Annotated in this window: 410 protein-coding genes, 4 tRNA genes, 19 pseudogenes and 2 CRISPR repeat arrays (2 of these 435 only partly in view); of the genes and pseudogenes, 233 read left to right on the top strand and 200 right to left on the bottom strand. The window is 33.2% G+C overall.

Going from position 1 to position 461,373, the window contains the following annotated elements:
• Nucleotides 1–587, bottom strand: partial view of a lipoyl synthase gene (lipA, locus tag Anndu_RS08165; protein ID WP_464103888.1) — the 5' portion only. 286 nt of this gene lie to the left of the window's left edge; the window shows 587 of its 873 coding nt (coding positions 1–587); the start codon lies at nt 585–587; the stop codon falls past the left edge of the window.
• Nucleotides 588–687: 100 nt separating this feature from the next.
• Here lipA and Anndu_RS08160 point away from each other — a divergent pair.
• Nucleotides 688–761, top strand: a tRNA-Pro gene (locus Anndu_RS08160).
• Nucleotides 762–920: 159 nt separating this feature from the next.
• Here Anndu_RS08160 and Anndu_RS08155 read toward each other — a convergent pair.
• From Anndu_RS08155 to gshB, 5 genes are all read right to left on the bottom strand, one after another.
• Nucleotides 921–1,271 carry a DUF1257 domain-containing protein gene (locus Anndu_RS08155; protein ID WP_464103887.1) on the bottom strand — a complete coding sequence of 117 codons (351 nt, stop codon included), beginning with the start codon at nt 1,269–1,271 and terminating at the stop codon, nt 921–923.
• 126 nt (nt 1,272–1,397) lie between these two features.
• Nucleotides 1,398–2,990, bottom strand: a complete 1,593-nt coding sequence (ycf46, locus tag Anndu_RS08150; protein WP_464103886.1) for a stress-responsive protein Ycf46 — start codon at nt 2,988–2,990, stop codon at nt 1,398–1,400.
• A 100-nt stretch (nt 2,991–3,090) separates the two neighbouring features.
• Complete coding sequence (locus Anndu_RS08145) at nt 3,091–3,456, bottom strand: slr0373 family blue light stress response protein (protein ID WP_464103885.1); 366 nt, start codon at nt 3,454–3,456, stop codon at nt 3,091–3,093.
• 229 nt (nt 3,457–3,685) lie between these two features.
• Complete coding sequence (locus Anndu_RS08140) at nt 3,686–5,035, bottom strand: (Fe-S)-binding protein (RefSeq protein ID WP_464103884.1); 1,350 nt, start codon at nt 5,033–5,035, stop codon at nt 3,686–3,688.
• Between the two features lie 669 nt (nt 5,036–5,704).
• Nucleotides 5,705–6,664, bottom strand: coding sequence for a glutathione synthase (gene gshB, locus Anndu_RS08135; protein ID WP_464103883.1), 960 nt, complete (start codon nt 6,662–6,664; stop codon nt 5,705–5,707).
• Between the two features lie 378 nt (nt 6,665–7,042).
• Between gshB and groL the strand changes: the two genes are divergently transcribed.
• From groL to Anndu_RS08120, 3 genes are all read left to right on the top strand, one after another.
• A complete protein-coding gene (gene groL / locus Anndu_RS08130) occupies nt 7,043–8,698 on the top strand; it encodes a chaperonin GroEL (protein WP_464103882.1) in 1,656 nt (551 codons plus the stop codon).
• Nucleotides 8,699–8,933: 235 nt separating this feature from the next.
• Nucleotides 8,934–9,006: transfer RNA gene (locus Anndu_RS08125), tRNA-Ala, on the top strand.
• A 165-nt stretch (nt 9,007–9,171) separates the two neighbouring features.
• Nucleotides 9,172–10,275, top strand: coding sequence for a site-specific integrase (locus tag Anndu_RS08120; RefSeq protein WP_464103881.1), 1,104 nt, complete (start codon nt 9,172–9,174; stop codon nt 10,273–10,275).
• Here the strand turns inward: Anndu_RS08120 and xisR are convergent.
• From xisR to Anndu_RS08060, 12 genes and pseudogenes are all read right to left on the bottom strand, one after another.
• Nucleotides 10,247–10,456, bottom strand: coding sequence for an excisionase family protein (xisR, locus tag Anndu_RS08115; RefSeq protein ID WP_464103880.1), 210 nt, complete (start codon nt 10,454–10,456; stop codon nt 10,247–10,249). The genes Anndu_RS08120 and xisR overlap by 29 nt on opposite strands.
• A 13-nt stretch (nt 10,457–10,469) precedes the next feature.
• A pseudogene (locus tag Anndu_RS08110) lies at nt 10,470–11,495 on the bottom strand (IS630 family transposase).
• A 228-nt stretch (nt 11,496–11,723) separates the two neighbouring features.
• Nucleotides 11,724–12,215: a hypothetical protein gene (locus Anndu_RS08105; protein ID WP_464103879.1), complete on the bottom strand. Its 492-nt coding sequence runs from the start codon at nt 12,213–12,215 to the stop codon at nt 11,724–11,726.
• Complete coding sequence (locus Anndu_RS08100; protein WP_464103878.1) at nt 12,196–12,804, bottom strand: hypothetical protein; 609 nt, start codon at nt 12,802–12,804, stop codon at nt 12,196–12,198. The genes Anndu_RS08105 and Anndu_RS08100 overlap by 20 nt, the downstream gene beginning before the upstream one ends.
• The gene (locus Anndu_RS08095; protein WP_464103877.1) at nt 12,801–13,223 is read right to left on the bottom strand and encodes a DUF7694 domain-containing protein; all 423 of its coding nucleotides are present in this window, start codon (nt 13,221–13,223) and stop codon (nt 12,801–12,803) included. Before Anndu_RS08095 ends, Anndu_RS08100 begins: the two co-directional genes overlap by 4 nt.
• Entirely contained in the window at nt 13,216–13,743 is a 528-nt protein-coding gene (locus Anndu_RS08090) for a hypothetical protein (RefSeq protein ID WP_464103876.1), read from the bottom strand. Before Anndu_RS08090 ends, Anndu_RS08095 begins: the two co-directional genes overlap by 8 nt.
• A gap of 238 nt (nt 13,744–13,981) precedes the next feature.
• Nucleotides 13,982–14,191 carry a type II toxin-antitoxin system HicA family toxin gene (locus tag Anndu_RS08085; RefSeq protein WP_464103875.1) on the bottom strand — a complete coding sequence of 70 codons (210 nt, stop codon included), beginning with the start codon at nt 14,189–14,191 and terminating at the stop codon, nt 13,982–13,984.
• Nucleotides 14,166–14,549 carry a hypothetical protein gene (locus Anndu_RS08080; RefSeq protein WP_464103874.1) on the bottom strand — a complete coding sequence of 128 codons (384 nt, stop codon included), beginning with the start codon at nt 14,547–14,549 and terminating at the stop codon, nt 14,166–14,168. The genes Anndu_RS08085 and Anndu_RS08080 overlap by 26 nt, the downstream gene beginning before the upstream one ends.
• Before the next feature lie 6 nt (nt 14,550–14,555).
• Nucleotides 14,556–14,951, bottom strand: a complete 396-nt coding sequence (locus Anndu_RS08075; protein ID WP_464103873.1) for a hypothetical protein — start codon at nt 14,949–14,951, stop codon at nt 14,556–14,558.
• A complete protein-coding gene (locus tag Anndu_RS08070; protein ID WP_464103872.1) occupies nt 14,920–15,414 on the bottom strand; it encodes a hypothetical protein in 495 nt (164 codons plus the stop codon). The genes Anndu_RS08075 and Anndu_RS08070 overlap by 32 nt, the downstream gene beginning before the upstream one ends.
• A 1-nt stretch (nt 15,415) precedes the next feature.
• Nucleotides 15,416–15,694 (bottom strand): hypothetical protein, encoded by a 279-nt coding sequence (locus tag Anndu_RS08065; RefSeq protein ID WP_464103871.1) that lies wholly within the window; start codon nt 15,692–15,694, stop codon nt 15,416–15,418.
• A 370-nt stretch (nt 15,695–16,064) separates the two neighbouring features.
• Nucleotides 16,065–16,910 (bottom strand): IS5 family transposase, encoded by an 846-nt coding sequence (locus Anndu_RS08060; protein ID WP_464101022.1) that lies wholly within the window; start codon nt 16,908–16,910, stop codon nt 16,065–16,067.
• A gap of 163 nt (nt 16,911–17,073) precedes the next feature.
• Here Anndu_RS08060 and Anndu_RS08055 point away from each other — a divergent pair, with 163 nt between their 5' ends.
• Nucleotides 17,074–18,045 carry a ketopantoate reductase family protein gene (locus tag Anndu_RS08055; protein ID WP_464103870.1) on the top strand — a complete coding sequence of 324 codons (972 nt, stop codon included), beginning with the start codon at nt 17,074–17,076 and terminating at the stop codon, nt 18,043–18,045.
• Here Anndu_RS08055 and Anndu_RS08050 read toward each other — a convergent pair.
• A complete protein-coding gene (locus Anndu_RS08050) occupies nt 17,994–18,242 on the bottom strand; it encodes a hypothetical protein (RefSeq protein WP_464103869.1) in 249 nt (82 codons plus the stop codon). The genes Anndu_RS08055 and Anndu_RS08050 overlap by 52 nt on opposite strands.
• Before the next feature lie 219 nt (nt 18,243–18,461).
• On the opposite strand from Anndu_RS08050, the gene cas3 reads away from it, so the two are divergent.
• The 9 genes from cas3 to Anndu_RS08005 all read left to right on the top strand — a co-directional run bounded on the left by cas3 (nt 18,462) and on the right by Anndu_RS08005 (nt 33,011).
• On the top strand, nt 18,462–20,573 hold the full coding sequence (gene cas3, locus Anndu_RS08045; RefSeq protein WP_464103868.1) for a type I-D CRISPR-associated helicase Cas3': 2,112 nt from the start codon (nt 18,462–18,464) through the stop codon (nt 20,571–20,573).
• Between the two features lie 63 nt (nt 20,574–20,636).
• Complete coding sequence (gene cas10d, locus Anndu_RS08040; protein ID WP_464103867.1) at nt 20,637–23,528, top strand: type I-D CRISPR-associated protein Cas10d/Csc3; 2,892 nt, start codon at nt 20,637–20,639, stop codon at nt 23,526–23,528.
• 209 nt (nt 23,529–23,737) lie between these two features.
• Nucleotides 23,738–24,748 carry a type I-D CRISPR-associated protein Cas7/Csc2 gene (gene cas7d / locus Anndu_RS08035; protein ID WP_464103866.1) on the top strand — a complete coding sequence of 337 codons (1,011 nt, stop codon included), beginning with the start codon at nt 23,738–23,740 and terminating at the stop codon, nt 24,746–24,748.
• A 111-nt stretch (nt 24,749–24,859) separates the two neighbouring features.
• Nucleotides 24,860–25,636 carry a type I-D CRISPR-associated protein Cas5/Csc1 gene (cas5d, locus tag Anndu_RS08030; protein ID WP_464103865.1) on the top strand — a complete coding sequence of 259 codons (777 nt, stop codon included), beginning with the start codon at nt 24,860–24,862 and terminating at the stop codon, nt 25,634–25,636.
• A complete protein-coding gene (cas6, locus tag Anndu_RS08025; protein WP_464103864.1) occupies nt 25,605–26,435 on the top strand; it encodes a CRISPR-associated endoribonuclease Cas6 in 831 nt (276 codons plus the stop codon). The genes cas5d and cas6 overlap by 32 nt, the downstream gene beginning before the upstream one ends.
• Before the next feature lie 3 nt (nt 26,436–26,438).
• The gene (cas4, locus tag Anndu_RS08020; RefSeq protein ID WP_464103863.1) at nt 26,439–27,020 is read left to right on the top strand and encodes a CRISPR-associated protein Cas4; all 582 of its coding nucleotides are present in this window, start codon (nt 26,439–26,441) and stop codon (nt 27,018–27,020) included.
• A 76-nt stretch (nt 27,021–27,096) separates the two neighbouring features.
• Nucleotides 27,097–28,074: a type I-D CRISPR-associated endonuclease Cas1d gene (gene cas1d / locus Anndu_RS08015; RefSeq protein WP_464103862.1), complete on the top strand. Its 978-nt coding sequence runs from the start codon at nt 27,097–27,099 to the stop codon at nt 28,072–28,074.
• Between the two features lie 70 nt (nt 28,075–28,144).
• Nucleotides 28,145–28,438 (top strand): CRISPR-associated endonuclease Cas2, encoded by a 294-nt coding sequence (gene cas2, locus Anndu_RS08010; RefSeq protein ID WP_464103861.1) that lies wholly within the window; start codon nt 28,145–28,147, stop codon nt 28,436–28,438.
• A gap of 210 nt (nt 28,439–28,648) precedes the next feature.
• Nucleotides 28,649–32,010: direct repeats of the CRISPR family, unit length 37 nt; unit sequence CTTTTTTATTAATTAATCCTAGTAATGGGATTGAAAC.
• A 56-nt stretch (nt 32,011–32,066) separates the two neighbouring features.
• Nucleotides 32,067–33,011, top strand: coding sequence for a helix-turn-helix transcriptional regulator (locus tag Anndu_RS08005; RefSeq protein WP_464103860.1), 945 nt, complete (start codon nt 32,067–32,069; stop codon nt 33,009–33,011).
• A 219-nt stretch (nt 33,012–33,230) separates the two neighbouring features.
• Here the strand turns inward: Anndu_RS08005 and Anndu_RS08000 are convergent, their stop codons facing one another.
• On the bottom strand, nt 33,231–33,434 hold the full coding sequence (locus tag Anndu_RS08000; protein WP_464104058.1) for a Bax inhibitor-1 family protein: 204 nt from the start codon (nt 33,432–33,434) through the stop codon (nt 33,231–33,233).
• A gap of 1 nt (nt 33,435) precedes the next feature.
• Nucleotides 33,436–33,681, bottom strand: a complete 246-nt coding sequence (locus Anndu_RS07995) for a hypothetical protein (protein ID WP_464103859.1) — start codon at nt 33,679–33,681, stop codon at nt 33,436–33,438.
• Nucleotides 33,682–33,905: 224 nt separating this feature from the next.
• On the opposite strand from Anndu_RS07995, the gene Anndu_RS07990 reads away from it, so the two are divergent.
• The 3 genes from Anndu_RS07990 to Anndu_RS07980 all read left to right on the top strand — a co-directional run bounded on the left by Anndu_RS07990 (nt 33,906) and on the right by Anndu_RS07980 (nt 35,531).
• A complete protein-coding gene (locus tag Anndu_RS07990) occupies nt 33,906–34,139 on the top strand; it encodes a hypothetical protein (protein ID WP_464103858.1) in 234 nt (77 codons plus the stop codon).
• Between the two features lie 104 nt (nt 34,140–34,243).
• A complete protein-coding gene (locus Anndu_RS07985; protein WP_464103857.1) occupies nt 34,244–34,612 on the top strand; it encodes a hypothetical protein in 369 nt (122 codons plus the stop codon).
• 91 nt (nt 34,613–34,703) lie between these two features.
• On the top strand, nt 34,704–35,531 hold the full coding sequence (locus Anndu_RS07980) for a DUF3598 family protein (RefSeq protein ID WP_464102236.1): 828 nt from the start codon (nt 34,704–34,706) through the stop codon (nt 35,529–35,531).
• On the opposite strand, the gene Anndu_RS07975 is transcribed toward Anndu_RS07980, so the two are convergent.
• Entirely contained in the window at nt 35,528–36,730 is a 1,203-nt protein-coding gene (locus tag Anndu_RS07975; RefSeq protein WP_464103856.1) for a helix-turn-helix transcriptional regulator, read from the bottom strand. The two genes, Anndu_RS07980 and Anndu_RS07975, sit on opposite strands and share 4 nt — an antisense overlap.
• 156 nt (nt 36,731–36,886) lie before the next feature.
• On the opposite strand from Anndu_RS07975, the gene csx18 reads away from it, so the two are divergent.
• The 28 genes from csx18 (at nt 36,887) to Anndu_RS07835 (ending at nt 65,657) form a co-directional block, all read left to right on the top strand.
• On the top strand, nt 36,887–37,189 hold the full coding sequence (gene csx18, locus Anndu_RS07970) for a CRISPR-associated protein Csx18 (RefSeq protein ID WP_464103855.1): 303 nt from the start codon (nt 36,887–36,889) through the stop codon (nt 37,187–37,189).
• Complete coding sequence (gene cas1, locus Anndu_RS07965) at nt 37,186–38,175, top strand: CRISPR-associated endonuclease Cas1 (protein ID WP_464103854.1); 990 nt, start codon at nt 37,186–37,188, stop codon at nt 38,173–38,175. The genes csx18 and cas1 overlap by 4 nt, the downstream gene beginning before the upstream one ends.
• A gap of 2 nt (nt 38,176–38,177) precedes the next feature.
• Nucleotides 38,178–38,453, top strand: coding sequence for a CRISPR-associated endonuclease Cas2 (gene cas2, locus Anndu_RS07960; RefSeq protein WP_464103853.1), 276 nt, complete (start codon nt 38,178–38,180; stop codon nt 38,451–38,453).
• 48 nt (nt 38,454–38,501) lie between these two features.
• Nucleotides 38,502–38,921: a hypothetical protein gene (locus Anndu_RS07955; RefSeq protein ID WP_464103852.1), complete on the top strand. Its 420-nt coding sequence runs from the start codon at nt 38,502–38,504 to the stop codon at nt 38,919–38,921.
• Nucleotides 38,922–39,105: 184 nt separating this feature from the next.
• Complete coding sequence (gene cas10 / locus Anndu_RS07950; protein WP_464103851.1) at nt 39,106–42,246, top strand: type III-B CRISPR-associated protein Cas10/Cmr2; 3,141 nt, start codon at nt 39,106–39,108, stop codon at nt 42,244–42,246.
• A gap of 6 nt (nt 42,247–42,252) precedes the next feature.
• The gene (locus tag Anndu_RS07945) at nt 42,253–42,486 is read left to right on the top strand and encodes a hypothetical protein (RefSeq protein ID WP_464103850.1); all 234 of its coding nucleotides are present in this window, start codon (nt 42,253–42,255) and stop codon (nt 42,484–42,486) included.
• Nucleotides 42,483–43,016, top strand: a complete 534-nt coding sequence (locus Anndu_RS07940; RefSeq protein WP_464103849.1) for a hypothetical protein — start codon at nt 42,483–42,485, stop codon at nt 43,014–43,016. Before Anndu_RS07945 ends, Anndu_RS07940 begins: the two co-directional genes overlap by 4 nt.
• 3 nt (nt 43,017–43,019) lie before the next feature.
• Nucleotides 43,020–44,183, top strand: a complete 1,164-nt coding sequence (locus Anndu_RS07935; RefSeq protein ID WP_464103848.1) for a type III-B CRISPR module-associated Cmr3 family protein — start codon at nt 43,020–43,022, stop codon at nt 44,181–44,183.
• A gap of 10 nt (nt 44,184–44,193) precedes the next feature.
• Nucleotides 44,194–45,480 carry a hypothetical protein gene (locus Anndu_RS07930; RefSeq protein ID WP_464103847.1) on the top strand — a complete coding sequence of 429 codons (1,287 nt, stop codon included), beginning with the start codon at nt 44,194–44,196 and terminating at the stop codon, nt 45,478–45,480.
• A 132-nt stretch (nt 45,481–45,612) separates the two neighbouring features.
• A complete protein-coding gene (gene cmr4, locus Anndu_RS07925) occupies nt 45,613–46,404 on the top strand; it encodes a type III-B CRISPR module RAMP protein Cmr4 (RefSeq protein WP_464103846.1) in 792 nt (263 codons plus the stop codon).
• 98 nt (nt 46,405–46,502) lie between these two features.
• Complete coding sequence (locus Anndu_RS07920) at nt 46,503–46,880, top strand: hypothetical protein (RefSeq protein WP_464103845.1); 378 nt, start codon at nt 46,503–46,505, stop codon at nt 46,878–46,880.
• 64 nt (nt 46,881–46,944) lie between these two features.
• Nucleotides 46,945–48,894, top strand: coding sequence for a type III-B CRISPR module RAMP protein Cmr6 (cmr6, locus tag Anndu_RS07915; RefSeq protein WP_464103844.1), 1,950 nt, complete (start codon nt 46,945–46,947; stop codon nt 48,892–48,894).
• A gap of 63 nt (nt 48,895–48,957) precedes the next feature.
• A CRISPR array of direct repeats spans nt 48,958–52,968; the repeat unit is 36 nt; unit sequence GTTTCCATTCTAATAATTTCTCTTAATAAAAGAGAG.
• A gap of 412 nt (nt 52,969–53,380) precedes the next feature.
• Nucleotides 53,381–55,375: an N-6 DNA methylase gene (locus Anndu_RS07910; protein WP_464103843.1), complete on the top strand. Its 1,995-nt coding sequence runs from the start codon at nt 53,381–53,383 to the stop codon at nt 55,373–55,375.
• 133 nt (nt 55,376–55,508) lie between these two features.
• Nucleotides 55,509–55,754 (top strand): UPF0175 family protein, encoded by a 246-nt coding sequence (locus tag Anndu_RS07905; RefSeq protein ID WP_464103842.1) that lies wholly within the window; start codon nt 55,509–55,511, stop codon nt 55,752–55,754.
• The gene (locus Anndu_RS07900) at nt 55,741–56,241 is read left to right on the top strand and encodes a PIN domain-containing protein (RefSeq protein WP_464103841.1); all 501 of its coding nucleotides are present in this window, start codon (nt 55,741–55,743) and stop codon (nt 56,239–56,241) included. The genes Anndu_RS07905 and Anndu_RS07900 overlap by 14 nt, the downstream gene beginning before the upstream one ends.
• 179 nt (nt 56,242–56,420) lie before the next feature.
• Nucleotides 56,421–56,630, top strand: a complete 210-nt coding sequence (locus Anndu_RS07895; protein WP_464103840.1) for a hypothetical protein — start codon at nt 56,421–56,423, stop codon at nt 56,628–56,630.
• Nucleotides 56,631–57,035 (top strand): type II toxin-antitoxin system VapC family toxin, encoded by a 405-nt coding sequence (locus tag Anndu_RS07890; RefSeq protein WP_464103839.1) that lies wholly within the window; start codon nt 56,631–56,633, stop codon nt 57,033–57,035.
• A 35-nt stretch (nt 57,036–57,070) separates the two neighbouring features.
• Entirely contained in the window at nt 57,071–58,381 is a 1,311-nt protein-coding gene (locus tag Anndu_RS07885) for a type ISP restriction/modification enzyme (protein WP_464103838.1), read from the top strand.
• A gap of 129 nt (nt 58,382–58,510) precedes the next feature.
• On the top strand, nt 58,511–58,723 hold the full coding sequence (locus Anndu_RS07880) for a hypothetical protein (protein WP_464103837.1): 213 nt from the start codon (nt 58,511–58,513) through the stop codon (nt 58,721–58,723).
• Between the two features lie 62 nt (nt 58,724–58,785).
• Nucleotides 58,786–59,241 (top strand): hypothetical protein, encoded by a 456-nt coding sequence (locus Anndu_RS07875; protein ID WP_464103836.1) that lies wholly within the window; start codon nt 58,786–58,788, stop codon nt 59,239–59,241.
• Between the two features lie 15 nt (nt 59,242–59,256).
• Complete coding sequence (locus Anndu_RS07870; protein ID WP_464103835.1) at nt 59,257–59,481, top strand: hypothetical protein; 225 nt, start codon at nt 59,257–59,259, stop codon at nt 59,479–59,481.
• A 37-nt stretch (nt 59,482–59,518) separates the two neighbouring features.
• Nucleotides 59,519–59,761, top strand: coding sequence for a hypothetical protein (locus Anndu_RS07865; protein WP_464103834.1), 243 nt, complete (start codon nt 59,519–59,521; stop codon nt 59,759–59,761).
• 31 nt (nt 59,762–59,792) lie between these two features.
• On the top strand, nt 59,793–60,767 hold the full coding sequence (locus tag Anndu_RS07860) for a type ISP restriction/modification enzyme (RefSeq protein ID WP_464103833.1): 975 nt from the start codon (nt 59,793–59,795) through the stop codon (nt 60,765–60,767).
• A gap of 5 nt (nt 60,768–60,772) precedes the next feature.
• Entirely contained in the window at nt 60,773–61,057 is a 285-nt protein-coding gene (locus Anndu_RS07855) for a type ISP restriction/modification enzyme (protein ID WP_464104057.1), read from the top strand.
• A gap of 188 nt (nt 61,058–61,245) precedes the next feature.
• Entirely contained in the window at nt 61,246–61,518 is a 273-nt protein-coding gene (locus Anndu_RS07850) for a hypothetical protein (RefSeq protein WP_464103832.1), read from the top strand.
• Nucleotides 61,518–61,973 (top strand): type II toxin-antitoxin system VapC family toxin, encoded by a 456-nt coding sequence (locus tag Anndu_RS07845; protein ID WP_464103831.1) that lies wholly within the window; start codon nt 61,518–61,520, stop codon nt 61,971–61,973. The genes Anndu_RS07850 and Anndu_RS07845 overlap by 1 nt, the downstream gene beginning before the upstream one ends.
• The gene (locus Anndu_RS07840; RefSeq protein ID WP_464103830.1) at nt 61,966–63,075 is read left to right on the top strand and encodes a hypothetical protein; all 1,110 of its coding nucleotides are present in this window, start codon (nt 61,966–61,968) and stop codon (nt 63,073–63,075) included. Before Anndu_RS07845 ends, Anndu_RS07840 begins: the two co-directional genes overlap by 8 nt.
• A 17-nt stretch (nt 63,076–63,092) precedes the next feature.
• Nucleotides 63,093–65,657, top strand: a complete 2,565-nt coding sequence (locus Anndu_RS07835) for a DEAD/DEAH box helicase family protein (RefSeq protein WP_464103829.1) — start codon at nt 63,093–63,095, stop codon at nt 65,655–65,657.
• Between the two features lie 50 nt (nt 65,658–65,707).
• Here Anndu_RS07835 and Anndu_RS07830 read toward each other — a convergent pair whose 3' ends face one another.
• The 8 genes from Anndu_RS07830 to Anndu_RS07795 all read right to left on the bottom strand — a co-directional run bounded on the left by Anndu_RS07830 (nt 65,708) and on the right by Anndu_RS07795 (nt 71,192).
• Nucleotides 65,708–67,141 carry an NF041680 family putative transposase gene (locus Anndu_RS07830; RefSeq protein WP_464101506.1) on the bottom strand — a complete coding sequence of 478 codons (1,434 nt, stop codon included), beginning with the start codon at nt 67,139–67,141 and terminating at the stop codon, nt 65,708–65,710.
• A gap of 162 nt (nt 67,142–67,303) precedes the next feature.
• On the bottom strand, nt 67,304–68,176 hold the full coding sequence (locus tag Anndu_RS07825; protein WP_464103828.1) for a DNA cytosine methyltransferase: 873 nt from the start codon (nt 68,174–68,176) through the stop codon (nt 67,304–67,306).
• A gap of 113 nt (nt 68,177–68,289) precedes the next feature.
• Complete coding sequence (locus Anndu_RS07820; protein WP_464103827.1) at nt 68,290–68,922, bottom strand: hypothetical protein; 633 nt, start codon at nt 68,920–68,922, stop codon at nt 68,290–68,292.
• Nucleotides 68,923–68,924: 2 nt separating this feature from the next.
• A complete protein-coding gene (locus Anndu_RS07815; RefSeq protein ID WP_464103826.1) occupies nt 68,925–69,347 on the bottom strand; it encodes a hypothetical protein in 423 nt (140 codons plus the stop codon).
• Complete coding sequence (locus tag Anndu_RS07810) at nt 69,322–69,597, bottom strand: hypothetical protein (protein ID WP_464103825.1); 276 nt, start codon at nt 69,595–69,597, stop codon at nt 69,322–69,324. Before Anndu_RS07810 ends, Anndu_RS07815 begins: the two co-directional genes overlap by 26 nt.
• A 36-nt stretch (nt 69,598–69,633) precedes the next feature.
• The gene (locus tag Anndu_RS07805; protein ID WP_464103824.1) at nt 69,634–70,224 is read right to left on the bottom strand and encodes a hypothetical protein; all 591 of its coding nucleotides are present in this window, start codon (nt 70,222–70,224) and stop codon (nt 69,634–69,636) included.
• A gap of 230 nt (nt 70,225–70,454) precedes the next feature.
• Nucleotides 70,455–70,664: a hypothetical protein gene (locus tag Anndu_RS07800; RefSeq protein ID WP_464103823.1), complete on the bottom strand. Its 210-nt coding sequence runs from the start codon at nt 70,662–70,664 to the stop codon at nt 70,455–70,457.
• A 3-nt stretch (nt 70,665–70,667) separates the two neighbouring features.
• Nucleotides 70,668–71,192 carry a hypothetical protein gene (locus tag Anndu_RS07795; RefSeq protein ID WP_464103822.1) on the bottom strand — a complete coding sequence of 175 codons (525 nt, stop codon included), beginning with the start codon at nt 71,190–71,192 and terminating at the stop codon, nt 70,668–70,670.
• Between the two features lie 196 nt (nt 71,193–71,388).
• Here Anndu_RS07795 and Anndu_RS07790 point away from each other — a divergent pair, with 196 nt between their 5' ends.
• Nucleotides 71,389–71,823, top strand: a complete 435-nt coding sequence (locus tag Anndu_RS07790) for a helix-turn-helix domain-containing protein (protein WP_464103821.1) — start codon at nt 71,389–71,391, stop codon at nt 71,821–71,823.
• Here the strand turns inward: Anndu_RS07790 and Anndu_RS07785 are convergent.
• Complete coding sequence (locus tag Anndu_RS07785; RefSeq protein ID WP_464102232.1) at nt 71,771–72,832, bottom strand: IS630 family transposase; 1,062 nt, start codon at nt 72,830–72,832, stop codon at nt 71,771–71,773. The genes Anndu_RS07790 and Anndu_RS07785 overlap by 53 nt on opposite strands.
• Nucleotides 72,833–72,905: 73 nt before the next feature.
• On the opposite strand from Anndu_RS07785, the gene Anndu_RS07780 reads away from it, so the two are divergent.
• The 4 genes and pseudogenes from Anndu_RS07780 to Anndu_RS07765 all read left to right on the top strand — a co-directional run bounded on the left by Anndu_RS07780 (nt 72,906) and on the right by Anndu_RS07765 (nt 74,617).
• Nucleotides 72,906–73,187 (top strand): hypothetical protein, encoded by a 282-nt coding sequence (locus Anndu_RS07780; RefSeq protein WP_464103820.1) that lies wholly within the window; start codon nt 72,906–72,908, stop codon nt 73,185–73,187.
• Nucleotides 73,188–73,417: 230 nt separating this feature from the next.
• Nucleotides 73,418–73,597: pseudogene (locus tag Anndu_RS07775) on the top strand (FHA domain-containing protein); the annotation flags it as partial.
• 134 nt (nt 73,598–73,731) lie between these two features.
• Entirely contained in the window at nt 73,732–74,154 is a 423-nt protein-coding gene (locus tag Anndu_RS07770; RefSeq protein ID WP_464103819.1) for a hypothetical protein, read from the top strand.
• On the top strand, nt 74,147–74,617 hold the full coding sequence (locus Anndu_RS07765) for a hypothetical protein (RefSeq protein WP_464103818.1): 471 nt from the start codon (nt 74,147–74,149) through the stop codon (nt 74,615–74,617). The genes Anndu_RS07770 and Anndu_RS07765 overlap by 8 nt, the downstream gene beginning before the upstream one ends.
• Nucleotides 74,618–74,953: 336 nt before the next feature.
• Here Anndu_RS07765 and Anndu_RS07760 read toward each other — a convergent pair.
• The 7 genes and pseudogenes from Anndu_RS07760 to Anndu_RS07730 all read right to left on the bottom strand — a co-directional run.
• A pseudogene (locus tag Anndu_RS07760) lies at nt 74,954–75,052 on the bottom strand (transposase); the annotation flags it as partial.
• A gap of 1,731 nt (nt 75,053–76,783) precedes the next feature.
• Nucleotides 76,784–77,191: a hypothetical protein gene (locus Anndu_RS07755; RefSeq protein WP_464103817.1), complete on the bottom strand. Its 408-nt coding sequence runs from the start codon at nt 77,189–77,191 to the stop codon at nt 76,784–76,786.
• Between the two features lie 28 nt (nt 77,192–77,219).
• Nucleotides 77,220–77,402 carry a hypothetical protein gene (locus Anndu_RS07750; RefSeq protein WP_464103816.1) on the bottom strand — a complete coding sequence of 61 codons (183 nt, stop codon included), beginning with the start codon at nt 77,400–77,402 and terminating at the stop codon, nt 77,220–77,222.
• On the bottom strand, nt 77,399–77,557 hold the full coding sequence (locus Anndu_RS07745; RefSeq protein ID WP_464103815.1) for a hypothetical protein: 159 nt from the start codon (nt 77,555–77,557) through the stop codon (nt 77,399–77,401). The genes Anndu_RS07750 and Anndu_RS07745 overlap by 4 nt, the downstream gene beginning before the upstream one ends.
• A gap of 237 nt (nt 77,558–77,794) precedes the next feature.
• Nucleotides 77,795–78,178, bottom strand: coding sequence for a hypothetical protein (locus tag Anndu_RS07740; RefSeq protein WP_464103814.1), 384 nt, complete (start codon nt 78,176–78,178; stop codon nt 77,795–77,797).
• Nucleotides 78,160–78,504: a hypothetical protein gene (locus Anndu_RS07735; protein ID WP_464103813.1), complete on the bottom strand. Its 345-nt coding sequence runs from the start codon at nt 78,502–78,504 to the stop codon at nt 78,160–78,162. Before Anndu_RS07735 ends, Anndu_RS07740 begins: the two co-directional genes overlap by 19 nt.
• A 250-nt stretch (nt 78,505–78,754) precedes the next feature.
• Nucleotides 78,755–80,187: pseudogene (locus Anndu_RS07730) on the bottom strand (NF041680 family putative transposase).
• Nucleotides 80,188–80,520: 333 nt separating this feature from the next.
• Between Anndu_RS07730 and Anndu_RS07725 the strand changes: the two are divergent.
• The 9 genes from Anndu_RS07725 to Anndu_RS07685 all read left to right on the top strand — a co-directional run bounded on the left by Anndu_RS07725 (nt 80,521) and on the right by Anndu_RS07685 (nt 86,606).
• A complete protein-coding gene (locus tag Anndu_RS07725; protein WP_464103812.1) occupies nt 80,521–80,736 on the top strand; it encodes a hypothetical protein in 216 nt (71 codons plus the stop codon).
• 64 nt (nt 80,737–80,800) lie between these two features.
• Nucleotides 80,801–81,490: a hypothetical protein gene (locus tag Anndu_RS07720; RefSeq protein WP_464103811.1), complete on the top strand. Its 690-nt coding sequence runs from the start codon at nt 80,801–80,803 to the stop codon at nt 81,488–81,490.
• Nucleotides 81,487–83,043: a hypothetical protein gene (locus tag Anndu_RS07715; RefSeq protein WP_464103810.1), complete on the top strand. Its 1,557-nt coding sequence runs from the start codon at nt 81,487–81,489 to the stop codon at nt 83,041–83,043. Before Anndu_RS07720 ends, Anndu_RS07715 begins: the two co-directional genes overlap by 4 nt.
• A 2-nt stretch (nt 83,044–83,045) precedes the next feature.
• Nucleotides 83,046–84,506, top strand: a complete 1,461-nt coding sequence (locus Anndu_RS07710; RefSeq protein ID WP_464103809.1) for a hypothetical protein — start codon at nt 83,046–83,048, stop codon at nt 84,504–84,506.
• Nucleotides 84,503–84,670, top strand: a complete 168-nt coding sequence (locus Anndu_RS07705; protein WP_464103808.1) for a hypothetical protein — start codon at nt 84,503–84,505, stop codon at nt 84,668–84,670. The genes Anndu_RS07710 and Anndu_RS07705 overlap by 4 nt, the downstream gene beginning before the upstream one ends.
• Complete coding sequence (locus tag Anndu_RS07700) at nt 84,667–84,825, top strand: hypothetical protein (RefSeq protein ID WP_464103807.1); 159 nt, start codon at nt 84,667–84,669, stop codon at nt 84,823–84,825. The genes Anndu_RS07705 and Anndu_RS07700 overlap by 4 nt, the downstream gene beginning before the upstream one ends.
• The gene (locus tag Anndu_RS07695; protein WP_464103806.1) at nt 84,826–85,068 is read left to right on the top strand and encodes a hypothetical protein; all 243 of its coding nucleotides are present in this window, start codon (nt 84,826–84,828) and stop codon (nt 85,066–85,068) included.
• Nucleotides 85,068–85,238 (top strand): hypothetical protein, encoded by a 171-nt coding sequence (locus tag Anndu_RS07690; protein ID WP_464103805.1) that lies wholly within the window; start codon nt 85,068–85,070, stop codon nt 85,236–85,238. The genes Anndu_RS07695 and Anndu_RS07690 overlap by 1 nt, the downstream gene beginning before the upstream one ends.
• A 369-nt stretch (nt 85,239–85,607) precedes the next feature.
• Nucleotides 85,608–86,606: a hypothetical protein gene (locus Anndu_RS07685; protein ID WP_464103804.1), complete on the top strand. Its 999-nt coding sequence runs from the start codon at nt 85,608–85,610 to the stop codon at nt 86,604–86,606.
• 132 nt (nt 86,607–86,738) lie between these two features.
• Here Anndu_RS07685 and Anndu_RS07680 read toward each other — a convergent pair whose 3' ends face one another.
• The 3 genes from Anndu_RS07680 to Anndu_RS07670 all read right to left on the bottom strand — a co-directional run bounded on the left by Anndu_RS07680 (nt 86,739) and on the right by Anndu_RS07670 (nt 90,217).
• Entirely contained in the window at nt 86,739–87,629 is an 891-nt protein-coding gene (locus Anndu_RS07680) for an ATP adenylyltransferase family protein (RefSeq protein WP_464103803.1), read from the bottom strand.
• A 112-nt stretch (nt 87,630–87,741) separates the two neighbouring features.
• Nucleotides 87,742–88,806, bottom strand: a complete 1,065-nt coding sequence (gene aroG / locus Anndu_RS07675; protein ID WP_464103802.1) for a 3-deoxy-7-phosphoheptulonate synthase AroG — start codon at nt 88,804–88,806, stop codon at nt 87,742–87,744.
• Between the two features lie 145 nt (nt 88,807–88,951).
• Entirely contained in the window at nt 88,952–90,217 is a 1,266-nt protein-coding gene (locus tag Anndu_RS07670) for a hypothetical protein (RefSeq protein ID WP_464103801.1), read from the bottom strand.
• Between the two features lie 534 nt (nt 90,218–90,751).
• On the opposite strand from Anndu_RS07670, the gene argZ reads away from it, so the two are divergent.
• The 6 genes from argZ to Anndu_RS07640 all read left to right on the top strand — a co-directional run bounded on the left by argZ (nt 90,752) and on the right by Anndu_RS07640 (nt 96,472).
• Complete coding sequence (gene argZ / locus Anndu_RS07665; RefSeq protein WP_464103800.1) at nt 90,752–92,851, top strand: bifunctional arginine dihydrolase/ornithine cyclodeaminase; 2,100 nt, start codon at nt 90,752–90,754, stop codon at nt 92,849–92,851.
• Between the two features lie 250 nt (nt 92,852–93,101).
• Nucleotides 93,102–94,448 (top strand): nicotinate phosphoribosyltransferase, encoded by a 1,347-nt coding sequence (locus tag Anndu_RS07660; RefSeq protein WP_464103799.1) that lies wholly within the window; start codon nt 93,102–93,104, stop codon nt 94,446–94,448.
• A gap of 242 nt (nt 94,449–94,690) precedes the next feature.
• The gene (locus Anndu_RS07655) at nt 94,691–94,846 is read left to right on the top strand and encodes a hypothetical protein (protein ID WP_464103798.1); all 156 of its coding nucleotides are present in this window, start codon (nt 94,691–94,693) and stop codon (nt 94,844–94,846) included.
• 198 nt (nt 94,847–95,044) lie between these two features.
• Nucleotides 95,045–95,118: transfer RNA gene (locus Anndu_RS07650), tRNA-Pro, on the top strand.
• Nucleotides 95,119–95,352: 234 nt separating this feature from the next.
• A complete protein-coding gene (locus Anndu_RS07645; RefSeq protein WP_464103797.1) occupies nt 95,353–95,868 on the top strand; it encodes a hypothetical protein in 516 nt (171 codons plus the stop codon).
• Between the two features lie 40 nt (nt 95,869–95,908).
• The gene (locus tag Anndu_RS07640) at nt 95,909–96,472 is read left to right on the top strand and encodes a hypothetical protein (protein ID WP_464103796.1); all 564 of its coding nucleotides are present in this window, start codon (nt 95,909–95,911) and stop codon (nt 96,470–96,472) included.
• Nucleotides 96,473–96,619: 147 nt separating this feature from the next.
• Here the strand turns inward: Anndu_RS07640 and Anndu_RS07635 are convergent, their stop codons facing one another.
• Nucleotides 96,620–97,300 carry an N-acetylmannosamine-6-phosphate 2-epimerase gene (locus Anndu_RS07635; RefSeq protein ID WP_464103795.1) on the bottom strand — a complete coding sequence of 227 codons (681 nt, stop codon included), beginning with the start codon at nt 97,298–97,300 and terminating at the stop codon, nt 96,620–96,622.
• A gap of 97 nt (nt 97,301–97,397) precedes the next feature.
• Nucleotides 97,398–99,146, bottom strand: a complete 1,749-nt coding sequence (locus Anndu_RS07630) for a ShlB/FhaC/HecB family hemolysin secretion/activation protein (RefSeq protein WP_464103794.1) — start codon at nt 99,144–99,146, stop codon at nt 97,398–97,400.
• A gap of 174 nt (nt 99,147–99,320) precedes the next feature.
• Here Anndu_RS07630 and Anndu_RS07625 point away from each other — a divergent pair, with 174 nt between their 5' ends.
• Nucleotides 99,321–100,235, top strand: a complete 915-nt coding sequence (locus tag Anndu_RS07625; RefSeq protein ID WP_464103793.1) for a ribonuclease D — start codon at nt 99,321–99,323, stop codon at nt 100,233–100,235.
• Between the two features lie 53 nt (nt 100,236–100,288).
• Here Anndu_RS07625 and Anndu_RS07620 read toward each other — a convergent pair whose 3' ends face one another.
• Both Anndu_RS07620 and Anndu_RS07615 read right to left on the bottom strand, forming a co-directional pair.
• Nucleotides 100,289–101,539, bottom strand: a complete 1,251-nt coding sequence (locus Anndu_RS07620) for an AI-2E family transporter (protein WP_464103792.1) — start codon at nt 101,537–101,539, stop codon at nt 100,289–100,291.
• An 87-nt stretch (nt 101,540–101,626) separates the two neighbouring features.
• Nucleotides 101,627–101,830, bottom strand: a complete 204-nt coding sequence (locus Anndu_RS07615) for a hypothetical protein (RefSeq protein WP_464103791.1) — start codon at nt 101,828–101,830, stop codon at nt 101,627–101,629.
• A 186-nt stretch (nt 101,831–102,016) separates the two neighbouring features.
• Here Anndu_RS07615 and Anndu_RS07610 point away from each other — a divergent pair, with 186 nt between their 5' ends.
• Nucleotides 102,017–103,492, top strand: coding sequence for a UDP-N-acetylmuramoyl-L-alanyl-D-glutamate--2,6-diaminopimelate ligase (locus tag Anndu_RS07610; protein ID WP_464103790.1), 1,476 nt, complete (start codon nt 102,017–102,019; stop codon nt 103,490–103,492).
• A 355-nt stretch (nt 103,493–103,847) separates the two neighbouring features.
• On the opposite strand, the gene Anndu_RS07605 is transcribed toward Anndu_RS07610, so the two are convergent.
• The 12 genes from Anndu_RS07605 to Anndu_RS07550 all read right to left on the bottom strand — a co-directional run bounded on the left by Anndu_RS07605 (nt 103,848) and on the right by Anndu_RS07550 (nt 114,414).
• Nucleotides 103,848–104,372, bottom strand: a complete 525-nt coding sequence (locus Anndu_RS07605; RefSeq protein ID WP_464103789.1) for an NAD(P)H-quinone oxidoreductase subunit J — start codon at nt 104,370–104,372, stop codon at nt 103,848–103,850.
• Nucleotides 104,365–105,099: a photosynthetic/respiratory NAD(P)H-quinone oxidoreductase subunit K gene (ndhK, locus tag Anndu_RS07600; RefSeq protein ID WP_464103788.1), complete on the bottom strand. Its 735-nt coding sequence runs from the start codon at nt 105,097–105,099 to the stop codon at nt 104,365–104,367. Before ndhK ends, Anndu_RS07605 begins: the two co-directional genes overlap by 8 nt.
• Nucleotides 105,090–105,455, bottom strand: a complete 366-nt coding sequence (ndhC, locus tag Anndu_RS07595; RefSeq protein WP_464103787.1) for a photosynthetic/respiratory NAD(P)H-quinone oxidoreductase subunit C — start codon at nt 105,453–105,455, stop codon at nt 105,090–105,092. Before ndhC ends, ndhK begins: the two co-directional genes overlap by 10 nt.
• Before the next feature lie 292 nt (nt 105,456–105,747).
• Nucleotides 105,748–106,212: a hypothetical protein gene (locus tag Anndu_RS07590; RefSeq protein WP_464103786.1), complete on the bottom strand. Its 465-nt coding sequence runs from the start codon at nt 106,210–106,212 to the stop codon at nt 105,748–105,750.
• Between the two features lie 164 nt (nt 106,213–106,376).
• On the bottom strand, nt 106,377–109,571 hold the full coding sequence (locus Anndu_RS07585; RefSeq protein WP_464103785.1) for a valine--tRNA ligase: 3,195 nt from the start codon (nt 109,569–109,571) through the stop codon (nt 106,377–106,379).
• A gap of 63 nt (nt 109,572–109,634) precedes the next feature.
• Nucleotides 109,635–110,012 carry an ISAs1 family transposase gene (locus Anndu_RS07580; protein ID WP_464103784.1) on the bottom strand — a complete coding sequence of 126 codons (378 nt, stop codon included), beginning with the start codon at nt 110,010–110,012 and terminating at the stop codon, nt 109,635–109,637.
• Between the two features lie 162 nt (nt 110,013–110,174).
• Entirely contained in the window at nt 110,175–110,471 is a 297-nt protein-coding gene (locus tag Anndu_RS07575) for a 4a-hydroxytetrahydrobiopterin dehydratase (RefSeq protein WP_464103783.1), read from the bottom strand.
• A gap of 95 nt (nt 110,472–110,566) precedes the next feature.
• A complete protein-coding gene (locus Anndu_RS07570) occupies nt 110,567–111,511 on the bottom strand; it encodes a heme o synthase (protein WP_464103782.1) in 945 nt (314 codons plus the stop codon).
• A gap of 107 nt (nt 111,512–111,618) precedes the next feature.
• Nucleotides 111,619–112,551, bottom strand: coding sequence for a COX15/CtaA family protein (locus Anndu_RS07565; RefSeq protein WP_464103781.1), 933 nt, complete (start codon nt 112,549–112,551; stop codon nt 111,619–111,621).
• A gap of 189 nt (nt 112,552–112,740) precedes the next feature.
• Nucleotides 112,741–113,376, bottom strand: coding sequence for a Holliday junction branch migration protein RuvA (gene ruvA / locus Anndu_RS07560; RefSeq protein WP_464103780.1), 636 nt, complete (start codon nt 113,374–113,376; stop codon nt 112,741–112,743).
• Nucleotides 113,377–113,650: 274 nt separating this feature from the next.
• Entirely contained in the window at nt 113,651–113,950 is a 300-nt protein-coding gene (locus tag Anndu_RS07555) for a hypothetical protein (RefSeq protein WP_464103779.1), read from the bottom strand.
• Between the two features lie 74 nt (nt 113,951–114,024).
• Nucleotides 114,025–114,414, bottom strand: coding sequence for a hypothetical protein (locus tag Anndu_RS07550; protein WP_464103778.1), 390 nt, complete (start codon nt 114,412–114,414; stop codon nt 114,025–114,027).
• A gap of 146 nt (nt 114,415–114,560) precedes the next feature.
• On the opposite strand from Anndu_RS07550, the gene Anndu_RS07545 reads away from it, so the two are divergent.
• On the top strand, nt 114,561–115,013 hold the full coding sequence (locus tag Anndu_RS07545; protein WP_464103777.1) for a hypothetical protein: 453 nt from the start codon (nt 114,561–114,563) through the stop codon (nt 115,011–115,013).
• A 71-nt stretch (nt 115,014–115,084) separates the two neighbouring features.
• On the opposite strand, the gene mutT is transcribed toward Anndu_RS07545, so the two are convergent.
• On the bottom strand, nt 115,085–115,492 hold the full coding sequence (gene mutT, locus Anndu_RS07540) for an 8-oxo-dGTP diphosphatase MutT (protein ID WP_464103776.1): 408 nt from the start codon (nt 115,490–115,492) through the stop codon (nt 115,085–115,087).
• A gap of 25 nt (nt 115,493–115,517) precedes the next feature.
• Nucleotides 115,518–115,868, bottom strand: coding sequence for a DUF760 domain-containing protein (locus Anndu_RS07535; RefSeq protein WP_464103775.1), 351 nt, complete (start codon nt 115,866–115,868; stop codon nt 115,518–115,520).
• 277 nt (nt 115,869–116,145) lie between these two features.
• Between Anndu_RS07535 and Anndu_RS07530 the strand changes: the two are divergent.
• Nucleotides 116,146–116,656: pseudogene (locus Anndu_RS07530) on the top strand (hypothetical protein); the annotation flags it as partial.
• Nucleotides 116,657–116,691: 35 nt separating this feature from the next.
• On the opposite strand, the gene ald reads toward Anndu_RS07530, so the two are convergent.
• From ald to Anndu_RS07515, 3 genes are all read right to left on the bottom strand, one after another.
• Complete coding sequence (ald, locus tag Anndu_RS07525; RefSeq protein ID WP_464103774.1) at nt 116,692–117,771, bottom strand: alanine dehydrogenase; 1,080 nt, start codon at nt 117,769–117,771, stop codon at nt 116,692–116,694.
• 162 nt (nt 117,772–117,933) lie between these two features.
• Nucleotides 117,934–118,758 (bottom strand): serine O-acetyltransferase, encoded by an 825-nt coding sequence (gene cysE, locus Anndu_RS07520; protein ID WP_464103773.1) that lies wholly within the window; start codon nt 118,756–118,758, stop codon nt 117,934–117,936.
• Between the two features lie 15 nt (nt 118,759–118,773).
• Complete coding sequence (locus Anndu_RS07515; protein WP_464103772.1) at nt 118,774–120,162, bottom strand: FAD/NAD(P)-binding protein; 1,389 nt, start codon at nt 120,160–120,162, stop codon at nt 118,774–118,776.
• 189 nt (nt 120,163–120,351) lie between these two features.
• On the opposite strand from Anndu_RS07515, the gene Anndu_RS07510 reads away from it, so the two are divergent.
• Together Anndu_RS07510 and Anndu_RS07505 are read left to right on the top strand one after the other, a co-directional pair.
• Nucleotides 120,352–120,564: a type II toxin-antitoxin system HicB family antitoxin gene (locus tag Anndu_RS07510; protein WP_464103771.1), complete on the top strand. Its 213-nt coding sequence runs from the start codon at nt 120,352–120,354 to the stop codon at nt 120,562–120,564.
• Nucleotides 120,561–120,800: a type II toxin-antitoxin system HicA family toxin gene (locus Anndu_RS07505; RefSeq protein ID WP_464103770.1), complete on the top strand. Its 240-nt coding sequence runs from the start codon at nt 120,561–120,563 to the stop codon at nt 120,798–120,800. Before Anndu_RS07510 ends, Anndu_RS07505 begins: the two co-directional genes overlap by 4 nt.
• A 132-nt stretch (nt 120,801–120,932) precedes the next feature.
• On the opposite strand, the gene Anndu_RS07500 is transcribed toward Anndu_RS07505, so the two are convergent.
• The 4 genes from Anndu_RS07500 to Anndu_RS07485 form a co-directional block, all read right to left on the bottom strand.
• Nucleotides 120,933–122,927, bottom strand: coding sequence for a SufS family cysteine desulfurase (locus Anndu_RS07500; RefSeq protein ID WP_464103769.1), 1,995 nt, complete (start codon nt 122,925–122,927; stop codon nt 120,933–120,935).
• Nucleotides 122,902–124,068, bottom strand: coding sequence for a family 2B encapsulin nanocompartment shell protein (locus tag Anndu_RS07495; protein WP_464104056.1), 1,167 nt, complete (start codon nt 124,066–124,068; stop codon nt 122,902–122,904). Before Anndu_RS07495 ends, Anndu_RS07500 begins: the two co-directional genes overlap by 26 nt.
• A complete protein-coding gene (locus Anndu_RS07490) occupies nt 123,993–124,358 on the bottom strand; it encodes a hypothetical protein (protein WP_464103768.1) in 366 nt (121 codons plus the stop codon). Before Anndu_RS07490 ends, Anndu_RS07495 begins: the two co-directional genes overlap by 76 nt.
• A gap of 482 nt (nt 124,359–124,840) precedes the next feature.
• Nucleotides 124,841–125,371 (bottom strand): hypothetical protein, encoded by a 531-nt coding sequence (locus tag Anndu_RS07485; protein WP_464103767.1) that lies wholly within the window; start codon nt 125,369–125,371, stop codon nt 124,841–124,843.
• 485 nt (nt 125,372–125,856) lie between these two features.
• Between Anndu_RS07485 and Anndu_RS07480 the strand changes: the two genes are divergently transcribed.
• The 4 genes from Anndu_RS07480 (at nt 125,857) to Anndu_RS07465 (ending at nt 129,648) form a co-directional block, all read left to right on the top strand.
• Nucleotides 125,857–126,981, top strand: coding sequence for a sulfate ABC transporter substrate-binding protein (locus Anndu_RS07480; protein ID WP_464103766.1), 1,125 nt, complete (start codon nt 125,857–125,859; stop codon nt 126,979–126,981).
• Between the two features lie 186 nt (nt 126,982–127,167).
• Nucleotides 127,168–128,316: a hypothetical protein gene (locus Anndu_RS07475; RefSeq protein WP_464103765.1), complete on the top strand. Its 1,149-nt coding sequence runs from the start codon at nt 127,168–127,170 to the stop codon at nt 128,314–128,316.
• Between the two features lie 57 nt (nt 128,317–128,373).
• Complete coding sequence (locus tag Anndu_RS07470) at nt 128,374–129,096, top strand: MotA/TolQ/ExbB proton channel family protein (protein ID WP_464103764.1); 723 nt, start codon at nt 128,374–128,376, stop codon at nt 129,094–129,096.
• Nucleotides 129,097–129,237: 141 nt separating this feature from the next.
• Nucleotides 129,238–129,648 (top strand): ExbD/TolR family protein, encoded by a 411-nt coding sequence (locus Anndu_RS07465; RefSeq protein WP_464103763.1) that lies wholly within the window; start codon nt 129,238–129,240, stop codon nt 129,646–129,648.
• 145 nt (nt 129,649–129,793) lie between these two features.
• Here the strand turns inward: Anndu_RS07465 and Anndu_RS07460 are convergent, their stop codons facing one another.
• Nucleotides 129,794–130,156: a type II toxin-antitoxin system RelE/ParE family toxin gene (locus tag Anndu_RS07460; RefSeq protein WP_464103762.1), complete on the bottom strand. Its 363-nt coding sequence runs from the start codon at nt 130,154–130,156 to the stop codon at nt 129,794–129,796.
• A complete protein-coding gene (locus Anndu_RS07455) occupies nt 130,146–130,391 on the bottom strand; it encodes a type II toxin-antitoxin system RelN family antitoxin (RefSeq protein WP_464103761.1) in 246 nt (81 codons plus the stop codon). The genes Anndu_RS07460 and Anndu_RS07455 overlap by 11 nt, the downstream gene beginning before the upstream one ends.
• Nucleotides 130,392–130,543: 152 nt before the next feature.
• On the opposite strand from Anndu_RS07455, the gene Anndu_RS07450 reads away from it, so the two are divergent.
• Both Anndu_RS07450 and Anndu_RS07445 read left to right on the top strand, forming a co-directional pair.
• Nucleotides 130,544–130,981 carry a hypothetical protein gene (locus tag Anndu_RS07450; RefSeq protein ID WP_464103760.1) on the top strand — a complete coding sequence of 146 codons (438 nt, stop codon included), beginning with the start codon at nt 130,544–130,546 and terminating at the stop codon, nt 130,979–130,981.
• 2 nt (nt 130,982–130,983) lie between these two features.
• Nucleotides 130,984–131,586, top strand: coding sequence for a PIN domain-containing protein (locus Anndu_RS07445; protein WP_464103759.1), 603 nt, complete (start codon nt 130,984–130,986; stop codon nt 131,584–131,586).
• 72 nt (nt 131,587–131,658) lie between these two features.
• On the opposite strand, the gene Anndu_RS07440 is transcribed toward Anndu_RS07445, so the two are convergent.
• The 3 genes from Anndu_RS07440 to Anndu_RS07430 all read right to left on the bottom strand — a co-directional run bounded on the left by Anndu_RS07440 (nt 131,659) and on the right by Anndu_RS07430 (nt 133,248).
• Nucleotides 131,659–131,898: a hypothetical protein gene (locus Anndu_RS07440; RefSeq protein ID WP_464103758.1), complete on the bottom strand. Its 240-nt coding sequence runs from the start codon at nt 131,896–131,898 to the stop codon at nt 131,659–131,661.
• A gap of 137 nt (nt 131,899–132,035) precedes the next feature.
• Nucleotides 132,036–132,587: a Crp/Fnr family transcriptional regulator gene (locus tag Anndu_RS07435; protein WP_464103757.1), complete on the bottom strand. Its 552-nt coding sequence runs from the start codon at nt 132,585–132,587 to the stop codon at nt 132,036–132,038.
• Between the two features lie 73 nt (nt 132,588–132,660).
• Nucleotides 132,661–133,248, bottom strand: a complete 588-nt coding sequence (locus Anndu_RS07430) for a Crp/Fnr family transcriptional regulator (protein WP_464103756.1) — start codon at nt 133,246–133,248, stop codon at nt 132,661–132,663.
• Nucleotides 133,249–133,484: 236 nt separating this feature from the next.
• Between Anndu_RS07430 and Anndu_RS07425 the strand changes: the two genes are divergently transcribed.
• Nucleotides 133,485–133,940 carry an RrF2 family transcriptional regulator gene (locus Anndu_RS07425; protein ID WP_464103755.1) on the top strand — a complete coding sequence of 152 codons (456 nt, stop codon included), beginning with the start codon at nt 133,485–133,487 and terminating at the stop codon, nt 133,938–133,940.
• Nucleotides 133,941–134,013: 73 nt separating this feature from the next.
• Here Anndu_RS07425 and cysK read toward each other — a convergent pair whose 3' ends face one another.
• From cysK to Anndu_RS07405, 4 genes and pseudogenes are all read right to left on the bottom strand, one after another.
• A complete protein-coding gene (cysK, locus tag Anndu_RS07420) occupies nt 134,014–134,952 on the bottom strand; it encodes a cysteine synthase A (protein WP_464103754.1) in 939 nt (312 codons plus the stop codon).
• Nucleotides 134,953–134,978: 26 nt separating this feature from the next.
• Nucleotides 134,979–135,392 (bottom strand): Rrf2 family transcriptional regulator, encoded by a 414-nt coding sequence (locus Anndu_RS07415; RefSeq protein WP_464103753.1) that lies wholly within the window; start codon nt 135,390–135,392, stop codon nt 134,979–134,981.
• Nucleotides 135,393–135,558: 166 nt separating this feature from the next.
• Nucleotides 135,559–136,991: pseudogene (locus Anndu_RS07410) on the bottom strand (NF041680 family putative transposase).
• A 561-nt stretch (nt 136,992–137,552) separates the two neighbouring features.
• Nucleotides 137,553–139,565: an NAD(P)H-quinone oxidoreductase subunit 5 gene (locus Anndu_RS07405; protein ID WP_464103752.1), complete on the bottom strand. Its 2,013-nt coding sequence runs from the start codon at nt 139,563–139,565 to the stop codon at nt 137,553–137,555.
• 158 nt (nt 139,566–139,723) lie between these two features.
• Here Anndu_RS07405 and Anndu_RS07400 point away from each other — a divergent pair, with 158 nt between their 5' ends.
• From Anndu_RS07400 to Anndu_RS07390, 3 genes are read left to right on the top strand one after another with little or no spacing between them, the layout of a single operon-like run.
• Complete coding sequence (locus Anndu_RS07400) at nt 139,724–139,948, top strand: DUF433 domain-containing protein (RefSeq protein ID WP_464103751.1); 225 nt, start codon at nt 139,724–139,726, stop codon at nt 139,946–139,948.
• Nucleotides 139,945–140,286 (top strand): DUF5615 family PIN-like protein, encoded by a 342-nt coding sequence (locus Anndu_RS07395; RefSeq protein ID WP_464103750.1) that lies wholly within the window; start codon nt 139,945–139,947, stop codon nt 140,284–140,286. The genes Anndu_RS07400 and Anndu_RS07395 overlap by 4 nt, the downstream gene beginning before the upstream one ends.
• A 50-nt stretch (nt 140,287–140,336) precedes the next feature.
• A complete protein-coding gene (locus Anndu_RS07390; protein WP_464103749.1) occupies nt 140,337–140,519 on the top strand; it encodes a hypothetical protein in 183 nt (60 codons plus the stop codon).
• A 144-nt stretch (nt 140,520–140,663) separates the two neighbouring features.
• Here the strand turns inward: Anndu_RS07390 and Anndu_RS07385 are convergent, their stop codons facing one another.
• From Anndu_RS07385 to Anndu_RS07375, 3 genes are all read right to left on the bottom strand, one after another.
• Nucleotides 140,664–144,857: a UvrD-helicase domain-containing protein gene (locus tag Anndu_RS07385; RefSeq protein ID WP_464103748.1), complete on the bottom strand. Its 4,194-nt coding sequence runs from the start codon at nt 144,855–144,857 to the stop codon at nt 140,664–140,666.
• A gap of 514 nt (nt 144,858–145,371) precedes the next feature.
• Nucleotides 145,372–145,581 carry a Nif11-like leader peptide family natural product precursor gene (locus Anndu_RS07380; RefSeq protein WP_464103747.1) on the bottom strand — a complete coding sequence of 70 codons (210 nt, stop codon included), beginning with the start codon at nt 145,579–145,581 and terminating at the stop codon, nt 145,372–145,374.
• Nucleotides 145,582–145,665: 84 nt separating this feature from the next.
• Nucleotides 145,666–147,381: a M48 family metalloprotease gene (locus Anndu_RS07375; RefSeq protein WP_464103746.1), complete on the bottom strand. Its 1,716-nt coding sequence runs from the start codon at nt 147,379–147,381 to the stop codon at nt 145,666–145,668.
• Between the two features lie 465 nt (nt 147,382–147,846).
• Here Anndu_RS07375 and Anndu_RS07370 point away from each other — a divergent pair, with 465 nt between their 5' ends.
• From Anndu_RS07370 to Anndu_RS07355, 4 genes are all read left to right on the top strand, one after another.
• Nucleotides 147,847–148,728, top strand: a complete 882-nt coding sequence (locus Anndu_RS07370; protein WP_464103745.1) for a response regulator — start codon at nt 147,847–147,849, stop codon at nt 148,726–148,728.
• Nucleotides 148,729–148,744: 16 nt separating this feature from the next.
• A complete protein-coding gene (locus tag Anndu_RS07365) occupies nt 148,745–149,044 on the top strand; it encodes a circadian clock KaiB family protein (protein ID WP_464104055.1) in 300 nt (99 codons plus the stop codon).
• 144 nt (nt 149,045–149,188) lie between these two features.
• Nucleotides 149,189–150,715, top strand: a complete 1,527-nt coding sequence (kaiC, locus tag Anndu_RS07360) for a circadian clock protein KaiC (protein WP_464103744.1) — start codon at nt 149,189–149,191, stop codon at nt 150,713–150,715.
• Between the two features lie 184 nt (nt 150,716–150,899).
• Nucleotides 150,900–152,267, top strand: coding sequence for a proton extrusion protein PcxA (locus Anndu_RS07355; RefSeq protein WP_464103743.1), 1,368 nt, complete (start codon nt 150,900–150,902; stop codon nt 152,265–152,267).
• Between the two features lie 66 nt (nt 152,268–152,333).
• Here Anndu_RS07355 and tsaB read toward each other — a convergent pair whose 3' ends face one another.
• The 3 genes from tsaB to Anndu_RS07340 form a co-directional block, all read right to left on the bottom strand.
• Nucleotides 152,334–152,978 (bottom strand): tRNA (adenosine(37)-N6)-threonylcarbamoyltransferase complex dimerization subunit type 1 TsaB, encoded by a 645-nt coding sequence (gene tsaB, locus Anndu_RS07350; protein WP_464103742.1) that lies wholly within the window; start codon nt 152,976–152,978, stop codon nt 152,334–152,336.
• 98 nt (nt 152,979–153,076) lie between these two features.
• Entirely contained in the window at nt 153,077–153,667 is a 591-nt protein-coding gene (locus Anndu_RS07345; RefSeq protein ID WP_464103741.1) for a hypothetical protein, read from the bottom strand.
• 70 nt (nt 153,668–153,737) lie between these two features.
• Nucleotides 153,738–157,061, bottom strand: coding sequence for a response regulator (locus Anndu_RS07340; protein ID WP_464103740.1), 3,324 nt, complete (start codon nt 157,059–157,061; stop codon nt 153,738–153,740).
• Between the two features lie 317 nt (nt 157,062–157,378).
• Here Anndu_RS07340 and uvrC point away from each other — a divergent pair, with 317 nt between their 5' ends.
• Nucleotides 157,379–159,265, top strand: coding sequence for an excinuclease ABC subunit UvrC (gene uvrC / locus Anndu_RS07335; RefSeq protein WP_464103739.1), 1,887 nt, complete (start codon nt 157,379–157,381; stop codon nt 159,263–159,265).
• A 55-nt stretch (nt 159,266–159,320) separates the two neighbouring features.
• Here uvrC and petL read toward each other — a convergent pair whose 3' ends face one another.
• Nucleotides 159,321–159,416: a cytochrome b6-f complex subunit PetL gene (petL, locus tag Anndu_RS07330; protein ID WP_464103738.1), complete on the bottom strand. Its 96-nt coding sequence runs from the start codon at nt 159,414–159,416 to the stop codon at nt 159,321–159,323.
• Between the two features lie 74 nt (nt 159,417–159,490).
• Between petL and aroB the strand changes: the two genes are divergently transcribed.
• Together aroB and pntB are read left to right on the top strand one after the other, a co-directional pair.
• Nucleotides 159,491–160,573 carry a 3-dehydroquinate synthase gene (gene aroB, locus Anndu_RS07325; protein WP_464103737.1) on the top strand — a complete coding sequence of 361 codons (1,083 nt, stop codon included), beginning with the start codon at nt 159,491–159,493 and terminating at the stop codon, nt 160,571–160,573.
• 315 nt (nt 160,574–160,888) lie between these two features.
• Nucleotides 160,889–162,316 carry a Re/Si-specific NAD(P)(+) transhydrogenase subunit beta gene (gene pntB, locus Anndu_RS07320; protein ID WP_464103736.1) on the top strand — a complete coding sequence of 476 codons (1,428 nt, stop codon included), beginning with the start codon at nt 160,889–160,891 and terminating at the stop codon, nt 162,314–162,316.
• Between the two features lie 121 nt (nt 162,317–162,437).
• Here pntB and Anndu_RS07315 read toward each other — a convergent pair whose 3' ends face one another.
• Both Anndu_RS07315 and nagA read right to left on the bottom strand, forming a co-directional pair.
• Nucleotides 162,438–163,727, bottom strand: coding sequence for a hypothetical protein (locus tag Anndu_RS07315; RefSeq protein ID WP_464103735.1), 1,290 nt, complete (start codon nt 163,725–163,727; stop codon nt 162,438–162,440).
• A 54-nt stretch (nt 163,728–163,781) separates the two neighbouring features.
• Nucleotides 163,782–164,957, bottom strand: a complete 1,176-nt coding sequence (nagA, locus tag Anndu_RS07310; protein ID WP_464103734.1) for an N-acetylglucosamine-6-phosphate deacetylase — start codon at nt 164,955–164,957, stop codon at nt 163,782–163,784.
• A 78-nt stretch (nt 164,958–165,035) separates the two neighbouring features.
• Here nagA and purE point away from each other — a divergent pair, with 78 nt between their 5' ends.
• The 3 genes from purE (at nt 165,036) to Anndu_RS07295 (ending at nt 169,234) form a co-directional block, all read left to right on the top strand.
• The gene (gene purE / locus Anndu_RS07305; RefSeq protein WP_464103733.1) at nt 165,036–165,560 is read left to right on the top strand and encodes a 5-(carboxyamino)imidazole ribonucleotide mutase; all 525 of its coding nucleotides are present in this window, start codon (nt 165,036–165,038) and stop codon (nt 165,558–165,560) included.
• 79 nt (nt 165,561–165,639) lie between these two features.
• Nucleotides 165,640–166,077 (top strand): aspartate 1-decarboxylase, encoded by a 438-nt coding sequence (panD, locus tag Anndu_RS07300; RefSeq protein ID WP_464103732.1) that lies wholly within the window; start codon nt 165,640–165,642, stop codon nt 166,075–166,077.
• Between the two features lie 418 nt (nt 166,078–166,495).
• Nucleotides 166,496–169,234 (top strand): bifunctional acetate--CoA ligase family protein/GNAT family N-acetyltransferase, encoded by a 2,739-nt coding sequence (locus Anndu_RS07295; protein WP_464103731.1) that lies wholly within the window; start codon nt 166,496–166,498, stop codon nt 169,232–169,234.
• A gap of 149 nt (nt 169,235–169,383) precedes the next feature.
• Here Anndu_RS07295 and bfr (Anndu_RS07290) read toward each other — a convergent pair whose 3' ends face one another.
• Nucleotides 169,384–169,851, bottom strand: a complete 468-nt coding sequence (gene bfr, locus Anndu_RS07290; RefSeq protein WP_464103730.1) for a bacterioferritin — start codon at nt 169,849–169,851, stop codon at nt 169,384–169,386.
• A gap of 34 nt (nt 169,852–169,885) precedes the next feature.
• Nucleotides 169,886–170,350, bottom strand: a complete 465-nt coding sequence (gene bfr / locus Anndu_RS07285) for a bacterioferritin (RefSeq protein ID WP_464103729.1) — start codon at nt 170,348–170,350, stop codon at nt 169,886–169,888.
• 175 nt (nt 170,351–170,525) lie between these two features.
• Between bfr (Anndu_RS07285) and Anndu_RS07280 the strand changes: the two genes are divergently transcribed.
• The 6 genes from Anndu_RS07280 (at nt 170,526) to Anndu_RS07255 (ending at nt 175,610) form a co-directional block, all read left to right on the top strand.
• Nucleotides 170,526–170,969, top strand: coding sequence for a secondary thiamine-phosphate synthase enzyme YjbQ (locus Anndu_RS07280; RefSeq protein WP_464103728.1), 444 nt, complete (start codon nt 170,526–170,528; stop codon nt 170,967–170,969).
• 49 nt (nt 170,970–171,018) lie between these two features.
• Nucleotides 171,019–171,633 carry a glutathione S-transferase family protein gene (locus tag Anndu_RS07275; protein WP_464103727.1) on the top strand — a complete coding sequence of 205 codons (615 nt, stop codon included), beginning with the start codon at nt 171,019–171,021 and terminating at the stop codon, nt 171,631–171,633.
• 98 nt (nt 171,634–171,731) lie between these two features.
• Complete coding sequence (gene leuB, locus Anndu_RS07270; RefSeq protein WP_464103726.1) at nt 171,732–172,823, top strand: 3-isopropylmalate dehydrogenase; 1,092 nt, start codon at nt 171,732–171,734, stop codon at nt 172,821–172,823.
• Nucleotides 172,824–172,894: 71 nt separating this feature from the next.
• Nucleotides 172,895–173,500: a phycobiliprotein lyase gene (locus Anndu_RS07265; RefSeq protein ID WP_464103725.1), complete on the top strand. Its 606-nt coding sequence runs from the start codon at nt 172,895–172,897 to the stop codon at nt 173,498–173,500.
• Nucleotides 173,501–173,643: 143 nt separating this feature from the next.
• Nucleotides 173,644–174,402: a phycobilisome rod-core linker polypeptide gene (locus Anndu_RS07260; RefSeq protein WP_464103724.1), complete on the top strand. Its 759-nt coding sequence runs from the start codon at nt 173,644–173,646 to the stop codon at nt 174,400–174,402.
• A gap of 434 nt (nt 174,403–174,836) precedes the next feature.
• Nucleotides 174,837–175,610: a TPM domain-containing protein gene (locus Anndu_RS07255; protein ID WP_464104054.1), complete on the top strand. Its 774-nt coding sequence runs from the start codon at nt 174,837–174,839 to the stop codon at nt 175,608–175,610.
• Nucleotides 175,611–175,653: 43 nt separating this feature from the next.
• Here Anndu_RS07255 and Anndu_RS07250 read toward each other — a convergent pair whose 3' ends face one another.
• Nucleotides 175,654–176,592, bottom strand: a complete 939-nt coding sequence (locus tag Anndu_RS07250; RefSeq protein WP_464103723.1) for an NAD(P)H-dependent glycerol-3-phosphate dehydrogenase — start codon at nt 176,590–176,592, stop codon at nt 175,654–175,656.
• Between the two features lie 219 nt (nt 176,593–176,811).
• Here Anndu_RS07250 and Anndu_RS07245 point away from each other — a divergent pair, with 219 nt between their 5' ends.
• Nucleotides 176,812–177,234, top strand: coding sequence for an NUDIX domain-containing protein (locus Anndu_RS07245; protein ID WP_464103722.1), 423 nt, complete (start codon nt 176,812–176,814; stop codon nt 177,232–177,234).
• A gap of 257 nt (nt 177,235–177,491) precedes the next feature.
• Here the strand turns inward: Anndu_RS07245 and Anndu_RS07240 are convergent, their stop codons facing one another.
• Nucleotides 177,492–178,487 carry a succinate dehydrogenase/fumarate reductase iron-sulfur subunit gene (locus Anndu_RS07240; RefSeq protein WP_464103721.1) on the bottom strand — a complete coding sequence of 332 codons (996 nt, stop codon included), beginning with the start codon at nt 178,485–178,487 and terminating at the stop codon, nt 177,492–177,494.
• A gap of 442 nt (nt 178,488–178,929) precedes the next feature.
• Between Anndu_RS07240 and Anndu_RS07235 the strand changes: the two genes are divergently transcribed.
• Together Anndu_RS07235 and Anndu_RS07230 are read left to right on the top strand one after the other, a co-directional pair.
• On the top strand, nt 178,930–179,316 hold the full coding sequence (locus Anndu_RS07235) for an AbrB family transcriptional regulator (RefSeq protein ID WP_464103720.1): 387 nt from the start codon (nt 178,930–178,932) through the stop codon (nt 179,314–179,316).
• A 339-nt stretch (nt 179,317–179,655) separates the two neighbouring features.
• A complete protein-coding gene (locus Anndu_RS07230) occupies nt 179,656–181,080 on the top strand; it encodes a WGR domain-containing protein (protein ID WP_464103719.1) in 1,425 nt (474 codons plus the stop codon).
• 5 nt (nt 181,081–181,085) lie between these two features.
• Here Anndu_RS07230 and Anndu_RS07225 read toward each other — a convergent pair whose 3' ends face one another.
• The gene (locus Anndu_RS07225) at nt 181,086–182,381 is read right to left on the bottom strand and encodes a D-alanyl-D-alanine carboxypeptidase (protein ID WP_464103718.1); all 1,296 of its coding nucleotides are present in this window, start codon (nt 182,379–182,381) and stop codon (nt 181,086–181,088) included.
• A 182-nt stretch (nt 182,382–182,563) separates the two neighbouring features.
• On the opposite strand from Anndu_RS07225, the gene Anndu_RS07220 reads away from it, so the two are divergent.
• Both Anndu_RS07220 and Anndu_RS07215 read left to right on the top strand, forming a co-directional pair.
• A complete protein-coding gene (locus tag Anndu_RS07220; RefSeq protein ID WP_464103717.1) occupies nt 182,564–184,012 on the top strand; it encodes a hypothetical protein in 1,449 nt (482 codons plus the stop codon).
• 178 nt (nt 184,013–184,190) lie between these two features.
• The gene (locus Anndu_RS07215) at nt 184,191–184,574 is read left to right on the top strand and encodes a hypothetical protein (protein ID WP_464104053.1); all 384 of its coding nucleotides are present in this window, start codon (nt 184,191–184,193) and stop codon (nt 184,572–184,574) included.
• Between the two features lie 12 nt (nt 184,575–184,586).
• Here the strand turns inward: Anndu_RS07215 and Anndu_RS07210 are convergent, their stop codons facing one another.
• The gene (locus tag Anndu_RS07210) at nt 184,587–185,054 is read right to left on the bottom strand and encodes a hypothetical protein (RefSeq protein WP_464103716.1); all 468 of its coding nucleotides are present in this window, start codon (nt 185,052–185,054) and stop codon (nt 184,587–184,589) included.
• 213 nt (nt 185,055–185,267) lie between these two features.
• On the opposite strand from Anndu_RS07210, the gene Anndu_RS07205 reads away from it, so the two are divergent.
• Complete coding sequence (locus tag Anndu_RS07205; RefSeq protein WP_464103715.1) at nt 185,268–185,588, top strand: hypothetical protein; 321 nt, start codon at nt 185,268–185,270, stop codon at nt 185,586–185,588.
• A 58-nt stretch (nt 185,589–185,646) separates the two neighbouring features.
• On the opposite strand, the gene Anndu_RS07200 is transcribed toward Anndu_RS07205, so the two are convergent.
• From Anndu_RS07200 to Anndu_RS07190, 3 genes and pseudogenes are all read right to left on the bottom strand, one after another.
• Entirely contained in the window at nt 185,647–186,702 is a 1,056-nt protein-coding gene (locus Anndu_RS07200; protein ID WP_464103714.1) for a tetratricopeptide repeat protein, read from the bottom strand.
• A 209-nt stretch (nt 186,703–186,911) separates the two neighbouring features.
• Nucleotides 186,912–187,868, bottom strand: a complete 957-nt coding sequence (locus tag Anndu_RS07195; RefSeq protein ID WP_464103713.1) for an ABC transporter permease — start codon at nt 187,866–187,868, stop codon at nt 186,912–186,914.
• Between the two features lie 71 nt (nt 187,869–187,939).
• A pseudogene (locus tag Anndu_RS07190) lies at nt 187,940–189,048 on the bottom strand (IS630 family transposase).
• Between the two features lie 121 nt (nt 189,049–189,169).
• Here Anndu_RS07190 and ndk point away from each other — a divergent pair.
• From ndk to Anndu_RS07175, 3 genes are all read left to right on the top strand, one after another.
• Nucleotides 189,170–189,619 (top strand): nucleoside-diphosphate kinase, encoded by a 450-nt coding sequence (gene ndk / locus Anndu_RS07185; RefSeq protein WP_464103712.1) that lies wholly within the window; start codon nt 189,170–189,172, stop codon nt 189,617–189,619.
• Between the two features lie 111 nt (nt 189,620–189,730).
• A complete protein-coding gene (locus tag Anndu_RS07180; protein WP_464103711.1) occupies nt 189,731–190,597 on the top strand; it encodes a 3'(2'),5'-bisphosphate nucleotidase CysQ family protein in 867 nt (288 codons plus the stop codon).
• A 91-nt stretch (nt 190,598–190,688) separates the two neighbouring features.
• A complete protein-coding gene (locus Anndu_RS07175; protein WP_464103710.1) occupies nt 190,689–191,417 on the top strand; it encodes a biotin--[acetyl-CoA-carboxylase] ligase in 729 nt (242 codons plus the stop codon).
• Nucleotides 191,418–191,448: 31 nt separating this feature from the next.
• On the opposite strand, the gene Anndu_RS07170 is transcribed toward Anndu_RS07175, so the two are convergent.
• Entirely contained in the window at nt 191,449–193,029 is a 1,581-nt protein-coding gene (locus Anndu_RS07170) for an Hsp70 family protein (RefSeq protein ID WP_464103709.1), read from the bottom strand.
• A 285-nt stretch (nt 193,030–193,314) separates the two neighbouring features.
• On the opposite strand from Anndu_RS07170, the gene Anndu_RS07165 reads away from it, so the two are divergent.
• Entirely contained in the window at nt 193,315–194,928 is a 1,614-nt protein-coding gene (locus Anndu_RS07165; protein ID WP_464103708.1) for an Hsp70 family protein, read from the top strand.
• Between the two features lie 138 nt (nt 194,929–195,066).
• Here the strand turns inward: Anndu_RS07165 and tatC are convergent, their stop codons facing one another.
• Nucleotides 195,067–195,834 carry a twin-arginine translocase subunit TatC gene (gene tatC, locus Anndu_RS07160; RefSeq protein ID WP_464103707.1) on the bottom strand — a complete coding sequence of 256 codons (768 nt, stop codon included), beginning with the start codon at nt 195,832–195,834 and terminating at the stop codon, nt 195,067–195,069.
• A gap of 157 nt (nt 195,835–195,991) precedes the next feature.
• Here tatC and Anndu_RS07155 point away from each other — a divergent pair, with 157 nt between their 5' ends.
• Nucleotides 195,992–196,483 carry a hypothetical protein gene (locus Anndu_RS07155; protein WP_464103706.1) on the top strand — a complete coding sequence of 164 codons (492 nt, stop codon included), beginning with the start codon at nt 195,992–195,994 and terminating at the stop codon, nt 196,481–196,483.
• Between the two features lie 20 nt (nt 196,484–196,503).
• Here Anndu_RS07155 and Anndu_RS07150 read toward each other — a convergent pair whose 3' ends face one another.
• The 8 genes from Anndu_RS07150 to Anndu_RS07115 all read right to left on the bottom strand — a co-directional run bounded on the left by Anndu_RS07150 (nt 196,504) and on the right by Anndu_RS07115 (nt 205,532).
• Nucleotides 196,504–198,699 (bottom strand): lytic transglycosylase domain-containing protein, encoded by a 2,196-nt coding sequence (locus Anndu_RS07150; RefSeq protein ID WP_464103705.1) that lies wholly within the window; start codon nt 198,697–198,699, stop codon nt 196,504–196,506.
• A 35-nt stretch (nt 198,700–198,734) separates the two neighbouring features.
• Nucleotides 198,735–199,448, bottom strand: a complete 714-nt coding sequence (locus tag Anndu_RS07145; RefSeq protein WP_464103704.1) for a M15 family metallopeptidase — start codon at nt 199,446–199,448, stop codon at nt 198,735–198,737.
• Nucleotides 199,449–199,513: 65 nt separating this feature from the next.
• Nucleotides 199,514–200,644, bottom strand: a complete 1,131-nt coding sequence (locus Anndu_RS07140; protein ID WP_464103703.1) for a CobW family GTP-binding protein — start codon at nt 200,642–200,644, stop codon at nt 199,514–199,516.
• 98 nt (nt 200,645–200,742) lie between these two features.
• Nucleotides 200,743–200,946 (bottom strand): hypothetical protein, encoded by a 204-nt coding sequence (locus tag Anndu_RS07135; protein ID WP_464103702.1) that lies wholly within the window; start codon nt 200,944–200,946, stop codon nt 200,743–200,745.
• Between the two features lie 21 nt (nt 200,947–200,967).
• Entirely contained in the window at nt 200,968–201,072 is a 105-nt protein-coding gene (gene psbM, locus Anndu_RS07130; protein WP_464103701.1) for a photosystem II reaction center protein PsbM, read from the bottom strand.
• A 152-nt stretch (nt 201,073–201,224) separates the two neighbouring features.
• The gene (locus Anndu_RS07125; RefSeq protein WP_464103700.1) at nt 201,225–201,521 is read right to left on the bottom strand and encodes a 2Fe-2S iron-sulfur cluster-binding protein; all 297 of its coding nucleotides are present in this window, start codon (nt 201,519–201,521) and stop codon (nt 201,225–201,227) included.
• Nucleotides 201,522–201,685: 164 nt separating this feature from the next.
• Nucleotides 201,686–204,163 carry a transglycosylase domain-containing protein gene (locus Anndu_RS07120; RefSeq protein ID WP_464103699.1) on the bottom strand — a complete coding sequence of 826 codons (2,478 nt, stop codon included), beginning with the start codon at nt 204,161–204,163 and terminating at the stop codon, nt 201,686–201,688.
• 121 nt (nt 204,164–204,284) lie between these two features.
• Nucleotides 204,285–205,532 (bottom strand): RNA-guided endonuclease InsQ/TnpB family protein, encoded by a 1,248-nt coding sequence (locus Anndu_RS07115; protein ID WP_464103698.1) that lies wholly within the window; start codon nt 205,530–205,532, stop codon nt 204,285–204,287.
• Nucleotides 205,533–205,587: 55 nt separating this feature from the next.
• Between Anndu_RS07115 and tnpA the strand changes: the two genes are divergently transcribed.
• The gene (tnpA, locus tag Anndu_RS07110; RefSeq protein WP_464103697.1) at nt 205,588–206,004 is read left to right on the top strand and encodes an IS200/IS605 family transposase; all 417 of its coding nucleotides are present in this window, start codon (nt 205,588–205,590) and stop codon (nt 206,002–206,004) included.
• A gap of 278 nt (nt 206,005–206,282) precedes the next feature.
• Entirely contained in the window at nt 206,283–207,152 is an 870-nt protein-coding gene (locus tag Anndu_RS07105; RefSeq protein ID WP_464103696.1) for a DNA adenine methylase, read from the top strand.
• Nucleotide 207,153: 1 nt separating this feature from the next.
• Here Anndu_RS07105 and Anndu_RS07100 read toward each other — a convergent pair whose 3' ends face one another.
• Nucleotides 207,154–208,449, bottom strand: a complete 1,296-nt coding sequence (locus tag Anndu_RS07100) for a hemolysin family protein (protein ID WP_464103695.1) — start codon at nt 208,447–208,449, stop codon at nt 207,154–207,156.
• 333 nt (nt 208,450–208,782) lie between these two features.
• Between Anndu_RS07100 and Anndu_RS07095 the strand changes: the two genes are divergently transcribed.
• Nucleotides 208,783–209,493 (top strand): cytochrome b/b6 domain-containing protein, encoded by a 711-nt coding sequence (locus Anndu_RS07095; RefSeq protein ID WP_464103694.1) that lies wholly within the window; start codon nt 208,783–208,785, stop codon nt 209,491–209,493.
• Between the two features lie 42 nt (nt 209,494–209,535).
• A complete protein-coding gene (locus Anndu_RS07090; protein WP_464103693.1) occupies nt 209,536–209,988 on the top strand; it encodes an SRPBCC family protein in 453 nt (150 codons plus the stop codon).
• Nucleotides 209,989–210,108: 120 nt separating this feature from the next.
• Here Anndu_RS07090 and Anndu_RS07085 read toward each other — a convergent pair whose 3' ends face one another.
• Nucleotides 210,109–211,092, bottom strand: coding sequence for an adenosine deaminase (locus Anndu_RS07085; protein WP_464103692.1), 984 nt, complete (start codon nt 211,090–211,092; stop codon nt 210,109–210,111).
• 61 nt (nt 211,093–211,153) lie between these two features.
• Complete coding sequence (locus Anndu_RS07080) at nt 211,154–211,510, bottom strand: phosphomannose isomerase type II C-terminal cupin domain (protein WP_464103691.1); 357 nt, start codon at nt 211,508–211,510, stop codon at nt 211,154–211,156.
• Between the two features lie 406 nt (nt 211,511–211,916).
• Here Anndu_RS07080 and metG point away from each other — a divergent pair, with 406 nt between their 5' ends.
• The 4 genes from metG to Anndu_RS07060 all read left to right on the top strand — a co-directional run bounded on the left by metG (nt 211,917) and on the right by Anndu_RS07060 (nt 217,526).
• Nucleotides 211,917–213,509: a methionine--tRNA ligase gene (gene metG, locus Anndu_RS07075; protein ID WP_464103690.1), complete on the top strand. Its 1,593-nt coding sequence runs from the start codon at nt 211,917–211,919 to the stop codon at nt 213,507–213,509.
• A 111-nt stretch (nt 213,510–213,620) separates the two neighbouring features.
• Nucleotides 213,621–214,238: a LabA-like NYN domain-containing protein gene (locus Anndu_RS07070; protein ID WP_464103689.1), complete on the top strand. Its 618-nt coding sequence runs from the start codon at nt 213,621–213,623 to the stop codon at nt 214,236–214,238.
• Between the two features lie 122 nt (nt 214,239–214,360).
• Nucleotides 214,361–215,494, top strand: a complete 1,134-nt coding sequence (gene lptC / locus Anndu_RS07065) for an LPS export ABC transporter periplasmic protein LptC (RefSeq protein ID WP_464103688.1) — start codon at nt 214,361–214,363, stop codon at nt 215,492–215,494.
• A 322-nt stretch (nt 215,495–215,816) separates the two neighbouring features.
• On the top strand, nt 215,817–217,526 hold the full coding sequence (locus tag Anndu_RS07060; RefSeq protein ID WP_464103687.1) for an ABC1 kinase family protein: 1,710 nt from the start codon (nt 215,817–215,819) through the stop codon (nt 217,524–217,526).
• A 128-nt stretch (nt 217,527–217,654) separates the two neighbouring features.
• Here the strand turns inward: Anndu_RS07060 and Anndu_RS07055 are convergent, their stop codons facing one another.
• The 4 genes from Anndu_RS07055 to Anndu_RS07040 all read right to left on the bottom strand — a co-directional run bounded on the left by Anndu_RS07055 (nt 217,655) and on the right by Anndu_RS07040 (nt 221,880).
• Nucleotides 217,655–218,182 (bottom strand): transcriptional repressor, encoded by a 528-nt coding sequence (locus Anndu_RS07055; protein ID WP_464103686.1) that lies wholly within the window; start codon nt 218,180–218,182, stop codon nt 217,655–217,657.
• Nucleotides 218,183–218,293: 111 nt separating this feature from the next.
• Complete coding sequence (locus Anndu_RS07050) at nt 218,294–218,494, bottom strand: antitoxin HicB (RefSeq protein ID WP_464103685.1); 201 nt, start codon at nt 218,492–218,494, stop codon at nt 218,294–218,296.
• 145 nt (nt 218,495–218,639) lie between these two features.
• Nucleotides 218,640–220,706 (bottom strand): M3 family metallopeptidase, encoded by a 2,067-nt coding sequence (locus Anndu_RS07045; RefSeq protein ID WP_464103684.1) that lies wholly within the window; start codon nt 220,704–220,706, stop codon nt 218,640–218,642.
• A 424-nt stretch (nt 220,707–221,130) separates the two neighbouring features.
• The gene (locus tag Anndu_RS07040; RefSeq protein WP_464103683.1) at nt 221,131–221,880 is read right to left on the bottom strand and encodes an MBL fold metallo-hydrolase; all 750 of its coding nucleotides are present in this window, start codon (nt 221,878–221,880) and stop codon (nt 221,131–221,133) included.
• 173 nt (nt 221,881–222,053) lie between these two features.
• Between Anndu_RS07040 and recO the strand changes: the two genes are divergently transcribed.
• From recO to Anndu_RS07000, 8 genes are all read left to right on the top strand, one after another.
• Nucleotides 222,054–222,944, top strand: coding sequence for a DNA repair protein RecO (gene recO / locus Anndu_RS07035; protein ID WP_464103682.1), 891 nt, complete (start codon nt 222,054–222,056; stop codon nt 222,942–222,944).
• A 59-nt stretch (nt 222,945–223,003) separates the two neighbouring features.
• Nucleotides 223,004–224,392: an MFS transporter gene (locus tag Anndu_RS07030; RefSeq protein ID WP_464103681.1), complete on the top strand. Its 1,389-nt coding sequence runs from the start codon at nt 223,004–223,006 to the stop codon at nt 224,390–224,392.
• 100 nt (nt 224,393–224,492) lie between these two features.
• On the top strand, nt 224,493–225,650 hold the full coding sequence (locus Anndu_RS07025; protein ID WP_464103680.1) for a glycosyltransferase family 4 protein: 1,158 nt from the start codon (nt 224,493–224,495) through the stop codon (nt 225,648–225,650).
• Nucleotides 225,651–225,706: 56 nt separating this feature from the next.
• Complete coding sequence (clpP, locus tag Anndu_RS07020; protein ID WP_464103679.1) at nt 225,707–226,285, top strand: ATP-dependent Clp endopeptidase proteolytic subunit ClpP; 579 nt, start codon at nt 225,707–225,709, stop codon at nt 226,283–226,285.
• Nucleotides 226,286–226,377: 92 nt separating this feature from the next.
• The gene (locus Anndu_RS07015) at nt 226,378–227,067 is read left to right on the top strand and encodes a PHP domain-containing protein (protein WP_464103678.1); all 690 of its coding nucleotides are present in this window, start codon (nt 226,378–226,380) and stop codon (nt 227,065–227,067) included.
• A gap of 290 nt (nt 227,068–227,357) precedes the next feature.
• Entirely contained in the window at nt 227,358–229,283 is a 1,926-nt protein-coding gene (locus Anndu_RS07010; RefSeq protein WP_464103677.1) for an APC family permease, read from the top strand.
• A 135-nt stretch (nt 229,284–229,418) separates the two neighbouring features.
• The gene (locus Anndu_RS07005) at nt 229,419–230,603 is read left to right on the top strand and encodes an NAD(P)H-quinone oxidoreductase subunit H (RefSeq protein WP_464103676.1); all 1,185 of its coding nucleotides are present in this window, start codon (nt 229,419–229,421) and stop codon (nt 230,601–230,603) included.
• A 159-nt stretch (nt 230,604–230,762) separates the two neighbouring features.
• The gene (locus tag Anndu_RS07000) at nt 230,763–232,139 is read left to right on the top strand and encodes a glycosyltransferase family 2 protein (RefSeq protein WP_464103675.1); all 1,377 of its coding nucleotides are present in this window, start codon (nt 230,763–230,765) and stop codon (nt 232,137–232,139) included.
• A 26-nt stretch (nt 232,140–232,165) separates the two neighbouring features.
• Here the strand turns inward: Anndu_RS07000 and Anndu_RS06995 are convergent, their stop codons facing one another.
• From Anndu_RS06995 to Anndu_RS06985, 3 genes are all read right to left on the bottom strand, one after another.
• Nucleotides 232,166–232,507, bottom strand: coding sequence for a translation initiation factor (locus Anndu_RS06995; RefSeq protein ID WP_464103674.1), 342 nt, complete (start codon nt 232,505–232,507; stop codon nt 232,166–232,168).
• Nucleotides 232,508–232,598: 91 nt separating this feature from the next.
• Nucleotides 232,599–233,024 carry a Mini-ribonuclease 3 gene (locus Anndu_RS06990; RefSeq protein WP_464104052.1) on the bottom strand — a complete coding sequence of 142 codons (426 nt, stop codon included), beginning with the start codon at nt 233,022–233,024 and terminating at the stop codon, nt 232,599–232,601.
• Between the two features lie 136 nt (nt 233,025–233,160).
• A complete protein-coding gene (locus tag Anndu_RS06985; protein ID WP_464103673.1) occupies nt 233,161–233,511 on the bottom strand; it encodes an STAS domain-containing protein in 351 nt (116 codons plus the stop codon).
• Between the two features lie 193 nt (nt 233,512–233,704).
• Between Anndu_RS06985 and Anndu_RS06980 the strand changes: the two genes are divergently transcribed.
• Nucleotides 233,705–233,923 (top strand): hypothetical protein, encoded by a 219-nt coding sequence (locus Anndu_RS06980; RefSeq protein WP_464103672.1) that lies wholly within the window; start codon nt 233,705–233,707, stop codon nt 233,921–233,923.
• A gap of 13 nt (nt 233,924–233,936) precedes the next feature.
• On the opposite strand, the gene Anndu_RS06975 is transcribed toward Anndu_RS06980, so the two are convergent.
• Nucleotides 233,937–235,334: an NB-ARC domain-containing protein gene (locus tag Anndu_RS06975; RefSeq protein WP_464103671.1), complete on the bottom strand. Its 1,398-nt coding sequence runs from the start codon at nt 235,332–235,334 to the stop codon at nt 233,937–233,939.
• Between the two features lie 402 nt (nt 235,335–235,736).
• Between Anndu_RS06975 and Anndu_RS06970 the strand changes: the two genes are divergently transcribed.
• Entirely contained in the window at nt 235,737–237,245 is a 1,509-nt protein-coding gene (locus Anndu_RS06970; protein ID WP_464103670.1) for a DNA methyltransferase, read from the top strand.
• A gap of 431 nt (nt 237,246–237,676) precedes the next feature.
• Here the strand turns inward: Anndu_RS06970 and Anndu_RS06965 are convergent, their stop codons facing one another.
• The gene (locus Anndu_RS06965; RefSeq protein WP_464103669.1) at nt 237,677–238,261 is read right to left on the bottom strand and encodes a DUF3318 domain-containing protein; all 585 of its coding nucleotides are present in this window, start codon (nt 238,259–238,261) and stop codon (nt 237,677–237,679) included.
• A gap of 63 nt (nt 238,262–238,324) precedes the next feature.
• On the opposite strand from Anndu_RS06965, the gene Anndu_RS06960 reads away from it, so the two are divergent.
• The 5 genes from Anndu_RS06960 to Anndu_RS06940 all read left to right on the top strand — a co-directional run bounded on the left by Anndu_RS06960 (nt 238,325) and on the right by Anndu_RS06940 (nt 244,354).
• Nucleotides 238,325–238,669 (top strand): hypothetical protein, encoded by a 345-nt coding sequence (locus tag Anndu_RS06960; RefSeq protein ID WP_464103668.1) that lies wholly within the window; start codon nt 238,325–238,327, stop codon nt 238,667–238,669.
• Nucleotides 238,666–239,133 (top strand): type III secretion system chaperone family protein, encoded by a 468-nt coding sequence (locus tag Anndu_RS06955; protein ID WP_464103667.1) that lies wholly within the window; start codon nt 238,666–238,668, stop codon nt 239,131–239,133. The genes Anndu_RS06960 and Anndu_RS06955 overlap by 4 nt, the downstream gene beginning before the upstream one ends.
• Nucleotides 239,134–239,182: 49 nt before the next feature.
• The gene (locus Anndu_RS06950) at nt 239,183–241,441 is read left to right on the top strand and encodes an ATP-binding protein (protein ID WP_464103666.1); all 2,259 of its coding nucleotides are present in this window, start codon (nt 239,183–239,185) and stop codon (nt 241,439–241,441) included.
• Between the two features lie 66 nt (nt 241,442–241,507).
• A complete protein-coding gene (locus tag Anndu_RS06945) occupies nt 241,508–243,427 on the top strand; it encodes a PAS domain S-box protein (RefSeq protein WP_464103665.1) in 1,920 nt (639 codons plus the stop codon).
• Between the two features lie 36 nt (nt 243,428–243,463).
• Nucleotides 243,464–244,354, top strand: coding sequence for a GGDEF domain-containing response regulator (locus Anndu_RS06940; protein WP_464103664.1), 891 nt, complete (start codon nt 243,464–243,466; stop codon nt 244,352–244,354).
• Here Anndu_RS06940 and Anndu_RS06935 read toward each other — a convergent pair.
• The 9 genes from Anndu_RS06935 to Anndu_RS06895 form a co-directional block, all read right to left on the bottom strand.
• Complete coding sequence (locus Anndu_RS06935) at nt 244,351–245,595, bottom strand: FGGY-family carbohydrate kinase (RefSeq protein WP_464103663.1); 1,245 nt, start codon at nt 245,593–245,595, stop codon at nt 244,351–244,353. The genes Anndu_RS06940 and Anndu_RS06935 overlap by 4 nt on opposite strands.
• Nucleotides 245,592–246,488: a hypothetical protein gene (locus tag Anndu_RS06930; protein ID WP_464103662.1), complete on the bottom strand. Its 897-nt coding sequence runs from the start codon at nt 246,486–246,488 to the stop codon at nt 245,592–245,594. Before Anndu_RS06930 ends, Anndu_RS06935 begins: the two co-directional genes overlap by 4 nt.
• A 17-nt stretch (nt 246,489–246,505) precedes the next feature.
• Entirely contained in the window at nt 246,506–246,697 is a 192-nt protein-coding gene (locus Anndu_RS06925) for a hypothetical protein (protein ID WP_464103661.1), read from the bottom strand.
• Nucleotides 246,698–246,825: 128 nt separating this feature from the next.
• The gene (locus tag Anndu_RS06920) at nt 246,826–247,368 is read right to left on the bottom strand and encodes a glycoside hydrolase family 24 protein (protein ID WP_464103660.1); all 543 of its coding nucleotides are present in this window, start codon (nt 247,366–247,368) and stop codon (nt 246,826–246,828) included.
• Nucleotides 247,369–247,504: 136 nt separating this feature from the next.
• The gene (locus Anndu_RS06915; RefSeq protein ID WP_464103659.1) at nt 247,505–248,053 is read right to left on the bottom strand and encodes an anti-sigma factor family protein; all 549 of its coding nucleotides are present in this window, start codon (nt 248,051–248,053) and stop codon (nt 247,505–247,507) included.
• Between the two features lie 115 nt (nt 248,054–248,168).
• On the bottom strand, nt 248,169–248,828 hold the full coding sequence (locus Anndu_RS06910; RefSeq protein WP_464104051.1) for a sigma-70 family RNA polymerase sigma factor: 660 nt from the start codon (nt 248,826–248,828) through the stop codon (nt 248,169–248,171).
• Between the two features lie 177 nt (nt 248,829–249,005).
• Entirely contained in the window at nt 249,006–249,542 is a 537-nt protein-coding gene (locus Anndu_RS06905) for a late competence development ComFB family protein (RefSeq protein ID WP_464104050.1), read from the bottom strand.
• Between the two features lie 159 nt (nt 249,543–249,701).
• Nucleotides 249,702–250,580 (bottom strand): M23 family metallopeptidase, encoded by an 879-nt coding sequence (locus Anndu_RS06900; RefSeq protein WP_464103658.1) that lies wholly within the window; start codon nt 250,578–250,580, stop codon nt 249,702–249,704.
• 104 nt (nt 250,581–250,684) lie between these two features.
• Complete coding sequence (locus Anndu_RS06895) at nt 250,685–250,897, bottom strand: Hfq-related RNA-binding protein (RefSeq protein WP_464103657.1); 213 nt, start codon at nt 250,895–250,897, stop codon at nt 250,685–250,687.
• Between the two features lie 68 nt (nt 250,898–250,965).
• On the opposite strand from Anndu_RS06895, the gene dapF reads away from it, so the two are divergent.
• The 3 genes from dapF to Anndu_RS06880 all read left to right on the top strand — a co-directional run bounded on the left by dapF (nt 250,966) and on the right by Anndu_RS06880 (nt 253,692).
• Nucleotides 250,966–251,814 carry a diaminopimelate epimerase gene (gene dapF, locus Anndu_RS06890; protein WP_464103656.1) on the top strand — a complete coding sequence of 283 codons (849 nt, stop codon included), beginning with the start codon at nt 250,966–250,968 and terminating at the stop codon, nt 251,812–251,814.
• A gap of 298 nt (nt 251,815–252,112) precedes the next feature.
• Entirely contained in the window at nt 252,113–253,024 is a 912-nt protein-coding gene (locus Anndu_RS06885; RefSeq protein ID WP_464103655.1) for an AAA family ATPase, read from the top strand.
• A gap of 158 nt (nt 253,025–253,182) precedes the next feature.
• Complete coding sequence (locus tag Anndu_RS06880; RefSeq protein WP_464103654.1) at nt 253,183–253,692, top strand: hypothetical protein; 510 nt, start codon at nt 253,183–253,185, stop codon at nt 253,690–253,692.
• A 41-nt stretch (nt 253,693–253,733) separates the two neighbouring features.
• Here the strand turns inward: Anndu_RS06880 and Anndu_RS06875 are convergent, their stop codons facing one another.
• Both Anndu_RS06875 and Anndu_RS06870 read right to left on the bottom strand, forming a co-directional pair.
• Nucleotides 253,734–254,438 (bottom strand): GDSL-type esterase/lipase family protein, encoded by a 705-nt coding sequence (locus Anndu_RS06875; protein ID WP_464103653.1) that lies wholly within the window; start codon nt 254,436–254,438, stop codon nt 253,734–253,736.
• A 271-nt stretch (nt 254,439–254,709) separates the two neighbouring features.
• On the bottom strand, nt 254,710–256,299 hold the full coding sequence (locus Anndu_RS06870) for an iron uptake porin (RefSeq protein ID WP_464103652.1): 1,590 nt from the start codon (nt 256,297–256,299) through the stop codon (nt 254,710–254,712).
• A 201-nt stretch (nt 256,300–256,500) separates the two neighbouring features.
• On the opposite strand from Anndu_RS06870, the gene crtH reads away from it, so the two are divergent.
• Together crtH and Anndu_RS06860 are read left to right on the top strand one after the other, a co-directional pair.
• A complete protein-coding gene (crtH, locus tag Anndu_RS06865; RefSeq protein WP_464103651.1) occupies nt 256,501–258,003 on the top strand; it encodes a carotenoid isomerase in 1,503 nt (500 codons plus the stop codon).
• Between the two features lie 78 nt (nt 258,004–258,081).
• Nucleotides 258,082–259,491, top strand: a complete 1,410-nt coding sequence (locus tag Anndu_RS06860; RefSeq protein ID WP_464103650.1) for a DUF4335 domain-containing protein — start codon at nt 258,082–258,084, stop codon at nt 259,489–259,491.
• Nucleotides 259,492–259,570: 79 nt separating this feature from the next.
• Here the strand turns inward: Anndu_RS06860 and Anndu_RS06855 are convergent, their stop codons facing one another.
• The 3 genes from Anndu_RS06855 to Anndu_RS06845 all read right to left on the bottom strand — a co-directional run bounded on the left by Anndu_RS06855 (nt 259,571) and on the right by Anndu_RS06845 (nt 265,097).
• A complete protein-coding gene (locus tag Anndu_RS06855) occupies nt 259,571–259,993 on the bottom strand; it encodes a hypothetical protein (protein ID WP_464103649.1) in 423 nt (140 codons plus the stop codon).
• Between the two features lie 75 nt (nt 259,994–260,068).
• Nucleotides 260,069–263,476: an EAL domain-containing protein gene (locus Anndu_RS06850; protein ID WP_464103648.1), complete on the bottom strand. Its 3,408-nt coding sequence runs from the start codon at nt 263,474–263,476 to the stop codon at nt 260,069–260,071.
• Nucleotides 263,477–263,771: 295 nt separating this feature from the next.
• Complete coding sequence (locus tag Anndu_RS06845; protein ID WP_464103647.1) at nt 263,772–265,097, bottom strand: hypothetical protein; 1,326 nt, start codon at nt 265,095–265,097, stop codon at nt 263,772–263,774.
• Nucleotides 265,098–265,374: 277 nt separating this feature from the next.
• On the opposite strand from Anndu_RS06845, the gene Anndu_RS06840 reads away from it, so the two are divergent.
• The 3 genes from Anndu_RS06840 to Anndu_RS06830 all read left to right on the top strand — a co-directional run bounded on the left by Anndu_RS06840 (nt 265,375) and on the right by Anndu_RS06830 (nt 267,574).
• Nucleotides 265,375–266,568 (top strand): GNAT family N-acetyltransferase, encoded by a 1,194-nt coding sequence (locus Anndu_RS06840; RefSeq protein WP_464103646.1) that lies wholly within the window; start codon nt 265,375–265,377, stop codon nt 266,566–266,568.
• A 68-nt stretch (nt 266,569–266,636) separates the two neighbouring features.
• Nucleotides 266,637–267,281, top strand: coding sequence for a PAP/fibrillin family protein (locus Anndu_RS06835; protein WP_464103645.1), 645 nt, complete (start codon nt 266,637–266,639; stop codon nt 267,279–267,281).
• Between the two features lie 155 nt (nt 267,282–267,436).
• Complete coding sequence (locus Anndu_RS06830; protein WP_464104049.1) at nt 267,437–267,574, top strand: photosystem II reaction center protein K; 138 nt, start codon at nt 267,437–267,439, stop codon at nt 267,572–267,574.
• A gap of 187 nt (nt 267,575–267,761) precedes the next feature.
• Here Anndu_RS06830 and Anndu_RS06825 read toward each other — a convergent pair whose 3' ends face one another.
• The 3 genes from Anndu_RS06825 to Anndu_RS06815 all read right to left on the bottom strand — a co-directional run bounded on the left by Anndu_RS06825 (nt 267,762) and on the right by Anndu_RS06815 (nt 274,847).
• Nucleotides 267,762–272,684, bottom strand: a complete 4,923-nt coding sequence (locus Anndu_RS06825; RefSeq protein ID WP_464103644.1) for an nSTAND1 domain-containing NTPase — start codon at nt 272,682–272,684, stop codon at nt 267,762–267,764.
• A 47-nt stretch (nt 272,685–272,731) separates the two neighbouring features.
• A complete protein-coding gene (locus Anndu_RS06820) occupies nt 272,732–274,147 on the bottom strand; it encodes an ATP-binding protein (protein WP_464103643.1) in 1,416 nt (471 codons plus the stop codon).
• Nucleotides 274,148–274,298: 151 nt separating this feature from the next.
• Nucleotides 274,299–274,847 (bottom strand): GIY-YIG nuclease family protein, encoded by a 549-nt coding sequence (locus tag Anndu_RS06815; RefSeq protein WP_464103642.1) that lies wholly within the window; start codon nt 274,845–274,847, stop codon nt 274,299–274,301.
• A gap of 152 nt (nt 274,848–274,999) precedes the next feature.
• Between Anndu_RS06815 and Anndu_RS06810 the strand changes: the two genes are divergently transcribed.
• The 7 genes and pseudogenes from Anndu_RS06810 to Anndu_RS06780 all read left to right on the top strand — a co-directional run bounded on the left by Anndu_RS06810 (nt 275,000) and on the right by Anndu_RS06780 (nt 280,101).
• Nucleotides 275,000–275,965, top strand: coding sequence for a GDP-L-fucose synthase family protein (locus Anndu_RS06810; protein WP_464103641.1), 966 nt, complete (start codon nt 275,000–275,002; stop codon nt 275,963–275,965).
• Between the two features lie 197 nt (nt 275,966–276,162).
• A complete protein-coding gene (psb30, locus tag Anndu_RS06805; RefSeq protein WP_464103640.1) occupies nt 276,163–276,282 on the top strand; it encodes a photosystem II reaction center protein Ycf12/Psb30 in 120 nt (39 codons plus the stop codon).
• Nucleotides 276,283–276,677: 395 nt separating this feature from the next.
• Nucleotides 276,678–276,896, top strand: a complete 219-nt coding sequence (locus Anndu_RS06800; protein ID WP_464103639.1) for a hypothetical protein — start codon at nt 276,678–276,680, stop codon at nt 276,894–276,896.
• 157 nt (nt 276,897–277,053) lie between these two features.
• Nucleotides 277,054–277,335 (top strand): annotated as a pseudogene (locus tag Anndu_RS06795) (alpha/beta fold hydrolase); the annotation flags it as partial.
• Between the two features lie 72 nt (nt 277,336–277,407).
• A protein-coding gene (locus Anndu_RS06790) for an IS630 family transposase (protein WP_464104048.1) occupies nt 277,408–278,434 on the top strand; the annotation gives its coding sequence in 2 pieces (ribosomal slippage) (nt 277,408–277,853 and nt 277,852–278,434; 1,029 coding nt in all).
• A 9-nt stretch (nt 278,435–278,443) separates the two neighbouring features.
• On the top strand, nt 278,444–278,947 hold the full coding sequence (locus Anndu_RS06785) for a hypothetical protein (protein WP_464104047.1): 504 nt from the start codon (nt 278,444–278,446) through the stop codon (nt 278,945–278,947).
• Between the two features lie 41 nt (nt 278,948–278,988).
• A complete protein-coding gene (locus Anndu_RS06780) occupies nt 278,989–280,101 on the top strand; it encodes an IS630 family transposase (protein WP_464103638.1) in 1,113 nt (370 codons plus the stop codon).
• A 234-nt stretch (nt 280,102–280,335) separates the two neighbouring features.
• Here Anndu_RS06780 and Anndu_RS06775 read toward each other — a convergent pair whose 3' ends face one another.
• The 3 genes from Anndu_RS06775 to Anndu_RS06765 all read right to left on the bottom strand — a co-directional run bounded on the left by Anndu_RS06775 (nt 280,336) and on the right by Anndu_RS06765 (nt 286,255).
• Entirely contained in the window at nt 280,336–280,758 is a 423-nt protein-coding gene (locus tag Anndu_RS06775; protein WP_464103637.1) for a hypothetical protein, read from the bottom strand.
• Between the two features lie 145 nt (nt 280,759–280,903).
• Nucleotides 280,904–283,201, bottom strand: coding sequence for a RelA/SpoT family protein (locus Anndu_RS06770; RefSeq protein ID WP_464104046.1), 2,298 nt, complete (start codon nt 283,199–283,201; stop codon nt 280,904–280,906).
• Nucleotides 283,202–283,447: 246 nt separating this feature from the next.
• Entirely contained in the window at nt 283,448–286,255 is a 2,808-nt protein-coding gene (locus Anndu_RS06765; protein ID WP_464103636.1) for an adenylate/guanylate cyclase domain-containing protein, read from the bottom strand.
• 446 nt (nt 286,256–286,701) lie between these two features.
• Here Anndu_RS06765 and Anndu_RS06760 point away from each other — a divergent pair, with 446 nt between their 5' ends.
• Entirely contained in the window at nt 286,702–289,113 is a 2,412-nt protein-coding gene (locus Anndu_RS06760) for a GH116 family glycosyl hydrolase (protein WP_464103635.1), read from the top strand.
• A 40-nt stretch (nt 289,114–289,153) separates the two neighbouring features.
• Here Anndu_RS06760 and Anndu_RS06755 read toward each other — a convergent pair whose 3' ends face one another.
• The 5 genes from Anndu_RS06755 to Anndu_RS06735 form a co-directional block, all read right to left on the bottom strand.
• Nucleotides 289,154–290,704 (bottom strand): glycoside hydrolase family 3 N-terminal domain-containing protein, encoded by a 1,551-nt coding sequence (locus Anndu_RS06755; protein ID WP_464103634.1) that lies wholly within the window; start codon nt 290,702–290,704, stop codon nt 289,154–289,156.
• Between the two features lie 62 nt (nt 290,705–290,766).
• Entirely contained in the window at nt 290,767–291,135 is a 369-nt protein-coding gene (rbfA, locus tag Anndu_RS06750; RefSeq protein ID WP_464103633.1) for a 30S ribosome-binding factor RbfA, read from the bottom strand.
• 51 nt (nt 291,136–291,186) lie between these two features.
• Nucleotides 291,187–291,390, bottom strand: coding sequence for a DUF751 domain-containing protein (locus Anndu_RS06745; protein WP_464103632.1), 204 nt, complete (start codon nt 291,388–291,390; stop codon nt 291,187–291,189).
• A gap of 94 nt (nt 291,391–291,484) precedes the next feature.
• Nucleotides 291,485–292,516 (bottom strand): NAD-dependent epimerase, encoded by a 1,032-nt coding sequence (locus Anndu_RS06740; protein ID WP_464103631.1) that lies wholly within the window; start codon nt 292,514–292,516, stop codon nt 291,485–291,487.
• Between the two features lie 81 nt (nt 292,517–292,597).
• Complete coding sequence (locus Anndu_RS06735) at nt 292,598–296,728, bottom strand: CHAT domain-containing protein (protein ID WP_464103630.1); 4,131 nt, start codon at nt 296,726–296,728, stop codon at nt 292,598–292,600.
• A gap of 275 nt (nt 296,729–297,003) precedes the next feature.
• On the opposite strand from Anndu_RS06735, the gene Anndu_RS06730 reads away from it, so the two are divergent.
• Both Anndu_RS06730 and Anndu_RS06725 read left to right on the top strand, forming a co-directional pair.
• Complete coding sequence (locus Anndu_RS06730; RefSeq protein WP_464103629.1) at nt 297,004–298,224, top strand: WD40 repeat domain-containing protein; 1,221 nt, start codon at nt 297,004–297,006, stop codon at nt 298,222–298,224.
• A gap of 112 nt (nt 298,225–298,336) precedes the next feature.
• Nucleotides 298,337–298,921 (top strand): zf-TFIIB domain-containing protein, encoded by a 585-nt coding sequence (locus Anndu_RS06725; RefSeq protein ID WP_464103628.1) that lies wholly within the window; start codon nt 298,337–298,339, stop codon nt 298,919–298,921.
• A gap of 44 nt (nt 298,922–298,965) precedes the next feature.
• Here the strand turns inward: Anndu_RS06725 and Anndu_RS06720 are convergent, their stop codons facing one another.
• The 3 genes from Anndu_RS06720 to Anndu_RS06710 form a co-directional block, all read right to left on the bottom strand.
• Nucleotides 298,966–299,691, bottom strand: a complete 726-nt coding sequence (locus tag Anndu_RS06720) for a Stp1/IreP family PP2C-type Ser/Thr phosphatase (RefSeq protein WP_464103627.1) — start codon at nt 299,689–299,691, stop codon at nt 298,966–298,968.
• 96 nt (nt 299,692–299,787) lie between these two features.
• Complete coding sequence (locus tag Anndu_RS06715; protein ID WP_464104045.1) at nt 299,788–301,485, bottom strand: ABC1 kinase family protein; 1,698 nt, start codon at nt 301,483–301,485, stop codon at nt 299,788–299,790.
• A gap of 168 nt (nt 301,486–301,653) precedes the next feature.
• Nucleotides 301,654–301,971, bottom strand: coding sequence for a DUF6825 family protein (locus Anndu_RS06710; protein WP_464103626.1), 318 nt, complete (start codon nt 301,969–301,971; stop codon nt 301,654–301,656).
• A gap of 243 nt (nt 301,972–302,214) precedes the next feature.
• Between Anndu_RS06710 and Anndu_RS06705 the strand changes: the two genes are divergently transcribed.
• Both Anndu_RS06705 and Anndu_RS06700 read left to right on the top strand, forming a co-directional pair.
• Nucleotides 302,215–302,910, top strand: coding sequence for a Mo-dependent nitrogenase C-terminal domain-containing protein (locus Anndu_RS06705; protein ID WP_464103625.1), 696 nt, complete (start codon nt 302,215–302,217; stop codon nt 302,908–302,910).
• 143 nt (nt 302,911–303,053) lie between these two features.
• A complete protein-coding gene (locus tag Anndu_RS06700; RefSeq protein ID WP_464103624.1) occupies nt 303,054–303,521 on the top strand; it encodes a GNAT family N-acetyltransferase in 468 nt (155 codons plus the stop codon).
• A gap of 54 nt (nt 303,522–303,575) precedes the next feature.
• Here Anndu_RS06700 and Anndu_RS06695 read toward each other — a convergent pair whose 3' ends face one another.
• Nucleotides 303,576–304,061 (bottom strand): SH3 domain-containing protein, encoded by a 486-nt coding sequence (locus tag Anndu_RS06695; RefSeq protein WP_464103623.1) that lies wholly within the window; start codon nt 304,059–304,061, stop codon nt 303,576–303,578.
• Between the two features lie 309 nt (nt 304,062–304,370).
• Between Anndu_RS06695 and Anndu_RS06690 the strand changes: the two genes are divergently transcribed.
• The 3 genes from Anndu_RS06690 to nblR all read left to right on the top strand — a co-directional run bounded on the left by Anndu_RS06690 (nt 304,371) and on the right by nblR (nt 307,211).
• A complete protein-coding gene (locus Anndu_RS06690; protein WP_464103622.1) occupies nt 304,371–305,354 on the top strand; it encodes an SDR family oxidoreductase in 984 nt (327 codons plus the stop codon).
• 167 nt (nt 305,355–305,521) lie between these two features.
• Complete coding sequence (locus Anndu_RS06685) at nt 305,522–306,445, top strand: NAD(+) kinase (RefSeq protein WP_464103621.1); 924 nt, start codon at nt 305,522–305,524, stop codon at nt 306,443–306,445.
• Nucleotides 306,446–306,515: 70 nt separating this feature from the next.
• Nucleotides 306,516–307,211 (top strand): response regulator transcription factor NblR, encoded by a 696-nt coding sequence (gene nblR, locus Anndu_RS06680; protein ID WP_464103620.1) that lies wholly within the window; start codon nt 306,516–306,518, stop codon nt 307,209–307,211.
• A gap of 69 nt (nt 307,212–307,280) precedes the next feature.
• Here nblR and Anndu_RS06675 read toward each other — a convergent pair whose 3' ends face one another.
• Nucleotides 307,281–308,387 carry a Fe(3+) ABC transporter substrate-binding protein gene (locus Anndu_RS06675; RefSeq protein WP_464103619.1) on the bottom strand — a complete coding sequence of 369 codons (1,107 nt, stop codon included), beginning with the start codon at nt 308,385–308,387 and terminating at the stop codon, nt 307,281–307,283.
• Between the two features lie 188 nt (nt 308,388–308,575).
• Here Anndu_RS06675 and Anndu_RS06670 point away from each other — a divergent pair, with 188 nt between their 5' ends.
• From Anndu_RS06670 to Anndu_RS06660, 3 genes are read left to right on the top strand one after another with little or no spacing between them, the layout of a single operon-like run.
• Nucleotides 308,576–309,145, top strand: a complete 570-nt coding sequence (locus Anndu_RS06670; RefSeq protein ID WP_464103618.1) for a sigma-70 family RNA polymerase sigma factor — start codon at nt 308,576–308,578, stop codon at nt 309,143–309,145.
• Entirely contained in the window at nt 309,142–309,504 is a 363-nt protein-coding gene (locus Anndu_RS06665) for a hypothetical protein (RefSeq protein ID WP_464103617.1), read from the top strand. The genes Anndu_RS06670 and Anndu_RS06665 overlap by 4 nt, the downstream gene beginning before the upstream one ends.
• Nucleotides 309,505–309,526: 22 nt before the next feature.
• A complete protein-coding gene (locus Anndu_RS06660) occupies nt 309,527–310,102 on the top strand; it encodes a Spy/CpxP family protein refolding chaperone (protein ID WP_464103616.1) in 576 nt (191 codons plus the stop codon).
• Between the two features lie 81 nt (nt 310,103–310,183).
• Here Anndu_RS06660 and Anndu_RS06655 read toward each other — a convergent pair whose 3' ends face one another.
• The 6 genes from Anndu_RS06655 to Anndu_RS06630 all read right to left on the bottom strand — a co-directional run bounded on the left by Anndu_RS06655 (nt 310,184) and on the right by Anndu_RS06630 (nt 315,423).
• Nucleotides 310,184–310,729: a hypothetical protein gene (locus tag Anndu_RS06655; protein ID WP_464103615.1), complete on the bottom strand. Its 546-nt coding sequence runs from the start codon at nt 310,727–310,729 to the stop codon at nt 310,184–310,186.
• 93 nt (nt 310,730–310,822) lie between these two features.
• Complete coding sequence (locus Anndu_RS06650; protein ID WP_464103614.1) at nt 310,823–311,638, bottom strand: ABC transporter permease; 816 nt, start codon at nt 311,636–311,638, stop codon at nt 310,823–310,825.
• Between the two features lie 72 nt (nt 311,639–311,710).
• A complete protein-coding gene (locus Anndu_RS06645; protein ID WP_464103613.1) occupies nt 311,711–312,955 on the bottom strand; it encodes an MFS transporter in 1,245 nt (414 codons plus the stop codon).
• A gap of 91 nt (nt 312,956–313,046) precedes the next feature.
• Entirely contained in the window at nt 313,047–314,042 is a 996-nt protein-coding gene (locus Anndu_RS06640; RefSeq protein WP_464104044.1) for a glycosyltransferase family 2 protein, read from the bottom strand.
• A 53-nt stretch (nt 314,043–314,095) separates the two neighbouring features.
• Nucleotides 314,096–314,662, bottom strand: coding sequence for a hypothetical protein (locus Anndu_RS06635; protein ID WP_464103612.1), 567 nt, complete (start codon nt 314,660–314,662; stop codon nt 314,096–314,098).
• A gap of 50 nt (nt 314,663–314,712) precedes the next feature.
• Nucleotides 314,713–315,423 (bottom strand): C40 family peptidase, encoded by a 711-nt coding sequence (locus Anndu_RS06630; protein ID WP_464104043.1) that lies wholly within the window; start codon nt 315,421–315,423, stop codon nt 314,713–314,715.
• A 77-nt stretch (nt 315,424–315,500) separates the two neighbouring features.
• On the opposite strand from Anndu_RS06630, the gene Anndu_RS06625 reads away from it, so the two are divergent.
• The 10 genes and pseudogenes from Anndu_RS06625 (at nt 315,501) to Anndu_RS06580 (ending at nt 329,957) form a co-directional block, all read left to right on the top strand.
• Entirely contained in the window at nt 315,501–316,436 is a 936-nt protein-coding gene (locus Anndu_RS06625) for a serine hydrolase (protein ID WP_464103611.1), read from the top strand.
• 172 nt (nt 316,437–316,608) lie between these two features.
• The gene (locus Anndu_RS06620) at nt 316,609–318,294 is read left to right on the top strand and encodes a peptidoglycan-binding domain-containing protein (RefSeq protein WP_464103610.1); all 1,686 of its coding nucleotides are present in this window, start codon (nt 316,609–316,611) and stop codon (nt 318,292–318,294) included.
• 263 nt (nt 318,295–318,557) lie between these two features.
• Nucleotides 318,558–319,394: pseudogene (locus Anndu_RS06615) on the top strand (peptidoglycan-binding domain-containing protein); the annotation flags it as partial.
• Between the two features lie 129 nt (nt 319,395–319,523).
• Nucleotides 319,524–320,132: a peptidoglycan DD-metalloendopeptidase family protein gene (locus tag Anndu_RS06610; RefSeq protein ID WP_464104042.1), complete on the top strand. Its 609-nt coding sequence runs from the start codon at nt 319,524–319,526 to the stop codon at nt 320,130–320,132.
• A gap of 226 nt (nt 320,133–320,358) precedes the next feature.
• The gene (locus tag Anndu_RS06605) at nt 320,359–321,432 is read left to right on the top strand and encodes a TRAFAC clade GTPase domain-containing protein (RefSeq protein WP_464103609.1); all 1,074 of its coding nucleotides are present in this window, start codon (nt 320,359–320,361) and stop codon (nt 321,430–321,432) included.
• 344 nt (nt 321,433–321,776) lie between these two features.
• Nucleotides 321,777–325,373, top strand: coding sequence for a hybrid sensor histidine kinase/response regulator (locus tag Anndu_RS06600; RefSeq protein ID WP_464103608.1), 3,597 nt, complete (start codon nt 321,777–321,779; stop codon nt 325,371–325,373).
• Nucleotides 325,374–325,580: 207 nt separating this feature from the next.
• A pseudogene (locus Anndu_RS06595) lies at nt 325,581–327,013 on the top strand (NF041680 family putative transposase).
• A 140-nt stretch (nt 327,014–327,153) separates the two neighbouring features.
• Nucleotides 327,154–327,840, top strand: coding sequence for a response regulator transcription factor (locus Anndu_RS06590; protein WP_464103607.1), 687 nt, complete (start codon nt 327,154–327,156; stop codon nt 327,838–327,840).
• 352 nt (nt 327,841–328,192) lie between these two features.
• Nucleotides 328,193–328,459, top strand: a complete 267-nt coding sequence (locus Anndu_RS06585; RefSeq protein ID WP_464103606.1) for a DUF1816 domain-containing protein — start codon at nt 328,193–328,195, stop codon at nt 328,457–328,459.
• Between the two features lie 94 nt (nt 328,460–328,553).
• Entirely contained in the window at nt 328,554–329,957 is a 1,404-nt protein-coding gene (locus tag Anndu_RS06580; protein ID WP_464103605.1) for an amidase, read from the top strand.
• Between the two features lie 135 nt (nt 329,958–330,092).
• Here the strand turns inward: Anndu_RS06580 and Anndu_RS06575 are convergent.
• Nucleotides 330,093–331,153 (bottom strand): annotated as a pseudogene (locus tag Anndu_RS06575) (IS630 family transposase).
• 297 nt (nt 331,154–331,450) lie between these two features.
• On the opposite strand from Anndu_RS06575, the gene hemB reads away from it, so the two are divergent.
• The 4 genes from hemB to Anndu_RS06555 all read left to right on the top strand — a co-directional run bounded on the left by hemB (nt 331,451) and on the right by Anndu_RS06555 (nt 335,942).
• Nucleotides 331,451–332,473 (top strand): porphobilinogen synthase, encoded by a 1,023-nt coding sequence (hemB, locus tag Anndu_RS06570; RefSeq protein ID WP_464103604.1) that lies wholly within the window; start codon nt 331,451–331,453, stop codon nt 332,471–332,473.
• Nucleotides 332,474–332,633: 160 nt separating this feature from the next.
• Entirely contained in the window at nt 332,634–333,575 is a 942-nt protein-coding gene (locus Anndu_RS06565; protein ID WP_464103603.1) for a DUF1517 domain-containing protein, read from the top strand.
• Between the two features lie 236 nt (nt 333,576–333,811).
• Nucleotides 333,812–334,735 (top strand): thylakoid membrane protein ThyD, encoded by a 924-nt coding sequence (gene thyD, locus Anndu_RS06560; RefSeq protein ID WP_464103602.1) that lies wholly within the window; start codon nt 333,812–333,814, stop codon nt 334,733–334,735.
• 25 nt (nt 334,736–334,760) lie between these two features.
• Nucleotides 334,761–335,942 (top strand): aldo/keto reductase, encoded by a 1,182-nt coding sequence (locus Anndu_RS06555; protein WP_464103601.1) that lies wholly within the window; start codon nt 334,761–334,763, stop codon nt 335,940–335,942.
• Between the two features lie 58 nt (nt 335,943–336,000).
• Here Anndu_RS06555 and Anndu_RS06550 read toward each other — a convergent pair whose 3' ends face one another.
• A complete protein-coding gene (locus Anndu_RS06550; RefSeq protein ID WP_464103600.1) occupies nt 336,001–336,948 on the bottom strand; it encodes a class I SAM-dependent methyltransferase in 948 nt (315 codons plus the stop codon).
• Nucleotides 336,949–337,090: 142 nt separating this feature from the next.
• Nucleotides 337,091–337,723: a signal peptidase I gene (lepB, locus tag Anndu_RS06545; RefSeq protein WP_464103599.1), complete on the bottom strand. Its 633-nt coding sequence runs from the start codon at nt 337,721–337,723 to the stop codon at nt 337,091–337,093.
• A gap of 351 nt (nt 337,724–338,074) precedes the next feature.
• Here lepB and Anndu_RS06540 point away from each other — a divergent pair, with 351 nt between their 5' ends.
• The 5 genes and pseudogenes from Anndu_RS06540 to Anndu_RS06520 all read left to right on the top strand — a co-directional run.
• Complete coding sequence (locus tag Anndu_RS06540) at nt 338,075–339,397, top strand: dihydroorotase (RefSeq protein ID WP_464103598.1); 1,323 nt, start codon at nt 338,075–338,077, stop codon at nt 339,395–339,397.
• A gap of 295 nt (nt 339,398–339,692) precedes the next feature.
• The gene (locus tag Anndu_RS06535) at nt 339,693–340,754 is read left to right on the top strand and encodes an IS630 family transposase (protein ID WP_464102232.1); all 1,062 of its coding nucleotides are present in this window, start codon (nt 339,693–339,695) and stop codon (nt 340,752–340,754) included.
• Nucleotides 340,755–340,796: 42 nt separating this feature from the next.
• The gene (locus tag Anndu_RS06530; RefSeq protein ID WP_464103597.1) at nt 340,797–341,003 is read left to right on the top strand and encodes a hypothetical protein; all 207 of its coding nucleotides are present in this window, start codon (nt 340,797–340,799) and stop codon (nt 341,001–341,003) included.
• Nucleotides 341,004–341,084: 81 nt separating this feature from the next.
• Entirely contained in the window at nt 341,085–341,690 is a 606-nt protein-coding gene (locus Anndu_RS06525; protein ID WP_464103596.1) for an IS630 family transposase, read from the top strand.
• A 4-nt stretch (nt 341,691–341,694) separates the two neighbouring features.
• A pseudogene (locus Anndu_RS06520) lies at nt 341,695–342,383 on the top strand (transposase); the annotation flags it as partial.
• Here the strand turns inward: Anndu_RS06520 and Anndu_RS06515 are convergent.
• Nucleotides 342,363–344,924, bottom strand: coding sequence for a DEAD/DEAH box helicase (locus tag Anndu_RS06515; RefSeq protein WP_464103595.1), 2,562 nt, complete (start codon nt 344,922–344,924; stop codon nt 342,363–342,365). The pseudogene Anndu_RS06520 and the gene Anndu_RS06515 overlap by 21 nt on opposite strands.
• A gap of 97 nt (nt 344,925–345,021) precedes the next feature.
• Nucleotides 345,022–345,312 (bottom strand): hypothetical protein, encoded by a 291-nt coding sequence (locus Anndu_RS06510; RefSeq protein ID WP_464103594.1) that lies wholly within the window; start codon nt 345,310–345,312, stop codon nt 345,022–345,024.
• Nucleotides 345,313–345,554: 242 nt separating this feature from the next.
• On the opposite strand from Anndu_RS06510, the gene Anndu_RS06505 reads away from it, so the two are divergent.
• Genes Anndu_RS06505 through Anndu_RS06490 form a run of 4 tightly spaced genes read left to right on the top strand, consistent with a single transcriptional unit; the run spans nt 345,555 to nt 348,660 of the window.
• Nucleotides 345,555–346,655, top strand: coding sequence for an ImmA/IrrE family metallo-endopeptidase (locus tag Anndu_RS06505; RefSeq protein WP_464103593.1), 1,101 nt, complete (start codon nt 345,555–345,557; stop codon nt 346,653–346,655).
• Nucleotides 346,642–347,148, top strand: coding sequence for a PIN domain-containing protein (locus Anndu_RS06500; protein ID WP_464103592.1), 507 nt, complete (start codon nt 346,642–346,644; stop codon nt 347,146–347,148). Before Anndu_RS06505 ends, Anndu_RS06500 begins: the two co-directional genes overlap by 14 nt.
• A 12-nt stretch (nt 347,149–347,160) precedes the next feature.
• Complete coding sequence (locus Anndu_RS06495) at nt 347,161–347,358, top strand: XRE family transcriptional regulator (RefSeq protein WP_464103591.1); 198 nt, start codon at nt 347,161–347,163, stop codon at nt 347,356–347,358.
• A 36-nt stretch (nt 347,359–347,394) separates the two neighbouring features.
• The gene (locus tag Anndu_RS06490) at nt 347,395–348,660 is read left to right on the top strand and encodes an IS701 family transposase (protein WP_464103590.1); all 1,266 of its coding nucleotides are present in this window, start codon (nt 347,395–347,397) and stop codon (nt 348,658–348,660) included.
• Between the two features lie 55 nt (nt 348,661–348,715).
• Here Anndu_RS06490 and Anndu_RS06485 read toward each other — a convergent pair.
• Nucleotides 348,716–349,741 (bottom strand): annotated as a pseudogene (locus Anndu_RS06485) (IS630 family transposase).
• A gap of 172 nt (nt 349,742–349,913) precedes the next feature.
• Between Anndu_RS06485 and Anndu_RS06480 the strand changes: the two are divergent.
• From Anndu_RS06480 to Anndu_RS06470, 3 genes are all read left to right on the top strand, one after another.
• The gene (locus tag Anndu_RS06480) at nt 349,914–350,144 is read left to right on the top strand and encodes a hypothetical protein (RefSeq protein WP_464103589.1); all 231 of its coding nucleotides are present in this window, start codon (nt 349,914–349,916) and stop codon (nt 350,142–350,144) included.
• Between the two features lie 77 nt (nt 350,145–350,221).
• Nucleotides 350,222–351,880, top strand: a complete 1,659-nt coding sequence (locus Anndu_RS06475; RefSeq protein ID WP_464103588.1) for a GAF domain-containing sensor histidine kinase — start codon at nt 350,222–350,224, stop codon at nt 351,878–351,880.
• 248 nt (nt 351,881–352,128) lie between these two features.
• Nucleotides 352,129–353,202, top strand: coding sequence for a Gfo/Idh/MocA family oxidoreductase (locus Anndu_RS06470; protein ID WP_464103587.1), 1,074 nt, complete (start codon nt 352,129–352,131; stop codon nt 353,200–353,202).
• 81 nt (nt 353,203–353,283) lie between these two features.
• Here Anndu_RS06470 and Anndu_RS06465 read toward each other — a convergent pair whose 3' ends face one another.
• The 4 genes from Anndu_RS06465 to Anndu_RS06450 all read right to left on the bottom strand — a co-directional run bounded on the left by Anndu_RS06465 (nt 353,284) and on the right by Anndu_RS06450 (nt 357,243).
• Nucleotides 353,284–354,003 (bottom strand): hypothetical protein, encoded by a 720-nt coding sequence (locus tag Anndu_RS06465; RefSeq protein WP_464103586.1) that lies wholly within the window; start codon nt 354,001–354,003, stop codon nt 353,284–353,286.
• Nucleotides 353,957–354,883: a CAP domain-containing protein gene (locus Anndu_RS06460; RefSeq protein ID WP_464103585.1), complete on the bottom strand. Its 927-nt coding sequence runs from the start codon at nt 354,881–354,883 to the stop codon at nt 353,957–353,959. Before Anndu_RS06460 ends, Anndu_RS06465 begins: the two co-directional genes overlap by 47 nt.
• Nucleotides 354,884–355,141: 258 nt before the next feature.
• The gene (gene cysS / locus Anndu_RS06455) at nt 355,142–356,599 is read right to left on the bottom strand and encodes a cysteine--tRNA ligase (protein WP_464103584.1); all 1,458 of its coding nucleotides are present in this window, start codon (nt 356,597–356,599) and stop codon (nt 355,142–355,144) included.
• A gap of 254 nt (nt 356,600–356,853) precedes the next feature.
• Nucleotides 356,854–357,243 carry a hypothetical protein gene (locus tag Anndu_RS06450; protein ID WP_464103583.1) on the bottom strand — a complete coding sequence of 130 codons (390 nt, stop codon included), beginning with the start codon at nt 357,241–357,243 and terminating at the stop codon, nt 356,854–356,856.
• Nucleotides 357,244–357,568: 325 nt separating this feature from the next.
• Between Anndu_RS06450 and Anndu_RS06445 the strand changes: the two genes are divergently transcribed.
• From Anndu_RS06445 to feoB, 4 genes are all read left to right on the top strand, one after another.
• Complete coding sequence (locus tag Anndu_RS06445; RefSeq protein WP_464103582.1) at nt 357,569–359,920, top strand: PP2C family protein-serine/threonine phosphatase; 2,352 nt, start codon at nt 357,569–357,571, stop codon at nt 359,918–359,920.
• 28 nt (nt 359,921–359,948) lie between these two features.
• On the top strand, nt 359,949–361,349 hold the full coding sequence (locus tag Anndu_RS06440; RefSeq protein WP_464103581.1) for a flavin monoamine oxidase family protein: 1,401 nt from the start codon (nt 359,949–359,951) through the stop codon (nt 361,347–361,349).
• Between the two features lie 311 nt (nt 361,350–361,660).
• Complete coding sequence (locus Anndu_RS06435; RefSeq protein ID WP_464103580.1) at nt 361,661–361,897, top strand: FeoA family protein; 237 nt, start codon at nt 361,661–361,663, stop codon at nt 361,895–361,897.
• 119 nt (nt 361,898–362,016) lie between these two features.
• Nucleotides 362,017–363,867, top strand: a complete 1,851-nt coding sequence (gene feoB / locus Anndu_RS06430; RefSeq protein ID WP_464103579.1) for a ferrous iron transport protein B — start codon at nt 362,017–362,019, stop codon at nt 363,865–363,867.
• A 149-nt stretch (nt 363,868–364,016) separates the two neighbouring features.
• On the opposite strand, the gene Anndu_RS06425 is transcribed toward feoB, so the two are convergent.
• The 4 genes from Anndu_RS06425 to Anndu_RS06410 form a co-directional block, all read right to left on the bottom strand.
• A complete protein-coding gene (locus Anndu_RS06425) occupies nt 364,017–365,204 on the bottom strand; it encodes a sensor histidine kinase (protein WP_464103578.1) in 1,188 nt (395 codons plus the stop codon).
• Nucleotides 365,205–365,341: 137 nt separating this feature from the next.
• A complete protein-coding gene (locus Anndu_RS06420) occupies nt 365,342–369,826 on the bottom strand; it encodes a PAS domain S-box protein (RefSeq protein WP_464103577.1) in 4,485 nt (1,494 codons plus the stop codon).
• 369 nt (nt 369,827–370,195) lie between these two features.
• A complete protein-coding gene (locus tag Anndu_RS06415; protein ID WP_464103576.1) occupies nt 370,196–370,708 on the bottom strand; it encodes a cysteine hydrolase family protein in 513 nt (170 codons plus the stop codon).
• A 339-nt stretch (nt 370,709–371,047) separates the two neighbouring features.
• Nucleotides 371,048–372,211 (bottom strand): pyridoxal phosphate-dependent aminotransferase, encoded by a 1,164-nt coding sequence (locus tag Anndu_RS06410; protein WP_464103575.1) that lies wholly within the window; start codon nt 372,209–372,211, stop codon nt 371,048–371,050.
• 181 nt (nt 372,212–372,392) lie between these two features.
• Here Anndu_RS06410 and Anndu_RS06405 point away from each other — a divergent pair, with 181 nt between their 5' ends.
• Together Anndu_RS06405 and Anndu_RS06400 are read left to right on the top strand one after the other, a co-directional pair.
• Nucleotides 372,393–372,548: a DUF2256 domain-containing protein gene (locus tag Anndu_RS06405; protein WP_464103574.1), complete on the top strand. Its 156-nt coding sequence runs from the start codon at nt 372,393–372,395 to the stop codon at nt 372,546–372,548.
• Nucleotides 372,549–372,594: 46 nt separating this feature from the next.
• Nucleotides 372,595–374,223, top strand: coding sequence for an FAD-dependent thymidylate synthase (locus tag Anndu_RS06400; protein ID WP_464103573.1), 1,629 nt, complete (start codon nt 372,595–372,597; stop codon nt 374,221–374,223).
• 70 nt (nt 374,224–374,293) lie between these two features.
• Here Anndu_RS06400 and Anndu_RS06395 read toward each other — a convergent pair whose 3' ends face one another.
• Both Anndu_RS06395 and Anndu_RS06390 read right to left on the bottom strand, forming a co-directional pair.
• Entirely contained in the window at nt 374,294–374,989 is a 696-nt protein-coding gene (locus Anndu_RS06395; protein WP_464103572.1) for an energy-coupling factor ABC transporter ATP-binding protein, read from the bottom strand.
• Nucleotides 374,990–375,113: 124 nt separating this feature from the next.
• Nucleotides 375,114–375,386 carry a hypothetical protein gene (locus Anndu_RS06390; protein ID WP_464103571.1) on the bottom strand — a complete coding sequence of 91 codons (273 nt, stop codon included), beginning with the start codon at nt 375,384–375,386 and terminating at the stop codon, nt 375,114–375,116.
• Nucleotides 375,387–375,636: 250 nt separating this feature from the next.
• Here Anndu_RS06390 and efp point away from each other — a divergent pair, with 250 nt between their 5' ends.
• From efp to Anndu_RS06340, 10 genes are all read left to right on the top strand, one after another.
• Nucleotides 375,637–376,194, top strand: a complete 558-nt coding sequence (gene efp, locus Anndu_RS06385; protein WP_464103570.1) for an elongation factor P — start codon at nt 375,637–375,639, stop codon at nt 376,192–376,194.
• A 122-nt stretch (nt 376,195–376,316) separates the two neighbouring features.
• The gene (accB, locus tag Anndu_RS06380; RefSeq protein ID WP_464103569.1) at nt 376,317–376,811 is read left to right on the top strand and encodes an acetyl-CoA carboxylase biotin carboxyl carrier protein; all 495 of its coding nucleotides are present in this window, start codon (nt 376,317–376,319) and stop codon (nt 376,809–376,811) included.
• A gap of 161 nt (nt 376,812–376,972) precedes the next feature.
• Nucleotides 376,973–378,871 carry a phosphodiester glycosidase family protein gene (locus Anndu_RS06375; RefSeq protein ID WP_464103568.1) on the top strand — a complete coding sequence of 633 codons (1,899 nt, stop codon included), beginning with the start codon at nt 376,973–376,975 and terminating at the stop codon, nt 378,869–378,871.
• 77 nt (nt 378,872–378,948) lie between these two features.
• The gene (gene fabD, locus Anndu_RS06370) at nt 378,949–379,830 is read left to right on the top strand and encodes an ACP S-malonyltransferase (RefSeq protein WP_464103567.1); all 882 of its coding nucleotides are present in this window, start codon (nt 378,949–378,951) and stop codon (nt 379,828–379,830) included.
• Between the two features lie 111 nt (nt 379,831–379,941).
• Nucleotides 379,942–380,388: a photosystem II protein PsbQ gene (gene psbQ / locus Anndu_RS06365; protein WP_464103566.1), complete on the top strand. Its 447-nt coding sequence runs from the start codon at nt 379,942–379,944 to the stop codon at nt 380,386–380,388.
• 307 nt (nt 380,389–380,695) lie between these two features.
• A complete protein-coding gene (locus tag Anndu_RS06360) occupies nt 380,696–382,201 on the top strand; it encodes a hypothetical protein (protein WP_464103565.1) in 1,506 nt (501 codons plus the stop codon).
• On the top strand, nt 382,202–382,672 hold the full coding sequence (locus Anndu_RS06355) for a type IV pilus modification PilV family protein (protein ID WP_464103564.1): 471 nt from the start codon (nt 382,202–382,204) through the stop codon (nt 382,670–382,672).
• Nucleotides 382,647–383,255: a prepilin-type N-terminal cleavage/methylation domain-containing protein gene (locus tag Anndu_RS06350; protein WP_464103563.1), complete on the top strand. Its 609-nt coding sequence runs from the start codon at nt 382,647–382,649 to the stop codon at nt 383,253–383,255. Before Anndu_RS06355 ends, Anndu_RS06350 begins: the two co-directional genes overlap by 26 nt.
• Nucleotides 383,256–383,355: 100 nt before the next feature.
• Nucleotides 383,356–385,581 carry a prepilin-type N-terminal cleavage/methylation domain-containing protein gene (locus Anndu_RS06345; protein ID WP_464103562.1) on the top strand — a complete coding sequence of 742 codons (2,226 nt, stop codon included), beginning with the start codon at nt 383,356–383,358 and terminating at the stop codon, nt 385,579–385,581.
• A gap of 214 nt (nt 385,582–385,795) precedes the next feature.
• On the top strand, nt 385,796–386,299 hold the full coding sequence (locus tag Anndu_RS06340; RefSeq protein ID WP_464103561.1) for a pilus assembly FimT family protein: 504 nt from the start codon (nt 385,796–385,798) through the stop codon (nt 386,297–386,299).
• A gap of 424 nt (nt 386,300–386,723) precedes the next feature.
• Here Anndu_RS06340 and Anndu_RS06335 read toward each other — a convergent pair whose 3' ends face one another.
• Nucleotides 386,724–387,113, bottom strand: a complete 390-nt coding sequence (locus Anndu_RS06335) for a DUF1815 family protein (RefSeq protein WP_464103560.1) — start codon at nt 387,111–387,113, stop codon at nt 386,724–386,726.
• A 297-nt stretch (nt 387,114–387,410) separates the two neighbouring features.
• Between Anndu_RS06335 and Anndu_RS06330 the strand changes: the two genes are divergently transcribed.
• The 8 genes and pseudogenes from Anndu_RS06330 (at nt 387,411) to Anndu_RS06295 (ending at nt 395,148) form a co-directional block, all read left to right on the top strand.
• Nucleotides 387,411–388,295 carry an alpha/beta fold hydrolase gene (locus Anndu_RS06330; protein ID WP_464103559.1) on the top strand — a complete coding sequence of 295 codons (885 nt, stop codon included), beginning with the start codon at nt 387,411–387,413 and terminating at the stop codon, nt 388,293–388,295.
• 101 nt (nt 388,296–388,396) lie between these two features.
• Entirely contained in the window at nt 388,397–388,789 is a 393-nt protein-coding gene (locus Anndu_RS06325) for a DUF3119 family protein (protein ID WP_464103558.1), read from the top strand.
• Nucleotides 388,790–389,481: 692 nt separating this feature from the next.
• Nucleotides 389,482–390,633, top strand: a complete 1,152-nt coding sequence (locus Anndu_RS06320; protein WP_464103557.1) for a DUF3086 domain-containing protein — start codon at nt 389,482–389,484, stop codon at nt 390,631–390,633.
• Between the two features lie 69 nt (nt 390,634–390,702).
• Nucleotides 390,703–391,356, top strand: coding sequence for a glycerol-3-phosphate 1-O-acyltransferase PlsY (gene plsY, locus Anndu_RS06315; protein WP_464103556.1), 654 nt, complete (start codon nt 390,703–390,705; stop codon nt 391,354–391,356).
• Between the two features lie 170 nt (nt 391,357–391,526).
• A complete protein-coding gene (locus Anndu_RS06310) occupies nt 391,527–392,840 on the top strand; it encodes a hypothetical protein (protein WP_464103555.1) in 1,314 nt (437 codons plus the stop codon).
• A 129-nt stretch (nt 392,841–392,969) separates the two neighbouring features.
• On the top strand, nt 392,970–393,293 hold the full coding sequence (locus tag Anndu_RS06305) for a phasin family protein (protein ID WP_464103554.1): 324 nt from the start codon (nt 392,970–392,972) through the stop codon (nt 393,291–393,293).
• Nucleotides 393,294–393,342: 49 nt separating this feature from the next.
• On the top strand, nt 393,343–393,882 hold the full coding sequence (locus Anndu_RS06300; RefSeq protein WP_464103553.1) for an FKBP-type peptidyl-prolyl cis-trans isomerase: 540 nt from the start codon (nt 393,343–393,345) through the stop codon (nt 393,880–393,882).
• 240 nt (nt 393,883–394,122) lie between these two features.
• Nucleotides 394,123–395,148: pseudogene (locus Anndu_RS06295) on the top strand (IS630 family transposase).
• 274 nt (nt 395,149–395,422) lie between these two features.
• Here the strand turns inward: Anndu_RS06295 and ilvD are convergent.
• Nucleotides 395,423–397,108 carry a dihydroxy-acid dehydratase gene (ilvD, locus tag Anndu_RS06290; RefSeq protein ID WP_464103552.1) on the bottom strand — a complete coding sequence of 562 codons (1,686 nt, stop codon included), beginning with the start codon at nt 397,106–397,108 and terminating at the stop codon, nt 395,423–395,425.
• A gap of 92 nt (nt 397,109–397,200) precedes the next feature.
• Between ilvD and Anndu_RS06285 the strand changes: the two genes are divergently transcribed.
• The 4 genes and pseudogenes from Anndu_RS06285 (at nt 397,201) to Anndu_RS06270 (ending at nt 398,187) form a co-directional block, all read left to right on the top strand.
• Nucleotides 397,201–397,521: a helix-turn-helix domain-containing protein gene (locus tag Anndu_RS06285; protein WP_464100878.1), complete on the top strand. Its 321-nt coding sequence runs from the start codon at nt 397,201–397,203 to the stop codon at nt 397,519–397,521.
• A 13-nt stretch (nt 397,522–397,534) separates the two neighbouring features.
• On the top strand, nt 397,535–397,717 hold the full coding sequence (locus Anndu_RS06280; RefSeq protein WP_464103551.1) for a hypothetical protein: 183 nt from the start codon (nt 397,535–397,537) through the stop codon (nt 397,715–397,717).
• Between the two features lie 218 nt (nt 397,718–397,935).
• Nucleotides 397,936–398,004 (top strand): annotated as a pseudogene (locus Anndu_RS06275) (transposase family protein); the annotation flags it as partial.
• 57 nt (nt 398,005–398,061) lie between these two features.
• A complete protein-coding gene (locus tag Anndu_RS06270) occupies nt 398,062–398,187 on the top strand; it encodes a hypothetical protein (protein WP_464100876.1) in 126 nt (41 codons plus the stop codon).
• Nucleotides 398,188–398,273: 86 nt separating this feature from the next.
• Here Anndu_RS06270 and Anndu_RS06265 read toward each other — a convergent pair.
• The 4 genes and pseudogenes from Anndu_RS06265 to Anndu_RS06250 all read right to left on the bottom strand — a co-directional run.
• Nucleotides 398,274–399,385, bottom strand: a pseudogene (locus Anndu_RS06265) (transposase family protein); the annotation flags it as partial.
• An 11-nt stretch (nt 399,386–399,396) separates the two neighbouring features.
• A complete protein-coding gene (locus Anndu_RS06260) occupies nt 399,397–400,011 on the bottom strand; it encodes a recombinase family protein (RefSeq protein ID WP_464103550.1) in 615 nt (204 codons plus the stop codon).
• Between the two features lie 643 nt (nt 400,012–400,654).
• Nucleotides 400,655–400,727, bottom strand: a tRNA-Phe gene (locus Anndu_RS06255).
• 295 nt (nt 400,728–401,022) lie between these two features.
• Nucleotides 401,023–401,451 carry a cupin domain-containing protein gene (locus Anndu_RS06250; RefSeq protein ID WP_464103549.1) on the bottom strand — a complete coding sequence of 143 codons (429 nt, stop codon included), beginning with the start codon at nt 401,449–401,451 and terminating at the stop codon, nt 401,023–401,025.
• Between the two features lie 238 nt (nt 401,452–401,689).
• On the opposite strand from Anndu_RS06250, the gene Anndu_RS06245 reads away from it, so the two are divergent.
• The 3 genes from Anndu_RS06245 (at nt 401,690) to Anndu_RS06235 (ending at nt 402,815) form a co-directional block, all read left to right on the top strand.
• Complete coding sequence (locus tag Anndu_RS06245) at nt 401,690–401,905, top strand: DUF2997 domain-containing protein (RefSeq protein WP_464103548.1); 216 nt, start codon at nt 401,690–401,692, stop codon at nt 401,903–401,905.
• 81 nt (nt 401,906–401,986) lie between these two features.
• Nucleotides 401,987–402,370, top strand: a complete 384-nt coding sequence (locus tag Anndu_RS06240; RefSeq protein ID WP_464103547.1) for a DUF1257 domain-containing protein — start codon at nt 401,987–401,989, stop codon at nt 402,368–402,370.
• A 67-nt stretch (nt 402,371–402,437) separates the two neighbouring features.
• Entirely contained in the window at nt 402,438–402,815 is a 378-nt protein-coding gene (locus Anndu_RS06235; RefSeq protein WP_464103546.1) for a ferredoxin, read from the top strand.
• Between the two features lie 117 nt (nt 402,816–402,932).
• Here the strand turns inward: Anndu_RS06235 and Anndu_RS06230 are convergent, their stop codons facing one another.
• The gene (locus Anndu_RS06230) at nt 402,933–403,634 is read right to left on the bottom strand and encodes a hypothetical protein (protein ID WP_464103545.1); all 702 of its coding nucleotides are present in this window, start codon (nt 403,632–403,634) and stop codon (nt 402,933–402,935) included.
• Between the two features lie 315 nt (nt 403,635–403,949).
• Between Anndu_RS06230 and carB the strand changes: the two genes are divergently transcribed.
• From carB to Anndu_RS06200, 6 genes and pseudogenes are all read left to right on the top strand, one after another.
• Nucleotides 403,950–407,195, top strand: a complete 3,246-nt coding sequence (gene carB, locus Anndu_RS06225) for a carbamoyl-phosphate synthase large subunit (RefSeq protein WP_464103544.1) — start codon at nt 403,950–403,952, stop codon at nt 407,193–407,195.
• A 125-nt stretch (nt 407,196–407,320) separates the two neighbouring features.
• The gene (locus tag Anndu_RS06220; protein ID WP_464103543.1) at nt 407,321–407,971 is read left to right on the top strand and encodes an alpha-ketoglutarate-dependent dioxygenase AlkB family protein; all 651 of its coding nucleotides are present in this window, start codon (nt 407,321–407,323) and stop codon (nt 407,969–407,971) included.
• Nucleotides 407,972–408,085: 114 nt separating this feature from the next.
• Nucleotides 408,086–409,111: pseudogene (locus Anndu_RS06215) on the top strand (IS630 family transposase).
• Nucleotides 409,112–409,113: 2 nt separating this feature from the next.
• Nucleotides 409,114–409,542 (top strand): hypothetical protein, encoded by a 429-nt coding sequence (locus tag Anndu_RS06210; RefSeq protein ID WP_464103542.1) that lies wholly within the window; start codon nt 409,114–409,116, stop codon nt 409,540–409,542.
• Between the two features lie 13 nt (nt 409,543–409,555).
• Nucleotides 409,556–410,617, top strand: coding sequence for an IS630 family transposase (locus Anndu_RS06205; protein WP_464103541.1), 1,062 nt, complete (start codon nt 409,556–409,558; stop codon nt 410,615–410,617).
• Nucleotides 410,618–410,855: 238 nt separating this feature from the next.
• Nucleotides 410,856–411,179, top strand: a complete 324-nt coding sequence (locus tag Anndu_RS06200; RefSeq protein WP_464103540.1) for a hypothetical protein — start codon at nt 410,856–410,858, stop codon at nt 411,177–411,179.
• A gap of 7 nt (nt 411,180–411,186) precedes the next feature.
• Here Anndu_RS06200 and Anndu_RS06195 read toward each other — a convergent pair whose 3' ends face one another.
• Nucleotides 411,187–412,125 carry a DUF1848 domain-containing protein gene (locus Anndu_RS06195; RefSeq protein WP_464103539.1) on the bottom strand — a complete coding sequence of 313 codons (939 nt, stop codon included), beginning with the start codon at nt 412,123–412,125 and terminating at the stop codon, nt 411,187–411,189.
• A gap of 452 nt (nt 412,126–412,577) precedes the next feature.
• Between Anndu_RS06195 and Anndu_RS06190 the strand changes: the two genes are divergently transcribed.
• Nucleotides 412,578–413,639: an IS630 family transposase gene (locus Anndu_RS06190; protein ID WP_464101003.1), complete on the top strand. Its 1,062-nt coding sequence runs from the start codon at nt 412,578–412,580 to the stop codon at nt 413,637–413,639.
• 48 nt (nt 413,640–413,687) lie between these two features.
• Here Anndu_RS06190 and Anndu_RS06185 read toward each other — a convergent pair whose 3' ends face one another.
• The 4 genes and pseudogenes from Anndu_RS06185 to Anndu_RS06170 form a co-directional block, all read right to left on the bottom strand.
• Complete coding sequence (locus Anndu_RS06185; RefSeq protein ID WP_464103538.1) at nt 413,688–420,782, bottom strand: LamG-like jellyroll fold domain-containing protein; 7,095 nt, start codon at nt 420,780–420,782, stop codon at nt 413,688–413,690.
• Between the two features lie 247 nt (nt 420,783–421,029).
• Nucleotides 421,030–421,415: pseudogene (locus Anndu_RS06180) on the bottom strand (transposase); the annotation flags it as partial.
• An 89-nt stretch (nt 421,416–421,504) separates the two neighbouring features.
• The gene (locus Anndu_RS06175; RefSeq protein ID WP_464103537.1) at nt 421,505–422,242 is read right to left on the bottom strand and encodes an ABC transporter ATP-binding protein; all 738 of its coding nucleotides are present in this window, start codon (nt 422,240–422,242) and stop codon (nt 421,505–421,507) included.
• Between the two features lie 177 nt (nt 422,243–422,419).
• Entirely contained in the window at nt 422,420–423,226 is an 807-nt protein-coding gene (locus Anndu_RS06170; RefSeq protein WP_464103536.1) for an ABC transporter permease, read from the bottom strand.
• 94 nt (nt 423,227–423,320) lie between these two features.
• Here Anndu_RS06170 and Anndu_RS06165 point away from each other — a divergent pair, with 94 nt between their 5' ends.
• Nucleotides 423,321–424,100, top strand: coding sequence for a photosystem II S4 domain protein (locus Anndu_RS06165; protein ID WP_464103535.1), 780 nt, complete (start codon nt 423,321–423,323; stop codon nt 424,098–424,100).
• 223 nt (nt 424,101–424,323) lie between these two features.
• Here the strand turns inward: Anndu_RS06165 and Anndu_RS06160 are convergent, their stop codons facing one another.
• Complete coding sequence (locus tag Anndu_RS06160) at nt 424,324–424,776, bottom strand: hypothetical protein (protein WP_464103534.1); 453 nt, start codon at nt 424,774–424,776, stop codon at nt 424,324–424,326.
• 338 nt (nt 424,777–425,114) lie between these two features.
• Between Anndu_RS06160 and cobS the strand changes: the two genes are divergently transcribed.
• Nucleotides 425,115–425,882: an adenosylcobinamide-GDP ribazoletransferase gene (cobS, locus tag Anndu_RS06155; protein WP_464103533.1), complete on the top strand. Its 768-nt coding sequence runs from the start codon at nt 425,115–425,117 to the stop codon at nt 425,880–425,882.
• A gap of 61 nt (nt 425,883–425,943) precedes the next feature.
• On the opposite strand, the gene Anndu_RS06150 is transcribed toward cobS, so the two are convergent.
• The gene (locus Anndu_RS06150; protein WP_464103532.1) at nt 425,944–426,924 is read right to left on the bottom strand and encodes an outer membrane beta-barrel protein; all 981 of its coding nucleotides are present in this window, start codon (nt 426,922–426,924) and stop codon (nt 425,944–425,946) included.
• A gap of 388 nt (nt 426,925–427,312) precedes the next feature.
• On the opposite strand from Anndu_RS06150, the gene Anndu_RS06145 reads away from it, so the two are divergent.
• Nucleotides 427,313–428,392 (top strand): FecR domain-containing protein, encoded by a 1,080-nt coding sequence (locus Anndu_RS06145; RefSeq protein WP_464103531.1) that lies wholly within the window; start codon nt 427,313–427,315, stop codon nt 428,390–428,392.
• Between the two features lie 84 nt (nt 428,393–428,476).
• On the opposite strand, the gene Anndu_RS06140 is transcribed toward Anndu_RS06145, so the two are convergent.
• The 7 genes from Anndu_RS06140 to Anndu_RS06110 form a co-directional block, all read right to left on the bottom strand.
• Nucleotides 428,477–429,976 (bottom strand): methyl-accepting chemotaxis protein, encoded by a 1,500-nt coding sequence (locus Anndu_RS06140; protein WP_464103530.1) that lies wholly within the window; start codon nt 429,974–429,976, stop codon nt 428,477–428,479.
• 95 nt (nt 429,977–430,071) lie between these two features.
• On the bottom strand, nt 430,072–431,577 hold the full coding sequence (malQ, locus tag Anndu_RS06135; protein WP_464103529.1) for a 4-alpha-glucanotransferase: 1,506 nt from the start codon (nt 431,575–431,577) through the stop codon (nt 430,072–430,074).
• Nucleotides 431,578–431,905: 328 nt separating this feature from the next.
• Nucleotides 431,906–432,148 (bottom strand): TatA/E family twin arginine-targeting protein translocase, encoded by a 243-nt coding sequence (locus Anndu_RS06130; RefSeq protein ID WP_464103528.1) that lies wholly within the window; start codon nt 432,146–432,148, stop codon nt 431,906–431,908.
• Between the two features lie 128 nt (nt 432,149–432,276).
• Nucleotides 432,277–432,480: a photosystem II reaction center phosphoprotein PsbH gene (psbH, locus tag Anndu_RS06125; RefSeq protein WP_464103527.1), complete on the bottom strand. Its 204-nt coding sequence runs from the start codon at nt 432,478–432,480 to the stop codon at nt 432,277–432,279.
• A 290-nt stretch (nt 432,481–432,770) separates the two neighbouring features.
• The gene (locus tag Anndu_RS06120; protein ID WP_464103526.1) at nt 432,771–433,523 is read right to left on the bottom strand and encodes a F0F1 ATP synthase subunit B family protein; all 753 of its coding nucleotides are present in this window, start codon (nt 433,521–433,523) and stop codon (nt 432,771–432,773) included.
• Nucleotides 433,524–433,546: 23 nt separating this feature from the next.
• Nucleotides 433,547–433,825, bottom strand: coding sequence for a F0F1 ATP synthase subunit C (locus Anndu_RS06115; RefSeq protein WP_464103525.1), 279 nt, complete (start codon nt 433,823–433,825; stop codon nt 433,547–433,549).
• 99 nt (nt 433,826–433,924) lie between these two features.
• Nucleotides 433,925–434,266, bottom strand: coding sequence for a histidine triad nucleotide-binding protein (locus tag Anndu_RS06110; RefSeq protein ID WP_464103524.1), 342 nt, complete (start codon nt 434,264–434,266; stop codon nt 433,925–433,927).
• 205 nt (nt 434,267–434,471) lie between these two features.
• Here Anndu_RS06110 and Anndu_RS06105 point away from each other — a divergent pair.
• Nucleotides 434,472–434,573, top strand: a pseudogene (locus Anndu_RS06105) (IS4 family transposase); the annotation flags it as partial.
• Between the two features lie 433 nt (nt 434,574–435,006).
• The gene (gene topA / locus Anndu_RS06100; RefSeq protein ID WP_464103523.1) at nt 435,007–437,667 is read left to right on the top strand and encodes a type I DNA topoisomerase; all 2,661 of its coding nucleotides are present in this window, start codon (nt 435,007–435,009) and stop codon (nt 437,665–437,667) included.
• A gap of 203 nt (nt 437,668–437,870) precedes the next feature.
• On the opposite strand, the gene murJ is transcribed toward topA, so the two are convergent.
• Nucleotides 437,871–439,460 (bottom strand): murein biosynthesis integral membrane protein MurJ, encoded by a 1,590-nt coding sequence (gene murJ / locus Anndu_RS06095; protein ID WP_464103522.1) that lies wholly within the window; start codon nt 439,458–439,460, stop codon nt 437,871–437,873.
• A 290-nt stretch (nt 439,461–439,750) separates the two neighbouring features.
• Between murJ and Anndu_RS06090 the strand changes: the two genes are divergently transcribed.
• Nucleotides 439,751–440,632, top strand: a complete 882-nt coding sequence (locus Anndu_RS06090; RefSeq protein ID WP_464103521.1) for a hypothetical protein — start codon at nt 439,751–439,753, stop codon at nt 440,630–440,632.
• Between the two features lie 136 nt (nt 440,633–440,768).
• Here the strand turns inward: Anndu_RS06090 and Anndu_RS06085 are convergent, their stop codons facing one another.
• The 5 genes from Anndu_RS06085 to Anndu_RS06065 form a co-directional block, all read right to left on the bottom strand.
• Nucleotides 440,769–445,037, bottom strand: coding sequence for a chemotaxis protein CheB (locus Anndu_RS06085; protein WP_464103520.1), 4,269 nt, complete (start codon nt 445,035–445,037; stop codon nt 440,769–440,771).
• 212 nt (nt 445,038–445,249) lie between these two features.
• On the bottom strand, nt 445,250–447,493 hold the full coding sequence (locus Anndu_RS06080) for a glycoside hydrolase (protein WP_464103519.1): 2,244 nt from the start codon (nt 447,491–447,493) through the stop codon (nt 445,250–445,252).
• Between the two features lie 326 nt (nt 447,494–447,819).
• Nucleotides 447,820–449,043, bottom strand: coding sequence for a PQQ-binding-like beta-propeller repeat protein (locus Anndu_RS06075; protein ID WP_464103518.1), 1,224 nt, complete (start codon nt 449,041–449,043; stop codon nt 447,820–447,822).
• A gap of 116 nt (nt 449,044–449,159) precedes the next feature.
• Nucleotides 449,160–449,624: an NUDIX hydrolase gene (locus Anndu_RS06070; RefSeq protein ID WP_464103517.1), complete on the bottom strand. Its 465-nt coding sequence runs from the start codon at nt 449,622–449,624 to the stop codon at nt 449,160–449,162.
• A 131-nt stretch (nt 449,625–449,755) separates the two neighbouring features.
• Nucleotides 449,756–450,199, bottom strand: a complete 444-nt coding sequence (locus Anndu_RS06065; protein WP_464104041.1) for a DUF3531 family protein — start codon at nt 450,197–450,199, stop codon at nt 449,756–449,758.
• A gap of 259 nt (nt 450,200–450,458) precedes the next feature.
• Here Anndu_RS06065 and Anndu_RS06060 point away from each other — a divergent pair, with 259 nt between their 5' ends.
• From Anndu_RS06060 to Anndu_RS06045, 4 genes are all read left to right on the top strand, one after another.
• Nucleotides 450,459–451,421: an Npun_F2552 family protein gene (locus Anndu_RS06060; protein ID WP_464103516.1), complete on the top strand. Its 963-nt coding sequence runs from the start codon at nt 450,459–450,461 to the stop codon at nt 451,419–451,421.
• A gap of 302 nt (nt 451,422–451,723) precedes the next feature.
• On the top strand, nt 451,724–452,047 hold the full coding sequence (locus Anndu_RS06055; RefSeq protein WP_464103515.1) for a thioredoxin family protein: 324 nt from the start codon (nt 451,724–451,726) through the stop codon (nt 452,045–452,047).
• 200 nt (nt 452,048–452,247) lie between these two features.
• A complete protein-coding gene (locus tag Anndu_RS06050; RefSeq protein ID WP_464103514.1) occupies nt 452,248–453,432 on the top strand; it encodes an LL-diaminopimelate aminotransferase in 1,185 nt (394 codons plus the stop codon).
• 24 nt (nt 453,433–453,456) lie between these two features.
• Nucleotides 453,457–453,714: a DUF3493 domain-containing protein gene (locus Anndu_RS06045; protein ID WP_464103513.1), complete on the top strand. Its 258-nt coding sequence runs from the start codon at nt 453,457–453,459 to the stop codon at nt 453,712–453,714.
• A 52-nt stretch (nt 453,715–453,766) separates the two neighbouring features.
• Here Anndu_RS06045 and Anndu_RS06040 read toward each other — a convergent pair whose 3' ends face one another.
• The 6 genes from Anndu_RS06040 to Anndu_RS06015 form a co-directional block, all read right to left on the bottom strand.
• A complete protein-coding gene (locus tag Anndu_RS06040; RefSeq protein WP_464103512.1) occupies nt 453,767–454,489 on the bottom strand; it encodes a biliverdin-producing heme oxygenase in 723 nt (240 codons plus the stop codon).
• Between the two features lie 140 nt (nt 454,490–454,629).
• Nucleotides 454,630–455,100, bottom strand: a complete 471-nt coding sequence (locus tag Anndu_RS06035; RefSeq protein ID WP_464103511.1) for a hypothetical protein — start codon at nt 455,098–455,100, stop codon at nt 454,630–454,632.
• Between the two features lie 81 nt (nt 455,101–455,181).
• Nucleotides 455,182–456,225 (bottom strand): bifunctional heptose 7-phosphate kinase/heptose 1-phosphate adenyltransferase, encoded by a 1,044-nt coding sequence (locus Anndu_RS06030; protein ID WP_464103510.1) that lies wholly within the window; start codon nt 456,223–456,225, stop codon nt 455,182–455,184.
• A 152-nt stretch (nt 456,226–456,377) separates the two neighbouring features.
• Nucleotides 456,378–457,007: a DUF963 domain-containing protein gene (locus Anndu_RS06025; RefSeq protein WP_464103509.1), complete on the bottom strand. Its 630-nt coding sequence runs from the start codon at nt 457,005–457,007 to the stop codon at nt 456,378–456,380.
• A 2-nt stretch (nt 457,008–457,009) separates the two neighbouring features.
• The gene (locus Anndu_RS06020) at nt 457,010–458,320 is read right to left on the bottom strand and encodes a bifunctional folylpolyglutamate synthase/dihydrofolate synthase (RefSeq protein WP_464103508.1); all 1,311 of its coding nucleotides are present in this window, start codon (nt 458,318–458,320) and stop codon (nt 457,010–457,012) included.
• 126 nt (nt 458,321–458,446) lie between these two features.
• On the bottom strand, nt 458,447–459,067 hold the full coding sequence (locus Anndu_RS06015) for a hypothetical protein (RefSeq protein ID WP_464103507.1): 621 nt from the start codon (nt 459,065–459,067) through the stop codon (nt 458,447–458,449).
• A 378-nt stretch (nt 459,068–459,445) separates the two neighbouring features.
• On the opposite strand from Anndu_RS06015, the gene Anndu_RS06010 reads away from it, so the two are divergent.
• A complete protein-coding gene (locus Anndu_RS06010) occupies nt 459,446–460,618 on the top strand; it encodes a pyridoxal phosphate-dependent aminotransferase (protein ID WP_464103506.1) in 1,173 nt (390 codons plus the stop codon).
• A 125-nt stretch (nt 460,619–460,743) separates the two neighbouring features.
• Nucleotides 460,744–461,373 carry the beginning of an ankyrin repeat domain-containing protein gene (locus Anndu_RS06005; protein WP_464103505.1) on the top strand. 780 nt of this gene lie beyond the right edge of the window, so only the first 630 of its 1,410 coding nucleotides appear in the window; it begins with the start codon at nt 460,744–460,746; its stop codon lies off the right edge, out of view.

The following is a 461,373-nucleotide window of genomic DNA, read 5'->3' as shown; positions in this document are numbered from 1 at the left end:
GTATAAATTTGAGCAGATAACTCACGGGTTTTTTTCAATAATTCCAGCGATCGCTCATAATCACCTTGGGGGCGAGTTTTCTTATATAATCTAGGTACAGTTTCCGTATTATGATTTAAAACCTCTGGTTTAGACTCAATAATTAATCTTAGAGCCTCCCAATTACCACATAAATCAGGAATTAAAACCTCAATAGTGGTACGGGGTGAAACCTTGCGAATTTCCTCAATACATCTAACAAACTGGGAAGCCCCCCCATCCGCTAAATCATCACGATTAACAGAGGTAATAACCACATGACTCAGATTCATCCGTCTCACAGCCTCAGCCAAATTAAGAGGTTCAAGAGGATTAAGAGGTTGGGGCTTTTTCTCAAAATCAATATCACAATAGGGACAAGCACGGGTACAAGCAGGCCCCATAATTAAAAAGGTAGCCGTACCCCCATTAAAACATTCCCCAATATTAGGACAAGAAGCCTCCTCACAGACCGTATTAAGATTTAAGTCGCGCAAAATTTCCTTAACATTGCCAACCCGTTCCCATTGAGGGGCTTTTACCCGTAACCAATCAGGTTTAACCGTCACTTTTTTTCACTCCCACTATACTAATATTAATCTTTATGATAATATAAAAGATGTTTATTAGTCTGTGGGAACTAGCAACAGTTCACTGACAACAGTAAAGCGGGATGTGGCGCAGCTTGGTAGCGCGCTTCGTTCGGGACGAAGAAGCCGCAGGTTCAAATCCTGTCATCCCGATTAAAATTTGTACATTTGATCGATCTACAAGATCCCTTAAATCACAAATAAAAGGGGCAAACCCCAATCGGTTTACCCCTAAATTTTAAAATAATTTAAGTTTTTTCAATTAATTTTTTTTGATTTTTTTATTAAATTGTGATTCAATTAAATCAAAAACTATTGAACACATAACTTAACATTGGCATTTTGCAAACCCCGTTGCTTAACTTCAGCTAAAGTTTTATTAACGGCGTATTTTTGGTTAATAGAATTAATTAACTCGGTTTGATTGTGCTTCTTAGCCACGCCCCAAAGATCCGCAATTAGATCAAATGAACCATCGCTATTGGCAGACCAACCAAGATCATATTCACCTTCAAGAACCGCTACGATGTCAGCCCTGATCATTTGACCATTATAGCCACGAACATCCGCATTGGTTTCGACAGAAATACCTAGATCACGCAAAGAAGATTTAAGAATCTCAGCAGAAGTGATTTTGGTACGAAGGGTGCTAAAGTGAGACATTGGGATTTCCTCCAATAAAAATTAAACAACAACGTATTTTGATTAAAGATTGTTAGTCAAAATCATTAAATGATTAATTAGACTAACCTTTCATCTAAATAGCTTAAAGCTATAAGTGAAAGACTGTTAAAACTCCAATCGCTGATATTCAGCCACTGAAGCAGACGCAGGCCTTGCCCTCTGTCTAGCCCAATCTCTTAGGGCGCTGACCTGTTCCGTCATGGTGCGAGATAAAGGAAGGGTTGATTTTACCGCAGAAATAATATCTAACTGGGTAAACTCCCGATCCTGTGCAAAGGCTTCATACATTGCGGCGATCAAAGCCTGTTCAATCTCTGCACCGGAAAATCCATCTGAAATTTTCGCAAGTTGTTCCAAATCAAAACGACTGAGATCGTTGGGACGGCGTTTTTGTAAATGGATTCGGAAAATATCCTGTCTTTCCTCTAAACTTGGTAAGTCCACAAAAAAGATTTCGTCAAATCTACCTTTTCTTAAGAACTCTCCGGGTAGTCTATCTACTCGATTAGCCGTTGCCATCACAAACACGGGGGAGGTTTTTTCCTGCATCCATGTTAAAAATGACCCAAAAATGCGGCTAGATGTACCACCATCGGAGTCGGCGGATCCCGCTCCTCCTGCAAAGGATTTATCTAACTCATCTATAAATAAGATTGCAGGAGAAATGGATTCAGCAGTTTTGAGAGCGTTGCGTAAGTTAGCTTCGGAACGTCCTACCATTGAACCGTCATAAACGCGCCCCATATCTAACCTTAACAGGGGTAAACCCCATAAACGGGAGGTAGTTTTGGCGATCAATGATTTCCCACAGCCCGGAACTCCTAAGATTAACATTCCTTTGGGTTGGGGCAGTCCGTAAGCTCTTGCTCTTTCCGTAAAAGCGTTCGATCGCTGTCTGAGCCAATGTTTAATTTCTTCTAAACCTCCGATCGCATTGATGGTTTCATCTTCTTCGATGTACTCCAAAATGCCATTTCTGCGGATTAGTTGTTTTTTCTCAGACAGAATAATCTCCACTTCACTTTCCGTCAGACGGCCGGCTTGAACTAAAGCCTTACGATAAACCTTTTCGGCTTCATCTTTAGTCAATCCTAAAGCCGCCTTTAAAAGTTTTTCTTTTACTTCTTGATTAAGACGGCGGGGCTTACTTTTAATTAATTGTTTATCAAGTACCTGATCTAATTCTTGTAAAGTGGGAAGGGGATAGTCTAAAACTACCACTTCTTTTTCCAGTTCGATCGGCACCTGTTGCACAGGAGACATCAAAATAATAATTTTTTCCGTCCCTTTAAAAGAAGCGATCGCATCTCTTAACCATCGAGTGGTAACGGGAGCGTCAATAAAAGCATGAAGATCTTTAAAAATATAGATTCCATCTTGTTTTTGACGGATCACCCATTCAATAGCGGCCTCTGGAGAAACGGTATTGTGTTGGGTGGTATTGCGAGGTTGACCATATTCAACCATGCCATGAGTAACTGTCCATGTAAAAATTCTTCGTCTGGGATCGATCTGATTCTCTAAATCATGTTCATCGGAAAACTTATCGGCTTGTTGGTAAGCTTTACGAGGAGCTTTTTGTGCCTCTATTTTCTCTACGATCTTGGCGATCGCATCTTCACCCCGTTCTTCTTCCGAAGTCACCAGATAAATCAGAGGATATTGAGCTTTAATCAGGATACTTAACTCTTCTTTCATAGCTTTCCAATAAGAGCTTTCCAATAAGCGTTTGAGGATAAGAAAATTGATCTAAAAACAGATCACGAAAATTCAACATGAATCAAGTTACTAAATCAAGCTAAAGTAAAATCTGATTTTCCTGTACTTGATAATCGGCTTGATCTTCTGATGAAATTGAATGTGCTACTTCTAACGAAAACTCTTGTGTCATTAAGCTTGGTTGATTCTTTAAAGAAACTGTTTGACCATCTTTGATCACAAATGAACTGTCACAATCAGGACAACTATGAACTTGATAAGTTTTGCCCGTAGTTTGACTTCTGAGGGCTTCGATTTCTTCCACCACATCGGAGTGATGAAGATAAAAATGAATCGCCTGTTCAAATAGAGTTGACATTGAGGTAGCTTCAACCGCCGCTCGAATTTTTAGCTGACGATGAAGTTCTGGAGAAAGGTAAAGTGTGACTTTTTGCTTGTGTTGCATATCACTTCAATAGTTATTACCCGAAGGTATTTGTTTAACACTCTAGCTAGTCTTTTTTCATCTGTCAAGATGGCAAACCATTTTGACGGTATTTTTGTAACATTTCTTTACATTAACCCACTTTGAGAAAGACCTGATCAGTGCGAAATCCTATGTATATATACCTTTTGTAGAGATATTGTATGCAACATCTCTACTTTTGTTATTTTTAGGTCGCTATACTTACTTATTAGTTATTACTGATTAATTTAATTCCCCTGATGGCATAATCTAATAATTCAATGGGATGTTTAACTAAAATTGTTTGACCTTTTTTAGCTAAATGTTTTTGAATTTGTAAAGCACATCCGGGGTTAGGAGAAGCGATTAATTTTGCTCCTGTATTTAATAAATTATCAACTTTTTGTTGTCCCAATTCTTGCGCAACTTCCGGTTGTAATAAATTATAAACTCCCGCACTACCACAACATAAACTAGCATCAATGGGTTCTTTTATTTCCACATTAGGAATTTTTCTTAATAATTGTCTTGGTTGTAAACTAATTTTTTGACCATGTAATAAATGACAAGCATCTTGATAAACTAAAGTTAATTTTTCTTCAGTTATTGGTAATAATTCTGTAGTTAAACCAATTTCAATTAAAAATTCATTAATATCTTTAACTTTATTTGAAAATTGTTTTCCTTTCTCGGCATATTGGGGATCATCTTTTAAAATATGACCATATTCCTTTAAAGTGTGACCACAACCAGCCGCATTAATAATGATATAATCAACCCTAGTATTTTCAAATTTATCTATCATTTCTTTAGCTAAAGTTTGGGCTTGTTGTTCTTGCCCTTGATGACTAGGTAAGGCACTACAACAACCTTGATTTTTGGGAATAACAATTTCACAACCATTAGCACTTAAAACTCTCGCTGTTGCTTCATTAACCGGATTAAAAAATAACTGTTGAACACAACCTAAAATCATCCCTACTCGATAGCGTTTTGTGCCTTGAGCCTTGATCAGATCAGGAAAATTTGCTTTATTATTAAGCTGAACTTGGGGTAAAATTGACTCCATTGCCGATAAGCGAGGAGAAATTTTACTTAGTAAATTAGTGTGGCGAATTAATTTTTGAAAACCTAATTTTTGATATAAAAATAAAGCTGGTAAAAAGAAAGATAATCTGTTAGGATAGGGAAATAAATTAAAGATAATTTGACGAATAATATTATCAGAAAAAGAGCGTGTTTGATTGCGCTCAACTTGGGGGCGAGTGGCACTAATTAACTGATCATATTGTACCCCAGAAGGACAGGCCGTAGTACAAGCTAAACAACCTAAACAAGAATCAAAATGTTGAGCCGAAGTTTCATTAAAAGGGGCATTGTTATTATTAATAGCATCCATTAAATAAATTCTGCCTCTGGGGGAGTCCATCTCTTTTCCTAATACTCGATAACTGGGGCAAGTTGATAGACAAAAACCACAATGAACACAGGCATCAATTAAATTTTGAGCGGGGGGGTTTTGGCGATCGAAACCTTTAAATTCTTGATTATTGTTGTTAGTTTTGTTTAAAGTTTCCATGAATTAATTTTTATTTGATTAGGTAAATATGATTTATATTGTAGACAAATTTTAGAAATAATGGGAAGTGATAGCCGTGTTAACAAAAATGGAAAAAATCATCTTCTAATACTTCTTGTTACCTTGCTAAACTACCAATTTTCCGTAATTCTTTTGCTTGAATAACTAACAGTTAAGGTAACCCACATTCTGCATTTAAAGTGTATTATATGATAACACAAAAACACTGTGGGCATAAAGTGAGATAATGAAAGAGTCATTAAAAATATAAAAATCAACATTTAGTATTTTTATCTCCATTAAGTTTGTCTGATGAAATGTAATCTCAAAATTTACAGATTTTGACTCTAAAAAATGCTACAAATTAATCAAAATTATGTTTTAGATCAAAATCAAAATGTGGAAAGTTGAATATACTAAAAAATTTTTAAAGAATTAATATCATTACCTCAAGATATTGGAAATAATCGTTTAGGAATAGAAGCAAAAAGCTTACTTTCTAATCCCAAAAGTGAGCTAATCTTACTCGCTATTGCTTTAGCAGAAGCTATTTGAATTGTTGAGTGCAGTAAAACTTCTATTCCTTCAGTTACGGATTTCCTAACAGTTATTAATGCTGATCCAACAATTACTATTTATCATTTAGATCAAGCTATAATTAATCAAACATTAAAACTGTTGTTCAATCCATTCTATTACCTCTTGTTCTAAACAAGATTGATTAAATAAATTAATTTCTCGAACACAAGTAGGGCTAGTCACATTTACTTCCGTTAAATAACCACCAATAATATCTAAACCCACAAAATATAACCCCTCAGCCTTTAATTTTGGTGCTACAATTTCACAAATTTCCCTTTCTCTTGGTGTAATATCTACCTTCGCAATTCTCCCCCCAACAGCCATATTTCCCCTAAAATCACTACCCGTTGGAATACGATTTAATGCCCCTAAAGGTTCACCATTTAATAAAATAATTCGTTTATCCCCTTCTTTAGCTGAGGGTAAATATTCCTGAACCATAATTGGTTCTTGACCCTGTTTTGTGCTAATTTCAATCAAAGAATTAAAGTTAGGATCATTGTCTTTTATAAATAAAATTCCTTCCCCCGCTTTACCCCCTAAAGGTTTTAAAACGGCCGCCCCTTTTTTCTCAACAAATTCTTGAATAACCGTTTTTTCTTGAGTAACAATAGTTTCAGGAATTACTGATTGAAAATGTAACGCATAAACCTTTTCATTCGCATTTCTTAACCCTTGGGGATTATTTAAAACTAAAGTAGTTTTTGGTACTAAATCTAAAATATAAGTAGCATAAAGATAGGGGACATTAACCGGAGGATCTTTTCGCATCCATACCGCTTGAAATTCACCCAAAGGCATTAATTTTTTCTCTAAAATTTGATACCAATTATGATCAGAAACCCAATGATTATTAATTAGTTTAACCGGAGTTAATTCTACCTTATGTAAAGTCGCCCAAGGCTCACCTTTAATAATAGTTAATTCGTGCATTTCACAAATCCAAACTTCATGGCCATGAGCCTGAGTTCCTTCCATTAATGCCACAGTTGTATCATGTCTTGGATTAAGTTTGGCAATCGGATCAATAATAAATGCTAATTTCATATTTTATACTTTTTTAAAATTATTATTTTATAATTATATTATCATAATTGTTAAGAATAAGCTAATTTGTATTTAAAATAATTTATTGGTGATCAAAAATGCTTCAGGGCTTAATCAATCAAGAATCACAAAATCGTTAATTTTTTTTTACTTTCTACTAATTTCTACGGAAAATATTATTAAAAATACCTCAAAACCATCACTTGACAAAACAATAAAAATGTGCATTTTAAAAAGATCAGACGAGTAAAATGCTTATTCTATCTAGCTTAGAGGATTTTAAGAAAAAAAATAAAATTGATCTTAGCAGTCTTAACCTAAGAGTGCTAAATTAACTATTGGAAAATTAAAAAATATATTTCTAAAGTAGTAAAATCTATGGCAAAAATTATTTCGTTTAAAGAAGAATCAAGACGCGCATTAGAAAGAGGGGTAAACTCCCTTGCTGACGCTGTGCGCATCACTTTAGGCCCCAAAGGCCGCAACGTCTTATTGGAAAAAAAATTCGGCGCCCCTCAAATTGTTAACGATGGGATCACCGTTGCTAAAGAAATTGAATTAGCCGATCCCCTTGAAAATACTGGTGCTAGACTCATTCAAGAGGTAGCCGCCAAGACTAAAGATATTGCCGGAGATGGCACTACTACCGCCACCGTGATCGCCCAAGCCTTGATCCGTGAGGGTTTGAGAAATGTGGCCGCAGGTGCTAACCCTGTGGCTTTACGTCGTGGCTTAGAAAAAACCGTTAATTTCTTAGTGGAAGAAATTGCCAATATTGCCAAACCAGTTGAGGGTGATGCGATCGCTCAAGTGGCAACAGTTTCCGCCGGAAATGATACCCAAATTGGGGAAATGATCTCCACTGCCATGCAAAAAGTAACAAAAGACGGTGTAATTACCGTTGAAGAATCTAAATCCCTCGCTACTGAATTAGATGTTGTAGAGGGTATGCAGATTGATCGAGGATATATTTCTCCTTATTTTGTGACTGATGCAGAGCGTCAAATCGTTGAATTTGATAATCCTTTAATCTTAATTACTGATAAAAAAATCTCTGCGATCGCAGAATTAGTGCCTGTTTTAGAAAAAGTAGCCAGAGAAGGCAAACCTTTATTAATTATTGCCGAAGATGTGGAAGGAGAGGCTTTAGCTACCCTTGTGGTTAATAAAGCCAGAGGCGTGTTAAATGTGGCTGGGATCAAAGCCCCCGGTTTCGGCGATCGCCGTAAAGAAATGCTCAAAGATATTGCCGTTTTAACTGGCGGTCAATTCATTTCTGAGGAAGTAGGCTTAAGCTTAGATGATGTCACCCTCGATATGCTCGGCAAAGCTCACAAAGTGACCATTGATAAGGAAAATACCACCATCGTTTCTGATGATGAGAAAAGCCCTGATGTGGAAAAACGCATCGCCCAAATTCGCAAACAATTGGCCGAAACCGACTCTGAATATGACAAAGAGAAATTACAAGAGCGCATCGCTAAATTAGCCGGAGGGGTGGCTGTCATTAAAGTGGGTGCGGCCACGGAAACCGAACTTAAAGACAGAAAGCTCAGAATCCAAGATGCTCTGAATGCTACTAAAGCGGCTGTTGAGGAAGGAATTGTACCCGGTGGCGGCACAACCTTAATTCACCTTTCCGGTAAAATTGCTGAGTTTAAAAATACCTTAAGCAATAATGAGGAAAAAGTAGCGGCCGATATTATCGCTAAAGCCCTAGAAGCCCCCTTATATCAATTAGCTCATAATGCCGGAGTTGAGGGATCAGTGATTGTAGAAAAAGTAAAAGAAACTGAATTTAATGTAGGTTATAATGCTTTAACTGGTAAATTAGAAGACATGATCCAGTCTGGTATTATTGACCCTGCTAAAGTAGTACGTTCAGCAGTACAGAACGCTTGTTCTATTGCCGGAATGGTTTTAACGACAGAAGCCTTAGTGGTAGAAAAACCCGCACCCGAACCTGCTATGCCCGGTGGTGATATGGGCGGTATGGGCGGTATGGGCGGTATGCCCGGCATGGGAATGATGTAATTATAAATTAATTGCCCTCACCCCCTGCTTTCAAAGCAGGGCGTTTTCAAAGTCGGGGGTAAAATGCAAAATAAAAGTGATCTTTTCTTGGTAAAATCAGGAGTTAGATCACTATTTTTTTATCAAAAAAATTATCTTGAATAGTCTAACAGGAACTATTTGTCATTTTTGCTCACCCTTTTAATTTTAAATTTGATCCCAATAAGGATAATTTGAGTTATAATATGTCAAAAAAGGGGCATTAGCGCAGTTGGTAGCGCGCTGCGATCGCACCGCAGAGGCCAGGGGTTCGAGTCTCCTATGCTCCATTTTTTCAGGGACTACCATCCCTAGTTTTACAATGTTTATTTTTTGTCTTATTCCTTGTTTTCTCTGCCTTTCAGCCTTTGTTAAGTTTTGTAAATGTATCACGATATATCATTATAAGCAATAATGGAAGTAAAAAATTAAGCAAAGTTTAAGCAAGGTTTATTATGGAAGAAAAAATAAAACGAGCAAATGAGCGGTTGCGCTCGGCAAAGTTAGGGGTAACAATTCAACAAATAGGGAATAGATTATATTTAAGTGCTACGTTGCCCCCTAAGCCAAATTCAAATAGAACTAAACCCTATCAACAAAGAATTAGTTTGAAGGTTTATGCTAACGGTGCAGGGCTACAATTTGCGGAAAAAGAAGCAAGGAAGTTAGGAGATGCCCTTGGTTTTGGGTTGTTTAATTGGTCAGATTATTTAGAGGAAAAACCGGATACGGTTTTAATTAAGGATCTGATTAAGGAATTTGAGAAGGATTATTTTGATTGTCGGGCGAGAACTGAAAAGTCAGAATATACTTTTGTCCATGATTACGATTTAGTGTTCAAGAAATTACCTCAAGATCAGGTTTTGACGCAGGAGATTCTAATTAAAACTTTAACCTCAACTCAGCCGGATACCAGAACGAGAAAACGATATTATGTTGCCTTAAATGCCTTAGCTAAATTTGCGAAAATAGAAGTTGATTTAAGTCGCTATCAAGGTAGTTACAGTGCTAAATCAGCTAAACCCCGTGAATTACCCAGTGATGAGTTGATTGTACAAACTTTTTATTCGATTAAAAATCCTCAGTGGCAATGGGTATTTGGAATGTTGGCCACTTTTGGACTAAGACCTCATGAAGTTTTCCATTGTGATCCTAACTCCCGTTTCCCCGTCTTAGAAGTTCTCAAGGGGAAAACTGATTATCGCAAGGTTTACCCTCTTTATCCTGAATGGGTTGAACAATTTGATTTACCTAATTTTAAAGTCCCTAAATGTACGGGAAGTAATACTGATTTGGGGCATCGGGTAACTGTTTTTTTTAGAAGACAGAAAATCCCATTTGTGCCTTATGACCTCAGACACAAATGGGCTATTCGGGCGATCGAGTTTGGGTTAGATATTAGTTTATCAGCCCGAATGATGGGGCATTCGGTGAAAGTGCATACTGAAACTTATCAAAGGTGGCTTGGGGATAGTGTTTTCCAACGTGCTTTTGAAAAGATTGTTGACAATCCCCTTCGCCCGATCGCGCCTAAAGTCGCTGTTCAGCAGGAGAGTTGAGTAATTGTTCAATTTGTTTAACATTCCATTTGTAGGTAGCTCTCATGGCATTTTTGGAGCGTAAATCTCGGTAATGGATGCCGTGCTTAAATTGTTCTTTGCGTAATTGATAAAGGTGAGTTTTAGAAATACCAAGGGTGTCTAAAACTTCTTTAGTTGAAACCCATGTTTTATTTGCCATAATTATAGCAATCCTAAATAGGTTGTGGCAAAATTCCATATTGATAAAGTTTGGGGAAATCAAATATTTGACCATGCGCAAAAAACTTAAATAGCCACTTTACTATTTTAAATGATTTACATAAATGATAGAATTGTCTAATAAAATTTTTCACTTGTAGCCAAATATCTTCTACCGGATTTTGTTCTGGAGCATTAGGGGCAAATTTATGACAAGTAATTAACCATTCTTCTTCCAATAAATCTTGATTTATTATAGTTAAATACTCCCTAAATTCTTTTGAGTCATGATAGGTTGCTCCATCCCAAAATATTGCTAATCTTTTTCCTTTTCTTTTTGATAGTAAATACTTGATAAATTTGATCGTATTTTCTGTATTTCCACTTTCATATTCTTTGACAATAAATTCTTTAGTTTGATAGTCTAATGCCCCATAATAAGTTTGTCGGCTTTTTTCATTTTTAATGGGAATTTCTATTCTTTGATCTGTTCTTCCCCAAACATAACCTAAAATGTCTCCCCAAAGTAAATGACATTCATCAATCATAAACACTACAAGCTCTCCACTCTCTATTTCTTCTTTCCAAATCTCTAATTTTTCACTGATTTCTTTTTTTTAGCTTCGACTAATTCGTCATTTTTAGCCGGATTCTTTTTTGAGTTTTTTCCAACTTATTTTCGCTTCTTTGAGCAAACTATAATAACTTTGATTGGATTTATAAATAATATTATATTCTCGCTCTAAATAAATTTTTAAATCTGATAATCTTAAATATTCTTGCTCTCTTAACCAATTAATAACTTGGTCTTTTTCTTCTGGTTTTAATTCACTTTTAGTTCCTTTAAACTGTAATTTCAAGCTTTCTACTCCACAAAAAAGAGCTTGATTTTTCCACATACTAATAAAGCTATGAGAAACTTGTAATAATTCTTTTACTTCATGGTATGATTTTCCTTCTAAAATCATTTTGACAGCTAAAGCCCTTGTCATTTCTTTAGCCTCTTGTGTTTGATTGATGAAATCATTTAACTCAGAAATAATGTTCATTTTTTTTTCCTTGAATTTAGATTATAATTAATATTATATCTGTTATGACCTATTTAGGATTGCTATAATTCTCTTTGCAATAATTTTCTGATTTTCAATGGTTAAAATGAATAGAGTGAAGATTGCTGGTATAAATGTCGGGTTTATGATAGATGTATCCCAGTTCAATCAAGTTTTTGTGGATGTTTTTAAGATTAGTTAAAGTTGGCGACATTTTCGTTAAATATTAATAATTTGAGTAGCATTTTTTTCCAATTCCCACAATGGCACTAATATCCCTTGAGTGACATAACCTCGGTTGGGAACACTCACCAACCGATAATTTTTCCTAAGCCATTCATCAAGGTGTAATCGCAGATGGGAAACTTTAAAGGCGTATGCAATTAGATCTTGGGGAAGGTAATAAAACAAATAGTTAGCTTGGCAAGTGTATGCCCATCCCTGTTTGATAATGTTTTTGCCCTTCTTAACGGAAACCGTCTCAATAAAAGCGTTTTGAGTGTGAGAGGCTCGACTATCACTTTTAATTTCAATGGTGCGAGTTACGCCAGTTTTTTTATGCTTACAAATATAATCAATACCTGTTTTTTCTTGAGCCAAGGTAGCCTTAATACAATGCCAACCTTGGGCAGTAAGATGGGCGACTAATTCAGCTTCTCCTTCAAATCCCTGTTTCAGTTGGGTTTCAAAATCAAATGTAGTTGTAACCATTACGACAAGCTCCTATTTTTTTAAAATGTGTTTTGAATTGTGCGATCGCCTGTTGTGGATTATCGTGGGGTGGAAAATAAAACAGGATGGTGGCGTGTGGGGAAGCATCTGTCCATTTTTTCTGGATGTTGCTATATTGGCCTGATTTGATTTTGCCGTCTTTAGGATCTATCGAGTAGTATTTCACTCGTTCATTTGGACGACAGAAGGGAAAATTATCTAACCATTGACAATAACGACTTATTTCAAGGTTAAAGGCCACAAACACAGCCTGTTTTACTCTCCCTGCACTCCATTCCTCTCGTAATTTTTCTGCCCAGACTGCTTGGGATGATTTAACACCGTAACGGGCGATCGCTGATTTATCTGGGCAGACACCACCGGGGGGATTGAGGAAAACATTGCCGTACCATTGTTGGGCGAGTCCATTATCTTCAAGGGAAAAATAATGGAGCGCACCCACCCACTGATTAGCTTTTTCACAACTGGCCGGGTCTAAATCTATCATCCCCATCGTTTTAAAGGAGGCAATAATAATCTCCGGTGGCGTGTAATGTTCGTTAGTTTCAGTTAGGTGGTGAGGGTTCAAATTGTGCCTACTCCTTTTCTAAAATCGGGTAAGGGATTATGCCCAAGCGGGATCCACAAATGAAGACAGTTAGAATTGTCACTCACACTTTTTGGGGGATGAACAGCGATCGCTGTTTTGTCAATCACAAAGTTATTTAAGATGAATTTGGTGTCTTCAGAATTGGGGGGGCGATCGCCACGACTGTAACTAATGTGTAACCAGTCTTTTTGGTCGAATTGGGCAAGGGAGCATTGAATTAAAAGGTTTTTAGAAGTACCATAAAAAACGGTTAAAAACTTACGGTTGGGAACTAATCCTCTATTAATTTCTCTTGTCCCAAAAGGTAAGATCGGGGGTAAAACGTCATCAATTAAAAGGTTTGTTTGATGCTGTTTTTGGTCAGTTTTTTTAAATTCTTGAAAATTAATTTTAGTCATGAATCACCTCTAATTTATCGTTGGTAAATACGCTTTTCTTAATGGCAAAAGTCAGTAATTTATCCTCTTTTTCTCCCAAATAAAACAGCCCTTGATCAATAAAATGGGCGATCGGATACCTGATTATTTCGTCCTTGTCTTTGACCGCCGGATAAATTACCGCAGAATTAGGTAACAATTCTCCCCCATCTCTATATTTTTGACGGCGATATTGGTCAAGTTTTAGCGCGATCGTTAAGAAGATAAAACTTTCTTCAACAGTGACTTTTTCATCTTTAAGATATTGTTTAACTCCGGCCAAAAGATTGGCTTTTTCGGCTGATGAAAAATGACGAAGTTGATACCATTGAGGATAATAATAAAGTTCTTCACCATTAGAAGTTATGTGAATAAACTCGACTCGAAATAAATCAGGAATAGATTTATTTTCTTTTTTGCTAACAGGAAAAGGTGTGCCAAATCCTTTGAATTTGCTAACTTTAGTTAGGGTTAAAGTATGACGTTTCTTTAAAGTTTTCATGATGCAATCATTTGGAAAGTTTACAAGGAATAATGACAGATTCAGTGGTCATTAAAAGAATGAGAAAAGCGTCACAGAGACTGCATTGGTGAGTTGATTTAACGAGAGAAATTAATGTTTTAAAAGAGTTTGACATAGTTTTTTTCAAGATGAGAAAAATTTTATTCAAGGTTGCCACTCCTTCCTTAACGGCAAGGGTTTTTATTTTTTTTCAACTTGTATAATTTATACAAGTTGATTAAATGTTTTCAAATTGTTGAACAGTTAAACCAGTTTGTTTGATGATAGAAAAGTAAAGGGGTTTTCCTATATCTTTACTTTTTCTTTTGGGGATAATCACATTAGAAAAACCATTTTTGAAAAATACGGTATGGGTATTTGTGTGGCTTTTTTGGGAGTATCCTAGTTTAATGAGTTTGCGCTCAATTTCCTTGAGTTTTGTAATCATTGATAAACCCCTTTACTAAAATGACAGCTAAATAACATTCACGGCATAAATCTTTAATTTTTTGTCCTGTTTTTCGATCGTAAATATAATAAAGTCCGCCGTTTCTATTGTGTTTTGTAATGCGGTATTCTTTAATTCCTTCTCGCTCTAACATTTTGGTTAAAAATGTTCCATTAATGTCTTTTAATCGGAAAGGGAATAATTCAGGAATTTGTTTAATTAATTTCCTAATTTGATATAAAATAGAGTTAGTAAATTGTGTACTGCCTCTGATTTTTAAGGAAATTTCTTGGGGTGAACATCCTTGGTCAATCATTTCTAAGATTAAAGATTGTTCGGCACGATTATATCTGTACATAATTAATTAAAAAGTGTTGTATTTTTTGACATATTGATTAATCATGGTTTTAGCTTTTTTGGCATCTTCTACCGTAAAAGTTGACCATGATTTTTTATTTTCTTGATGCAGAATTTCACAAATTTCTACAGGTACTTGATAGGGGGTTAATTCAAGCAATCCACTATCTTTTGCAATATGGCAACGGGTACAGGGAACTACTGAATAACCCTCAATTAATTCCATGAATCTTTTAGCAATATGCTTGTTAATTGTCCCTTTATCCTGACAGCAGTAACAGTTAAAGGTAGGTAAAGGGGTAATAATTTCTTGTTGAATTTTTTGCTTTTCTTTTAATTGTTGAAAAGCAGGAGAGGTTTTAATTTTGCCGTTAGTTTTGAGGTAATCTGAAAGTGTTTGCATGACCGTTTAATTGTTTTAATGAAGGTGTAATTTGATTTGAAGATTGGTTTAAAAATTTCTTTTTTAAACTCTCTAGTTGGGCTTCGGTTTTATTTAGTAAGTCCGGCAGAATTATCTGCTCATCTTCAATAAACTGCCTAACTTCCGGCGATAAGCCCTCTAAAATTGGTTTTCTTAGCTGTAGGTAGTTACTCTCGTAGCGAATCCTATCCAACTCCTGAGAGGCTTTTAGCAAGGTTTTCCACCCTTCTTTACCCACATCCCCCCTCACCGCCTCGAATAACATCTTGGGCGTGGGCATGAATTGTTGGGTTGCGATCGCCCATTCAATAGCTTTCTGCCATTCATCATCACAGAGGCTGTTTAAATGTCCAAAAAACACTTTTGTTACCGTCAATGATGATTTACGCCCAAACCAGTCGCAAAGTTCTTTAAAACCGTTTTTAAATGTATCTGGTGACATATTAATAAGCTCCCATTTCTTTCAAAGCTTGATGAATTAAAATTTCGTTCTCCTGTGACGATGCGATCGCCTGTTGTAATTTCTTGGTGGGAATCAGCTTGTTCTGGTTCTCGTAACCCTCTCCCAAACCGATAAAATTACAATCCTTTATCAACCAGTCCGCATTCATATTCCACAGGGAAGGCTTATCGGCGATCGCTAACAGGGCTTGTTTCCAGAGAACTTTTAACCGTTCCATATCGCCGTCAACGGCTTCGTAGGCATCTCGTAGAAATGCCATCCTGTTTTTATGAAGGGCAGGTACGCTGTCCGTCCAATGTTCGGGCTTAAACTCCCTGTACATCAGCCCCACCCATAAAAAGTCTTTCTGCGTCAACTCCCATGTTTTCTTACTCTGTACCACTTCTGTACTATGTACTACCAAAGGAGTCACATTAGTATTACATACTACCGAGTGAGTCACAGGGGTACTACACACCGCCGGAACATTTGTATTTGTGGAATTGGAAAAATTTAAAGGTTGGCAATTTATGGGGGTAGGGGGGTAACTTTGTACTTCCTCTCCCGTAATTTCAGTTTCAGAAATTTCGTTTTTCGCGCGCGCCTCTCCACTCTCTCTGAAAGTAGTCTTTAGACCTCTTGCGAAAGTATCAGACGATCGCCAATTTTGTCTTCAAAGAAAGCTCATAATTGTAAATACCTGCAATTAAATTAAATCTTAATCTAAAACGTTTTCTTCTATTTCTATATCGTGATGAAAGTATTTTAAATATTTTCAAATGACGATGAATATGTTCAACAATTATCCTTTCTTTTGCTAGTTGACGATTAAATTGTTTTTCTTCTGAACTGAGTTTTTTGTTTCTTCTTTTTTTGATAGGGATGGTACTATTTTTATGAATTTTATTAATTCCTTGATACCCTTTATCTGCTAAACATTTGGTATCTTCATTTAGATTTATTTTACTTTTTTTAAACAGGTTAAAATCATGAATTTGTCCTTTTGCAAAAGCTGTACAAATTATTTCTGCACTTTTTTTATTGATCAATAGTTGGGATTTTATTGTATGATAGCCTTGCTTCCCACTATAATAACTTTTCTGTTTTTTTTGAGGACGTTCTATCTCATGTTCTGAGACATCAACTGCTACTATTTCGATCTCATTCTCACTTTGAATTAGCGTTCTTTTCCCCTGTAAAGTAAACAAACCTGAACTAATTAAAATTTTCTCAATTTTATTCACAATTCGACAAACATTTGATTCATGAATTCCCCAATCAATTGCTAAATGAAAAAAAGAACGATATTCTCTTAAATAGGCAAGAGTCATTAATATTTGATCTTCTATAGATAATTTGCTTTTCCTTCCCGGTTTTTTTTGGAGTATTTTTTCAGCTTTGACAATTTTTACCATATCATTAAATGTTTCGAGCTGAACTCCACAATAGCGTTTAAACTCAGTTGAGTTTAATTTTTTGACTTCTTCATAATTCATATTCTGTTCTCCAATTTTTTCTTTATTGTACTTTCATGATCCCACTTTCGCAAGAGGTCTATTAAGTGTTTTGAATTAATTTTCTGATCTTTAAAAAAGTTATAATAGAAGAAAAGAAATAAATTTATTGATTCATCTTCAACTTGTAAGAGGTGAACTAATCATGAAAATTTTAATCTTTGGTTCAGGCTCAATTGGCACTTTCTTAGGAACAAAATTATTCGTCAAAGGTCATGATGTCAATTTATTGGGCAGAAGAAAATTAAAAACTTTAACACACAAAACAATTACCATTAATGGACAAGTCTATCCACTACCACCACGCATTTATCAATTAACACAAGAACAATATCAACTTGTTCTTGTCACCACAAAACTTTATGATGTACAAATCGCAATTCAAACAATTCAAGAAGCCCAATTAAATCCTCAAATTTTAGCTTTTATCCAAAATGGCTTAATTGAACCTAGACTCTATGGTCAAGTTCTTAACGCACCTTCTTTTGTACCAGTTTGCGTTTTTAACGGTTATAATCTTCACCTTGATCAGCTATTAGTCTCAGAACATCAAAAAGGTTTCCAAATTCAGAATAACTGTGCCGGAAAACAACTTTGTCAATTATTTAATTCAGCAGGGATTGTTTCTTTTCTTAACCCAAATCTCCCTCAAATTAAAGCCCAAAAATTTATGGCAAATGTAGCTTTAAATGCTTTATGCGCACTTGAGAAAAAAACCATTGGTGACTTAGTTACCGATCCTAAATTAAAAGAAATTGTCGATCATTTAATTAGCGAAAGTTGGCAAGTTTTGGCACAAGATTATCAATTACCTGCCCTTAGCATAATTCAAGATGAAATTTATCAGTTAATTTTTCAAATCAAAAATCATTATTCCTCAATGTATCAAGACCTTATTTCTGGACGACAAACGGAAATTGAATTTTTAAATGGTACAATTATTCAACTAGCAGAAAATCAAGGGATTCCTACACCATTTAATCAGCAAATTTATCATCAAATAAAAACATTAGAAAACTTACCCATCTTGTCCAAAAGCATCCATACACCACATTTGACCACTCATCAAACGATTGACTCGCTCAGATCTAATTCTTCTGCCGTTGTTAAATACTGATTGTAATAATTCTCATTATTATTGTTACAAATAACTGCATTAAATTCATTGGTAGATAAGGCAACCACCGTCGTCCAATTGCGATTTGAACATAAAATTGAATTACCATAAATCATTTGAGCTTGAGCGGTTTTTTGGCTTAAGATGAATCCAGTAATGATTAATCCTTGACTAATTTTTTTGAGTAGTTTCTTCATAATTTTTGACAATTCTGAACCTTGATCTCACCTAGCTAATAATTATTTTTCGCTTATTTTAGAATATATAAAAATAAAAATTTAAGAAAAACTTTACATTACAAATCTAACTCTCTTTCTTAAGACCACAACCCATCTCAATTAAGATGTTATCAATAATTGATAACATCTTCTAAAAAAAAAGTAGTAAGCTGAACATATTGAGTTAAATAGAAACCAATGAAGATTTATCTAAAACCCTTATACTCTAAGCTTAACGATGGTGTAGGTAGTTGTCCATTAGGTTGTGAAAAAATTTGTCGAGTGGAACAACAAGCCCCGAACTTTAAAGCACCATCTGATCATAGCTGTCCACTTTATCAACATCAAGCTGAGGCTTATCCCCATTTAACCAAAGGTGATGCTGATCTTATTTTTATTACTGCACCAACCGCAGGAGGGAAAAGTTTACTCGCTTCTTTACCCAGTTTATTAGATCCTAGTTTTCGGATGATGGGAATGTATCCTACCATTGAGTTAGTTGAAGACCAAACTGAACAGCAGAAAGGTTATCAAAGTTTATTTGGTCTTAATGCACAGGAACGTATTGATAGACTTTTTGGGGCTGAACTGAGTCAAAGAGTGAAAGACTCAGGTAAAAATCGCTTTCAAGAGTTGTTATTAGCAATTGAAACCAAAGAAGTTATCCTAACGAATCCTGATATTTTTCATTTAATTACTCATTTTAAATATCAAGATCCTGCTTATGCTAAAGATGAATTACCGCTAGTTTTAGCCAAATTTCCTGATTTATGGGTATTTGATGAATTTCATATTTTTGGAGCGCATCAAGAAACAGCAATTCTTAATAGTATGACTTTGATTCGTCGTACTCAACAACAAAAAAGACGTTTTTTGTTTACTTCTGCTACGATGAAAAAAGATTTTGTTGAGCAATTAAAACAAGCGGGTTTTAAAATTGTTGAAATTGCTGGAAAATATGAAAATGAAGCTAAATTAGGTTATCGTCAAATTCTACAACCAGTTGAATTATCTGTTATTAATTTAAAAGATGAAGATGGTTTTACTTGGTTAATTAATCAGGTTGAAACTATTAAGGACATTCTAACAAATGAAGATCAGGGTAGAGGGTTAATTATTCTCAATTCTGTAGTAATGGCTCGTCGTGTTGCTCAAGAATTACAATTACTATTACCTGAAATTATAGTGAGAGAAATTAGTGGTCGGATTGACAGAAAAGAGCGATTTCAAACACAACAATCACTTCAAGAGGAAAAAAAGCCAGTTTTAATTGTAGCAACTTCCGCCGTAGATGTGGGGGTTGATTTTCGGATACATTTACTAATAACAGAAAGTAGTGATTCAGCAACAGTTATCCAACGTTTAGGACGTTTAGGACGACATTCTGGTTTTTCTAATTATCAAGCATTTTTATTACTTTCAGGGCGGACACCTTGGGTAATGGCAAGATTAGAAGAAAAATTAGAATCTGAGCAAATTGTAACCCGTGAAAACTTAATTGAGGTGATTAAATACGCTTTTGATTCACCTCAAGAATATCAAGAATATCGTAATCGTTGGGGAGCAATTCAAGCCCAAGGAATGTTTGCTCAAATGATGGTAAGTAATGCCAAAGTAATGCAACCTATTAAACAAAAAATGAGTGAAGATTTAAAACAAATTTATGGAGAAAAAATAGATAATAAAGCATGGGTTGCAATCAGCAATCATGCAGTAGGAAAAGCAACTCAAACTGAATTATTAAGATTTAGAGGAGGCTCAACTTTACAAGCGGCCGTTTGGGATGAAAATAGATTTTATACTTATGATTTATTAAGATTATTACCTTATTGCACTGTAGAAGTTTTAGATAGAGAAACTTTTATACAAGAAGCTAAAAAAGCAGGACATATTGAAGAAGCTTTTCCTGACAAATATATTCAAGTTTATTTAAGAATTGAAAAATGGTTAGATACTCGATTAAATTTGAGTTTATTTTGTAATAGAGATAGTGAAGAATTATCAACAGGAGAATTATCTTTAATTAGTCGTTTAAAAATAGACAATCATCCCCAATCTGAGGTAATTAATTGTTTAAGTAAATGTAAACTTTTGACTTTTTTAGTACCTGTTAATCGTTCTCAAACTCAAAGTCATTGGGAAGTTAGCCGTCATTTACATTTAAGTCCTTTATTTGGATTATATCGTTTAAAAGATGCTTCTGAACAAGCTTATGCTTGTGCTTTTAATCAGGATGCTTTACTTTTAGAAGCCCTTAAATGGCGATTAAAAAAATTTCACCGTAATACTGAAAAATCTCTAATTTTTTAGAGTTATTTCTGTATACTGAAGACTAAAAAACTGATTACTGATTACTGATTACTGTTAACTGAAATGACTTTATTACAAACATTACTATTAGAAACAATATCTGAAGATACTGATCTTATTTTATTATCCTATTTGGAAACAGTATTACCCGCAATGGAACAGGAATTTAGCTTAATTTCTGCCTTAGGAGGTTCTTTTTCTAGTCATTATGAAAAATTAATAAAATTAGGAGATAATTATGCGAAAAAAAACGCTCAAAGATATGCAAAATTTGCGGATCAAAATTTATTAGTTCATGTACTTAATGCTTTATTAACTGCATGGAATTTAGTCCCTTATCTAACTAAAACTTTATCAGAAATAGAAAAAAAATTACTTTGTTTAGGGCTAACTTTACATGATTATAATAAATACTGTCTTGGTCATGGTGAAGAATCTCCTAGTTGTGCTAATGTTGATCAAATCATTAATATTTGTCAAGAATTAGGGGAAAAATTAAACTTTCAAGAATTTTGGACGGACTGGAAACAATATCTCCCAGAAATTGCTTATCTTGCCCAAAATACTCAATTTAAAGCCGGAACTAATGTTATTCCCGCTAATTACCCTCAATTTACCCTAGATTCTCGCCGTTTAGACCTTCCTTTACGTCGTCTCTTGGCTTTTGGTGATATTGCTGTTCATTTACAAGATCCGGCGGATATTGTAACGAAAACAGGGGGTGATCGCCTAACAGAACATTTAATATTTTTAGGGATTAAGAAAAAGTTAGTATATCATCGCCTTAGAGATACATTAGGAATTTTAACGAATGGGATTCATAATGCTATTTTAAGATTTACTAAAGAATTAGATTGGCAACCTTTATTATACTTTGCTCAAGGTGTGATTTATCTTGCACCTATTGACGATAAAATTCCTGAGCAAAATGAATTACAAGAGTTTATTTGGGAACAAATAAGTCAATTATTAGCCCATAAAATGTTAAGTGGAGATATTGGTTTTAAGCGAGATGGTAAAGGCTTAAAAGTAGCACCTCAAACCTTAGAATTATTCACTCCCTATCAATTAATTCGTAATTTAACTGATATAATTGATGCTAAAGTAGCCAATGCAAAAAACCCTGCCACTCCCAAAAGATTAGAAAAATTAAAGTTAACTGATCCTGAACGTCAATTATTAGCTAATAGTGCGGATTTACGAGCGGATAAAATTGCGGAGTTAATCATCTTAGCACAAAGAGAATTTTTAGCTGATTCACCTGAATTTATTAATTGGAGCTTAAAATTTTGGAACTTAGAACAAGAAATTAACCCTGAACAAACCAAAGAACAATCAGGTGGTGTTAATTATGGTTGGTATTTAGTTGGGGCTTATTATATTGCCAAAAATCCCACTCTTAAATTGGAACAAATATCAGAAATATTAACTCATTACTGTCAACAATTAGCTGACTGGGCAAAACAAAATAAATTGCTAAAGACTCATTATAGTGCTACCCTTGAGGTATTTAATAAATATCTTGAACAATATTTAGAATTACAAGGTTGGCCGAATACATCATCTAATTTTAATCAGGAATTAGCCAATTATATGATCGCCAAAACTAAAGCTTCTAAACAACCAATTTGTTCTCTAAGTTCGGGAGAGTTTACTTCTGAAGATCAAGTAGATTCGGTAGTATTATTTAAACCCCAACAATATAGTAATAAAAATGCTTTAGGTGGTGGACAAATTAAAAGAGGAATTTCCAAAATTTGGTCTTTAGAAATGTTATTACGTCAGGCATTATGGGCAGTACCATCGGGTAAATTTGAAGATCAACAACCGATTTTTCTTTATATTTTTCCGGCTTATGTTTATTCCCCTCAAACTGCGGCGGCAATCCGTAAATTAGTTAATGAAATGAAAAGAATTAATCTTTGGGATGTTCGTAAATATTGGTTAAATGAGGGGATCAATTTAGATAGTTTACGTCCATTAAAATGGAGTGATGATGAAGCAGAAATAGGCAGATTTAATGATAAATATTCAGGTCAAGATCTTCCTTTTATAGGAACAGTTTACACCACTACAAGAGGAAAAACTTTAACTGATGCTTGGGTTGAACCTGCATTTTTAGCAGTTGCCTTACCCATATTATTGGGTGTAAAAGTCATTGCTACCAGTAGTTCTGTACCTTTATATAACAGTGATAATGACTTTTTAGACTCAGTAATATTAGATGCTCCGGCAGGTTTTTGGCAATTGTTAAAAATACCAACTTCTTTACGGATTCAAGACTTAGAAACAGCTTTAGAAAGATTACTTTCTACTTATCTAATTCATCTTGATAACCGGAGCAATCCACCGGATGCTCGTTGGCAATCATTAAATAATACCGTAAGGGAGGTGATGACAGATGTTTTAAATGTCTTTTCTATTGCTAACGAAAAACTACGAGAAGAAAAACGGGAAGCTTCAGCTAATGAAGTTAAACGTTACTGGAAATTTGCTCAAATTTTTGCTCAAGGAAATCCAATTATGACTGAAAAATTAAAACTAACGAAAGAGTTAGTTAATCAATATCGGACTTTTTATCAAGTAAAATTGAATGAATCTAGTCATTCAATTTTACTACCACTTTCTAAAGCATTAGAAATTATTTTATCTACACCAGAACATTTAGATCATGAGGAATTAATCTTACAAGGTTCTGGACAATTATATGATGCTTTAGAGCGTCAAGAAGTATATAAACGTCCTCTCTTACTGGATAAAAATATACCTCCTGAAATTCGTAAACAAAATGAAATTCAAGCAATTCATCAATTTATGACTACCTGTGTCGAAAAATTATTTGGAGAACTGTATAAAAGTGATCGAGCTTTATTACAAGAAAACCGAAATCGGATTAAATCGGGGGCTGAATTTGCCTATCGGTTATTACAGTTATCAGTTAACAGTAATCAGTAATCAGTTTTTTTAGTTATTAGTTAAATTTTAAGTAACCTAACCGCTTTGAAATTAATTTCAAAGCTAACAAAAATCGTTAAATAAATTTAACTAAAAAACTGATTAATATAAGATTTTAGTTCATTTTAATGAACGATATTTATTAGCCTCGTAAATTTATTGCGAGGCGGTTTATACAACAACAAATTAAATTTTAAGGAGTAACAAAAATGTCAATTTTACAAAAATTAAAACCTCAATTTAACCACGCTTTTCCTCGTTTAGCTTCAGCTAATTATATTCACTTTATTATGTTACGTCATAGTCAATCTTTTCCAGTATTTCAAACAGATGGAGTTTTAAATACTGCGCGTACTCAAGCAGGTTTAAATAACCAAGAAATGCTCAGTCGTTTAGTGATGTTTAAACGCAAACAAACTTCTCCTGAAAGACTAACCGGAAGGGAATTATTAAGAGCATTAAATATTACCACTGCTAATCAAGAAGAAAAAGAAAAATTCTGTGAATATAATGGAGAAGGGTCGTGTAAAAAATGTCCTGATTGTATTATCTATGGCTTTGCAATTGGTGATCAAGGAAGTGAACGATCTAAAGTCTATTCTGATTCTACTTTTTCCTTAACTGCCTATGAACAATCTCACCGCAGTTTTACTTTTAATGGTTTATTTGAGGGGGGAACAATGAGCGAAAAAGGTGTTATGAGAAATTCACTTGGTGAAACAGATCATATTCTACCCGAAGTAACATTTCCTACTATTGAAACTTTACGAGATAGCACTTATGAAGGATTCATTTATGTGTTAGGAAATATTTTAAGAACTAAGCGTTATGGAGCGCAAGAATCTCGCACAGGTACAATGAAAAATCATTTAATTGGGATTGCTTTTTGTGATGGTGAAATCTTTAGTAATTTACATTTTACCCAAGCAATTTATGATAGTTTCAATGGTGATTTAAACAAACCAATTGATGAAATTTGTACTCAAGCTAGTCAAGTAGTTCAAAACTTATTAAATCATGAACCTGTGCGAAAAATAAAAACTATTTTTGGTGATGAGTTAACCAGTTTAATTAATGAAGTTTCAGCAATTTATCAAGATGAAACTTTATTAACACAAACTCTAACTAATTTATCTCAACAAACTCAGACTTATTCTGAAACTTTCGGCTCTTTATCAGGAAGTGGAAAAAAAGGTAAAGGTAAGGCAAAAGAAAAATAAAAAACTATTGTTAGTAGTAGGGCTTAAATAAAGCCCTACTAGAAATAATTTATATTTTTAGGAGATGATCGACATTCCTAGTTATTACTTTTATTACTTCTTACTTTAAATATGAATATTTATTACTGTCAATTAATTTTACATGATAATATTTTCTTTGCTACTAGGGAAATGGGGATTCTCTATGAAACGGAAAAATATTTGCACAATTGGGCTTTAACTTATGCTTTTTTTAAAGGAATTTATATTCCCCATCCCTATCGTTTACAAGGAAGTTATGCGCAAACTCCTGAGTATTTAGATCATAATACTGAACAAAGTTTAATTCCACTTAATCAATTAGGGCTTTATCTTTTTCCCGCTAAACCTTTAAGATGGTCTTATCAAATTAATACTTTTAAAGCCGCTCAAACTAATTATTATGGTAAGTCGAAACAATTTGGTGATAAAGGTGCAAATCGTAATTATCCCATTAATTATGGACGGGCAAAAGAATTAGCAGTGGGTAGCGAATATCATACTTTTTTAATCAGTAATGAAACTCTTAAGTTACCCCGTTGGATTCGAGTTGGTAAATGGTCAGCTAAAGTTGAAGTTAAATCCTATTTAATACCTGAAAATGCAATTTCTAGCAATTCAGGTGAGTATATTTGTAACCATCCCTTAAATCCAATTGATTTACCTTCAACTCAACAATTATTGCTCTATAATCGCATTGTTATGCCTCCAGTTAGTCTTGTTTCTCAAGCACATTTGCGAGGTAATTATTTGCAGTTAAAAGGCGATGATTGGGATCATTTTAGAGCTAATTTGCTTGATTTAACTGAAGAAATTTGTTTACCATTAGAAGTTAATTATGGTGCAGGAACTATTACCACAACTTCATAAATACCAGTTACAATCTTTAGTTTTAGAATTGGGGGCGCTAAAAAAAGGAACTCCCCCTGCTACATTAGGTCGAGCTATTCATGGTTGTGTTTTAAATTGGTTAAATTTAGTTGATTCTGAATTAGCAAATCAAATACATGAAAGTCAAGTTTCCCCCTTTTGTTTATCTGGTTTAATTGGAAATCGTCGTCAACCTTATTCCTTAGAAGGTGATAAGTTTTTCTTAAGAATTAGTATTTTGCAACAACAATTAATTCAACCTTTATTAAAAGGAATTGAACAACAAGAAACTAAAGAATTAATTTTAGGAAAATTTCCGTTTGTAATTCGTCAAATTTATACAATTCCTCAAAGTCATAAATTAGCTCAATTAACAGATTATTATTCTTTAGCCCTTTATTCTTCTATTCTCAATGAGATTAAACTAAATTTTTTATCTCCTACCAGTTTTAAACAAAAACAAGGTATTCAGACCTTCCCTTTACCGGAATTGGTATTTGATAGTTTACTCAGAAAATGGAATCATTTTGCCCCTGTAGAATTACATTTTCCTGATGATATTGACTGGAATTGTTTAGTTTCTGCTTATGAGTTAAAAACATTCGCCCTGAAATTAGAAGGAGGGGCTGAAATTGGCACTCAAGGTTGGGTTAAATATTGTTTTAAAGAACCTCAACAAGCTCGGATTGCTTCTATTTTAGCTAATTTTGCTTTTTATGCTGGTGTTGGTAGAAAAACATCGATGGGTATGGGACAAACTCAGTTATCTGTTAACAGTAATTTCAAAAAAAATAAATAATATATGATTGATAATTATTTACCTTTAGCTTATTTGAATGCTTTTGAATATTGCCCTCGTCGTTTCTATTGGGAATATGTATTAGGTGAAATGGCTGATAATGAACATATTATTATTGGTCGTCATCTTCACCGCAATATTAATGAAGAAGAAACAATTAAAGAGGGAAATATGATCATTCATAAACAACAGTGGGTTTGGAGTGATCGTTTACAAATTAAAGGCATTATTGATGCTGTAGAAGAAAGAGAAAATAGTTTAATTCCTCTTGAATACAAAAAGGGCAAAATGTCTAAACATTTGAATGATCATTTTCAACTCTGTGCTTCTGCTCTTTGCTTAGAAGAAAATACTGGTAAATCTATTACTTATGGTGAGATTTTCTATCATGGAAATCGTCATCGTCAAGTAGTTAAATTTACCAAAGAATTACGTTATCAAACAGAACAAGTAATCTTTCAAGCACATGAAACTGTTAATCAAAAAATGCCTTTACCTATTAATAATCCGAATAAATGTCACGATTGTAGTTTACTTAATATTTGTCTTCCAAAGGAAGTAAAACAATTAATAAATAGTTTTTAATAAATACATTTATCTTATCTTTAATTACTATTTACTATTTTACTATTTACTCAAAATACTGATAAACTGAAAAAATATGTCTGTTCTTTATCTTACTCAACCAGATGCCATCTTAAGCAAAAAACAAGAAGCTTTTAAAATTACTTTAAAACAAGAAGATGGCTCTTTTCTTAAAAAGAATATTGCCGCTCAAACAGTAGAACAAATTGTTTTAATGGGGCATCCTTCTATTACAGGCGAAGCTTTAACTTATGCCTTAGAATTAGGTTTACCTGTACATTATTTATCCTTTTTTGGTAAATATTTAGGTTCGGCACTTCCGGCTTATTCCCGAAATGGACAATTAAGATTAGCTCAATATGCTATTCATAATAATACTGAAAAAAGATTAGCTTTAGTTAAAGAAATTGTTAAGGGAAAAATTCATAATCAATATAATCTTTTATATCGCAAAGACCAAAAAGATAATCCCTTAAAAGAACGTCAAAAAGGGGTTGATAATCAAATTACTTTAGATCAAGTACGAGGTATAGAAGGTTTAGCCGCTAAAGAATATTTTGCTTATTGGCAGAACATTTTACCTCAAGGTTGGAAATTTGAAGGCAGAAATCGTCGTCCACCACGAGATCCCGTAAATGCTTTACTTAGTTTTGCCTATAGTTTATTACAAGTTCAAGTTACAGCAGGAGTTCATTTAGCAGGATTAGATCCTTATATTGGTTTCCTTCATGAAACTACTAGAGGACAACCTGCAATGGTCTTAGATTTAATGGAGGAATTTCGTCCTTTAGTGGGAGATAGTTTAGTTTTTTCTGTTTTAAAATTAGGGGAAATTAAACTATCAGATTTTGAAGAAAGTTTAGGTGCTTTTCGTTTAAAAGATAAGCCTCGAAAAACTTTTTTAGAAGCTTTTGAACAAAAAATGAATGAGGAATTTAAACATCCTATTTTTAATTATCGTTGTACTTACCGCCGTTCCATTGAGTTACAGGCACGTTTATTAGCACGTCATTTACAAGAGGATATCCCCTATAAATCTTTAAGTTTAAGATAGCTTTTCAGTAATCATTAATCAGTTTGTTCTATTAACAATAATCAATTATTGAATTATTTGGATTAAAAAAATGAAAACTTTATTTTATATTATTGTTTATGATATTCCTGCGAATAAAAAAGGGAATAAACGTAGAACTCGTTTGCATGATTTATTATCAGGTTATGGAGAAAGAACTCAATACAGTCTTTTTGAATGTTTTTTAACTAATATACAATTTGCAAAATTAAAAGTACAGATTGAAACTTTACTTAAGCAGAATGAAGATTCTTTGCGCATTTTTGTATTAGATCATCATTCTTTGCAAAAAACTATTACTTATGGTAGTGAAAAACCCCAAAAAGAAGATACTATTATTTTGTAATCAGTGGTATAATAATTTTTGACAAACCTAAAGCGAGGATGTAATCCCTAATAGGTTCGTCAAAAACCATAGAACCTTGATAATTAAATATTTTCAGCTTCTCGATTCTCACAAAATACTATATTACAAATGTAATACTTGAGTCGAGTTGAGGAGGTTCGTCAAATTTACTTTGAGGAGTCTCTTATGATGAGGCTTTTAGAAACTGGACTTTTTTATTAATTAATCCTAGTAATGGGATTGAAACAATAATGAATAATTTAATTTTTGTTCAGATTCAACAACTTTTTTATTAATTAATCCTAGTAATGGGATTGAAACATCTACAGAAATTAAAGTTAACAACAAAGTAATTAACTTTTTTATTAATTAATCCTAGTAATGGGATTGAAACTCAGGATATGTTAGATTTAAGAGCCTACAAATCAGAGCCTTTTTTATTAATTAATCCTAGTAATGGGATTGAAACCCTTCTACGGTGTAACCCGCTTCTGATAGTTGGCTATCTTCTAACTTTTTTATTAATTAATCCTAGTAATGGGATTGAAACTTGACTACCAGCTAACTGTTATGTTACAATGGAAACTTTTTTATTAATTAATCCTAGTAATGGGATTGAAACACCCGAAACAGCTGAATATCTATCTGTTCTCTATTCTTTTTTATTAATTAATCCTAGTAATGGGATTGAAACACAAAAGAAAAACCACCAGAACCCGAAGGAGTAAAGCTTTTTTATTAATTAATCCTAGTAATGGGATTGAAACTTTCTATTATTAGGTTTGCTATAAAAGGAGATTGACTTTTTTATTAATTAATCCTAGTAATGGGATTGAAACACATTTCGGTTGTTATTGTTAATATATGGTTTGCTTTTTTATTAATTAATCCTAGTAATGGGATTGAAACTTTGACAGCTCAGGTTTTTGAGGTTTTACGACATCTTTTTTATTAATTAATCCTAGTAATGGGATTGAAACTTGACTCTTATAATGCTACAATACTATCTTTAATCACTTTTTTATTAATTAATCCTAGTAATGGGATTGAAACATGGAGACTTGTAGCAACGGCGGATCCCAATAAGCTTTTTTATTAATTAATCCTAGTAATGGGATTGAAACTTCGACCCATTGCCCGTTACTGACATGATACGAGCTTTTTTATTAATTAATCCTAGTAATGGGATTGAAACTTAGAGGTAAGAGTTAACCGCCCTTGACTGATGGCTTTTTTATTAATTAATCCTAGTAATGGGATTGAAACACCAAGTTAAATTTTTGAGTTCTTCCCATATCTGCTTTTTTATTAATTAATCCTAGTAATGGGATTGAAACATATGTACTTTCTTGATAATAATAAAGAATTTTCTTTTTTATTAATTAATCCTAGTAATGGGATTGAAACATTTTCCGATGGTGTAATTATTGCCATATTCAATCTTTTTTATTAATTAATCCTAGTAATGGGATTGAAACCTAATTTTCCGTTGTTTGATACGGCGGACAATCTTTTTTATTAATTAATCCTAGTAATGGGATTGAAACATATCAGCCTCAGGGGCTAAAGGATCTTTTGTTGTCTTTTTTATTAATTAATCCTAGTAATGGGATTGAAACTTTTCAGAAATAGGAACTAAAGAACTATTAGCGGCCTTTTTTATTAATTAATCCTAGTAATGGGATTGAAACCATTATTACTAGATAATAAGAAGCTAAATGGGGAACTTTTTTATTAATTAATCCTAGTAATGGGATTGAAACAATGAAATAAAACTTGATCCCGCGCGCTTTCAATCTTTTTTATTAATTAATCCTAGTAATGGGATTGAAACACATTATTATCAATTATTTTTAAGCTGTAATTGATCTTTTTTATTAATTAATCCTAGTAATGGGATTGAAACAGTTATGGCTCTTTTCAAATAGCTAAAGGTACGCTTTTTTATTAATTAATCCTAGTAATGGGATTGAAACTGCCGGAAATAAGGTTTTGTGTGTCTTGTCTCATGAGTCTTTTTTATTAATTAATCCTAGTAATGGGATTGAAACATTATAATCAACAGAAAATGGGTGATATTATTCCCTTTTTTATTAATTAATCCTAGTAATGGGATTGAAACAGATGATTCGGGGGTGTAAGACTATGAAAGATAACTTTTTTATTAATTAATCCTAGTAATGGGATTGAAACAAACTTAAACAGGCAATAATCCATTTACACGGAACTTTTTTATTAATTAATCCTAGTAATGGGATTGAAACTTATAAACCTGTTGCTCTTTAACATCGGCATTTCTTTTTTATTAATTAATCCTAGTAATGGGATTGAAACAGCTCAATAATTGAATTTTCGAGTTTATTAATTGCCTCACTTTTTTATTAATTAATCCTAGTAATGGGATTGAAACTCGACAGATATAGAAGACTATAGCCCTTTGGCTCTTCAGCTTTTTTATTAATTAATCCTAGTAATGGGATTGAAACATGTCGGACTCAGGGGCTAAAGGGTCTTTTGTTGTACTTTTTTATTAATTAATCCTAGTAATGGGATTGAAACTGCATCTGAATGATAACACTATATGTAGTGTCTGTCCTTTTTTATTAATTAATCCTAGTAATGGGATTGAAACATCAGCCGCGCATTTAGGCCGGGCTGTAAAAATGACTTTTTTATTAATTAATCCTAGTAATGGGATTGAAACTTATTGCAGATTCAATTTACAAAACTTTGGCAGGACTTTTTTATTAATTAATCCTAGTAATGGGATTGAAACAGCTCTCATAAACAAGAAACCGATGAATTAGTAAAACTTTTTTATTAATTAATCCTAGTAATGGGATTGAAACCTGTTATTGTAATTTCGTACAGTGGTTGAAGTATACTTTTTTATTAATTAATCCTAGTAATGGGATTGAAACATAGCTATTTTAAGTATAACGTGCCTAATATTGAACTTTTTTATTAATTAATCCTAGTAATGGGATTGAAACAATTCATTTTCGTATCTAGCTATTTGTACAAACACTTTTTTATTAATTAATCCTAGTAATGGGATTGAAACTCTCTTTAATGACATATGGAGGTTATTTAATAAAACTTTTTTATTAATTAATCCTAGTAATGGGATTGAAACATTTCAAACGAGCGACTATGTCCAAGAAGCCAAGTCTTTTTTATTAATTAATCCTAGTAATGGGATTGAAACTGTTTAACAAGGCTTTGGACGTTATGATGAATATCTTTTTTATTAATTAATCCTAGTAATGGGATTGAAACACTGTTGAGTTATTGATTAATGAATAAGTTTTTTTCTTTTTTATTAATTAATCCTAGTAATGGGATTGAAACATTCAAAATCTATGATGGAAGAAGAAGATTACGATGCTTTTTTATTAATTAATCCTAGTAATGGGATTGAAACTTTTATATCAAGTTCAAAGATTATCTGAATATACTTTTTTATTAATTAATCCTAGTAATGGGATTGAAACACCCTACGTTAATAACTCGAAAGGGTTTATATGCAATAGCACTTTTTTATTAATTAATCCTAGTAATGGGATTTTCACTAAAAAGTGAAAATTGCCTTAATATTATTTTTGATAAGAACTGTTAATAGACTGCAATGTCTTCAAATTACAATCAATTAACCTTTGCCTTAGAAATACTCAGACTTCTTGCTGAAAAATCGAGATGGCGAACAGAATTAACGGATTTACTAACTGAATTTCTCGAAGATCGAGGACAACCTTGTACGGATGTCGCTCAAAAATTATCTCGTACCATTCGCAAATTAAGAGACTGCGGTTTTGAAATCAAAAGCGCACCTCATCATCCCTATGAATTAATTGAATCTAACTTTCCTCTTATCCTTTCCCCTCAACAAAAAGAAGCATTATATTTAGCAACTTATTTACTTTCTAACTTAGGTTTTTTGAGCCAAGCTGAACAATTAAGCCGACTTTACAACTTTGAAGAAAATTATCAGTCACAATTAAAAGTAGATTTTAGTCCACCAGTTAATTATAGCAGTGAGAAAATCAGTAACATAATCCAACAACTTCAACAAAGAATTAAACAAGGACATCGCTATACTATTCGGTATTCAAGTCAAAGTCAAAGCACAGAAAAAACTTATGATTTAGATCGATGTGAATTACGTTTACATAATGGAGTTCTTTATTTATTTGCTCTTGTTCCTGACTGGAAATGCGATCATTTTGATAAAATTCCTAATATTGAGCAAAATATTTTATTTCATATTGATCGCATTAAATATATCGGTGCTTCATCTAATACCCGTTGGTTTTATGATTTCCCAAAATTAACAATACTTTATCGGATGACGGGTGCTTTAGCTAATTACCAACCACGCCGAAATCATGAAAAAATAATCAATAAAAATTTAGAGCAAAAATATGTAGATATTGAAACAACAGAGGACTATTTATTTTGGTTTCGTCAAAGAATATTACAATATGGCAGTAATGTTCAAATTATAAAACCACAATGGCTACGAGAACAAATAAAAAAAGAATTACAACAGGCTTATTCTAATTATGAAGCGTGAATTTGAAAACCGCCTCTAAAGTAGCCAAGAATCTGTGAGGAATTAGATTTACTATTTGCTGAAAATGACTACTATAATCAGATTGAGGAGGAACTAACACCGCTTAAGATTATTAAACGTGAGGATATTCAGTTAGTCTGTTTTGAGTGGTTTAAACCACAAGAGCGATCATTGTGATATAAACGATCGCTCTTGTGGGAAGGGTTATGATGTTCACCTTTAACGACGGTTTAAGGCAATCAAAATCCGCAAAACATACCAGAATAATAAAGCCACCGAAGCAAATAATTCTAAGGAAGCGGCCACATATTGAGTTGTGGAATAGTGGTGGATGATCTTCGAGGTATCATACAAAATCGCAACGGAGGCAAATCCTACCATAGCCACCGAAAAGATTAATCCTAACGTAAAGTTAAAGAGAATACTACAAATAATCAGTCCTAATGCAATAAAACCAGCAATTGTTAAAAAACCACCCTAACACCCCTAAAACTACCAACCATGACAGACTGCTCCCCAACATTAAAGCCGTGATGGTTTGAGCAATGCCTGTTTGAAAGAAAATAAATTCTAAGAGAATAAACGCCCCAACCGCTCCTGCCAAATGGGTATAAGTTTTTTGAATAAAGACAGCACGCTGATCCGGTCTAGCTTGTGCAACGCAAATCATTACTTTTCCCTCCATCAAAATCAAAGTTAATCATTAATTCACTTTCAGAAATGATGAAGTAAACTTTGGTGATCAATTCATCATTTTTAACAGGAAAATTAATGTTAGTGGATAAATTAATTTTATTCAAAATCTCCTCAATTGCCAAAAAAAGATACAAATTTTTAACAATTATCATGCTAAAATTAGATTCATAACTTGACGTTTAGGTGAGAATATTTATTATGGGCGAAGCCAAAAGAAGAAAACAATTAGACCCCAATTATGGGAAAGAAAAACCAATTAATCTAAAATGGTTTGAAGAAATGGTGCGTAATTTACCGCCAAAATATAAACCTGATTATGGACATATTTATTTTCGAGATAATCTCGACAAAGAACTTTATTTTGGAGTAGAAGGTTCTTACACTTTAGGTAATGATAAATATGGAAAAATGATGATGTTATCAGATCAATAATTCAGAACAAATGGCTTTATTCTGGATTATTAAGTGACAATAATCCTAATTTTTCCCCAGAAATGTTACAACAGTATTATCTTTTTCTTGAACACTTAAAAATAATGATGACAAATATTAACGGCTCATGGCTCGGTACTTACTGGCAATGGGGAACTCCCACTCGCTTTGAGTTAACTTTAGTTCAAGGCGGTAATACTTTAACTGGTAATATTCTTGATGATAGTAATTTAGGAGAAGCCAATGTAATTGGTGAAATAATTGGCAGAAAAATCACTTTTACTAAAAAATATCTTAACTCTCGCCATACTGTTAATTATACCGGAATAGTCTCAGAAACTGAAGATTTTATGACGGGTGAATGGACAATTTCTAATTTTGATTCGGGTAAATGGGAAGCACATAAAAATAATAATGAATTAGACTTAAATGCACAATTACGTCTTTATCAAAAAGTGCCTGTTTCTGTTTAAAAAATAAACCCTTTCATCGTTTATAATTTGTTGAAGATAAACCAAAAAAGAAAAATTAACAAGGATTAATCTTAAGATTAAATAAAAAATTATGGATCAAAAATGGCAAAATTTTCTGAAAAATATGGGAGAATGGCGAGGCTCTTTTACTCAAATTTCCCCAGAGGGTAAGATTTTAAGCTCAACTCCTAGTATTTTAAATTTAGATAGTTTTGATGATGATCACGCTGTCATCTTCAGAATTAGACGTTTTAACGATGGTGATTATGATAGTCAACCTACCACTGATTATCAACAAGAATACCGCACTTTAGGGCGACAAATCATCTTTTTTGATAATGGCTCATTTTCTAAAGGCTCATTATTATTTGCTCCTTTTTCCCAATTTGCGGCGGAATACGGTTTTGTTGATAGAGATCGCCGTTTAAGATTTGTGCAATTATATGATCAAAATGCCAATTTTGAGAGTTTAACTTTAATTAGGGAATTTCGGAGTAATACAGATGCTTATGAGCGAAAGGCTTTAACGGTAGATCAATTAATAGGCACATGGAAAGGGGAAGCCTATACTGCTTTTGCTGACTGGAAAGAGCCTCAAAGTTATTCAACCTGTTTAGAAATCAAAAAATTAGATGAAAATAATTTAGAACAGACCTTATCTTTTGAAGATCAAACTATTACATCAAAAGCGAAAATTGAAGAAAATAAATTAATTTTTGAGGGGGAAAATAAACGTCAAATTTTATTATTGCCCGATGGTGGCTCAAGTAATGTTCCCTTAAAAATAGAGCGTCATCAAGCCTTTTTTGTGGAAGCAGGATGGCTAGTGAGAGACAACGAAAGACAACGATTGGTTAGAAGTTATGATCATAAAGGAGAATGGATCAGTTCGACTCATATTATTGAGCATAAAATTTAATCTTTGCTATTGAGATATTGATTAAGAAGATTTGTTGCCATAGTTTGATGTTTTTGAGCCAAGTCTAAGGGAGTTAAAACTTGTACCTGATCACCATATTTCTGTAACCACAAATAAAACTCATTAACTGAGCGTGGGGGTAAATCAATGGTGTAATCAACAAATAGAGGTTGTTTCGTCAGGGGATCAATCTTGCCAAAGCTGATTCTTTGGTGAGGATGTCTTAATTCGCCTTCTAAAATAAAGTAACTTGCCGGAGGGTAAAATCGGAGTTTGAGGTGAATCAGTGGTAATTCGCCTGTTAATTCTAACCGTTGCTGTTCAAGATTGCCTAAGTTTAATCCCCAACCATTAGTTAAAAGTTGGTGAGCCTGTTCTAGGCTTTGTTGTTGAGCAGTTATTTCCCTTCCTTTGAGGGTGACAATTTCGCAGTAATCTTTGAAACGGCTCATCCTTCCCACGCCAAAACAGCTATCTTTACAATCTTCATAGATTAGATACCATGCGGTATTGTAATAGATTAACTGTAAAATCCAAACAATTTTTAAACCAAGACCATGTTCGCCATAAGGGTCTTTAAATCGGGAGATTTCAACGGCTTGTCCCTTGAGAATAGCGGTTTCAATTCGGTCTAATTGATGAAATAAAGTACGACGGTTTTGCCCTTTGGCCATCATTTCCTCGGGGTCTGTCCATTCGATGGTGCGATTTAAGTTACAACGGACTGGATAGAAAATTTCTTCATTTTGGCTGAGGGTAAAGCCTTTTAAGCGACGGGTTAAAGTCTGGTAAAGTTGACGGGCTTTGCTATCGGCTTGGGTTTTGGCGTAGGTTTCCAGAATGTTAATCACCAACTGTAAATCTTGAGGGGAAAATACGCCTGTGCCTAGATAATATCCCCAACGATACATCCGGTTTTCCAAAATACCGTATTCTCTTAATTTGCCTAAATCCTTTCTAATGGTTGGTAGAGAGGGATAATCAGAAGGTAAGTCAATCTTGAAAACTTCCGCTAATTCCCGTAATTTAAGTTGTACATCCTCTAAAGCGTTATGATGGTGATTTTCGGTTGGTTCTCTGATCGCTAAAGGATCCGCACTGCCTACTCCCGGAAATCGAATTAAGGTAGAGATCAAGAGCATTAAGCGTTCAAAAGCTTGTTTTTCGGAGTAGGGATGAGGTGGTTTTGGCTTAGGCATTAGAAAGAAAATAATTAAAGATTATCTCTAAATTTAACTAAAAGTTTGATGAAACAAGGGTTTAGATAAGATAAATTAACATTGAGTAAATATCGTCAAAAGCAGGACTTGAGGGAAGTTTTCAGTTTAAATAGAGAAAATGACTTAAGAAAAATTATGTACATTTCCTCGAAGGCTCGTTTGGTTCGTAATACTGCCACCGCAATTGTGAACGGTGCGATTACTTTAATTTTACTATTGATTGCTCCCCTCGGTTTGGCGGCGGTGATTACGAACACTTTTTTGGTAACATTATCCACGTTTTTCGTTTGTACCTTTGCGGATCAGGTAGTGATTTGGCTTCTTCCCTCCTCCGCCCGTCGTGAACCAATTGAACAGGGAGATCGCCCGTGGCAACCAGAAAAGTCTTTGAAAAACCAGCAAATGAGTAGGGGTGAATTAGAAGGTGATCAAGAATGAGAAGTCTCTATATTTCTCAACAGGGCTGTTATGTCAGTCTAAAACAGGAATTAGTGTTAGTCAAACGCAAAGATGAGATTTTAGCACAGGTACAACTTCCCTTGTTAGAGCAGATCCTGATTTTTGGCAAGTCTCAAGTGACAACCCAAGTGATTCGTGCCTGTATTCGTCAGGATGTGCCGATTGTCTATCTCTCTCGGATGGGTTACTGCTATGGGCGCATGATTCCGATTGAACGTGGTTATCGTCAACTAGCTCGTTATCAGCAACAGTTGGACTTGGGAGAACGGCTGAGTGTGGCGAGAAAGATCGTCAAAGCCAAGATCAAAAATTGTCGGGTGATTTTGCAAAGACAGGCAAGGCGGACTGATTTAGAGTCAGTAAGATTTGCGATTTCAACCTTAGACTATCTGATTGAACAGGCAGAAAAAGCATCTAGTCATGACCGTTTAATGGGATTTGAGGGGGCATCAGCCCAGAGCTATTTTTCGGCATTGGGGGAATGTTTGACCAATCAGGATTTTGTCTTTATGGCACGTTCCCGTCGTCCACCGCTTAATCCGGTTAATGCCATGCTTAGTTTTGGCTATCAGGTGCTATGGAATCATTTACTGGCGTTAATTGAAATCCAAGGTTTAGACCCTTATCAGGGTTGTTTACATGAGGGCAGTTATCGTCATGCGGCCTTGGCTTCGGATTTGATAGAGGAGTTTCGAGCGCCGATAGTAGATAGTTTAACGCTTTATTTAGCGAACAAGAAAATCATGAATAATGAGGATTTTGCTTATCATGAAGGAGGTTGTTTTCTGAATGATTCAGGGCGTAAAAAGTATTTAGGGGCGTTTGTGCAAAGAATGGAAGAAGAAATCACGGTTGATTCAGGAGAGAAAGAACCGCATTGGGCTTTATTGAGTCAACAGGTGAAGAAGTTTAAGGATTTTGTTTATGCTCCTGTGAATAGTTATCAACCTTATCTAATTCGTTAACAATGCTACTGTATCTGATTACTTATGATATTTCTGATGATAAAAGGCGCAAAAAAGTGTCGGATTTATTAGAAGGATATGGAGTTAGGGTACAATATTCAGTGTTTGAATGTGTCTTAATGAAGTCAAAATATGATGAGTTAAGGAAAAGACTGAAAAAACGAGTTAAGGAAGGGGATAGCGTTCGCTTTTATCCATTGTCAGCCCATACCCTCAGTCAGGTAGAGGTTTGGGGTGAACCACCAGTTTTACAACCCCCTAGCTCCACCATTATTTAAACCTAATTGTTTAATCTTACTTAAAATATTCACACTACTATTGTCACTATGGAATCTCAAGACTATCAGACCTGTCCTCAATGTCAACAAAAAGTAATTTCTCTCAATTCTGGTAAATTAATTTGTCGTGCTTGTGGTTGGTCTGACAAAAAAACAGAAATTTCCCCTCAAACGAAGTTACCTTCTTTCTCGAAAAATCAATTTAAAATTTCCTCAATTAGTAAAATCTTCTTTAATTCTCATAATAATTTAGTTGGAAAATTCTTTTTTTATCTTGGATTAATTATGATAATTAGTAGTTCTTTTTATGATACAGCTGTTTGTGAAAGAAGTGAATATAGCTTTTCTTTAAGTTGTACTCATAATATTGGGTTATTGAATGAAAAATCCAATTTAATTAATATCGGTGGTTTTTTATTTATTGGTGGTTGTATCTTGATGACGAATATTCAGGATAAATCACCTTAAAATATAAAGAAATGCAAAAAAAAGCAAATAATTATAAATAAAGTAGATAAAACAGCTATAAAGATTATAGGATAAGGGATGTTCACTCTATCAAAATCAAGTTAATAATCATTGGCTTTTAGTTGTGTTAACAAGTTAATTCAGAATATAGTAAAAAACAATGCACAAAGGGAGAAATTAATTTATGTCTTTAATTTATTGGCAAAGCAAAATTTGGGGGCTACTTCATGATCCGGCTTTAAAAGCTTTAGCCCGTTCTGGTAAGGACTTTGCAAGGGAGGGACAATGGGACTTATTAGCTTGTATGGACGGTTGGAAATCTCCTAAAGCCAACGGTAAAACTTCGGGTGAATCTAATTTACAAGGAAACTGGCTTAAGTATGTAGGATTATGTGATTTAATTGCTTCCTCAAGTGACCGCTCTACCATCGGAAGGTTAGATCCTTCCTACAGTAGTGTAATGTACAATCAAGAGAAAGGGTTACAAATTAGTCATTTGCTCTCAGGAAATAGAGAGTTATTGATTAAAATTAATCAGCAATGGGAACAGGAACTAAGCCAAAAGAAAAGACAATTTTTAGAGGAAAAAGAAGTAGAATTTTTAAAGGAAATTCAAGATTGGAATGATCCTCAAAAAGTATTTTGGGCATTGTGGCGCTGCTATCCAGAAGTATTAGAAAAAACTGAACCATTAGTGCATTTATTACCAGCAGAAACTCGTTTACCCGATGGTTCATTATGGAGTCATGTCAGTATGACTTCCGCTTTAGCCGGAGGTTTAGCAGGGTACTATAAAACAGTAGAAGAATACCCGAAAAAAGGTGAGACATTTAATAATTATTCTCGTCCCTATTTAGTTAATTTTACATTCTCTCCGGTACAGGAATTAATTAAAGCTAGTCGTAAAATGAGAGACTTTTGGGCGGGGTCATGGATTTTACATTATCTATCAGCTAAAGTCTGTTGGAAACTGGCATTAAAATATGGTGCAGATACCTTACTTTACCCTTGTTTATATCAACAACCCTTAATAGATAATTGGTTATTAGAAAAGTATGATGATTTAAAAAAATGGATTGAAAAGCCAACGGAAAAACAGCTATTAACTGCTGGTTTTCCTAATGTAATTGTGATGATTTTACCTAACAATGGGAAAGATTTGAACACAACCAAAGATAATCCGATTTATGGAGCGATGCAGTATGCTAAACAAGTATTATTCGATGAGTGGAAACAATTAGGACAACAAAGTTTAGAGTATTTACAAAGTTTAGAAAAGTGGGGTAAATATTGGCAAAATATTAACCCTTCTACTTGGGAATATTGGTTAAATGCTCAATGGCAAACTTATTGGAGTGCTGTTCCCATTGGTGATCCTAATCTGGATTTAACTTGTTCTTTAAGAACAACAAAAGAAAGAAGTAAAGAAGAAACAGAAACTCAATTTAAGGAATGGGTTAATCAACAAAATACGATGACAAATTTAACTGATCCTAGAGCTTTATTTGAAACCAATGAGGAACAATTTTTAAAAGAAATTTTCCGCTTAACAGAGGACGATGAAACAGAAGAAAATCAAACAAAATATAGTAAACAACCTAACTTAAATACGGGTTCATGGTGGGCGTTTATTTTTGACCAATTAAGATTAAGTTTAAACAGTGTTAAAAATGCTCGTAATTGGTTATTACCTACTGCATTCTCTACTCGTTCTAGCATTTCTGGCTTGGGTAGTGCCGTTCATCCCCTTAATAATTATCATAATGATTGGATGAACGAAGAAGAACTTAATGAGTTTTGGAGTAATAATTTTGGTTTATTTGATGGTAGCGAAAAACCGAATGCTACGGAAGTTGTTAAACGAGTTTTACATCGAATTTTACCTGAATTATTAAACTGTGATAAGTCAGAAATTGCACCATCTTATCCTGATTTAACAGCAGGTGTAGCAGGTTATTTAAAAACAGGAACTGCTCAAGAAAAACAAGCTAAATTAAATCATTTAAAAAAGGCTTGTTCAGAAATTTATAATACAATTGTAGAAGAAAAACGTCAAATTCTCTCTGGTTTAATTTTAGATTGGGGTATCCCTTATATTGATAATCATGATAACCCTGATTACCGTGAACAAAACTATCATCCACGCTTTTTAAATGCGGGGTGGTTGGTGGAAGATTTAGAAATTAGTAAAAGTAAAGAAGAAAAGAAAGAATATAGACAAAAATTACATCAAGAAATTAATAAATATTATCCTAACAATAATCCGACTGATTGGTATATTTTGGCCGCCGGAGATGGTGACGGTATGGGTGAGTGGTTAAAAGGTACAAAGTTAAAAAATTATGGTGAATATTTACCTGATACTTTGAGAGAAAAGATTGAATCTGATGCCAGTAATATTCCTCAAAAGTATAAAGAACCATTACAAAAATTCTTAACGGTTACTAAAAGAATGGGTCCTGCTACTCATAATGCCTTAAGTCGTGCGTTGTTAGATTTTTCTAATCAATTAGTTCCTTATTTAACAGAGGAAAGATACGCTGGAAGGTTAATTTATAGCGGTGGTGATGATGTTTTGGCTTATACTAACCTTTGGGAGTGGGATAGTTGGTTATGGGATATTCGTCAATGTTTTAAAGGTGCGCAAGATCCTCATGGTGAGTTTGAGAATAAAGGTGATTATTGGCAATATCAAGGGGAAAAACAGCCTTCAACTTTAGCCAAGCGTCCATTATTTACGATGGGAAGTGAGGCAACGATCAGTTTTGGTATTGTGATCGCCCATCATTCTGTTCCCTTAGCAATCGCCTTAGAGAACCTTTGGGAAGCTGAGGAAAAAGCCAAAGAGCATGAATATTTTAGTCATTATAATGATAATAATAAACCCTGTTATAAACCGAAAGATGCGGTACAGGTGAGGGTTATTTATGGGAATGGAAATATTCTCAAAGCTACGGCTAAATTTGAGGTATTTGATCAGTGGCAAAAGCTTTTAGATTTTGGTTTAGATAGTGCAATTTTTGAACAAGCGGGTCAACTTTTAGAAGCTCATCCCATTCCGATTAAAGAAGCAATTGATGACTGGACAAAAGCCTTTTGTCAACGGCGAGAAAAGTTAAAGTTAGATGATGAAAAAGCTAATGATTTTCAACAAAAATTAAGTTATTTTTTTACAGCTATTTGGGATACTAATATTCTTGATTCTAGTCAAGAGCAAAGTGAGATTAAAGCAATGGAAAAATACCGTGATCAACAATTAATTAATTGGTTAAAAATAACGGCTTTTGTCATTCGTAATCGTGATATTAAAATAAGGGAGGATTAATCTTTTGTGGACATTGAGCCAAATATTCCGATTGAAACTCAATTAGCAGGGTTAGGACAACTTAGAGACATTAGAACTAATCCAAATCTCAAAGGAGTTGATATTAACTATTTACTCAAAAAAACACCATTAGAATTAAAAAAAATGCTTGAAAATCAAGAGATTAATTCTAAGACTTATAGACAAATTATGAAAAGTTTTGAAAACCGTGACTTAGGTAAAAGGGGGAAAAACAAATGAGTGACAATGTGAATATCGAAATTCAGTATTTACTGAAAGAGCATCAAGAATGGAACTGTTTTAAATTAAGTCCACAGGAGTATTTTGACTTAGAAGAAAACGAAACAATTGAATTAGATTGTGTTCCTCAATATGCTCATGCTCTTGATTATTTACGAGAGTATTATACCATGATTGACCTAACACAAATTCTGGCAACTCGTATTATTTTGATTGATTTTCTGAATAAGAAACAACGTCAAATTAATGAGAGATTTTGGTTTAATTCTCAAAATCGCTTAATCGAAAGATTAGATTTAGATTTAACTAAATTTCAGATTGAATACCATGAGATGATCATTGAAACCAAAATTCAAGATGATCCCCCTCGATGGGAAATCATCAGATTAAATCAACAACAGCAAATGATGACTCCCATTTTTCACAGTATCATTCAACAAAATTCCGATGGTTCTGAAACAGAAACTCCCATTTTGATTGAGCCATTTTCCCTTAATCAACAACCAACTTTTCCTAAACAATTAGTCTAATTTATGTACTGGTACACTCTTACTCCTCTTGATATTTTACTATTCCGTGACGCTAAACCTTTTACTCCTGGAGAAAGGGCATGGGCGGGTAGTATTTTCCCTCCGAATAATCATGCGATTGCCGGAGCGTTAAGTAGTTTGATTAATCGTAAGAAAAAAGATACTTTTAAATTAAAAGGAGTATTTTTTTGTTATGATGATCAACTTTATTTTCCCCGTCCATTAGGGTTTGTTAATTCAGACCCATTATATCCGTTAGCATGGCAAAAAGAGCATTATCTCAATCAAATTTATTGGGATAGAACTCAACCTTGCCCTTTAGTTAAACCTGCCCATCTTAAAGATGAAGATAAGGAAAAAGAGTTTGAAACTAAAATAAACTGTTATTCCTATTCAAAAGCTTTAGAATATCGTCAATATTTACCCTATTCAGCTATCTTAAATTATCTTCAAACAGGAGAGTTAAAAAAAGAGGATATGGAATTACCAAAAGGTGAAGAAAAAGAACCTTGGCAAGTGGAAACACGCTCTCATAATGCCATTGAGGAAGGCTCAAGGGCAGTCAAGGATGCTGATGGTTATTTCGTGGAAAATGCCATCAGAATCAAAAAAGGTTGGAGTTTAGCGATTGGAGTTGATGACAATACTCATCGGCAATTAAACCTGTTAAATCAACCTTTAATTATGCGCTTAGGGGGTGAAGGTCATCGAGTTATTTTAGAGCGAAATCAAACTTTAGATTATCAATTTGCTAAGTTACAAATTGCTTCTAAAAAGAACTTTGAAAAAGGAGGAAAATCTATTGCCTATTTAGTAACTCCCGGCATCTTTGAGCGAAAACATGACAACGGAAAAGCGATGTGTAAACCCTATCCTTGGGAATGGAAATTAGCTCATACTGTTAATCAAAATCAAACGGCAGGGAATTTAGTTAGTGTCGCTAGTGCTAAAGCTTTACCCATTAGTTGTCGAATCCAAACAGATAATAACAAAAGCATTCCTGCCCCCCAAGTTTTCGCCGCCCCTATTGGTAGTCAATATTATTTGAATGAGCCTCAAGAATTATTTGGTTATGATCATTCTCAAGATGGGAAAGCACTAGAAAAAGCGAAAAGATTGCTTGATTTAGGTTATTCAGAAATGCTTTGGATTAATTATCAGGAGTAAATCAAAAATTATGGCTAGTATTATTCTTTCATTTGTTGGTAGTCAAGACCCCTATTCAGGTAATAATAATCAAGAGGGATCAATTGTTACTTTAACTAGACATTTAATCAATCAAAAGATTGAGATTCGTAAGTTACTTTTGTTGTACACCAATGATTTAATTGCCCAAGCAGAATTAACTCAGGATTGGTTAAATTCAGAGTTAAACATTGCTAGGGAAACTATCGAACTGATTAAAGTTTCTGAAGAATTATCCAATGATCCAATCAATGTAACTTTAACCCTTCCTGATGCTCGTAAATGTTTAAGTAAAGCAACAGAATATAAACAAAATAATGATGATTTAATTGAGTTTAATTCATCATCAGGCACACCTGCTATGAAAACTACATGGGCAGTATTACAAGCCTCTGGTATTGCTCCAAAAAGTCGCATTTGGCAAGTGAGAAATCCTTTTCAAATGAAAGAAGGGCAAGAAAGAGTTTTCGTTAATAATGTTAATGTAGTTAAAAATGAATCAGACTTAAGGGTGATAAAAAAACAACTGCAAAACTATAATTATACTGGTGCATTAGATAGCTTAGAAAATAGTGATCTCAATTGTGAAATTGCTAAAGCATTAATGCAATACGGACATTATCGTTTATCCTTTGATTTTAGTAAAGCTTTTTATGCTATTAATAATGATCGAGAGAAGATTGATAGTAAGTTTTTCTCACAAATTAATGCTTTAAAAGATAAGAAGTCTATTAATATTTTAACAGAAGCTTATTATAAAGCTGAATTAAAATTAAAGACTCAACAGTATACTGATTTTCTAATTCTTGCTTTTGCTTTCCATGAAAATTTATTAAGATATTTAGTAAAACAAATACTTTTTTCTGAGCAAGACCGAAATCAAGATTTTGCGAAATTAGAAGATGAAGGAAAAGTTAAAGCAATCATTGAAAAATTAGATGGTGGAAATTTACTAAATTATTTAACCAATTATCAAATTCCTTATCGTGGACAATTAAGACTTGACTGGACAAATCCCCATCTTAATCGTCTAGTTTTACAAGCAATTGTCGAATATCGCTCAAATGATTATGCTTCCCTGATTCCTTTACTTAACCAACTAGATCAATCTGTCTATATTCGCAATGATATTGTTCACAACTTAAGGGGTTTATCCGATCTCAAAGATGCCCCGACAATTCTTAATCTAATGAAGCAAATTTTACAAAAAATCACCTCTTTAAGTAATACGAATCCTTTTGATTCACTCAATCAAGAAATTCTTAATCATTTGAACTAATCATGTTTTATCTAATTTTATTTAACAATAGTAGCTGACTTGATCCCAACTATTAAGATTAACACACTACTATCAGTTAATTCTAATTCAATCACTAATTTTTTTCTTATTGATTTTTTATTCCCGGAAATTATGACTAATACGATTAATTTAACCTATCTCTATCTATTCTCTCCCCTTCATACTGGAGGTACAACCCAAGAAGGCAATCTAGTTGGCATTGCTAGAGAATCTCATACTAATTTACCTTACCTTCCTTCCTCAACTATTCGAGGTAAAATTCGTTCTACTGTTAAAAACCAAGAGCAAAAATTTAAGTTATTTGGGAATGAATTAGGGGAAAATAATGCCGAATTAAAACAAGGTGATATTTGGATTGGTGACGGTTCAATTTTATGGATTCCTGTACCTTCCTTAAGTCACGGTGTGATTTGGATTAGTTCACCTTTGTTATTAAGAAGATATGCTAATTTGAAAGGAAATAATTTAACTATTCCTGATGAATATAGCTGTAATTTTAAATCTAGTGGTTCGGTTTATTTAAAAGATGCTCGGTTCAATAGTAGCGAGTTGAAAGAATTTAAAAATGCTCAAGATTTTATTCCTAATAGTAATGAAACTAAAACTATTAATAAAGTTTTAGTATTACCCGACAACCATTGTTCAACTCTAATTCAGATGAGCTTATGGCGACAAGTGAAAATCAAATTAGATAACACTAAATCTGTTGATGGTGGTTTTCGTTATGAGGAAGCTATACCTCCTGATACTTTAATGTATTTTCCTTACGGTACAACCTCTCAAACTAACGGCTCATCTGTGCAATCTTTAACTGATTTTAACGCTTTAATTAAAGCTTTGGAAGTGTTACAAATTGGTGGTCAGGAAAGCTTAGGACGTGGTTTTTGTAAAGTCATTAGTTAGAAATAATAAGTAATAAGTAAACCGCTTATTACTTTAGTTATTTCTCTTACTTTATTATTAATTATTTTAGACTTATTACTCATTGAAAGGAGACAATTATGCCCACAACTTTTGACCCTCGTACTATCTCAACTCCTGTTTTTGAAGTTTTATCTCAGTTGAGAGAATCAACTCCTGATGATAGTAAGAAAAAAGAACAAAAAAATCAGGCAATCGAGCTTTATACCTATTTAGCAACATGGGGAATGATGAGACTCAAAGCAGAAGAAACAGCTTTGTCTCAGGATGGTAAAAAAGATGTTGTCAAAGCTTATTTTGAATGTTTACAACAACTTTCTGAACTTAATAATTTAGCCGGAAATAATGGTTTAAATACGCTTAAAAATATGACTGCTGATGAATATTTAGGTTTAACAGGTTTAGGTTTAGAACTGGCTAATGAGTTCAGTTTTTGGGCTAATGCTGTTTATGATTAGTTTTTCTTTTATCAGTTATCACTTATTTAAACATTGAAATCAAGATTCATTTTATCTTAAAATTATGCCTGATCCATTCCAAAGACCTAACCCAATTCAACGTCCTAATTCTCCTCAACAACCTAACCAATCAACTAATCCCCCTCAAAGGAGAGTAATTAGCACTGGTGGCAACTCCGGCGGTAATCGTGGCAGTGGTGGGAATAATCATAATCAAGGTGGGAATAATCACAATCCACCTTTACCTTCCCCTTGGTTAGACCCCAATCATCCACCGAGTCCGGATCCTACTGCTAGTTTTGTTGAGTATCTCCGATGGATGCGATCACCTGATCACGATTATAAAGACGCTACTAAAATTCAGATTTTACAGTTAGCAACGGATAAAGCTAATTATAATCAACGCTTACAAGAAATGAACCGCCGATTAACATTAATGGCTGGAAAAGATCATACTTTTCAAGTTAAATCATCATGGCGGATTAGAGTGGGTGGGCATCGTGGGGCTGAAAATATTTTATTACCTGCCTTTGATAACTTGGGTATTCCTTTCATTCCTTCGGCTAGTTTAAAGGGAGTGGCGAGAAATCAAGCGATTCGAGAGTTAATGATCAAAGAAAATCTTGATTATCAAACAGCAGAAAAACATCCCCAAATAACTAAACATTTTGGTAATTTAGAAGGGGAAAATAGTACAAATAATGCTGGTCAAGTAATCTTTTTTGATGCCTACCCTTTGCCGAGTCAACACGGTTTAACAATGGATATGGCTAATAATATTTGGAATTGGGAAGGAAATAATCCTAATTATAGCCCTAATCCTAATGTTTTTTTATCATTAGAACAGCCTACTTTTTTAATTGGTTTAAAGTTAGCCAGTAATCAAAGTAATCTTAAATTACTAGAACAAGTTAAACAATGGTTAATTAAGGGTTTAGAATCTGGTATTGGTTCACAAATTAATACAGGTTATGGTCAGTTAATTACGGCGGGTAAACAAACTCAAACTAGCGAATTTTTAAGAGTTGATTTTACTTTAGAAGGTCAATTAATTCATGGTTATCAAAGCTTTACCCAGTGGAGTTGGAATGACAGAAGAAATGAATATCAAATGCGAGGAAAAGCACAAGCAGAAGTGCGTCCTATTGCGTTTAAATCAATGTTGCGTTATTGGTTTAGAGTTTTCGCATTAGGAGTATTAAATCCAGATGATGTTAAAACATGGGAAGCTACTCTTTTTGGTGGTATTAATCCCCAAAGAAACGGTTATTTCAAAGTAAATATTCTTGATGGTAAAGTCACTCAAACAGAACCTCGTCCTAATCATCAAGGTAAAAATGATCCTGTGGGAGAACAACAAGGCACTTTAATTTTATCTTTAGCTTCTACTACTCCTAAAAATCAAGAAGAATCTGTTAAGAAATTAGCGAGAATATTGACTTGGTTTATGTTTAATCTGGGTGGAATAGGACAAGGTGCAAGACGACCTTGTTATTCTCGTCAAAATCGTGAACGTGCGCCTTGGTTTCGTGGTTCAACTTTTTATGTGGAAACGGAAGAACCTTTTTGGGATTTACCTGATAGCATTAACGAATTTAAACAACTATTTCAGCAAAAATTAAAACAGTTTTATCAGCTATTAAATGAAATTACACAGATTCCATTTGATTATCGGAATTTAAGAAACGCTGGTAATGTTCGTCAAGATAATTGGTATGAAGTAGCCGATCTAAACTGTCGTATTATTATTTGCAAAGGTCAGAATAACAATAATAAAATTTATGCGTTATCTGTTTTACATAGTCCTGATTTAAAAATAACAAATCGGATGGGACAAAAAGATTATGATGGTAATTTATGCGGACAAGTTACCAGAAATGTCAAACCTTCCCCTGTTTGGATTGCTGATTTAGGTGATTATCAAATAGTAACTGTTTTTGGTGCTACGGAAAACCCTAGAAGAAGCTATTTAGAAAAGTTAAATAATCCTATTCAAATATTTCCATTAACCTAAAATAATCAATTTATTTCTAATAAAAAACCCTTCTCTTGTTTGAGTTGGGTTTTTTTGTCTTAGGCTTCCATTCTAATAATTTCTCTTAATAAAAGAGAGCTATCTGCTAAATAGGCTTCCTGAGATGCCTTGATTTTATTGTTTCCATTCTAATAATTTCTCTTAATAAAAGAGAGAAAAAGATTGGACGAACAAGATTAAGACGATCGCGCTAAGTTTCCATTCTAATAATTTCTCTTAATAAAAGAGAGAAAGGTGGGCATCAAAAAGCGGACGGAAATTTATGTTTCCATTCTAATAATTTCTCTTAATAAAAGAGAGATATGGAAATTAAGTATCTTAAATTCTACGATGCTACTAGGTTTCCATTCTAATAATTTCTCTTAATAAAAGAGAGTTTTGTTATGGGTTTTTACAGCTATGTTTTGGAAGTGGTTTCCATTCTAATAATTTCTCTTAATAAAAGAGAGCCGTTAAGCTTATTTTTATGTCATATGCGTACAGTTTCCATTCTAATAATTTCTCTTAATAAAAGAGAGATTATGATAACAATATTGCACCTTTGAAAGTGCAAGGTGTTTCCATTCTAATAATTTCTCTTAATAAAAGAGAGTCGCAAAGGCTTGGTCGATCAGTAGCCTGTCTTCCCACAAATGTTTCCATTCTAATAATTTCTCTTAATAAAAGAGAGATACTCTGGAAAGAGAAAGTTTACAGTAAAAAGGATAAGTCAAGTTTCCATTCTAATAATTTCTCTTAATAAAAGAGAGTACGGAACAAATCCATACCAAGCCTCTATATCTTGTTTCCATTCTAATAATTTCTCTTAATAAAAGAGAGTACTTAGGTAAACGTAGAAAGGAGAACAGATTTCCCACGGTTTCCATTCTAATAATTTCTCTTAATAAAAGAGAGTTACCATGTAAGCGAATTTCTTGCGTTGTGTAGTAATGTCCACGTTTCCATTCTAATAATTTCTCTTAATAAAAGAGAGGTTGAAAATGATTTTTTAACCAATGACTCCCCACCCCTTGAGGTTTCCATTCTAATAATTTCTCTTAATAAAAGAGAGAGTTTTTTCAATGGCTATCAACTTTTCTGATTTGGGTTTCCATTCTAATAATTTCTCTTAATAAAAGAGAGCTGATCTGGTAACTAAACTAGTTTATAGACATTGCGGTTTCCATTCTAATAATTTCTCTTAATAAAAGAGAGCAGTTATCAGTTTAGTAAACTTTCAACAAAAAAAGGATCAAGTTTCCATTCTAATAATTTCTCTTAATAAAAGAGAGTCCATCAGAAACTCTTCTCATTAGATATAACGATTTACTGACTTGGTTTCCATTCTAATAATTTCTCTTAATAAAAGAGAGACCCTACGATACCTTTGTGTCTATTAAAGATATTCTGTTTCCATTCTAATAATTTCTCTTAATAAAAGAGAGTATAAAAGTAGATAGAGGTAAAGTAGTAGATAGGGATACGTTTCCATTCTAATAATTTCTCTTAATAAAAGAGAGCAAGGTTTAGGCAAGGGATTTATGGATTTAACAGGAAAAATTAAGTTTCCATTCTAATAATTTCTCTTAATAAAAGAGAGCGATATTCCCTTAGAAGTAGTTATTGTACTTTTAGGTTTAGTTTCCATTCTAATAATTTCTCTTAATAAAAGAGAGTAAAAATGACAACACGATTAGAGCGATTAATGGAAAGTTTCCATTCTAATAATTTCTCTTAATAAAAGAGAGTATGATGATTTAACTCTAAAATAAGCAACCGCCCCTAGTTAAGTTTCCATTCTAATAATTTCTCTTAATAAAAGAGAGCAGCTTAAGGAGGAGGCGAAGGATGCGGAGATTGCTGTTTCCATTCTAATAATTTCTCTTAATAAAAGAGAGCTTTCCTTCTTCTCGGTCTCCTCTGTGTGGCAGGTTCTTGTGTGTTTCCATTCTAATAATTTCTCTTAATAAAAGAGAGAATGACTACATATTTTAGCTCTGGCACGTCTTATAGGTTTCCATTCTAATAATTTCTCTTAATAAAAGAGAGACATAATTTACATTTAGTTAGGCTACTTTCTAAAGAGTTTCCATTCTAATAATTTCTCTTAATAAAAGAGAGTTAGGTCTATCTATCGGGATAAGGCTATTCTTTTCAATAGTTTCCATTCTAATAATTTCTCTTAATAAAAGAGAGTAAACATAAATAAGGAAACACAAAGATATGAAAACCACAATTTACTGTTTCCATTCTAATAATTTCTCTTAATAAAAGAGAGAAAGTGAAGCTAAAGTCACTTATGAGGAATTTATGTTTCCATTCTAATAATTTCTCTTAATAAAAGAGAGAGAAAGATTAGCTACAAAATTACTTAAACTATTTGGAGTTTCCATTCTAATAATTTCTCTTAATAAAAGAGAGTGATGATAATGAACATCATGCTCATGTTAAATGGGGTTTCCATTCTAATAATTTCTCTTAATAAAAGAGAGAACCTAAAGCAGTGAACTTACTTACTCCTGTATCTATAGAAGTTTCCATTCTAATAATTTCTCTTAATAAAAGAGAGACGGAACAGAAAATAAAAGATAATAGAGGGAAAAAGTTTCCATTCTAATAATTTCTCTTAATAAAAGAGAGATAAAGAACAAGCAGTATCTAAATGGTTTAAAGACAACGGGTTTCCATTCTAATAATTTCTCTTAATAAAAGAGAGAAATTGTATTTGTTATTACTACCACCTTTAATCCTGTTTCCATTCTAATAATTTCTCTTAATAAAAGAGAGAGGGCATAGGATGATGGTAGAGGTATATAAAAAAGGTTTCCATTCTAATAATTTCTCTTAATAAAAGAGAGACCTAAAGAAAGAAGGTGCAGTAAATGAAAAAGGAAGTCCTATGTTTCCATTCTAATAATTTCTCTTAATAAAAGAGAGTTACCAATCGTTTCCTGTGAGGGATAGCACAGGTCTAGTTTCCATTCTAATAATTTCTCTTAATAAAAGAGAGATAAATTGGGATGCTCCTGCTCCTGAGTTACCTGATGACGGTTTCCATTCTAATAATTTCTCTTAATAAAAGAGAGCGCTACAGGTGATGATTATGGCTTTGATTTATATACCAAAGTTTCCATTCTAATAATTTCTCTTAATAAAAGAGAGAGATAAACCTGCTCCTTATGAATTAGAAGATGAACCTGAGTTTCCATTCTAATAATTTCTCTTAATAAAAGAGAGCAAGTTTAGATGTATCACCACCTAATTCCTTAACAGCAGAGTTTCCATTCTAATAATTTCTCTTAATAAAAGAGAGAACTGATACCCACACTAGGACTTGAACCTAGTAGTAAGCCTTGGTTTCCATTCTAATAATTTCTCTTAATAAAAGAGAGCATCATGTCTTAATGATGATGACACTACTGTATTGATTGAGCATTACTGTTTCCATTCTAATAATTTCTCTTAATAAAAGAGAGAAGATATAATCGAAAAGTTAAGATACTTATATCTTAATAAGTTTCCATTCTAATAATTTCTCTTAATAAAAGAGAGCTAGGCACAATCATCAGAGAACAATCAGACTCTTTTCTGATTGTTTCCATTCTAATAATTTCTCTTAATAAAAGAGAGGCATCTAAAGTAGAAATTAAGATACCTTACCGAATAGTTTCCATTCTAATAATTTCTCTTAATAAAAGAGAGGGTAATAAGAAATGGGAAAGAGAAGTAACTTGGATAGAAGTTTCCATTCTAATAATTTCTCTTAATAAAAGAGAGTTCAGTTGATTCTGACTTTGACTTTGATAGCCAATGGACTGTTTCCATTCTAATAATTTCTCTTAATAAAAGAGAGACATATTGAAGGTCGTACCTTTAAATATCGTATGACGTTTCCATTCTAATAATTTCTCTTAATAAAAGAGAGACAGTTTGCAGAATTAACTCGTTTGTGGGAAAAATTATGTCGTTTCCATTCTAATAATTTCTCTTAATAAAAGAGAGCTAAATGGTTTAAAGACAACGGCATAGTCATAGAGAGTTTCCATTCTAATAATTTCTCTTAATAAAAGAGAGAGCCATCGCCGAAAAGCAGATATAGTGATAACTAAAAATGCTATTTGCGAGGGATAGGAAAATTATAGCATTTAAACGGGAATAAAGTCAAAGAAAAAAGCTGAAAAACCTTATGCTGTAAGGGTGCGAGGGTTAGAACGAAAGAATCATCCTTTTGCTCTTTTTTGTTATCCCTCGCAAAATCAGTGGATTTCCCTAATCTTAATGATTAGCCCAAAGACGAGCCGACACAATCTTAATCCTTTGACTTGTCGTTTTTACACAAGTCAGAACTGCAAAAGAGGGATTAACCTTAGTTTAATAATTACTATCGAAAACTTTACTTTTAAAAGTGAGCTTTTCTGATACAATCATCAATTAATCATTCTTGAAAATCAATTCTGAGCTTTGAAACACTGATTAATCTTTTATTATGACTATTACTACCCCTAATTTACAGGCTATTTTCATCGGTACTGAGGAGCAAATTGTGGAAAATTTACGATCGCACCTCAATTATCCCATTGCCCAAAGAGACAATAAAGGTTCTCGTTTTTGGTATTTACGTCCGGGGAATAATCCAGAAGATGCCTCTGAAACTTGCCCCATCGCTGTGGGTTTTTATAGTGAGTTAAATGAGGGTAGTAATTCAGAGCTTAAGCAGTTTTTCACCGATGAACCCCAACAGTTAGAAATTTATGGACATTATATCAATCGCATCGCTGAAAATCAGCCTGTAATGTATCTTTTATTACCCTCACCCCAGACAGAGGGGGCAGAGGCAAAAGTGGCTTTAATTTTACCCACCGAAGGCAGAATTAGACAAAGGGCGATCGAAATTTGTAAGATTAATAGTGAAGATTTAAGGTCTAAATTCAATCGTTTACACCAAGAACAATTACAAGATAAAATCTTAGAAAATCTGCTAGGTTTTACCCCTCAAATTGATTTTATTTTCTATAAAACTGCCCAATCTGCTCAAGAATTAGCCACCGAATTAGCCCTAGTTACTCAAAGAATTGAACAGGTAATTCCCCTAGTTTATGAACAGGAAAAAGATGACGGTTATTTACATCAGTTATTAACCAGTTTTCAACGGGAATTATTACCAAATCTTAAGTTAACTTCCGATCATCCAAAAGATTATAGTTTTAGTGATGTTTACGCTCAAACTATTGCCTATGGTTTATTTACGGCAAGGGTTTTTAGTTATGTGAAAAATCCTAAACAAGACTTTAATCGCCGTTATGCTTGGCAAGAATTACCCGAAACTAATCCCTTTTTAAAGCAATTATTTCAAGATGTTTTAGAAAAATCAACTAATAAATTAGGTGATGATTTAATTGATTGTTTAGATCAGGTTTTAGGTATCCTCAGAGCGGCGAAAATGGAGGCAATCTTAAGGGATTTTCGTAATAACATGAACCGAGAGGATATTGTAATTTGTTTTTATGAGGATTTTTTAGGGGCATATAAACCGAAAATGCGGGAAAAAAGAGGGGTTTATTATACTCCTGAGCCTGTGGTTTCCTATATGGTTAGATCCGTTGATGAGTTAATTAAAATTAAGTTTAATAAACCTTTAGGAATTGCGGATCCAGAAGTGATGATTTTAGATCCCGCTTGTGGCACTGGTACATTTTTATTTAATATTTTTCAGTTAATTTATCAGCGTTTTCAAGAAGCGCCTGATCTATTTATTCCCCCCTTATTAAGGGGGGCTAGGGGGGATCTAAATGAGTTATGGAATGAATATGTATCGGAATGTTTATTACCGAGAATTTTTGGTTTTGAATTATTAGTAGCTCCCTACGCTATTTGTCATTTAAAGTTAGGTTTATTTTTAGAGGAAACTGGTTATAAATTTGCGAGTGGTAAGCGTTTAGGTGTCTATTTAATTAATACTTTAGAAAATGTGGAAACTAAAGAAGAAAAACAACAATTAAGTTTAGCTATTCCTCAAATGGAGGAGTTAATAGCTAATGAAGCAAAAGCGGGATCAAGAATTAAGAAAAATGAGCCAATTATGGTTATTATTGGTAATCCTCCCTACTCTGGACATTCGGAAAATAATAATAGTTGGATTAAGGATTTATTGAATGATTATTATATCATTAATGGTCAACCTTTAGGTGAGAAAAATTCAAAATGGTTACAGGATGATTATGTTAAATTTATGCGTTTTTCTCAATGGAAAATTGACCAAAATAATAAGGGAATTTTAGCTTTTATTAATAATCATGGTTTCTTAGATAATCCCACTTTTCGAGGCATGAGACAACAATTAATTAATAGTTTTGATGAAATTTTTATCTATGATTTACATGGTAATAGTAAGAAAAAAGAAACGGCTTTTGATGGTGGTAAAGATGAAAATGTTTTTGATATTCAACAGGGGGTTAGTATTAATATTATGGTGAAAAACTAATTATCTGTTATACTATAGTTACTTAATCAAAAAAGGAGATTTAAAATTATGATTCAACTCTTAGTTTTAAGAACTTTTTATTTTGGTTAAACTGTCCTATAATTATTATTAACACAATAACCAATCTAAACTAATGCAAATCTCAATTCCTGACTCTGTTTTACAATCAATTCGCTTACCAGAAAACCGTCTTGAAAGTGAATTATTAAAAGAATTAGCTTTAAGCTTATATCAACAAGAATTACTCTCTTTAGGTAAAGCAAGAGAACTAGCTAATTTAGGACATTATGAGTTTAGTCAACTCTTAGGAAAAAGGGGGATTAATCGTCATTATACCCAACAAGAATTAGAGGAAGATTTAAACTATGCTAGTCGTTAGTAATACCTCACCTTTGCTTAATTTAGCTATTATTAATCAACTCTCACTTATGCCACAACAATTTAATCAAATTATCATTCCTACTGCTGTTTTAAGTGAGTTAAGAATCGCCGAAAATTTGCCCGGCTCTCAACAATTACGAGACGCTATTACGGCAGGTTGGCTAACTATTCAATCAGTAGAAAATCAGGCTTTTGTTCAATTATTAAGGAGAGAATTAGATGAAGGGGAAGCCCAAGCAATTGCTTTAGCTATTCAATTAAATGCTGATTTATTATTATTAGATGAAAGAGATGGAAGGAGGGTTGCGAGAACATTAGGATTAAATCTTACGGGAATTTTAGGTATTATTTTAAAAGGATGGCGTGAAGGTCAAGTTTTATCAGTAAGAGAACTTCTCAATCAATTACGCCAAAATGCTAATTTTCGTATTGCTCCTCATTTAGAACAGCAAATATTAATAGAAACTAATGAATTAAATGCTTGATTATTAATCAATTTATTTAAAAAAAAACTTAAATTTATGGCTAAAATTTATCACGCTCATTTATACGGTACAAGAGAACATAAGTATGAAGTTTTATCAGAAAATTCTCTTAATAGTTTAGTTAATTAAAGTTATCTGTTATACTATAGTTACTTAATCAAAAAAGGAGATTTAAAATTATGATTAAACTATTAGAATCTGCAATTAATGAAGTAAAATCTTTATCTGATTCTGAACAAGAAAGAATCGCTTTATTAATTATGCAAGAAATTAGTCAAGAAAAATCAGTCAAAAAAACTGGTGTTTTATCTAAATTAAAACAGATTAAAATTCAAGCCCCTGAAGATTTTGCTCAAAATATTGATCTCTATTTAACAGGAGAAAAATAAATGAGTTTAAATCAAATTTTTGTAGATACTTCTTATATTATTGGTTTAATTAATGAAAAAGACGATTATCATAGTCAGGCTGTTAAATTAGCTGATATTTATGACGGGTATCCTTTAATTATTTCTGAACCTATTTTATTAGAAATTGGCAATGCTTTAAGTCGTAATTATAAAGAAGAAGCTACTCTAGTTATTGATAATTTTTTAATGGCTGAGGATGTACAATTAATTTCTTTAACTTCAGATTTATTTCACAGAGGTTTCGATTTATATAAACAATATAAAGATAAAGATTGGGGATTAGTTGATTGTATTTCATTTATTATTATGAGAGATTATAATATTACTGATGTGTTAACTTTTGATCATCATTTTACACAGGCTGGTTTTCACATTTTAACTTAATTTGTTATTTTTTGTTATTTTTAGAGTTTAATTTTATGGCTAAAATTTATCATGCTCATTTACACGGTACAAGGGAATATAAGTATCAAGTTTTATCAGAAAATTCCCTTAATTCTACTGATTTTCAAGAGGTTGATCCCCAATCTCCTTTTTATTTATTGATTCCACAAAATACGGATTTATTAACAGAATATAATGATTATTTTAAAATAACTGATGTTATGCCTGTTAATAGTGTGGGAATTGTCACAGCTAGAGATAAATTAACTATTCAAGATACTCCTGAAGAAATTTGGCATATTGTTAATGATTTTGTTAGTTTAGATGAAGAAACAGCGAGAGAAAAATATAATTTAGGGAATGATTCAAGAGATTGGAAAGTTAATTTAGCTCAAGAAAGTATCAAAGAAAATGATATTAGTCAAGATAAAATAAAACCTATTTTATATCGTCCTTTTGATGTTAAATTTACTTATTATTTAGGTAAAAGTAGAGGATTTATTTGTAGGCCTCGCCCTGAAGTTATGAAAAATATGTTATTAGGTGATAATTTAGGTTTTATAGCACGTCGTCAAATGATAGGAGATAAAATCTCTTATTTTTTTGTTAGTAAATATATAATTTCTGATGGTGCAATTAGATCAGATAATAAAGGTAGTGAGTCTTTATTTCCTCTTTATTTATATCCTGAAACAGATAAACCTCAAGAATTACAACAGAAAAAAAGGGTTAATTTTTCTAAAGAATTTTTGAATCAACTAACAGAAAAACTAGGTTATTTACCCACACCTGAAAATATATTTTATTATATCTATGCGATATTTCATTCACCCACCTATCGCACCCGTTACGCTGAATTTTTAAAGATAGATTTTCCCAGAGTTCCTATTACCAAAAACCCTGATTTATTCAACAAATTAGCAGAAATTGGAGAGCAGTTAGTAGGATTACATTTAATGACCTCAGCAGTGTTTGATCCCCCCCTAGCCCCCCCTTCAAAAAGGGGGGAAACAGAGGAAAAAGCCCCCCTTTCTAAGGGGGGTTGGGGGGATTTAACCTTTATTAGTAAAGGAAATCATCAAGTAACAGCAGGGCATCCCAAATATAAAAATAATACGGTAATAATTAACAAAGATGGTGATAGTTTTGAGGGAATTTGTGAAGAAATTTGGAACTTTTATATAGGGGGTTATCAAGTATGTCAAAAATGGTTAAAAGACAGAAAAGAACGCATTTTAACAGATGAGGATATATTACATTATCAAAAAATAATTATTGCCATTGGAGAAACGATTAAATTAATGAAAAAAATTGATACAGTTATTCCCAGTTTTCCCATAGAATAAAAGATGTTAAAAAGTGGGGGATTTATAGATTATTGAAAAAAGCAATTAATTATCATCATTTATTAAAGGTAAAATTAGAAAATCCAGTTATTTGGTTAATGAATCATATTTTATTAAATGGAGATGAAGATGATGACACCAATTGAATTAAAACAAAAAGGTTATGAAATATTAGTAAAAGAGTTAGGACAAGTTGATACTATCCGCTTTTTACAAGAGGTTGGTTGGGGTTTTGGTGACTATACAAAAGAGCGTCAATTGACTCTCAAAAATGTGACAAGAGCCGATTTTTGGCGTGATATTGAAGCAATAAGAAATGAAGAAAGTAAAGTTTATGAATAAAATTTATAATGAGATTTTAGGAATTAATCTTAATATGATGATAAAAAATGGAGTTTCAATCAATGAATAATAAAAATTATTTAATTTATTTAGATGTCTGTTGTTTAAATCGCCCTTTTGACGATCAAACACAAGATCGGATTCGTTTAGAAACAGAAGCAATTATTATCATCATTAATAAATGTAAAATAAATAATTGGCAACTTGTTACCAGTAATGCGATTGAAACGGAAATTGCAAAAATTTCTAATCGAGAAAAATTAAAACAAGTTATCGAGATATTATCCCTTGCAACTATGAGAATATTTGTTAATGAAACTATTGCTAAAAGAACTTTAGAACTTAATCAGATAGGCTTTTCTGCTTATGATGCGGCTCATATTGCTAGTGCGGAATATGGGCAAGTTGATATTTTATTAACCACAGATGATCGTTTATTAAAGCGTTCTTTACGCTATGGTGATATAATAAAAGTACAATTAGCAAATCCTCTTGATTGGATCACAAATTTTACATAAAAAAAGGTGACTAAAATGACACAAAATGAAATTTTAACTAAAGGTTATAAAGCTCTTACGGATGCTTTAGGAGTAGTAGGAATGATTCGTTTTATTCAACATTTTAATGAGGGTAAAGGTGACTATACAAAAGAGCGTCATCAATGGTTGGATAATCAAAATGTTGAAGATGTTTTAAAAGAAATGAATCAATGGAAAAATGTTGATAACATAGCTGAATATTATCAACATTTAGATTAGTTGTTCTTTACTTAATCAAAAAAGGAGATTTAAAATTATGATTCAACTATTAGAATCAGCGATTAATCAAGTAAAAAATTTACCTGATTCTGAACAAGAAAAAATTGCTATCTTAATTATCAAAGAACTCAATCAAGATTCAAAACAAGATGAAGATGAGTTTGAAAAAATTATTGAAAATTGTCAAATTAAAACAGGAATTAAAGATTTATCCTATCAACATCATCATTATCTTTATGGTACAGCAAAACAAGAATTAGTGAGTAGTACCTTAATTTAAGTTTTTTGTTTTTATTATAGCAGGTTTTATTATGGCTAAAATTTATCACGCTCATTTATACGGCACAAGGGAATATAAGTATCAAGTTTTATCTGAAAATTCCTTTCATTCTACTGATTTTCAAGAGGTTAATCCCCAATCTCCTTTTTATTTATTTATTCCACAAAATACCGATTTATTAACAGAATATAATGATTATTTTAAAATAACTGATGTTATGCCTGTTAATGGTGTGGGAATGACTACAGCTAGAGATAAAATAGTAATTGATTTTGAAAAAGAACCTATTTTAGAAAGGGCGACAATTTTTAGAGATTCTACAGATACAGATGAGGAAGTTTGTCAAAAATTAGATATTCCTTTAAAAAAAGGTTGGAATATTAAAAATGCTAGGGAATTAATCAAAAAAGAAGATAATTTAGAGCAATATATAAAGCCTGTTTTATATCGTCCTTTTGATACTAGATTAATATTTTATCATGATTCTTTAGTCTGGCGAACTGTTAAGAAAATCATGAAAAATATGTTATTAGGTGATAATTTAGGGTTAATAACAAATAGGCAAGTTAGAATCGCTTATAATCATGTTTTTATTTCTAATAATTCTATTGATTTACATATTTTAGAAACTGCTAATGCTTCAGCTTGTTTATTTCCTCTTTATTTATATCCAGAAACAGATAAACCTCAAGAATTACAACAGAAAAAAAGGGTTAATTTTTCTAAAGAATTTTTGAATCAACTAACAGAAAAACTAGGTTATTTACCCACACCTGAAAACATATTTTATTATATCTATGCCATCTTTCATTCTCCCACCTATCGCACCCGTTACGCCGAATTTTTAAAGATAGATTTTCCCAGAGTACCTATTACAAAAAACCCTGATTTATTCAACAAATTAGCAGAAATTGGTGAGCAGTTAGTAGGATTACATTTAATGACATCAGCAGTGTTTGATCCCCCCCTAACCCCCCCTTCAAAAAGGGGGGTTGGGGGGATCTAACCTTTATTAGTAAAGGAAATCATCAAGTAACAGCAGGGCATCCCAAATATAAAAATAATACGGTAATAATTAACAAAGATGGTGATAGTTTTGAGGGAATTTGTGAAGAAATTTGGAACTTTTATATAGGGGGTTATCAAGTATGTCAAAAATGGTTAAAAGACAGAAAAGAACGCATTTTAACAGATGAGGATATATTACATTATCAAAAAATAATTATTGCCATTGGAGAAACGATTAAATTAATGAAAATAATTGATACAGTTATTCCCAGTTTTCCCATAGAATAAAAGATGTTAAAAAGTGGGGGATTTATTAAAATTCCCACTTTTAAGATTAGGGAAATTAGTATTAAATTGATGGGGAAAAATTAATTATCTGTTATACTAGGGTTACTTAATCAAAAAAGGAGATTTAAAATTATGATTCAAGTATTATATTAAAAGCTAACTTTTTATCAATTAAGGAGGTTTAAACAATGAATACAATAGAATTAAGACAAAAAATCGAAGATAACTTATTAAAAATTTCTGCCGAAAATTTAAAAGTTATTGATGAATTTGTAGAATTTCTTAAAGAAAAAGAACAAACAAATTTAGGAAAAACTATCAATTATCGAGAAGCTTCAGGGCGTTCAATTTTAGATCATGCTGGTAAGTGGGAAGGCGACGACTTAGAAGAATGCCTTGAGTTAATGTATGAAACTAGAGGTAAAGTAACAATTAATAATCGAATAAATCCTTTTGAATAATGTATCTTTTAGACACTAATCATTGTAGTTTAATTCTCCTTGAAAATCAGACAATTCTTGATTATATAAGGAAAGTGGGAGAAACAAATATAGCCACCAGTATTATAACAGTTGGTGAGCTTAGTTTTATGGCGGAAAATTCTACTTATAAAGACAAAAATTTAACTCGTCTTGATCAATTTTTAGCTGATATTCGAGTTTATTATATAGATGAAAAAACAGCTAAAATTTATGGACAAATTAAAGCAAGTTTAATTAAGAATTTTGGGCCCAAACAAAAAACAAAACGTCAAACTACTAAAATCACTCAATTAGGTTTTGATGAAAATGACCTTTGGATCGGGGCGATCGCTATTCGTAATCATCTAACTTTAGTATCGGCTGATACTGATTTTCCAAGAATAAAAACTGTTATTAATTTTCCTTTACAAAACTGGAGAGATAATCATGAGTAATATTTTTTCATCTTTTGTTGATATTATACCTGCATTGTCAGGAATAACAATATCAGGTATTTTTCTTATGAATACAGCCTTTGATCAATTAAATAAAAATCCTTTGAAAATTCAGATATTGACTTTTCTTGTTATATCTTCTGGATTTTTGTCACAAAAGTTTTATTCTTTCTTTTTTGAAAACAAACTTGCGATAACACTTATCAGTATTTTTGTTGCTAATTATATGTTAAAAGAATTAGCTAATCGAAAAGAAAAACAAGAAATATCTATAATTTTTCTTAATTCTATTGAATCTCAAAGAAAGGCTTTAGCATTTATTCAACTTCATTTTAATTTGGCTAATTTTGATAGAGATATAGAATATATTAAAATTTATAAAAATAGGCTAGATAATGATGAACTTTACCACAAAGCTTTAAAAAAAATTGGTATATATAATCAAGTTGAAATTGATATTATTTCCCAATATCCAATTATGCTAAACGAATGTTTAAGTTATATTGACAGACTATTTATTAATATAAATATATTAATTAAGGACAATAAAAATCCTAATGATATACAACAGCAAAATATTTACCTAATAGCTAGATTGTCAGTCATTCAATCAATTCAATATGGATTATTAGCTATTTATTTACTAAAAATTCAATATAGTCAAGAAGATAAACAAAACTTAAAAAATAATTTTATTCAAAACTATTTAAGGATGATTAAGGAAATAAAATGCGATATTTTTAAAGGACAAGAATCATTGATAATTCACAAAAACTTAAGTCATAGTATATGTAGTCAATTCAAATATTTAAAACATAAATTCGATTTAATCAATCAAAATATACTAAGGATAAACATTAAAAATGAAATTTATGAAGTTCACTATATAGCAATAATGACTACAAGTCAAAACACAGATATTCTAACGCAAGATCAAAGTATTATTGGAATTGCTTCATCTGAAAAAGAAGCTATTAACAACTGCCAAAATTTTTTCAATCAAGAATGTAAAAATATATCTTATCAAGATTATGATGATAATAAAATAAATAATTTAATTCAACAATGCACATTTCAAACTGAACTAATTTCTCTATCATAAAAACTATTAATAAAACTATGCTATCACAAGTAATACAAGATTTAACCAGAAAACAACGCCCCTATTACATTTTACAAGAGCCAGAAATTAAGGGTATTGATCATAATTATTGGTTAATATTTAAACATCGAGACGCAGATAATTTATTAAAAAATATTGTTAGTTTTTTAGGCTTAACTAAACATTCTAGTTATAAATTAATTCGCATTGACTTAAATAATGCCCATATCTTTGAATATACCCCGAAACGGGAGGGAAATCTTCCTAATACTACCCTTTTGCGCACCAGTAACTTAACAGTTATTGAACAATTTTTAAACTTAGAAAATGCCACCAAAGAAGAAAATTTAATTAAAAATACATTTTTAGAATTAGAAAATACCATCAAAAAACAAAGACGTTTTAATTTACCTCAACAATTAGAACAATATCATAACTTTATTACCGCCTATTTAGAAAGAACAAAATTATATCGCAGATCTACGGCTTATTTTAATAGTGGAGTCTTAAAACTCTATGAAGAACCATTATTACATTTAGTGTTAAATGATGGTAAAATAAAACTATTAATGGACTGGCAAGGCTTCACTAATCAAAGAGATTTACAAACTTTAGAAAAATTACATAATCCTGAATATAGAGAAGAATTTATTAACCAAAGTTTAACAGAATTTTTACAAGGATTAAACCATAAAACTTTTGCAAGTACAACTATTTTAGCAGAATTAGTCAGATTAGAAATTCTGAGTATTAAATTAGTTAAAATGCAAGAAACCCAAGGTATTTATCACAAAAAAACAGGCATTTTAAGCGATAATTTAGGTAATTCAATCTTACATGAAGGCTCAGATAATTTTACACGCTCCGCCCATAGTAATAATGCGGAAAGTGTTACCTTTTTGTATTATTCAGATAAGATTGATTTAGAAACAATTGAAGAATCAATTAAACAATTTGATGCAGAATGGAATGATCTTAATTTTACCTTTGATTTAACACAAGAATTTTTACAACAAATTTTAAGGGAAAAACAACGCCGTCAACAAGAAAAACAGCCAATTATTGATAGTATTACCCCCGATACTTTACCCGCAGGTAAGACGACAGAAATTGAAATAAAAGGTAAAAATTTAGACGAAATAGATAAAATAGATTTACCAGAAAATCCCCTTGTGGAAGTGGAAATTAAACAACAAGAAAAGACAAAAATTAAAGGTAAAATCAAAGTAGCCAAAAATCATCCTCCCCTATCTTTAAAAAGCTTAAGAGTTAAAGATAAAGAAGGCAGTTATAATGTCAATGAAATTAAACCAATTACCGTTAAACCAAAAATAACAATTCCCGAATTTTCCGAAATAGAAAACTTTAAAATTGCCCTTGAATTAATCTTACAAGGAAAACAGGGAAAACCCGAAGACTTTTTATATTGGTTAGCCTTACAACTCCCCCATTTACTAACAACTCAAAGCAGTAATATTTTAGATCAATTACAAGATCAAGAAATATTATTTGAACATCAAAAATCAGGCGCTCAACACTGTTTAAGAGTGATGAAAAACTTTGGTGTTGCCGTCTGTGCGGATGCGGTAGGGCTTGGGAAAACCCGTTTAGCCGCCGCCGTTGCCAAACTTTACCGAGAGGAAAATGGACAGGCTAAAATTGCGATTATAGCCGCTAAAAAATTACATCCTAACTGGGAAAGAGAAATGGCAGAATTAGGTTTTAGAAAAAGCGATTATGAATTATATAATAAAAACTTAATGAGTCGAAAAAATAGTAATTTTTTCGCAGATTTTAACCGTTTTGGTGGGGCAGATTTAGTAATTATTGATGAAGCTCATGAGGGGATTCGTAACTATAAAAATACCATTCATAAAACCTGTTTAAAAATTAAAGATAATGACCAAATTAATCAAAGACAAAGACATTATTTATTATTAACAGCAACTCCTTGGAATAATAAAAGAGAAGATATTTATAATATTTTATCACCGTTTTTAACCCGTCCTCAAGGTTTTACTGATTTAGGGTTTTCTTCGGAAGTAAAAACATGGTTTGAAAGTCGAGAAATAGGGATTGAAAACTTTACCGATACTACTAATATTTTCCGGCAAACTTATCGAGAATTATTCCTACAACGTACCCGAAAAATGTTAAGAGAAGCCACCCCAGAATTACAATTATATGCACAAAGAATAGCCGAGTGGCTATCAGTTGAATTTGAGCCAGAAACAGAAAAAGCCTTAGAAACAATTTTCTCTCAATTTGAGAGTAATTTATATATTCCCTTTGCGGATCCCATTCGTTATTTTACCCAAAGCGTAGAGCAAAGATCCTTATTAAAAAATCAAAGACGAATGTTTTTACAAAGAGCAGAATCTAGTATGTATGCACTGCGAAGAACTATTAAAAATTTCAGTGATAAAATTATTAATTTGAAAGAAAAATTAATGAGTGTATCGGCAGATGCAGAAGGATTAAAACAATTTTTATTAGATCATTATAATTGGACTTTGGACAAAAAGAAATTGGTAGAGGTTAAAATAGAAGATAAAAAAATAGACAAAGTAAAACTAACCTAAAATAATTTTAGGGGAAAAAAGATTAATTAACAGTCGTTTCTAACAGCAATTTAGCTATTTTGTTGACATTTTTGATTCTTTTTTATAACCTGATAACGTGGTCTTTTCACTTGTATTTCACCTTTTTTCCGTCCAGAAGAATAACCACGGGGTTTGGGAAAATTAGAATTGATCTCAATGGTGCTAATAATTCTATAAAAGTCTCTCTGAACCAGCACTGGGGTAATCTTACTCTCACGAAAATTAGGCAAATATTTCTCCCAAGGGCGGGGTAAGCAAACAGCTAAATTCCTTGCATTCCACAATTGAATATAAGCAATTAAAATTAGGTTCATCCAGTTTTCTTCATAACTTGTATGAGAGGTTAAATAGTCGTTCATTAATAATCTTTGTTTGCCAAATCGAAAAAAGTGTTCCAAGTCAAAACGTTGACGATAAGATTGATAAATTTCAAGCAAAGTTAATTCGTTACGGCGTTTACCAATGGCAATTAACCACATTGGTTTCCAAATAGAATTACCTTCTTGATCAGTAACAGTAATTTCCAATAATGTAAAGGGATAATCATGCAATTTATGTTCCTTTGTTCCCTTCATTAACATATTATTCCAACCCTTAATTTTGACATTTAATAATTTACCACGTTTCGTAGTAAAATTAGTTTGAATTAAATCATCAGGGGGATGCCAAGAAGTTGAATCTTTTAAATCAAATTTATCACCATACCAACGTGGATGTCCACTTTTTAACTCAGAAGAATCTTTGACAAAAGGACGAAAAAAAACACGATTACTTTTAACTCTGGTGACAACAAGTCGATCTTGATTAAGAACTTGTTTGCCAATAAAATCTTTTTGACTATAAAGACAATCTACGACAATAACTGATAGAATTATCTTAAATAATAATGAATCTGTCAAAACTTTATTAATCTGTTTATGAGCAACAGAAACATCTTTTTCATCGCTTTTTACTCGTTGAACTGATAAAGGAATTGTCCAAGAAGCATCACAATTAGATATTTTTTCAGGTAAGTAAAAAAGCCAAGAATAAGCATGACCAATATTGATGGGTTTATTGCCTTTAATACTGTTAGGTTGATGAATAAACGTTTTATCAGATACAGTAGGAGAAAACTGGCGTGAATTAGGGGTTACATCAATGCCAAATAGATGAAACTTTCGCTGATTATTTTGAGGAATACTCTCTAAAATAATCTTAGATATTTCGGCTTTATTTGTGATTTGTGATTTCTTTTTTCCCGCTTTATTAAAATCAGCAATTGCTCGATAAATACTTTGGTATTTATGTTTAAATAGAGGATTTAAACTTAATTCCACGACTGTTTTAGCATCTTGATTACTACTAAGAGCATCGAGTAAATTCATCAAGGCATCTTTTCTTAAACCAAGACTTTGATATAATCGTTGACGACCTTGAATAAATTGTTCAACTTCTTGGTAATTTTTATTTTTGATTTTCATATTATTTTGAATAATAAACTATCTATTTATTCTAATCTATAGAACAAACTTGTTGAGAAAGAAAGTTTATTATTTGACATTATGCTATTAGACAATATTCAATTTCTCTTAATATAAATATCTTATTTTAATTTTTTCGGTCTGATGTGAGCTTCATTAAATCTAATTTTTTGTCCAAAGTCCAAAATCAAGGTCTAGTCCTTTAAAGGTTTTAGAGTCAGGGCAATACATATCTGCATATTTTGTCCGATTCGCTAAATTTTGATCTGTGGTAATCATCTTTCTAATCGTCCAGAATGGTCGATCACCGTGTCGGATGACGGGATGACTAATATATCCGGTGCGCTGAATACAGAAAGGAAAATCACCTAAGCTTTCGGTCAATACTGATTTTTGTTTAGGATTTAAGACTGATGGTTTAAGATTAGGAATTAAATCTTTTATTGCACGATACCAGCCTTTTATTGGTTGTTTTAACCCTTCCCAATTAATATTGATGGGTTGTTTAGAGGCTATTAAGAATAGCCTGATTCTTGCTTGTGGTACACCATAATCAACGCAATTAATTACCTTAAAATCAATATGATAATTATTTAATTTTAGGGTGCTTAAAATATTTTTAAACCCTAGAGAAGTCTGATAATTTCTAACATTTTCAAGGGTAAAGATTTGAGGTTGTATATGTTTGATAGTTTGACAAATTGCGATCGCCTGTTCAATGTCTCTGAGGCTTTCCCCAGTTTTGTTTAATTTGGCTAAACCGGAATAATGGGAGCATACGGGCGAAGCATGAACCGCAAAAATATCATCTGTAACGTCATTTAAATGGCGTTTAACCCATTGTTCTACTGGCATCCTGTACAATTTAGTCTCAGGAAAATTGAGGGCGTAAATATCCGCTATTTTTGATGATAGCTTACTAATCCCTTTCCCGTCCGGCTCTCCCTCCACAGCGATCGTTGCTTGTATGCCACAGGCACGGAGTCCGAGGTCAACTCCGCCCCCACCGGAAAACAGTGTAATTGCTTTTTTCATGGTTTAAGAAATAAAAGTTGACTTGTTTAAAGTCAACTTTGTTAATAAATTAAAGGTTTAAATAAGCTGTTTTAATCCTTCCCAGTTAATATTAATCGGCTCTTGAGAAGCTATTAAAAATAATCTAATTCTATCCTTTTATTGAAGATAATAGTATTCCCGTAAACAGGGTCAATTAATTGATTATTGATAAATTTAAAATATAAATCTTTTAAGATTTTTACGTCTCTTAAACAATAATCAATTACTTCTTTACGCTGTCCTTTTTGCCACATGACGGGAGCTAATTCTCCACTAAGTGATTTATTGTATTTGAGATTAGCACGGGCTAAATCTTTAAGGGAATAACCTATTTTTTGATAATGACCATCGCCTTGACCTGTGGCTTTACGAACTTCTACTAATAAGTCAAAATCGGTTTTAACAATTACATCATTAGCATCACACAATTTGTCATCGAAACTAATAGAATTAAATCCGATAATAAAATCGGCTGTATATGCTAAAGATTCAAAATTATTCCCTTCTTTCGCATAGCCAAAATAGCAACATTCTTCATTATTTACAAATGCTTCATACTTGCCAAAAGGATTAAAGGTATTAAAGTTTCTCCATGTGCCGATAACAGAAATTCCCATTCCGTTAAAATCCGACCATCCTTTGCAATATCGTAAATTGCGATCTCGTTCTTCATATTTTGAAGGGATGCAATTAATAATTTCACAGTCATAAATTAAGATTTTCATTTTTACTCTCCTTTTATGTTTTTATTAAAGCTTAAAACTTGTTTATAGGCGGAGTAAGGATAACTGCCTAACTCCAAAATAATGACGTTGTTTTCACTAATTATCCATCCTTTGCCAAAGACTTTTGTTATTTGGTAGGGGGAGTTAATTAATGAGTTTAAAAACTCAGTAGTAATCTTTGTTAAAGGTATTTCCGTTTTAATTTGTCCTGTTTTAATTAATCTTTTAATTAAAGAATTAATCGAGTTTACGGACTTGTTTAGCGATCGAGCTATTTGTTCAGGCGTTTCTCCTTTTAAAAAAAGAGATTTTACGGAGGTAATTTGATTAATACAGAAAAACTCTCGTGGTTGAGAGGGTAACGCTGTCATTTGCCCGATTCTTACCCCTCTTAATTCATTAATTGTCCGTTGTATTTGTACCATGATTTTTATCTCTTACTAAAAGGATTAAGTTGTGGCATAGTAGCCAGATTGAATCATCGTCATAGTTGGTTAAAGTGATGATTTGAAATTCTTTTTTCAACCATTTTTTTAACTCTTTTAAATCCCACTCTAAAAATGGCAATACCTTTTCTAAAATGTGATTTTTTAATGAGGCTCGATCGGGGTTTTGGTAGTAGTAAGCTGACTCCCGATAGGTATTTAAAACATCAATAATTTGTTGTTTTGTCATAATAAAAAGCCCGTTTTAACGGGCTTGGCACATTAATTAAAATACGGGTTCTCCATTGTGGAAAAAGTCGTCAGGATAGCTAACTTCTCCTGTTTCAGAGTCAACTTGTGGCTGACCATTCTTAATCTTGATATTGATTTCTTCTAATACTTGGTGAAGGTCAGGAAAAATTGCATCCCAATCAATCTTTGCCACTCCTTTAATGGTTTTACGAGGGAAGTTATCCCATTTAATTTGAAAGTCGGTTTTACCATCTTTAATCACAGGGAATACTACTTTACTCCCTTCCTTTTGTCGGATACCAAAAATATAAGGACGGTTATAGTTGACGATGCAATCTTTAAGAATGATAAAAAAGATTTTGGTAAAAATTGTTTTCAGTCCACAACGAATCGCCCAAAGTGAACCATCTTCATCTTCTAAATGAATTAAGAGCTTTTCCGATTCTCCAAAATCAGATTCTGACACATACGTTGTTAATCCTGTTAAAGTGGCTTGGAAAAATGCAGGTAACTTAATTCTGATAGTTTCGCCTTGGTCATTTTTTCCTAATTTATACCATCCCAACGATTTATCATCAAACATGATCATTGTGGGTTTAAATTGTTGTTCTTCGATAAATGGCATAATTCCTCGTTATTTTGATGTAGTGTTGTTTTTTTTAGTTTCAACTTGTATAAATTGAACAAGTTGATTGTGAAGATTGAGCGTTGTCAATGAGTCGCTCCCCTCAATCTTTTACCTGACGCACTCAGTTTTATTTGTGCAGGTTTCTGGGCTTCTACCACTTCCACGCTCGGCGATCGCTGTGGTGATTGTGGAGAGAATAATTAAAGTTGTTATGATTGCTGTTTTCATTATTCTCCTAGTGCCAATGCCAGTTCAAAGTCGTTAAACATTTGGTCAATTTCTTCTTGAGATACGGGTTGTGGTTCATCAAAAGGGGTGTCATCTTCAATTGATATTCCAGCGAACTTATAAGCTTCGGCTGTTGTGTCAAATAGTCCTAGTATGTTGCCTAGATGAGAAACATATATTTTGCCTGTGCAGTGGTTTCCGATTTTCATGGTTTAAGCTCCTAATTTGATGCGACGAGATAATTTGGGTTGTTTATAGTTGCGTTTTGCCCATGTTTTAAAGGCTTCAGCAGGGGTGCTAAAGTTTTGGGCAGGACGATACCAGTAGGTTCTGGTATTTTTATCAAGGTTGATTGATAGGACTGGTACGGTTTTGCCGTACTTGCGTTCTACTACTGAGTAGAAATTTTCTAAAATCGCTACTTCGTAACCGTAGTCACTAGCGACTTTTGCCAACTGTTCACCGTTGACTTGATGGATGTGCTTACAATGGTGACGGTACTGATACCCTTTACAGGTGCAGGTTTGTTGTTGAGGGGCTACAAGGTAAACTGTGTTTCCTGTGCTTGATGCTACGGGTACAACCTCGTTAGGTTCTGGTTCGAGTTGGACTTTGGCTTGGGCTTTGGCGATCTCTTTATCAGCTAAATCATTGAGACGATTCATTTCGCCTTTAGGCTGATTCGACTCGATCGCACTTTTATATTCTTGATAAGTTTCCTTATGGATGGGGTGCATCCCGAAACTTGTTTTGAAATGGTAAAAGTCTTCTTTTTTTTCTACTCCGATGATGTCGGAGGGGGCGTACCCCTGATTTCCGTAGTTGTCCCAAGTTAGGACTCGAGAGGCTGACTCTTTTTGAGTTTGATTTAGTAGACCTCTTGCGAAAGTGGGATCATGAAAGTACAATAAAGAAAAAATTGGAGAACAGAATATGAATTATGAAGAAGTCAAAAAATTAAACTCAACTGAGTTTAAACGCTATTGTGGAGTTCAGCTCGAAACATTTAATGATATGGTAAAAATTGTCAAAGCTGAAAAAATACTCCAAAAAAAACCGGGAAGGAAAAGCAAATTATCTATAGAAGATCAAATATTAATGACTCTTGCCTATTTAAGAGAATATCGTTCTTTTTTTCATTTAGCAATTGATTGGGGAATTCATGAATCAAATGTTTGTCGAATTGTGAATAAAATTGAGAAAATTTTAATTAGTTCAGGTTTGTTTACTTTACAGGGGAAAAGAACGCTAATTCAAAGTGAGAATGAGATCGAAATAGTAGCAGTTGATGTCTCATACCATTTACAAAAAGTAGCTACACAGATAAAGCATTCACAATATAATCCCAACCTGCTAAAGACAGGATAAAATCTTCTTGTAAATTATTTAAGATATTAGCTACTTTATTTTTGACATCATCTAAGTTCTTAAACCAGATATTTTTTAACTGTTGTTTGATATATAACCACAGTCTTTCAATCGGATTTACTTCTGGACAATAAGGTGGTTGAAATAACAAAATTATATTCTCAGGTACTTCTAACTTTTTGGCAGTATGACAGGGTGCATTATCTAACTGTATTATATGAACCTCATCGGGATATTCTTTACTAAATTCTGTTAAATATTTACCAAAGCATTCACTATTAAAATGAGATAGTTCATAGAAAAAACTTTTGCCATTTTCTACTTCGATTAATCCATAAAGATAATAATAGTCATAATGCCATTGTAATTCTTGTTCTGGTTTGACTCCTTTTAAAGTTATTTTCCTTCCTAATTCTGTTCTAAAACCTAATCTAGTTTCATCTTGACACCAGTAACAAATATTTTTAGTATCACCCCATTTCTCTTTTATTTGAGCTATTATGCCTTTTAATCTTATGGGTAAATACTCTTTAAATACGGATATTACCCCTTCATTTTGATACTCATGATAAGGACGTGGTACTTTTAATTTTGCCCCTAATTCGTATCTCACTAATTGATGTATTGTGGTATAACTTATCTCAATATCTTGACAAGTAAATAACCATATTTTTATTTCTTGGTAACTGTTAAATCCTTGAGGCTCACTTAATTCTTTTTTGACCAGAGCAACTGTTTCTAGCTCTAGTTTTTTTGGTCTTCCTGTTTTATTATGTTCTTGTAATAATGCGTCTAATCCTTCCGTCTTATATAAGTGAAACCATTCGTAAATTGTTCTCTCACTACGTCCCATCATTACCGCTAAGTATCTGATCGTTTCAGCCACTTGAATTTTCCAAAGATATAAAGCTTGAACTTTGGCAAAATTCAAAGCTGTTTTTTGTTGTTTCATGAGATTTTTTAGTGTATCTGCTGATTCAATTACTTCTATTTTTGATATTCCTGACATACTATTGCTCCTGTTAATTTATTCCTATACTAACCCTGAACTTACTTTTTGTAAATGGTATCAGAATAATTTTGTGACTCAACCACCCACTGTTTCCCAACAATTACAACAACAAGGTTTATCTTCTGATAATATTTTTCAGCCCAATTTAGGGAAAATTCCTGAACTTTCCCAACCCTTTGAAGTTACACCACAAACTAACAATGTTAACAATCAAAATATTGAGGGATTACTAACACAAATTATTGCAAAGATAGATGGAGTTTCTAATAATTTAACTCGTCCTAATATTCAAGTTTCGACTGCCACTCCCCTTGAGGATACCCTTAGAATTATGGGCAAAAGAAAAGATTAAATTACTATTAAATTTTACAATGGGTTTATCAATTTTTGTTAAGATTGGAGCAACGGAGACATTGATAAAAAAAAGGAGTATCTACTATGGAATTAATTGTTTATAGTTTTATTGTTCTATTTTTGTATGCCTTGGGCAAGGGGGTTAATCAGATTGAATATTATTATTTTAAAAAACAAATCAACCACCATAAAAAGTCTTAAACTTGATGAAAAAAAAAATACTGGTTAATTGGTCGCAGACAAAACTGCGACTTATTTATTCCTAATCCAATTATTAGTCGTGTTCATGCTACGATTGTCAAAAAAGAAGTTTTACGAAAGTTGTTTAAAAGTCCTTTAATTGGGGAGGGAAATTATTTTATTATAGATGGTTATTTTGGGAATCCGAGAAGCAAAAACGGGCTTTTTGTAAATGGGATTAGCTTTTTTTCAATGGCCTTGTTTGAGAATGTGGAAATTGATTTAGGAGAGGAACTGTCTATTATTTTTCATGGGGAAAATAAAGATCAAGATGATGATGATACCGACAAGACTTTAAGTTAATGAAATTTACTTCTATTCGTTCTCTTGTTTATGGCTTAATTATTTGTTTGATCGTTTGGTTGATGGCTTTAATTATTAACCAAATCTATCCGATCAGTAATTTGATTACTGCCTGTATTTCTTTGATTGGAACGATTTTGCCCACTATTGTGGAAAATCTCTCTCAAGAACGCATCTCCCAACACGATCGAGCGCTAATTGAGGAAATCAAAGAAATTAAGGGGAAGATTGCCCAAATAGAAACCCATGTAAAATCCCTTGATAGCCAATTTAATCTCAACGAAAATGCAATCATCAGCATTCAAGCCATTATTTCCTGTTTTGATTTAAACGATCTTTGTGACGAGTTGAACAAGGTGAAAATGGATCTAGAGATATTCAAAGCTCAATATGCTCAATATGAAAGGAGGAAGCATGATTAAATTGTGGTTGGAAAATTTAAGTTTACAGATTGATAGCGATCGCCTGATTGACTTTGAATCTCCGTCTTTTATGGATACAACAATTGAATATTCTATTGTGGGGATTGCGATCGCACGGGGGGTGCAATATGAGAGTAAGTTTTTATGGCAGGGGATTCAAGTGTTATTGACTCAATCCCAACTAAATACCCTGACATTGATTAAATTTAAGTCCGACAATTTACGGCGTGATGGGGAGCAATTTGGCATTGGTTTTCTTAATACGGTTTTTCCTTTTACTGAAGAAACTCGCACACGGGCGATCGCGCCGGACACAGAGGAAATTGATAATGATGATGGGAGTGTGACTTACTTCCCTCAATTTGCAGTGGCGATCGTCAATGTCAAGGCCTCCATTTTAGGGGACTTGCGCCCAACTACTTTTGATTTAGTAGAATTAGAAAAAGTTTTAGCTGAATCTTGACAGGTGCAATTCCTGAATCCGCCTTTTGGCAAGTCATTTAGGACGTGAAGCCAACTTTAAGAAAACCCTCTCAACTTGAGAGGGTTTTCTGCTTTAGATAATCCTAATAAAAAACAACTTGTATAAATTATACAAGTTGTTTTTTGTGGAAAATTCTCACCGCTCGATCGAGGGATTAAAGATTAGGTATAACTTGTCAATTCTTTGTGCCTAGTAATTCATTTAGATAATTTTTTGTTGCAATTAAAATTTCTTTTTCCTGCGAGGGAATAGAAAGTTGAATAAATTTTTTAGTAACTTTAAAATTTTTCTCATTTTTGAATGTTGGTTAGGTTAGGTGAAACTGGTTTTACAATCTTTGCATAAATAGCGTTGTTTTCCCTGCATTGTGCCATTCTTTTTAATATTAAAAGAACCGCAATTAATACAAGCAATTTGTGCTGTTACTGTTGCCACAGACTCCTGATTTAAGCTTCGCTCAAGTAGTTGTGTTTGAGCAACAGGTTTAGCCATAATGCTTACAGTGCCAAGGTTATACTGTTCAATGGATGGTTGTTGCTGTTGCTGTTCTATTGCTGGAGACATCTTACTTAATGCTTGATTTAATATTAATAATGGTAGTTGATTAATGGGAAGTAAATTTAAGGGGGGGTTGCCATGTTTCTTAAATTTAGTATAAGTATTGTGGGTGGGATGTAAGGCAATTTGAATAGGAACACTACCAGAAACAACACAGGGATAAGCAGTTGATTTAATGTAATCTTTTTCAGGAGTATTCTGTTTGAAATTCTCATCAATAATTGCTCTTGCACTTGCACATAAAGCAATCATAAAATAATTGTTTAAATACTTTTTAGATACTCCTAAATCACCTGCATTATGGGATTGATTTAATAAAATAAATGTTATCCCAAATTTACGTCCCTCACTGCCTAATCTTTTGATAGCTGATTCAACATTTTTAGAGTTTTCAAATCTCTCTAAACAGGCATTTACTTCATCACAGAAAATAATTAAATCATCTCCCAACGGTAACTTTTTAGATTTTCGATCGCACCGTAAATCTAACTCACTTAAAAGCCACATTAGGGCAGACTCAATCTGGTCAATTTTACCTAAAGACTTAATCCCGACTTGCTCCCATGTGTCGTTATAGTGAGGGTCTAAGGCTAAAACTTGTGCTGGTTTTTCCTTAGTTAATAACCCTGCTAACCAACAAGCTACGCTCGTTTTACCACTACCACTATTACCGCTAACAATAAATCCTACAGCTTCATCAATACAATCATGCCAACTATAAAATTCAAAAGGGGCATCGGGGCGATCGACTACTACTTCCGGCTCGATCGAGGATAAAACAGGCTGATTACTTTCTTCCCCTTCTCCCACAATGGGAATATTCATACATTGTTGCATTAGTTGAGCCATAAAGGGGTCTTGCTGTTGGGGTTGGGGTGGATTTAAAACTTTACTCAATTCCTGTTCTAAATAATAATTAGAACTACTCATGATTAAATGGCGATTATTCTGTTCATGGGTATTAGAATCTTTCTCTAATTCCTCTATTTTTTCCTCAATTTTTGGTAGTCTAACTTTGCTTAATCCCCCTGCAATCAGATTAGAAATTAAGCCAATTGTTAACCAATTTACTCTGATATTTTGCTTGATAAAATATTTAGGAGTAAAAGCTACACAGTAGGAGTAAATAGTAATTGAGAATAAAAAAAGAATCAAAGTATTTAAATAAAGATTCATCTCTTTTAATTTACTTTCATTCTTTCTAATATCTATTAAGTTGTACATAATTTTACCCGTAAAACTTGATATTATTGATTTGTAAAAAGGTTATTAATCCTATCAAGAAAGTTATTAACAATGAGTAAATCATAATGTAATCTTTCTTGAATATGGATAACAGATAATTTGATAAATTCTCTAATTTGTATTTAATTCCTATGCCTAAAAGGATGAAGTAAATAATAGGAATTAGGGCATAAATAACAAAGATTGTAGTTAATAAACTTTGAGTTGGTTGGTTGTTTTTGGCAACAGTGGCAAGGATACCTGCTAATGAAAAACCAAGGAAACTACAAGAAAGAAATTGATAAATTTTGCTCATGAATTTTCCTCCATATTTGATAACTGATACTGGTAACTGTTTATTGTTTAACGGCGATAACTAGCCATAAAATTGTTAGCCTGTTGAGCGTTACTATCGGCATTAAATCCCATTTCAGTCATAATAGATTTAAAGCCATTAAAAGCAACTAAGACTCCCATCATAACTTTTGTGCGTTCCTCAACATTTTTAAATCCTGTTTTGGCACAATTAGCTAAGATTTGAACTCTCTGTAATAACAACTTTTGACGTTCAATAAAAATCTTAGATAACTGTTCTAAATTCTGGGTTGAAAGTTGCTCCAAATGTAACTTTTTTCTGGCATCGGCTACCATTTCAGGGGTGACATTAATGTTAGCTAAAGAGGTAAAATCTTTGGTAATTCTGTTTAAATCCCCACTGCCTAAAGTGTCATTTAAACTTGTTAACAGAGTTGATACTTGTTCTAAATTCATGATAGTTTCTCCTTAATTAATAATAGTTTTAGTTACGATTCATCAACATTCCGGTCATTTTTAAATTACACTCATTGAGTGCTGTTTGAGTTGATTTAAGTTCGGTATTGGTAGCGTTTAAATCTGACTTTAATTCGTTTGGTTGGTAATAGCTAATTGCGACTGCCATCCCTGCACCAACCCCGATTAAAGTGGACAATAAAATGTTCATTTGTCACCTCCAAAAAATGGCACTTTCTTCAAAGTTTCTGATGCTTGTTGATAGGTGGTATAAGTATTACAAACTGGTTTAAAACTGAACCAAACCAATACGGAAATTAAGCTAATTCCACTTACTAAACCGAGTAAAAAAAGTAATAATTTCATTGGCATTTACCCTCCTTTCTTAATCTACGATTAGCCTCTAAAGCTATCTCATTAAGGGTTTTTACGGTTGTCATGATGCTAAAATTGTTTTGTTTTTGTTTTATAAATAGCCAAACTTTTGTAATTGTTTGGCTGTTTTGTAAGAAATGTATCCCCCCTGTGGTAATTGCACCCACCTAGAAGGGGGATATGTTTTTGAAGGCGACCGCCAGAATATCCCAGAAAGTAAAATTCTTATCATCTGGTACTTGCGAGATAACCCTGTACCTTGGGCAAGGGCGAGGGCAAGGATAAAAAATTTTGGATGTCTCCATTACTCAAATTTTCATTAATACCCTCGATACTTACATCAATCGCATCAAATAATTGATTTAACGCATTAGCAGTGGACTCAGATTCTCCTGCTAAATTTGCTACGGCTTTTTGGATTGTGCGAGTTTTGGCCGCATCTGCCAAAGGTTTAGAAAATCGCTCTGAAAAACCCTCAATAAAATCAATTCCTTCCTGAAAGAAAAAGGCAGGATTGTTATTAGTTTGGTTAACAGTTTGTTTGGTGTTTTTAGACTTATTTTCGTCCTCAAACATTTCGTTAAAAGCTTCTTTTACAGTGTTACTTGACATTTTATGTTCTCCCATTGTTGGTAAAGTTGTTTGATAGCAACATTCTCATTTTTAAAGAATTTTTGCATAAAAGATAAGGAAAAAATCAATAGGAAACTTATGCGATCAAGGGCTTGGTCTCCTCTTTGATAGGTAAATCCTAAAGGTTTTTGGTTGTTGTCAATAAGCCATTTGTCCGCCTCTCTAAGCATTAAATGGTATTTTCTCCAAGTAGAACCGGAAATTTGACAAATTTCTAATACTTGTTCTTTGGATATTCCAAAAACGCTATTAGGAATAGCAGAGTTAAAGCTATTAACAATCATTTCAGTATCTAGCTGTTTCATTGCTTTTGGACTTTGGACAAAAAGAAATTGGTAGAGGTTAAAATAGAAGATAAAAAAATAGACAAAGTAAAACTAACCTAAAATAATTTTAGGGGAAAAAAGATTAATTAACAGTCGTTTCTAATTGGACTTTGGACAAAAAGAAATTGGTAGAGGTTAAAATAGAAGATAAAAAAATAGACAAAGTAAAACTAACCTAAAATAATTTTAGGGGAAAAAAGATTAATTAACAGTCGTTTCTAACAGCAATTTAGCTATTTTGTTGACATTTTTGATTCTTTTTTATAACCTGATAACGTGGTCTTTTCACTTGTATTTCACCTTTTTTCCGTCCAGAAGAATAACCACGGGGTTTGGGAAAATTAGAATTGATCTCAATGGTGCTAATAATTCTATAAAAGTCTCTCTGAACAGCACTGGGGTAATCTTACTCTCACGAAAATTAGGCAAATATTTCTCCCAAGGGCGGGGTAAGCAAACAGCTAAATTCCTTGCATTCCACAATTGAATATAAGCAATTAAAATTAGGTTCATCCAGTTTTCTTCATAACTTGTATGAGAGGTTAAATAGTCGTTCATTAATAATCTTTGTTTGCCAAATCGAAAAAAGTGTTCCAAGTCAAAACGTTGACGATAAGATTGATAAATTTCAAGCAAAGTTAATTCGTTACGGCGTTTACCAATGGCAATTAACCACATTGGTTTCCAAATAGAATTACCTTCTTGATCAGTAACAGTAATTTCCAATAATGTAAAGGGATAATCATGCAATTTATGTTCCTTTGTTCCCTTCATTAACATATTATTCCAACCCTTAATTTTGACATTTAATAATTTACCACGTTTCGTAGTAAAATTAGTTTGAATTAAATCATCAGGGGGATGCCAAGAAGTTGAATCTTTTAAATCAAATTTATCACCATACCAACGTGGATGTCCACTTTTTAACTCAGAAGAATCTTTGACAAAAGGACGAAAAAAAACACGATTACTTTTAACTCTGGTGACAACAAGTCGATCTTGATTAAGAACTTGTTTGCCAATAAAATCTTTTTGACTATAAAGACAATCTACGACAATAACTGATAGAATTATCTTAAATAATAATGAATCTGTCAAAACTTTATTAATCTGTTTATGAGCAACAGAAACATCTTTTTCATCGCTTTTTACTCGTTGAACTGATAAAGGAATTGTCCAAGAAGCATCACAATTAGATATTTTTTCAGGTAAGTAAAAAAGCCAAGAATAAGCATGACCAATATTGATGGGTTTATTGCCTTTAATACTGTTAGGTTGATGAATAAACGTTTTATCAGATACAGTAGGAGAAAACTGGCGTGAATTAGGGGTTACATCAATGCCAAATAGATGAAACTTTCGCTGATTATTTTGAGGAATACTCTCTAAAATAATCTTAGATATTTCGGCTTTATTTGTGATTTGTGATTTCTTTTTTCCCGCTTTATTAAAATCAGCAATTGCTCGATAAATACTTTGGTATTTATGTTTAAATAGAGGATTTAAACTTAATTCCACGACTGTTTTAGCATCTTGATTACTACTAAGAGCATCGAGTAAATTCATCAAGGCATCTTTTCTTAAACCAAGACTTTGATATAATCGTTGACGACCTTGAATAAATTGTTCAACTTCTTGGTAATTTTTATTTTTGATTTTCATATTATTTTGAATAATAAACTATCTATTTATTCTAATCTATAGAACAAACTTGTTGAGAAAGAAAGTTTATTATTTGACATTATGCTATTAGACAATATTCAATTTCTCTTAATATAAATATCTTATTTTAATTTTTTCGGTCTGATGTGAGCTTCATTAAATCTAATTTTTGTCCAAAGTCCAATTGCTTGACAAATGCTTGTAATTTGCTATATTTAAAAAATATCAAAGTCTTTTAAAAAAGTCAGTGTAATATACACCAAAAACAAAATACCCCACAGATTGCCGTCTGAGAGGTATTTCTAACCAAGTCAACCTATAGCGGAGGTCAACATGGCTAACGATAATTATATGTCGTTAAACGACTATTATCAACTGTTTGCAAAGCATTTTAAAAAGGTTTCTTTATCGGCGATCGCAAAGGAAACCGCAACAAATTATGAGATATTGAAAAATCTTTCCTCACGTCCTCAAGTTGTGAGCATTGATACTCAATGTATGATTGAACGATTGTTTTATTTAGATGCCAAGGTGAGGGGGTGGGTATAGCGATCGCACACAGAAATAGATTAACAAAAAACAACTTGTTTAAATTAAACAAGTTGTTTTTTGTGTGGGGAAAATATTTTTGTGGAATTTAGAGAATTTACTGATGGGAATAAGTTTAACGATCGCCGAGAAAAAACAGATATTAAGCGAGGTTTACTCGAATGCGATCGCCTGTTTGATTACGGGCGAGGAGAGTAGCTATAGCTTTACGGTGTCGGGGAATAGTTTGACAGTGACAGGACATGACTTTGTTAACGGTTGCGTGGTAAGGGTAAGTAATACGGGGGGAAGTCTGCCGGACGGATTAGAAAGTGGGAAAAATTATTATGTGATTAATAAAACTTTATCAACTCTCCAACTATCAGAAACGGTGGGCGGTTCGGCTGTAACCTTAAGCTCGATCGGTAGTGGGGTTAATACCATTACGGAACAACCATTAATTGAAACATTGAAAACCCATGAATCAGGATTAATGCCGATTTGGATTAGACATGAGGTTGATTATCAAGATTCGGGAAGACAATCTTTAACTTGGGGATCCCCCACCATAAATAATCAGGTTGTTAGTTTAGGGGCGATCGCTGTGACTTTTGCCCCCATGTCCACAATTGATTATCGTTATTTGATCTTGGTGAGGGGTGGAAGTTTAAATACGGGAGATGCCACTGGCGAGATTATGGCTGTACTTGACGATGGGGTAAATTCAATTACCATTGATGGCAAAATTTTCAATATTGGAGCGGTTAGTCTGTGAATAGGAAAGAATTACGCGCGATCGCCAATTATCAAAATCAGAAAGAACCATTACCGTCTGCACCATTGACAGTAAGGATAGGGAATCGGGATATTCACACGGGGCATTATGAGGTGATTTTACCTAATGGTGCGGTCTTAAAAAATGGGGTGAAGCTGTTTAAGGCCTCGTTGCCTTATGGCACGGAAGTTGAGGGCAAATTATCCCCTAATGGTCAACTATTTTATCTTGATTATTTGGATGCTCCGGTTACAGAAGAAACTACAGAAGTAGAGGAAGTATTGGAAGATGAGCCTAAGAAATTAGTTGTTTTAATATTGTGCATTGATATTACTAAAAGTATTGAAACAAGTGGAATTACTAAGTCGCTAGAGTTTCTTAATATTTTTTTAATTGATTATCCTTCGGCACAGGTTGGTTATGTGGTTTTTGGTGATGATTGGTGTGCTATTTTTGAGCCAACTAATCCAGAAGATCTTATTACTGAATTACAAACTCAAATTGATAATTATACGGGTAATTATTCCGGTGGTGGTTTTTGGGGGAGTGAGGGTACAGACTTGCCGGAGAATGGGATTGATGCGATCGCCAAGTCTCTTGATGTGTTAACAAGTTTCAAGAGTGCAGATAAATATTTATATTTAGTAACAGACAATGAAAAATATAGTAGAAATGTCAATAATGCTAGTGATGTTTTAAGCCTTATTAATGTTAATAATTCAATAAAAAGATTGGTGATTAATTTTATTAATCCGGTCAAAGAAACATCAGAACATATAGTGGAACAGGGGACTGAGGAAAATCCTTATTGTGTTGGTAGTGCTATTACTCAGGTATTGATTAATGATGAAGTAATTGAAAATTATCCAGCTAGTTCAAATATTTTGATAGAAAACAGATTAAAGCTTCGTTGGGATGGTGGAGGCGAGGGAAAAGAATATATTATTAATAATCCAAATGATTACGAGTATGAGGTGTGGATACGGGGGACTCAATTAAGACCTAGATGGGTAAAAAATATCGCTTTTGAAGGGTGGGCTTTAGATACAAGAATCGGACATCGTAGATACTTCCCTGCAACTGATTATTATTGGAGATATTACGAGGATGGCAGTAATAGTATTGTCTCAGAGACAGAAGGATACTTAATTACCTTGCCTGAAGATTTTTTTCCTAATCCGACAGAAAAGGGATTAAATGTAAGTACAGGCAGAACTTATACTAGCTACCCTAGCCCTCCGACGGGATGGATAAATAACGGATTACAGCCTGAAAGTGCTTTTGATTATGAGACTTCAAATTTTAAACTTTGCTGGATAGCATTAAGAGATGGGGAGACAATTAATCAATGGGTTGCTTATCCGGTTGATAGGACAAGTGTGGAATTAATCAATTTTAAAGTCTTGAGGGTTAATAGTGAGGATATTCAAGATTTGGAGGAAACTGATATTGTAAAAGCAGTTTGTCAACCTCAAGTTGTGCCGATTGAAAATATAGAAAATGGGGAATATGTAAATATATTTACACCTTCTAAAAAAATTATTTATTTATAGATATGGATTATTTAATAAACAAGGTAGAAACTTTTGAAGGGATTAATAATAACCCTATAGCCCCAACATCTGAACAGGCTGGTAATGGTTCTCATTTAATTAGTCAGTTAAATAATTTAATTGATGGGGTTCAATTGGAGTCAGATGTAACTTTAGATAAAAATATAATTACCAAAGGATTGTTGGTTGTGCCAATTATTGACGGGGTTAAAATAACCTCTGGAAATTATGTTGATAATAACGGAATTATTTATAGTATTGACGAACAAGATGTTACGTCGGGAATTGTTGCTGATACTTCAAGACAATTTGTTATTTTAAATTACAATACAGGAATAGCAAGAATTGAACAAGATGGCTACAACTTGATAGCTAATGAGATTAAATTAGCAACTATTAGCACTGAATTAACTGCTGACAAAATACTGTTTGGAAATATGGGAAATAGCTATAGTGCTGTTCCGTATGGCTCATATTCTAATAAGTCTTTTACGATTAATTTCAATCATCCTAATTATATTTTAAATTCAATAAATGACGAATTAATAGTAGGAGAAACAGGGGAATTAAATTATACTGAAATCCTAATATATGCTTATGACTTTAACACTTACAATAGTTATTACAAAATAATACCTATTACAAATACTTTTAGTTTTAGTGATTTTTCTGGATGGAATCAAAGTGATTTTTATACAACTTATCCAATAAAAGAAAATCAATTTACAGGCGGAAGTGCCACTAAAGCAGAAGGAACTGGCACTATTTCAGGAACTTTATATATTAAATATTATTATTGTCTCAGTACCCCAAATCAACAGGTAATAAATATTACATTAAAAAATTCTGCACAATTAAAAGATAATTTTGGTGGGCATCAAAGAATAAAAGATTATTCCGTATTGATTCCTAATAAATTATATTTTAATGGTAATTATTATCCATTTCAAAATAATGGAACTTTCTTAACTCATTTGGATTTATATTTTCAAGATAGTAATGAATGGAATTATCAATATAATGATTTTGGATTGGGGTATTTTAATTTATATTATAGTGATAAAATCAGTAATGCTTTTAGTGAATTATATATAGATTTAACATCAGAATCTCCCTCTATTTATTTAGAATCTAGTGATGGAACAAATACACAATATGCTCTTGATTATTGGGGGGATTTTGTTTTATCAGGTGTAGGCTATTCTGAAAAAATCAAGCTTTCTATTAATAATAATGGTGAAATTTATATTAATGGAATCAAGGTTTTAGAAACTCAAAAATCCGTTTTAGGGGACTTAGCTATAACGGCAACAACCGGAACTCTCCCAACTCCAAATCAGACGCTAACGATCGCCGATGCTTCTGTACCAACGGTACAAGAATTGCTAGAATATTGTACAGAGTTACAAGCTCAAATTATTGATTTAAAAACTCAATTAAAAAGTCACGGATTAATTATATGACACAATATAAAGTGATTAGTCAGCCTTCTCCTAATTCCCAAGTTTATAAATTACTAAACTTAGAAACAAATCAAGAGGAAACATGGGAGCGAAACAAAATTATCCGCCGTTTTCCCATTGGTACTATTCTTGAAATAGTCAATGATGAGGTGATAAAAATATGATTACCAATCTTAATCAATCTTTCTTTTTTTCTCGGTTTTATCAGACTTTTTTGACAACAAAACAACCTCTATTTTTTACCTTTATTGTCAATCAAAATTCTGCTTTAATTGACGATAATTCTTTAATTGGTGATAGTTTCTTAATCGGAGATTAAATGAACAGAAAACAATTACGGGCGATCGCCACCTATCACAATCAGAAAGAAAGTTTACCCCGTCCTTCTGGGTATGCGGTAAGTTTATCGGGCGCTCCCCGTGACAAATATCGGGGAACTTACAAACTCGCCAGTCGGGGCGGAATCGTGCCTACTCAATGGATAGGTCGTAGCAACTCGATCGCACCTAATTCCCCCTTAACCATGAACGAATCTGGAAATAAATTATGGGCTAAGAATTGATGAGAGCAAATTTTTCTGTTGACTTTTCCCCTTCCCTCCCTTCCCGTCATCGTTTGACTGTGCGCAAAATCCCTAAACCTAATTGCCACTGCTCGATCGCACAGCACCACCGATCGCCTTCGGGGGAAAATAATAAAAACCAGTTTAGGTTTCCATCTGAATTAAATTAAATAATAATGAAAAACAACTTGTTCAATTTGTACAAGTTGTTTTTTTCTTGGGGAAACTAAAAATGTAGATCGTTTAGAGATAAAAAATGGAAAATCATGAAGCAGATGGAATAGGTTGACAGCCCTATTTAGCAGAGTTCGAGCGTCCTTCCCCCAATTAACAAAAAGGAGAAATAGCATGAAAAATTACTCAATTAAATTATTAAATAAAACAATCTCTTTTTGGTACTATGGAAAGCATTTTAACCTAAACAATTTAGGGGTAAAATGTTTTGAAAGTCACCATTTTAAATTTATTAAAATTTTATTTGTTTTTGGACATATTCAGATAGCTTGGTCAAAATATAAATTATTTCTTTAATTAAACTTATGTTGAACTTTACCCCCCCAAACTTTCAAATATTAGTTGGTAATTTAGATGTTACCACTGCGGTTATTTCTGTCAGTATTAAGCGCAATCAATGGTCAATTGGTAAACCGATTTACTGGTCAGGAAATATCGAATTAGCCCAGTTAGATGCTCCCTTTAATCTGCCTGAAAGTCTTGATGATTGGATTAATCAAACCCGTTGGGCAAGGGGGCAAATTGTTAAATTATATGTGAAAGAAAAGTTACTTTGTACTTTAAGAATTGCTAGTTATTTTTATAATGAAGACGATCGAGGGGCAACGATCGAGGTAAGTCAATTATTGGACTTATTGGATTATGACAGTAAACCGAAGGATTATGAGGGGTTGGGGTTTGAGCCTGATCGCGCGATAATCTTACCAGATTTAATAAGAACTTTATTAAAGGAAGCAGGGATAATTAATTTTTATTGGGGGGAGTCGGGGGTATTCAATCGGGATTTTGTGCCACCTAATCTGACGGGGGGAAGCTTTATCAGTTTGGCATCGAAATACTTAAATGAGAGGGGAATGTGGCTATATCATGAGCCAAATGAGTTTGTTACCATGACCCGTTATCCTTTCGGGATTTATGCCGGAATTGTTAATTTTAAACGAGCTAGAAATGAAGTGGAAGATTATCGGCGATCGCAGTCGAGGGAGTTACCGTGTAATGTAGTGATGGTGACGGGTGGGGGTGAGAAGTTTGGGGAGTGCGAGAGGGATGAGGAAAAGAGCGTAGAGGAAGGTTACGGGACAGAAATAAGCATTGTTACAGGCACTCATACCCCCTCAAGCACAACTCGGGGGTATTTAACTTACCGGAAAACCACCGAACCACCTGATACACAAAGAGATTATGAATCCACCTCTATAACAGTAGAACGCTCGATCGGGAGTTTATTACCAGATGGGTTAGTGCCTAAGTGGGCAGGAGATCCCACATCTTTAAATAAAACAGAGATAATACCATTTGCATAAAGTAACTTCAGACTGAGGCTTAATAGAATAGGTTATTTACAAAGATTTCAGGGATTTAACAATGTAGCTACTAAATGTAAATGGTATGACTTTGAAAACACCCTGCCCCGAAACGGGGGGCAGGAAATCAGGTTAATTTAAAGTTAATTTTCTTAAAATATTAATTGGACTTTCCTTTTTTAATAAAGCCAATTGTTCATGATTTCTTACTAATAATAAACCTGCAAAACCTAAAGAATTAATCGAAATTCCGTGATAACTTTCCTCTTGACGGGGAACTATTAACATCCAATGACGAGTTATTAATAAATTATAGGCTCGATCGGGTTTATTTTTATTAAATTTAATGGCTAATTTACTTAATAATTCTAAATAAATTTGATAGAGATAATCAGCCATTTCTAACTTAGAAAAATCCGATTGATTTATTTTCGCAAAACAATGTTTAAAGGGAAATTGATCTAGTTGAAAAATTGATTTTTGTTGAGCTAAATTATCACTATTTAAAACAGTTTCTAAAGGAATAGTTTGGGAAAAAGGACTTAAAGGAAAAGGCACAATTTGTAAATGTTTATGTTTGACGGAAGCCCCAGCCGTTTTACCACAATTATAAAAAGCTAAACCGTTAATTTGATGAAAACAAGCACTTAAAGCTAGAAAATCCTGTTGATTAAGTAAGCTTTCTTGATCTTCAAAATCCCTAGTAATAATTAATAAATGATCATCAACTACATTAAATTTATTTAAAACGCAAAGATGAGTTTCTAAAACATCACTCACAAATAAATTTTTTTCGTACGGTAAAAAGGGATTAAAATTTTGATTTTTAACTGTAGTTTCTTGATCTTTTCGGGCTAAATTATTAATAATTCTGACTAAAAAAGGAATATTATTACTTTCAACTTGTTCATAATTTGTTTCAATAGGTTGTAATGCTTTATTAATTAAAGCACTTTGAGTTACTTGTTTAATTTTAGTTAATAAATAATTAGGTTCGGTTAATAGTTTTTCTTCAATAATCATTATTATTTGTTATTTGTTACTGGTGGAACAGGCATCCTGCCTGTGATAGATCCTCAGTAACAGGCAAGATGCCTGTTCTACTTGTTACTGATCACTGGTTACTGGTCACTGTTTACTGGTTACTGTGCTGTCGGCGTTTTCTGACGGCCTGCGCCAATTCTTGTAAAATTAAAGCACTTTTTTCCCAACTGATACAAGCATCGGTGATACTTTGCCCATACACTAAAGGCTTTCCGGGGATCACGTCTTGTCGGCCTTCCACAAGATGACTTTCGATCATCACCCCAAAAATACGATGATCACCCTTGGCTATTTGATGAGCAATATCTTGGGCTACGTCAACCTGTCTGTCATAAATTTTACGACTATTAGAGTGACTGGTATCTATCATAATTTTTTGCGGTAAACTCGCTTTTTTGAGTAGTTTGGCCGCATCATCAATACTCGCACTGTCATAATTCGGATGTTTTCCCCCTCTTAAAATCAGGTGACAGTCTTTGTTACCCGTAGTTTTTAAAATAGCCGATTGTCCCTTATGGGTGACTCCTAAAAAATGATGAGGATAATTTGCCGCACCGATCGCATCTACGGCGATTTGAATATTACCACTTGTGCCATTTTTAAAGCCGATGGGACAAGATAAACCAGAGGCTAACTCCCTGTGTCCTTGACTTTCCGTAGTTCTAGCCCCGATCGCACCCCAACTAATTAAATCTGAAAAATATTGAGGAGTAATTAAATCTAAAAACTCAGTACCCGCCGGAATCCCTACATTATTTAGGTATAATAATAACTCCCTTGCAATGCGTAAACCCTTATTAATTTCAAAACTATCATCTAAATTAGGGTCATTAATTAACCCTTTCCAACCGACAGTAGTACGAGGTTTTTCAAAATAAACTCGCATTACAATCAATAAATCTTCTTCTAATTCATCTCTAATTTGCTTTAATTTCTGAGCATATTCTTTAGCGGCCATGGGATCATGGATCGAACAGGGCCCAATGATCACAAACAACCGATCATCCTCCCCGATCAAAAGATTATGAATACTATTGCGAGTATCAAAAACCGTTTTTGAAGCTTCATCCGTAATCGGATATTCTTGATACAATTGTTGGGGGGGTAAAACTTCTTTAGTTTCAACAATACGAATATCCTCAGTTTGGTATTTCATATCAGTTACACAGTTATGGGATTTAATTAAATTTTGCAATGACATACATTAGATAATAGACTTTTGAATAAAAAAACAAAAACAATCGGAAAAAATCTCACTTTTGAAAGTATAACTTAAATCAGCAGATAAATCTAAAATATTTTTAAGGATTAGGTAATTGTTCCAAATATTGGAGAAATTCCATCAATTGAGAGTCTGAAAGAAGTTGGAGAGAAGTTTTATCATATTGGGAGAGAAGATACTCTCGTTGTTGTTCTTTAGCCCAACCCAGACGTTTTATTTCTACTTTTATTTTAGCATTAATATCAGAAAAATCTACAGGTTGAGTAGTGGTATTTTGAGAAAATTCTAACTGTAAGTTCAACATTTCTCCTTGTTCAACTTGAGGTTTATTTTCAGTTATATTTTCCATTAAATTAACATTATTTTCCTGAGAATTAGCCTCATTATGAGAAGGGCTAGGTAAATTTTCTAAATAACGTAAAAATTCTAATAATTCATCATCTTTAAGTAATTGACGAGAGCGTTTACCGTATGTTTCAATTAAATATTTTTGACCTTGATCGGCCGTCCAGCCGATGCGTTTCATTTCCTGTTCTGTTAAAGTTAAAATTTGACCAAATTCTAATTGATCTGTCTTAATTTCTTCACTTTTTTCTGTGGTATTTATTGGAGAATTAACAACAGAATTATTAAAATTAGCAGGGCTAGGTAAACTTTCTAAATAACGTAAAAATTCTAATAATTCATCATCTTTAAGCAGTTGACGAGAGCGTTTACCGTATGTTTCAATTAAATATTTTTGACCTTGATCGGCCGTCCAGCCGATGCGCTTCATTTCCTTTTCTGTTAAAGTTAAAATTTGCTCAAAATCTAATTTATTTTCAGGTATTTCTAACCCTAATTTAGAAGTTTCTACAGGTTTAGTTTCTTCTGTAATAACTTCATTTTTTAACCCTAATTCAATCGTTTCGATGGGGTTATTTTCCTGTGTAATAACTTCATTTTCTAAAACTAATTCAATCGTTTCTACGGGTTTATTATCTGGTGTAACCTCATCTTTAACTTTTTTAGATTTTTTAGATTTAGTAACTTTAGTTATTGTAGAAATATCTTTTTCTTGATTTTCTATAGTCTCAATCATTATTTCATCGGAAGATAAATTAATAATTTTTGACATTTGCTCCTTTTCTACTGGAATAATTGATTTTAAATTTAAAAAATTTAATAATCTATCCCTCGCCTGATCTTCTGCTATTTCAATTGTTTTTCCACTGCCAAAAGCCGATAGCAAAGTGATACCCTCAACTTGTGCCAACATCCTAACAATATAGCTTTCCCCGTGAATTTCTACTAATTCACTGATTAACGATCCTTGGGGATAACAACGCCGAAACTCATTAAACATAGTTTTCAATTTCCTTTTTCAATGGAATCAAGATAGAATATTTTTTATATTATAGTACGTTATTACTTAATTTTAAAATAAATTAGTTTTTTGTTCTTGGTTATTGATGATTAGTCATTTGTCAATGATTGATTATTGTTTAAAGATAGCAGTGCTAAATTAAGATGCAACCGATCAATTAAGATTAAAAACATAGTTTAAGTATTGAGCCAAATGACTAATTACCAATTTTGTCACGAATTAATCATTATGTCAGGGAATAAATATATTAAACAAAGTGTAATCTTGATATGATCAAAAATTGCACTTAGGGATTAATTTAATTACCAAAAAATCAAATTTAATGTAATCAATATTGGTTAAAGATATTACTTAATTGTTAATATTTTAACTTAAAACAATAGCTAAAAATCTCAACAATCTAAGTAATTAGGGGAAATTTTTACTTTTTTGTAATTAAATTAACGGTTTATAACCCCGATCTTCCCTTAAAGTCATTTATCTATAAACATTAAACAATAATATAACTTAACTATGACTGATTCTATTCGTATTTTAATGTGTCCCCCCGATCACTATGATGTGGACTATGTGATCAACCCTTGGATGGAAGGCAATATTCATAAATCTTCGCGCGATCGCGCCGTTGAACAATGGCAAAATCTTCATCAGGCCATCAAAGAACACGCTATTGTGGAGTTAGTAGATCCGGCTAAAGGTTGGCCTGATATGGTTTTCACCGCTAATGCGGGGCTAGTTTTAGGTGATAAAGCCGTTGTTAGTCGTTTCTATCACCCTGAGCGCCAAGGGGAAGAACCCCATTTTAAAGCATGGTTTGAAAAAAATGGTTTTACTGTCTATGAGTTACCCAAAGATCTACCCTTTGAAGGTGCAGGAGATGCACTCTTTGACAGAGAAGGATGTTGGCTCTGGGCAGGTTATGGTTTTCGATCGGAGTTAGACTCCCATTCCTACCTCGCAGAATGGTTAAATACGGAAGTAGTATCTTTAAGATTAATAGATGAGCGTTTTTATCATTTAGATACCTGTTTTTGTCCCTTAAGCGGAGGTTATTTAATGTATTATCCTCCCGCCTTTGATAGTTATTCTAATCAAATTATTGAAATGCGTGTACCACCGGAAAAACGCATTGTGATCAGTGAGCCAGATGCGGTTAATTTCGCTTGTAACACCGTTAATATTAATAACGTGGTGGTGATGAATAATACCAGTTTAGAGCTTAAACAAAGCTTAGAACGGGCAGGTTTTACGGTGGTTCAAACTTCCCTAACGGAATTTTTGAAGGCAGGTGGTGCGGCCAAATGTTTAACTTTACGGGTTAATGAGCCGATTAGTGCGGTTTGTGCTAATATTCCTGTGGAAAGTCGCATTATTCACCTTGAAGGGCATTTACTCGATGCAGGTATTATGAACCAAGCCCTTGACTTAATTGTGGAGATCGGCGGTAGTTTCAAAGTTCTCAATTTTAATTTAGGGGTTGAGCGTCAAAGCGTTTCCCAAGCAGATGTAAGGGTTTCTGCCCCTAGCCATGAGATCATGGAAGATATAATGACTCAGTTGATCGAACTGGGTGCATTAAGTAAAACTGAGGAAGTTTTCAACGCTAAAACCGAAACGGTGATCATGGCTGGAGTTGCCCCAGATGACTTCTATGTAACCACTATTTACCCTACGGAAGTGCGAGTTAATGATCAATGGGTGAAAGTGGAAAAACAACGCATGGACGGCGCGATCGTGGTTGATCCCTTAAGTATGACTGCCCATTGTAAACTATTAAGGGATTTACAAGTTGGGGATGAAGTAGTGGTAGATGTGGAAGGGATCCGCACCGTGCGCAAAGCCGAGTCTCACGAAAAACGAGGCACTCAAGAATTTAGCTTTATGGGTGCAGGTGTGTCCAGTGAACGCCGTGTGGAGTTAGTAGTTGAGCAGATCGCTTGGGAATTACGTCAAATTAAGGAACAAAAAGGTAAAGTTATTGTAACGGCCGGGCCTGTGGTTATTCATACGGGGGGAGGTCAACATTTAGCTAATTTAATACGTTCCGGCTATGTTCAAGGGCTTCTCGGTGGCAATGCGATCGCTGTTCATGATATGGAACAAAATATCATGGGAACATCTTTAGGGGTGGACATGAAAAAAGGTATCCCTGTAAGGGGTGGCCATCGTCATCACTTGAAAATTATTAACAATATTCGGCGTTTCGGCAGTATAAAAAATGCAGTTGAGGCAGGATATTTAACTAAAGGGGTGATGTATGAATGTGTTAAACAAAATATTCCTTTCTGTCTAGCGGGATCTATCCGTGATGATGGGCCTTTACCCGATACCCAAATGGACTTAATTAAGGCACAACAGGAATATGCGCGTATTTTAGAGGGTACGGACATGATTTTAATGTTATCCTCGATGTTACATTCCATTGGGGTGGGTAATATGACTCCGGCCGGTGTGAAAATGGTTTGTGTGGATATTAACCCCGCCGTTGTCACAAAATTGAGCGATCGAGGATCCGTTGAGTCGGTGGGAGTTGTCACCGATGTGGGTTTATTCCTCAGTTTATTAATTGAACAGTTAAAACGCTTAAATAGTAGCATTTCTGTAGCTGTTTAATTTTTGACCTTGCCCCCTAATTACTAGGGGGTTTTTAATAGTTGTAAGCTTTTTGCGATAAGCTTTTTAAGCTTCTCAAAAAATAAAAAAAAACCCAATGATCCCGATTTGACTTTACATATTTTTTTGACTTTGTTGGAAGGTGTGGTTACAATTTATTTGAAGAAAGTAAAGTATAATATAATTAGTTATTGATGATCTATTAATTTAATTTGTTGATTTTTTCCTATCACTAAAAAATCTGTTAATTATGAAAGTTTCTAACTTAAATATTGCGACTGAAGATTATAGTTTGTTAACCGATCTTTATCAACTCACCATGTCGGCTTGTTATCAGGGTGAAAAGATCGAAAATGCTCAGGCTAGTTTTGAAATGTTTGTGCGATCGCTCCCCCCAAACTACGGTTATTTGATCGCTATGGGGTTAACTCAAGTTTTAGAATATTTAGAAAATTTATCTTTTAATTCTGAGCAAATTGAGTATTTAAAGAAAACAGGTATTTTTAATCATGTCAATCCCCAATTTTGGGAATTATTGGCTAATTGTAAGTTTTGTGGCGATCTGTGGGCAGTGCCGGAAGGAACGGCCATTTTCCCCCATGAGCCTTTTTTAAGAGTTTCCGCTCCTTTATGGCAATGTCAATTAATTGAAACCTACCTTTTAACTACTATTAATTATCAAACTTTAATCGCTACAAGGGCGGCCAGAATGCGGGATATTGCCGGAAAAGAGGCAATTTTACTGGAATTTGGCACAAGGAGAGCTTTTAGTCCTCAAGGGGCGTTGTGGGCAGGTAGAGCGGCGATCTCTGGGGGTTTTAATGCTACTTCTAATGTGTTAACTGCTTTTAAGTTGGGCTTAAAACCCTCCGGCACGATGGCTCATGCTTTAGTTATGGCAATCAGAGCTTTAGAAGGCTCAGAAGACGATGCTTTTTTTGCTTTTCAACGATATTTTCCCCAAGCCCCCCTTTTAATAGATACCTATGACACTTTGGCCGCTACCCAAAGATTATCACAAAGGGTGAAAAAGGGCGAAATGTCTATTACGGGGGTGCGTTTAGACTCAGGTGATCTGGTAACTTTATCAAAACAGGTGCGATCGCAGTTGGGAAATATCACTATTTTTGCCAGTGGCGACTTGGACGAATGGGAAATAGAAAGATTGAAAAAACAGGGGGCGCAAATTGATGGTTATGGGCTTGGAACTCGCTTGGTAACGGGAACTCCCGTTAATGGGGTTTATAAATTAGTGGAAATTAATGATATTCCCACAATGAAATTATCAAATAATAAAAAAACTTTTCCGGGTAAAAAGCAAATTTTTCGTCAAGAAATTGGGGGTAAAGTTATCAGCGATCGCCTTGGTTTATGGGCGGAAAAACCGTTAGAAAATGAAGCACCTTTATTAATAAAATTTATGGAAAATGGAGAAAGATTATTAGTGGAAGAAGACTTAAGTTTAATTCAAGAAAGAACTTTAAACTCTGTGGAAAAATTGCCTTTAGAAACTAGAAAAATTACTCAGCCGGAGTTATTAAATGTGATCATTTCTGAGGAATTAGAATCTTTACGTCTTAAGTTAATGGCCTGTTAAGATTATTAATTTTTGACGGGAGTTAAATTTTAAGGAAGAAGTAAATAAAACAACATAATGAGATTTATTTGAGGATTAAATATAAAAAAGTCTTAGAGTGGATTGAAAAATTAAGTAAATTGGCTCAGGTTAAGATAGGGGTTAAACCTCGAATTTTAATAAATTTAATATTTTTTAATTAACTATCAAGAATTATGTCAAAATAGAAATGACATAATCTAATGAATTGCTGAGGTCGGACTATGAAAACTCGATTACAAATTCAAAAAAAAGCACCGATTCAATTATTACAAACTAGACCTTTTGATCTTAATCAATCTTTAATTCAATCACCCCCAAACCAAAGAGGGCTTTGTGATCACAATTTAAGCAGTATTTCTGTTAATGCACCTATTTAAGCCAAAATGACTATTGAAGCGAATGTTCAAAAGAAAAAAGATCGATAGTGATCTGTCATCGGTAAAAAGTCAATGCTGATGGGTAATAGCTGATGGGTAATGGGTTAAAATGGGTAATGATGTTTAAAATATTTTGAAAATATTTGACGAAAAGGGGTAAATTAGGATATAATAAATAAAGTGTTTTGTTTTTTGTTACGGGATGTAGCGCAGCTTGGTAGCGCGCCTGCTTTGGGAGCAGGATGTCGCAGGTTCAAATCCTGTCATCCCGATTTTGTTTTAGATCAAGGTTTTCAGGCTTTTTGTCTTGCCTAAAGATTATTTAAAGCGGTTTAAAGGGCAATGTAAAGTCAGATAAATTGTTTATGAGTTTTCCTGAATGCACTTTGTGACTAATATCACTGTTATATTGTGATGAAAAACACAGTTAATTAATTCATAATGTTAAATTATGTAAGGTATAATGAATATATATTTATATAATTTAAAGTTTAGGAAAATAGATTATGAGTACAAACAGTTTATCACTACCACAAGCAAACTTCAAAATGGCTTTATGGCAAGTAGAAGCTGACTCTATGAGTAGTAGTGATTTGTATGTATGGATTGCGAGTAGTGGATTACCAGATGATATTGCTATCAGATTACATCAATTAGCAGACTATACAGAGAAAGTAGGCAATAAAGTTATCTCTGTGGGTAAAATCATCTTAATCAAGATAATAGAGTTTATTAAAGAACATCCTTATTTATCTGTAGGTGTTGCTTTAGGTGTTGTAATTGGTTTATTAGTTAATGCTATTCCTTTTATTGGTCAAATTTTAGCTCCTTTAGCTACTGCGTTAGGTATTACTCTTGGTGCAATAGCGGGACATAGACTAGATAAAAGAAGACAAGGTAAAGAGCTATATGATTTGAATATTATCGGTATTACAGAGGAAATAGTAGAAATAGCTAAAGAGTTTTTTCAATTAATGATAGAAGTTTTTAGCCTTGTTTTTCAAGAAATTACATCTAAATAAATTTTAAATTCACATTAGTTAATTTTGGAGAGTATGAATTATGTCTCAAGATAAAACACCTAGCAAAAAAGAATTGCTCAAACAATTAAAAAAATTAGAAAAGAATCCTAATGATACAGCAAGAATACTAGGTGAAATGGGAATTACAGTTTTAGGTGCTAGTGCAGTAGGTTATGCTGTAGCCGCAATGGGTGTAACTTCTGCTATACCTGTAATCACTGCAATAACAGGTATTGTTTTAGTAGAAGCTACTCCTGTCGGTTGGGTTGCTACTGCGGCTGTTGCTGGAGGTGCGGCGGCTTGGGGTTTAACTCAATTAGTAAAACATGGCTCTAAAATGGAAGCTACAAAAGCTCATCTAAAAGAGGATATAAGAAAAAATATTAAAGATATTGAGGTAAAAGAAAGAGCTTCTAATGTAAAACAAAAAGATTTAGGTCATTTTTATGGTGTATTGTATAAAGCCTTAGATGCTAGTTTAATTAGTGAGGAAGAAGTTGTTGACTTTTTAAAAGCTATTTCAAATGGTCAAATCTCTTTAAGTGAAGGATATAAGTTAATCAATGATTTACTTGATAATAATGATGGATTTGCTATGGCATAAATTAATCAGTTATATTCATTTTTCTGTTCTAAACCTCTGGTAAGATATTTTACTAGAGGTGTTTTCTGTTATATCAAGATTTAGAGAATAGTTAAAAGTATTTCTTTATCAAGGTTTTGGCTTTTAAGGAGTTTCGCTCTAATATTATTATTCAAAACTTTTTAAAAAGGCTTGAACTTTAAGATCAATTCCGGTAATGGCCGTACCCACTACCACCGCATCAGCCCCTAGTTTTAAGGCTTTTTTGGCCATCTCTGGGTTATCTATTCCTCCCTCACATATTAAGGGAATATTTAATTTATTTTTTAAATTAATTAAGAGGTCATAACCCGGAGGTGATAAGTGTTTAGTTTGATTAGTATAACCATAAAGGGTTGTTCCCACAAAATCAACTCCTATTTTTTGCGCAAAAATAGCATTTTCCTCTGTATCTATATCTGCCATCACAATTTTACCTAATTCTTGCTGTATTTTTTTAATAATTATTTCTACTTTTTCACCGTTGGGGCGTGGGCGTTGGGTTGTGTCAATAGCGATAATTTCTGCTCCTGCCTCGGCGATCGCCTCTGCGTCTTCAAAGCGTGGAGTGATATAAACCTCTGAATCTAAATCCATTTGTTTCCATAAACCTATTATAATAATATGGGGATATTGAGCCTTAACTGCTTTAATGTGAGCAGGGGTGTCAAGTCTTAAGATTTTAACACCACGTTTGACACAAGCCCCTGCGATCGCTGTGATGATGGCCGGATCAAAGAGGGGAGAGTCTTTAGGTGCTTGACAAGAAACAATTAATTGATTTTGAATTAGTTTTAGTAATTTAGACATAAATTATTAATTATTTTTGGTTACTTAGAGGTTATTAATTTAGATATAAGACTTTTCCTGAATGTGAAAAATGCTTATTATAAAGAGTTATTACTGATTAAAATGGTAAATATTCAAGAGAAAAATAAAGTCCATTCTCCTGTAAACTATCGCCACGATCAGGCACATTTACAAGGGGGATACCCCAGTCAAGACGGGCATTGAGGAGGTTTCCTACGGAAAACCTTAACCCTAACCCAACGGAGGAAATAGTTTGAGTTTGGAGGGGCGTTTGATCGCTGTTCCACACCGTGCCAAAATCAAAAAAAGGCGTTAACTGCACCTGTGTATCCCATTGGGGGATTTTAAAAATGGGGGTGCGTATTTCAGCCGAGGCAAATAAGCCGTTATCCGCCAATAATACGTCTTGACGATAGCCCCTCACACTTAAAGCTCCACCTGCACTAAACTGTTCTAATGGCACTAAAGCGTCTTGGGCTAATTGTAAATCAGTTCTGAACAATAAGATCGTTTCGGGATTTAATAAGGTTAAATATTGGGCTTGGCCTCGCCAAGACATAAACTCACTATCAGGCTCAGTATCGTTGATAATAGAATCAAAGGCCGCTCCAAAACCAAAATTAAATTGTGAGCGCAGGGCGAAAACCTCAGTTTGATTTCGTTGGGTATATTCTTGAAAAAATCTGAGGGCAAAAATCCGAGTTTCTCCCTGATCATTTGCCCCCCTTGAGAGAGGAAAAGGAATATCTAATAAAGAGGTTTTCGACTCCTGCCATGAAGCGGTTAAACCCATCGCCACATCGGCTGTGGGAGTTTGAAATAGGGGTTGACGTAAAGTATACTCATAATTAACTGATTTTGACTGAATATCTAAGATATTAAAAGGAGTTTCAATAATATCACTATCAGAGCGATTATGATAAAAAGCAAAAGTTCCATTCTGAGCATTAATAGGAATAGTATAACTCAGATGCTCCAGAGAATTACTCCCCTCGGTATTGACGTAAGCCACACTGATGCGATCGCCCCATCCTAGAAAATTATGATGATTAAATTCAATTTGACGGCGCACACTGCCCACAGAGGGGGATCGTTGATTATCTAAATTTAAGCGCAAAGAGGAAGCATCAGCCTCTTTAATTTTCACATCTAAAATACTTTCCCCCGGCCGCACCCCTGCGGCCAACTCGGCCGAAATGCTGTCAATTAAGGGATCGATCTGCAACATTTGTAAACTTTTTAATAAATTTTCTTGATTTAAAGGCGGTTGTGAGGCAAATTCTAAACGACTTGTGATATAATTTGGATCTAAACGCCATAATCCTTCAATATTAATTTCAGAAATTAAGCCTTCAATAATTTCTATTTTTATTTCTTTAACTGTTTTTATTCCTTGATCATCTGTAGAAATCGTTTTTAAAGATTGGGGAGGAATATAAGCCCCCGAAGAAATATAATTATGATTAATATAATAATTAGTAATTATTTCTTGAACTTCAATTAATTGGGCAAAAGATAAGGGGGAATTAAGATAATTTTTGACAAGTTCTTTTAATTCTTCATCAGAAAAAGCGGTGTTACCCTCAAAATTAAAATTTTCAACTTTAATTTCCCCCGGAATGTCATTAAGGGAAGGCCGTGTTGAGGGATTATTTTCAGGGGTGGGAAAAAGTTGATCTATGGGTGGTAAACTAGGTTGAGTTTCAAGATTAGGTAAATTTTCTCGATGAGGTTGAATGAGATCGGCATCCGATGGATTTGGAATATTTTGGGCATAAATAACTGTTGGAAATAGAATAATTTTAATTAAAAATAGGTAAAACCAGTATTTTTTTTGTGGAAACATAATTAAGATTTACTTGTTAAGGAAAGAAATAAGTTTGATCGGGGAATCATGGTTAATAGTTATAAATCAGTTTAATTGTTATAAGTATATAAATAAATTTAAAATTTGATCATATTTTTCTAATTTTGTTTAAAATATAACATAATTAATTTTTCTTACTTTAACTAAAATAATATGAAATATTTAATCAAACCAGAAGATATTGAAACAGCAATCAACTATTATCAACAAAAACAAATTTTATGGTTAGATACGGAGATAGCAGACTTTCAAACAAAAAATCCTCAACTTTCTTTAATTTCAATTTTAGATGATCCCGCACAGGGCGATCAAGTTACGATTTTAGATATGTTAAATTATCCAAATTTGATACCTGAATTTATTAATAAAATTATGATCAATTCTAAGATTGAAAAGGTTTTTCATAATGCTAAATATGATACCAAATTTTTAGGAAAAACTAAAGTTAAAAATGTTACTTGTACTTTAGAAATTGCTAAATCTATTCCTTATTATTTATTACCAATACCTGATTTTACTCTAAAAACATTAACGGAAAAATTATCTGATTTTAAAAATATTGATAAAAGTGAACAATCTAGTGATTGGAAAGTGCGGCCTTTAACAGAAAAACAGTTAAATTATGCTAAAATGGATGTAATTTATTTAGCCCAAATTCATGGGCAATTATTACAATTATCCTCGATTACTAATCCCGATCCGGAAAAAGAAAATATTAATGATTTAACTTTGCGTTATCGTCAATTAGAACACCGTTGGAAACAGTTAGATAGTGAAATTAATCATTTAAAAGAAAGGTTAAAAAAAGCGATGAATAGTCAAGAAATTAAGGAATTTCAAGGGTTTAAATTATCTAATCAAAGTCGCACAAATAAAAAAACATCTTTTCAGGAATTAGCTAAATTAATTGAAGAATCAAAACTTAATTTAGATTTTTCGATTAATTTAACTCAACCCATCCAAAAACAGTTGGGAAAATATTTAGAAAATTTATTGATTGAGGAAGAAATTAGCAATTTTTTAATGTTAAAAATTACGGATACTGATGAAGATGATTTACCTTTTTAAAGGGTAGCAAAGGTTTAAAATTTGTTAGCCCCTGCTCCCTTTTTTTAGGGTAATTATATATTGTTAGTTTCTGTTGTTGGAGGATCGGAAACTTTAAGGTCATTTTCTTGAGATTGATCTTCTTTTATTAAGTCAGAAAAAGAAATTTGATCTTCAATAGATTCTATTTGAGTATTAGAGGTATTAACGGTAATTGGAGTAAAATAAATGGGAGATCGTGCTGGTTTGGCAGTGGGTTCTTGCCATTGATCTAACACATCTTTTACTAAAATTTCTTTAAATAAAATTTGTCCGATTACGGTTAAAGGTAGGGCTAAAATTAAGCCAAAAAAACCAAAGAAAGTGGCAAAGAAAATTTGAGCTAATAAAGTAACAACGGGTAATAAATCAAGTTTTTCTGCCATAACTACGGGGGTTAAAATATTACTTTCAACTTGTTGAATAATAATGTAAAGAATTAAGACAGCAGGGGCTTTCCAAGGTTGATCTAATAAGGCAATAATCATGGGGGGAATCACACTTAAAGCCGGCCCAATATTGGGGATTAAATTTAAAATTCCAGCTACTAAACCTTGTGCTAAAGCTAAGGGTATTCCGATAATTAATAAACCAATAAAACTAAAAATACCAATGAAGATCATATTAAAAATAATCCCTGATAACCAACCTTCTAAAGCTTGATCACATAAGACTAAAATTTCATCAACTCTGCGGCGATAAAAAGAGGGAAAAAGTCTTATAAAACCTCGGCGATAGGGATCGGGATTAACTAATAACATAATTGTTAAAATTGTCACCAGTAAAATGTTTAATAATACCAGTAAAGAGTTAGAGAAAAAGGTTAAGCCTTTCCCTAAAACATCATTCATAAAAGGGGGTAATTGTTTTACTAAATCGTTAATATCTGGTAAATAATCACGAAGATCTATTGATAATTCTTTTTCTAAACTGATGATCCAATTATTTAATAAAAAATTAAGTTTTTCAATTCCTGCATTAACTTTAACGGTTAATTCTTGGGATTGTTCCACAAATGGTGGTATAATTAACCAGAAAAATATAATAAATATGGCTAGGGTAATTAAGAGGGCTAAAATAACGGCTATTCCCCTTTTTAATTTAATTTTTAAGTTAAATTTTTTAAATAATAAACCACTCCATTTTTCAATTTTGATTACTAAAATATTGAGGGCGTTGGCTAAAATAACCGCCGTAAATAATAATAATACTAATTGTCTGATTTGCCATAAAATATAAAGGGCAATGATTAAACTAATTAAGCCGATCCATTTTCCAATATTCACTTTTTTTGTTACTCCATCTAATACAATAAAATTTTTATTTACTATAGAGAATTACCATGATAAATCTCTACTTGATCAAAAAAAAATCTAATCATAAATTTTTTTTGTTTGTTTTAACCATAAAATAATTCCTAAAATTAAAGGAGGTAAAAGAATTGAGATTAATGAATATAATTCAAGGGGGCTTGTTTCATTAATTGGTAAAAAGGGAGCGCCATATTTGATCAAAATTGAACCAAGTAATGATAAAATTAATACTTTGAAAATAAAAATAAATTGGTCTTTCATCATTAATTTTTAAATAATTTTTTTACTAAAAATAGTTTCAGTGATTAACTTTTTTAGATTAATCCTAATTTATCTTATCTTTTTGATAAGCTAAAAAAATAAGTTCAATTGTTACATTTTGTTAAAATTTGTTAAGCTAAACTAAAATTAAAATTGTAATTGTGATTATAAAGTGAGGAGTGGTCAACAATGAAATTAAAAGAATTATTGAGTCAAATTTCCGGTATTTCAATCTTAAATCCTAACCATCCTAATTTAGAATTAGAAGTTAAAGGACTTTCCACTAATTCCCATGCTACCCAAACGGGAGATCTTTTTATCGGGATGCCCGGCACTAGGGTAGATGGGGGCGAGTTTTGGCCTAGTGCCATCAAAGACGGCGCGATCGCCGCTTTAGTTAGTGTCAACGCTCAACAAAAATTTCCCCCTACTTCCGAATGTGTGATCCAAGCGCAAAACATGATCACCGCCTGTGCGCAAGTGGCCAATGGGTTTTATCAATATCCCACTCAAAAATTAAAAATGATCGGTGTCACAGGCACAAACGGCAAGACGACAACCACCCATTTAATCGAGTTTTTTCTGCAAAAACTCAGTATTTCCACTGCTTTACTCGGTACTTTATATACCCGTTGGCAAGGCTACGAAAAAACCGCTACCCATACCACCCCTTTTGCGGTGGAGTTGCAAAGCCAGTTAGGAGAAGCCTTGAAAGCTGGAAATGAATATTGTGTGATGGAAGTTAGTTCCCATGCACTAGATCAGGGAAGGGTTTTAGGATGTGGTTTTGAAGTATCAATATTTACTAATTTAACTCAGGATCATTTAGACTATCATCCCACGATGGAGGATTATTTTCAAGCAAAAGCTCTGTTATTTTCTCCTCAATATCTGAAAGGACGCGCTATTATTAACTTAGATGATCCTTACGGTCAACGCCTTTTAGAAACAACTCCCACAGCTTGGAGTTATAGTGTTAATAACTGTTGTGCGGATTTTTATACCTCAGATTTAAGTTATGAGGCCACGGGAGTTAAAGGCATTTTACACACTCCTGAAGGGCAATTTAATTTTGTCTCGCCTTTAGTGGGACAATTTAATTTATCTAATCTTTTGGCGGCCTTAGCCACTGGTTATCATTTTGGTTTAGACTTAAATCAGTTAATAGCTCACTTACCTCACTTTGTGGGTGTTCCCGGACGGATGGAACGAGTGGAGGGTTCAGAGGCTCAGAATATTACGGTAATTGTTGACTATGCCCACACCCCAGACAGTTTAGAAAATTTGCTCAAAGCCTCTCGCCCCTTCATTTCCGGTAAAATGATCTGTGTGTTTGGTTGTGGCGGCGATCGAGATCGCACTAAACGCCCCTTAATGGGTAAAATAGCGGCCGAACTTTCAGACTTAGCCATTGTTACCTCAGACAACCCACGCACAGAGGATCCCCAACAGATTTTAAATGATGTGATCGAGGGTATCTCCAAGGAGATTGAATATTTAGTGATCGCCGATCGAGCCGAAGCCATCAAAACCGCCATTAAAACCGCAAAAGCGGGGGATGGAGTCTTGATCGCCGGAAAAGGCCATGAAGATTATCAAATTTTAGGCACAGAAAAAATCCATTTTGACGATCGAGAAGAAGCCAGAAAAGCCCTACTTTCTTGATCAAAAATTAGACTTTTTGTCAAAGTAGGGGAATAGTGATAGTAACTGATAAAAAAGATAATTTATAACAAAAATTAGTTCAATTTATTGAACGATTGATATTAGCCTTGAAATTCATTTCAAGGCGGTATCAATACTTTAAGAGATCACGGGGATTAATTCACTCGCAATGAAATCAATTTCATTGCGAAGAGTGATCGTTCAATAAATTGAACTCAGAATTGCATTTTTCCCCCGACTTTGAAAACGCCCTGATTTTTTAGGGGGATTTAGGGTGATCAATAATAAAGAAAATCCCCGACTAATCAGTCAGGGATGTTATGTAAATTTTATTTAATTAATTTTTAATTAATAATTAATAAGCGTCTTGTAACTCGTAAAAATCAGGGGAAATATAATCTTTACGCAAAGGATAACCGATCCAATCTTCCGGCATTAAAATGCGTTTTAAATTGGGATGGCCTTCGTAAATAATGCCATACATATCATAACATTCCCTTTCTTGCCAATCAGCCGCTTTCCAAATCCAATAAACAGAGGGTAATGTAGGATTATCTCTTGGTAAAAAGACTTTAATCCTAACTTCTTCAGGTTGAGTGACATTATCATTCACTTTAACTAAATGATAAAAACTGACTAACTCTTTCCCTGCTCCAAGATCATAAGCCCCTTGACATTGGAGATAGTTAAAACCATAGGCATAAAGGGCGGTAGCTAAAGGAATTAAAAATTCCCGATCGACCTTAATTAATTCAATTCCTGAATGATCCCTTGGCAAAACTTCATGTTCAAAACCATTTTTGGTCAACCATTGAGAGGTTTTACCTGCTTCAATAATTTGTGAGTTTTCAGTGGGTGTTAAATTACTTTCTTCAGCCACGTTTGACTTCCTCCTTTTGTGATACTTTTAAAGCTGGGGGAATGGGCATTCCGATCGCCTCGGTTAACTCCTTGGGAGGATTATAACGAGCTTGATCCTGAATATATTTACCCGTTAAAATAGGCTCAACTGTTTTCAGATTATGGGTAGTGCTGTAATAACGGTGAGTTTGTAAGGTTTTTGAGGAACGATCCTGAATTGACTCATTGGCTACTTTTTTGCGTAACTTAACGATCGCATCGAAAATCGCTTCAGGACGGGGAGGACAGCCCGGAATATATAAATCAACGGGGATTAATTTATCCACACCTCTAACGGCACTGGGAGAGTCCGCACTAAACATCCCTCCGGTAATGGTACAAGCACCCATCGCAATTACATATTTAGGCTCTGGCATTTCTTCGTACAAACGTACTAAAGCAGGAGCCATTTTCATGGTCACAGTTCCCGCAACGATAATTAAATCAGCTTGACGGGGGCTGGATCTAGGGACAAGACCAAAGCGATCGAAATCAAAACGAGAACCGATCAAAGCCGCAAACTCAATGAAACAACAAGCCGTTCCATAGAGTAAAGGCCATAAACTAGATAATCTAGCCCAGTTATATAAATCATCAACAGTAGTTAAAATAACATTTTCCGATAACTCTTGAGTTACTTTAGCCCCTGCGATCGGATTGAGAATTTTCTGAGTTTGTTGTTGTTCAAAAGTAGATGTCATGACCATTCAAGCGCTCCTTTTCGCCAAGCATAAACTAAAGCAATTACTAAAATTGCGATAAAAATTAAGGCTTCCACAAAAGCCAGTAAGCCCAAACGGTTAAAAGCTACTGCCCAAGGATAAAGAAACACAGTTTCCACATCAAAAACTACAAAGACAAGGGCAAACATATAATAACGGATATTAAACTGGATCCAAGCTCCGCCGAATGGCTCCATCCCTGACTCGTATGTTGTTTGTCTTTCAGGGCCGCCCCCACTAGGACGTAAAAGCTTAGAAGCAGTTAAAGCTAAGACAGGGACAGAACTACAGGCAAGTAGAAAGCCCAAAAAATATTCGTATCCAGTAAGGGAAAACTGCATAACTTAATAGTTGTTGATGGATATGATCTATATGATTGATTAAAGTCAAGTCTTTTATTTGACATAACTTTGAGTCAATCCAGAATTAAAATAGTACAAGTAAATTAAATAAACTTATAGTATATCTTAAAAGCTTACTCAGATTTTACTTTGTTTATTTAATCATACCGAAAAAATACCCATTTAACCTAAGTTTTGAAATTTTAAAGTGATCTATAGAGTTTTTTTATGAATTTAGAAAAGATAATTGACAATTTTTTAGAAAGAAAAAAATCTCAATCTTAACTTAATTTTAATTTCCATGATTTAATTGTAATTGAAGTTTTAATTGTTCTAATTGTTTGCCCTGTTGTTTCAATTGTTCTTCTAATTCTTGTAATTGTTCTTTTCTAGTTTCTAATTCTAAATTTCTTCTGGTTAAATCTTGACTTTGTAAGGCCATTTCTTGCCTCCATTTTTCTATTTTAGTTTGTTCTTTTTGGATAAATTCTTCATTTAAAATAGGACAAGTTAAATATTTTTTAACTAATTCTAACACCCATTGATTAGCTAATTTAATATTAATAATTTTCTGTTCTTCCAATTCTACTAACAATAATAAATCTTCTGTTAAATTTTCATCACTATGAAAATCCCCTAATTCCAGAAGATCAAAATTATTGATTTCCCATAAATGATCATTTATTGCTTGGGCCAATAATTGTAAATTTAATTGACCCGAATTAACATCTTTTTTCACTTGTGCCAAGTGTAACATAATTTCGCAATTGTTTAATCAATAATAATATTTGAGCTATTACCATATAAATTAATTTAACAGAAAAATATGCAGAAAATGTGATTTTTTCAAAAAAATTTTAAATTAGTCATTTGTCATTTGTCATTAGTTATTGATTACTTATCAATATTTATACAGCAAGTTTACTGAAGATTTTGCAATCTTTGACGTAAAATTTCTGCTTGTTTTTCCAATTCTGCTACATTATCTTTAGCAGTTTGAATAATATCAGCAGGGGCTTTATTGACAAAATTAGGGTTATTTAAACGGTTACTAATTCCGGCCATTTCTTTGTCAATTTTAGCTAATTTTTTCTCAATTTTACCACATAAAGCTCCAATATCCACAATGCCAGTTAAAGGTATTAAAATTTGCACTGTTCCCACCACTCCTGCGATCGCCTGTTTAACCTCACCTTCTAACTTAGAAGTAATGGTCAAATTTTCGATTTTACCTAAGTTTTGTAAGTAAGTTTGACCTTCTTTTAAAATAGCTGTTTCTTGACTATTTTCACTTTGTAAAATCGCTGTAATAGTTAATCCGGGCTTAATTTCAGCTTCTGCCCTTAAATTACGAATTACACGAATTGCTCCAATTAATAATTCAAAATTACTTTCTAATTCAAGGTTTATTAAAGTGTTAATTTCTTCTTTGTTAGTGGATTTTTGTGCAGTTTTTTGACTAAATTTTCCTAAATTAGTTTTAGCAAAAATATCATTTTTTAACTGTTCAATTTTTGAATTAATCTCTTTACGTTTTTCAGGTTTTAGTAAATATTTCAAGCTAAACCAACCCGTATAAACTAAACCAATTAAAGTTAAAAATTGAGAAACAAAAGGAATTTTATCTAACCCATTAAGTAAATTTCCTAAAATATTAAGAACAACTAAACCTGCAATAATTAAACCAAGCACAGTTACAGGGCGTTGATAATTGTTAAATGTCTTAATCAAATCTTTAGGAAAATCATTAATAAATTTAATAATTTCTGTTAAAATTGCTTTAATTTCTTGGTTTTCTTGAGATGATTTTGCCGTTTTATTTTTGCCTGAACTTAAATCATTAAAAATAATTTTTGGCTCACCATCTAAACTAACTTTACTTAAAATTTCATCAACTTCAGGATAAAATTGTAAAGCTAAAAACTCATTTTCTTTCTGAGTTAAACCTTGCCACAATTCCTCCGTAATATGAGGCATAAAGGGATGAAGTAATTTTAAAATGCCCTCTAACACATAAGCTAAGGTCTGTTGAGCCACTAATTTTGAATTATTATCTTGACGTAAACGCCCTTTTACTAACTCAATATACCAGTCACAAAAATCACCCCAAATAAACTCATAAATGCCTTTAGCCGCCTCTCCTAAACCATAATTATTAATATAATTTCTGGTTTGTTTAACTACTTGATTAAAACGAGATAGGATCCAGCGATCGCATAACTCTAAATCCTCTGTTTTTGGAAAGCCTAACTGTTGGGGCGTTTTACCTTCTAAGTTCATCATCACGAACCGCGCCGCATTCCATAACTTATTGGCAAAGTTGCGAGAAGCTTCCACTGAGGGAGATTCCTCTGTTGCTCGATCGAACTGTAAACTAATATCTTGACCAGCCCCGGCCACTTCCCTGATCAGAGTATATCTGAGGGCATCTGTGCCATATTTTTCAATCAATAACAGAGGATCGATCCCATTACCAGCCGACTTTGACATTTTTTTGCCATTCTCATCACGCACTAAACCGTGAATATACACATCTTTGAAGGGCATTTGACCGGTAAAATGGCCGCTCATCATGGTCATTCTGGCCACCCAGAAGAAAATAATATCAAAGCCCGTCACCATGGTACTATTAGGGAAATAGCGTTGATAATCTTCCCCATTTTCTAACCAACCTAAAGTAGAAAAAGGCCATAAACCTGAAGAAAACCATGTATCAAGCACATCGGGGTCTTGTTCTAATTTTGCACCCTCTCCATATTGCGCGATCGCTTTTTCCTGAGCTTCCTGAGCATTATGAGCCACAAGAAAGGGGGTACTATCGGTAATTTCGCCGTTAGTTTCGCTGATTACATACCATGCAGGGATTTGATGACCCCACCATAATTGACGGGAAATACACCAATCTTTTAATTTAATTAACCAATCACGATAGACCTTACTCCATCTTTCAGGGATAAATTCAGGATTATTTTCACCATCTAAACTCTGTAAAGCTCGTTTAGATAATGATTCAATTTTCACAAACCACTGAGTAGATAACAAGGGTTCTACCGGAACTTTACCTCGATCGCTGTAGGGAACTGTGTGGGTATAATCTTCAGTTTTGATTAAAATACCTTCATCCTCTAATTGTTTTACTAAATTTTTTCTAGCTTCAAAGCGATCTTGTCCCGCAAAAATACCCGCATTTTCATTTAAAGTTCCATCCTTATTCATAATATTAATGAACTCTAAATTGTGGCGTTGTCCCATCGTAAAATCATTGGGATCATGGGCAGGAGTAACCTTAACGCAACCCGTACCAAAAGCGGGATCCACCAACTCATCCGCAAAAATAGGAATTTCCCGCTTAACAATGGGTAAAGTCACCGTTTTGCCGATCAAATGACGGTAACGCTCATCATTAGGGTTAACCGCCACCCCCGTATCCCCTAACATCGTCTCAGGGCGGGTGGTAGCCACCTCCACAAAACCGCTACCATCAGTCAAAGGATAGCGAAAATGCCATAAATGCCCCGCCACCTCCTTATTTTCCACCTCTAAGTCAGACACCGCAGACTGAGACTCAGGACACCAATTAACTAAATAATTACCTCGATAAATTAAACCTTCCTCATATAATTTAACAAAAGCCTCTTTAACAGCATCTGATAAATTTTTATCTAAAGTGAATCTTTCCCTTGACCAATCCGCCGATAAACCGAGCCTTTTTAATTGATTAACAATAGTACCGCCGGACTTATGCCGCCATTCCCAAGACCGTTCCAAGAACTTTTCACGCCCCAGATCATAACGGGTTTTACCCTCAGCTTTTAACTCCTTTTCGATTAAAGTTTGAACCGCAATACTAGCGTGATCTGTCCCCGGTAAACAGAGGGTATTATAACCGCACATCCGATGATAGCGTACTAATGTATCAATCAAAGAAGTATTAAAAGCATGACCCATGTGGAGATGCCCCGTGACGTTAGGGGGGGGAATAACGATGGAATAGGCTTGGCCGGACTTTTTGGGGTCAGCTTGAAAAATAGAGTTAGTTTCCCAATGTTGTTGCCATTTTTGTTCGGTAGTTTTGGGATCGTATTGAGGGGGTAAGTTAGTGGAATTTATATTCATTTTTATATCAGTTATTAATAATTAAAGATCAATCCTAGTAATTGTACTCTAAAACAGGAGATTTTAAACAATTGACAATAGACATATCCCTACTTCCATAAAACTTTGAAGATGAGGATAATTTTTATGCTGAACATTCTTGCTATCAAATACCGATACTTTTCTAATCACATAACGTCCATGACTAGCATCTTTTTCTATATATACACTTAATGGTTTATCAATTTTTGCAATTATTTTTAGACAATTATATAAAGCAACTTGATTTGCTTTTACTGTAATTAAATAATCATTTTTACTATTAATAATTGTGTTGGTTATTTGTTGACTACAATGGAGAGCATCTAGGGGAAAAACCTTATTAACTAAACCGCAATTAGTTATCATAGAAAGAACTTTGGCGTTTTCTGAATTTTCTTTAGTTTCAAAAGTTTCTGCCATAATTACTAGGTTAGTTTCTGGACTAATCATGTCTTTTCCCACGATTTTTGCGAAAATCCTTGACTAACTTAAGTTGTTCGATTACACTGTTCAACATAATTTTTTTATAAAAAAAATAGTGATCTACTTTATGATTTTTTCAAGAAAAGACGATTATTTCAATTATTTTGTAGAAATAGTATTAATTTGATCAATAATTTGAGCTAACTCAAAATCTTTGATCGTTAAACCGCCTGAGTCATGGGTAGTCAAACTAATAGTTACTTTATTATAAGAAATAGATAAATCGGGGTGATGACAGGCATTCTCCGCCGGATCTACTAATTTATTAATAAATTCGATCGCTTCAATAAAATTTTTAAATTTGCGTAAACATTTAATAGTATTACCTTCTAATTCCCATTGAGGTAATTTAGTTAAATATTCTTGAATTTGGGTTTGATTTAATAATTGTGTCATAATTTTTGAGTGAATTAAATTGATTTTATTTGACTGGAGAGACGTTTTCTAAAACGTCTCTAAACATGATATTTTTTCAAACTGATTCAATCTTATTAACTAATAATTGCCATCAGATTTGATACTAATTGATTGGTAAAAGGTAAACTATCTAATACCATCGCAGTACAAAGTAACATCATATAAAAAATTGAATATTTAAACAAGTCTTTAGCTAAATTTCGATCCGTTGGGGCTTGTTTTAATTGCCATGCTTTTTGTAAAAAAATTCCCCCTAAAATAACAGCAATTAAACCATAAATTGCACCGGAAACACCTAAAGGATAAACCAATAATAGGGTAAAAGGAATTACTAATAAAGTATAATACCAGATTTGTTTAACGGTAATTTCTTCCCCTTTAATAACGGGTAACATTGGCACATTTACCTGTGCATAATCGTCTTTAATCATTAATGCTAAAGCCCAAAAATGTGGGGGTGTCCATAGAAAAATGATCATAAATAAAATCCATGCAGGTAAAGCTAAATCACCCGTGACGGCCGCCCATCCCACAAGGGGAGGAATAGAACCGGCCGCCCCCCCTATGACAATGTTTTGAGTGCTATGACGTTTGAGAAAATGGGTATAGATTACCATATAAAAGCCAATTCCAGATAGGGCTAAAATGGCACTTTGAAGATTAACAAATAATGTCAAAATAGTGAATGATAACGAGCCGAGAATTAGGGCGAAAATTAAAGCATTAATTGTGCTAATTTTTCCTGATGGAATGGGGCGGGATCTTGTGCGTTCCATTTCATAGTCTATGTCTTTATCATAAATACAGTTAAATGTTTGGGCCGAGGCGGCGGCTAATGTTCCGCCGAGCAGGGTATTTATTAATAATAAAGGCTCTACTTTTCCCCCTGAAGCGATCCACATTGAGGCGGCGGTTGTAATTAAAAGTAAGGGAATAATTCTCGGTTTTGTTAGTTGATAATAACTTTTAATTGTTTGTGCTAAATTTTGGTTTTTTTGTGTGATGGTTGTACCTGTCATAATATTTAAAATTGAAACTACAATATTGGCTTAAATAACTATTAGTAAATAATGATAAATAAGAAATAAAAGATAAATGTTTATTGCTAACTTTTCAAGGGCAACTATTAACTATCAACTGTTAATTGTTGACGATCGCGCCATGAAAAAACAGTTAAAGCCACTAAAGTGCTAAACAGGGCTACGCCTACGCTATGATGAGTTACGGTTAACGGCTCAACTTGTAACCTTAATTTAAAAGTAGCAATACCGAGTATAATTTGAGCTAATACTAATAGTCCAGCCGTATTAACTAATTTTTTGATTAATTGATTTAAAGGAGGATTACGCCATGTTACAACAAGTAAAATTAGGATTGAGAGGGTACTAGGAACAACCCCCATAATATGAGTATTCATCACGGTACAAAGTTGATTGTACTCAAAACATTGATGTAATGCCCATTGTGAGCCTACTAACCCACCTAATAAGCATTGCAGATAAATGAGAATTAATGAAGTTAAACTAAATAAATGTAATTTGCTTTTCTGATTAGAATACTTGTTAACTTGATTAGGAGTTAAAGCACAACCAATAATAATTAAACTACCTAAAAACAGAAAAGCCGTACCTAAATGAGCGGTTACAATATCAAATCTTAATAATTGAGTTACAGTTAAACCGCCTAAAACTCCCTGAAAAACAATTAAAAACAAAGAAAATAAAGAGGCTAAAGGTAGCCATTTTGGTAATTGTTGACGATACCACCAAGCTAAAGCCACCAATGCGATCGAGCTAAAACCGATTAAAGCCGCATCTAAACGGTGAAACCACTCTAAAAATACCTGTAAATTCATTTGGGCGGAGGGAACAAGTTGTCCATAACATAAAGGCCAGTCAGGACAAGCCAAACCCGCATTCATTACCCTAGTAGCACTTCCTACGGCCATTAATAAGAAAGTGGCGATCGCAATTTTCCAGACAAACCACCTTAACCATTTTTGGGGGTTTGACTCTTGGATCGCTGTGGAAAGTTTTTGATCAAAAACTGATTCTGTCATTGCTTTAAATTTCTTGATTAATCTGTGAGTGTATGCTCACCTTGATCTTAATTGTTGAAAAATTTTTCGCAATATATGTTAATAAATCTTGACAATGTTGGCTAAAATTGATTTAGCTATCAACAAAATTCCCCGCCTTTTAAACTAAATAACCACCAGAAATTGAAATTAATGATTAATTATTCTTAATTATTTATTACTTAACCATGCAATAGCACTACGGATCCATTCTTCAACCGTAGGATTTTTCATTAATAATTGATCTTTGCTTAAAATTGAAATAACACTATCAATTTCTTCGTTAGTATATCCTAATGCTAATAAGGTTAATTCCACATCTTCTAATATTTCTAAAGAAGGCATATTTTCCCTTGTGGAAGTAGTGATTCCTGCCACACTTCTCCATTGAGAAAGTTTAGTTTTTAATTCTAAAGATATTCTTTCTGCTGTCTTTTTACCCACTCCGGGAGTTTTAATTAATAATTGAGTATTATTAGTAACAATAGCTTGAACTAATTCTGATATTTCAAAAGTATCAATTAAAGCGATCGCTAATTGAGTTCCGATCCCTGAAACACTGATTAATTGACGAAAAAGATCCCTTTGGGTACTATTAGAAAAACCGTATAAAATTTGTTGATCTTCCCTAATTTGTAGATGGGTAAATATTTGCTGATCTTGATCAATATTTTGAGAAATTTCCCGATTTAGACGGGAAGGAATTTGAATTTCATAACCAGTTCCTTGTACTTCTAATATTAGAAAAAAACGATTATTACTATTCTTTGCTACTTCAACAATTTTTCCTTTTAAATAACTAATCATTTAGATTCATCCTAAGTAAATTTTCATTAAAAAATTGAGATCTAATATCTATAGGGGTGAACGGCCGTTCAACTCTACAAAATCTATTTTGATCACAGTTATCTTTTTTCAAAATAATATAATTTGATAAGACTTTAGATAATTTCATTAAGGCTAAAGCCTTATGCTACAAAAACGAAGCCTACCCACGCAGGCCGTTTTTTAGTCTGCGTAGGCAGACTTTGTTTGTATAGCCTAACCCTTTAGGGTTTGGGGCTTATTGAGTAGTTATTATTTAATTTGGTCGAGTCACAATTTTTGGTTCGCCTTTTTTAGCCGTCACATTTTCATAAACGCCCTGATCTCGGCGTACCAACTTAGTTAAGCCTAAATTTTGATAGTCACTATTAGACTTAGGCACAAGTACGGCCGGAGTAGTCAATAACTTTTCAACTGGGGCTGATGGAGAAGTTTCCCCCATGTCATAATGAGCCACTTGACACAATTCTTCCCAAGTTTTAATTGTTTTACTCATGGGGTGTAAAACTTCTAAGACTTGATCATTTTCAAGGCAACGATAAACGTAAATAGGCATTGATCCTCCACAACAATTTATTTCAAAATTAAGACGAGATGACAATACAACAAAGATCATTAAGATTAATGGTACTAATGATTATGAATACGAGTCAATAAGCGATTTAAAATCAAACGATTATTAGGAGAGATGACTTCAATTCTAATATAATCATGATCTGAAGGTCGCCAAGTAACTCTATATCTAGTATTATCATTATTCCAGATATAAACTTGACGCTCATGATTGCCCGATGTGACTGCACCAGATAACACTAGATTAGAGCCATTATGGTTATTTTCTCCATAATAGACATAGGCATTATTAGCAAAGGATAAACTAACTGTCCAGTCTCGATCGGCAAATGTTCCTTCAGGATAGTTAAATGTTTGGGCGATCGCCTGATTAGATCTAGCAAGATCAATCATAACCGGACTGGTTAGACCAATAATAGTAGCTAAGACAATTGCTTTATAATTCATATTAAAAACCTCCTTGATCTCAAAATTTGAGCCTCAATTATTAATTATAACTCATCTAATTGGTTAAATTAAAAATTAACCCGATCAAATGCTATAATCCTAATGGATCTTGTTTAAATAAAATTCTTAAATAAAATATGATTTTTTTGCTAAAATTACGAACTAACTTAACTTTATTATTAATTACTTTATGTTTCCCAATAGGTGGTTTATTAAGTAGTTGTGGCCAGTCTAATCCTTCTGTTAACACTTCCGATAATCCTACCCCAGAAACCCCCACCGTTGAGGCGAATCCTCCAGTTCAAACCCCTTCACCTAATCAAACTAATAACGAACAAGAAGAATTAATGTTTTCTATTACTAATAATAATCCTCAAACAATTAGTAAATTATTAGTTTCTAATAATGGCAATAATTGGGAAAATTTTGATTTAGGAGGACAAACTATTAAATCAAAAGAAAAAGTAGTCTTATTATGGACAAAAAATGCAAAAGAATCCGGTTGTGATTGGAAAATTAAAGCAACTTTTGCTAATCAAAAAGACTCAGAACCTTTGATTTTAAATATTTGTCAACAACCCGATTTAATTTTTCCGTAAATAAAAATTAGTCTTGATCAATTGACAATTAGTAAATTAGTTTTAAAAACTTCCCTAACTGGGCAAAAAATCTAATTTTTTAAAGCTTCAATAATCGCAAGATTAGCAGGAGGAAAGGTAAATTGATCAATTTGATCTAAATTAATCCAACGAACTTCTGCACATTCTAAAGGTTGGGGAATACCAGTTAAATGTTGACAAAGATAAACATTCAAACTCACTTTAAAATTAGTATAATCATGATCAATTGAGATTAAATGATTTTTAATCTCAATTTCTATTCCTAATTCTTCATGAATTTCCCTTTTAATACAAGCTTCTACCGTTTCTTGATCTTCAATTTTGCCCCCCGGAAATTCCCAAAAACCCCCTAACTCACCCCCTTGAAGACGGCGATCTATCAAAATCTGATTTTCTTGATTAAAAATAACAGCAACCCCAATTTTTTTATGGGGTTTGTTCGGTGTTTTTTCCTGCATAAATTATTAATAAAAATTTGAAAAATTAATCACTATCTTGATCATTAAAAGAACTATCAAGCTGACATAAAGCATTTTCAAAATTCATTCTTTGCTCTGCATTTCTGATGAAATAACCACTCATCATTGCAGATGCTAATAAACGTCCTAAATGCTCTCGACTGGTACTAATAGATACACCAAAATGTTCAGCAGGAAGATGGCCTAACAACCCCATAATATTTTGTTCCATTAATTGAAAAACATCTGGAGAATTAGGTTTAGACATTTGTTCAATCATCTCAGGAGTTAATGATTGAACATATTGCCATAATTGATTTTTTGAATGTCTATAGTCATCAAACATAGTAGAATTTCTTTGGGATGGGTTGTTCATTTGATACCTCCGTTTAAATCATTTTTAATCATCCCTTGCCCGTTGATGTTTTTAATTACAACCTAAAACAAAGGATTTCGTGTATCTGTTAATCAAATTAATTACATTTTGTTAATAATACTGTAGCAACTCTTTTTGAATGATTGGAGTTGAAATAACCGTACTTTCATTATAGCAGTTTCCTCAAATTTTTGTCATTAGTCTTTTGTTTTTTATGATTTATGATTACTAATTAGCAATAAAATTAGACTTTATTTAATAAACATCTCTATAATATAAAGATTTATGGGAGCTAATCAAACAGATTATTAGTTTAGAAGGTGGAGTATTAAGTGTAGATGATACTGTCATAGAAAAGCCTTACAGTAACCCAAAATGTGCGCAATTAATCGGCTATTTTTGGTCGGGGAAATACCATAAAACAATCATTGGTTTAAATTTAATTACCCTATATTATAGTGATATAAATGGGAATTATGTGCCAATTAATTATCGAATATATGATAAGAAAGAGGAGAAAACAAAGAACGATTATGTTCGAGAAATGGTCACGGAAGTTATAGATTGGGGGGTAAAACCAAGAATAGCAACAGGAGATAGTGAGAGATACTTATGCAATCAAGACTCATATATTTTGTTCAATTCAAGCATTTATCAAATTAGAAATAATGGGTTCTCAAAAGCTCATTAGTAATTGGTATGAAGTGCAAAGAAATATGTTCACAAAAGTTATTCGTGAGTATATTTTGGCTAACTTTAATCATAATGATTCTATCTTGAATACATAAATCATATTGTTTGTCAATGCGTAAGTCCAATTCATTTATTGTTGAAAAACTGATTTAACAGCAGGATGAATTAATTGATAATTAGCTACATTTAAGCCTTTTTTAAAAGCTAAATCATAATCTAAGGCGTTTATCCCCTGATTAGCTAATTTTAAAACGTAGGGTAAAGTGCTATTATTTAAAGCTTGGGTGGCTGTCCAAGGTACGGCACCCGGCATATTTGGGACTCCAAAATGTATCACATTTTCCTCTATATAAATCGGCTTACTGTGGGAAGTAACTCGACAAGTTTCAATACAGCCTCCTTGATCTACCGCCACATCTACAATAACCGATCCCGATCGCATCTGTTTAACAAGGTTACGAGATACTAAAATCGGAGCTTTCTTACCCACAATTAAGACAGCACCGATCAACAGATCGGCATCGGGTACAATCCTCTCAATATTGCTTGAATTAGAGTATAAAAGTTCTACCCTTGAACCGAACAGAGTTTCTAAATAACTGAGTCTTTCGAGGTTTATGTCTAAAATTGTCACCTTTGCCCCTAAACCGACAGCCATTTTGGCCGCTTCTGTGCCGACAATTCCACCTCCTAAAATGACAACTTTACCCGCCGAAACTCCCGGAATACCACCTAATAAAACTCCCCTTCCCCCCTGTTGTTTTTCTAAATATCTTGCGCCAAATTGTACGGATAAACGCCCTGCAATGATACTCATAGGAGTTAATAAAGGTAATTGACCATTCGCTAATTCTACTGTTTCGTAGGCGATCGCTTGACAACCTGATTTAATTAATGCTTCTGTTAAGGGGCGATCGGCGGCTAAATGGAGATAGGTAAAGAGAATTTGGTCTTTTTGAAAATATTGATATTCTTGGGGTAAAGGCTCTTTAACTTTAACGATTAACTCACTATTCCAAACTTCAGAGGCTTGTGCAACAATTTTTGCCCCTGCCTTCTCATAATCTTGATCACTAAAACCTGAGCCGATTCCTGCCCCAGTTTCCACTAAAATTTGATGATTATTTTCTGATAAAATACGCACGGTACTAGGAGTTAAACTAACTCTAAATTCTTGATCTTTAATTTCTTTTGGTACACCAATTTTCATAATTTTAAATATTCCTAAAAAAACTAAACAGAATTATTAATATAAACTAATATTAGGATAAAAAGTTTGGGATTTTTCTTAATACATAAAAGTTATTATTTAATAATATAAAAATCCCCGACTTTTGAAACTTTAAGATAGATCCTAATAATACTACTTAATCTAAATTCCTGCGCCATGTAAAAACTCCTCAATTATTTGATTACTTTCAGAATTATTATTCTCTAATTGATTCTGATTATTTTCAATTACAGTTAAGGATAATTGACGTAATTCATTTATTTCATTTTCTAAACTCTTAATTCGTTCAAATAAATTACGAATAACCTCAGCTTCAGGATCGGGTAAAGTTTCATTAGCTAAAGAATCCTCTGAGCCTTTCGCCGTGCGGGTAATACGTCCCGGAATGCCCACCACCGTGCAGTGACTAGGCACATCCCTTAACACCACTGATCCCGCACCGATCCGCACATGATCCCCGATGTAAATATTACCTAAAACCTTTGCACCAGCACCAACTAAGACATGATTTCCTACGGTGGGATGACGTTTACCCTGATCTTTACCCGTACCACCTAAAGTAACACCTTGATAAATTAACACATAATCCCCAATAATCGCCGTTTCACCGATTACCACACCCATTCCATGATCAATAAAGACACCTTTACCAATTTTTGCCCCCGGATGAATTTCAATCCCCGTAATTAAGCGGCTCATAAAAGATAGAAAACGGGGAATAAAAGGAAGGCGAAAACGATGTAACCAATGGGCGAAACGGTGAAAAATTAAAGCTTGTAGCCCCGGATAACAAAAGAAAACTTCTAACCAATTTTTAGCGGCGGGATCATATTTATACACTGATTTCCAGTCAGCTATTAAGGTATTAATTAAGTTATGGGAATGGGAATGAGTCTCTAAAGTATGGGCATAACTTTGAGTTTTTAGGTCAATATTTTGTTGATTAATTTCTGTTATTTTTGTCATGGTTTTTATTCTTAACTATTGTTGAAAAATTTTAAAAGATTGCCATATTTCCTGAGCTAAATTAAAAGCTTGAACCCTAATTTCTGGGACGGCGGTTGTTTCCCATAAATCACCTTTACGGGGAGGCCCTAATGTATAAAGCCAGTTAGAAATATTACCGTAACTATCAATAATTAGCCCATTTTGAGCAGTTTCAAAACCTAAAAATAAAGGATGAATTTTAATTAAATTTTGTTTTTGTAAACTGATAATTAAGGGTTGATCTTGATAATTGCCACTTGATCCGGTACAGTTAAAAATTAAATTAACTAATAAACTCCTTTCTTTTTGTGTACCTCTTTCTTTAAAAATTACTGCGAATTTATTTTTAACTTTTACACATTTATTAATCCTCCCTTTATAAAATTTTAATTGATCTGAATTGATTAAAATATTCAATTTTTCTGCTATTTCTTTAGCAATGCGATGACGATGTACTTCCCAATAAGCTTTAAGATGACGTAAAAATCTTTGTTGTTCTTTTAATGGTAAATTTTGCCATAATTCCTGTGTGATAATGCGTAAAGCATCAATAACAGCCCTCCAATTAATATTTTGACTTTGTGCTAATTTAATTTCTGTTCTGACTAAATGTAATAAGTTTCTAATAGTTTGAGGGGCATTTTTAAGATTAATAAATAAAGGATAAGGTGGAGCAGATTGATGAGCTAAAGGTTTTAAACCATGACGAGAAATAGCATAAATTTGTCCTTTAAAGCCTTTTTCTTGTATAGAAATAGCCACGTCAACCATTGTTAAACCTGTGCCAATTAATAAAATAGAATCTTCTGAATTTAAGTTATTAATTGATTCGATTTGCCAAGGATTTTTAATATCTTCTTGATAATCTTTTAAAACTGGTAAGATAGACGGGGGAGGATTTCCTAATGCTAAAATTACTCGATCGGCGGTTAAATTTTTACCAGATTTTAGTAAAATTTGAGTAGAATCAGCCTTTTTTTCTATAGCGATGGCTTCATCTCCTGTAATAATTTCTAAAGTAACATTAGGATTATTTTTTACTTCTTGTAAAGTTGATTGGATATAATCTCCATAAATTTCTCTAGGTACAAAATCAGTAGATTCTATGTGTGAATAACCCTGATTATGTAACCAATCTAAAAAATGTTTTGGTTGTAGGGGTAAGGCACTAATTTTACCTGCGGGAACATTTAATAAATGACCTAAAACAGAGGTATTATAAGCTAAACCTCTGCCTATTTCTTGACTTTTATTGATTAATTTTATGGTAATAGGTTTAGTGGCAATTCTCGCAAGATTAACTGTTACTAATGAACCACTAAAACCTCCGCCAATGATGGCAATTATAGGTTGATTTTGATTGTTATTATTTTCGTCTGACATGACATGATAATTATTTTTAATATATTGATTTAAAATATTTTTATTTAAGTAAATTGTAGGGGGGCAACTGTTCAAAAATTGGTAAAATAGAAGAAATCGTTTTGAGGTTGCCCCCTTACTTATTAACCATCGCTTGACAGAGGTATTATTAATAACTAAAATACACATTTAGAGAGTCAGAGGTTAACTATGAACAAAACTATTGTTTTTGAAATTTATCAAGAAGAAGATGGTGGCTTTGTCGCTGAATGTTTAACAGAAAATATTTTTACCCAAGGGGATAATTGGGAAGAATTAAAAATAAATATTCATGAATCTGTTAAAGGATTTTATTTTGATCAGCCCGATCTTCCTGATGTAAAATTACACTTTGTTAAGGAGGAAATGTTAGTTATTCAATGAAAACTCCTCGTAATTTAAAAGGTTCTGATCTAGTTGAAATACTTTGTAAATCCTATGATTATCAAATTATTTATCAACAAGGAAGCCATATTATTCTGGAAACAGAAAGTCCATTTCATCAAAGAATTAGTATTCCTAATCATACCCCTTTAAGAGTAGGAACATTGAATAGTATTTTAAGGGCGGTTGCTTATCATAAACAGATAACAAAAAATGAAATTTTGAAAGATTTATAATTGTAAATTTTTTTGTGGTACAGGCATCTTGCCTGTATGAAACTAATAAAATAGTTATAAATTGTAGGGTGGGCAACCCTTCAAAAATTAGTAAAATAGATGAAATCTTTTTGAGGTTGCCCACCTTATTTATTAATGGAAAGGTATTTCTTTTAAGACTTTAACTAAGGTATCAATTTCATCTTTAGTATTATAAAAAGCTAAAGATGGTCGTACCGTTCCCGTTAAACCGTATCTTTGCATGGTAGGTTGAGCGCAATGATGCCCCGCTCTCACTGCGATCCCTTCTAAAGCTAGACGTTGACCGATTTCTTCATAAGGGATAGACTCATGAACAAAGGATAAAACCCCTACTTTTTCCGGTGCTGTGCCAATAAATTTAATACCCGGCACTTCTGATAAAGCTTCCATCCCATAACGAGTTAAAGCCTGTTCATAATGCTCAATATTCACCATGCCAAGGCGGTTAAGATAGTCGATCGCCGCTCCTAAACCCACCGCATCAGCAATATTCGGTGTACCTGCTTCAAATTTTTCCGGTGGATCGTTGTAAACCGTGCGCTCAAAGGTGACATGACGGATCATCGCACCGCCACCCTGCCAAGGGGGAATATCGTCTAAAATCTCTCTTTTAGCGTATAAAGCCCCGATCCCTGTGGGTGCAAACAGTTTATGCCCTGAAAAAACGTAAAAATCACACCCTAGATCCTGTACATTCACCGGAATATGGGAAACCGCTTGCGCACCATCTACCAACACCCTCACCCCATGACGGTGGGCGATCGCTGTCATTTCTTTAACAGGTACAATTGTACCTAAAGCATTAGAAACCTGACTAACCGCCACAAGGCGAGTTTTAGGACTTAAAAGGCGGGTATATTCCTCTAAAATTACCTCTCCAGAGTCAGTGATCGGCACTACTTTTAAAACCGCGCCTTTTTCCTGTGCTAACATTTGCCAAGGTACAATATTAGCGTGATGTTCTAAAGTCGTAAGGATGATCTCATCCCCTTCCCCAACATATTTACGCCCGTAGGTTTGAGCTACTAAATTAATGGCTTCAGTAGTTCCCCTTGCAAAAACGATCTCCGAAATATCACCCGCCCCTAAAAACCGTTGTACTTTTTCCCTTGCCGCTTCATAAGCATCTGTCGCTCTGGCCGCTAAGGTATGCGCGCCCCGATGCACATTGGAGTTATCATTTTCGTAATAATGGGAAAGGGCATCAATTACCGCTTGGGGTTTTTGGGTAGTAGCGGCATTATCTAACCAAATTAAGGGTTTGCCGTTAACTGTTTGATGGAGAATAGGAAAATCTCGCCGAACCGCATATATATCAAAGGGTTCACCCGAATATTCCAAACCTACGGTTTCCTCCTTTGGGTCTTCTTCTTGGGGAAGATCCGCTTTGGGAGGTGAAAGAAAGTAAAAACTAGGTTCTTCTACTTCCGGTGGTGGTGGAGTTTCGTCTGGAATACCCCCTAAACCTAAATTACTGACAAGGTGTTGCAGATCACCTTCCCGTAAAGGAAAGACTGTTCCCACACCTTGAGAAGTGGGTTGAGGATGATGGGGAATATTATGGACGAACGGCCGTTCGTCCCTACTAAAACTAGGAATTTGAGCGAATAATTGTTGAGCAATGGAGGTTAAAGCCTCATCACTTAGACTTTCCCCCCTTTTTAAGGGGGGTTGGGGGGGATCAACTAAAGGTACATTTTGCACAGCATTCCCTTCTGAAATTACCCTTGAGGGTGAACTAACTACGGCGGTGACTTCCCTACTGGCAACAGGGGCAGTCGGGTTAGTAGGTGGTGTCACATTATTGGGAGTTAAACCGTCAGGAATAGGTTGACTACCTAAACCACCGGAAAGTTGACTAACTAACTGTTGAGCTAATTCGGTTAAACTTGCATCACCAACATCTGTTGGTAGGGGTGAGCGGCCGTTCCCCCCTACAGGCGATTGTGTCGGTGTTTCAACGGTGCTATGATTACCATTGGGAGGAGTGGCATAGATCTCATTTGCTAATGATTGAATATTCAAAGGCTCAAAAGCATAGCTATCAATACCCTCTCCTCCTGCCGGATAACCGTTACTATTATACTCCGGCATACTTGTAGTCATGGTAATATCCTACTTCTACATTTTCTAAAATGGCGACAGCATCATCTGTTAAAACGGCGGCGGAAAAGTATAAACTGAGTAAGTAAGAAGCGATTGATTCTTGATTAATACCCATTAAGCGCACCGATAAACCGGGTAATTGTTCGCCCGGGATCCCTAATTGATGTAAACCCACTACACCCTGTTCTTTTTCGCCCACACGCACTAATAAAATATTGGTTTTACCCGCACTGAGGGGATCGGAAGTGCGACTTTTAACTTCTAATTTGTCGCAAGGTACGATCGGCACACCACGCCATGTAATGAAGGGAGAGCCAAATAAATTAACTGTGGCAGGAGGTACACCTCGACGAGTGCATTCACGCCCAAAAGAGGCGATCGCGCGAGGATGTGCTAAAAAGAAACTCGGTTTTTTCCACACTAAGGATAATAAAGCATCAAAGTCGTCTGGAGTTGGTGCATCATAACGAGGTTGTACCCGTAACAGAGGAGAAGCCACATTTAATAAGCCAAAATTAGGATTATTAATGATTTCCCATTCCTGTTGTTCTTTAATACCCTCGATCGTTAAGCGTAATTGTTCCCGTAATTGATTAATTGGCTCGTTATAAATATCCGTAACACGGGTATGAACTTTAAGAATACTCTGAATAATACTTAATTCGTATTCTTGGGGAGCATCCTCATAATCAATATAGGAAGCAGGTAACTCCGTTTCCCCCTCATAATCAGAAGCTAAAGCAACCCCTTCTTCACCATATAAATTAACAGCAGATTTAAGTCTTAATCTTTGCTCAACTGCTAATAATAAATTAGCCTTAAGTTCTTCAGATTGGGCTAAAACTTCATCAAAAGCAGATTTAGTGATAGTTAATAAACGAACAGGAGTTAAAGTGCGCACCGTAGCATCGCTAGGCATATCACTATAGAGATCCACCTCCCCAAAATAATCCCCCGCACCTAATACCCCAATGCGTAAATTTTGCCCTTGTTCACCTTTAAATAAAACTTCTACTTTACCCTGAACAACGATAAAAAATTTATCTCTTTGTTCTCCTTCTGTCGCTAAAGTTTGTCCTCTTTCTGAGTATTCATTTTGTAAACGAGTTGTAAACGAGAGGAAAGAGCCGCTAAATAGGATAGGTCTAAATTAGCAAATAAAGGAATAGTTTGGAGATTTTCAGGGGCTACGGTAGAAGTACCATTACTCTCATCAATCTCAACTTTCGGAGTTTGTTTTAAAACAATTTTATTTTTATTGACCCGATAAGTACCAGATTGTACTTGTACCCAAGGCAAGAAATGTAATAACCACCGAGGCGTAATTCCTGTAGATTGGGGAATTGTATTAGTGGTAATGGACAGATTTCGAGCCGTTCTGACATCAATACTTTGTTGCTGTCTGTTATCTGTAGTAAGGATTGTACTCATATTTTGTTGATTTCCAATTTGAACAGAACTATTAACCAAGGTTTTATACCTCCCTTTGGTTGTTAGTGGTTTACTTGAAATTTTTTTCTTACGATTTTAAGTTATCACATCTTTAGCAAAATAGATATTAAGAAAAAGTAAATATTTACATTTCTTAATATTCTAATACCATTTACATTTACTAGTTACATAGTTAAATCACTGAAATCTTTGTGAATAAACTATTCTATTAAGCCTCAGTCTGAATTTACTTTATGTAAATGGTATAATTTATGGGAACTAAATTTAATATCTTAAAACACTAAAAAGCTTATTAATTAAAGCTTTTGATTAATTTGGCTAACATTTAAAATACTAAAAAGCACAGTGATTACTGTAGATTAATTCTGTAAAAAATCACGCAAAAAAAACAAGGATTAGGGGAGATTATTGGGGGTTTAAAAGTCGGGGATTTGACAAAAACCCGACTTTTGATGCTATGACTAAGCATTAACTACTTCATACTGAGGTTTTAAACCCTGAGCCGTTACAGAATAACGAATAATTTTAGCTTGTAAAGAAGCAGTTAAAGAAAGCCAATGACTTACACCTGCGGGAATTTTGAGGTAATTGCCCTCCTGTAATAACAGTTGCATTTCCCTACCATTAGCATCTTTTAAGCCGATAATTATTTCCCCTGAAATAACCAATAATCCTTCATCCTCATTATGAGTATGAAAACGCTGATTTTGTGTGGAAAAAGGATAAAGTAAAGGTGAACCCGGATGTAATACCATTAATTCCCGTTGTTGAAAACGATCTCTAATTTGAAGGGTATTAAGTAAATTTTTATGACGATTGAGGAATTTTTGCCGTTCATAATTATTTAACACATCCTGATTCATTAATGCTCTAATTTCCGCACTCTGACAACAAGCTAAACAATCCATCACAATTTTTAAACCGCCAATAACAGAAGCGATCGCATTCCAGTTGTGATAAGTTTTGCCGTTGTCTAGTTGCAGAATAGCCATATCTTTATCAATCCATCTTTTACCTATTGGTTTAATCTACACTAATCTTATCGAGATTTAGTATATTAATCATCATACCAGAAATTGAGCCTCTGTCAAGAGATAAAGATTGTTGTGATAAATCTTGCTTTAAGTAGGTTTTAAGGATTAATGTTGTGTTGACAACTAAAATCAATTCTAAAAAAATTATAAAATCTGATCGGAAAACTGTATTTTATTTACTCAAAACTAACCATTAACACTAAAGGTATAATTTTATTAAGAAATATTCTTATTAAGATTAAAAAAAGTTTCCCCTAATACTTAAAACCAATTTTTATTAACTATTGTAGAAATACTTGCAATAATTTTATTGATAATGTAATTCAATAAACATTTAAAAAAAATATTCAATAAATTCACTAAAAACTATTGCAATTCATTTACAAATGAATTAAGATTCGTTCCCATAACCAAACAACCAAACAAAAGTGTTCAAAACAACAATGAGTAAAAAATCATTCATCAATCAAACGAAACAAAGTCTTTCTAAACTCTTAAAATTTGAGATACAACCGAAAACCTCAGTTTTACTTTTAGGAGCAGTAGGCTTTGGCTTAAGTGTGGCTATTCCTCTGGCAGGAAATGTGAGTGCGGCGGATCTAATATCCAGTACCCCGAATAAGCAATTAATCAGTCAACAACCAGAGACTGTAGAACTAACCTTAGTTTCCTACGCTGTTACTCAAGCGGCTTATGACAGAATCATTCCTCTTTTTCAAGAAAAATGGAAACGGGAACATGGAGGTCAAGAAGTACGCATTAATGCTAGTTATGGAGGTTCAGGGACTCAAACTCGTGCCGTGATTGATGGTTTAGAAGCCGATGTGGTGGCATTAGCATTGGCTTTAGATACCAAAAAAATTGAGAATGCAGGTTTAATTGATCCGGGTTGGCAAAGCGAAGCTCCTAATAATTCAATTATTACCCATTCAGTGGTAGCACTGGTAACTCGCCCCGGCAATCCCAAAGGAATCCGCAACTGGACTGATTTAACAAGACCTGATGTTAAAGTAATCACTGCCAATCCGAAAACTTCAGGCGGTGCGCGTTGGAACTTTCTTGCCTTATGGAATGCAGTCAATGGAGATGATAGTCAAAAACAAGATTTTGTGACTCAGGTTTTTCGCAATGTACCCGTATTACCCAAAGATGCAAGGGAAGCTAGTGATACTTTCTTTAAAAAAGGAGAAGGAGATGTACTACTTAATTATGAAAATGAAGTAATTTTATCGGCACAACGGGGAGAAACTTCCTCTTTTTCTGTGATTCCATCTAATAATATTTCGATTGATGGACCTGTGGCAGTGGTAGATAAAAATGTGGATAAACATAACACTCGTGCTGTAGCCGAAGCATTTGTGCAGTTTTTATTTACCCCAGAAGCACAAAGGGAATTTGCTAATGTTGGTTTTCGCCCAGTGGATCCTACTGTGGCAAGAGACGTAGCAAGTAGATTCCCCAGAGTCACCAATCTTCATACAATCAGTGAATTTGGTGGTTGGGATAATATCCAGAAGAAATTTTTTGATGATGGTGCGATTTTTGACCAGATTCAAGGCTCACTTTAATGAGATTTCTGGTAAAAGTATCAAAATTTAAAATTTTCGATCAAAAGCCAAAATTTTAAATTAATTGAGTTTATTGTTGGGCTTTAGCACGACAAAGTAATAGCACTGAAGTACAACAACGAACCTATCTTTTTTTGTTTTTGATGTTTAGTTTTGCTAAAAAATCAGTAAAAATCAGTACCTAAATTGTCCTCATCTACAGAAATTGTTGCTGTTACTTCGGCAACAGAAAATTTAACCCTATCTGATGTGATGACTTGGTTACACTCCCCTAAAAGTGAGCCTCATTTTTATCACAAGTGGTTTTGGTCGGCGATGGTAATATCATTAGCTTTACATGGGCTAATGATGTTTATTCCTATGGCATCAGAAGATCATCACTCACAGCCAAAACCAGAAGATAAGAAAGTTCATGTTACCCAGTTACCCACTGGTAAAAAACCTGAAATTTCTCAACCCAAGTCGCCGAAAAAGACTCCTGTGGCTAAACGATCTCAGTCTAAAGCTCCCACTGTACGCAAAAAGCTTCAGGTATCTTCACCAAAGGTAGTTATTCCATCTATTAAGAAAACTCCTCCCAAAGAGATACCTTCCCAAGAGATACCTAAAGAAATAACTCCTAAAACTGAATCTAAGGCCACTCCTGAAGAAACTCCAGAACCGGAGGTAACTAACACACAATCCGTCCCTGTGGCTGATTCGTGGGATGATTTCCCCACCTATCCCTCAGCCCAAGCGGGATGTTTTAATTTGCCTTCTTGTATGGAAACAGGGAAAGAGTTAGATCAAGTTGCTCAATTTTTTGAACAAGAGTTGGCAACTAAAAAATATGTGGTAACACCCACCACCACAGAAACAGGAAAAAAAGTTTACCAAGTTTTTCGCAATGGTAGAACTCAATTTCTCAGTTTGTTAGTGGCACAGGGAAAAGGTACAGTTTATGTTTTATCGGAACAACCCTTAAGTTTACAAGATTTAGCAAAGGCGGTGGAAGTCCCCGGAGAAATTTACAACATTATCGGGAATTTAGGTGATATTGCCGATGCTACCTGTGATAATTTTGCCGATCCTAATTTATTTTGTGAGGCGGGGGTACAACGTCCTGATATTGCCATTATGAAATTGGTAGAAGGGGAAGCACCTGATACTTTTTTTGACACCTATCTCAGAACTAATTTAGTTAACAATAGTTACGAGATTAGCGATGGAGAGGCTTATGGTGGTGGAGCAATTTTCGTTGTGACAAAAGATTCAGGTTCACTCTATGTCAATTTAGTTCCTAATCAACAAAATACAGCCACAATTGTGGTGATTTGGAAAATACAACCTCAGTAAAGTAGTTAAAATTAACTTTTAATTGAATTATTATTTATTTTTTATTTCTAAATATCTATGTCTAATGTTTATAATTTAATTGAGAAAGGTGGGCCGGTCATGATTCCCATACTCGCTATGTCAGTTTTTACGATTGGTAGAGCGATCGAAAGGGCTTGGTTTTGGTATCAATTTCTGAGTCAAGAAGACAAAATTGTTTATCGAGTTTTAGAAGCCGCCCATTATGATTTAGAAAAAGCCGCCTCGATCGCGCGTGAGGCGAACAATTTACCCATTGGGAGGTTTCTCCTTGCCCCCTTAAGATTAAAACAACCTACACCGGAAACCTTTAGATTAGCCTTAGAAACGGCGGGAGATAAAGAGTTTTTTCAAATGAGAAGGGGAGATAAACTCTTAGAAAGTGTGGTAGGATTAGCACCCCTTTTAGGATTATTAGGAACAGTAACGGGTTTAATTATGACTTTTAGTAACTTAAATATTGGTGGTGCAGGAGGTGCGGCGGATACTTCTAAAGCGGCGGCGGGGATTGGGGAAGCCCTAACCACTACGGCGGCAGGGATGTTAGTTGCCATTCTTGCTTTATTTATTTTTCGTGTTTTAGTAACATTACAAAGTCAACAGGTGGAATATTTTTCCACAGTTGGAGGTGAATTAGAATTGATTTATCGTCAAGTTTGGTATGAACCAATTTTTCATCAAAATAGTGAAGTTTCTAGTAATGAAGTTTCTAATAATTCTAATTATGCTTCATCCTTTCATTTATCAGCAAATAGTAAATAATAAATAGTAATAAAAAAACAATTTTATGGTGGTCAATACCCTATAAAAGCTTAAAAGAATTACCTTAAAATTATTCAGGAAATTGCCCACCTTAAGTTTAATTTTGTCAACCTACTTAGTCAACAATCAATATCTAAATATATGCGTTTTAAATCAGAAAATAAATCTTCCCAAATGCCCGAATTAAATTTAGTACCGATGATGGATGTGGTGATGGCCATTCTCATATTTTTCATCTTTGTATCCATGACTTTAACTAATCAAAAAAGTTTAAATATTACCTTACCTAGTTCGGAAGGAGGTACTGATATAAAAGCACCCGAACCTTTAATGGTTGGGTTAGATTTAAAAGGAGAAATATTAATCACAAATCAACCTATCTCCGAACAAGAATTAGAAAAACAAATTAAATCCTATTTAGAGAAAAATCCTCAAGGTGCAGTAGTTTTAAAAGCGGATAAAAAAGTCTCTTATGAAGAATTAGCTAAACTTTTAGGGAAAATGCAAAAAGTAGGAGGTGAGCAAATTTCTCTGGCGATCGAGAGTAATTAGATTTGGGATTAGGTCAATTTTGGAAAGCAAATCTAATTTGATTAAAATATTAATCTTTTAGTTTAAAAGTCGGGGATTTAACAAATACCCGGCTTTTCAAATGTCTATTGTACTATAAAATTGAAGGGTGTTAATGTACGATATATTATGATTCTTCAAAACATTCATTTAAAATCGAATTAATCTCATTAATAGTAATATCTTCTTGTTCAGATTTACTATAAATTGTTAATAATAAAATACTTGTTTTTGATTCAAGTAAATAAATTAATCTATATCCTGCACTTTTGCCTTTTTTAATATTACTATTTTTAACCCTAACTTTATAAACATAAATCTCTAAACCAAATCCTGTCAGGCGATCGCCGACAATATTACCCTGTTGTAATTCTAAAATCAAAGGTTGAAGATCAGAACGAATATTCCGATATTTTTTAGCCAAAGATTTTAAATTTCTTCTATATTCAGGAGTTAAATCAATATTAATTAATTGAGAATTATTCTGCATCAATACCCTCCCACATTTGTGCTAATGGGATTCTTTTACCTGCTTTTGCTTCCTGTAAAGCTCGTTTCAAACTAGCTTTAATTTCCTCAACGGTCGTATCATCAGGATCAGATTCATTTTCATCAGATACTAAAAGAATGACTTTTACTCGACTAGGAGTATCAATATCTAAGCTATCATCTAATAGTAATTGTTTTTGATCATTAAGTGTTGCCATCACTTCAAAAGCTTTCATTATTGTACCTCAACTTAATTTTTGAGATGATTATAACACAATTGATCATTAAAAAGATTTTAAGGTTTTAATTAGTGTATTTTATTGTCATCAGCAACAGGAAAATTGTTATAATTAAAAAATCAACTTATCAGGAAAAAAAGTAAAATATTATGGTACAAATACCCGCATTCACCGCCATTGATTTTAAGCCAATCATTGTGGCTAAAGATAAAAATGATCAGCCTTTTTTAATGATTGATGTAAGATTTTCCTCGTTGTATTCATCCCCCGATCTGGAAATTTTACAAATGGAAAAATATCAACACATTCCCTTTTTAATGTATGCGAATAGTAATGTTATGATAATCTTTAAAAGTCCAACTTTTGAAGAAATCGCAAGATTTGACACGAAAACAGTATTAGCATTTTATAATCCAGAAAGTATCGAAGGTGTTATCTATCAATCAACTTTAACTCTTTTAATTGACTTATGGTTAGATGATTTAGTTTATCACTGGAAAGGTGATAATACACCTTATACAGAGGAAGTTAAAGCCATTGGTTTATATGAGTATTTAATTGATGCAATTACGGAGGAATTAGAATAATAATGATTATTATTTATTTAGAAACTAATTCTATTATGGCAATTGCAAAAGGTAGAAATAAAGAATTAGAAGATTTTATTTATCATGCCAATGATAATTTAAAATTTATGATTCCTAGTATTTGTTTAATGGAAACTTTAGTCGCCATAGAAAGGGAAGAAAAAAGAACTCAATCTTTTGCTCAAAGTGCTAAAATTGAAATTAATGAAGCTCAAAGAAGCAAAGAAATAACTGATGCTCACTTTTTTGCTAATTATTTAAAAATTTCTTTGATTGATTATGATAATATAATGATTAATTTTAGAAAGCGATTTTTAAATATTCTTGCCTATTTTAAAACTCATGGTGAGTTAATTGAATCAAATATTGCTATGTTAGAAAAGACTTTTGATCAGCCTTTTTTACAGGGCAAAAATGAAAGGCGAGATGATTTTATTTTACAGGTAATTTTAGCCCATGCTGAAAATAATTTAACTCAATCTAAAGTTTTTTTTAGTGAAAATACTAAAGAGTTTGGTAATAGTAATCTTCAACAAACTTTTGCTAGTTTAAATATTAATTATTTTAGCAATGTTTCTAATTTAAAAGCGTGGTTATATCAATAATATTTAAGGCTGTAGAGACGTAAAATTTTACCTCTCTACAAGGTTTTGATTACGTTAGAAAATTATTAAAATCTAATGAGGTAAAGTCTTCTCCCATGAAGGGGCAAAGGGAGGTAAAGCCAAACTACAAGAAGCCCAATGACTAGCAACGGAAACCCCTAATTTTTGACAATGACCACCATTACGCCCTTCAGAACGATAATATTGGCATAAACGGCAACAAGAAGGACGCATGACCGTATTAACCTTATTTTCTAACCATTGTGGCTGATGGTGAGAATTGTGACTTAATTTTGTTTGAGTTGTGATCATTGTCATGGTTTTACAAGCCTCCACATAATTACGGTTATTTGATGTAATTACCGTAGTTTATGGGTTCATTCTGTCATAAAGATTAAAGAAATGGTGTGTTGAAGAAAACAATTTAGGAAAAAATCATTAAATTTTTCTTAAATTTGATAATGCCAAAATGAATCTTTTTGAAAAATAATTCGTTGTAAAGAAAGTTTTTTGATAATACCTTGTGCTTCTAATTGATTTAAACATTTTGTAATTGGTACACGGGTAACACCTAAAATGTCGGCCAATTCTTGATGAGTTAGACGCAGATCAATTAAGATTCCTTCCGAGGTTTTCTTCCCAAACTTTTTACCTAACCATGCTAATAATTTGATTAACATGACATCTACATTTTTATAGGCTTTAATTAATTCTAATTCCTGCATTTGTTCCAGATGAGCTAAAATAATTTCTCCTAATTTGGGGCAATCTTCAAAAGTAATTAAATTAGCCTTAACTTTAGTTAAACAAACGAGGTGATAAGGTTCAACTTTACCAAAAAAATTACCCACAATATCCCCTTTTGCCCACAATCCCAAAAAAATTAAGTTACCTTCATCAGAATAGGTAATAATTTTCACTGTTCCGCTTTCAATTTGCCAGAGATGGTTAGGATAAAATGGTAATTCTTCATAGCGTTTAAATATGTGTAAATCTGTCAATTTATTCCGATGAATAATAGGTATAAACATAATTTTTTTTTAAGATTAATGAATAAAATTAAATTTTTAATCTTTAAATTTCATAATGCCAAAGTTCATCTTCTTTTAAGATAATTCTTTGTAAAGAGAGCTTTTCAATATAACCTTGTTGTTCTAAACTATTTAAGTATTTAGTAATAGTCACCCTAGTTGAGCCTAAAATATCTCCTAAGTCTTGATGAGTTAAACGTAGATCAATTAAGTTACCCTGTTTTGTCTCTTGTCCAAATTTTTTACCTAGCCATGCTAAGAGTTTAATTAACATTAAATCTACCGTTTTATAACTACGAATTAATGCTAATTCTTGCATTTGTTCTAAATGTGCTAACAAAATTTCTGTTAATTCTTGACCAGATTCAAAAGGAATAGGTTTAGCTTGTACTTTGGTAATAGAAACGATGTCATAAGGTTCAACTTTGCCAAAATTTTGACCTACTACATCTCCTTTTCCCCATAATCCTAAAACAATTAAATCCCCTTCTTCTGAATAGGTGGTAATTTTGACTAAACCACTTTCAATTTTCCATAAACTATTGGGGCGAGAAGGTAATTTTTCTCCCGCATTAAATGTGAAATAATGCCATTGTTTAGCCACTGGAGTATAAGCAATTGTTAAAGCCATAATTTTTAATAATTTCCTTTACTAATAGATTAAATAATTAGACATTTCCATTATGAGATTATGAAAGCTTAATTAATTAAGAATTTTTGGAAATGTCTATGATCTTATAATTGGTACTTTGCAATTGTACACTAATCCTATCATAATACTGTATTTTTGTAAACTTGATCAAAAGGTACAAAAGATCACAAAACAAGGTAAATTGATAGAAAAACCGTTATTTATAGCTAAAGATTGTGAATAGTCAAAACTATATCTTGCTGGATCTGCCCTCTAAGGTTGAATATGCCTTAGTTGCCCTTTTGGAGATGGCTTGTCAACCGAATCCTCATAATCCTTTAACTGTTAGTGAAATCACAGCTAAACAGCCCATTCCTGAGCGTTATTTGGAGCAAATTTTGGCAATTTTGCGCCGAGGTGGCCTCTTAAAAAGCCAAAGGGGGGCAAGGGGCGGTTATCTTTTAACCAAGTCTGCTAGTGAGATTACTTTGTTAGAAATAGTTTCTTTAATTGAGGGAGAAAAAAAAGTTAATCCCTCTGATGATGCTAAAACTGTTGAAATGAGGGTAATTCGGGAGAATTGGCAACAGGCTAATTTAGCTTCTCAATCAGTTTTAGCTCAATATTCTCTTGAGGATTTATGTAAACAAAGAGAGCGTCATCATCAAGCTAATTTGATGTATTATATCTAAATTTGGTTATTAGTTATTTGTTATTCGTCAAAATATAAACTCAATTAACAAATAACCAATAACAAATAACTAATTAATCTAAATTCTGAAATAATACTGTACTAAGGTATCTTTCTCCGAAACTAGGCTGAATTGCTACGATTAATTTACCTTCATTTTCGGGACGTTTCCCCACTTGAATGGCCGCATATAAGGCCGCACCGGAGGAAATCCCTGATAATAAGCCCTCCTCCCTTGCTAAACGGCGACTATATTCGATTGATTTTTCATCAGCAACGGTGATTACTTCATCTACTAAATCTAAACGTAAGACGGGAGGAATGAATCCTGCTCCAATACCCTGAATTTTGTGAGGCCCAGCATTTCCCCCTGATAAAACCGGACTATTGAGAGGTTCAACGGCGATCGCTTTAAACTCCGGTTTTCGAGCTTTAAGAGCCTCGGCAACTCCGGTAATTGTGCCTCCCGTACCCACACCGGAAATTAAAATGTCAACTTTACCCTCTGTATCCTCCCAAATTTCTTGGGCGGTAGTTTCTCGGTGAATTTCGGGATTGGCACTATTTTTAAATTGCTGTAACATAAAAGCATTGTCTGTCTGTGCCACGATTTCCTCCGCTTTGGCGATCGCACCTCTCATGCCGTGACTACCGGGGGTTAACTCTAACTGAGCGCCATAGGCTTTTAACATATTACGGCGCTCTAAACTCATGGTATCAGGCATAGTTAAAATAAGCTGATAGCCTTTAGCGGCGGCTACCATAGCTAAAGCAATCCCCGTATTACCAGAAGTTGGCTCAACTAAAACCGTTTTATGAGGATGAATTAACCCCGCTTTTTCGGCTGAATTAATCATATTAACGCCAATGCGATCTTTAACGGAGGAAGCTGGATTCATACTTTCTAATTTTAATAAAATAGTCGCTTTTACTCCTTCCGATTGGGGGATTTTATTTAATTGAATTAAAGGAGTACGACCAACTAATTCTGTAATATTCTGAGCAATACGCATATTTTTTCTAGTAAATTAATAAACAATTAAATGAAATAAGTAAGCGAAAGTTGTTGATCTTCAAGACTTTTTTGCAAGAGATCGCCAATAGTTTGCTGTTTGAGAAAAGCTTGAGCCTTCAGTTGAGACTCTCGCCAGATTTGATCAATGATCCTTGACTCCAAAGACGGGGAAGATAATCTTTTATTAACCGTTTGTTGCCCTTCCACGCAGATGATCACATCTAACATGGTAATCACTGAAGGCTCTTGATTTAAGATATAGCCCCCTCTTGCACCCCGATAACTTTGCACTAGCCCACTTTGGCGCAGACTGAGCAAAACTTGCTCTAAATAACGCTCAGGAATGGGTTGCTCTGTGGCAATTTCCTTTACCGTCATCGCTTTTTGCGACTCAAAGACTTTTGCTAATTCCATCAGTGCGAGGAGTGCATATTTCACCCTTGCAGGTAGTTCAAATAAACTGAATTTACCTATATCATTGGACTTTGGACAAAAAGAAATTGGTAGAGGTTAAAATAGAAGATAAAAAAATAGACAAAGTAAAACTAACCTAAAATAATTTTAGGGGAAAAAAGATTAATTAACAGTCGTTTCTAACAGCAATTTAGCTATTTTGTTGACATTTTTGATTCTTTTTTATAACCTGATAACGTGGTCTTTTCACTTGTATTTCACCTTTTTCCGTCCAGAAGAATAACCACGGGGTTTGGGAAAATTAGAATTGATCTCAATGGTGCTAATAATTCTATAAAAGTCTCTCTGAACCAGCACTGGGGTAATCTTACTCTCACGAAAATTAGGCAAATATTTCTCCCAAGGGCAGGGTAAGCAAACAGCTAAATTCCTTGCATTCCACAATTGAATATAAGCAATTAAAATTAGGTTCATCCAGTTTTCTTCATAACTTGTATGAGAGGTTAAATAGTCGTTCATTAATAATCTTTGTTTGCCAAATCGAAAAAAGTGTTCCAAGTCAAAACGTTGACGATAAGATTGATAAATTTCAAGCAAAGTTAATTCGTTACGGCGTTTACCAATGGCAATTAACCACATTGGTTTCCAAATAGAATTACCTTCTTGATCAGTAACAGTAATTTCCAATAATGTAAAGGGATAATCATGCAATTTATGTTCCTTTGTTCCCTTCATTAACATATTATTCCAACCCTTAATTTTGACATTTAATAATTTACCACGTTTCGTAGTAAAATTAGTTTGAATTAAATCATCAGGGGGATGCCAAGAAGTTGAATCTTTTAAATCAAATTTATCACCATACCAACGTGGATGTCCACTTTTTAACTCAGAAGAATCTTTGACAAAAGGACGAAAAAAAACACGATTACTTTTAACTCTGGTGACAACAAGTCGATCTTGATTAAGAACTTGTTTGCCAATAAAATCTTTTTGACTATAAAGACAATCTACGACAATAACTGATAGAATTATCTTAAATAATAATGAATCTGTCAAAACTTTATTAATCTGTTTATGAGCAACAGAAACATCTTTTTCATCGCTTTTTACTCGTTGAACTGATAAAGGAATTGTCCAAGAAGCATCACAATTAGATATTTTTTCAGGTAAGTAAAAAAGCCAAGAATAAGCATGACCAATATTGATGGGTTTATTGCCTTTAATACTGTTAGGTTGATGAATAAACGTTTTATCAGATACAGTAGGAGAAAACTGGCGTGAATTAGGGGTTACATCAATGCCAAATAGATGAAACTTTCGCTGATTATTTTGAGGAATACTCTCTAAAATAATCTTAGATATTTCGGCTTTATTTGTGATTTGTGATTTCTTTTTTCCCGCTTTATTAAAATCAGCAATTGCTCGATAAATACTTTGGTATTTATGTTTAAATAGAGGATTTAAACTTAATTCCACGACTGTTTTAGCATCTTGATTACTACTAAGAGCATCGAGTAAATTCATCAAGGCATCTTTTCTTAAACCAAGACTTTGATATAATCGTTGACGACCTTGAATAAATTGTTCAACTTCTTGGTAATTTTTATTTTTGATTTTCATATTATTTTGAATAATAAACTATCTATTTATTCTAATCTATAGAACAAACTTGTTGAGAAAGAAAGTTTATTATTTGACATTATGCTATTAGACAATATTCAATTTCTCTTAATATAAATATCTTATTTTAATTTTTTCGGTCTGATGTGAGCTTCATTAAATCTAATTTTTTGTCCAAAGTCCAATATATCAAAATTAGGGCTTTGCATATTTCTAATTCCCTATCGAATTACTGTGGTTTTACTTTAGCACAGTTTGATTGATTTGTAAAGTCTACCAATAAATGATCAAAAGCTTTTCGATTTAAGCCTGTTGTCGCTCTTAATAATCTGTGATTGTTGAGAATTTTGTTGATATTTAGCATCACCATTAATCTTTAATTGTTAACGATCTCTGTGTTTGTTCTCACGATCGCAGGTTCTTATAACCAAATCATGACCTATTTCACAACAAGTCTTTTATTTTGACTGTTTAATCCCCATAAAAAAGGTGGGCAACTATTATTATTAATTAATAAAAATTTAATTAATAAATGTTGCCCACCCTACAATTAAAAAGTGATTAAGTGATACTAAATACAATCACAAAACCTAAACAAGCGGCGAATACGATTAAGGCGTAAAACTGCGCTCGTCCGTTTTCAAAGTATTTTAAGCCTTCCCCACTGATGATCGTGACTAAGCCTGTTAAGTTAACTGCTCCGTCTACTACTCGGTAGTCGATCTCTAATATTTGTCGGGCTACACGGCGGCATCCTCTTACAAATACGGTGTCATAAAGCTCGTCAAAATACCATTTTTTAAGGGAAAATTGATATAAAGCGGGGTATTTCTGAGCGATCGCTTTAACGTCAATTTTACCTTGCATATATGCGAGATAGGAAACAATGATCCCTACAACGGCGATCGCAACGGATAAACCACCCATGATCAAAAATTCATTCCAGCTAAAATGTTCGGCGTGTTTGATCACTTCCTCAGCCGTTTCATTGGGGGAAAAGACAAATGCCTCAAATTTATTATTCCAAGGCACTCCTAATAATCCGATTAATACTGAGGGTACTGCTAACGCCATCAGAGGGAAAGTCATGGTTAAGGGTGACTCATGGGGTGTGTGAGCATGATGTCCGTGATCACCACCAACAGCTATAACTCCCGCATCTTTTAAGAGTTGTTTTTGAATGGTTTTATTTTCCCCACGAAACTCCCCTTCAAAGGTGAGGAAATACATCCGAAACATATAGAAAGCGGTTAAACCTGCGGTTAACCAACCCACTACCCATAAACCTGTATTATGTTCAAAAGCTAATCCTAAAATTTCGTCTTTTGACCAGAAACCTGCAAAGGGCGGGATCCCACAGATCGCTAATGTACCGATCAGGAAGGTTGTGGAGGTAATGGGCATATATTTGCGTAAACCGCCCATTAAACGCATATCTTGAGCTAAAACGGGTTCATGTCCCACTACGCCCTCCATGCCGTGAATAACCGAGCCTGAGCAAAGGAATAACATGGCTTTGAAGTAGGCGTGAGTCATGAGGTGGAAAAGTCCGGCGGTATAACCTCCAATACCCATCGCCATAACCATGTAACCTAACTGGGAAACGGTGGAGTAAGCTAAACCCTTTTTAATGTCGTTTTGGGTAAGCGCGATCGTTGCTCCTAAAAAGGCGGTAAATGCCCCTGTCCACGCAATAACCGTCATTGCTGAGGGTATTTGCTCAAAAACGGGGTACATTCTGGCAATTAAAAATACACCTGCCGCCACCATGGTGGCCGCATGGATCAGGGCGGAGATGGGGGTAGGGCCTTCCATTGCGTCAGGAAGCCACACATGAAGGGGAAATTGGGCTGATTTTGCCACAGGGCCTAAAAAGACCAAAATGGCGAATAAGGTGGCTAAACCACCGCTTAAAGCCCCACTGGAGACAAGATCGCTCAGGCGATCGCCCATGATCTGAAAGTCAAAGCTATTGGTAGCCCAGTATAAACCGAGCATTCCTAAGAGTAAGCCGAAGTCACCCACACGGTTAACGACAAAAGCCTTTTGACAGGCTTCCGCCGCCGCTTGGCGATCGAACCAAAAACCAATTAAAAGGTAAGAGGAAACCCCTACCAATTCCCAAAATATATATATTTGTACTAAGTTGGGGCTAAGGACTAAGCCCAACATGGAAAAACTAAAAATGCTTAAATAGGCGTAAAATCTAACATAACCGGGATCGTGAGCCATATAACCATCGGTGTAGATCATCACCAATAACGCCACTGTGCAAACGATCGCAAGCATGACGGCGGTTAAATGATCAATGGTGTAGCCCATACTTAAATGAAAATTACCTGCACTAGCCCATTCAAACATTTGGGTATAGGCGGGATGCCCTTGGATCTGACTCCAGAGGATCGCAAAGGATAAAACCGTTGAAATACCTAATAAAGAGATAATAAAAACGGCATTAAGTTGTCTGAGTTTGTTGGTGGTTTGATTAACGGAAATTAATCCTATTCCCACTAAAGTCGCCCCGATCAAGGGTAACACAGGAATTAACCACGCATATTGATATAGTGACTCCATCGTTTAATCTATATTTTGGAGAATTACGTTAACTATTGTGACATACCTAGAGCGATCGAGGGGAATAAATACTTATGATTAGTTTAAGGTTTCCTTACTTGAGTTAAAATTTTTGTATAATTAAAGTTAAAATAACAAAACTAATATTATTAAATAATATGTCAGAATTAATAAACAGAATTACTATTAATCCTAAACAATGCGGAGGTAGACCTTGCATTAGGGGGATGAGAATTAGAGTATCAGATGTCTTAGATTTATTGGCAGTTGGGCTTTCTGCTCAAGAAATTTTAGAAGAAATGCCAGATCTGGAAACTGATGATTTAAAAGCAGTTTTATTATACGCTTCCCAAAAAATTAATCACCCCATATTAGTAGCATGATTATTTGGATTGATGCTCAATTATCCCCAGCTATTGCTAACTGGATCTCCAGTAATTTTAATATTACCGCATTAGCATTAAGAGATATTGGTTTAAGAGACGCTGAAGATTTGGAAATTTTTACAAAAGCTAAGGAACAAAATGTCATTGTTATGACAAAAGATAGCGATTTTGTTGATTTAGTAAGAAGACTAGGCTCACCACCTCAAATTATTTGGTTAACCTGTGGTAATACCTCTAATACTAAATTAAAAGAAATTTTAACTATTACTTTATCAAGAGCGATCGAGCTTTTAAATAGTGGGGAAGATTTAGTTGAAATTAAAGCTGATTTATAATCATACAAAATTAATGATAGTAATTTACATACTTATACTCAGGAGTTACTATGAATAACAAAAATATAACATCAGACGGTTTAGAAATTTTATATCAGCGTTATTATGCTAATAATATTGAACGTCAATTAGAGTTAGAAAAAGCTCGTCTTGATGATCAAGTTGCTAGAAAAATTGTTGAGTTAAAACAAACTTATCATATTTCTAATAAAGCGATAGCTGAAATTAATTAATCTTGATGAATCAATGATTGAATCTTTAGAAAATGCTGAATATGAAGGGGACTCTTTTTTAATGTTAAATTTAATTGCTAATGCTTTAAAAATGAGAGTTCAAATTGAATTAATTGCTGTTTAATTTTAGTGAAAAATTCATAATCAAGAACTAGAATCAGTACGATTAATAAAGGTAATTTCTCCATTAGATTTGATCGCCGTTTCTAATTCTTGATAAAGTGGATATTTTTCACCATTTTCTGCTTTAATTCCACCAATCCAAAGCCATCCTTTTGTGCGAGTCATAGCTGTAAATAATTGATTTCTTAATCCAATATCGCTTTCATTTTGAGCAATATTTTCTAAACCTACTAAAAACACCCAATAAGCTTCATTTCCTTTTGCTCGGTAAGTGTGAGTAATTGTAATTGCATTTTCTTTCCAGAAAATATCAGCATTAGATTCTCCTAAAATTGTATTTATATGTGGTTTTCCGGGAATGAAAAAATTTAATTGATATTGATTCTGTTTTTGATATTGTTGAAATTTATAGCCAATATAATTGACTAATTCTGACGTATTTTCACCCAAAGCAATAATTAATAGATCACGATTGAGTTTAAATCCTAAATTACAAGCATAATTAATCTTTTCAATTAATTTTTCAATTTGTTGATCAAAATTCTCAAAATATTCGTATTCAATTAAAGGCTGTTGATAAATTTGATCTATGTTATTTTGAGAATTTTCTAATTTTCTCCAAATTTTCATTTCTTTATTACTACGAAAATCACCTTTAACTTCAAACTTAATATTAGTTAAATCTTCTTTTTCTATTTTATATAATTTTCCTTGTTCTCTTAATAATCCTAAGCCTAATGCTAATGCTGTTATCAAAATAGTATTTGGTGTTCTATAACATTTTTCCATAATATGAGTTCTATTTCCTATTTTTTGAGCTAAAGTAGTTCCAAATATTTCTTCAAATGTTGGAATAACCATTGTATTTTTATCAAGAGTTTGAAATTCATCATAAGCCCAATATAAACGGCGAAGATTAGAATTTTCTGGATCAACTGGTCTTAAAGATTGCCAAGCTAACCAATAAATAGGTTGATAGTTTTGATTAAATTTATATTCTTGATTAACAATAAAATCTTGTCCTTCATCAATAAATATAACATCAAAACAAGGCTCTATTGTTTTTTGTAACACTTCACAAACTAATTTGCTAAAATTATTGATAGTAGGATATTCTATATATCTTTTTGGTAATCCTAATTTATCTCTAAAATGTGAATAAAAACCTTCTTTTGAATTACTACCCCACGCATGAAAAATTTTAATTTTGTTTCTTGCTGTTTGTAATGTTACTGTTTTATTACTTAATCCTCGAAGATAAGCATCTATTGTACTTTCAATATATTGATATAAACTTTTAGTCCAAAAAATTACAGCAATATCCCAATCAGGATGTTCTAAATGAATATGAGCAATTCTTTTACATAAAACTGCCGTTTTACCTGATCCAGCAATACCTCTAATTCTTTGTACACCATCTGGTATTTGTTCAGAAATTTGTTTTTGTTTTTTATCTAATGCTATCGGAAATAAGTTTCTATCAGTTGCTAGAGTTTTTATTTGATATTGGTTTAAATATTGATAAAGTTTTTTAGCTTCATTATCATAAATATTCTTGATATTTATATCAGTAGATTCTACTTTTCTACTGGCTTTTAACCAATATTTAACAGCCTCAAACCAATTTTCTTGATCTTCTGCTAATTGAGCAACTTTAGCAAAACATTCAGCAGATTTTAAAAACATTTCTGCTTTTTCATATTCTTCTCCTGCTTTTAAATATTGTTGATTTTTTTCAAATAAAATTGCATTTATTTCAGCTACTTTTTGAAAATTACCTGCTTTTTCATAACAAATTTTTGCCTTGTCATAATTTTTAATTTTTTCAAACCAAATTTCTCCCGCTTTTTCCCAACTATTATTTTTTTCCCAACATACCACTGCTTGATCAAAATCTTCAATTAATTCATAACATAAAGCTGAATTTTCCCAATGAGGGATTTTCTCCCAACATTGAGCAGATTTTACTAAATTATTTGCTTTTTCCCAACATTCGGCCGCCTGATCATATTGTTTTAATTTATGTTCAAATAATTTAGCCCCATCTTCCCAAAATTCAATTTCTTTAAATAATTTTGCTGATTCTAAATAATCACCTTCTTGTCTTTTTAATTTAGCAGTTGCTTCTTTTTCTAATTTTAGATCACTACCTTTTCTAAAACATTCTATTGCTAATTTATAACGCTCTTGTTTTAACCATTTATGCCCATCTTCTAACCACATTTGAGGAGTAATTTCTAACTCATTTCTTTCTTGAATAGCTTGATCAAGATTCATTTCATTAATTAAAGATTCAATTTCCTTATGTTCCCATAAAGGAGAGTTTTCACTATCCCAAATATAAAGAATATTACGAGTTCTCGTAATCGCAACATATAACAAATTAAATTCAAGTCTTAGCATAGGAATTTGCGGATGATCTTCATTGATTTTATTCTGTAAAGCATCATTCCATAATGATTGATTTTCTTTAAAGAAATCAATTAAAAATACTCGATTAAATTCTAAACCTTTAGCATCTTCAATCGTAAAGATAAATTCAGACTCAAATAATTGTTTTAATTCTTCTCTTTTATCTTCAGTTCTAACTAAAATTGCTTCTTGTGGTTTAATTTCTTTTAATTGTTCAAATAAATTACTCGTATCATGATTAATTAATCTTGCTAATTCTCCACATTGTTTAATAGGTTTGTCAAAATCTTCATCTTTAATTGCAGTTTCAGGTAATAGTTGATAACGAATTTTTAAGACTTGATTAGCTAAATTAACAATAGTGGCTACATTACGAAAATTAAAATGTAAAGATTCTTCAGTATATTTTAATTTGTGATTAAAAAATATTGTTGTTAAATCTCCCCAACGAAAACCACTAGGGCTAATCATTTGATGAACGTCACCAGCAAAATATAAATTACCATTAGGAGCAACTAAATTGACTAATAATTCTAATTGTAATTCGGTTAAATCTTGAACTTCATCACAAATAATTAATTGATAAGAAAAAATCCGATGATTTTTAATTAATTTTAATAGTTCTCTCGCTAAATCTATCTCATCAAAAAGACTTTCTTCATTAAGCCAATTTTGATACCATTGTGCTAATTTATAAATATAGGGACGTTTTTCTTTTGTAATTGCATTTGATCTTTTTTTACCTAATTCTTCATACTTTTCTTGAGATAAAATTTCCTTTCCTATATCTAAAACTTCATGAGAACCTTTAATAATACTGCGAATTTCATCCCATACTAAAATAGAAGGATATTCTTTATTTTCACTTCTCCTTGAATACTTTTTTCTCCTTGAATATTTTTTTTCAAAATGAACATAATTAATCTCTTGATTTTCTTCAAAAAACTGTTGATATTTTGCTAACCCTTCTAAACATAAATCTTTGATTGTTTTAAATTGAAAAATTTTTTCTAAATCTTGCCATGATTTTTCTTGAATATCTAATAATTTTTGAAATTGCTCTTTGGCATTTTTTACTAAAATAGGATTATAAGCCACATAAAGACTATTACCTGATTTTTGTTCGAGTAAAAGTTGTTCAACAAATTGTTTTAAACGATATAAGCCAACGGTTGTTTTACCAGTTCCTGCACTACCTTGTAATAAAAGATTATCATTATCTAACTTAATTAATTCACCTTCTTCAGGTGTTAATTTCAGTGAAAAATCCATTGTTTTATCAATAATGACTTTATTCCATGCTTCTTCACTTTCAGGTACAACTTGCCAAGCAATATTATTTAACAATTCATCTTTGATTTCATCTGAAATACTTAAATGTTCTTCTAATTCTAATAATTCTAATTCTAAATCATCATTAGATAGTTCATGTTTTTCTTTATTTATATCCCCAATTATTTCTACAATTTCTTCTGATAAAACCCAATCATTATTACTATTTCTTGCACTGCGAGACACATCATCATGATCTATACAAATATCTTGAATTGCCAAAAAAATTGCTTTTTCTCCTGTGTTTGATAGTCTTGATTTTTCATAGCTAAACAAAAGACGACTAGCTTTATTAATTCTTGCTTCCCAAATTTTCTTGCCACCTTTGAGTTTTTTGACTCTTAAGCCTCCATCAAACTGCCTTTTTTTGAGTTTGTTAATACAAACCCAAACTCGATCAACAAAATTGTGATCTTGATCATTTTTTAGAAAGTAGGTGACTTCAGGGTGAATAATAAGTGGTAGGCTCATATTGAATTAAATTTGTGTGAGAAGTATTATATAACTAATTAGTTTTATAGAGTTTAAAATGTTAAATAACGATTTAACATCATAATTTAACTATTATAAAATAAAATAATAAAAAAATAAATCACTGTCTAAAATTCTTTAACAATGGGATCTCTTATTACTTTCAAAAATCTTTGATCACCTAATCTAAGCTTAACATAGTGAGGTAACACAGAATTTAACAACATATATTTTGGAAAATTACCTTAACTATTGTAACACAAAACGACTAATTGAGAGGAATAAATAATAAGTGCCTCAGCAAAATTAATTACTAATAGTATTTTTGTCCAAAACTTGTATCATAAACTTATAGAGTTTTGAAAATCAGTAATTAATTTGACATAAGCACTTATAATTATTTATTTTCGCTATTTTTCCTTCAATATTTGTTTATGATAGCTTAATTTTTTAATTTCTATTGTATTATAGAAACGTCTATTACATAAACTCTTGAATGAAGTAAAACTAATAATTAAAGCCCCGGAATTTCTGATAATTCACATTCATATTCTTCAACTTGAAAACCAGTTGTTTGAGTCCATTCTTCAATGGTAAAATCATAACCTTTTTCCTGTGCCATTTGGACAAAATGATCAAGATCAATGGCTTGATTTAATTCTTTTTTTAAATTGGGGAATTGTTGAGCATCTCTAAATAAACGATTAACTTCAGCAATAGACATTTTTTGATTAACTCCATTAATTTTTTTTAGATTATAACATATTTGTCATTTGTCATTTGTAAACTATCAATTCTTAATTGTTAATTATCTATTATTTAATTCTCTTTCTTTATATTCGTCCGTTTGTTGATATTCCTCCCATAATTGTTGAACTTTTGCTTTAATTTCTTGATGACGGGTGACACCTTCATAAGCATAACGATTAAATCCATTTTTAATAATAAATGCTTCTAAATATTCAACTCTTGCATTAGTATTTGGATGGGTTGATAGCCAGGCTGGAGGGGTAGTTTGATCTTCATTTTCTCCTGCTAAAATTTCCATTAAATTTCTCACTCCATCGGCGGCATAGCCAGAATTAGCTAATATTCTTGTGCCTAAAGTATCGGCTTCCTGTTCCATTTCCCGACTATAATTTAAGACGATTAAATTAGTAGCAATTCCCCCAATATAAGGAATATTTCCGATCACATTGGCGGTTAAATTTCCTTGAGTTACTAACTGAAAACTATGGGATAATACAGCATGGGAAATTTCATGTGCTAATAAACCTGCTAACTGTGCTTCTGAATTTGTTTTTAAAATTGCTCCAATATTAACAAATACTTTCCCTCCGGGTAAAGCAAAAGCGTTAAGTTCATCATCCATAATAAGATTAAATTCATAATTAAAATCATTTCTGCCCGTCACATTAATAATTTTTTGACCAATTTCTGTTATATATTGCTTAACTTCTTCATCTTCTAATAAGGGAATTTGCTCCTTAACTTGTGCTGATATTTGTTCACCTATTCCTGTTTCACCTTGTAATAATAACATGGTAGTTTCAAGCGCAGATAAAGGCCCAAAAATATTACCTGTTAAAACAAATCCTAAAGCCCCTGTAAAAATATTAGCGATCGCATTTCCCGTAATATCAGATTGTAATTTTTCTTGATATTTAGCTAAATTTTGATCAGCTAATTGTAAAAATTTTTCTGCTTGAGGATGATCGGGATTTAATAATACAAAACGCCGTGCGGCTAAGGAAGCATCTAACCATTTTTCAGCTTTATTATCCGCTTCTATTTTTGCTAATAATAAATCGGTTTCATTGGGGTATAAAGTAACAGCTTGATCTAAAATTTTAATCGCTTCATCTAATTTTTCATATTTAATTAAAGCCTGTGCATAACGTAAATAAGCGGGGATAAAATCGGGAAATTGCTCTACTAAAAATTTTAAAGGAATAAAGATTTTACTTTGTAAATTTTGCTCTAGGCCTTGTGCTGACATTCGCCAATAAACTGCACCGGCCGTAGGTAATAATTGGGGATCATAATAGGGTTGGGGTATAATTTGATTAACATTTTCTGTTTCAATGGAGAAAGGTTCTTTTAATTCTCGATACAATTTTTCGGCCTCATTAATATTACCCGTTAAATAAAGTTGATCGGCCTGTTTAAACTTTTCTAATCTAGCTATTTCTTCAGGAGAAAGTTGATTTTCTGAAGGGGTTTCTTCTACTGTTATTTGTTCTTTTATTTCTTCATTTTCTGGTGAATTTTCCGATGGTAAACTGTCAGAATCTTCAATGATTATATTATCATTGTTATTGCTATTATTATCAGAATTATTGTTATTATTGTTATTATTGTTATCATGATTTTGTAAGGTTTGATTAACTATTTCAATTGTCGTCAAATTTTCTTGAGAATTTTTAACAATAGGATGAGCTTTAACAGGACTTAAGAATAAATTAATTAGAATTGTAATTAAACTAATCTTAAATAAATTATGATAAACTCTTTTTTGTAACATATTTTACTCTAATTTTTTATTAAATTAAATATTATTCAATTGATTGGGTTGATTAGACTAAACAAATATATTTTAAGCAATGGACAGAGTTTAAATTTTGAATGAAATAATTGTCAATTATCCATTGTCTATTGTCCATTGAGAATAATTCTATCTTATCTTAAACAGAGAAAAACAACGTAAGATCCTATCTTTGAGTAAAATTACTTTACAAATTTCTGAAATTAATGTAAAAAAATGTTACAATCAATTAAGTAAAATTACTTAAATCAAAAATTAACCAACAAAACCACAATGAAAAAAATGTAAAATAAGACTAAAATTAGGAACAATAAAGAGGATTTAATCCAAAAACAAGATCTTGAAACTTTAATTAGTTTTAATTTAACGAGATTGAATCGAGTAAAAAAATTAAGCTAAAAGCCAAATTTCAAGACCAATTTAATTTAACTTAATACAAAAAAGATGTCTGATGAAAATTACAAAGTTTTACTTATTGAAGATAATCCTATCAATACTAAATTGATTGAAAGATTATTATTTCACTCACCGGAAGCGATAATTAATGATTATTTATCGTTCAATTTGACCTGTGCTAATAGTTTAATCATAGCGATCTCCAAACTAGAACAAGATCAATTTGATGTAATTTTACTGGATTTAATGTTACCAGATAGTGAAGGTTTAAATACCCTCATTCAGATTAAAAAATATACTAAAAACATTCCCATTGTAGTACAAACGGGAAGCAATGATGAAACTTTAATGGTCAAATGTTTCCAGTTAGGAGTTCACGGTTATCTGCGTAAAATGAATCTTGATCGTAATATTCTAGTTTATGCGATTCAATTAGCTGTTCAACGTCAACAATATATTGATAACTGGGAAGTCAAAGAACAACAAAAACAACAGGAATTAGAAATTAAAGGTTTAGAGCAGTTTACCAACTCCATTAGCACTAATATTACCGCAAGGATGTTCGGCTCTCAACCAATTAAAGAGAGTATTCCAGACATTTTTCAAGAATTTGTCGAGGATTATGGTAAATTACTTGATTTTGCCTTAGAAGAAAGGGCTTATCGAGTGGATCATAATATTCCTGATGCTTTACGTTGTTTAGCTGAAAAATTGGGCTTTCTCAAGGCCAGCCCTCGGGATGTGGTGGCGATCCATACTCAGGCGCTTAAACTGAAAAATAAAGATGTGCTTCCGGCTAAAGCCCAAGCTTATATTGCTGAAGGACGATTAATGGTTTTAGAGTTAATGGGTTATTTGACTTCCTATTATCGTAAGTATTATATCGGACTGAGTAACATAAATATTAATTTTGATAATTATGAGTATTAATTTTGATTCTTTATCTATGACAAAATATCTTTTAAGACTTTATATTACAGGTAATTCTATTCGTTCTCAAAGGGCGATCGCTAATCTTTTTCGCATTTGTCGAGAAGAACTCTCGGATCAATATAAAGTTGAAATTATTGATGTTTTAGAACAGCCCCATATTGCTGAAGCGGAAAAAATCCTTGTTACTCCCACTTTAATTAAACAACTGCCTCCCCCTTTACAAAGATTAATTGGTGATCTATCTAATAAAGATAAAGTATTATTAGGTTTAGATATGATTCTTAAAGAACCAAAAAAAACGAATGAATCTTAGCTAATTGACAATTGATCAGGCATAATTGACAATTAACATATTAATATTCTTAAAACAGACACAATAAAGCTAGAATGATCATCTTGCTTGTGTGAGATAAATTAAATGATTATTTTTGAATTTTAAATTGTAAATTTTAAACTAATGACTCAATCTCCAGATTACGAATTTGAATTTATTGAAAAACTAGAAACATGGATCCCCGGTTTTGATTTTCTCTCCGAAGGAGGTTTACCAAAGGGTAGGGCTACCCTTGTGGCAGGTACGGCCGGAAGTTCAAAAACCGTTTTCGCTTGTCAATTTTTGGCTGAGGGGATCAAAAGGGGGGAAAATGGCGTATTTGTAACCTTTGAAGAACCCCCTAAAGCGATCCGCCGTAATATGGGCGGTTTTGGTTGGAATATTAAAAAATGGGAAGAAGAAAGAAAATGGGCTTTTGTTGACGCTTCACCTCAACCGGGGGATCAGCCGATGGTAAGCGGTGAATATGATCTGGGGGCTTTATTAGCTAGAATTGAGTTTGCTATCCGTAAATATAATGCCAAAAGGGTCTCGATGGACTCTTTAGGGGCAATTTTTAGTCATTTGGAAGATAGCGCCCAAGTTAGAAGCGATCTGTTTCGTTTGGCTTCGGCGTTGCGGGAAATGGAAGTTACGGCCATCATGACGGCGGAACGCACGGAGGAATATGGAGAGATCAGCCGTTACGGTGTGGAAGAATTTGTGGCGGATAATGTGGTAATTTTACGCAATGTTCTCAATGATGAAAAACGCCGCCGTACTATTGAAATTTTAAAATATAGAGGGACAGACCATCAAAAAGGGGAATATCCTTTTACCATTATTCCCAAAAAAGGTATTGTCATTATTCCTTTATCGGCGATCGAACTGGAACAAAAATCATCGAATATCCGTATTACGTCTGGTAGTAATGAACTCGATCGAATGTGTGGCGGTGGCTTTTTCCGTGACTCGATCATTCTGGTTTCTGGGGCAACGGGTACGGGTAAAACCCTGATGGTGACTGAATTTATGGCTGGAGGGGTGGCCAATGGTGAAAGATGTTTAATTTTTGCGTTTGAAGAAAGTAGGGAACAATTATTTAGAAATGCGATCGGTTGGGGTGTGGACTTTAAACAGATGGAAAAAGAAGGTAAATTAAAAGTTGTTTGCCGTTACCCTGAAACTACGGGCTTAGAAAATCATCTAATTAATATGAAAGAAATGATTGAAGAATTTAAACCCAATAGGGTAGCCGTAGATAGTCTTTCAGCATTAGAAAGGGTATCAACTTTAAAAGGTTTTAGGGAATTTATTATTGGTTTAACTTCCTTTATTAAACAACAGGAAATAGGCGGTTTATTTACCTCCACTACTCCCACTTTATTGGGTGGATCTTCTATTACGGAAGCGCATATTTCAACTATTACAGATTCAATTATTTTGTTAAGATATGTTGAAATGTACGGAGAAATGCGCAGGGGTATTACAGTCTTAAAAATGCGTGGATCAATGCACGATAAAGACATTCGGGAATTTTCCATTGATGGTCAAGGTATGCACATCGGTAAACCTTTCCGCAATGTAACGGGTATTTTAGCCGGAAATCCGATGTATAATGCTCAAAATGAAGTTGAGCGTTTAAGTGGTTTATTTGACCAAGAAATGTAGTTATTTAATTGATAATTAATAATTGATAATTTTAATAAGTATTAAGTAATAAGTAGAAAACAGTGGAACAGGCATCTTGCCTGTTACAAACTTTTAACAGGCAAGATGCCTGTTCCACTTATATATAAATAACCAATAACTAATCACTAATAAAAAATAACCAATAACTAATAACGAATAACTAATGAACTTACAATCATTACTTAAAACCACAAGAAAATGGTTTTTTAATACTCCAGAAAGGGCGTTAGATGAGGCTTATCGCACCGCTTTAATGATTAAAGCGATCGAGGATGAGCATTTTCAAGGTCAAAAAGTTTCAGCGAAATTCTCAGAAAATAGTGAAAGTGTTGTTAGTTATTTTGAAAAAGAAGTTAATAGTTATATTCAAAAAATTAAAGCCAGATTAATTGAATTTGAAAGCAGTCGCTCCGTTGTTAAATTTGCCCAAAATGTTGAACAAAATAATAGTCTTTACCAACCTGATGAAGCTTTAATTATTGATAAATTAAATTTTATTGATAATATTATTAATAAATATGAACAGAGTTTATTTAATAAAAATAGATCCGTTGCCTTAGTACCTTTAGCCTCTAACGAGAAAAATTTACAGCAAAATAATAAATTTACCTCAAATCTTGATGATATTTCTGATTTATTAGATGATCAATCTTCTTTTAAAAATAAAGAAGAAACTTTGGAAACTATTACTGATAAAACAGGTGTTTTACCCCGTTCAATTTTAAGAACTTTTAGCCGAATTAGACAAGAAATTGATCCCCAATCTCCCGAAGCAGAGGAAGCAGTAGTCAATCGTTATCGCAAATCAAGAGATAAAACTGCGATTTCAATTCGCTTTTTATTAATATTAGTAATTGTACCTTTATTAATACATCAATTTGCGAAAATTAGTATCTTACAAACCCACATGATTGAACAGTTTTTTCTCAAAGATAATCAAGCCGAATTTTTTATTAATCGGGATTTAGAAGAAGAAGCTTTAAATGAATTAAAAATTTATCAAGAAAAATTAGAATTAAAAAAATATATTGATTTTACCTCAGATAAAAATGTAGAAAAAACGGAAAATTTAAAAGAAGAAACTACAAGTAAAGAAGAAAAAATTAAAGAAAAAGCTAAAAGTATAGTGGAAGAATATAAAGAAAAAAGTATTAATGCTTTAGCTAATGTTTTTAGTGATTTAATATCTCTATTTAGTTTTATTCTAATCCTATTAAAAAGTAAACGGGAAATTGTGGTTTTAAAAGCATTTATTGATGAAATAGTTTATGGTTTAAGTGATTCTGCTAAAGCTTTTTTAATTATTTTATTCACCGATATTTTTGTCGGTTATCATTCACCTCATGGTTGGGAAGTGGTGTTAGAAGGCTTGGCTAGTCATTTAGGAATAGCAGAAAGTCGTCAATTTAATTTTCTATTTATTGCTACATTTCCTGTTATTTTAGATACTGTTTTAAAATATTGGATTTTCCGTTATTTAAACCGCATTTCTCCCTCTGCTGTTGCTACTTATCGCAATATGAATGAATAAAATTGTATCAAAAAAAACCCTTTGCCCTAATAAGAAAAAGGGTTTAAAAGTAGGGTTAAATACTTTTTAATTAACGGGATTTTGACCATAAAAAGGCTGACTTTCTTCCCATAATTCTATTAGATTATTTTGCCATTTTAAATGGGCTAATTCTAACAAATTAACATTAGTTTCGGCCTGATTTTCCCTAGTAAAAATTAATTGATATTTTTGTTCAAGATTATTTAAAATATTTCTCCAAACTTCGGGATCATAAGTTTGATCCCCTAGATAATTTTTGACCCCTAAATAATCGGGATCACTTTGATAAATTCCTCCAAAAATTTGTCCCCTTACTGCTTTCATTTCCACAGCAATTAAACTATTAAAATTATTAGTTTCAAGATAATATTGATGGGCGATCGCCGCTAAATTAGAAATAGAATAAATAGGAATATTTAATTGTTGAGCCATTGTTTTAGCAGTTACTAAACCAATTCTTGTCCCCGTAAAGCCTCCCGGCCCTTTTGCCACGGCCAAAAAAGCAAGATTTGACCATGTTTGTGGTTTGATAAAATCTATTAAATATTGATGTAAATGAGTCGCTAAATCACGACCTAAATTGAAAATTTGAGAGCGAGAATCACCCTGAAAATTATTAATAGTTAACCCTAATTGGGGGGTATTTGTATGTAAAGCAAGTCCGTATTGATTAGATAATAATTTTTGCATAAATTAGAAATATTTGAGATAACAATTTAAAGTAAATTAACCTGCCCTAAACTAAATTTTTGTAAGGTTAAATAGGGATTGATCTTTACAAAAATAGGCTATTTACTGATTAATTTCCACATCGCTAAACCCCCACCTTTACCCCTAGCACAAATTAAATTTTCCCCCAGATAAAAATAATGGAAAAAAGGCAATTTTTTGAGGGGTTGTTGAGCAAATTTTTCTTCTTGAATTTTTCCGCCTCTTATTTCACCTTGATAAATTGTTTTACCTAACAAATTAACAGAAATTCTCGTAAAATCAAAAGCTAAAATATTTTTTTCTGGATAAAATTTAGCACAGCCACAAACCGATAAACTCATTAAACCAATTTGAACAACATTATTCATAATTGCTGATTTATATTCTTGTGAATTAGATGACTTTTCATCATTAGAATAGGTTAAATTAATTTTAACTAAATTTGGTAAATAAAAACCTTTTCCTAAGACAATTCCGGCTCTTTGTTTCGCCTTTTTTGTCCCCGTAATAAAACAAAGTTGCCATGTGCCTAATAATGATTCAAATTGATAATTTTGTTTACTTTTTTTAGAGCTTTTTTCTAATTCTAATAAAGCTTGATTAATTTGATCGGGATTTGGTTTATGCTTAGTTAAAGCTTGTTGTAAAATAGTTAAAGGATTATTCATATTTTTTGATTAGATATTTTGATTCACCAATTAAAAATTATCACAAAAGAGATCTTTTTTCTAATAATAATTAAATTTGCTCTAACAAAGTTTTAAGTTTTTCTAAAATTGTTTGCATTTGGGGAATTAAAAAGAGATATTGAGGTAAATTTTCTGATTTTTCATTGGCTATAATTTCCAAATTTTTTGCCATTTGAGGAAGATGATAGATCCCTGTCATAGAGGATGCACCTTTGAGTTGATGGGCATAATGGGCAACTTTACGGGGCATTTTTTGATTAATATAATATTCAATTTGGTTGATATATTCAAATGCGTCTTCTACAAAAGTTGATATTACTTGTTTTTGAAATTCAATATCATCTCTGGTTAATTCATTGAGTCTTTGAAAATCAATTAATTCATTATTTTCCAAAAATATTTGAGGTTGATCTTCTTTTATTTTTAAAGTAAAATCAGTTTTTTGTGGTAGCCAACGACTTAAAATTGCCTCTAAAGTTTCAATGGTAACGGGTTTACTAATATAGTCATCCATGCCCACTTCAAGGCACTTTTGGCGATCCTGATCAAAAGCGTGGGCTGTCATAGCAATAATAATTGTATGGCGAGATTTTCCTTCTTCTTGTCTGACTTTAATTGTTGTTTCATAACCATTTAAAATAGGCATTAAACAATCCATTAATACTAAATCATAAGATGTTTGTGCTAACTCATTTAAAGCTTCTTGCCCATTATTTACGCATTTAACTTGATAGCCTAATAATTGTAATTGATAAGTAATAACTTTTTGATTGGTTGGGGTATCTTCTACTAATAAAATATGATAATTATGACGTAAAGATTGATCTATTTTAATCTCTGAATGCTTAAGATTACTATTATTATTAGAAAGCAAATTCATAAAAGTATCAAATAAATGTGATACTCTTAAAGGTTTAAGAAGATAACCGTCAATTTCTTGATTTAAAAGGGGTTGAAGCTCTTGAATTTGATTATTTGAAATCAAAAAAAGCCAATGAATTTTTTGTAATAGGGGATCCATGGTAATAATTTTATTTAATTGTCGTGGATCAATTTTGGTACTTTGTAAGTCAACTAAAGCAATATCATAGGGGTGTTTGGTATTAACTTCTTGATGAATGCTTTGAATAGCTGTAGCTAAAGTGGGGGCTTGATACCATTCCATTTGCCAATTTTCCGCATAACTATAAATCATTTGATAACTCAAAGAATGATCAATTAAAAGCAATTTTGATCCATTCAAAGGGGAGATTTCTGATAATGATAAAACTTCAGGATTAAGTTGTTTTTTAAATGGTAAAATAAACCAAAAATTTGAGCCTTGATCTATTTCACTTTCTACACCTATTTCTCCTTGCATTAAATCGGTTAATTGCTTACAAATTGATAACCCTAGCCCTGTGCCTCCATATTTTCCTCGTTGTGCTTCTCCTACTTGAGAAAAGGAAAGAAACAGTTTATTTTGATCTTCTAAAGCGATCCCAATTCCCGTATCTTTAACCATAAATTTTAAGGTAACTTCCGTATCTTTTTCCTTGACTAAACTAACTTGAATTGTGACGGCTCCCCGCTCGGTAAATTTGAGGGCATTACCCGTTAAATTAATTAAAATTTGTTGTAAACGATTGCGATCGCCCTGTAAAAATAAAGGCACATTTGGAGCAATTAATAATAATAATTCAATCCCTTTACAATTAGACTGGGAAGATAACATTTCAATGACATTTTCTAAGGTTTCTTGTAGATCAAATACTTGAATATTTAAAGACATTTCTCCTGCTTCTAATTTAGAAAAATCTAAGAGATCATTAATAATAGATAATAAATTTTGACCGCTGGTTTTTAATGTTTCAACAAAATCGTTTTGTTCTCGATTTAAAGGAGTTTTTAATAATAAATCAGTCATGCCTAAAACCCCATTCATGGGAGTACGAATATCATGACTCATGGTAGTAAAAAAGCGCGATTTTACCCTTACTAATTCTAAAGCTTTTTCCCTCGCTTCTACCAATTCATTAATTACTTGACTAGCCATAATAATCCCACCAACACTATGATCCAGATGATACCAAGGGTGCATTGCCCATCTTAAAAATAAGTTTTTCCCATTAGCTCTAGGCCAAATATTTTCATTATTAGCTTCAATATTTCCTTGTAAAACTTTTTGATGAATTTCTTGCCAATGTTGCGGTAAATCTGGCATGATTTCATAATAATTTTTACCCCGTAAATCTTGATTTTCTAAGTCATAATCAATCAGCCATTGTTGAGAGTAAGCTAAATAATTCATCTGCCGATCAAACATGGCGATCGCTACGGGTGCATAGGTAACAATTTGTTGTAAATGTTGTCTTTCTTGTTGTAAAATAACCTCGTTTTGTTTATGTTGAATACCAATAGCAATTTGATCGGTAATGCCACTAATAGCATCTAAAGTATTTTGACTAAAAGAATGATTAGCTAAAAAACCAATGACACCGACAATTTTTTCCTCAATTTTTAACGGATAACCAATAAAAGAAATTAAATTATCACGCTTGGAAAATTGATCATTTTTAGGTAAATATAACAGATTTTCAATTAAACAAGGGCGGCCAGTTTCTAAAATAGAATGAATATTAAAATAATCTAAAATATCTTTAAGTTTCTGTTGATTATCTGGATTTTTATAACTAACACTTTTTAAAATTAGTTGGGGTAAATTGTCTTGATAATTAACAATCCAAATATAAACAGCATTAATGTTTAAATGTAGGGTAATCGCCTCACTACAACAATTTAAGAGTTCTTCTAAAGTCTTACTTTGAGTTAAAGCAAAACCAATATCACCCCCTAATTTAGCATAATTTGCTCTGTCAATTAATTCATCTTTGGCCTGTTGATATTTAGCCAATAATTGCTTAACCGAATCTAAAACTTGATCAAATTTTTCCCGACTTTCGATTAAATTATATTCAAATATTTTTTGCTCCGTAATATCTTCTAAAATTAATAAATAGGCCTTAATTGTACCATGAGCATTTTTGATTGCTGAAACTGTTTGCTTGATCCAAATAATAGTACGATCTTTGCGAATATATCTTTTTTCAAAAGAAAAATTAAATTCTTCAGTATCTTTTAATTTATTTAATTGCTCAATTGGTGGATAAAAGTCATCGGGATAAGTAATATATTCTACCTTCATTTGTCTTAATTCTTCCCAAGAATAACCTAAAATGTCACAAATTTTCTTATTTCCACTGAGCCATTTTCCTTTTAAACTAACTTGAGCAATCCCTAAAATATTTTGGCTGATTAAACATTGCCAACAAGCATCATTTTCAATGGAAAATAATGAAGATGAATTTTGTGAAATAGGTGATTGTGACATCATAATTAGGTATTTTTGATTAGGTATTTCTTATTAAATTTTTGTTGTTAATCTTTCGATTAGTAATAATTTTTTAGTTAATTATTTTAGTCTTATTTTTATTTAGTTGATCTTGATAGAGTAACAAAAATCAGCTAAATTATTAATTGTAATTATTCTTTTTATGAGTAATATTATACTGAACTATGTTCTGTTAATTTGTTACATTTTGTTTCATCAGATTATGGAATAAAGTAAAATACTTTTTAAATCAGATTAAAACTAACTCTGATCAAGAGTTTCAAGCAATTATTAATTTTTTCTTTAATTTTTTTGATTAAATGATTATAAATAATTTTCCTTTAATTTTAACACCAAAAATATTAGAAACTAAACTCCATCAAATACCTTTAACGGCTGGTGTTTATTTGATGAAAGATCACAGCGATCGCATCCTTTATATTGGCAAGTCAAAAAAGCTTAGAAGCCGTGTACAGTCGTATTTTAGGCAGTCTAGCCATCATACTCCCCGTATTGCCATGATGGTAAAACAGATCTCCGAGATCGAAGTGATGATCACCGATACGGAGGCGGAAGCTTTGGTATTAGAGGCGACTTTAATCAAAAAACATCATCCCTATTTTAATATTTTACTCAAAGATGATAAGAAATATCCCTATATTTGTATTACATGGTCAGAGGAATATCCTCGAATTTTTATGACGAGAAAAAGAAAAATAACTAATCAAAAAGATCGCTATTATGGCCCCTATGTAGATAGTAATTTATTACGAAAAATATTGGAAACAATTAGACAAATTTTCCCCTTAAGACAACGTCAAAAACCCCTCTTTAAAGATCGCCCCTGTTTAAATTATGATTTAGGCCGATGTCCGGCTGTTTGTCAACAATTAATTACCCCTGAAGATTACCGTAAAATTGTAGAAAAAGTAGCTATGATTTTCCAAGGGAAAACTAAAGAATTAATAGATTTATTAACTCAACAAATGGTAACAGCATCAGAAAATTTAAAATTTGAATTAGCCAGTAAAATAAGAGATCAAATTAAATCAATCACAGCTTTAAATATTAATCAAAAAGTCTCTTTTGTAGAAGATACAACATCCAGAGATGTGATTGCCTTAGCATTTGATCAATATCATAGTTCAATTCAACTATTTCAAATCAGAGGAGGAAATTTAGTTAATAGACTCGGTTTTTTCGTAGATATGAGTAATTTTGAATCTCCTTTAACCAATCATTTAGGAACAATTTTACAAAAAGTCTTAGAAGAACATTATAGTTATCAAGAAATTAACGAAATACCTAAAGAAATTTTAGTCCAATATAATTTACCCTATCCCCAAATTTTAAGTCAATGGTTAAGCGAAAAAAAAGGTCAAAAAGTAGAGATTTTAACACCCCAAAAACAAACCAAAGCCCAATTAATCGAAATGGTGGCCAAAAATGCCCAATATGAATTAATTAAAACCCAAAAATTTAGGGATCAAAATAATTTAGCTTTAGAAGACTTAGCCAAAATTTTAAATCTATCTTTTATACCCAAACGGATCGAAGGTTATGATATTTCCCATTTACAAGGCTCAAATGCAGTCGCCTCTCAAGTTGTGTTTATAGATGGTATTCCTGCTAAACAATATTATCGCCATTATAAGATTAAAAATCCTGAAATTATGATCGGACATTCCGATGATTTTGCATCTTTAGCTGAAGTGATTGAAAGACGTTTTAAAACTTTTTTAAATTTGACGAAAGAAGAATTAAAAAATAATAGTAATTTCCCAGATTTATTAATGATAGATGGGGGGAAAGGTCAACTTTCCGCAGTGGTTAAAGTATTAGAAGAAATGGCAATTTTACCCCATTTAACAGTTGTTAGTTTAGCCAAAAAAAGAGAAGAAATATTTTTACCTGATCAATCTTTTCCTTTAAAAACCGATCCCGATCAGCCCGGAGTACAACTGTTAAGAAGATTAAGAGATGAAGCCCACCGTTTTGCCGTTACTTTTCATCGTCAACAAAGAACAAAAAATAGTAAAATTTCAAATTTAGATGATATTCAGGGCTTAGGTTTTGCTAGACAAAAAAAATTATTAGCACATTTTCATTCCATAGATTATATTAGGGAAGCTACCATTAAACAATTAATGGAAGTATCAGGAATTGGCCAAAATTTAGCACAGGAAATTTATAATTATTTTCATTAATTTTAAACTTCAGAAGTTTTTAAAAACCTCCGAAGTTTAAAAATTTATGTTAAAATTAGATTAATTTAATTGCACGAAAAGCAAAAAATAAACCTAATGCTAAAACGGTGTAACCGATCATGATACCGGAAAAAGATATAACTCCAGCCATTGAAATTTTACTCCTTTATGATTTAATTAACTTTTATTATTCTACTATTAACTGATTCCAAAATAATTAATTTTATGCACAAAATTCCCGTTAATTTACCTCAAAATTCCTATCACATTGCGATCGCCTCCGGTATTTTACCTCAATTGGGAGAACAAATGAACCAATTAAAACTAGGTAAAAAAGTTTTAGTGGTTTCTAACCCTGAGATTTTTAACTTTTACGGAGAGACGGCGATTAAATCCTTACAAAGTGCAGGTTTTGAGGTGTTCAGTCATTTAATACCGGCCGGAGAACAATTTAAAAATTTAGAGTCTATTAGTAAACTTTATGATATTACCTTAGAATATCGTTTAGAGAGAAATTCCACCCTTGTGGCCTTAGGGGGAGGTGTGATCGGTGATATGACGGGCTTTGGAGCGGCAACATGGCTTAGAGGCATTAATTTTGTGCAAGTTCCCACCACCTTATTAGCAATGGTAGACGCTTCGATCGGCGGTAAAACGGGAGTTAACCATCCCCAAGGCAAAAATTTAATCGGTGCATTTTATCAACCAAAATTAGTTTTAATTGATCCTTTAGTGTTAAAAACTTTACCTGAAAGGGAATTTAAAGCGGGGATGGCCGAGGTGATCAAATATGGAATTATTTGGGATGAAAATTTATTTTTAGAGTTAGAAAATGCGGAAAAAATAGATAGTTTTACTAATATTAATCATGATTTATTAGAAAATATTATTATTCGTTCTTGTCAAGCGAAAGCCGATGTAGTTAGTCAAGATGAAAAAGAATCAAATTTAAGGGCAATTTTAAATTATGGTCATACCATTGGCCATGCGATCGAAAGTTTAACCAATTATGATTTAATTGTCCATGGAGAAGGCGTAGCAATGGGCATGGTAGCGGCCGGAAAAATTGCTTTAGAATTAAAAATGTGGACAAAAGAAGAAGCCCAAAGACAAGAAAATTTAATCAAAAAAGCTGATTTACCCATTGATCTTCCTAATAATTTAAAATCAGATGAAATCATTAATTTACTTAGTCATGATAAAAAGGTAAAAGATGGAAAAGTCCGCTTTATTTTACCAACAAAAATAGGAGAAGTTGTTATTACTGATCAAGTTTCAAGGGATATTTTAATGAAGATTTTATCATAATTAAATCAAACATTATTAATTTTATTTGCTCAAAAGTTGGGGCGTTAAAAAGCCCCTAACTTTTTAATATTTAATAATTAATATTTTTATTTATTTGAAAAATTTAACATAACTAATCAAAATTAACCCTAAAAATTTAACCTCTAATCTTTATATTTGCTATAAAATTAAAAGCGTTGCATCACTTGGATTTGATTAAATCTCCCAAAGTCGCAAAACAATTTTTTAAAATCAGATCTCGATCGGTGCAACGCTAAATTAAACACTTAGTTACAATCAAATTACTCAAGTGAGAAATTAACTTAAATTATCATCATGTCAAACAATCTCTTAACAGTTGCCTATATTGGGGCAAGTGTTTTATTTATCCTCAGTTTAGGCGGATTATCTAATCAAGAATCAGCCAAAAAAGGTAATATTTACGGAATTTTAGGGATGATTATTGCCTTTATTGCTACGGCTTTAAGTTCCCAAGTTACCGGATATGGTTTATTAATTTCTGTCATTATCCCAGGGGCGATCGTGGGGGCTATTTTGGCCGCTAGAGTCGCTATGACTTCTATGCCTGAGTTAGTGGCGATCTTGCATAGTTTCGTTGGTTTAGCGGCGGTTTTAGTGGGTTTTGCTAACTATTTAAACCCCGATCTCTCCCTTGTGGGTGCGGAAAAAACCATCCACGAAATTGAAATTTATGTGGGTATTTTCATCGGGGCTGTTACATTTACCGGATCAATCATTGCTTTTGGTAAATTAAGGGCTATTATTAGCAGTAAACCCTTAATGTTACCCGCCCGTCACCTTCTAAATATCGCCATGTTAGGGGCTTGTATTTGGTTAGGTGTGCAGTTTATGACCAATGAAAATGGTTTAACTCCCCTTTCGATCATGACGGCGATCGCCTGTGTGTTAGGGGTTCACCTCGTAGCGGCCATCGGTGGTGCGGATATGCCCGTTGTTATCTCTATGCTCAATAGCTATTCCGGTTGGGCGGCGGCGGCGGCCGGCTTTATGCTTTCCAATGATTTGTTAATTATTACGGGGGCATTAGTAGGCAGTAGTGGAGCAATTCTGAGTTATATCATGTGTAAAGCGATGAATCGCTCCTTTTTTAGCGTAATTTTAGGAGGTTTTGGGGAAGGAACAAGCACAAGCGCAGGTAAAAGCCAAGCCCCCGCAGGAGAAGCCACTCCCACCACCGCCGAAGAAACCGCTCAAATATTAAGAGATGCGAAAAATGTGATTATTGTACCTGGGTATGGGATGGCGGCCGCACAAGCTCAACATCCGGTTTCCGAAATTACCAAAATTTTACGCAAACGAGGCGTTAATGTGCGTTTTGGCATCCATCCCGTAGCCGGAAGAATGCCCGGCCACATGAACGTATTATTAGCAGAAGCTAACGTGCCTTATGACATCGTGTTAGAAATGGACGAAATTAATGAAGATTTCCCCGCAACCGATGTAGTGTTAGTGATCGGGGCGAATGACACCGTTAACCCTAGCGCCCTAACGGATCCCGAAAGCCCGATCGCCGGAATGCCCGTGTTAGAAGTGTGGAAAGCCTCTGAAGTAGTAGTCTTTAAGCGTTCTTTAGCTTCAGGCTATGCCGGAGTAGATAACCCACTTTTCTACATGGAAAATAATAAAATGTTGTTTGGTGATGCCAAGAAAAATGTAGATAATTTATTAAGGGCTTTAAGTGACCTCGAAATAGGTGCAGAAAAAGTCTTAGTTTCAGTTTAAAATTATTTGCTCTAAAGCTCTCACCCCTGCCCCTAATGGGGAGAGGGGGGGCTTTTTTCTAATATTAAATAATTCCCTGTTGCGCCTTGGAGGATGGGTTAGGGGGTAAGAGTAAAAAATTTTAGCTCCGACTTTGAGAAGATTTTACAACTTCAATTTTATCCTCTAAACCAAAAGCTAAAACTATTTTAAAAGTTTCTAAAAAACCGATTAACCATTTACAATCATTAGCCGAAGTATTTTGATAATTATGAATAAAAGAAGCTAATCTACAGATTAAATAATTATAACTTTCAGGACAAATTAAAATTATTTTTAACAGAATAATACTTAAGACTAAATAATCACTTTTTAGTAATAAAACAGTAACGGGATGTTTAAGATTAATTGAATTACGAGGATCTATTAAATAAGAGATAATTTCATTACAGGTTTGTAAAATCAATAAATCAGTAACAACGGTGTTATTTTCTTCTGCACAAACAAGTTGTAATTGTTTTTGAATTTTCTGATAAAGTAATTGGATATTTTCATTTTTACTGGTTTCAAAAGAATATAAAAGATACTTTAAAAAACTAACTTTAAAAGCAGAATATTTTAAATCTTCCGTTTGTTTAAGAAAAATATTAGCAATATTATGATAACCAAAACCTTTTTTCTTAACCACAACTTTTTCAATTAAACATAAACGATGATCGTCAATTTTAGTCGGTTTTTCCCACATTTTAGTATTATGGGGAGTGTATGACCATTGAGTTCTAGCCATATACATTTTTAATTGTAAACTAAATTTTTGTTGTATTTGTTGTGCTAAAATTTCGGCGATTTCCCGTTCTTCTATACTTTTATCTGGATTGAGAGATTGTTCTATTAAGATAAAAACTGAAAAATAATCTGTCCAATGTTTTTTCTTCTGAAAATCACATTTACCAATCAAAAAATCTATATTACTAAAATTGTCACTATATTTAAAATTATTAAGCCAAGTTTTAGTTGTAACTTCCACTAAGCTAGTTTCATCATTAACAGAAAAATCTTGGGTTAAAAGTTGTCTTAATCTTAAAATATATTTATATTCTTTTTTCTTAATCCATTCTTTCAAAAACACATAACAACATTTTTCGACAATGATAAAATATTCCGGTTGTTTATCTATAAATTGACTCAACATACTTAAAGTATATAAGCCTTGATAACATTCTGGGCTGACTGTTTCATCTTGTAAAATAAATAACCGATAAAAATCATCTAAATTTTTATAAGGTGAATCTTTTGTAATTTTATTAGCAAAAAATTCCACTATTGTTTTATTAATTTCGGCAATTTGTTTGACTTGTTCGTGTGAACCTTGTAAAATCGTGCCTGTTCCTTGTATTTTAGTTACATTATTATTAGAATTAGAATTAGTCATAATTATTGTTTCTTAGTTATTGATTATTTGTTACTACTTATTGGTTATTACTTATTACTTATTAACTAATCTTTTCCATTTTAATTGATTTTTTTCTTGCCTCCATCTCCATTGTAAAAAATTAGCTTTTTGTCCAATACTTAAGGTAGATAGCCCGATCGCCCTGCGAGGGGAGTCTGTAGCCAAAGCAATAGCAGTTTCTTTACTACAAATATTCCATTTAACTAAATTTTCTACTCCTGTTAAGAGGGGTAAAGTCGTTCCGGCCAGAGTGCCACCCTCAAGTCTAGCTGTGCCTTGTTTGATCTCAATGATACGTTGATCCCAAGGATAAAAGCCCTCACAAAGCCCGATGGGGGCTAAAGCATCACTCACTAAAAATAAACCTTTTTGCCCTTCTCCCGCTCTGATCAGAATTTTTAACATGGTAGGACAAATATGTTGACCATCGGCGATCACCCCACAAAAAACATCAGAGTTAATCAGAGCCTCACCCAATAATCCCGCCTCTCGATGATGTAAACTAGGCATGGCATTAAAAGCGTGTGTCACCATTGTAGCACCTTGGTTAAAAGCAATTTTAGCTTGTTGAGCAGTGGCACAGGAATGACCTAAACTAATTGTAATCCCTAATGATTTTAAATAGGGGATAATTTGATCATTTTGATCATTTTCTTCTAATTCAGGGGCAAGGGTAATAATTTTTACAATCTTAGCATAATCCCCTAAGACTTTTTTAAGATTTTGAAAGGTTAAAGGTAATAAATATTGTTCAGGATGAGCGCCCCGTTTTTGATCATTTAAAAAAGGCCCTTCTAAATGGACTCCTAAAATTTTAGCTGTTGTTTGTGCCGATTTTTGATCGGCGATAAATTGAGCTAAAATTGATAAAGATTGTTGTATTTTATCTAGGGAAGTGGTAACAATAGTTGGCAAAAATCCTCCTATTCCTTCTTGCCATAAATATTGACAAATTTCTTTTAATTTAGGTAAATCTTTAACTTCTAAATCGGGAAAAGCTAATCCTAATGCTCCATTAATTTGTAAATCTATCCCATCTAATGATAAAATATCTCCGTTAAGATCTATTTGATTAAATGAGGTTTGTTCTGATTGAAAATTACTCATTGCTTCAATTTCTGAAATGATCCCATTTTGATCAATTTTTAGATATTGTAAGCCCTGCTTATTAGCAATAACAGCATTAGTAATTATATAATTCTTTAACATAATAGATAATTGACAGTTGACAGTTGACAGTGAACAGTTGACAATAACAAATAACAAATAATTAATAATTAATAATTTATGACAAACAATTTTTCTCCTTTAGTTGGGATTATTATGGGCAGTGATTCCGATCTACCTACAATGAAAGAAGCCATTACCATTTGTGAGGATTTTGATGTTGCCTGTGAAGTGGCGATCGTCTCCGCGCATCGCACAGCCGATCGAATGTTCCACTACGCCAAAACAGCCCACGAAAGGGGAATTAAAGTTATTATAGCAGGTGCAGGAGGTGCGGCTCATTTACCCGGCATGGTGGCGTCCTTAACTCCTCTACCCGTGATCGGTGTACCCGTTGCGACTCGCCATCTTCAAGGGGTAGACTCCCTCTATTCGATTGTACAAATGCCCAAAGGGATCCCCGTTGCTACCGTGGCCATTGGCAATGCCACAAATGCAGGTTTATTAGCAATTCAAATATTAGCATCCCACGATCCCCAATTATTACAAAAAGTCCAAACATATCGTCAAAGTTTAACAGAAATGGTCATGGAAAAACAAACTATTTTAGACGATGTTGGTTATCAAAATTATTCTTTAGAATAGTCATTTATCACTGATGATTATTCATTTATTAACTATCAGCTATTATCTAAAGAATAACGAATAACAAATAAAATTTTTTATGTCAAAAATCAAGTTAATGCACGGCAAATTACATCGAGTGCGCGTTACCGATGCTAATATTAATTATGTTGGAAGTATCACCATTGACCAAGATTTGATGGATCAAGTGGGAATTTTTCCTTTAGAAGAAGTAGATATTTGGAATGTAAGTAATGGAAATCGTTTGTCTACCTACGTTTTACCTGGTGAAGCAAAAAGTGGGGTTATTTGTCTTAATGGTGCGGCCGCCCATTTGTGCGATCCAGGAGACCTTGTGATAATTGTAGCTTATGAAGAAAAAGATCGGGATCAAGTATTAACTCATGGCCATTCAGCTAAAGTTTTAATCGCCGATGAACAAAACCGTTGTCAAGAGTTTTTTTATCAAGTTTTAGAACCCTCTAATGATCAAATTATCTTCCATTCTCAAGTAACAGAATTATCACAAATTCATTAAGTTTTTACAAAAAATAAATTAATATAACACTCCTAAATTGGTATTGGCAAAAAGGGTTAACCCTTTTGTTATTCGTTACTCTTTATTTGTTATTCTTAACAACACTTTAACAGTCTTTTTCTCATAATTTAATTGATCGGCCACAACCTATTTAGGATTGCTATATATTAATTATTATTAATAAATCTCAACTATTCTTAATAAAAAATATTTATTAGTTCAAATCTTCAACAATTTAAGTTCTTTTTTAAATTTATCTACTATAATAAGAAATAACAACAGGATTTTTTCTTAAAAATACCCTAGCCAAATTTTAATAAACCATAAATCAATCTACTAAAATTATCTGACAAAATCAAAAAAAACCACCGATTTTTCAATAATTAAATTTAATAATTAAAATCAATAGGTAATAATTATGGTAGAACCTTTAAAACTTTTAACCGATTCAACTCACGACATTTTAAGATCAGAATATCATCCCCTCAAAGCGATTTTTTCTCCTAAAAGTGTAGCCGTGATCGGGGCTTCTGATCAAAAAGGAAGCGTAGGACAAACTTTATTATGGAATTTAATTAGTAGCCCTTTTGGCGGTACGGTTTTCCCCGTCAATCCCAAACGCAAAAGTGTTTTAGGCATTAAAGCCTATAGTAGTATAAAAGAAATCCCCGAAACGGTTGAACTAGCCGTGATTGCCATTCCAGCCCCATTAGTGCCGGCCATCATTCAAGATTGTGTTGACATCGGCGTTAAAGGGGCAATCATTATTTCCGCCGGATTTAAGGAATTTGGCGAACAGGGCAAACTGTTAGAAAAACAAATTAAAGAGATTGCGAAAGGTAAATTAAGAATAATTGGGCCTAATTGTTTAGGAGTAATGAACCCCCAAACGGGGTTAAATGCTACCTTTGCTAATAAAATAGCTAAAAATGGAAATGTAGGATTTATCAGTCAAAGCGGAGCTTTTTGTACTTCTATTTTAGATTGGAGTTTACAGGAAAATGTAGGTTTTAGTGCTTTTATCTCGATCGGCTCAATGGTTGACGTGGACTGGGGTGATTTAATTTACTACCTTGGAGACGATCCCAATACGAAAAGTATTGTGATTTATATGGAGTCTATTGGAAATGCCAGTTCCTTTCTTTCCGCCGCAAGGGAAGTCGCCCTAAGTAAACCGATCATTATTATTAAAGCAGGGGAAACAGAGGCCGCCGCCAAAGCCGCCGCCTCCCATACAGGAGCATTAACGGGTAGTGATAAAGTCTTAGAAGCGGCCTTTAAACGTTGTGGAGTTTTAAGAGTTAAGCGCATTAACGATCTATTTGATATTGCAGAGGTTTTAGGAAAACAGCCCATTTTACCAAAGGGATCCCGTTTAACCATTGTCACCAATGCCGGAGGGCCGGGGGTTTTAGCCACTGATGCTTTAATTGCCACAGGAGGCGATTTAGCCGAGCTTTCAGAGGATACGCTCCAAAAATTAAATGAGTTTTTACCCCCTCAATGGAGTCACCATAACCCCATTGATATTTTAGGGGATGCGGATCCGGAGCGTTATCGGAAAACTTTAGATGTGATTGCAAAAGATCCCAATAGTGACGGCTGTTTAGTGATTTTAACCCCCCAAGCCATGACCAACCCCCTCGCCACTGCTCAACAATTAAGTAATTTTGCCCCCCAAATTAAAAAGACTATTTTAGCGAGTTGGATGGGAGGATATGAAGTTAATGAAGGTGAAAATTTATTAAATCAAGCGAGTATTCCTACCTATCGTTATGCTGATGAGGCGGCCAATTTATTTAATTGGCTCTGGAAATATAGTTATAATTTAGGTGGTATTTATGAAACTCCCGTTTTACCTCCAGACGTGGAAGGTTTCCCCGATCGCCGTCAAGTTGAAGCAATTTTAGATCAGGTGCAACAGAGCGATCGAGAAATTCTAACTGAATCAGAGTCAAAAGCGATTTTAGCCGCTTATGGTATTCCTATTGTACAAACTTTAAACGGTAAAACAGAAGATGAAGCGGTTAATTTAGCAGAAAAAATCGGTTATCCAGTGGTATTAAAACTGTGGTCAGAAACCATTACCCATAAAACCGATGTGGGGGGAGTACAATTGAACTTAACCGATGAAAAAGCCGTCAGATGGGCTTATCAGGAGATTAAAGACACTGTAACAAGTAAAGTGGGGGTGCAACACTTTTTAGGGGTGACAGTGCAACCGATGTTAAGGCTTGATGGTGGCTATGAATTGATTTTAGGCAGTAGTATTGACTCCCAGTTTGGGCCGGTGTTGCTATTTGGTACGGGTGGCCAGTTAGTGGAAGTGTTCAACGATCAATCGATCGCCCTGCCGCCCCTTAACTCGATTTTGGCCAGAAGAATGATGGAGCAAACCAAGATCTATCGGGCTTTAAAAGGCGTAAGGGGTCGAAAACCCGTTAATTTAGAAGAATTAGAACAGTTAATGGTGAGATTTAGTCAATTAGTGACGGAAAACCCCCGTATTAAAGAGATTGACATTAATCCCCTCCTCGCTTCCAGTGAAAGACTGATCGCCTTAGATGCCCGTGTGGTAATTTATCCGGCCGTTATACCGGATTCTGAGTTACCTAAACCTGCTATTCGCTCCTATCCGATCCAGTATATTACTAATTGGGAGTTTTCCGATGGTAAAGCCGTAACAATTCGGCCAATTCGTCCTGAAGATGAACCGGCCATCAAATCATTTCACGAAACTTTATCTGAAGAAAGCGTTTATTTTCGTTATTTCCACTTAATAAAAGTGAGTCAATTAAATGCCCATGAGCGTTTAACCCGTCTTTGTTTCATTGACTACGATCGAGAAATGGCTTTAGTGGCTGACTATCAGGATCCCGTCACGGGTAAACATGAAATTTTAGGTTTAGCCCGTTTAAGTAAACAACATGGTTTAAATGAGGCGGAATTTGCTATGATGGTCAGCGATCGCTATCAAAAGAAAGGTTTAGGTACACAACTTTTAAAACAGTTAATGATCGTGGCCAAAAATGAAAATTTAACTCAAGTAACGGGAGAAATACTATTAGAAAATAAACCCATGCAACGAGTTTGTGAAAAGGTTGGTTTTAAATTAAAACGCACTCCCGAAGCCGTTAAAGTTAATTATCAATTATAGAATAAAACCTTAACCCTGAAGGGTCAGGCTATAGAAATAAAGCCTGTGCAGACAGGCTTCATTTTAGTCTGCATAGGCAGACTTTGTTTTTGTAGCATAAGGCTTCAGCCTTATGCAAAATTTGATAATAACTAATAACAAATAACCAATTATATTTGAGACTGTAAATAATTTTGTAAACCTATTTTTTCAATTAAACCTAACTGTTTTTCTAACCAATAAGCGTGATCTTCTTCACTATCAGCTAAAATAACTTTTAAAATTTCTCTAGTTTGATAGTCTTGTTCCTGTTCACAAACAGCGATCGCGCCCTTTAATAAACCGATCACCTTATACTCTAATTCCAGATCATTTTTTAACATAGATGAAACATCAGTACCAATGTTCAAACCATCCTGTTGAGACAGATCGGGGGTAGTTTCCAAAAATAAGAGACGCTCGATCAACATTGTACAATGACCAGTTTCCTCTTGCATTTCGTGATCAATACGTTCAAATAACTTAGTTAAACCCCAGTCAGCATACATTCTCGAATGGGTGAAATATTGATCCCGTGAGGCTAACTCCGTGCGTAATAATGTTTGTAATTGGGCAATTACTTTTGAATTTCCTTTCATAATTTTACTCCATAATAATTATTAAGAATAAAGCTTAAATCATAGATTGTAAATAATTTGGTAAACCCGAATTTTCGATTAACCAAAGTTGAGACTCTAACCAATCAATTTGAGCTTCAATTGCTTCTAAAATATCCTCAAGTAACTCCCTACTAATATAGTCTTGATGAGTTTCACAAAGATTAATTGTATCACAAATAGTTTGACGAATTTCCCTTGTCATGGTTAAATCATTCTTTAACATTTCGGGTACATTTTCACCGATTAAAAGTTTACCTAAACTTTGTAAATTTGGTAAACCTTCTAAAAATAAAACACGCTCAATAATTTGATCAGCCTGTTTCATGGCTTTTATTGAGTAACCATACTCATGACCATTTAATTTTTCTAAACCCCAATTTTTCGCCATTCTAGCATGGAGAAAATACTGGTTAATAGCGGTTAACTCAAATTTTAAAACTTCATTTAATTTAGTTTTAATTTCGATCCGACTTTCCATAATAAAATATGCCCAAATAAAGTTATTCTTGATTATATCTAAAAAATGGCAAAAAGAAAACTTGTTAATTTTTTCTTCTTAAAATAGGAAGTTTTAAACCTAATTTTTAATCATGAATTTTCAATCTTTAATTAATATTTTAACGTCAAAAAACAACCCATTTATCTAAAAAATTATGATCATTATTTCTCAAATTATTAATATTCAAACCGAAAAGGGAATTAATATTTATAATGTTACCGATCGAGTGCAAGATATTGTTACTAATTGTGGAGTAAAACAGGGACAAGTTTTAATATTTTCACGTCATACAACCACCGCTTTAGCTATTAATGAAAATGAAGAAAGATTATTAATAGATCTTAAACATTATTTAATGAAATTAGCCCCGCAAAATGCCAAATATTTACATAACGATCTTCATTTACGGCCGAATATTCCTCCCGATGAACCAATTAATGCCCATTCCCACTTAATGGCCATGACTTTAAGCACTTCTGAAATTATACCCGTGATTGATGCTAAAATAGCTTTAGGTACATATCAATCTATTTTATTTTTTGATTTAGATGGAGCAAGAAATCGTACTTTATTAGTGCAAGTTTCAGGAATCAATTAATCATTAACTTTCAAAAATCTATGACTTATAAATTTTAAATTCAAATTTTATGACCAGAATTTTATACTATCATCCTCAATCTAATTTTTCTCGCAAAATTCGTATTTTATTAGCAGAAAAAAACTTAAGTTATCAATTAATAGAAATTGATTTAAAAAATAAACCTTCTTCTTTTTTAGCACTTTCTCCCATTGGGAAAGTACCTGTTTTTGTAGATGAGGATCAAACAATACTCTGGGATTCATCTTTAATTGTAGAATATATAGATGAAAAATACCCCGAACCTAATTTTTATCCTCGTAATTTTCAAGAGCGTTTTAATTGTAAAAAATGGGACGAATTAGCCGATACCTTAGGAGATAATATTATTAATTTATGGATTATGAATTTAACCAATAATAATAATAGTTTTTTACGCACAAGATTAGAAACTTTAATTAATCGTCTGATGCCTATTTTTGAAAAACAATTAAGCAAAACTGAATATTTATTAGGTGGAGAAAGATGGACAATGGCTGATATTTCAGCTTTATGTTCTTTTGGCTATTATGATTTAAGATTAAATGAAGATTGGAGATTAACCTATCCTCACATCAAAAATTGGTTTGAAAAATTACATCAAAAAGAATCGGTAAAATTAACTATTCCCCCCAAAATGTTTTAATTAAAATTTATTAATCAAGATCAATTGATCATTATTGCTCAAAATAATCACCATTTATTTTATAATAATAAACTTGATTTATTATTAATAAAAAAATTATGACTAAAGAATATTCTATTACCCTGCTCCCCGGAGATGGGATCGGGCCTGAAATTTTAACGGTGGCCGTTGATGCTTTAAAAGCGATCGCTCCTCAATTCGATCTTAAATTTAATTTTCAAGAAGCTTTGATCGGCGGATCGGCCATTGATGCAACGGGATCACCCCTACCCGATGAAACTTTAACTATTTGTCAAAAAAGTGATGCGGTATTATTAGCGGCGATCGGCGGTTATAAATGGGATAATTTACCCCGCTCCCAACGCCCTGAAACTGGCTTGTTAGGCATTAGGGAAGGTTTAGGTTTATTTGCTAACTTGCGCCCTGCCACCATTTTTCCCCAACTCATAGACGCTTCTAGCCTCAAACGGGAAGTAGTGGAAGGGGTTGATCTGATGGTAGTCAGGGAGTTAACGGGGGGCATTTATTTCGGTAAACCAAAAGGCATTTTTGAGACGGAAACGGGGGAAAAACGGGGCGTTAATACCATGGCCTACACCGTGCCGGAAATTGATCGCATTGCTAAAGTTGCCTTTGAAACTGCCCAAAAACGAGGGAAAAAACTTTGTTCCGTAGATAAGGCCAATGTTTTAGATGTATCCCAGTTATGGCGCGATCGCATGATTTTAATGGCCGAACAATACCCCGAGATTGAATTATCCCATTTATATGTGGACAATGCGGCCATGCAATTAGTCAGAGCGCCCAAACAATTTGATACCATTGTCACAGGGAATTTATTTGGGGATATTTTATCCGATATTGCGGCCATGTTGACCGGCAGTATTGGGATGTTACCCTCTGCCAGTTTAGGGGAAGAAGGCAAACCGGGCTTATTTGAACCTGTCCACGGATCCGCCCCCGATATTGCCGGCCAAGATAAGGCCAACCCCTTAGCACAGGTTTTAAGTGCGGCCATGATGTTAAGATATGGTTTAAATGAACCACAGGCCGCCAGTAAATTAGAAAATGCAGTCTTTCAAGTCTTAGATCAAGGTTATCGCACGGGTGATATTATGTCCGAAGGGATGACCCTTGTAGGCTGTAAAGCAATAGGTGAGGCACTCTTAACCGTGATCAGTGAACCGTAAACAGTGATCAATGACTAATGACAAAAATAAGTTTTAAAAATAATCATTAATTATTAGGAGTATAAAGCAGAATGGATGGCATGGAATTTTTCCAGAAAACCGCCGGAAAGTGGCGATCGCAACGGGTAACACATCATTTACCCTTCAGAAAAGCAGAAATAGGAGGCTCAGAAATTTTTGTAGAAGCCTTAAATGGTCAGCATTCAAGCATCACAGAAATTTGTCAAATGCACGAACAGGATCCCAGTTTATCGGTAGGCGGTGCGTTTGTCAGTTGGGATGGTTCGATGGCATGGGATAAAGATGACGAAAATCACCAAGGTAACACAGTTTTCGCCCTCATTCCCGAAGCAGAAAACCCTCAAACGGGGAAATTATTAAGAGAAAGGGGCTATGCGGAAATTGTACCCGTAGCGGGGGAATACCATGTAGACGACAACAATAGTTTAGTTTTAACGACAGAATATGAGACTATGACTATTTTAGAAAGATTTTGGTTTATTAATCATGATCTGCGTTTACGCTTCAGTACGGTACAGCGTTTTGGCGGTTTTAATACGGCTACTTTTTGCATGGAAGTGCGCCGTCAAGATGCACAAGCCACCCCAGAAGAATTTACCCCTTTTAAGATTATCACGGAGGAAAAAAATTTACAAACCGCCATCAGTGGCTGGTAAAGACAGTTATCAGTGACCAGTGACCAGTGACCAATAACAATTGTAATAATTTGTTACATTTCTTAAGCTGAAGTACCATCGTCCTTTATGCTTATACATGAGATAATGTTAAAAAAATTTTGTAATATACCGGAGGTTGCGATTTGGCAATTCCTTTATTAGATTATGCACCCAGTTGTCCCAATGTGCGGGTAGCCGGATTTGAAGTAGGTGGAGACGAACAAGCCGTAGTTTTCACCACTGAAAACATTTTAAGCCCTGCTGACATGGACAATTTAGTTGAAGCGGCTTATCGCCAAATCTTCTTCCATGCTTTTAAATCTGATCGTCTTGGCGTAAAAGTAGCTGAGTCTCAAGTACGCAGTGGTCAAATCACTGTTAGAGATTTCATCCGTGCGCTTTTAGTTTCTGATACTTACAAACGTAGTTTTTATGATCTAAATAATAACTATCGTTTTGTTGAACAAACTGTACAGCGTGTTTTAGGACGTGATGTCTACAGCGAAAGAGAAAAAATTGCTTGGTCAATTGTCATTTGTACTAAAGGATATAATGCCTTTATTGATCAAATTCTCGATAGCGAAGAATATTTAGATAATTTTGGGTATGATACCGTTCCTTATCAACGCCGCCGTAACTTACCCGGCCGTGAACTTGGAGACAGACCCTTTAATATCACTTCTCCCCGTTACGATGAATACTATCGTTCAATTTTTGGCTTCCCTCAAATCGTTTGGCAAAATGCTACTCGTAGCTACAAGTCTGCGGATAAACTGGTTAAAGCTGGGGATCCTGCTAATTTCTTAAATATGGCTCGTAGCCTCAATTATACTCCTGCTAATACTGGCAGAGTTTCTACTGCTAATATTAATTTAAACATGGTTCCTTACCGTAAAAAATAGATTTTAATTCATCTTTTTTTAGGTAATTAACTCTAGTCACGGATCAACAAAATGATTTGGTATTTATTACTTGATTATTTTGGGGATCCGTGACTTGTCAATTAATACCATTTTTCTAAATTTGTGATATAGATATTAAGCCCTAAATTCCTTAAAAATGGCGATTTGGGGGCATCGTAAGTTAATTGTAAATTGCCAAGAAGATAATTTTAGATCTTAGTTTTTGTTGAGAATTAAATGTTTTTAGTTAATGGAAAAATCGAAAAAATTTACTTCAAACTTTTTGAGTTAGAAGGTTTTGTTTTAAAGAAGTCTAGCCTTAGAGGGGCTGATCATGTAAAATGATTTCTTAGATAAAAGTAAACAAATGTAAAGATAATTAACTTTTTTTAAAGTAAGCAATTATGCCTAAATTTTTTAAACAAAGATTTTTAATGCCTTTTTTAGCCGTCACTTTAGCAGTGATTAGTTGGTTTTCCTCTGGTGGTGAGGCTTTAGCGGTATATCGTCCCGAATTATTACCAGATTATGAAACCCCTGTGATTGATTTAGCCAATTTTCTGCCTAGTTTACAAGAGGAATCTTTAATTAATAATATTAAACAATTTGAAACAGAAACAGGATGGAAATTAAGAGTTTTAACTCAATATGATCAAACTCCCGGAAGGGCTGTTAAAGATTATTGGGGCTTAGATGACAAAAGTATTTTATTAGTTGCCGATGGGAGAGGGGGTAATTTATTAGCATTTAGTATTGGTGATGCGGTTTATGATTTAATGCCTCGAACTTTTTGGATTGAGTTACAAACTCGTTTTGGTAATCTTTATTTTGTGCGGGAAAATGGAAAAAATAATGCGATTACTGAAGCCATTGATACGGTAGAACAATGTTTATTAAAAGATGGTTGTTTAGTAGTTCCGGGATTACCAAGAGAGCAATGGTTATTAACATTAATTAGTTCAATTGTTGGGGGAATAATTTTCGGTTTTGCGGCCATTCCCCGTAAACAAAATCAAGTTTTTGCTTGGAAATGGGCTTTAATTATGTCTCCTTTATGGGGCATTTTATTTTTAGCTTTTGGCATCGGGCCTGTGGTTACTAGAACTACTGAATTTTTGCCGATTTTCCGTAATATTATGGGTTTTTCTTTAGGTGCTTTAGTTGCCTATTTATCCCCCATGATCAGTCAATCTAATGCCACAGAATAAGGAATAATTGATCATAAACTGATAGCTGATAGCTAACAAATGACTAATGACTAATTACAAATTCTTGTTTTAATTCCCTTGCCATTAAAGCTTGAACTGCTTCTTCTGGACTTTTTTCCCCATTTAATAATTGATAAACTTGTGAACAAATGGGGACATAAATATTTTCTTGATTTGCTAATTTCATTAATACATTTGTTGTATTTACCCCCTCGGCCGTACCTTCCGATTCTGCTAAAATTTCCTCTAAAGTCTTGCCCTGTGCAATTTTAAATCCTACTTGATAATTGCGAGAAAGGGGACTGCTACAGGTAGCCAATAGATCCCCTAAGCCCGATAAGCCCATAAATGTTTCCGCCCTTGCCCCCCAATAGGTCCCCACTCTAATCATTTCAGGTAAAGCACGAGTTAATAAGGCCGCTTGGGCATTTGTCCCTAAATTTAACCCTGCACAAACTCCGGCGGCGATCGCCATGATATTTTTTAAAACCCCTCCCAACTCCGTACCAATGGGATCATCATTAACATAAACTCGAAAACTCTCACAAGCAAAAACTTCTTGAATTATTTTGGCCGCCTCTAAATTTTGACTAGCCACCACCGTAGCCGCCGGAAGACCTTGTTCAATTTCCTTAGATAAATTAGGGCCTGATAAGACCACAATGGGATGATCAGCAAAAGCTTTTTGCCACAGATGGGAGGGGGTATCAAGGGTACGAGGATCTAAGCCTTTTGTGGCCGTAACAATAATTGCCTCTTGAGGAATAGTCACCGTTTGCAATTGTTCAATTAAAGATTCTAAACCTTTCATCGCTACGGCGGACACTAAAATTTGAGCATCTGAAACTACTTGTGTTAAAGACTCTTGACTATGCCTTGACCAGAAACGAATTAAATGATTATTTTTTTGGGCTAAATGTCCTAAAGCCGTTCCCCATCTTCCCGCCCCGATCACTGTAATTGTTTTTTGATTTTTAGTCATAAAATTAAATTGATTAAAATATTAAATTGTCAATTGTCAATTGACAACTGATAAAATTATTTTTGATATTGCCCACCCCACAATTATTTTATCTTTAATTAGACTTAACTCCTTAGCAGTTTTAATTGATAATTACCTGTGTCAATTATCAATTATCAATTGTCAATTGATGATGTTATACTTAATCATTATTCAATTTTACTATTAATATTAATTAAAATGACTTATCGTAACCCTACACCAACTGTGGACATAATTATTGAATTAATAGATCAACCAAACCGCCCGATTATCTTAATTGAAAGGAAAAACCCACCCTATGGATGGGCTTTACCTGGGGGTTTTGTGGATTATGGCGAATCGGTGGAAACCGCCGCCCAACGTGAAGCCAAAGAAGAAGTTAATTTAGATGTGGAACTAATGGAGCAGTTTCATGTTTATTCTCAGCCCGATCGAGATCCACGTCAGCATACTTTAAGCGTTGTTTTTCTTGCTACGGCCACCGGAGAAGCAAAAGCCTGTGATGATGCCAAAAATTTAAAAATTTTCCTACCCTGGGAGTTTCCGGCCAATCTTTGTTTTGATCACGCTCAGATTCTCAAAGATTATTTAAAATATCGTCACTACGGGATTCGCCCCTAACAGTTACCAGTTAAACGGCTGGAGAAGAACTAGCCACAAACCATAATAGCAATACCATTAATAAAACAGATAGTTTAATCGTAATATACATAATACTATCTGGGGTCATAAATGTGTGCATCATATACTTATCCTCCGCACTCTATATTTAGATCTTGCGCCTTTAGACTATCACTTTGGTTAAAATTTTGAGCATCTGTTACAAAACTTATTATTTGTTATTGCTTATTGGTCATTTGTCATTTGTAAACTATCAATTATCCATTATCAATTGTTTGTTCTATTGCTTCAATTAAACTTTTAATTTCGGCTTGGCCTTGGGATGGCTCAAATGTTAAGGGGAATTTTCCTGAGGTTAACATCCTCAAACCAAGGGGTAAAATACTTGATAATCCTTTTAAATCTTTAAGATTATTACTCATCACAGTTAAACCAAATTTACGCTCATCAATCCAGCCTCCTTCCTTGACTAAATCTAATAAAATTTTACGGTGACGAACGGCACGACTAGGATCTTCCTCATCTTTAGATTTTAAAATTTCTTTTTTAATTTCACTGATTTGATCGAGGGGATCCACATCTACAGGGCAAACTTCATTACACATATAACAACGGGTACACCCCCAAACTCCCGTTTTAATATCATTATAATTTTCTAATCTTGTTGGGGTTTGATCATCTCTGGAGTCGGCGATCATTCTTTGGGCTTTGGCTAAGGCATGGGGTCCCACAAACTCAGGATTAACTTCAACGGCGTTACATTCAGAATAACAAGCCCCGCATAAAATACAATTACCCACTTGATTAAGTTGATCCCTTTCTTGGGGTGTTTGTAAAAATTCCCTTTCGGGGATCTGTCTAGCTTTACTACTCACATAAGGCTCAACCTGTTCTAAATTATCCCAAAATTTACTTAAATCTACAACTAAATCTTTAATAACTGGAAAATTACCTAACGGAGCGATCGTAATTTCAGGAATTTGATCACAATTTTCTTGAGGTGAAAAACGAGCAATTTCAGTGCCAATATTATGTTGACAAGCTAAAATTGAACGACCATTTACCCTCATCGTACAACTGCCACAAATCGTATTACGACAATTTTTGCGCAAAGTTAAACTGCCATCTTGTTCCCATTTGATCCGATTTAAACAATCTAAAATTGTCTGGGCAGGGGTGACATCTAAACTATAACTTTGAACTCTAGGGGCGGATTTTTGTTGTTGACGAATAATGTTAAAAATAACTTTCATTGTTTAATTGTCCTCTGGTCAAATAGATTGAAACTTTAATTGAATAAGTAAAATTTCCCCACTTAGTTAAAAATAAGTATAACACCAAGTCAGGCAAGGTTTGAGCAGGTTGAACTCAGGAAAAAATTTAAACTAGATCAATTTATATATAGTGTAAAACAAAGTTCAGTTGATCGAAAAATCTCAAGGGGTACTCAGGTATTTTTACTCTCAAAACCAAATCAGACCATTATTTTTTTTGAATAGCACATCTCAAAACTGGTTATTTTTTAATTGCCCAGACTCATCACCCGAAAATTTTTGCTTAAGAAAAAAAAATAATTTTTTTTCTTGAAAATTTGTGGTATTTTTTAGTAAAGTAATGTTATGATTTTTGTATACCAGTAAATAGGTAAATTTAAAATAACAGATACTAAAAAAAAACAACGCAGGTTATTAAATTATGTCTGAAACAACTAACGCTCCCTTAACAGGAAAAGCTCTCCTGCAAAAAGTAAAAGAGCTATCACACTTACCCCGTCGTGAAACAGCTAAAAAATGTGGATATTTCAGCACCAGTAAAGGTGGTCAAGTTCGGGTAAATTTAACTGACTTTTACGATGCAGTCCTAGCGGCCAAGGGTGTTCCCTTAGATCCAGAAGGTTCTAAAGATGGACGTGGACGTGAACCTACTTATCGTGTTAGTGTCCACAAAAATGGTCAAATTGTGATTGGTTCTACCTATACAAATGCAATGGGTTTAAAATCAGGAGATGAGTTTGAAATTAAGTTAGGATACAAACATATTCATCTCAAACAACTTGATGGAGAGGCAGAAGACGAGGCTTAAATTTTATTTTTTAATCTCTTTTTCTGTTGCACAAAATTCAAAAAATTACCGTTATCTGAGCATATTCTCAGGTGGCGGTTTGTCTGTTTTTTTATTTTTAAGTGGTCTGGCTTCAACATTATTTACTGATTGGTGATCTCAGACTTTGGGATTTTTGTGATCACATTTGATCATAATTCTTAAAAAAACTACATCAATTAATTGGGTAATTTTAGATTATACTTGAAACAGATCACAGGCTGATCAAAATTTATTAAATAATTGATCCCAAAGATTAATCTTAATAGTAATTTTAATAGTAATTTTAATAGTAATTTTAATAGTAATTTTAATAGTAAGATGACGGCAGAAGTAACTTATTTAGAATTATCAGAAGAAGGCGGATCGGCTCATAAATTTTATGAAGTAACCGTTGAGGGTACGGAAGTTAAAATTCGTTATGGTAGAATTGGGGAAACTGGAAGGGTTGATGTTAAAAGTTTTCCTAATGTTGACAAAGCCCAAACAGAGGCACAGAAAAAAATTAAAGAAAAACTGCGTAAAGGTTATGAAAAAGCGGTAATGGGTGTTAGAAAAAAACGCTCTATTACCCGTAGGGATGTCACTAGCACCCCCTCAGCAATTAAAATTAAAGCTCCTTTATTGTGGCAATTTAAGTCTGGATCCTCAGCTTTTGGTATCTTTATTGATGATAATTGTTGTTGGGTTGGTAATCAAAAAGGTTTAGTTTATAAACTTAATCATGATGGTGAAATTCTCAATCAATTTCAGTTACCTGAAGGGGTAAAATGTTTAGTTGGTGATAATATTTGGATTTATGCAGGTTGTGATGATGGAAATGTTTATGATTTAACAGGAAAAATACCCCGTTTAGCCTATACAATTGATGAAAATATTGATATTTATTGGTTAGATATTGATGATGGAATTTTAGCGGTTTCTGATGTTAATGGGGCGGTAGTTAAAATTAACCCTGAAGAAGAATTAGAATGGACTCGTTTAAGTCTGGGGTCTTCTGGCTGGATGGTTAGAATAGACTCACAAAATATTTATCATGGTCACACAGGCGGTATTACTTGTTATGATCTGCTGGAAGGGAAAAAAATCTGGCATCAAAATACGAGGGCGGTTTTATTTGGTTGGCAGGAAGAAAACTCAGTTTACGGCGGCACGGCCGAGAAAAAAGTTTATAAAGTGAGTAAAGATGGGCAAATGCAGGGGGAATATAATTGTAATTCCTCTGTTTATTCCTGTGCCACTTCCCCCCAAGGTGAATATGTTTTTGCGGGGGATAGTTCTTCATCTCTTTATTGTTTTAGTGAGGATGGAAATTTAGTCTGGAAAGTTGCTACGGGCTGTGGTTCTGCCCTTTCGATGCAATACCATCAAGAGCGTTTATATCTTGTAACTACGGATGGTTCTTTTGCCTGTATGGATGTAAGTCCGGCGGCGATCGCCTCGGCCAAGGTTGGAGAATTACCGGAAACTATTAGTATTCAAGCTCCCTCAAAAGCACCTTTTAATATTAATTCAACTGAGTTAGAAACTACTAATAATAGTAGTCAAGGAGTTATTTTAGAATGTATAGAACAGGGCAACAAATTAAGAATCAGAGTTATATCAGAGGGTTTTAATTCAAATTGGAATGTACAATTTCCGAAAAATTTGAGGGAAAAAGGAGCTAAATATTTAGTTGAAGAATTAAAAGAATCAACAAAAGGCGGTTTTTACCGAGTTTATGGAGAAATTAAAAAATTAATTTAGAGGAATTATAAATTAATAATAACTCTGGTAATATCGCCTAATTGTTCTTGATTTTGTGATTTTATTTGATTAGAAGGGGGTATAATTGGCCAATGTTGGCCGATTTTATTTAAAAATTGATCCTGTTGTTTTCTGGCATCTAAATAATTAATGCCATTATTCAAAATAGCAAAGCAAACATGACCATAATTTTTAGTAGGAATTATGCCCCCCAATGCGCTAACATTAATCGAGGGTAATGTACCTGTTTTAAAACTAATTCCTTGGGGAAATTTGCGATTTTCAGCCGTTCCATCTCGATCTTTTCCACTAATAGGAAATAACTCCTCTATTGTTACATTATTTTTAGCTAAAAAATGATCTAATTTTAACAACATTTGACACACTGCCGAGGGAGAAATTTTATTTTCTCCACTTAAACCTGAACCATTTACTAAGGTAATTTCTTGGGGATCAATTTGAGCAAAGCTTGTGACTATTTCCCTCATTTGTTGAGGCTTTCCAACCTGTTCTGCTAACATTTGAGCAATAAAATTATTGCTATATAAATTCATTTGTCTTAAAATTTCTTTTAAATTTAAAGATTCTTGAGTTAAAATTAATCTACTATTAATTGGTAAACTGTTAATTACTTTAATATTACCGTTAATTTTAACAAATGGCCGAGGTGTTTTTGGGGGGAAAACTTCAAATATTTTAGTAATTTCTTTTTTCCATAAATTTTTATTAAATGCTTCTTTTAAAAATTCGCCGGATCTTTGGGGATTTTTTTGAAAATTCATCTTAAAATTATCAAAAATTAATAAATTTCCTTTAATTTGCCAAATGCCTATTTGATTTAATTTATTACCAAGGGCGATGGCTTCTTCCCAAACATATAAGGGATTACCTCCACCTTGAATAATTAAATCTCCATTTAAAATGCCATTTTCAATATTACCATTCGTATAAATTAAAGTATCAAAATGATGATTAAAACCCCATGTTTTTAAACTAGCAATAGTGGTTACAATTTTAGTTAAGGAAGCGGCTGAAACTGGAATTTTAGCATTTTTTTCAACAAATTTTACCCAATCAGATTCAATTATTATTCCCTGTTGATCAGGTGAAAAACCTTTATTTTTTAATGCTTGTAAATATTGATTAGTTAATTTTTGAATCATGGGATCCGGTTGGATTGGAATTTGAAAAATAGAGGCTTGATCCCATAATAATAAATTTAAAGGTGGTAATTTTTCATTTTTTTGATTACCAAATTGTAATAAAACACTTAATAAACTAATCGTTAATATTTTAAACATATTTTACTCTAAAATTCCCAATAAAATTTGTCCTAATTCCCTTAACTTTTGAGGTACTTGAAATCAGTTTAAATCTTGATAGATAATTCTGTCAATTGTCAACTGATAAAACTTGACAATAATTGTAATATGTGTGTAATATAATAATATTAAAGAAAAGAATCGAAGATAAAGGGGTAAAAATGGTTACAGTTAATCACAATCAAAATGAGCAGGATTTACGTTTAGAAATGCTTAACAGTTTGTTGACAACTCCCCATCGTCAACTAGAGCAGGTTTCTCAACTTCATAGTAATATGATCGCACAGGATCCCCTATTTTACGGGCATTTAGCCGTCTGGTATCAAAAAAATGGCGATGTGAGGGATCATCAAGAGGTTTTTGTGGGAAATCTTTTAACTTCACCGTTAAAAGCCCATCGTGATGCGGGTTTTGTGATGTTACAAGATTTTCCCCCCTATCAAGTGGCACGGATCGTAGATTTTTTAAAACAACAAAAAAATAAAATGCCCAGATCCGCGCGCACGGCGGTGATCCGTTATTTACGCAAAAGAGAAAGTAATAATCATAATTTCGATCGCTCGGCCTTAAGGGGGCGTAAGGCGATCAAACATCTTTATGCTAGTTTACATATTAAGCCCAATGCCCGTGCCGATGCCATTTTATTTAAAAATAAACCCCCTCAAGATAGTTTAGCCTATGCCCTCAAACAACTGGCTAAAGCCGAAACTCCGGCGGATCAAGCCATGATGATTGTAACCCATCAGATCCCCTATACCATTGCGGTGGGGGCGCTTAAACAGTTAACACCCACCGTTTTAGCGGCTTTAATTAATGGGATGACTCCCCAAGAGGTCATTAATAATTTAAAATCCCTTAAAGATAAGGGTGTGATGGATAATCTTGATCTCAAAGAGTTAATTAATCAAAAGTTAGAACAGGCTCAAACTGATACAAGGGTATCAGCCCTGAAAAGTCGTGTGGCTTCTAATGCTACGGAGTTGGATCAGGAGACTCAAGAGCGATTAAATCAGATTATGGAGCAACAGATCAAGCAAAAAGGGAAAATTTCTAAGCCTACTGCTTTATTAGTGGATAAGTCTTCTTCAATGGATAATGCCATCGAGGTGGGTAAACAGATCGCTACTCTTATTTCAGGGGTAACGGAGGCGGATCTATTTGTCTATGCTTTTGATACCATGCCCTATGCTGTAACGGCCAAGGGTAAAACTTTAGCTGACTGGGAAAAAGCTTTTGAGCATATTAAGGCGGGAAATGCCACCAGTGTGGGTGCGCCCGTTGATATTATGACTAAGAAAAAACAGTTAGTTGAGCAGTTTATTATTATTACGGATGAGGGGGAAAATACTCCGCCTTATTTTGATAGTGCTTTTCAAAAGTATTGTGAAGAATTAAAGGTTATTCCTAATGTTATTATTGTTAAAGTTGGTTATTCTTATGACCATATTGAGCGCCAATTAAAAGAGAAAAAAGTACAAGTTGATACCCTTGAATTTAAAGGTGATTATTATGCTTTACCTAATTTAATTCCTTTATTAAGTCGCCCTTCCCGTTTAGAATTATTAATGGAAATTATGGAAACCCAATTACCTCAAAGAAAAGATCATTAGCTATTAGCTATCACAGATCAATCGTCATTTATTTTTTAGAATTTTTTAGAACAAAAAGTGGGGTATCTAACAAATTCCCCACTTTTGAAAACCAACTCATGACTTATTACTTAGATTAATGTTATAGTAAGATCAGATCATAATTAATTTTTAATAATAATTTTGAAAAAAGGAGACAATTGTGCAGAATTTTCCTAAAATATTTCAATTTAATGATTCTGGTTTTGGCTGTTTATTAACTTTTTTTCTAATAGCTGTTTTATTAGGTTCTTTTGGTTTAAGTTGGCTTGTTAATAGTGTTTTAATTTTAGTTTTATTATTTTTATTATTACCAATTATCGCTTGGATCGGTCTTAATTGGTGGCTTAAACGCAGTCAAGTTACCGATCAATGTCCCGTTTGTAATTATGAGTTTACTGCTTTTAAAAATATTGATTGTGTTTGTCCTAATTGTGGCGAAAACCTACAAATATCTTCTGGTAAGTTTATGAGGATTGCACCACCCGGAACGATTGATGTTGAAGCGGTTGAGGTTTCTGTTCAAAGAATTGAAGGAGAATAATTATATTTCTAGTTAGTTATTTTTTATTTTTAAAATATTATCTCCTGAATTAATTGTGAGGGTAAAATCATAACTGTTTTGATTGCGATCGCCCACATAAATAAAATAGGTATCTTGAGGCCAAAGCCCTGAGATCGAGAGGGTTTCACCCGTGCTAGACTCGGCAAAAGAACAAAATTGAGTTTGGGTATTTTGACCAATCACAAATAAAGTAGGATTAGCATTTATATTCTCAATATTAACAGCAATATTCATAAAAGTATTATCATTATCTAAATTAATCCGGTAATTAGGATTAAGGTTAAGATAGCCACAGCCTTGATGAAGATCAGTTCCACCCGATCGCCCATTAACGATAATTGACTCAGAATTATTACTTTGAGAGATCAAATTTTGAGCTTGAACAATTACAGTAGAGCTAGTAAAAAAACTACTCACTAAACCGATAAAAATTAATAATTGATGACTAAATTTTGTCATTTTAATTACCTCCTTTTTTATTATATAATAAGTGATCCATGTTGCAAAATTGCCTGAAAATATTTACTTTATTAAGTGTTATGACGTTTTGCTACAACTAATGTTCCATTAAACAATTGATAGTGGACAGTTAAGAATAAATTTTTTATTGTCCAATCAATTAAAAATGCTATAATTAAGACTAATTAGTTAATTATTTCTTACTGATTATTTATGGATTATTCATCAGAACAAAATCAAAAACGAACCATTGAAGAAATTGAAGCAGAAATTGAACATGAAGTTGCTTATAATTCAAGTAATTCAAATCAAATTCCTGTTTCTAGTCCTTTTTTAAGTCAGTTTTTAACACCTATTAAAAATTGGGTTATTTCTTTACCACCCATCGGTAAAATTTTAGTAGGTTTTGCTGGGGTTATGATTGGCTTATCTGTAATTAAAACAACTTTTATGATTGTTACTTCTTTAATTTCTTTAATTGTTATTGGTAGTTTAATTTATTTGGGTTACAAATTTTTGATTAAATCAAATTAGTTATTGGTTATTAGTTTTTAGTTATTGGTTTTTAGTTTTGACAACAAATAACTAATAATTATAATTCATATTTGACAATTCGCTCATGATCGCCTATGGCATAACAAGTAACTTTTAATCTTTCAAGAATTTGACTTTTGACAGTACAATCATTATTTTGAAATGCTAATAATAAACATTCTTCATAAATTTTAATAGCTTGTTGATAATTTTCTAATGCTTCATAGGCGATTCCCATTGCACTCAAAGATTGGGCTTGAGATCGAAAATCATTAAGATTACTTGAAAGATTAAAGCGTTTTTGATTATAATTAATCACCCCAAAATAATCCCCTGAAATATAACAAGTATTGGCTAAAGTTCGTAATAATTGATTTTCCAGACGTAAATCTTTACGACTATGAGCGATTTCTAAACATTGATCATAATAATTAATTGCCTCATGGTAATCTCCTAAACCATAATAAGCATTGCCTAAATTTTTTAATATTTGATAACAAATATCTTGATCTTTAATTTGTTTTGCTAAAGTTAAACTTTCTTTTTGATATTTAATAGTTGCTTCTTGATTTCCTAAATTTTTATAAGCTAAACCTAAATTATTTAAAGCCGCTATTTGGCCTTTTGAATTTTTTAATTTGCGAAACATCTCTAAGCTTTTTTCTTGATATTCAATTGCTTTTTCATCATTTTCTAAATGACGGTAAGAATTGCCAATTGAACTATATAATTCAGCAATTAAATTTTGATCTTCTACGGCTAAAGCATAGTTTAAACTTTGATTGGCTTCTTTAATGGCAGTTTGATAATGTTTTAGTTGATAATCAATGGTACTTAAATGATAATAAACTTTAGCTGAGGCTGATTTATTTTGAATTTTATCTAATAATTTAATTGCTTCTTTTAATAAATTAATTGCTTGGGTTAATTGGCTTTTATGTTTACATTCTAAGGCTTGTTGAAATAAAGTTTCTGCTTGATGTTGTAAATCTATTTCCTCTGTAGACACAGGCGAATTGATCGCCATATTTTTGCTAAAAGGCATAATGGTATTTCCATCTTCTGGAATAGGAATTTGTGAAGAAAAATTGTCAGTGCCTGAGCGAAATTTCATTGTTCTTTTCTTAAAAATAAATATTCTTATTTTAATTATAAAATAGTTTAATCTAAATGAGTTTTTTCTGAAAAAAGTTAGTTTTTATCTTTTTATTTAATAACCAATGTGCGATCGGCATTTGTGAGTAATCAATATTAAGTGAAGATAGTTTAAGTTTAACTATCATTATTTTAACTTTAAAATTAAATTTAAGCCAAGTTAATTTGTTAAGTTCTAACTCTAGGATCCAAAAAACTATAGGTAAGATCAGCAATTAAATTAAAAATAACAATTAAAATTGCATAAATAAAAGTAATGGCCATAATTACGGGGGTATCACTACTATAAATTGATTTAATTAATAATTCTCCTATGCCCGGCACTCTAAAAACTTGTTCAGTTATTAATGCTCCTGTAAAAATAGCGGGAAGATCTAAGGCAATTAAGGTTACAACGGGGATTAAAGAATTGCGTAAAATATGTTTAATTAATACTTTAAATTGACTTAATCCTTTAGCGTAAGCTGTTTTAACATATTCTTGATTTAATTCTTCTAATACCGATGAACGAATAAAACGCATTAAAGTGGCTGATTGATATAATGTTAAAACGGAAATTGGCATAATTGATTGTTTAATTTGTGCAATTAAACTATTAAAGTCTGTTACTTTTAAGGTACTATCATAAATAAAAGGAAACCATTTTAATTGCACACTAAAAATAATTATAAATATAATTCCTGTAAAAAATGTGGGTAAGGAAAAGCCTAAAAATGAAAAAGTTGTTACTAATTGATCTAAAAAACTATATCTTTTGATGGCTGAAATAATACCCAATGGAAAAGCAATAATTATTCCTAAAATATAGGCTATTCCTACTACCATTAAAGTGGTGGGTAAACGCTGTAAAATTAAATCTAAAACGGGGCTACGACTGGTAAAAGAATAACCCAGATCACCATGTAAAAAAGCCCATGCCCATTTTAAATAACGAATATAAATCGGTTGATCTAAACCGAGCGATCGCCTGATATTTTCCCTTATTTCTGCGGTAATTGAGGGATTAGTCGCAAATTCACCCATTGGATCTCCGGGGGCTAATGCTAAAATGGCAAAAATTACCATACTAATGGCAATTAAAGTGGGAATTGATGTTACTAAACGCTTTAATAAATAACGAAACATAATTAATTAATTGATAAATAATAATGGATAATTGATAATTAATAATTAATAATTGATAAGCTGTTCAGCATTTAAACCACTTTAACAGAATTACCTTTGTGTTTTAACTTACGATGCCATTGAATAATTAGTTCCCCTTCATTCAGGAGTTTATGTAATAATAATTCTAAATCTTCAATTGATCTAAAAAGACGATTAGCTACATATTCTTTTGCACTATGCCATACTAATTCTATTAAGTTATAATCAGGGCTATATGTCGGCAAAAATTCTAATCTTAAATTTGGCATTTCTGCTTCTATTTTCTGATTTATTTCTTCATTTTTATGAAAACTAGCATTATCCAATATAATCACTATTTTTGCACCTTTTTCAGCAAAATCTTTCGCCTCATTTCCTTGTGCTACCCACTCATCAATTAACTCTTGATAAAATTCTTTCATTACTTCATAAAAATTTTGTTTATCTCCTTTTTCTATAAATTCTACCCATCTTTTTTATCTGAATATCTGATCGCCCCCATGACATTTATTCTTCCTTTTCTTCTATCCCCTCTTACTTTTTTCTCTTTCCTTTTTACACCAATTTTTTCTTCTTATTACTCTCAAACTGAATCCACTTTCATCCCAAAACCATACCTGTAGCCTTTCTGGATTTTTTATTGTTATTTTTAAATATTCTTTTAATTCCTTTTTAAACACTTTTCTTTTCTTCTCATCCCACTTATCTTCTAAGCTATGTTTTGCCCAGATATAAACGTACTTTTTCTCTCTAATATTCTTGTTACTTGTGAACTACTTAATTTTATTCCTGTGATTTCTTCTAAGTATATTGCTAATCTTTTTCCTGTCCATCTGCCAAATTCATAACCTAATTCTTCTGGGTCTTTTTCTACTGTTTCTAATAATATTTCTATATATTTATCTGTCGCTTTTCTATGATTTCCTTCCATTCTTTTATCTTTCAATGTCTCCATATTTTCTGGATCGGCGTGAATACACCAGTAGTTTACTTTGTTGACACCACAACCGATAAAATCTGCAATTTCTGCTTGAGTTTTTCCATCATTTAACAATAATAAGATTAAAATTCTTTCTCTAATATCTGGATGTTCCTCCTCTTTTAGAGCTTTTTGTAACATTTCTTTTTGTTCTTGTTTTAGATAATTCTTAACTGGCATTTTTTTTCACTCCTTTTCTTTTTGCTTTTATTATACCCTATTTAAAAGACGAACAGCTTAAATAAGGCCAATTAATGATAATCTAATAAATCGTTACACTGAATTATAAAAGGAAAAACTAATGGAAAGAACATTTATCATGGTAAAACCCGATGGAGTACAACGCAATTTAGTCGGCGATGTGATCTCCCGTTTTGAAAAAAAAGGTTTTACCCTTGTGGGGCTTAAACTGATCAGCGTATCACGGGAATTAGCAGAAAAACATTATGATATTCATAAAGAAAAATCATTTTTTAATAGTTTAGTTGAATTTATCATTTCTGCTCCCGTTGTGGCTATGGTTTGGGAAGGAAATGGAGTAGTAGCCGCCGCTAGAAATTTAATCGGTGCAACTAATCCCATTGCGGCCGCTCCGGGTACAATTAGAGGGGATTATGGCGTTAATATTGGCCGCAACCTCATTCATGGCTCCGATGCGCTAGAAACCGCCCAAACAGAAATTGCTTTATGGTTTAGTGAAGATGAGTTAGCCTCTTGGCAACCTACTATTACTCCTTGGTTATATGAATAAATAATAAGTGGGAAGTAATAAGTAATAAGTAATAAGTAATAAGTAATAACATAATTTGGCTACTTAATTATCAATTATTCAATATTATTAATTATCCATTATCAATTAATTATGACATCTATTCCTTTATCAGAAATTGTTAATATTACTCGTCAAATTGCATGGGGAGCGGGTAATATTCTTAGGGCTTATTATCAAGGAAATGTAACCGATCATGCTTTGGAAATTAATGATAAAAAAGATGGGCCTGTTACCAGTGCGGATCTGGCCGCTAATCATTATATTTTAGAACAGTTACAAAGTGCTTTTAAAGATGAAGATTTTGGCTATTTAAGTGAAGAAACTTTCAAAATTAAAGAAGGAAAAGCCCTCCCTCAAGACTGGGTTTGGATCATTGATCCTTTAGATGGGACGAGAGATTTTATTGATAAAACAGGGGAATATGCGATCCATATTGCTTTAACTTATCAAAAAGAACCAGTTTTGGCGGTGGTAGTAGTTCCTGAAGCACAAAAACTTTATTTTGCAACTAAAGGAAATGGCACATTTGTGGAAACAATTGACGGAAATATTACCCCTATTAATGTGTCAAATCGTCAAAAAATTGAAGAATTAAATTTAGTTGCTTCCCGTACCCATCGAGATTTAAGAATGCAACATTTATTAGATCAATTAAACTTTAAAGAACGTCATTATGTGGGAAGTGTAGGCTGTAAAATTGCCTCAATTCTTGAACAAAAAACCGATGTTTATATCTCCCTTTCTGGTAAATCTGCCGCTAAAGATTGGGATTTTGCCGCACCAGAATTAATCTTAACAGAAGGGGGCGGAAAATTTACTTATTTTGAAGGAAATTGTTTAAAATATAATCAAGGTGATGTACATAAATGGGGGGGAATTATGGCTAGTAATGGTCATTGTCATGAAGATTTATGTAATCAAGCTTTAGCTATTTTAAAAGAATATGATCAACAATAAAATTATTTGTAGTTGGGCTTTAGCCCTAATCAGCCCACCTTATAAACTTCTTTTTTGATAATACTTAGTTAACTATTTATATTGAAAAATTTTGATCGATCGAATCTATAATTTTGACAAAATACCTTCTACTAATACTGCTATTTGGGAATTAATAGAAAAAGGAGAAAAACCGCCTTTTGTTGTATTAGCAAAAGAACAAACGGCGGGTAAAGGACAATGGGGGAAAGCTTGGCAATCTGGGCTTAATGGCTTATATTTATCATTAGCATTAAGCCCAAAGATTGAGGTTAAAAATGCCATTCACTTAACGATTTTAAGTGCTTATGGAATTGCCAAACAATTACAAAAATATCAAATTCCCGTACAATTAAAATGGTTAAATGATTTAATTTTAAATCAAAAAAAATTAGGGGGAATTAAAATTGAAACTAAAATTAAAAATAATTTGATTGAAACGGCAGTGATCGGAGTGGGAATTAATTGGCAAAATGAAATTCCTGATCATGGCATTAATTTACAATCTTTTTTCAGGGAAAATAATCTTAATTCAATTCAATCTTTAGAAGAATTAACAAGTCTTGTTATTTCGGGGTTACTATCAGCTTATGAAGTTTATTTAAAAGAAGGAATTAAACCAATTTTATCGGGTTATCTTGAATTTTTAAATAGTATTGGTAAAGCCATCGAAATTAATGGAAATAGGGGTATAATTACCGGAGTTAATGAAAAAGGAGAATTAAAAGTTTTATTAGTTTCTCCTAATGCCAAAGCGGAAATTTATGTTCCATCTGGTACAATTAGTATCGGTTATGATTAATTTTTTAGTGCAAATTTTTGTTAAATTAAAGTTAATTTAATTTAGCGATCTCCTGTTTTTCTAATAAGATTTGATCGGTCAATAAATCTTTAACCGTAGCTAATAAAATTCGATATTCATTAACTTCAAAATTAACTAAAATCCGATCCATTCCAAACATTCCGGGAGGGTTTAAATTGGCAATACAAACATCTTGATGATGGTATTCTAAAGAGCGATAAATTTCTTTTTGAGTGAGATTTTTACTGGTCATTCTACCTAAATGATCGTAGGTTACTTCACCTTGAGAAATTTTCCCTAACTCCCCAATATCTAAACGAAAAGTAGTTTGATCGGGCTTAACAACTTGTAAAATTAAAGGTTCTTCTCTTTGACAAGGATATTTTGTTCCTGCTGAAAAAAGTGGATAAAAATAATAAATTTTTTGAAAATTATCCCAGAGTCTAATGGCGTAACTATGGCGTAAATAATCATTAATTTCGATTACTTTTTCTAAACTTAAAGCACCATGACACACCGCTTCAAAGGGTTTATCTAATTTGACTTTATTCTTGCCAAAATAGAACATAATTAATTGTTGAATAGCGGGAATTAAACAAGTACCTCCTACTAATAAAACTTGTTCAATTTCAGTTTTTTTAATCCCTTTAGTTAAGGCAATATTAATAATTTCATCTAAGGCATCTCTTAGCTGTTCTAATAATAAATATTTTTCTAATATTTGCTCTAATTGCTCTCGATCTAAACTAATATCATAGGACATAAAATTTTGATCATCAAACCAACTTTCTTGAGCGAAACTATCAGAAGAAAGTCTAATTTTTAATTTTTCAGCTATTTCTAATAAATTTTGCCATGCAATGGGATCAATATTTTCTCTTGATAAATTAATTTGATCTAAATAATCTTCAACAATCCAACTATCAATATCTTCTCCTCCTAAATAAATGTCAGATTTTGCAATTACTTCTGCTTTTAATTGTTGAGAAGATTGACTATGGAAATTAACAGTTTTAACTAAACTTAAATCTAATGTTCCTCCTCCAAAATCAACAACTAAAACAAGAGAGTTAGGACGTTTAACCGCATATCCTAAAGCGGCCGCTGTAGATTCATCTATTAATTGAACTTGATCAATTTCTAACTTTTTTCCTAAATCTCTAAACCAATCTAAATACCTTTCAAAAGCTCCCACAGGTACGGTAAAAATCACATTTGACGGTTTAATTTCTAAATTTTGAAGATTATGCCAAATTTGGGTAATAAAGGCTTCTGAAATGATTTCTGCGGTATATTGTTGTTGATCAATTTGACGAGGTGGGGCTTGAAAATCGGCGGATAATTCTCTTTTAAAAGCTTTAAATAAACGATGAGGTTGACTCAATCCTAATCTTTGAGATCTAACTTTTTCACCAATGATAATTTGATCATGATTTTGAACAAAAGCCAGACTGGGAATAAGGGGAATTTCTGTTAAATTATCTTGATGATTACTAATTTTAATTAAACGAGAAATAGGGTAAAATCTTAAAGTTTTGGGGAGTTTTGTGTCAGCTTCTAAAATACTAACAACGGTATTACTTGTACCAAAATCAATTGCAATAGTGGTCATATTTAACGGAAAATTATCAATTTTATACGATAGAATAAAGTATAAATCTTTTAGAAAATAAAAACTAAGATCATTTTGATAAAGTTGTAATTATAGGTCTTAATTTAGCAATTCTGCCTTTTTTTGGGGGAGGGTGAGTTGATCAGTTGTTGATCAAATTAGTATTATACTAGCAATTTGCACTTGTCCAGCGATATTTAATCAAGTATTGCTATCTTTGTACCATCTAAGTCCATTAATGCTAAAATCTAAAAAATTCAACTGTGAACTGAATAATGAGATTCGATGAATAAACAACAAGTCTACGCTCTTGATTTTGGTACAAGTAATACCGTTATTACTCGTTGGAATACTATTACTAAACAAGCCGAAATTATTAATTTACGGGAAATTTCCCAACAATTAGCTCAAAATCCTCCTCTTATTCCTAGTTTATTATATCTTCAAAATGCCCAAGATAATTTAACTTTAATTGGGCAAAATGTGAGAGATCGGGGATTAGATTTGAAAAATGATCCTCGTTTTTTTAGTTCTTTTAAAAGGGGAATTGGTGCAAATATTCAAGGTTTTTTACCTCAAATAGATGGGGAATTAGTTACTTTTGAAAAAGTGGGTGAATTGTTTTTAAATCAGGTTATTCATCATTTACAATTAGAAATTGATGCCACTCCCCATTCTTTAGTTTTAACTGTGCCTGTGGATAGTTTTGAAAATTATCGCACATGGTTAAATCGAGTTTGTCAAAAGTGGGCGATCGAGGAGATTAGATTATTAGATGAGCCAACGGCGGCCGCTTTAGGTTATGGTGTAGAAAAGGACGATTTATTATTAGTAATTGATTTTGGTGGGGGTACAATTGATTTATCTTTAGTTAAGTTAAATATTAATTCTAATAATAATTTTCAACCCCAAGGTTTTATTTTAAAATGGGGTCAAAAATTATTAGGTGAAAGTGATAGTCAACAGATAAAAACTGCGAAAGTTTTAGGGAAGGCTGGGAAAAATTTAGGGGGTACGGATCTTGATTATTGGTTAGTTGATTATTTTGCTAATACTTATCATTTACCTAAGTCTAGTTTAATTACTCGTTTAGCGGAAAAATTAAAAATTGAGTTATCTTTTCAAGAGGAAGCGGATCTATTTTATTTTAATGATGAAACTTTAGAAACTTACGAATTAAAGTTAAATCGTCAACAGTTTGAAAAAATTTTAGAAAATAACAATTTTTTTGTACAATTGGATGAATTAATGACTCAAATTCTCCAACAAGGTAGAAGAAATGGCATTGAAAGAGATGATATAAATAAGGTGTTGTTAGTGGGTGGAAGTGTGCAAATTCCGGCGGTAAAAAAATGGGTTGAAAAATACTTTAATTCCGATAAAATTTGTAGTGATCAACCTTTTACAGCCATTGCAAGGGGAGCTTTACAGTTAAATCAAGGCATAGAAATTAAAGACTTTTTATATCATAGTTATGGTATCCGTTATTGGGATCGCCGAACTAAAAAACATAATTGGCATTCTCTGATTAAAAAAGGTCAACCCTACCCTTTAAGTCAACCTGTGGAATTATATTTAGGTGCTTCTGTGGAAAATCAGCCTAGTATTGAGTTAATTATTGGTGAGTTAGGGGAGGAAAATTTAAGCACGGAGGTTTATTTTGATGGTGATCGTTTGGTGACTCGTACTGTTAGTCAAGGGGATGTTTTAGTACAACCTTTAAATGATAATGATCAGGCGAGAACTTTAGCAAAACTTGATCCCCTTGGCCAACCCGGAAGCGATCGAATTAAGTTACAATTTTTAGTAGATGAACAAAGATTTTTAAGGGTGACGGTAGATGATTTATTTACTAATGAAACTTTAATTAATAATCAAATTTTAAGTCAATTAAAGTAAATAATATTAATTAATTTAGGACGGGCAATGTTCACCTTACATTTTATTTTTGATAAGGAAATGTTTGAGAAGAAACAGGTTTTATAAGGAACAGGCAAGATGCCTGTACTACTTTATTATTTATTACTTATTACTTAATTAATTGCCCGTTAATTTAACTAAACCAATGCCACCAAAATAAAGTAATAAAATTGCGCCACCTAATAAAGATTGGGTAAAAGGATCCGTAGAAGGGGTAATAACTCCTCCTAAAATTACCGATCCTAAGATGACATAACGCCATCCTGCTAACATTTTTTGAGAAGAAATTAAGCCTAATTTTCCTAATAGAAATTGAATTACTGGAACTTGAAAAATAAGCCCTGTACAAAATAATAATAATAAAATAAATTCAAAATATTTTTCAATAGACCATAAAGCTTCAACTACATCCGCTCCATAATTAATAAAAAAGGTTAAAGCGGCCGGAATTAAAACATAATAAGCAAAAACTAAACCGAATAAAAATAAAAAAGTTGAGCCAATAACTACAGGTAAAATTAATTTTCTTTCCTTGCGAGTTAAACCGGGTAAAATAAATTGAATTATGTGATATAAAATAACGGGAGTTGCTAATAATAAACCACTATAAAAAGCGACTTTTAAAGAAACCCAAAAAAATTCCCCCGGAGCTAACTGTAAAAATTTAACATCAGATGCGGGTATTTCCAAAAAAGCCACAAGGGGCTTGACATAGAAAAAACAACCTGCCATCGTTATAAAAACGGCAATTAAAACATAAAATATTCTGAGGCGTAATTCTTCAAGATGATCAAAAAAATCCATTTCTACATCATCAGGAAGTTCATCAGAGTTATTTTCCAGATTAGGTTTGATCGCTGTGGGATCGGTTTTTTGAGAAGTCATAAGGCATTAATAAAGAAAAATATCAATTCTGTTAATTTATTTAAGAAAATGAAAAAATAGCGATTCTTATTGTATCTTAAAATGAGAAAGGAAAAATCATTGTTTCATTTCTAAGATATTATTTAAGATTTTGATTTAATTGTGATGAGGTTTAATAATGGCATTAAGAGACGATATTGAGAGTTGGGAATTAAACTCTAAGGATCCTTATTTACCTATTTCTTATGAAGGGCAAATTATCGGTTTTTGTAAACCGAATTATGCGGTGAGAATTATTAAAATTTTAAATGAAGAAGAAAATTCTCGCAAGGCTCTTTATAAAGCTTGTCAAGATTTAGTTGCTTTTAAAGGTGGTCATCCTGAAGATGTTAAATTGTATGTTAAAAAGTATTTATCTACCGCCAAACGCCCTAAACATGGCTTAGGTGCGATCATGGTTTTATTACGAGATCGACAAAAAGAATTAGATCTAAGTGATCAAGAATTTATCAAATTTTGTGATTCTTATAAATTATCTTCTCAAGAGCTTAAAAATCTCTCTGAAGGTAAGGAAATTCAAGAGGCTTCTTTACATTCAATTGCCAGAATTGTGGGTATTTCTTTTGATGATCTTTTAGTAATTCGTTATGGTTTTAAACATAATCAATAAATATAATGAACAATTGACAATTAATGATTAATAAAATCTGGATTCCCATATTCTGTTAATTTATCTGAAATTTCTGGATTATAAATTCTTAAATAATTCCAGTAATTTCCTAATACTATTTCTACATATTTCTTCGTTTCTTCAAAGGGAATTTGATCAATAAATTCTTCGGGAGTTTTGGAGGGATATTGTTTGATCCATTGATTAACATTACCCGGCCCTGCATTATAACTGGCGATCGCAAATAAAGAATTATTATTATATTCTTGATGGGTATAATTAAGATACCATGTTCCAAAATTAATATTATGATCAGGATTGACTAAACTATAATTTTTAATATTAGTTTTTTCGGCAATCCATTTACCAGTATTAGGCATAATTTGCATTAATCCTAAAGCACCAGCCGGAGACTTAATATCAGCTTTAAATCTTGATTCTTGACGAATTAAAGCAATCACTAATAAAGGATTTAATTGACGTTGATTTGACCATTTTGTCACCAATTCTTGATAGGGAAAAGGAAATAATAATAACCAATATTCTGCCCTTTTTCTTAACTCTTTCCATTGTTCAATTTCTTCAGGAGAAGTTCTATTTCTTAGATCTAAAATTAAAGAAATTCCTTGAAAATAATCACCTTTTGCTATTTTTAAATAACCATCTGTAAATTGCTCATTAACCGTTAAAGTCTTTTTATCCCCAATTTCACCCTCAAATAGGCGATAACTCTCCTCCTGTAAGCCTAAACGGTATAACTCCTGAAATAAATCCGATCCCGCCGGAAGTTTAAATTTTAACGGGGGTTTTTGAATCTGAGGATTAAAAGCTTTCAGAGTGTTAAATGTTCCCACATTCCAGCCCAAAACCTGAGCCGCCCTCCAAGCATAATAGGATTGGGCATGATTAGTAAAAATGTACTCAAAAGCAATTTTCGCATCCTTAGGCCGATCAGCCTCCATTGCCCATTTGCCAATCCAAAAGGCCGCTTTAGGGGCAAGATCACTATTGGGAGTATTAACCGTAATGGGTTGCGCCCATTTCCAAGCATAAAATATATCTCCTTTTTGAGCCAAGTTTTGAGCCATTTTCCAGCGATATTCTGAGGATATTTCTGAGTTTGAATATTGATCTAAAATTTTTTGTCTAAGTTGAGTGGCGGAAGTATAACTTTTTAAACTATCTAAAAGATTGGCTTTCGTTAAGAGAATTTCAGGGGTATCTTCTGGAAATTTAGCCATTAATTGATCTAAATAGGGTAAGGCTTCTTTCGCACTGACAAGAGAGGCATAATGTTTTAAACCTAAACGTAATTCTTCAGCATCAGGAAAAGTTTTAATTAAATATTGATAGGCTGTTTTTGCTTCTTCTGTCTTATTTTCAAGATGAAGCCCCCTTGCTATGCGGTAAATATTACGAGAGTTAGAAGGGGCTTTACGATAGGTAAAAATGGCTTTGTTATAGTCAGAATTAATCCAGTAAGCATCACCTAAAATTTCCCATTGTTGAGGAGTTAATTTATTTTGATATTCTGTTTCTAAAATTTCTTTTATTTTCTGACTATCTTGACCTTTAGGATTATTTTTAGTTAAAAATAATAATAAATCTAATTGTTTTGGATTTTGTTTTAATTTTTCCCTAATTAAGTTAAAAGTGAGAGGATAATGAGGATATTTTTTTTGTAATTGTTGGCTATATTCAGGATTTTTTTGAGCTAATAAATATAAAGCTTCAGCTTCAATGGGTGAATCGGGATAATTAGCGATTACTTGTAACCAAATAGTTTTAGCTTCGGTGTTATTATTAGTTAACTCAGAAGCTCGGCCTCTTTTTAGGAGAATATAGGGAGTTAATAAAGGGTATTGTTCTTCTAAATTTTCTAATAATCGGAGTGCTAAACCTCCTTGATATTCTTCAATTAAATCATTAGCTAATAAATAACGGGCGCGACTTTGATCTAAGCCTTTTCCACTGGTAGCGATCGCCTGAAGTTGTGCCTTTCTTTGCGCCGGAGTTTGTTGTGCTAGTTGTAAAACAATAGAGTCGGGATCATCATAATTTAAGTGGCTAAGATCAGCAAAAGATAAATCAATTCCTGTCCATTTTTCGAGATAATTTCTAACTTGAGGAGTGAATAAAACCGTCCCTAAAAGTGCAATAATAATAGTGATACTTCTCAAGATTAAATAAGATGTTTTCGTTTTTTTATTAGACATTGGATCAGGATAGATAAAGATTAAAAACTTAAAATTTAACAATTAACAATTCTACCATAACAAGCACAAAGATTAGACTGTGAATTTTCTTGAGAACATAACCAAGTATACAATTGATCGCCGTAGGAAAAATGCCACCATTCAAAGGGATGTTGTTTAAAATTAGCTTGAGTCATAATTGTTTTTAATAATTGTCTATTTTGATGATATTCTTGTGCTTGAATATCATTAGAATTAGCATAATAATTAGGGTAAGAAATTTCGGAAATTTCGTCAATTTCACCGCCCATTTTAACATTTTCTCCTAATTCATTAACTAAAGTAAGATCGATCGCCGCCCCTGTGCTATGGGGAGGAGGCATTTGGGGATCAAGACTAGGTAAAGCCCACATTTTATAGACATCTAACCATAAATTTTCTAATTCTATTTTTGATAACTGATCTAAGTTTAAATTACGCTTTTTAACTAAGTCATTAAAAGCATAATTTACCATAAATTTTTGAACTTCAACGGGGCGATAAGCGTCAAAAATTTTAATTTGCCAAAGAGGTTTAATTTGCTTTAAATATACCTGTGCTTGTAGGAGATAATTTAAAACAGTTTCCCTTAAAAAATAAGGAGATAAACCGTTATAATTTGCTCCCAACTTTTCATAAGGATGGGGATTTTCTACGGCAAATTTTTCTAAAGGAATGGCCACTAAAGGCTCATAATTTTCTTGAATTTTAATGTTATAATGGGGTTTCATCAGAAGTTAATAAAGTTAAATGTTCAATAACTAATAACCAATAACTAATAACCAATAACTAATAATTATTTCCCAAAACCTTTACCTTTAGTAGTAGAAGGTAAACAGAAACAATTATTAATTTGTTCCTTTAATTGTTCATGATCTAAATTTTGGCCAATTAACACAAGTTGAGTTTTTTTCGGTTTATTATTCCACTCATCATCTTCAATTGAAAAACGCTTTCCACTTAAGTGAAAAATATGACGTTTTGGGCTTTCATCAAACCATAAAATACCTTTCGCACGGAATACAGTTGAAGGTAATTGATTATCTAAAAAGTATTGAAATTTACGAATAGATAAAGGTTGATCTTTTTCGATTGAAACTGATGTAAAACCATCATTTTCTAAGTGGGTAGAATGATGATGATGGTGGTGGTGATCGTCTTCATGATGGTCATGATCGCAGGTTTCATCACATACATGATCATGGTCATGGTGATGATCATGATGGTGGTGATCATGGTGATGATGATGGTCTTCTTTGGGGTTAAAATATTGATCAGATTCAAATAATCCCACGCTTAAAATCAAAGGTAAAGCAACATCGGATTTTTCTGTGCGTAAAATTCTCGCATCTTTCTTAATATCTCTAATTTTACATTCTAAAATATCAACATCAGCCTCATCAACTAAATCAATTTTATTTAATAAAATAATATCACCATAAGCGATCTGACTATAGGCCGCTTCACTATTAAATAAATCTAAACTAAAATGCGCACAATCAACTAAAGTAATAATCGAATCTAAACGAGTCATATCCCTTAATTCTGTGCCTAAAAAGGTTAAAGCAACGGGTAAAGGATCCGCTAAACCAGTAGTTTCTACAATTAAATAATCTACTTTTTCTTCTCTTTCTAAAACCTTATAAACTGCATTAACTAAATCTTCATTGATCGTACAACAAATACAACCATTACTAAGTTCAACCATTGAATCATTGCTAGTAATAATTAATTCATTATCAATCCCAATTTCGCCAAATTCATTAACTAAAACAGCCGTTTTTAAACCTTGTTGATTAGTTAAAATATGATTAAGTAAAGTCGTTTTACCACTGCCAAGAAATCCAGTAATAATTGTGACTGGTAAACCATGTTTAGCAATTTCAAGGCTACTGGTATTAATTGCATCTTGTGTAATAGTAGACATAATTTTGATAATTTTGTTAGATTAGAGTAGAAAAATTTTAGTTAACTATTATAAATTATTTTGATTAATCGTGCTACGCTTTGAAGTTTTTATTTTATTTATAAACGCTCTAATTTTTTATAAACTTCATCATTATTACGTTTAGCAACTAAAATCACTTCCACTAAATCTTCAAAAAAGAATAAGTAACTATCTGTTTGGGGATAGTTACTTATTCTTAAAAATTCTCGATATACAAAGTTTATTTTTATTAAGCTTTTCAAAAATTGACGACAGTAAACAATAACTGTGTTAATTGTCAATTGTCCATTGTCAACTGATCATTAAGCTTGGCTTTTTCCGGTTTGGATATAAAGAATCAGTAAAAACACGGTGGGAACGAGGACAAATAAAATTGACGCTACAAACCCTAAATCGTTAACTTGCATAAAAATTTCTCCTAGTTACACTAAGCAACATCTTTTAGAATAACATTAGACAGACCTTTTTGAACAGTCAACAGTGACTATCGCACCACCAACTAATGTTAAGAAAATGCTTGAACAATTGTCAATTGTTAACTCTCAACTGATCGATCAGTCTAAGGCTTTGTTTTCACGGTAATATCGCCATTAACCTGAGTTTGACAGGCTAAACGATAATTACTTGGTTTTTTCTTTAGTTTTCTTTCCTCAAAATGAGTTTTTGGGGAAAGATGTTCTAAGCCTTCCACAATTTCTACCACACAGGTGGCACATTGTCCATAACCCCCGCAGTTGGTGAGTTTTCCCCTTAAAGTATACAGATCTATGGTGTTTTGAATAGCTTTTTCCCTTAAGTTTGCACCGTCAGCCGCTATTACTAATTTATCTTCTTTTAAAAATGTAATGTTTGCCATAACCCTATTTGTTAATTAATATTAAGAAATTATAAGAAATTTTACAAAATTTTACAAAACTTTGTCTAGCCATCGTCATTAACTCCATTGCCCAATTGACATGGCATGGGTATGTAAGGACATAGCAGGGCTACATCCTTACAATAATTTTTAAGTTTGTGGTTTTATTCTTCTTTACGCTCAACGGGTGGAGCGGGAAGGGGTGCAGGTTCAGGGGCAGGATTAGTTTCGGGAACAGGAGCAGGTTCGGGGGCAGGATTAGTTTCAGGAACGGGAGCAGGTTCGGGGGCAGGTGCTTGTGTGGGGATTGGGTTATCCGGTGGAATGGGATTGTTATTAGTAGGAGTTGAATTACTATTATTATTAGTATTAGGGGGGGGTGAATTTCTGTTAGAATTAGAATTATTGTTATTATTATTCTGATTATTAGGACTATTACGCCGAGTCTGAGTGCGGTTCGGTTGATTAGTTGGGGTATTATTGTTAGTGGAACGATTGCGATTTGTGGGTTGGTTATTAGAATTATTAGTTTGATTTTCGTTTTCTGGGGTTTTTGGACGCAGATAATAAATAGATTTCGGTTTAATCGGCTCTAATTTAATCGTGGCTTTACGCCCCTCTAAGTTAGGCCGTTCGGGAAAATCCTCAACGGGAAGTGCTTCCGTGATTTGTTTCATAAATTCATGCCATACTAGAGCGGCCGTACTACTACTGCCATAAGTTGGGCTATCATCATCGTTTCCTAGCCAAACTCCGGCAACGACTTGGGGAATATAGCCAATAAACCACAGATCCCTTGCCTTGTCAGATGTTCCCGTTTTTCCAGCCACAGAGCGATCGCTCAGGGAAGCGTTAACCCCTGTGCCATTGTTAACCACACCTTTGAGCATCCATGTCATAATTGAGGCCGTATCTCGATCGAGGGCTTCTTCTTTCGTTAAGGGAGCTTGATAAATGACTTTGCCATTTTGATCAATAATACGACTGATGCCGTGTGGCTGTTGATGAATGCCCAGATTGGCTAAAGTACCGTAGGCACTGGTAAGCTCTAATAAGGTTACTTCCGATGAGCCTAAAGCCAAAGCGTATTCTGGTTTTAATTTAGAGTCAATCCCCATTTTGTGAGCAAGATTAATCACCGGATTCCAACCCACCTCTACTAAAGCTCGTACGGCCACCACATTAACGGATCTGATTAAAGCCTCACGCATGGATAAATAAGAGCCTGTATAGGTGTCACCATAATTTTCCGGTTTATAGCCATCAATCACATATTGGGCATCTAAAAAGCCTTCAGATGGGGATTTTCCCCCTGCGATCGCCGTAGCATAGACAAAAGTTTTAAAAGTGGAGCCGGGTTGACGCACAGCTTGAGTGACTCGATTAAATTGATTTTGTTCAAAATTCTTACCCCCTACCATGGCCTTGATTTGACCGTTACGGGGATCAATGGCCACTAAGGCCGCCTGTTCAAATCTTTGGCCTTTACCGTATTCCTCAACGGCTTTTTTAACAGTTTGATCGGCGATTTCTTGCCACTGTAAATCAAGGGTAGTTTCAACGATTAAACCCCCTTGTGTTAACTGCTCTTTAGATAAATAGTTAGGTAATTCTTTTTGAATATAATCTGTAAAATAGGGTATTTTACGATCTAATCTTTTTGGTTCTTGGGGATTAAGTGTTAACTCTGAAGTAATGGCTTCTTGTGCCTGTTGAGGGCTGATTAAGCCTTCTTCCTCCATGCGTTTTAAGACGAGATTACGTCTTTCTTTGGCTTTAGCTAAATTTTCCAAAGGAGAGTAAACAGAGGGTGCGGGAGTAATCCCTGCGATCGTAGCCGTTTCGGCTAAAGTTAACTGATCTACCGACTTCCCAAAATAAGTCCAGGCCGCATCAGCCACCCCATAAGCACCAGAACCCAGATAAACTAAATTAAGATAGCGTTCTAAAATCTGTTTTTTATCAAATTTTTCTTCAACTTTTTGGGCTAATCTCATTTCGCGCAACTTGCGCCAGATATTCTTTTCAGGATTTAAAAACACAACCCGACTTAACTGCTGAGTGATGGTGCTACCCCCTTCCACAATCTGATTGGCTCGAAAATTAACCCAGGCCGCACGGGTTAAACCTTGAAGATCAACCCCGTCATGGTCATAAAATCGCCGATCCTCACTGGCAATAAAAGCATTAATCATAGACTCAGGGATTTCCCAAATCTTTAACTGTTCATGGCCAACGGGGCCTAACTCCTGTAAAACTGTACCATCGGCGGCTTGAATGGTGATTGTACCGGAGCGAGTATAGGTTAAAACCGCATCAACGGATTGGGGCAAACTATTTTCTACTTTTTGCCAAGCCCAGTAAACTACCCCTGTTGTACCACCTAAGCCGATCAATAAGGTAATCCCGATCCAGAATTTTTTAGAGCGTTTAGGTAATTTAGACAAAATATTTTTGAGTTGATTGGGATTTTCTTTGATAGATGGGGGGGCGGAAATTGACTCTTGATCTAGCAATTCTTCTATAATAGATTCTTGATCTTCTTGTGCGATCGGCTCTTGCTGTTCTAGTAAATCGAATAGGGAAGGCTGATTGTTTTTATTTTGATTTAATTTGTTTCTAAATTTGAACACTTTGAACACCTAATTTATAATTTTTGAGAATAATATTTAAAAATTTTTTCTAGTATAAACCAAATCTAGTTATCAATGAACATTGACACTCCCACCGTTAACCCTACGGGTGTAACGGGGGATTCTTGTTTCACAGACTCTTAACTAGATCAAACAAATTTAATTGTTTAATCCCCGTCAGACCGTCTCTACAAGCATTTTGAATTACGGGCAGTCCGACCGCACTTCGACTTCGCTCAGTACAAGCAATTAAACCTCTATTTTTAATCACTTTTGCACTAGCAATATCTCTGTTTTCTTGATAACCACAAAACTGACAATGATGTAATCTTTGATTGAGTGATTTTTTCCCTGTTTGTTGATGACAATTAGGACATTCTTGAGAGGTAAAATTCTTATCTACTTTTTGATAAAATTTCCCTCTTTTCCAACAGGTATAAGGCAATATTTCATTAATAAATTGTCCTATTCCACTGTCAAGAGATTGTTTTCTTACAATTCCTCTACTCCAAGATTTAAAATTAATATCCTCTACAAAAATATTGTCAGTTTGATTACAGAGATTATGTGCTAATTTAAAATGCCAATCCTTTCTAGTGTTAGCAATTTGTTCATGAACTTTAGCTATTTTCTGCTGAAGTTTTAACCAATTTTTAGAACCTATTTTTTTATGTTTCAATCTTCTTTGTAGCAATTTAAGCTTACGCTGTGATTTTACTAAAAACTTAGGTGCTTTGATTAATTCTTGATTAGAAGTAGCTACAAAACTTTCAATTCCGGCATCTATTCCTAAGCTGGTTTTACCAACGGGAACATCAGGACATTGTTCTTGTGATTGAAAGGTTAATATCACATAATATCCAGATGCTTTTTTAACAATTCTTGCTTGTTTAACCTCAAAACCTGTAGGATAATCTCTTGATTGTCTAATCTTTAACCATCCTAATTGTGGTAGTTTAATTTTCCCTTTTGCTAAACAATTTTTGAGCATAGCCGGAAAGACAAAACTCCGCATTTTCTTCTTGTATCTAGGAAAACCATTTCCTTTAGATTTCATGTCAGAAAAAGCTCGATCTACAGTTTTTAATGTTTGCTGTAAAACTTGAGCATTAACTGATTTTAATTCAGGATTATTTTGTTTAGCAATGGTTAAATTTTTAGCTTGAATGTTGTAATTTGGGTAAGGTGTCTGTGCCGCAATAATGTATTCACTAAATATTGAACAAGCATTAATTGGTGATTTTCTACTTTTAATCCAATCTTTTCTTTCGGTCACAGCAAAATTATATACTCGACAATTGACCTCTAAAATATAGTCAATTTCTCGTATTTGCTTTTTGCTTAACTTTAATTTGAATTGGTAATTTAGATTAATCACAATTATTATTTGCTTTTTGGTGATACAATCTTTATTGTAGTGTTACCGTTAACAAATGTCAACTAATTACAATAAAGGTTTTAGGTCTGTTTATAAACTTACTGCTCATATCGTTTTTGTCACTAAGTACCGAAAAAAAGCTATTTCACCTGAAATTTTAAACAGGCTCAAAGAAATATTTAATGATACCTTGAACAAATGGGAATGTAATTTAATTGAATTTAATGGAGAATCAGACCATATTCATTTACTAATTGATTACAAGCCTGATATTGCCTTATCAAAGTTAATTGCTAATTTAAAAACAGTTAGTAGTCGTTTAATTAGACGGGATTTTCCATTTTTAGCCAGTCAATATTTTTATAATAAACCTTATTTTTGGACGGGTGCTTATTTTGTGGCTAGTTGTGGCGGTGTGACTGTTAACCAACTAAAAAAATATGTTGAAAATCAAAAATCCCCTCAAGAATAAGGCGGTGCATTGAGCGTAGTCGAAATGATGTCCCACTGTCCTTATTTATTGGTCAAAATTCATCACCCGTTAATTTCTATGGATTCTTTTTTTGTTGTGAAATTTAACGGGTGTCCTCTTTTGACATTTTTAAGATAGATTAATTAGTTTATTTTAAATATCATATTTTTAAAGTCGGGGCGAATGAGTCTCAAATCATAAAAAAGTCTCCTCTCCCTTACTAATAAGAGGGGTTTGGGGTGAATTTAATTAAAAATAGCTGAAAATCAAGGGGAAAAATGATTAAAAGTCCGTTACGTTATCCGGGGGGAAAATCAAAAGCAATTAAAATTATTGAAAAGTATTTCCCCCCTAACTTTACTGAATATCGAGAACCTTTTGTCGGCGGAGGTTCAATTTTTATTTATTTGAAACAACAATTTCCTAATGTTAAAATATGGATTAATGATCTCAATCCTGAAGTTTATTTATTTTGGAAAATTGCCCAATCTGATTTAATTAATTTGATTAAATCTATTCGTGAAATTAAAGATCGTTTTGATGATGGGAAAGCTTTATTTAAAGAATTAACTAATCTTAATATTGAAAATTTATCAGACTTAGAAAGGGCTGTGAGATTTTTTATTTTAAATAGAGTTACTTTCTCCGGTACAATTGAATCAGGGGGTTTTTCTCAACAGGCTTTTCACACAAGATTTACCCTTTCTTCTATCGATCGCCTAGAAAAACTTGAGTCAATTCTTAATCATATTAAAATTACCAATTTAGATTATAGTGAAGTAATTAAAGCTCAAGGTCATCAAACTTTTATCTATTTAGATCCCCCCTATTTTAATGCGACTAAATCAAGATTATATGGAAAAGATGGCGATTTACATTTACAATTTGATCATCAAAGATTTAGTGATTTAATGTCACAATGTAATCATCAATGGTTAATTAGTTATGATAATTCTGACTTAATTAAAGCTAATTTTAATAAGTTTAAAATGATTGAATGGGAATTACAATATGCCATGAATAATTATCAACAAAAAAAAGCTAATAAAGGTCAAGAATTATTAATTATGAATTATGATCTTTTTGACTCAAAAAAATTGAGTCAAGATCAAGTTAATTTTCAACAATTAGACTTAAAATTAAATTAAATTATTCACTTTTAATAATATTACAAACTAAAACCTTATCAACCCTAATTCCGTCCATATCCATAACTTCAAAATGTAAATTTTCTAACTCGAAATGCTGACCAGATTTGGGAATACCCTCTAAATAATGAATAACTAAACCCCCTAAAGTTTGATAATTTGCATCATCTTCATTTGGTAAATTTTCTAAATCTAAAACTTCTTTTAATTCATCAATAGACAGTAAACCATCTAATAACCATGAGCCATCTTCCCTTTGAATAACTAAAGGTTCATTAATTTCATCATCTTCGGGTAAATAGCCCACCATTGCTTCCATTAAATCATTAAGGGTGACTAAGCCCTCTATGCCACCATATTCATCCGTTACTAATGCTAAATGAATCCCCGTTTCTTTGAATAATTCAATTACTTTTAAAGCCTTAGTATTTTCTGTTACAAATAAAGGCTTTTGTAAGAGTGACTTAATATCAATTTGTTCTTGAGAAAGTGCCATTGTTAAATAATCTTTTACCCATAAAATTCCTAAACAATGATCTAAACTTTCTTGCCCTACGGGAAAACGAGAATAACTACTTTCAAGCATTTCTTTTTGATTTTCTTCTAACGATTCTTCTATGTCTAACCACACAATAGAAGTGCGAGGAGTCATCACATTTTTAACAGTTCGATCGCCCAATTTAAAAACACGCTCAACTATTTCCTGTTCAGCTTCTTCAAACATTCCCGCCTCCGTTCCTTGTTCAATTAAAACCTTAATTTCTTCCTCTGTAATGGGCGGTTCTTCTGATGCTTTAATCCCTAAAATTTTGAATAATCCTTCAGTCGAAAAACTTAAAATATTAACAATAGGATGGGTAATTGTTGATAAAAAATTCATGGGAGAAGCTATTAAACAAGCAATTTTTTCCGGATCATTTAAGGCAATTCTTTTTGGGAATAATTCACCAATTACTAAAGACAAATAAGTAATTAAAACTACCACAATTCCAAAACTTAAAGACTTACTATAGGGAGCAAAAAAAGAAATTTGTTTGAAAAAAACTTCTAAATTTTGAGAAATGGTAGCCCCCCCTAAAGCACCACTTAAAATACCAATTAAAGTAATTCCTATTTGTACTGTTGATAAAAATTGATTAGGATGTTTCGCTAATTTTAAAGCTAACATTGCTCCTTTATTTCCATTTTTGGCCAATTGTTCAAGACGGACTTTTTTAGCAGAAATTAAAGCAGTTTCTGCCCCTGAAAAAATACCGTTAGCAATAATTAAACTTATAATTAAAATTAGATCAAACATTTTGGTTAAATTAGTAATTTATCTTGATAATTTAAAAAATTAAATATTTATAATATGGTAATATAATAACAGATAAAGTGAGTTTTATTAAAAACGATTTATCAGTTGACAGTTGAGACTTGAGTATTAACAATTGGTTAAATAGCCTTAAGGAGAGGGCTTTGGGGTCAAATTAAATCATTTTACCCCGACTTTGAAAACCTCCCACTTTTTAAACAAGTGAGAGCAACATTAATTCATAAAAATTTTCTCTAAAAAATTATTATAATAATAACAAACAAATTAAGATTTTGAGATTTTAATTAATTTAATTTTAGCTATTTTTTTTCATATATGATCAAAAAACCTGTTCAACCTTATCAACCGATTTTATTACGTTTGTTGCACGGTTTAACCGCATTCTCGGCTATTTTGGCCATGATTAGCGCCCTATGGACTTATAATGTTTATGATGGGCGTTGGTTTAAATTGCCCTTACCTGATTTTAAGGAGATCGAGGGTATTCATGGCACTTTTGGACTATGGACTTTATTAATATTTCCTCTGTTTGTGATCTATGCTTTTCAAAAAGGAAAAAATCGTTTAATTCAAGAAAAAAATTTTTTTGATTTTAAGCAATTTAAACACAAAAAAAATATTTATAATTTTCATAGATTAACTAATACTTTAATGCTTTTTGCCCTAACATTTGCCCTTTATTCTGGTAAAATGATAGATGAAAAATGGTTGCCCCAAGGAGAATTAAATCACACATGGTATTATCTTCATTTAAGCTCATGGTTAATTTTATTAATTGGTTTTATTTTTCATATCTTAATATCTTTAAAAGTTGGTGGTTTTTCTTTAATTTTATCAATGTTTAATCGTAAATTAAGAATTAATGATCATCCCCAATTATGGAGAAAAAATCTTAAATATTTTACGCAAAATTGGCAACTAATTTTAAGTCAAGAATGGGAAAAATTACCTTGGCATTTTAAAATATTAGAAATAACTATTTTAACTTTGATCATTTTAGCTTGGCTATTTTCTATTTTCAAATAATTGAAACATTGCCCACTATACTTAATTTAACTTAGATAAATTATGAATCAAAATCAAGTTTTTGAACAATCAATTTTGATCAATACATCATCAACAATTGTTGAAAAATGTATCACAGATCAAACATTAATGCACCAATGGTTAAACCCAATGTTAAAATGTGAAGCAGTTGGAAAATGGAGTACAGAAATAGGTAGTAAATGCCGTTTTTTGATCAAAATTCCCTTCATTAATCCCTGTTTAAATAGTACCGTAATTGAACGTAAAACTGGTTTAATTGTTTGGCAATTTACGGGCTTTTTTAATGGTTGTGATCGCTGGAAATTGATCTCAAAAAATGATCAAAATAATCAAACATTATTAATTAATCGTTTTGAATTTATTATTCCTAATAAGATCGTTAAATTTGGCTTTAATTTGTTTGCATCTAAATTAACTCAAAAAGATATGAAAGATCAATTAAAAAGATTAAAAATATTAGCAGAAAAATATTAGCCTTCATCTGATCAATTGACAATTAATTTAGTTTAAAAACTACTTTTTTAAGAGAAAACATCAACAATTTTTTACTTGATTTTCTAGTCATAATTAATAGATTTTGGCAATCATTTTCTATCAAAAATTTAAAAACTTTTGTTTTTCTTCCTGACTTAAAAAAGAAGCTTCAAAAGAATTTCTAGCTAATTGATACATTTGTTCATCTGTTAATAATAAATCTTGCTGTATAGCTTGAAAATTCTCAGCAAGATAACCGCCAAAATAAGCCGGATCATCGGAGTTAATAGTAACACATAATCCCAATTCTAATAATGTTTTAAGATTATGATCTTTCATCGTTTGAAATACTTTTAATTTTACATTAGATAGGGGACAAACTGTTAAAGGAATTTGAGTTTCTTTTAAATATTCTACTAATTTTTGATCTTCTAAACATCTCACACCGTGATCAATTCTTGATACTTTTAATAAATTAATTGCTTCCCAAATATATTCGGGAGATCCTTCTTCTCCAGCATGGGCAACTGTTAAAAATCCTTCTTTTCTTGCCATGTCAAAAACATTTTTAAATTTACTGGGAGGATGGCCAATTTCTGAAGAATCTAAACCAATTCCTATTATTTTATCCTGAAAAGGTAAGGCTTTTTTAAAAGTTTTTATGGCTTCATCTTCACTTAAATGGCGTAAAAAACAAAGGATAATTTTTGAGGTAATATTTAATTCTTTTTTGCCCGTTTCTAAGGCGTTATAAATACCATTAATAACAGTTTCAAAATTAATCCCTCGATCGGTGTGAGTTTGGGGATCAAAAAAGATTTCAATATGTTTAACATTTTGATTAGAAATTTTAGTTAAATAGGCATAAGTTAAATCATAAAAATCTTCTTGTGTTTGTAAAACATTAGCACCTTGATAATAAATATCAAGAAAAGATTGAAGATTAGAAAATTGATAAGCTTTTTTAACATCTTCAACAGTATTAAAGGGTAAATTAATCTTATTTCTTTGTGCTAATTTAAACATTAATTCCGGTTCTAATGTGCCTTCAATATGTAGATGAAGTTCTGCTTTAGGTAAGGTAAAACTGAGATTATTTTTCATAATGTTTATTTGCTATTTGTTATTTTTTATTCGTAACTATTAACTATTAACTATTACTTAATTAGTCTTCTTCGGGAAAACGAATAATATCATCATCACCTAAATATTCACCATTTTGAATTTCAATCATTACTAAAGGAATAATGCCGGGGTTTTCTACACGGTGACGAGTATTCACTGGTACATAAGTAGATTGATTAGGTAATAATAAAGTTTCTTGACCATCAAAAATTACTTTGGCCGTGCCAGAAACTACTACCCAATGTTCGCTACGATGGTAATGAATTTGACTGCTAATATGACATTTAGGTTTAATTTCAATACGATTAATTTTATAATTTTTAGATTGTTCTAATATTGTAACTTTTCCCCAAGGTGGAGTTCTAATTTGATCAAGTTCTGAAAATTTATCTATCATTTTTATATTACTTTTGTAGTTGATTATTTAATAAAGATAAAACTTATTTTAAGTATAAACCTAGATTCTTAAAAATGGACAATTGTTATATTATTATGATGTTTTGTTAAGATTTAGACATTTAAAACACAACTTTTAAAAACCACAAGTGCTGTTTTTATCAAAAATAACTTAACTTTAGTTAAGGATCAAGATTAGCCTTAAACTGAAGTTCAAAGCCAGTTTATTCTTTTGAGCATTCATTCAACAATTGACAATTGATAATTGGTAATCAATTTTAAGATCATTAATCAAGATAATTAAATTTAAAACAAAAAGTGAAAAAAACCATTACAATAGTAGAATAATTGATGTTCTCTCCAAACTCAATAAATTGGAAGCTCATTCTTATCATAAATTTATATTAATGAACCAAAATAAAATCAATACTTTTGCTTTAACAACTCCTTTATACTATGTTAATGGTCTTCCTCATATTGGAAGCGCCTATACTACGATTATAGCCGATGCGATCGCGCGGTTTAAACGTCTGACCGGTCATCAAGTAATGTTCGTGACTGGAACAGATGAACATGGACAAAAAATCCAGAGAACCGCACAGGAAAAGGGTTTAGCCCCCCAAACCCATTGCGATGAAATTGTGTCAAGTTTCCAAGACTTATGGCAAAAACTTGATATTCAATACGATCGCTTTAGTCGTACTACCGCCAAACCACATGAGTCAATCGTTAAAGAGTTTTTTGAGCGTGTTTATGCCAAAGGCGATATTTATTTAGATCAACAAAAAGGTTGGTATTGTGTGGCTTGTGAGGAGTTTAAAGAAAAACGAGAATTAGTTAATGAACATTATTGCTCTATTCATACTAATAAAGAAGCAGAATGGCGTGATGAAGAAAATTACTTTTTCCGTCTTTCCAACTATCAGGAAAAACTAGAAAAATTATATCAAGAAAAACCTGATTTTATCCAACCAGAAAGCAGAAGAAATGAAGTCTTAAATTTTGTCAAACAAGGTTTACAAGATTTTTCAATTTCAAGGGTAAATATGGACTGGGGTTTTCCTATTCCCCATGACCCAAAACATACAATTTATGTATGGTTTGATGCTTTATTAGGCTATATTACAGCCCTCTTAAAACCAGATCAAGAACCCACTTTAGAAAATGCTCTTTCTCAGTGGTATCCCTTTAATTTACATCTGATTGGTAAAGATATTTTAAGATTTCATGCTGTCTATTTTCCCGCCATGTTAATGTCAGCAGAATTACCCCTACCCGATCATGTATTTGGCCATGGTTTTTTAACGAAAGATGGTCATAAAATGGGCAAAAGTTTAGGCAATACTTTAGATCCATTTGACTTAGTAGATCGCTATAGTAGTGATGCTGTGCGTTATTATTTTCTCAAAGAAATTGAATTTGGCAAAGATGGAGATTTTAATGAAACTCGTTTTGTTAATATCTTAAATGCCGATCTGGCCAATGATTTAGGTAATTTACTTAATCGTACCTTGGGAATGTTAAATAAATATTGTCAAGGAAAAATTGAAAATTTAACAGGGGAAAATATTAATCAGGATAATCCGATTAAACAAAGAGGATTAGAACTAACTCAAAAAGTTGTTTCTGCTTATAACAACCTTCACTTTAACTTAGGATGTGACGAAATTCTGAATCTAATCAGAGCTTGTAATAAATATATAGATGATAGTGCGCCTTGGAAACTATATAAAGAGCAAAAACAAGAGCAAGTTGAACAGATTTTATATACTGTTTTAGAATCAGTAAGACTTTGTGCCTATCTTTTAGCTCCAATTATACCAAATTTATCCAATGCAATTTATCAACAATTAGGGTTTGAAGTTGATTTTAATAGTAAAGATCATGTTAAATTAACAGAATTATTTTTAAATCATAGTAATTGGGGAAAACTACCTCTTAACAAAGATTTACCAAAAGCACAACCAATTTTTTCCCGTTTAGAAATGCCTAATCAATAAGCAATTCTAAATTAAAAATGAATATTTTGTAACATTCGATCTAATCTGAGTTAATCTATGGAGAGAAATAAAAATTAAAAACTTTTTTTATAAAAACAGAGGCATATAACAATGTTAGATAATTACTCATCAGAAACGATTTTCACGCCCGAACAGGTGTTAGAAAATCGTGGACGGGTTGCCATTTTTATAGACGGCTCAAATCTTTTTTATGCGGCCTTACAGTTAGGAATTGAAATTGATTATACTAAGCTTTTAGTGCGTTTAACGGGGGGATCTCGTCTGTTAAGAGCCTTCTTTTATACCGGAGTTGATCGTACCAATGAAAAACAACAGGGTTTTTTATTATGGATGCGCCGCAACGGCTATCGAGTGGTGGCTAAAGACTTAGTACAACTGCCAGACGGCTCGAAAAAAGCCAATCTTGATGTGGAAATAGCAGTTGATATGATGTCCCTTGTGGGGGCTTATGATACGGCTATTTTAGTAAGTGGGGATGGGGATCTCGCTTATGCCGTAGATGCGGTGAGTTATCGGGGAGTGAGGGTGGAAGTCGTTAGCCTTCGGGCAATGACAAGCGATGTTTTAATCAATGTAGCCGATCGCTATATTGACTTAGATCAGATCAAAGACGATATTCAAAAGGAAATGAGAAATAATAATGGAGCTTACCGAGGATTTTCCGCCTTTGATCTAATCGGAGGTGATCTTCACAATGCACATTTATAGATGATCCAAAGCTGGAAGGGTTAGGCTACATCAACAAAGTCTGCGTAGGCAGACTTTGTTCTTGTGCCATGAGGCTTTAGCCTTCATGATTTAATGAATAACAAATAACGAATAATAAATTTATGTCTAAAAAAACTTTAATTTTACTTTTTTGTTTAACTTTATTTAGTTGTCAATCACCACAAATTTCACCGAATCAAACATCAGAAAATCAAACAGAAAATAATCGCACTGATACCCAATTAACTTTAAATAATGCTACCTTAGAACAGTCAGATAATCAAGGTAAAACTGTTTGGAAAATTAAAGCCGAAAAAGTGGTTTATAGTGAAAATAAAGATGAAGCTAATTTAACTAATTTAACGGGTAATATTTTTAAAGGGGATCAATTAATTTTAAAAATTAAGGCTGATCAAGGCCTAATTGAAAAAGATGGTCAAATTATTTATTTACAAAAAAATATTGTGGCAACGGATCAACGTAATGAAGTTGTAATCAAAGGAGATTTGGCTGAATGGCATCCTAAAGATGAGTTATTAATTTTGAAAAATAATATTAAAGGAATGTATCCAAATTGGGAGATGAAAGCAAAATTAGCCCGTTATTTTTTAGAAAAAGAAAAATTAGAATTAATAGATGAAGTTGTTGCTTTGACAAAAAAACCTTTATCACAAATTAAAACAAAACATTTATGGTTAGAAATACAACCGGAAAAAATTATTGCTGATCAACGGATTGAAATGACTCAATATGAAAATAAACAACCTAAATCATTAATCGTTGCACAAAAAGGAGAATTTTTATTAAAAAAAGATTTAATTATTTTGGAACAAAATGTTAACTATACCTCGAATAATCCCCCGTTACAAATTATGACAAGTTCAGCAAAATTGAACTTAAAAACTGAAACAATTAATAGTGAAAAACCTGTGACGATTAATCATTTACCCAGTGACTTAAATATGACTGGAAATCAAGGAGAATTAAATTTTAAAACAAATATTGCACGGTTATGGGGGGGGGTAAAAGGTATTAGTAATAAAAATAAATCTCAGTTATCTGCTAATCAATTAACATGGAATTTAACTAATCAAATGTTAGATGTTTTAGGTAATGTTATTTATCAACAAAATAATCCTAAATTTACCCTTTCTGGTAATAAAGCGAAAGGAAAATTACAAGATAATACTCTTGTTATTACGGGATCAGAAAATAAACGAGTTACAACGGAAATTTATCCTGAACAAATTAAATAATTCATCTTAATCAATCAAAAATTTGTACAAAAGAGATAATTTTTAATATAAATTAAGTTCAATTGATTAAACTTTTTATATTAGCCTTGAAATTTATTTCATTGCTAATAGTGATCCTTCAATAAATTGAACTAAGAATTGTATTTTAACCCCGACTTTGAAAACACTATACTTTTAAAGTTGTTCAAAAGTATAGTTCTAATATACTAAAAAAAACTTAAATTGATCTAACCACAACAGGCAAAAATGCTATATATTAAAAGCTATCAGGAAAATATTAAATTTTGTTACATACTTACATCAAATAGGGGTTAATACCATCGTGAGTCAGTATTCAAGTTTATTAGTAAAGGAGGCGGTCTCAAAAATACCTTTGTGGCGTTATGATCCCCAAGCGATCGCAAGGTATTATCGTTTTCGGCCTTGGCTATTTTTGTGGCGTTCTTTAACAATTGTTTGGTATTTTGGCAATTTTATTTTACATTTATTATGGGATTATTGGCAGGATCAAACTGATAGAAATAAAGGCAAAAGAGCCAATGAAATTAGAGAAATTTTAACTAATTTAGGCCCTACTTTCATCAAAGTAGGTCAAGCTTTATCCACAAGGCCAGATTTAATTAAAAGAGATTATTTAGATGAATTAATTAAGCTCCAAGATCAACTTCCGCCTTTTAATAATGAGTTGGCATTTTCGATTATTGAAATGGAGTTAGGAAGGCCAGTTGATGAAATTTATCGAGAGATTTCTCCCCATCCCATCGCCGCCGCTAGTTTAGGACAAGTTTATCGTGCGGTACTGCATACAGGGGAGGAAGTTGCTGTTAAAGTACAACGCCCGAACTTACGGCCAGTCTTGGCTTTAGACTTATATATTATGCGTTGGGGAGCAAGTTGGATCGCACCTTTTTTACCTTTAAATTTAGGTCATAATTTAACTTTAATTGTAGATGAATTTGGTACTAAATTATTTGAAGAAATAGACTATCTTAATGAGGGTAGAAATGCGGAAACATTTGCTACTAATTTCCGAGATGATCCCCAAGTTAAAGTACCTTGTATTTATTGGCGTTATACTAATCATAAAGTTTTAACTTTAGAGTGGATTAATGGTTATAAATTAAACGATATTGAAAGTATAAAATCGGCGGGTTTTGATCCGGACGAAATTATTAAAATTGGTGTTACTTCTGGCTTAAAACAATTACTTGAACATGGTTTTTTCCATGCTGATCCCCACCCCGGAAATTTATTTGCTACCACTACCGGACAAATGGCTTATATTGATTTTGGGATGATGGATCAATTAGAAGAAGAAACTAAAGAAACCATCGCCAGTTCCGTTGTACAATTAATTAATAAAGATTATCAAGCATTAGCTAAAGATTTTGTAACATTAGGATTTTTAGCACCAAATACCAATATAAACCCAATTATACCAGCCTTAGAACAGGTTTTTAGTAAAGCAGTCGGCGAAAAAGTAAGCGACTTTAATTTTAAAACTATCACCGATGAATTTTCGGAATTAATGTATGAATATCCCTTTAGAGTGCCGGCCAAATTTGCGTTAATTATTCGATCTTTAGTCACTCAAGAAGGTTTAGCTTTAAGCTTAAATCCTAATTTTAAAATAGTCGAAGTTTCCTATCCTTATGTATCAAGAAGACTTTTAACGGGAGAATCTCCCCAGTTAAGAAGACGCTTATTAGATGTATTATTTAAAGATGGAAAATTCCAATGGCAAAGATTAGAAAATATGATTTTGATCGCTCGATCGGATCAACAATTTGATCTCTTACCAACGGCGCAAATTGGCTTACAATTTCTATTATCAGAAGAAGGGCGCTATTTACGCAATCAATTATTGATAGCTTTAACGGAAAATGAAAGATTACATACTGAAGAAGTGCAACGTATTTGGAGTTTAATTAAAGATGAATTTAAACCCCAAAAATTAATAGATGTTGCGTTAAATACCTTCCGTAATTTTTCTAATAATAATAACAATATAGCAACAATTTCTAAACAATAATATTTACTTTAAAATAAAAGTCCCCCTTTTTAAGGGGGATTTAGGGGCATCAATATCTATCATCTTTTTCTAAAATTAGTCTTAAATTAACAACAAAAACTTTTTTAATTATCAATTATTAACTATTTTTATTCTTCTTCTTGATGGGAATGTTTTTCCGCTAAAGCAATACTACGGGTACAAGTCCAGTTACTCGGTAGAGAACTTGGCCAGCCCATTCTAATGGCTTCAGGACAAATAGCAGTAACAGTTAATTGACAATCAATTAATTGAAAACCCTCTTTTTCTGTTTGTTTTAAACTATGTTTTAAAATAGAATCATTTTTAAATTCAATTGTACGATTACATTGTACACAAACTAAATGATGATGATGTTGATAGGGCTGATTTAATTCATAATGTTTATGCCCTTCTGCTAATTCTAATTCTCTTAAAATTCCCATGCGAGACATTAATTTTACACTACGATAAATCGTAGATAAACTAATAAATTCACCTCTTTTTTCCAATAAGTTAAAGAGTTCTTCTGCACTCAGATGATCTCCTTTGGGTAAATTCTGGAAAACGTGGAGGATCTGTTCTCTTTGGGGCGTAAGTCTCCACCCTCTTGAGTTTAGTTCGGCTTTCAGGGAATGCGCGGTGTAGGGAGATAACATAATTAGACTTTCAATAAACTTGATTTATTGACAATAATAACCGTTAATCCCAAAATTGGCAAGATCAAAAAGTTATCCTCTCTGTTTCTATCGCAATTCTCATATCTCTTTTTAAATCGGCTCAGGTATTTCTTCTCCATTAATTTCCAGATCAGCGACAACCTCTTGAACTAAGTTAGTAATACCTTCTAAAGCTTGATAACGATTTTCTGCTAAATATGATAAACTCGGAAATTCAGCACATAATCCTACAAATTCCTTATCTTCGGCTGACCAGATAATCCGATAAGTATAATGTTCATGGTTAATCATTGTTCATTTCCTCCAGTTTTGAGAGAGCCATTTAGACCTCTTGCGAAAGTCAAAAACATAATTAATCATAATAAAGTTTTTGTCAATTATTATGCTTATTTCAGATTGTTTATTAAATATTAAGTTACTTTCGCAAGAGGTCTAATTATTTTAGTCCACTATGTCTTAACAGGGGTTCGGTTTTGGGTTCACGGCCTCGGAAGGTTTTAAACACTGTCATGGGATCAACCGATCCCCCCAAGCCTAAAACCGTGTCACGAAAACGCTTTCCTGTGGCTTGAATTTCTTTTTCATTGTCTAAGCCCACTTCCTCAAAGGCTGAAAAAGCATCCGCACTCAACACTTCCGCCCATTTATAACTATAATATCCGGCCGCATAACCTCCAGCAAAAATATGGCTAAAAGCACATAAAAAGTAATCTTCAGGTAATGGTTTGATAACCGTAGTAGTTTCAGCAAGGCGATCGCGCAACTGTTGAGGGGTTTCCTCACCATCGGGATCATAATTGTGGTGTAATTCCATGTCCGTTAAGCTAAAATTTAACTGCCGTAACATGGCCGAAGCACTCAGATAATTTTTTGAGTCTACCAATTTTTGGTAGTATTCTTCAGGTAACAATTCTCCGGTTTCATAGTGTTTTGCCATGCCAAACAAGGTAGGGCGATCATAACACCAATTTTCCATAAATTGACTCGGTAACTCCACCGCATCCCATTCAACATTATTAATGCCCGAAGCCCCAATATAATCAACTTTCGTCAATAAATGCTGTAAACCGTGGCCAAATTCATGAAAGAGGGTTGTTACCTCCATAAAATTCATTAAACTCGGTTTTCCATCTACCGGAGGAGTTTGGTTACACACCAAATAGGCAACGGGTAAACGGGTGCTAGTTTTACCTGCTACTGTCATTTTAGCCCTGCCAATACAATCGCTCATCCATGCACCACCGCGCTTTTCACTGGGGCGACTGTAAGCATCGAGATAAAAATAAGCAATAATTTCTGAGTTTTCATCCGCAATTTGAAAATATTTAACATCGGCATGCCACACGGGGGCTTGGCCATCAGCCGAAGTAATTTTAATCCCAAACAGCCTTTGTGCAAGGTTAAATAAACCATCTAACACTTGAGGTAAGGGGAAATAGGGGCGTAATTCTTCCTCATTAAAATTAAATCTTTTTTCCTTTAATTTTTCTGCCCAATAGGGAATATCCCAGTGTTTTAACTCTGATTGTTCAGCAAATAATTTTAATTCTTCTAATTCTTTTTGAGCGAGATCATAGCTAACTACTCTTAATTCTTCTAATAATGTTCCGACAGATTCCACACTATCAGCCATTTTTCTGGCTAAACTCAATTCAGCGTATGTATTAAATCCTAATAATTGTGCTTTTTCCCGCTTTAATTTTAAATTTTGCTTAATTAAAGGTTGATTATTAAACTCCCCACTAGAAGCACGGGCGATATAAGCTTTATATAATTTTTCCCGTAATTCTGAGTTAGTGGCATATTTCATAAAGGGCAGATAACTCGGCATATCTAAGGTGATCACCCAAGGCCCATTTTCCGGCGTGGCTTCGGGGAAGTCAGCACGGGCAGTTTGAGCCGCTAAACTTAAGACACTTGGGGGTAAACCGTCAACCTCTGATTTTTCCGTTAATTTTAGTTTAAATTGCTTAATAGAATCTAAAATATTATTAGAAAATTTAGTAGATAATTCTGCTAATTCTAATTGAATTTGATTAAAACGCTCTTTTTGCTCCCCTTCTAAACCAACTCCGGCCAATTCTGCTTGAAGGATGGAAGCGTCAATGATGCGTTGTTGGGCGCTTTCAAGCTTAATAAAATCTTCACTGGCTTTAATTTTCTTAAAACCCTCATAAATAGGTTTACTTTGACCAAGTTTATTATAAAATTTAATTACTTCAGGCTGAATTGTCTCATAAGCTTCTCTTAATTCAGGACTATTTTTAACTCCATTTAAATGACAAATAATACTCCAAGTCCAGTTAATTTTTTCTTCAAGATTAGTTAAAGGCTCAACTAATCCTTCCCAAGTAGGAATAAAATCAGTTTCTAGGGTGTTTAATTCTGTTTGAGCTTCTTCTAAAATCTGAGTCATAGCCGGAATAATCTGATCAGCTTTGATCTGATCAAAAGGAGGAAGGCCATGGCCAATCAATAAAGGATTTTTTACGGTTGTTGTCATTTTGAGATTGATAGAATAAAGTTTAATTGCAATTATGACAAATTGTAACATACTTTGACAATAAACTTGTTGCGAAAGCGGTAGAAACGTGCCATAGCAAGTCTCTACAAAAGTAGGGCGTTTTCAAAGTCGGGGTAAAAATACAATTCTAAGTTCAATTTATTGAACGATCACTATTAGCAATGAAATTCATTTCATTGCGGGATGAAAACTTTAAAGTCAAGCCTCGCCTTGAACTCAAGTTCAAGGCTAACACAAATCGTTCAATAAATTGAACTAATTTTTGTTATAAATTATCCATTTTTTAAAAATTTTTGATTTATTAATATCAAAAATTATTATCAAAAGATTACAAAGATCATAAAAATTGACTTTGAAAACACCATGCGACAAAAGAGGGTGATAAACTTTTGCAATAAGTCTATTAAACTGCAATTTTTTCGCCAACTTGAGGGGCTAAAACTTGTGTTTTTAAGTTATTTTTAATTAATAAATTTCTAAAATCTTCGATTGTACCTGTTTCTTTTAAAAGTTTAGTTAAAAATCCTTCAAAAGTAACATTTCCCCCCGTAGCTGTAGGTAAAATTAGATCGGGTTTTAACCATTGACAAACTTCTAAAGCAGTTTTTTGACCTTTAATAACTGTACCGATTAAAGGTAAATTTAAGTTAATAATCGGCGTAATAATAATATTAACAGAATTTTGATTTTTTAAAGCATTTGAATGGTAGCCATGAGGTTCATAATAAAGGGTTTTTTGATTGGTTAAATCTTCAATTAAATAACCGTTTTCAATGGTAGTAGGGCCTACGGGTGAACCTTGACAAGCGGTAATTTTAATGCGATCTAAAAAAGTAAAACTTTCGCCATGTTTTAAGGTATTAATATTAGTAAATCCTAAATTTTCAACTACTTTAGTGGCATTGGAAGAAGCCACAACAGGTAAATTTTGATCTAACATTTTTAAGGTAGGAGGATGGGCATGATCTTCTAGGCCTTGGGATAATAAAATTAAATCTATTTTATCAGGAATGATGGTAGTTTTTTTAGTTCCTTTGATTAACCAATCAAGATTACCAAAAATTAAATTATCTATTAACCAAGGATCAAGAAGAATATTGATTCCTTCGATTTCAATTAACCATGAATTACTATCTAACCAAGTTAAATACATTTTTTTATTTTTAAATTTATATAAATAAACAACTATGTTTTAGTATAAACAAATTTTGTTCAATTGGCAAAGTTTTAAAAATTTAATTTAGGATATTAATTTTTAGTTTTAAAAGTAAGCAAAAAAATGTTATAATGATTCTAAATTTTAAAAATTAAAATGATTTACTAAAAATGTTAAGTCCTTATAGTAGCACTAAAACTTATCAAACAATAGGCATAAATCTTAAAGCTATTCCTTTTGGAGAAGATGATCGATTAATAACAATTTTAACACCGGAATACGGTTTAATTAAAGTAATTGCCCCCAATGTCAGAAACCATAAATCCCAATTAAGGGGCAAAAGTGAATTATTTTTAGTTAATCAATATTTAATTTCTAAAGGTAAATCAATGGATCGAATTATTCAAGCTGAAACTATTGAATCTTATCCAAAATTAACTAAACATTTAAGCACATTAAGTGCCAGTCAATATTTAGCAGAATTAGTCTTAAGTTTAGCCTTAGATGATTTTCCTCAATTAGAATTTTATACCCTTTTTAATGAACATTTGCGCCGTTTAGCCTTAATTTCTACTGATTCTCTCAATCAAACGGCTACGATCTTTGCCCATTTAGCCCAAGGGGTGTTTCATTTTTTGGCGATCGCAGGGATCGCCCCCCAAGTGCATCAATGTTATCTGAGTCGAAAAATTTTAAAACCATGTTTAAATAATCCCCAATGGCAAGTGGGCTTTAGTTTTGAAGGGGGGATCGTGGATCTTAATTTTCTCAAACTACCACATTTATCACCATCAAACGAGCAAGTCAAATCAAATCAAAAAATGATCGAACAAGTGCCAATTCATCGTAAACTAGGAGCAGTGGAATTAATTTTATTACAACAATTAGGAGAAAATAACTTACCCCAAGTCTATGATCTTTTGAGTGATGAACATTTGCCATTATTAGATCTAGCATGGGTAAAAATAGAATTGTTATTAAGAAATTATACAGAATATCAATCAGGCAAGGAGTTAAAATCTGCTAAACTAATAGATAGTCTTTCACCCTTAGCCTTTTAGTTATTAATTAAAGGCTATTATTGTCCCCAATTTAAGTTGACCAAATTTAACTAATAACCATGAAATTATTAGAATCCGATCATGAATCTCAATATTCTGCCAAGTCTAATTCTAGTCAGGATTATACAGTCAATATGAATCATAATTATGAACATCCTATTAATAATAATGGCTTTTTACCAGTATTTAAAAACAGACGTTTTTTAGTTTTATGGCTTGGACAAATTTTTTCCCAACTCGCAGATAAGGTTTATTTAGTATTAATGATTTCCATTATTGCTACTCGCTTTGTACAGGAAAATCAAAGCATTAGCACTTGGGTTTCAGCCTTAATGATTGCCTTTACCATCCCTGCGGTTTTATTTGGCTCACTAGCCGGAGTATATGTAGATCGTTGGTCGAAAAAAACAGTTTTAGTTGCTTCTAATCTGTGGCGTGGTTTATTAGTTTTAATTATTCCATTCTTGTTATTATTATCGGGAATTAATAAAAGTTTATTTAATTTACCCCTTGGATTTTGGTTATTATTAATTGTTACTTTCTTTGTGTCAACTTTAACCCAATTTTTTGCCCCGGCCGAACAATCAGCCTTACCTTTAATTGTTAAACCAAATCATCTTTTAGCGGCCAATTCTCTCTATACTACCACCATGATGGCCTTATTAATTATTGGTTTTGCCATCGGTGAACCAATGTTAGCTTTTGTCGATCAAATTGTTAGTAATTTTAACCATTCATGGACATTTGGCAAAGAATTAATGGTGGGAGGTTCTTATTTAACCGCCGGGCTTATTTTATTATTTTTAAAAACAGGTGAAAAAGCCAAAAAACCCCAAGAAATAGAACATCCCCACGTTTTAACCGATATTTGGGAAGGCATCAAATATTTAGCCAAAAATCATAAAGTCAGAAATGCCTTAATTCAATTAGTAATTTTGTTCTCGGTTTTTGCCGCCCTGGCCGTGTTAGCCGTCAGTTTAGCCGATCTCATCCCAGGGATGAAAGCAGAAAGATTCGGTATTTTATTAGCTTCAACGGGCTTAGGCATGGGCTTAGGCGCAACGGTGATCGGGAACTGGGGGCAAAAAATCCCCCGCCGTCAACTCAGTTTATGGGGATCCTGTGGTGCGGCCGTATCCCTACTCGGTTTAGCCTTTATTGGTACAAAAGTATTGGGAGCGGCCTTACTCTTTACCGCCTTATTGGGGGCATTTGCGGCCTTTGTGGGCGTTCCAATGCAAACCACCATTCAAACTGAAACCCCCGAAGATATGCGGGGCAAGGTTTTTGGCTTACAAAATAATTTAGTTAATATTGCTTTATCTTTACCCTTGGCCTTAGCAGGAGTGGCAGAAACCTTTTTTGGTTTAAAACCAGTTTTATGTAGTTTATCTGTTTTAATTATGATTGGTGGCTTTCTCACCTATTCAATTTTAGAGAAATCTTAAAATCAAAAATTGCAACGAGACCAAGGTTAATTTTAAGTATAATTAACTAAATGTTACAAAAATTTAAACTTCATTAACCTTTCTTAAATTAATCACTTGAATGCATATTGCTTGGCTGGGAAAAAAATCACCTTTTTGTGGTAATGTCACCTACGGTCGGGAAATTACCAACGGCTTACTAGATCGAGGACATCGAGTTAGCTTCCTTCATTTTGCCGAAGAATCGGAATCACCGGATTTACCTAATTGTTCCGAATTTATACTACCTTTTTTGTATAAATCTCAAGTTTATACAATTCCGACTTTTCAATCGAGTAAGGTTTTAATGCGATCGCTGGAAAAATTAAAACCGGATCTAGTTCATGCGTCCTTAACCTTATCGCCCCTTGATTTTCGTTTACCAGAGATTTGTGAGGATTTAGATATTCCTCTGATTGCTACTTTTCACCCGCCCTTTGATAGCAAAATCAGAAATTTAAAATCTAGTACCCAGTATTTAACCTATCAACTTTATGCCCCCTTTCTGGCCAATTATGACCGAACTATTATCTTTTCAAGGATGCAAAGGGATCTATTAATGCGCTTAGGTGTACCCAAAGAAAAAATAGCCATTATTCCCAATGGAGTTGATACTCAAAAATATTCCCCTGGCATTTCCGATTTAAAATATCAATTACAAGTTAAGAGGTTATTTGTTTATCAAGGAAGAATTGCTACTGAAAAAAACGTAGAAGCTTTATTAAAAGCATGGAAATTATGTCAAATGCCCTCTGATAGTCGTTTATTAATCGTGGGGGATGGGCCATTAGCCCCGACCTTGAAACCTCTTTACCATAAAGATCATCAAATACAGTGGTTTGGTTTTGTGGGGGATGAACAAAGGAGAATAGATATTTTAAGGGCGGCCGATGTGTTCATTTTGCCCTCCTTAGTGGAAGGTTTATCTTTATCTTTATTAGAGGCTATGTCTTGCGGTGTAGCTTGTCTTGCCACTGATGCGGGTGCGGATGGTGAAGTGTTAGAAAATGGGGCAGGAGTGGTTTTAGATACCCAAGGGGTTACAACTCAATTAAAAATACTTTTACCCCTGTTGAGGGATCATCCAGAAATTACGGAATTATTAGGAAAAAAAGCCCGTCAAAGAGTGTTAGAGAAATATACTTTAAGAGATAATATTACGGCGGTTGAACAACTTTATGCTGAAGTTTTAAGGGAAAAAAGAGTTCAATTTCATCTGACTTCATCGGTACAAACTTAAGTAAGAAATCGGTATAATATTAAAAATGATCTTTTATCAAAAATATCTGAACTAATATGATACCTACCGTTATTGAAACTTCTGGCCGTGGCGATCGCTCTTTTGATCTTTATTCTCGTTTATTACGGGATCGCATCGTCTTTTTAGGACAACAAGTGGACGATGAAATTGCTAATTCAATTGTAGCCCAGTTATTGTTTTTAGAATCTCAAGATCCGCAAAAAGATATTTTTCTGTATATTAATTCCCCCGGAGGCTCTGTTTATGCAGGTTTGGGGATTTTTGATACCATGAACCAGATCGCCCCTGATGTGTCTACGGTTTGTGTCGGTTTAGCGGCCAGTATGGGAGCATTTTTATTAAGTGCTGGTGCCAAAGGAAAGCGCAAAAGTCTTCCAAACTCCCGTATTATGATCCATCAACCTTTAGGCGGCGCACAGGGTCAAGCCACCGATATTGAAATACAGGCTAAAGAAATTTTATATCTGAAAAAACAACTTAATTTACATTTAACTAATCATACGGGACAACCTTTAGAGCGCATCGAAGAAGATACCGATCGAGACTTTTTCATGTCAGCCGAAGAAGCAAAAGAATATGGTTTAATTGATGAGGTGATTAACCGTCATAAATAAATTGTTATTCCTGCCCTAACCCCTCTCCCAAGGGGGGAGGTTATGCTAAGTTTTAATATTATTTATTAATCAATTTATTTTGCTCGAAAATTATGATTATTGCCCCCACTGTGCTTGATTCCTATGACAATTTAACTTTAAAAGAAATTTGGAAAAATACTAATGAATTTAGCTGTCCTCAATCCTATAATTTCCATTTACATACTACTTGTTCCGATGGAAAATTAACCCCTGAAGAACTAATTGAACAGGCATTAATTAATCAAATTCAAGAAATTTCAATTACGGATCATCATAGTATTAAAGCTTATTTTCAAGGCCAAGAATATTTAACTAAACTCCAAGCAAAAAATCCCGATCTTAATTTTCCCCGTTTATGGAAAGGAATAGAAATAACTAGCGATTTATTAGGCACAGAAGTTCATTTATTAGCCTATAATTTTAATGAAAAAAATCCATCTATTCAAGTTTATTTTAATAAGATTAAACCGGAAAATTTAGATCAAAAAGCAGAAATTGTAATCCAAAGATTCCATCAAGCGGGGGGTTTAGTCATCTTAGCTCATCCTTGTCGTTATCGCCGTAGTGCTAAAGATTTAATTCCTTTGGCAGTGGAATTAAATATTGATGGTGTGGAAGCCTATTATGCCTATGATAATCCTAAACCTTGGCGTGTTAGTTTAAAAAAAACTCAAGAAGTAATCAACATTGCTCAAGAATATAATTTATTATTAACTTGTGGCACAGATACTCACGGAAATAATATTTTATATCGAGTTTAATTTTTAAGTTTTAATTATTTAATATTTCAAAAATTAAAGCAATAACTTATTTTATGGTTTATTAATTAATACCATTATTTAGATCAGTTATGAGGTATAGTCAATTTTATCAAAATTAAAGAATATTTGAAATCTAAAAAAATACCATATTTTGAAAGTATTAAAAACTTAATTGTTATCATCTCTTAATTAATAGTTAACAATTTTAATGGATAAAAGAAATTTTTACTATATACTTTAAGTTAATTTAATAATAGCTCTTTGATTACTTCCCATCAAAATAATAATTTATGCTAAAAAAGATTATACCTCAAGCTTTTCGCCAACAATTTCTTAATTGGTTATTGCAAGAAGATCGTCATGAAAAAGAAGAAAAACATCCTCAACATTCATGGTGGAAAGTGATGTGTTTAACGGGGGTTGATTACTTTTCAACCTTAGGTTATCAACCCGGAATTGCTGTTTTAGCCGCCGGCTCTTTATCTCCTTTAGCCACTTTAATTCTAATATTATTAACCCTGTTTGGAGCATTACCAATTTATCGCCGAGTAGCCATGAGAAGCCCTCACGGAGAAGGTTCAATTTCCATGTTAGAAAAATTATTAACTTGGTGGCAAGGGAAGCTTTTAGTATTATGTTTATTGGGATTTGTAGCCACAGATTTTATAATTACAATCACACTTTCGGCGGCCGATGCTACGGCTCATATCATGGAAAATCCTTTAACACCAACATTTTTGGCTGAACATCCTGTTAGAATGACCTTAATTTTAATCGGTTTATTAGGAATAGTATTTTTAAAGGGTTTTCGAGAAGCGATCGGGATTGCAGTGGCCTTAGTTGTGATTTATTTAGGTTTAAATTTAATCGTAATTGCTGTTAGTTTTTATCAAATTTCTCTTGATTTAAGTGTGATTGAAAATTGGAAAAATGCTTTAGTTGCTCAAAATAGTAATCCATTAATGTTAATAATGATTGCAGTTTTCCTATTTCCAAAATTGGCTTTAGGTTTATCAGGATTTGAAACAGGGGTGGCTGTCATGCCATTAGTAAAAGGTGCTATTTATGACACAGAAGAAAATCCAAGGGGACGAGTAAAAAACACTTATAAACTGCTACAAACCGCCGCTTTAATTATGAGTTGTTTCCTCATTTGTAGCAGTTTTATTACTACTTTATTAATCCCTTTAGACAAGTTTCAACCAAAGGCAGAAGCTAACGGCCGAGCCTTAGCTTATTTAGCACATCATTACTTAGGAAATGGTTTTGGTACAGTCTATGATTTAAGTACCATTGCTATTCTTTGGTTTGCCGGAGCTTCAGCAATGGCAGGCCTTTTAAACATTGTACCCCGTTATTTACCACGCTACGGAATGGCACCGGATTGGGCTAGAAAAATTCGCCCCTTAGTGTTAGTTTATACTGCCATTGCTTTTGGTGTAACTATTCTTTTTGAAGCCGATGTTGATGCCCAAGGGGGCGCTTATGCAACGGGGGTATTAGTGTTAATGAGTTCGGCCGCTTTTGCTGTTACTTTATCCGCCCATAAATTAGGTTTAACTAAATCAAAAATAATGTTTGCTGTCATAACTTTAGTTTTCTTTTATACCACTGCTGTTAATATTATTGAACGTCCCGATGGGGTTAAAATTGCCAGTTTCTTTATTACAATTATCATCATTAGTTCTTTAATTTCTCGCATTTGGAGATCTACAGAAATTAGGGCAGAAACAATTGAATTTGATGATCTAGCTCAATCTTTTATTAATCCTCAAAATCAGCAAAATATTCGTTTAATTGCCCATCGGCCTCGTTTACAAACCATTGAAGAATATGCTAAAAAAGAGCAAGAAGTAAGGGAAGATAATCACATTCCAAATGACGATTCAATTATCTTTTTAGAAATATCAATTGCCGATGCTTCTGACTTTGAAGAACATTTAAAAATTGAAGGGGTACAAGTGGGCAATTATCAAATTTTGCGTACAAAAAGCGGGGCAGTTCCTAATGCGATCGCCGCTATTTTAGTAGCAATTAAAAATCAAACTAAGATTATTCCCCATGCTTATTTTGGATGGCCAGAAGGTAATCCTATTCAGTATTTAATGCGTTATTTATTATTTGGAGAAGGGGATATTGCGGTGCTTACCCGTGAAGTTTTACGCCGTGCCGAAGCCGATCCAGAAAATCGTCCGGCCATTCATGTGGGAGGATAATTATTAATTGATAATTGATAATTGATAATTGATAATGATCAAAATTATTAATTAAGTTTAGGCAAAAGTGACAAAAATCTTTTATAATCAATCAATAAAAATTATTTTGAAATTTTATTAATCAACTTACAAAAAATGCCACAAATCGAAACAAGGACAGATCCGATGGTGATCAACCTCGGGCCTCATCACCCTTCAATGCACGGCGTTTTACGTTTAATTGTCACTTTAGACGGGGAAGACGTGCTAGACTGTGAACCTGTGATCGGCTATCTCCATCGAGGGATGGAAAAAATCGCTGAAAGCCGTACCAGTGTGATGTTTGTTCCCTACGTTAGCCGTTGGGATTATGCGGCCGGGATGTTCAACGAGGCGATCACCGTTAATGCACCCGAAAAGTTAGCGGATATTGAAGTGCCTAAGCGCGCTCAATATATTCGGGCGATCATGTTGGAATTAAACCGCATTGCTAATCATTTGTTGTGGCTAGGCCCATTTTTGGCCGATGTGGGCGCACAAACTCCCTTTTTCTACATTTTCCGGGAACGGGAAATGATTTATGATCTGTGGGAAGCGGCCACTGGGATGCGTTTAATTAATAATAATTATTTCCGAATTGGCGGAGTTGCGGTAGATTTACCCTACGGTTGGGTGGATAAATGTGAAGATTTCTGCGATTATTTCCTACCAAAAGTTGATGAATATGAAAAATTAATTACCAATAATCCGATCTTCCGTCATCGGGTGGAAGGTTTAGGGGTAATTACCCGTGAAGAAGCCATTAACTGGGGTTTATCCGGCCCCATGCTCAGAGCTTCTGGTGTAAAATGGGATTTACGCAAAGTCGATCATTATGAGTGTTATGATGATTTTGATTGGGATGTACAGTGGGAAACCTCTGGAGATTGTTTCGCCCGTTATTTAGTGCGCATCGGCGAAATGAGGGAGTCTGTCAAAATTATTCGTCAAGCTTTGAAAGGTTTACCCGGTGGTGCTTACGAAAATCTTGAGGCTAAACGCATGATGGAAGGCAAAAAATCAGAATGGAATAATTTTGATTATCAATATATTGCTAAAAAAGTTGCTCCTACTTTTAAAATTCCTGAAGGTGAACATTATGTGCGCCTTGAAAGTGGAAAAGGTGAGTTAGGGGTGTTTATTGTTGGCAATGATAATGTCTTTCCTTGGCGCTTTAAAATTCGTGCCGCTGACTTTAATAATTTGCAAATTTTACCCCATTTATTAAGGGGGGTTAAGGTAGCGGATATTATGGCAATTTTAGGTAGTATTGATGTCATCATGGGATCGGTCGATCGTTAAAATTGTTTAACTTTTATCTCATCCTCTGCCCTTCTCCTATGGGAGAAGGGAGGCTTTTTTTCTAACATAAAATCTAAAATTATTCAATAATTATTCCTCTCCCAAAAATGAGAGTGATCAAGGATAAATTAATTTTAATTTTTAATATATTAAATAATAATGTCAAATTTTCAGCCCAATAATCAAAATATTTTAACATCAGAATTAACATTAGAAAATCAACCGAAAAAAATTAATTTTTTTGCTGATCTCGGTTTTAGGAGGATCAAAGCTTTATTAGTTTTCACTTTAATTTGGTTATTTACTATTACTATTTATCAAGTAAATTGGGGTTTTTATTTATTATTAGGATTGTGGATTTTATTATTAATTCAATCTTTACGCATTATTTGTGCCAAACCTCAGCCCACTCTCCTGCCTTTAACTGATCATGATTTAACAGAAAATATTAATAATTTACCTTTTATCTCTCTTTTAGTTTCTGCCAAAAATGAGGAAAAAGTAATCAATAAATTAGTTACAATCTTATGTAATCTTAATTACCCTCACCATTTATACGAAGTTTGGGTCATTGATGATTATAGCACCGATCGCACGGGAGTTATTTTAGATCAATTAGCCTTAGAATATGATAACTTGCATATTTTACACCGTCCCAAAAATGCCACAGGGGGCAAATGTGGGGCGTTAAATGAAGTTACCCCCATGACAAAAGGTGATATTATTGGCGTATTTGATGCGGATGCAGAGGTAACAGAGGATTTATTACAATGTATTGTCCCCTATTTTGATCATCCAAAAATTGGAGGTGTGCAAACCCGCAAAGCCATTAATAACAGTAATTTTAACTTTTTAACTAAAGGGCAAACCGTAGAAATGGTATTAGATGCCTATTATCAACAACAAAGAATTGCCATTGAAGGATTAGGAGAATTAAGAGGAAACGGACAATTTGTGAGGCGTAAAGCTTTAGATAGTTGTGGCGGTTGGAATGAAGAAACGATCACCGATGATTTAGATTTAACAGTACGTTTGCACTTAGATAATTGGGAAATTGGCTTTTTATTAACTCCGGCCGTGGATGAAGAAGGGGTGACAAAATTTAAAGCTTTATGGCATCAAAGAAACCGTTGGGCGGAGGGCGGTTATCAGCGTTATTTAGATTATTGGCGTTTAATTTTAACTCAACCTTTAGGCTTAAAAAAGCGTTTTGATTTAATCTTTTTTTTCCTACTTCAATATGTTTTACCCACCGCTTTAATCCCTGATTTTCTAATGTCAATAATTTACCATCGTTTGCCCATGTTAGGCATTTTAAACGGTACAATTGTAATATTTTCTTTCATTGGAATGGTATCAGGATTAAAAAGAGTCAATCGACTTAATCCCCCTTCTTTATTAACAAGAATGGGGCAGGGAATTTTAGGTACAATTTATATGATTCACTGGTTAATAATTATGCCTTTTGTTACTGCCAGAATGTCAATTTTACCCAAGCGTTTAAAATGGGTTAAAACCGTGCATCAAGGGGAGTAATGCTCTTTTAGGAGTTTGTGCTTTAATTATTTCCCGCCGGAAATTTTAGCTTTATAACCTAATTGAATTAAAATTGGTAAAATTTTTTGACAATGATCCCCTTGAATTTCTAAAATATTATCTTTTAAAGTTCCACCACAACCACAAACTCCCTTTAATTTTTTTAATAATTCTTTTAAGGTGTTTTCGCTAGTTTGAAAACCCGTAATTTCTGTAACAGTTTTTCCTTTGCGGCCTTTTCGACTAGCTTGAATACGGATATTTTGTTGATTGGGGGGTAATTCTATAATTTGAGATTCTACTTCAAAATTATCAAAATTACCAAATTCTTGATAAACAATTTTTGGTTTATTGTGATGACTAGACATATTTTTGAATTGAATAATTGACTATAATTTGATTACAATAATCGGTCATTTATCAGTTGACAATTGATAATTGATAATTGATAATTGACCATTAATTAATTAGGTTTGAAACCTCCTCTTTTAAGGGGAAATAATTAAATATTTCCTGTAATCTTTGGGGATCTGTTAAATAAAGATAACCGATCAACGCTTCTAAACTGGTAGCTTGTTGATAAATAGTTAAGGGTAAACGGCGCGGTTTTCCTGTAGCGGCGTTTCTTCCTTTTTTTAATATTTCTTTTTCTTTTTCCGTTAAATAAGGTAGGATTGAGCGTAAATGTTGGGCTTGAGTTTCCGCTTTAACTTGAGTAACTACCTGTTGATGATAGTCAACAATTCGTTTAGCAGGGAATAAATAATAGGATCTCAAATATAACTCATAAACCCCATCACCCAGATAGGCCAATGAGGCAGGAGAAATTAAGTCAGCCGAACTCTGAAACTCTTGATTTGTTAAAAGAGATTTTCCGTCTAAAATTAAATTAAACAATTTTGACAATTGACAATTAACAGTGGATAGTTAACAATTAAAATTAATTATCAACTAATAATTTAATATTAAAAATTAATTGAAATAAAGCAATAACCAATAACTGATAACCAATTAAAAAAAATTATTTTTGATTCAAATTTTCTAAGGCCGCTTCAAGAGTAGGTTGAAGGGAGAGGAATTTTTCTAAACGAACCAGTTTAACAGTTTGAGTCACACGGGGGTTAGAAATTAACTGTAAACTGCCTCCGGCGGTTTGTGCTTGTTTGACTAATTGAACTAAAGCCCCTAAACCAGAACTATCTATAAAATCAATTTGTGATAAGACTAAGATCACATGAGTTGGGCCTTCATCAATACAAGTACCAATGACTTTACGCACGGTGGGTTCAGAAAAGGCATCTAATAAACCCGTTAAACGAATAATTTGGTAATTTTCCTTGATTTCACGAGTTCCCCTTAAACTAACAGTCAAATCTAATGGATTAGCTATAACTACCTCCTATGATAATGATCAGATTAATTAATCAATCGTTAAATATGGTAAAGTATAACCGATTTTTGCCACATTCAAACATGATTTTTGTTATTGATGATTAGTGATTAGTCATTCATTTTATGTCAAAATGGATCTTAATCATTATAAAAAATGCTATTTTTTAGTTTTTATGTCTATTGAATTAATTATTTTATTAGCCTCAATGTTGGTTACTTGGTTAGTATTTACATGGTTAGTTAAAGTTTTAAAAGTAACGATTGGAACTGCTTTTGTAATAGCGGTGATTTTCTTAATTTTACAAATCGTTTTTGGGATTAATAATAAAGAAATTTGGAGTCAAATTATTAATTTACCTCAAACTCTTTTAGATTTAATTTTTGGCCGTTAGTTAATTAATTATTTTACTGCCAATCTTGACCGTAATTTTTTACATATTCCCTCAAAATTGGAGAGATTTTAAACAGGATTTTATCTTGTTTAATTTTACTTAATAAATATCTTTGTTGTAAAGATTGTAACCCATTGATAAAATCCACTGAAGATAAACTTAATTTTTGGTTTAATTGTTCCCTTGATCTTGGTTGGTCAAATTTACTTAATTCTACAATTATTTGCCGTTCAATTTTTGATAATCTATTCAATAATTCATTAAATTTTGATCTCATTTGATTTGTGATTACTGGTAAGATCTTTGTTTGACTATTTTCTCCTAAAAATTCCCCTACTTCTCCATCATAAACATCTACAATTAAAGTAACAATATCTTTTAAATAATTAAAATTACCTTCATAAAGTTCAATCAATTGTAACCAATGATCTTGATTTTTTAAACCTGTATTTTCTAAAATATTTGTTTCTTTTAATCCTGATAATTCTAAACATTTTCTATGATCTAATTGCATATCTAAACAATTCATTTCATTAGATTTTTCTTGACTGATTAAAATAAGATTACTTTGATGTTGTGTTTCGGCAATTATCTTAAAAAAGTTTTGATAATCTTCAGATTCTGGTTGATATTGGCCGGCAATTTTATCTCGCATAAATATAGTTTCTACCTGATCAAGAATGATTAAACATCTTTTTTCTTTTAATATTTTTAAAAATTGATAAATTTCTGAATTTTCCGAACTTTCTAAACTATCTAAATTGTCAATTTTGGCTAATATTTCTTTAATAATTTGATTTAAACTTGGGGTTATTTTTAAGTTTTTCCAGATAATTATTTCAAATTGATCTAGGTTTAAATCAATAAATCTTTTCACTAAATAAGTTTTACCTATTCCTGTTATTCCTAAAACTGAAATTAAACGGATATTTTGATTAAAAATGTAATGATTAAGCTTTTTAAATTCAACTTCTCGATCATAAAATTTAATGATTTGAGGAGCTAAAATTAAATCATTTATCACTGTTTGAGAATTATGATTATTAGTTTTTGCTTGATTAGATTGATCACAATTATTTAAAGTTTGTGGAGGATAAAAATTATTATTATTACCATTTATATTATAAAAATTTAAACAATTTGGAGATGATTCAATAGATATTCTTTCTAAAGTAGAACGAAAATTTGATTTTTTTATATCCTCTCCTAAAGCTAAAGATAAAAGCTCCCATAAATGATAAGCCACATCTGCAATATGCTTTTCACTTAAATTAGAATTTTGCGCTATTTCCTGATAGGTTTGTCTGTGCCAAGTGCCTTCAATAACTGTTTTTTGAAGATCATCTAAATGCTTTCCACTTTGTTGAAAAATTAATTGATCTGTAAATTGTAAAGCTTCGTTTAGATTCATTTTTCACATTTGATAAAGGTTTTACTGATTATACCTAAAATTGATCCGGTTTTTTCAGGGTTTTTCCGGTTTTTTTCTTAACATTTTGTAATAAAAATTCCGGTTTTTTCCGGTTTTTTCCGGTTTTCAAAAATTGAAAGTTTTGGCATGGTAAATAAAATAAATGATTTTATCAGTATCTAAAATGCAATTCTTAGTTCAATTTATTGAACGATTACTATTAGCAATGAAATAAATTTCATTGCGAGTTAATTACTCACATTGATTCCTTAAATTATTGATAACGCCGTGAAATTTATTTCACGGCTAACAAAGATCGTTCAATAAATTGAACTAAATTGCTATTAGAAATTATTAATTTTATTTACTTATCTATTAATCTTATTAAAAATCAATAAAATTATGAGTAATGAACTTTATTATGGGGACAATTTAGAAGTTTTAAGAAAATATATTAAAGATGAATCTATTGATTTATGTTATATTGATCCGCCTTTCAATTCTAAACGTAATTATAACCAAATTTATAATAATATTGGGAAAGAAGATAAGGCACAAGCTCAAGCTTTTATTGATACATGGACATGGGATGATCATGCTAATCATGGATTAGATGAAATTCTTACTAATTATAATGGAAAATTTACCCATCAATGTATTAGTTTGATTAAGGGTTTAACTGATGTTTTGGGTAAGGGAAGTTTACTGGCTTATTTAATTAGTATGACCTTAAGAATAACTGAAATTCATCGAGTTTTAAAGCCTACAGGTAGTTTTTATTTACATTGTGATCCCACAGCTTCCCATTATTTAAAATTAGTTTTAGATGCTATTTTTTGCAGTCAGGGTGGTGATTTTAGAAATGAAATTATTTGGGGATATATTGCCCCAAGTGCCGCAAAAAATGATTTTCCAAGAAAACATGATGTAATTTTTCGTTATACAAAAAGCCATATTTTTTTATTTAATGCCGATGATATTCGTATACCTTATAGTGAAGAATTTATTAAGAGAAGAAAATACTCAGAAGGGAAGTCTGGTATTTATGCTGAAAAATCATTAGCTAGAGATGAAAATGATTTAAAAAGCTTTTCAAAAGGAAAAATTCCTCCTTCTTGGTGGACAGATATAAAGTCAGGTGGACAAATGCCTAGAAAAGAACATTTAGGTTATCCTACACAAAAACCGGAGGCCTTATTAGAAAGAATAATTAAAGCAAGTAGTAACGAAAATGATGTTATTTTAGATGCTTATTGTGGTTGTGGTACAACAGTCGCAGTAAGTCAAAGATTAAATAGAAAATGGATCGGCATTGATATTACTTATCAAAGCATAAGTTTAGTCTTAAAAAGATTAGAAGATAGCTTCGGCAAAGAAGTATTAACTAAGATTAAATTACATGGTATTCCTAAAGATTTAGAAAGTGCAAAAGCTTTATCAACTAAACAAGATGATCGCACTAGAAAAGAATTTGAAAAATGGGCAATTTTAACCTATAGTAACAATCGAGCCGTAATTAATACTAAAAAAGGAGCAGATCAAGGTATTGATGGAATTGCCTATTTTCACGGAGAAAAAGGAGAACAAGAAAAGATTATTTTTCAGGTAAAATCAGGTAAAGTTAAATCAGGAGATTTAAGGGATTTATTAGGCACAATGACCTTAGAAAATGCAAGTTTAGCCGTATTTATTACCTTAGAAAATCCTACTAAAGAGATGATTGTTACAGCTAAAAAAGCTGGAGTTTATAAGAATAGTTATTTTAGTCAAACATACGATAAAATTTCAATTATAACGATTCAAGATATTATTGAAAATCAAGCAAGATTAAATGTAAAATTAGGATTAGAAGTATTAAAAAGTGCAGAAAAACAACAGGATAAAATAAAACAAACTGAACTAGGATTATAGCGCTACGCGCAAGTAATAAGTAATAAGTAATAAGTAAACTCTAAAAGACTTTCAGTATTTTACAATGTCCTAACTTTAATGGCAGGGCGTTTTCAAAGTCGGGGGGAAAATGCAATTCTGAGTTCAATTTATTGAACGATCACTGTTAGCAATGAAATTAATTTCATTGCGTGTTAATTACTCACCGTGATCTCTTAAAGCATTGATACCGCCTTGAACTTAAGTTCAAGGCTAATATAAATCGTTCAATAAATTGAACTAAATTTATGTTAGAAATTATCCTATTTTTAATAATTTTTGATTTATTAACATCAAAAATAAGTTAAAAAATTAATTATCAAAAGCTTACAGAGATCATAAAATTTGACTTTGAAAACACCCTGCTTTAATGCGTAGCACTATATAAATTGATAATTAATAATTGTCCATTGTCAATTATTAAAAGTAATTTTTCTTTTTAAATTTTTAAGGCGTAATAATTCCACTAAAGTTAAATTAACTCGCCCTTCAATTTTCGCTACCTCTTGAATGCTCTCCCATAAAGCTTGGGAGGCTTCTGTTTGATTATAACCACGTCTGAGGGCGATTTTTAAAGCCATTTCATCCGCCTCGATTTCCCTTTCCTGTGAGCGATTTTTTCGCCAAATTTGATTAAGGGCAAAAGTAGTTAAACCTCCAGCCATGATCACACCGATGGCATTACTTTGTAGAAATTCTATAATCACACCTGCTAAACTAAGAATAGTTAAGGCTTGATACCAATTAAATTCAAACCATTTAATGTTAATTAACCAACTAACGGATCTCAATAAAATTAAATCCCTTTGAGCGCGTGATAAACCCTGCCACAAGTCAAAATTAATATAAATTTTTCTGGTGGTATTATGCCAAGGATAAGGAAAAGGTGTATCAATGACTAAAGACTGATGAGGTTTACTAATAATTTTCGTTTGCATTCTTCCTGATGCTGACATTAGATCCAGTAAGCGGCCAATTTCATGATTTTGATCAAACATAGTTTTCTTTTTTTTCTTTAATCAATATCCTAAAATAACCTAAGACTATCAGATTTATCAATTATGACTCAAGAAATTTTAATTGAACTGGCTAAACAAATGAACCCCGCAGCGATCGCCACTTTGCTTAATCAAGTTTTTCAATCTCACCAGATTAAAGTTATCGTCTGTGTTGATCATAATTGTCTTAAAATTTCTTTATATACGGAATCAATTATCGATCGGGATACTTTAATTTTTTTAGTTAAACAAGAAATTAAGGCATTATCTTTGCACTTACCTATTAAAAAACTCAAAATAAATTGTCATCATAAAGTTAAATCTTATCAAGGAGGACGCTATATAACTTATACTATTTATAATATTTGGCAACATCAAGAAAATTTAGAAAATGGAGATTTTTTATGACTACTCTTTTTCAATCTATGATCGAATTTTTTGAGAATGATAACTGGAAATTTATGGAGATCTCCCCTGGAGAAGTCCTTAAAATGGGAGTTTCAGGTGAAAATAGTGATTATGAATGTTATGCGATCGCCGATGAAGAAACTGATATGTTTCAATTTATTTCTAAATATTCCGTTAAAATTCCCGAAAATCAACGCCCAAAAATTGCAGAATTTGTCACCAGAGCCAACTATGGCATCCGTTTAGGCAAATTTGAATTAGATTTTCGAGATGGGGAAGTTAGTTTTAAAAGTAGCGTTCCCTGTGATGAAAATAAAGGATTAAGTTTTATGATCCTCAAAAGAATTGTTCAAACAAATGTCTTTTTTATTGATGAATATTTCCCCGGCCTAATGAAAGTTATTTATGGCGGAATTTCACCTGAACAAGCAATTTATGAAATTGAAAATTCCGATGAAAATTAGGAAATAGGCACTAATTATTATAAACAATAACTAATAACAAGTAAGACTTATGTCAATTAGAAATAAAATTATTTATGGTTATACTTTAGCTTTAGGTTTAGCTTTTGTCGGGACAACCAGTGGTTTAATTATTGGTAATTATTATCAAAAAAAAGCTCTTTTTGCTCGACAAATTGCCTCTAATGAACAGAAATTAATTAATACAATTCAAGTTAATGTATTATATAATCGTCCCGCTAAACAATTAACTCCTTATGTTAAAAATAATGAAGTATTTACTAGGGAAGTAAATAATTTAAAACAACGGTTACAAACTATTAAATCTATTTTAGAAAAACATAATCGTTCACAACAAAAATCAAATTTACCCGAACTAGAAAAATTATTAGATCAATATGAATTAACCGTTACTAATTTTATCAAAAAAAGTGAAGATTTTGCTCAAAAAGTTGTGCCAATGACCGCCGATCCTCAACAGGCACAACAAGCCGAAAAAGAGATAGTAAAATTAGTTCAAAGTCGAGAATTTAAGAAGTTTATTGAATTTCCAGATCGCTTAAATCAATTTGCTGATCTTGCTGATCAAAATGAAAAAGCGGCCGAATTAAACTTAAATCAAGCGGAAGTTTTACGCACTAAAATTATTATCTTAAGTTTAATTATTTCTATTATTATTGCCATTATTTTAGCATTATATATTAGTAATCAAATCGCAAATCCTTTACAAACTCTAACAGAAACTGCTCAAAAAGTTACTAAAGAATCTAATTTTGATATTCAAGCTGATGTTACAAATAAAGATGAAGTTGGCATCTTAGCAAAAGCATTTAATCAAGTAATTCAAACCGTTAATCAACTATTACAAGAACAGGAAAATTATACCCATCAATTGGAATTAGCTAAGGAAAAAGCGGAAATTGCTAATCAGGCCAAAAGTGAATTTTTAGCTAACATGAGCCATGAGTTAAGAACCCCTTTAAATGGCATTCTTGGCTATACTCAAATTTTATCGCGCATGGCTAATAATGAAAAATCAAAACATGGTTTAGGGGTGATTTATCAATGTGGTTCTCACTTATTAACTTTGATTAATGATGTGTTAGATCTAGCTAAAATTGAGGCCAATAAATTAGAATTAAATCCTACTCCTTTTTACTTTCCTTCAATGTTACAAGGTGTCATTGAAGTGAGTAAAATTAGAGCCGAACAAAAAAGTATAGATTTTAAAGAGGAAATTCCTGAGCAAATTCCTTTAGGAATTATTGCCGATGAAAAAAGATTAAGACAAGTATTATTAAATTTGTTGAGTAATGCGGTTAAATTTACTGGCAAAGGAGGGGTTACATTTACTTTAGATTATCAAGAAAATTTAGAAGCAGGAACTGTTAAACTTTTTTTCACTGTTAAAGATACGGGCATAGGCATTCCAAATGATAAATTAGAAAGCATTTTTCAACCCTTTGAACAAGCAGAATCAGGGCAAAAAAATGAGGGTACTGGCTTAGGTTTAGCGATTAGTCAAGACATAGTTGAAATGATGGGAAGTAAAATTAATGTTAGTAGTGAAATAGGGGTAGGAAGTTGTTTTAATTTTACCATTGAATGTCCCTTAGCTAGTGATTGGATGGAGGCTAATACTTTAACTAAATTAGGTAAAATTTTAGGTTATCAAGGGGAGAGAAAGAAAATTTTAGTAGTAGATGATCGGTGGGAAAATTTAGCGGTTTTAGTTAATTTATTAACTCCCCTTGATTTTATTGTTTTAGAAGCAAATAATGGTCAAGACGGAATAGATCTAGCGCAAAAAGAAATTCCAGATCTGATTATTACTGATTTAAAAATGCCCCTTATTGACGGTTGGGAATTAATTAGAAATATTCGTCAAAATGATCAATTAAAACATATTACAATTTTAGTTTCTTCTGCTAGTGTTTTTGATAGCGATCGCCAATTAAGTTTAGCAGAAGGAGGGGATGATTTTCTGTCTAAACCTGTACAAGCAGAGGAATTATATCAAATGTTAGGACGTTATTTAAAACTAGAATGGATTTATGAAGAAATAGAAAAATTACCGGAAAATCAAGTCAATTTAGATGATTTAATTTTACCAGATCAAGAAGATTTATCTTTATTATTAGAACAGGCCATGCGAGGGCAAATCAAAGGCATTAGAGAACAACTTAATCAACTATTAATTAAAGATCAAAAATATCAATCTTTTGTTAATTATCTTAATCCTTTAGTTAAAAATTTCAAAATTATGGAAATCCGCAAATTACTTAAAGAAATGAAAGAAAACATTAACTAATTATTGGTTATTAGTTATCAGTTATCTACCAAAAATTATTAATTATTAATTATTAATAAAACAATTATGAATCAAAATTATCCCCCATCTCATCCAACAATTTTAGTAATTGATGATAAACCAGCTAACCTAGAAGTTTTATATGAAACTCTTTGTGATGAAGGTTATGAAGTATTAGTAGAAATAGATGGTTTAAATGCAATTACTCAGATCAAAAATGACCCTCCCGATTTAATTTTATTAGATGTTTTAATGCCAGAAATTAACGGCTTTGATCTGTGTCAAAAATTAAAAGAAGATCCCCAAACTCAAGATATTCCTATTATTTTTATGACGGCTTTAAGTCAAACTTCTGATAAAGTTAAAGCCTTTAATTTAGGGGCAGTTGATTATTTAACAAAACCATTTCAACAACAAGAAGTTTTAGCAAGGGTAAAAACCCATTTAAAAATTAGTCATTTAAGTAAATCTTTAGAAGCACAAAATCGTCAATTAATAGCAGAAATTGATCGCAGAAAAAAAGCAGAATTAGCTTTAGAAAATTTAATTTCAAGACTTGATGAAAAAGTTAAAGAAAGAACATCTGCCTTATATCATACTGAAGAATTATGGCGTTTAACTTTAGAAAATGCGCCCATCGGTATTATTACCCTCAATTTAGAAGGTGATTTCTTAACAGTTAATCAGGCTTTTTGTAAAATGCTTGGCTATCAAAGTGATCAATTATTAACAAAATCATTACTAGATTTTTCGCCATTAGATCAACAAGAATTAATTAAAAATAGTCTTGAAAAAATTGTCAACTATGAAATAGATAATGTGGAAATTGAACAAATATTTCTTAATCAAAATGGCAATTCAGTCTTAACAATTACTCGAATTGCTATTATTAAAGATAAAGATAATAAACCATTACAATTAGTAGCAGAAGTGGAAGATATTACCCAAAGAAAAGAAAATGAAGCTACTTTAAAATTACAAGAAAGGGCGATGAGTGCTAGTAATAATGGCATCGTAATTGCTGATACAAAACAAAAAGATAATCCGATTATTTATGTTAACCCTGCTTTTGAACAAATTACAGGTTATAATCAAAAGGAAATTATCGGTCAAAATTGTCGTTTTTTACAAGGAAAAGAACATAATCAAGAAGGATTAAATCAACTGCGCGAAGCCCTACAAAAAGGTAAAGGTTGTCAAGTAATTTTGCGTAATTATCGTAAAGATGGCAGTCTATTTTGGAATGAATTAAGCATTTCACCAATTTATAATGAAAATCATCAATTAACCCATTATATTGGCATTCAAAGTGATATTACAGATCGCAAACAAGCCGAAGAAGAAATTAAAAATTCCCTCAAAGAAAAAGAATTATTACTTAAAGAAATTCATCATCGAGTTAAAAATAATTTATTAGTTGTTACCAGTATTTTAGAATTACAAAAAGAATATATTAAAGATGAACAAATGATTGATATATTTCAACAAAGTCAAGATCGGATCTATTCAATGGCTTTAATTCACGAAAAATTGTATCAATCAACCAATTTAGATAAAATTAATTTTGGTGATTATTTAGAATCTCTTTTAAATACGCTCCTCTTATCGTATAATTATAATACTGATTTAATTAAAATTGAGTATCAAATTCAATCTTTCCCCTTAAATATTGAAACGGCTATTCCCTGTGCTTTGATTTTTAATGAATTAATTTGTAATAGTTTTAAACATGGTTTTCCTAATGGTAAAACAGGCCAAATTAAAGTAACTTTATCCCAAGATGAAGGGAAAATTATTACCCTAATCATTGAAGATAATGGGATCGGTTTTCCTGAAGGAATGGATTTAAGAAAAACAGATTCTCTGGGCTTAGAATTAGTTTTTACTTTAACGGAACAGTTAGAAGGAACAATTGAAATAGAGGGAAAACAAGGAACAAAATTCACTTTAAAATTTGCTGAACTTCAGTATGAAAAAAGATTTTAAATTTTTATAATAATTAACATTTAAAACATTTTAGTTATGGATATAAAAACCATTTTAATTGTAGAAGATGAACTTTTATTTGCTAAAAATCTTGCTCAAAAATTACAAAAGTTAGGTTATAAAGTAATCAAAATTGTTTCTTCTGGAGAGGGAGCAATTAAACAAATTACAAAAGATAAACCGGATTTAATTTTAATGGATATAGCCATCAAAGGTCATCTTAACGGTATAGAAACCGCCAAAACAATTCAAGAAACATATCATATTCCAGTGATTTATTTAACGGCTTATGGTGATGATGATACCTTAAACAAAGTATTTGAAACTCAAGCTTATGGTTATATTATTAAACCTTTTAAAGATCAGGAATTAAAGGCAATTCTTCAAATAGCTTTTAAACAATATGAATACAATCAAAAATTAGAAAAACAAGCAACAACTGATCCCTTAACTGGTGTTTTTAATCGCCGTCAGTTTTTCGATTTAGCAGAAAAAGAAATTGCTCGAAGTTTGCGTTATCACGAACCTTTTTCATTATTAATGATTGATATAGATCACTTTAAAAAAATTAATGATACCTACGGTCATTCTATCGGAGATGAAATTATTAAAAATGTGGCTAAAACTATTTTTAATAATCTGCGAGAAGTTGATTTAATCGGGCGTTTTGGGGGGGAAGAATTTATTATAATTCTCTCAAAAACTGAACTTAAAGATGCGGTATTAGTCGCCGAAAGATTACGTTTAAAAATTGAAAGTTCATCTATTAAATCCGCTGATCAAATTATCAAATGTACGGTTAGTATAGGCATAGGAACTTATCAGGAAAATGATCAAAATATTATAGATATAATTAACCGTGCGGATGAATGTCTTTATTGTGCGAAAAATCAAGGAAGAAATCAAGTTAATTTTCCAAATAATTAATTATTTTTAGCTAATAAAGCCGTGCCAAAAGCCGCTTCTATTTGGGGTGATTTTCTAACAGAAATTTGTAAATATTTTTCCCTAATTAATCGCCAATTTTCATTTTTTGCACCCCCTCCGGCCGTATAAACCAATTTTAAAGGAGTTGCCCCCAATTTTTTTAATTTTTCATAACCTAATTTTTCAATCTTAGCTATTCCCTCTAAAATACCTTGTAAAAATATTATTTTATTGTCAGGAATAGGTGTTAATTTTCCCTCTAAAAATGGATCATTAATTGGAAAGCGATCGCCTTTTTTTAATAAAGGATAATAGTTTAAATTAGTGTTAAAATTAGGATTAATTTGTTGAGAAAAATTAACTAATTCTTGATTAGAAAAATAAGATTTTAAGACATTTCCCCCCGTATTAGAAGCCCCACCAGTTAACCATAAATTACCTAAACGATGGCTATAAATACCGGAATTACTATCATCAATTTTAGTTTTACTTAACAATTTTAACACTAAAGTTGAACCTAAAGAAGTAACAGCTTCTCCCGCTAATTTTGCCCCACTAGCTAAAAAGGCCGCTATACTATCAGTAGTACCTATACCGATCAAACAATGGGGATTAATCTTAAATTTTTGAGCAATATTTTGAGCAATATTACTAACAGTTTGGCCAGGATAATAGATCTTAGGTAAAATCTGAAAAAAGGGTAAAGATTTTAACTGATCAGGATAGGTTAAATTTACCACATCATAACCTAATTTTAACGCATTATGATAGTCACTAATACCCAGTTTATTATGTAATAAAAAACCTAACCAATCAGCCTGATGTAAAAAATATTGAGCTTGATTAAAATACGACTGTTTACTATACCAAATTAACTTAGATAAACTAGAAGTAGCACTTAATACTACAGGTATATCAGGAATAAGCTTTTTAACCTCATTTAAAACCTCAATTCCTCGACTATCATTATATAAAATAGCCTCATTAATAACCTCACCTTGACTATCACATAATAAGACAGTTGCGGAAGTACCATTAATACAAATTTTAGTTAAATTTTGCTTAATTTCTAAAGAAAAATAATCTAAAATTTGAAATAAAATATCTTGCCAGATTTGGGGTTGATTAAGATGAGAATTAAACAAAAAATTAACCTGATCAATGATTAATTCCCGTTCATTAATGACAATACCTCTAGCGCCTGATGTACCAAAATCTATGCCTAAATAATAATTAGTCATTTAAGATAACCTTGTCTAATTAAAAAAGCATTTAAAGCCGTTGGAAAATCAGAATAAAGCCCAATGACATTACCATTATTATTATAAATTTCTAAACCCCAATCAGAAGTTGGATCATAATGATTTAACATAAATTGCCAACCTTCTTCATATTCTCCTAATAGAATTTTTTGAGCAACATAACCTGCTAAAATACCATTAACATCTGGATATTCACTATTACTAATTTCTAAATAACAACGATACATTTCATTTAAAGTTGCCCTTAATAAATTAGGATATTGAGTAGTTACATTTTCAAAATTACCATTTCTAAAAGTAAAAATTTCAGTAGGAGGAAAACTTCCCGCATAACTACTAAACATATAAAGAAAACTATTATCTACTGTTAAATATTCAATATTTCCATCCCGATCTAAATCTTGAAATGAGCCTCCATAACCATCTCTTGCCCCTAATTCTATACGATTAAACTTATTACCTTGCCAATGATAAATAATATCATTTGTACAACAATGAGCGCCACCACTATAGGTACTAATAATTACTTCAGGAATTTGATCATTATCAAAATTTTGTAAGTAAACCTTGCCGACAACATCAGTAAAATCTTTGTTATTAATTTTCAATTTATTTTGATAATAAATCTTATAACTTAAATTACCAGATTCATCACCACTATTATAATCATAAGGATGATAACTCACTGAAATTTTTACATCATCTAAACTAATAGTTTGATCAGTAAAAGCTGTGGTATCATAATCAATTAAAATTTCATTATTTTCTTGTGCAAATAAGGGCGAATTAATAAAAATTAATCCTGTGAAAATAGCAGAAAAAGAAAGAAGATTAGTTAATAATTTCTTGTGATAATTAAAAATTATTTTCATGATGTTTTAACAAATAACTAAATTTGCGGTTTAATATCTTGATCAGGCATTTCAGGGAAATTAAATTGATTATGTTTTAAAGAATAACCTTGTCTTTGAATTTGCTCAACAAAATGAGTAGGATCAGATTTAAGATTGGCTTCTGAATTATACTCAGATTGATTTAAAATTTCTTTTTTTTGTTGTTTGAGTTTAGCTTTTCTTCCCATTTTAATTATACTCCTTAATCTTAAATTGAAAAATCAAACTTAATCAATGTTAACTGTTAAGTATACCTCTCCATCATACTATCAAAAATTAAAAATTAATTATAATTTAATTATTAACTATTACTTGATTAACACTGTTTGGGTTGTTTAGCACATTCTTCCTTTAATTTAAGAGGGTAAACCTTAGTTAAAAGTTGGTCAGTATTAACATTTTTTTCCTTTCCACAAGGTAAACTTGTCCAAGTGGAAGATAAAGAACAAAACACCTTTTTTTCCTGTTTATTTTTCAATTTTTGCGCAACATTAAAACCCCATGCTTGGGGATCATTTAACCACCGATAAACCACTAAATCTTGATAGATTGGCTCAAAACTATAACTTTTCCACCATAATATTCCATCGGGATCGGGATGATATTTTTTCGCCTTTTCTAACCAAACAAAATCTAAAAATTGATAACGGCCGGCCGCCGTACTACATAAAGAACGCTTCGGAATAGGAACACATTTTTTGGGATGTTTACTTAAATCCCTAATATGTTCACCCCCATAAATCACATTATAGGGGTAAGGATCATTGGCTTCACTATAAGTAATAGTACGCATTAAAGCCCTTAAATAAGGATTACCACCCTTAAGCAATAACGGCTGATCAGCAGGTATACTTTTCATTGATTGAGGTTGACGAGAATTGAACTTAAAATAAACAAAACCCGTTAAAACAAGACTGACAACTGAACCAATCAACAAAAATAAAAATGCTTTAAATTGTAGATTTTCAGAGTTTTCTAATCTTGATTCTATTTGATTAAGGATTTTCCCAATTTTCATCAGTGGGTTGAGGTGCTTTTGGAATGGGGACAGGGGGACGATTAATCGCTATCATTAATGAAGGTTCACTAATTGGACTTTGATTAGAAGCGATCGGTTTTTTTTGTTCTACTGAAGTTGGTTGCTCTGCCATTTGGGGGATCAAAGTTTTATTTTCTTGTAAGAGCCAAGATACAATTCCCACCGTCAAAGCGGCGATCGCCGTTCCACCCCAAAAAGCAATTTTTTGCCAACGATTATTTTCAATGCGTTCAAATACTTTATTTGTAATCTGTTGATGAGATTGAGTGCCGACAGGAGTGGGTAAAGATTGAAAACCATAATTAAGCCGTAATAACCGTTGATACAGTTGTTTAAAACTTGGATCCTCATTTAACCATTGTTGAACTTGCTCTTTTTGTGCCACCGTCACTTCTCCATCTATATAGGCACTGAGCAACTCAAAGCGATCATTTTCCACAGTCAAATGTTCTACACACATATCAGAACTAGAATTATCTTTCAAAAAGTCGAATTTGATTTTCATTTTACCATCACCACCGAGTGCAACAGATACACCTTAAAAAATTATAAAAAAATTAAATCAAAAGAAACACAAAAGTTGATTTTTAATAAAAAAAATTAATAAAACTTAATAGCAACTAGGTTTGATCTAAATAAGGTTGTAAAGTCGCCTGAAGTTTTAACCTTGCCCTAGCGATTCGTGATTTAACCGTACCAAGGGAAACCCCCGTCAGTTGGGCAATGTCTTCATAAGCCATGCCTTCAATTTCCCTTAAGATAATGGTAATGCGAAAAGCCTCCGGTAAATCAGCGATCGCTAATCTCAATTTATCATAAAATTCATCCGTAGCCAAATCATCATCAGGGGAAGGACGATCACTAGGGAGATCCCATTCCATTTCCCCATCCATCGTTGAGCGGGGTGCATCCAAAGATAAAGGAGTAGCCACTCTTTTTCTTTTGCGTAACTCATCATAAAATAAATTGGTCGTAATGCGACTGAGCCAACCTTGAAATTTAGCCGGATCATTGAGTTTTTTGATATTTTTATAAACCCTAATCCAAATTTCCTGAGCCAAATCACTGCGATCTTGCCAATCAGGGGCTAAATGATATAACAATTTATCCACATGAGACTGATACCGACGCACCACCTCGGCAAATAAAGCACGTTCAGGACGAGATTGATCTTGACAGTGCAAAATTAAATCATAATTAGAAAGTTTGTCAACAGACACAGATCTTCTTGGTGAAGTCTTCTCAACGGTTGACCAAGGGATAGGAAAAGATTGAATCATCATATCAATTAAGGATAAATTGTTATCTATTCAAATCCCTAGACCCTTGTTTGACCGAAAAGTTCCTTCATTTAATACGATTAAAGAATAAGAAGGTATTATACCTTAAGCACTTAGCTATCAGTATTTAGAGATTTTTTTCGATTAATTGAGGTATTTAACTATCAAATTCCCCTTTTATTTTTTTTCATATTGAGGGGCGTATGACTCTAATAAAACTGACACTTGATTAAGAACACTATCCTTAGAGGTTTTCCCAAAAATTTGTCTTTCTGGGAAGAAATCAGGGCGATCTAAATATTTAGAGATGGCCGCTTCCACTTGTTGACTAATCAAATCTTGTAATTCTTCTTTAGCACGTTTTCTTTGATAGTCAGCACCTTCTTCCGTTGTGGCATATAAAGGGGGAAGGCGGTTAAGTGCATAAGCGGCAATATCCCCTACATCTAGGGGTTTTTCAGTGGTCTGTTGAATTTCCGTAACTCTAGTAATCGAAAAACTTAAAACTAATTCTTCCATTACGTTAATAAACTGTTTGCGGGGAACAGCTACCACATCACCTGTTAATAAAGCGCCCATTAAGCGATCTAAGGCCAGATATTCTTCAATGGAAAGCTCAGACGCACTATCACAAAGCCGTCCAACCTCAGCTTCCATTGTAGGGGTTAAATAATGGTCTTTTAGGGCTTGTTCAACAATTTCTTCAATACTCATCATAATGTTTCCATGTAATCAATAAATTTGGGCTTGATTTCAAATCAAAGAAAAAACTTCTTACTAAATATTTTCCCTTGAAAAATAGTAAAAATAAAGTGAACTCAACAAAACTTTAGCAAAATTTCTTAAATTTTGCTCTTTAAGTTAAATTAAAATTTAATTTATGCTTCCAAAGCGCCAAGGTACGGGATCCACTGCGATCCCGTGAACATATAAGCCCCAATGGAGATGGGGTCCGGTAGAGCCTCCCGTTGAGCCAACTGTGCCGATTTGTTGCCCTGCTTGGATCATTTGGCCTTGCTGTACATCAATTCGATTCAAATGCAGAAAAATGCTCACTACACCTTGTCCATGATCAAGGCCGATGGTATTGCCATGTAATCTAAAACCTTGAGATTCTCGGCCAATCAATCTTACCACACCAGCGGCCGGAGCTACCACAGGCGAACCTGAAGCCCCTGCATAGTCTACTCCTCGGTGGTAATAGTCTTGGGCAAAAACTCCATTATAATAACGTCTGATCCCATATTCCGTAGACACTCTGGCATTATTAGGACGTAAAAAAGCACCATTCCAATATTTTTCAGGGGTGACTAAAGCTTTAAAGGCCGCTACTTGATCTAATTCTGTTTGGGTAGCATTATCACCACCGCCTCTAACTGTAATTCTTTGAGTAGTAAAAGAGCGATTTCTCAAGGCAATAGAGAAATTTTGAGTTTCACCATCTGCGCTAACTTCAATATTAATCTGTCCGGGAGTATCTAAAGGGCTAGTGGGTAATAAGGCACGATAGATTGATTCTAAATTATTTTGATCAACTAGGGGAAAGGCTTGATAAGGAGTTCCCCTCATGGTCACGGTGGGGGTAGAATTAGGTTGATCTAATTCTACTGTGACGGAAATAGTATCACCTAATTGGGGATTAGGGGGAGTAATTTGTACTTCTAAGGCTTTAGCTTCTGTGGTTAAACTGATCAGCCCGAAAGTAAAACCCAAGGCTAAATAATGTTTGAAATTTTGATACCAATTAGTCATTTGAGTCATTTGCTTTTATCTTTGATTGATGATGTTTTGATCGGTTATTAGAGTTATCAATTGTCAATTATTCATTGTCAACTGTCAACTGTCCATTGGTAAAATTAACTTTTACCTTTGATATAGGCGATGGAATGTTTCCAGATTAAAAATTTTTGTTGTTGTTGATTAATCAAACATAAACCATCACTATCTTGCCATAAAACTTTACCCTCTAACATTTCACCAACATTCAGTTTAATCTCGACTGTTTGTTTGTCTTTGATATAGGTTTGAACTTGGCGCACAGTGGGTAGATTCGTATTAAATTCACTCATAAAATTTGATGCTTTAGCTTATATTTATCTTAGTAATCTTATAATTATAGTTTTTATTCATTAACAAAATGAACATTGAATTTACCAAATATCATGGATTGGGTAACGATTTTATTTTAGTAGATAATCGTCATCAATCAGAACCGATTATAACACCAGAACAAGCAATTTTAATCTGCGATCGCCATTTTGGGATCGGAGCAGATGGGGTGATCTTTGCCCTAGCAGGTACAAATGACACCGATTATACCATGAGAATATTTAATTCCGATGGTTCAGAACCGGAAATGTGCGGTAACGGCATTAGATGTTTAGCCCGTTTTATCGCCCAACTAGAAGGCCAAGAAATTATTGGTAAAGAATATCGTATTAACACCCTAGCGGGGGTTATTACTCCAAAAATTGAAGCGAATGGGCAAGTTACCGTTGATATGGGGCAACCTCAACTTAAACCAGATCAAATTCCCACTACCATCAACCAAGGGGAAAATCAAGTCATTAATCAACCTTTAGAAGTGGAAGGTCAAACATGGTCAGTCACCTGTGTGAGTATGGGTAATCCCCATTGTATAACCTTTGTGGATCAAGTTGATCACATTCCCTTAGAAACCATCGGTAGTAAATTTGAACATCATCCTGTTTTCCCCCAACGTACTAACACTGAATTTATTGAAGTAGTACGCCCTGATTATATCAAAATGAGAGTATGGGAAAGGGGGGCAGGAATAACTTTAGCTTGTGGCACAGGGGCTTGTGCTTCAGTGGTGGCCGGAGTTTTAAACCATCAAAATGAACGCCTTTGCACGGTTGAACTCCCCGGAGGTTGTTTAAATATCCATTGGTCAGAAATTGATGATAGAATTTATATGACAGGCCCTGCTCAAAAGGTTTTTGTGGGTAACTATTATTTAGAATAAGTTATTTCAATTAAAAATTTTGCTACAATAGATTTCTTGGGAAAAGTCTAAATAATAATTGATTGTAATAGGTTTTTTGTAAAATTCTCTTGCTGATTAGTTATTACTTGACTTGCTCAAGAAGTCTAATTAAAATTAGGGGGAGATCGTCAACAAAACCCCAGAAAAAACAATTTAATCAACTGTCTTAAATTGGTGGTTTTGTTCTAATTGCTTAGAAATAAGTCCTCATAAAAGAGCGTTAGTAACGCTATAATTAGGTTTAAATATTATCTTTTTTTATTTAAAATCATTAAACATGAGCGAAATTATCTGCGCCCTTAAAGAAAATCTTAAACAGGCGATCGTGGGAAAAGACGATCAAATTAATTTAATCTTAGTTGCACTCTTAAGCGGTGGTCATGTTTTATTAGAAGATGTGCCGGGGGTGGGAAAAACCCTGTTGGCTAAGTCTTTGGCTAAGTCTATTAATGGTAAGTTTCAGCGTGTGCAATGTACTCCGGATCTTCTTCCTAATGATATTACAGGTACAAATATTTGGAATCCTAGCAGTCGAGAATTTGAATTTTTACAGGGGCCGGCCTTTGCTAATGTATTATTGGCGGATGAAATTAACCGCGCTACGCCTCGCACTCAGTCGGCTTTATTAGAGGTAATGGAAGAACAACAGGTAACGGTAGATGGTCAAGCTAGAGTTGTGCCTAGTCCTTTTTTTGTGATCGCTACCCAAAACCCGATCGAATATCAAGGGACTTTCCCTTTACCTGAAGCTCAGATGGATCGCTTTATGTTATCTTTAACTTTGGGTTATCCTACGGAAATTGAAGAATTACAAATGTTACAACAACAACAAAGTAATTTTCAAAAAGATCAACTTCAACCTTGTATTTCTTTAGAAGAATTAATTGATTTACAAAATCAATGTCGTCAAGTTAAAATTAAAACGGAAATTCAACAATATATTGTTAATTTAGTTAGGGCTTCAAGGGAAGATGAAGAAACGACTTTAGGTGTTAGTCCAAGGGGGGCAGTAGCTTTGCAAAATGCGGCCTGTGCCTATGCTTTTTTAGATAATAGAGATCATGTTATTCCTGATGATATTAAAGTTTTAGCACCTCATATTTTAGCCCATCGTATTATTCCCACAGGGGGCAAAAAAGCGAAAACTATTGTGGAAAAATTATTAAATTCCGTACCTGTAGAGGCTTAAATATTGTTATTTGTTATTAGTTATTGGTTAAATTAATGATTTCATTAACAAAGTCTGCGCAGGCAGACTTCGTTTAGATAGCCCTACCCTTTAGGGTTTGGGCGTTTTATTAATGAGAAAAGAGACGAAATTTAACAAATAACCAATAATAACCAATTATGTTTAAAAAACTAGCCAAAAAATCCGGTTTATTTTTATTAATTAGTATTATTATTTTAACATTCAGTTTAGGTTGGGAAATTGAAAAAGTTTTAAGTCAAAATGTTACACCTTCTCTTGATCAAGTATTAACAAATACTATGGATCCTGTAGCTGAAAAATATCAAACGGGATTAAGTTTATACTTAGAAAATTGTAGTAGTTGTCATTTAGCTATCCCTCCCCAAGTGTTACCTACCCAAACATGGCAAAGAATTTTAGAACGCCCTCAAAACCATTATGGCGTTAGTTTACAACCTTTGGTTCCTTCTTTTAATATGATGATGTGGGATTATTTAAAAGCTTTTTCTCGCCCTTTATTGATTAATGAATCTTCAGTTTTTTATATTCAAGATTCCCGTTATTTTAAGGCTTTACATCCCCAAGTTGATTTACCTGTTAATATTTCGACTCAAACTTGTTTAACTTGTCATTCTCAAGGCCGAAATTTTAATTTTCGTGTTGAATAGTCACAAATGACAAATGACAAATGACCACTGACAAAATTAATTTAAACTCGATCTAAACGGGCGATCGGTTGCCAGTTTAAAATATCAGTTAAAATAGCTTGATAACCTTCCACATTTGGATGTAAACCATCACTACATAACAGCGATCGCCTCCAATTTTCACCCCGACTGATCCAAAGATCAAATAAATCTAAATAGGGGATATTTCTCTGTAAACAAGCGTGTTTGGTGACTTCTTTATAACGAAATTGATCCCCATGATTGTAATATAAACAATTCATAAAAGGCATTTTACTTTCATCAATTGGAATCATACCAATAAACATTACTTGACACAAATTAACCGCTTGATTTAATAAATAATTTAATTCTTCTTGAAATAACTGTAAATCTGTAAAATTTTTACCAGTAGGACGACCTAAACGAGCGCAATCATTAACACCCACTGATAACATAATTAAATCAGGATAACGATTTCTTAATTCACCTCTTTGCTTAAATTCCTGTTCTAAACGCTGAGAAACTTGGATCACACCGTTGCCTCTGATCCCTAAATTATATAAAGCATGACCCGTACTTTCAGGGGACATCCAACGGCGGCGCAGTCGCTCCACCCAACCTCCTCCAACGGGATCTCCATAGCCATAAACTAAGCTATCACCTAAAGCAATCACTCTGAGGGGATTTTGAAAAACGGATTCTTGAATCCCATGATTCAATCTGCTTAAATCAGTTTGTGTTATCATTACCATAGTTTAGCTTTTTTGTCAAGGAAAAGAATTGAAAATTTACAATATGTCATATTGTTTATCTATTATAGCCAAAAATTGCAATTTTAGAGTAAAAATACTCAAAAACTTTAATTTTGGTTGGATAGTAGGACTATATCTATTACATTAGAAGAAAAATTAAAAGATACTGTTTATTAAGAACTTTTAGAGTTATAAAAAAAGAAAAAGTCGGGAATTTTGGAAATCCTCAACTTTTGAAATTAGAGTTAAATTATTTGATTATTTCCTAAAAAGTAAATAAGGTGCGAATTGTAGCGATCACCACATCATTATTATTACTATTATGATCGGGGGCAGTTAACCAAATTACACTGGGGGTAATTTTAAGATGATCATTAAGGCTAATTTGATATAAGGCTTCGATATGTAAAGAGGTGCTTTGATCTTGGGTGGCTATTGCGGGAATAGTAACGGTAGAATGGGTTACTTTTGGCTCCATGCCAATGATAATTCCTGCGGTATTTCCTTCTTTAAATAAATCGGGGAAGGCTAAATTAAAAGCCCAATTCCAGACTTCTAAGTTACCTTTAGAGATCGCACCACCAAGATCGGAAAGGGTTTTAAGGTTAGAATAACCTACCCATCCCCCTAACACAAATTTGGGATCAAGATGCCAAGATAACTGCGCGCCATAAGAATTACCGATTATTGGGACGGGTGATCCTAAGTTTTGCTCGGTAAATGCTCGAAAATTAGCAAGATTACTGCCTGTGCCTGTATCGGTTTGATTGTAAGCGTTAATATAGGTTAAACCTATGTGTAAATCATCATGGGGCTGAATTTCTAATTGTGCCATAGCCCCATAAGAGCCATTAAATAAGCTTTTACCTTTGGCCGGATCATTGGCATCGGCGGCCATATAGCCTAAACTGAGGGTTAACCAGTGGGCGAATTGATGATTAATTCCGATGCCTTTATCTTCTACTTGGAAATAAATGGGATGGCGTGTGCCAAAGGTAGATAAAGCTCCTTGGCTACCGTCTCCATCAAGGAAGTTAAAGGTTTGGGCAAATTCATCGGAAGCCCCCGCATTAGCGGCGATCGCCACATGAGTTTGATCTCCAAGGGGAAATTTATAAACTAAGGCATCAATATAAAGATCCGTGTTACCCGTGTCTCCGGCAAAAGCGAAACTGCCTTCAGGGGTGTTTAAATTAGGGTTTAGGATATTATCTGATTCCAGACGGGTTAATAATTGATCATTTCCGCTCAAACTGGTAATTAAATTTAAACGGGTACGTTGGCCAAAGGTGAGATTATTGTCTATATCACTACCATTAACTTGATTTGTGCTTACGGCGGTGGCGGCCATGATCATTTCACCTTGAAGTTTAGTCGTGGTGGAAAATTGATTATTTTCTAAAGTGGCTACTTTACCTTCAAGATCATCTACTCTTGTGCCTAAAGTTGTTAATTCTGTTTGAAATTCTTGAATTAAACGGCTAATTTGCTCAAATTCATCATTTGACACTAGATCTTGATTATTTGAGCCGTTGATCGCCTCTAAACAAGCGTTTAAGCCGGCCGCAAATTCATAACGGGAAAGGGTACGATCGCCTCGAAAAGTGCGATCGGGATAACCTTCAAGACAATCATAATTTTCTACTAAATTACCCAAGGCTTGATAAGCCCAATCATTGGGCGAAATATCCCTAAGTTGAGATACACTATTAATTTGAGGGATGGAATTTTCTTGATTGAGATCGTTTTGTAATTGGTTTAAATCTTCAGCTTGAGAGGCGATGGCTAAAGAAAAAAAATTAATACCTGCAATTAAAACAGATTTAGAAATTCGATTTAATAGAAAATAAGTCATGATGTCTTTAAATAGAATGGATAATGGATTTATTGTTTGAATAAATGATCGCTTATCTTTCTTATCATATCTTAATTCAGTAACGCCAAAGAGTGTTATTTAGATTGTTTGATTATATCTTGAATTTTGTAATTTGATCATAAAAGATTTCGGTTTTCAGCTATAATAGACAATGTATTAAATTTAATTTTAAAATAAATCATGACTATTAATTCACAATTTGATGTAATTATTATTGGTTCGGGAATGGGTGGCTTAGTTACTGCGACTCAACTTGTAGCTAAAGGTGCAAAGGTTTTATTATTAGAAAAATACATTATTCCGGGGGGTAGTGCGGGATATTTTGAAAGGGAAGGTTATCGTTTTGATGTGGGGGCATCAATGATTTTTGGTTTTGGCAAAAATGGCACTACAAATTTATTAACTCGCGCCTTACAAGCGGTTGATCAGCAGATAGAAACTATCCCCGATCCTGTGCAAATTCATTATCATTTACCTGATAATTTAGAGTTAAAAGTTCACCAAAATTATGAGCAATTTTTACAAGAATTAATTAAAAAATTTCCCCATGAAGAAAAGGGAATTAGGGGTTTTTATGCGGAATGTTGGCAAGTTTTTAATTGTTTAAATGCGATGGAATTACTCTCTTTAGAGGAGTTAGGTTACTTGATGCGTGTGTTTTTCCAGCATCCTTTAGCCTGTTTAGGTTTGGTTAAATATTTACCTTTAAATGTGGGTGATATTGTTAATCGTCATATTAAAGATCAAAAATTAAAAAAATTCATTGATATGGATTGTTATTGTTGGTCAGTTGTTCCTGCACAAAAAACCCCAATGATCAATGCGGGAATGGTGTTCAGCGATCGCCATTATGGTGGTATTAATTATCCTAAAGGTGGAGTAGGCAAAATAGCGGAAAAATTAGTAGAAGGTTTTGAGAAAAAAGGCGGTACAATTCAATATAAAGCAAGGGTGACAGAAATCATAATTGAAAATAAGAAAGCGGTAGGAGTTAAGTTAGCAAATGGGCAAGAATATCGCGCTAAAAAGATCGTTTCTAATGCCACAAGATGGGATACATTTGAGAAGTTATTACCCCCTGAAAAAATGCCTATTTCTGAACAGAAATGGCAAACAAGATACAAAAAATCGCCTAGTTTTTTAAGTTTACATTTAGGGGTCAAAGCTGAATTATTACCCAAGGGAACAGAATGTCATCATATCTTATTAGAAAATTGGGACAAAATGGAAGCAGAACAGGGTACAATTTTTGTTTCTATTCCTACTTTACTTGATCCAAGTTTAGCACCTGAAGGTTATCATATTATTCATACTTTTACTCCTAGTTATCTTGAAAATTGGCAAGGTCTTTCCTCTCAAGAATATCAAGCTAAAAAAGAAGAATCTGCGGCCAATTTAATTAATCGTTTAGAGGCAATTTTTCCGGGTTTAAATGATAATTTAGACTATGAAGAAATCGGCACACCACGCACTCACAGACGTTTTTTAGGCAGAGAAGATGGCACTTATGGGCCTATCCCGAAAAAGAAATTATTAGGCCTATTAGGTATGCCTTTTAATCGTACAGCAATTGAGGGATTATATTGTGTCGGTGATAGCACTTTTCCCGGTCAAGGTTTAAATGCAGTGGCTTTTTCTGGCTTTGCTTGTGGCCATCGCATTGCAGTTGATTTAGGGTTATAATTATCAATTATTAATTAGTCATTGGTCATTTGTTAGAAACTAATTATTAATTATCAATTATCAATTATCAATTATTTTATGACAGTAATTAAGCGTTATACTCCACCAACTTGTACTTTAGAAATTAAAGCAAAAAAATCACCTTTGTCGAGGTGGTCTAATCGTATTTTAACGAAAGATCTTAGTTTTCAATTGCGTTTTGATGATCCTCGTTTACTCGACACTCAATCAATCCAGATCAACGGGGATCAACTTCAATTAAATTTACTTTGTGATGTAGTTAATCAATATGTTGACCAATTTCTGCACCCTTCTTCCATTTATAATTATTTTTTACCTCTAAATAATGAAGCAATTACTAATAATTTAGATAATGAATCTTTAAAGATTAATGAACAAAAAATAGAAAATTCACAATCAAATTCAAATTTAGTTCATTTACCCTCTAAACCCTATTTGAAATCAGAAAATTTAATTTCCCATGAACTCTTTTTTGGCTCATTAATGCCTGAAAAATCCTATTTTTCAGTAAAATTGACGGCTTTGCAATTATTCGATCTGGCCACAGCTTTGGATCTTTATCAAACCGATCTTAAAATTTTACCTAGTTTTGGCAATGAAACTAAAGTCGCTCGTCAACAGGGCGATCGCCTCTGGCAAAATGTGGCAGGAATTGTTTTAACCGTTGGGTTAACTACCGTAGGTTTAAGAGCTTATTATGAGTCTAAATCAGTGGAACAGGTAGCCATTACCGAACAAACAGCCCAACCCCCACAAAACAATAAATCTGAGGTAGTTGCACCTTTGCCCCCTCCCCCTCCTCCAACGACCAATTTACCCCAATTTAAACCTTTACAGTCTGGGGAAAAACTGCCACCTCCGAAAGCCGTGACTAAAAACTCTGAAACAAATAGTCAGAATCCTCAGATTAAATCCCCCTCAAATCTTCCCCCCTCTCCCGTTGCCATCAAACCGGATCTTCCGCCGCCATCCTCGACTACGCCCCAAATCAGTGTTCCTTTAGCCACTCCTGCCCAAAAACCTAATTTACCGTCAAATTTACCCAATTTATCTAATCCTCCCAATTCTATCCCTACTTTTAATGAAGATAATAATAATGATTTAACTGCTAGAAATAACCCTAATCCGGTAATCGTTTCCAGTCCAATTTTAGGAGATCAAAATTCAGAAGAATTAACTAGAAATACCCGACTTACTGATAGTTTAAACGAAATAAAAAGCTATTTTAAAAATAACTGGAAAGCCCCTGAACAATTAACACAAGTTATTCAATATAACTTATTAATTAATCAAGATGGAGAGATTGCACAAATTACACCTATTGGTAGTTTATCAGGGATTTATTTAGATCGAACTAATATGCCTTTAATGGGTGAAAAATTTATTTCTCCTTTTAATTATAGTGACAATATTAAAGTCAGATTAGCCTTATTTCCTGATGGAAAAGTCGAGGTTTTTCAACAATAAATTTTTTATATGATAAAAGATTACAAGAATCACAAAATTTAACTCTAAAAATACCCTGAATTTTAAAGAGCTATAGGAATCAATCATCAATGTCTTGATTTAAACGAATTTTCAATTTTTGGAGATGGGTTTGATTATTAATCGGAGGGTGGGGTATGGGTAAATCAAGATTAGGCCAGTTAGACAAATCAAAACAAGGACAAGTTAAACTGGGAAGACCTCTTTCTTTGATGGGGACGGGCATTTGACAACGTGAACAAGAGTGAATTTCCCATTCTGATGATAATAATTGAGCAATGGTTTGTTCCGTTCCTTCTAAATAATAATCCTGGCCATTGTCAGCTAAAATTTTCTGCCAATCTTGTTCAAAAGCAGATGAATAATGGTCGCCAATAACTATCGGTTTTGGACAAATAGTTTCTTGAGTTTTACTAACAATTACTTTTTTTCCTAAGTGAAACCATTGGGCTAGATAACATTTTACTTTTTCAACACAAGCCATATTTTTTAATTGATAATTGATAATTGATAATGGACAATGAATAATTGAGAATGGATAAGGACTAATGACCAATGACTAACTAAAGTATTTTTGTTCAATTTCTTGAGCAGAAAGGGGTTTGGCAAAAAAATAACCTTGTCCATATTCACAACCTAAATGGCGTAATTTTTGAACTTGTGTTTCTGTTTCAATTCCTTCGGCTACTATATCCATTTTAAACGCATGGGCTAAACTAATGATCGCTTTAATTATTTCATAATGTTTTTCGGAGTCATTTTCGATGGGATTGACAAAGGCTCGATCGATTTTTAAGGTATTCATCTGAAAACGATGTAAATAACTTAAGGATGAATACCCCGTGCCAAAATCATCCATACTTAATTTAATTTGACGATTTTTTAATTCTTGAAAGAGTTGGGTTGTTTCTTCCATGTTTTCCATTAAAATACTTTCGGTAATTTCTAATTTTAAACGGCTAGATTCTAAAGCGGTTTTGTTTAAGATTTGATCTATTTTATCAATTAATTGAGTTTCTTTGATCTGTCTACCGGAAAGGTTAACGGAAATGGTTAATTTTTTAGATTGGGGAAATTGATCTTGCCATTGATTCATTTGACGACAGGCTTCTTCTAATACCCATTCGCCAATGGCCACGATTAAACCTGTTTCTTCGGCGATGGGAATAAATTGCATTGGGGAAATAAAACCACGATGGGGATTAATCCAACGGATTAAGGCTTCAAATCCTACTAAATCCTGTGTTTTTAAATCTAAAATTGGTTGATAATTAAGGAAAAATTCCTGTTGTTGAATGGCTTTTCTTAAATCTGTTTCTAATTCTAAACGGGAGCGAATCTGTTGATACATGGTTTGATCAAAGATTTCATGACGGGATCTGCCTGTTTCTTTGGCGTGATACATGGTTAGATCCGCATCCCTCAACATTTCTTCGGGTTTTTCATAATGACTGTCTGACATGGCAATACCAATACTGGTACTGGTGAAAATCTCATAACCTTCGATCGCAATGGGATTTTTTAAACTTTGATGGATTTTTTCGGCGATCGCATTAACTTCTTCTTTTGAATTAATTTGACTTAGGATGATGGTAAATTCATCTCCCCCAAAACGTGCCACTAGATCTTCTGTGTGTACGCAGGTTAACAGTTTACGGGCAATGGCAATTAATAATTTATCGCCGATGGAATGTCCCATACTATCATTGACCATTTTAAAGCGATCGAGGTCTAAAAATAAGACGGCAAATAAGAGGTTCGGATTTTCTTTTTTACGCCGTAATAATTGTTGCAGACGATCAATAAATAACATTCGATTGGGTAAACCCGTTAAAATATCATGACTGGCGGTATGTAATAACCTTTCTTCCATTTTTTTGCGTTGGGTAATATCAACGATCTGACGCACCACATGGAGGGGTTTACCTTGAGTGTCTTGAACTAATACCACCTGTAATAAGACATTGACAACCCGGCCATCCTTAGCTAAATAGCGTTTTTCCCTTTGAAAATGGGAAATTTCCCCTTTTAATAATCGTTTATTGAGGGCTAGATCTACGGAAATATCGGCCGGGTGAGTCAGATCCAGTTCTGTTACGTTTTGCTCTAATAATTCCTGTTTAGAATAGTTTAAAGCTTTACACAGAGCCTTATTAACCTTTTCGTATTGGCCATTAAGCGCGGTGATGGCCATGCCAATGGGGGCTAGTTCAAAGGTACGGCGGAATTGTTCTTCACTTTCTCTTAAGCTTAATTCGGCTTTTTTACGTTCACTAATATCTCTGACAAAGGCACAATTATATTTTTGATCGTTAAATTCTAAATAATTAACACTAATTTCTACGGGTAAAATACTCCCATCTTTGCGAGTATGTTGTGTTTCAAATGTTAAAGAATGTTTACTGGCAATAGGGTCTAAAGTTGATTCACAGGGTGAATAAATCCCAATTTTAGAAGATTTTAAGATTAATAATTCTTGTTTAGAATACCCTAATAATTCACAAGCCGCATCATTGACATAGATAAAATAACCGCTAGAATGCAACCAAAATACCGCATCTTTTGCTCGATCAAGACAAAATTGGGTCATTTGTAAACTTTCTTCAATACATTTACGCTCAGTAATATCGGTTTGTACTCCGATAAAATGGGTTAAATGTCCCTGTAAATTATGAATTGGGGATAAATAAAATTCATTCCAAAAAACCGTATTATCTTCTCGATAGGTGCGCATGGTGGTGCTATATTCCTTTCCTTCGATCATTGCTTTTTGAATTTCTTGCATTATTTCTTGATCGCTTTCATCTTGATTTAAAATTGTATAGGATTGGTTTAAAATTTGCTCTTTACTATAACCTGTTAAACGCTCAAAGCCTGAATTAACGTAGGTTATGGGGTGTGACTCTGATAAAGCATCCACCATAAAAATACTATTACTACTAACATTAATTGCTCTTTCTAAAAGGTTAAGTTGTTCCCTTTGTTTATATCTTTCAATGGCGATGGCCAAAATATTAGCGATCGCCTGTAAAAAGTGAAGATCATCCTCTGTAAATTGACGTAATTGGTCAGAATGTACCTCTAAAACGCCGTAGGGCTGTTCAGCATCGGTAATAATGACCGTAGCACTACTCACAATCCGGTGATTATGGAGGAGGGGATCACCTTTAAAATGGGGATCAATGCGGTGATCCTCAATAAATAGGGGCGTTTGACGACTTAAAACAAAACCGGCCTGAGAGTTTAAACTGAAACTAAAAGTGGCAGTGCCGATCAAGTCTTCTGGCCAGCCAATTCCCGCCTTCATGAGGAAGGCTGACCCATTGGGCAATAATTCTAAAATACGACAAAATTTAACATTTAAAGATTGGGAAACTAAAGTCACAGTTTCAATCATTAAATCGGAAATTTCCATCAAAGTTAAGGCTTTTTTCCCAAATAAAGAAATAACAGATTCTTGTTCAATTTGAGACTTTAATTTTTTCTCAATTCCAAGACAAAGATGGGGTAATTGATAATATAAAATAACCTGTGCTGGGGGCAAAAAAACGCATTTAAAATTGAGATATTTTTCTGAAATTTCCTGTTGATAATTAATCACTTTTTGCTGTTTTAAACACTGATAAATAGATTCGATAATTTCAGGCTGATCTGCAAAAATAGTTTCAAGATTTTCCCCTATTTTAGATTCTAATTGATCGGGTAAAATAGATTGAGCTATCTCATTATATTCTTTTAAAATCAAACTTTTATCCTTATTTTCCCAAATTAAAATAGCTACGGGATTATGTTGTTTTTCTAGTTGCCATTGTGCCTGTTTATTAGCTACAAAATTTTCTAAATCTTGACGTGCTTTTTTTTCAGTGTTTAACTCTTGTTTTAGTAATTCCAATTCATGGTGAAGTTGCTCAAGTTGATGAGTTAATGCTTGACTATCTTGGTTAACATTGTTATTTCTTAGATCCATTTTATTAAAATTAATTTGACCTTTAAGATTTTGTATGTTTAAGTTTTCGGGTTAATTAAGATCGGCTCTGAATGAAACATAAAAAATTTTAAATATTTATTTTTCATTCACAAAATCAATTGTCAAGGGTCAAGGGTCAACTGATTTATACTTTAAAATTTTACCATTAAGTTTGAACAAATGATCAATTAATTGAACGGTGAATAGTGGGGGTTAAAATAAAATTTTAGTTGAATCAATTTTTAGGCCGACTTTGAAAACATCAAATTATGATCAATTTAGTTATTATTTATGCTTAATAATCATTTAATAATTTCCAAATTAACTTGGTAATTTCAGTGGCTATTCTGGCATCTAAATTAACAACTTCTTGATCTAAATTTCTGGGATCAAGACTAATTGCGGCACGCATTGTTAAACTAATATTTAATTGTTTTGCGGGTTGAAAACGGCGATCAATTAAATTAATTAAAGCCACATAAATGGCTTCAGTTCGTGATCTTGTTCCCGTTGCTCCATCACCTTGTTTAGAGATAATTACTACCCCATCTAAGTCATTTTGTAAGCCCAATGATTTAATGGCTAAATCTGTTAGTCGGGCTGGATCATTTCCTAATATTTTGATTAAGGTTTCTAAACTAGGCCATTTTACCCCTTCAAAACGACTATTTTCTGATAAATAATGATGCCATCCTATCATGGAAATTACTCTAGTTAAATCATAAGATGAAATTTCATTACAAGCCCAACGTGGTTCATTTTCATCAGGTTTAAAAATAATTTCTTGAGTTTGAGAATCAATTAAATAAGGTTGATCTATAAAAGGAGATTCTCCATATCTTCCCCGAAAAACTAGATTTTCATTACCTGTAATATGTTTAAGCCATTGCTCTAATTGTAATTGGGGCATAAACCTTTTAAACATAGCTCCTAAGGAATTTGAACTGGCAATTTTACCTTCATATTTAATCAAATCTTTGGCTAATTCTTCAAAGGAAAAACTAACTTTATTTCCTTGTTGATCTTCTCCTGTAATGAGATAATTATTAATATCTTTTCCTGTTTTTTGATTAGTACGAGTAATTAAGTTAATTAGGGGAATAATTTTACTTGCACTCCAAAATTCACCCGTTACTAAAGCATTACGGCCTAACCATTTTGTTTTAAATTCTCCATCGTCAAAACTCCCTAAACAAAGACAAATTTCTTTTATATCTTCATGAATAAAATCTAAATCTGATTCTACAATATTTGGTAATTGCCCTACCAGTGGATAACTCTGAAAATCTGGATCAATTTTAATAGTAGAAATAATATTTTTTCCGTCAGGTTTTGCCATTAAACGACTAGGATATTGATCTATTTGATTTTGATAGGGTGATGTATTAATACCCTGATATAAAAGTATGGGATGATCTTCCACTCCTCCTTGCGCTAATTGTAAAAAATATTGATAAAGTTTTTCCTGATCTAATTGATTATTTTCTAACCAATTGTCAGCTAAATTACCTTGACTTAAAATGTGTAAATTTTGTGCTTTAACTGGTTTTAAACTATTAGCAATAAGACTAATTCCACCGCTTAATAATCCTAATAAAATATTTCTTCTTGTTACTTTCATAAAATTTAACTGTTTGAAGCTTAAAATAAATTTAACAATGATATTATAATTAAATTTTAAAATTGCTGATAATTTTAGTTACATAAATTAACGTAAAAAATAATCTCTAATAATTTTAATTTTTGGGTTTACTTTTAAAAAGAAATTGCTATAATTATTAATTGAGAATTGACAATTGATAATTAACAATTATTGAATAATCAATCAATTTATTAAGTTGTTAAGTATAATTAATTATAACCACCTACTTACTAAAAACAAATAACTAATCAATAAGATGTTTAAGCACAATCAAAATCAATATTCTGTTAAATGGTTATCCCATTTGGGGGAAATTTCTCAAGCTCAATGGGATCAGTTTGCACAATCTTTAAATACGCCTTTTTTAGAATGGGAATGGTTACATAATATTGAGATTTCTGGTAGTACAAAACCCCGCACGGGATGGCAACCTTGTCATCTAACAATCTGGGAAAATCAACAGTTAATTGCCATTGCTCCATTATATATCAAAGGGCATAGTTATGGTGAATTTGTTTTTGATTATCAATGGGCTGATCTTGCTTATCGTTTGGGCATAGAATATTATCCCAAACTGATAGGAATGACTCCTTTTACTCCGGCTGTTGGCTATCGTTTTTTAATCAAAGAAGGGCAGGATCAACACATATTAACTCAGTTAATGATTTGGGAAATTGATCATTTTTGTGATCGTCATGAAATCAATAGTTGTAATTTCTTATTTGTGGATCCAAACTGGCAGAAAATAGCGGAAAAATATGGCTTTAGTGCATGGTTACATCACAGTTATATTTGGAATAATAACAATTATAATTCTTTTGATGATTATTTACAGGTTTTTAATGCTAATCAAAGAAGAAATATTAAACGGGAAAGAAAGGCCGTTGTTAATGCCGGATTAACTTTAAAAGTCTTTACTGGTGAGGATTTACCCCATTATTTAATACCTTATATTTATCATTTTTATAGTGATACTTGTGACAAATTTTGGGGAGGAAGTAAATATTTAACTCGTGAATTTTTTGACTTACTTTATCCCAATTATTGTCATAGAGTAGTCTTATTTGTGGCCTTTAATCAAGATGATCTTCATAAGCCTGTGGGGATGTCTTTTTGCATTAGAAAAGGCGAAAATTTATACGGTCGTTATTGGGGCAGTTTTCAATATTATGATTGTTTACATTTTGAAGCTTGTTATTATAAACCCATTGAATGGGCGATCAAAAATAAGATAAAAATGTTTGATCCCGGTGCAGGGGGAAAACATAAAAGAAGAAGGGGTTTTCCTGCCACACCTAATTATAGTTTACATCGTTTTTATCATCAAAAATTCTCCCAAATTTTTAATCATTACATCAAAGAAGTTAATCAAATGGAGTGGGAAGAAATTAACGCAATTAATCAAGATTTACCCTTTACAAAAAGGGAAATTAATTTTAAACTAGAATAGTTATCAATTGACAGTTGACAGTTGAAAACTTATTTAATTAGCTATCATCTTTAAACTATAAAAATTATATGCAAATTACTCAAGATAGAATTAGCCTGAAAGCTAATTTATTAACTACAATTAATGAGCTTAAAAGTGACCTAAAAAAAATTAAAGGTTCACCCGTCACAGATTTAGAAATTAAACCGGAAAAAGTTAAACAAATAGCAGAATTAACTCAAGCTTTAGAGCAAAATAATCCCTTTCCTCGCCCCTTATTTTATGCTAGTGAATTATTAAATGGTGCTTGGTTATTACAATATTCAACTGCTAGAGAAATTCGCTCTTTAATTAAGTTACCTTTTGGCTTAAAAGTGGGTGAAATTTATCAAATTATTGACGTAAAATCCGCCAGTTTTGAAAATAAAGCCTTTGTTAAACATTCTTCTCAATTATTATCAGGTTATGTAAGAGTAACCGCCAATTTTGAAGCAGATTTACAAACAACTTATGATCAATTACCTAATCAAAAAATTAATGTCAATTTTCAAAAAAGATTTATTGCTATTAGTAAAATATTAGGCCTAAAAACTCCATTTTTTGAGCCACTTAAAACTTTTCAAGCACGAAATCCTCAAGGGAGAATCCCCTCTTTAACTATTACTTATCTTGATGAAAATATGCGCATCGGAAGGGGAGGAGATGGGAGTTTATTTATCTTAACAAAAGCCTAAAAATTAAATATTTGACAATAGATAGTTTGTCATTGTCAATTGTCAACTGATCAAAAAAGACAATTGAAAATCAAGAAAAATGATCGTCCATAGCGTCATTATGTTAAAATCTTGTCTAATTTAACATAATTATCTTGAATTACTTAGTAGATATGATGAATACAGCTATGCTCTTAGCAAATTTACCTGAAGCTTATTCTAGTTTCAAACCGTTAATTGATGTACTGCCTTTGATTCCCCTATTCTTTTTGTTACTGGCGTTTGTATGGCAAGCGGCTGTTGGTTTCAAATAAACATCAATTTAATTGTGTATTTTTCAGAAATATTTTTTGACTGGGTATCTTCGGGATACCCTTTTTCTTTAATTTCACTAACTGGGATGAAATGGCATTTTCAGGAAATGGTCACTTAGAACAGGTGTATTGTTACCAAAATTAATTACCTTAATTGATATTTCTAAAAAACTATTTTGCAATCAGTTTAATCTATTGATGATTGTGATTGACAAATTAAATTAATAGATTGATCAGCATGAATATTAAGATAATCATTTAACCAATTACAACCTAAATTTAAAAGTTGATCTAAATCTCCAATATTTTTTAAATTCCAAATAATAATTCTATTATCATCAGTTAAGGCAATTAATTGGGATTTCTTTTCATTAAAAACAAGATGATTTATTCCCGAATTATGACCGCGCAAAGTGCTAAAAATCTTACCATCTAAAGTCCAAAGTTTAATTGTATGATCATTACTACCCGAAGCAATTAAATTATTTTGATTATTAAATGCTACGGCTAAAACTAAATCTTGATGCCCTTCAACTCCATTTAAAGTATTAATTAGTTGACCATTTTTTGACCAAATTTTAACAGTATTATCTTGACTTGCTGAAATAATTTTTGTGCCATCATGACTAAAAATTATATCATCAATTGCCCCTTGATGGCCTTTGAAAATATTATTTAAAGTACCATCAATATTCCATAATTTGATCAAAAAATCGGCAGTAACATCGGCAATCATGTTACCATCAGGACTAAAAGCTAAATTTAAAATAGGTTGGGGATATTCTTGATCTTTGTCAATTTGACGTATTAAATTGCCTTGAAGATCCCATAATTTAATTGTATTATCATCACCAGTTGAGGCGATTATTTTACTATTAGGACTCCATAAAATTTTCTTAAATTCTTGTTGATTAGTGGAAAATTTTTGTTTAAAAATAAATTGATTAGTGGCATCTTTTTGCCAAATTTCAATTGTACCATTGTAATCACCTAAAGCTAAATAATTACCAGTTTGATCTAAACTAATTTTATTCACAGTTTGATCAATATCTATGGGAATAGTTTGTAAAATTTCTCCTTGAGTTGACCAAATTTTGATAAATTCATTATAACTAACAGAGGCAAAAATTTGAGCTTTAGGGGCAAAAGAAAAATCTGTAATTGTGTTTTGATGACCTCTTAAAGTTTTGACAAAAACTTGATCTAATTGCCATATTTTAAGAGAATGATCTCCACTAGCGGAAATTAAATTTTTACCATCGGGTGTAAATTCAATATTAATAACTTGAGAATTATGACCTGATAAAGTATGTAATAAAGTTCCATCTAATGACCATATTTTTATAGTTTTATCCACATTAGCTGAGGCAATTGTTTTACCATCTGGACTAAATTTAAGATCATTTAAACCGCCGGAATTATTATTAATTGTTTTGATTAATTTACCTTCAATTGTCCAAAGATAAATATTCTGATCAAGACTACCTGTAATTATTGTTTGACCATCGGGACTAAAATCTATACTATTGAGACGACTATTTAATAATGTTAATTTAGATAATTCTTCTAATGTTTTTTGTTGATGAAGATTAGCTTCAAAAACATTATGATAATTGCCTTTAATTGCTTTAATTAACTGACCTTCAACTGTCCATAAATTAATATCTCCATCGTTACCAACTGCGGCCAACATTGCACTATTAGGAGTAAATTTAATATCCCTAATACTATCATGATCGATCTTTAATGTTCTAATTAATTCACCTTCAATTGTCCATAATTTGACCGTACCATCATTACTAGCTGAAGCAATTAATTTACCATTAGAACTAATTGAAACTTGATTAACTGCTTTTTGATGACCTACTAATGTCTTAACAAATGTGCCATCTAACTTCCATATTTTAACGGTTTGATCATTGCTTCCTGTGACAATAAATCGTTGATCGGGGGAAATTTCTACTGCTAAAATAGGAGCGGAATGATTTTGATCTAAAAATGAATTTTGATCCCCAATCACTTTAATTAAATTACCATTAAATTGCCAAAGTTTAATCGTTTTATCATCACTAACTGAAGCGATAATTTTACCATCTTTACTTAAAGAAATATCATTAATTCTACCTTGATGTGCTTTAATTGAATTAGATTCTCTAACCCAAAAAATTGCTTCTTGAAGTATGGTGACAACTTGATTATATAATTCACTTTTTTTGGGTTGATTATTAGTGATTTTCTTCAGTTTATTGGCGGCTTTTAATCCTTCGATTAAGGCTGAGAAATTCTGATTAGAAGCAAATAAAGCGGTTGAACTATTGACTAAAGCATTTAATTCTTCATGTTGTGCTAGGATGCGATTTTGTTTAGCTAAATAATATTGATAAGATAGGGTAAAAATTAATAAAGTGGCAATTCCTAAACTTATTTTTAAAGTAAAATTTAATTTATTTTGGGTTTTTGTTTGAGCTTGTTTTGCCTGTTGAATTTTTTGAATAAAATTTTCTCCTTGTTGTTGACGAATAAACCGCACCAGATAATCATGTGCTAATTGATAGCGTGTAGAAATAATATCAGGAATTAAATAAACTAAACCGGATTCTACTAATATTTTTAAGACAAAATCTAGTTTTTCTTGATTATATTCAACCTCTTGATTAAACATTTGTAAATCTTTATAAACTTCATTATAATTTTTCAAAGGCCGACTATTATTTTCATCAGTTAATAAATATAAAATTAAAGAAGCTAATTGTTGATTTTCTTGCCCACAATCATCAATTACACTTGTTAAATATCTTTGTACTAATTCATGTTTTGTTCCCTGTTCTTTATATTGATTCAAAGTAGTAATATGATCAGCTTGTAGCTGTGCGCCAATAATTTGTAATTCAATTGGCCGCACTTCTCCTATTTCTGAACTTAAATCTTTAACTAATTGTTGAATCAAGCTAGTTTCTAATAGTAAATTAGCTTTTTTGGTTAAAGAACAAATTATATTTTGAGTATTTTCTTGAGAAAAATTACCTAAATAATAAATAATATTTTTATCTAAAATATTATTATTAATAATTTTAAAATCTTGTAAGCGATTCATTTCTAATAAATAATGTAGATAATCTTCCCTGACTGATAAAATCACATTAAAATGGGGAATTTCAAGACATTGAGCCAAAAATTGATAAAATTCTTTACGGGTTTTCAAATCAGTATTAACAAAGAAAAATTCTTCAAATTGATCGAAAATTAACACCACAATAATTGATTTTTCTACCTGAATTTTAAGATAGTCTATAATTGATTCTAAAGTTGTTAAATTTTGACTGTAATTATTCTGATCAAAAGTTAGTTTTAATTTTTTGCTTAATTCTTTTTGCCAATCAGTATAAACTTCTATTAAAAGGGAATAAATATCACGAGTTTTGATTGGTTTTTCTTCTAAAGCCGGAATTAATCCTGCTTCAATAATTGAGCTTTTTCCTACTCCTGAAGGCCCGTAAATAATAGTTAATTTATGATCATTTCGAGCGATTCTTTCTAATAATTGTTTAATATCTAATTCTCGCCCAGAAGCCACAATTTCTTGTGCTACTTTGCCTTTAATTTTATCAAGTAAAATTTCCGATTCTAATAACCTTTGATTAGCTTTTAATCTTCCCGCACCAATAAAAGCTCGAAAACCAAATTGTTGTTCAACAGATAATATTTCTTTTTTTAATTGAAAAGCTTTTAAATAATCTTTATTTTGATAATAAATGTTTTGAAAATATTGAAGAATTGTGATATATAATTCAGGTTCATAATTAGGATTAGTTTTTTGTTTTGCTTTTTGAAAGTTAAGTAAAGCCTGATCAATTAAATTTAATTTTAATTGACATTTGGCTAAGGATAAAAAATAAGAACCTTGATTAAAAGATCTCGCCCATTCTAATTTTCTGGCGGTGGTGTGAGTTTGATTTAAAATTAAAGAATCAGGATTAGTTTGTAGGGAAATATTAACAGCTTCCTGTGCATATTGATAGGCATTTTCCCAAGATTTTTGACCAAAATAAGCTTCCGCTAACAAATTATAAGCCCTTGCCAATCGGAACGGATTAAGATATTTTTTATGTAAAGAAATAGCTTGTTTTCCCAGTTCTTCAAGGGCTTTCCAGTCTTGATTTCTTTCTAAAATATCTCCTACAGAATTAATAAATTTAGCGAATAATTCATAATCTTTAATTGTTTGTAAAAGTTCAATACATTTTTGTAAATAATCTTGGGCAATTAAACAAGCAGGTTGATAGTAAACTCGATTTTTTATACCGTATGTACGCCACCACACTCCTAAATAATAATCTACACAGGCTTTTCTTTTAATCCCTTCTTTTTGAAGCTTTTTGTCCAATTCTAATTGATCAATTATTTGTTGCCAAAATTCTGAATTTTTCTCATAAGCAAATAAGGTTTCTGTTTCCGATATTTGATTATTAGTAATTAGAATAAACTCAATACTTGCGATTAAAAATTGACTTAAATTAATGTTTCTTTGTTGTAATTCACGATAAGCAGATTTTAATTCATTAATACTTGAAGCAGTAATTCCAAACCCTGTAAAAGATTGATCTAAATAACGAGTTGCCCCATTACTTAAAATTTTATTAAAAACTTGATCGGTAATTTCTTGGACATAATTAATTAAGGCTGAATTATCAACACAAAATTCTACTGTGGTTGTCCAACTTTCCAGATCAGGGGCTAATCTTTTAATTAAAGGTAAAATTTGATCTGTCACCCACCAAATAATAGGACAAGGACAATTTTTGCGAAATTCCTCCCTAATTTGATTAGCACCTGTAAACACTTTTTCTGGATTTTCATTGATTTCTAAATCACAAATCATAACAGCTTTAATTGTTCTTAATTCTATTTGATTTGTGATAGCAGTATAAACAGTTTGAATAGATGGTTTTAAGTTAATTTTAATTAATTCTTCGGCGTAAATTGTTTGAAGTTCATTGATTACTTTTTCTTGTAAATTTTTACAATTACAACGGGCTAAAATTAAAGCAAATTGACCTTCATTTCCATCAATCGCCCATGTTAATTCATCTAATTCTTCTTGATAACTCATTTTTATAATTAATAATTAATCATTAATAAATAACTAATAAAAAATATTTATTTTAATTGTTCAGTTTCTAATAACATGGGATTAACCCCAAACCATGAGCCTTCCTCATTTCGATACTCATAAACAAACATACTACGGATTAAAATTTGATAATTATTATCGCCACTAACTCGCTTTTTATCTTTAACTTGACGTAATAATTCCCATTCATGCTCATCAATGGCTAAGGTCATTTGATTACGACGGGATACAATTACTTTTTCCAACCCATCACGGGTTAAAGGTAATCCTCTTTGCTTTTTGATCCAATCATTTAATAATCTTAATAATTCCCTGACATGACCGCCACTAATACGACAGAGCCGATCTAAAGTTTCAGTTTGATCGAATATTTCAGGGATTAATTCTAATCTTTGTTCTGGTGTTTGATTGGGGAAAGCTCTGGCTAAAACCATTTGTCTTAATAAGGCCATGCCTTCTTCTCCTTGTGAGCTTTCATCCACAGGCACCATCGGTAAAACCGCAGGATCAACTCCGAAACGACTCGTTAAACGGTTAAAATCGTTAGAAAACATCAGGGAAATGGGCATGGTATAGACTACATGGCAATGGAGTTGGGATAATTGATCCCCTCGATCGACAAATAAATATTCCTGTTGAGGTCTCCCCCATGCTTTAGGGATGTTTTCCACCCGATCTAAGTTATCAATAATCACAACTAAACCGTTTTTTCCCTGTTTTTTGAGGCTCTCAATACTCGGTTTTAAGAGTTCATCATTAATAATTTCTAATAAATTAGCGGTGCGAGGGGCTAAATATTCCTGTAATTTACTGCGTAATTCGGGACTGCCTTTGGCTTTAGCGGTAATTTTGCCAATGCCAAGAGCAACAAAAGATAACCCTTCATCCTCTGAAATATTCACTTGACCGATGCCCGGCACTCCGATCTCCGCCGCAAATTTACCTTCCGTGTTGGCCGCAACTTTTCCTACTCCTAAAATATTGGCTTCTCCTGAAAGTTCAATTTCCGTGTGCAATAATTTGGCCGCTCCTTTAAGTAAGTCTTTAAAACCTTTGGCCGGTGGCTTTTCAATCTCTTTGATATTTTCTAAACTTTGACTGACACGGGAGGCGATCGCCAGTAAAATGTCCCCTATATCCAGATCCCCCATTTCCAAATCTTGAGAGGATTCAAAATAAATTACATGGAAATCCTCTTTAATTAATTCTAATTCTAAACGTCTTAACTCTGTAGATTTTCCACAACCAATATGACCAGTAAAGAGTTGACAAGTGGGTTCATCAGGAGAGAAAAAGGCAATATTATCCCTTAATTCTTCGATAATTTGCCCACCACGCACACAAGAAAAATCAATATAATATTTTTGATCTTCTTCATTTTCAACAGCAAGAGTACGGCTGGGATTGGTAGATTGGAAGAATTTTCGTAGATCTAGCACCATAATTTTTATATATTCCTATAGATAAAGCAATTTACCGATTATAGTAATCTAATTTTATTAGATTAATCAGACCCAATTATTGATCATCATAAAAATTAACAATTTTGCTTGAGGGAAACTAAAATTCTATTAATTTTATATTATTAATTAATTATTTACCAAAAGGTTGCCCCCAATATTGCCAACATTCTTTATTAAAAGGACTTCTAAATTTATAAATTAACTCCGTTTCTAAACGTAAACGATTTTTCCTATTTCTAGGTGTTTCAAACCAAAAAGAAGCATTGATCGCATCGGGTAAATTATGTTTACGATGCAATTTTTTATAACTCATAATATATTTTTTACAATCATGATTTGTCCATCTTTGTTTGGCTGATTGCATGGTTTCTCCCGTATATAAAAGAATAGGAAAAGTATCATCAATAATAAAATAAATTAAATATTTATCTCCCGTTTCAGGCATTCTATGAAAATGAGAAGAATAACGGGTTAAAGCAAAAGGATTAATTAAATCTGAATCATAATGACTTGGTTTTAGATCAAATAAAGTTGGTTGTTTAATGATTTGTCTTAAGGCTATTTGTTGATAATCATATATTTTTTGTTTCCATGTTAATAATTCTTCTTTACTCATAACTAAATCGGGTAAACTAGATTTTTTTAAGCAATTATTATCAAATAAATTTAACTGTTTCATACTAGCAATATTTAGAAAAAAACCATTTTTTATTATACATTAATCAGGTCACAATTTTTTCAAAATAATCTAATTAAGTTAAAAATGGCCATATTTAAGGTAAAATAAAAAAAGTTAATCTTTTTAACAACTAATAAAAAAAACTAATCATTATGAACAATTCACTAGAGCCAATCATAGATTTTTCTAATCAAAAAATACTCGTCACTGGAGGGGGGGGTTTTTTAGGAAAACAAGTAGTTAAACAATTATTAAAAGCAGGAGCAAAAGAACATAATATTACTATTCCCCGCTCCCAAACTTGTGATTTAAGAACATTAGAAAATTGTCAAAAAATAGTAGAAAATCAAGATATTGTGATCCATTTAGCCGCGCACGTTGGAGGCATCGGTTTAAATAGAGAAAAACCCGCTGAATTATTCTATGATAATATGATCATGGGAACACAATTAATTCATTGTTCCTATTTAGCAGGAGTGAAAAAATTTGTCTGTTTAGGTACAATTTGTGCCTATCCAAAATTTACACCAATTCCCTTTGAAGAAGACAATTTATGGGAAGGTTATCCTGAAGAAACTAACGCCCCTTATGGCATAGCAAAAAAAGCTTTATTAGTTCAATTACAAGCCTATCGTCAACAATATAATTTTAATGGAATTTATCTTTTACCTGTTAATTTATATGGAATTGATGATAATTTTAATGAAGAAAGTTCCCATGTTATTCCTGCTTTAATTAAAAAAATTTATACGGCTAAAATTAATCAGGAAAAAAATATTTATGTTTGGGGAGATGGTAGCCCTACCCGTGAATTTTTATATGTAGAAGATGCGGCCAAAGGTATTATTTTAGCTACCCAAAAATATAATTTATCTGAGCCTGTTAATTTAGGATCAAATGCAGAAATTTCTATTAAAGATTTAGTTAATTTAATTTGTGAATTGATGGAATTTGAAGGAGAAATTATTTGGCAAACCGATCAGCCAAATGGTCAACCTCGGCGTTGTTTAAATACGCAAAAAGCTCAAACTTATTTTGATTTTACCGCTCAATTTTCTTTAAGAGAAGGGTTAAAAAATACAATTGATTGGTATATTTCTACTCAAAAGAAAATCTAAGTTTTCAACAGTTATCAAGTAATAACTTGACTTAAATCTAATAATATGATATTAAAAAATTTTAAAATTAACTTAATCAAACTTAAAATCTTGATCAAGTTAAAACAATTTACTTACAAAAAGTAACCTTTTGTGGTAAGTTAAGATTCATTCATTAGATAAAAACCTCAATTAATAAATTTGTTTTAGGAGGAGAGATGGATTTTATTGCAAATCTTGATTTGACTGTGATTTTACAATTAACTTTTGTTGGCTTAATTCTTATTGCTGGGCCGGTAGTCATCTTTTTGTTGGCGTTACGGGGCGGTGATCTCTAAAAATAAACCTATTAAAGATAATTGTTTTGATTATTCTCTGTTTTTATTAACCCTTCTGTTTTCAGGAGGGTTTTTCTGTCTTGATTTTCTGAAAAAATTTACAAAACTTAATTTAAGTGTACCTTCAATAATGTATTATAATATACAGAAAAGATATTTTTGAAAATCAAAAACTATAGCAATTCTAAAGCACTTGTGGCAACAGAACTAATTACTTTTGTCATTGGTTATTGGTCATTTGTCTTTTATAACAAGACTTTAACCCTGTTTTTGATCATATTTGATTTGCCACGACTATTTTAGGAATGCTCCATCAAATTAGCATTTTAGAAAATTTATCTTTTTCTGAGAATTATTTATTTTTATTAACATTGTATATTAGGAGAATGATTAAAATGAGTATTTCTGAAAAAGCGAGAGAATTATTAGTGAAAAGCCGTCAAGACTCCGATAAAACTCAGGATAATATACTAGAACGTTCCGAAGAATTATTAGAGGAAGGTTCTGAAAAGCTCTTAAATGAACAGGCAAGAGAGAGTTTAACCAAACAACGTCAACATTTAGCTAATACTCAGGATAATATGTTAGAGCGTTCTGAAGAAGAAATCAAATAAATTTTTGTGAAAAATATATAGCAGTTTTAAATAGGTTGTAGCAAATTAATAAAAAATAACAAAAGCTTTAAGCTTATTTGCCACGAATAATTTTAGGACTGCTATAAATGTTATATAATAAAAAGATTAACAATTAAGTCAAAAAATAATTTAAAAAATGTTTACCCGTCAAACTTTAAATTTACCCAATAATTTACAGTTATCTTATTTGGAATGGAATAGGGGAAAAGAGCCTGTTTTATTATTACATGGATTAGCAGATCATGGATTAGTTTGGTCAAGTTTGGGGGAAGAATTGGCGAATAATTATCATATAATTGCACCAGATTTAAGAGGTCATGGTAATAGTAATAAACCTGAAACTGGCTATTTTGCACAAGATATTATTAATGATTTAGAATGTTTGATGAATCATTTAAACTGGAATTGTGCGCATATAGCAATCCTAAATAGGTCATAACAGATATAATATTAATTATAATCTAAATTCAAGGAAAAAAAAATGAACATTATTTCTGAGTTAAATGATTTTATCAATCAAACAAAAGAGGCTAAAGAAATAAAAAGGGCTTTAGCTGTCAAAATGATTTTAGAAGGAAAATCATACCATGAAGTAAAAGAATTATTACAAGTTTCTCATAGCTTTATTAGTATGTGGAAAAATCAAGCTCTTTTTTGTGGAGTAGAAAGCTTGAAATTACAGTTTAAAGGAACTAAAAGTGAATTAAAACCAGAAGAAAAAGACCAAGTTATTAATTGGTTAAGAGAGCAAGAATATTTAAGATTATCAGATTTAAAAATTTATTTAGAGCGAGAATATAATATTATTTATAAATCCAATCAAAGTTATTATAGTTTGCTCAAAGAAGCGAAAATAAGTTGGAAAAAAACTCAAAAAAAGAATCCGGCTAAAAATGACGAATTAGTCGAAGCTAAAAAAAAGAAATCAGTGAAAAATTAGAGATTTGGAAAAAGAAATAGAGAGTGGAGAGCTTGTAGTGTTTATGATTGATGAATGTCATTTACTTTGGGGAGACATTTTAGGTTATGTTTGGGGAAGAACAGATCAAAGAATAGAAATTCCCATTAAAAATGAAAAAAGCCGACAAACTTATTATGGGGCATTAGACTATCAAACTAAAGAATTTATTGTCAAAGAATATGAAAGTGGAAATACAGAAAATACGATCAAATTTATCAAGTATTTACTATCAAAAAGAAAAGGAAAAAGATTAGCAATATTTTGGGATGGAGCAACCTATCATGACTCAAAAGAATTTAGGGAGTATTTAACTATAATAAATCAAGATTTATTGGAAGAAGAATGGTTAATTACTTGTCATAAATTTGCCCCTAATGCTCCAGAACAAAATCCGGTAGAAGATATTTGGCTACAAGTGAAAAATTTTATTAGACAATTCTATCATTTATGTAAATCATTTAAAATAGTAAAGTGGCTATTTAAGTTTTTTGCGCATGGTCAAATATTTGATTTCCCCAAACTTTATCAATATGGAATTTTGCCACAACCTATTTAGGATTGCTATATTATAGGACATTCATGGACGGGAAAATTAGCTTCGATTTGGGCTACACAAAACCCAAAAAGGTTTAAGACGATGACTTTAGTTGACCCTTTTTATATTAATAAAATACCAACTTTTTTTAAGTTTACTTTCCCATTGTTTTATCGAGTTTTACCTTTTTTAAAAATAGTAGGAACATTTAATAATTATGAAGAAGTAGAAAATTTAGCTAAAACATTAAAACAATATCAGGGATGGTCAGATTTACAAAAAAAAGTATTTCAAGAAAGTTTAGAAAATGCCGAAAATGATAAAGTAAAAAGTAAATTTGTGACTCAAGCACGAAATGAAATATTTGAAGATGTAATGTTAAATGCGGGATTAACTAAAGTTTTAGAAATTCCCACTTTATTTGTTAAACCAAAAAAGGGTTTAAACCGTTCAGAATTTCAAATTAAACCTTATAAAAACTATTTAAAAAACTTAGAAATTCAAGAAGTTCCGGGTAAGCTGTTCGTCTTTTAAATAGGGTATAATAAAAGCAAAAAGAAAAGGAGTGAAAAAAAATGCCAGTTAAGAATTATCTAAAACAAGAACAAAAAGAAATGTTACAAAAAGCTCTAAAAGAGGAGGAACATCCAGATATTAGAGAAAGAATTTTAATCTTATTATTGTTAAATGATGGAAAAACTCAAGCAGAAATTGCAGATTTTATCGGTTGTGGTGTCAACAAAGTAAACTACTGGTGTATTCACGCCGATCCAGAAAATATGGAGACATTGAAAGATAAAAGAATGGAAGGAAATCATAGAAAAGCGACAGATAAATATATAGAAATATTATTAGAAACAGTAGAAAAAGACCCAGAAGAATTAGGTTATGAATTTGGCAGATGGACAGGAAAAAGATTAGCAATATACTTAGAAGAAATCACAGGAATAAAATTAAGTAGTTCACAAGTAACAAGAATATTAGAGAGAAAAAAGTACGTTTATATCTGGGCAAAACATAGCTTAGAAGATAAGTGGGATGAGAAGAAAAGAAAAGTGTTTAAAAAGGAATTAAAAGAATATTTAAAAATAACAATAAAAAATCCAGAAAGGCTACAGGTATGGTTTTGGGATGAAAGTGGATTCAGTTTGAGAGTAATAAGAAGAAAAAATTGGTGTAAAAAAGGAAAGAGAAAAAAAGTAAGAGGGGATAGAAGAAAAGGAAGAATAAATGTCATGGGGGCGATCAGATATTCAGATAAAAAAAGATGGGTAGAATTTATAGAAAAAGGAGATAAACAAAATTTTTATGAAGTAATGAAAGAATTTTATCAAGAGTTAATTGATGAGTGGGTAGCACAAGGAAATGAGGCGAAAGATTTTGCTGAAAAAGGTGCAAAAATAGTGATTATATTGGATAATGCTAGTTTTCATAAAAATGAAGAAATAAATCAGAAAATAGAAGCAGAAATGCCAAATTTAAGATTAGAATTTTTGCCGACATATAGCCCTGATTATAACTTAATAGAATTAGTATGGCATAGTGCAAAAGAATATGTAGCTAATCGTCTTTTTAGATCAATTGAAGATTTAGAATTATTATTACATAAACTCCTGAATGAAGGGGAACTAATTATTCAATGGCATCGTAAGTTAAAACACAAAGGTAATTCTGTTAAAGTGGTTTAAATGCTGAACAGCTTAATCATTGGGCTTTTTTGGTTGAGCCTCAATCTTTTAATCAAACTATTAAGAAATATTTAGATAGTCACAAATAATCAGTTTTTAAAAAGTTTTTAAAAAAGATTAGATTTATTGCACAGGTCAGAAAAAATGGAAAAAGTAATAATAATTGATCAAAAGTGTTCAAGAATTAATTTACTCTGTTTTTTTATTATTATTAATTGATCACATTTGATCAATTTAATCAACTTTAAAAACTTCAAAAACATGATAGGCAAAACGCTTTAATTTATCACTAACCTCGGGATGGGGTTGATATTTTCCCTCACATTGCCACTGATCCACTGTGGAAAAGCGCCATGCTTGACCTTGATGGTTAAAACCAATGGTATCAACACCAATCAAACGGAAAGAGTCTTCAAGCAAGTCGTGATAAAATCGAATTTGAACTAAAATGCTACGACTTTGATAACGGGGACTCCATCCGGGAAAATGAAACCCAATATCAATGGAGTCGGGATCAACTGCTTTTTTGGTGTCTGGATCGTTTAACCAAGGTTTAAGATCCGCTTTAACATCGGGAAATTCTGTTTTAAATAAGTTAACAACGGTGGCAATTTTAGTGGATAATTTTAAGCCGATCGCTCTTTCGGATGCGTTCATAATTGGTTATTTGTTATTGATTATTTGTTATTGATTATTAATTATTTGTTAAAAGATAATAATAATAATATATGACCAATAAACAGTAAACAGTTATACAGGAAAATCAAGTTTTAAAGAATAACTAATAACTAATAACAAATGACTAATTAAGATCAATTTCTGTGACTCTTTTAATATTTAAAATATCACTCATTTTTTTGATTTTAACAATAATTTGTTGTAACTGTTCATGATCTTTAATTTCAATGATTAAAGAGATTAAGGCCGGTTGACCAAAATTAGTTTTAACTCCGGCATTTCTAACATTAATATTTTGATCACTTAATCTTGCTAAAATATCTTTTAATACTCCTACTCGATCTATGGTTTCAATTTGTAAATTAACGGGGTAAGTATTAGTTCTAGTTTTGCAATTTTTCATGTTCCAACTAACAGGAATTAAGCGATCACTGGGGATATTTTCCACATTAGGACAGCCTTGGCGATGGATTGAAATTCCCTTGGCACTACGGGTAACAACGCCAATAATTTGTTCTCCTGGTAGGGGGTTACAACAACCAGCAATATAATATAATAAACCTTCAACTCCTAAGATTGGAGAATCACTAGCAGAACTGTTAGGAGTGTGACGTAAAGAGGATAAAGCCTTTATATTCTGTTCAGTTTGGGTAGTAATTATTTCCTCTGGTTGTTGAGATTTGATAATCTCTCTGAGACGATTTAAAACTTGATTGGAGGTAATTTCTCCATAACCTAAAGCCGCTAATAAATCATCGGCATTTTGATAGTTACATTTATGGGCAACTTGTTGCATTTGTTCAGATTTTAATAAAGCATCTAAACCTTTTTTGCCATATTCTTTTTCTAATAATTCTCTACCTCTAATTAAATTTTCTTCACGGTGAGATCTCTTATACCATTGACGAATTTTATTACGGGCGCTAGGGGTAACAACAAAGTTTAACCAATCTAAACTAGGATGGGAATTTTTATTAGTAAATATTTCAATAATATCACCATTTTTTAACAAGGTATCTAAGACTGACCATTTACCATTAATTCTTGATCCTTGGGCATGATTTCCTACTTCTGTATGGATATGATAAGCAAAGTCTAAAACTGTTGCACCTTTAGCCAAAGCGATCACGTCTCCTCTAGGGGTAAAAACATAAACATCATCTTCAAATAAATTATCTTTTAAATTGGCCACATATTCATCAGCATCTTTGAGATCTTTTTGCCAGTCTAAAAGTTGTCTTAACCAAGTAAATTTTTCATCATCTGATGATAATTGAGTATGGTTAGATCCTCCTGTTTCTTTATATTTCCAATGCGCGGCAATACCGTATTCGGCAATATGGTGCATTTCTAATGTGCGAATTTGTACTTCTAAAGGTTTACCATTTAAGCCAATAACTGATGTATGAAGTGATTGATAACGGTTAGGTTTAGGCAGGCCGATATAGTCTTTAAAACGCCCCGGAATTGGTCTAAATTGATCATGAACTATGGCTAAAGCTCGATAACATTCTTCGTTAGTATTAACGATAATTCTAATAGCGGCAATGTCAAAAATTTCATCAAATTCTTTCTTTTGACTAGCCATTTTATAATAAATTCCATATAAATGTTTGGGTCTACCTTTCACTTCAATATATTTAATATTAATGCGATTTAAGCGATCTTTAATAATATTAATTACTTTTTCAATTTTAGCCTCTCGATCAATGCGTCTTTCCGCCACTAATGATTTAACATTACTATAGGCTTGTGGTTCTAAATATTTAAAACAAAGGTCTTCTAACTCCCATTTGATCCGCCAGATCCCTAAACGATTGGCTAAGGGTGCAAATATTTCTCTAGTTTCTAGGGCAATACTCACTTGTTTTTCTGGCTTCATATATTGCAAAGTGCGCATATTATGAAGGCGATCGGCTAATTTTACCACAATTACTCTAATGTCTTGAGCCATGGCCATAAACATTCTGCGGAAATTTTCCGCTTGTCTTTCGGTGGTACTAGAAAAATTAATTTTAGATAATTTAGTGACTGCATCTACTAATTTACTCACTTCTTTCCCAAATTTAGTATCAATATCTTCAGTGGTTATGTGAGTATCTTCTACTACATCATGTAAAAATCCGGCGGCGATCATGATACTATCCCCCCCCAAATCTCTTAATAAACCCGCCACAGCGATGGGATGGGCAATATAGGGTTCTCCAGATTTACGGTATTGCCCTTGATGAAGTTCGTAGGCAAAATTAAACGCTTTACAAATTAAAAGATTCTCCTGATCTTTAATATCATCTTGACTATTTTCTTGTAATATTAAACATTTTTGTAACCAGTCAGGAAGTTTTAGATCATAGACTTTTGGGGTTATTTCAGTTTCTTGAGCGGATAAAGTTTGAGTATTCATAGGAGTAATGGGATTAATGATAATTTTAAGTCAAAAATATCGCAGTTATTTCTATTTTAAAAGTAAATTTTCAAAAAGATCAAAAAATCAACTCAATAAAGTTAATTTTTCTTGAAAATTAGCTTAAGTTAATTACCTTGGCCTTTTTGTAACTAGCTCATCAAAGTGGGGAATTTTGTATCTCCAGAAAGGATAACATTAATATTAACAAAATCCCCCACTTTTGCAACAGAAAATATCCTAATTATGAATTATTGAAAAATTTTATTTTTTTCCTAATAGCCAATAGGTTAACATTGTTCCTTTTCCCTTAACATCAATTAAGCCTCTTTTTTCTAATAAATAATCATCCTTTAATAATTGATAAGTTTCCTCCGTTATTTGAATTTTCCCCGGTTCACCTTGGGACTCCATCCTAGACGCTACATTAACAGTATCTCCCCATAAATCATAGATAAATTTCTTCTTACCGATTACTCCTGCTACCACGGATCCTGTATTAATTCCAATTCTCATTTTTAACTCTGGAAATTGATATTTTTGATTAATTTGTGTAAATAAAATATTATTTTTAAAATTAGCGATCGCCTCCATCATTTCTAAGGCCATATTGGCAATAGATTGGGGGTGATTTTCCAAAGGTAAAGGCAATCCGCCCACCACCATATAAGCATCTCCGATAGTTTTAATCTTTTCTAACCCATGATTTTCTAATAATTGATCAAAAGTAGAAAAAATCTCATTTAAAATATTAACTAATTCCCTTGGTGATAGTTCAGCAGAAAGGGAAGTAAAACCAACAATATCTGCGAATAAAATTGTCACATGATCAAACTGTTCAGCTAAATGTTCACTGCGATCTTCTTTTAATTGATCAGCGATTACTTTTGGCAGAATATTTAATAATAATTCTTCAGATTTTTGCTGTTCAGCATGGAGCGCTTCTTGGGCTAATTTTCGTTCCGTAATGTCTTCTAATACCCCTAAAATTCCAATTACATTCCCCTCACTATCATGGATCGGAATTTTATTAATATCAAGCCAAATATCTTTCCCATCAGGAGCGGGGCGTTGTTTTTTAGCAATAATATGTAGTTGAGGAGTATCCGTATCCATAATTTTTTGATCTAATTCCCTAAAAAATTCAGCTACTTTTGGATCGGGCAATAAATCAAAATCAGTTTTACCTAACACACTGTCAGGATCCTCAATAAAAGCCGCATTAGCCCAATTTTTATTACATCCTAAAAAAACTAAATTGCGATCTTTCCAAAATACTTGTTGGGGAATATTATTAATAATTAATCTTAAATATTGTTCTTTTTCCTGTAAAGCGGCCTCTGCTTGTTTGCGATCACTAATATCAGTTATTACCCCATCCAAACATTGATCATTATGATTAACTTGACCGGAAAATAATACCCAAACAATTGAGCCATCTTTACGATAAAATTGGGTTTCAAAATTATTAATTTCTCCATATTTTTCAATTTCTATTAACACTTTTCTTCTAATTTTTGGCTCAACATAAACACAATTAGCATTTAATTTTCCAATAATATCTGTCACAGAATGATAACCTAAAATTTCCGCACAACATTGATTAGCTTCTAAAAATAAACCATCTTTAATTCTAGTACGAAATAACCCGACTTGAGAATTTTCAAATAAATTACGAAATTTAGTTTCACTTTCGGTTAAATTTTGATTAGCTCTTTCTAATTCTTGAGTTCTTTTTTTTACCCTATTTTCTAACTCTAATTTTGCATTTTTTAATTGGTAAAAAGAAGATTGTAATTGTTTTTTCATCTGATCAAAAGCTAAGGCAAGATGATAAACTTCTGCGATCAAAGCAGAAGAATCATGATCTGTATTGGGCATAGTGGGATCCCATTTTCCCTCACTTAAAGAACTGGCCGCTTGACTTAATTGACGAATCGGTTTTGTTACCCAACTAGAAGTAATAAAACCAATCACTAACGCAATAATAAAAGCTACTAAACAAAGGCTAATAGTTGTAATTTTATTGCTATGAATTTTATCCATAAAATCTTTTTGTGGGATAATAATTAAAATTAACCAATCTATGCCTTGATCATCTTTAAAAGGAGTAATTTGTAAAAAATATTGTTCTCCTAAAATATCTTCTTTTAGTTTAGTTATGTTAGTTAAATTGGAAAAATTATCATATTTTTTGAGCAAATGGTTACTGGTTAATTGTATTAATTGATCACTACTTTCATTGGCTTTTATTCTTTGGGCTGTACCTCGATAAATTTGAAATAAAGGAGTCTCTTGAGAAGAAGCAATTAAATCACCTGATTTTTCCATGATAAAAGCTTCTCCAGTTTTACTAATATGCAATTTACTCAAAAATTCATTAATTTCTGATAATAAAATATCCGTACCTAAAACCCCTAATAATTGATTTTTTTGATCGTAAATAGGTTCAGCTAAAGTCATTCCTAACATTCCATGACTTTGCATCGAATAGATCGGACTCCAAACAAGTTTTTGAGTCTTAATCGTTGTTGAATACCAAGGCCTTTGTCTGGGATCATAATTAGGAGAACTTTTAATTAATTGGCTAATTTTTCCGGTTTTATCTGTATAAAAAGTTTGAAATTCAAAATTAGTTTGGGCATTAGATTTTTTAATAACTATTCGATCATTTGACCAATAACCTGCCCCAATATAATTACCTGTCTGTGTTGCAAATTGAATCGTATTAATATGGGAATTGCCCTTAACTTGTTGCCAAAAAAACTTTTCTAATTCTGATAAATTTTGAGGATTAATTAAGTTTAATTCTATCACATTTTTAACTTCTTGATTAGCTAATTCTGGCATTAATAAATAGGTTTCTAAATGTTGTTCAATGCGATCAGTTACTTCATTTTGTAATTGAGTTACAAGGCGATCAATAGACTGTCTACCATTACGCAAAGATAACCACCCCGTTAAACTCACCGCCAGAAAAATTTGCATGATAAAAGGTACAACCAAAATAATGCGTAAAGGTATTTGTTTTGGAGTAATTAGAATTAATTTATTAAAAAATTCTTTTATCATTTATTTATTTCCCTTTGGGGTAAACCTTTAACAATTGACAATTAACAATTAACAGTTGACAATTATCTTAAATATTAGTATCTGTATTTTTGATAGGTTAAATTATATCATAATCTAACTTTTTTTACTTCTACTACCAAAACTATTTTTATTTTCTGGATATTCCTGATTAATTTTTCTAACAGCAATAAAGTTCAATTTATTGAACGGTTTATATTAGCCTTGAAATTAATTTCAAGGGGAGTTAACTCTTTTAGCATTTTTAATCAAAAAATGATTACTTTTGATTATTTAATTAATATTTTATATTGTTTTTAGAATTAATGAGTTACATTTTAGAAAGGACAAATGAGCAATGACCAATGACAAAATCGTGCTTTTAATTGCAAATTGTGTTATTTTAATTTTAATTAGGTAAAATAACCCGTCCACTTGTCTAATTTTCCATGAAACTACAAATCTCATTACCCACTATTCCTGAAGTCGCTTGGTCTCACCCCATTGGTAAAGACTGGGAAAACCCTTACACCGTTAGATATAAAAGTAATTTAGATGATGGCGCTGATCACGGTATGCCCCTCGGTGGCTTTGGGGCAGGGGCGATCGGGCGATCAACTTCGGGAGAGTTCAATTTGTGGCATATAGACGGCGGAGAGCATATTTTCCGCAACATTCCCGCCTGTCAATTTAGTGTTTTTGAGCAAGTGGAAGGGGAAACGCCCCAAGTTTATGCGATGGCTACCCATGCCCCAGAGGATGGTAGTCTTGGGCGTTGGCAATGGTATCCCAAGGAAAAAGGCACTTATCACGCCCTTTATCCCATGAGTTGGTATCAATATGAGGGGGTTTTTCAATCTAAATTAATTTGTGAGCAGTTTTCGCCGATTTGGTCAAATAATTATCAAGAAAGTAGTTATCCGGTGGCAATTTTTGAATGGACTGCTCATAATCCTACCAATAAACCGATTACCCTCAGTATTATGTTCACATGGCAAAATATGGTAGGGTGGTTTACCAATGGGGCGAAAAGCTCAGAAATTACCATGCGGGATGATGGTAGCCCCGTTTATGAGTATAAACCCCGTTTGGGCAATAGTACGGGCAATTTTAACCAATGGATTAAGGATTTTCACCGTGTGGGCTGTTTGATGGATCGGGTGCGTCTTTATGATGAGATTAAGGAGGGTGAAGGTCAATTTGCGATCGCCAGTGTGACAAGCCCCTTTATGGAGGTATTTTATCACAGTCGTTGGAATCCCCACAGCGATGGCAGTGAAATTTGGGACGATTTTGCTTACAATGGCAGTTTAAGGGATTTTGAAGACGAAACGCCGGCCGATCCCAGTGAACAGATCGCCACCGCTATGGCCATTCGAGTGACCATTAAACCCGGAAAAACCGCTAAAATTCCCTTTATTTTAGCTTGGGATTTTCCTATCACCGAATTTGCCCCAAATATTAACTATTATCGCCGTTATACGGACTTTTTCGGGCGTACAGGTAAAAATGCTTGGCCGATCGTGCGTACCGCCTTAAAACACGGCGATCTCTGGAAAGAAAAAATCGAAGCATGGCAAAAACCGATTTTAGAACAAGCGGATCTCCCTTCATGGCTGAAAATGGCACTATTTAACGAATTATACCTGTTAACCGATGGCGGGACATTATGGACATCGGCCTCAGAAGATGATCCCGTAGGTCAATTTGGCGTATTAGAATGTCTGGATTACCGTTGGTATGAGAGTTTAGATGTGAGGCTATACGGATCTTTTGGGTTATTAATGGGATGGCCAAAGTTAGATAAATCAGTATTGCAGTCATTTGCGAGGGCAATTTCTGAGGGTGATCACACTCCCCGTTTAATCGGTTATAACCGCACAATGGCAGTGAGAAAAAGAATCGGGGCGACTCCCCATGATCTGGGTGCGCCAAATGAACACCCTTGGCAAAAAAGCAATTATACAGCTTATCAGGATTGTAACCAATGGAAAGATTTACCCTGTGATTTTGTTTTACAAGTTTATCGAGATTATCTCTTAACAGGCTCAAAAGACACTGAATTTTTATGGGATTGTTGGGAGGGAATTAATGAAACATTAATTTATTTAAAAAACTTTGATCAAGATGGGGATGGAATCCCTGAAAACTCAGGAGCGCCGGATCAAACCTTTGATGATTGGCGTTTAGAGGGTATTAGTGCCTATTGTGGCGGTTTATGGATCGCCGCTTTAGAATCTGCGATCAATATTGGGGAAATTTTAAAAGAAAATCCTAGTTTTTATCCCGAAAGAATAGATAGTTTTGATCCCCAAGATATTGAAGAAAAAATTGCAACTTATCAACAATGGTTAACACAGGCAAGGGCAATTTACCATGAGACTTTATGGAATGGAAATTATTATCAATTAGATAGTATCAGTAAATCAGAAGTGATCATGGCAGATCAGTTATGTGGTGAGTTTTACGCTCAGTTATTAAACTTACCAAATGTGGTAGAAAAAGAGTATGTAAAAACCACTTTAAAAACTATTTATTCCGCTTGTTTCTTAAAGTTTTATAATGGAAAATATGGGGTTGCTAATGGTGTTAAAATAGACGGCACACCGGAAAAACCAGATGCCACTCATCCCTTAGAAGTATGGATTGGAATTAATTTTGGTTTAGCGGCCTTTATGATTAAAAATGACATGAAAGAAGAAGGTTTAAAAATAGCAGAAACCGTAGTTAAACAGGTGTATAAAAATGGTTTACAGTTTCGCACTCCCGAAGCTATTACCACTCAAGGCACATTCCGCGCCAGTCATTATTTAAGAGCTATGGCCATCTGGGCTATTTATGGTGTTTTAAAGGGCTTTTAATTAAGATTAAATTGTAACCCTAAGGGATTGATTTTGATGATTAATCAATAAATTGAGATTCTTTTTGATCCATAGTTTTAGTTAAATTAAATAAAGATTCAATCATCATAGTTTGAGCTTGATTAAATTGTCCATAGGAAAATAAACAAGGAATTTTTGGTTTAATTTCTGTGCTAAAATAATCATAAATATAAGGACTTCCATAAATAATAATACCTTGTAAATTGTTCTTTGTGCAAAGATTAGAAAAGTATTGTTTAATCTTTTCAGTCAATCCCGCACTGCCCCGAAAAGGATTACCTCTTAAAAATATTTGTAATAAGAAAGGTTGATTTAATTCGCTGACAGAAATTAAATTAGTTTGATCAATTAATCTTACTTCATAACCCATTTTTGTTAATAAATTTACGGCTGGAGTATGACGTGCTACAACATTTTGATTTAAGATTGAATCAACATAAATTAAATTTATTTTTGGCTCTTGTTGATCTTTAATTTTAATTGGTAAATTGCCCTGTTTTCTATTAGAATTTTCTAAAACCAAATTAACAGTTTCCCTTGCACTTTCTTGATCAATTTCTTCAATTTTAAAACTGCTAAAAACATGATTTAATTTCTTTTTAGCCTCAATAATTCTCTGATAAGATTCTTCAATTCTACTTTCACTAATTTCACCATTCATAACTGCTTTTTCAATGGCCTTGATCGCCCCTTCTGGATTTTCTGGCATTAATAAAATATCTGCTCCTGCTTTAACTACTTTTACGGCTAAATCCTCATTATTATAATATTTTGCAACTCCTCCCATAATTAAAGCATCAGTCACAATTAAACCGGAAAACTCTAATTTTTTTCTTAATTTATTCGTTAAAATTTCAGAAGAAATTGTGGCAGGATTGACCTTATCCCATGCCGGAATTAATAAATGTGCTGTCATAACTGCGTCAACGCCACCAGCGATCGCCGATTGAAAAGGTGGAATTTCAATCTTTTCTAATCTGTCCAAATTATGAGGAATAGTAGGCAAATCTAAATGTGAGTCGGTGCTAGTATCACCATGACCCGGAAAATGTTTTGCAGTGGTTAACACAGGGAATTTTCTTGCCCCTTCAATAAAAGAAACTCCTAAATTACTAACAATATCTGATTTTTCACTAAAAGAACGCACATTAATAACAGGATTATTAGGATTATTATTTACATCCATAATCGGTGCTAAAATCCAATTAACCCCAATATTAAGAGCTTCTTTTGCGGTAATTTCTCCCATTTTTAAAGCTAATTCTTGAGCTAAAGTAGGGTTTTTTTGATAAATTTCCCCTAAAGCCATGGGGGGAGGAAATTGAGTTGCACCGGAAAACCTTTGTCCTACCCCTTCTTCAATATCCGCCGCAATCAATAAAGGAGTTTGAGCAAAATTTTGCAATTGTTGACATCTTAAATATACTTCGGCCGCACTTCCTCCTAATAGAATTACACCCCCAATATTTAACTGACCTAACCACTTTTGTAATTGACTATTAGAGGCTTCCCAAAAAGGATAGGGTCTTTGATGATCAAACAAATAACCAGAAGTTCTAACAACGATCATTTGTCCAATTTTTTGTTTTAATGATAATGTTTTTATCAAGATTAATCCTTTTTTATTATTAGTTATTCTTCTTCAAACTCAAGACGGGGAATACTCTCAATCAGGTGAATCATGCGATCGCCCCGTTCAAGGGAAGTATCCTCTTGAAATAAAATTTCAGGGGTACGTCTTAGACGAATGCGATGACCTAACTCCCTACGCACATAACCTGTAGAAGACTTTAACCCCTCCATCGTTGCTTTTTTAGCCTCTTGTGAGCCATAAATACTCACAAAAATGGTAGCGTGTTGCAGATCACCGGAAACATCCACATCAGTGACGCTCACCATTCCCGCACCAACTCGACTATCTTTGATCTCAGTCAATAACATTTGAGAAACTTCTCTTTTGATCAAAGATGAAACTTTTGAAACTCGACGACGATCAGCCATATTTTTTTATGATTAATTTAATTATTAATTATTAGTTATTAGTAATAAATTTTAGACAATTGTTAACCCTAACATTGCTCTTAATGTTAACACTAAAAAAGCCATTCCTCCTACTAAAATGCCGATAATAGCAGTGGCAGTCACAGGATTTTGAAATAAAGGTTTCGCCTTTTCAAATAAAGCAAAAAAGATCCCCAAAATTAAACTAATCATATAACGGGGGTAACGGGCAACATTTTCAAAAAATTCTTGCATTTTCTTAATTAGATTAATTGATCAGATTTTTAATTAATTTTAATGATTATACACGATTCTAGTTTTTTTGTAAAATACTTTGATCAATTGATAATTAATAATTGGTAATTTTTACCTGATAAAAATTAAGATACCATTCTACAAAATTTTTAATTCCTATTGTTAAGGGGGTTCGAGGTTGAAAACCTACGTCTTTAATTAAATCATCTACATCGGCATAAGTTCTTAATACATCGCCCTGTTGCATTGGTAACATTTTTTTGATAGCTTTTTTGCCTACATAATGTTCAATTGTTTCAATTAATTCCATTAATTCTACGGGATTATTATTACCAATATTATATAATTGATAGGGGGGTTTTTTCTCTATAATTAAAGTTGGATCGGGGCTTTGATCGGCTAAAGGAATATGATTTAATACTCGCATAATTCCTTCAATAATATCATCAATGTAAGTAAAATCTCGTTGCATTTTACCATGATTATAAACTTCAATTGGTTCATCATTAATAATTGCTTTTGTAAACTTAAAAACTGCCATATCAGGCCGTCCCCATTCGCCATAAACGGTAAAAAATCGTAAGCCAGTAATAGGAATATTATATAAATGACTGTAGGTAAAAGCCATCAATTCATTTGATTTTTTAGTGGCGGCATATAAACTAATAGGATGATCAACATTATCATTAATAGAAAAGGGAATTTTTTTATTAGCGCCATAAACCGAACTAGAAGAAGCAAAAACTAAATGTTTAATTTGATGATGACGACAAGCTTCTAAAATATTAAGAAAACCCACAATATTACTATCAATATAGGCGGAGGGATTTTCAATAGAATATCTAACACCGGGTTGGGCGGCTAAATGAACAACTTTAGTAATTTTTTCTTGTAGAAATAAATTTTTAATGGCATTGTGATCGGTTAATTCTATTTGATAAAATTGAAAATTAGCAAATTTTTTTAACTCATTTAATCTTGCTTGTTTTAAAGTAACATCATAATAGGAATTTAAGTTATCTAAACCAATAACTAGATGATTTTCTAATAATAATTTTCTGGCGACATGAAAGCCAATAAAACCTGCACTTCCTGTTACTAATATTTTTTCTGTTATTTTATTCATAAAAACTCTAAATTTACTAAATTTTGATCATTGTTAATCAAAGTTAATACTTATTACTTAATACTTAATAGTTATTATTAATTACCAAGGATTTCCTACCATTGTAAAACCGCTCCAATAATAGGGATGACTTAAGTTAATATTACTTAAATTTAGCCTTGGATCATTTAACATTTCAGGCGTAATAAAATTACCTTTAATCATTGCTATTTGTGCTTGACGTAAAGCTTCTGCTTTAATGGGTGCGGTTTTTAATTGTTGATAAAAATTAGTCATTAAAGCCAATGTTCCTTCATCAGAAACATACCAAAGACTGCCTAAAGCGGTTTTAACTCCTGCTTGAGTGGCAAAACCTGCAAAACCTAATTCAGCATTGTTATCGCCCAAAGCGGTACGACAAGCGCTTAAAACTAATAATTCTACGGGTGGATTATTTAATTCTAAATCTCGAATTTGATCTAATTGTAATTGTTGATCAAAAAATTGGATATAAGAATTATTAATATTGCCGGGTAAAAATTCACCATGAGTTGCTAAATGAATGATCCCATAGGGAATATTGTTACGAGCTTTTTTAAAATTTTCCTCGGTAAAATCTTGATTTAAAAATGTTTGAGTTGTCCAAAGTTTTTGAATATTTGCTAATTCTAAAGGAACAAAAGGTAAGGGGGTTTGATTTGTAAAAGTTTGCGCTCCCATAGCTAAAACTTCTAAATTTCTCACATCTACATAACGGGTATCTGTTAAACTTAAAGATGGCATAAAACCAACACTATATTTTTCAACTAAAAATTGGTTTCCATCATATAAAGCGGCTAAAGGAACGGCTCTTAAACCCACATCCATAATAAAGACTAAATTTTCAATTTTTTCTTGTTGTAAATTTAATTCTAATGGAGAAATTAATAATTGATATAATGCTTGGGCGGGTTCTAAAAATTGAGTAGCACGACGTACATTAGTTACTGTTGCTTGAAGTTGATGGCCTAAACGAATCACATCAGAACGGGTAATTCCGGCGATTCTTTTGCGAATAGGAATCTGTCCGGGGGTGATTAATACTAATTCTAATTCATCGGTATTTTGAGGTTGAATTGTAATTTTAATATCTTCTAAAGGTTGTTGTAAATTAAGATAATCGTGATAACTTTGACTGTTAGTAATTTCTAAATTTGTAAAACGCTGATCTATTGATTCTTGAGTTAAATTATCAGGATTATTATTAATATTATTTGTTTCATTTTTGACCTCTTGTTTTACTTGAGCGATTTTATTATTAGTAGTAAGAGAAGGCACAAAAGAAACATAAATAATTGCAGGTTTTACTCCAGTTTCTTCTTCAATTTCTTGTAAAATTTCTCTGGCTCGATCTAAAGTTGGGAATTGATAAGTAGAGCTTGGGGTAACAATTTGTTGCCGATTAATATTAATTCTTTCTACATTATTTGAACCATGATCGGTTGAATCACCACCTGTTGTCGTCTGATTTACATTATAATTAATATCAACAATATTAGAATTAGAAACTCGATCATTGGTGATAATTTTAAAAGTAATAAAATTACCAGATAAGCCTGTTGGGGGCTGATAACTAATAGAATCTGTTGGTAAAATTGTTACTGTGTGACCTGCGTTATAAGTAATTCCATTAACTGTTATACTACCGTTAACGACAGTAATTGTATAGGTCAAATTATCACTATTAACATCACTAATATTGAGATTTAAACTATTAATAGTAAAACTGGTATTACTATTAGTAATAGAGGTAATTGATGAGCTAGTAGGGCTAATTGTCGGAGGGGTATTAACTGAAACGATATTAATACCTGAAGGTGTGCCTGTAGCCGTTCCGCCATTAGGTAATACTGCAAAAGAATTAGGAGTAGATGTACTTAAAAGAGTAGTAGGAGTAGTAAAAGTTCCTGTAACAATACTACCATTTGTACCATTAATACTAGAATTACCTACGATAAAGGGATCATTATTGACACCACCATCATGGGTAATATTAATTGTCCCACCTTGGGTTGTGCCTTGTGCCTGAATGGTATTACCACTACTCGAAATTGTCCCTGTTCCTCTCACAGTACCACCATTAGCCGTAATATTAATATTGCCTCCTATTCCTGTTTTAATACTACCGGAAGAAGGATCTACTAATGTTTCGCCAGTGGTATTAATCGTAGAAAATCTAATATTACTGTTCGGGGTGATACCGGCCGTTAAGGTGACATTTCCCCCTGTGGCAGTGGCCGCTACTCCTGCACTGGTGCTGGTATCGTGGGCATATCCAAAAGCCTCAATATTCCCTGTGGAAATATAACTGCCCGAAGTAAGGGTAATATCACCTCCTGTGGCGATCGCCTCCCCAAAAACACTAACAGAAGCAGAGGAAATTAAATCATTAGTAGCGATATAACCATTATTGGCACTTAGAGTTATGTTACCACCAGTGTTAATCAAATTGTTGGTTGTGCTACTATTTAAAATACCGCCTGTGGTATCAATTGATCCGCCTGTGGTAGTTAAAGTAATATTACCACCATTAGTAGTAATATTTGCATTAACATCAATCAAATTACCGGCTAATAATGAGACATTAAAGCGTTGATCAGATTCTTGATTTTCAATAATATTATTAACTGTGATATTATTGGCCGCATTTAAAGTCAAAGAAACATCTGAAGTTGGATTGATCACAATATCAGCATTAAGGGTAATATTCCCTTCCTGTGAGCCACTATTACCTGTGGTGATAGTAACATTTGTACCTGCTTCTAACGCTCCCATAATATCATCAGCAAATACGGTTGCATCATCAGTGGTGGGAATAAATGGATTGAGGGGAGGAACACTAGGAAAAGCACTTCCGGGAGAAATAATGGTAACATTACGAGGATCAAGTAACCATTGGCCGGCGATACCATTAATCGCACTAGCATTTACAGTGCCACCTAGAATATTTAAAATATTTTTACTAGAAGTTTCCACAAAACCACCATTTCCGCTATTAATTCCACCTTTAGCTGTAATATTACCTAAAAAATTAGTATAATTATCTGACCAAATAATCACATTACCACCATTCCCACTTAATATTGCATCTGCATTAATATGAGTATTACTCCCAATAATAGTCGTTTCAGCGGTGGGTAAAGTGCCTCCCCCTTGATATTCGCCCCCAATATTGATATTACCCCCACCTGTTAAGCCTGATACATCAAGATTAGCTTGATCTAAGATTCCAATGGTATTACCTAAGATATAAATATTACCACCTTGGGCGGTATTACTAGAGGTATTAATATTACCAGTATTAATCGTTGTAGTGCTATTTGTCGGAATAATTGTACCTGATGAAGTTGAAATTGTCCCATCACGATTAAGGGTTAAATCTGTTAAATTTAAGTTGTTATTTCCTGTTAATAATTGGGGTAAATCTAAGGGGGTAATGTTGATAGAATTACCCAAATTATCACTAGGAATATTAATTTCTAAACTTAAAATTTGTCCGGGTTGGGATAAAATAATTTTACTACTTTCCGGTACAGAAGTAATGGTAATATTTCCATTATTGGCCGTTAAATTACCCGTATTAATTACCGTGCCACCAACTAACATTAAATTTTGATTATTATTAACAGTTAAATCTGCACTATTTAAAATAGCTCCCGGATTATTTGTATTAAATAAAAATCCTGTGGGATTACCAATTAAATCCCCATAATTATTATTACCAATTCCATTAAAATATTTATCTCCAAAACTAATTCCAGTTGCCGTTGTAGCCGTAAAATCAGCAGGAACATTTAAACTGGCATTATTGCCAAATATAATACCAGCAGGATTCATTAAATATAAATTAGAATTACCACCTATTACTTGAATTAAACCATCAAGATAGGACGGGTTTCCTCCGGTAATTCGCCCTAAAATATTTTGAATATTATGATTACTTAAAAAGTTAGCAATTTGATTACTATTTAAGCCAAATTCCGCAAAACTATGAAATAAATTTGCTTGATCTGCTGATAAAATTCCTCCGGTAATATCAAATTGATTGTTATTTTGATTAACAATTGTATTAGTAGTTTGATCGGAAATAATTTGAGCTTTAACTGGATCAATATTATTGAAGAAACAATTGATTCCTGTGAAAAAATAAATTGTTAGATAACAATAAATTAAAGAATTATTTTTATTACTCATACAAGTTACCTCTTTTTAAAAGTTTTTAAAAATGCTTAATCTTAGTAAATAAAAAACTGAAACATTAAGGTTAAAATTATCAATATTTATTAAGTTTTTTGACCAAAAAAGTTATCTTTACTTCCATTATAAAAGTAAATTTTGCTAATGGGAGAAATCTTTAACTTTTTTTAACAAAAAATCTTCAATTGTCTTAATGCTTTTAAGTTATTCTTGACATTACCCTCTCTACATTCTAAAATCTTGTTAGAAATAACGAATAAAAAATAACAAAAATGGTTAACTATTCCCAAATACCAAGAGATGACGATGTGATGTTAGGAAATGCCCATTTTGCACCCACTGGAGGATTAATCTTAGGGGGAATAGAAGGGCTTAAACAACAGTTTAAACATCCAGAAGTTACTGTTAGAATAGAGGCAATTAAAAATTCAATTAAATATGGTAATAAAGCAATAGATTTAATTTTAGAGGGCTTAAAAGATTCATCTTTAGAAATTCAAAAACTTTCTTATTTTCTCTTAAGAGATTATCAAAACAACCCTAAATTACCCAATCAGATTTTAACTAAAATTACCCAAGGATTAAAACAATATATTCCCTTTAATTTATATCAATGTTGTAGCACTTTAAAAGCCGGAAAAAAATGCGTTATTAGTAATAATGGAGAAACAATTGCTTTTTTTACGGGGCAAAAAATTCGGGTTTTTGATCTCGAAACAAAAGAGTTATTATATTTAATTGAAACTAAGTTAGGATCAAGAGATTTTTTTGCTTTAAGTTATAACTCTGACACCTTAATTAAAGTTAATAATACCTCTAGTTATACCGTTGAAATTTGGCAACAAAATCAGTTAAAATATCGTTTACATGAACATTTTACTGAGATTAATGCTATTACTTTAAGTCAAGATGGTTCTTTATTGGCAACGGCTACAAGAGACGGTACAATTAAAATTTGGAAGGTTAAAACAGGTAAATCTTTTTTAACTTTTCGCCCTAATTTAACTTGGGGAACTCATAAAAGTATGATTAATTGTTTAAATTTTAGTGATGATAATAATACCTTAATTAGTAGTAGTAATGATGGTACAATCAAACTGTGGGATTTAACAACGGCAAATAAACCTCGTACCCTTAAATATTATGCTAATCAAGTGATTTTAAGCCCAGATCATTTAACTTTAGCGGCCGCTGATTTTTATGGTAATATTCAATTAATTGATCTTTCTTGTAATAAATTAATTGCGACTTTACGGGGGCATTTATCAACTGTTAAAACGATGATTTTTAGTGAATATGGCAGAGTTTTAATCACAGCAGGAAACGATAATTTAATTAAATTTTGGAGTATGTATTCTAAAACAGAAATTAATACCCTTGAAGGGCATACTAATAATATTACTGGTTTAAGTTTTACCCCTAACTATCAATATTTAATCAGTGTTAGCACAGATCAGACGGTAAAAAAATGGGGCATAGTTAACAATTTATAATTGATAATTGAGAGTTAATAGTTATCTAAAAAAATCCCAGATTAATTTTTTAATAGTGACAGTTTTATTGTATACTTAATTAAAAATTATCTTTTACTTCTTACTTAAAATTATGGATTGTCCTAAATGTAAAACACCAAACTTAAATCAAGTCCAATTACCTCAAAAACTACCAGCCCATCAATGTGAAAATTGTCACGGAAATTGGCTTAATGGAGACGCTTATAAAATTTGGCAATCTTCTCAAATTTCTGAAGTAATTGAGTACAATAAATTAACATGGATTGATCAAAATAAACAAGATTTTACTCCTTCAGATTATGATAATAAAGCGTCATTTTGTCCCGAATGTCGTCAATATTTATCCAGAGGAAAAGTTAGTATTAATCCACCTTTTTATGTGGAAAGATGCCCCCAATGTAAAGGAATTTGGTGTGATGGTGGAGAATGGGAAATGTTAAATCAATTAAATTTACATAATCAATTAGATAATTTATTTTCCTCCGAGTGGCAATCTTTAATTAGGGAAAAACAACATCATAAACAAGAAAAACAAGCTTTAATTGATAAAGTCGGAGAAGATTTAGCACAAAAAATATTTACTTTAGGAGATATTTTAGAAGATCATCCTAATGGGGATTTTGCCGTTGCTTATTTAATGAGAAAAGTCGGCCAAAGTGAACAGATTAAAAGTTAATAATTGGTCATTAGTCATTGGTCATTAGTCAATTTGTCACTAATTCATTCGCAACTTTCAACCACAATAATAGTAACATTATCAGAACCGCCATGATCTAAAGCTTTTTGAATTAAATCTTTAATAATTTCTTGGGGATTAGAATGATTAGCTAAAGAAGATTTAATCTCATGATCGTTGACTTCTTCGGTTAAACCATCACTGCATAATAAAAAGCGATCGCCTGATTCAACTAGCAAAGATTGAATTTCAATATTATAAAGGTCTTTGCGCCCTAAACACTGGGATAAAACGTGCCGCCAAGGATGGGTTTTAGCCTGATCCACCGTCAGATCCCCCACTTTTAAAGCCCTTGCCACCCATGTATGATCATCGCTAATCTGATTTAATTCCCCTAGCCTAAACTGATATAAACGGGAGTCTCCCACATGGGCGCACCATGATTGATCTTGACGAAACATCAAAACCACCGCCGTTGTTCCCATGTCAGCCCGTTCAGGATGATTAATTTGATCATTTAAAATACATTGATTAGCCTGTTTAAAAGCCGTTTTCAACAGTTGCTCAGAACTTAGATCAGAGTTCCAATATTCATTTAAACAAAATTGGATTTTATCCGTAGCGATGCGACTGGCTTGTTCACCCCCAGCATGGCCTCCCATCCCATCAGCCACAATAAAAAAACGACCTTGAGGATCATAATGGTAAGAATCCTGATTATTTTTTCTGATCAGTCCGGGATGGGTATCCCCTGTAAATGAAAGTTTCATATATTTCTTAAAATTAATCAATTCACTATTAATATTAAATAATAATGGCAATTATTACACTACTTCAAATTGATCAAAATCCTATCATAATCAGGATTAAAACATTCGATCGAGGCGATCTAATTTTCTCATTAAACGCCACAATGACCAAGCCGGAATAGTTGCTATTACTAACAATACCACACCCCAAGGTGTTAAATTATTAACAAATAATAAAGTCGCACAGATCAACAGGGTACAAAGCACAATTGTATAATTTGTGCCTTGTTGAACCGTACTTAAACGGCGGATCGCCCTTTCTGTCTCAGTTGATCGAGTTCTAATGCGAATATCGCCCCTTTCTAGTTGTTCGATCGTCTGTTCAATTCTTTGGGGAAGCCCAAAAGCAGTTGTACCAACTTGAATGGCTTGTTTTCCTAGTTCATCTAAAATTAGATTTCCGGTGGTACTATCATTATTTCCATTAATAAATTGTATAGCGAAAGGTTGAGCAATTTCCATAAAATTAAAATCCGGATCTAAGCCTTTGCCCACCCCTTCTAAAGTGGAAAAAGCCCTCATCACAAAGGTAAAAGTGGCTGGAAAACGAAAGGGTTGATCGTAGGCAATATCATAAAGATCATCACTGATCGCCGTGATCGACTGTTCTTCAAAGGGTTTATCCATGAAATTATCTAACATGAATTGAATTGAACGTCTAACGGGACTCATATCTCCGATCGGCTGTAATGCCCCCAATTCTATCAAAGATTTGATAATTAAATCCGCATTTTTTTGGGTAATACCCATTAAAGTGGACATTAATTTTTCCCTGACATTGGTTTTAATACTGCCCATCATGCCAAAATCATAGAAAATTAAAGCACCTTCAGGGCTAACGGCCAAGTTACCCGGATGGGGATCGGCATGGAAAAAACCATCATTTAATAACTGTTGTAAATAGGCTTTAGCCCCTAGTTGTGCCAAATTTTTGCGATCGAGGCCGGCCGCTTCTAAAGCCGAATAATGACTAATTTTGATCCCTGGCACATATTCTAAAGTTAAGACTTTAGGGGAAGTATAGCGCCAATAGACACGGGGAACTTTAACCCAATTTTGCCCCCGAAAATTTCTTCTAAAAGTATCGGCATTTTTCCCTTCATTTAAGTAGTCAGTTTCCTCCCATAAAATACGATAACACTCATCATAAATTCCTAACCAATCTCGGCCTTGACCCCAACGGGGATGATTTTGAAAATAGCGGGTAATTTGTTTTAAAATAGCTAAATCAATGGTGAATAATTGTTTTAAACCCGGCCTTTGTACTTTTACAACTACTTCTTCACCATTATGTAATTTAGCTTTATGAACTTGACCTAAACTAGCGGCCGCAAGGGGTGAAGGATCAAAACTAGCAAATAATTGATTTAAAGGTTTACCAAATTCTTCTTCAATAATTTCCTTAGTTTGTTGATAGGTAAAAGCCGGAACTTGATCCTGTAATTTTGATAATTCTTCCACATATTCGGCGGGAAAAATATCAGCACGGGTAGAAAAAAGTTGACCGACTTTAATGAAAGTAGGGCCTAATTCTAATAAACTTTCCCTAATCCATTTCGCTTGTTTTTTGCGTCTTTTTAATAGTTTTTCCTCACTATAACCGCCCTCTAATTGATAACTCCAAGGTTTACCATTGAGCCACAATTGGGACAGAAAAGTTAAAACAAAACGCCAAATATCAACACGGCGGCGGGTTTTAGAATAATTTTTCCGATTCCATTGATAATTTCTCTTAGCATTTTCTAATACTTTAATCTCACCTTGAGGAAGGGAAAGATTAGAATAATGATCACTATTATTCTGGGTATTATTGTTAGTTTGAGTTAGGGCTGACACTTTTGTTATGGTTATTAGTTATTGATTATTAATTATTAGTTATTAGTCACTGATCACTGGTTATTGATAATGGTCATTGATCACTGATCATTGTGAATTTTTGTGATTTTTTAATTCTGCTCTTAAACAGGCAATTTCTGCCCGTAATTCATCAAGTATTTCTTGTAAATCTTCCGTAAAATCAGTATTTTCTGAAGTAATATTAACAGGAGAATGATTAGTTTCTTGTTTAGCTCTTTGCATAACTTCTTCAGAAAATTGACGTAAATTTTCTTTTTGTTCTGCCTCAAATTTTCCCCAATCACTCAGAAAATTTGTGAGCTTATCCTCTATTTTTTCCGATAAAACTTTAGTAAAGGCCTTACAAATAGCCAAAGTTTGATTAACAGGATTTGATTGACTCATTGCTTAATCTTAAAATTTCTTAATATATTTTGTTACATTATATAAGATTTTGCGGTTTGAACCAATGTTTGTTATTGGTTATTGGTTATTCGTAGCAAGACTTCAAAAGTATTATTAATATAATGAATGTAGGGTGGGCAATGTAGGAATTATCTAAAAGCATTACCATCAAAAGATTTTAGGAAAAGTACCTATTTAGAAATTTCGGTTTAAAATAAAAATAAAAATTAATTTTGAGAAAATATGGTCAACACAAGTAAACCCGTCTATAGTGATCAACAAATTTCCGCTTGGTTGCGTGGGCTTTTTTCCATTGCGTGGGCAGATGGACATTTTGATCCCGAAGAACAAGAATTAATTACTCAGTTAACTCAAGATGAACTTGTCCCCTGTACCCAGTTGGGAGACTTAGAAATAATTTCTCCCTCAGACTTAGCCCAAATGTTAGGAGGCGATCGCACCACAAAAGAGAATTTCTTAAGAACCGCCGTAATGATGGCACTGGCTAACGGTGTCTATTCGGAAGCAGAAGCCACCTTAATTCATCAATATCAAGAAGCTTTAGGTTTAGAACTAGAGGCCTTAAAATCATTAGAAGCAACCCTTTGTTGCGCCCATCCCCCCCAGATCGAAGGGGAAAATATCTTATCTACAGGGCTTAAGCCCCATGTGGAAATTCATCATGATCTTTTAGATCCGGTGCGTCATTGGTTAGATGGGATGGATATTCATGACCCTAGACTAGCTCGTTTTTTGTGTAAAATGATCCCTGCCCAATGTCCTTTTGAAAGGGATGTTGTGCTTTTTGGGCGTAAAATTGTACATATACCTCCCATGTGTAAAATTAATCCCCTTTATGAACAATTAGTAGGTTTAAGATTTAGATCTTTATCCTATTTAGCTGATGAATGTAAAGAAGATATTACACCCTATCTTTAAATCAATTTTGATTATTTGTTATTCGTTATTTTTAACAAGACTTTAGCTCTCTTTTAGCCACTACATTTATCTTTAATAAAGATATTGAACCATTAAAAAACGAATAACGAATAACTAATAACAAATAACCAATAAAATTTTCTATGATTAACTTAGCAAAACCCCAAGATGTTGATCGATGTGCAGATATTTTTTATCGAACAGTAATGAAATTAGCACCATCTCTTTATACAAATGAACAAGTTTTAGCATGGTCAAAAACAGCTTTAAATCAACAAAAATTTACCGATTATATCTTAAATAATAATACCTTTGTCTATTATTCTAATCATAATCAAATTGTCGGATTTTCTGGCATAGAATCAAATGGACATATCGCTTCCCTTTATGTTGATCCCGAATATTGTCGTCAAGGAATTGCTACCAATTTATTAAAACATATTATTAATTATGCCCAAATTAATAATTATAGTTTACTTTATGCTGAAGCCAGTTTTTTCAGTAAAAATGTCTTTTTAAGAACAGGTTTTCAAATAACCAATCTTGAATATGTTAAATATAATGACGTTTACTTTCAAAGATTTAGAGTTGAATTAACCGTTGACAATTAATAAATAAAAAAATTAATTGTCAACTCTCAAACGATCATTATTTATTAATAAAATCTAATCAACTTTATTCGTATTACCAGACTTAACCCAACCTTCTACCCCCGAAGCAGTCCTAATTTTTTCCCATCCATCTTTTACCTCCAAAACAATAATTTTTTCATTATATTTTAATCCCCCTGTTCTTGAACCACTCATGGAAGGTTCAGCCCGAACCATTAAACCCTCACTCCATGTAACCTTTGCATGATAAGCTCCTTGAGGCAATTTTTCTTCTTTCTTTTCTTTTGTTTCTTTTGTTTGTTTACTATTATTTATTTCCTTAGTTTCTTTTATTTCTTTAGTTGTTTTAATATTATTACTTTGCTTGTTTTCTGTGGGTTTTTTAGCAGTGGTTTTTTCCTGATTAAAAGTTGGTTTGGGAGGAGCAGAAGCCATCTGACTTAAAAAATAATAACCCGCCCCAACAGCCCCTCCAGCTAAAATTAATACTCCAATCACAAAACCTAAAATAAATTGAATTAAACCTATGATTTGTTTCATAAATATTGATAAAAATTAATTTTTAAATTTATTGTATAATTATTATAATTCTTAATCTATACTTTAGCTTAGATTAGAAAAATTTGAAAATATTTTTCACTTTAATTTTGACAATCCACAAAAAAACCCCCTTCCCCCAGAGTGCAGGAAGCTTGAAAAGCTTGAGAATAAACAACAATGACAACCCCCCCCTAAAAAACCGTTTTTTAAAATTAAATTTTAATCCGCCCTTAATTTTTCCATTTTTCTCATTTTTCTGATACAATCTTAGAGAAATGTTAAAAAATGTTACAAAAATATTAAAATATAATGAAATTATTGGTAATAGGTGCTACAGGAACACTCGGTCGACAAGTTGTTCGTCGCGCTATTGATCAAGGTTATGAAGTCCGTTGTCTGGTAAGAAATTTCAGTCGAGCCTCTTTTCTTAAAGAGTGGGGGGCCGAGTTAGTCAAAGGAAATCTTTGTCAAGCTCAGACTTTACCCCCAGCCCTAGAAGGCATTGAAGCTGTGATTGATGCGGCCACGGCCAGAGCAACCGATTCTCTCAGTATGAAACAAGTGGACTGGGAAGGCAAGGTTAATTTAATTCAAGCCGTAAAAAAAGCAGGGATTGAGCGTTACATCTTTTTCTCGATTTTAAATAATGAGAAATATCCCAAAGTGCCTTTAATGAGAATTAAAAATTGTACTGAGCTTTATTTAAAACAAATTGGTTTAAATTATACCATTTTTCAACTTTGTGGTTTTATGCAAGGGTTGATCGGCCAATACGCTATTCCCATTTTAGATGAACAATCAGTCTGGGTAACGGGTGAAAGTACACCGATCGCCTATCTCAATACTCAAGATGTAGCTAAATTTGCCGTTAAAGCGGTAGAACTTCCTGAAACGGGAGGAAAAACCTTTCCCCTAGTGGGGACAAGGGCTTGGAGTGCGGATGAAATTATTAATCTTTGTGAAAGATTGTCAAATAAAACCGCTAAAATTGCCCGTACTTCCCTCAATTTTATTAAAGTAATTGAAAAAATAACTCGCTTCTTTAAATGGTCTGTTAATGCTTCCGATCGCCTTACCTTTACAGAGGTTTTAGCAGGTGGGATTCCCTTAACCGCTCCAATGGATGAAGTTTATGAGGTATTCGGAATTGATGCGAAGGAAACAACTACCTTAGAAGCTTATTTAGGGGAATATTTTAACCGAATCATGCAAAAATTACGGGAAATCGGTTATGAAAAACAAAAAAGTAAAAAGAAAAAACCCAAAAGCGGTTTGTTTAAATATCCCCTTTAGCCAAGAGATTTAAACAGGATGGTTGAGATTTTGCCGATCTGTAGTTGATAATGTTGAGAAATACTAAATTTTATCAGTATGATCGCTAAATCTAACGGATTCGTGTTTTAATTTTGAATTATTATATTTTGAATTTTAAATTTTGAATTATTAAGGACTGTCCACCTATGCCAAAACCAAAAGCAGGAATTATCTATAACGATATAAAACCAACCGCTTGTCGAGTTGCTGATCAGTTAAAAGATAAATTAACTGCTTCTGGTTGGGAGGTGGCCATGGCCACGGGCTTTGGTGGAATTTTAGGTTATTCTTCCCCCGATCGCCCCGTTTGTCATACCCCCATCGATCAACTAGCTCCCAGTGGTTTTGACGCTGACATGAAATTTGCCATCGTTTTAGGGGGAGATGGTACGGTTTTATCCGCTTTTCGTCAAGTGGCCGCCAGTGATATTCCCTTATTAACGGTTAATACTGGACATTTAGGATTTTTAACAGAAACATTTATTCATCATTTACCAGAGGCTCTTAATCAACTCTTAACAAATGATTATGAAATTGAAGAACGCTCAATGTTGACCGTTCAAGTCTTTCGGGATAATTATTTATTATGGGAAGCCCTCTGTTTAAATGAAATGGTGTTACACCGTGAGCCTTTAACCAGTATGTGCCATTTTGAAATTGCGATCGGTCGTCATTCTCCGGTAGACATCGCCGCCGATGGGATTATTATTTCTACTCCCACAGGCTCAACGGCCTATTCTTTAAGTGCGGGAGGGCCTGTTGTTACCCCAGATGTACCTGTTTTACAACTTGCACCCATCTGCCCCCATTCTCTAGCGTCAAGGGCGTTAGTTTTTTCCGATAAAGAGCCAGTTAACGTCTTTCCCGCTTCTTCTAACCGCATGGTGATGGTAGTAGATGGCAACGCCGGATGTTATATTACCCCTGAAGATCGAGTTCATATTGAACGATCGCCCTATTGGGCCCGTTTTATTCGCCTACAATCCCCAGAATTTTTCCGTATTTTAAGGGAAAAATTAGGTTGGGGTTTACCCCATATTGCTAAACCTACCTCCGAAGAATTACCTTAATAATTGGTTATTCCTTATTCGTTAGCTATCAATTATTAATTATTAATTATCCATTATCAATTATTAGTTTATGTCTGCGATCGCATCTCGAACTCAGCCTTGTGTCTTATTCGTGAAAACTGATGATCATTTTTCACAACAAGCTATTGCGGATCTTGGAGTATTAGGTTATTCAGGAATTAAAGTTAATCAGATCGATCAAGTTTTTTCAGTAATAGAAGAACATCAACCAGAATTATTAATTATTGATCGAAAATTAGCAGGTAAATCTACCGACTCAGTTTGTCTGAAAATCAGACAAGATGGAAATAGAACCCCAATTTTATTATTACTAGACAAAGAAAATCTTGAAGATAGAGTTGCCTGTTTAGAAACAGGGGCAGATGATTATTTACTTAATTCCTATCAAAAAGAAAAATTTGTACAATTTATTCAATTATATTTAAAACCAGTTAAAAATGAAAGTCAAGAATTACATTATGGAAATTTAATTTTAGACTTAAATAATAGATCAGTCTTAAGAGATGGAACAAAAATTGATCTAACCATGAAAGAATTTGAATTATTAAAATATTTAATGTCTCACCCTCAACAAGTCTTAACCAGAGAACAAATTTTAGACAATGTTTGGGGTTATGATTTTGAAGGAGAATCAAACGTAATTGAAGTTTATATTCGTTATTTAAGATTAAAAATTGAAGACGAATCCCATAAAAGATTAATTCAAACTGTTAGAGGAGTGGGCTATGTTTTAAGGGATTCTTAATATTTATTATTGGTTATTTATCATTTATTAATTATCAATTATCCATTACTTATTACTTATTACTTAAAATTACACCCAACCAGCCCGATCCATAATTTCCACCGCCTTAGCATTATTTTCCCCATATAAAGCCACATTGGTAGTATCATCTTTAAATGTACCGAAACTAGCCACCGTTGGATCTATTGGGATCCCCGCCACCACCGGATATTCATTATTCCCTTGAGCGAAAAAAGTTTGAGCCGTATTACTGGTTAAATATTCTAAAAATTTGATCCCCCCTTCAGGGTTTGGTGCATTTTTAATTAACCCTCCCCCACTAATATTAACATGAGTACCCCGATCGCCCTGATTAGGAAAAAAAGGCTTAACCTGACTGAAAATTTCTTTTTGATCAGGTTTATCCGATTTACCCAGTCTCGCTAAATAATAAGTATTCGCAAGAGCAAGATCCCCAAGCCCAGAAGCAACCCCCTCAATCTGTTCAATATCATTACCCTCTGGTTGACGCGCAAAATTAGCCACAAAACCTTTAACCCAATCCTCCGTTTCTTTTTCTCCATGTACCGCAATCAAAGAAGCCACTAAAGACTGATTATAAATGTTACTGGAGGAACGAACAATAATTTTACCTCGCCATTTGGGATCGGCTAAATCCTCATAAGTTGATAATTGCTCCGGTTTAATTTTATTAATGTTATACATAATTACCCTAGCTCTTTTAGTAAAACCAAACCAATGACCCTCTGGATGACGTAAATTTTCAGGAATTTTATCTTTAATAATTTGAGAATTAACCACCGCAAAAATTCCCGCCTGATCCGCTCTCCATAAACGCCCTGCATCTACCGTAATTAAAAGATCCGCCGGACTATTCGCCCCTTCACTCTTAATTCTCTCAATTAACTCATCATCTTTCCCCTCAATTAAATTTACCTTGATTCGAGTCTCCTTCGTAAAATTATCATAAAGCTCTGAATCAGTATTATAATGACGGGAAGAATAAATATTAATTTCCCCTTTGAGATCAGATTGAGGATTATTCTTAGTTGGAGAAGAACTATTGCTAGGATTAGAAACATTTTGTTGTTGAGTGCAACTGCTAATCAATTGACTACCAATCACTGTAGCCGCCGCCGCACCGGCCGTTAAAAAAAATCTTCTCGATAATTTCATGATAAATTTTATCTCCTATTGCTAAACTTTCTTAATTAAGATCAATTTAATATTGACTACTTTAACACACTTATTGAAAAATATTATCAAGATTACAAAAAAAATTTTGAGATTGAACCTTTTTGATCTAATGATGGTCTAAAAGCACAACTGTTAAATAATAACTGACTGTTGAAGGAGCGAAAACCTTGTTAGCGGGAAAAATTGGTACAGATAACCTAGTTAAACAAAGTCAAAAAGGAGATCAAAACGCCTTTAGACTGCTGTATCAACAATATCAAGAAAAAGTCCGCTCCACTCTTTATCAACTTTGTGGCAGTGAATTTTTAGAAGATTTACTTCAAGAAGTGTTTTTAAGAGTCTGGAAAGGTTTGCCTCAACTGAGAAATACCTCTACTTTTTCAACTTGGTTGTATCGTATTACATGGAATGTTGCGACTGATCAACGTCGACAATATGCTCAAAATTTAAGTCGAAATACAACTTTAGAAGATCAAGAGCATCTGAGCCAAATTCCTTCAACTACTCAGGATGCCTCTGATTTAATGCGTTTACACTACCAACATTTGGTAGAACAGGCATTAAAACAATTAACGATTGATCATCGTATCGTTTTAGTTTTACATGATTTAGAGGATCTTTCTCAAAAAGAGATTAGTAAAATTTTAGACATACCCACCGGAACGGTTAAATCACGTCTTTTTTATGGAAGAAATGCCGTCCGTCAATATCTTACCAATCAAGGAGTTGTCTTATGAGTAATTTTTCATCGGATCAAGATGATCAAAAATTAATTACTTTTCTGAAACAAAATCGTCCCCTTCCTCCTTCTGTAAAAAGTGATTTTGAGGGTAATTTAATGCTCAAAATTAAACATTCATCTCAAATTAAATCTTCATCCTCCCGTCATTTTTTTGTCTACGGTGCGATCGCTGGTTTAGTTTTAGTTTGGGGGGGGATAGATTGGTTTTCCTCTAAATATCAAACGGCTAAAATCTCATCAGATCAAGAGTTAGAGGCATTTTTACTAGATGGTTGGTATGGCACGATGGGGGAAACATCTTATCGTAATGCTCAATCTGATTTTGAAACTCAATTAAATTTTGTTAGTCAATAATTAAATTAGGAAAATTAAAATTATGTTATTTAGTCGTGTGTCAATGATTGTGGGTTTAGTGGCTTTAACCCTTGGCAATCCGCCTGTTTTAGCCCAATCAAATACCCCTTCACCTTTTTCTATTTCTCCCCATTCTAATGCCCTGATGATGGCTCAAATGGATCATCAAATGATGGGTGATGATGATCTCCAAGGTGAACCAAGGGGGATGGGGGGTAGAATGTTAGAAAGATTAAATTTAACTGATGCCCAAAGACAGCAAATAGAACAGATCCACCAACGCTATCAGGATCAAATGCAACCTTTACATCAACAGTTGATTACTCAACAAAATGAGTTACGAGATTTAATGGCGGGTAATGCTTCTGATAGAGAAATTCGTGATCAACATAATCAGGTATTAGCTACTCGTCATGAATTAGGAAATTTACATTTTAATAGTATGTTAGAAATGCGTAATCTTTTAAATCAAGATCAACGTCAACAATTAACTCAAATGATGGAAAATCATCGTAATCAAGGGGGATTTAATCAGGATAATAATAATAATTCTCAAGGTCGCAATCGTCCTAATGGTCAAGGGAGAAGAAACAATTAGTTAATAATTAATTTGTGATTTTTTAGGGGTGAACGGCCGTTCATCCCTAGCTATTTTTAAATTATCAACTGATAAGGTTAATCAATTTTCAGAATCAACTTCTACCACAACACCACGATATTTAATTTGAGTTTTTTTCTTGATGTTTAAATCTGAAGATTGGGATTCTTTTTTGATTTTGGCCGGTAATTCTTGAGCTTCTGTTTTTAAGACAGGGGCTTCAATTAATTCTAAAGAAGATGAATTTTGAGGGGAGGAAATTTCAATTCCTCGATATTTTAAAACTTGATGATGTTCTAATTTTTGCTCTTGATTAATAGTTATTGCTGTTAAATTATGGGGATTATTTTCAATTGAAATTAAATCTTGAGGTTGGGAATTGATCTGAGGATTAAATTCTAAATTTTTTGTTTCTAAATTATTTTTTTTCCCTAAAAATTGTCCAAGATTAATTAATACTAATAATAAAATTATCAATTGAATTTGCCAAGGTGCTAAAATTAAACTAAGAACTAAACTTAGTGCGGCTATCACTCCAAAGATATAACTAATATCATCTTTACTATTGAGAGAAATATAACTAGATAATACTCCTGTGGCAACAGGAATTAAGAAAAATAAACGCATAAACTTAGATCCTCCACTTGATCGAATAATCTAGTTAAATCTTAATTCCCGTTTTTTTCAGACTAATAGGATACAAATTTAAAAATTGGGTAGTTAAGATTTAAAACGCTTTTGTTCACTTTTAAACCGCACATATTCTGAGATAAAGGCTAATGTTCCCGATCCTAAAATCAATAATACACTTAAAGCGTTTATATCGGGTTTAACGGTGGTGCGGATCCGGCTAAAAATTTCCATTGGTAAGGTGGTTGCACCCGTCCCGGCCGTAAAACTGGCGATCAGAAAGTCATCCATACTTAAGACAAAGGCCAGTAAACTTCCGGCGATGATCCCAGGGGCTAACTCTGGTAATAAGACTTTAATAAAGGCTTGAAAGGGTGTTGCTCCTAGATCAAGGGCGGCTTCTTCTAAGTTAGGATCCAATCCTGCGATTCGAGATGATACGATGATCGCAATGTAGGCTAAACAAAAGACGATATGAGCGGCAATAATTGTCCAGATACTTAATGATACACCTATGACGGCTAAAAATACCAGTGTGGCCACGGCGATGGCAATATCGGGAATAATTAAGGGCAGATAGGTGATCCCACGATATAAGGTTTTGCCCCAAAAGCGGTATTTGGCCAAGCCTACGGCCATCATTGTGCCTAATACGGCGGAAATGCTGACGGCTACTATGGCAACGGTTAAACTATTTTGTAATGCTCGAAAAATGCGGCCGTCTGAAAATAATTTAACATACCATTGGAGGGAAAATCCTTCCCATGTGGCATATTTAGAGGAATTAAAACTATAGACGGTTAAAACGGCGATCGGCAGGTACATATAGATAAACATTAAAATAGAAAATAGCCCCTGCCAAGTGATGGGAAATTTTGATTTTGTTTTAATTTTGGCTTGATTCATAGTTTTTTGTTATTGGTTATTTGTTATTTGTTATTCGTCAATGATTAATTATTAATTATTAATTGTCCATTATCAATTATCAATTGTATAATAATCTTTGGTAAAACCTAATGAGAATTTTAAAGAATTAATAATAGTTTGATTAGATTGAGTTACAAATATTAATAAAGCGATTAAATTTAAACCTCCTGCTATTAAAAATAATAAAGAATAGCTAATTTTTTCGGCAAAATAACCGCCGATGGGGCCGGCGATCGCTATGCCTAGATCATAACCTCCTAAACATAAAGCATAGACTTTTCCCCTTTCTGAAAAATGACAGCGATCGGAAATTAAAACTACGATTAAAGGTATTAAAATACCAGCAGAAATACCTTCAAAAATGGCGGCTAAAATTAAATAAATTGGGGCATTAGCTATACTTAATAAAAACATGGCAAGGCTAAAACAAATAATACCAATGGTAATAAATCTTCCTCTACCAATTTGATCGGATGCTTTTCCTGTTAAAATTCTAATTACAAAACTGGCGATCGCTGCGATGGTATAAAATAAACCTGCATTAAATTCAAAATTTAATTCCCTAATAAATAAGGGTAAAAATGTAATTAATATCCCAAAAATACTGCCTGTCATTAATAAGACAAAGGTAGGAATAGAAAAGGCTAAATTTAATAAAAGTTCTTGAAATTTACGGGGAGTAAATTGCTTATTTTGATCTAAATTTTTTTGATCATGATGGTGATAGTTTTCTTTAACTTTGAGGGTTAATAAACAAGAAATTAAACCTGTAATATGACAAAAAGTAAATACAGCCCAATAGTCAATTTTTTCTTGTAATAAACTACCGATCGCAGGGGCTAAAGTCATACCAATAGGTAAAGCTAGACTCATATAACCAACTAATTCACCCCGTCTTTGTGGTGGTGAAAGATCAACAATTAAAGCACTATAACCAATGGTAAAAGCGGCAATACTGATGCCATGAAATGCCCTAATTAAAATTAGGCCTTCTACGGTTTTTATTAATAAATAGCCAAGGGGGGCAAGGGCTACCACAAAAGTACCTATTAAAACCACATTTTTGCGGCCTTTTTGATCGGCTATTTTCCCTAAAAAAGTACGGGAAGCTAACAGGCCGATCGCAAAAGCTCCCATCACATAACCTACTTCTTGTTTTGTGCCTCCAATATCATTAACGTATGCCGGAAGTATGGGCAACAAGGAGGTTATACTTAACCAAAATAGTAAGGATACCAGAAAAAGATTATAAAAATTTTGACGAGTTTGAGCCTCAAGATCAGCAAATATTTTCATTAGTTATTATTGATTATTTATTATTAGTTATTGGTTAATTTTTATAATTAATCATTCATATTTTACCATTTATTTCATCGTTTATCATTCATCATTTATTAATAATTTCTCTGACTCGATAAATAGGTCTACCTTGTGACTCATGATAGGTGCGCATTAAAAGTTCTCCTAATAAACCAAAGGAAAAAAGTTGTACTCCGGTAATTAATAATATTACCACTAAAATTAATAAAGGGCGATCGCCAATACTTTCATTTAAACCAAATTTTAAAAAAGTTAAATAACTTCCTAAAAGTAGGCCTAACAGTAAAGAAACTAAACCCAATGAGCCAAAAACGTGCATTGGCCGAGTTAAAAACTTTTTCATAAACCAGATAGTTAATAAATCCATTAAAACACGAAAAGTACGACTTAAACCGTATTTACTTTGGCCAAATTTTCGGGGGTGATGACTAACAGGAATTTCCGCAATTCTTGCTCCTTCAATAAAAGCTAAAGCAGGTAAAAAACGATGTAATTCTCCATATAAATTCATGTCAGCTAATAATTCACTACGATAAGCTTTTAAAGAACAACCATAATCATGTAATTTTACACCGGTTACTTCACCTATTAATACATTAGCAATTTTAGAAGGAATTAAACGAGTTAAGGTATGATCTTGTCTATTTTTACGCCATCCACTAACAAGATCATAACCTTGATTTAACTTTTCTAATAATAGGGGAATATCCGCCGGATCATTTTGTAAATCCGCATCAAGAGAGATAATAATTTGTCCTTTTGCATTCTGAAAACCTGCTGACATAGCGGGAGTTTGACCATAATTTCTACGCAAAATAATTGCTTTTAAATTATCATTTTCTAGGGCTAATTTTTTTAATAAATCTGTTGATCCATCCGTTGATCCATCATCAATACAAATTAATTCATAAGTATAATTATTTTCTTGCATTACTTGATTAATTTTTGCAATTAAGGGGGGTAAACTTTCCAGTTCATTGTAAATAGGAGTTATAATAGAAAGTTGTAATTGATCTGCTTGAAATAAATTAGTTAAAGGGGCTTGATTTTCAGGAATAAGCATCATAAATGAAATTAATTTTTGTTAAATTTTAAATTTTAATTGTTAATTATTAACTAATAACTATTTAAACGATTTAAGTTGATAAAACTAGAAACTATTATTAATATAATACCAATAATTTCTAAAATCCATTGATAATGAGGGAACAAATAACCAGAATAAAAAATCCTATTAAAAGTTGCGCCCCTCAATAAAACAAAACCAATTAAAAATAGTAATCCTAAGAGGGTTAATTTAGATTTTTGCCAATCAGTTTTTAAGGTTTTACCTGTTAAAATTAGCACGGTAAACATAGTTACACCAATACCCAACATAAAACCCTTTTGAAAAATCCTTCTTTGCTCATAAAATCCTAAAACCCAAGCGGTTTTTTTCCCTGTTTCTATTAGTAAAGTTTGAACATCTAATTGTTTATTAATACCTAAAAATAGTAAAATAAAACAAGTTAAATACCAAAACCAACGGGTATTTTTTTCAGGTGTTTGATTAACTTTAATGGCCACAATTAAATTTAAGATGAAGGCTATTAGATAACCAATAACTGTGATCCATCCTAACCAATCATTATCCCCTAAATGTGGCCGCCAGTCTATTCCTAATAAATAATAAAAATTGCTCATTATTTTATTTTAAAATATTTTTGAGTGATTTGTCTTTCAAAGTCCAAACTTTATAAACTTTTTTCTACTCTCCCAAAACCCCATAATATTTGATAATAATTAGCACTAACTTGATCAATATTAGGATCAAGATCATTAATTCCGATGCTATTATTACCTATTTCTTTCCCTGAACTATGGATATATTTATTATCACCTAAATATAACGCCACATGATTAACTTTTTCCTTCCCAAAAAAGATTAAATCTCCTTTTTTTAATTGTGCTTTTTCTATTTTTGTGGTAAATTCTTCTTGTTGATAGGAGTCTCTAGGTAGCCAAATTCCAAAATTAGCAAAACTATGTTGAATTAACCCTGAACAATCATAATGGGGAGGCACTGTTCCCCCCCATAGATAGAAGTTTGGCACTTTCATTGCTGATAAGGTAAAATCAATAATATCATGAATTTTTGCTTCTATTTCAGTGCGATCAACATAGCGATTTTGATAGGGGATTATCGCAGGTTTTAAAAATTCCAAATTTTCTAAAGGTAGCCATGCTAAATAATGATCTTCACATAATTTAACTTCAATTGCTTGTTGACTTATATTGAAGGGTTTAACTATTTTTAATTGCCTATTTTTAGCGGCTTGGGTTGCTAAACTTTCACAATTTCCACTATCATAAAGACATAAATCTATACTAACAATATATTCATCAACTAAAGAAATGGGAATTTTAAAATTAGGGGTAATTTCTAAATATTTTTGAGCGTCCATAATCAAAATAGGGAATAGTAAATAATATTGATCTATTATAATGAAAATTTGAATCATTTATTTTTACTTAAAATCAGATGACTTTTTTCCGTCAAGATGAATACTTAGAAGAAGTAGGCACAAGGGTACTAGATCAAACTTGGCAGAAGTTCCCTACTTTAAATCAAAATCAAATTGCCTTAACTTGGTTAGTATATGATTATCCCGTGATCGTCAATACCGGAGGCGCTTTATCGGCGGATGAGTTTTGGCAACATTCGATCCGAGGCTACAGTTATTGTGGCCATGAACGAATTTATCCCGCTAGTGTGGTTAAATTATTCTATCTAGTGGCGATCCATGAATGGTTACAGGGTGAGATGATCCAAAATTCCCCTGAGTTAGAACGCGCCATTCAAGATATGATTGTAGATTCGAGTAATGATGCCACTAGCTTAATTGTTGATATTTTAACTGGTACAACTAGCGGGCCTGAGTTACCCCCTGGGCCTTTTCAAACTTGGCAGTTTCAACGTAATTTAATTAATCGTTATTTTCAGTCTTTGGGGTGGCCTGAGTTAGCTTCAATTAATGTTAATCAAAAAACTTGGGGTGATGGGGCTTATGGCCGTGAAAAAGCCTTTCTGGGGCAAATGTTAGAAAATCGTAATATGTTAACAACTAATGGGGTGGCTCGGTTATTTCATGCGATCGTAGGTGGGGTGGCCGTTTCTAGTGAGCGATCGCAACAGATGATGAATCTGTTAAAACGTAGTTGTAACCCTGAAAATTTATCGCCTCAAACTGAGGAAAATCAGGTCACAGGCTTCTTAGGGCAGGGTTTACCTCATAATTCTCATTTATGGTCAAAAGCGGGGTGGACAAGTGAAGTGAGACATGATGCGGCCTATATCGAAATTCCCGATCACCCCCCCTATTTATTAGTCGTATTTACCCAAGGTAAAGAAAATGCTAGTAATCAGTTGATTTTACCGTTTATTTCTAGTTTAATTGTAGAAGAACTATGTAAATAAACAGTTAATAATAGTTGACAGTGAATAGTTACAGGCAAGATCCCTGTCTCACTTACTACTAATTAATAATCAATAACAAAAAAAGCAACTTTTATTAAGATTTTGCGTCTTATTTTTTTAAATTAGATACAATTAAATTTCTTAAGAAAACAAAAATCAATAGGGTGTAAAAATGGAATCTTTAACTTATTTATATCTCAATCTTGTCCATGACTTACCTTTAGAAAATAGCCAGTTAATAGACAATAAACAGGTATTTTCTTTTACTCCTGATCCTTGGCTCAAAGGGAGTAAAGTTACATTTATTTCTTGTTTTATCTTTGTATCATTATTACTTCCTCATTTATTAGTAAGAGCTAATCCTGTTACAATTAAAGAGGGCGATCGAGGGGAAAATGTAACTTTGCTCCAACAACAATTATCAGAATTAGGTTATTTTCAAGGGGATATTTCCGGTTATTTTGGTCAAACAACAACCCAGGCCGTTAAAGCCTTTCAAGAATCAGAAAAATTAACCCCCGATGGCATTATTTCCCAAGAAACTCAAACTATTTTAAATCAAAAAACCAATAATAATTTTGTTGCTCCCCCTACCCTTAAACTTGGAGATTCTGGAGAAAATGTAGTTCAGGTTCAGGAAAAATTGCAAGAATTAGGTTATTTTAAAGATCTGGCCAATGGTCATTATAACCCAAGCACCAAAGAATCAATTATTGCTTTTCAAAAAAGCCAAGAGCTGCCTCCAGATGGGGAAACAGGAACTACAACTTTAATTAGATTAGGCTTAAAAACATTTCAATTTCCAACTAGAAATTACCCTTATTTTGAAATAAATCAAGGAAGAAATAAACCTGCCACTGAAACTTTTACTAATAGTTATAATGCTAATACTTATATCTATTTAGGAGATAAAGGTGAACAAGTTAAAATTCTTCAACAGGGTTTACAAAAAATAGGTTATTATCAAGGCCAGATCACGGGTGTTTTTGATCAGGCTACGGCCAATGCGGTTAAAAAATTTCAACAAGAGAATAATATTACCGCCGATGGCATTGTTGGAGCGGTAACAAAAGCTCAAATTATGCAAAGATCGGGAGTGATGAAGCTCACCCCTACCAATCTTCCCGCCCCCAATAACATTGTGAAAAAAGGAGATTCGGGAGACTCAGTAAGATGGGTACAAGAAAAACTAAAAATTGCGGGATTTTTGAAGGGAAATATTACAGGATTTTTTGGAGAATTAACGGTAAGTGCGGTTAAAAACTTTCAAAAGTCTCGTGGGATAAAGGCTGATGGAATCGTAGGCTCAACTACCCGTAATGCTTTAGCTCGGTATTCCTCTCAAAATAATAATCAACCGGCCAATAATTCCAGTAATTCTAATTCAACCGTACCCACAACCACCCTTAAAAAGGGAAATTCGGGATCATCGGTGCGTTGGGTACAGGAAAAATTGAAAAAAGCAGGATTTTTTAAAGGTGAAATTACGGGCTTTTTTGGGGTTTTAACGGAGTCGGCCGTCAAAGATTTTCAAAGATCTCGCAAATTAAAGCCCGATGGCGTTATCGGAACGAAAACTCGTAATGCTTTAAATCAAACTTCAAATAACTCTAAAAATACTAAAAATATTAATCCATCACAAGGTATTTTAAGAAAAGGAAATTCTGGGCTTCAAGTGCGATGGCTTCAAGAAAAATTAACCCAATTAGGTTTTTATAAAAATCAAATTAATGGGGTTTTCGGGCCTTTGACGGAAACGGCCGTTAAAAAATTTCAAGCTCAAAAAGGTTTAACTGCTGACGGAATTGTGGGTAAAAATACCCAAATTGCCATTAGCGATGCCATTGGTAAATTGTAAAATGATCAGCCCCAATCCCCCACCTAATCTAATATTTGCTCTGTTTTGATATTATCTTTTGAGCCGATCAGTTCCTAAAATAAGACTACATTTTTCTGAAATTTATCCTATACTAGATTCAACATGAATATAGTATAAAGAAAATATTAAATTTTATTTATTTATTTTCTTTTCCTATTTGCTTTTGATAGTGGAGAATTATTCAAAATTTCTCTGGAAAATTATTTTTGTAGTCAATTATTTATTTAAGTGCATCTATTACAATGGAATTATTAATTTATCCTAATTTACTTTCAATTGAGCCTTTAACCCAAGAAGAAAAAGAAAATTTAGAAAGAACTTTAATCTATTTTTTGGGTTTATTAAATAATCTCAAAAAAATTAAACCTTCTATTTTTGTCTATTTCATCACTTTTTATTTAATTTTTAATATTACGGTAGTTGATGCTACTTTAAAACAGGTTTTAAAAGAGGATAATCTTAGCTTATCTCAACCAAAATTACATCAATTAAGTTATGTTCAAGACAAAGTAACAGGTTATTCTGCATCCCCAAGAGAATTGGAATTTAAAACATTTCCGTTAAATGATAATTTATCCCCTGATGAACTTGTTTTCCCCGGCAATCTTACCTATTTGAATAGGCTTGTTTCTCCTCAAGTTAATAATTATAATTATCAAAATATAGGCTTCAATGTTGAAGTTTTAAAAAAGGGAGATCAGGGTAATCAAGTCATAGCAATTCAAACAAAATTACAACAATTAGGTTATTTTCAAGGTAAAATTACTGGTTATTTTGGTTCACAAACCGAGTTAGCTTTAAAACAATTTCAACGCTCTAAAAATTTGACTGTTGATGGAGTGGCCGGAAAAAATACCCTTGCAATGTTAAATAATTCTTCCGGTTATAATTCCAATCAGAATCCATCTTTAAGTAATCCTAATTCTCAAAATTATAGTTCTAATCTTGATGTTTTGAAAAGGGGAGATCAAGGTAATCAAGTTGTAGCAATGCAACAAAAATTACAACAATTAGGTTATTTTCAAGGTAAAATTACGGGTTATTTTGGTTCACAAACAGAATTAGCTTTAAAACAATTTCAACGCACCAATAATTTAAGAGTTGATGGAGTGGCCGGAAAAAATACTTTAGCTATTTTAAATGGTGGAAAGTTAACCCCTAATTTACAAAATAATCGTCAAAATAATTCTAATAATTCTAATAGTAAGATCACTCAATCATCACCCGTTAATCCTTCAATTAATCTTACTTCAAGTCAAATAAAATCAGTCCAAGTTTCTTTACAAAATTTAGGTTATTATCGTGGTAATGCCGATGGTAACTATGGAGCTAAAACCCATAATTCTTTATTAAAATTTCAAAGGGATCTCCTTACCAATACCAATCGAATGTTAGTAGAAAACTTCCAAAATTATAGTTCTAGTTTTGGTTATCGGCGCTCATCTATTTCTAATCAAAAAGAATTTCATCAAGGCTTAGATTTCGCCGCTCCTCTGGGTTCTTATGTGAGAAATTGGCGCACAGGAACGGTGATTGAACTATCAGAAGGAACGGGCTGTGGGACTTTAATTCGCATCCGTTCTGGAAATTTTGACCACATTTATTGTCATCTTAAAGGTTCAATTAAAAGTGATAGTAATGGACGCTTTTTAAGTGATCCCAATAGTGGTTTAAATATTCGAGAAGGGCAAAGAATTCAAACAGGAGAAAGAATTGGCCGAATTGGTATGACTGGCCGAACAACTGGCCCTCATTTACATTGGGGTTTAAAATATCAAGGCTCTTTTATTGATCCCTTTTTAGTCTTGTTACAATAGTTCTTTTAACCTTACACCCTCAGCCATTTTTTCTAATTTTAAATAATCTTAAATAGTCACCCCTCGCCCCTTGGGAGAGGGGTTAGGCGTGAAAAATTTTAAATTTTAGGGAAAGTAAACTAAAGGGAACTTTTGATGTTAGTCAAAAGTCTAAAAACTATTAATATCATTAAAATTTTATTATATAATAATTAAAAATCTTTAATTTTAAGAGGAAAAATTAACAATGTTTGGCTCTAATAATTATCATCAAGAAATCAATAATCAATTACCTTCCGTTCCACATTTACAAGCAGAAAATTATTTAAGTCAGCAACAATCAAGTTTAGGACAATGGTTGCGCAAAACTTCAAAAAGTACCAATAATTTAAGAATTGGTCTTTGGGGAACGAGTGCAGTGGGAAAAACCACCTATTTAACAATGTTATTTTCCCAATTAGAAGACTCAGATCAATGGGATATTGTAGTAGATAAAAAATCACGTCAATTCATCGAAAGAAATCTTTATTATCTCGAAGAAGAACATATTTTCCCACCTCCAACCAGTCAATTTAGAGATTTAGATATTCTTCATTATACTTTAATTCCCCACAATCATCCTACAATTAAATCAAGAATTATGTTAGATTTTATTGATGCACCGGGGGAATTTTATGAGAATATTATTAGTAATGAGGTTCAAGTTATAGATGGTCAAAATGATCAATCTATGGATATTGTTGATTATTTAGTTAGTTGTGATGCGATTATTTTTTTATTGGATCCCCAACGAACTCAAAAGGATGGCCAAGGCTATTCAACTATTATTAGAAATTTATTTTTTGAATTAAAAGAAAGATCGAAACATCCCGAAGTAAAATTTAATCGTTTACCCCAATATATGGCTTTTTGTATTAGTAAAATAGATCGGGAAGAATTTTGGAATCAAGGGGAAAATTCTGGTTTAACTTCCAGAGAATTAACGGAAAAAATTATCGGTAAAACTACTTTACATAAGTTAGAAAATAACTATTGTATGAAGGGGCGTTATAATTTCTTTTCTCTTTCATCAATCGGCCGTTATCGTGATGAATATGGTTATTTAAAAGAAGCAATTATTTATCCTGAAGAAACGATACAAACAACGATTTCTTTTTCTGAAAATCAAAATATTAATCATCATCGAAATTTAACTCAAACCCCTCAAGTTATTCTGAATAAACAACCAAAAATTAAAGATAATATTATTTTACAACCAATCGGTATTCTTGAACCAATTAATTGGATTTTACAACAAATTCAAGGCTCACGAAATAGTTAATAATTTTTTTGCAGATCTCAGAAAAAAAATTAAATCTGATAATAATTGGTTGAATTTATTTTTTTATTAATTGAGTAATATTTTTAATTATCACATTTAAAATTGTTAGGCCTAACCCCCTCTGCTTAAAGCGAAGGGGTTTTTTTTGACTTTTTTTGACTTTTTTAAAATTGATTAATTGTTAACTATTAATTGATCAAAGGGGCTTAATTAATATTTCTAAAAAAAAATATACCCAAAACTGTTATTTAGATTATAATTTTATATAAAGTAAAGTTAAAAACCCCTTACATTGTCTTATGAACATGAACAGTGCGAAACCCTCAAAAACAAATTACCATGAGATGATCAATGAAATCGAATTGCTTTACGAGAATGCCCCCTGTGGTTATCATTCCCTCGATGAGAAGGGCAAAATAATTAGGGTGAATAATACGGAATTGACAATGCTTGGTTATAGTCGACAGGAGATGATCGGCCAACCTTTGACTAAATTTTTAACGCCGAATAGTATTAAATTTTTTAAAAAGAATTTTCCCCTAGTCAAAAAGGGCAAAGTGATTAATGATCAAGAAATAGAGTATATTGCCAAAGATGGCTCTGTTTTTTATATGAGTATTACGGTTAAACCTATGCTTGAGCCATCGGGGAAGTTTGTTGCTAGTCATGAGGCCTTGATCAATATCAACGATCGCAAAAAATTAGAAAGGGAACGTCAAAGCACAGAATTGGCCTTAAAAATAACTAAAACAGCGATTTGGGATTGGGATATTATTAGTAATAATTCCTACTGGAATGAGATTTATAATCTTTTATTAGGTTATCAACCCTACGAACAAACTCCCAGTTATGAACTCTGGAAAAATCGAGTTTACTCAGAAGATTTACCAGAAGTAGAAGATAAACTCTCACAAGCTTTACTTAATCACAGCGATTATGAAGCAGAATATCGGGTAATTTGGGAGGATGGCACGGTTCACTGGTTACTAGATAAGGGTTATGGCCTTTATGATGAATCTGGTCAAGCTGTGCGCATGATTGGTACAACTTGTGAGATCACGGAGCGTAAACTAGGGGAAATTTATAAATCTGATGAACAGCAAAAATTAAGCCTTTTTATTAAATATGTTCCCGTTTGTGTGGCCATGTTTGATCAAAATATGAATTATCTTGAAGTAAGTCAGCGTTGGCTTGAAATATGTCACCTGAAATCACGGGAAGAAGTAATTGGGCGATCGCACTATGAGGTATTAGATATTCCCGAATATTGGCGAAATTTCCATCAACAGGGTTTAAAAGGAATAGCGAGTAAATGTGAGGAGGATTTTTTTATCCTACCCGATGGCTCGAAACAATGGTTAAAATGGGAGCTTCAGCCTTGGCACTTTAATAATGGGGAAGTGGGGGGAATTTTAATGTTTGTTGAAGATATTACCCAAAGTCATCAGGCCAAAATTGCCCTAGAGGAAAAGAAAGAACAATTAAGAATGGCTTTGACGGGAGCAAAAGCGGGGGTATGGAGTTGGGATCCCATCAGTGGCGATTTATTTTGGTCGCCTGAAATGTTTGAACTCTACGGGTTTAAGGCTAGTGATCAACAACCGAGCTATGAAAGTTGGTATCAAACCATTTTACATCCAGAGGATCGTCACTGGGTCAATTCATCCATTAAGAAACAAATAGAACAGGGTCAAAAAGATTTTCAGCTTGAATATCGCATTATTCACCCCCAAAAGGGGATCAGGTGGTTTTTGAGCGTGGGTAATATGACGATCAATGATCAAGGTGAAGTGGTGAACTTGAGTGGGATTAATATTGATATTAGCGATCGCAAACTGGCGGAAATTGCTTTAGAAGAAAAATTACAAAAGGAAAAATTAGTTGATCATATTGCCGAGTCAATCAGTCAAACTTTTAATTTAGAAGAAGTTTTACAGCCTACACTTAATCAAGTTAGAGAATTATTAAAAGTAGATCGAGTGATAGTTTTTCGCTTTGAATCTGATTGGAGCGGTACAGTTATTGCGGAGTCTGTGGCCAATGATTATCCGGCTATCTTAGGGACAAATATTGATGATCCTTGTTTTCGAGAAACTTATATAGAACCCTATTTACAAGGACAAACCACTCAAAAAGTAGATTTTTCGGCGGAAAATATTGAGCCTTGTTATCGAGAATTAATGCAATCTTTTGAGGTGAAAGCTAACTTAGTAATTCCTATTTTACAAAATAATCATTTATGGGGTTTATTGATTACTCATCAATGTTCTGCTCCTCGACAATGGCAAGAAACGGAAATAGAATTAATGCAACAATTATCAACTCAAATTACCATTGCAATTAATCAAGCAGAATTATTTAAAAAGAATCAAGAAGAATTATTTAAACGTCAAAAAGTGCAGGAAGCACTCTTAGCTAGTGAAGAAAAATTACAGGCAATTATTGATTATGCACCGGCCGGTATTTATGTTATAGATTTAGAAAATAAACATCTTTTAGTTAATAGTTTTTATACGAAATTACTATCAGCTACGAAGGAACAATTATTAGGTAAAAGTATTACGGAAGTTTGGGATACAAAAACGGCCGAGAATTTTATTTTAAATAATCAAAAAGTTATCAAGACTAAAAAAGTATTAAAAACGGAAGAAATTGTGCCTCAAAAAGATGGAAACCATACCTATATTACTTTAAAATTTCCTCTTTATGATTTAGAAGGAAATGTTTATGCAGTGTGCGGTATTTCCACTGATATTACCGATAGAAAACAATTAGAAAGACAATTTTATCAAGCGCAAAGATTAGAAAGTTTAGGCACTTTAGCCAGTGGAATTGCACATGATCTCAATAATGTTTTTACTCCTATTTTAGCAATTACTCAACTTTTACCTTTAAAACTTAAAAAGATGAATCTCGATCAAAAAACGATGAGACTGTTAGATATTGCCGAAGAAAGTGTTAAACGTGGGGCTAATTTAGTTAAACAAATTTTAGCTTTTGCAAGGGGAGGCCAAGGGGATAAAAATACTTTAGAAATCCAGATTTTACTCAAAGAAATAGTGAAAATATCTCAACAAACTTTACCTAAATCAGTTTCAATTAGTTTAGAAATACCGGAAAATAGTCAGTTTTTAGTTAAGGCCGATCAAACACAATTAGATCAAGTATTGATGAATTTATTAATAAATGCCCGTGATGCCATGCCCCAAGGTGGAAAAATTAATGTTTCCCTTCAAAAACATTTAATTGATTCGATTTATTTAGCGATGAATACTGAACCAATTATTGGCAATTGTGAGGAGGGAAATTATATTATTATCACAGTCAATGATACAGGGGAAGGGATTCCTGCCCATATTATTGATCAAATTTTTGAGCCTTTTTTTACCACTAAAGAAATAGGAAAAGGTACGGGTTTAGGGTTAGCTACGGTGTTAGGAATAATTCAAGATCATGGAGGTTTTTTACAAGTTTTTAGTGATGTTGGCAAAGGTGCTACTTTTAAAATTTATTTACCCGAAGTTGAAGAAAAAGAAATGTTAGCACAAGATGAAGAAATGATCAAAATATCATTACAAGGTAAGGGCGAAACTATTTTAGTAGTTGATGATGAGCCATTAATTAGAGAGATGACTAAAATTACTTTAGATAATCATAATTATCAAACGATGATGGCTAATGATGGCATGGAAGCGATCGCCGTTTATGTTCAATCTCAACAACAAATTAGTTTAATTTTAATGAATATGATTATGCCAAATATAGACGGTTTAACTACAATTAATACTCTTTTAAAGATCAATCCCGCCTTAAAAATTATCGCTTGTAGTGGGCTAGAAAGTCAAAGAAAATCAGCTTTAGAAGCAGGTGCTAAGGCCTTTCTAATTAAACCTTATACTACGGAAGATTTATTACAAAATATATACGATTTACTGATATAATATTTTGTCTAATCCTTAGTAATTGGACTTTGGACAAAAAATTAGATTTAATGAAGCTCACATCAGACCGAAAAAATTAAAATAAGATATTTATATTAAGAGAAATTGAATATTGTCTAATAGCATAATGTCAAATAATAAACTTTCTTTCTCAACAAGTTTGTTCTATAGATTAGAATAAATAGATAGTTTATTATTCAAAATAATATGAAAATCAAAAATAAAAATTACCAAGAAGTTGAACAATTTATTCAAGGTCGTCAACGATTATATCAAAGTCTTGGTTTAAGAAAAGATGCCTTGATGAATTTACTCGATGCTCTTAGTAGTAATCAAGATGCTAAAACAGTCGTGGAATTAAGTTTAAATCCTCTATTTAAACATAAATACCAAAGTATTTATCGAGCAATTGCTGATTTTAATAAAGCGGGAAAAAAGAAATCACAAATCACAAATAAAGCCGAAATATCTAAGATTATTTTAGAGAGTATTCCTCAAAATAATCAGCGAAAGTTTCATCTATTTGGCATTGATGTAACCCCTAATTCACGCCAGTTTTCTCCTACTGTATCTGATAAAACGTTTATTCATCAACCTAACAGTATTAAAGGCAATAAACCCATCAATATTGGTCATGCTTATTCTTGGCTTTTTACTTACCTGAAAAAATATCTAATTGTGATGCTTCTTGGACAATTCCTTTATCAGTTCAACGAGTAAAAAGCGATGAAAAAGATGTTTCTGTTGCTCATAAACAGATTAATAAAGTTTTGACAGATTCATTATTATTTAAGATAATTCTATCAGTTATTGTCGTAGATTGTCTTTATAGTCAAAAAGATTTTATTGGCAAACAAGTTCTTAATCAAGATCGACTTGTTGTCACCAGAGTTAAAAGTAATCGTGTTTTTTTTCGTCCTTTTGTCAAAGATTCTTCTGAGTTAAAAAGTGGACATCCACGTTGGTATGGTGATAAATTTGATTTAAAAGATTCAACTTCTTGGCATCCCCCTGATGATTTAATTCAAACTAATTTTACTACGAAACGTGGTAAATTATTAAATGTCAAAATTAAGGGTTGGAATAATATGTTAATGAAGGGAACAAAGGAACATAAATTGCATGATTATCCCTTTACATTATTGGAAATTACTGTTACTGATCAAGAAGGTAATTCTATTTGGAAACCAATGTGGTTAATTGCCATTGGTAAACGCCGTAACGAATTAACTTTGCTTGAAATTTATCAATCTTATCGTCAACGTTTTGACTTGGAACACTTTTTTCGATTTGGCAAACAAAGATTATTAATGAACGACTATTTAACCTCTCATACAAGTTATGAAGAAAACTGGATGAACCTAATTTTAATTGCTTATATTCAATTGTGGAATGCAAGGAATTTAGCTGTTTGCTTACCCTGCCCTTGGGAGAAATATTTGCCTAATTTTCGTGAGAGTAAGATTACCCCAGTGCTGTTTCAGAGAGACTTTTATAGAATTATTAGCACCATTGAGATCAATTCTAATTTTCCCAAACCCCGTGGTTATTCTTCTGGACGGAAAAAAGGTGAAATACAAGTGAAAAGACCACGTTATCAGGTTATAAAAAAGAATCAAAAATGTCAACAAAATAGCTAAATTGCTGTTAGAAACGACTGTTAATTAATCTTTTTTCCCCTAAAATTATTTTAGGTTAGTTTTACTTTGTCTATTTTTTTATCTTCTATTTTAACCTCTACCAATTTCTTTTTGTCCAAAGTCCAATAGTAAGATGAGTAATGAGAATTTTATTAGTTGAAGATGATCACAATATAGCCGAAGTATTAGCCCATACTATCACTAGCGAAGGGTATGTGGTTGATCAAGTTTTTGATGGGGAAGAAGCCTATCAACAAATACATTTAATTGACTATGATTTAATCATATTAGATGTGGGTTTACCTAAATTAAATGGATTTAATTTATGTAAAAAATTACGGTCTGAAAATTTTGGCAAACCGATTCTTTTCTTAACAGGTTGTGATACTAAATATGATGAAATACAGGGATTAGATCTAGGGGCTGATGACTACTTAGTTAAGCCTGTTGATATATTAATCTTATTAGCAAGAATTAGGGTATTACTCAGAAGAAAAATTGTTTCATCACCCCTTTTAAAATGGGATGGTTTAACCCTTGATCCTACGACTTATGAAGTAATTTATCACAATAAAATTCTCAATTTAACCCCTAAAGAATATGCAATTTTAGAACTTTTAATGAGGAATGGAAATAAAGTTTTAAGTCGTAGCGTCATTCTTGAACATATTTGGTCATATAATGATCCGCCTTCAGAATACACCGTCAAAACCCATCTTAATAGTCTGCGCAAAAAACTTGAAAAAACGGGCGCTCCTAAAGATTTTATTATGACAATTCATAGTCGAGGATATTGTCTTAACACTGAATATCTTTTAGATGAATAAATTAAAAAATTTTTAACCCCCGACTTTGAAAACGCCCTGCTCACAAGGGGAGCAGGGGGTAAAGGTAAGACAAGATCAAATTTTCTTAATAATTTCTTTGTATTCTTATCGTTTTCTTCTCGATTTATGATCTAAATCTTTCCTATATAAGAGCTATGCTTCTTGGTGTATTAACTCGAATAACTTTTATATGCCTTTTGTTTACAAGGTTGAGTTTAATTAACTTAAAAGAAAAAATAATTTAAACTTAATAATTTGATTCTTTTTTGTTAATTAAACTCATTGTTTTTTTAGTTAAAACAAAATATTTCTGTAGCTCATTTTTTAGGTTTATTTTAAAGGATCAAAAATTATGTTTTCATTTAATCAAGAAATCCCATCTTTGGGCTGGTGGATCGAAATTTGCACAAATCATCCTTTTTATTTATACTATTTTGGGCCTTTTGATAGTCGGGAAGAAGCAACCTTAAAAAGTCATGGTTTTATCCATGATCTAAGAGAAGAAAAAGCCGAGATCCTTTCTTTACAAATAGAACTCACACGACCTGATCAATTAACAATTTGTTTATCTGAAGTTGAGAAACGCCTCAAACATATATCTCAATTAACCTATAGTTAACAGATTCATAAGTAAATAATTAAATAATTAAATAATTCTCAACAATTTATTATATAATTATTAATAGACTTATGTGCGATATACTAAGGCCATTATGAATAATCAAGAACTCGCTTTTTATCCTGCATTAAAATTGGCTCAATTGATCCGTCAAAAAGAAATTTCACCATTAGAAATTACTCAAATTTATTTAGATCGAATCGAAAAATTTAACCCCCATTTGGGTAGTTATTTTTATATAGCTACCCAAAGCGCCTTGGAAGATGCCCAAACTAAAACGGAAATTTTAGCTAATACCTCAGATACCTCTCAATTACCTTTATTTTTTGGTGTACCCACAGCTATTAAAGATGTCAACCCTGTAGCCGGAATGCCTTGTAGTTACGGGGTTTCAGTCGCCAAAGAAAAAATGGTTGATTATGATGAGGCCATTGTGACGAAAATGAGAGGAGCGGGTTTTATCCTTTTAGGCAAAACCGCCACTTCTCAAGTGGGAAGTTTACCCTATACTGAGCCTCCTAATTTCCTACCGAGTCGTAATCCTTGGAATACTGAGTATACTACGGGTGGCTCTAGTGGAGGGGCGGCCGGTGCGTTGGCCGGAGGTTTATGTGCGATCGCCCAAGGCAATGATGGAGGAGGCTCAATTCGTATCCCCTCGGCTTGTTGTGGCTTAATCGGCATAAAACCAGCCAGAGGGCGAGTTTCCTACGCTCCCATCGGGGATTATCAAAACGGGATCGCTACCAATGGCACAATTTCCCGCACCGTAGAAGATGGAGCGGCCTTGTTAGACGTGATTTCAGGCTATGTGACAGGGGATCCCTACTGGTTAAACCCCCCTGACATTCCTTTTCAACAGGTAATCAAACAAGAGTTAAAACCCTTACGCATTGCCTTTTCCACCCATTTACCAAATTTAACGGAAACTTGTCCTGATTATGTAGAAATGATCAAGGAAATAGCTCTTAATTTAGAAAATTTAGGTCATAATTTAACAGAGGCTTGTCCTGATATTATACCATTAGTTGAGCCATTTAAGAAAATTTGGCAGGCCGGTGTACCTTATACGGGCTTTCCCTTAGAAGCCCTAAGCCCTTTTAATCAATGGTTAGCACAACAAGCGGGATCCGCAGGGGAATATTTACAAGCCGTAACCAAAATGCAATTAATTTCCCGTTCAATTGTGGGCTTTTTTGATCAATTTGATGTGTTATTATTACCCGTTTTAACTCATAATCCCATTAAAATTGGAGAATGGGCTGATTTAATACCCTCTGAAATTGTGGAAAAAGTGGTAAATTGGATCGCACCTTGCCCGATCGCCAATGCTTCCGGTTTACCTGCGATCGCTCTACCAACGGGAAAATTTGATCAAAATGGTTTACCAATGGTATTTCAAATAATAGGAAAACCTGCGGATGAAGCAACATTATTAAAGTTAGCATTTCAGTTAGAAATGGCGGGTTTTTCAAAAACGGATCTACCTTCAATTTAAGTAATAAGTATTAAGTTGTTCAACAATTGACAATTGTCAATTATCAATTGTCAATTGATAACTGTTGCATGGTATAATCAAACTTATACCATTTACATAAAGTAAATTCAGACTGATACCATTTACAAAAAGTAGCTACACAGATAAAGCATTAACAATATAATCCCAACCTGCTAAAGACAGGATAAAATCTTCTTGTAAATTATTTAAGATATTAGCTACTTTATTTTTGACATCATCTAAGTTCTTAAACCAGATATTTTTTAACTGTTGTTTGATATATAACCACAGTCTTTCAATCGGATTTACTTCTGGACAATAAGGTGGTTGAAATAACAAAATTATATTCTCAGGTACTTCTAACTTTTTGGCAGTATGACAGGGTGCATTATCTAACTGTATTATATGAACCTCATCGGGATATTCTTTACTAAATTCTGTTAAATATTTACCAAAGCATTCACTATTAAAATGAGATAGTTCATAGAAAAAACTTTTGCCATTTTCTACTTCGATTAATCCATAAAGATAATAATAGTCATAATGCCATTGTAATTCTTGTTCTGGTTTGACTCCTTTTAAAGTTATTTTCCTTCCTAATTCTGTTCTAAAACCTAATCTAGTTTCATCTTGACACCAGTAACAAATATTTTTAGTATCACCCCATTTCTCTTTTATTTGAGCTATTATGCCTTTTAATCTTATGGGTAAATACTCTTTAAATACGGATATTACCCCTTCATTTTGATACTCATGATAAGGACGTGGTACTTTTAATTTTGCCCCTAATTCGTATCTCACTAATTGATGTATTGTGGTATAACTTATCTCAATATCTTGACAAGTAAATAACCATATTTTTATTTCTTGGTAACTGTTAAATCCTTGAGGCTCACTTAATTCTTTTTGACCAGAGCAACTGTTTCTAGCTCTAGTTTTTTTGGTCTTCCTGTTTTATTATGTTCTTGTAATAATGCGTCTAATCCTTCCGTCTTATATAAGTGAAACCATTCGTAAATTGTTCTCTCACTACGCCCCATCATTACCGCTAAGTATCTGATCGTTTCAGCCACTTGAATTTTCCAAAGATATAAAGCTTGAACTTTGGCAAAATTCAAAGCTGTTTTTTGTTGTTTCATGAGATTTTTTAGTGTATCTGCTGATTCAATTACTTCTATTTTTGATATTCCTGACATACTATTGCTCCTGTTAATTTATTCCTATACTAACCCTGAACTTACTTTTTGTAAATGGTATGAGGCTTAATAGAATAGTTTATTCACAAAGATTTCAGTGATTTAACTATGTAACTAGTAAATGTAAATGGTATTAATTAATATCAATGTAAAGATTTACTAAGTTTTTTAAACAAAAATCAAAATATGCTAAGGTGATCATTGGTCTTTTCAGTGAACAGTCACCAGTAAAGGCTTAACTGCCCCTAATCCCTCAAATCAATATTATATTTTTAACTTATTAATAAATATTTATTTATGTCTTCCGAAAATAAATTTACTCCTACTCAGATTAATCTCTCAAATTTAAGAAATCGTCCTCGCCGTCTCCGCCGTAATCATAGTATTCGGAGCATGGTTCAAGAAACAAAATTAACAGTAGATGATTTTATTTATCCTTTATTTGTGATGGAAGGAGAAAATAAAACCGTTGAAGTTTCGTCAATGCCCGGTTCTTATCGTTTTACCCCTGATTTATTATTAAAAGAGGTTAAAGAGGCTTATGAGTTAGGGATTAAAGCGATCGCTTTGTTTCCCTTAACTCCAGAAGAATTAAAAGACTCCCAAGGCACAGAAAGCTACAACCCCGATGGCTTAATTCAACGCTGTGTTAGAGCCATTAAAAAGGAAATTCCCGATATTTTAATTATTACCGATATTGCCTTAGACCCTTATAATATTGATGGTCATGATGGTATCGTCACGCAAAACGGCGAAATCTTAAACGATGAAACCGTTGAACAATTAGTAAAACAGGCTTTATCACAGGCTGAAGCCGGAACGGATATTGTTGCACCTTCTGATATGATGGATGGGCGCATCGGTGCGATTCGTCAAGCTTTAGACAATGCAGGTTATCATCATGTGGGCATATTGGCTTATTCGGCTAAATATGCTTCTGCCTATTATGGGCCTTTCCGTGATGCCTTAGACTCCGCCCCTAAAGCCGGAGATAAGAAAACCTATCAAATGGATCCTGCTAATACCAGAGAAGCTCTCAAAGAGGTAGAATTAGATCTTGCTGAAGGTGCTGACATGGTGATGGTTAAACCGGCCTTGGCTTATCTCGATATTATTCATCAAGTTAAAGCTAATACAAATGTACCTGTAGCGGCCTATAATGTGAGTGGGGAATATGCCATGATCAAGGCGGCCGGAAAGTTAGGTTGGATTGATGAAAAGAAAGTGATGTTAGAAACTTTATTAAGTATTAAACGTGCAGGTGCGGATTTGATTTTAACTTATTTTGCGAAAGAAGCGGCCAAATTATTACAATCATAGTCGTTTTGAAAGCCCATAACAAATTGGTTTAATTTCACCCCTCTCCTGAGTATGGAGGGGGGCGTTTTGTTAAATATTACGGTTTTCCTCTCTCACACAGGAAACAAAATTTGATCTACATTACAATTAGGATCTGGTTTAGCACAAATGATCAAAATCTATGAACAATAAATTTTCGATAAATTTCAAAAAAATCTTTCAATCTTTTTTGGCACTCGCGCTTGTTTTTACTCTAATTTTTAGTACGGCGGATGAAGCCCTAGCGGCTCGATCGGGAGGTAGAATTGGGGGAGGCTCATTTAGTCGCCCTTCTCGTACCTATAGCGCCCCCAGTGGCGGTTATAATAACTCTATTGGTGGTTATGGTGGGGGTTTAGGTTTTCCCTTTTTAATCCCCTTCTTTGGCTTTGGGGGCGGTTTTGGTAGTTTATTTACTATTTTGATCGTGATCGCTTTAGCTAATTTCTTAATTAAAACCATCCGAGGCGTTACCTCTGGTGGAGATGGTGAGGCCATCGGCTATAGTGATCCTAAAGTATCCGTAGCACAGGTACAAGTAGGATTATACGCCCAAGCCAGAGACTTACAACAGGAATTAAATAATTTGGCCTATAAAGCCGATACGGGAACAGCCTCCGGTAGAGCAATGGTACTACAGGAAGCCACTTTGGCCTTATTACGTCACCCCGAATATTGGCATTATGGCTGTGTGGAAAGTCAACAAATGGCTTTATCTCAGGCTGAGGGTAAATTTAATCAACTCGCTTTAGCGGAAAGAAGTAAATTTACGGCGGAAACTTTATCTAATGTTAACAGTAATTTAAGACAAAATACACTTAATTCTAGTGGTGAAATTGTTTTAAGTCAAGATCAAGCCCCGGCCGAATATATTATCGTTACCTTGGTGGCAGGAGTAGAAGGTAAACTCGATTTACCGAAAATTAACGCAGCAAGTGACTTAGAAAAGGCTTTACGTCAGATCGGCGGTGTGGGAAGCGATCGCCTCTTGGCGATGGAAATATTATGGACACCCCAAGCCCAAGAAGACACCTTAAGCAGTGATGATATTATGGCCAATTATCCTAATTTAAAATTAGTTTAAATCATGCCCCCTCGCCCTGATTAGAGGGGTTTAGGGGGTGAGGGCGAACAATTTTACCCCCTTATTTTTCCAAAGATTTCAAATTTACCACTTTTAATAAAAGCACTTTGTGAGTATTTTGAGTTTCTTCTTTCCCTAAAGTCATCAAAAAGTATGACTATCTATTTTTAATCTAAATGGTTTATAATTTGATTGGACTGTTAATCATTTAAACTAATTAAAATCATCAAAAAATTATGAAAATTGCAATTACTGGAGCTACTGGTTTTGTTGGCACTCGTTTAGTAGAAAAATTGGCTAAACAAGGCCATCATTTAATTATTTTTACCCGCAGTCAAGCTAAGGCTAATCAGAAATTTCCTGCTTCATCTTTTCCTAATTTAGAAATTATTAAATATACCCCCACTGAGTCAGGAAATTGGCAGGAAAAAATCTCTGGCACCGATGCGGTAATTAATTTAGCTGGAGAGCCGATCGCTGAGAAAAGATGGACACAAGCCCATAAACAAGTATTATTAAATAGCCGTAAAATTGGCACTCAAAAAGTAGTTGAAGGAATCAAAAATGCAACTCAAAAACCTTTTGTTTTAATCAATTGTTCGGCCATTGGCTATTATGGTACAAGTGAAACTTTAACCTTTGATGAAAATAGTAATAGTGGCAATGATTTTTTAGCAGAAATTTGTCGAAATTGGGAAAATGAAGCCCAAAAAGTTAAAGAATCTGGGGTAAGATTAGTTATTATTCGCTCTGGGATTGTTTTAGGAAATGGTGGCGCTTTAGCTAAAATGTTACCTGTTTTTAAACTGTTTATGGGTGGGGCGATCGGTAGTGGAAAACAGTGGTTTTCATGGATTCATATTGATGACATTGTTAACTTAATTATTGAGGCAATTAGTCGCTCAGAAATTGAAGGGATTTTTAATGGAACTGCCCCTAATCCTGTTACTATGAATCAATTTTGTCAAGTTTTAGGAGATGTTTTAACTCGTCCTTCATGGTTACCTGTACCTGATTTTGCTTTACAATTATTGTTAGGAGATGGTGCAAAAGTTGTGCTTGAAGGTCAAAAAGTTTTACCTAATCGAACTCAATCTATTAATTTTAATTATCAATATCCTAATTTAAAAGAAGCTTTAATTAATATTATTAATAATTAAAAATTAAATCTAAATATTAATAATTATGCAATATCGAAGATTTGGACGAACAGAATTAAAAATGCCCGTGTTTTCCTGTGGGGGAATGCGCTATCAATATCAATGGCAAGATTTACCTTTTGAAAATATACCTTTAGCCCATCAAAATAATGTAGAAAATATCATTAAACGCTCTTTAGAAATAGGGATTAATCATCTTGAAACTGCCAGAGCATACGGTTGTTCAGAAATGCAATTAGGAAAGATTATCGATCAATTTCCGAGGGAAAATTTGATTATTCAAACTAAAGTTATCCCCCAAGAAAATGCCGAAAATTTTAGAAAAGATTTTGAGAAATCTTTAAATTATTTAAACTTAGATTATGTGGATTTATTAGGTATTCATGGCCTTAATAATTGGGAACTTTTTGAACATACTTTTAAGAAAAATGGTTGTTTAGATCAAGCCAGAAAATTACAAAAAGAAGGGAAAGTTAAATTTATTGGTTTCTCTACTCATGGCACAACCAATTTAATCATTAAAGCCATAAAAACTGGTGAATTTGATTATGTTAATCTCCATTGGTATTGGATTAATCAAGATAATTGGTTAGCCATAGAAGAAGCAACAAAACAAGATATGGGAGTGTTTATTATTAGCCCTTCTGATAAGGGGGGAATGTTGTATAAACCCCCTCAAAAATTAATTAATTTATGTCAACCTTTAAGCCCAATTGTATTTAACAATTTATTCTGTTTATCCCATCCCCAAATACATACGTTAAGTATTGGTGCGAATAAACCAACTGATTTTGATGAACATTTAAAAACTTTAGATTTAATGGAAAAAGCCGATCAATTTTTACCGCCAATTGTGGAAAAATTAGAACAGGAAGCGGTTAATATTTTAGGAAAAGATTATTATGATAATTGGAAAAAAGGCTTACCAAATTATCAAGAAACACCCGGAAATATTAATATTCCTTTAATACTTTGGTTAAGAAATTTAGCAGTTGTTTATGATTTAATTGATTATGGAAAAATGAGATATAATTTATTAGGAAATGGTAGTCATTGGTTTGCAGGAGAAAAAGCCAGTTATTTAGATCAATTTGATTTAACTGAATGTTTAAAAAATAGTCAATTTCAATCAATTATTCCTCAATTATTAAGGGAAACTGATTTATTATTAAGAGGTCAACAAGTGCAAAGATTATCAAAAAGTTAAATTTATTTTATTAGTGAGTTATAACTTCCTCAAAGTCCTAAAAGGGCGTTAAGTGCCTTTAATCAGCTTTAAATGCGATCATAGTACGATGACGGGGATCACTTTCAAGCGTTATTTTATAATCAAAACCGATATTTTTTAAAGTTTCTTCTACTTCAAAAGTGTAATATTCATCGCTCCAAGGTTCGGTACTTTTCATTAATAAAAATAAGGCCGCAGGTAAATTTTGGATCACTTTTGAACGGGGGTTATTATCTACGATCGCAAGACAACCTCCTGGTTTTAAAATGCGCAAAATTTCTTGAAAAATATCTTTACTAGCTTGATGAGGTAATTCATGTAATAAAAATTGAATGGTAATTAAATCAAAATAATTACTTTCAAAATCGGTTTTTTCGGCTAAACTATGTACCCATGTAATCTCTTTTTTTTGATCATTTTGTTTCGCTACTGCTAACATATAAGGAGATAAATCTAAACCAAAAATATTAATTTTTTCTTCTTGTTTTTCTGTTAAATAATCATGTAAAGCTAAAGTCGAAATACCAACAGAACAACCTATATCTAATCCATTTTTAATAGGAAAAGTTAAATATTTTCCTATAATTTCATGAAAACTACTTCTTAAACGATTGTGGGCAGTTTCAGGGGTTAATTTTTCATTTTTCCAAACCCTTAAAGCCATCGCATAAGTAGCAGAACTAGCTTCAAAAGAGGCTTTCCAGCACATATTCCCTTGATCGTAAGCATGAAATGGAACATTATAATAATCAGGGTATTTAATATTAGGATTAGTAATTTCCGCTAAAGATTCTTTAATCTTAGATTGTTCTAATTCTTGATAATTTTTGCGCCAAGGTACACCATTTTTTTCTGCTGTTTTGATCATCACATTTCTAGCTTGAATTTTCATTAATTGATACAAGGGTTTAGTATTAATTAATATGTTAACAAAATGAGATAAAAGATCAGTTCCCGCCCAATCAGGTTTTAATTTTTCTTGCATATTTTTTTTAATTATTTTTTGATATAAATTATTTTGATTATTTTAGCAGATAACTATTAATTGACAATTGGTTAATATACTTTAAAATTTATAAAAAAAACCCTCCCCCTACAAAAAAGGGGTTTAGGGTCAGGTTAATAATTTAATTCTGATTAGAGTCAGATTGTAAAGACCCAATGCGATCAGGCGGCCAAAATCTGACCACTGCACGGCCAATTAAATTTTCCCTTGGCACATAGCCCCAATAATGGGAGTCATAACTATTATTACGATTATCCCCCAACACTAAATACTGATCTTGGGGAACGATCACCGGCCCAAAATTATATTTAGGGGCGGCCTCAATATAATCTTCTGCAATTATTTGACCATTAACATAAACTTTTTCATTTTGTATTTCTACTGTATCACCGGGTAAACCGATAATCCGTTTAATAAAAGCATCTTTAAATCCCTTTTCTTGTAGAGCTTTAGTAGGCTCAAAAACCACCACATCACCATGTTTAGGATCTTGAAAATGATAACTAATTTTCTCAATAATTAAGCGATCATTTACTTGTAAAGTTGGTAACATTGACTCAGACGGAATATAACGGGCTTCAGCAACAAAAGTACGGATCCCAAAAGCTAAAATACCCGCCGTTGCTAAAGTTTTGATAATTTCAACATAAATATTTTCAGGAGTTTGATTTTTTTGATTGGCCTCAGACACTGTTTTGTGTGCAGTTTGAGGTTGATTTTTTGGGTCTAAGTCTTGATTGTGATTAAATGTCATAAGATGCTAATACTTAACAATAAATACAAATTAAAAATAAAAAACGATCTTGAGTTAATAGTCATTAGTCATTAGTCATTAAGCTAATTTCCATTTAAACCTGTTATCTAAAACAACCATCTTACTTTTAACAGGTAAGATGTATGTTGCATTAATAGTTATTTTAAATGTTTAACAGCTTAGTCATTAGTTTTTTGTCAAAGATCTACCTGAATAATATTGAGAAATGTTAGAATTTTTTGATAAGCTAAAAATAACTTTTTTCATCAGTTATCTTTACTAATCTATCATAATCGAATTTTTTACTTTTTAGTAAAAAAATAACTACTCAATTTTTCCCCATCAAAAAAAATGTCTACCCCATCCTCAATCCTCATTCAAAATGCCCAGATACTGTTACCTAATGGTGATTTTTTCTTAGGTGATTTACGCACGGTTAATAATTCAATAGTTACAATTTATTCAACAATTGAACCCACTGAACAGGATACCATTATAGACGCAACTGGTTTAACTTTGTTGCCCGGAGTGATTGATCCTCAAGTTCATTTTCGAGAGCCGGGCTTAGAGCATAAAGAAGATTTATTTACCGCCAGTTGTGCCTGTGCGAAAGGCGGTGTTACTTCTTTTTTAGAAATGCCTAATACTAATCCTTTAACTACTAATCAATTAACTTTAAATGATAAGTTAACTAGAGCTTCTCAAAAATGTTTAGTCAATTATGGTTTTTTTATTGGAGCAACTGCTTATAATTTAGATGATATTATCACAGTTAATCCTACCTGTGGCATTAAAATTTTTATGGGTTCTGCTCATGGTGATTTATTAGTAAGTAATGAAGAAGATTTAGAGCGAATTTTTGCCAATGGTAGCCGTTTAATCGCCGTTCACGCTGAAGATCAAGCCCGAATTTTAGAAAGAAAAACTCAATTTTTAGGCCAAACTGATCCGGCCATTCACTCAGTTATTCAAGATGAAACAGCCGCTTTAAATGCTACTAAATTAGCCTTAAAATTGTCTAATAAATATCAACGCCGTTTACATATTTTACACTTATCAACAGGTATTGAAGCGCAATATTTAAGAACGAATAAACCTAGTTGGGTTACAGCTGAAGTTACCCCCCAACATTTAGTTTTAAATACGGAAAGTTACGCTAAAATTGGCACTTTAGCACAGATGAACCCCCCCCTGCGATCGCCCGAAAATAACGAAATTTTATGGAAAGCCCTCTTAGATGGAGTGATAGACTTTGTCGCCACCGATCACGCCCCCCATACCTTAGAGGAAAAAGGGAAAGGCTACCCTAACACCCCGTCTGGAATGCCCGGAGTTGAAACATCCTTGCCCGTCATGTTAACCCAAGCGAAACAAGGCCGTTGCACCGTTGCCCAAGTTAGTAACTGGATGTCCACCGCCGTGGCCGAAGGTTATAAAATACCCAATAAAGGGAAAATCGAAATCGGTTATGATGCGGATCTTGTGTTAGTAGACCTTAACAATTATCGAACCCTTTTAAGGGAAGATATAGTTAGTAAATGTGGTTGGAGTCCCTTTGAAGGTTGGAGTTTAACAGGTTATCCCGTTTATACCATTGTGGGGGGACAAATTGTTTATGAAAAAGGACAACTTAACACCCATGTTAGGGGTAAAGCTTTAACTTTTGAAGAATAGAAAAATAGCCCCTAACCCTAAAGGGTTAGGCTAGACAAACGAAGTCTGCCCACGCAGGTAGGCTTTGTTTTTATAAGTGCTTATGCAAAAAAAATTACTCATTTACAGAAAAAGCGCTAAACTAAAAGTGGAACAAGTAAAAAAGAAACAATCATGAGATTTATTCGAGGATTAAGTGGAGACACACAAAAGATGCTTGAGCGGATTCAAAACTCAAGTAAATCTGCTCAGGTAATACCATTTACAAAAAGTAAGTTCAGGGTTAGTATAGGAATAAATTAACAGGAGCAATAGTATGTCAGGAATATCAAAAATAGAAGTAATTGAATCAGCAGATACACTAAAAAATCTCATGAAACAACAAAAAACAGCTTTGAATTTTGCCAAAGTTCAAGCTTTATATCTTTGGAAAATTCAAGTGGCTGAAACGATCAGATACTTAGCGGTAATGATGGGACGTAGTGAGAGAACAATTTACGAATGGTTTCACTTATATAAGACGGAAGGATTAGACGCATTATTACAAGAACATAATAAAACAGGAAGACCAAAAAAACTAGAGCTAGAAACAGTGGCTCTGGTCAAAAAAGAATTAAGTGAGCCTCAAGGATTTAACAGTTACCAAGAAATAAAAATATGGTTATTTACTTGTCAAGATATTGAGATAAGTTATACCACAATACATCAATTAGTGAGATACGAATTAGGGGCAAAATTAAAAGTACCACGTCCTTATCATGAGTATCAAAATGAAGGGGTAATATCCGTATTTAAAGAGTATTTACCCATAAGATTAAAAGGCATAATAGCTCAAATAAAAGAGAAATGGGGTGATACTAAAAATATTTGTTACTGGTGTCAAGATGAAACTAGATTAGGTTTTAGAACAGAATTAGGAAGGAAAATAACTTTAAAAGGAGTCAAACCAGAACAAGAATTACAATGGCATTATGACTATTATTATCTTTATGGATTAATCGAAGTAGAAAATGGCAAAAGTTTTTTCTATGAACTATCTCATTTTAATAGTGAATGCTTTGGTAAATATTTAACAGAATTTAGTAAAGAATATCCCGATGAGGTTCATATAATACAGTTAGATAATGCACCCTGTCATACTGCCAAAAAGTTAGAAGTACCTGAGAATATAATTTTGTTATTTCAACCACCTTATTGTCCAGAAGTAAATCCGATTGAAAGACTGTGGTTATATATCAAACAACAGTTAAAAAATATCTGGTTTAAGAACTTAGATGATGTCAAAAATAAAGTAGCTAATATCTTAAATAATTTACAAGAAGATTTTATCCTGTCTTTAGCAGGTTGGGATTATATTGTTAATGCTTTATCTGTGTAGCTACTTTTTGTAAATGGTATAAGAAAAAGAGCTAGTTGCATCTTGTTAAGTTATCATGGTTTAAAAATTGAGCAATTAGTCTTGATTTTTAAGGTGACAAGAAAAACAATTTTTAATTGGTTCACAGCATGGGATAATTACCAATTAGTTGGCTTATATAATCAAAAAGGAAGAGGAAGAAAACCAAAATTAAAAGAAGAACAAGAGGTTCAAGTAAAGGCATGGGTAAAAGAAGAGCCAAAAAGTTAGATAAAGTTAAAGAAAAAATTGAAAAAGAATGGGGAATAAAAGTTAGTAAAGACACCATCAAAAGAATAGTAAAAAAAAGGAATGAGATGGAAAAGGGTGAGAAAAACGGTAAGAGGTAAAGCTCAAGATTGGGAGCTAGAAGTAAAATTACCGAAATTACAAGAATTAATTGAACTAGACAAAAAAGGGGAAATAGACTTAAGATATTTAGATGAAAGTGGGGTCAGTTTAATTCCAACTGTGCCTTATGCGTGGCAAGAAAAAGGGCAAGAAAAATTACTGTTAAGTAGCCAAAGTAAAAGAAAAAATATTTTGGGAATTATGAATCGAAGAAATGAAATATATTATGAGATCTATGAAGGAACAATCAACAGTGATCTGTTGAATAAAGCAATAGATAAATTCAGCGAAAATTTAAGTAAAAAAACGGTAATATTAATGGATCAAGCCTCAATTCATACCAGTGAAAAAATCTTGAACAAGCTTGAAGAATGGGAAAAGAAAAATTTACAAATCTTCTGGTTGCCCCCTTATTCACCCCATCTTAATTTAATTGAAATCTTATGGAGATTTATTAAATATGAATGGATTGAATTATCAGCATATGATAGTTGGGAAAATCTTACTAACTATCTAAAAAAAGTCCTTGATTTATTAGGAACGGAATATGTAATTAATTTTGCTTAGGTACTTAATTGATGGGGGATATGGAAATAATAGTAAATTTTTAAATGAATTAGAAGAAAAGAAATTGAACTATATAGGAGTAATAGCCAAAAATCGCAAAGTAAAATTAGTTTCAAATCAAGGAAATAAGGAAGAAAAAAGGATAGATGACATCGCACAATCTCTATCAAAAGATGAATTTGAAGAAATAAAAATCGGTAAAAATAAAGAGAAAACTGTATGGGTAGCGATGCTGAAAGTAGAAATATCAAAATTATCTGGAGTAAAAACTATTGCTATCGTCATGAATGCTCCTAGTTTTGAAACAGCCACTGATATTGATTATTTAATCACCAATAAAATAGGTGAAAAAGTAACAATTGAATGGATAATATCTACTTATAGTCAAAGAAATTGGATTGAGGTTTTTTACCGTGAAATCAAAGGTTGGTTGGGATTAAGTGAATATCAAGTAAGAACAAAAACCAGTTTAATGAGACATTTGATCTTGGTTTTTGTGCGTACACATTTATTCAATGGCATCGTTTAACCGGAGGCTTCAGAAGGCAATGGTCAAAAAAACCCTTAAATACTTTTAAGGAAGCATTAGAGGCTTTTCTCTCTACCATTTCTTTCCGTTTTTTTCAATGGTTAAAGGAAAATGTTGACCTGTTTGCTTCTTATAAAGAGAGTTTAGGGTTTATTTGGGCTTAACTTTTGTCTAAGTACCGGTAATAGTTCAAAACGGGGTAATACTTTACTGGAAAGATAACAGGGGGTTAAGGAAGCAGGTCCAAAACTTGGCATAAAGGGCGGTTTAGAGAGTAAAAAAGTATTACCACCCGTTTCAATATAGCTTTTGGTTAGATCGCTGACGATACCTCCCCTTTGCCTTAAATGGTAAACTAAAGCCAATATCAACTGTGCCAATGTTTCTGGTTTAAGATTTTCTAAACCACCTATTTCATTGGGTAAAACTTCTAATAATTGGGCGATCGCCTGTGATAATAAAGTCTGATCCACCGTGATGCTACAGGTTTCGGTGCGTTCTAATGAACCGCCAAGGGGACTTTTTAAGCCCATTTCAGCTATTACTTCATAAGCTAGACGTTTATTGATTAATTCTATTAATTCGGGGTTAATTTTACCCGTATTTAATAAATCTTCCCATTCTTTTAACCATTCCATGTCTGAGGGCATAAAAGTGGCAATATATTGGGCATCATCTTTCATTTTTTCCCGCCAATAAGGGGCAAAATTGGTGCTAAGATCTGCCAAATTTTGACCTGATCCTATTTGTTGTAAATATTGACATAGAGCAGTCCGCATGATGTTACGATAGGTTCTAGCTTCAAAAAAACCTGCTCGATGGGCGGCATCTTGTACGGAGTCGGAAAAGGTGATTAATTTGCGATCGCTGTTATAATTGGAACTAAATAAAGTGGCGATCGCCGCACTTGCTAAACTGGCCGCCCTTGCCCCTAAAATAACTAAACCATCTTTTGTGCCACAAAAAGGGCAGTCATGATGACTTTCTCTTTTGACTTGTCCATTTTTGCTAATATTTTTAATTAGTTGATCCGGTTCAATTACTTGGATTAAATTCTTACTTCCACAGCGATCGCATTGGCTAACATCTGTTTTATTTAAAGTTAAACAGTCACTACAAAGTAAATGATTAAACCATCCTTTTTGGGGTTCACTAACTGAGGGAAAAAGATAAGTAATTAAAGGATCTTGAGCGAAAAATTTATAATAAAATTGTTTCAATTCACAAGCAATTCTGCGCTCACCTGTGGCGGAACGTAAACCGCCCCAACCTTTACTCCCACAATGGCGACAGTGCATAATAGGTAAAGTTTTACCTTTGCGATCTTCTCTTAAGTCATCACTATGAATTAATTGAGGTTGGGAGTTAACGGTGGCTACCATTCTTTTTAGTTCCCTTAACCAAAATTGTAATCTTAAATTAACCCAGGGTCGTCTATTTTCGTCTCTAGCAAAAGCACATAAAGCGATTAAACTATCTAATAATAATTGAGGATAATCTTGATTATGTTCAGGCTCTGGTAAACTCATTTTTTGCTTCAATTCTTGCCATAATTGGTTAATGGCAATAACTTGATTTTGTTCTACAATTTTGAGTAAATTATGTACAATTGGTAAGGATTTTAATTTATTTCCTAACTCAATGGGGTCTATTTCTTCTATTTCTTGATTAAACCAAAGTTGATATTGATTTTTCAGATAATCTCGGACATTTTGATAAGAACGAGGTTTTAATAATTCAATTTTACTCGGTGGAGGTATGGGTTGGGGATCAATAAAGGCAGAGGCTAAAAATTCACTACTATTAAGACGATTTTCTTCAATAATGGCTGAACTATTAAAAGTTTCTCCAAAAACGCTTTCAGCATAGTTTAACATCGCTGTTTGGGCGTTTTCTCCCCCTAAAGTTGCTGAAGTACCCACACAAACTAAATGATTGACAGGGGGCTTTAAACGGGCTTTGAGACGACGAATTAAACAAGCCAGATCCGTACCCTGTGCGCCGTCAAAAGTATGGATTTCATCTACTACTAAATAACGTAAAGTTTCGGGATTATTTCTTGACCAAATTTGTTGATCTTTAGGACGGATTAATAAATAATCTAACATTTTATAGTTAGTTAATAATATATCGGGGGGGTTATCTCTCATTAAATTTTTATCAGTAATTAAATGATTTTCTCCCATCATTACCTTCGGTTTTTTTTCCGTTTCCCCCACAAATAAACCCGCCGTAATTTTGCCTTTTAACTTCGGGTTATGCCAAATTAAACTAGCTAACCTTTTCCCTTGATCCGTAGCTAAAGCATTCATGGGATAAATTAATACGGCTTTTACCCCCCTTTCTTGGCGGTGTTGATAACAATAATCTAAAATGGGGATTGCATAACATTCCGTTTTCCCTGATCCTGTGCCTGTTGCCACTAAAGTTGAGAGGTAATTCGGAGCTTTCAGACGCTCAAAAGCTAATTCTTGATGAAGATGAGGAGTAAAAGCCAATGGCACATCAGGAAAATAGTCTTTTCCGGCTTTTCCTTGCCGAAAGGGTAAACCAATGGATAAATAAGCCCCTTTAAATAAATTATCTTTTTCTTTAACAAAATCCTCGATAATGGTTTGAAAACTAAGGGTAGCAGGGCGAAATTCTGTCGTGAGAAAGTCGCCTACACTGGTGGTTAATTCTTGTGCTAATAGGGTGGGAAGCATAGTTAAGGGATGAGGGATAATGTAAGGGATGAGGGATGAGGTAAATTTTATTATAAAATCCAACTTTCTAGTAAAAAATTATGTGCCTGTTTAATTCTTAAAAAGTCTTCATCTCTATTTGACTACGGTTATCATAAACAGCTTGTAAACATTCTTCAAAATCATTTCCTTGCCATGTTCCAGCGTGTCTTAAAATTGATTTTCCTGAACTTTTACGCAAAATAGATGATGATTTTTTATTTATGGTTGGGGTAATTTTTTTGAGGATAATTTCTTCTTGATTAAAGCTCATTTCATATTCACTATTTACTTCTAATTCCTGTTTGATTTCTGGGGGAATTTCTAAATTTTTGCTTTCGTTTACTTTAACAATTATGCTTGAGTTCATGGGATTTACCTCTTGTTAATTAAGTTTAGTTTTTGATTAATCTTACTGTTCACTATCATAAATATAACATCAAAAAGAAGATTAACTTTTGACTATTTTTTTATGCCTTGAAACTGCATCATATAATATGTCAAACATTTTTTACATTATATAGTATAATAGAGAAAAATAGAACTGACAACTTTTACAAATCAAATTTTAAATCTGGTGAAAACTCCTACTTTCCTTAATGGGGGTAAGCTATGAAAGATATTATCGCAGGTAACTTAATTCGTTATCGCAAGGCTTTACGCTTATCTCAAGAAGCTTTAGCCGAGCAGATTGGTATAACTCGTCAAAGTATTAATAATTATGAAAAAGCAAAAACTTTACCCGATAGCAAAACTCTGTCTATTTTAGGTAAAGCTTTAGGTGTTAGTTTAGATGATCTTTTACGCCCGGAAAATCAAGGTATTCCTAATTTTCGGTTTCGCTCTCATGCCTCTTTTACAAAAACTCCTCAGTTTGCTACTCAAGTCTTAAACTGGTTAGAAACTTATAATTATTTAGAAAAAGTTAACGGTTTATCTCCTTATGCACCTGAAACAAAATCTTGTCATTGTGTTAATGGTAATGAAAATTTAATTATTAATGTGGCTACTCGTTTTCGCCATAGTTTAAGTTTAGGAGATGCGCCTATTCCTAATCTTTTTGAAACTATGGAAGAATTAGGTTTAAAAATATTGCGAATGCCGATTAATCTTAAAAATTTTTTTGGTTTAAGTGCTTGTAGTACAGATCAAGGTGCTTTTGTTTTAATTAATACCCATAATATTAGTATTGAGCGTCAACTTTTTACTTTAGCTCATGAAATTGGGCATCTTATTTTTCATCGAGGAGATTATCAGGATAATTTGATTACTGATGATAACAAAGAGGAAGAACAAGCACGGGAAAATGTAGCTAATTATTTCGCTAGTCATTTATTAGTTCCTGAAAATGCTCTTTTACAAACTTTAGAAAATATTAAAGATATTTGTCAACTTAAAGCCTATTTTCGGGTTAGTTATACCATGATCTTAAAACGTCTTGATGAGATGAAAAAAATTAATTATCGAGATACTATTATTAAAATTAAAAGTCAGTATAAGCAAAAGTTTGGTCAACCTTTAACTAAAGAAATTGAACTTGACCCTCAATTACTTTTAATTAATTTTCCTGAAAATCAGCGTTTTAATAATTTAGTTTGGCAAACTTTAGAACAATCAAAAATTTCAGAATTGAAAGCCGCTGAGTTACTTAATTTAACTGTTGAACAACTAAGAATGGAACGTCAAACTAATAAAATTTATGCAATCTTTTAAGGGTATAATTTTAGATGCTACGGCTTTAATTGATTTTCTTTATTTAGATGAGTGGCAATGGCTCAAACAATATTATAGTCCTTTATATATTGCTCAAGAGGTGTTAGACTCAGATAATTTAGAAGTTTCTACTCGACAAGCGGCACAAAAATATTTAATTCCTATAGCTTTGGATACTGAGGAGTTATTCTCTAGTTTTCTGGAGTTTGGTAGAGTTGCTCCTTTATTAAGTATTGGCGATCGCTCTACTATTGCCCTTGCTCGTCATCAATTTTTATTATGTGCTAGTGATGATGGTTTAGTCGTAGAAATTTGTCAACAATATCACATTAAATATATTAGGATGCTTCGTCTTTTTACGGAAATGGTTAAAACTGAACATAAAACAGTTAAACAAGTTAAACAAATGGCTCAGTTTTTAATAAATGAAAGGGGCAAACATATTAGTCCTAAAATTTTGCATAACTGGCATCAAGATTTACAATCTATTTAGCAAAGAAAGACAATGACTAAAATTGAAAATTTAGAATATGAAAAAGGTAGCGGTAATGTATTTGCTGATTTAGAATTAGATGATGCAGATGAACTTTTTACCCGTTCTCAAATTGGTTTTCATTTATATCAGATACTCAAAGAAAAAAAATTAAAACAAAAGGAAATTGCTTTATTATCGGTACTTAGACAAAAAAGAAAAATAAATTAGGCTATAATAATTATAGAGTATAGCTTTTACGTCAAAATGAAAGAAACTACCTCATCCTCAATGCCACCATGTTTTGACAGATGGTGTCAAAATTTTGATTCTGTCTTAAAAACAGTGGCACAAAAAAGAGAAATCAGGCATTATTTAGCCGGATTATTAGGAGAAAGCGAAAGAAAAAATCTCAGCCAAATCTCCAATAATTTAGTTGATGTTACTTATCATAAATTACATCATTTTCTAACACAATCACCTTGGTCTTATGAAGAAGTAAATAATAAAAGATTAGAAATAATCTCTCGTTGTCGTCAAACTAAAATAAGTTCATCATTTACTTTAATCATAGACGATTCTGGACATCGTAAAAGTGGAAATTTTACTGATTGTGTGGGAAGACAGTACATAGGAGAAATTGGCAAAACTGATAATGGCAATGTCATCGTCACAAGTCACGCTTATGATGGAGTAAGAAGTATGCCTTTAGATGTGGAATTATATCAAAAAGCCGAAACATTTCCTGATGGGAAAAAAGACTCAAACTTTCAGAAAAAAACCCAAATAGCCATCAAATTAATAGATAAGTGTTTAAAGGGAAATTATCATCCAAAAATTGTTTTAATTGATGGGGGATATGGAAATAATAGTAAATTTTTAAATGAATTAGAAGAAAAGAAATTGAACTATATAGGAGTAATAGCCAAAAATCGCAAAGTAAAATTAGTTTCAAATCAAGGAAATAAGGAAGAAAAAAGGATAGATGACATCGCACAATCTCTATCAAAAGATGAATTTGAAGAAATAAAAATCGGTAAAAATAAAGAGAAAACTGTATGGGTAGCGATGCTGAAAGTAGAAATATCAAAATTATCTGGAGTAAAAACTATTGCTATCGTCATGAATGCTCCTAGTTTTGAAACAGCCACTGATATTGATTATTTAATCACCAATAAAATAGGTGAAAAAGTAACAATTGAATGGATAATATCTACTTATAGTCAAAGAAATTGGATTGAGGTTTTTTACCGAGAAATCAAAGGTTGGTTGGGATTAAGTGAATATCAAGTAAGAACAAAAACCAGTTTAATGAGACATTTGATCTTGGTTTTTTGTGCGTACACATTTATTCAATGGCATCGTTTAACCGGAGGCTTCAGAAGGCAATGGTCAAAAAAACCCTTAAATACTTTTAAGGAAGCATTAGAGGCTTTTCTCTCTACCATTTCTTTCCGTTTTTTTCAATGGTTAAAGGAAAATGTTGACCTGTTTGCTTCTTATAAAGAGAGTTTAGGGTTTATTTGGGCTTAACTTTTGTCTAAGTACCGTTAATCAAATAGACTCTTACGAAAACAATATAGCAATCCTAAATAGGTTGTGGCAAAATTCCATATTGATAAAGTTTGGGGAAATCAAATATTTGACCATGCGCAAAAAACTTAAATAGCCACTTTACTATTTTAAATGATTTACATAAATGATAGAATTGTCTAATAAAATTTTTCACTTGTAGCCAAATATCTTCTACCGGATTTTGTTCTGGAGCATTAGGGGCAAATTTATGACAAGTAATTAACCATTCTTCTTCCAATAAATCTTGATTTATTATAGTTAAATACTCCCTAAATTCTTTTGAGTCATGATAGGTTGCTCCATCCCAAAATATTGCTAATCTTTTTCCTTTTCTTTTTGATAGTAAATACTTGATAAATTTGATCGTATTTTCTGTATTTCCACTTTCATATTCTTTGACAATAAATTCTTTAGTTTGATAGTCTAATGCCCCATAATAAGTTTGTCGGCTTTTTTCATTTTTAATGGGAATTTCTATTCTTTGATCTGTTCTTCCCCAAACATAACCTAAAATGTCTCCCCAAAGTAAATGACATTCATCAATCATAAACACTACAAGCTCTCCACTCTCTATTTCTTTTTCCAAATCTCTAATTTTTCACTGATTTCTTTTTTTTTAGCTTCGACTAATTCGTCATTTTTAGCCGGATTCTTTTTTGAGTTTTTTCCAACTTATTTTCGCTTCTTTGAGCAAACTATAATAACTTTGATTGGATTTATAAATAATATTATATTCTCGCTCTAAATAAATTTTTAAATCTGATAATCTTAAATATTCTTGCTCTCTTAACCAATTAATAACTTGGTCTTTTTCTTCTGGTTTTAATTCACTTTTAGTTCCTTTAAACTGTAATTTCAAGCTTTCTACTCCACAAAAAAGAGCTTGATTTTTCCACATACTAATAAAGCTATGAGAAACTTGTAATAATTCTTTTACTTCATGGTATGATTTTCCTTCTAAAATCATTTTGACAGCTAAAGCCCTTTTTATTTCTTTAGCCTCTTTTGTTTGATTGATAAAATCATTTAACTCAGAAATAATGTTCATTTTTTTTTCCTTGAATTTAGATTATAATTAATATTATATCTGTTATGACCTATTTAGGATTGCTATATGTCAATTAATCAATTGATAAAGTAATCAATTTAATGTTACAATTAGGCGTAAAACACTTAAAATCAAATTAACTTAAATTAAATTAAATTAAACAATGGAAAATACAACTGTTAATCCTCAAAATTCAACCGATAAAGTGGAAATTGCCGTTCAACTTGATCCCGAACTATTAGAACAAATGAAACATTTAACCAATAATCCCTCTAGGGTGATTGAAACAGCCCTTAAACAGTGGTTAAACGGAGAAAGACCTAGAGATGATGAACTTTCGCGCACTTTTAGACGCAATCCCCCCGTTCCCCCCAGAGGAGAATGGAATGATTAAGATTTGTCAACTTTATTAGTTACCCGTTACCCGTTACCTTTGTACTGACTACTGACTATTCTCTACTGTCCCTCACAATGACAATAACTTCAGTTTCTCAAGGATTCAACCCTTTAACCGCAGAAAATTTAGGAGCTGAATTAGTTTTTACTCAATCAGTTTCAGGGGTTTATCTTTCTTTTTATTGGAATCAAAGTGAAAAATATAGATTAAATTCTGAATTAATTATTGGAAAATCCGCCGATGAAATTTTTATTCCGGTGACTCTTTCAGCCTATTATGAGATTATCAAAAGAGTTATTAATCGGAGGATTCCAGAGCAATGTTACTGTATCTTTGAATATCAAGAACAATCTTTTCGCTTTGAATTAATCATCAGCCCGATTTTACCCAAACAGGGAGAACCGGAAAAGGTTTTTGTGAACGGGCGTAGTATCTCATCGGGGATAATATGGAGTAGTTCCCATTGTGCTTTACCCATTCATTACGACTCTTATCAATATTTATTAAGTAAAATTACCAAAAAAATTCGGCGCACTCTCAATCCTGATATTATTCGTCAACAAACCGTTGATCAATTAGGGGAAGGTTTACAGGTTAATCGCTGTTTAATTTTATCCTACAATCCTAATTTAGAAACCGATCAACTCAAAGTAGAGGCTGAATATCGTCAAGGCCAAGAGAAATCAATGTTAGCGCGTAAATTTGATCTACAGTCGGAATTTTATTTTCAACAGGCCTTATTAAAAAGGGAAAAAGTGATCGTTTCTCAAATTCAATCCGATCCTTTTGAGCAAAAATCTTTATTAATTGTACCTACTTTCTATCAAAAACAACCAAATGGTTTAATCTGGTTACAACAATCAGATCATTATCGTCATTGGAATACGGCGGAAATTAGTTTAGTGGAAGAACTCGGAGATCAGTTAGGGGCGGCGATCGCTCAGGCTACCTTATATCAAGAGTTAGAACAGGCCAGACTCCAAGCAGAAGAAGCCTCCAGACTCAAAAGTGAATTTTTAGCTAGTACCACCCATGAGTTGCGCACTCCCTTAAATGGGATCATCGGCTTTTTAACTTTTATTTTAGATGGCAGTGCGGACAACGAAGAAGAAGAAAGGGAATTTGTTGAAGAAGCTTATCATAGTGCCTTACATCTTTTAAATATTATTAATGATATTTTAGATATTGCTAAAATTGAAGACGGAAAAATGGAAATAATGTTAAGTCCAGTTGGGCTTGATCAAATATGTCAAAAAGTCGAAAGTTTTGCCCGTCCCCAAGCTGAGAAAAAAAATCTCTTTTTTGAATTAAATTTACCGCCTAACTATAAACAAATTATTCTTTATGCTAATCATCAAAGACTGTTACAAGTCATCTTAAATTTAGTGGGAAATGCTCTTAAATTCACCCATCAGGGAGGAGTAACGGTTAATATTAATGTTATTAAAAAAGAAATAAAAAGACATGACCAAACTTTTGTGGGTATGGTCAAAATAGCAGTAGAAGATACGGGAATTGGAGTACCATTAGATCAACAAGATAAACTCTTTCAAAATTTTGTTCAAATTGATGGTTCTACTACTAAATCTTACGGTGGAACGGGATTAGGTTTAGTTATTGCTAAAAAATTAGTAGAAAAAATGGGCGGAACAATTAATTTTTTTAGCATGGGAGAAGAACTTGGTTCAACCATCACTTTTACAGTTCCTCTCTTTGATCTTAAGAACGAATAAATAAGGGAATTATGGACAAACCGAAAACTGCCACAAAGCATAACCTATAAGGGACAAATTTTTTCAAAATGTAAACATAAATTAACTTATTTAATCAAAACGGAAGTAAAATCCCGTTAAAACTTAAAAAATTGTAATAAAGTCAATTCAGATGATAAAATTCTGAATTAAACCAGTTGGGTATAACAACCTAAATTTTTAAATTTAATTAAGTGCGGTGGAGGAGTGTACACCGAGTACAAACTAGAATGGTAAATACACAAAACAATTTACAACAACAGCGTTCAACTCAACAACCGATTCGCATTGGTGTGATCGGAGTTGGTAATATGGGTCAGCATCACACTAGAGTTTTAAGTCTACTCAAAGATGTTAAATTAGTGGGCATTTCCGATATTAATATGGATCGAGGCTTAGACCTTGCCAGTAAATATCGAGTGCGCTACTTTGAAAATTACCATGATCTTCTCCCCCATGTGGATGCTGTTTGTATTGCAGTTCCTACCAAGTTACATTATCAAGTTGGAATGGAATGTTTACGAGCGGGAGTTCATACCTTAATTGAAAAACCGATCGCCGCTAGTATCAGCGAAGCAGAGTCTTTAGTTAATGCGGCGGCCGAATATAATTGTATTTTACAAGTGGGACATATCGAAAGGTTTAATCCGGCTTTTCAAGAATTGAATAATGTTCTTAAAACTGAACAAATTTTAGCTTTAGATGCGCGCCGCATGAGTCCCTATTCCCACCGTGCCAATGATGTGTCGGTGGTCTTGGACTTAATGATCCATGATATTGATTTATTATTAGAATTAACGGCCTCGGCCGTGGTTAAATTAACCGCTAGTGGCAGTAGTGCTTCTGGATCGGGCTATTTAGATTATGTAACGGCCACTTTAGGCTTTGCTAATGGCATTGTAGCCACTTTAACCGCCAGTAAAATTACCCATCGTAAAATCCGCAGTATTGCCGCCCATTGTAAAAACTCCATGACGGAAGCGGATTTTCTCAATAATGAAATTTTAATTCATCGTCAAACTACCGCCAACTGTACCACTAATTATGGTCAAGTTCTCTATCGTCAAGATGGTTTAATTGAAAAAGTTTATACCAGTAATATTGAACCATTACACGCTGAGTTAGAACATTTTGTTAACTGTGTGCGTGGGGGAGAACAGCCCTCCGTAGGCGGTGAACAGGCGTTAAAAGCCTTACGTTTAGCCAGTTTAATTGAACAGATCGCTTTAGATGGTCAAGTTTGGCAAGAAAATAAATTAGACGGTCATCAAATTATTACTAATACTATTAACGTGGCTGTTTAAAATTAAAATTGTTATCTAATCCTTGCCCTTCTCCTCTGGGAGAAGGGTTATTTTTTTCCTAATATTAAATCAAGGCTAAAATTAATTTAAAATTAAATAAGGTTTAATATAATTTTGTCCTTTGTGAATAAAATAAGGGGTAAAATAATCTATAAATTCTTCTTGAAGAATGGCAAAAGCTTGATCTATTCTTTCCTTTCCATACACCAAAAATTGAGCGGTAGACAAAGCGTAAAATTCCTCTTGTTTGGCTTCAATATTATTTTTAAAAGCATCAATATATAAACTTCTTCCTTCTTCAATTAAATTGTTAATTTCAGGGGCAAAAGTCATCGCTTCTCGGTATTGAAAAATAATTTTTTTATTCTTAATAGAAGACATGGATAACTTCATACATTTTCTAGTTTGTTCTAAAGATAAACATTCTCGATCATTTCGTCTAAACGCCCATTGAGTGCAACCGTTAGTAATTTCTAATACTCTTAAAAAAGCCAATTTATCTAATTCTTGAGGCTTAATTTTTTGCCAAGAAATAAGGTATTTTTCAATCTTACTTTGGAAACTAAAAGAGTCTTTTTCAAAATAAGGTTTTAACTCTTTAATATCCATTAATTTTTGCCAACTAATTTCCTGTTTTATTAAACAAGTTTGAGCCATTTTACCACCTCTTTGATTAATCTTAATATTATTTAACTTATTTCTAACATAATCAAAAATTTTTTGAAAAAATGTAACAAAAATAGCAAATTCTATTCTACTGTTTAATAAAAATTTGATTGAGATAATATTCTCCTTTTTCATTTCTAGCCACCCCCACCCCCGTTAAATCAAAATCACCGATCATATTTTTATGATGGCCGGGGCTTTTGATCCACCCTTCTACCGCCGTTTTAACCGGATCATCATAACCTTGATTATAGGCTAAATTTTCCGCCGCCCCCTGTAAATTGATTAAACGCGCGATCGCCTCTATTCTTTGCTCAAAACCATCATGGGAAAAAGTCGCACTGCCCCCTGCCATCCCTTGACTATGTAAACGAGATTGTTGACTAATTCTTTCATCTAATCTTAAGGCCGAAAGCCCCCTTGATTGGCGATATTGATTAACCTGTGTGAAAACTTCAATTTCAAATTCTCTTAAAGTTGCGCCGGAAATAGGAGGAATTTGTTGTAATAACATGAGGGTAAAATAATATTGATCAGATTCATTTTTTGCCACACCAATTCCCATTAAATCAAAATTTCCTTCTATATTTTGACGATGGGGGATACTTCCTAACCAATTTTGCACTGTGGCACTGGCGGGATCCTCATAACCTTGGTTATAAGCTAAGTTAATTTTAACATTTTCAAAAGGGATTCTTTGACGAATATCATCAATTTCTGCATCAAAATTTGTATTTTCAAAAGAAGTTTCACCCCTTGCCACTCTTTCACTATATAATCTTGCTTGTTCACTTAAAAAAGAATTTAATTGAATTGAAGTTAAATTGCGAGATTGACGATATTGATTAATTTGATTGGCAATTTCTAATTCTAAATTATTAGTAGAAACTGTTAAAACTTTAGTAGAAGTTGATACAGAAGGCTCAATTTTTGGAATAGGTAAAGAGCTAATTTGAGTACAACCTTGTAAACAAATTAGAAGGGAAAATATGGTTAAATTTGTTTTTTTCAACATCTGATTTTTCATCTCTAAAATTTAGGCAAGGTGGGTATAAATTAAGTAATAATTAATCATTAATTATCATATATAGCAATAGCAATCTTCAATAAGTTGTGTCACTTGTTGAATTGTGAGCGTCTCGCTCAACAACCTTAAAAGCCAGTGAGCGAGACGCTCACACTTCTTTTTTATGAAAATTTAATTTACTAAGACTCATTTATAATTGCCATAGTATTTTGATTAATTCTCTCACTTATTACTTATTACTTGTATTTAGCCTCGATGCCAAGTAGTAATACCACCCGGCTTATCTACTAAAATAATTCCTTGGGCTTGTAACTCATTTCTAATGCGATCACCCTCGGCATAATTTTTATTTTTACGGGCTTCAAGTCTTTGTTGAATTAAGGTTTCAATTTCCTGATCTGTTAAGCCAGATTGCTCATTTTTCTCCTCAACTTTTGCCTCTAAACCTAACACTTGAGCTAATTCTTTTAAAATTAACCAATCTTGATATAATGATAAAGAATCTTTTTCAGTTTTGCCTTGATGGGTTAATAAATTACCCTCTTTTTTTAACTCTTTAGCTAATTCAAAAATCACCGCTAAACCACCAGCAAAATTAAAATCATCATCCACCGATTCTTGAAATCTTGTAGATATTTCTTGATATTTATTAACATCTATTAAATCATTATTAAACTGATCAAAACCTAATTTTTCCCCATAATAATCACCAAATAATAAACCATCTTTTAAAGTCTGCCAACCATTGGTGGCCGCCTCTAAAGCCTCATCAGTAAAATCTAAGGGTTTACGATAATGAGCCTGTAGTACAAATAAACGCACGGCCATGGCTTCATATTTCTCTAATAACTCACGAATAGTAATAAAATTATTCAAAGATTTAGACATTTTTTCCCCTTCAATTTTCACCATACCGTTGTGTAACCAATAGTTAGCAAGGGGATGCCCCGTCACCGCCTCAGACTGGGCGATTTCATTTTCATGGTGAGGGAAAATTAAATCACTACCGCCTACATGAATATCAATCGTTTCTCCTAAATGCTCCCTTACCATAGCCGAACATTCAATATGCCATCCGGGGCGGCCTTTACCCCAAGGAGACTCCCAAAAAGGTTCTCCCTCTTTTGAGCCTTTCCAGAGGGCAAAATCGTAGGGTGATTGTTTTTTGCTTTCTTCGGGATCGGTGATCTCCACTCTACCACTAGCCCCGATCTGTAAATCTTCTAATTTTCGACCTGACAATTTTCCGTAGGTTTTAAATTTATTAACGGAATAATAAACATCACCTTCAGAGGCATAAGCAAAACCTTTTTGTTCTAATTCATCAATTAATCTTTTAATTCCGTTTAAAGTGTGGGTAGCACGGGGATAAAAGTCAGCTTTTTTGATATTTAATTTTTCCATATCCTCAAAATAAGCAGAAATAAAACGCTCTGCAATTGCTTCCATTGTCGAGTGTTCATTTTTGGCACGGTTAAGAATTTTATCATCAATATCAGTAAAATTCTGAATATAAGTCACATTATAACCGCGCCATTGTAAATAACGGCGTACCACATCCCAGACTAAACAGGTGCGCCCATGGCCTAAATGACAATAATCATAAGCGGTAATACCACAGCAATAAATTTTAATTTTACCATTTTCTAAGGGTTTAAATAGTTCTTTTTTGTTGGTTAAGGTGTTATATAAAGTTAAAGGCATAAATAATGGAGAATTGATAATTAAGAATTAATAATTGATAGTTTCAAAAGGTTTTCCTTTTAAGATTCTATACCAATATAGCCAAGGTAAAAGATAAACCTTCACTAAAAACAGACTAAAAAGTTTTTTAGCTAAATCAACAAAAAAAGAACAAAAGCGTTTAACTTGATCAGTAAACGCTTTTTTATTTGTGAAGTGAATTAAAATTAAAAAATTAATTATTTTTTAGCCAATGATCAATCACAAATGATCAATTAAGCTAAAGTTTCAGGGCAATAACCCAAACCTTTAGCAAACTGATGACGAAATGCTTGAATATCACTAACATCAGGCGTTCCATGAGAAACAATGGCCACTTGATAACGACGCATCACATCAATAGCAGATTGGCCTTTTTCTAAACTCCAGAAAACCATTTGTAAACGTACATCAGGCTGATAGGCTACACCTAATTCCTCCATAAACGCACGAAAATCACCATGTTTTTGAGGTGTCAAGGGTTGATTCATTCTAATTTTAATAATCCAACCCTCAATTTGATGAATTACGGTCATTGAACAAGATGAAAAATCATTTTTTTGAAGTAGATATTCAATGACTCTTAAAGTTAAACTAGCGTTACCTAAAAAATAAATGTAGTCCATATTGCCCCCTTTAATCTGGCCTTGTGATCAGTCCAAAAAAGCTTTTATTAATATATTGTTACAAAAAGAGTTCTCTTAAGCAAGGGGTATTTAACGGCTTTTAGTTGGGTAATGTTACCCATCTTTTCTTGGATTCTTTGCTTTTTTTTGGAAAAATTCTCATTTTTGAGCTAATTTCAATAAATTTTCCCTTGGGATTAAGCTTAAAGAGAAAGTTATTGATAAAATAACTAAAGATTAAGTTTAATCGGTTATAAATAAGATTATTACTTTTATTTGTTGATTTTTGATTGCCCTTTAGCGTTAAAAAATAATTATGTCTAAGATGTTGCAGATTCAATGTTCTAATCCTCACTGTAAAACTCCTAATTCCTTTGAACAAAATCACAATTTTTGTCTTCAATGTGGAACGGCTATTACCAAACGCTATTTAAGGGTGATCGGGGGCGATCTTGAGCCTTCTCAAACATTAATCAGCGATCGCTATGTGATCGTCTCTCCTCAAGTTGTTTTAGAAACCAAGCCTTCAGAATTACCTTTTTTCCCTGAAAATCTGCCCAACGAAATTACTCCCTATTTACAATTATTTCCCTATCGCTTAAATATTCCCCAAGTTTATGGCCAATTAATTCCCCCAGAGGAAATATCTGAAGCTCAAAACAATATTTGGTTGTTAGATTATGGTAGTTTAGCCTTAAATGAAAATGATTTAAAACAGGGTAAATTTTTTCCTTTAATGGTTGAACAATGGCAAAATTCAACTATGATCAGAAAATTAAATTGGCTTAGACAAATAACGATTTTATGGAATCCTTTAATCAAAAAAGGAGTAGTTTCGAGTTTATTAAATCCTAATTTATTAGGGGTTAATGATCAGATTTTGCATATTTTAGAATTACAATTAGATCAGGGAAAACATTACACTTTTAAAAATTTAGGGGAATTTTTAGAAACTTTAATTCCCAAAACCGACACAGAATTTAGTGAATTTTTGAGCGAACTTTGTCAAAGATTAATTAATGAACAGATCCACAGTCCTAAACAATTATTAGCCGTCATAGATTATGCTTTAGAAAAATCTAGTAAAACTCAAGAATATCATTATCAAGTATTTACGATCACCGATTCAGGGCCAAGTCGAGATCATAACGAGGATTCTTGTTATCCCGAACCCCAAAAAGTTGTAAATTTTCAAGGTGATGAAAAAGTATTAGCCCTTGTCTGTGACGGGATTGGCGGACATGAAGGGGGAGAAGTGGCCTCACAAATTGCCATTGAAACTTTAGCCAATGAGTTAGATAAATTAGACCTCACCACTGAATTTTCTAACGAAAAAATTATTAATCATTTACAAAAATCCACTTTTATTGCTAATAGTAAAATTAGTGAAGTTAATGATCAAGAACATCGTCAAGATCGCCAAAGAATGGGGACAACATTGGTTATGGCCTTAGCCTATAATCATCAAGTTTATTTAGCTCATGTAGGCGATTCTCGGATTTATTTAGTAACAGCTAAAGGAGTTTATCAATTAACATTAGATGATGATTTAGCTTCCAGAGAAGTGCGTTTAGGTTATGCTCTTTATCGAGATGCGGTGCGTTATCCTTCGGCCGGGGCTTTAGTTCAGGCTTTAGGCATGGGATCATCTAATAATTTACATCCTAGTATTCAAAATTTAACTTTCGATCAAGATTGTCTCTTTTTATTATGTTCCGATGGTTTAAGCGATTTCGATCGAGTGGATCAATATTGGGATAAGGAAATATTACCTTTGATTGAAGGGGAGCAGGATATTGCTTCGGTGGGCAAAAATTTAATTGATATTGCCAATAAACGTAATGGTCATGATAATACAACTGTCGCTTTACTCCATTGTCAAGTTAGGTCAAAACCCTCACCTGATGACGTTTTTACCAGTTTATCATGGCAATCTATTGATGAGGAAAAGATTATTCCTGTAGTACAACTTCCCACCACCAAAATTGAAGAATCTAATAGTGTTGAGGCCAATGTTCAAACTCAGCCATTTTATGAGGAAACAGACAATCAAAAAAGTCCTTTTCTGATTTATGTTTCAATCATGGTTACTTTGATTATTATTGCCGGAATTACTCTATTTTGGAGGAATATTGATGGTTTAATCAAAAAAATAATCGGGAAAATCCCTGATACTGAAATAATTACTCCTCCTAATCCCACTGAAATTCCAAGTAATATACCTGAATCTTCTCTCAAAGAAAAAGAGCTATATCTAGTCAATACGGAGTTAAATTTAGAGGCTAAGGTTAAATCATCAGTGCAAGAAGAAAATCAACCGCCAAAAACTGATCAATCATCAAAAAAACTGATAATTCCTGTTAATAGCGTCATTCAGTTAGTATCTAAAAAGGATAAAGACACTCAACGGGCGATCGTCAGAGTTTGTTATCTTCCTGATCAACCGAAAGTAGACACACAATTAAATAATTTAGCTTTAATTTCTTTGGAGGAATTAGAGGCTAAAAATTATGCTAAATATAATGAAAATACCAGTAAAATTCCTTTGTCTAAAATTGCTGCATTTTGTCAAAAAGAATTTAATCAACCTGATGATAATTCTGAGAATAAAGAAGCAACAGATCAGAAAAATCAGAGCGATCGAAAACCATTTACTGATTATCCTGAACAACAATAATAACTAATTTTTTAAGTAATAAAAAACTATGAATAAAATCACAAGAGCTAGATTTTTAAAATTATTATTAGGGGCAACGGCCGTTACTACTTTTCCTTTAATTTCCTGTGAAAAACAGGCGGCAATTACAACTAATAATAATGAAAATCAAATAGATATTATTATTATTGGGGCAGGAATAGCGGGAATTAGTGCTGGATTTGAATTGGTTAAAAAGGGTTTCAAAGTGTTAATTTTAGAAGCTAGAGATCGCATTGGGGGCAGAATTTGGACAAATGATAAGTTTAATATTCCTCTCGATCTTGGTGCTAGTTGGATCCATGAAAGTGAGGGAAATCCTTTAAGCCAATTAGTTGAACAATTCAAGATTAAAACTGTTAGTTTTGATTATGATGATACTACTACTTATTATGCCGATGGATCACAAATTAATGAAGAAGATGAGAGTTATTATGAAGAATTATTTGATCAAATTTTTGAACAGTTAGAAACCTTAAGAAACAAAAGAGAAGATGAAGATCAAGAGGATATTTCTTTAGGGGAAGCTATTACAGAAATTCTCAAAAATGAAGACTTAGATCAAGAAGATCTAACCGTAATTAATTATTTATTAAATACAACAATTGAACATGAATATGCGGGGGATCTTAATAATTTATCCCTTTATTATTGGGATAATGATCAAGGTTTTGATGGTGAAGATTTAATCTTTCCCCAAGGTTATAGTCAAATTTTACAGCCAATGGTCAAAGATTTAACTATTCAATTAAATCAAATTGTTCAAAAAATAGATTATACAAATCAAATTGAAGTTACTACAAATCAGGGAATTTTTAAAGCTAAATATGGAATTGTTACCCTACCTTTAGGCGTATTAAAAGCGGGAAAAGTTGAATTTTTACCGCCCCTTCCTAATCAGAAAAAAGAGGCTATTAATCATTTAAAAATGGGGGTATTAAATAAAGTTTATTTAAAATTTCCCGAAGTATTTTGGGATGATAGCCAAATGTTAGAATATATCTCTAATAATAAGGGTGAATGGTGCGAATGGGCTAATTTTCAGCCAATCATTAATCAACCAATTTTATTAGGTTTTAATGCGGCCAATTATGGAAGTCAAATTGAAGAATATAGCGATCAAGAAATTATTGAATCGGCTTTAAATGTGTTAAAAACTATTTATAAAAATGTACCCAATCCTGTTGATTATTTAATCACTCGTTGGCACAAAGATCAATTTTCCTATGGCTCATATTCCTATTTACCAGTAGGGGCAACTCCTGAAGATTATGATCATCTGGCTCAAGCCATAGATGATAAATTATTTTTTGCGGGAGAAGCCACTTCTAAAGATTATTTTGCAACAGTACATGGCGCATTTTTATCCGGCAAAAGAGTGGCTAATGAAATATTAGCTATTAATAATTAGACTTTTTGCATAATTTGGCAAAAAGAGAAAAGTAATAAGAATTAATTGAAACGGATAAATAACTATTAAATAATTGATTTAATTTGTTTTTTTATTACTTTAGCAAAAGTTCTATTAATGATTATCAATTAATTTGATTAATTTTAAACCTCAAAATTTTAATGTTAATAGTTTAAACTAAAATATAAATAAACCTAAACTGATTTTGATCAGGTGCATTAAAGCAAATTAATGTTAATATGGCAATGGGTAATTGCACAAAATAATCATTTACTATTAAATAAATTTTAGATTGGAGTAAGATTAAAAAGATGACTCTTTTAGACTTAAAACCCGGAAAAGTGGCATTTGTAGAGCAGATCAACATTTGTGAACAAAATAGGGCATTGGTTAACCGTTTAGAAGCAATGGGAATTATTCCTAATAAGCCCATTACTGTGTTGAGAAAAGCATGGTTTGGGGGGCCTTTGCACATCAGGGTGGGGGCGACAACGGAAATAGCGATCCGTCATCAGGAAGCCAAAAATATTTTAATCAGCCATAAATAGGGGCTAATAAGCCTGTGCAGACGGGCTTTGTCTATATAGCCCTAGCCTTCAGGGTTTGGGGCAATAATTAATAACAAATAACTAATAATTAATAACAAATAATAAATAATAAATTTTTTATGAATTGCCATCAAGAACAAACTATTTTATCGGAAATACCTAGTATTAAACGAGTGGCATTATTAGGAATGCCTAATACTGGAAAATCTACTTTTTTTAATCGTTTAACGGGAAAAAATGCCTTTGTTGGTAACTGGGCGGGAATTACCGTAGACTTATTACAAGCAAGAATTGATCTCAAAGGAGAAACCGTTGAATTTGTTGATTTACCGGGAATTTATGACCTTGATGGCTATTCTGAAGATGAAAAAGTTGTGCAAACTTTTTTACAAAAATTTAGTTTAAATTTGTTAATTATTATTTTAAATGCGACTCAAATTGATCATCAAATTAGGTTAGTTTTACAGGCAAAAAAATTAGGTTTACCTGCGGTTGTGGTTTTAAATATGGCCGATGAAGCTAAACATTATGGAGTTACAATTGAAACGGAAAAATTAGCCCAAAAATTAAAAATGCCTGTATTTTTAGCCAGTGCTAAATATGGTAAAGGTTTTTATTCTGCCTATCAAGAAATAGTTAATCAATTAAATAATAATCAAATTACAGCCAAAATTATTAATAATAATGGAGAATTTGACGAAAATTTTTGGCAAGGAAAAGCGATTATTTCACCCCAAGAAATAGAAGCAACTTTAGAAGATACGGTGATCATGCCTTCCCAATTTTATCAGAGTTTAACTACTAAAATTGATGGTTTATTATTACATCCTATTTTTGGTTTACCCCTCTTTTTTTTAGGGATGTTTTTAGTCTTTCAAATAGTGTGGAATGTGGGGCTACCTTCCCAAGATTTAATGGAAATTATTACTAATTTCTTACAATCAAATTTAATTGAACCTAGTATTAAAATCTTTCCAGAAATTATCCAAAATTTTATTATTAATGGTATTTGGAATGGCTTTGCAACGGTGGCTTCTTTTGTGCCTTTAATTGTCTTATTTTTTATTGTAATGGCCATATTAGAAGATAGTGGATATTTGGCAAGGGCGGCCTATTTAATTGATGCTTTAATGCTCAAAATAGGCTTAGATGGCCGCAGTTTTGTTTTACAAATGATGGGTTTTGGTTGTAATGTACCCGCCTTAATGGGAACAAGAATTATGCGATCAAAAGCCCTACGTTTGCTGACCATGTTAACAATAACTTTTTCCCTTTGTTCAGCTAGATTACAAGTTTTTGTATTTATAATTGCGGCCACTTTTCCCAATCAACAGGGGGCAACGGTGTTATTTTCTCTGTATCTTTTAAGCTTTTTAGCGGCTTTAGGATCGGCCTTTTTATTAAAAGAACAATTTAAAAATGAAGAACCTTTTGTATTAGAATTACCCCCCTATCGTTTCCCCACTTTAAAACAAGTTATGATGCGAGGATGGGGGGAAATGATGCACTTTTTAAAACGTGCATCGGGTTTTATTGTATTAGGATGTATCGCCGTTTGGTTTTTAACAAATTTACCCCTTAATGCTACTGGTTTAAATACTTTTGGCGGTCAGCTAGGACAATTTTTAAGCCCGATCATGAAGCCGATCGGCATTGATCCCTATTTAACTTTAGCCTTAATTTTTGGTTTTATTGCAAAAGAAGTCGTGATCGGCGCATTACCCGTTATTTATGCCATGAATATGACAGAAGTTAGTCAATATATTAGCCAAAATGTTAATTGGATCAGTGCCTATAGTTTTTGTATTTTCTGTTTACTTTATACCCCTTGTTTAACAACTTTAGCCACTTTATTTAATGAATCAAAATCAACTAAATTTACGATTTTTTCCTTAGTATTTTCCTTAATATTTGCATGGGTAATGAGTTTTATCTTTTATCAAAGTGTCTCATTATTTATTAATTATTAAGGCCTTACCTAACTAGGGGAGGCACTGATTAGATCGGCGATCATTAATTAACAAAAAACCTAATTAACTAATTGTCAATTATCAGTCAATTATCAATTTTCAAGTGATAATTAAATTGTCAAATTTTGACCTTAATTTGTGGCAATTATTTAGAAACTTGTTAAATTAGAAAAATTAAATTTAGCAATAGTAAAATAAAAAGTTGAACCCTTACCATATTCAGATTCTACCCAAATTCTACCGCCATGAAAATCTACAATTTTTTGACAAATTGCTAAACCCACTCCCGTGCCTTCATATTCCCCTTTCGGATGTAATCTTTGGAAAATTTGAAAAATTTTATCATAATATTCTTTCTCTATTCCTATGCCATTATCTTTAATTTCAAATAGCCAATTTTCCTTTTCTTCTCTACCTGAAATTTTAATGATCGGTTTTTTTCGATCACAATATTTAAGGCCATTACTAATTAAATTCTGCCATAATTCCATTAATTTAGATCGATCGCCGATTACATTAGGAACTTGATTAATCGTAATATTAGCTTGTTTTTTCTCAATTTCAGCGTTTAAATTTATTAAAACTTGATCAATTAATTCTTGAGAATTTAACTGTTGTAATTGAACAGTATTAATTCCTCCTATTCTGGCATAGGCTAATAAATCACGAATTAATTGATCCATTTGTTCACTAGCATCAATAATATATTTGATAAATTGTTCAGGTTTTCCTGTTAACAAATTACCATATTTCATTAATAATAATTCCGCAAAAGATTTAATAGTAGTTAAAGGCTGTCTTAAATCATGGGAAACAATAGAAGTAAATTGTTCTAATTCATGATTCGATCGTAAAATTTCTTCATTTAATAATTGTAATTCTTTTTGGGTTTGTTGTAACTGCTCATTTTTTAATTTTAATTCTTTTTTTTGATGAACAATTGTTAGTTGATTTTCCACCCTAATTAAAACTTCTTCTACTTCAAAAGGTTTAGCGATATAGTCTACCCCTCCTGATTGAAAAGCTTTAACTTGATCATTAATTTCTCTTAAAGCACTCAAAAAAATTACCGGAATATCTTTAGTAAATTCTGATTGTTTTAATTGACGACATACTTCATAACCGTCCATTTCTGGCATCATAATATCAAGTAAAATTAGATCGGGGGGATCATAATTAACGGCCATTAAAGCTTGTTTCCCACTTAAAACTTGTCTTACTTCATAACCGTATTCAGTTAAAATATCAAAAAGTAAATTAACATTTTCTAGGCGATCATCTACCACTAAAATGTCTCCTTTGTTCTGTTCAGTCAATTCTAAATAAGTTGTATTCATAATTATTAAATCTAATCGAATATTAAATGAATTTAAAGATAAAATATTTATTTTAAACAAAAAATTGGCTTATAATCTTTTAGGTTATTATTAACAGCTTTTCCTTTTTTTGATGACTGGTAATTAATTAATAATTACTAATCATTAATATGGGCTAATTCAACAATTTTGTCATAATTAAGATGATTAACTAAATCTATTAATCCTTTTTTTATATCCCCATATTGGGGAGGAATTTCCTCAATTAAACTGCTAATTTGTCGACAACGAGCAGAAATAGCGGCTAATTTTAATTTTTCTCGCCATTGTGTGGACATAAAGACTAAATCAGATGAATTAAGTTGACAGATATTCACTTGATTTTGAGAAAATTGGAGCAAATCAGGTTGGATTTCTTGATAAATATAATCAATACCTAAGTATAACCCAATTTTTTCTAAAAGTTTATTGGCATCAAGAGGTTTAGGAATAAAATCTGTACACCCTACTTCTAATAATAATTCCCTTTGAGAATCAAATACACTAGCGGTTAAAGCGATGATTGGCACAGGGGAAAAAGAGGGATCTTTTTGTTTTAATAAAGACTCGCGCCAACGAATTTCTCTGGTGGCTTCATAGCCATCCATCATTGGCATTCTAATATCCATTAAAATTAAATCTGGATGGGAATTTTCCCATTCTTTGATGCCTTTTTCTCCATTTTCGGCGGTGTTAATGAGAAAACCAAGGGGTTGTAAAATATTTAATAAAAGTTCACAATTTGTCCATTGATCTTCAACAATTAAAAGAGAAGGATATTTTTTATTTTCAAGTAAATCTAAACCAATAATTTGATATTTAGGAGTAGTTTGGCCAATTTCATCAATATTAGTTGATTCACAGAAGATATCAAAGGTAAAAATTGAGCCTTCTCCCTCCGTACTTTTAAGATTAATTTTACCTCCCATCATTTCGACAAAATGTTTACTAATAGGTAATCCTAAACCCGTTCCTTCTGCCTGTTTTTTACCTGATTGAGATTGAACAAATACATCAAATAAACTATCAATTTCCGAGGGTAAAATCCCAATTCCAGTATCTTGAATTTCAAAGAATATATGATATTTATTAATAAGATTTTCTTCTATATTTCTATCATGATTAAAGATTTCTTCACTTTTAATTTTAACCCAAATTCCCCCTTGATCGGTAAATTTAATGGCATTACCTAATAAATTAATTAAAATGGATCTTAATTTTTTTTGATCACATTTAATATACTGGGGGACATTAGATTCACGTTCAAAATTTAATTGTAAATCTTTAGAAAGTGCTTTTAAACTAAATAGTTGTTGTACTTCATCCAAAAGACTGAATAAATTAAAACTTTCTTGAGTGGTTTGTAGTTGGCCGGCTTCAATTTTTGATAGGTCTAAAATATCATTAATTAATGATAGTAAATGTTCTCCACTGCGGTTAATAATTTGGATATATTCTTGATAGGTTTGCGAAAGATTGGCCGAGCGACTCATCAGTTGAGTAAAGCCTAAAATGGCGTTTAAAGGTGTGCGTAATTCATGGCTCATATTGGCTAAAAATTGACTTTTTGCATGATTGGCGGCCTCGGCTTTTTCTTTAGCTTGTTCTAGTTGAATTTTAGCTTTTTTGCGCTCAGTAATATCTTCTACAACATAAATTAAATTTTTCGGATTTCCTTGGGAATCTTTGGTTAAAGAAACAATCGCATTAACCCAACAAATAGAACCATCTTTACAGATATAATATTTTTCAATGGAAAAATTATTACTTCTACCTAAAATTAATTGTCTTAACTTATTTTTTTGGGTAGCACGATATTTAACGGCCGTAATATCATGAATATTTCGATCTAATAATTCGGGAATAGAATAACCAACAATTTGAGCTAAAGTTGAATTAACTTGTAAAAATTGCCCTCCCAAATTACAAATACTCATGCCAATTCCTGCCTGTTCAAATATTACTCGGAAGCGTTCTTCACTTTCTCTTAAAGCAAATTCAGTTTGTTTTCTTTGAGTAATATCTAAGGCTGTACCAAAAACTTTAATTAATTTTCCATGTTGATCAAAAATAGGTTTTCCCCTCGCTTCAGCATAACGAATTATGCCATTAGGTAGTAAAATCCGGTAATCAAATTGATAGGAAATACCATTATTAATTAATTGTTCAAATAGAGGTTGAGTTTTGAGACGATCTTCAGGATGAATTCGTTTTAAATGACGATCAAAAGATGGTGGAGGCTGACTTGGATCTAAATCATAAAGGCGATATAATTCCTTTGACCATTCAATTTTTCCTGTTTCTAAATCATATTCATAAGACCCAATATGAGCGACTTTTTGAGCTTCTTCTAAACGACTTTCACTTTCTCTAAGTGCTTGTTCCACTTGTTTCCTTTGAGTAATATCTTGCACCGTGCCGATCATATGAAAAGGTCTATTTTCTCCATTATAAATAATATCACCTTGTTCATGGACAATTTTACAAGTTCCATCGGGTAAAATAATGCGATGATCAACACTATAAGCACAATCATTTTCTAAAGAATAATTAATAGCATCAATCACCATTTGTAGATCTTCAGGATGAACGCATTTTAAAAAATTTTGATAAGTAGGAATAAAATGATCTTTTGCTCTTCCAAAAATATGATAAATTTCATCTGACCAATCTATTTCTCCTGTGATCATATTCCAATCCCAATTACCTAACTGGGCAATTTTTTGGGCAGTTAACAATCTTTTTTCTGCCTTTTCTCTTTCTAGTTGAGCAATTTTTTGTTCCGTAATATCTCGAATAATAGCTAATACTTCATTTTCACCATTAGCAACTACTCTATTTTCATAATAATGAGTTTCACCATGAATATTTAATTCATATTCAAAAGCTTCAACCGTACCTTCATTTAAAGCTTTATCATGGGCAATTCTTGCTTTTTCTACCAATTCAAGAGGCATTAAATCAGTAAATTTTTTACCTAAAAAAAACAATGGATCTAAATATAAATCATCTATATTTTGAGTATAAAAATCTAAATAAGTACCATCTTTAGCAATACGAAACATTAGATCCGGAATAGCTTGAAGTAAAGCTTTATTTTTAGCTTCACTTTCCTTTAAAGATTTTGTTCTTTCTTCCACTAATTTTTCCAAATTTTGTTGATACTCGTTAACCTGTTTTGCTAACTCATTTTTTTCCGTTACATCTTCTAAAACCGCTAAGGATCTCAAAAAATTTCCTTGATCATCTTTTTCACAAGATGAAGACAATAAAATATCCACAATAGTACCATCTTTTTTGATAAATTGATAGGCAATATCTTTAGCATAACCTTGTTTTTTAAATAAAGGAATAACCGTATTAATTGCATATTGTTTCGAGGTAGAAGTTAAGAAATTAACCGACTTTTGGCCAATTACTTCTTCCCTAGTATAACCTAAAACTTCTAACCATTTATTACTAACATTTAATAAATTTCCATCTTGATCAATTGAATGTAACATCACAGGGGTATTTTCATAAAGATAACGATACCTTTGTTCACTTTTAATTAATTGAAATTCATTTTCTTTTTCTTTAGTCACATCGAGAATAAAAGCAAAAAATCCTAATACTTTTTTCCCTTCAAAATGGGGAACATATTGAATTTTAAAATATTTAAGTGTATCAAAGAGGATTATTTCTTGTTCATAATTTAAAGTTTCACCCCCTAAACTTTGACTGATATTTTTTTCAATTGCTAAATAGTTTGTTTCTCCTAAAATTGTTTTAACTGTTTCGCCAATAATTTCTTGCGGCGTTTTTTCAAACATTTTGGCATATAAATAATTGACAAATTGATATTTTTGCTCTTGATCTATATAGGCCAAAGAAGCAGGTATATTTTCCGTAATTAATTGTAATTTAAGATGATTATTTTTTAATTCATTTTCGATAATTTTGCGATCAGTAATATCCATCATAATCACAACATAAGCTTTTTCCTGATTCCATTGAGTATCACCCACATATATTTCAACAGTTTTAAATTGCTGATCAGCTTGAATAATTTGTAATTCAGTTGATTCTTTTTTAAGAATAGGAATGCCAAAATTATAACCAATTAAATCTTTTAAAGACTTATTAAATAACTCCGTAGCTTTGCGATTAGCTAACACAATTTGACCATTTTGATCTAAGATTAATAAACCATTAGGAATATTCTCAAAAATAGTATTTAATAAAATTTCAGGTTGATTGCGTTTTTGTTCAATTTGTTGATGATATAACAATTCCTGATTAACAGAACATTCTTTTAAATAAATTTTGGTGCGATTATGTTGAATAATTAAACGTAAATTATTTTCTATTAAATAACAATCAAGCTTATCTTCTAGCCAATAATCTTCCACTCCAAAGTCTAAAGATTTAAGCCCATTTTCCACACTATTAGTAATAAAAATAAGAGGAATATTTTTAAATCTATCTACCCAAACTGTTACCTGATCTAAATCACATTCTAAAATAAAACAATCATATTTTTTTGCCTGATTACCAATTAAAGCAGTAGTAAAGTTATTAATCCAATCTATTTCCCAGATAAATACTTGACTTTGATTCAACAAAATTTTAATTTGTTGATACTTATTTACGTCTTTTGTAATTAATAATACCGAAAATTGTTCCACTATCATAATTCAAAAATTAACAATTAAAATTCAATGGTTAAAAATTGACAGCAGACAATAATTTTTTTAATTATCAATTGTCAATAGATAACTAATTTAGATATTAAATTTATTTAATTATAGCAATTTTAATTAAGAAATAACAGAATATTTTGATTTTCAAAATTATCCTTGACAATCATCCTTTGATATTTTTTCGTAAAATTTGATACTTTTTTTCACAAATAGCCGATCAAATGGAAAAAAGTCGGCCTATAATTAAATTATAATCAATTAGATAAGCACTTATAATAGTTCGCTCAATCATTAATTATTTATTAATTTTTCCTTAATTATATTATCACTTCCAATTAAACGCTCAAGAACAAAAATTCCTGAATCATGACTTTTTTTACCACCAGTAGATGCACAATAATACTCTAAAACATAAGGCTGTATATTAATTTCAAATAAATCCACCGCAGTTTTGAGTACACAACAATCCGTATCTATACCACAAATAAATACTTGATTAATATTATTTTTCTTAATAAAATTAATAGTATTTTTATTAATACTTGTATAAACAGTTTTATCAAATACTAATTTAACAAAAGGTTGAATTTCATCAACAATTTTATATTCTATAGGGGAAAATAATTTGTGCCAGTTTAAAATATTAACAAATGCACTATCAGGTGTATTAATAAATCTTGTAAAAATAATATGTTCAAACAAAGAACTTTCTAATAATTCTTTAATTCTCGGTACAATATAAGATGTTGCCGGACGAATAAATCCATTTTGAACATCCACAACAAAAAGACATGATTGTTTCATATCTTATTTAATTCCTCGTAAGTTTTCAATAATTTAGTTTAAAAATTGATCAATTTTTATTTGTCAAATATAACACTTTCTAAGAAGCAAAATTAGGTTGTCTTAACACACTATGGGGTAAAACTCGTTTAATTTCTTCAATACTTTCTTTTTCAAACTTGCCATGAAAAAAGCCCTAGAGAGTCTTTCCGTGTTTCGACCTCAAGGACTTTTTTTAGGATTTCTCCCCACACCTTATTTAATCTAATTTTAGATTAGGCTTTAATTTACTGATTTGGGAAGTTTTCGTGACACTTTTAAGATTGGCACGAAATTAAACACTCAACAGTGACTATAATATTAAATAGATTGAATAAATTTTGTAAATCTATTCATCCCTTTTTCAATGGTATTTAAGTCGGTGGCATAAGATAAGCGAATACATTGATCCGCCCCAAATGCGATCCCCGGAATGGTGGCTACTTGTTGTGTTTCTAAGAGGCGATCGCAAAATTCGAGGGATTTCATTCCGGTTTGAGATATATCCACAAAAATATAAAATGCTCCGTAGGGTGTTGGACAACTTACTTGAGGAATTGCCCTCACTTGTTCTAACATAAATTGTCTACGCTCGGTAAAAGCCTTTAACATTTCTTCAACGCAAGTTTGCTCACTTTCTAAGGCGGCGATCGCGCCATATTGGGCAAAAGTACACACATTAGAAGTGCTATGACTTTGAATGGTGATCATGGCTTTAATAATCTCTTGTGATCCTGCCATATAGCCGATACGCCATCCCGTCATGGCATAACTTTTAGCAAAGCCATTACTGACTAAAGTGCGTTTAAAAATTTCGGGGTTGAGTGAGGCGATACTTAAATGTTGATGACCTTCATAAAGAATTTTCTCATAAATTTCATCTGCTACCACCAAAATGTCGGCCTCGACAATAATATCTGCTAAAATTTTAATTTCTTCGGGAGCGTAAACGGATCCGGTAGGATTAGAGGGTGAATTAAAAACAAATAGCTTTGTTTTTGGGTTAATAGCATCTTTTAACTGTTGGGGGGTGATTTTATAGCCTGATTCTTCGGTTGTCTCAATAATAACGGGTTTTCCTCCAGCTAATGTCACCATTTCAGGATAACTTAACCAGTAGGGGGCGGGAATAATCACCTCATCACCTGCTTCAATTAAAGCTAACATTAAGTTAAAAAGAGAATGTTTACCGCCGTTGGTGACAATAATATTTTCTCTTTGGTAATCTAAATTATTATCACGCTTTAATTTTTGGGCGATCGCATCTCGTAACTCCGGCTCTCCGGCCGCTGGCCCATATTTGGTTTTACCCTGATCCAAAGCAAGTTTGGCCGCTTGTTTAATATGATCAGGGCTATCAAAGTCAGGCTCTCCGGCACTAAAACTACATACATCTATTCCTTGGCCTTTCATGGCTTTAGCTTTAGCGGCGATCGCCAAAGTTAAAGAGGGAGTAACTTGTCCTACTCTAGTTGCTAATTTCATAATCTAAGATTTAATATAGTCATTTAGCAAAGATTTTAACTCTTTAGTCAGTCAAGATGTATAAAAAATCTCTCATCTTTTGCTGACAAAATAAATTAGTTATTGGTTATTCGTTATTTGTCAACTATGCACTTCTCACTTCCCACTTCCCACTTCCCACTTCCCACTATCAACTATCAAAATGGCTTCTCATCGCAAAAAATCCGATTTACCGACAAAAATATGTGTAGTTTGTGGCTTATCCTTTACATGGCGCAAAAAATGGGCAAAATGTTGGGATGAAGTCAAATATTGTTCTGAAAGATGTCGCCGTCATAAAAATGATTCTAAAACATGATATATATAATTAATACTTCTATTTTGATCATTAAATCTAACTAAAAATGACTAACTTTCTAACTGAATCATTTACTAAAGAAGAAGCACAAATTTTACAACCTTTTGTTACCAATTTAGATCAAACGGTTTTTGGTTTAATTAATTTACCTGAAGTAATTAAAGGAGCGTTATTTTCCCGTTATAGTCGCAGTGAAAAAAGTTTAAGACATATTTTATTAAAAGAATTTATCCAAGCAACTGAAGCAAATTTTAATGAAATAGCAGGAGAAATTAAAGTTACCAATAATCAATTAATTGCTACTCAAAAAGCAGAAGATTTTTATCATCGAGTTTTAATCGGTTATGGTGATGACTCGGTGGCGGAATTGGGAGGCGCACATTTAGCCTGTGAATATATTAGTAATATTGCTGCTAAAATCTTAGAAGATGCCCGTTTAGGGATTTCACCTTTAGAAAAATCTACCCGTTATGTTACCTTTAATCAAAAATTTAACGGACAATATTTATATTACCGTGAACCGTCAATTATGGCTTCAAAATATGCCCAACTTTATGAAGAAACTTTAGACAATCTTTTTGATACCTATACCAATTTAATAGATCAATTATTACCTTGGGTACAAGCCCAAACTCCCCAAGATGAAAATACATCTAAAAGAGCATATAATAACGCTACTAAAGCCAAAACTTTAGACATTTTAAGGGGTTTATTACCCATGGCTACCTTAACTAATGTGGGATTATTTGGTAATGGGAGATCCTTTGAATATTTATTAGTAAAATTAGCCTCATCACCCCATCAAGAAATTAGGGAATTAGGGCAAAAAATGCAATCAGAATTAGATAAAATGATCCCATCTTTTGTTAAACGTGCCAAAAGTGAAAGGGGCTTAGAATATGCTAATTATTTAAAAGAAAATCGAGAAAATACCGCTAATTTAACTAATCAATATTTAACCGTAGGGGCAAACGGCCGTTTGCCCCTACAAAATAATAATATTGTAGAATTAATTGATTATGATCAAGATGCAGAATTAAATATTATTACAGCTATTTTATACCCCCATAGTAACTTAAATTTAACACAAGTTCAAGACATAGTTAAAAACTTAACAAATGAAGATAAAACTAAAATTATTCAACAATATATAGGGGATAGAAAAGTGCGTTTTCATCGCCCCGGAAGGGCATTTGAGGAGGCATATTATACCTTTGATTTATTAGCAGATATTGGGGCTTATCGAGACTTACATCGTCATCGAGTGTTAACCCAAGAAAGACAAAATTACACCACTAAACACGGTTATATTATACCCGAAGAAATTAAAAAATCAGGGTTAACTAATATATATTGTCATGCTTTAGAAAAAGCCAATCAAACTTATAAGATAATAGCTCAAGAATTACCCGAAGCCGCTCAATATGTAGTACCATTTGCCTATAAAATCAGATGGAAAATCAAATTAAATTTAAGAGAAATCTATCATTTAGTAGAGTTAAGAAGTGCCAGACAAGGCCATCCTTCCTATCGTTTTATCGCCCAAGAAATGTACCGCAAAATTAAAGAAATTCATCCTACTTTAGTGGCCGGAATGAGTTTTGTAGACCTAAATGATTATGATTTAGAAAGATTAGCTTCCGAACAAAAAATTGACCAAAAATTAAATCAATAATTAAAGTTTTTTGTTCTGTTTTAGCAAAAATAAAATAAGTACCTAATTATTAATTAATATTAATTAATAATTAGGTGAGTTGATATAAACTCTGAAAATTTGGTTCTGATTTGGAATAGGCTGTTAATCGGCCATTTTCTAATAGTAATGCACCATCACAATAGTCTAATTCATTTAAACGATGGGTAATCCATAAAGCAGTAATACCACGACTTTTAACTAATTTTTGTACTTGTTTAACTAATTCAAGTTGAGAGTCCGGATCTAAAAGGGCGGTGGGTTCATCTAATAATAATACTTGACAATGACGCGCCAATGCTCCGGCGATGGCAATGCGTTGTTTTTGCCCACCACTAAGGGCATAAATAGGTCTTTTTTCTAAATCTAATAAATTAACCGCCTCTAAAGCCTCTTTTACTCGCATTCTTAGCAGTGGTAAGGGTAAATTTTCTTCAACCAAACCAAAAGCAACATCAGCGCCAACGGTGGGCATAACTAACTGATGATCGGGATTTTGGAAGACAAAGCCCACTGGCTGATCAAGTTTAAATGTTCCTTCTTGGGGCGTTAAAAGTCCCACAAGGGTGCGTAAAAGGGTTGACTTTCCACTGCCATTATTGCCTAAAAGCATCCAAAATTCACCTTTTGGGACTTGAAAGGAACAAGATTGTAAAACTTGAGCTTCTTTATGCCAATTAAAAGTTAAATTATTGACGCAAATTCCGAATTTTTCGGTGGATATTGGGTTAATTATGTCTTGATTCATTGAGAAAATAGGGAATAGGGATTCAACAATTGACAATTGACAGTGGATAGTTGAGAATTAAAAAATCATTGTCAATTGTCCATTGTCAATTGTCAACTGAATAAATGACCAATGACTAATATTTTTAATCTTCTTTGTTAGGATTAAAGAAACCCGGAGGCCTTCCCGATGGTACTCCTCCAGATTTTTTCGTCAAAATGACGGCGTTAATGGTATCAGACATTAAGGCAATTTGTGTTTCTGGCTCTTTCTCGCAGGTTAATTCTAATAGTTGAGCGCTTCCAGATTTCATCGCCAGTAAAATCTGTTGATAAAGTGCGATCGCATCCTCTTTTTCCTTACGAATAACGGAAATGGGCATAGCAGAGCGTTTTAAGCTTAGATCGATGGTATACATTTAAACTCCAATTAATTTAAGATCATAACTACTTTATCTTAATCAATTTTAGATCAAGTAATTATACTTTATTGAAGTTCGGGGTAAAACTGATCACCCAATTTAGGGTAGTATAATTAAACTATCAAAAAAAAGATAACTATTGATTTGGGTATTTAGTGTATTCTATATAGCAATAAGAGCAAAGTTTAATCATTAGATGAAACTTTGCTCTTATTAAGAAAAACTATAGTTATATGAAGTAATTTTAATGATTTCTAGTAATGATTTTCGTCCCGGTGTCACAATTGAATTAGATGGATCCGTTTGGAGAGTAATTGAGTTTCTCCATGTTAAACCAGGTAAGGGAGCCGCTTTTGTGCGCACTAAACTCAAAAATGCCCAAAATGGGAACGTAGTTGAACGTACTTTCAAAGCGGGGGAAAATGTTCCTCAAGCTAATTTAGAAAAGCGTACTATGCAACATACCTATAAAGAGGCTGATCAATATGTTTTTATGGATCTGGAAACTTTTGAGGAAAGCCATCTTAAAAAGGAACAGATCGGTGCAGGTGTTAAATATTTAAAAGAAGAAATGGAAGTTAATATTCTATTTTGGGGTGAGAAAATTTTAGAAGTTGAACTTCCTACTTCCGTTGTTTTAGAAGTGACCCAAACCGATCCCGGTGTTAAAGGTGATACTGCTACCGGAGGCACTAAACCTGCGATCGTGGAAACTGGCGCTCAGGTAATGGTACCTTTATTTATTTCTATTGGTGAAAAAATTAAAATTGATACCCGTAATGATAATTATTTAGGTAGGGAATAATTAATTAAGTAATAAGTAATAATTGATAATGAATAATTAATAATTATTAATTCAGAAATGACCAATGACAAATAACCAATGACCAATGACCAATAACCAATAACAAATAACAAATAACTAGAATGTCTATTGATTTTAATGAACTTCGAGAATTATTAGGGGCGATCGCTCAAACGGATATTTCTGAATTAACCCTTAAAAGTAGTGATTTTGAATTAACGGTGCGTAAAGGTGTGCAGATGTCTCAGCCTGTTATCTCTTATACCACACAGGAGGTCGTTAATCTTGCCCCCTCTGCACCTCAACTTCCGGCGGCGAATACTCAGCCCTCTGCACCTGTGGAAACCCCTGTGATCCATTCTCCTTTAGAGAAAAATTGGGTGGAAATAACCTCGCCGATGGTGGGTACATTTTACGCCGCCGCAGGCCCTGGAGAAGCTCCTTTTGTGGAAGTGGGCGATCGCCTCAGTTTGGGGCAAACCGTTTGTATTATTGAAGCGATGAAGTTGATGAATGAAATAGAAACGGAGGTGGCCGGAGAGGTGATGGAAATAACGGTGGAAAATGGTGAGCCTGTGGAATATGGTCAAACTTTAATGTGGATCAAACCTAATTAAGTATTTTTTCCCTTGCCCCCAACCCCGTCTCCCAAGGGAGATGGGGGATTATTTTGACATTTTTGTTAAAAGATAAAAGTTTTTTGTGAATTAAACAAAAAAATACTAATTTAGGTCATAATTGAAGAAAAATATTTGAAAATTAATTTTTTATTGGCAAAATGAACATCACTAAAATGATTAAACCAATTTCTTTTTTTATTTTATTAAGTTTAAATTTAGCTTTAACCGATAGTTTTTTTCAAAAAGTTCAAGGTCAAACTATTAATAATCAAACTTTAGCACAAACTAATAAAAATAATCAAGTTAATACTAATCTAAAACAAGGACAAACAATTACTTTTAATAATCGCACTTTTAATATTGCTTGGATTCAATGGGATCAAGATAATCAACAACATTTAGGAATTAGTGATTTTGGGGCGGTTAATTTATTTGGTTTTGATTTATTAGATACAGAAAATCCTCTAATTCAGCCTTTAAAATGGTATGGGGATAATTTGAGAGAAAATTTTAATCTTACTGCCCAATTTATCGCTCCTTATCGTTATTTAGATTTAACGGATTTATTACTTCAAAATGGTTTAACTTTTAGAATTGATCAGAATAATTTAATCATTGAACAAGCTAACGGTAATATCAATGATATTATTACCATTGATCAGGAATCTAAAAAAGAAATTTTAGTAAATTTAGATCGAGCTATTCCTTGGCAAATTAGCGAAAATAATCAAGAAGCGGTCATTATGTTATCAGGTAATATTGATCAATCTTTATTAGATAAATTTAGTCAATCTAGCTTAAATTCACCAATTCAAATTAATGAGAATAATTTAGTAGATGATCCATCAGAAATTAATGATCAATCTCAAGAAAAACCATTATTAAGATTAGAAAAAACAGATAATTTAGTTAAATTAATTATCAATAAACCAGCTAATTATGGCGTAAAAATTAACAGTTTAGAAAATCCCTATCGTTTACAAATTGAAGTTATCCCCGATCCCTTAAAATCATATAATATTTTATGGCATGAAGCAATTAGATTAAGAAAACAATATATTGCTATTGATTCACCCGATTTAACTAAGACTGATTATTTCCCCGTTGCATGGCTAGAAATTGACTTCAAATCTCCTCAAATTTCTTTAACTCCAATTCATCCCTATTCTGATACAATAATTGGCCTTGAACCCCTTGTCATAACCGCGCGTAATGTCTTAGCTTCGGCCGCTATTAATGCCGGATTTTTTAATCGTAATAATCACTATCCTTTAGGAGCAATTAGGGATAATTTTAATTGGTTATCTAGTCCTATTTTAAATCGTGGAGTTATGGGATGGGATGCCAAGGGAAATATTAAATTTGATCGCTTAATTTTAGAGGAACATTTAACAGTTAATCAGAATTTTTCTTTACCTATTTTATTTCTCAATAGTGGCTATGTTAAAGCGGGAATTTCCCGTTATGATCAACAGTGGGGATCAACTTATATTCCCCTAACTAATAATGAAGTAATTATTACCGTAGTTGATGATCAAATTACCGCCAAAGAACAGGGAGAATTAGCCGGATCAGGTCAATTTATTATTCCCGATAACGGTTATTTATTAATTTTTCGCTCCTATCTTAGCGGTGCTAATCAATTAAAAATTGGCGATAATATTAACCTTAAAAGTTTCACCAATCCTAAAGATTTTGAGCGTTTTCCCTATATAATTGGCGGTGGGCCTTTATTAATTAAAAATAATCAAATTGTCTTAAATGGTGAATTAGAAGGCTTTACAGAGGCTTTTCTCACACAAAAGGCCAGTCGTAGCGCGATCGCTCTCAATAGTGAAGGAAAATTAATCATCGCCACTACCCACAGTCGGATCGGTGGCGGTGGAGCAACTTTAGGCCAATGGGCGCAAATTTTACAGCGTTTAGGGGCAACAGACGCTTTAAACCTTGATGGGGGCAGTTCCACTTCCCTTTATTTGGGGGGGCAACTCATAGATCGATCGCCCGTAACCGCCGCCAGGGTCAATAATGGCTTAGGGGTATTTATTCGCCCCTGAAATGGCTCTTAATTGGCGATTGATCCAAAACCCTGATATGGTTAATTTAGATACATTTTTTCAGGAGAAAAATATTAATGAATAAAAGGATCTGGTTGTTCCCCGGACAAGGTTCTCAAGCTTTAGGCATGGGTGTAGACCTGTGTCAAACCACCGAAGGTCAGGAAAAATTTGCGATCGCCGAGGACATTTTAGGCTGGTCTGTGTTAGATTTATGTCAACAAGATGAGGAAAAACTCGCTCAAACCCTCTATACTCAACCCTGTTTATATGTAGTTGAAGCAATTTTAAGCGACTTAATGGCTAAACAGGCTCAAAAACCGGATCTGGTGGCTGGCCATAGTTTGGGAGAATATCCAGCTTTATATGCGGCCAAAGTCTTTGACTTTGAGTCTGGTTTGCGTTTAGTTCAAAGTCGCGCCCAGTTGATGGATCAAGCGGCCGGGGGTAAAATGGCGGCCTTGATGAAATTTAACCGTCAGGAGTTAGAACAGGCCATCGCCCAAACTAATGACGTAGTTTTAGCCAATGATAACAGCGATCAACAAGTGGTCATTTCAGGCACTCCCGAAGCGGTAGACACTATTTTGGCTCAAGTCAAGGTCAAAAAAGCCGTTACCCTCAAAGTTTCTGGGGCTTTTCATTCCCCCATGATGAACCAAGCCTCAACTGAGTTTTCAGAGGTTTTAGAATCCGTTACTTTTCGAGATGGGGAAGTGGGGGTGTTATCTAATGTCAATCCTACCCCCTGTTATGACGGGGCGCAAATAAAAGAGCGTTTAAGGCAACAAATGACCGGAGGAGTGCGTTGGCGCGAATTAATGGATAATTTAATTGAAGAACAAGTAACCGAGGCCATCGAAATAGGGCCGGGCAAGGTTTTAACAGGGTTATTAAAACGAGCTTGTCCTGAAATTAAATTAAAAAATATTAGTAATTTAACACAAATTAACAGTTAAAACAATTGACAATTGACAACGATAAAAATTAAATGTCAATAAAATGCCATAAAGCCTTATTCTTTTCTATAAAGATAGTTTATTGATCAAAAATCAAGCACAATGAAATTTATGAATCGTTTATTTCGTTCCTTATTATCAATGGTACTGGTAGTAGTAACTACCCTTTTAGTTAGTTGTTCCTCCCCTGCTACTGCCAAAATTCCTACCACCTACACACCCGAAAAAATTGAATCTTTAAAACTTCAACTAGAACCAATTAAAGCAGTCAGAGAAAGAATGACTGAGTTAGGCTCTTTAGTTCAAGATGAAAACTGGACAGATGTGCGGGATCTTATTCATGGGCCTTTAGGTTTTCTGCGTCAAGATATGCGCTATTTATCAGAAAAATTATTACCTAGCGATCAACAAAAAGCTAAACAATTAGCTAGTGATTTATTTACCGATCTAGTACAGTTAGATAGTGCCGCCAAAGATCGTAATTATGGCGTGGCCGTAGGTAAATTTAATCAAGCCGTTAAAGATTTTGACGCATTTTTAGATACTATTCCTCAGTAAAATTTTTCAAATTTGCTTTAACCTCTCCCCTAACCCCTCTCCCTCGTAAGGAGGGGGGAGTTTTTTTTCAATTAACAGCTTGTAGCAAATCAATTATTAGAAAAAAGAATCTTAAAATATTGTTAAGAATCACAAATACTGGGATTTAAACCAAAATTTGTTACAATCACATTAAATCAATAAGTTTTGTGATGATCGTCACACCATTCCATGGGATCAAGCTTACACTAAAAATAAAATAAGGATCTAAAATTATATTAATTTTGAAGTTTTATTAATAATAACTTTGTACAGAGGAACAGGAAAAATGAAAAATAAACTCTATCCCTTTTTTAAATATACTTTACTTTCTCATTCAAAAAAAACTAATTCCAATCAAGGCTTTGTCCTCCCTATAATTTTAGGATTTGGTTTATTTATGTTGCTAGTAGCAATAATGATGATTAACCGTTCTGGGGATGATAAAGTTAGTTCGATCGAACAAGAACAAACCGCCGAAAGTTTAGGGGTAGCAGAAGGCGGAATCAGTAAGGCCTTGGCTATATTAAATCAAGGAGATAATCGTGTTTTTCTTAAACTAAATTATAATAGATTGCTTCCGGGAAGTACAACGGAAACCTATTTTGGGCCTAAAGACACTAATCCAGTGGATTTAGGATGGGATACTGCTCAGATCAGTGCGGTTAATGCTAATGGTTGTGGTACGGGTACTAGCACTAAATCAGTTCCTATTCCCACTGAGTTAGGGACTAACGTAAGTTCACCAGTTGCAGTTACTAATAATGGTGTAGTTACAGAAAAGGGAAGCTATAATCTTCTAGCCTATAAATATGACGCCACAAGTAAAATCGGAACAATGCTTCTTCAGGCTAACTCCCTGAAAGGAACTAATGATGATAAAGTAGCGAAAAGTCGTCTTAAAGTAAATTTTCAAGTTAGTGACATTAAAACCCCCATTCCGATGAAATTTCCGGGGTTATTAGCCAGTGAGTTTTTAGCCTTTGGTAATAATGTGGTGACAGTGGGGGGGACTACCGATAAAATCAATGTTCTTTGTACCACTTGCACAGTTCCTGAGTCTTCTTGTGTTGGTGGTGTGCCAACTGAAGCGGCTTTAATCGCTAACTTTGATATTAAAAACTGGAGTGCTTGGGATACTCAACAAATTGAGTTAAAAATTGCTAAACCCGAAAAGCCTCCCATGCCGAAAATCACAGACTATTCTTATTGTAATCCCTACAGTGAGTGGAAAACTACTGGCCAAACTGTTCTCAATTTGCCCGATACCGCTCATGGTGATCAACCAGCCTCCAATGGAACTTATTGTTATCAAGTAACAGGAGATATAGATGCTAAACTCAATTTTACCACTAGCAACGCCAATCCAGTGATCGTCTTTTTTGAAGGCAATATTAAAAAAGGCACAACAATAGACCATACAGGTAATTTTGCTAATCTTTCTTTTATTGGTAAACCCGAAGATCCCAATAATCTATCTACTGATCAACTGATCGAGTTTAATGGTGGTAATAGTGCAACCCAAATATTTATTTATGCACCCGATGCCCAGTTCGGGATTATGGGAGGTTCGTCTAATCCGGCGGTGGAAGGAGTTTTCTGGGTCAAAACTTATGGCAATAATGGTTCAGTGGGAACAGGTTCATCCTCATCAATCGCAACGATTGGGATTCCCACAGGAGCCGGCGCATCCTTAGCAACACGGTTTGGCAGTTCCTATAATGGGATCGCAGGGTATGAGACTATAATTAAAAGCGGTGGCATCGTCAACTGGGAAAGACAGGAGGCAAATTAAATGAAAAAAGCGATACTTTCTCAAGATGAACAAGGGTTTACTTTTCTTGAAGTGTTAGTGGGTATGATGATTGCATTAATCTTTGTGTTGATCACAACCCAAGGCATTGTGATTGGTACGGTTTACAGGGTAAAAGCTCAAAGACAATCAGAAGCCATTAATGCTATTCAAGAAGATTTAGAGGAAATTAAATTCCAAGCGGCCAAGTCTGGTTTAAGTGGTACTTGTGGTAGCTATGGTACTGCCTTAAAAACTCGTGTTGATGTGCTATCCCTTAATAATCCTAAAAAATTAGCGAATAAAGTTTATATTATGAGGCGTACTACCATCGCTAATGGCAATACCCTAAGTATTACTCACGAAGTTGTTCCCGATGAAAATGGAAATGGGGTTGCTGATACTAATGAAACGCCTATTGCTAGTTTATTTACGGAGGTTGTTCCTGATGCTGTTCTTTCCTGTAATAATTAAAAAAAACCCTACTAGGGAAAAAGGCTATACCCTTTTTGAATTATTGATCATTGTGATCCTGATTGGTATTTTATCAGCGATCGGCGCACCAAGCCTATTTAGTTGGGTGACAAGGGCTAAGGTTAATGATGCTCAAACTGTTTTAAAAGGGGCATTTAGTGAGGCACAAAGAGAAGCGATCCGCAAAAGCAAAAAGTGTAATGTGACGATTCCTATTCCCGTTACTCCTGCTACTTTTACCGTTAACCCAACCATTCAAAGTAATTGTTTTGTTTTAGGTCCTCGCACCTTAAACGGGGTTAAAATTCGTCATAATGGCAATACTGTCTTCAAAAATGTAACGGCCACAACTTCTACCACAAAAACCGCTACTTTATTTGATTTTAAAGGCAGAACAGAAGAAAATTTAGATGATAATGATGTCTCAACTACTGATCATCTAGTTATTGTAATTAGTCCTAGTGATAACGATTCTTCTCAAAAATGTTTAGTTATTTCCGATGATTTAGGATTAATTAGAAGTGGAAACTATCTCGATGCTAATAATACTACGACTACCGATTTTACTAAATGTAATAATTAATAATGATTAACTAACATTAATTATTAATTGATTTCAAGGGCAAATATCTTTTTTTATTTATCAATTTATATATTATTTATTATTAACTTTGATCAAAACTATGAAATTTTTACATTGGTATTTAACACAATATTTAACTAGAGCTAAATCTGATCGAGGATTCACTCTGCTGGAAATTTTAATGGCTATTTCCCTCAGTTCAATCGTATTATTAGGTATTGGCACAGGATTAGTTTTTACTTTAAATTCTAATAAAAAAGCAGAGGCAAAAACCTTACAAAGAACCCAATTGAACAGAGCTTTAGATTATATTAGCGAAGATATAAGAAGGGCAAGAACTGTAACAGTTAATAACAATAATACTCCTAGCGTTCTCACGGATGATAAATTAGTCTTGACTTATTATCCTGATCCTTCAGTGACCACGAGTAACACTATTACCTATACTCTCAGCGATGCGAGTAGTCCTTGGATCGGTCCAAAAGTTTTAACCAGACTAGAAACAGGAGGAGTTACACAAACTTTAGTAGATGGTATTTCCGAAAATATAATTAATTCGTCTTCTCCAGACACACCTAATACGATCAAACTCAAAGAAATAGCCACTTGCACAGGAGGAACAAGCTTAAATCAATTTGGATTTCAAGTTTGTATTAAAACCGATCTTACGGATAATGGTGTTACTATCTATAACGCTGTTGTCGCTCTTTCTGGAGAATTAACAGATAATAAAGGGACTGATGCCAATTCAGAAGTTTTAACTACAACCAGTAAAGTATTTTCCCGCAGTCTTCAACCTTTGACCACACCAATTTTAACTGTGACAGCAGTGGAACAACCATTAGTTAGTTGGACTACGGTAACAGGGGCAACAGGTTATGAAGTTTATCGGTGTCAAAATACTACTGATTGTACCCCCGTTCTGAATGACACAAATCTATTTTATAAAGGCACTGCTAATTCTCAGCAAGAAACCACAGCCTCTGATATGACTAAGAAATGGTGTTATGCCGTCAGAGCTTATAATGCAACGATTAATACTCCTTTAAGTGCGCCTCAATGTGGCATTGTGCGAGGTGCTACTCCGCCAGGTGTACCCACTGCTTTAACCGTTACCAGTACTAGCTCCCCAAATGTCAGTTGGTCAGCACCCATTACTGGGGGAACGGTAGATTCCTACCAGGTATATCGTTGCGAAGCGGTTTCTCCTAGCACTTCCTGCACTCCGAATACTTCCAGTACGTTATTTTTCAATGGATCTGCTCTAAGCATTACAGAAAGTGCTGTTCCCTCGGCTATTGATAACAGATGGTGTTATGCGGTGAGGGCTACTAATGCCAATGGAAGTAGTAGTTTAACTTCAGCCCTGTGCGGTAGCCCCCGAGTGGCACCCACCACTCCCACCAGTTTAGCTGTTTCGAGTAGTCCAACGCCAAGTCTCACTTATAATGCGGTGACGGGAGCAACGGCCTATAAGATTTATCGCTGTTTGGATGATAATTCAGACAATAATACTACTACTTTCTGCTCCCCTAGTACCACAGTTAGTGCAACTAATACTCTCTGGTATAATGGGCCCCTGACCAATGTAATTGATAATGACCAACCCGGAGTTGGGAACAGATGGTGTTATGCGGTTCTGGCTACCAATGGAACAGATAATAGTAGCTTAACCACAACATTGGTAACTCATTGTGGAGGTGTCCAAGCTGTTCTTGCACCTGATAAGCCCGTCAATCCTAGTGCAACAAGTAGTAAAACCCCTACTGTTACTTGGACTGCTCCAAGTGGAACTGCTCCCACTGGTTATCGGGTTTATCGTTGTGAAACCACGACCGCAAATGCCGCTTGTTCCCCCAATATTCTCGGCACGGCGGTTTCCGATCAGTTGTCTCCTCTTTCTTATACCGAAACTACCAACCCTAGCACTAATCGTAAATTCTGTTATCAAATCACCGCCTATAACACTGGTGGCACAAGTTCAGGTTCTAATTTAGTTTGTGGTGTTGATAATATAGTTGCACCTGGTACTCCTACTAATTTCACTGTTAGTAACGCAGCACAACCCACCGTCACTTGGGCGGCTCCTACCACTGGAGGCTCACCTTACATCTATGAACTTTATCGCTGTCAATCAACCAGTAACAATAGTACCTGTACCGTGAGTACTTCGAGTTCAATTGTATATAATAACTTAACCCCATTATCATTTACAGAAAACGCTACTACAACTAAAAACCTGAAATGGTGTTATGCGGTACGAGCTACCAATTCTGCAGGAGTTAGTAGTTTGACGACTCAGGCTTGTGGTGCTGATGGATCATAAAAGTTTTATTGTCAAAGGAAAATTTTAGATTTTAGGTTTTTTACTCTTGTATAAAGTAAAAAAGTCGGGTATTTTGAAAATTCCCGACTTTTCCTTGCCAGAAAAAAACTTAATTTTGTATCAAAAAATACTTATCAAAAGTAAACTTTTTGTAATTAATAATTATTTAATACTTATTTTAATCTGTCTATATTACTGTGAAATAATAGGTTAAATGGTTAAATATTACAATCACAATCGAGGGTTTACTCTGTTTGAATTACTGGTAGTAACCGTGATCATAGGTATTGTCGGGGCGATCTCTGCTCCCAGTTTTTTTGGCTTTCTCAATCGTGCTAAGGTTAATAAAGCGTTAACTATTTTACGCAGTACAATTACCATTACTCAACAAGAAGCCATTAAAAAAAGTCAAACTTGCTCTTTAAATTTGCCAAATAATGATACGATAAATCCTATTTTTGAAAGTAGTTGTTTAACTACAGGCAAAAGAAGTTTAGATGATGTAATGATTAAATATAATAATATCAGTAACAAAAAAATTAACTTTAATTTTCGGGGTCATACTAGCCCTTTAAGAACAATTGTGATTTATCATCCTAAGACCAATTATAAAAGATGTATCGTTATTTCTAATGGTATTGGGATGGTCAGAACGGGAGTTTATACTAATAATAATTTAAGTAGTATTTCCGCTAGTTATTGTCAAACTTCACCATGATCAATTTAACGATCAACAGAAGGCCGTTTCAGGGATTTTTAACTATCTTTTACTAGGTAAAATCGTTTAAATTGTCTTCTGAAGGTATTTTGTGGATGCTCCTACCTCAATTGAGCAAAGCCAAAATAACCAATAATCAATAACTAATTTTTAAGCTTTAAAAATTTGATTAGGAGTTAATTTTAATTCTAAAAACATAGAAGCAATTATAATTTCATCATCTCTAAACATGGTTTTTTCATATTCATTATTTTCTCTTAAAACATCAACAACAATAGTCGAAAAGTTTGGTTATGTTTGATTTTCTTTTTAAATAAATTTAATCAAGTTCTAAACAATAAATTCATCAATTCTCCTCTCGTGATCTTAGCACAATTTAAGACTAAAATTGATCTAGTCTTATTCGATGATCAAACCCCAAAATTTAATGACTAACTAAAGAAAAAGAATGTAATTCAGTGGCATATTTAGCCCCATATGGGGGAGTTTTGGGAGAATTATTGATCGTTTCAAATTGATATTTAACCAGATCCGCTAACTCCTGAAGTTGACTGATGGCCTCAGCCCCTTCTAACTTCATCAATTCCCGATCATCACGCATTTCTGTCCAAGTAATACCATAATCAGACACTAAAAAGCGAATTAAATGATTATTACCTAAACTTACCATAAAAGAGGCACTATAGGGTTCATTGCCACAGGTATAACAAGAAGCAATATAACCTCTATTTTCTAATACAATTGCCAAAGCTTGAAGATTCATCACTAAGTCTTTAACAAATTCACGATGTTGTTGTGCAAGTCTTTTAAACACTGTTTTTCTCCCAAACTAGAATTTTGATAATCATAATTGTAGCCGATTTAACAAAAATTTAATATTTTTTTAAGATTTCCCGGATTTTTGTCGGCCTTGAATAGATTAATGTGTTAAAGTCAACCTATTAATCAGATTAACTCTATTATTTCGATCTTGCTATGATTTAAGAAAAAATTTGTCATCAAATCTTGAAAAATAGTGATTAGTTATTTTTTATGGATTATTAATAACAATATTTTAATTTTCTTATTTATTACTTATTAGTTGATTTGTGCAAAAAGTATTATTAGGTTTATGATAGAAAAATACGGTCATCAAAGGGATTGGGTTTGGCATGGTTGGCAAATTAGATATACTTATCTTAAGCCCCCTATTCCCGATCAAAATAATCAAACTCCTATTCTTTTGATACATGGTTTAGGAGCGAGTTTAAAACATTGGCGTTTTAATTTATCTATTATAGCTCAAGAATACCCCGTTTATGCGATCGATCTGTTAGGTTTTGGGGCATCTTTTAAGGCTGATACTGAATATAATAGTCAATTTTGGGCAGAATTAATTTATGATTTTTGGCGTACTTTTATCAATCAAAAAATGATCATAGTCGGCAATTCTTTAGGCTCATTAATTTCAGTAATGACGGCCTATTATTATCCAGAAATTGTCAAAAAATTAACTATTTTAAACTTACCTGATGTTACTTTAAAACAGGAAATGATCCCTAAAATAATTCAGCCAATTGTCACCACAGTGGAAAAAATATTTACTAATGGGATCTTTCTTAAACCATTATTTTTAATTTTACGTCAACCTTTTATTTTAAAAAATTGGTTAAAAATAGCCTATATTGATCAAACAAATATTAATCAAGAATTAATTAATATTGTTGCTATTCCAACTCAAGATTATAATTCAATTAACGCTTTTGTTGCCCTATGTAAAGGAGTTAATGATCATCACTTTGCCCCGTCAATGAAAAAGATTTTACCAGAATTAAACCTGCCAATTTTATTGATTTGGGGGCAAAAAGATTGTATGATCCCTGTAAATTTAGCTCCATTTTTCGCTAAATTAAATCATCAAATTAAATTAATTACTTTAGATAAGATCGGCCATTGCCCCCATGATGAAATTCCTGAAAAATTTAATCAAATTTTACTCAATTTTTGTCAATCATAACTCAAATAAGAGCAGTTTAGATTAACAAAAAAATTATTTAAAAGATAAATAAGGCAAAATTCAGATATAATAAAAATATTAACAAATTAGCTTTTTTAACTATGACAACTTTTCAAACTTCTAAACCTCTTAATACCGTTACCCTTACCCCTAGTTATAATATCCCCATTGTGTTAACTTTAGGTGGTATTCCTTTTATTTTAGTTAACTGGTGGATCAGTTTGGCGATCGCTGTTTTCGGGTTATTTTTAATGTTTCAAACTGTTAATATTAGATTAAAATTTACGCCCACAGCTTTAGACATTTATCGTAAAGAAAAATTAATCAGAAGTTTTCCCTATAGTGAGTGGGAAAGTTGGCAAATTTTTTGGCCATCTTTTCCCGTTTTATTTTATTTCAAAGAAGTTAAAAGTATTCACTTTTTACCAATTTTATTTGATCCTCAAACTTTAAAGAATTGTTTAGAAACCTATATTTCAATTGACAATAAATAATAGGATAGATATAGCGCTAACTCCCCAGATTATTTTGAAAGTCAAGAGCAAAATAAAAAATTTAGTTCAATTTATTGTATAATTAATATTAGCAACTAACTTAATTTGCTAGTAAAATTAATACTCAAAAGAGTTAATTTACCTTTAAATTAAGTTTAAAGCCAAATTAATTACTATCAATAAATTGAACTAAAACTAAATAAAAAAATTGATTTTTTAGTAAATTTTGATTCATTAATCTAAAAATTAACCTCAAAACCTGATCACAAAAAGGTTATAATGAGTCTGAAAATTTGACTTTTAAAAAACCCTGCCTTAAGGGGGAAGGTATTTTCAAAGTCAAGGTTAAAATACAATTGTGAGTTCAATTTATTGAACGATCACTGTTAGCAATGAAATTGATTTCATTGCGAGTGAATTACTCACCGTGATCTCTTAAAGTATTGATACCACCTTGAAATGAATTTCAAGGCTAATATAAATCTTTCAATGAATTGAACTTAATTTATATTAGAAATTATCACTTTTTTAATAATTTTTGATTTATTAATCTTAAAAATAAGCGAAAAAGCCTAACATAAAAAGATTACAAAGATCATAAAAATTGACTTTTAAAAAACCCAGCCTTAAAGTAGGGGAAACTAAAAAATATAAATTATAAAAATTTAATTAATGATTAAATAACTAAAATTATGAATACAGAAGAAAATTTTAATCTTAATAACGATGAAATTTTAGGGGAAAATTCTCCTGAAATAGAAAATTTAGAAAAAGAATCTAATTTAATAGATTTTAACCTAGAAAATTCCGTTACACCTGAAATTCAAGTAGTTAAAATTGATCCACAATTACAAATACTTGAAGAAACTAAAGCTAATTTAACTCAAGAAATTAGTCAACTTCAAGCAGAAAAAGAAAGTTTAAAAACGGAAATTGAAACTTTAGAAAATACCCGTAATAACTTACTAGAAAATCAAACTGTTGATGTGGAAAGTAAGTTAAAACAAATGATTGAAACCAGTTTAGAAGAATTATTAAAACAGAAACAGGAATTACAAATTGCTGTGGAAAAATTAGACAAAAGAAAGGAAAGAATTAATGCAGAAATGAAAACAACTTTTGCAGGAGTTTCCCAAGACTTAGCTATTAGAGTACAAGGTTTTAAAGATTATTTAGTAGGTAGTTTACAAGACTTAGTTGCGGCCGCTGAACAACTAGAATTTGCTAATACTGAAAACTGGGAAAGTAGCCCTCCAATTCCTCAAAAACAACCAGAAAATATTGCACCTCAACCTCAATTTTCTGAACAAAATTTTGCCCAAGAAAAACGCAAAATTAAAGAATGTTTAGAGCAATATCGCACTCGCCCCGACTATTATGGCGCACCTTGGCAACTAAGAAGAACTTTTGAGCCGATCCACGCTGAAAGGGTTAAAAATTGGTTTTTCTCCCAAGGCGGCCGGGGAGCGATCAAGTCTATGGGTAGCCGTTTACAAAATATTTTAGTTGCCTCGGCCATTATGTCTGTGTTACATAAATTATATGGTAATCGGGTGCGCACCCTGATTTTAGCCAATACTCCTGAAAGGCTAGGGGAATGGCGTAGAGGGCTACAAGACTGTTTAGGCATTTCCCGCAGTGATTTTGGGCCCGAAAGAGGTGTAGTATTATTTGAACAACCAGAAGCTTTAATTCAAAAAGCTGATCGTTTAAGGGATGATAAATTATTACCTTTAGTAATTATTGATGAAACAGAAGATAATATTAATTTAGCTCTGTTACAATTTCCTTTATGGTTAGCTTTTGCCCCTGAAGCTCAAGCTAATTCTAATTATTTCTATTAATAATTATTTATTAGTTATTTGTTATTAGTTAATTATCAATTATTAATAATCCATTATCAATTATCAATTATGAATTTAACTATTTTAATTGCTCTAATTTTAATTTTAGTCGCCTATTTATTTGGCTCGATCCCGACAGGATATTTAGCAGGGCGTTGGCTTAAAAATATTGATATTCGGGAGCATGGCTCAATGTCTACGGGTGCAACTAATGTTTTACGCACTTTAGGCAAACCTGCGGCGATCGCCGTTTTAACCATAGATATTTTAAAAGGTTGTTTAGCGATCGCAGTGATCAAAAGTTGGTATTTTTGGCAAATTAACCCCAGTTTACCTAGTACATGGCAATATTGGTTAATTATTGGGGCAGGAGCGGCGGCCATTCTCGGCCATAGTAAATCAATTTTTCTGAATTTTACTGGCGGAAAATCCGTTGCTACCAGTATCGGGGTATTATTGGTGATGAGTCCTTTCGTAGCCTTAAGCACGATCGCCGTCTTTGGGATCAGTATTGCATTATCTCGCATAGTCTCTTTAAGTTCCATTGCAGGGGCGATCGCCGTGATCCTCTTAATGATTATATTTAAACAACCCTTACCCTATATTTTATTTGCCAGTTTTGCGGGAATATATGTTATTGTTCGTCATCAAGCTAATATTAGTCGTTTATTAGCCGGAACAGAACCAAAAATTGGTCAAAAATTATCTAAAACCGAAAGTTAAAAATATCAAAATTAAAGATAAAATAAATTTTTTAAACTTAATCAAGTTAAATCAGAATTTAACAAAGATTATTTTTTTTGATTTAAGTTTAAAGTACACTAAATTAAGTTTAGTGTAAGATTGATCTTAAACTTAAGCCTCTAACCCAATTGATTTAATCTCATTTTACTATGACTCAATCTCTAAAAAAACAAATTACAGATCTCAAAAAACGAATTGAAGCCGCTAAAGGTACACCTGCCGAGGCCACTTTTCAAGAAATTCTTGCTGACTTAGAAAAACAACTTCAACAAGAAGAACCATCAAAAACGAGAAAAACTAAGGCTAAAATAGCCAAAGAAACAACAACACAAAGCCCTGAAACTGCAACTGTTGAAGTTGCACCCGTTGAAAAAGTAACACAGGAAACCCCCACCCCCGAAGTTTCCAGCAGTGAGGAAACATCAGGCGAAAAACCAGAAAAAGAGAAAAAAGAGAAAAAAGCAAAAAGAGAACCCTCTCCCTACTTTTTCCAAGCCGTTGGCCAGTTACGCACTACCATTTATCGCAAAGAAGATAAAAGTGGCTGGTATATTGAACAGGCACAAACTCAATATGATCTGGCGATCCCTAAAAAATTACAATATGTAATTCATTTTGTTGAAGAAAGAGAATTAACTTTAACTGTTTATCCTCAGGTTCGCTATGAAAAAGGTGATAGAGATAACTGTAAAATTTATTTTAAATTAGTAGGTTGGTCGGAAGAACGCTCTCCTAATGAGGGTTTGTTCATTCTTAAAGGAATTTGGCAATTTATCCCCCAATATAAACGTCCTGTAGTCAGTATTTATCGTAACCAGAGAAAATGGGATGGCGATCGCTGTAAGGCTAGTCATATTCCGGTTTTATGGAAAGACTCACCCCTTAAACCTTTTAAATTTAATCCTAAAGCTGAAACTCAAGGTGAAAAATATTTTGCCCAACTTCATACTAAATTTATCCCACGCTTAAATACTTTTGGTGTGGTGGAAGAAATTGGAGAATCAACTTTAAGAGTTCCTAAATATATTAAACCTGTTAAAGTAGACCCCACTAAAGCCGATTCTATCAAAGAAGATACCACTGCGAAAGGTAAAGGCAAAGGTAAGGGTAAAGCTAAAACTGAGGGGCAAACTGAAGTTAAAGCTGAAGTTACAACGGAAGTTACAACGGAAGTTACAACGGAAGTTAAAGCTGGGGTAACAACCGAAGCAAAAACTAAGGCTAAAACTGAGGTGACAACGGAAGTTAAAGCTGAAGCTAAAACCAAGGCTAAAACTAAAGCGAAAAAAGAAGTTCCTCCCGAAACAACGGCCGAAGTTAAACCAGAAGTTGCCCCTGAAGCACCTGTAGAAGTCAAAGCACAAGTTACTCCCGAAGTAACACCAGACACCACCGCCGAAACAACGGCCGAAACCAAACCTAAAGCTAAAACCACTAGAACTAAAGCTAAAACTAAAAAATAAACAACTTTAGACCCTAGTAAACTGGTCACTGGCCGCTCAAATTACTAACTCTTTGATTTTATGTCATGATCGAAGAATCACAATTAAAAAAATTTATTGTAAATTATTACTCTTAATCATCATAATGTTATGGATAATCAAGATTGGATTAAACAACTTTTAATGATTGGTGTTGGTACGACTTCTCTTGTGACAGAAAAACTCAAAGAAGTTAGTGACGAATGGGTCAAAGAAGGTAAAATTAACCCTGATCAAGCTAAAGGTTTTGTTGATGATCTTATGGATCATCTTAAGTCTGAACAAAGCAATTTTGAAGCCCAAATAGAACGTCAAATGCGTAATCTTTTACAAGATATTGGCGTTCCCCGTCAATCTGAAATGGATGAATTACGAGGACGTATTGATCGTTTAGAAAGACAAGTTAGAGACTTAGAAAATAAGCTTTGGCGCTAGTTCAATTACCAATTACCAATTACCAATAACTAATTTTTTATTATTGAAAATGAAAGAAATTTTAATCAGTTTAGGTGTTGTTTTAACCTGTTTAGTGATCTTAGTTGTTACCGTTATTTTTAATAATAATCCCAAACAAACGGCGATCGCTGATGAATTAAATAACCGTCCACAGGTGACTATTAATGAGACAATACAAGAATCAACTAACAATACAACAGAGGAAACTATCAACATGACAACGGAAAAGGTCATTACCACAGAGTCTGGACTACAATATGTAGAACTCAAAGAAGGCACAGGTGCAACTCCCCAAAAAAGGCAAAAAGTAACCGTTCATTACACCGGAACTCTTGAAGATGGCTCAAAATTCGATTCTTCGCGCGATCGCAATAGTCCCTTTCAATTTAACATCGGTGTGGGACAAGTGATCAAAGGATGGGATGAGGGAGTCGGCACGATGAAAGTTGGCGGACGGCGTAAACTCATTATTCCCTCAGAATTAGGTTATGGATCACGGGGTGCAGGTGGGGTAATACCTCCCAATGCTACCTTAATTTTTGATGTAGAATTACTCAGTATCGGCTAATTTCAGCCAGTAGAGACGTAAAATTTTACGTCTCTACAATCAAAAATTATTCTTTTTTTATTCAAAGAGGATTAATTATGAACAATATCACAATTGATTGTCATTCTATTAATTTAACCGACTCAAATTAAATTTATGAGAGGATAAAAATAAGTGAGATTACATATAGCAATCCTAAATAGGTCATAACAGATATAATATTAATTATAATCTAAATTCAAGGAAAAAAAAATGAACATTATTTCTGAGTTAAATGATTTTATCAATCAAACAAAAGAGGCTAAAGAAATAAAAAGGGCTTTAGCTGTCAAAATGATTTTAGAAGGAAAATCATACCATGAAGTAAAAGAATTATTACAAGTTTCTCATAGCTTTATTAGTATGTGGAAAAATCAAGCTCTTTTTTGTGGAGTAGAAAGCTTGAAATTACAGTTTAAAGGAACTAAAAGTGAATTAAAACCAGAAGAAAAAGACCAAGTTATTAATTGGTTAAGAGAGCAAGAATATTTAAGATTATCAGATTTAAAAATTTATTTAGAGCGAGAATATAATATTATTTATAAATCCAATCAAAGTTATTATAGTTTGCTCAAAGAAGCGAAAATAAGTTGGAAAAAACTCAAAAAAGAATCCGGCTAAAAATGACGAATTAGTCGAAGCTAAAAAAAAAGAAATCAGTGAAAAATTAGAGATTTGGAAAAAGAAATAGAGAGTGGAGAGCTTGTAGTGTTTATGATTGATGAATGTCATTTACTTTGGGGAGACATTTTAGGTTATGTTTGGGGAAGAACAGATCAAAGAATAGAAATTCCCATTAAAAATGAAAAAAGCCGACAAACTTATTATGGGGCATTAGACTATCAAACTAAAGAATTTATTGTCAAAGAATATGAAAGTGGAAATACAGAAAATACGATCAAATTTATCAAGTATTTACTATCAAAAAGAAAAGGAAAAAGATTAGCAATATTTTGGGATGGAGCAACCTATCATGACTCAAAAGAATTTAGGGAGTATTTAACTATAATAAATCAAGATTTATTGGAAGAAGAATGGTTAATTACTTGTCATAAATTTGCCCCTAATGCTCCAGAACAAAATCCGGTAGAAGATATTTGGCTACAAGTGAAAAATTTTATTAGACAATTCTATCATTTATGTAAATCATTTAAAATAGTAAAGTGGCTATTTAAGTTTTTTGCGCATGGTCAAATATTTGATTTCCCCAAACTTTATCAATATGGAATTTTGCCACAACCTATTTAGGATTGCTATATCTTGTAAGGTAACGAAACCCAACATTTGATAAAAAATTAGATAAGTTCAATTTATTGAACGATCGCTGTTAGCCTTGAAATTCATTTCAAGGCTTTATCAATACTTTTAGGGTTAACTTTTAATCAATTACCCGCAATGAAATTAATTTCATTGCTAATATAAATCGTTCAATAAATTGAACTAAGAATTGCATTTTAACCTCGACTTTGAAAACGCCCTGAGTTGATAGGAGTAAAAATTAAATTCACCCCTACCAAATTAATTAAAATAAGTTTAAATCAGTTACTGCCCCTAAACTGGAAGAAGAAACTAATTTCGCATATTTCCCTAATACCCCTCTAGTGTAACGGGGGGCAGGAGGTTGCCATTTGGCGCGGCGTTGTGCTAATTCTTCCTCAGATACGTTAATCTGTAATAACTTTTCATGCGCATCAATGGTAATACTGTCTCCCTCTTGCACAAGGGCAATATTACCCCCTACATAAGCCTCTGGCGCAACGTGACCAACCACTAGGCCATAAGTACCACCTGAAAAACGTCCATCGGTGATTAAACCCACTTTATCACCTAAACCAGCCCCAATAATGGCAGAGGTAGGCGCTAACATTTCCCGCATACCTGGCCCACCTTTAGGCCCTTCATAACGCACGATCACTACGTCACCTTCTTTAATTTTTCCGGCTAAAATAGCGTCTAAACATTCTTCTTCAGACTCGAAAACTCTAGCAGGGCCGGTAATTTTGGGATTTTTCACACCGCTAATTTTCGCCACTGATCCCTCTTGTGCTAAATTACCTTTTAAAATGGCTAAATGTCCCTCTTGATATAAAGGATTATCCCATTGACGGATCACATCTTGATCGGCCGGAGGTTGATCGGGTATATCTTTTAAGACTTCCGCAATAGTTTGACCCGAAATAGTAAGGGCATCTCCATGTAATAAGCCGTTATTTAATAACATTTTCATGACTTGGGGAATACCACCAGCATTATGTAGATTAACGGTAACATATTTACCTGACGGTTTTAAGTCACAAATAACAGGCACTCTTTGACGGATCGTTTCAAAGTCGTCAATAGTTAGGGGTACACCAATGGTATTGGCGATCGCCAGTAAATGTAATACCGCATTAGTGGAGCCACCCACCGCCATGATCACGGAAATGCCATTTTCAAAGGCTTTACGGGTTAAAATATCTTTCGGTAAAATCTGCTTTTTAATGGCATTAACTAAGGCTTTAGCTGACTCGGCGGTGCTTTCCGCTTTTTCCGCATCTTCGGCGGCCATGGTGGAAGAATAGGGTAAACTCATACCCATCGCTTCAAAAGCACTTGACATGGTATTAGCAGTAAACATCCCACCACAGGATCCCGCACCCGGACAAGAATTTTTCTCGATCGCTAATAACTCTTGATCATCAATTTTACCCGCGCTATGTTTACCAACCGCTTCAAAAGCACTAACAACCGTTAGATCTTCACCCTTATAATGACCGGGTTTAATTGTACCACCATAGACAAAAATCGAAGGGATATTCATTCTAGCCATAGCGATCATTGCCCCCGGCATATTCTTATCACAACCGCCGATCGCTATTACACCGTCCAAACTTTGCCCATTACAAACCGTTTCGATCGAGTCGGCGATCACATCACGGGAAACGAGGGAATATTTCATCCCTTCCGTACCCATGGAAATACCATCACTAATGGTGATCGTGCCGAATAGTTGAGGCATACCACCCGCCTCTAAAATGGCACTTTCGGCACGTTTAGCAAGATCATTGATCCCCATATTACAGGGGGTAATGGTACTATAACCATTAGCCACCCCCACGATCGGCTTAATAAAATCATTATCGCCAAAACCAACAGCCCTTAACATGGCACGGTTAGGAGTACGCGCCGCACCTTGGGTAATAACTTTACTTCTAAGATTATCTGACATAATTTTTGTATTGAATTTAACATCTCTATAATATAATAGAAATAAAAAAATTAAGCTATCATCAACAAAAATTTTAAGGAGAAATAGCCAAAATGAGTAATTATACTTGGCAATATATTCAAGATCACAAACAAGCAACTAAAAGATTATTGGGAATTAATTATGAACAATTAGAACTGCTAATTGCACATCTTTTAATCTTGGAGAAACAAGCAAAAGAAGAATCCGAAAAACAAAAAACTAGAATTATCAATTCAGGGGGTGGTAGAGAGAGTAAACTTTCAAAAGAAAACCAGATTATTTTGACTTTAATTTATTTAAGACATCATCTGAGTTTTCAACTATTAGGTATCGTCTTTCAAGTAAGTGAATCAACAGCCAATAATTTGTTTGATTATTGGCAAAAATTATGAGAGAAGCTTTGCCATGCTCTTTACTAGAACAAGTAAAAAGTCCCCAGAAAAAATAGAAGAAATGTTGGAAAAATTGAAGGAAAATGAATTATTAGTAGATAGTGAAGAACAGCCAAGAGAAAGACCTTTAGACTATGAAGAACAGAAAAAATGTTATAGTGGAAAAAATGTGAACATACTTTTAAAAATCAATTAATTAGTCTTCCAAAAGGCCGAGATATTGTGGATGTAGTGGCGGGAAAACCAGGGCGCTTCAAGTGATATTAACATCTGTCGTCAAAATCTTAATAAGTTTGGGATAGATCAAAGGTTTAAAGGGGATAAAGCTTATGTGGGAGAGCCACAAATTATTACCCCAAAGAAAAAACCGAAAAAGGAGTATTAACTCAGGAAGAAAAAGAAGAAAATAAAAAGATTTCATCGGTAAGAATATTTATAGAACATTTAATTAGAATCATAAAAATATGGCGAGTAGCAAGAGAAAGATTTAGATTAAGAAAAGATAAATATCAGTCAGTATTTTTAACAGTTTGTGGGTTAGTGAGATTAAGAATTGAGAGTTTAGTTTTAGAAATAGTGAAATCATCGTCATCAAGTGAAGTAATTGATGTTTTAATCAGTCATACTTTTGGGAGGAAATTAGATTTAGAGGAAATTTTGACGTGAAATTAACTTTACAGCGATTGATTGCTGAGTGCTGATTAAAGATGAAACTGTTACCATATAAGCTTTATCAGTTATTGGAGATGTCTACTCACCCTCGCATCAATTGCGACCTTGCGACGTTCCGCTTCACGGGCAAAGGTACAAAAGCGTTCCCAACTGCACATTTGACGTAAGCCTTCATCGGGTAAAGAAGTTAACCAATCTTCTAGTCGAGAATGAGGCTCATGGCGGTGGGATTGATTGTTATAATGGACTAAAAACCGCATCAACCAAGCATTGGCCTGCCCTTCCGTTTCTGGCTCATGGAGATGATAGAGAGTTTCGTGCATCTCTTTAACGGTACGAAAAGGACGCTCTACCTTCCCTTTGACCTAGCGGTGACTCTTGTACCATCCTTTCCGGCGCTTATGTGGGTTTTCACTTCCACACCCAGTAAACTCATCACCTTCTGAAAGACCAGACTTCGGGCGATGGGACCGTTATCCAGATATAACATCTGGGGAATGCCTTGAAAGGGAAAGTTCTCAACGGTTTTGGCAGACATAGCGTTAAAAAGGAAACGTAAAGCCGCTTCTACATCCTCCCCATAGACTTGATGGTATTCTTGATAGGCAACGCCACTGCGGTCATCTACGACGCTATAAAGCATGAGGAGGGGACGACCTTTCCCCTCAGCCCATTCAGGTATATTTTTCAAGTGTTTGAGGTCTGAGGGACTTAAATCAAAATGCCAACATTGATTACTCTGTTGGGCTTGAAACCTAACGGCGGGGTTGACGTAAAAGGGTTTGGTGGTCATAACCCCATTGCTTGAGATAACGATTGATCGTCGCTGGTTTTAATAATCCCACCGGAGCTTGAAGATGTCCGTCCGGGTTTCAATTCCATGTTCTTCTAAGAGCCGAATCGCTGTTACAGTAGATAAATGTCGTCCCTTGCGGTTATTCGTCCGAATTTTTAAGGCGGCAATTACTTCACAGTAACGCTCTAAGGTCACTTTTGGCATGACTCGAGGTTGTCCATAATCTCCTCTTTTGGTAGGGTATAGATGATTAGTTTCTCGTAAAGCTCGATAAACGGTATGTTCGGATACACCGTACAGGTGTGCCACTTCTTGGAGGATTTGGCGACGTTCACTGCATCGAGGCGGTAGTTGTCCTAAGCGTTGTTGAAGGTCAAGCAGGGCTGAGGTGGGGATTCTTTTCTTGTTCATATTTCCCCTCCATGAGCTTTTTTTCGTGCCAACCAGTCATAAAGTGTGGAGGGGGAACATTCAATTAATTTAGCAATAGAGCGTTTACTGATTCCTTTTGCTAAATAACCTCTAATTTGAGACTCATATTGATCCAATTTTAGTGATTCTGACCTTGCTCCTTTCGGTCGTCCCAACTTCCTGCCTTCCGCTTTGAGTTTTGCCAGTGCTTCCTTGGTTCTAATGGAGATTAATTCCCGTTCAATTTCGGCTAAACCTAAGATTGTAGCGGCGATCCGACTTTGGAGGTCTTCGGCAATCACCAGATTTTGTTTAGCAATATGAACGCAAATACCTCTGTGGAGACAACATTCGAGTATTTCTAACACTTGCAAGGTGGAACGAGCCATACGACTTATTTCCGCAAAAATGACTACATCCCCTGATTGGGCAGTTTCTTGTAATAATTGTCCCATTGACCTTTCACGCCAAGGGTTACGCCCAGAAACTTTCTCACAGATGAATTTAACGGGAGCTAAACCTTTATTGTTGGCATATTCGAGGATGCCATGACGTTGATTATCCACATCTTGATGGTCTGTGGACACTCGTAAATAGGCATAAACGACCATAAAAGACAGATTTACAAACAAAACCTTTTTAGATTTTAATTAGACGGATATGCTCTAGTTTATACCAGATTGACCGTACATAAATCACTAATTTAAACTATCCTTTTTTCTGGACACTTTTTCCTCAAGTCTCCCTTATTTTAGTCTCTGTCTATCTTTTCGCCTATTTGCAAATAATCTGGTTTTGAGTTCTTGTTTGCGCGTTGTTTGCAAATAATGTGGTTTCATTTGCAGATAATGTGGTTTTGAAGGGGGTCTTATTTGCAGTTAATGTGGTTTCAAAATTGACTTGTTTGCGCGTCGAGGCGATCTTGTTTGCAGTTCGTTACAGTTAGCATAAACCTTCAAACTAATTCTTTGTTGATGAGGTTTAGTTTTATTTGAATTTGGCTTAGGTGGTAATGTCGCACTCAGATATAACCTATTCCCTATTTGCTGAATCGCTACACCTAACTTTGCCGACTTTAACCGCTCATTTGCTTGTTTTATTTTTTCTTCCATAATAAACCTTGCTTAAACTTTGCTTAAATTTTTACTTCCATTATTGCTTATAATGATATATCGTGATACATTTACAAAAACTAACAAAAACCTAAAAGTCTTGTATATCAAGGCTTTTAGGTTTTTATAGACATCGAAAATATGCCAAGAGGCGGAATTGAACCGCCGACACGAGGATTTTCAGTCCACTGCTCTACCAACTGAGCTATCTCGGCTTGGATAACACTTTTTTTAAGTGCTTCAGTAATATAACATGGATTTTTGAAAAAAGCAAGGGTTTTTATTTTTTTTTCAAAAATTTTGATTTTCTTGATCTGGTAAGGTTTTTCAGATTTTTCTATCGGAAAGATACCATTATTTAACGGTAATTGTCAAGGAATCTGAACCATACAAGTGGATGAAATAGTCCTTTCTTCTAGTGGTAGCTCAGTGAGAGGGAAAGGAAACAAACATCTATCTTAAGGCGTGAGCCTATAAGGTGACAAGTTTCCTTTCGATCGCAAGTTAGTGCTATTGTTTCAATAAATCTAATGTTGTTTTAGCTTTTGTTAAGTTATAGGGGAAGGGTTTTGGTCTTGGGATATAATCTTTACGATTGCCTTGACCATGACGTAAAACCGCATTAACTAATAAACAATCTTCTTTATTTGGGTTAATGGCACCATGTAAAACACCTGGCGGAATAGTAACAACTTGAGGATGACCATCGCTCAAGGGAATATATTGATACTGACGATCTAATAAGACAACTAAAATAAAACTGCCCTTGACAACTAACAGTTGATCCGTCTGAAAACGATGGACAAATAAATCGTCATTAGCTCCGGCCGGAACTTTGACTAACATCGTTTCATGACTAGCTTGAGGGGTATAAAATTCACTCATACCCCCTTGGATTGATTCTAGTGGGCGAATGGAAACTTCTTTTTTGAGTGCCATACAAGCTCTTTAAATTTGTTTTGATTTTAGTATATTTTTATGTTTCGATCCTAATCCAACAAATATAAATTTTTGTTAAATTTTGTACAAATATGTTAATTAGTTTGAAAATCTATTCTCAAACAACTGTCAGGTGATTTTTTCAATGGTGGGATGTGGAATAAATAGTTGCAGTAATTTTAGATCATGATTAAACTGAATAAATATTACAGCTAATTTTTCTCATTTGGGTTGCACCATGAACATGGAAACCTTAGAATTTGTCATTTATCCCGATGGTCGGGTTAAAGAAACAGTAACAGGCATAATCGGCTCGTCTTGTCAAGAAGTAACCGCCGCTATTGAAGCTCAACTAGGGCGTGTTATTTCGACCCAGACCACTGCCGAATATTTTGCCCAAACTAATCATCAGTCGGCTCAAAGCTTAAATCAAGCTAGTTTTAGCGATTGGTAATTTTTCAGGTGCATTTTTGTTAAATTGCATTTTTTTATATTTTTTCATCTTAATCAATCTTAATTAATTTTGATTTAAAATATGTCTCATTTTACGAATATTAAAACCGAACTCCGTAACCTAATTTCTTTAAAATCGGCTTTAACTGATTTAGGGATTGAATGGAAAGAGGGTTCTGCACCTGTAAGGGGGTATCAAGGTCAAACTCGTACTGCTCAATTAGTAGTTGAACAGGATAATAACTATGATATTGGCTTTTGTTGGAATGGTGAGGAATATGAGTTAGTTGCTGATTTTCAATATTGGCAACAGCCTTTATCGGTAGATGGTTTTTTACAACGTATTACTCAGCGTTACGCTTATCATACAGTGGTTAATGAAACTACTAATCAAGGTTTCCAGATTGCTCAAGAGGAAAAAAATCAAGATGGCTCGATCCGTCTTGTTTTACAACGCTGGAGTTAAATCTAGTCATCAGTGATCGGTGACAAATGACTAATGACAATCTATTTTATTTTGAGAATTATCTATCATGAGTTACGAATTAACGCAAACATCGGGTTTTGAGCCAGAGTTGGGGGGGATTTTCCGAGATGAGTCCAATCGTACGGGTTTTGAACCGGAGTTAGGTGGCCAGGTGCGTCAAAAAGGTGTTTATGTGGATGAAAAAACTTGTATTGGTTGTAAACATTGCGCCCATGTAGCCCCTCATACTTTTTATATTGAACCAAGTCAGGGTAGATCAAGGGTTTTTAATCAAAATGGGGAGTCAGAGGAGTTGTTACAGGAGGCGATCGATACTTGTCCGGTAGACTGTATTCATTGGGTAGATTATACTGAGTTAAAACGATTGGAAATTGAGAGAAAAAATCAATTGATTAAGCCTTTAGGTTTTCCCCAACATTCTTAGCACTCTTTTAGGGCTTTAACTTGAATTATTCATGAAAAGAAAAAAAGCTTTGCTGAATTAGGGTATGATAGGGGACAGAAGGGGGAATTGTTACACCCTCGAATTTTAGATAATCAATTAATAACTATAAATAACTGGTTGATCTTCTTGAGAAATAATAGTTTTACCTTTGAAATTAACCGCTAAAATAGAAACAGTTTCCTCCCCTAAAATATCACCTCGAAATAATACTTGATCCGGTTGTTTTTTACTCCACCCTAATAACACTGTATAATCATATTCGATTGATTCTTTAGGCGAAAGTGTACGAGTTTTATTTTCATTGCGATCCCAAATTACGGCATAATCAAACATCATTGAACTATTAAAAATTCCCTCAAATTGTCTGGCTAAAATTTGATCGCCTTTAATTGACCAAGAAATAGGAATTAAAATGGCAATTGTGCCGGGTTGGTGCGCTTGTGTGTTAATCTGAAAAGGGTTATCCGCTAAAGGTGTATCGGCGGTAATTAATCTTAATTCGCCACTTTCCAAATTTTCAATAAACATCACACTATTAACCCGACATTGACCAAGTTCAGGATTAACTTCCATGGAAACTCGACTATAAGCACAATATTTTTGATCCGGTGATAGTAAAGAGGGAGTACGATAATAACGGGTTTCTTCAATTTGGGGATAGTTTAAATAATTTTGATAAGTTTCCATTACCCAATTCCAAGGTACGGGATGGGGGCTATTGAGGGGATCATCCACTAAATTGTTATTTTGAGGGGCAAAATAATCGTTAAAGGTGTGTGAGAAAACTTCTGAGATCATAATATTTTTTCTGACAAAGTTAATCGCTTAATGGTCTTGATTGGTAAAACTTTGATAACCATTAGTTTATGATAGTTTTTCAGAAAAATTTGCTATTAGCTGGAAAATTTTAACTTTTTTTAACGGTTTTTCCCTCAAAGTGTCATAGCGCATTTTTTCTTGAAGTGGGTAGTTGTTACACTTGAGCATTTACTGGTCACTGATCACTGTAATTGTCTGTATCTGTTAACAAATAGCAAAAAAAATTTTTTTTAGCTATAAAGACAGATTAAAATATTGCAAAATATGTAAATTTGATCTTATACCAGAAATTCTATGCCACGTCGTAACGATTTAAAAAAAATTTTACTTTTGGGATCCGGCCCTATTATTATTGGTCAAGCTTGTGAATTTGATTATTCAGGAACTCAGGCTTGTAAAGCCTTGCGAGAAGAAGGTTATGAGGTTATCTTAGTTAACTCTAACCCTGCTACCATTATGACCGATCCGGAAATGGCCGATCGCACTTATGTTGAGCCTTTAACCCCTGATATTGTGGCTAAAGTGATTGAAAAAGAACGCCCTGATGCTTTATTGCCTACCATGGGCGGCCAAACTGCTTTAAATGTGGCGGTAGCTTTAGCGAAAAATGGCACTTTGGAAAAATATGGGGTTGAGTTGATCGGGGCTAAACTTCCGGCCATCGAAATGGCCGAAGATCGGGATCTGTTTAAGGAAGCAATGAAGCGCATTGGTGTACCTGTCTGCCCTTCTGGTATTGTCACGGATCTGGAGTCGGCCATGAGAGTGGCTGAAGAAATTGGCAGTTATCCTCTTATTTCTCGCCCTGCTTTTACGATGGGGGGTAGTGGCGGTGGGATCGCCTATAACCAAGAAGAATACATCGAATTAGTTAAATATGGCTTAGAAATTTCCCCTGTTTCTCAATTATTAATCGAAAAATCCCTTTTAGGTTGGAAGGAATATGAGTTAGAAGTTATGAGGGATTTAGCTGATAATGTGGTGATTATCTGCTCGATCGAAAATATTGATCCGATGGGTATTCATACTGGAGACTCCATCACCGTTGCTCCTGCTCAAACTTTAACAGATAAAGAATATCAAAGATTAAGAGATTATTCTTTAAAAATTATCCGTGAAATCGGAGTTGAAACAGGAGGTTCTAATATTCAATTCTCCGTTAATCCTGTTAATGGAGATGTAATTGTTATTGAAATGAATCCCCGTGTTTCCCGCTCCTCTGCTTTAGCCTCTAAAGCCACTGGTTTTCCCATCGCTAAGTTTGCCTCTAAGTTAGCGGTAGGCTACACTTTAGACGAAATTACTAACGATATTACCAAGAAAACCCCGGCCTCCTTTGAGCCTACTATTGACTATGTAGTAACAAAAATTCCCCGTTTTGCCTTTGAAAAATTCCCCGGCTCTGAGCCTATTTTAACCACTCAAATGAAGTCCGTAGGGGAAGCTATGGCGATCGGGCGTACTTTCCAAGAGTCTTTCCAAAAAGCTTTAAGATCCCTAGAAACGGGGCGTTATGGCTTTGGTTGTGATAAAGATGAAACTTTACCCTCTTTATCCCATATTCGGGGGAGTTTACGCACCCCCAACCCTGAAAGAATCTTCTCCGTTTATCATGCTTTAAAATTAGGAATGAGTGTAGAGGAAATTTATGAATTAACTGGAATTGATATTTGGTTTTTAGATAAATTTGCTGAGTTATTAGAGATTGAAAAGTTTTTAAAACGTACTCCCCTAGAGCAAATTAGTAAAAAAGAGATGCTCCTAATTAAGCAACATGGTTTCAGCGATCGCCAACTTGCCTTTGCTACCAATACAACCGAGGATGAAGTGAGGGCATACCGGAAAGAATTAAGAGTTTTTCCTGTTTATAAATTAGTTGATACCTGTGCGGCAGAATTTGAGTCTTCTACCCCCTACTATTACTCTACTTATGATCAAGGGGAGTCGGAGATCCAACCCTCCGATAAGAGTAAAGTGATGATCTTAGGAGGAGGGCCTAACCGCATCGGCCAAGGGATCGAGTTTGATTATTGTTGTTGTCATGCCTCTTTTTCGCTCTCTGATGACGGTTTTGAGACCATTATGGTTAATTCTAACCCTGAAACTGTCTCAACGGACTATGACACCAGCGATCGCCTTTATTTTGAGCCTTTAACCAAGGAAGATGTGTTAAATATCATTGAAGCGGAAAACCCTGAAGGGGTGATCGTTCAATTTGGAGGGCAAACTCCCTTAAAATTAGCTGTACCACTGCAAAACTATTTTAATAGTGAGTATTGTCACGTTCAAACTAAAATTTGGGGAACTTCTCCAGACTCCATTGATACCGCCGAAGATCGGGAAAAATTTGAGCGGATCCTCCACGAATTGAATATAAAACAACCTCCCAACGGCATCGCTCGTAATTATCAAGAAGCGTTAAGGGTTGCCCGTAGAATTGGCTATCCGGTGGTAGTACGTCCGTCTTATGTTTTAGGGGGTCGTGCTATGGAAATTGTTTATTCTGATGACGAATTAAAACATTATATGACCTACGCCGTCCAAATTGAGCCGGATCACCCCATTTTAATTGATAAATTCTTAGAAAATGCGATCGAGGTTGACGTAGATGCCCTTTGCGATCGCACAGAAAAAGTGGTGATCGGCGGTATTATGGAACATATTGAACAAGCGGGGATCCATTCCGGTGACTCAGCTTGTTCCATTCCCTATACTTCGCTTTCTGAGGATGTAACAACTACCATTCGCCAATGGACAGAAGCCCTCGCCAAAGCTCTTAAAGTAGTGGGTTTAATGAATATTCAATATGCGATCCAAGGGGAACAGGTGTATATTTTAGAAGCCAACCCCCGAGCCTCTCGCACCGTGCCTTATGTGTCTAAAGCCACCGGCCGCCCCCTCGCCACCATCGCCTCCCGTGTGATGTCAGGGAAAACCCTTGAGGAGTTAGGGGTAACACAGGAAATTATGCCTAAACATATCGCCGTTAAAGAGGCTGTTTTGCCCTTTGATAAGTTTCATGGTGCGGATACCCTTTTAGGCCCAGAAATGCGCTCTACAGGTGAAGTAATGGGCATTGACAGCGATTTTGGTAAAGCCTTTGCTAAAGCCGAGATCGCCGCCGGAGTAAACCTAGCTTTATCAGGTACGGTTTTTGTGTCCATGAATAACCGTGATAAAGAGGCGGTAGTGCCTGTAATGAAAGAGTTTAAGGAGTTAGGCTTTAAAATTGTAGCCACGTCAGGAACTCGTGAAGTTTTAAAGGATAACGGGATCGAGGGAGTGGAGACGGTGTTAAAACTCCATGAAGGTCGCCCCCACGTTTTAGACTGGATCAAAAACCGAGATATTCAGTTTATTGTGACGACTCCGAGCGGTGAGGAGTCTCAAGTTGACGGGCGTTTGATCCGCCGTAGTGCCTTAGACTATAAACTCCCGATCATTACCACGATCGCAGGTGCTAAAGCCACCGTAGCGGCGATCCGCTCTTTACAACAAGAACCTCTTGATGTGAAGGCTTTACAGGATTATTTGAATTAATTGAGTTGTTATTCTTGTGGGAGCATGACAGATTAAATTTTATGATTAAATTAATAATTTTATGATGTCATGCCCCTACAGATTATGCTAAGATTGTCAATTATTTATTGTTCTTATAAAAGTTTATGTATCAACAAATGAATCTTTTAGAAATACCAATATCAAATCAAACTTTACTATCAACAAATGCAATTGAAAAGAAAAAAATTGTTTCTGTTGATGGTGAAGTAATTTTTTATCCTAATTTTTTTAATTTGAAAGAAAGTAATAAGTTTTTTCAAGATTTGGAACAAAATACTAATTGGCGACAAGATTATATTAAATTTTTTGGGAAAACCATGCCTTTACCAAGGTTAACTGCTTGGTATGGAGATGAAGGAAAATCTTATATTTATTCAGGAATAGAACAACATCCAGATGCTTGGAATCCTACTTTAATAGAGATTAAAAATAAAATAGAAACAATAGCTAAAGTAAAATTTAATAGTGTTTTATTAAACTTTTATCGCAACGGACAAGATAGCGTATCATGGCATAGTGATGATGAACCAGAATTAGGAAAAAATCCGATTATTGCCTCAGTTAGTTTTGGCGGAACTCGTAAATTTTGTTTGAAACATAAAACAGAATCAACTAGAAAAATTGAAATAGATTTGCCTCATGGTAGTTTATTATTAATGCAAGGTGAAACTCAACATCATTGGCTTCATCAAATACCTAAAACTAAAAAAGAAGTAAAACCTCGTATTAATTTAACTTTTAGAATTATCAATTAAATTGACAAGTTTTATTTTTTCCCATGATGGATAATATATATAGCAATCCTAAATAGGTCATAACAGATATAATATTAATTATAATCTAAATTCAAGGAAAAAAAAATGAACATTATTTCTGAGTTAAATGATTTTATCAATCAAACAAAAGAGGCTAAAGAAATAAAAAGGGCTTTAGCTGTCAAAATGATTTTAGAAGGAAAATCATACCATGAAGTAAAAGAATTATTACAAGTTTCTCATAGCTTTATTAGTATGTGGAAAAATCAAGCTCTTTTTTGTGGAGTAGAAAGCTTGAAATTACAGTTTAAAGGAACTAAAAGTGAATTAAAACCAGAAGAAAAAGACCAAGTTATTAATTGGTTAAGAGAGCAAGAATATTTAAGATTATCAGATTTAAAAATTTATTTAGAGCGAGAATATAATATTATTTATAAATCCAATCAAAGTTATTATAGTTTGCTCAAAGAAGCGAAAATAAGTTGGAAAAAACTCAAAAAAGAATCCGGCTAAAAATGACGAATTAGTCGAAGCTAAAAAAAAAGAAATCAGTGAAAAATTAGAGATTTGGAAAAAGAAATAGAGAGTGGAGAGCTTGTAGTGTTTATGATTGATGAATGTCATTTACTTTGGGGAGACATTTTAGGTTATGTTTGGGGAAGAACAGATCAAAGAATAGAAATTCCCATTAAAAATGAAAAAAGCCGACAAACTTATTATGGGGCATTAGACTATCAAACTAAAGAATTTATTGTCAAAGAATATGAAAGTGGAAATACAGAAAATACGATCAAATTTATCAAGTATTTACTATCAAAAAGAAAAGGAAAAAGATTAGCAATATTTTGGGATGGAGCAACCTATCATGACTCAAAAGAATTTAGGGAGTATTTAACTATAATAAATCAAGATTTATTGGAAGAAGAATGGTTAATTACTTGTCATAAATTTGCCCCTAATGCTCCAGAACAAAATCCGGTAGAAGATATTTGGCTACAAGTGAAAAATTTTATTAGACAATTCTATCATTTATGTAAATCATTTAAAATAGTAAAGTGGCTATTTAAGTTTTTTGCGCATGGTCAAATATTTGATTTCCCCAAACTTTATCAATATGGAATTTTGCCACAACCTATTTAGGATTGCTATATAACTATATTTTAGAAGGATTAAAAAACTCAGGTTATTTTTATAACCCCAGAGTTCACGGCACATTTGAAAATTATCTTCAATCATTAAAAAAAGATGCAAAATTGTTATGGGATTCTTTTAGAAATAATTTAGTTAAAGTTGAATATTCTAATAAGAATATTCAAGCAGTATATTTAATTAGGTATTATCCTCATTATGTTGAAATGAGTTTAGAGGTATTCCGTTTGTTAACAACAGAATTAACTCAACAAGAACAAATTAAAGTTTGTTTTTTTGGTTCTGGTCCTTGTCCTGAATTAGTTGGATTAATTCAATTTTTAACAGAACATTCTTCTATTGATCATAATATTCAAGCAATTTCTTATGATATTATACCATTTACAAAAAGTAAGTTCAGGGTTAGTATAGGAATAGATTAACAGGAGCAATAGTATGTCAGGAATATCAAAAATAGAAGTAATTGAATCAGCAGATACACTAAAAAATCTCATGAAACAACAAAAAACAGCTTTGAATTTTGCCAAAGTTCAAGCTTTATATCTTTGGAAAATTCAAGTGGCTGAAACGATCAGATACTTAGCGGTAATGATGGGGCGTAGTGAGAGAACAATTTACGAATGGTTTCACTTATATAAGACGGAAGGATTAGACGCATTATTACAAGAACATAATAAAACAGGAAGACCAAAAAAACTAGAGCTAGAAACAGTGGCTCTAGTCAAAAAAGAATTAAGTGAGCCTCAAGGATTTAACAGTTATCAAGAAATAAAAATATGGTTATTTACTTGTCAAGATATTGAGATAAGTTACACCACAATACATCAATTAGTGAGATACGAATTAGGGGCAAAATTAAAAGTACCACGTCCTTATCATGAGTATCAAAATGAAGGGGTAATATCCGTATTTAAAGAGTATTTACCCATAAGATTAAAAGGCATAATAGCTCAAATAAAAGAGAAATGGGGGGATACTAAAAATATTTGTTACTGGTGTCAAGATGAAACTAGATTAGGTTTTAGGACAGAATTAGGAAGGAAAATAACTTTAAAAGGAGTCAAACCAGAACAAGAATTACAATGGCATTATGACTATTATTATCTTTATGGATTAATCGAAGTAGAAAATGGCAAAAGTTTTTTCTATGAACTATCTCATTTTAATAGTGAATGCTTTGGTAAATATTTAAAAGAATTTAGTAAAGAATATCCCGATGAGATTCATATAATACAGTTAGATAATGCACCTTGTCATACTGCCAAAAAGTTAGAAGTACCTGAGAATATAATTTTGTTATTTCAACCACCTTATTGTCCAGAAGTAAATCCGATTGAAAGACTGTGGTTATATATCAAACAACAGTTAAAAAATATCTGGTTTAAGAACTTAGATGATGTCAAAAATAAAGTAGCTAATATCTTAAATAATTTACAAGAAGATTTTATCCTGTCTTTAGCAGGTTGGGATTATATTGTGAATGCTTTATCTGTGTAGCTACTTTTTGTAAATGGTATTAATTCTCAAGGATGGAATGGAGCGAGAGAAATTACTCGTAAATATATTATTCCTCAATTAATGCCTAAAGCATGGCAAGGTTGTAATAAATTATCGCCGTATTCTATAGATAGATTTATGTCAAAAAAATTCAATAAAAAATATTCAAAAAGATATTCAAAATTATAATATTTTTGTTTTTCAGAATTGTTTAAATGAACTTTGGAATGTTGAAAATATGCGTTTAAATATTAATGATTTATTGACTTTAGCAGCTGACAATAGTTTAATTATTATTAGTGATCTTCTCTATCCTCAAAATCTTCAAATTATGAAAGAAGTAACTCTAATGACTCAAAGTAGAAAGAATTGTCAAATAATTCAAAAAAGTGATGGTTTAATGATAAGATCATCTTGCCCTATACCGACAATAATTACTGAAAATTTATTAACAAGAGAAGATAAATTAATTCCTAAATCAAGCATTAATTTTTCTTATTTAGTTATTCATAAAAATAAAAACTTTAGTTTTGATGATAATTTAGACGATATTCCTTTTTAAATTAACTTTAAAAAAGTTCTAATTGTTTACTTGTTACTTTTTCATTAAAATTATAATTACCAATTAAAGAAGGGGATAAAGGATTATGATTTTGATAATTTTCTTTAGCTTGATCAAAATTTCTAGTAGCATAACAATATTGACAACCAAATAAACAACTATCATACATTCCAATATCTCTACTCAAAACACAGCCACAAGCTTCTCTTTGACTGTGATCTTTTTTATGAATAACTTCTATTCCAAAAACTTGATTAATATATTCATCATCTATACATTTACCGTGTTGAATGCCATACTTTTCTAAATCAATTGTTTCTGAACAACTAAATATTTCAAGTTTATTTTCTTTAGCAATTTTGGCTATTTCTAATAATAATTTTTGAAATTCTCCTTGAGATTGATCCCAATTAAAAAATTCTACATTATGCTCTTGAGTAATGATTTTTAATTTATGATTTGTTTTAACATAATTATCTATAATACTAATTACTGATCTAAAAGTGTATTTAGATAACATCTCAGCAATATTTTGATATTGTATAAGATGAAATTCAAGGTTAGTAATATTACTTAAAATTATCGGATCATAACGCCAAATAACTTTATCTTTCCCAATTAAATTAGCTAATTCTTGAAAGTTTTTAATGGCTGTTTCAAAAGGCAGTTTATTGGTTTCAATTATTTTAGGATTATTCATTAAAGTAAATTGAAAATAATATTTATAACCAAGTTGGTCTAATTCTTTTAAATAGGGAAATAAAGGCTTAGGATTTCTTGTCCAAAAAACAATCATATCTACATTTTTAGGTGTTAAATCAATACGAGAAAGTTGCTTAGAATTAAAAGGATTTGGTACAATACAATAACCTTCCCGAATACGATTAATAAACCATTTTGCATAAAAAGCTGGTATATCGGTACGTCTACTTACACTAAGAATCATATTATCTAACCTCTTACTATAAATTATTCTTTCATTCTAATATCAAACAATTAGAATTGTCTACCCTAAAAAATTTTGATTTAAGTTTGAAAATTAATGTTAAAATATGATTAGGTAACTATATAATGGAAATTATTATAGAATTGTAGCAATATAGTTTCTTCTGGTACAACAAAAAATAAACAGATTTAATAACTACTTTAACATACCATGGGATTTTGTGCTAATACCATTTACAAAAAGTAGCTACATTGTTAAATAGCTAAAATCTTTGTAAATAAACTATTTCATTAAACTACGTCTGAAGTTACTTTCTGTAAATGGGATGAAAGAAACAAGAAGCCCCCGTTAAATCAAAGATTGTAACGGGGGAGTGTCAATATGATTAATTATACCATTTACAAAAAGTAAGTTCAGGGTTAGTATAGGAATAAATTAACAGGAGCAATAGTATGTCAGGAATATCAAAAATAGAAGTAATTGAATCAGCAGATACACTAAAAAATCTCATGAAACAACAAAAAACAGCTTTGAATTTTGCCAAAGTTCAAGCTTTATATCTTTGGAAAATTCAAGTGGCTGAAACGATCAGATACTTAGCGGTAATGATGGGACGTAGTGAGAGAACAATTTACGAATGGTTTCACTTATATAAGACGGAAGGATTAGACGCATTATTACAAGAACATAATAAAACAGGAAGACCAAAAAAACTAGAGCTAGAAACAGTTGCTCTGGTCAAAAAAGAATTAAGTGAGCCTCAAGGATTTAACAGTTACCAAGAAATAAAAATATGGTTATTTACTTGTCAAGATATTGAGATAAGTTATACCACAATACATCAATTAGTGAGATACGAATTAGGGGCAAAATTAAAAGTACCACGTCCTTATCATGAGTATCAAAATGAAGGGGTAATATCCGTATTTAAAGAGTATTTACCCATAAGATTAAAAGGCATAATAGCTCAAATAAAAGAGAAATGGGGGGATACTAAAAATATTTGTTACTGGTGTCAAGATGAAACTAGATTGGGTTTTAGGACAGAATTAGGAAGGAAAATAACTTTAAAAGGAGTCAAACCAGAACAAGAATTACAATGGCATTATGACTATTATTATCTTTATGGATTAATCGAAGTCCAAAATGGCAAAAGTTTTTTCTATGAACTATCTCATTTTAATAGTGAATGCTTTGGTAAATATTTAAAAGAATTTAGTAAAGAATATCCCGATGAGATTCATATAATACAGTTAGATAATGCACCTTGTCATAGAGCAAAAAAGTTAGAAGTACCTGAGAATATAATTTTGTTATTTCAACCACCTTATTGTCCAGAAGTAAATCCGATTGAAAGACTGTGGTTATATATCAAACAACAGTTAAAAAATATCTGGTTTAAGAACTTAGATGATGTCAAAAATAAAGTAGCTAATATCTTAAATAATTTACAAGAAGATTTTATCCTGTCTTTAGCAGGTTGGGATTATATTGTGAATGCTTTATCTGTGTAGCTACTTTTTGTAAATGGTATTAGACTATATTTTGAAAATCAACTTCGATTATTTGTTGAGAGCATCAAGAATTTTATCCAATTTAGCCTCTAATTGACGGTTACTTTCCTCTAATTTAGCAATTTTTGCTAATAAGGTTTGCTGATCTGAGAGTTCATCCGCCGGACGTAATTGACGCACATCACGACCAAATCCCATCAGTGCCGGACGTTCAACGTATGTAACACGATGTAATACTCGCCATGCTTTATTGGGTTTTCCGGCTTGGGTTTGACGCAAAGCTCGTGCTTCCTCGTCATTACTGGCTAACCATTCAGGATCAACCACATAATTAAAGAAGTCTTGGAAGTGATTAGTGCTACCTTCGAGATAGAAACTCATAAAGCGATATCGATCAACTTTTTCTCCAGGTAAAATAGGTCGATCTTTATGATCCGTAATCCCTTTATACTCTAAGCCACTCAAATCCACATTCAACTCAAAACCCTTACTGCGAGTTTCCGTTTTACTCATGGTTTGAGTCAAGTTTACAGTAGCTTGGGCAGTCAGTTCCACATCCACACCAAAAGCTGAAAACTCACTTTCAGCACCTAACCCGGCATTCATGGTAAAAGACCCACCAATGGTATGCTCTACCGTATTGGCAAAACTTTGAGCTTCAGTTCGTAGTCCACCATCAGCATCCCAAACGTAGGTATTAACGATATTACGCTTACCAGAGCGAATTTGGATACTTTCCATGCGTTTTTGCCAACCAGCAAAACTGTCAGTGGCCTGTACTCGTTTCTCCTGATCATCAATTTTGCTTTGAATTTCTGCCTGTTTCTGTTTAGTAGCCGCACTTGCCTTGTCAGTAGACTGAGCCGCACTATCCTGAAACCGTTTTGCTTTGTCGTCTTGGGCTTTTTTCTTTTGCTCATCCGTCATTGGAGTGCCGGGTTTATCTTCTTCTCGCTGTAACCCTATATTAGTAGGTGCATCTCCACTATCAACATTGCGATTTAAGGAGAGTTCATCCACTAAACGCACATTAAAATTAGAAAAGTAAGATTCTCGGCGTTTATCCTCAGCTTCAATCTGTTGTTTGAGATCATAAGCCTCTTTAAGACGGTAGTAACTAGCAGGATAGAGAGAGCCATACTGAGAGCGCATTTCAGGAACGTGCTTAAAGAAGCGATCGCTAGTAGCACCGCTTCCTGTCATACCATCTAAACTACCATTCATTGTATAGGCGGGATTCATCAAAAAGGTAATGGTATTGACATCTGGAGGAATACCATCCACAGGTTGCACTTGATAACCGATCATTTTACCACTACGCGCCAGACGAGTGACAAAAACATCAGCCATAGCTGAAACAACTAAAGCATAACCGATATTTTTCGGAATGAAACGTGTGCCTAAATGGGGAAAGTGAGCTTTTTGTTCGCAAGTGCCTCGTAGTTCTAGCTTATCCGTCATACTCAGAGACGAACTAGAGGTAATACTACTCTCATTTTGGAATTGGTAATTAAAATCAAAATTTCCTTTGAAACCAATCTTGGTACTGGTTTCGATTGATGAACCTACACCCATTGGTGCGGTTAAAATAGACATTGCACCTCCCGCACCGATAAAGGTGTCCACAGTTCCTCCCAAACCAGAATCCTGCGATCGAGTCCAATTAAATTCCACATCTTCCGACATGATTAACTCCACAGAAGTAGCCCCATTATAATCATCTTCGAGGGTTAAATTTTCACTAGGAACTGGGGGTGGCCCCTCAATATAACCCAACAAAGTGGGAGCAAATTGGGCGTTACCAATCCACTTGAGTTCTAAGTTTTCAATCCGCTTATCTGGTAGCAGGGTAACTCCATTGGTAGCAGGATAAGCAAAGAACCGCCGCATGATGGCAACCTTGGTTTTCGTGGATGATTCCAGAGTCACGGTGCTGTACTCAGCAGAGACTAGGGCATCGCTACCGATGGGTAGGGAATTATCATCTACCGTTATGGCTTCATTGACAGTGCCATGATTGTTCCCCGCTAGGTCTAGGACTTTTCGGGTATTACCTTCCAGTTTGATTTCATTGAGGGGATAGTAGGCTACTAAGTTTGGTTCTTTACCACTCAGCCGCTTGTAAGCATCCGCCTGAATTTCTGCTTGAGTACGGGCTTTGTTCCAGATGCGGACTTCCGCAAGTTGACCGTTGGTAAACTCGCCAATACCCGAAAAAGAGGCTAGGAAAACGGGTTGGCTAGTGCTAAAGGTAGGTAGTGCTACGTTCGCAGTCGTTCTTTGGGCTACCAGCACCCCGTCCAGATAGCTGACAAATCCGTTGGGAGTGTTCCGTTTCCAGGTCATCGCAATGTGATGCCAACTGCCATTAGTTGCAGTATCTCCCACTTTAATTCCTGTATTTACACCGCCATCGCTGGAAATAATATGTTGACCCTCCCAACCAGCAACAATATAATTATTACCTTCTTGCTGTCGGACGGCAGACTGCAAACTGGTGCCCTTGAACCAGTATTCGATCGTGATTTCATTACCAGTGGGAAATTGAGCAGAAGTCTTAATATAATCATTCACCCCATCAAACTTCATCGCTGTATTCTCGATCTTGCCAATGGGTGCTGTACAACCCCACCAACTTGCCCCAGACACCGTGGCATTATTGCCATTACCGGAATTGTCGCGCACTTGCACTCCTGTGGCTTCGCTCATGGGGTAGTAAGCCAACAAACCAGGTTCGTTAGCACTAAGTAAGGTTTTGCTATTGACAGCAATTTCATCATCACTTAGGGCAACTCCCCAGATACGGACTTCGGCAACTTTTCCAAAAGGTTGCCCACCTCCCTGAAAGTTACCAATGGCATAAACATCGCTCTTAGATTTCACACTAGCTTTCTTAATGTCTTCAACCTTTTTCTTAGCGGCGGCATCGTTGGGGTTTTTATTCAGATTCTCCTCGGCATCTTTTAGGGCTTTTGCTTTCACATCACCCACTTTTTTGCCATCAAGATAAAACAGAGTGGTATCCCCCCGACCGACAGCAACGAGATGATGCCATCCCTCGGTTAACAACTCCAGATTGAAACCGCTATCGTAAAAGTATTGCCCCAAGGAATCATTGTGCAGATAAATCCCTAACTGTTTAAGATTTCTGACCTTAATGTGGTGATCCACATCTTTCCCTCGGATGAGGGTATTCCATTCTCCCGCTTCAGGTAAAGGATAGATGAACCATGCTTCAATACTCCAATCTTGGGCAAGATGGAGGGGTTTATCCAACGTAACAACACTATTTTTATTGTTAAAGTTTAAACAAGTTCGTTGAGCATCAGGAATCCACTGTTCAAAGGTGGCATTTTTACTGTCTGCTGTGACATCATAGTTGGTTTGTCGCATTTGTCCTTGGTTATCAAAGTAACTCAGTTGGACATTGCCTTCGCTGGTTTCTATAGCTTTAAGACGAGTGACAGAATTAACAAAACCCAGTACCGCTCCTTGAGTAACTAACCCCTTGCTATCTTTAGCAATTTGGGGCATCGTTTGGGGAGTTTGTTGGGTACTTTTTACTCCATTAATGAAGTCAGTATTTAAGGTGTTGATTTCAGTTTGCAGGGTGGTCAGTTCTGCCTTGACTGCCTCCAGACGCTTCTGAAGTTCGGCTTTCTTAGCATCTTGATTACCACCATCCAACTTTAAGAGGTTTAGTTCATTTTCAAGATTTCTCAAACGCTTTTGTGCTTCGCTCAACTCTGTTTGCTTCCCAACCAAAGCTGAGTAAGCATTACCAATATTGTTATTGGTTTCCCCGCCAATGGGCACTATTTTCCATTGTTCCCACGTTACATTACCTTGAGGCCAAGTACAAACTCCATAATCGCCACCACCACGATTTAATACCTCTCCGTTTGCTCGTTGACGAATTAAATAATAATCACTCGATGGAAGTTTTTCTGGTTTCCATTCATACTGTGAGCCAGTACCATAGGCATTACTATATACTTGAGCTTTTGAACCTCCATACAAGGCTAGGTCATCCATCATTGAGACAATGCGATAATATCCGTTATCTGTTGCGACAAACTTGAAGTAGTTGTTAGAGTAGTAAGGATTGCCATTAGCTCCGACATCAGCATAAAGAAGCCCTGTTGATTGGGTATAAATACGAGCAATCAAGCTTTCATTAACTCGGCAGACCAGTTTACACCAATAGTTTAAGGGATTATTCTGCTCTATTAGATAAACAATTTGACATCGATTTATTTGCTCATTGATATAGCTAATTGTCGCTTTTTGCTGATTAATTTCATTGTTTTTGGCATTTATAGCGGCTTCTTTTTGTGCGCCTTGAAGACTCAGATTAGCAATATCTAGTTCCAATTGCCGTTTTTCTTTGAGTAAATATGCTTCCCGTATCTCTTTTGATCCCAGTTGCTTTAATTTAGTAGCTAATGTTGCCTGATTATCCGCTAAAGTAGTTAAACTAACACTATCCGTGTACTTAAACTCAGTAATACTTTCAGAAATCAAACGGATGCGATGTTTGCGAATTTCTAAAGATTGCCAATTGCCTTGAACATTAGCAATCTCAAAACAACGTAACATACTAATCCCATCAGGAATCGTGACATTCCCAGAGACTCGATACCAACCTCCTCCTAAATCCTCAAATTTGTTTTGTTTAATTTGTTCAGGGGCGATAATCTGTTTTTCTTCAGCACTGCGACTGGCTTTTCCCCAATAGGAGAGCTTAAAAAGTTTCGTGCCTAAATTCTTCCCGTCTGCATTATCCAAATAGGCAAGATTAACCGCAGAGGAAGAAACAACCTTAAATTCAAAACTTTCCTCATAGGTTGCTCGTTCACTAACGGCAAACAATTCAGGATTACTATATTTAACGGCATCTAACCCACCTGCGAGTTTACGGTTCAGGGTAGCAGCGCTGACATAAGCATCGCCATAGACAGTCCCATCTACTCCATTACTGGAAAAGTCAATTACTTGTCCTTCTCCAATTGCTCCTAACCGCCAATAACCGACTAAACCGACTTCTTTGCCCGTTAGTTGCAGGTACATATTGTTTTTAATTTCTTCGGCGCTACGTACCACTTTCCAGATGCGCAGATCGGAAATTTGACCTTCAAAATTGGTTACTCCCTCCCGACTATCACGCCCGATTCTGTGAGCAATTACGGCACGCTTATCCGAAATTGTGCCAGAATGTTCAAAATCAAGGACACCATCAATATAACCGTAGATTTTTTGGTTTTCCTTATCTCTCACAAAGCTGATAAAATGCCATTGATTGTCTCTTAAATCTTTTGAACCAAGAAGATAGGGAATTGGTTCACCATTCCAGTAAAATCTCAGCTTGCCATTGAAAACTTCAAAATTCACATTAATTGATTTTGGTAGTCCATAGTCTCCCAACAATATGCCTCTATCAGAATTTTGAGGTACTTTCACCCACATCGAAATGGTGAATGAACCAGAGAAAATTGAAAGAGGCTGAGATAGTTGAATATAATCATCTACTCCATCAAAAACAATGCCCCGTCGTTTACGAGAGACTAATTTAATGTTAATGGCGGAGGCGGTTACCCATGAACGTTCAATGATGAAGTGGGTATCATCCAGTTTTTTAACGGGATAAGTGTCGTTATAGTCTTCTGTACCAGCAATTTGGACTTCATCGCCATTTTCTAAGCCATGATTAGGGCAGGTTACTCGTAATTTCCCATCGGCGGTCTTTTCGTAGGCGGTAATCATGCCGTCAAAAATCAAGCCTCCTTCTTCCTCGTCTTGTTTTTCCCAGTATCCCAGTCCTTGGGTTAATCCGAGGTCAATGTCAAAGGTGTTTTCATTGATGGTGGTGGTTTGATACAGCCCTTGATAGTCAGTTGTTCCCATGATTTTGACTAGGTCGCCATTGGTTAAGTCTCCGGCTTTGCCTTCGGTGGTGATTTTGACTAGGTTTTCGGCATCTTCTTCGTCTGTTCCTTCGGCTAATCCTGTGATAATTCCTTGGGGAGGAGGAGTTCTGTCGGCTAGGGGTTTGATTTCGTCAAGGGTATTTAAGGGGAGGAGGATTTCTCTGATTTTACTGCGAATGATAGTTTTGTCGGGAGTTTCGTCAATTTCTGCGAGTGTTCCATCTCCAGCGATGGCAAAGTTAAAACTAGCTGTTCCTTTATCGGTGGGAATGGCTAACATTAATCGGGTGGCTGTTTTTAACAGTTGCATTTCCCCTGATTGGGTTTGTTGTTCCTGTTGTAAGTCATATTTGGTAGCAGTTAAGCCATTGGTAACGATCGCTCCCGTTATGTCTAGGGTGCGTTTAATCACTCCAGCAATTTGACGAGGTACGAATGTTTCATTGATTTCTTCAAAAATGGTGTAATCTTTGACTGCAAATAGCCCATCTTCTGATGCTCGTAGGCTGATTATGTCAACTTTTTGGTTTTGACTATTGTAAGCGAAAATGTGCCAACGATAGATATCATTTTCGATGGTGGGAACTAAAACTACCGAAAACCCGCCATTTTGTAGATTATTGACTGCACATATTTCTGTGGTGGGTTCGTAGAAAAAGTTGCCATTGGCATCTCTAAAGTCTAGGGAGTCGGTATTGGTGAGTCCCTGAGAACCTTTTTTCATATTTTTGGTGGCTTCATACTTTTGCTGACTACGCTTGAAACGAACTTCTAGCTTACGATTGAGCTTATTGATCATACCATCAACTACAAAACGATCCACTAATAAGGTGTTAGTTTTAGATTGACGGAAGATGTAAAGATGTCCGAAGGCTGAAATTAACTGAACTGGTGCAACGGCAGTTTCATTAACAGTTTGATAGCGCGATCGCAGAATAAAGCGGTTGGGGTCTGTCAGATAAGTCAGTTCGGCTTTTTCTTGCTTAACAACAGACTCGTCTGCTTTGTCTTCATTGGGTAGTTCTAACTGTTGCCAGTTTTCCCAACCTGTTCTTTGCTCTGGAGGAGTGTTCAAATAACTATCTTCAAAACCATCTTGTTTGATCGTGTACCAAATTTTACCATCGGTAGCAGTGGCTACAACGATGACTTTACCCTCGTGGGCAATGCTATTAATGTGCTTAAGAGTGCTTTGAGCAGGGAAGAGAAGATTCATAATTTTTCTGTTAAAAGTTAAAAAATCTTATAAATAAGAGATGAGAATTATTGACAATACTTTTCATCTGTTTTGTTGTATTTTCTAACATCATGTTAGATCTAAATAAATATCTTCATAAAAATTAATATGGCTCTTTAGCTTCGGTTATGAAAAATTAAAACTTTGAAATTTATATACCTCTCTTTGCATAACGATTAAGTACAGTAACAACAGTGGGTAAAATAATAGACCTCTTGCGAAAGTATCAGGCGATCGCTAATTTTGTCTTCAAAGAAAGCTCATAATTATAAATACCTGCAATTAAATTAAATCTTAATCCAAAACGTTTTCTTCTGTTTCTATATCGTGACGAAAGTATTTTAAATATTTTTAAATAGCAATGAATATGTTCAACAATTATTCTTTCTTTTGCTAGTTGACGATTCAATTCTTTTTTTATTGACTAATAGTTGGGATTTTATTGTATGATAGCCTTGTTTTCCACTATCATAACTTTTCTGTTTTTTTTGAGGCCGTTCTATCTCATGTTCTGATACGTCAACTGCTACTATTTCGATCTCATTCTCACTTTGAATTAGCTTTTTTTCCCTGTAAAGTAAACAAACCTGAACTAATTAAAATTTTCTCAATCACAAGAGGTCTACTACCGTTTCAACTTTTCAAACACTCTCTTACAGCAAACAATAACAATCTGGATATTAAATATATCAGATTTCCCCCTAATTGACACTTTCAAAATATGATGAAACCACATCTTGAGCATTCCCAACTAATTTTACATTTCCCTTATCTAACCAAATAGCTTGATCACAAGATTGTTTAATAAAATCCATTGAGTGAGAAACTACTAAAATAGTTGCATTGGCATCCCAAAAACGATCCATTCTTTTTTGACATTTTCTCCTAAAACTCTCATCTCCTACGGATAAAACTTCATCTAAAATTAATATATCTGGGTGAATATCGGTGGCGATCGAAAAACCTAAACGAGCCACCATCCCAGAGGATAAGGCTTTAACGGGGGCATGGGCATATTCTTCTAACTCAGCAAACTCTAAAATTGCTTTAATTCTTTCCTTCATTTCTTGACGGGGAAAACCTAATAACACCCCGTACATAATAATATTATCAATTAAGCTTAATTCTGCATCAAAACCTGCTCCCAATTCAATTAAAGGGGCAATATTCCCTTTTACCCTGACTTTGCCTTGACTTGGCTCTAAAATACCACAGATTACCTTTAATAAAGTGGATTTTCCCGCACCATTAGCACCAATAATACCTATTTTTTCCCCTTGTTTTACCACTAAATTAAGATCATTTAATATTAATTTACGGGCAGGTTGACGGTATTTGCCCTGTATAATGGAGAAAATTGTTTTTTTGAGATCGTATGTAAATTCTTCCTGTGTGCGTCGCCACAGGGAAACATGATCAAGTCGGATCGCTTCAGTCATTAATTAATTATAGTAAGTTTGTTCCATAAAAATTGTGTGTGAGGGAACAATCACCACAATTAATTTATAAGATTGTGGGAGAAGTGTCAACAACTTTGCCCCTAACTTTTTTTGATAAATCAAGTATTTAGGTCATAATTATATTCTTTTTTTATTTGTTTATTCATAATATTTTGATTATAACAAATCCATAAATTTAGGTTTACACCAACGGAAAAAGATTAATCCTATTGTTAAAAAAACAATGCCACTTAACCAACTTTGGGCAATTAAAGTAAAGCTCGGTAAATCACTTTTTAAGGCGATTTGTCTTAAACTTTCAATAATAGGTGATAAGGGATTTAATCCTAAAAAAGGTTTGATTTGATCGGGTACAATATCCGTGGGATAAAACACAGGTGAACTAAACCACATCACAAATGTGACCAATTCATAAAAGTAAGGTAAATCCCTAAAAAACACAAATAAAGCACTAACAAAAAAGCCTACTCCTGTACAAAATAAACATAGTGCCACAAAGGGAAATATTAAGAAAATTGCATTAAGAATACTGTGAGATCTGACCAATGTTACGATGATTAATAATGGTAACATTCCGACACAAAATTGAAAAATATTAGCCGTAATCATCGAAACAGGAAACACACTTACTGGTAATTTTATTTTATTTAATAATGCTCCATTTCCAACTACACTTGATAAAGCTTGAGCGGTAGAAGAAGAATAAAAATTAATTACTACTAATCCGGTAAAGGCCGCTAACACATAATTAATGGTAGAATTATCATAATAAGATGCAAAAGTTGCCCCGAAAATTGCTGTATAAATTACCGTCATAATTAAGGGATTTAATAGTGACCAATATACACCTAAAAATGAACCTCGATAACGTCCTTTTAAATTTCTTTCCACTAATACATATAAAATTTCCCAATAACGTAATATTTCATTTTTTAAGATTTTTGTTTTGAGTTTTGCAATCATATTTGTAATTAAAATTAAATATTTATTTAGAATTTAGTGTTTATTAATTGTACAATATTTTTGTAATCATAAAACTTCTATCTTAATTTTAATAATGTTACCTAGAGAAGAAATTTTAAAACAAACTGAAAATCGAGAAGAAATTGCCAAAGTTTTAGATAAGGCACAACAGGCGATCAAGTCTTGGGAAGTCTGTTGTACTGACTTTTTAGCCCCTCCCATTATTGCCGAAATTCAACAACTTTTTAGTCGTTTAACAGAAATTGAATTTTGTGTTTTTGGGGGCTATCCCCAAGCGGAAAGGCAAAGAGTTGGCTTAAGTCGCTCGGAAATACCTTTGGCTCCCTCTCAAGTTGAGGTAGCCTTATTGGATATTTCCGGTAATTTTTTGTTTGATCCGGCTACCCATCGGGATTTTTTAGGCGCTATTTTAGGTACGGGTATTGTGAGGGATAAGGTAGGTGATATTATTGTACTAGGGGAAAGGGGCGCTCAAGTTTTAGTTGTGCCGGAAATAGTGACTTTTTTAGAGCAGTCTTTAGTACAAGTGCGCTCTGTTCCCGTCAAAACTCAGCAGGTAGGGCTGGAAAATTTAAAGTTTCAGCCTCCTAGTAAGAAAGAAATTACCACTGTTGAGGCTTCTTTACGTTTAGATGCGATCGCCTCGGCCGGTTTGGGGATGTCCCGTAGTAAAATGGTAGAGGCCATTAATGGCGGGAATGTTAGGGTTAACTGGAAAGAAGTTAAACAGTCTAGTTATCAAGTTAAATCAGGTGATTTGATTGCGGTAAGTGGGAAAGGCAGGGTGGAAGTTGGGGAAATTGTGATTACAAAAAAAGAGCGTTATCGAGTGCAAATGATTAGATTTAAGTAATAGAAATCTTGCAAAATTAATCAAAAAAACTATATTTAATCAGTTTTTATTACTTTTTCTTTTTCTCTGACTTGAGCAAAAAGTCTTATTTTTTAATAAAAAAATAGTGATCTCTTTTTAATGTTACTAAAAAATTTTACTAAAAAAAGATCACTGTTATTTTACCTTTTTCCTCCACTTTAAAAACACCCTGGGAGGGGGTTAGGAGGCCAGCCCAAACCATCTAAAAAGGACAGTCATCATCATCCAACTGCACATCCCATTTGGCTGAAAGCACTTGTGTCACCATCGCTTCAAGGGCATCTGCATCAAGGTTACGATTATAGCCACTATCGGGGGAATTGTTATGAAAAGGAATGAGCCTCAGTTTTCTATTATCTTGGATTAAATCATAATAAGTTTCTGTGGGTGAGGCCTGATATAATTCTAAATAATCAAAACTTTGGATATTCAAGTAAAGTCTTTGATTTGCGACTAAAGTGGAGCGAGTTGGATCGTTAAAAACTTCAAGGATCCAACCTTCGCCTTCACTTTTGGCTTCACCATCAAGAGTATGAATATAACGCACACGGTTCAAATCAATCAACAATCGCCGCATATCATCTTTATTAGCGACAATTCCGAAATCAATAATACAAGGAGCAGGTAATTGGGGATAAGTTTGTTGATAACTCATAGAACTCAGCCTTCAGTCACAAAGGTGTAAAAATGGGGTCATAGAATAAAACAATTATGTTGAGAGAATGTATTTTTTTTTCGTTAGACTTAATCAAGGGGATCAAACACCCATCAAAAGCTGAGGCAAATTGAATTAGTTTTTTGCCAATCTTTATTTTTATAATAAGACTGTTTTACAAGATCTAGTCTTACGCTATCAAAATACATTTCTCGTTTTGATTCTGTTAGGTACAGAATTGTTATAATACAATCTTAACCTAGTTTTTCTCAACTGTTACTTAAAGTTTTGAACAGGATTGATCAAAAAAGAGATTTTAGATTAATTATGAAACAATTATGGCAAAAATTACAAACTGGGTTAAAACTTTTTTAGCTTCAATTACATTTTATACAATTATTCCCATTCCACCATCATGGGAATTAAATTTTCAAGGGATCGCTCGATATGCTTCTTATGTGGGGCTTTTGATCGGTTTAATCTTAGCTTTGAGTGATTTTAGTTTAGAGTTGGTGGGTTTTCCCATTGTGATTCGCAGTGCTTTAATTGTGGGATTATGGGTTATGTTAACGGGAGGATTACATTTAGACGGGGTAATGGATACGGCTGACGGTTTGGCTATTTTCAATAATCCTCAAAAACGCTTAGAGGTAATGAGAGATAGTGTTACTGGTGCTTTTGGGGTGATGGCGGGATGTTTTGTGATATTGTTAAAAATTATTGCGTTAAGTGAGATCCCACAAAATCGCAGTTTAATTTTAATGGCCGGGGCTGGATGGGCAAGATGGGCGCAAATGGTGGCGATTAGTTATTATCCCTATTTGAGAAAGGAGGGGAAAGGAGCATTTCATAAAGAAAATAGTCAGCCTCAAATTGATGTTATAATTGGCTTTTGTTTTTATGTAATTTTTGGTTTAATTGTATTAATAATTGCACCGGAAAATTTAATTTTAATTTTAAAAATGTTAGGCTTTGGTGTAAGTATTTCTTTATTAATTGGTTATTGGTTTAATCATAAGTTAGGAGGTCAAACGGGTGATAGTTATGGGGCGATCGTGGAATGGACAGAAACTTTCTTTTTATGTTTATTAACAATTATTAATTAATCAAGTCTGCTTGGGCAGACTTTTTTTTATAAGATAAGGCTTTAGTTTTAATCAAATCTTTTTAAAAAAGATAAACATTAAATCCTAAACCAAAAATTAAACCATCATAGTCTATAAATTGATTAGAAGAATCACCAAAACTATGACCTAAAAATATTTCTAAAGAGGTGTTAGGAGAGATATTATAATTCAATGTTCCCATTAATTCGTGATAGGTATCATTGCGATCTTGTACAGTAAAATTAGACAAAGCTAATTGATAATTTAATCCTGCTTTTATTTGAGATGTAATTTGATAATCTAGCCCTATTTTAAAAGAATTAATAATTTGAGAACGACTATCTGGCTGAGAAAAATTAGTTTGTAGATCTGTTTGCACATTAAAAGTTAATGCTTCTGTTAAGGGTTTTTCATAGTTAATTCCTAAATATAAACTATGATCATTTAAGAAACGATAACCATTATTTCCATCAAATAACTGTCTATTTTTCCAGCCAAAATTGCCTGAAATATTCTCATCAAATTGATGGATAATTCCCACGTTTAAATTGAGTTGATCATAATCAAATGAAGATTGATCGCTATAACTAACAAAATTACCTGTAACAGAGGCCAGTAGGGAAGTTTGATCACTTAAAGAAGGTAAAGCTAATAGAGTTACTCCGGTACGAAATAAATTATCATCTACGGGATTAATTCCCGAAAAAATATTATTATTTCTGAGATAGCCAAAATTACCAATTAAATATAAGAAAGGTTTTTCTTGTTTGGGGGTAATTTTTGGTTCAATTTCTTGTAATAATAAATCACCTAATTCTGGATCGCTATGATTGGAATCAATACTATCATCTTGAGCCAAATTTGTTGAGGGGTTTTCTGGTTGATCAGAATGATTAATTTGAGTGGTTATTATTTCAATGTTTTGATCTGCTACAATGTAATTATGGTGATCAAATGATTGAACTGAAGTTTCAAAGCTATTTAATTGATTTGACTGCCTTAAAGTTTGAGGAATCACTTGAAAATTAGGTGATTCTATCATTAATTCGGGGGGATAATTTGTAGATTCAGTATTATTACTGATAATATTGTCACTCAAATGTGGAGAGTGCGTCAAGTTTTGACAAAGATCATCCTTAAGTTGATTATTTGGTTTACAATTAGAATAGACAGTAGCTAAAGTTGATTGATGAAAACTGACGATTAAACTAAAAACAAACAAAAAAAGATAATAAGGGAATTTTGGGGTTAGCAATTGAGAAATAAAAAAATTAGATTGTTTGGGTGATAACTTAGAACAATCTTTGTCAGAAAAAAATTGATTAATTAGGGATGCTTTAAATTTCATATTTTGAGACTCCAATTAAAAGTTTCTCATCTAAATTTTATAATTTTAAACAATTTTAAATTAATAATCGGTAAATTAAATTATGTTAAATAAATTAAATTTTTCCATCACTGTAGCACTTTCCAGTTTAGCATTAATTTTAGTCGGGAACAAAAGTCCACAGGCTCAAACCGTTCTCAATCAAGCAACAGTGGTATCATTACAAAATCAAGTACGCTTAAATCCCGATCAGCCTGATGGCCGCAATGCCACAGTTAATGATCTGTTAGCGGTAGGAGATAGCATTGCTACTGCCCGTTCTTCCCGTGTTGACTTAAGATTTAACGATCGCTCTTTAGCACGTTTAGGACAACAAGCTTTTTTTCGTTTTCGCCCGAATAGTCGCATCGCTGATTTAACTAATGGTACGGGTTTATTCTTAATCAATGGGGGTCAAGGGACAACTACCATTAGAACACCCAACGCCGCCGCCGGAGTAAGGGGATCGGCTTTATTTATTAGAGTTATTCCCGCCAAAGACGGTCAAGAGGGAAAAACTTTAATCGGTGCTTTAACTGATTCTGGGATTCAAGCTTGTAATCAAGATGCTTCCCAATGTGTTGATTTGAAACCCGGTCAAATGGCTAATTTTGAGGGTGAAAATTTAACCAATGTTTATCAATTTGACTTAGTAACTTTACTTAATACCAGCCCTTTAACACAGGATCTGGATCAAGTTGCCCCAGAGTCCGTTTTAACAGAAATTCAACAAGCTCTTGAGTCTGTACCATCTTTAGATCAAAATAGTCCGATTTTAACTAATCCCGATTTTGTGGCTATGCCAGATCAAACGGAAACAGAATTTCCTAACGGGGATCTCGAAGTAGTAGACCTCAATTTTGAAAGTAAGAATGGGAATCAAGAAACGCTACAAAATGCTACTTCTTTAGATGTGCAGGAAATGACGCAAATAGGCGAAATTCGTTTAAATACTCCATTTGAAGAAATTTTTCCAGGTGGTGGTGCAACTGGTGGCGTTTTTCCGGGGGGTGGTGCAACTGGTGGTATTTTTCCGGGGGGCGGTAATAACGGCAATAATGGAGTGAGAGATCTAGGTGCAGGCCAAGGTCGTGATGGCGTGGGCAATGGCACGGGAACAGGTTTGCAGAATAAAACTCAATAAATATCTCTTAAAAGTAAGCATTAAAAATGATCGCTCTTTAATTAATCATTAAAATCAGCGATCATTTTTAATTTTGATAATGATTTATTGATCTTGAACGATCTCTTTTAATTCTAAAGCCGCATGATTTAATTTATTAATTCCTAATTTAATTTGATTCATTCCATCATTACTATCTTTTGCATTTTGATTAAGATTATTCATGGCTGTAACTACTTGTTGAATCGCTAAAGCTTGTTGTTTTGTATTCATCGCTATTTGTTGAGAATTAATCACTATATTATTAATTTCATCAGACATTATATTAAAAGAAGAAGCGGTTTTTTGTGCTAATTCTTCCGTATTTTCTAAACTTTTAATTCCTTCTTCTGTTACCATCACAGTTGCACTGGTAGCCTGTTTAATTTCATTGACTAAATTATTAATTTGTTCGGCCGATTTTTTACTTTCATCTGCTAATTTACGAATCTCTGAAGCTACCACAGAAAAGCCTTTTCCATATTCCCCAGCCCTTACTGCTTCAACGGCCGCATTGAGGGCTAACATATTAGTTTGATTAGCTAAATTACTCACTAATTGAGATATATTTCCAATTTGATTTGTTTGTTCACTTAAACGTAAAATTTGTTGAGCGATCGCCTGAACTTTATCCTTAGTTTGTGCCATTTCTCCTAAAGTTCGATCTACTAATTGATTACCATTTTGTGCTAAATTTAAAACCTGTTGAGCGCCAACGGTGGAAGTTTCAGCTTGTTGAGTTGCTTGTTTAGCTGATGCCCCCAATTGATCCATTGAAGTAGTAGTTTCATTAACGGAAATAGCTTGACTATTGGTAATTTTTTCCTGTTGAGTTACGGCGATATTAATATCAGTTGAAGAATTACTAATTGAATTAGCGGCCTGACTAATTTTACCACTGACTAAAGATGAAATAATCCATGCAATAATAAAGGCAGTAACACCAGAAAAAATTGAACCAAAAATTAATAAATTAACCGCACTTTGAAGGGTTTGTTTTGCTTCTGTATTTTGCTCAGATAAATTATTGACTTCATTTGTATTAAAATCTTGATTTAATTTAAGAAATTCCTCTAAAGTTTTTGTGCCAACACCTGTATTAAAAAGATTAATTGCATCTTGTTTTTTTCCATTATTAATCAGTCTAAAAATTTCCTCGGCATACTTATTATATTCATCTCCAAGTTGAATCATTTGTTGAAGACGATCTTTTTGAATTTCATCTGTCACAACTTTCTCTAATTCTGTACTTGCCTGTTGAAAATTAGTCCAACTTTGATTATATGAATCAATAAATTTTTGATTGTTAGTAATTAAAATTGCCCTGTTATTAGCCACCATATTACTTCCGGCTAGGGCAATTTTATCTACTTCAATAATAGCAGTTTGTACATTTTCTACTTTTTGAAATGCCACAAATACTCGATTGGCATTAGTATAAACAATGACAGTTGAACCGATGAAAACGACTACCGGAATAGCATAACCAAAAAGCATTTGAGTTCTGAGTTTAAATCTACTCAAAAAAGTTTTTTTGCCTTGATAATTGTGATCAAATGTGTTCATAAATATTTACCTTCTACAAAATTTGTTATTGGTCATTTGTCATTTGTTATTGGTTATTTATTAACTATCAATTATTAATTATTAATTATTAATTATTAACTTTGTTTACGGCCGTAAAGATAAGTTAAATAACCTAAATTATTTTTCAGATCATCTGTTAACTCATCAGGATGATAACGCCAAGCCCAGTTACCCGTAGCAACTCCGGGAGTATTCATTTTTCCTTCACTGCCCAAGCCTAAAATATCCTGTAAGGGGAAAATGGCTATATTTGCCACGGATCCCATCGCTAAACGGATTAAACTCCAATGAATACCATCAGAAGCGATCGCGCCTAAATAGTCAACAACTCTGGCTTTTTCTTCCTCGGTGCGTTTGTCAAACCAGCCCACAGTGGTATCATTATCGTGTGTACCCGTATAAACCAGACAGTTGCGGTTAACATAATTAAATGGTAAAAAGGGATTAGCTCGATCGCTATCAAAAGCAAAATGTAAAATTTTCATCCCCGGTAAACCAAAATTATCTCGTAAAGCTTCAACTTCAGGTGTAATAACTCCTAAATCCTCAGCAACAATCGGTAAATCTCCTAATTCTTTTTTCAATAATTCAAAGAAAGCTTGACCTTTAGCTTTAACCCAAAGGCCATTCATGGCGGTTTTTTCCCCTTGAGGTACTGCCCAAAATCCTTCAAAACCTCTGAAGTGATCAATCCTCATAATATCCACATAGTCTAACATGGATTTTACCCTCTGAATCCACCAATGGTAATTAGTACGGGCTAGATTTCGCCAATTATAGACCGGATTCCCCCATAATTGACCAGTTTCGCTGAAATAATCCGGCGGTACTCCTGCCATCCAAGCGGGTTCACCTGTTTCCTTATTTAAGCGAAAGATTTGAGGGTGAGACCACACATCGGCACTGTCATGGGCTACATAGATAGGTAAATCTCCAAATATATAGACTTCATTCTGATTAGCATATTTTTTTAAACTTTTCCATTGACGGAAAAATTCAGATTGAATATATTTATGAAAGAAAATTCCCTCAGCTAATAATTGAGTATAACGGGCAATCGCCGCCGGATCCCGTTTAGAAATATCCTGATCCCATTGATTCCACGATAAACCTTGGAAATGCTCTTTTAAAGCCATAAACAAGGCATAATCGTTTAACCAATATTGATGCTCTTGACAAAATGCCTCAAAAGCTTGTTTTCTCTGGGGTGTAGCTACCTGATCAAAATTATGACTGGCTTTGCGTAATAAAGGTATTTTATGAGCAATGACTAAATCAAAATCTACCTGATCTTCTGAAAAATGGGGTAATTGATTCAGATCATCCTCAGAAAGTAAATTTTCCGCAACTAACCATTCCAAATTAATTAACAGAGGATTCCCCGCAAAAGCAGAATAGGATAAATAGGGAGAATTGCCGAAGCCAGTAGGCCCTAAAGGTAAAACTTGCCAAATTTTCTGATGACTTTGTGCTAAAAAATCAATAAAAGCGTAGGCTTCTTTGCCAAGATCGCCGATCCCAAAACGTCCGGGTAAAGAAGTGGGATGTAGTAAAATGCCACTGGAGCGAAGATGTAACATATATTTTTTACCAATAAATAAGCTATTTAGAAAACTGATTAATTCCTAAATCTAATCAGGGATTATATCATGTTTAAATAGGTTATTATTGTTAATAATTATTAACTTTTTCGTCATCAGTCATTAGTCATTTGTAACAAGACTAAACTTCTGGCAAAAGTGGAGTAATAAGTAGGAGACAAGGATGAACTAAAAATTATAATTTAAGTTTTGAAAGTCGGGGATTTTTTAGATAGTTAAAGGATAAAAATGATATTTTAAGAAAAATCCCCGACTTTTTGCCCTAAACTTATTTTTCATTACTTATTATTTATTACTTATTACTGAATTAAGCTTCTTTTTTTTCAGTTTGAGCTTCTTCTAATTGAGCATTCATTTTGACAGATTCATCTTTAGAATTATCAATTTCTTTTTTAAATTCAGTTTCAAATTCCTTAGAAGCTTCTTGAAAAGAACGAATAGTTTTACCTAAACTACGGCCAATTTCTGGTAACTTTTTAGGCCCAAAAATTAATAAAGCTACAACTAAAATAATAACTATTTCAGGTAAACCAAGTCCAAAAATATTCATAGTTTTTTCCTTTTAAAAATTAGTAATAAAATTATAAATTATAAATGACCAATGACAAAATAGTAAAAAACCCGGACAAGCCGGGATCTCAAAAATCAATGAAAACTTTTGTGTTAATCCTGTTAAGATTACTGTCCAAGGGTAGTCCAGTCCACATCAACACCTTCTAATACTAAAGAAGCATTATAGAGTTGCAGGATAATTAACAAAAAGACTAAGAATAAAACCATAAAAACTCCCATTACAGGGGTAGTTCCCCAGCCGGGAACAACTTTACCATATTCAGAGTTTAAAGGTTTAAGGATATCTCCTAAGCGAGTACGTTGTGCCATAAGTCACCCAATAATGTTGTATTTAAAGCTATTTTGTAATCTTCCCTATTATTATAAATGAAGTGAACATCTATGCTTAACTTTCCGTTCACCACAAAACTTGATTATAGAAAAAGTGTTTAATTCAATAGGTTCGATTGTCTCCACAATATCATAAGATGAAGCTAGTTGAACGTCATCTTATGACCCAAAAATTACGGTTATCAGTGCAAAATGGATAATTGACAATGAACAATGGCAATAAAAAAAAGTTATTCTCAACGGTTTGATCGGATCAATTGTTGAAAATATTACAATTCTAAAGCACTTTTTAAAGTTGCTTCTAAATTGTTTAAATAACTATCTAAACTCCAGTTTAATTCTTCCCCTTTAACGATTAAATTAATGCCACATAATAACTCTTGATCAATGGTAAAATTAATTTTAATTGGTGGTTTAAAATTTTCTTGAATTTTCTTAATAATTTCTTCTTTTTTCTCTGAAGTTAAATTAAAACTTGTTTGGATAATTAATTCATGATTAACTTTTAAATTAGATTCAATTATCTGTTTTTTATTTTGATCTAGTTTAGCTAAATTATCTAAAAAAACTTCAACTATTTGTAATTCTAAACTTTGATTAGCTAAATCATTGAGACTTTTTTTGATAATAGTTAAAAAACTTTCACTAGCTCGATTTTTTAAAGCTTGTAAAAGTTGATCTTGTTCCTGTTTTAAAGAGAATTGCCAAGTTTTTCTGCTTTCTTCAATTTCAGTTTTAACTAAGTTTAATAATTTGGTTTTTTCCGCTTCCACTTCTAATTTAGCTTGGCTTAAAAACTCTTGTTTTTTCGCTTCTAATTCCCCGATTAAATCTAAATATTTTTGTTTATATTCGTGGGCTTGACTCATTTGTTGTTCAGCCTCTAATAATTGGGCTTTAATTTTATTTTTACGTTGATTAATAACTTTTATAATTGGTTCATATAAAAATCTTTGTAATAAAAAAACTAAGATTAAAAAATTAATAATCTGGGCAACAAAAGTAAACCAATTAATTTCCATTTTAATAGATAATAATGTTTAAATTATTTAACAGTTTGATTAATAAAAAAATTCCAATAGGGATTAGCAAATAAAATAATTAAAGCTATAACTAAACAATAAATTCCGGTTGATTCCACCACCGCCATGCCCACAAATAAAGTGCGGGTAATATTGTTAGCTTCATCGGGCTGTTGTGCCAAAGAAATTAAAGCTTGAGCTAAGGCTTTTCCCTCTCCTAAAGCCGGCCCGATCGAACCGATGGCCATTGTAATACCTGCTGTCGCAATTGAAACTATTGCAATTAAAGTTAAATTATCCATAATTAGTTATTAGTTATTGTTGATTGTTGATTGATTCTTTATAACAAAATTTTAGCAATTTTAATAATTATCAATTATCCATTTTGTATTAGAAAATAATTAACCCGGAGGCCATTTCATGGGGCGTTCTCCTAAGAGATGAAAATGTAAATGATCAACAGTTTGGCCGCCATCATCACCATTATTTATTACAATACGATAACCATTAGTTAAACCAACTTGTTGAGCAACTTTTTGCACAGTTAATAATAAATGACCTAATAAAAGTTGATCCTCTAAAGTAGCTTCATCTAACTTAGGAATGGGTTTTTTTGGAATAACTAAAATGTGAGTTGGAGCTACCGGATTAACGTCTTTAAAAGCGATCGCTTGATCATCCTCATAAACAATATTAGCAGGAATCTCACGGCGAATAATTTTACTAAAAATAGTTTCACTCATAAATCAATAATTTAGATTGAGATTTGAAATTTTAAGATTAATCAGCTAAAATATTAATAATAAACTACTTTGGCACAAATTGACAAAGCTCATCAAAAAAATTAACTAAAGTTAACAGAAATGTTGAATGTTAGAAGAAAGAAATAACCAAAGTTAGTGAATATGATAGAATCAGGAAAAACAAATAAAATTAAATTGCTAAATTATGATAGTCATAACTTTTCCTAAAATAGTTAAGGATATTTTAAAACCATTACCCAAAAAAGATTATCCAGTTTTAGATACATTTTCATTTATGTCCCTCTGGAGAATATAATCAACAGATAAATATATATTTGTTTAATTGGTTATTTGATATTAAAATTAATAAAAATACCAGTAAAATTTGAGGGATCACTATTAGATGAATTTTCTTATCTTCAAGCTTGTATGTATCAAAAAATTAGTTATATTCATTGGTTTTAAAAAACAATTTAACTACGATCAAAATTAGCCTTTTAGATTAGTATGTCTAAATATATTAAGTTTTGTTAAGATATTCAAAATTTCTGAGTTTCTAACAGTCGATCGCCAGATCCTAGATTTTAAATCTTTGTAAATGTTATATTTGATCTTTTGATGTGTAAGATTAAACTATAAATAAATGTTAAAGACGTGCTATGGTACGTCTATGTAAACCGTTATATATTAATTAATATTAAAGCTCTCAAAACCGATTATCATTTTTATTTAAAGTCATTATGTCAACCCTTGTTATTGTTGAGTCGCCTACTAAAGCTAAAACTATTCGTAATTATCTACCCTCTGACTACCGTGTGGAAGCGTCAATGGGGCATATTCGGGATCTGCCTTCCTCGGCTGACGAAATACCCCCCGAATATAAAGGACAGTCATGGTCACAGTTAGGGGTTAATATTGAAAAAGATTTTGAGCCGATCTATGTGATCCCTAAAGGTAAAACGAAAATAGTTAGCACCCTCAAAAAAGCTATTAAAGAGGCTGATGAGTTGATCCTAGCCACTGACGAAGATCGGGAAGGTGAAAGTATTAGTTGGCATTTAATGGAACTTTTAAAGCCTAAAATGCCTGTTAAACGCATGGTTTTTCATGAAATTACTAAAGAAGCCATCCAAAAAGCTCTGAAAAATTGCCGTAATATTGATGAAAATTTAGTTCATGCTCAGGAAACCAGACGTATTTTAGACCGTCTTTTTGGTTACACTTTATCCCCTTTATTATGGAAAAAAATCTCAAGGGGTCTATCGGCCGGGCGTGTTCAGTCGGTGGCGGTGCGTTTATTAGTACAAAGGGAACAGGAAAGACGAGCTTTTCAAACCGCTAGTTATTGGGATTTAAAGGCAGATTTAGAGAAAGATAGCAAAAATCCCTTTTTTGCTAAATTAATCAGTGTAGGGGGGCAAAAAGTCGCCACTGGGAGCGATTTTGATGGTAAGACCGGAAAATTAAGCAAAGGTAAAAAAGTAGTTTTATTAAATGAGGCCGATGCGATCGCGCTCAAAGCCAGACTTGAGGGTAAAACATGGACAGTGAGCGATACGGAGGAAAAAGCCACCACCCGCAAACCTTCCCCCCCCTTTACCACCTCAACTTTACAACAGGAGGCCAACCGTAAATTGGGTTTATCCGCACAGGAAACCATGAAAACCGCTCAAAATCTCTATGAAAACGGTTATATAACCTATATGCGCACGGACTCCGTACATCTATCGGATCAGGCTATTACCGCCGCCCGTAGTTGTGTAGAACAAATGTACGGTAAAGATTATTTAAGCCCTAGCCCTCGTCAATATAAAACTAAAAGTAAATCTGCACAGGAGGCACACGAAGCGATCCGCCCTGCCGGAGAAGCTTTCCGCACCCCTAAAGAAACGGGTTTAAGTGGGCGGGAATTATCCGTTTATGATTTAATTTGGAAACGCACCGTAGCCTCACAAATGGCAGACGCTCAGTTAACTCAGTTAACGGTGAATTTACAGGTAGAAGATGCGGGTTTTCGTTCAACGGGTAAAAGAATTGATTTTCCGGGCTTTTTCCGTGCATACGTTGAAGGATCGGACGATCCCGAAGCGGCCTTAGATAACCAAGAGGTATTATTACCCGATCTAGTCAAGGGCGATCACCCCAAATGTAAAAAAATTGAGACTGTCGGCCATGAAACTCAGCCTCCGGCCAGATATACGGAAGCCTCTTTAGTGAAGACTTTAGAACAGGAAGGAGTGGGTAGACCTAGCACCTACGCTAGTATTATTGGTACGATCCGAGATCGGGGTTATGCCGTGATCCGCAATAAGGCTTTAGTACCAACTTTTACGGCTTTTGCGGTGACTAACTTATTAGAAAAATATTTTTGTGATCTAGTTGATACCCAGTTTACTTCTAAAATGGAGCAAACCCTTGATGAGATCGCCACTGGTGAGGCCAAATGGTTGCCCTACTTAGAAAAATTCTATTTAGGAGAAACGGGGCTACAAACTCAAGTTAAAGTTAAGGAAACGGAGATCGAAACGTCCGAGTCTAAGGCGATCGCGCTAGATGGGTTAAATGCTACCATTAAAATCGGAAAATTTGGGCCTTATGTGGAAAAGAAACAGGGTGAAGAAGTTTTAACTGCCTCGATCCCCCCCGACTTAACCCCTTGTGATCTTAACCCTGAACAGATCGATCTCATTTTAAAACAAAAAGCGGAAGGGCCTGATCAACTGGGTACGGATCCCCAAACTAACTTACCTATTTATCTGTTAACGGGTACTTATGGGCCTTATGTGCAGTTAGGGGAAGTGACAGAGGAAAATAAAAAGCCAAAACGGGTATCTTTACCGAAAGACTTAAAACCGGAAGAAATGACTTTGGAGGCGGCCTTAGGTTTACTTTCCCTACCGCGCTTGTTAGGTACGCACCCTGACACTGGTTGTAAGATCAAGGCCGCTTTAGGGCGTTTTGGGCCTTATGTGGTGCATGATCAGGGTAAGGAAGGCGGCCAAGACTATCGCTCTTTGAAAAAAGAGGATGATGTGTTAACCATTACCCTTGAAAGGGCTTTAGAGTTATTGGCGCAACCCAAACGCGCCAGAGGAGCGAGTAAAACCGCTAAAGAGCCTCTGAAAGCTTTAGGAGTGCATCCAGAGGATAATGAGCCTGTCAATATTTATAATGGGCCTTACGGGGATTATATTAAATATAAAAAGACTAATGTAGGCATTCCTGAAGGTGAAACGGTGGAAAGTATGACTTTAGAAAAGGCTTTAGTTTTAATAGCCCAAAAAACAGGAGGAAAGAAAACTACGGCTAAGAAAACCACTACGGCCAAGAAAACCACTACGACAAAGAAAACTACTACTAAAAAAGCAACTACCACTAAGAAAACTACTACTAAAAAATAAAGTTCTTTGTTGTGCTTTAGTATCAGTTTTCAAGCAAGGCTTTTTCAAAGTCAAATCTTATAATTTTTATTATTAAAAAAGGGATAATTTCTAAGATAAATAGTTCAATAAATTGAAAAGCTAATAGCGATCGTTCAATTTATTGAACTCACAATTGTATTTTTTTTGAAAAAACCCTAATAACCTTAATTTTTAAGTTTAAGTTATTTTTTAAGTTTTTGTTTAATTCTTGTCATTAACATTTCTAATTCTGGTAATTTTAATTGAAAGGCAATTCCTAAAAAGATAATTATTCCTAAAATTGTTTCTAAGCCTAATTTTATAATTTCAATTATTAAATTATTACTAGGCCAAATCATTTCTAAACCTAAATAACTTCCCCAACAAGCACAACCGGAAATAATACTAGCAAAAATTAAGCCTAATAAAGCTATTCCCCATTCAATTAAGGGTAATCCATTTAAGCGTTTATTTAATACGAAAATAAATAATATAATCGAAATAATATTAACTCCAATGGTGGCAAAAATTACCCCCGGAGTTTGAAAAGCATTAACTAAAATATAATCTAAAATTGCATTTAAAAAGATGTTGGCAATACTTATTTTAAAGGGTGTTTGGGCATCATCTAAAGCATAAAATACCCTGACTAATACATCTCTTGATAAATAGAAAAACATCCCAAAACCATAGGCCATTAAAACTGGTGTCACAAAATCAGTTGAACTTGCATTAAATGCGCCTCTTTGATAGATTACTTTAGCGATGGGTTTTGCTAAGGCCAAAAAAATTGATGTTAAGGGCAACATGGTTAAAGCTGTTAATAATAAACCTTGTCTAATTCTTGTTTTTAATTCTCCCCAATTTTCGGGGGCGGCCAATTTTGCAAAAATAGGTAAAAATGGAACTAAAATAGTATTAGAAATAACCCCTAATGGCGTTAAAATAATAAAACTGGAATAACGCATTGCTGAAACTGCTTGGGGAATACCTGAGACAAAATACATATCTGTTGACACATTAATATGTAACATTCCTGATGCTAATGTAGCGGGAATCATCAATTTTAAAACGTCTTTTACTCCTGGTATATTCCAGTCAAATCTTAACTTTAATTTCCCCATTCCTGAGCGTGATTGTGCAATAATTTGAATCAACCATTGTAAAACTGCCCCCAGTAGCGTTCCTCCGGCTAAAACCCAACCTCCTAAACGCATATATTCAGGATTGTGAATATTACCCCCTAAATTCAGAGCTAAAACTCCTACTCCAATAATTAGGGCTAAACTTGAAAAGAGAGGACTAATACTTGGTAGCCAATATTGATCAGAGGCATTCAGAGTGCCAAAACCGATGCCGATTAATCCGGCAAAAAAGGCAAGGGGCGCCATGATTTGCAGTTGTTCAGTGGCGATCGCTCTAATCTGTGGATCTTGGCCAGGGGCTAATAAATCAATTAAATAAGGGGCGCTAAAGACGACAATTAAAGAAAAAATTAATAAAATACAACTCACAAAAGTTGTAATTGCTTCTACTAAAGGGGCGGCTTCTTCTTTTTTTCTTTTAGCTAAAACACTCACTAAAGCACTATCAAAAGGCCCGTTAATTCCTCCTAAAAGAATCAGAAAAAATCCCGGAATAATATAAGCATAACCATAAGCGTCCACAACGCCACCTAAGCCAAAAGCGGCGGCGATCGCCTGTTCACGAAATAAACCAAATAATTTACTAATTAAAGTGGCAATACCGACAATTCCGGCAATATTTGCTAAAGATCGTTTTTTTTGTGACACAAATTTTCCCTAATTATAAACTAATAAAATAATAGATTTTACCTGAAATTGGATCATTTTGCTATCGGTTATTTTTGATCGGTTGACTGTAGGCAATTGATCCTTGATCAATTAGCTAAAAAAAGACTAAAAAGGTCAAAAAATAAATAATAATAAATAAGGATTCAACCTTGGTCAATTGATCAAAACCTTAAGAAAAATTTAACAATGTTTTGACATAATTGGGGAAAAATAAAATTATAGTTGTATTAATTTAAAAATCATAAAATAAAGAGGAGTTGATCAAAATTATGACGGCCAATATTATTGAATTAGTTGATAATTTACCTACGGATAACATCACTGTAAAAGTATTAAGATCGCTTGATTTTGTTGTACCCGGAACCTATGAAAATCGAGTAGGATTTAATAATACAATTCGCTCAATTACAGGGATAACAGATTACGATCAAATTAATAAAATTCGTGATCGGGCTATGGCAATTTATGAAGATAAAAATGAAGGTTATGACACTGCTTTATGGATCTATCAAACTATAGATAATTTAGATACAGCAGTAGCGGCGGCGGCTTTAGCCGATAAAGTAGGAGATACTTTTAAATTTATTCCTTTTTTAGATAAATTAACCCCAAAAGCTGACAATGTACAAACGGGAGATTTGGCCATTAAATTAGTAGGAGAATTAATTGCTTATAGTAAAATGAATAAAATTACCCTACAACCGGCCGAATTTGCTAATTCTTTAAAAGCTAATTATAAAGATGAAGCATTAATGAGAATGGTAGCCTTAATTTGTTTTGATGGTTTGTTACCTTTAGGAGCAGATTTTCTTCAGAAAGTTCAACAAATGTTAAGCCAAAATGGTCAAGCTTCTTTACAAAATAATGCGGTTTTTAAAACTATTGGAAATTTAATTCCAGCAGATGATAAAGCAGGATTTATTAATAATACATTTACAGCCGCTAGTGGTTGGATTAATAATTTAATTTCTTCCACAGGTTTAACTCCCGCTACAGTTTTAGGGGGTTTAAGTAAATTTATTCAAATTGCAGATGATAAATTAGATTATGTGGCCGCTTTTATTGATGCTAGTACCAATTATTATGAACATACAGGTATTCAAACCGTAGCGCGTAATTTAATTGAAAGAGCAAGTCAACAAGTCGGTTAAAATTAATAGAAAATCACCCTAAAAAAAAGAAAAAATTTTATATTTTTGCTCTTGAAAGGGTACGTTATTTAGTTAGCAAATCCCCCTTAAAAGAGGGATTTAGGGTGAGCCTAAGTTAATTATAAATTGATAATTCTTAATTAAATAATTCATTTATTTCCTTGATCAATTGTTCTATAATTATGGGCTTACTCAAATGAGCCTGAAAACCTACATCCAATGACTTCTTGATACTTTTAATATCTGCATAACCAGACACTGCGATCGCCGGAATTTCTCCCCCTTGTGAGGGTGGTAAAGCTCTAATTTGACGCATCAGATCATATCCATTAACTTCAGGCAAGCCAATATCGCTGATGATCAAATCCGGTATTTCCCTAGTCAGTTGGGTTAAAGCTTCCTTGGCCGAACACAGACAGGTTACAATCGCACCAAAATTTTCTAACACTAAAGCAATAACTTCTAAAATATGTTGATCATTCTCAACCAGCAAAATACGCATCCCTTCAAGGGTTTTTTTCTTGATCGGTGGTGCAGATGGCAAAGATTGGGAAGATTGAGAGCCTTGAGTCGTAACATTAGGTAAAGTAATGGTAAAAGTGCTTCCCTGCCCTATGCCCGAACTATGCGCCACCACCGTTCCCCCATGAGCCTCCACAATGGAACGCACTAAAAACAATCCTAAGCCCAAGCCCCCTGTCCGTCTGCTTTTAGAAGAATCCGCCTGTCTAAACTGCTCAAAAATATGAGGTAAGGCAGAAGGAGCAATCCCCTCACCAGTATCCTGTACCCGTATCTGTACCTGATTAGGCCGATCAATTAACCGTAGGGTGATTCGCCCTCCTCTGGGGGTAAATTTGATAGCATTGGTGAGCAAATTGGACATCACTTGAAGCATACGAGTAGGATCAAGTTCTAATGAGTCTGGACAGGCTTGGAAATCCGTTTCCAATTGTAGCCCGTTTTGCTCAATCTGGTTTTGAATCTGGGAGATCGACTGTTGTAATAAAGCTCTCAGATCACAGGATTTAGGGTTAATCTCAAAGCGTTGCTGAATCATACCAGAAACATCGAGCAAGTCTTCAATTACCTTCGTTTGAGTCAAGGTACTATCACGAATGGCAGCGATCGCCTGTTCCATTTGAGCCTGATCCAATCCCCCCTGCTCCATCAATTGAATCCAAGTTGAAATCGTAGTTAGGGGAGTGCGTAACTCATGGGAAACCATGGCCAGAAATTCATCCTTACTAGCATTGGCCGCCTCAGCAATACGGGCTTTACCGAGTAAAATCTCACCGTCACGCTGTGCCAAAACGAGGGAAATCATGGCCGAGACTAATGGAATATAGAGATCTAACATCCGTAACTCTCGCATTGTCGGACGGTGAGGCTCTCGGAAATAGGTGGAAACCACCCCCAGTAACTGCCCTTGACGACCGATCAGAGGGGTTGAATGCACCGCCAAAGCCCCGGCCTTGGCCATAATCTCACAGTAAAGAACAAAGGTAAGATCCGTTTGTACATCCTCAATAATTACCCTTTGACCAGACTTTAGGGCATTACTACAAGGGGTATTATCATCAATATGCACTTCCCTGAAATAATCAAGAAAATCTGAATTAAGCCCTTGATGAGTAACAATTTCTAAGACTTGTCTTTGGGAGTCATAAAGTTGAATATTACCCAAATCCCCATGGAGTAAGTTAATAGTAGTATTGAGAATTTGGTTCAAGATCACATCCAAATCTAAAGAGGAAAATAAGCCTAAACTCAGATTTTGCACCTGATTGAGAGCTAATAACTCCTGTTCTAATTCCCCTTGGCTATGGCGCAAACTTTGCTCTGTTTGCTTAAGATTATCTATATCTACTAAAGCCACAATTGCCCCCATAATTTGATTGTCAACGGTACGGTAGGGGCGGATCCGCAACATATACCAGTGACCTTGTTGATCCTGCACCTCCCGTTCCACTATATTGAGAGAGCAGATCACCTCTCTTATTAAAGCTTCTAAGTCAGAACCGATAATATTAAACCTCAGATCGCTGATCGGCCGGCCTACATCCGTAGGAATTAGGTTAAAGACGGATTGGGCTGATGGGGTAAAACGGCGAATACACTGATCATCTGAGAGCATCAAGATGGGAATATTAACATTATTAATCAAATTCAACAGGTCATCATTGGCACGACGGGCTTCTATATTGCGATTTTGTAATTCCTCATTGGTGGTTTTCAATTCTTCATTGGCTGACTGTATCTCCTCTTTAGCCGTTTGCAGTTCCTCATTGGTACTTTTTAACTCCTCATTACTAGAGAGAATTTCCTCATTAGCGGCGATCAGTTGTTGATTTGTGGACTCTTTCTCCTCAATAGTTAATTGTAAAAGGGTTTGGGTATCTAACAACTCTTGACGAGTAGCGGCCAATTCTTGGCGAAGTCGGCGGATCTCGGGATCAATCTCAATCAGTTCCACTTCCGTTTCATTAGCCTGTTCTGATAAAGCAGGTAAAATTTCCGAAATTTCCCGCTCAAATAGGATCAAATAGCAACGCTCAGAAGAAGTGGAAAGGTGAAAAGGGATTACTTCCACCGTCAATTCCGACAGATCCGGAATTTTTAAGCCCCGTTTTCTGATGGCAATACCCTGTTTTTTAGCTTCTTCAATGGCGATGCGTAAATCAATCAATAAGCTAGGGCGAATCATCTTTAAGAGGTTATAAATTGGCTCTCCGGCCGGTATTCTAAGGTAGGGACTCGTATCCCCCCGAAATTGGAGAATATCAAGCTGTTCATTGACAATCACCCCGGCCGGCCCAAAGCGACTTAACACAATCTGATCCGCCCATTGCTGAAGGTTACTGCGGTTGAGGGAAGCGGAAAAACCTTGTCTTTGTTCAAAATCCGCTTCTCTGGGATAATAACTAGCTATGAAATCAAAATTGAGACGACAAGGCACAGCACTGCGGTTATATACCTTGCCTTGGGCATCAAAGACTTCAAACAGATCCGTTGTATCCCCTAAGCTTTCCGAATTGCCTAAAATTAAAAAGCCTGTGGGTTTAAGACTGTAGTGGAAGAAGGATAATACCCGTTTTTGAAGGGATGGTTTAAAATAAATCAGCACATTGCGACAACTGAGCAGATCAATATCAGAAAAGGGGGGATCACTGCCAAGATCTTGACGGGCAAAAATACACAGTTCGCGCACTGATTTTTTAATTTGATAGCCCCCCTCCACTTCATTAAAAAAGCGATGACGGCGTTCATTAGAGATATTTTCCATCTGGTTTTCCCGATAAAAACCAATCCGAGCAATTTCAATGGCTTCGTTACTAATATCTGTGCCAAAAATTTGAATGGTGGGGTTGAGGAGTTGATGATGTAGACACTCTAATAAACAAATGGCTATGGAATAGGCTTCCTCTCCCGTTGCACACCCTGGCACCCAGATGCGAATATTGGTGGCGGCGTTGGGCTGTTGACACAGTAAGGGAAAAACCCGCTCCTGAAGCACAGTATAGAGTTCAGGATCCCTAAAAAATCCGGTGACGCTAATTAACACATCTTGATGCAAGGCCTGAATTTCATCGGGATGATCGAGCAAATACTGGATATATTCGCTTAAGTTGACGCATTTTTGCAGTGCCATGCGTCTTAGCAGTCTTCGCTGAAAAGTGCTTGGTTTATAGTTGGCAAAATCAACCCCACTTTGATGTTGTAATAACCGAAAAACCGTTACCAGTTCATTTTCATCAATCACGGTAGTTTCACCTTCGCTTTGTTCTAGGGTCATCAGTGAGCTTATATAGGGATGTAGTTTAAGTTTTAGCAATTCCTGCGCAATTGCCTTTGGAGATAGGACAAAATCCACATTACCTGTAGCAATAGCGGCGTTTGGCATTTCGGTAAATTGAGAGCTGGAGCGATCTTGAGCAAACACAATTCCCCCTTCGGCTCGAATGGCTTGAACTCCAAGCGCTCCATCATTATTACTACCTGAGAGAACAACGGCGATCGCTTTATTTTTTTGATCTTTAGCTAAGGATTTAAAAAACAGATCAATAGTTTTAACCCGTCCTTGAAATTGATTACAGGGATCTAATTGTAATCGTCCGTCAGCTATGGTCATTTGAACATTAGGCGGAATCACATACACATGATTTTCCTCCACTTTCATGCCATTTTCTGCCGTGTGAACGGGCATTCGTGTGGTGCGCCCTAATAATTCACTTAAGAGGCTTTTTTGTTCGGGTGAAAGGTGTTGAATCAAGACAAATCCCATCCCTGTATCAGTGGGTAAATGACTAAGCAATTCTGAAAAAGCATCTAAACCCCCTGCGGATGCTCCAATACCTACAATCAGCGATCTATTATTATTTTTCGTTTCAGATGGATTTGTCATGTTTGTTATTGGTTATACCAAATAAACTGTGATGTTCATTTATTATAACCTAATGATTTTGTGTTATTTTGATTGTTCTAAAATTCAATTTTAATCCCACATTTTGGCCAAAATCACAATTAATGCTAATAATTACGAAGATTCTTGCCAAATTAATTAACTGGCGATCGCCTTGGATCCCCCTTGTGTAAGGGGGATTAGCTTCAATTATATTAGGGTGCGCTCAGTGTAACTAAATTTTCTTCTGGTAAAAAACTGTGAAATTTACCTTGATTAGCTAAAACCGCCACTAAATGCAAAGAAACATCAGGCTGGATCTGAAGATCCGCCCAAGGTACGGCTATTTCTAAACATTGTTTAAAAGCCATTTCCGCACGACTACGGCGGGAATGCCAATGGTGTTCAGCCCTTGCCTCCGCAAACCATAATGACTCTGTGATTAAATTAATGCCTAAATGATGGCGAAAAAGGTAATTCATGGGGGCTTTGTCGGGTAAACCATCTAAGGGCGGACGGCTGATCTCCCCACTGATGCCCGGATAATACCAAAATAAATGGAGTTCGGGGGGAATATCTTTCCCCGGCACCGTTCCCTGTTTAAAATCTAGGCGCAAATAAAAATTAAGGTGATCTAAGCCATAATATAAACGCTGTACGGCACTAGCTTGGTGCATTGTACCACGCGCACCGCCAATTTCGATGCGCCCAGCCTTATCCCAATCCTGTTCATCGCCCACCCCATCAATAAAGGGATGAATAAAGCTTTGGGGCAAATGATCCTCAATTTTTTCATGACTTTCTAAAGGTTCGCTTAAATTGGCGGGGATCGGCTCATTGAGGGCTTTATAAATGCCTGTTAAATGTTCACGGAACAGTTGATCAAACATGGCATCATGGTTTGAAGAATGGCCTTCCCCAAACCACCAAAACCAGTCTGAGCCTTCGGCCGCATATAATGACTCCCATGCTTGGGGGTTGGTTTCTTCGGTGGCTTCGGGATGTTTGGCTAAAGTTTCACGGGCGTGGGTTAATAGATCCCATGCTTTATTTTTAACGGGATCGCCGATCCATGTGCTGAAACTACCGTCAACCCATGAGCCACTATGTAAATTTTGAGAGGGAATAGTGGCTGTGGGAGGATATTTTTCCACAAATTCAGAAACAGTTACTAATTTAATTTGCTCATTTTTACTTAGTCTTTCATAGAGGGAATTAAGAAAATGTAAACCGTCTTTTTGATAAAATTCCCAACAATTTTCACCGTCTAAAGCGATGGTAACAAGCCAAGGTTGTTCTAAAGTTGTATGATTATCTGTTTGATGTTCTTTTAATTGGCGAGAAATTCCCTCTAAATGGGCAATTAAGTCTCCGGCGGCTTTATTGGCATCCATTGCTCCATAGGTAAAGCCAATTAAATCAGATAAACGGTGATCTCTAAAAACGATAGACAAGTCACCATGAGAGGTTTCTAGGCGATAGGGGCGATATAATAATTCAGGCTCATAAACATTGCCCACTTCGTTACGGTGGAAAAAGTGCTTAAGACTCCATCCTAAGACGGCTTCATCGGAACAGATCCAATTAAAACCTGCTTGTTTAATGTGAGGCAAAATAGCAGGACTTACTGACTGTTCCGATGGCCAAAGCCCCCTCGGTTTTTGACCAAACCGATCGCTGTATAATTCCTGAGCTTTTCTGAGGTGACGGGGTATATCTTCCTCCCATTGGAAACGATTTTGGGGTAAAGCCATATTTGCGATCGCCACCCTTCCGGCGTTGGTATCAGCTAAGAGGGGCAAAATGGGGTGAGTGTAGGGCGTGGTGGTAACTTCTAACTGGCCGGCATCCTGCATTTTTTTATGTTGGGGAATAATTCTTTTAATTATTTCCTGTTGTTTTTGATAGATATTCTTGCGATCTTCTAAAGTAAAATTTTCCCCTTGTTTTAACCAATTACTGATAGCTGGATCATCCCAAAATAGGGGATCAATCCATGCTAAATTATGCCATGCTAATAGATCATTATAATCTCTTAAATCCCAATTTTCTAAACACCATCTTTGGCCTTTATTTCTTCTTTGTTCGTATAATTGAGCATAGCGAGGATGGGGGTCTACTAAGGTATGATGATTACCGTCAAAAAAGTGTTCAACAATGAAATGTTTTTGCTCTAAATTTAACTTTTGTGCCTCGGTTAAAGCTACTTCTAAATAGGGATCGATCGCTTTTCCATTAGCATAATCTTCTAATTGTAAAATTAAAGAAGGCACAAGATTAACTGTTTGATGAAGTTTCGGATATTTTTCTAAAATTAAAATTAAATCTAAATAATCTTTTGTGCCATGTAAACGCACCCAAGGTAAACGATATTGTTCAATTTGATTGTCAGGACTTGGTGACTTATATAGGGGTTGATGTTGATGCCAAATAAAGGCAACGTATAAGGGATGAGCCATAATTATAAATAGAATTACTTACTTTATTGTTATTACTAGATATTGTGGTTTACTTTAGTTTATTTGTCACCAAAATGTAAGAAATCTTAACAAATTATTGCATTTTATTAGTTAACTTTAGTTAAGGATCTCTATTACCTTTGAAATTTATTTCAAAGTGATATTAATACTCGAAGTATTTAACCCGCCTTTAACTCAAGTTTAAGGCTAACAAAAATCGTTCAATAAATTGAACTAAAATATGTTTCAATAGTTCCCCCTCGCCCATTGGGAGAGGGGGTGAGGGGCTGAGGGCTAAAATTTATAAAAATAAGAAATTAAGATGATCAAATAATATTTTTCAGATCAAAAGCTAAAATTGTGCCTTCCGTTGTCACTGCAAAAATTAAATTTTGCCATGCTTTTAAATTTAAAATTGCTCCCTTTTCAATTACTGATTGAAATATTAATTTTCCTTGGAAATTAACTCCATAAATATGACCTTGATAATCACTGGTAATTATTAACTTTTGTTCGGGTAAAATTACACCGGAAAATAAGGCACTTTCCCCTTGAAAAAGTTTTCTCATTTTGCTTTTTTTTACTTTAAAATCTCCTTGTTGATTAACTTTATAAATTTGCCCGTCACTTGTGCCGATCATTAAAGATTGATTAACAATTTCTCCCCATAATACCGATGATTTCATTTCATTTTTCCAGATTAATTTACCCTTATTAAGATCATAACAATTAAGCCCTTTACTATGACCGACAAAAATCTTTTGATCATGATAAGCTAAAAACCAACTACGCCATAATTGATCATCCTTATTTTCCCAAATAGTTTGCCATTGATCATTGACTAATTTTAAATTACCATAGGTATCAACAATTAAAATATTATTGTCAGCAAAAGTTAAGTTAAAAATATATAAACCAGAGTCATAATAATTAGAACGAATATTATACAATGATTGGGGCTTTTTCCCTCTTAAATCATAAATTTTACCATTATCACAACCACAGTAAAAATATTGATCATTAGTCACAAAACAATTGATTTTACAGCCTAATTCCTGTTGATTAATAATCTCACCTTCATGATTAAATCCTAATAGTAAACCATCCCTATTTCCCATCCAACAAATATCTTCATTAACTGTTAAACTCCAAATAGGAATTTTCCAATAACCTTTTAAATTTGGGGGCGTATATTGCCATAATAAATTAATCGTTGCTTCCCCTTGTTTTACTTGATTATTTTCACCAGCCCCGAACTTACATTCGGCCGTTAAAAGAGTATAAATTTTACGATCTTTTTTGGGATCAAGTTTAGGAATAAACTCCCGATGATAGGCCGAATAATCAACAGCAAAAAAAGGCATTTTTGCTAATTCTGGAAAGTCTTTAAAATTAATAATATCTTCAGGGTAATAAGTAGTGCCAAAATCATAGGAAAAAGCCCTGCCACTTTCCCCTTCATGACCCGCAATAATTGCCCCAATATAAGCCCCAGTTTGATCTATTTGGAGTAGATGTCTACCACAACAACGGTACATAATAAAAGCCATAAATTAACAGTTGATAGTTGATAGTTGAAAGTTAATAATTTTTGCAATTTTGAATATAATTTAAAATTAAATTATTAAAAGATAAACTAACGCATATTTTCTTGTATTCTTAAGCCTTAAAAAGATACTAAATTAAAAAAATCTTCAGGTAAAACTAAATATTTCCCTATTTGACAATCTTCAATTTTTAACCAGAGAGCGGTTTTTTCACGGTCTTTTTCTCGAAAAGTTAATTGATCTAATTTATAGAAATTTTGATCGACAAAATCGCATTGATATAATTGGATTAATTCATGGCCTTTTTGTCCATTATAAATAAAAATATTTTCCAGACAACCCAAATATTTAATATTAGTTATTTCGGCGTTAATTTCTTCTTTAAATTCTCTTTTTAAAGCCTCAATACTGGTTTCCCAAAATTTAACACCGCCCCCTAAAGCACGGTAAAAAGTTTGTTGTTTAACTTGATCATAACCTTGAGATAAAAAAATTAAATCCTGATCAATAATTACCCCTAAAGCTGTTACTCTAATTTTAGGTTTTTTCGATGTTTTGACTTTTTTACTGTGAGATTTTGCCATAATTGTTTAAAGTAATTAAATAAATTTAAAGATTAATAATTAGGTTGGCATCATTAAAGAAAAGGTGAGCAATGATCTACAAAAAATTTAAAAATTTATTATAAAATGATTGCTTAACCTTGATCAAAAATTTATTCAAAAAATTGGTCATTTCTCCTTTCAGTTACTTGCCAATCATCATTTTCACCGCCAAAAATAATCCGTTTAATTTCTACATATTCTTGACTTAATTGATTTAAAGAATTAATTAAAATATCTATAGCAATTAAATCACTTGTTCCTAGATCAAACCAACATCTTCCCCATGTGCCTAAATATTGAAATTCCCCCATATTGTGCATGGGTGACATTAAAATTTGATCCCCTAGTTCGTGATCATAATCCATATAACTAATATCTATTCCTTGATCTTGAATTTGTAAATTTTCCGCATTAAAACCACCTAATTTTCCTAAAAAAAACCATGAAGAAAATAATTCTTCAATATATTGTTGTTCCATTGGTGAAGGATAATTTTCAAACTCTAACCAAATCCATAAATCAAAAGGATTAAATTCTCTAAATTGCACTTCTATCATAATTTAAGTAATCAATAATAAGTGGTAAATATTCAACTAAAATTAAATAAATAAAGCCAAGTTTAATAAATAAAATAAACTGAAATTAATTAGGCCGTATTTGAAAAAATAATTTTAATTTTTGCGATCTTGCTTAATTAAGACAATGATTTTTTAGCAAAAAATTGTTAAGCTATATATCTATTGTTACATAATTATGTTTTTTCTGGAAAAGAAAAAATCAATTTTTTTTAATATTTTGAGATTACAAAAAACTATGACTTCTATCAGTCTGATTAAAGCCAATAGCTATGAAATCCCCACTTTAAAAGAGTCTTTAATTAATTTGCTTTCTCCTTTGGGTGGGATCGAAAATTTTGTTAAGCCGGGCGATCGAGTCTTATTAAAACCTAATTTTTTAACTGGATCACGGCCAACGAAAGAATGTATCACCAGAAAAGAACTTGTTTATTGTGTGGCACAAATGGTACAAGAAGCAGGTGGAAAGCCTTTTCTGGGGGATAGTCCAGCTTTTGGGACTGCTTACGGGGTGGCTAAAAATAACGGCTATTTACCTTTATTAAAAGAGTTAAATCTGCCATTAATTGAGTTTTCTGGGAAAAGATATGAAACTCAAAACGATAATTTTCAGTATTTACGCCTATCAAAAGAAGCAATGGAGGCTGATGTGGTGATTAATTTACCAAAAGTTAAATCCCACAGTCAGTTAACCTTAACTTTAGGAGTCAAAAATTTATTTGGCTGTGTACCCGGAAAAATGAAAGCATGGTGGCACATGGAAGCGGGGAAAAATGCCGATTTGTTTGGGGAAATGTTAGTTACTACGGCTAAAACGATCGATCCTGATTTAACGATTATAGATGGCATTATTGGCCATCAGGGGAATGGGCCTCATGGGGGAGAACCACGTCAACTAGGGATTTTAGGGGCTTCAAGGGATGTTTTTGCACTCGATCGAGTATTGGTAGACATTCTCAATGTAGATCCTTTACTTGTGCCAACCGTGGCCACTTCCTTAAAAATGGGCTTATGTGAGCAAAGTATAGATCAACTTAATTTTCCCTTAGTTCACCCCCGTGATCTAGTCATAGATGATTGGAAATTACCATCAGCCCTTATACCCATTGATTTTGGTTTACCAAGGGTTTTCAAATCTACTTTGAAGAATTTTTATATCAAATTCATTAAAGAACCATTAAATCTTTATTCCAATTCTTAAAAAGATTGGTAACATAGATTACGGTATTTTAGGGCATTTTGTTAGACTCTAAAAATACCCTCCGATTGCTTATGTTCAGACCGCCACCTCATCATGGGCGGTTTTTTATTGACTAATTTTCAATTTTCTCATAATTTAGACTTTCAAAAAAAGCCAATTTGAGGGGCTGTCATCACTGTTAATTTCCCAATAAGTCAATTTAGTGCTAAAACTGAAAACATCCTTCTTCAATTTTCAGTTTTGATGTTTTAATTTTATGTTTTAATAATAAATATTAAGATTTATTACAGGAGGGTATTATTTTGAGTAAAGTTATTGTGATTAATGATGCTGACTTTGAAAAAGAAGTTTTAAAGGACGATCACACTGTTCTGGCTTATTTTTGGGCTTCTTGGTGTGGCCCTTGTCGTCTGGTATCTCCTTCCATTGAGTGGGCAGCACAAACTTACAGCGATCGCCTCAAAGTGGTTAAATTAGAGGTAGATCCCAATCCCATTACCGTGACAAAATATGCGGTGGAGGGAGTACCTGCTGTAAGATTATTTAAAAATGAAGAATTAGTTTTATCTTTTGAAGGTGCAATTACGAAAGATAAGTTAAAAGCTTTATTAGATCAAAATTTATAATCAGTAATAAGTAATAATGGATAATTGATAATTAACTGATAGCTAACAAATGACTAATGACTAATTCCTCTCAAAATTAATTTTATACCTAAGAAAATTAGATAATTAACTTTATCAAGAAAAAGATGTTAATAATGGGATTAAAATAGTTCAACAAAATTATAATTAATTAATATTGTCTCAAAAATACTTACAACAAAATGCAATTATCTCAAAAATTAGAACATTTATCCCATAATGTTTTTGCAGATATGGATACGGCAAAAACTAAGGCTGAGGCTCAAGGTAAAACTATTATTGATTTATCTTTAGGCTCATCGGATCTACCTACACCTGAGCCAATTATTGACACAATTAGGGAATCTTTAAATGACAGTAAAAACCATGCTTATTTATTACATCATGGCACTTTAGATTTTAGAAAAGCCGCCGCTTTTTGGTATACAAAAAGATACGGAATTTCGATTAATCCAGATACGGAAGTTTTACCATTAATTGGTTGTCAAGAAGGCACGGCACATTTACCTTTAACTATTTTAAATCCGGGGGATTATGCCTTATTAACTGATCCGGGATACCCTTCCCATATTGGGGGGGTTCACTTAGCAAATGGACAAATTTATTATATGCCTTTGTTAGCAGAAAATCAATTTTTACCTATTTATGAAAATATCCCTCAAGATATTATTAAACAGGCAAAATTAATGGTGTTAAATTATCCCCATAATCCCACCTCAGCAATGGCTACCATTGAATTTTTCCGTAAAACTGTAAAATTTTGTCAAGAAAATAAGATTGTTTTAATCCATGATTTTCCCTACGCTGATATTTATTTTACGGGAACACCTCAACCGCCTTCTGTTTTACAAGCTGATGTCAATAAAGAAATTTCGATCGAACTATTTACCTTTTCTAAATCCTATAATATGGGGGGTTTTCGCATCGGTTTTGCTGTGGGAAATCAACAGTTAATTAAAGCTTTAAAACAAGTTAAATCGGTGATAGATTTTAACCAGTATAAAGGCATTTTAAATGGGGCGATTACCGCTTTACAATGTCCCGATCAAATTGTTAAGAAAACTGTCAAAGTATTTGAGCAAAGAAGGGATTATTTAATTCAATCTTTAAAAGCAATTGGCTGGGAAGTTCCCACTCCTTTAGCTACTCTTTATTTATGGGCAAAATTACCGCCAAAATGTCAATTAAATTCCGTTGATTTTTGTATCAAATTAGTAGAAGAAACGGGTGTAGCACTGACCCCCGGCTCTGGTTTTGGTCAATCTGGGGAAGGTTATGTGCGATTTGCCTTAGTTTTAGAACCGGAAATTTTAGAAATTGCCACCCAAAAAATTGGTCAATTTTTAGATGATCATAAGATGTTATAATTATTATTTATTTTCTAATAACAGATGAATCAAAATTCTCAAAAACAATTATCTCCTGAATTAATTAAGCGTTTAAAAGCTGAGACAAAAAAGCCCTATCGAGGCTTAAGAAAATTCTTTTATTTAGCTTTTGGAATCTCCGGTTTTCTAGGGGCTTTAATTTTTCTCTTAAAACTTTTAAGCGGTAATTCTAACAGTTCAACTATTCCTAATTTGGCTTTACAATTAGGAGTAATTGCTTTAATGATCTTTCTTTTTCGCCTAGAAAATAAGGAAGTTTAAGATTAAATTCTTAAACTTCCTTATTGTAATTTTTGGCTAAAATTTGGGCAATTTATGCTAATTCGGCTGATGGTGTTTCTTCTGTACTGCCACCACTACGGCGGCGGGTTAACATATTAAATAACATAGTACCGATGGCTTTAACGAGATTACCTTCTAACTCATTAAACATTTTCATATTCATGCCAAAAGCATCATTGGCTTCTGTGACAATGCGATCGGCTGTGGCTTGATCAATGGGTAAGGTATCCATCGCATGACGATACTTGTCTTTAAAGGCTTTTTCATCGGGGATGTGTTCAAATTCATAAAAAGCAGTACCATCGCCATTTAAGTTCATGGCGTTTTGAGCGATTTTTTTAAGAATTTGACCACCGGAAAGATCACCTAAATAGCGAGTATAGGAATGACCTACTAATAATTCTGGCTCATTTTGGGCAATTTCCCTAATGCGATCAACATAAGCTTGACCGGCCGCAGTAATTTGGATTTCTTCGCGCCAGTTAGAACCATAATAAAACTGGAGATCTTTTTCTAAACTTTGTTTCCGATTTAATTCAGGATAATAAATTTGAGAAAGAATAGGATGATCTTTGAGTTTCTCCATTTCTTCTTCCATCGTTGAATAAACGAAATAGAGATTAGTGACAAGTTTACGATAGGATTTTTTTTCAACTACCCCTTTGAGAAAACATTTGATAAAACCAACATTTTCTGCCATCGTATGGGATTTTTTTGTACCTTCTCTTAACTGAGTTGCTAAATTTACGCTCATAGTTAATTCAATATCCTGTCTTAAAAGTTTAATAGTTTTGTTAAATGCTTAAGAAAAAATTTTAAACGCTTAACTAGCGTAAACCATATTGCTAACCTTTTTTGTTAAGATTCTTTACAAAAATTGTCATTTGTTATTGATCACTGTTTGGATCTGCGGGTAAAAATTTTAACACCCATCACACCACCAAGGGCAATCAGACCAATTAAAAATTGATCGGCTAAACTATAATGTTCATGAGGCTCATGATTTGGAGAATAGGCAATCTCATCGGTTTCAATATTTCCCTGATTAACTGGAATAACTAAACGATCCCAGTGATTATCTTCACCAATTTCGATCGTCCAGTTTCCGTTGATCGTGGGATCGGGAGTAAAGAGAAAATCTCCATTTTGATCAGTTTGCCCTTCTAACCAAGGTTGTTCAGAATTTTCAGGAGAATAAATCACAATTTTAGCGTTTTTAAAGGCATCTCCATTACTAAAAATTGATTTAAGTTCTAAGCCTTTTGACTGTAAAAAATAATTAGTTTCAACTTGATGGGCTAAAGCCACAGTGGGAGAAAGGCTCAAGCCAAGGAGTAACCCTAAAATGAATTTTAAATTTTTCATATTGATTATAAATGGTGATTAATTTTTTTGATTATAACTTTTACCGTGACCAGTGACCAGTAATGAGTGATCAATGATCAATTAACCATTTTCCTCTAATAAAATCTGTAAAGTTTCTTTCATTTCGGTGGTGGTAGTTGTGGCCGTGCCAAAATGACGTACCACAATACTAGCGGCTAAATTTCCCAAAATGGCGGCATCAAAAAAGTTCGCCCCCACTGCTAAAGCTAAAGTTAAGGCCGCTACCACCGTATCCCCTGCCCCTGTGACATCAAATACATCGGTGCGATTAAAAGCCGGAATGTGAGCTATTTTTACCTCATTATCCTCTTTTTCAAATAAACTCATGCCATCTTCGCCCCTTGTGATTAAAATTTTCTGAGCATTAGTTAAATTTAATAAATCTTTTCCAGCTTTATATAATGAGTTTTCATCTTTAATTTTATAGCCTACTGCCAATTCAGCCTCTGGAACATTAGGCGTAAACAGAGTTGAATTTGCAAATCTTCCTAAATTTTTCTGAGTATCTACAATTACCCTAGAATGGCTTAAACTGGCTTTAATCACAGGTTGGGTAAAAACTCCATCCCCATAATCAGAGCATACTACCCCATCAACTTGAGAAATTTGTGAGTTAATATAGTCAGCTAACTGCATTTGTAGATCAAGATCGGGTAAATCATCTGATTTACGATCGACCCTCACAATTTGTTGACTAACCGACTGCCTTGCATGGCCTACAATTCTGGTTTTTGTAACCGTTGGGCGTTTAGAATCAATTAAAATACCCGTTGTATCAATTCCTGCAAGGTCAAAAATCTGCTTTAAAGCCTCACCTTGGGCATCATTACCAATTATGCCGGCCACTTTAATTTTACCGCCCATTTTGGCTAAATTATAAACCGCATTAGCACCTCCCCCTGGGATCTGCTCCGTGTATTCATGGCGTAAAATTAGAACGGGGGCTTCCCTTGAGAGCCTTTCCACTTCTCCTGTTAAAAATTCATCTAAAGTTAAGTCACCCACTACTAAAATATTTGGTTGATTAAATTGATCTAAATAGTTGTTTAATTTAGGTTGAGATTGGGCTAGATAATTGTAAAAATTCTGATTAATTTTAGTCATTTTATATGTAATTAAATTTAATAATTTTTTTTCTAGTATTAAAATAATTTTAAATAAATTATGTTTAATATGTTAAGCTTTTTTTGCTTAATTTTGAAATTAAAAAATTAAAAATTATTAAAACACAGATAATTTTAATTTAATAATAACATTTAAGCACAACCTTCAATATAACCAACTTCAGGAAAACGGCCAGTTCTAAAAGTTGTAACTTTACCATTACTATCGGTTTCAAAAATAATAGCATAATTGGGATTAAAATTATTAGGTAAAGTTAAAATTAAATATTTTCCATTTTCTACATAATGATGAGGTTCTTCTTTAATATTATTACCGTAAATTTGTTTAACTTTTGCTTCTGTATCCCCAATTTTTATTCCTTCTTTTGTTGTCACAACGGGATTAAAAATATCAATTCTGGCAATTTTATTATCTATTATCATTAATAAAATATCATTGATTCCCACGATTGAATAATAATAACAACCTCCTTCTTCTCCGCCACTTTGTTCTTTTTTTAAAGTTAGATTAGTGGCTTTTTCTGCTTCTTCGATCGTCATTTCTGTTTTAATACTTCCCATGCCTTCTAATGTTACGGGTGATTGTAAATTAAAAGTAGTTGAATTATCATTATTACTAATAGGAGTTGGGGGATTAATAGGGGTAGAAGTATTAACAGGTGTGGGAGTATTAACGGGAGTTTGATTAACAGTTTTTTCTGTTTTTTCACATCCCATTAAGCTAACAATAAAAACTAATAAAAAAGCATAAAATTTAAACATAATTAATCATTTTTTGATTGATTAAAGAAATAACTTAATAAGTAAAGTGAGCCACATAAAACAGTTAAAGCTGATGTTTGATTAATTTCTTTCAAAGGGATAAATAAATCATCAAAAGTTTGACAATTTTCTAAATCTGGACAAATTTTTAAAGCTAAAGATTGTAAATTATTTGGCTCTACATAGTCATAATTAGGTATAGGTACAATATACAATTGATCTTTAGGTTTTAACAAAATTTTTAGGATTTCTTCATAATCTTTTGTTTTTAAAATCCCCATGATCCAAGTAATCGGTAAATTAAATTGATCTACATATTGACGTAAAAATTTTGCTCCATCAAGATTATGTGCGCCATCAATTAAAATAGTTTTTTCTTGATATTTGATCCATTGTAATCTTCCTATCCATTTTGTTTTTTTGATCCCATCTTTAATCGTTTTAGCATTAATTTTCCAACCTTTTTGCTCTAAAATTTGACAACAGGCCACAGCGATGGAGCTATTATTTAATTGAAATTCTCCGGCTAAAGTTAAATCATAATCTAAATCATAAAATTGAAAATTTTGGTGAGAAGGTGCTAAAAATTTAACCTTAGTTTCAGGAGGATTGATCGCAAAAGTTTGATAATTTTGGTTTAAATTTTCTTTAATAATTATAGCAGGTTTGATAACAATTTGGGGACAATTTAATTCCTTAATTTTAGACTCAATTGCGGTTAATGCTTCTTGGGGTAAATTACCAATAATGGCCGGAGTTAAAGGCTTTAAAATACCTGCTTTTTCTAAGGCAATTTCTGTTAAAGTTTCGCCCAATTGTTGACAGTGATCTCGCCCGATCGAAGTAATAACAGTTAATAAAGGATTATCAAAAACATTAGTAGAATCAAGTCGCCCACCTAAGCCCACTTCAATAATAGCAATGTCAACTTTTTGTTGGGCAAAATAACAAAAAGCCGCCGCCGTAATTACTTCAAATTGTGTCAATGAATCTAATTGATTAAATTCAATTTTCGCTTTAATTTCTTGTAAAATTTCTGTAAAATTTTCGGTAGAAATGGGTTGATTATTAATAGTAATTCTTTCATTCCAATTGATTAAATGGGGTGAAATATATTTCCCCACTTGATAACCACTTTCTATTAAAATCGAAGCTAAATAGGCACAAACCGAGCCTTTTCCATTCGTACCTGCTATATGAATTACCGGAAATTTTTGTTGGGGATTATCTAAAATTGAAAGTAAATTTTTAATACTTTCTAAACCTAATTTTATCCCAAATTTTGACAAAGATTCAAGATAGTTATTGATCATTTGTATTTAAAATATGATAAGTTTAAAGATTCAAAATAAAATTTTAATTAAGAGGAAAGACAACCTTTTTTATATTATTACATATTTGATGAATTTTCGAGATTGCCACTACTTAAAAATTTATTTTTATTGATTATTTCCACCTAATAAATGGGGAGCTAGATTAATATTATTAGTTATTTCAGATGTATTTCCAGAAACTTTTTGATTGGTTTTACTTTGAATTAATAAAGGTTGAGCAATTTCTTTAAAAGTTTGATCAATATTTTGAGTTACTTTTAATTCAGTAATTAAAGAACATTGATTCGGTTTACTTTTGGTTTCTCCACATAAAAGATAACTATTTTTATTGTTAGAATCTACTTGATAATTTATATTAAATAATCCCTCTTGATTTAATTGATCTAAAGTTTGAGCAATTTGATTACAACTTTTTTCTAAATTATCACTTTTTATATTATTTTTAGTTAAATTTAACCATGTTGCTTTACTATTATCTTTTTTCTGGTAGATAACTTCCCATCTTTCTTGATCTATTTTTTCCGTATTTTTTTGACAAGAAAGCAAATTTTGATTAGGGTTTTCTGGCGAATTATTATTAGTTTGATTAGTTTGGATTTCTTGCTTTTCTGGGCTGTTTATTTGAGATTGATTATTACAAGCTATGGTTAAATAACTAATAATTACACTTAATAAAGTTATAATCAGATTAATTTTGATGAAAGATTTTTTTGATTGATTAATCATAGTTTTTTTAGATGAGATAATAAAGTAATAATTTAATCGAATATCATAACATTTCTTACGATTTAGAATAACAAAGTCTTATAAAGAGGGAATGGTAGTTTTCTTAATTAATTCAAGTTAAATTACCGTTCATATAAGTATCACAAGAGTTTTAAACTAACTGTTATCTTTACAAAATTTTACAATCCAAATTAATGAGCGCAGTAAAAAATAGTACAAATCAACCGAGAAAAGTTCAGTGTTAGGATGTTGAGATGTGATAGGATCAAAATGTTTAAATTAATCAACTGTCTAAAATCTAAATTAATTATTTAAAAATTGATTGTATTAAAAATAAATTACCTTAATAATTTTTTCATCAATCAAAATTTAGAAAATATGCAAAATTTAAGCTCTCGAATGGATCAAATACAATCTCCTTTAATTGCAGTAGTAGGAGAAATGATCGCCCAATCTAAGGGTACAATATCTTTAGGTCAAGGTGTAGTTTCTTATCCTCCTCCCCCCCAAGCAATTAAACAAATTTCTAATTTTTTAGATAATCCTAAAAATCATTTATATCAATCAGTTATTGGCATACCTCAATTATTAGAAATTATTGAGCAAAAATTATTAGAAGATAATCAGATTAAAATAACTGATGATCATGCCATTGTTGTCACGGCCGGAAGTAATATGGCTTTTATGAATGCTATTTTAGCTATTACTAATGCTGGAGATGAAATCATTTTACAAACGCCCTATTATTTTAACCATGAAATGGCCATTAAAATGGCAAATTGTCAACCTATTTTAGTTCCAACAGACGAAAATTATCAACTACAACCTGAATTAATTGCCCAAGCAATCACTCCTAAAACTAAAGCAATTGTTACAATTTCTCCTAATAATCCCACCGGAGCAGTTTATGATCCCCAATCATTAATTAAAATTAATCAAATCTGCCAACAACAAGGTATTTATCACATTAGCGATGAAGCTTATGAATATTTTACCTACGAAGATCATCAACATTTTTCACCCGCATCTTTGCCCAGTAGTAGCCCTTATACAATTTCATTATTTAGTTTATCAAAAGCTTATGGTTTTGCGAGTTGGCGGATCGGTTATATGGTAATACCAAAACATCTACTTTTTGCCATTAAAAAAGTACAAGATACTATCTTAATTTGTCCTCCGGTTATTTGCCAATATGGGGCTTTAGGTGCTTTACAAATAGGGAAAAAATATTGTGATCAATATTTACCAAAACTTGAGCAAATTCGCCAAAAAGTTGTTAATTTATTAGAACCAATTAAAGATCAATGTCAATGGTCAACACCCCAAGGAGCATTTTATTTTTTCCTCAAAATTAACCAAGAAATTGATGATTTTGAATTAACAAAACAACTGATTTTTGATTATAAAATTGCCGTAATTCCCGGATCAACTTTTGGCATGAATCAAGGTTGTTTTTTAAGAATTTCCTATGGTGCTTTAGACTCAGAAACTGTCACCGAAGGTATGAATAGATTAGTTCATGGTTTACAAAATATTAGTCATAATCATTAATTTTTATTTTAATTGATTGCGTTAAGATTTGTAACAAATGATTAATTAATGATATAATCACAAGTAAAAAAATAAATTAATTAGTTTAACCTATCCATTATTACTCTAAAATTGAGATCAATAATATGACTTCTAATCAAAATTTTCTTCTCCTACAAGCCTGTAAACAAGGCGATCACAGTCTAGTAGAAACATTAATAAAAGAATCTTTGAATCAAGAAATTGAAGATCAAAAAATTGATCTTAATATGATAGATAAAAATTTTTGTACCCCCTTAATTTATGCAGTACAAAATAATCATCCTGAAATAGTTAAATTATTGATCGAAAATGGAGCGGATGTAAATTATCAAAGAAGACCTTATAAAATTACTCCTTTAATGTTAGCCTCAACCGCTAATTTAACCCATCTTGTTAAGATTTTAATTGAGTATGGAGCCGATGTAAATTTAACAAATGAAGATGGCTCTCCCGCTTTAATGATCGCTTGTTATAAAGGAAATTTAGAAGTAGTTAAAGAGTTAATTAAAGCAGGTGCTAACCTCAATTTAAAAGATAAAGATGAAGATTGTGCTTTTCATTTAGCTATTGCTAATAATCATCAAAATATTGTTGAATATTTATTAGAAGTTGGCACTGATCTTGAGACAATAAAAGAAGGAATTTTTGAAGCAATTAAATCAGGTCATCTTAATTTAATTCATCTGTTATTAACTGAATTATTAAAACAAGGAATTAACCTTAATGATATTTTA

The sequence above is a fragment of the Annamia dubia NIES-4383 genome, assembly GCF_055394725.1.
This window is presented reverse-complemented; position numbering and strand designations above follow the sequence as displayed.

Excerpts from the sequence above, each read along its gene's own strand:
- ndhC (WP_464103787.1), bottom strand. The coding sequence starts at position 105,455 with ATGCAGTTTTCCCTTACTGGATACGAATATTTTTTGGGCTTTCTACTT.
- Anndu_RS06705 (WP_464103625.1), top strand. The coding sequence starts at position 302,215 with ATGGTCAACACAAGTAAACCCGTCTATAGTGATCAACAAATTTCCGCT.
- Anndu_RS08070 (WP_464103872.1), bottom strand. The coding sequence starts at position 15,414 with ATGTCACCAGATACATTTAAAAACGGTTTTAAAGAACTTTGCGACTGG.
- crtH (WP_464103651.1), top strand. The coding sequence starts at position 256,501 with ATGACTATTAATTCACAATTTGATGTAATTATTATTGGTTCGGGAATG.
- Anndu_RS06710 (WP_464103626.1), bottom strand. The coding sequence starts at position 301,971 with ATGAGTCAATCAAATCCTGTTAATCAAACTTTGGCTATTTGTAAGGCC.
- Anndu_RS07645 (WP_464103797.1), top strand. The coding sequence starts at position 95,353 with ATGAGTACAAACAGTTTATCACTACCACAAGCAAACTTCAAAATGGCT.
- Anndu_RS06110 (WP_464103524.1), bottom strand. The coding sequence starts at position 434,266 with ATGAGTGAAACTATTTTTAGTAAAATTATTCGCCGTGAGATTCCTGCT.
- Anndu_RS07630 (WP_464103794.1), bottom strand. The coding sequence starts at position 99,146 with ATGTTTCCACAAAAAAAATACTGGTTTTACCTATTTTTAATTAAAATT.
- Anndu_RS07010 (WP_464103677.1), top strand. The coding sequence starts at position 227,358 with ATGCTAAAAAAGATTATACCTCAAGCTTTTCGCCAACAATTTCTTAAT.
- Anndu_RS06245 (WP_464103548.1), top strand. The coding sequence starts at position 401,690 with ATGAACATGGAAACCTTAGAATTTGTCATTTATCCCGATGGTCGGGTT.
- Anndu_RS07155 (WP_464103706.1), top strand. The coding sequence starts at position 195,992 with ATGGCATTAAGAGACGATATTGAGAGTTGGGAATTAAACTCTAAGGAT.
- Anndu_RS06285 (WP_464100878.1), top strand. The coding sequence starts at position 397,201 with ATGAGTAATTATACTTGGCAATATATTCAAGATCACAAACAAGCAACT.
- Anndu_RS07810 (WP_464103825.1), bottom strand. The coding sequence starts at position 69,597 with ATGACAAAACAACAAATTATTGATGTTTTAAATACCTATCGGGAGTCA.
- Anndu_RS06080 (WP_464103519.1), bottom strand. The coding sequence starts at position 447,493 with ATGGCTCATCCCTTATACGTTGCCTTTATTTGGCATCAACATCAACCC.
- Anndu_RS07610 (WP_464103790.1), top strand. The coding sequence starts at position 102,017 with ATGAAATTAAAAGAATTATTGAGTCAAATTTCCGGTATTTCAATCTTA.
- Anndu_RS06090 (WP_464103521.1), top strand. The coding sequence starts at position 439,751 with ATGACGGCCAATATTATTGAATTAGTTGATAATTTACCTACGGATAAC.
- Anndu_RS06500 (WP_464103592.1), top strand. The coding sequence starts at position 346,642 with ATGCAATCTTTTAAGGGTATAATTTTAGATGCTACGGCTTTAATTGAT.
- Anndu_RS06390 (WP_464103571.1), bottom strand. The coding sequence starts at position 375,386 with ATGTATACCATCGATCTAAGCTTAAAACGCTCTGCTATGCCCATTTCC.
- Anndu_RS06165 (WP_464103535.1), top strand. The coding sequence starts at position 423,321 with ATGTTACCTAGAGAAGAAATTTTAAAACAAACTGAAAATCGAGAAGAA.
- Anndu_RS07205 (WP_464103715.1), top strand. The coding sequence starts at position 185,268 with ATGGATTATTCATCAGAACAAAATCAAAAACGAACCATTGAAGAAATT.
- psb30 (WP_464103640.1), top strand. The coding sequence starts at position 276,163 with ATGGATTTTATTGCAAATCTTGATTTGACTGTGATTTTACAATTAACT.
- Anndu_RS06660 (WP_464103616.1), top strand. The coding sequence starts at position 309,527 with ATGTTATTTAGTCGTGTGTCAATGATTGTGGGTTTAGTGGCTTTAACC.
- Anndu_RS06030 (WP_464103510.1), bottom strand. The coding sequence starts at position 456,225 with ATGACTAAAATTAATCAGAATTTTTACAATTATCTAGCCCAATCTCAA.
- Anndu_RS06700 (WP_464103624.1), top strand. The coding sequence starts at position 303,054 with ATGATTAACTTAGCAAAACCCCAAGATGTTGATCGATGTGCAGATATT.
- Anndu_RS06490 (WP_464103590.1), top strand. The coding sequence starts at position 347,395 with ATGAAAGAAACTACCTCATCCTCAATGCCACCATGTTTTGACAGATGG.
- Anndu_RS07345 (WP_464103741.1), bottom strand. The coding sequence starts at position 153,667 with ATGAATAATCCTTTAACTATTTTACAACAAGCTTTAACTAAGCATAAA.
- Anndu_RS06060 (WP_464103516.1), top strand. The coding sequence starts at position 450,459 with ATGACTTCTATCAGTCTGATTAAAGCCAATAGCTATGAAATCCCCACT.
- Anndu_RS08085 (WP_464103875.1), bottom strand. The coding sequence starts at position 14,191 with ATGATTACAAAACTCAAGGAAATTGAGCGCAAACTCATTAAACTAGGA.
- Anndu_RS06160 (WP_464103534.1), bottom strand. The coding sequence starts at position 424,776 with ATGAGTTATCAACAAACTTATCCCCAATTACCTGCTCCTTGTATTATT.
- cas2 (WP_464103861.1), top strand. The coding sequence starts at position 28,145 with ATGAAAACTTTATTTTATATTATTGTTTATGATATTCCTGCGAATAAA.
- Anndu_RS07580 (WP_464103784.1), bottom strand. The coding sequence starts at position 110,012 with ATGGCAGAAACTTTTGAAACTAAAGAAAATTCAGAAAACGCCAAAGTT.
- Anndu_RS06140 (WP_464103530.1), bottom strand. The coding sequence starts at position 429,976 with ATGAACACATTTGATCACAATTATCAAGGCAAAAAAACTTTTTTGAGT.
- Anndu_RS07590 (WP_464103786.1), bottom strand. The coding sequence starts at position 106,212 with ATGTTACACTTGGCACAAGTGAAAAAAGATGTTAATTCGGGTCAATTA.
- Anndu_RS06045 (WP_464103513.1), top strand. The coding sequence starts at position 453,457 with ATGAATCAAAATTCTCAAAAACAATTATCTCCTGAATTAATTAAGCGT.
- Anndu_RS07615 (WP_464103791.1), bottom strand. The coding sequence starts at position 101,830 with ATGATGAAAGACCAATTTATTTTTATTTTCAAAGTATTAATTTTATCA.
- Anndu_RS06835 (WP_464103645.1), top strand. The coding sequence starts at position 266,637 with ATGCAAATTACTCAAGATAGAATTAGCCTGAAAGCTAATTTATTAACT.
- Anndu_RS06630 (WP_464104043.1), bottom strand. The coding sequence starts at position 315,423 with ATGGACGCTCAAAAATATTTAGAAATTACCCCTAATTTTAAAATTCCC.
- Anndu_RS07500 (WP_464103769.1), bottom strand. The coding sequence starts at position 122,927 with ATGACTACAAGTATGCCGGAGTATAATAGTAACGGTTATCCGGCAGGA.
- kaiC (WP_464103744.1), top strand. The coding sequence starts at position 149,189 with ATGACTCAATCTCCAGATTACGAATTTGAATTTATTGAAAAACTAGAA.
- Anndu_RS07880 (WP_464103837.1), top strand. The coding sequence starts at position 58,511 with ATGATGACACCAATTGAATTAAAACAAAAAGGTTATGAAATATTAGTA.
- Anndu_RS07710 (WP_464103809.1), top strand. The coding sequence starts at position 83,046 with ATGGATTATTTAATAAACAAGGTAGAAACTTTTGAAGGGATTAATAAT.
- Anndu_RS06175 (WP_464103537.1), bottom strand. The coding sequence starts at position 422,242 with ATGACTGAAGCGATCCGACTTGATCATGTTTCCCTGTGGCGACGCACA.
- Anndu_RS06860 (WP_464103650.1), top strand. The coding sequence starts at position 258,082 with ATGACAGTAATTAAGCGTTATACTCCACCAACTTGTACTTTAGAAATT.
- Anndu_RS06465 (WP_464103586.1), bottom strand. The coding sequence starts at position 354,003 with ATGAAAAAGGAGAATATTATCTCAATCAAATTTTTATTAAACAGTAGA.
- Anndu_RS06735 (WP_464103630.1), bottom strand. The coding sequence starts at position 296,728 with ATGAGTAATAAAAATAATTCTTTAATTTATTGTTATCTAACAATTTAT.
- Anndu_RS07355 (WP_464103743.1), top strand. The coding sequence starts at position 150,900 with ATGAACTTACAATCATTACTTAAAACCACAAGAAAATGGTTTTTTAAT.
- Anndu_RS06645 (WP_464103613.1), bottom strand. The coding sequence starts at position 312,955 with ATGAAAATATTTGCTGATCTTGAGGCTCAAACTCGTCAAAATTTTTAT.
- Anndu_RS07240 (WP_464103721.1), bottom strand. The coding sequence starts at position 178,487 with ATGAAAGTTATTTTTAACATTATTCGTCAACAACAAAAATCCGCCCCT.
- Anndu_RS06395 (WP_464103572.1), bottom strand. The coding sequence starts at position 374,989 with ATGAATCAAGACATAATTAACCCAATATCCACCGAAAAATTCGGAATT.
- Anndu_RS06025 (WP_464103509.1), bottom strand. The coding sequence starts at position 457,007 with ATGTTTAAATTTTATGCTTTTTTATTAGTTTTTATTGTTAGCTTAATG.
- Anndu_RS07800 (WP_464103823.1), bottom strand. The coding sequence starts at position 70,664 with ATGAAAATCGGAAACCACTGCACAGGCAAAATATATGTTTCTCATCTA.
- Anndu_RS07640 (WP_464103796.1), top strand. The coding sequence starts at position 95,909 with ATGTCTCAAGATAAAACACCTAGCAAAAAAGAATTGCTCAAACAATTA.
- Anndu_RS06540 (WP_464103598.1), top strand. The coding sequence starts at position 338,075 with ATGTCTACCCCATCCTCAATCCTCATTCAAAATGCCCAGATACTGTTA.
- Anndu_RS07750 (WP_464103816.1), bottom strand. The coding sequence starts at position 77,402 with ATGAACATTTTATTGTCCACTTTAATCGGGGTTGGTGCAGGGATGGCA.
- malQ (WP_464103529.1), bottom strand. The coding sequence starts at position 431,577 with ATGTTACATCTTCGCTCCAGTGGCATTTTACTACATCCCACTTCTTTA.
- Anndu_RS07725 (WP_464103812.1), top strand. The coding sequence starts at position 80,521 with ATGGCTAACGATAATTATATGTCGTTAAACGACTATTATCAACTGTTT.
- Anndu_RS06405 (WP_464103574.1), top strand. The coding sequence starts at position 372,393 with ATGGCTTCTCATCGCAAAAAATCCGATTTACCGACAAAAATATGTGTA.
- Anndu_RS07085 (WP_464103692.1), bottom strand. The coding sequence starts at position 211,092 with ATGAAAAATAATCTCAGTTTTACCTTACCTAAAGCAGAACTTCATCTA.
- Anndu_RS06200 (WP_464103540.1), top strand. The coding sequence starts at position 410,856 with ATGCGTTTAAATATTAATGATTTATTGACTTTAGCAGCTGACAATAGT.
- Anndu_RS06895 (WP_464103657.1), bottom strand. The coding sequence starts at position 250,897 with ATGAGTGAATTTAATACGAATCTACCCACTGTGCGCCAAGTTCAAACC.
- Anndu_RS07485 (WP_464103767.1), bottom strand. The coding sequence starts at position 125,371 with ATGGCTATTCTGCAACTAGACAACGGCAAAACTTATCACAACTGGAAT.
- Anndu_RS06685 (WP_464103621.1), top strand. The coding sequence starts at position 305,522 with ATGCCAAAACCAAAAGCAGGAATTATCTATAACGATATAAAACCAACC.
- Anndu_RS07450 (WP_464103760.1), top strand. The coding sequence starts at position 130,544 with ATGGTACAAATACCCGCATTCACCGCCATTGATTTTAAGCCAATCATT.
- Anndu_RS06475 (WP_464103588.1), top strand. The coding sequence starts at position 350,222 with ATGACAATAACTTCAGTTTCTCAAGGATTCAACCCTTTAACCGCAGAA.
- Anndu_RS07210 (WP_464103716.1), bottom strand. The coding sequence starts at position 185,054 with ATGACAAAATTTAGTCATCAATTATTAATTTTTATCGGTTTAGTGAGT.
- Anndu_RS07670 (WP_464103801.1), bottom strand. The coding sequence starts at position 90,217 with ATGTTTAATGAGTTTCGGCGTTGTTATCCCCAAGGATCGTTAATCAGT.
- Anndu_RS07140 (WP_464103703.1), bottom strand. The coding sequence starts at position 200,644 with ATGTCTACTATTACACAAGATGCAATTAATACCAGTAGCCTTGAAATT.
- Anndu_RS08080 (WP_464103874.1), bottom strand. The coding sequence starts at position 14,549 with ATGTACAGATATAATCGTGCCGAACAATCTTTAATCTTAGAAATGATT.
- Anndu_RS08065 (WP_464103871.1), bottom strand. The coding sequence starts at position 15,694 with ATGGCATTTCTACGAGATGCCTACGAAGCCGTTGACGGCGATATGGAA.
- Anndu_RS07820 (WP_464103827.1), bottom strand. The coding sequence starts at position 68,922 with ATGAAAATCTTAATTTATGACTGTGAAATTATTAATTGCATCCCTTCA.
- Anndu_RS07975 (WP_464103856.1), bottom strand. The coding sequence starts at position 36,730 with ATGCCTAAGCCAAAACCACCTCATCCCTACTCCGAAAAACAAGCTTTT.
- Anndu_RS07830 (WP_464101506.1), bottom strand. The coding sequence starts at position 67,141 with ATGAAAATCAAAAATAAAAATTACCAAGAAGTTGAACAATTTATTCAA.
- Anndu_RS06695 (WP_464103623.1), bottom strand. The coding sequence starts at position 304,061 with ATGAAACAAATCATAGGTTTAATTCAATTTATTTTAGGTTTTGTGATT.
- Anndu_RS06585 (WP_464103606.1), top strand. The coding sequence starts at position 328,193 with ATGTTTTCATTTAATCAAGAAATCCCATCTTTGGGCTGGTGGATCGAA.
- Anndu_RS07055 (WP_464103686.1), bottom strand. The coding sequence starts at position 218,182 with ATGTTATCTCCCTACACCGCGCATTCCCTGAAAGCCGAACTAAACTCA.
- recO (WP_464103682.1), top strand. The coding sequence starts at position 222,054 with ATGTTAAGTCCTTATAGTAGCACTAAAACTTATCAAACAATAGGCATA.
- ycf46 (WP_464103886.1), bottom strand. The coding sequence starts at position 2,990 with ATGAAAGAAGAGTTAAGTATCCTGATTAAAGCTCAATATCCTCTGATT.
- Anndu_RS06755 (WP_464103634.1), bottom strand. The coding sequence starts at position 290,704 with ATGATCGTTGTTAGAACTTCTGGTTATTTGTTTGATCATCAAAGACCC.
- efp (WP_464103570.1), top strand. The coding sequence starts at position 375,637 with ATGATTTCTAGTAATGATTTTCGTCCCGGTGTCACAATTGAATTAGAT.
- Anndu_RS06620 (WP_464103610.1), top strand. The coding sequence starts at position 316,609 with ATGGAATCTTTAACTTATTTATATCTCAATCTTGTCCATGACTTACCT.
- lptC (WP_464103688.1), top strand. The coding sequence starts at position 214,361 with ATGTCTAAAAAAACTTTAATTTTACTTTTTTGTTTAACTTTATTTAGT.
- Anndu_RS07370 (WP_464103745.1), top strand. The coding sequence starts at position 147,847 with ATGTCTGATGAAAATTACAAAGTTTTACTTATTGAAGATAATCCTATC.
- aroB (WP_464103737.1), top strand. The coding sequence starts at position 159,491 with ATGCACAAAATTCCCGTTAATTTACCTCAAAATTCCTATCACATTGCG.
- Anndu_RS07655 (WP_464103798.1), top strand. The coding sequence starts at position 94,691 with ATGAAAACTCGATTACAAATTCAAAAAAAAGCACCGATTCAATTATTA.
- Anndu_RS07980 (WP_464102236.1), top strand. The coding sequence starts at position 34,704 with ATGGATCAAAAATGGCAAAATTTTCTGAAAAATATGGGAGAATGGCGA.
- Anndu_RS07755 (WP_464103817.1), bottom strand. The coding sequence starts at position 77,191 with ATGAATTTAGAACAAGTATCAACTCTGTTAACAAGTTTAAATGACACT.
- purE (WP_464103733.1), top strand. The coding sequence starts at position 165,036 with ATGACAAACAATTTTTCTCCTTTAGTTGGGATTATTATGGGCAGTGAT.
- bfr (WP_464103730.1), bottom strand. The coding sequence starts at position 169,851 with ATGAAAGGAAATTCAAAAGTAATTGCCCAATTACAAACATTATTACGC.
- Anndu_RS06305 (WP_464103554.1), top strand. The coding sequence starts at position 392,970 with ATGGATAATCAAGATTGGATTAAACAACTTTTAATGATTGGTGTTGGT.
- Anndu_RS07990 (WP_464103858.1), top strand. The coding sequence starts at position 33,906 with ATGGGCGAAGCCAAAAGAAGAAAACAATTAGACCCCAATTATGGGAAA.
- Anndu_RS06400 (WP_464103573.1), top strand. The coding sequence starts at position 372,595 with ATGACTAACTTTCTAACTGAATCATTTACTAAAGAAGAAGCACAAATT.
- Anndu_RS07045 (WP_464103684.1), bottom strand. The coding sequence starts at position 220,706 with ATGACAACAACCGTAAAAAATCCTTTATTGATTGGCCATGGCCTTCCT.
- Anndu_RS06925 (WP_464103661.1), bottom strand. The coding sequence starts at position 246,697 with ATGGGAAGAAAAGCTAAACTCAAACAACAAAAAAAAGAAATTTTAAAT.
- Anndu_RS06425 (WP_464103578.1), bottom strand. The coding sequence starts at position 365,204 with ATGAATACAACTTATTTAGAATTGACTGAACAGAACAAAGGAGACATT.
- Anndu_RS06580 (WP_464103605.1), top strand. The coding sequence starts at position 328,554 with ATGAATAATCAAGAACTCGCTTTTTATCCTGCATTAAAATTGGCTCAA.
- Anndu_RS07490 (WP_464103768.1), bottom strand. The coding sequence starts at position 124,358 with ATGAGTACAATCCTTACTACAGATAACAGACAGCAACAAAGTATTGAT.
- Anndu_RS07220 (WP_464103717.1), top strand. The coding sequence starts at position 182,564 with ATGGTTACAGTTAATCACAATCAAAATGAGCAGGATTTACGTTTAGAA.
- Anndu_RS08145 (WP_464103885.1), bottom strand. The coding sequence starts at position 3,456 with ATGCAACACAAGCAAAAAGTCACACTTTACCTTTCTCCAGAACTTCAT.
- cas10 (WP_464103851.1), top strand. The coding sequence starts at position 39,106 with ATGTCTTTAATTTATTGGCAAAGCAAAATTTGGGGGCTACTTCATGAT.
- Anndu_RS07195 (WP_464103713.1), bottom strand. The coding sequence starts at position 187,868 with ATGTTTCGTTATTTATTAAAGCGTTTAGTAACATCAATTCCCACTTTA.
- Anndu_RS06040 (WP_464103512.1), bottom strand. The coding sequence starts at position 454,489 with ATGAGCGTAAATTTAGCAACTCAGTTAAGAGAAGGTACAAAAAAATCC.
- Anndu_RS06435 (WP_464103580.1), top strand. The coding sequence starts at position 361,661 with ATGACTCTTTTAGACTTAAAACCCGGAAAAGTGGCATTTGTAGAGCAG.
- Anndu_RS07200 (WP_464103714.1), bottom strand. The coding sequence starts at position 186,702 with ATGAAATTTCGCTCAGGCACTGACAATTTTTCTTCACAAATTCCTATT.
- Anndu_RS06880 (WP_464103654.1), top strand. The coding sequence starts at position 253,183 with ATGTTTAAAAAACTAGCCAAAAAATCCGGTTTATTTTTATTAATTAGT.
- Anndu_RS07025 (WP_464103680.1), top strand. The coding sequence starts at position 224,493 with ATGCATATTGCTTGGCTGGGAAAAAAATCACCTTTTTGTGGTAATGTC.
- Anndu_RS06815 (WP_464103642.1), bottom strand. The coding sequence starts at position 274,847 with ATGAAACAGTTAAATTTATTTGATAATAATTGCTTAAAAAAATCTAGT.
- Anndu_RS07265 (WP_464103725.1), top strand. The coding sequence starts at position 172,895 with ATGGATGGCATGGAATTTTTCCAGAAAACCGCCGGAAAGTGGCGATCG.
- Anndu_RS07225 (WP_464103718.1), bottom strand. The coding sequence starts at position 182,381 with ATGTTTAAAATATTAACGATTAGTTTATTAAGTGTTTTATTACAATTT.
- lepB (WP_464103599.1), bottom strand. The coding sequence starts at position 337,723 with ATGACATTTAATCACAATCAAGACTTAGACCCAAAAAATCAACCTCAA.
- psbM (WP_464103701.1), bottom strand. The coding sequence starts at position 201,072 with ATGCAAGTTAACGATTTAGGGTTTGTAGCGTCAATTTTATTTGTCCTC.
- Anndu_RS06375 (WP_464103568.1), top strand. The coding sequence starts at position 376,973 with ATGAACATCACTAAAATGATTAAACCAATTTCTTTTTTTATTTTATTA.
- Anndu_RS07770 (WP_464103819.1), top strand. The coding sequence starts at position 73,732 with ATGAAATTTACTTCTATTCGTTCTCTTGTTTATGGCTTAATTATTTGT.
- Anndu_RS07985 (WP_464103857.1), top strand. The coding sequence starts at position 34,244 with ATGATGACAAATATTAACGGCTCATGGCTCGGTACTTACTGGCAATGG.
- Anndu_RS06995 (WP_464103674.1), bottom strand. The coding sequence starts at position 232,507 with ATGTCTAGTCATCACAATAAACCAAAAATTGTTTATCAAGAATTTGGT.
- Anndu_RS07555 (WP_464103779.1), bottom strand. The coding sequence starts at position 113,950 with ATGCCTATTTACGTTTATCGTTGCCTTGAAAATGATCAAGTCTTAGAA.
- Anndu_RS07015 (WP_464103678.1), top strand. The coding sequence starts at position 226,378 with ATGATTATTGCCCCCACTGTGCTTGATTCCTATGACAATTTAACTTTA.
- Anndu_RS07170 (WP_464103709.1), bottom strand. The coding sequence starts at position 193,029 with ATGACCACTATTGCAATTGATTTTGGTACAAGTAATACCGTTGTTAGT.
- Anndu_RS06050 (WP_464103514.1), top strand. The coding sequence starts at position 452,248 with ATGCAATTATCTCAAAAATTAGAACATTTATCCCATAATGTTTTTGCA.
- Anndu_RS06600 (WP_464103608.1), top strand. The coding sequence starts at position 321,777 with ATGATCAATGAAATCGAATTGCTTTACGAGAATGCCCCCTGTGGTTAT.
- psbQ (WP_464103566.1), top strand. The coding sequence starts at position 379,942 with ATGAATCGTTTATTTCGTTCCTTATTATCAATGGTACTGGTAGTAGTA.
- Anndu_RS06725 (WP_464103628.1), top strand. The coding sequence starts at position 298,337 with ATGGATTGTCCTAAATGTAAAACACCAAACTTAAATCAAGTCCAATTA.
- Anndu_RS06415 (WP_464103576.1), bottom strand. The coding sequence starts at position 370,708 with ATGAAACAATCATGTCTTTTTGTTGTGGATGTTCAAAATGGATTTATT.
- Anndu_RS06340 (WP_464103561.1), top strand. The coding sequence starts at position 385,796 with ATGGTTAAATATTACAATCACAATCGAGGGTTTACTCTGTTTGAATTA.
- Anndu_RS07505 (WP_464103770.1), top strand. The coding sequence starts at position 120,561 with ATGAAAACTCCTCGTAATTTAAAAGGTTCTGATCTAGTTGAAATACTT.
- Anndu_RS07825 (WP_464103828.1), bottom strand. The coding sequence starts at position 68,176 with ATGAAAAAAGCAATTACACTGTTTTCCGGTGGGGGCGGAGTTGACCTC.
- Anndu_RS07805 (WP_464103824.1), bottom strand. The coding sequence starts at position 70,224 with ATGCCATTTATCGAAGAACAACAATTTAAACCCACAATGATCATGTTT.
- accB (WP_464103569.1), top strand. The coding sequence starts at position 376,317 with ATGTCTATTGATTTTAATGAACTTCGAGAATTATTAGGGGCGATCGCT.
- Anndu_RS08075 (WP_464103873.1), bottom strand. The coding sequence starts at position 14,951 with ATGCAAACACTTTCAGATTACCTCAAAACTAACGGCAAAATTAAAACC.
- Anndu_RS07440 (WP_464103758.1), bottom strand. The coding sequence starts at position 131,898 with ATGATCACAACTCAAACAAAATTAAGTCACAATTCTCACCATCAGCCA.
- Anndu_RS07840 (WP_464103830.1), top strand. The coding sequence starts at position 61,966 with ATGAGTAATATTTTTTCATCTTTTGTTGATATTATACCTGCATTGTCA.
- Anndu_RS07515 (WP_464103772.1), bottom strand. The coding sequence starts at position 120,162 with ATGTCAGACGAAAATAATAACAATCAAAATCAACCTATAATTGCCATC.
- cas7d (WP_464103866.1), top strand. The coding sequence starts at position 23,738 with ATGTCAATTTTACAAAAATTAAAACCTCAATTTAACCACGCTTTTCCT.
- Anndu_RS06185 (WP_464103538.1), bottom strand. The coding sequence starts at position 420,782 with ATGAATCTTCTCTTCCCTGCTCAAAGCACTCTTAAGCACATTAATAGC.
- Anndu_RS07705 (WP_464103808.1), top strand. The coding sequence starts at position 84,503 with ATGACACAATATAAAGTGATTAGTCAGCCTTCTCCTAATTCCCAAGTT.
- pntB (WP_464103736.1), top strand. The coding sequence starts at position 160,889 with ATGTCAAACAATCTCTTAACAGTTGCCTATATTGGGGCAAGTGTTTTA.
- Anndu_RS06760 (WP_464103635.1), top strand. The coding sequence starts at position 286,702 with ATGAAACTACAAATCTCATTACCCACTATTCCTGAAGTCGCTTGGTCT.
- Anndu_RS08095 (WP_464103877.1), bottom strand. The coding sequence starts at position 13,223 with ATGACTAAAATTAATTTTCAAGAATTTAAAAAAACTGACCAAAAACAG.
- rbfA (WP_464103633.1), bottom strand. The coding sequence starts at position 291,135 with ATGGCTGATCGTCGTCGAGTTTCAAAAGTTTCATCTTTGATCAAAAGA.
- Anndu_RS06980 (WP_464103672.1), top strand. The coding sequence starts at position 233,705 with ATGTCTATTGAATTAATTATTTTATTAGCCTCAATGTTGGTTACTTGG.
- Anndu_RS07940 (WP_464103849.1), top strand. The coding sequence starts at position 42,483 with ATGAGTGACAATGTGAATATCGAAATTCAGTATTTACTGAAAGAGCAT.
- tsaB (WP_464103742.1), bottom strand. The coding sequence starts at position 152,978 with ATGCAAAAATTATTATCTAATCAATACGGACTTGCTTTACATACAAAT.
- Anndu_RS07470 (WP_464103764.1), top strand. The coding sequence starts at position 128,374 with ATGTCTAATGTTTATAATTTAATTGAGAAAGGTGGGCCGGTCATGATT.
- Anndu_RS07870 (WP_464103835.1), top strand. The coding sequence starts at position 59,257 with ATGACACAAAATGAAATTTTAACTAAAGGTTATAAAGCTCTTACGGAT.
- cmr4 (WP_464103846.1), top strand. The coding sequence starts at position 45,613 with ATGACTAATACGATTAATTTAACCTATCTCTATCTATTCTCTCCCCTT.
- Anndu_RS07680 (WP_464103803.1), bottom strand. The coding sequence starts at position 87,629 with ATGATTATTGAAGAAAAACTATTAACCGAACCTAATTATTTATTAACT.
- Anndu_RS06510 (WP_464103594.1), bottom strand. The coding sequence starts at position 345,312 with ATGAACTCAAGCATAATTGTTAAAGTAAACGAAAGCAAAAATTTAGAA.
- Anndu_RS07030 (WP_464103681.1), top strand. The coding sequence starts at position 223,004 with ATGAAATTATTAGAATCCGATCATGAATCTCAATATTCTGCCAAGTCT.
- cobS (WP_464103533.1), top strand. The coding sequence starts at position 425,115 with ATGGCAAAAATTACAAACTGGGTTAAAACTTTTTTAGCTTCAATTACA.
- Anndu_RS07430 (WP_464103756.1), bottom strand. The coding sequence starts at position 133,248 with ATGGCTTTAACAATTGCTTATACTCCAGTGGCTAAACAATGGCATTAT.
- Anndu_RS07875 (WP_464103836.1), top strand. The coding sequence starts at position 58,786 with ATGAATAATAAAAATTATTTAATTTATTTAGATGTCTGTTGTTTAAAT.
- ruvA (WP_464103780.1), bottom strand. The coding sequence starts at position 113,376 with ATGATTAGTTATTTAAAAGGAAAAATTGTTGAAGTAGCAAAGAATAGT.
- tnpA (WP_464103697.1), top strand. The coding sequence starts at position 205,588 with ATGTCAACTAATTACAATAAAGGTTTTAGGTCTGTTTATAAACTTACT.
- Anndu_RS07740 (WP_464103814.1), bottom strand. The coding sequence starts at position 78,178 with ATGTCAAGTAACACTGTAAAAGAAGCTTTTAACGAAATGTTTGAGGAC.
- Anndu_RS06825 (WP_464103644.1), bottom strand. The coding sequence starts at position 272,684 with ATGAGTTATCAAGAAGAATTAGATGAATTAACATGGGCGATTGATGGA.
- Anndu_RS06845 (WP_464103647.1), bottom strand. The coding sequence starts at position 265,097 with ATGAAAGTAACAAGAAGAAATATTTTATTAGGATTATTAAGCGGTGGA.
- Anndu_RS07165 (WP_464103708.1), top strand. The coding sequence starts at position 193,315 with ATGAATAAACAACAAGTCTACGCTCTTGATTTTGGTACAAGTAATACC.
- Anndu_RS08090 (WP_464103876.1), bottom strand. The coding sequence starts at position 13,743 with ATGAAAACTTTAAAGAAACGTCATACTTTAACCCTAACTAAAGTTAGC.
- Anndu_RS06350 (WP_464103563.1), top strand. The coding sequence starts at position 382,647 with ATGCTGTTCTTTCCTGTAATAATTAAAAAAAACCCTACTAGGGAAAAA.
- Anndu_RS06535 (WP_464102232.1), top strand. The coding sequence starts at position 339,693 with ATGTCAGGAATATCAAAAATAGAAGTAATTGAATCAGCAGATACACTA.
- clpP (WP_464103679.1), top strand. The coding sequence starts at position 225,707 with ATGATACCTACCGTTATTGAAACTTCTGGCCGTGGCGATCGCTCTTTT.
- Anndu_RS06300 (WP_464103553.1), top strand. The coding sequence starts at position 393,343 with ATGAAAGAAATTTTAATCAGTTTAGGTGTTGTTTTAACCTGTTTAGTG.
- Anndu_RS07860 (WP_464103833.1), top strand. The coding sequence starts at position 59,793 with ATGGCTAAAATTTATCACGCTCATTTATACGGCACAAGGGAATATAAG.
- Anndu_RS07000 (WP_464103675.1), top strand. The coding sequence starts at position 230,763 with ATGTCAAATTTTCAGCCCAATAATCAAAATATTTTAACATCAGAATTA.
- cas1d (WP_464103862.1), top strand. The coding sequence starts at position 27,097 with ATGTCTGTTCTTTATCTTACTCAACCAGATGCCATCTTAAGCAAAAAA.
- Anndu_RS07465 (WP_464103763.1), top strand. The coding sequence starts at position 129,238 with ATGCGTTTTAAATCAGAAAATAAATCTTCCCAAATGCCCGAATTAAAT.
- Anndu_RS06740 (WP_464103631.1), bottom strand. The coding sequence starts at position 292,516 with ATGAATAAAATAACAGAAAAAATATTAGTAACAGGAAGTGCAGGTTTT.
- Anndu_RS07690 (WP_464103805.1), top strand. The coding sequence starts at position 85,068 with ATGAGAGCAAATTTTTCTGTTGACTTTTCCCCTTCCCTCCCTTCCCGT.
- Anndu_RS06015 (WP_464103507.1), bottom strand. The coding sequence starts at position 459,067 with ATGATTAATCAATCAAAAAAATCTTTCATCAAAATTAATCTGATTATA.
- Anndu_RS06780 (WP_464103638.1), top strand. The coding sequence starts at position 278,989 with ATGCCAGTTAAGAATTATCTAAAACAAGAACAAAAAGAAATGTTACAA.
- Anndu_RS06870 (WP_464103652.1), bottom strand. The coding sequence starts at position 256,299 with ATGACTTATTTTCTATTAAATCGAATTTCTAAATCTGTTTTAATTGCA.
- Anndu_RS06205 (WP_464103541.1), top strand. The coding sequence starts at position 409,556 with ATGTCAGGAATATCAAAAATAGAAGTAATTGAATCAGCAGATACACTA.
- Anndu_RS06965 (WP_464103669.1), bottom strand. The coding sequence starts at position 238,261 with ATGTTTGATCAAAATCATGAAATTGGCCGCTTACTGGATCTAATGTCA.
- Anndu_RS06150 (WP_464103532.1), bottom strand. The coding sequence starts at position 426,924 with ATGATAGAATCACCTAATTTTCAAGTGATTCCTCAAACTTTAAGGCAG.
- csx18 (WP_464103855.1), top strand. The coding sequence starts at position 36,887 with ATGTACATTTCCTCGAAGGCTCGTTTGGTTCGTAATACTGCCACCGCA.
- Anndu_RS07070 (WP_464103689.1), top strand. The coding sequence starts at position 213,621 with ATGTTAGATAATTACTCATCAGAAACGATTTTCACGCCCGAACAGGTG.
- Anndu_RS07920 (WP_464103845.1), top strand. The coding sequence starts at position 46,503 with ATGCCCACAACTTTTGACCCTCGTACTATCTCAACTCCTGTTTTTGAA.
- cmr6 (WP_464103844.1), top strand. The coding sequence starts at position 46,945 with ATGCCTGATCCATTCCAAAGACCTAACCCAATTCAACGTCCTAATTCT.
- mutT (WP_464103776.1), bottom strand. The coding sequence starts at position 115,492 with ATGCAGGAAAAAACACCGAACAAACCCCATAAAAAAATTGGGGTTGCT.
- Anndu_RS06550 (WP_464103600.1), bottom strand. The coding sequence starts at position 336,948 with ATGCAAGAAAAATTAAAACCTGATTGGGCGGGAACTGATCTTTTATCT.
- Anndu_RS07585 (WP_464103785.1), bottom strand. The coding sequence starts at position 109,571 with ATGAATATAAATTCCACTAACTTACCCCCTCAATACGATCCCAAAACT.
- Anndu_RS07315 (WP_464103735.1), bottom strand. The coding sequence starts at position 163,727 with ATGACTAATTCTAATTCTAATAATAATGTAACTAAAATACAAGGAACA.
- Anndu_RS07550 (WP_464103778.1), bottom strand. The coding sequence starts at position 114,414 with ATGAATTATAAAGCAATTGTCTTAGCTACTATTATTGGTCTAACCAGT.
- Anndu_RS07230 (WP_464103719.1), top strand. The coding sequence starts at position 179,656 with ATGACGGCAGAAGTAACTTATTTAGAATTATCAGAAGAAGGCGGATCG.
- Anndu_RS06905 (WP_464104050.1), bottom strand. The coding sequence starts at position 249,542 with ATGAGTATTGAAGAAATTGTTGAACAAGCCCTAAAAGACCATTATTTA.
- Anndu_RS07565 (WP_464103781.1), bottom strand. The coding sequence starts at position 112,551 with ATGACAGAATCAGTTTTTGATCAAAAACTTTCCACAGCGATCCAAGAG.
- Anndu_RS07905 (WP_464103842.1), top strand. The coding sequence starts at position 55,509 with ATGCAAATCTCAATTCCTGACTCTGTTTTACAATCAATTCGCTTACCA.
- Anndu_RS07400 (WP_464103751.1), top strand. The coding sequence starts at position 139,724 with ATGTCAGAATTAATAAACAGAATTACTATTAATCCTAAACAATGCGGA.
- Anndu_RS06970 (WP_464103670.1), top strand. The coding sequence starts at position 235,737 with ATGAGTAATGAACTTTATTATGGGGACAATTTAGAAGTTTTAAGAAAA.
- Anndu_RS08050 (WP_464103869.1), bottom strand. The coding sequence starts at position 18,242 with ATGAAGAAACTACTCAAAAAAATTAGTCAAGGATTAATCATTACTGGA.
- Anndu_RS08120 (WP_464103881.1), top strand. The coding sequence starts at position 9,172 with ATGGAAGAAAAAATAAAACGAGCAAATGAGCGGTTGCGCTCGGCAAAG.
- Anndu_RS07575 (WP_464103783.1), bottom strand. The coding sequence starts at position 110,471 with ATGACACAATTATTAAATCAAACCCAAATTCAAGAATATTTAACTAAA.
- Anndu_RS06855 (WP_464103649.1), bottom strand. The coding sequence starts at position 259,993 with ATGGCTTGTGTTGAAAAAGTAAAATGTTATCTAGCCCAATGGTTTCAC.
- Anndu_RS06950 (WP_464103666.1), top strand. The coding sequence starts at position 239,183 with ATGTCAATTAGAAATAAAATTATTTATGGTTATACTTTAGCTTTAGGT.
- bfr (WP_464103729.1), bottom strand. The coding sequence starts at position 170,350 with ATGGAAAGTCGGATCGAAATTAAAACTAAATTAAATGAAGTTTTAAAA.
- Anndu_RS07570 (WP_464103782.1), bottom strand. The coding sequence starts at position 111,511 with ATGACAGGTACAACCATCACACAAAAAAACCAAAATTTAGCACAAACA.
- Anndu_RS07445 (WP_464103759.1), top strand. The coding sequence starts at position 130,984 with ATGATTATTATTTATTTAGAAACTAATTCTATTATGGCAATTGCAAAA.
- Anndu_RS07685 (WP_464103804.1), top strand. The coding sequence starts at position 85,608 with ATGTTGAACTTTACCCCCCCAAACTTTCAAATATTAGTTGGTAATTTA.
- gshB (WP_464103883.1), bottom strand. The coding sequence starts at position 6,664 with ATGAAATTAGCATTTATTATTGATCCGATTGCCAAACTTAATCCAAGA.
- Anndu_RS07765 (WP_464103818.1), top strand. The coding sequence starts at position 74,147 with ATGATTAAATTGTGGTTGGAAAATTTAAGTTTACAGATTGATAGCGAT.
- Anndu_RS06085 (WP_464103520.1), bottom strand. The coding sequence starts at position 445,037 with ATGACAAATCCATCTGAAACGAAAAATAATAATAGATCGCTGATTGTA.
- cas4 (WP_464103863.1), top strand. The coding sequence starts at position 26,439 with ATGATTGATAATTATTTACCTTTAGCTTATTTGAATGCTTTTGAATAT.
- Anndu_RS07365 (WP_464104055.1), top strand. The coding sequence starts at position 148,745 with ATGACAAAATATCTTTTAAGACTTTATATTACAGGTAATTCTATTCGT.
- Anndu_RS06840 (WP_464103646.1), top strand. The coding sequence starts at position 265,375 with ATGTTTAAGCACAATCAAAATCAATATTCTGTTAAATGGTTATCCCAT.
- Anndu_RS06480 (WP_464103589.1), top strand. The coding sequence starts at position 349,914 with ATGGAAAATACAACTGTTAATCCTCAAAATTCAACCGATAAAGTGGAA.
- Anndu_RS07510 (WP_464103771.1), top strand. The coding sequence starts at position 120,352 with ATGAACAAAACTATTGTTTTTGAAATTTATCAAGAAGAAGATGGTGGC.
- Anndu_RS06605 (WP_464103609.1), top strand. The coding sequence starts at position 320,359 with ATGTTTGGCTCTAATAATTATCATCAAGAAATCAATAATCAATTACCT.
- ilvD (WP_464103552.1), bottom strand. The coding sequence starts at position 397,108 with ATGTCAGATAATCTTAGAAGTAAAGTTATTACCCAAGGTGCGGCGCGT.
- Anndu_RS07850 (WP_464103832.1), top strand. The coding sequence starts at position 61,246 with ATGAATACAATAGAATTAAGACAAAAAATCGAAGATAACTTATTAAAA.
- Anndu_RS06555 (WP_464103601.1), top strand. The coding sequence starts at position 334,761 with ATGCAATATCGAAGATTTGGACGAACAGAATTAAAAATGCCCGTGTTT.
- Anndu_RS07275 (WP_464103727.1), top strand. The coding sequence starts at position 171,019 with ATGACCAGAATTTTATACTATCATCCTCAATCTAATTTTTCTCGCAAA.
- carB (WP_464103544.1), top strand. The coding sequence starts at position 403,950 with ATGCCACGTCGTAACGATTTAAAAAAAATTTTACTTTTGGGATCCGGC.
- Anndu_RS07040 (WP_464103683.1), bottom strand. The coding sequence starts at position 221,880 with ATGTATTTAACTTGGTTAGATAGTAATTCATGGTTAATTGAAATCGAA.
- metG (WP_464103690.1), top strand. The coding sequence starts at position 211,917 with ATGAACCAAAATAAAATCAATACTTTTGCTTTAACAACTCCTTTATAC.
- Anndu_RS08105 (WP_464103879.1), bottom strand. The coding sequence starts at position 12,215 with ATGGTTACAACTACATTTGATTTTGAAACCCAACTGAAACAGGGATTT.
- Anndu_RS07790 (WP_464103821.1), top strand. The coding sequence starts at position 71,389 with ATGAATTATGAAGAAGTCAAAAAATTAAACTCAACTGAGTTTAAACGC.
- Anndu_RS06195 (WP_464103539.1), bottom strand. The coding sequence starts at position 412,125 with ATGATTCTTAGTGTAAGTAGACGTACCGATATACCAGCTTTTTATGCA.
- cas6 (WP_464103864.1), top strand. The coding sequence starts at position 25,605 with ATGGTGCAGGAACTATTACCACAACTTCATAAATACCAGTTACAATCT.
- Anndu_RS06345 (WP_464103562.1), top strand. The coding sequence starts at position 383,356 with ATGAAATTTTTACATTGGTATTTAACACAATATTTAACTAGAGCTAAA.
- Anndu_RS07455 (WP_464103761.1), bottom strand. The coding sequence starts at position 130,391 with ATGAAAGCTTTTGAAGTGATGGCAACACTTAATGATCAAAAACAATTA.
- cas3 (WP_464103868.1), top strand. The coding sequence starts at position 18,462 with ATGAAGATTTATCTAAAACCCTTATACTCTAAGCTTAACGATGGTGTA.
- Anndu_RS07105 (WP_464103696.1), top strand. The coding sequence starts at position 206,283 with ATGATTAAAAGTCCGTTACGTTATCCGGGGGGAAAATCAAAAGCAATT.
- Anndu_RS07635 (WP_464103795.1), bottom strand. The coding sequence starts at position 97,300 with ATGTCTAAATTACTAAAACTAATTCAAAATCAATTAATTGTTTCTTGT.
- Anndu_RS07005 (WP_464103676.1), top strand. The coding sequence starts at position 229,419 with ATGCCACAAATCGAAACAAGGACAGATCCGATGGTGATCAACCTCGGG.
- Anndu_RS07745 (WP_464103815.1), bottom strand. The coding sequence starts at position 77,557 with ATGAAATTATTACTTTTTTTACTCGGTTTAGTAAGTGGAATTAGCTTA.
- Anndu_RS06360 (WP_464103565.1), top strand. The coding sequence starts at position 380,696 with ATGAAAAATAAACTCTATCCCTTTTTTAAATATACTTTACTTTCTCAT.
- Anndu_RS06665 (WP_464103617.1), top strand. The coding sequence starts at position 309,142 with ATGAGTAATTTTTCATCGGATCAAGATGATCAAAAATTAATTACTTTT.
- Anndu_RS06410 (WP_464103575.1), bottom strand. The coding sequence starts at position 372,211 with ATGAAATTAGCAACTAGAGTAGGACAAGTTACTCCCTCTTTAACTTTG.
- cas1 (WP_464103854.1), top strand. The coding sequence starts at position 37,186 with ATGAGAAGTCTCTATATTTCTCAACAGGGCTGTTATGTCAGTCTAAAA.
- Anndu_RS07145 (WP_464103704.1), bottom strand. The coding sequence starts at position 199,448 with ATGAAACCCCATTATAACATTAAAATTCAAGAAAATTATGAGCCTTTA.
- Anndu_RS07180 (WP_464103711.1), top strand. The coding sequence starts at position 189,731 with ATGACATCTATTCCTTTATCAGAAATTGTTAATATTACTCGTCAAATT.
- cysS (WP_464103584.1), bottom strand. The coding sequence starts at position 356,599 with ATGCCTTTAACTTTATATAACACCTTAACCAACAAAAAAGAACTATTT.
- Anndu_RS06445 (WP_464103582.1), top strand. The coding sequence starts at position 357,569 with ATGTTGCAGATTCAATGTTCTAATCCTCACTGTAAAACTCCTAATTCC.
- Anndu_RS06260 (WP_464103550.1), bottom strand. The coding sequence starts at position 400,011 with ATGGTCGTTTATGCCTATTTACGAGTGTCCACAGACCATCAAGATGTG.
- Anndu_RS07845 (WP_464103831.1), top strand. The coding sequence starts at position 61,518 with ATGTATCTTTTAGACACTAATCATTGTAGTTTAATTCTCCTTGAAAAT.
- Anndu_RS06955 (WP_464103667.1), top strand. The coding sequence starts at position 238,666 with ATGACTACTCTTTTTCAATCTATGATCGAATTTTTTGAGAATGATAAC.
- Anndu_RS08005 (WP_464103860.1), top strand. The coding sequence starts at position 32,067 with ATGTCTTCAAATTACAATCAATTAACCTTTGCCTTAGAAATACTCAGA.
- Anndu_RS06935 (WP_464103663.1), bottom strand. The coding sequence starts at position 245,595 with ATGACTAATTATTATTTAGGCATAGATTTTGGTACATCAGGCGCTAGA.
- leuB (WP_464103726.1), top strand. The coding sequence starts at position 171,732 with ATGACTAAAGAATATTCTATTACCCTGCTCCCCGGAGATGGGATCGGG.
- Anndu_RS07395 (WP_464103750.1), top strand. The coding sequence starts at position 139,945 with ATGATTATTTGGATTGATGCTCAATTATCCCCAGCTATTGCTAACTGG.
- feoB (WP_464103579.1), top strand. The coding sequence starts at position 362,017 with ATGAATTGCCATCAAGAACAAACTATTTTATCGGAAATACCTAGTATT.
- Anndu_RS07695 (WP_464103806.1), top strand. The coding sequence starts at position 84,826 with ATGAACAGAAAACAATTACGGGCGATCGCCACCTATCACAATCAGAAA.
- Anndu_RS07245 (WP_464103722.1), top strand. The coding sequence starts at position 176,812 with ATGACTTATCGTAACCCTACACCAACTGTGGACATAATTATTGAATTA.
- Anndu_RS07095 (WP_464103694.1), top strand. The coding sequence starts at position 208,783 with ATGATCAAAAAACCTGTTCAACCTTATCAACCGATTTTATTACGTTTG.
- nagA (WP_464103734.1), bottom strand. The coding sequence starts at position 164,957 with ATGTTAAAGAATTATATAATTACTAATGCTGTTATTGCTAATAAGCAG.
- cysK (WP_464103754.1), bottom strand. The coding sequence starts at position 134,952 with ATGCGTATTGCTCAGAATATTACAGAATTAGTTGGTCGTACTCCTTTA.
- panD (WP_464103732.1), top strand. The coding sequence starts at position 165,640 with ATGTCAAAAATCAAGTTAATGCACGGCAAATTACATCGAGTGCGCGTT.
- Anndu_RS06115 (WP_464103525.1), bottom strand. The coding sequence starts at position 433,825 with ATGGATAATTTAACTTTAATTGCAATAGTTTCAATTGCGACAGCAGGT.
- plsY (WP_464103556.1), top strand. The coding sequence starts at position 390,703 with ATGAATTTAACTATTTTAATTGCTCTAATTTTAATTTTAGTCGCCTAT.
- Anndu_RS07090 (WP_464103693.1), top strand. The coding sequence starts at position 209,536 with ATGAATCAAAATCAAGTTTTTGAACAATCAATTTTGATCAATACATCA.
- Anndu_RS07890 (WP_464103839.1), top strand. The coding sequence starts at position 56,631 with ATGAGTTTAAATCAAATTTTTGTAGATACTTCTTATATTATTGGTTTA.
- hemB (WP_464103604.1), top strand. The coding sequence starts at position 331,451 with ATGTCTTCCGAAAATAAATTTACTCCTACTCAGATTAATCTCTCAAAT.
- Anndu_RS06720 (WP_464103627.1), bottom strand. The coding sequence starts at position 299,691 with ATGAAACTTTCATTTACAGGGGATACCCATCCCGGACTGATCAGAAAA.
- aroG (WP_464103802.1), bottom strand. The coding sequence starts at position 88,806 with ATGAAATACCAAACTGAGGATATTCGTATTGTTGAAACTAAAGAAGTT.
- Anndu_RS06940 (WP_464103664.1), top strand. The coding sequence starts at position 243,464 with ATGGATATAAAAACCATTTTAATTGTAGAAGATGAACTTTTATTTGCT.
- Anndu_RS07460 (WP_464103762.1), bottom strand. The coding sequence starts at position 130,156 with ATGCAGAATAATTCTCAATTAATTAATATTGATTTAACTCCTGAATAT.
- Anndu_RS06170 (WP_464103536.1), bottom strand. The coding sequence starts at position 423,226 with ATGATTGCAAAACTCAAAACAAAAATCTTAAAAAATGAAATATTACGT.
- tatC (WP_464103707.1), bottom strand. The coding sequence starts at position 195,834 with ATGACTTCTCAAAAAACCGATCCCACAGCGATCAAACCTAATCTGGAA.
- Anndu_RS07125 (WP_464103700.1), bottom strand. The coding sequence starts at position 201,521 with ATGGCAAACATTACATTTTTAAAAGAAGATAAATTAGTAATAGCGGCT.
- Anndu_RS07700 (WP_464103807.1), top strand. The coding sequence starts at position 84,667 with ATGATTACCAATCTTAATCAATCTTTCTTTTTTTCTCGGTTTTATCAG.
- Anndu_RS06730 (WP_464103629.1), top strand. The coding sequence starts at position 297,004 with ATGGTTAACTATTCCCAAATACCAAGAGATGACGATGTGATGTTAGGA.
- cas10d (WP_464103867.1), top strand. The coding sequence starts at position 20,637 with ATGACTTTATTACAAACATTACTATTAGAAACAATATCTGAAGATACT.
- fabD (WP_464103567.1), top strand. The coding sequence starts at position 378,949 with ATGAATAAAAGGATCTGGTTGTTCCCCGGACAAGGTTCTCAAGCTTTA.
- Anndu_RS07910 (WP_464103843.1), top strand. The coding sequence starts at position 53,381 with ATGACTATTACTACCCCTAATTTACAGGCTATTTTCATCGGTACTGAG.
- topA (WP_464103523.1), top strand. The coding sequence starts at position 435,007 with ATGTCAACCCTTGTTATTGTTGAGTCGCCTACTAAAGCTAAAACTATT.
- Anndu_RS06325 (WP_464103558.1), top strand. The coding sequence starts at position 388,397 with ATGACAACTTTTCAAACTTCTAAACCTCTTAATACCGTTACCCTTACC.
- Anndu_RS07280 (WP_464103728.1), top strand. The coding sequence starts at position 170,526 with ATGATCATTATTTCTCAAATTATTAATATTCAAACCGAAAAGGGAATT.
- ndk (WP_464103712.1), top strand. The coding sequence starts at position 189,170 with ATGGAAAGAACATTTATCATGGTAAAACCCGATGGAGTACAACGCAAT.
- Anndu_RS06450 (WP_464103583.1), bottom strand. The coding sequence starts at position 357,243 with ATGGACTACATTTATTTTTTAGGTAACGCTAGTTTAACTTTAAGAGTC.
- ald (WP_464103774.1), bottom strand. The coding sequence starts at position 117,771 with ATGAAAATTGGTGTACCAAAAGAAATTAAAGATCAAGAATTTAGAGTT.
- Anndu_RS07535 (WP_464103775.1), bottom strand. The coding sequence starts at position 115,868 with ATGAACAACCCATCCCAAAGAAATTCTACTATGTTTGATGACTATAGA.
- Anndu_RS06020 (WP_464103508.1), bottom strand. The coding sequence starts at position 458,320 with ATGATCAATAACTATCTTGAATCTTTGTCAAAATTTGGGATAAAATTA.
- Anndu_RS06035 (WP_464103511.1), bottom strand. The coding sequence starts at position 455,100 with ATGAAAAATTTAAAATTCATTTTAGGGTTACTCCTTGGCTTGAGCCTT.
- Anndu_RS06910 (WP_464104051.1), bottom strand. The coding sequence starts at position 248,828 with ATGATTCAATCTTTTCCTATCCCTTGGTCAACCGTTGAGAAGACTTCA.
- Anndu_RS06320 (WP_464103557.1), top strand. The coding sequence starts at position 389,482 with ATGAATACAGAAGAAAATTTTAATCTTAATAACGATGAAATTTTAGGG.
- Anndu_RS07660 (WP_464103799.1), top strand. The coding sequence starts at position 93,102 with ATGAAAGTTTCTAACTTAAATATTGCGACTGAAGATTATAGTTTGTTA.
- Anndu_RS07405 (WP_464103752.1), bottom strand. The coding sequence starts at position 139,565 with ATGGAGTCACTATATCAATATGCGTGGTTAATTCCTGTGTTACCCTTG.
- Anndu_RS06070 (WP_464103517.1), bottom strand. The coding sequence starts at position 449,624 with ATGGCAAAATCTCACAGTAAAAAAGTCAAAACATCGAAAAAACCTAAA.
- Anndu_RS07380 (WP_464103747.1), bottom strand. The coding sequence starts at position 145,581 with ATGTCTATTGCTGAAGTTAATCGTTTATTTAGAGATGCTCAACAATTC.
- uvrC (WP_464103739.1), top strand. The coding sequence starts at position 157,379 with ATGATTATAAATAATTTTCCTTTAATTTTAACACCAAAAATATTAGAA.
- Anndu_RS06120 (WP_464103526.1), bottom strand. The coding sequence starts at position 433,523 with ATGGAAATTAATTGGTTTACTTTTGTTGCCCAGATTATTAATTTTTTA.
- Anndu_RS07835 (WP_464103829.1), top strand. The coding sequence starts at position 63,093 with ATGCTATCACAAGTAATACAAGATTTAACCAGAAAACAACGCCCCTAT.
- Anndu_RS06850 (WP_464103648.1), bottom strand. The coding sequence starts at position 263,476 with ATGGATCTAAGAAATAACAATGTTAACCAAGATAGTCAAGCATTAACT.
- Anndu_RS06075 (WP_464103518.1), bottom strand. The coding sequence starts at position 449,043 with ATGGCTTTTATTATGTACCGTTGTTGTGGTAGACATCTACTCCAAATA.
- Anndu_RS06145 (WP_464103531.1), top strand. The coding sequence starts at position 427,313 with ATGTTAAATAAATTAAATTTTTCCATCACTGTAGCACTTTCCAGTTTA.
- thyD (WP_464103602.1), top strand. The coding sequence starts at position 333,812 with ATGAAAATTGCAATTACTGGAGCTACTGGTTTTGTTGGCACTCGTTTA.
- Anndu_RS06010 (WP_464103506.1), top strand. The coding sequence starts at position 459,446 with ATGCAAAATTTAAGCTCTCGAATGGATCAAATACAATCTCCTTTAATT.
- Anndu_RS06590 (WP_464103607.1), top strand. The coding sequence starts at position 327,154 with ATGAGAATTTTATTAGTTGAAGATGATCACAATATAGCCGAAGTATTA.
- Anndu_RS06190 (WP_464101003.1), top strand. The coding sequence starts at position 412,578 with ATGTCAGGAATATCAAAAATAGAAGTAATTGAATCAGCAGATACACTA.
- Anndu_RS06765 (WP_464103636.1), bottom strand. The coding sequence starts at position 286,255 with ATGATAAAAGAATTTTTTAATAAATTAATTCTAATTACTCCAAAACAA.
- cas5d (WP_464103865.1), top strand. The coding sequence starts at position 24,860 with ATGAATATTTATTACTGTCAATTAATTTTACATGATAATATTTTCTTT.
- nblR (WP_464103620.1), top strand. The coding sequence starts at position 306,516 with ATGTCTGCGATCGCATCTCGAACTCAGCCTTGTGTCTTATTCGTGAAA.
- Anndu_RS06640 (WP_464104044.1), bottom strand. The coding sequence starts at position 314,042 with ATGCTTATTCCTGAAAATCAAGCCCCTTTAACTAATTTATTTCAAGCA.
- Anndu_RS06330 (WP_464103559.1), top strand. The coding sequence starts at position 387,411 with ATGATAGAAAAATACGGTCATCAAAGGGATTGGGTTTGGCATGGTTGG.
- Anndu_RS06745 (WP_464103632.1), bottom strand. The coding sequence starts at position 291,390 with ATGCAAGAATTTTTTGAAAATGTTGCCCGTTACCCCCGTTATATGATT.
- Anndu_RS06625 (WP_464103611.1), top strand. The coding sequence starts at position 315,501 with ATGACTTTTTTCCGTCAAGATGAATACTTAGAAGAAGTAGGCACAAGG.
- groL (WP_464103882.1), top strand. The coding sequence starts at position 7,043 with ATGGCAAAAATTATTTCGTTTAAAGAAGAATCAAGACGCGCATTAGAA.
- Anndu_RS06690 (WP_464103622.1), top strand. The coding sequence starts at position 304,371 with ATGAAATTATTGGTAATAGGTGCTACAGGAACACTCGGTCGACAAGTT.
- Anndu_RS07865 (WP_464103834.1), top strand. The coding sequence starts at position 59,519 with ATGATTCAACTATTAGAATCAGCGATTAATCAAGTAAAAAATTTACCT.
- Anndu_RS07150 (WP_464103705.1), bottom strand. The coding sequence starts at position 198,699 with ATGTCTAATAAAAAAACGAAAACATCTTATTTAATCTTGAGAAGTATC.
- Anndu_RS08055 (WP_464103870.1), top strand. The coding sequence starts at position 17,074 with ATGAAAATTTTAATCTTTGGTTCAGGCTCAATTGGCACTTTCTTAGGA.
- Anndu_RS06945 (WP_464103665.1), top strand. The coding sequence starts at position 241,508 with ATGAATCAAAATTATCCCCCATCTCATCCAACAATTTTAGTAATTGAT.
- Anndu_RS06525 (WP_464103596.1), top strand. The coding sequence starts at position 341,085 with ATGAGATGGAAAAGGGTGAGAAAAACGGTAAGAGGTAAAGCTCAAGAT.
- psbH (WP_464103527.1), bottom strand. The coding sequence starts at position 432,480 with ATGGCACAACGTACTCGCTTAGGAGATATCCTTAAACCTTTAAACTCT.
- ndhK (WP_464103788.1), bottom strand. The coding sequence starts at position 105,099 with ATGGTCATGACATCTACTTTTGAACAACAACAAACTCAGAAAATTCTC.
- Anndu_RS07340 (WP_464103740.1), bottom strand. The coding sequence starts at position 157,061 with ATGATGTCACAATCACCTATTTCACAAAATTCATCTTCATTATTTTCC.
- Anndu_RS06960 (WP_464103668.1), top strand. The coding sequence starts at position 238,325 with ATGACTCAAGAAATTTTAATTGAACTGGCTAAACAAATGAACCCCGCA.
- Anndu_RS07235 (WP_464103720.1), top strand. The coding sequence starts at position 178,930 with ATGTCTGAAACAACTAACGCTCCCTTAACAGGAAAAGCTCTCCTGCAA.
- Anndu_RS06975 (WP_464103671.1), bottom strand. The coding sequence starts at position 235,334 with ATGAATCTAAACGAAGCTTTACAATTTACAGATCAATTAATTTTTCAA.
- Anndu_RS07895 (WP_464103840.1), top strand. The coding sequence starts at position 56,421 with ATGATTAAACTATTAGAATCTGCAATTAATGAAGTAAAATCTTTATCT.
- Anndu_RS06900 (WP_464103658.1), bottom strand. The coding sequence starts at position 250,580 with ATGACTAATTGGTATCAAAATTTCAAACATTATTTAGCCTTGGGTTTT.
- Anndu_RS06230 (WP_464103545.1), bottom strand. The coding sequence starts at position 403,634 with ATGATCTCAGAAGTTTTCTCACACACCTTTAACGATTATTTTGCCCCT.
- Anndu_RS07385 (WP_464103748.1), bottom strand. The coding sequence starts at position 144,857 with ATGAGCCTACCACTTATTATTCACCCTGAAGTCACCTACTTTCTAAAA.
- Anndu_RS07900 (WP_464103841.1), top strand. The coding sequence starts at position 55,741 with ATGCTAGTCGTTAGTAATACCTCACCTTTGCTTAATTTAGCTATTATT.
- Anndu_RS07390 (WP_464103749.1), top strand. The coding sequence starts at position 140,337 with ATGAATAACAAAAATATAACATCAGACGGTTTAGAAATTTTATATCAG.
- Anndu_RS07735 (WP_464103813.1), bottom strand. The coding sequence starts at position 78,504 with ATGAAACAGCTAGATACTGAAATGATTGTTAATAGCTTTAACTCTGCT.
- Anndu_RS07250 (WP_464103723.1), bottom strand. The coding sequence starts at position 176,592 with ATGACTAAAAATCAAAAAACAATTACAGTGATCGGGGCGGGAAGATGG.
- Anndu_RS06515 (WP_464103595.1), bottom strand. The coding sequence starts at position 344,924 with ATGCTTCCCACCCTATTAGCACAAGAATTAACCACCAGTGTAGGCGAC.
- Anndu_RS07295 (WP_464103731.1), top strand. The coding sequence starts at position 166,496 with ATGGTAGAACCTTTAAAACTTTTAACCGATTCAACTCACGACATTTTA.
- Anndu_RS06920 (WP_464103660.1), bottom strand. The coding sequence starts at position 247,368 with ATGAAAAGTATACCTGCTGATCAGCCGTTATTGCTTAAGGGTGGTAAT.
- Anndu_RS07795 (WP_464103822.1), bottom strand. The coding sequence starts at position 71,192 with ATGCACCCCATCCATAAGGAAACTTATCAAGAATATAAAAGTGCGATC.
- Anndu_RS07785 (WP_464102232.1), bottom strand. The coding sequence starts at position 72,832 with ATGTCAGGAATATCAAAAATAGAAGTAATTGAATCAGCAGATACACTA.
- Anndu_RS06460 (WP_464103585.1), bottom strand. The coding sequence starts at position 354,883 with ATGTTGAAAAAAACAAATTTAACCATATTTTCCCTTCTAATTTGTTTA.
- Anndu_RS07955 (WP_464103852.1), top strand. The coding sequence starts at position 38,502 with ATGGAATCTCAAGACTATCAGACCTGTCCTCAATGTCAACAAAAAGTA.
- Anndu_RS06675 (WP_464103619.1), bottom strand. The coding sequence starts at position 308,387 with ATGAAATTATCGAGAAGATTTTTTTTAACGGCCGGTGCGGCGGCGGCT.
- Anndu_RS06250 (WP_464103549.1), bottom strand. The coding sequence starts at position 401,451 with ATGGCACTCAAAAAAGAAGTTTCCATTCGCCCACTAGAATCAATCCAA.
- Anndu_RS06830 (WP_464104049.1), top strand. The coding sequence starts at position 267,437 with ATGAATACAGCTATGCTCTTAGCAAATTTACCTGAAGCTTATTCTAGT.
- cas2 (WP_464103853.1), top strand. The coding sequence starts at position 38,178 with ATGCTACTGTATCTGATTACTTATGATATTTCTGATGATAAAAGGCGC.
- petL (WP_464103738.1), bottom strand. The coding sequence starts at position 159,416 with ATGGCTGGAGTTATATCTTTTTCCGGTATCATGATCGGTTACACCGTT.
- Anndu_RS06495 (WP_464103591.1), top strand. The coding sequence starts at position 347,161 with ATGACTAAAATTGAAAATTTAGAATATGAAAAAGGTAGCGGTAATGTA.
- dapF (WP_464103656.1), top strand. The coding sequence starts at position 250,966 with ATGAACATTGAATTTACCAAATATCATGGATTGGGTAACGATTTTATT.
- Anndu_RS06930 (WP_464103662.1), bottom strand. The coding sequence starts at position 246,488 with ATGAAAATAATTTTTAATTATCACAAGAAATTATTAACTAATCTTCTT.
- Anndu_RS06130 (WP_464103528.1), bottom strand. The coding sequence starts at position 432,148 with ATGAATATTTTTGGACTTGGTTTACCTGAAATAGTTATTATTTTAGTT.
- Anndu_RS06470 (WP_464103587.1), top strand. The coding sequence starts at position 352,129 with ATGGTAAATACACAAAACAATTTACAACAACAGCGTTCAACTCAACAA.
- Anndu_RS07080 (WP_464103691.1), bottom strand. The coding sequence starts at position 211,510 with ATGATAGATAAATTTTCAGAACTTGATCAAATTAGAACTCCACCTTGG.
- Anndu_RS06240 (WP_464103547.1), top strand. The coding sequence starts at position 401,987 with ATGTCTCATTTTACGAATATTAAAACCGAACTCCGTAACCTAATTTCT.
- Anndu_RS06650 (WP_464103614.1), bottom strand. The coding sequence starts at position 311,638 with ATGAATCAAGCCAAAATTAAAACAAAATCAAAATTTCCCATCACTTGG.
- Anndu_RS06635 (WP_464103612.1), bottom strand. The coding sequence starts at position 314,662 with ATGAGCAATTTTTATTATTTATTAGGAATAGACTGGCGGCCACATTTA.
- Anndu_RS08155 (WP_464103887.1), bottom strand. The coding sequence starts at position 1,271 with ATGTCTCACTTTAGCACCCTTCGTACCAAAATCACTTCTGCTGAGATT.
- Anndu_RS06820 (WP_464103643.1), bottom strand. The coding sequence starts at position 274,147 with ATGGTGCTAGATCTACGAAAATTCTTCCAATCTACCAATCCCAGCCGT.
- Anndu_RS07050 (WP_464103685.1), bottom strand. The coding sequence starts at position 218,494 with ATGATTAACCATGAACATTATACTTATCGGATTATCTGGTCAGCCGAA.
- Anndu_RS06875 (WP_464103653.1), bottom strand. The coding sequence starts at position 254,438 with ATGATAACACAAACTGATTTAAGCAGATTGAATCATGGGATTCAAGAA.
- Anndu_RS07885 (WP_464103838.1), top strand. The coding sequence starts at position 57,071 with ATGGCTAAAATTTATCATGCTCATTTACACGGTACAAGGGAATATAAG.
- argZ (WP_464103800.1), top strand. The coding sequence starts at position 90,752 with ATGACTGATTCTATTCGTATTTTAATGTGTCCCCCCGATCACTATGAT.
- Anndu_RS06440 (WP_464103581.1), top strand. The coding sequence starts at position 359,949 with ATGAATAAAATCACAAGAGCTAGATTTTTAAAATTATTATTAGGGGCA.
- Anndu_RS06310 (WP_464103555.1), top strand. The coding sequence starts at position 391,527 with ATGACTCAATCTCTAAAAAAACAAATTACAGATCTCAAAAAACGAATT.
- Anndu_RS06915 (WP_464103659.1), bottom strand. The coding sequence starts at position 248,053 with ATGAAAATCAAATTCGACTTTTTGAAAGATAATTCTAGTTCTGATATG.
- Anndu_RS08060 (WP_464101022.1), bottom strand. The coding sequence starts at position 16,910 with ATGAATTATGAAGAAGTCAAAAAATTAAACTCAACTGAGTTTAAACGC.
- Anndu_RS06235 (WP_464103546.1), top strand. The coding sequence starts at position 402,438 with ATGAGTTACGAATTAACGCAAACATCGGGTTTTGAGCCAGAGTTGGGG.
- Anndu_RS06355 (WP_464103564.1), top strand. The coding sequence starts at position 382,202 with ATGAAAAAAGCGATACTTTCTCAAGATGAACAAGGGTTTACTTTTCTT.
- Anndu_RS06885 (WP_464103655.1), top strand. The coding sequence starts at position 252,113 with ATGAGCGAAATTATCTGCGCCCTTAAAGAAAATCTTAAACAGGCGATC.
- Anndu_RS06655 (WP_464103615.1), bottom strand. The coding sequence starts at position 310,729 with ATGCGTTTATTTTTCTTAATTCCTGTTGCCACAGGAGTATTATCTAGT.
- Anndu_RS07255 (WP_464104054.1), top strand. The coding sequence starts at position 174,837 with ATGCCTTTTTTAGCCGTCACTTTAGCAGTGATTAGTTGGTTTTCCTCT.
- cysE (WP_464103773.1), bottom strand. The coding sequence starts at position 118,758 with ATGACAAAAATAACAGAAATTAATCAACAAAATATTGACCTAAAAACT.
- Anndu_RS06810 (WP_464103641.1), top strand. The coding sequence starts at position 275,000 with ATGAACAATTCACTAGAGCCAATCATAGATTTTTCTAATCAAAAAATA.
- Anndu_RS06565 (WP_464103603.1), top strand. The coding sequence starts at position 332,634 with ATGAACAATAAATTTTCGATAAATTTCAAAAAAATCTTTCAATCTTTT.
- Anndu_RS07100 (WP_464103695.1), bottom strand. The coding sequence starts at position 208,449 with ATGTTTGATCTAATTTTAATTATAAGTTTAATTATTGCTAACGGTATT.
- Anndu_RS07375 (WP_464103746.1), bottom strand. The coding sequence starts at position 147,381 with ATGTTACAAAAAAGAGTTTATCATAATTTATTTAAGATTAGTTTAATT.
- Anndu_RS06280 (WP_464103551.1), top strand. The coding sequence starts at position 397,535 with ATGCTCTTTACTAGAACAAGTAAAAAGTCCCCAGAAAAAATAGAAGAA.
- Anndu_RS07625 (WP_464103793.1), top strand. The coding sequence starts at position 99,321 with ATGAAATATTTAATCAAACCAGAAGATATTGAAACAGCAATCAACTAT.
- Anndu_RS07995 (WP_464103859.1), bottom strand. The coding sequence starts at position 33,681 with ATGATTTGCGTTGCACAAGCTAGACCGGATCAGCGTGCTGTCTTTATT.
- Anndu_RS07930 (WP_464103847.1), top strand. The coding sequence starts at position 44,194 with ATGGCTAGTATTATTCTTTCATTTGTTGGTAGTCAAGACCCCTATTCA.
- Anndu_RS06800 (WP_464103639.1), top strand. The coding sequence starts at position 276,678 with ATGAGTATTTCTGAAAAAGCGAGAGAATTATTAGTGAAAAGCCGTCAA.
- Anndu_RS07480 (WP_464103766.1), top strand. The coding sequence starts at position 125,857 with ATGAGTAAAAAATCATTCATCAATCAAACGAAACAAAGTCTTTCTAAA.
- Anndu_RS06220 (WP_464103543.1), top strand. The coding sequence starts at position 407,321 with ATGTATCAACAAATGAATCTTTTAGAAATACCAATATCAAATCAAACT.
- xisR (WP_464103880.1), bottom strand. The coding sequence starts at position 10,456 with ATGGCAAATAAAACATGGGTTTCAACTAAAGAAGTTTTAGACACCCTT.
- Anndu_RS07935 (WP_464103848.1), top strand. The coding sequence starts at position 43,020 with ATGTACTGGTACACTCTTACTCCTCTTGATATTTTACTATTCCGTGAC.
- Anndu_RS07815 (WP_464103826.1), bottom strand. The coding sequence starts at position 69,347 with ATGGTACAAATACAACGGACAATTAATGAATTAAGAGGGGTAAGAATC.
- Anndu_RS08140 (WP_464103884.1), bottom strand. The coding sequence starts at position 5,035 with ATGGAAACTTTAAACAAAACTAACAACAATAATCAAGAATTTAAAGGT.
- Anndu_RS06505 (WP_464103593.1), top strand. The coding sequence starts at position 345,555 with ATGAAAGATATTATCGCAGGTAACTTAATTCGTTATCGCAAGGCTTTA.
- Anndu_RS06775 (WP_464103637.1), bottom strand. The coding sequence starts at position 280,758 with ATGAACGCATCCGAAAGAGCGATCGGCTTAAAATTATCCACTAAAATT.